The sequence below is a fragment of the Phyllobacterium sp. SYP-B3895 genome (assembly GCF_009647635.1).
GTDB lineage: Bacteria > Pseudomonadota > Alphaproteobacteria > Rhizobiales > Rhizobiaceae > Phyllobacterium > Phyllobacterium pellucidum.
The window spans coordinates 800318-1249378 of sequence record NZ_WJIG01000001.1; the positions used below are offsets into that span (position 1 = coordinate 800318).

A 449061-nucleotide genomic window follows, 5' to 3' on the forward strand; every position below is an offset into this window, starting at 1 on the left:
CGGCGAACCGGTCAGCGCCTTGACGATTTCCGGATAGGACGAACCATTGCCGCCCGGCTGCTCCTGGTAGATCGGCAGGTCGCTACGGCGCAGGAGCCTCGTCATGCGATTGGTCAGACGCTCGAAGAAACTCGGCTCTTCGCCGTCGATGGGGGGCAATTCATAACGCAGCACCTGTCCACGCGAATAAAGGTGGCGGGAATCTAGAAGCAGGTTCGAGTCGCGGTCGTAGATGCGGGCGCGCGTGCGCGTCGGCGAGATGAGGCGCCTGAGGACCGGCGCAACGCGTTCCGGATTGATGGGGAAATCGAGATTGTCGAGAACGTCCGGCGATGGCGTTATGCTTTGGCCGGCCTGGAGTTCAAGCAACTTTTCAGGATCGATGGCGATCGAATTGGTATCGACGGTCGCTGATGAGGCAATGGCGCCTGCAATGATCTCGCCCTGCGTCATCAGGCTTTCGACGCGGGCATCGATCAAACCGTCTCGAAACTGATTGAGATACATGATGCCGGACAAGAGAACGGCGAGGCCGGCAAGATTGAGGAAGAGGATGCGTCGCGTGAGGCTCGAGAAAAGATAGTTGCCGAAGACGCGATTAAGCGGCTTGAAGAAGCGACGCAGAGCAAGCGAGCGCTTCCGGCGCATGACGGCGCTCTTGCGCGTAATATTGCCGCTTTGCAGCCCGGCTACCATTTATTCCTCAAAGAACCTTGATCGCGGCGTCTCATGGCATTCATAGCGCCACGAGACAACCTTGTTTTACAGCGGATCACACGCCTGTGAAAGCAAAGGGCCCGCTCAAGCCCATCCATCAATTAACCTATACCGCGGCTATTCTATCAGGTTTCGCGAAAACGGTAGCCCACGCCGTAAAGTGTTTCGATCATGTCGAAATCGTCGTCGACTACCTTGAACTTCTTGCGCAGGCGCTTGATGTGGCTGTCGATGGTGCGATCGTCGACATAGACCTGCTCGTCATAGGCGGCATCCATGAGCGCATCGCGGCTCTTGACCACGCCGGGGCGCTGCGCCAGCGAATGCAGGATCAGGAACTCGGTGACCGTCAGCGTCACCGGTTCGCCCATCCATGTGCAGGTGTGGCGTTCCTGGTCCATGACCAACTGGCCGCGTTCGAGCGATTTCGCCTGCGGGCTTCCCGGCTTAACGGTGCCATCACGCGCGGCGACACGGCGCAGCACGGCTTTGACCCGCTCGACGAGCAGGCGTTGCGAGAACGGTTTGGTGATAAAGTCGTCCGCACCCATCTTGAGGCCGAACAACTCATCGATCTCGTCATCCTTGGAGGTGAGGAAGATGACCGGCAGGTCGGACTTCTGACGCAGGCGGCGCAGCAACTCCATCCCGTCCATGCGGGGCATCTTGATGTCGAAAATGGCAAGGTTAGGCGGGCGCGCCATCAGGCCGTCGAGCGCGGAGGCGCCATCCGTATAGGTTTCGACGCGATAGCCTTCCGATTCGAGCGCAATCGAAACGGACGTCAGAATGTTGCGGTCGTCATCGACGAGCGCTATTGTTTGCATTGCGGGGACTTCCCTCATGCGCTGCCTTCCTTATGCCATTGGTCTGCACAGCTTGTGCAGTACAAATTAGGTACAAAATGTGGCACAGATCCGCGGCGGTGTCACCCGGACCAGTCCACGTCTGTCTTACGTAAAGGGAAGAGCACGGAAATTTCCCCTTACTTAAACCGATTTAAAAATATTTAAATTCTTTAAATCGATTAAATATTTGAAACTATTCAATTTTTCTGCTTTTGACGAGACGTAGCCGCGTTCTTGTACGATGATGCAAGACTGCGGCGAATGCATCTATTGACCCTAACAACGGCGGACACATGACTAGAGAAACCGGTATCCACAACGCGTCTATCGCGCTCGGCAACTCAGGCTTGAAGGAACTTTCGGCGGTTTATTACAACCTCGAAGCAGCTGAACTTTATGAAGAAGTCGTACGCCGCGGCGAAGCACAGCTCACCGCCCAGGGTGCGTTGGTCGCCCGGACCGGTCAGCACACGGGACGCTCGCCGAAGGACAAGTTCGTCGTGCGCGACGGTTCCACCGAAGCACATGTCTGGTGGGACAACAACGCCCCGATTTCACCGGAAAAATTCGAATTGCTCTATGCCGACTTCATGGAGCAGGCGAAAGGCAAGGAACTTTTCGTTCAGGATCTCGTCGGCGGCGCCGATGACGACTACAAGCTCAACACCCGCGTCATCACCGAGTTTGCCTGGCATTCCCTGTTCATCCGCAATCTGCTGATCCGTCCCGAGCGCGACAAGCTCGCGAGCTTCGTGCCGCAAATGACGATCATCGACCTGCCGTCGTTCCGTGCCGATCCAGCGCGCCATGGCACGCGGACGGAAACGGTCATCGCTGTCGATCTCAATCGTCTCATCGTTCTTATCGGCGGTTCGGCCTATGCGGGGGAGATGAAGAAATCTGTCTTCACGGCATTGAACTATATCCTCCCCGCCAAAGGGGTGATGCCGATGCACTGTTCGGCCAATGAGGGTCCTGATGGCGATACCGCCGTGTTCTTCGGGCTCTCCGGCACCGGGAAGACCACGCTGTCGGCTGATCCCTCGCGCACGCTGATCGGCGACGACGAACATGGCTGGGGCGAGCACGGCGTCTTCAATTTCGAAGGTGGCTGCTATGCCAAGACGATCCGTCTGTCCGCCGAAGCGGAGCCCGAGATCTACGCGACGACGCAGCGCTTCGGCACTGTTCTCGAAAACGTCGTTCTCGACGCAAGCCGGCAGCCAGACTTTAATGACGGTTCGCTGACGGAGAACACACGCTGCGCCTATCCGCTCGACTTCATTCCGAATGCATCGAAGACAGGCAAGGCGAGCCACCCGAAGAATATCATCATGCTGACCGCCGATGCGTTCGGCGTCATGCCTCCCATCGCAAAACTCACGCCGGCGCAGGCGATGTACCACTTCCTCTCCGGCTATACCGCCAAAGTCGCGGGCACAGAGCGTGGAGTTACCGAGCCGGAGGCAACCTTCTCCACCTGCTTCGGCGCGCCGTTCATGCCGCGCCATCCTTCGGAATACGGCAACCTCCTGCGCGAACTCATTGCCGAGCACGGCGTCGACTGTTGGCTGGTCAATACCGGCTGGACTGGCGGCGCCTACGGCACGGGCAAACGCATGCCGATCAAGGCCACGCGGGCGCTTCTCTCAGCAGCGCTCGATGGTTCCTTGAAGAACGTCGAGTTCCGCACGGATCCGAACTTTGGCTTCGACGTGCCGGTTTCCGTGCCCGGCGTCGATCAGTCGATCCTCGATCCGCGCTCGACCTGGGCTGACAAGGCAGCATATGATGCTCAGGCGATGAAACTTGTCGATATGTTCGTTCGCAACTTTGGCAAGTTCGAAAGCCACGTGGATAGCGATATCAGGGCTGCCGCGCCGCATATGCCGGTCGCCGCAGAATAGGCCAGACAATTCGTAAGAGCCCCGCCCACCGCGGGGCTCTTCGCATTTTATGCACCTTTGCGCGAATCAAAGATTGGGTTACCAATCTGGCATGGAAGAGAGCCGCACCCGGATCAAAATCACCAACCGGATCTGGATCGATGAAAGCGATCTGGAAGAGAGCTTCATTCGCTCGGCTGGACCAGGCGGCCAGAATGTCAACAAAGTTTCGACCGCGGTGCAGCTGCGCTTTCTTGCGGCGAATGCGGGCCTGCCCGACGAAGTCTTCGCACGGCTCCTCAAGCTCGCCGGTCAGCGCGCGACGAAGGACGGCGATATCCTCATTGAGGCGAGCCGCTTCCGCATGCAGGAGCGCAATCGGGAAGATGCGCGCGAGCGGATGGTCGCGCTGATCGCCAAGGCGGCCGAGCCACCGCCACCGCCGCGCAAGAAGACGAGGCCCACGAAAGGTTCGATCGAGCGTCGCCTCAAGGCGAAATCCGGCCGTTCCGACGTAAAGAAGATGCGTGGCAGGGTATCAGGCGACTAGAGTCTCGGTCGCCAATACCTGACGCTATAATCTGCTCGGGTGATTTTCTAGCCTTTTCAAGTCCTTCACGGAATGCCACAACTGCATATGTCGGTTTGAACAATTATCAGGAGCCAGTTATGGGACTGTTTGATTTCGTTAAATCCGTAGGCAAGAAGATCGGCATCGGCGACGACGAGCCAAAGGCCGAAGACCTGAAGAAGGAGCTCGACTCCCACGAGCTCGGTACCGAAAATGTCGAGGTCGTGGTTCAGGGCGACAAGGCCGTTCTCAAGGGCAACGTGACCAACCAGGAAATTCTCGAAAAGGCGATTATCGCCGTCGGCAATTCCCTTGGCATCTCCAAGGTCGAAACCGACGAGCTCAAGATCGACAATGCGCCGACGGGATCGATTGAAAAGGCCCCGGTGTTCTATACGGTCAAGAAGGGCGACAACCTCTGGAAGATCGCCGAAGCCCAGTACGGCAAGGGCAAGGGCGCCAAAAATACGCTTATTTTCGACGCCAACAAGCCGATGCTCACCCACCCGGACAAGATTTATCCCGGCCAGGTGCTGCGCATTCCAGAACTCAAATAGCACCTTTCATCAGGCACGGCCCGGTACTACCGGGCCGGCAAGCTTTGCATCCAAGACGATGATCCTGCTGGCTCCTGGAATTCGCTATTATCCCGACTATTTTGACCAGGCGGCGCAGGCCGCATTGGTTGAGGATATCAGGGCGGTGGTTGCACAGGCACCGCTTTATGTTCCGGCAATGCCAAAAACCGGCAAGGAGATGAGCGTGCGCATGACCAATTGCGGCGCGCTCGGCTGGGTGACGGACAAGGAGGGCGGCTACCGCTACCAGCCTGTGCATCCAATCACCGGGGAACCCTGGCCACCCATTCCCGAGCGCCTGCAACAGCTCTGGCATCATATCTCGGAATTCCCGATGCCGCCCGAAGCCTGTTTGGTGAATTTCTATTCGGACACCGCCAAGATGGGACAGCACCAGGATCGCGACGAGCAAAATCTTAACGCGCCCGTCGTTTCGGTTTCGCTTGGCGATGCCTGCCAGTTCCGCTTCGGCGGCACAAAACGAACAGATAAGACGCAGTCGCTGCGTTTATCGAGCGGCGATGTCATTGTGCTCGGCGGCGAGGGACGCCTCGCCTATCATGGCGTCGACAGGATCTATCCCGGAACATCGATGCTGCTCAAAGGCACGGGTCGCATCAACCTCACGCTTCGCCGGGTTACAGCTTCCTGAGCGCAACTTCCTCGATCAAGTGATTGTCGCCCTTGCGCAGGATAAGATCGGCGCGAGGTCGAGTGGGCAGTATGTTCTCACGCAGATTCTTGAGGTTGATATTGGCCCAGAGGCTTTCGCCGATGGCGCGCGCCGCGTCTTCGGAGATTGTCGAATAACGATGGAAGAACGACGTAGGATCGCGGAATGCGGTCTCACGCAGCCGCATGAAGCGGCTGATGTACCATTTGTGGATCTGCTCTTCATCGGCATCGATATAGATCGAGAAATCGAAGAAATCGGAGACGAACGGCACCATCTTGCCATCCTCCGGCAGGTCGCGAACCTGCAGAACGTTGATGCCTTCAAAAATCAGGATGTCGGGTGCATCGACGGTCTGAAATTGCCCGGGCAGGACGTCGTAGGTCAAATGCGAATAGAGCGGCGCGTTGACGTTGCGCTGGCCGGCCTTGATCGACGAGAGAAAGCGCAGGACCATGCCGACATCGTAGCTTTCGGGAAAACCCTTGCGTTCCATCAGGCCTTTGGCGCGAAGCACTTCGTTTGGATAGAGAAACCCGTCGGTGGTGACGAGATCGACTTTCGGGCTCGACGGCCAACGCGCCAGCAATTCCTTCAACACGCGTGCCGTCGTGGATTTGCCAACCGCGACCGATCCCGCAATGCCGATGATAAAGGGTGTCTTGAAGGATTCGCTGGTGTTGAGAAACCGGCGGCGCTGGTAAAACAGAAGCTGGCTCGCCTCGACATGGGCCGACAGCAAGCGCGAAAGCGACAGGTAGATGCGCGTAACTTCATCGAGATCGATCGGGTCGTTCAGCGAACGCAACCGTTTGATCTCGTCGTAGGTCAGCGTCATGGGTGTATCGGCACGAAACTCCGCCCATCGCTCCGCACTGTAGAAGCGGTAAGGCGAAAACTCGCTGGGTGCCAATTGGTCCATGACTTCCCCTTCCCTCTGCCGTTCGCTCGTCGAAGACCGGAACACGATCAACCCTGCCCGCGCGCGGCTTTTTCCTCAAGCCCGGTTTGCGCCGTCCGCCGTTCGAGTTCGGCAAGCACGTCTTCAAGCTTGATGCCCGAGATTCCAAGAACAACGACAAGATGATAGAGCAAATCAGCACTCTCCGAAACAATCCCCTTGGCATCGCCGGAGACAGCCGCGATCACGGTTTCTACCGCCTCTTCACCAAGCTTCTGGCTGGCCTTGCCTATGCCCTTGGCGTAGAGGCTTGCCGTATAGGATCCGGCATCGGCGGAGGCGGCACGCTCTGCGACGATGCGTTCGAGGTCACTAAGGGTAAATGAACTCATGGGTTGTCTCCAACTCAGCGGATGGGATCAAGGCGCATCGGAATACCCGCTGCCGCCATGTGGGCCTTGGCTTCGCCAATCGAATACGTGCCGAAGTGGAAAATGGATGCGGCAAGAACGGCGGAGGCATGACCTTCGCGTATGCCTTCGACCATATGGTCGAGATTGCCGACCCCTCCCGATGCGATGACGGGAACCTTGACCGCATCGGCAATGGCGCGCGTTACGGGAATGTCGTAGCCGATCTTCGAGCCATCACGATCCATCGAGGTCAACAAAATTTCGCCGGCGCCGAGATCGACGACCCTGCGGGCAAAGTCCACTGCATCAATGCCTGTGGCTTTCCTGCCGCCGTGGGTGAAGATTTCCCAGCGGTCCGCCTCGCCTTCGCCTGATACTTTCTTTGCGTCGATGGCAACGACGATGCATTGATTGCCGAACTTATCAGCCGCCTCGGCAATGAATTCGGGATTCTTGACAGCAGCTGTGTTGATCGAAACCTTGTCGGCCCCTGCAAGCAGCAGCTTGCGAATGTCGGCAACGGTACGCACGCCGCCGCCCACCGTCAGCGGCATGAAGCACTGCTCGGCCGTGCGAGCCACCACATCGAAAATCGTCTCACGATTGTCCGAGGAGGCGGTGATATCGAGAAAGCAAAGCTCATCGGCTCCCGCCGCGTCATAGGCCTTGGCTGCCTCCACCGGATCACCGGCGTCGATCAGATCGACAAAATTGACGCCCTTGACCACGCGTCCGTCCTTGACGTCGAGGCAGGGAATAACCCGGGCTTTAAGGGTCATGCGGCGCGCTCCCTTGCTTGCCGAAGCACCGTCAGCGCTTCCTCCGGATCGATGCGGCCGTCATAAAGTGCGCGCCCGGAAATCGCGCCTTCGAGCCGTGCGGCATCGGGCATGGTCATGCGCAAGATATCGGCGATCGAGGCAAGGCCGCCCGAAGCGATGACTGGTATGGACACTGCTTCGGCCAGTTGCAGCGTCGATTCCCAATTGATGCCGGCCAGGACGCCGTCGCGATCGATATCCGTGTAGATGATCGCGGCAACGCCCGCACCCTCGAACTTCTGCGCAAGCTCAATCACGCCAAGCGTCGATGCTTCCGCCCAACCTTCGACCGCAACCTTGCCACCCTTGGCATCGATGCCAACGGCAATCTTGCCGGGAAACGCCTTGCAGGCTTCGATAACCAGTGCGGGATCGCGAACGGCGACAGTGCCGAGAATGACCCGCGCGAGGCCCTTTGCCAGCCACGCCTCGATGTGCGCGATCGTGCGGATGCCGCCGCCGAGTTGGACAGGATTTTTGGTCGCCTTTAGGATGGCTTCGACCGCCGCGCCGTTGACGGATTGGCCAGCAAAGGCGCCGTTGAGGTCAACCACGTGCAACCCCTCGAAGCCCTGGTCCTCGAATTCCTTCGCCTGCGCCGCCGGGTCAGTATTGTAAACGGTCGCCTGCTCCATATCGCCGAGCCTCAAGCGCACGCATTGCCCGTCTTTGAGATCGATTGCCGGAAACAGGATCACGGGTTCCACCTCAGAAAATTGGCGATGAGAGCCAGGCCGAGCGCCTGGCTCTTTTCCGGATGAAACTGCGTCCCCGCCATATTGTCGTTGGCAACAGCAGCCGTCACGGCGCCGCCGTAGTCGGTAACGGCGATCACGTCGTTTTCAAGCTCCGCATCGAGAAAATAGGAATGAACGAAATAGGCGTGAAGGCCCTCCGGCCCCGTCCTGATTCCGTCGAAGAGCGGGTGCGGCCGCGTCAGGCGAATGGTGTTCCAACCAATTTGCGGGATTTTCAGCGCCGGATCGGAAGGGACCATTTCGCGGACATCACCCTTGATCCAGTCGAAACCGACGGAGATCGTCTTCTCGAGCCCGCGCGACGACATGAGCTGCATGCCGACGCAAATGCCAAGGAATGGCCGCGCCTTCTCCATCACCACTTCATGGATCGCCTCGACCATTCCGGGAACGGAACCAAGACCTTTGAGACAATCGGCATAGGCGCCTACGCCCGGCAGGACGATGCGGTCGGCACTCAGCACCCGATCAGCATCCGCTGTGAGTTCGATCTCCGCAACTATTCCGGCTTCGCGCGATGCCCGCTCGAATGCCTTGGTGGCGGAGCGGAGATTGCCGGAGCCATAGTCGATGATGGCAACGCGCATGCTCAATTCTCTCCGCGATGACTGACGAGCCCGACCATTCCGCCGAGCGGTGCCGGACGTGGCATCGCCGCGAAACTCGGCGTGTCGGAGGTCGGGACGGGATTTTTAGCCGGGAGCACCGGACGGAAACGCTCTGTTCCGAGAAACCAGATCGTTTCGGCATCGCTTGCGTTATGCGCATCGACGACCCCGGCAAGTTCGAAGCCGCGGCGCTCAAGAGCGGCCGCGCGCCAATGGTTCGCCTCCAGCCCAACAAGCAGCGAAACCAGAAGTCCAATCAGCCCGGCGGCGCCATCGTGGCCCGTATAGCTGCCGACCGCGGAAATCGCGACACCGGCCGCAAGCACCATGGCCGCCTCGAACCACAATTTGTGAAAGAGCAGCCAGACAAAAGGCAGGATGAGCGCGAGAAACGCAAAGCCGTCGCGGATGAAGACGGTCTTGTCCTCATTGCGCCCGCCATTGTCAGGTCGCGGTGTCAATACCAGGAAGCTCGCCATCACCCAAACCTCCGCTAGCCGTTGAGCGTACCCTTGGTGGAAGGGATCGCGTCCTTCTGCCTGGGATCGGTCTCGATCGCGTTACGTAACGTTCGTGCCACCGCCTTGAAACAGGTTTCGGCGATATGATGGTTGTTGGCGCCGTAAAGGTTCGTTACGTGCAAAGTGATGCCGGCATTCTGCGACAGGGCCTGGAAGAACTCGCGAACAAGCTCCGTATCGAATGTGCCGATTTTCGGTGCCGAGAACTCGACTTGCCACACGAGGAACGGTCTGCCCGAAACGTCAAGCGCCGCTCTGGTCAGCGTCTCATCCATTGCAAGGTCGAGCGAGGCATAACGATTGATCCCGCGCCGGTCGCCGAGAGCCTTGGCGATCGCCTGGCCGATGGCAATGCCCGTATCCTCCACGGTGTGGTGGTCGTCGATGTGAAGATCGCCATTCGCCTTGATGTCCATGTCGATCAGAGAATGGCGCGAGAGCTGTTCCAGCATGTGATCAAAGAAACCGACGCCCGTTGCCACGTTGAACGTGCCGGTACCGTCCAGATTAACCGATACGGCAATCGAGGTTTCCTTGGTGGTCCGCTCGATCTTTGCCGTGCGTTTGTTAGGGCTGCTCATCTACTGTTTTCCCGCCACATGGATCCGCAAGCTGGCTTTCAATTGTGGCCTTCTAGAACATGGGCGGCGAATCTCCAAATGCTTTGATGGCGCAGATTCCGGCAGCATTTGCATTTCGGCGGCCGCGTCATACATAAGTGGCACAGAAGGGGTTCGATCTGCTGCCAATTGGAGCATAATCGGACCTGCTTGAAGGAGAACCCAATGCAAGAACACAATCCCTCCACCATGTATGGCACGACCATCGTTACGGTTCGCAAGAACGGCAAGGTCGTCATTGCCGGTGACGGACAGGTCAGCCTCGGCAACACGGTTATGAAGGGCAATGCACGCAAGGTGCGCCGCATCGGCAAGGGCAATGTCATTGCCGGATTTGCTGGTGCCACTGCAGACGCCTTTACCCTGCTCGAACGGCTTGAAAGCAAGCTTGAACAATATCCCGACCAGCTGATGCGCGCCTGCGTCGAGCTCGCCAAGGACTGGCGAACCGACCGCTATCTGCGCCGCCTTGAGGCGATGATGCTTGTCGCCGACAAATCGGTTACGCTCGCTCTCACAGGAACAGGCGATGTGCTGGAGCCGGAATTCGGTGTTATGGCCATCGGTTCAGGTGGCAATTACGCCCTCGCAGCAGCGCGTGCGCTTGCCGACACCGACCTTGGCGCCGAGGAAATTGCCCGCAAGGCCATGCAGATCGCCGCTGATATATGCGTTTTTACCAATACGAGCGTTACCCTCGAGAGTCTCGATGCCGAATGAGCCACACTATCACTACCGTTTCATTCCGGTTGAGCCGCGCCACCTCAACATGATCATGGAGTGGCTGGCCGAACCGCATGTGGCGAAGTGGTGGGGCAAAAGCCCCGATGAAGAGATGGCCTTGATCATGGAAAGCATGGACAGCGTTTCGGTGGAACCCTTCATCATCATGCTTGGCGACGAAGCGATCGGCTATCTGCAGACCTATGATCCGCATCTGGAGGACGATCATCCCTACCAGGATCAGCCGACGGGAACGCTCGGTCTCGACCAGTTCATCGGCGAGCCCGACCTGATCGGGCAGGGCCACGGGCCGAGGCTCCTCGACGAATTCGTATCGCTTCTTTTCGAAGAGGGCGTGCCCCGGGTAATCGTCGATCCCGATCCGGCCAACGCCCACGCGGTCAAAGCTTACAAGAAAGCAGGCTTTATCGCTTTCGACACCCGCACAACCATCTATGGTCCCGCCCTCATGATGGCGCGCGACAATCCTGAACTTTCTTCAGATGAAACGAGAATACAATGACAACATTTTCTCCCCGTGAAATCGTCTCTGAGCTCGATCGCTACATCATCGGCCAGAAGGACGCGAAACGCGCCGTTGCCATCGCCCTGCGCAACCGCTGGCGCCGCCAGCAGCTCGAGGGCCAGATGCGCGAAGAAGTCATGCCCAAGAACATCCTGATGATCGGACCGACCGGCGTCGGCAAAACCGAAATCTCGCGCCGACTTGCCAAGCTCGCCGGCGCACCGTTCATCAAGGTGGAGGCCACGAAATTCACCGAAGTCGGCTATGTCGGCCGCGACGTCGAACAGATCATCCGTGATCTCGTCGAGGTCGCAATCGGCCTTGTGCGTGAGAAGAAGCGCGAAGAAGTGAAGGCTCGCGCTCACGTCAACGCCGAAGAGCGTGTCCTTGACGCCCTTGTTGGCAAGACGGCCAGCCCGGCAACGCGCGACTCCTTCCGCAAGAAACTTCGCGACGGCCTGATCGATGACAAGGAAATCGAGGTCGAGGTCGCCGAAACCGGCTCAGGCATGCCGAATTTTGAATTGCCTGGAATGCCCGGCGCCAATATCGGCGTGCTCAATCTCAGCGACATGCTCGGCAAGGCCATGGGCGGTCGCACCAAGACAGTGAAGACCACGGTCAAGGATTCCTACGGCGTTCTGATCAATGACGAGTCGGACAAACTGCTCGACCAGGAACAGATCACCAAGGAAGCCATGCGCTCGGCTGAGGATGACGGCATCGTCTTCCTCGACGAGATCGACAAGATCGCCGCGCGCGACGGCGGCGTCGGGGCGGGCGTTTCCCGCGAAGGGGTGCAGCGCGATCTGCTGCCGCTCGTCGAGGGCACGACTGTTGCGACCAAATATGGACCGATCAAGACCGACCACATCCTGTTCATCGCCTCGGGCGCTTTTCATGTCGCAAAGCCCTCGGACCTCTTGCCGGAATTGCAGGGACGTCTGCCGATTCGGGTCGAGCTGAGCGCGCTTTCGCGCGATGACATGCGCCAAATCCTGACCGAGCCGGAGGCCAGCCTCCTGAAGCAGTATATCGCATTGATGGAAACGGAAGGCGTGACGCTCAACATTACGGACGATGCCATCGACGCGCTCGCCGATATCGCGGTGGACCTCAATTCTACCGTGGAGAACATCGGGGCGCGGCGGCTGCAGACCGTCATGGAGCGGGTACTTGACGAGATTTCGTTCTCGGCTCCAGACAAAGCCGGGACCGAACACACGATCGACGCCAAATATGTCCGCGAGACCGTCGGCGACCTTGCTAAGAATAGCGATCTTTCGCGCTTCATTCTCTAGTTTCCCGGAAGTGCGACAGCTGCGCATTTTGCAATGCGAATCAATGCCTCCCTGCCAGAAGGGGAGGCATTTTTCTTTGGGGCAAGCGCTGACGATGAGGTTTTTCTGGCTTTCGCGCGAGCAAGAGGCTATTTGGAACGCCCGACGGAATTCTGGACCGCTATGAGAAACCACCTGATCTGCCTCACGACGAGCCTTGCGCTCGCGCTTTTTGCGGCCGTGCCGACGGCGACAGCCGTGACAGTCGTTCCGGAAGGAAATCGCAATGCGAGCCAGCCTGGCGTTCCGGCTGCATCGGCAAAGCGCACCCGTGATCTCAACACGACCTACGAAGCCAAGTACCAGAAGATCTACAATCTTCTGAAAACGGACTCCAAACTACGCTCGAAGATCGCCAGCGTTGCCCGGACCTATGGCATTGATCCGGTCCATATTGCCGGCGCATTGATCGGCGAGCATACCTATAATGTCGATGCCTATGACCGCCTGCAAACCTACTACGTCAAGGCGATATCCTACGTGCAGCAGGGCCTCGCATTCGACTATCAAGGCGAGACCATCGGGACTTTCGTCAAGCGCCCGCAATTTTCGGAATGCGCGCAATTCAAGGACAGCTTGCGTTTGTGGACCTGCCGGGAGGACGTTTGGGACCATGATTTTCGCGGCAAGACTGTTGGCGGCAAGCGCTTCCCCGACAACCGTTTCAGCACTGTGTTTTTCCAACCCTTCTATGCCGGCCAGAGTTTCGGCCTCGGGCAACTCAGCCCGTTGGTCGCACTGCAGATGACCGATATGGTCAATCGGTATTCGGGCCTGCCCAAGCTCGATGCCGACCATGCAGCCGAGGTCTACAAGACCATCATGGATCCCGATCTGACGTTGCCCTACATGGCGGCAACGCTGAAGCACTCCATAGAGGTCTATCGGCGCGTTGCCGATTTCGACATTTCCAAGAATCCCGGCGTCACCGCGACGCTGTACAATACAGGCGGTGCCGATGCACGCGCCCGCGCGCTGGCCGACGCTAACGCCGCGCGCATTGCCAATGGCCAGGCGCCGGAGTTTCCAGCTGAAAATTACTATGGCTGGCTGGTGAATGAGAAGATCGACCAGCTGCGGGCATTGTTCTAGGCCACAGGTTCAACGCTTCGGCACGGCTTTCAACCGCTCGATCAGTTCGCGGGCGGTCGCATCGTCCATGTCGGCAATGGTGATCGCCAGCAGGTTGGCAAGCTCTGTCGCTGCCGGCGAGAGACCGCCGGTATCGATGGTGACGCGCGGGTCCGAAATCATCGCGAGCCGCTGCAATTCCTCCGCCTCGTCCCAGATGATGTTTAAGTACTGGATGATGCGCTGCAGCTTGTCCCAGGTCGGTTGACCACGATTGCCGTGCTCGAGCGCCGAAAGGTAGGCAGCCGAGACGCCGATTGCCTTGGCCATTTCCTTTTGCGAGATTCCCCGCTCGCTCCGGAGATCGCGAAGTTTTTTCCCGAACGGTGTCATGGCGCATCGCTCAGGCGGCGCATGCGCACATAGATAGCGCCGCTGCCGCCATGGTTACGGGCCGCGTCCTCATAGCCATTGACCAGCGGGCGGAACGACGGCGTCGCAAACCATAGTGGCACAGCCTGCTTCAGCACGCCGTCGCTTCCGAATGAAGAACCCTTGCCGGTAATGACCAGCACGTAGCGCAGCTTGCGCAAATGCGCCCGTTGCAGAAATCCGAGCAGCAGCCCATATGCCTCGCTTTGCGTCAGGCCATGGAGATCGATCCTTGCCTCTATGTCGACGCGCCCGCGCGCGATCTTCTTGTGCGTCGGACGGTCGATCGGATGCAGACGATGCGGCGGCGGGGCTTTTGGAACAGCAGGACCGATAGCTATCGGCTTTGTATTCTCCGGCGCGGACGGATGGACCTTGGCTTCCTTCTCGGAATCGTCGCTGAGAAAGAGTGGCTTGGTCTTACCCTTCAACGGCCGTGCGGTCTTTGCCACCGTCTCCCAGAGGATCCGGTCTTCAAGCGTGGCGAATCCGTCCTGCGGCCGCTTCCTCATCGCGCCCCGGCCAGCAGCGAACGGGGCACCAGCGCATAAAAATCGGCACGGTTGCGGATGCCGCCGGCGATTTCGCCGGCCGCGCCGCCCGATCCGGCAAAAAGATCGCCCCGCGCCGGGCCGACAATTGCCGAGCCGGTGTCCTGCGCAATCATCAAACGGGCAAAGCCGTCGCCGCCAAACGCCTTCAAGTCCGGCGCATGGATATAAAACGGCGTGCCGAATGTATGCAGCAGGCGGTCAACGGCGAGCGACCGGCCGTTGGTCAACGGCACTTTGGCTGCGGCGACAGGTCCAAGCGTCTCATCTTCGACATCGGCTTCGCGGAAAAAGATGTAGGAACAGTTGTTCCACATAAGCGCCTGGGCCCTGTCCGGATGCGCCGCCAGCCAGGCGCGGATTGCCTGCATCGACATTTTTGCAGGCGGAACTTCTCCGCTTTCGAGAAGAATCCTGCCGATACCGGTAAACCTGTGCCCAGTTTTCGCAGCATAGGTGATCCGCCGGAGGCGGCCGTCGGTCATCTTGAGGCGAGCGGCGCCCTGGACGTGAATGAAGAAGGCGTCAACCGGGCTTTCGACAAAGGCGATCTCGAGACCCTGGCCGGAAAGCGCCCCCCTCTCGATTGCCGGTCGGTCGAAGTATTCGGTCAAGCCTTCGGGCGTTTTTCGCGCAAAGGCGAAATAGGGATCGAAACCTTGCGGTCGATTGCTGTCATCGACATCGACGAGATCGGCCGGGCGGCCGAGAAATGGGACAGTGAAACGATCGGTGCGGACGGGCGACGCCACTACCTCTGGCTCGTAGAAGCCCGTTACAAATCCATCCTCAGCATCCGCTGGCCGGACGAGGGCCGGTCTGAACCAACGCTCGAAGAACTGCCGCGCTGCCGCGTCGGTCTCCACCGATGTTTCACGTGAATCAGCAAAAATCGGCGCAAGCGCTTCAAAACTGATGCCAAGGGAGCCGCTCTTGTAGGGCTTTTCCAGTACATGCTGCGCGGAGCGCCGGAAGGCTTCGAAAGCGGGAAGGTGGTGATCGTCTTGCCAACCGGGGCAATCTGCAAAATCCACCGGCTTGAACAGGGGCGACAGCATGGCTTTATCTCAATCGCTGATTAGTCTTCCGCTTCGGTCGCCACGAGCTTCCAGTTCGGGTCCTTCGAACGCGTGTCACGGGCGAAAGTCCAGACATCCTTGACCTCGGCAACGGCTTCCTTGTCGCCGTCGATAACCGTACCGTTCTTGTCGAGCGTTGCGGAAATGAGTTCGCTGACGATGCGCACAGTGACGTGCGATTCCGTGCCCTTCATCTCGGCGCCGATAATATCAGCCTTGTTGATGCCAACGAAGGAAGACTGAACCTTTTCGCCGCGCGACTCGCGATCGGCTATGGCGGCGACGAAACCGTCGAACACTTCGCGCGACAGGAGCGACTTCAGCGTCTTGCGGTCGCCATCAGCAAAGGACATGACGATCATTTCATAGGCCATCTTCGACCCGTCGAGGAATTTTGCCGGCTCGAACGCCGGATCGGCATTCTGAATCGCCCGGAGCCCGTCATTGAGGGGCGTACCCGGCTTGGCAACAGCATCGACCTTTTCGAAGCTGCTTTCCTTCACTTCGCCGCGACGCGGCAGCGAAACCACATTATCGCTTGGCTTGGACTTGTCTTCGACCTCGGCCGTTCGAGTATAGGGATTGAACGGAGGGCGCTCGTTGCCGGTCCGCCGGCCAAGGACCTTGCGCAGCTGGAGGAAGATCACCACCGCCGCCACGAAGAAGAAAATTGTTCCAAAGTCCAGATATTCCATGTCGCCTGCCACTCATCCCAGCGTTCGTTAGGGTCTTCGATCTTCTGCCGAAATACCAAATTCATATAGATTGCCAATGGCAATCATACAAATGCTCATCTTGCTTGCCTATATAGGCATGAAATCGACGCGGGGAATGGATAATATCCCCATATGTCCTTTGAAAGGTAAATTAGTTTTGCGATCGCTTTTCGTTCCCCTGCTCCTGCTCGCCTTGCCGTTCCTGGAGATTGCCGGATTTGTCATCGTTGGCAGCAAGATCGGCGTCCTCGCGACGCTGGGCCTGGTGATACTGTCGATCTTTCTCGGCGTCTTCCTTCTGCGTGTCCAGGGCTTCGGTCTAATCCAGCGTATTCGGTCCGAGACGGCAGGCGGTCGCACGCCTGGGCGCGAACTCGTTCACGGTGTCATGTTGATCGTCGCGGCCTTCCTCCTGATCGTTCCCGGGTTCATTACCGATATCATTGGCCTGCTTCTGTTCATTCCGGCAGTGCGGGATGTCGGCTGGCGGCTGGTCAAGGACCGCATCGTCGTCGTCAAGCCCGGTATGCGGCGGTCGCCGCGTTCAGATGCCCCAAGTCCGAGGGACAGGGTGATCGACCTCAATCCGGAGGACTTTTCAAGGAAGCCGGACCCCGATTCGCCGTGGAACCCCAAACCTTGAGGCAGAGAGTTTGACGGCTCTGGGCTTAGGCTGCTGGAACTATAGGATTAGAGGTCGCGGCTTGCCTCGTTAAGGCACACATGCTAGCGAGCCACATCCAAATCGATAACCGCCGAAGCGGACGCAACAAAAGAAGGTTTCCAGACAATGGCTCAAAAGCCTGACGAAAATGCCGAAAACGGCAACGAAGTGACCAATGGGAATGGTACGGGCCAGCAGCAGACGCTGAACATTCTGGCTCAATATGTGAAGGACCTTTCGTTCGAGAGCCCCGGCGCTCCGCTTTCGCTGCGTCCGCGCGACAAGGCCCCCGGGATCAGCATCAACGTGAACGTCAATGCCAACCCGATTGCCGAGAATGACTTTGACGTCGTTCTGACACTTTCGGCCAAGGCCGGCGAAGGCAAGGAAGTCCTCTTCAATGCCGAACTCGTCTATGGCGGCGTCTTCCGTCTCGTTGGTTTTCCGCAGGAGCATTTGCTGCCGCTGCTCTTCATCGAATGCCCACGCCTTCTCTTCCCGTTTGCGCGCCAGATCATTGCGGAAGCCACCCGCAACGGCGGTTTCCCGCCACTGATGATCGATCCGATCGATTTCGCGCAGATGTTTCAGCAGCGCATGGCCGAGGAACAGGCCAAGGCCAAGGTCAGTTGAGCCGAATTCGTTTGAGTTGAGAAAAACCCGGGCAGGTCCCGGGTTTTTTTTATTGGTGAACGACGGCGCGTTCGTTCCAGATAGCCTTTTCGCCGATCTTTGCGACGAGTTGTGCATGGGCGGATATTTCAGCTTCGGTCAGGCGCGGCTTTAGCGGCACAGGGCGCGGCGAAATCAGGATCACACGAGACTCGCCGCCCGTGCGGCCGCTGTCACCCTGTTCGGCGATAGTCAAACCGAGTGCCGCCTGCTTGCCGCCGATAAGCTCGATATAGACCTCGGCGAGCAACTGCGAATCGAGAAGCGCGCCGTGCATCGTGCGGTGGCTGTTGTCGATGCCGTAGCGCCGGCAGAGCGCATCAAGCGAGTTTGGGCCCATCGGATGCTTGCGGCGGGCGAGCGCCAGCGTATCAACGACCCGGTCCGTATGGATCGGCGGATGACCAAGCCGATTGAGCTCGGTATTGATAAAGCCGATGTCGAACATCGCGTTATGCGCGATCAGCTTGGCGCCGTCGATGAAATCCAGGAAGTCATGCAGGATGCCAGCGAAAAGCGGCTTGTCGAGCAGCTTGTCGTTGCTGATGCCATGAACCGCCAGCGCATCGGCGTGAACAGCCTTGCCTTCAGGATTGATATAGACGTGGAACGTACGGCCGGTCGGAAACCGGTTGATCAGTTCGACGCCGCCAATTTCGATGACGCGGTCTTCCAGCCGGTCGAGGCCGGTTGTTTCCGTATCGAAAATGATCTCGCGCATCGACTCACCTTTTTGCCCACGTTCCATGAAACCAACGCGTGGGGCAAGTCCGGATTGTCAGTATCCCCTTTTCAACGAACGAGGGCTCACGCCTCAGCGATCAGCGCCGCGATGATCTTGTTGACTGCGGCGCGCGTGATAGCAAAATCGTAACGCGTGTCGACGACGAAATCCGCCCGCCTTCTCTTTTCGGCGTCGGGCATTTGTCGGGCCAGGATTGCTTCGAGCTTTTCCGGCGTCATGCCCGGCCGATCGAGGACGCGTTGGCGTTGCACCTCTTCCGGCGCAGAAACGACGAGAACCTTGTCCACGCGCTTTTCGCCGCCAGTTTCGAACAGGAGCGGAATGTCGAGGACGATCAACTTTTCCCCGCGCTCTCTCGCCTCATCGCGAAACCTGATTTCTTCGTCGCGAACGAGCGGGTGGATGATTGTCTCGAGTCGCTTCAACGCCTCGGGATTGCCGACGACGGCCGACGAGAGCTTCGTGCGATCAACCGTGCCGCCCGCCGTCGTTCCAGGGAACGCGTCTTCGATCAGGGGCACGGCGACGCCGGAGTAAAGCCTGTGCACGGCGTCATCGGCCGAATGTACCGGAATTCCCGCATCCATGAACATCTGCGCCGCGGTGGATTTGCCCATGCCGATCGATCCGGTGAGCCCAAGCACGATCATCGCTTTGCCATGTCCGCGAGCACAAGGTCGCGCAATTCAGCGGTTACTTCCGGCCTTTTCCCGAACCAGTGTTCGAAGCCGGGTACCGCCTGATGCAACAGCATGCCGAGCCCATCGACGGTCTTCAATCCACAAGCGCGTGCGGCATGCAGCAGCGGTGTTACGAGCGGAACGTAAACGATATCAGTGACCAGGGCGTTAGGTTTGGCACTTGCAAGATCGATCTCCAGTTCATCCTTGCCTTCCATGCCAAGCGAAGTCGTATTCACGATGAGATCGGCGTCCCGTGTCAGTTCGGGCACGGCCGCCCATGAATGGGCGCTAACGCCTTCGCCAAACCGGTCGGCAAGTTCCTGCGCACGGCCAAGGGTACGATTGACGATGCGGATATCGCTGAAGCCGCGCTGCTTCAACGCACAGACAATGGCGCGGCTGGCGCCGCCCGCGCCGAGAACAACTGCGCTCCTGCCCTTGTCCCAGCCCGGACTATTAGCGTCGAGATTTGCCGCAAAACCATAAGCATCCGTATTCCCGCCCCAAAGCGCGCCGTCACGGAACCAAAGCGTGTTGACCGCCCCGATTTCCTCTGCAGCGGCATCGAGGTGATCGGCGAGAACGAAGGCTGCTTCCTTGTGCGGAAGCGTAATGTTGCCTCCGACCAAACCCGCCTGCCGCATCCCGGTGACGAAATTCGCAAAATTATCAGGCGCAACTTCAATCGCCCGGTAGGAACCCGCAAGTCCGTGGGTCTTCAGCCAATGGCCATGAATGAGCGGCGAGCGGGAATGGCGAATGGGATAACCAGCAACAAAGGCATGCAATGCGTCAGCCATCGATGGCACCTTCCCGGCGCAGTTCCACAAGCAATGGCAGCAAGGGCAGGCCGACAATGGTGAAATAGTCGCCGTCAATCTTTTCGAACAATTGCACGCCCTCGCCCTCGATCTGATAGGCACCGACACTTTGCAGGGCAATCTCGCCGGCACGGGAGAGGTAACGGCCGATAAAGCCCGGGTCGAGACCGCGCACCGTCATGCGCGCGACAGATACGTGTCGCCACAAGGTCTCTCCATCCCTGGCAAGGACCACAGCACTGTTCAGATGATGCGTCTGGCCTGAAAGCTTGAGCAATTGCCGGCGGGCAGCATCCATGTCGGCAGGTTTGTGCAGCACCTCATCGCCAAGGGACAAAGTTTGATCCGACCCGATGACCAAGGCCCCGGGATTGCGTTCGCTTACATCGAGCGCCTTGGCTTCGGCAAGAACAAGCGCGACATCTTCGGGTGTTGCGCCGGTGTCGTAAAGCGGCGCTTCCACCGCGCGCTCGTCTATATTCGCCGCTTGCGCCGTGAAGCTGATGCCGGCATTTTTCAAGAGCGTGGCGCGGAAGGGGCTCTTGGAGGCTAGGATAATATCCATGGCGTCGTCCTCGTGATTGTTGCTGGTTGCGTTATCGCCCCTCTGCACGGAGGGCAAGCACGGCGGCTGCGGTTTCTTCGATGGAGCGGCGCGATACATCTATCATCGGCCAGTTGTGGCGATGGCATATCTGCCTCGCATAGGTCAATTCCTCGATAATGTTGGCGCGATCGAGGTACTGCTCAGCATCGAAATTCTGCGAAGCGCCGAGCACCCGGTGCTGGCGCACCTGCGATATCCTTTCGGCAGACGCGACAAGTCCAACGACGAGCGGCCTTTGCGAATGAACAAGAACGTCGGGTATGGGAACGCCGACGACGATCGGCACATTGACCGTCTTGATGCCGCGATTGGCGAGATAAATGCTTGTCGGCGTTTTCGACGTGCGGGAAATGCCGATGAGGACGACATCCGCTTCCTCCATGTCGAGCGGCAATTGGCCGTCATCGTGCTCCATGGTGAAGTTCAACGCATCGATGCGGCGGAAATACTCGGCGTTGAGGACATGTTGTGCGCCGACGCGCCGCCCCGCTGGCGTGCCCAGATAAGATTGAAAAATTCCGAGAACGGGTTCCAGCACCGACACGCAGGGAACGCCAAGCGCCGCACAGCCGTCGTGGATCATCGCCGCAAGGCGTTGATCGATAATCGTATAGAGAACAATCCCGGGTTCGGCATCGATGCTGTCGAGCACGCGTCGGATCTGCTTTTCAGTGCGTATCAGCGGATAAATGTGCTCGATCGCCCGCGCATGGGCATATTGCGCCGAGGCCGCTCGGCCAGCGGCGATGAGAGTCTCTCCGGTCGCATCAGAAATCATGTGGAGATGGAAGTAGTTTACCGGTTTCGTCACAGGAATTTCCACGCTCTGTTGATGGCTGGGGATAAAACGCCTCGCCTGCCACAACAGATGGCAGCCATGTGAATTCTTGGCAAGTCATCCACAGCGGGCACGCCTGTGTGCGTCTCTTCGTGTGGCTGCGGCACTGTGGGGAAATTCAAAACCTCTCCATGCTTGTCCGCTATTTCTTCACAGGAATTTCCACAACCACCGTCAACATAAGCTATTGAATTATATTCATAAAATCGACAGTCCTTACAAAACCTTCCAGAATCTGTTTGGCTATCCCGGACTAATCGTTCAATTGTTAGCTGTGGGAAAGTTCTGGCATTCCGGTAATTCCCAGTACAAACAGACTCTAAGAATCAGAAAATCCAAAATAGATCTGAATTTCTTTTTTATAGAACAGGGTGGAGAGAACGATGGTTCGCAAAGTGATGAAAGTCCTTGGAGGCGAGACTGTCTTCCCTCCTCCGATCTGGATGATGCGCCAGGCGGGGCGCTATCTGCCTGAATACCGGGAAGTCAGAAAGAACGCGGGAAGCTTTCTCGACCTTTGCTATTCACCCGACCTTGCCGTCGAAGTGACCATGCAGCCGATCCGTCGGTTCGGCTTTGATGCGGCAATTCTGTTTTCCGATATTCTCGTCGTGCCGCACGCACTGGGTCGTGATCTTCGTTTTGAAGAAGGTCGCGGTCCGTTGATGACGCCGATCGATGTCGATGGAATATTCTGGCTTGAATCGGGTGGGGCGGCTGATCGCCTGGAGCCGGTCTACGAGACCGTTCGGCTTCTGCGGCAGCAGCTGCCTAACGAGACGACGCTGCTCGGCTTCTGCGGGGCGCCATGGACCGTTGCGACCTATATGATCGCCGGACACGGTACGCCGGACCAGGCGCCGGCCCGTCTCTTCGCCTATCGCCATCCCGATGCATTTCAGAAATTGCTGGACGAGCTTGCCGATGTCTCAGCCGAATATCTCATCAGGCAAATTGGGGCCGGCGCCGATGCAGTGCAAATCTTCGATTCCTGGGCAGGTGTTCTCGACGAAGCGTCGTTCGAGCAATTCTGCATCGCTCCGGTAGCGCGGATCGTGGAGAAGGTTCGGGCGGTTCATCCGACTGTGCCGATTATAGGCTTTCCAAAGGGCGGAGGCGCACTTTATGCCAATTATCGCGAGCGAACCGGCGTTACGGCACTGGGCCTCGATTGGTCTGTGCCGCTTTCCATGGCGTCAGCCTTGCAGGGTAGTGGTCCGGTTCAGGGTAATCTCGATCCTTTGCGGGTCGTTGCCGGCGGCAAACCGCTCGACGACGGTGTCGATGCAATTCTCGAAGCTTTGGGACATGGCCCGCTGATCTTCAATCTCGGTCACGGCATTACACCCGATGCCCCTGTCGCCCATGTGGAGCAGATGATCAACCGCGTGCGCCTCGCTTCTCTGCGGCCCTGATATGTCGATCACGGGGTTCGAGCGATGAGTAATTCGGGTTCAGCTGAGACCAACTCCAGCAATGTTCCGCTTCTTCCGCGTGTGATCGTCGCCGCTGTTGCGCTGTGCCTGGTCGTCCTGGTTGTTTTCTATCCCGACGATGCCTACCTATGGGTCAAGGCTGTCCACGTCATCGCCGTGATCTCATGGATGGCCGGGATGCTCTATCTTCCACGATTGTTTGTCTATCATTGTGCGGTTGAGCCAGGGTCAAGCGAGTCCGAGACCTTCAAGGTCATGGAACGAAGGCTGCTTAAGGCAATTATCAACCCTGCAATGGGGGTGACGTGGGTTGCGGGCCTATGGCTCGCCTGGAAGAGTGCGGCCTATATGGACGGCTGGTTCCACGTCAAGTTTCTGGCCGTTCTCATTCTTTCAGGCGTCCATGGATACTTTTCGAAGTCGGTAAAGTTGTTTGCCGAGGACCTAAATGTCAAATCTCAGCGCTTCTGGCGGCTGATGAACGAAGCTCCGACGCTTCTCATGGTCATTATCGTCATCATGGTCATCATAAAGCCATTTTGATTGATCACAGAAACTGCTAATCTAGCATCAAAACCAATCATGAAATCACTTGCCCTTGCTGGCTGGATTAGCTAGATAGGGGCCTCCTCTCCGGAAATACCGCCACAGCATCTTCAGCCAAATGTTTTTTCTGGCACTGCGTTTGGGCATCGTCATTTCCCTTTCCCATTTCTCAACATTAAAATTAAGAGTTCCGCCACACATGCAGGAAATGAAACTACAAGAACTCAAGAACAAGACGGCGGTTGACCTTCTCGCCTTTGCGGAGTCGCTTGAGGTGGAAAATGCCAGCGTCATGCGCAAACAGGAATTGATGTTTGCGATACTGAAAAAGCTGGCTTCGCAAGAAGTCGAGATCATCGGCGAAGGCGTCGTCGAAATCTTGCAGGACGGATTTGGCTTTATGCGGTCCGCCAACGCCAACTACCTCCCAGGTCCAGACGACATATATATCTCGCCGTCGCAGATACGGCGGTTTTCGCTGAAGACCGGCGATACGGTCGAGGGTCCCATTCGCGGCCCGAAGGAAGGCGAGCGTTATTTTGCGCTGCTCAAGGTCAACACCATCAATTTCGAAGACCCCGAGAAGATCCGCCACAAGATCCACTTCGACAATCTGACGCCGCTCTATCCGAACGAGCGTTTCAAGATGGAGTTGGAAAATCCGACGACCAAGGATCTGTCGGCGCGCGTGATCGATCTCGTCGCGCCGCTCGGCAAGGGCCAGCGCGGTCTCATCGTTGCACCGCCGCGTACGGGTAAGACTGTTCTCCTTCAGAACATTGCCCATTCCATCACGGCCAATCATCCCGAATGCTATCTCATCGTTCTTCTCATCGACGAGCGTCCGGAAGAAGTGACGGACATGCAGCGTTCGGTAAAGGGCGAAGTTGTATCGTCGACGTTCGACGAGCCGGCCTCGCGCCACGTTCAGGTCGCCGAGATGGTGATCGAAAAGGCCAAGCGGCTGGTTGAGCACGGACGCGACGTCGTCATCCTCCTCGATTCAATCACCCGCCTCGGCCGTGCCTACAACACCGTCGTGCCGTCATCGGGTAAGGTTCTGACCGGCGGTGTCGACGCCAATGCCTTGCAGCGTCCTAAGCGCTTCTTCGGCGCGGCCCGCAATATCGAAGAAGGCGGCTCGCTGACGATCATCGCGACGGCCCTGATCGATACCGGCAGCCGCATGGACGAAGTGATCTTTGAAGAATTCAAGGGTACCGGCAACTCGGAAATCGTGCTCGACCGCAAGGTCGCCGACAAGCGTATCTTCCCGTCCATGGACATTCTGAAGTCCGGAACGCGCAAGGAAGACCTTCTCGTTCCGCGCCAGGATCTCCAGAAGATCTTTGTTCTGCGCCGCATTCTGGCGCCGATGGGCACTACCGATGCGATCGAATTCCTTATCGACAAGCTCAAGCAGACCAAAACCAATGGCGAGTTCTTCGACTCGATGAATACATAAACCTAGCTGCCCGGTCGAAGCAGTGCAGACAGCGCTTCGGCAGAGGTTACAGGTGCAAGGCAAACAAACCCGCGGCAAAGATAGGCCGCGGGTTTTTCTATTGTGACGTCGCCGCCACCGGGTATGAGTTCGACCTTCTTGCCTTCGGTGAATTCAATCCAGATATCGCTTCGCCGCGGATCCGGAGAACGCCGTGCAGTCTCTACCAGCGGGTGCTCGAGGCTTGGCGTGACAATGACGAGTTTCATGGGCTCGAGCAGCAGGCTGGCGCTGTTGAGGACCCCAGCCTGGCCGAAACGCTGCTGCAGCACCCGGCCGATTGCACCTTCCGTCATCCGCCCCGTTTGTTCACGCAGCTGGTCGTCACTTGATACGGTGGCAAGACGAGTCATGGCCTCGATGATCTGGCCAGTCGCGCTTGGTATGGCTTCATCCTGGTCGCCGCGGACGCGAATGATAACGTCGCCACTATCAGATGCTGTCAGGGCATAACCGCCGTCCGGCACGCGATACCAATCGTCAAGCGCAGCAAGCCAGCGGTAAGCGTCGACGACATAGGCGTGCTCCTGCGTTACCTGATGCAGTGAAAGCGCGGCATTCATCATGGCGGCGGAGTCAGACGACAATCCAGGAAATTGGCTCGAGTTTCCCAAGACTGAGTGAGGAAGACGATTCTCGAACATCGATTCGGCAACGGAACGATAGGTTTCAATCGCAAGAGCAAGCCAATCCGGGCGATCAAATACCGCCGAAGCTTCGGCAAGCGCGCGAATGGCAAGACCATTCCAGTCGGTTAGTGCCTTATCGTCCTGGCCAGGTCTCGGCCTTGCCTCGCGCAACTCAAAAAGTTTGCGTCGTTGGCGAGCGAGATCTGCCTCTTCTTGGGCGCTGCCCAATCGAGGCGTTCGTAATCTGTTAAGGATATTCTTACCCTCCCAGTTACCGCCTTCGCTCACATCGTAGATTTGCCGGAAGGTCTCGAAATCCGCGTCGTCCGGCACCTCTTGGCTCGACCATACGTAGAAGCGGCCTTCTTCGCCCTCGCTATCTGCATCGAGGCTCGAAGCGAACCTGCCATCGATACGCATTTCTCGCTTTAGCCACGTCACCGTCTCTTCGATTCGTTCACGAAACAATTCTTCGGCCGTGGCCGCATATGCCCACGTGGCATGGCGGATCATCTGTGCATTGTCGTAAAGCATCTTTTCGAAATGCGGCGCGAGCCAGTTCTCGTCCACGGAGTAACGCGACAGTCCTCCCCCTAGGTGGTCGTAGATACCTCCCTGCAGCATCATATTCAGGCTGGTCAAAAAGGCGTCGCGATGGTTCTTCGCACCCGTACGCAGCCAGGACAGCCATAATGCATCCATGAACGGCGCACTCGGAAACTTGGGCGCACCGGCAACGCCGCCTTTCTCGAGGTCCATCATTTCGTAGACATTGCGGGCGAATTGATCAAAGAGCGCTGCATCAAGTTTTGACGGCTCCGCACGCGCATCAAGGCGACTGCTGACATGATTCACCAGAGCCTGAACGTTTTGTTCGACGCGAACCCTGTCTTCATGCCACACCTTGCTGATCAGGCGCAGGACATCGAGAAAGCCGGGCTTGCCATAGCGTGAATGCTTCGGAAAATAGGTACCGCCCCAGAAAGGCTTTGCTTCCGGTGTGAGAAACATCGTCAGCGGCCACCCGCCCTGTTCGCCCATGGCGCCGAGCGCTGCCATATAGATCTGGTCGATGTCGGGTCGCTCCTCGCGGTCGACCTTGACGTTGACGAAAAGCTCGTTCATCAGAGTCGCCACCTCGGTGTCTTCGAAACATTCGTGGGCCATGACGTGGCACCAATGGCAAGCGGCATAACCCACAGATAGCAGGATTGGCTTTTGCACATCCTGTGCCTCGGCGAGCGCAGCAGGACCCCACGCCCGCCAATGGACAGGATTCGTGGCGTGCTGACGCAGGTAGGGGCTTGATTCCTTGCCAAGCAGGTTTCGTTGCTCAGTCATCTTCGCTGCAGCCTTTTCGAAGAAGCCTTGAGTGGCTATTGAGGACCATTCTAGTACGGATGATGAAAATGAAACAGAGTTTCTCCGGCGAGACTATATTCGCACTCTCAAGTGGCAGACTGCCTGCCGGTGTCGCGGTCATCCGCCTGTCTGGACCAAAGACTCGATTCGTTATCGAAACGATCTGCGGTAAGTTGCCAGCGCCACGCGTGGCTGTCCTGAGAACATTTGTTGATGGTGACGGTAATCCTATCGATAGAGGCCTTGTTATCCATTTTCCGGCTCCGAGCAGTTTTACCGGTGAAGAGTGCGGAGAATTTCACCTGCACGGCGGCAAGGCGGTCGTCGACGCAATGATTATCCGCTTGTACTTGGTCGAGGGTTGTCGGATGGCCGAAGCCGGCGAGTTTACCAAGCGCGCCTATGCAAACGGCAAATTCGACCTGACGGTCGCCGAGGGGCTGGCGGACCTTATTGCTGCCGAGACCGAGGGGCAGCGGAGGCTCGCCTTGCAGATCGCCTCGGGAGCGCAAGCGGCGCTTTATTCGGGTTGGCGCCAGGACCTCATTCGCGCGCGAGCCCTCATTGAGGCCGAACTCGACTTCGCCGATGAGGCGGACGTCCCGGGCTCAGTGTCGGATCGGGTGTGGACCGATCTTAAGGACCTCAGCCACCGGATTAGCAAGCACGTCGCGGACGGCAAGCGCGGCGTTCTTGTTCGTGACGGATTTCGTGTGGTCATAGTGGGAGAGCCCAACGCAGGTAAGTCAAGTCTGCTCAATGCGCTTGCGGGAAGCGATGTCGCCATCGTATCGGACGAGCCTGGAACGACACGAGACCTGATTGAGATCAAACTCGACCTCGGCGGTCTTCCGGTTCTCGTGACGGATACTGCAGGGCTGCGTGACACGGATGGGAAAGTGGAGCGGATCGGGATTGAACGTGCCCGCGAACGAGCGGCGACCGCCGACCTGGTGGTAGCGCTGGTCGATCTTTCCAATGCTGCTGCCGACTTCCCCGAAGGTATAGACAACGCGGCTGCGCTGCGGGTTGGCACCAAGTTCGACCTGAACCCGACCTATAAACGCGATGACTGCGACCTGGTGATTTCCGTACGAGACAATGATGGACTTGAGATGCTGCTCGCGATCCTTGCAAACCGCGCCGCCGAGGCTGCGGGCAATTTGAGTGATCCATTACCCACGCGCCGCCGTCATCTCGAGCTGCTGGCGGAAACGAGCCATGAACTTGAAACTGCCGTCAGTCAAAACAATGCGCCTCTTGAAGTGCGAGCCGAGTTCTTGCGCCGCGCTTCCTTCGCGCTGGGGCGAATTACGGGTCATGTTGATGTTGAAGATATACTTGACGTCGTCTTCTCCCAATTCTGCATTGGCAAATGATTCACGTGAAACATCGAGTCAAATGAGCTTTCTCAGAACGGGTTGTTTCACGTGAAACATTGTTTAGCGGTCCATACTTGACTCTACGCTGTGTTTTGCCCATCAAGACCAAGATTCGAATCTCTGAAAGCAATGTATCGTGCAAGACGTCTATGATGTCATCGTCATCGGTGGCGGCCACGCCGGCTGCGAGGCTGCGGCTGCCTCCGCGCGCTTTGGCGCGAGGACTGCGCTGGTAACACATCGCGCTGATACGATTGGAGTTATGTCCTGCAATCCCGCCATCGGCGGCTTGGGTAAGGGCCACCTCGTCCGAGAGATCGACGCTCTGGATGGTCTGATGGGCCGTGTGGCGGATGCTGCAGGTATTCAGTTCAGATTGCTCAACCGCCGCAAAGGTCCTGCGGTGCGCGGACCGAGGACGCAGGCGGATCGCAAGCTTTATCGCCTGGCAATGCAGCAAGCCATCGCCGAGCAGCCAAATCTGGACGTGGTAGAGGGCGGAGCCAATGACCTGATCATCGCCGACGGTAAAGTAGCTGGTGTTCAGCTCATGGACGGCCGCGTGCTCTCGTGCGGCGCCGTCGTGCTGACGACCGGGACTTTTCTGCGCGGTCTCATCCACATCGGTGAGAAGAAGATACCGGCCGGCCGAATGGGCGAAGCACCGGCTCTCGGGCTCTCCGATACGCTCATGCGTCACGAGTTTGCGCTGGGTCGGCTCAAGACGGGCACACCGCCACGATTGGACGGTAGAACCATTGACTGGGACGGTCTTGACGTCCAATCGGCGGATGAAGAGCCCCTGCCCTTCTCGCTGATGACGGATGCCATCAATAATCCTCAGATTGATTGTGGCATCACCCGGACGACGCTTAAGACCCACGACATCATCCGAGCTAACCTCCATCGCTCGGCGATGTACTCAGGTTCGATCGAAGGGATTGGTCCGCGCTATTGTCCATCGGTCGAAGACAAAATTGTCAAATTCGGCGATCGGGACGGGCATCAGATTTTCCTGGAGCCGGAAGGGTTGGACGACCAAACGGTCTATCCAAACGGTATTTCCACTTCCCTACCGGAGGACGTACAGATCGATCTTTTGAAGACAATCCCCGGACTTGAACACGCCACGATGCTGCAGCCGGGCTATGCTATCGAATATGATTTTATCGACCCACGCGAGCTCGACCGCGCCTTGCAGACGCGGCGTCTCGGCGGCCTGTTTCTGGCGGGTCAGATCAATGGTACAACGGGTTACGAAGAAGCTGGTGCTCAAGGTCTGCTGGCTGGATTGAATGCGGCACGCGTGGCAGGGGCTGGTGACCCAGTTATTCTGCAGCGGACAGAAGCCTATATAGGTGTGATGGTCGATGATCTGACTTCCCGGGGTGTGAGCGAACCCTATCGAATGTTTACCTCCCGTGCAGAATTCCGACTGTCCCTTCGTGCTGACAATGCCGACGAGCGCTTGACGCCGGTGGCCGAGAAGCTGGGCATTCTCGGTGCTGCGCGTCGTGCGCGCTTTGCAGCACGGACCCGCGACCTCGATTCGGCGCGTGAACTTGCTCAGAGCCTCACGATTACACCGAACGCCGCCGCGGCTCATGATCTTCATCTCAACCGTGATGGCATTCGCCGGTCGGCCTACGATCTCTTGGCATTTCCGGATATTGATCTTGGTCGGATCAATCGGATTTGGCCCGAACTTGGTGAACTCAATCCGCGCATTGCCGAAGGGCTGGAGATCGAAGCGCAGTACGCTGTCTATCTCGACCGCCAGAAGGCCGACGTCGCGGCAATGGAGCGAGAGGAAGCTCTCGTGATTCCTGCGTCCATTGACTTTGCAACGACGTCGGGACTTTCGAACGAGTTGAAGCAAAAGCTGAAACAGCGACAGCCGCGGTCGATCGCCGAAGCCCAGCGCATTGACGGGATGACACCGGCTGCCCTTGCTCTGATCATTACCCAGATACGCAAGGTGACAACGGGCACTCGAGACGTCGCGTGAGTGATCAGCGCGAAGCAAGTCTAAGAAAAGTGTTATCCACTGTTTCACGTGAAACAGTGGATAATCTTGTCGGGTTTGAAGACCTATTCCGCAAATGGTCCAAGGCGATCAATCTCGCCTCCCCATCTACGCTTGATCAGCTGTGGGATCGTCACATTATCGATAGCGCGCAGCTATTCAATCTCGCGCCTAATGCGAAGACGTGGCTGGATCTGGGGTCGGGCGGGGGCTTTCCAGGCGTCGTAATCGCTATCCTTCTTAGGGAACGCCATGGCGGAAAAATTGACCTGGTTGAGAGCAACGGCAAGAAGGCGGCGTTCTTGCGGACTGCGATCGGGCAGTTCAAGGCACCCGGGATCGTTCACGCGGCGCGGATAGACAATGTATGGAGCAGGATCGCGACGCCGGATATTATGACGGCTCGTGCGCTTGCATCTTTAAGCGACCTTTTCGATCTAGCCGGCCCCTGGCTCAGAGGCGGTGCAACAGCGCTTTTTCAAAAAGGACGGGATTACCAGCGAGAAATCGCGGAAACCCGTGACGATTGGGTCTTCGATCTGGTAGAACACCGAAGTGCGGTCGACAAAGATTCGGTAATCTTGCAGATCAGCAATCTGCGCCCAACCGAACCTCGCGTCTGACGCGCGCGATTCGTCCGCCTCTGGAATACGTTTCTGCTCAGGAAGATAGTGATGAACAGTCAGACTCGCATCATTACCATAGCCAATCAGAAAGGCGGGGTTGGCAAGACAACCACCGCAATCAATCTGGCAACGGCCTTGGCAGCTATCGGCGAGAACGTCCTGGTGGTCGATCTTGATCCACAGGGCAATGCTAGCACCGGGCTGGGTATCGATCGCAAAAATCGCGACGTTTCCTCGTATGATGTACTTATGCAGACGGCATCGGTGGAGGACGCTGCGGTTGCGACAGCCGTCCCGAATTTGTCTTTGATTCCATCGACGCTCGATCTTCTTGGTGTCGAAATGGAAATCGCCAACGCCGCGGACCGGGCCACGCGTTTGCGCAAGGCTTTCCGGGGCAACCCGGCCGCCTCGCCATATTCCTATATATTGATCGATTGTCCGCCGTCCCTCAATCTGTTGACGATGAACGCCATGGCGGTTGCAGATTCGGTCTTGGTGCCTTTGCAGTGTGAATTCTTTGCGCTCGAAGGGCTCAGCCAGCTGCTGGAAACCGTCAGCCAGGTTCGTGCTTCGCTTAACCCGCAGCTGAATATACAGGGCATTGTCCTCACCATGTATGACGGTCGCAACAATCTGGCGACCCAGGTGGTTGACGATGTGCGCTCATTTATGGGGGACAAGGTCTATCGGACGGTCATTCCGCGCAATGTTCGCGTTTCCGAGGCGCCCTCTTATGGTATCCCGGCCATCCTATATGATTTAAAATGCGCAGGCAGCCAAGCCTACCTCCAACTTGCATCGGAAGTCATCCAGCGGGAACGCCATCTGCGCGCAGCCTGAATATCGATTCGAAGACGAAATGATTATGAAAGTTGACGACCATGAATGAAGATCTCTCGAAAAAGCGCCTTGGCCGTGGACTTGCGGCGCTTATCGGCGAAATGGACCGCGTACCCGAGGAAAGCGCATCGCATCCTGTGGCGCCGCAGGACCGAAACATTCCGATCGAATTCATCACGCGCAACCCACGCAATCCGCGCCGGCTCTTCACGGAGGGCGATCTTGAGGATCTGACACAGTCTATCCGCAAACATGGCATCGTCCAGCCGGTTGTGGTGCGTCCCGTCAGCGGTTCGCCAGATCACTATGAACTCATTGCCGGAGAACGCCGCTGGCGTGCGGCGCAGCGCGCCGGGGTGGCATCGATCCCCGTGATCATTCGGGAAGTCAATGATCGCGTTGCGCTTGAGCTTGCGATCATCGAGAACGTCCAGCGTGCCGATCTCAATCCGATCGAAGAAGGCATGGGATATCAACAACTTATAGACGATCACGAGTATACTCAAGCTGATCTTGCGCAAGTGATCGGCAAGAGCCGCAGTCATGTCGCCAATACGCTACGCCTCTTGAAATTGCCGGAGCCGGTACGCGACATGATCACCAATGGCGCGCTCTCCGCGGGCCACGCGCGTACGCTTATTACTGCAGAAAACCCCGGCGCCCTCGCCGACAAGATCGTGCGCGATGGGCTTTCGGTGCGCCAGGCCGAGGCTTTGGCGCAAAGCGGCGGCGAGTCGCCGACACCGAAGCCGAGGGCCGAGCGCGACAGCGAAAAGGACGCCGATACACGGGCGTTGGAAAAGCTACTTTCCGATGTGACCGGCATGCGCGTGACGGTCAATCATCAGAACAAGGGCGGCGACGTGCGCATTCATTACACGACGCTGGAGCAACTCGACGAGGTTTGCCGGCGTCTGCAAAGCTGATTTCCGAGCGTATCCCGCTAACGACCGGGCCGGCCGGCACGCGCCGCTTCCGCCACCAAGGCAATGAGCGACTGGCGGATGATTGGTACTGCCAGATCCGCGTTGCGCCGACTTTCAAGTACGGTTTTCTGCAACCGCTCGATGGCGCGTGCACACGTCAGGGTCGACCACCGCTGCAATGCCGTCTCCACAAGCTTTTTGCGCGCAAAGAACACGGGAGGCTTGGCCGTTGCAACGGCCGATCCCGCATTTTTGCCCTCGGTTTCCATGCCGTAACGTAACGTTTGTAACGACTGAAACTGGCGAATTGCGCTGCTCAGGATCAGAAAACTCGACGAGCCTGTCCCAATCACCCGGTCGAAGGCGTGGGTGAAATCGGCAAGATTGCCCACCATGATCGCGTCGATTATCGCTTCATAGGATACGGCGCTGACATCGCCAATGATGTCCCGCACGTCATCTATGGTGACGCGCTCGCTCCCGTGCGCATAGAGGCAGATTTTTTCAAGTTCGCCGCGCGTTGCCAGCCGGTCGCCGCCGAGGCTCTCCTTGAGGAGACTACGGGCGTCTAGGCTGATCTGCAGTCCATAGCGGGTCATCATCTCATCAATGGTCGCATCGAGGCTGCGCACATCGTCGCTGTAACAGGGTAGGGCCATGGCGCTGGCGCTTTGTTCGACGATGCCACGCAGGCCAGCGCCCTTCTTCAGGTCGCCAGCTTCGATGAGAATGAAGGTCGCTTGCGGAGGGTTTTTTGCGAGATGAGCGACTGCGTCGGCGAGGCCCTTTTGGCCCGAGGCATTGCGCACCCAGATCAGCCGCTCACCACCAAACATCGAAATGGTATTGGCTTCGTCGGAAAGTTTCCCCGGGTCCGCCTGGACGGCATCCGCATCGAGCCGGATTACGGCAAACGGGTCATCCGGGGGAAGGTCAGTAAGCTTGATGAATGCGGCGGCGCGCTCGCTGACGAGCCCCTTGTCGGGCCCATAGATGAGAATGATGGGATAGGCTCGGTCGAGCCTTCTCAGGAACGAATCGACCTCGTGCGCTTTCTTCTGTGCCATGATCCTAGGATTTACCGCTTTGGCTGGAGATTGCAATGCGCGGTGGGATGAAGCGGCTATGACCGCTGGATCGGCGGGGGCAAATAGCAAGAAGGCGCCCCGAAGGACGCCTTGCTTAAGTGCTTCAAATAATTAAGACAACTGGAGCGGGAAATGGGATTCGAACCCACGACCCCAACCTTGGCAAGGTTGTGCTCTACCCCTGAGCTACTCCCGCATGCGCCAGTCTGTCTTGCGAAGCGGGGCCTATATGGCCCAAGCGCCGGCTAATTGCAACAGGGTTTTTTCAACTTCTGAACGATATAGCGAAAAATCGACAAAACACCATGATCTGACTGGGATTTTCGCTTGAGGCCGCTTCGGGAAGCCATTATCTACAACGCAGAAGCCCTCGCCAAACCCCTTGAGAACGTTGTCATGCCCAAGACTTTCGACGAGCTGCTGCAGTTTCTGGACGACCTCAACATCGAAATATCGACGATTCGCCATGCGCCGGTGTTCACAGTGGGCGAAGCCCAGGATCTTCGCGGTCAGATACCGGGGGCACATACGAAGAATCTCTTTCTCAAGGACAAGAAGGACAACTTCTTCCTTGTGACGGTCGACGAAGAGGCCGAGGTCGACCTCAAGACCATCCACAGCAAGATTGGCGCGGCGAGCCGTGTTTCCTTCGGCAAGCCGGAAAAACTGCTCGAATATCTTGGCCTCGTTCCGGGTGCGGTGAGCGTTTTTGGCGTGATCAATGATGCTCAGCATCAGGTGAGAGTGGTGCTCGACGAGGGGCTCATCCAGCACGACACCATTAATGCGCATCCCCTCAGCAATGATGCTACGAGTTCCATCGGCCGCGATGATCTCTTGACGTTCCTCAGGGCGACCGGACATGATCCGCTGATCTTGAAAATAGACGGATCGGTCCCAAACTGATAGCTGGTGTCTTCGAGCTTTTGCGAACACCTGACGGATAACGGGAGAAATTGATGAGCAACACTGACAACCCGTTTGGCAGCAGCTATGGCGCTCCCACCACCGGCGCAACAACCGTGTCGTTCGGCGCAAGTGCGCCGAACGACACGGTGGCCGCCGCTGATTTGATCAAGGACACGACAACGGCAGCTTTCTCCAAGGACGTGATTGCCGAATCAAAGCAACAGCCGGTTCTGGTCGACTTCTGGGCACCCTGGTGCGGGCCCTGCAAGCAGTTGACGCCGATCCTTGAAAAGGCCGTGCAGACCGCCAGCGGACGGGTGAAGCTGGTCAAGATGAATATCGACGATCATCCGGCCATTGCGGGCCAGCTTGGCATTCAGTCCATCCCGGCTGTTATTGCCTTTGCCGACGGCAAGCCGGTCGATGGTTTTATGGGGGCCCTGCCAGAGTCGAAAGTCACCGAGTTCATCAACCGTATCGCTTCGCCGGACGGCGGCAGGGACGCCGCTATTCAATCGGCGCTTGATGCGGCAACCGAGGCGACGGAGACAGGCCATTTTGAGGAGGCAGCCCAAATCTATTCCGCCATCCTCGGCGAGGTGCCGGATCACGTTGCAGCTCTCGCCGGACTCGCAACCGCGCTTGTCGAACTCGGCGACGTGGCGCAGGCGAGGGCGAGCCTGGATCTCGTACCGGCTGACAAGCGGCAGGATGCGAGTGTGCGCACCGCCGAGGCCAGGATTGCGCTTGCCGAGCAGGTTGCGACGCTCGGTGATGCCGTAGCGCTTGAAGCCAGTCTTCAGGCAAACCCCAAGGATTATCAGGCGCGCTTCGACCTTGCGATGATCCTGAACGCGAAGGGTGAGCGGGATGCGGCAGCCGATCATCTTCTCGCCATCATGAAGGCCGATCGTGGCTGGAACAACGATGGCGCCCGCAAACAGCTGTTGCAGTTTTTCGACGCATGGGGCCCAACTGATCCATCTTCCGTCACTGCGCGCCGTAAATTGTCATCGCTGCTGTTTTCCTGAGGAAAATCAGGCACTATAGCCGTCGGTCGCGACTTGTCCGATCCGGCTTGGAGAAAATGATGAAGGCAGGAAACGTGCGCTATCGGACGCTGGAGGATATTCCGGAGAGCGTGCCGATCTTTCCGCTGTCCGGGGCATTGCTGCTACCCGGCGGGCAACTGCCGCTCAATATCTTCGAACCGCGCTACCTTGCGATGATAGATGCGGCGCTTTCCGGCAAGCGCATCATCGGCATGATTCAGCCGCGCTTTGACCAGGAGGAGGGTGAAGAAGCGGAGTTGTGCGAAGTCGGCTGCCTCGGTCGAATCACCTCCTTCGCTGAAACGGGCGACGGACGCGTGCTGATCACGCTTCAAGGCATCTGCCGGTTTCGTATCGTCAAGGAACTTGGAACGCGAGCGCCCTTCCGGCAATGCAAGATCGCACCCTTGCGTGCCGATCTCGACGAAGCCGATGAGTCGGAAGTCGATCGCGCGGCGCTCCTGCGCGTCTTCCGCGCCTATCTCGACGCCAACAGCCTGGAAGCGGACTGGGACGGCATCGCCCGCGCCGGCAATGAGACACTGGTCAACGCATTGGCGATGATGTCGCCGTTCGGCGCGGCCGAAAAGCAGGCGCTGCTCGAGGCCGCCGACCTGAAGACACGGGCAGAGACCCTTATAGCCATCACCGAAATAGCCCTCGCTAAGGATGAAGATGGCTTTGAAGGCAGTCTGCAATAGGACGAGGACCTCGCAATGGCCGAAGAGAAACGTGATACGCCCATCGACGTCAAACTGCTAGAACTGCTGGTCTGTCCCTTGACCAAGGGTCCGCTGACCTACGATCAGGCGAACTCTGAGCTGATTTCCAAATCCGCTCATCTTGCCTATCCGGTTCGCGACGGCATTCCGATAATGCTTCCTTCGGAAGCGCGGCCGATCGAGGATTAACGGGCTTCACTGGCTGGCGATCGTTGCAACAATTTGCTTTCAGCCGGCTTTGCGGCATAATGCGAGTCAGTTGAATGACTGACCGGGCGCTGATGGCAAAGCAAAACGACAAACGGGAAATTCTGACTGCGACGGCTGCGGGGCTGTTCTGGCGCCAGGGTTATACCGTGACCAGTCTCGCCGATATAGCGGTCAGCTCCGGCATTCCGCTTGGCAATATCTATTATTATTTCAAGACAAAGACCGATCTTGCGCGCAGCGTCGCTGATATTTTCGTAGCTGAGACCGAAGAAATGCTCACCCAGATCGTCGCCTCGGACCAGGACCCGCGGCACCGCCTGCAACTGCTGATCGACAAGCTCGCCCAATCGCTCAAGAGCCGCGTTGAACATGGTTGTCCGATCGCGCTGGGCATTCGCGATTTTCGCCGCGATTCACCTGAGGCAGCGAGCCGGGCGGCCGAATCCTTCAGCCTCCTCATCGGTTTCATCGGCCGGGAGCTGGGGCGCTCGGGCATTCGACCATCGACTGCCCTTGCGATAGCGCGCAACGCCGTGACCGAGTGGCAGGGCGGCATCATGCTTGCCCATGGCCTTCGCGACCCTACCGTGCTTGCGGAAAGTTTCAGGCGTATGGAACGGCTGCTCCTTGGTGCCAAAGCCCACGCGTGAATGCTGGCAAGCACATATCTCGCATATGGGGGCAAAACGCACTATATGATGCCGGAACGTCACCATGGAGTTGTAATGGCCCGAAGCAACCAAGCTGCCGACTGGGGTAACCGATTGTCACCTTCGCTTGGCGAGATCGAATCGCTGGCGATCGAGGCCTATGCACATTTGCCGGAAACCTTCCGCAGCCTTTGCGGCGATATCACCATTCAGATCTCTGATTTTCCCGAAGACCAGATCGTCGAAGATATGGGCCTGGAATCGCCATTTGATCTTCTTGGGCTTTTCGAGGGAACGGGCATCGGTGAGCGTTTCTCGCTGCAGACTGGACAGCAGACAAATCGCATCACCCTCTACAGGCGTGCAATCCTCGACTATTGGGCTGAGTATGAAGAGGCCCTCGGCGATATCGTGACCCATGTCCTGATCCACGAGATCGGCCACCATTTCGGCCTTTCGGATGAGGACATGGAACGGATCGAGGCCACCGTCGACGGATAGTGGCCGGCCGCAGGCGATGATGCGCGGGCCGGCATTAGAGCGATTCAGTAGTCGCCGAGCTTGATACCCGGCTCATAGTCGACGCCATCGACATCCTTGACGACTGCCTGGCCGCACTGCATCACCCCAGTCGCCGAATTGAAGGCGTAGGTCGGCGATCCGTAAATGTGCCATCCCTTGTTTATGGCAGCCGTTACCTTGTGACAGAAGCTCGCATCGTCAGGGCCCGTCAGAAGCCGATAAAGTTTCATGGTGTTTTCCCAGGTTCAAAGCGAAACCAGCCGATCCGGCTTCGCTCAATTTCTGCCAAGAGCCTCCATCTTTGTCACGAGCTTTTGTGCCGTTTCAAGATGCAGGCGTTCGATCATTTTTCCGGCGAGCGAGATGACACCCTTGTTGGCGTTCTCCGGCTGCGCAAAGGCGGCGACAATGGCACGCGCTACGCTTAAGGCCTGTTCATCTGGAAGGAATGCCACATTGGCGGGCTCGATCTGCGTGGGGTGAACGAGACTTTTGCCATCGAAGCCCATCGCTGCGGCCTCGGCGCATTCGTCGGCGAACCCCGCAAGGTCAGCAAAGTCATTGAACACACCGTCGATGACATCGAGCTTGCCGGCTCTCGCACAAAGAAGCACCTGCATGAGCCACGGAACGATAAACGCGCGGCCCTTCTCCAGACGAGTTCCTGTTTCCTTCGCTATGTCGTTGGTGCCGACGACGAGACAGTCAAGACGCGCAGTCGAACGCAGTCCAAGCTCGGCGATTGCATCGACGTTGAGGATGCCGCGGGCCGTCTCGATCATCGCCCATAACCGGATGTTTTCCGAAGCATCGGTATCGTCGAGAACCTCGGCAACATTGGTCACGTCCTGCGGCGTCTGAACTTTAGGCAGGAGAATGGCGTCGGGCCTGCAGGCGCGGGCGGCGAGGAGATCCTCGGCGCCCCATTCGGTATCAAGCCCGTTGATCCGGATGATCCGCTCCGCTCTGATTGCGGATTGGGCGTGGAAATAGTCTCGGAGACTTTCCCGGGCGGCCTCTTTCGCCTCGGGAGCCACAGCGTCCTCAAGATCGAATATGACGGCATCCGCTTGCAGCGAAGCGACCTTGGCAAGGGCCTTGGCATTCGATGCGGGAACGTAAAGAACTGAGCGACGCAGGCGAAAAGGTTTCGTCATGACGGTTTTGTGCCTTGATCGCCGCATCATGACAAGTGCAAGCCTGCATGAAGTTGCGTGGCGCTCAAAGTGCCACAGGCGAAACGCTTTGATTCGCTGCAAAGCTGGTGTAAAGCGAACCATACGTCTCTTTCCGGAATTCTGCAGGCTGACACCATGGACAAATTCACCAAGCTCACCGGCGTTGCGGCTCCGCTGCCCATCGTCAATGTCGACACCGACATGATCATCCCGAAGGATTACCTGAAGACGATCAAGCGCACCGGTCTCGGTACGGGTCTTTTTGCCGAGATGCGCTACAATGAAGACGGCAGCGAGAATCCGGATTTCGTCCTTAACAAGCCTGCCTATCGCAAGGCGCAAATTCTGGTCGCCGGCGACAATTTCGGCTGCGGTTCGAGCCGTGAGCATGCGCCGTGGGCCTTGCTCGATTTTGGCATACGCTGCGTTATTTCGACCAGCTTCGCAGACATCTTCTACAACAACTGCTTCAAGAACGGCATTTTGCCGATCCGCGTCAGCCATGAAGATCTCGACAAGTTGATGGACGATGCGCAGCGCGGCGCCAATGCGACGCTTTCGATCGATCTCGAGGAGATGACGATCAAGGGACCGGACGGCGGCACGATCCACTTCGACCTCGACGCGTTCCGCCGTTACTGCATGCTCAATGGCCTCGACGACATCGGTCTGACGATGGAGAAGGCGTCCAAGATCGATACGTTCGAAACCGCGAATGCGGAAAAGCGCCCCTGGGCTTGAGTGCTTTAAAGATTGCTTATCGGGCCCGCTTCGGCGGGCCTTTTCATTTGCAGACCCGCCAAAGTTTCAGAAAATTGCGCGCAACGCTTTCCATCTTTGCCGAACTTGCGCTAAGGAACCGCCATTCCATTCAACGCTCTAGAGGTTTTCCCGCATGGCATCGAAAAAGCTCCTTCTTCTTCCAGGTGATGGCATTGGGCCCGAGGCAATGGCCGAGGTTCGCAAGATCATTGCCTATATGAATGCCGAACTTGCCAGCGAGTTCGTGCTCGATGAAGGCCTGGTCGGCGGTAGCGCCTATGACGCGCATGGTGCAGCGATTTCGGAAGCCGACATGGCCAAGGCACTGGCCGCCGATGCTGTGCTCTTCGGCGCAGTGGGTGGACCAAAGTGGGACAGCGTTCCTTACGACGTCCGCCCGGAAGCCGGGCTTTTGCGCTTGCGCAAGGACATGGAGCTTTTCGCCAATCTGCGCCCCGCCATCTGCTATCCGGCACTTGCCGACTCCTCGTCGCTTAAGAAGGACGTGGTCGAGGGCCTCGACATCCTGATAGTGCGCGAGTTGACCGGCGGCGTCTATTTTGGCGAGCCGAAGGAGATTCGCGATCTCGGCAACGGTCAGAAGCGCGGCATCGATACGCAGGTTTATGACACCTACGAGATCGAGCGCATTTCTGGCGTCGCCTTCGAGCTTGCGCGCACCCGCGCCAACAAGGTGACGTCGATGGAAAAGCGCAACGTCATGAAGTCGGGTGTGCTCTGGAACGAGGTCGTCACGGCGACGCACAAGGCCAAGTATTCCGACGTCAAGCTGGAGCACATGCTGGCGGACGCAGGCGGCATGCAGCTCGTGCGCTGGCCCAAGCAGTTCGACGTCATCGTGACTGATAATTTGTTCGGCGACATGCTGTCCGACATCGCAGCCATGCTGACGGGTTCCCTCGGCATGCTGCCGTCAGCGTCGCTCGGCGCACCCGATGCAAAGACCGGCAGCCGTAAGGCGCTCTATGAGCCCGTGCACGGCTCCGCGCCGGACATTGCCGGTACAGGCGCTGCCAATCCGATCGCTATGATCGCCTCGTTTGCGATGTGCCTGCGCTATTCGTTCAACATGATCGCCGAAGCCGATCGGCTGGAGGCTGCGATTGCCGGCGTTCTCGACGACGGCATCCGTACGGGCGACATCATGTCGGAAGGCAAGACCAAGGTTGGCACCGTCGAAATGGGCGATGCGATTCTCGCCAAGTTCAAGGCCCTCGCGGCCTGAGGAGCATCGCAGCAACAAAAGAAAAGCCCGGCGCGACAGAATCGCGCCGGGCTTTCTCATTTATGCGGGATCACTCTATGGCATTAAGATCCGTGCCTTTCGTATCGCGTACGAAAAGCAGGCCGATGATGAGGGTCATCGCCGCAATCACGATCGGATACCAGAGGCCATAGTAGATATCGCCCTTGGCAGCGCTCATTGCGAACACCGTTGCCGGCAACAGGCCGCCAAACCAGCCGTTGCCGATGTGGTAGGGCAGGGACATGCCGGTATACCGGATGCGGGTCGGGAACATCTCGACCAGGATCGCGGCAATTGGTCCGTAAACCATCGTGACGTAGAGCACGAGGATGAACAGAATGCCGATAACCTTCGGCCAATTGACGGCAGCCGCATCAGCCACCATTCTGAATGCCCCGGCACCCGGAACGGAGAAGACCGCAACTTCCGTCGCACCGGCCGCCTCATCAGCGGTGATCAGCTTGTCCTTTACCGCCTGCGCCACCGGTACCATGGTTTTCGTCCCGCCACGAATGGCGGCAGCGTCGAGTGCGAGCTTCGGATTGGCCGCTACAAAGGCATCGAGCTTTGAATCAGCAACCTTGGCGGGGTCGCGGACCAGCGGATAGCCTCCGTCCTGGAGAGCGGTGTTGACGCCCTTGGTGAAAGCAGCCGTCTTCGCCGCAGCATCGGCGCCGGCGGTCGCGCCGTCGAACGATGAGACGGTTTCGCTGCCGATCGTCACGGTTGCCGGCGTGCCTGCAGGTGCGGTCGCGACGATGTCATAGGGTATCGAGCTCTTGGCCAGGAAGTCGGTGGCAATATCGCACGAGCTGACCGGCTTTCGGGTTCCGACGGGATTGAACTGGAAGTTGCAATCACCGGGGGCCGCTGTCACGGTTGCCCGCACTGTCTCCTGTGCCTTCGCAAGCGCCGGGTTTGCAGCCCAGGTCAACGCATGGAACAACGGGAAATAGGTGATGATCGCCAGTGCGAGACCCGCCATGATGATGGGCTTGCGCCCGATCCTGTCGGATAGCCAGCCGAAGAAGACGAAGAAGCCTGTACCCAGCAACAGGGCGATCGCAATCATGATATTGACCGATTGCCCATCGACCTTCAGCACGTTCTGCAGGAAGAACAGTGCGTAGAACTGGCCGGAATACCAGACGACCGCCTGGCCTGCGGTGAGACCGAAGAGGGCCAGAAGCGCGATCTTGGCGTTCTTCCATTGGCCGAAGGCTTCCGAAAGCGGGGCCTTGGAGCCCTTGCCCTCTTCTTTCATCCGTTGGAAGGCAGGCGATTCGCTCAAGGACAACCGAATCCAGACGGAAATGCCGAGAAGGACAAAGGACAGGATGAAGGGCAAGCGCCAGCCCCATGCCGCAAACGCTTCCTTGCCGAGCCAATTCTGGATGACGAGGATGACGATGAGCGAGAGGAAGAGACCCAGCGTCGCCGTGGTCTGGATCCAGCTTGTGTAATAACCGCGCTTATTGTCGGGCGCATGTTCGGCAACGTAGGTCGCAGCACCACCATATTCCCCGCCCAGAGCCAATCCCTGCAGCATGCGCAGAGCGATCAGGATGACCGGAGCGGCAATGCCCCAACTCGCGGAACCCGGAAGGATACCGACGAGGAAGGTCGACAGGCCCATGATGAGGATTGTCACAAGGAACGTATATTTGCGGCCGACGAGATCGCCGATTCGGCCGAAGACCAGAGCGCCGAACGGGCGGACAAGAAAGCCTGCGGCAAAGGCGAGCAGTGCGAAGATGTTGCGTGTAGCTTCAGGATATTCACTGAAGAAGGCCGCGCCGATGAAGGCCGCCAAGGACCCATAAAGATAAAAGTCGTACCATTCGAAGACGGTACCGAGCGAGGAAGCGAAGATGACCTTCTTCTCTTCCCGCGTCATTCCCCGACTGGACGAGTCGGCCAAAGACGTCGTTGCCATTGTATTCCTCCCAGAAAACGGCAGTTGAACCAAGAACACCCACAGCAAACCCCAATTGGTGTTCTCCACTGTCGACACTGCGCATGATCATATCCCCCGATGCACTTGGCTCGTGTTGACCCTGCGCCGGTGAATGTCCTCCGGAATTTCTCCCCCCAAAGGTCATGCACCTCATGCACGTGCAAATTGTTGACTAAATATTGAAGAAAGCAAAGCCCGCACCTTACGTAAATTGTCCAAAATCATGTGGAACACGACATATTCTTGTCATTTGAGCGGGCGATTGACTCTTTTACGAAAGTGCGTACAAGCACAGACGGATATGGAGACGCCTCTCGTGGCAAGCGAATCAATTGCTCTCGCCCTGATGAACCGTTCCGGCATGATCGCCGGAGGCCTTGGCGTGCCCGCGTCCGTCCTCACCACCATGGCCAAACAGACTGCGAAAACGACCACCAAAACGGTCTGATTTCCCTTGGCCTGCTCGCCCCCTCCCGGGTCCGGCCCGGGGGTGAGACCCGCAACGGCCAGCGGGTTTTCCAAAGAGCAGAGAGGGGACAGGAGATTGCTAAAATGAGTTTCAAGGTTGCGGTTGTTGGCGCCACGGGCAATGTGGGCCGCGAAATGCTTACCATCCTCGAAGAGCGCGGCTTCCCGGTAAGCGAAGTCGTTGCCCTCGCATCGCGGCGGTCACAGGGCACGGAAGTGTCCTTCGGTGACCGGACGCTGAAGGTCAAGGCGCTCGACACCTACGATTTTTCCGACACCGACATCTGCCTGATGTCGGCGGGCGGTAATATTTCCAAGGAATGGTCGCCGAAGATCGGCGCACAGGGCTGCGTCGTCATCGACAACTCTTCAGCCTGGCGCTACGACGCCAACGTCCCCCTGATCGTGCCGGAAGTGAATCCGGACGCAATTACCGGTTTCACAAAGAAGAACATCATCGCCAATCCCAATTGCTCGACCGCCCAATTGGTCGTCGCCTTGAAGCCGCTGCATGACAGGGCCAGGATCAAGCGCGTCGTCGTTGCCACCTACCAGTCGGTTTCTGGCGCCGGCAAGGAGGGCATGGACGAGCTGTTCGAACAGTCACGTGCCGTCTTCGTGGCCGATCCGGTGACGAACAAGAAGTTCACCAAGCGGATTGCCTTCAATGTCATCCCCCACATCGACGTCTTCATGGAGGATGGCTACACCAAGGAAGAGTGGAAGATGGTCGCCGAGACCAAGAAGATGCTCGACCCCAAGATCAAGCTGACGGCGACCTGCGTGCGCGTCCCGGTGTTCATCGGCCATTCCGAGGCGGTCAACATCGAGTTTGAAAGCCCGATGAGCGCTGAGGAAGCCCGCGAGATCTTGAGCGATGCGCCAGGATGCCTCGTCATCGATCGCGCCGAGGATGGCGGCTATATCACGCCGTACGAAGCTGCGGGTGAGGACGCCACTTATATTTCGCGCATCCGCGAAGACATCACTGTGGAAAATGGCCTGTCACTCTGGGTCGTTTCCGACAACCTACGCAAGGGTGCGGCGCTCAACACGATCCAGATCGCCGAACTGCTCGTTGCGCGCGGACTGATCCAGCCGAAGCAGATCGCGGCCTGACAGGGACGCGAACTTTCGAGCTCAAGGGCGCGGGCAACCGCGCCCTATTTTATGCGCCGAGCTTGTCCGCCAGATCGACGAGATCGCTGGCAATCACGTCCCAATCGTCAAGAGGCGCGAGATCGGTGGTCTGGGACGGACCGTGCTCGGTTGGCCTTGGTACAAAGGCCGTACGCATTCCGCAGCGACGCGCTCCAGCCAGATCGCCATTGTGAGCCGCAACCAGCATGACCTGATCAGGTCGCAGCCCCAGGAATTCGCATGTGCGCAGATAGGCCTCAGGTGCGGGTTTGTAGACCTGGATAAAATCCGATCCGAGGATAACGTCCCAGGGCAGTCCGGCCCGCTTTGCCATGTCGAGAAGGAGGCTGGTATTGCCACCGGATAGTGGCCCAATGATGAATTTCGACTTCAATCGCGTCAGGCCGGAGATCGAGTCTGGCCAAGGGTCGAGGCGATGCCAGGCGAGGTTCAATTCGTCGAGGTCGGCGCTCGGCAAGAGCTTTGGCTCGATATTGACGGCTTTGAGCGCCGCTTCGAGATTTTCCCGATTGAGTACGTCCAGCCGCGCGAAGGGGCGTTTGCCGCTGCGCACCGCATCCGTCGCCTGATCGTAGAGGCGCGACCAAGTATCGGCGAAATCAGCTGCGTCGACGTGAACGACGCCGCAACGCTCAAGGAAAGAAGATACCTGCTGCGCGATCCCGCTGCGCCAATCGACGACGGTGCCCAGCACGTCGAACAACAATGCGCGTACTTCAAGCGGCGCGCTGTGGTGTGTGTTCATGCCACCTATTCCTTTGCCTCGATGCTCGCGATGAGATTGTCGCGCATTTCCAATAATTCAGTTCTCAGCGATTTGGCGTCTTCGAGCGTGCAGCCAAAGGCCTTGCCGATCGCTAGAGGCACCGCTGCCGCCTTTGCGCGCAGGCTGCGCCCGCTGTCAGTCAGATTGATCAGGACCTGACGCTCGTCCACGGTGCCGCGGCGACGGGTGATAAGGTCCATTGCCTCGAGCCGCTTCAACAGCGGCGTCAGCGTGCCTGAATCGAGGTTGAGCCTGTCACCGATGGCCCTGACCGTCTGGTTCTCCGCCTCCCACAGTACGACCATGACGAGGTATTGGGGGTAGGTAAGCCCAAGCGCGGAAAGCCGTGGCTGATAGGCGCGGGTCACGGCATTTGCGGTCGAATAGATCGCGAAGCACAGGAAATTGTCGAGCTTGAGCAGCGAGTCCGATGCAGTTGGCGCGGTTTTCTTCATTCTGGAAACTCCTGCTCTTCGTGCAAGCACAATCTAATCGGCGTGCTTCGATTGCGCATCATTTAATTTTTTATCATCTATATCCGAAATTCATGTTGCGCACAATTAAATTGTGTGCAATTTAAAGCGTGTCAAATGAATTCAACCAGAGGTAACGACGATGAGCATTCTCTACACCACCAGGGCAACGGCAACCGGCGGACGCGATGGCAGTGCCAAGAGCGAGGACGGACGCCTCGAAGTGACGCTTTCAACGCCGAAGGAGCTTGGCGGCAACGGTGCCGGCGGCACCAATCCGGAGCAGCTGTTTGCCGCCGGTTATTCGGCGTGCTTCCTTGGCGCGATCAAATTCGTCGCTTCGCAGCGCAAGGTTAAAATTTCGGAGGAAACGGCGGTAACCGCGACGGTTGGCATTGGCCCGCGCGCGGACGGCAAGGGTTTTGGCCTCGATGTTGCGCTTGCCATTACGATGCCCGGCGTCGATGCAACACAGGCGCGTGAGATCGTCGACGCTGCGCATATTGTCTGCCCCTATTCGGAGGCAACGCGCAGCAATCTCGACGTGCGTCTTTCGGTTAACTAATCAGCGTTTACGCAAGCCCACGCTTTTCGATCATCGCATCGGGCGTGGGCATCTTGCCGCGGAACGCCTTGTAAAGCTCCTCCGGGTCGCGACTGCCGCCGGCCGAGTAGATAAACTGCTTCAGCTTTTCCGCAAGTTCGGAATTGAATACGTCGCCGCTTTCTTCGAATGCCTTGAAGGCGTCGGCATCGAGCACTTCCGACCACATGTAGGAATAGTATCCGGCCGAATAGCCGTCGCCCGAGAAGACATGGGTGAAATGCGGCGTGCGGTGGCGCATGATGATCGCATCCGGCATTTCAAGCTGCTTCAATGTGGCGGCTTCAAATTCGATTGGATCGGATGGCGGCGTGCCATCGGCGTGGAATGCCATGTCGACCAGCGCCGATGAGGTAAACTCCACCGTGTTGAACCCGGCGTTGAAGGTATTGGCGGCGAGCACCTTGTCCAGCAAGGCCTTTGGCATCGCTTCGCCCGTCCGGTAGTGGACGGCATATTTCTCGAGAATGGCGGGTACGGTCAACCAGTGCTCATATAGCTGCGAGGGAAGTTCGACAAAGTCGCGCGAAACCGAGGTGCCCGATACGGCCGGCCAGGTCACATCCGACAAGAGCCCGTGCAGGGCGTGACCGAACTCGTGGAACAGGGTACGGGCGCCATCGAGCGAAAGCAGCGCCGGCTCGCCCTTCGACGGTTTGGCGAAATTCATGACGTTGTAGATGATCGGCGCATGGTCGCCGTCGAGCTTGTGCTGCGATTGCAGGGCGCTCATCCAGGCGCCCGAGCGCTTCGACTGGCGATTGAAGTAGTCGCCAAGGAAAAGGCCACGCTTGCTGCCATCGGGATTGAACACTTCCCAGACACGAACATCAGGATGCCAGGTGGGAATCCCGGTCTTTTCGGCAAAGCGAATGCCGAAGAGGCGGGTGGCAACGTCGAAACAGGCTTCTATAATCTTTTCGAGCTGGAGATACGGTTTGAGTTCGGTTTCGTCGAAGGCGAAGCGTTCGTTGCGCAGCTTCTCGGCATAGTAGCGCCAGTCCCATGGCTCGACCCTGTGGTTGCGGCCTTCCGCGGCAATGAAGCGCTGCAAGTCCCATTCCTCTTCCGCCGCCCGTTCCTTGGCCTTTTCCCACACAGGCTCGAGCAAATCCATCACCGCCTTTGGCGTTTTCGCCATGGTGTCGTCGAGCTTATAGGCGGCAAAGCTCTTATAGCCGAGGAGCCCCGCCTTTTCGGCGCGCAGCTTTACCATTTCGGCAACAATCGCAGTATTGTCGGTTTCGGCGCCGTTCTCGCCGCGTGCTGCCCAGGCGCGGAATGCCTTCTCCCGCAAGTTGCGGTTCTCAGAGAACGACAGGAAGGGTTCAATAATCGAGCGCGAGAGCGTGACGGCCCATGCATCATTGCGCCCGCGTTCCTCGGCGGCGCCTCGCATGGCGTCGCGCACGAAATCCGGCAGGCCGGCAAGTTCCGCTTCATCGGTGATGAAAAGGGCCCAGTCGGCTTCGTCCTTGAGCACGTTCTGGCCGAATTGCGCGCCAAGGCTTGCGAGCCGCTCGTTGATATCGGCGAGCCGCGCCTTGCCTTGTTCATCGAGCTTCGCGCCGCTGCGCACAAAGCCTTTCCAGGTCTTTTCGAGGACGCGGTCAGTCTCCGCGTCGAGTCCGAGCAGGTCGCGCTGCTCAAAGAGCGAATCGATACGGGCAAAGAGATGCGGATTCATCATGATCGATGAAGCATGCCGCGACATTTTGGGCGCGATCACGCGTTCCAGAGCCTGGATCGTATCATTGGTGTGCGCACCCGCGCGCAGCCAGAAGATTGCCGAGACATGATCGAGATCCTTGCCCGAAAGCTGCAGCGCTTTCAGCGTATTGTCGATGGTCGGCGCTTCGGGATGGGTAACGATCGCATCGATGTCGGCAAGATCCGAGATAAGAGCCGCGTCGAAGGCGGCGGCGAAATCGTCGTCGTTGAATGCCGTGAAATCGGGAAGTCCAAGTGGCCCGGTCCAGTTCGTCAGCGCATGGTTGAAGGCCGGTTTTTGCGTGGACATGGGAGCTCCCTGATAAGTATGGAATTGGCTTTTAAACATTTAGGGCGGACCCGCGGCCGTCACAAGCTGCGAAGTCCAACATATAAGATCCCAAGTAAAAAGCGGAACCAAAGGTCCCGCTTTTCAAGCTCTCGTGGCTCAGCTGCTGCGCTTGCGCGCGGCAAGGGTGCGCAGTCGCAGTGCATTGAGGCGGATGAAGCCGGCCGCGTCCTTTTGGTCATAGGCACCGCGATCGTCTTCGAAGGTAACCAGCGCATCCGAGTAGAGCGACTTCTTCGATTTCCGGCCCGACACCATGACATTGCCCTTGTAGAGCTTGAGCCGGACGGTGCCTTCCACGTCGTCCTGGCTCTTGTCAATCATGGCCTGCAGCATTTCGCGCTCCGGTGAGAACCAGAAGCCGTTATAAATGAGCTCGGCATAGCGCGGCATAAACTCGTCCTTGAGGTGGGCCGCGCCACGATCGAGCGTGATCGATTCCATGGCCCGGTGTGCGGCAAGGAGAATGGTGCCGCCGGGGGTCTCGTAGACGCCGCGTGACTTCATGCCGACGAAACGGTTCTCGACGAGATCGAGCCGGCCAATGCCATTGTCCCGCCCAAGGTCATTGAGCGCCTTGAGCAGGGTTGCCGGCGAAAGCGGCTTGCCGTCGATGGCAACGGCATCACCCTTCTCGAAAGCGATCTCGATCTCGGTTACCCGGTCCGGCGCTTCCATCGGGGAGATCGTGCGCTGGTGCACATATTCCGGCGCTTCCTGCCACGGATCCTCCAGTACCTTGCCTTCGGATGAGGAGTGCAGGAGGTTGGCGTCTACCGAGAACGGTGCTTCGCCAAGCTTGTCCTTGGCAATCGGTATCTGGTGCTCACGCGCAAATTCGAGAAGGTCGGTGCGCGACTTGAAGGTCCAGTCGCGCCAGGGCGCGATGACCTTGATGTCGGGATTGAGTGCGTAGGCGGAAAGCTCGAAGCGAACCTGATCATTGCCCTTGCCGGTCGCGCCGTGGGCGATCGCGTCAGCGCCGGTCTTGGCGGCGATCTCGACGAGATGTTTGGATATCAGCGGGCGGGCGATCGAGGTGCCGAGCAGGTAGACGCCTTCATAGACCGCATTGGCGCGGAACATCGGGAAGACGAAATCGCGAACGAATTCCTCGCGCACGTCCTCGATGTAGATTTCCTTGATGCCGAGCAGCTCGGCCTTCTTGCGCGCCGGCTCCAGCTCTTCGCCCTGGCCAAGATCGGCTGTGAAAGTCACGACCTCGGCGCCGAGCTCGGTCTGCAGCCACTTCAGGATGATCGATGTGTCCAGTCCGCCGGAATAGGCCAGCACGACTTTCTTGACGTCTTTCCACTTGTTCATTTTGCTATCCCTGATGCCGGGAACCCCACGCGTTCCGTTGCGGTCTTTTAACAGTTAGCGCCATGTTGGCAAGCAGCGCGCCATGGTGAATCGACGCATTCTATGGGCGTGTCGCAATCCATCCGCGCTGACCGTATTGGTTTCGGGCGCCAATAAGATCGCGAGCCCGAAGTGCTGCGTAAAACGGTGGCCATTCGACCCGCCGCCAGCCACCAACGACTTCTTCGACATTGAAGCCCAATAATTTCAGCTCGTCGGCCACCGGCTGCTCGTTGGTCATCACCAGCTTGATGCCGGGCGCAATGCCGGCCTCGGGGAAGCGGCGCATTTGCGGGAAGGGCGCTTCCCGATCCATGTAAAGGCGCAGTTTGGCGGCGTCGAGGTGGGAGCCGATGAACAGCACCTGATCCTGCGGTAGATGCAGCGGCCCCGCCTTGGCGGCGATGACGGCACCGATATCCGGCAGCAGCAATCCGCGCAGCACCGGCGTGCTGATGAAGGCGGCGCCGAGCAAAAGCAGCGCAAAGCACGCTGCCAGCCGCTCGGTGGTTGCACCCCTGCTGTAGAGCCACAGGCCGGCCAATCCAGCAACCGCAATGATAGCCAATGCGACGACGATGACAGGCGGCAGGAGCAGCAGGCCGAGCAGCAAGATCACCGCAAGCGCGCCCGCCATCAAAATCATCGAAATGCGCAGGATGACGCGAAGCACACTATCGGCCCGCTGGTCCATGACAGATTGAAGCGCTACCGCAAGAAGAACGCAAAGCAGCGGAATGACGGGAATGATATAGCGATACGACGCATAGCGGGAGAGCGAGAAGATGATGGCAACCGTGACGATCCAGCCGGCGATGAACGGTGCGGCCGCGCCGATGGACTGGACGGTCGGACGCTTGCCGCTTGTCCTCGCCCCGACGAGGAGCATGACCAGCCAGAGAAGCACGGGCAGAAAAAGCCCGGCAATATTGCTGCTTAAGCCATCGACGAAAGTGCTAAGGCCGATCGCGACTTTTTCAGAAAGCTGGTCGCCGACGAAGTCGGATGCAAGTTCGCTTGAGGCTGTGAAGGATTGATAGGCGAACCAGGAGCCGAAGATGAGGATCGAGGGCAAAACGACGGATGGCTGCCAGAGCCGCCGTGCGCGCGGGCGCACCGAGGCGACGCCAATCGCATAGGCGATCACATAGGCAACCATCGCAAGCGGCAGCAGTCCCTTGGTCAGGACCGCAAATCCGGTGCCGCCATAAGCCAGGAGGGCGTAGGTCCGTTGGCGGTCGTCCTTGAAAAGGAGGCCAGTGAAACCGATGAAGCCAAGGAGCATGAACAAGGTCAGCGGCAGGTCCGGTATGGCATTGAAGCTGGCACGCAGGAACGCGCCGTTGGCGGCGAGCAAGGCCGCGGCGAGCAGTGCTGTCTGGTCGTTGCGCGTCAGGATGCGGGTGAACTGAAACGTCGCGAGAAGGATAGCGGCCCCGCCGACAAGCCAGAAGAAACGCGAGCCAATAACGGAGATGCCGAATATCTCCATGCCAGCGAGGCTCATCCAGTAGGTGAATGGCGGCTTCTTCAGGCGCACGTCACCTTCGGCGGTATGCGGCGTCAGGTAGTCGCCACTTTGCATCATGATGACCGCGCCGTTCGAGTAGTAGCGTTCGTCCGGAAAATGCAGGATCAAGCTTGAGCCGAGCGGAAGCAGGCCGATGATGAAGGCGAGAGCGAGAAATATTGCGAGCTTCGTTCTGGAGGTGGCTGTGCTCGACGGACCCGGTTGCGCGGAAACCGTCATGGTGTCTTGAGGCATTGTTCTTCTTGGCACCTATTGTTCTTGTTCGGGCTACATAGCCGCTTTCGGTCATGCCCGCCAATACAAAGATGTAACGCCTACAAGGCGGGGCGGACGCCTGGATAAAACCTTCGCGTCAATAACTCCCCCGCCCATGCGACCGCCGAGAAGATAACCAGCGTGGACAGAGAGCCCAAAACGACATCGGAAATATAGTGCCGGCCGAAGGCAACGCGCAGCATGTCCGTCATAATCACGATCGCCAGCATGATCCAGAAAACCCGCTGCCGCTGATGGTGCGGCCAAAGCGGCAGCAGGCAGATGATCCATGCAATGCCGGCGGCTTCACCGGAAACAAACGAACAATTGTGAAGGCAGGCCTTCGACCATTCGGCGGCGGCAACAAAGGGCAGGTCGCCGCCAAACAGCAGCGAATCTGCCGGCCGGGGCCTGCCGACGAACTCTTTCAAATATCCATTCACCAGCAGCCCGGGTCCCAGCGCCAGCGTAATCAGTGACACGGTCGAGATGCGGATTCGTTCGTGGTTCCATCGAAGTCCGGAAGCGAGATCGCGTAGCGCGATCGTGACAACGACGCTCGCTCCGACCATCGGCAGGGCGTAGAACACGCGGCGGAGCGTTTTCAGGAGGTGTACGGAACTTGCGGGAAAATCGCCGCATATCGAACCGACGGCTCCATTGGCGCATTCACGGGCGATAAAGAAAATCGATGAGACGTCCTTGTCGAACTCGGGGGCGCTGTTGAACAGGATGGCGAGCGCCATCCAGAGGATGAGGAGCCCTGCAAGGCAAGTTGCTTCGCTCCAGGCACCGAAACCGTATTGGGCCGTTCCACATGGCTTTGAGGTTGTCCGGTAGTAGACCATGGCTTCCCTGGCGGCCGACGATTCGAGCACTCTTGTGCAATGCTTATGTTGCAGCGGCATTACGGCGTGATCAGGAAGTTATCGTGCCCTTGTTATGGCAATGTTTTTTCGTTCATGTCGTCGCGACAGCTGAAATCTGATAGCCAAAATCGGTCTTTCGCGTTAATTTCCGCCCGCTTCGACGGAGTACTCTTATGAATTTCATTCCAGATTGGCCCACAATCCTGCAATTTGCCATCGCGACCTTCGTATTATCCATCACGCCGGGTCCGGATATGACGCTCTTCGTGGGGCGGGCACTGTCGGAAGGGAAGGCAGCGGGCTTTGCCTGCCTTGCCGGCGCCAGCACCGGCATCGTCGTCCACACGACCATGGTCGCCATCGGCCTCTCAGCGCTGATCGTCGCGTCGCCAACCGCGTTCTTCGCGCTGAAGATCGTCGGCGCCGGCTACCTTGTATGGCTTGCCTTTCAGGCGATCCGCAACGGCTCGGCCTTCTCGCCGGAAAAGAAGATCGGCCAGTCGCACACGCTCTTCCAGAATTGGCTGACGGGATTTGGTATTAACTTGCTCAATCCCAAGATCATTCTTTTCTTCATGACGTTCCTGCCGCAGTTCGTCTCGGCCAGTGATCCGCACGCGCCCGGCAAGCTGTTTTTCCTGGGTGTGCTCTTCATCCCCATGGCGCTGCCTGTGGTTTCGCCAATGATTATCGCGGCCGACAAGTTCTCCATGCTGCTCAAGAAAAGCCCGCGGGTCACTCGCATTACCGATTGGCTGTTTGCCGGCGTGTTTTCGGCCTTTGCCGCGAAGATCCTGATGGCCCAGGCGAAATAGCTAGATATTCCGGTTGGGAGCGCGCTGTGCTCCAAGCCCCGCCGTTCGCCCCGAAACCAGCCAATAGACAGCGCCGCCGACAACGCCGGTGGCGAGGATCGCAGCAAATGTGCTGACATCCTCGGATTGCGGTCGCCATTTCCAGACGATGACGAAGAGCGCCGTCGCAGCGCCCCCGAGAGCGTAGAACAACCAATCGCGCCAGCCGGTCAGCTCGGCGTAAAGGATCAGCATTGCGGACGGCACGAAGACGCTATAGCCGATCACAACCGCAAAGACCGGCACCGTCGTATAGAGAAAGGGCCCCTCCGTGCCGATCCACTCCGAACTGCCGAGGAGCAGCATGTTCAGGAAAATCGACGCGGCAATGATTGCGCAGATGAAGCCAAAAACGGCGAGGGCGAAGCGAAAGAGATAATGAAGAAGCTGGGTCAATCTTCGCCATGCCCGGCGATCATCGCCGCTTCGAAGGCGAGGCGCTCCGTCTTTTTCATGCGTTCCGATTCGGATTTGAGCTGACCGCAGGCGGCAAGAATATCACGGCCGCGCGGCGTGCGGATCGGCGAGGCATAGCCCGCATTGTTCACGTAATCGGCAAACTTTTCGATCTGTTCCCAATCGGAACACTGATAGTTGACGCCCGGCCAGGGATTGAAGGGAATGAGGTTGATCTTGGCCGGAATGCCCTTCAGGAGGCGGACCAACTCCTTGGCGTCATCGAGCGAATCGTTGACACCCTTCAACATCACATACTCGAAGGTGATGCGCTTGGAATTGGAGAGGCTCGGATAGGCGCGGCATGCGTCAAGAAGCTCCTTCAATGGATACTTCTTGTTGATCGGGACCAGCATGTCGCGAAGATCGTCGTTCACCGCGTGTAGAGAAATCGCCAGCATGACACCGATCTCTTCCCCGGTGCGGTAGATTTCCGGAACGACGCCGGAGGTTGAAAGGGTGATGCGACGCTTCGACAGCGAAAGCCCATCGCCGTCGGAGGCGATCAGCAGGGCCTTCTTCACATTCTCGAAATTATAGAGCGGTTCGCCCATGCCCATCATGACGATGTTGGACACCTTGCGGCCCTCGGCCGGCACAATCGCGCCGTCCGGCGTATTGCGCTCGGGAAAATCGCCAAGGCGGTCGCGGGCAATGAGCAACTGCGCAAGGATTTCCTCAGCCGTAAGGTTGCGCACGAGCTTCTGTGTGCCGGTGTGGCAGAAGGAACAGGTGAGGGTGCAGCCTACCTGGCTCGAAATGCACAGCGTGCCGCGCCCTTCCTCCGGGATATACACCGTCTCGATCTCGACAGGCCGTCCGGCACCGCGCGGTGGAAAGCGAAAGAGCCATTTGCGCGTGCCGTCGTTGGAAATCTGTTCTTCGACGATCTCGGGGCGGGCAATGGTGAAATGGCGCGCAAGTAGATCGCGCATGTCGCGGGAAATGTTGAGCATGTCGGCAAAATCCGAAACGCCGCGCACATAGAGCCAGTGCCAAAGTTGCGCCACGCGCATCTTGACCTGACGCTCGGGGACGCCGATGGCGACAAGGGCCTCGCCGATTTCTGCGCGCGTCAGACCGATCAGCGAAGGCATTTCTGCTGCCGCGGCCGGGCGTGCGTCACGGGATTTTTCCCGGGCAACAGAATGTGTCAGGTCAAGCACTACAGACATGGGATTTTCTAACGTTCTTTCGTGAAGCGCGGCTCATATCACGTTCCGGGCCGACATGCAAAAGGCCGGACTAATTGCGTCCGGCCTTCGCAAACTGTTGATGTCGAAGTGGCTACTTGCAGGTGGCTATCGCCTTAAGCGCTGCCGAGACGCCTTTTAGCGAATAGCCGTAACTCGTCTTTGTCCCGCGCTTCGACACGGCACTGATCGTCATCTTGTGGCCCGAGCGCAGGGCGGCGACGAGCTGGGGCTCCTCCGCGGCGTTTTCCATCCAGCCATGGCTGCCATTGGTAAACATGGAGAAGCTGCGTTCATCGATGGTCACGGTGACCTTCGAATCCTTCTGCAGTTCGTAGCCTGCCTTGAACTGCGGCTCGAAGCTGACATTCTGCCCCGGCTTCTGGCTGACCATGAAGAAATTGTCGCCATGGTCGATCTTCGCCGGCTGCTTGTCGACCGGAACGGAAAGGACGTAGCATACCTTGCCGTTGCCTTGCTGATAGCTGTAGGCGCCCCAGGCATTGAACTGGCTGATCTGACTCGGGGTTTGGGCAAGAGCTGTTCCTGTCACGCCAAGTATGATGACAGACGCCGCTACGATTGATTTTCCAAACATTTTACCTACCAGTTTCTGTCGTTCACTTCATAACTCGTGAACCGGCAATGGCCCGGAAAAATCCGATCGCGGCATTGTCCGGTTCGCTTCTCTTAATTTGACTTAATCTGGGTTACCAAACGGTGAAGACAGGGTCAAAAAAGCGATTGCAGGAGTTATAAGTTACGTCCTTTTTTCAAAGTCCCACACTGCAAGTCCAGCCAAAGAAAAGCGGCGACACTTTGACGATCTGCGACATCACGGGCTTGTGATTGGGTAGCGGCCCTCAACGCTTCGCCGGATCCCGATCGAGATCGTCGAGCGCTTTCTTCGCGGCGGCACGGTGCGCTGGCGTAATGTGCGTTCGGATCGCGGTCAGGGCAGCCATGAGAACGGCGGCGTCATCCGTGAACCCGAGACCGAATATGAAGTCCGGGATGAAATCGAGCGGCAGGACGAAATAGGCGAGCGAGGCAAGGAGAATACCGCGCACCCGCGTCGGGGTTGCGGGGTCGAGGGCAGCGTAATAGGCGGCGATGACCTCATCGAGAAACGGCACGGCCTTTGCAGCCTTTCGCACGGTCTTCCAGAACTGCGCGCGCACGCGCTCCTCGCGGCTGCGTTGCTTTTCGTCGCTGCCAGGCTCCAGAATCTCACCGATCTTGACGTCGTCCATCCCTTTTCCTTCTGAGGTTTCAGGTTACACAACATGGGTAAGGCGAATGCGCCGTACAAGACTTGCGATCAATTCGCCGTGAGAATATCCATCATGGCCTGACCGATTGATCTTTCTCCACACCGGAAACCATCATGGTGAAACCACCCTACCATTCCGTCCTGTTCGTCTGTCTCGGCAACATTTGCCGCTCACCGCTCGCGGAAGGCGTCTTTCGCGCCGTGCTTGCAGGAGAAGGCAAGGGCGGCCACGTATCGATAGATTCGGCCGGTACCACCGGCTACCACACAGGCGAAGCACCGGATCGCCGCTCGATTCGCGTTGCGCGTCACCACGGCATCGACATCTCCGACCAGCGTTGCCGGCAATTGACACCGGGCGACTTTGCGAGCTTCGATCTGATCCTCGGCATGGATCGCGGGAACATGAAGGCCATAGCCGCGCGCCAGCCCGCTGGTGCTACTGCGACGGCCGGGCTCTTCAATGAATTGGCGTTGGGAGAGCCGCAGGAAATCCCCGACCCCTACTATGGAACCGACGCCGATTTCGAGCGCGTCTACCGTATGGTCCTTGCTGCCTCGAAAGGCCTCTCCAGGCTGTTCTGAAACGACGAGCGAGGCGCTTCGAGAGGCCAGGCCTCCTCGACGATGTAGGGTCCGCCGCCGACAGAGTCGCGCGACGACATCAGCACGAAACGCCCGATCTTGAACGGCGTGGTCGCGAAATTGCCACGCGACGAGAGATAGTGAGCGACCTCTTCGTTGCGTACATTGCGCAGCCGGGCCAGGGTCACGTGCGGGGTAAACTTGCGCGGATCGGCCGGCAGCATCAGCCTTTGGCAGATGCGCTCGATCTCTGCCTGCAGCGCCTGGATATCAGGCGAAGGCGATACGCAGGCAAAGATGCTGTGCGGCTTCTTCGAACCAAACGCGCCAACGCCCGAAAGTTTCAGCGTGAATTCCGGCCGGCGAATGCGATCCAGCGCATTGGCGATCTCGTCGGCGACATGCCCTTCGACATCTCCGATGAACCGCAATGTGATGTGATAGTTTTCGACGTCAATCCATCGGGCGCCTGGTAAACCACCGCGCAAGAGCGACAGTGAGAGGGCGGCGTCCCTCGGGATTTCGAGGGCAGTAAAGAGACGCGGCATAAGGCATCCTCCCCGAATCGAGTTGTCATTCTAGAGAATCATCGAATGAGTCCGGGAGCAAGGCATTCCTTATGATTATCTTGGAGCGCGACATATTGGACACGCATTGTCCCCCGGAAGTTGTGGCAAGCCTATCCTCAGGCAACCGCGGTCAACTTTCGGAGGATGGTGCTATTGGGTTCCGCCGGCAGCTTCGCTCGATGCCGCGATGGTTTTTTGCATCACCGGCATGAAGCCTTCGACCATGCGGGCAACGCCCTTAGCGTTCGGATGCATGCCGTCTTCGAGCTGCAGCGATTTTTCCGTTGCGACACCGTCCATGAAGAACGGATAGAGCGGAACATCATATCTGGCGGCAAGACGCGGGAAGATGGAATTGAACTTGTCTTCGTAGTCGCGGCCCATGTTGGGCGGCGCCAGCATCCCGGCAATGATCACCTTGACGTTGCGCTGCTTCAGCCGCTCGATGATTTCGGCAAGGTTCTTTTCGCTGATTTCCGGCGAAATGCCGCGCAGCGCGTCATTTGCGCCAAATTCGAGGATGACCATATCTGTGCCGTCCGGCACCGACCAGTCGAGACGCGACAGGCCGTCGGTTGTGGTTTCACCTGCAACACCGGCATTGGCGATCGTGACGTCGACGCCCTTGTCCTTCAGGGCCTTTTCGAGCTGCGCAGTGAAGGAATCCTGGACAGGCAACTCAAAGCCCGACATCAGGCTGTCACCGAAACCGACGACCGCGAGCGGTCGATCGGACACGGCATTTTGATTGGCCAAGGCCAGCGACGGCAAGGCAACAAGGCCAACTGAAACCAGTATTTGCATCAACGGTTTGAATCTCATTTCGGGCTACCCATATCAGACCAACTGCGGCGACTCGGCCCGACCATATCGCAAAGGATGTCAATTCGTGACTAATTCCATGATCGCGCTCGATCACATTGAGTTGACGCTTGGCAGCGGGGCGTCCTCGGTGCATGTGCTCAAGGGGGTTTCGCTCAATATCAACGCGGGCCAGTCAGTCGGTATCGTCGGTCCCTCGGGCTCCGGCAAATCGACCTTGTTGATGGTGCTTGCCGGGCTTGAGCAGGTCGACTCCGGCTCGGTCGAGATCGCCGGCGAAAGGCTCGAAAAAATGAATGAGGACGCGACGGCCGCTTTTCGCGGACGCAATATCGGCATCGTCTTCCAGTCATTCCATCTCATTCCGAACATGACGGCGCTGGAGAATGTCGCTGTCCCGCTGGAACTAGCCGGCAATCCCGATGCCTTCGCCATTGCTGAGCGGGTCCTCGCCGCCGTCGGACTTGCCGACCGGGTGACCCACTATCCGGGCGAACTTTCCGGTGGCGAGCAACAGCGTGTCGCCATTGCGCGGGCGTTGGCGCCATCGCCGAAAATACTTATCGCCGATGAGCCGACCGGCAATCTCGACACGGCAACAGGCAAGCAGATTGCCGACCTCTTGTTCGAGAAGCAGCGCGAGCTTGGACTGACGCTGGTGCTCGTCACGCACGATGCCGCGCTTGCCGGGCGATGCGACCGGGAAATCCGCGTTCGGTCCGGCAAGATCGAAGCGGATGCGGATGCGCCGGAGCTGGCGAAATCCGCATGAGCGAGACAGCATCGTCCCGGACAGCGCCGTCGCTCAAACTTGCTTTCACTTTTGCCCTGCGTGAAATGCGCAGTGGCCTGTCCGGTTTCTACATTTTCCTTGCCTGCATAGCGCTCGGCGTTGCCGCGATCGGCGGCGTCAACTCGGTGGCGAACGCGGTCAGTGCCGGCATCTCCTCGCAGGGGCAGAGCATTCTCGGCGGCGATCTCAGGTTTCAGCTCAATCAGCGTGAAGTAGATGCGCAAGAGCGCGCTTTTCTTGAAAGCAAGGGGCGCGTGGCGGTCAGCGCCAATATGCGGTCCATGGCGAGGCTACCGAATGGCTCGGACCAGTCGCTTGTCGAGCTCAAGGCCGTCGATGGCGCATATCCGCTTTACGGGTCGTTGGTGACAGCGCCTCCCGGCGATGACAAGACGCTGTTCGGTGAGGTGAACGGGGTCTATGGCTCTGCCGTCGCGCAGGTTCTGCTCGATCGTCTCAATCTCAAGCTTGGCGATCAGGTTCTCGTCGGAGGTGCGAAGTTCGAACTGCGCGCGGTCATCGGCAACGAACCCGATCTGCTTTCCGACGGCTTCGGCTTTGCGCCGCGCATGATGGTATCCCTGCAGGGCCTCGAGGCTGCCGGCCTCGTCCAGCCCGGAAGCCTGGTGGAGCACAGCTACAAGCTTGCGCTGCCCGCGGGGGTCGATGAAGCCGCGCTCACCGCCATACGCGACGAAGCCAAGGAGAAGTTTCCGCAAGCCGGTTGGAGTATTCGGGGCCGGACAAATGCCGCGCCTTCGCTCAGTGCCAATATAGAACGCTTTTCGCAGTTCCTGACCCTCGTGGGCCTGACGGCGCTGATCGTCGGCGGCGTCGGGGTCGCGAATGCGGTTCGCGCCTATATTGATGGAAAGCGCGGGGTCATCGCCACGTTCAAGGCACTCGGCGCCCCCGGCTGGTTCGTCATTGCTGTTTACCTCTCGCAAATCTTGATGATTTCGCTCGTCGGTGTTGCGATCGGCCTCGTGCTTGCCGCGATTATCCCCTATGTGGCGGGCTATGCCTTGCAGAGCGTGTTGCCGATAGCGGCCAAGGGCGGCTTCTATCCGGGCGCATTGGCATGGGCTGCCCTGTTCGGCTTCCTGACGACACTCGCTTTCGCCATTCTCCCATTGGGGCGGGCCCGCGACGTCCCGGCGACGGCGCTTTTCCGCGAGCAGGGCTTCGAGCAGCGCGGTTGGCCAAAGCCCGCCTATATCATCGCCGCTGCCGCGGTCATCGCGGTGCTTTGCGCGCTTGCCATTTATTTTTCTTACGACAGGCGCATCGCCACGATCTTTATTGGCGCGGTGGCGTTTTCCTTCCTCGTCTTGCGCGGCGTCTCGGTATTCGTGCAATGGCTGGCACGCCGTGCCCCGCGGGTCCGCTCGACAGCGTTGCGGCTGGCGATCGGAAACATCCATCGACCCGGCGCGCTCACCCCCTCGGTTGTGCTGTCACTGGGGCTCGGCCTGACGCTTCTCGTTACGCTTGGCCTCATCGATGGCAGCTTGCGTCAGCAACTCGCCGGGAATCTCCCCGAGCGGGCGCCGAATTTCTTCTTCGTCGATATACAGAGCCGCCAGGTGGACGAATTCAAAGGCGTTTTGCAGAAATCGGCTCCCAACGGCAAGATCGTCAGCGCTCCCATGCTGCGCGGGCGCATCATCGCCTTGAACGGCACGGACGTTACCAAAATGACGATTGCGCCGGAGGGCGCGTGGGTCCTGCGCGGCGACCGGGGCATTACCTATGCGAAGAACGTGCCGGAAAACTCGGCGTTGACCAAGGGCGAGTGGTGGCCCGCCGACTATTCCGGCGAACCGCTGGTTTCGTTCTCGGCGGAAGAGGCGACAAATCTCGGCCTCAAGGTCGGGGATACGGTGACCGTCAATGTGCTTGGCCGCAATGTAACGGCGCGCATTGCCAATCTGCGCCAACTGCAATGGGAATCGATCGCGATCAACTTCGTGATGGTTTTTTCGCCCAATACATTTGCGGGCGCGCCGCATGCCTGGCTGGCGACTTTGACGGACCCGACCTCCACTCCGCAGGAGGAGGCCGCTGTGATGCGCAACGTGACCCAGGCGTTCCCCGCAGTCACGACGGTACGGGTCAAGGATGCGATCACCATTGCCAACGAACTCGTCGCCCAGCTCGCCGTCGCTATTCGCGCCGCAGCTTCGGTGGCATTGATCGCCTCGATTCTTGTCCTTGGTGGCGCGCTCGCCGCCGGCAACCGCGCTCGCGTGCACGATGCTGTGGTTTTGAAAACGCTTGGCGCAACGCGGCGCACGCTGATCAAGGCTTTCAGCCTCGAATATATGCTGCTCGGTCTTTCGACGGCCATTTTCGCGCTTCTCGCCGGCAGTGCGGCAGCGTGGTACGTGGTGGTGCGGGTCATGACGCTGCCAGCCTATTTCCAACCCGGAGTTGCGGTCATGACCGTCATTATCGCGCTCGTTTTAACGGTCGGTTTTGGGCTTGCCGGAACCTGGCGAATTCTTGGACAAAAGGCTGCGCCAATCCTGCGAAACCTCTGAAATCGTTAAACGAGCGCGATTTTTACCAATTTACTCGTAATTTGGCGCGCTAACACGCAATCTTGAGTAGTTGAGGTCTTGTTATGGACCCGAGGAATCCCCATAATTCGTCGCAAGGCATGCTGGGGTCCCGCCAGCGGCGCCTGGGGAATAACCCGACACCCGACGGGACGAAGCAAATGAGGAAAACCATGGCTGACTATCGCAATATCCAGGCCCGCACATCGGCCGGAATGCGTGTGGACGCGGGGATCGATCAGGGTCTGCGCAGCTACATGCTGAAGGTCTACAATCTAATGGGCATCGGTCTCGCAGTGACCGGTCTCGCTGCGCTCGCCACCGTTTATTTCGCGACAACCAATGACCCATCTCTCGCCGCCGCACAGTTGCCGAACGGCAAGATGCTGACCAATCTCGGTGTTGCCCTCTACGGCTCGCCGCTGCGTTGGGTGGTCATGCTCGCGCCGCTTGCCGCAGTGTTCTTCTTGAGTTTCCGCATTGAGCGGATGAGCGTATCGGCTGCCCAGACCACATTCTGGGTTTATGCTGGGCTTGTCGGTCTCTCGCTGTCCTCGATCTTCCTGATCTACACCTCGGGAAGCATCGTGCAGACCTTCTTTATCACCGCCGCGTCGTTCGGGGCTCTTTCGCTTTATGGCTACACCACGAAGCGTGATCTGTCCGCGATGGGGTCGTTCCTGTTCATGGGTCTGATCGGCATCATCCTTGCATCGCTGGTCAACATCTTCCTTGCATCGAGCGCGTTGCAGTTCGCAATCTCGGCAATCGGCGTCCTGGTCTTCGCAGGCCTGACTGCCTACGACACGCAGCAGATCAAGGAAATGTATTACGAAGGCGACGCTTCGGACACCTATGGCCGCAAGGCAATCATGGGCGCCCTGCGGCTCTACCTCGACTTCATCAACATGTTCATGTTCCTGCTGCAGTTCCTGGGTAACCGCAACTAAGCTTTCGAGCATGGACAATAACAAAAAGGGCAGCGGAAACGCTGCCCTTTTTCGTTGGGCGTAATTCCCCATCAGAGTGACGCGTTTCCACTTTAAATTGCCGGCAAAGACGTGCATGAAACGGGCACGATCATTTTCTCCCTGTGAAAGCCAATGTCAGAGATTCATATCCGCCCGGCGCAGCCAGCCGACCTCGCGAGCATCACCGAAATTTACCGCGATGCCGTCCTCCACGGCACGGCGACCTATGAGATCGACCCGCCGGACCAGGCGGAAATGACGAAGCGGTTCCACGCAATCACCACGGACGGCTTTCCCTATATCGTCGCCGAATTGGACGGGGCCGTGATTGGCTACGCCTATGCCAGCTATTTCCGCACGCGTCCGGCCTATTGGTGGTCGGTGGAGGATTCGATCTATATCGCGCCCGACGCAAAGGGAAAGGGCCTGGGCAAGCAACTGCTCAGCCAATTGATCAAGGACTGTACCGCGCTTGGCTTCCGGCAGTTTATCGCCGTCATCGGTGATGGGCATGAGGATTCCGCTTCCGTTAGGCTCCATACCCGCGCAGGGTTCGCATACTCCGGCACAATCAGGGCCTCCGGCTTCAAGCACGGACGCTGGCTCGATACTGTGCTGATGCAGCTGGAGATGAATGGCGGGGCGCATACGCTTCCCGGAAAGCCGCCCTTGCGGAGCGAAGACGCTTAAAAAACACGTCAGCCGCGCACGAGGCTCAAACCCTTGTCGAACACCTTCAAAACGCGGTCAAGGTCGTGGCCGCGCTTCAGAATAAGACCGCTCGCGGCGATAACGCTGTAGGCGCCCTGCTTGCGGGCAAGTTTGGGGTTCTTTACCACCCGAAACATCGGAACCTCGCTGGCCCTGCGAAAGATGGAAAACACCGCTCGATCCATCAAGTGGTCAATGGCGTAGTCCCGCCATTCGCCAGCGGAAACCATGAAACCGTAGATTCGAAGGATCTGATCAAGTTCACGCCGGTTGAAGGTAACGGGCAACTCGCTACTGCGTGAGAGGGGGATTAGAGTTGCCTGCTGTTGCGCTTCGTCGCCACCTGCATTGCTGTCCATCAATCATCCGCCTTTGTATGCCGTGTGACACCTGGATGACATTAGGGTGACCTTTTCTACGCCGATTTACAAGTACGGAATGATTTCCGAAGGTCGCCTGACAGGGTTAGGAACCGGTTTTGCAATGATGTCACGAAGAAATACGTACTGTCTCCAATGGTGATTATTGGACACATTGTCGCCATTTTCTGTTCGCATTGCCGCCCGATTCCGCACCCAACATCCCTCGCATGTTGTCTGAGACGGTTCGGTCTTGACAGTCCGATACCCCAAGCCCCCCGCCCAACGGGTTGTTTGGGCCGAACCATCAGTCTCCCTGAATGGCAACATGCCCCAATATCTCAGGCCGGATTTATCCGGCCTGTTTTTGTTTTGAAAGCGTCTTTGGCTACTGTTTGGCGGCCATGATCGACGCGCCGATAATTGGTCCTGGCTGGCCCTCGCCAAGCATCTCCTGCAGAAGCACGGCACATCCGGTCGACTTCTTGCTGGCAATTTCGCTGATCGGTATTTCAATCTTCTGGGCCTTGCCGTCCCACATGCCGACGGTTTCCATCGCACGCACGCTGTTGGCATAGCTGACTTTGCGCCCGATGTTTTCGCCATCCGGAATGGCCACGATGGATTCGCGATTGAAATAGGCGAGGAGGACGCGAACAGGTTTTGTCGGCACCGGTCCTTGGCCGATGTCGATGACGAGGCGGTCGGGCGTCGCCTTGGCAATATTGACCGGAATGGTAAGGCCCGAATCGGTATCGCGCATCTCGGCGATGCGGCGGCGAATCTTCTGTCCATCCTGTCCGTTGACGTGGACACGGCCGTTGATAATCACCTGGGGCGTATAGACGCCATTGAGGCCCAGTGCGACGCGATAAGCATTCTGGCGTTCGGTGTTTTCCGGCAGGGCGAGCGTGTCGATCCAGCCGCGATAATCCCAATAATCCACGTGAAAGGCGAGGGCGACGACCTTGCCTTCCGCGACGAGTTCCTTGAGTACCGCGTCCGCGGGAGGGCAGGATCCGCAACCCTGCGACGTATAGAGTTCGACAACGCCCTCGGGCTTCTTGCCAACATCATCAGCGCAGACCGGAAGCACATAGGCAGCCGCAGCGATGAGCGGTGCGCCGATCAGCAAGCGTCTGGAAAGTTTGCGCAGATACACGGGTTAGATTCTCTTCCCAATTCGAGTGGGATTGTTGTCGGATAAAAGGATTGCGAGAAGATTGATAGGAGCCGCCCTTTTCAAGGGGAAGTCACTTTGAGGTGAATTCGATCACGTTTTGGCTCACATTCGTTCAAAAGGGCCGCCGATCACTCGGCGGCCCTTCAATACTCATGTCACTGGAGCGTCAGGCGGCGAGATCGCGCAGCACGTACTGCAGGATGCCGCCATTCTTCAGATATTCAAGCTCGTCGATCGTATCGATGCGGCAGATGAGCGGCACCTGTTTGACACTGCCATCGGCATAGGTGACCGTGGCGAATGTCTTCTGGCGCGGCTGGATCGTGGCAAGCCCGTCGATCGAGACGATCTCGTCGCCCTTGAGGCCGAGCGACTGCCAGCTCGTGCCGTCTTCGAGAACGAATGGCACGATTCCCATGCCGACGAGATTCGAACGGTGGATGCGCTCGAAGGACTGAGCGATAACGGCGCGGACGCCGAGAAGGCTGGTGCCCTTGGCCGCCCAGTCACGCGACGAACCATTGCCGTACTCGACGCCGGCGAAGATCACCAGCGGCACGCTCTCCGCACGATACTGCATGGCAGCATCATAGATCGGCATTTCCTCCTTGGAAGGATAATGGATGGTGTAGCCGCCTTCGCGGCCGTTCTCGCCAAGCATGTGGTTGCGGATGCGGATATTGGCGAAGGTGCCGCGCATCATGACCTCATGATTGCCTCGGCGCGTGCCGTACTGGTTGAAGTCCAGCGGGGCGACGCCGTGATCGGTGAGGTACTTGCCGGCAGGCGAAGCCGCCTTTATCGAACCGGCCGGCGAAATATGGTCGGTTGTGATCTTGTCGCCGAAGAGACCAAGGATACGTGCACCCTTGATATCGTTGACCTTGCCGGGCGTCTTGCCCATGCCGACAAAGTAGGGCGGGTTCTGCACATAGGTCGACTGATCGTCCCATGCGTAGGTCTGGCCGGCAGGCGCCTGCACAGCCTGCCAGTTCTCGTCACCCTTGAAGACGTCGGCATATTTCGATGCAAACAGTGCGCGAGTAACGTTCTTTACGATGAACTCCTGGATCTCGTGCGATGACGGCCAGATGTCCTTGAGGAAGACCGGGTTGCCGTTCTGATCTTCGCCGAGCGGCTCGGTGGTGAGATCCTTCGTTACCGTACCGGCGAGCGCATAGGCGACAACGAGCGGCGGCGAGGCGAGGTAGTTTGCCTGAACGTCCGGCGAGACACGGCCTTCGAAGTTGCGGTTGCCGGAAAGTACGGCGGCCGCGATCAGGCCCTTGTCGTTGATCGTCTTGGAGATCGGTGCCGGCAGCGGGCCGGAATTGCCGATGCAGGTCGTGCAGCCGAAGCCAACAAGGTTGAAACCGAGCTTGTCGAGTTCCTTCTGCAGTCCCGCGTTCTCGAGATAGGCGGCAACCACCTGCGATCCGGGGGCAAGCGATGTCTTGACCCAGGGCTTCGACCTCAGGCCCTTGGCGGCCGCGTTGCGGGCAAGGAGCCCTGCGGCGATGAGGACGCTCGGATTCGAGGTGTTGGTGCAGGAGGTAATCGCGGCGATGGCGACGTCGCCATGGCCGAGATCGTAGTCCTGGCCTTCAACCGCGTAACGCGCGTCGAGCTGCGTCGTCTTCTTGTATTCTTTCTGAAGGGACTCGTGGAAGCCGGAAGCGATGCCTTCCAGCGCAATGCGGCCTTCAGGGCGCTTCGGTCCCGCCATGGAAGGCACGACAGTCCCGAGATCGAGTTCAAGCGTGTCGGTGAAGACTGGATCCGGAGAATCGCTTTCGCGCCACATGCCCTGCGCCTTCGAATAGGCTTCAACCAAAGCAAGGCGGTCTTCGTCGCGGCCCGACATGTGCATGTAATTGATGGTTTCGCCATCGATCGGGAAAAAGCCGCAGGTTGCGCCGTATTCCGGACCCATATTGCCGATCGTCGCTCGGTCGGCCAGCGTCATGCTTTCGAGACCCGGTCCGAAGAACTCGACGAATTTGCCGACGACGCCCTTTTTGCGCAGCATCTGGACGACGGTAAGAACGAGGTCGGTCGCGGTGACGCCCTCCTTGACCTTGCCGGTCAGGCGGAAGCCGATGACTTCCGGAAGGAGCATGGAGACCGGTTGGCCGAGCATGGATGCCTCAGCCTCGATGCCGCCAACGCCCCAGCCGAGCACTCCAAGGCCGTTGACCATCGTCGTGTGCGAATCGGTGCCGACGCAGGTGTCGGGATAGGCGACCGTGAGGCCATCTTCTTCCTTCGTCCAGACACCCTGCGCCAGATATTCGAGATTGACCTGATGGCAGATGCCGGTACCGGGCGGAACAACCCGAAAATTCTTGAACGCCTGCTGGCCCCACTTCAGAAAGCGGTAACGCTCGCCGTTGCGCTCATATTCGAGATCGACATTGCGCTTGAGTGCCTGCGGGTTGCCGAATTCATCGACAATGACCGAGTGGTCGATGACGAGGTCTACCGGGACGAGCGGATTGATCTTCTCGGGATCGCCGCCGAGATTGACCATCGCGTCGCGCATGGCTGCGAGGTCCACGACGGCCGGAACCCCGGTGAAGTCCTGCATCAGCACGCGCGCGGGCCGATAGGCGATTTCAGCGCCAGCGCTGCCGCGGTCGACGAGCCACTTGGCAATGTTCTCGATGTCCTTCTTGAAAACCGAGCGGTTGTCTTCGAAGCGAAGCAGGTTTTCGAGAAGAACCTTCATGGAAAACGGCAGTCTGGAGATGCCTTCCAGACCATTGTTTTCTGCTTCCACCAGGCTGTAATAGACATATTCCTTGCCCCCGACGGTGAGGGTCTTACGGGATTTGAAACTGTCGATTTGTGACATTATGCGTTCGTCCTTATGCTGCGGCCTAACCCGGGGACGAACGCCTTTGCCGCGTTTCAAGGACGCGCTAAGGTGCGGGTGCAGTCATTTCCGCTGTCCGTCCCGACACAGTTCCCTAAAGGGTGTCCGTATCCGAGATCGGCCAAAAATTGTTTCCACACCGACCGCTGGCATGGTTGAGGCCTATATAGAGTTTTTCGCCGATCTGTGCCAGACCGACATTTGGCAAAAATGCATGCTGCGTCGAAATGATCACGCGGCGATTGGGGATAGACGAGAGCGGGCAAAACATGCGGTTAGTCGCCGAAAAACTGGCTGGGGAGCGCGGCGGGGAGACGCTGTTTTCCGATCTGGACTTCACAGTGGCGGCCGGAGAGGCGCTGTTGGTGACAGGCCCGAACGGCGCGGGGAAATCGACGCTCCTGCGAATCATCGCCGGGCTGCTTGCCCGCTCCGCTGGCTCACTGCGCGTGGTCGAGGGTTCGGAAAACTCGGACGAGGTGGCGCCGCTTGCCCATTACCTTGGGCATCTCAATGCCATGAAACCGGTGCTCAGCATTGAAGAAAACCTGGAGTTCTGGCGCGCGTTCAATGGAGCGGGAAAACGCTCCGTCATCGCCGCGCTCGACAAGGTCGGCCTTGGCGACATTGCGCATCTTCCCTTCGGCTATCTGTCGACCGGTCAGAAGCGCCGCGCCAGCATTGCCCGGCTTCTCGTCAGCGACCGTCCGCTGTGGTTGCTCGACGAGCCGACGGCAGGATTGGACAAGGCGTCGGAGCTGCAATTTGCCGGCCTGATGCAGGAGCATCTCGGAAATGGCGGTATCGTGATCGCGGCGACACATCTTCCGCTTGGCCTCGAGGTCGCGGGTGAACTCCGGCTGGGGGCGTCCACCTGATGGGAGCGCTCTTTGTTCGAGAGGTGCGGCTTGGCCTGCGTTCGGGAGCCGGTGTCCTCATCGGCGTTCTATTTTTTCTTGCCGTGATTGCTGTCGTTCCGTTCGGCGTTGGCCCCGATCTCAAACTGCTTGCACGCATAGGTGCGGCTATGTTGTGGATAGGGGCTCTGCTCGCCACCTTGCTCGGTCTCGACCGGCTGTTTCAGGCTGACCGCGATGACGGCTCGCTCGACCTCCTGATCATGGCCTCCGAACGGCACCTCTTGACGCTGACGGTGCTGGTCAAATGCCTCGCGCATTGGACGGTCAGCGTGCTGCCACTGGTGGTCGCCTCGCCTCTGCTTGGCCTCTTCATGAACATGGAACCCGCCGCCATCGGCGCGACCACGGCAACGCTGCTCGTCGGAACGCCGGCGATAACCCTGATCGGCGCCGTCGGCGCTGCCGTCGCCGTGTCCTTGCCCCGGGGCGGGCTCCTCGTATCCGTCATAGTCCTGCCGCTGACTGTGCCGGTCCTCATCTTCGGCGTCTCTGCGTCCTATGGCGCAGTTGAAGATCCCGCGCCGTTTCTGGCACCCTTCCTTATTCTCGCTGCGATTACTCTCTTTTTTGCAGTGCTGGGGCCGCTAGCAGCAGCTGCGGCGCTGAAATCGTCGGCGGACTGACAGAGAGGTGAATTGCGCAACGGGCACCGGAAAGCTAAGAAACGAGCATGAGTGAGACTGTTTCAAAGACCGGACGCTGGATCGACTGGGCAAACCCCACGCGGTTCATGAGCTTTGCCGGGGTGATCCTGCCATGGCTTGCCGGGCTGACGCTGATCGTTCTGGCGGGAGGGCTGTGGATGTCGATGCAGGCGCCCGACGATTATCAGCAGGGCGCGACGGTCAAGATCATGTTCATTCACGTGCCTTTCGCCTGGCTTTCGATGATGTGCTATACAATCATGACCATTGCTGCCCTTGGCACGCTGGTCTGGCGTCACCCGCTCGCCGACGTTTCGGCAAAGGCCGCGGCGCCCATCGGCGCAGTCTTCACTGGTCTTGCGCTTATCACCGGCTCGCTTTGGGGCAAACCCATGTGGGGCACATGGTGGGTGTGGGATGCGCGGCTGACCTCGGTCTTCGTGCTGTTCCTCATGTATCTCGGCATCATCGCGCTCACCCGCGCCATGGATGATCCGGCGAAATCCGCAAGGGCGACGGCAATCCTGACGCTTGTCGGTTTCATCAACATTCCGATCATCAAGTTTTCCGTCGATTGGTGGAATACGCTGCATCAACCGGCTTCGGTTTTTCGCATGGGCGGTTCAACTATTGACGGTACGCTGCTGCGGCCGCTTCTGGTCATGGCGATCGGATTCACGCTCCTCTTTTTCACCTTGCACCTGATGGCGATGCGCAATGAAATCTTGCGCCGCCGGGTTGTCGCCATGCGCCGTGTCGCGGCGCGTAATGCCGACCGGGGGCAGCTCCAATGAGCAGCCACGCAGGGTTTATCATAGCCGCCTATGGCGTATCATTTATTGCGCTCGCCGGATTGATCGGGTGGGTCTTCATCGATCAGCGCCTACAAAACCGGGCGCTGCTTGAGTTGGAGTCGCGGGGCGTGCGTCGCCGCTCCGAGGGGAAGGGTGCGCAGTCTTGAGCCAGCGGGAAGGACTTCAGCCGCCGCGAGCCAAACGCAACTCGTTTTTCGTATTCCTGCCGTTGATCATCTTCATCGGCCTTGCCGCAATCTTTGCCTTTCAGCTCGCATCTGGGCGCGATGAATCGGTCATCCCTTCGGCACTGATTGGCAAGTCTGCGCCAGCGTTGTCGCTGCCGGCAATCCCGGGATTGGCTCGGAACGGACAGCCGGTCGGCGGCCTAGATCCAGCAAGCTTCAAGGGCCAGGTGACCCTGCTCAATGTCTTTGGTTCCTGGTGTGTGCCGTGCCGAATGGAACATCCGCTGCTCATGAAATTGGGTGAGGACAAGCGGATTCAGCTTGCCGGCCTCAACTACAAGGACAAGACCGAGAATGCGCTCGGTTTTCTTCATGAGCTCGGCAATCCATACGCCGTGGTCGGCGCCGATGACAGCGGACGCGCCGCGATCGAATGGGGTGTTTATGGCGTTCCCGAAACCTTCCTGATCGGTCGCGACGGCAACGTCGCCTTCAAGCATGTCGGACCGCTCAGCGAGACGTCGATCCGCGACGAACTCATGCCGGCCATTGAGGCGGCGCTCAAAGCAAATCAATAATCGTCGAGCGCAGTGTAAACCACTCCAGTTTCCGCTGGAGTGTGGCGGAGCTATTTGCCCTTGTTGCCGGCCTTTTCGGCAGCCGGCTGGTCGAGAGAATATTTCATGACCAGCGGCATCTGGGCAAAGGTGAAGATGAGGGTGAGCGGCATCGTGCCCCACACCTTGAAGGCGACCCAGAAGTCCGTCGAGAAACTGCGCCAGATCACTTCATTCAGGACTGCCAGGAACAGGAAGAAGATGCCCCAACGCAGCGTGAGCTTGCGCCAGCCTTCGGCGTTCAGCCGGAAGGCGCTGTCGAAGACGTAGCCGAGCAGGGATTTGCCAAATAAGAGACCACCCAGCAGGATAACGCCGAACAGCGTGTTTATGATCGTCGGCTTGATTTTGATGAAGGTTTCGTTGTGAAGCCACAAAGTCAGCGCGCCAAAGACGAACACAACGATGCCGGATACGAGCGGCATGATGGGCAGGGTGCGCAAAAGGAGCCAGGAAGCGCCGAGCGCCACCGCCGTCCCCACCATGAACAAGGCGGTCGCGATGAAGATCGGACCGCCAATATTGGCGAGGAACGGAAGACGTTCCACCAGCCATTCCCCCCGCGAATTGGCAAAGAAGAAGACCATGAGCGGGCCGAGTTCAAGCGCCAGCTTGAGGAATGGATTGACGTCCTTGTGTGCCGGATCCGAAGGGTCGCGTTCGAATACTGATTGGTCCATTATGCGACTCCCGCGATGGCTTTGGCGAAATCTTTGGCGGCGAAGGGTTCGAGGTCATCGACCTGTTCGCCGACGCCGATGAAATAGACAGGCAATTTGTGCTTGGCCGATATGGCTACAAGAATGCCACCGCGCGCGGTGCCGTCAAGCTTGGTCATGACGAGGCCGTTCACGCCGGCTATGTTCTTGAAGATTTCGACCTGGTTGAGGGCGTTCTGCCCGGTGGTGGCGTCGAGCGTCTGCAACACCGTATGCGGGGCCTCGGGATCGTGCTTGCCGAGCACGCGAACGATCTTCGCGAGTTCTTCCATCAGTTCCGCGCGGTTCTGCAGCCGCCCGGCGGTATCGATGATGAGGACGTCGCTGCCGGCTTCCTTGGCTTGTTTCCAGGCGTCGAAGGCAAGGCCCGCGGCATCTGCGCCGAGCTTGGACGATACGACCGGCGCCCCGGTGCGCTTGCCCCAGATGTGGAGCTGTTCGATCGCGGCGGCACGGAAAGTATCTCCTGCCGCAAGCATGACGTTCAGTCCGCCGGCCGTCAGCTTGGCGGCAAGCTTTCCGATGGTCGTTGTCTTGCCGGTACCGTTGACGCCGACCACGAGGATCACATGCGGCTTGTGGGATAGGTCGAGCTCAAGCGGCTTGGCGACAGGTCCCAAAACCTTCTCGATCTCGGTCGCCATGATGGTGCGCACTTCGTCGGTGCTGATGTCCTTGCCATAGCGCGTTGCACTCAATGCGTCGGTAACGCGCATGGCGGTTTCCATACCGAGATCGGCCTGGATGAGGACATCCTCAAGATCCTGCAGCGTATCTTCATCGAGCTTGCGCTTGGTGAAGATCCCGCCAATCGAATCGCCGAGCTGCTGCGACGAGCGCGACAAGCCCTTGCGCAAGCGCTCGAACCAGGAGAGTCGCCTGGCCGGCTCAGCGGGCAAGGGCTCGTCCGGCTTCTTGTCCTCTACAAACCTGGTCACTGTCACTTTGTTGCCAGACGGCTTCGCGACAGGTGCCGGTGCCGGCGTCTCGGTGGCTTCTTCGGGTTCGATATCTGCCGTCGGCGCTTCCGGAGCCGGAATTTCGACCGGCTCGATATCCGCGTCATCCATCGGGCCAGGGATCATTTCGATCGCGATCCCGGAAGGGTCGTCGGCAGCTTCGGGCTCGGGTTCAGGTTCCTCGGGAACGGGCTCGGATTCGGCCGCGACTGCGGGTGGCTCGAAGGCTGATATTTGTTCCGGCTCAGCCCTATCGGTCGCTTCCGCTACGGCTTCGACCTGCTCGACCACGACGGGGGCAATTTCTGGCAGAATTTCGGGTTCGGATTCCGCTACTGTTTCCGGCGCCGTCGCGGGCCCGTCCGCAACCGGCGATTCAACCTCAATGGCGCCGAGCGCTTCGGCTGGCAGAACTGCCGCCTCTTCCACCGCTTCCTCGACCGACGGTGCGGACGCTACGGTGTCATCGGCAGGCGCGGCGAGACTTTCCTGAGCCTCCGCTGCTTCTGCCGAAACCTCTTCGACCTCCTTCTTGCCGAAGGAGAAAATCTTCTTGATGAACCCCAGAGCCATGAATGCTGCTTTGCCTGTTATGCTGCGCGCCGGTCGCGACCGTTTGCCAGCAGCTTGTTACCGTCGTGCCCGCCGATCGTCCGCTCGATTATTTGCCCCGCGACGCCGCCATCGATGCCGACGAGCGTGAAGCCCTCGGTGCGTCCGATGCCGTCGCGTTCAACGAGAACCTTCTGCGTGGTGCCGATGAGCCCGTCGAGATGCCTGTTATATGCCGCATCGCCCGCCGCACGCAGCCGTGCTGCCCGTTGCTTGACGATGCTGCGTTCGATCTGCGGCATACGAGCCGCGGGCGTTCCCTTGCGGGGACTGAACGGGAAGACGTGCAGGTTCGTCAGGCCGCATTCTTCAACAATGCGGATGGAGTTTTCAAACATCTCATCCGTTTCGGTGGGAAAACCGGCGATGATATCGGCGCCGAACACGATGTCGGGACGGATCGTCCGGACTTCGGCGCAGAATGCGATCGAATTCTCCCGCGCATGCCGGCGCTTCATGCGTTTCAGGATCATGTTGTCGCCGGACTGGAGCGAGAGATGCAAATGCGGCATCAGCCGCGGCTCCGTCGCGAGCGCTTCCATCAGATCGTCGTCGGCCTCGATGGAGTCGATCGAGGAAAGACGCAGCCGCTTCAAATCCGGAACCGATTTCAGTACCGTCTTGACCAATTTGCCAAGGCGCAGGTGTCCCGGCAGGTCGGGGCCGTAGCTTGTCATGTCGACGCCGGTGAGGACCACTTCGGCATAGCCATTGCCGACCAGTCGCTTCACCTGTTCGACCACACCGCCCATCGGGACGGAGCGTGAGTTGCCACGCCCATAGGGAATGATACAGAAGGTGCAGCGGTGGTCGCAGCCGTTCTGGACCTGCACGAAGGCGCGGGCGCGGCCCTCGATGGCGTCGACCATATGCGATGCGGTTTCCCGCACCTCCATGATGTCGTTGACCCGGACCTTCTCGAACTGGTTGACGCCGAAATCCGGCAGCATGCGGTAGGAGTTTGACTTAAGCTTTTCCTCATTGCCGAGCACAAGGTCGACCTCGTCCATTTCGGCGAACGCTTCCGCTTCCGTCTGCGCGGCGCAGCCCGTGACGATGATCCGTGCTGCGGGATTGTCACGCCGCGCCTTGCGAATCGCCTGCCGGGCCTGGCGTACCGCCTCGCTGGTTACGGCGCAGGTGTTGAAAATGATGGCGCCATTTTCCAGCGTGCCGAGACCGGCTGCATCGGCCTCGCGCTTCATCACTTCCGACTCATAGGTATTGAGACGGCAGCCGAACGTGACGACGTCGACGCCCATCAGGCGGCTCCCTGCGACGATGCCGCTTCTTCGCGCTGCCAAGCGCCGGTTTGCGGGTCGAGGCTGCCCGCAAATTCCCACTCGGCCGGTCCGGTCATGATGACATGGTCGTTGTCGAGCCATTCGATCAGCAAGGGGCCGCCGGGCACGGTAACGGTCACGGTACGGTCGGTGAGTCCGGTGCGCGCAGCGGAAGCGGCAGCGGCGCAGGCGGCCGAACCGCAGGCGCGCGTAAGGCCGGCGCCACGTTCCCACGTGCGCAACGTCAGGGCATTGCGGCTGGTCACATGGGCGATGGAAATATTGGCACGCTCCGGAAAGATGGGATGATTCTCGAGAAGCGGTCCGAAGCGTTCGAGGTCGTAGGTCCAGACATCCTGATCGACCCAGAAGATGGCATGCGGATTGCCCATGCTGGCGACGGAGGGCGAATGCAGGACCGGCGCATCGATCGGCCCGATCTGAAGCTCGATCCGGCGCGTATCGTGGAACGGCTCGGCGAGCGGAATGTCGCGCCAGTCGAAGCGCGGAATACCCATGTCGACCGAAATCTGGCCATCGGCGTGTTCCTGCGCAGTGAGGATTCCGGCAATCGTCTCGAAGGTGAAGGCGCGCTTGTGCGTTTCGACGTTGAGGGCCTGCACGACGCAACGCATACCGTTGCCGCAGGCCTGCGCCTGGCTGCCATCCGAATTGATGATCTCGATATAGGCTTCGGTTCCGAGGGTTCGCGGGTCGTGGATCGCCATGATCTGATCGAACTTCGTCGCCGGATCACGGTCGAGCGCAATGGCTGCGTGGGGAGTAATGCGATCGGCACGGCCGCGCATGTCGGCAACGATGATTTCGTTGCCAAGGCCATTCATTTTCGCAAATTGCACCTGTCCTGCCATGCCTGTTGCTTGCCCGCTGCCGTCACTTCCCATTCATATGGGGCCTATATGGCGGAATTGGTGGAAAATTGCCAGTGCCGCCAGGAATCAATGGTGTCGCGGACGGAGGCGTCGGGCAAAGCGTTTCGATATAAGACTTTATTCACCTTGAAATGGTTGAATTGGTTAATGGCGCCAATATGCGTATGCGGGCGTCAGCACGTGCAAGGTGTGGCGATATTGTCATTTCCGGTTATTTTCGCGAATTCTTGCCGCCGATTGGGCTTTGAATTCGGCTGTTTTTTCGATGTGCGGGTTGAAATTTCGCCGAGATCACCTTTGTATCGCGGTTAATATTGCCAAATGGAATCGCATTCCGGAGTTCGAATGCGCAGATGGAGAGCTGAGGTTATGGGGTCTTTGAAAGTCAATTTGCTGACCGTTGCCGCTGTAGGCATGGTACTGGCAGGATGCCAGAGTTCGCGGCTTGACCCCGTGTCTTCGGGCCCCGCCCCGCTTCAGCCGGCACCGTCCGGCAGCGTGAGTTCGAGCCAGTTGCCGCCGCCCGGTGGCGCAAATCAATTTCCGACCGCTCCGACCACGGGCACCCCGGGGACCGGTACCCAGCCAAACACCCAGGTTGCCGCAATCCCGCCGGAAAATGCGCCGGATTTGACTGCAGGCAGCGTCGCCGGTGTGTGGAATGCTTCGATGGGCGGCCAGAGCTGCAAGATCGCGACGCCGCAGACAAAGTTCGGCCAGGGTTACCGCGCCGGTCCGCTGCGTTGCCCCGGCGAACTCGCCAACCTCTCGTCGTGGGCCGTGAGCGGCAAGCAGCTGACGCTGTTTGATGCAGCGGGCGGCACGGTCGCCAAGCTCTATTCTACGGGCCAGTCGAGCTTCGACGGCCAGACATCCGGCGGACAGTCGCTGCGTCTGTCGCGATAACCAAGCACGGCGCGCCGGTATCAGCCGGCGCCCGCGGAGACTGCACCGCGCATGTCGCACGACAATCTGAAAGTCTTTCCTTCGGTCCGCGAGCGCTATGATGCGCTCGTGGCTGCGGGCGACATCGAGGCCGACCCGGCGCAGCAACGGCTGGCGGATCGCTTCGACCGGCTGATCCATGAATTGGCCACGACGCGGCTAGCGACGAAGTCGAGCGCCCTCGGCTGGCTTTTCGGCCGGAAGGCGCCGCGGCGGGATTTTATCAAGGGCCTCTATATCCATGGCGAGGTAGGTCGGGGCAAGACGATGCTGATGGACATGTTCCACCAGCTCGTTCCGGCCAAACGCAAGCGCCGCGCGCATTTTCTCGATTTCATGGCGGATGTGCACGAGCGCATCAATGTGCACCGGCAGGCGCTGAAGAATGGGGACACCAAGCAGGAGGACCCGATTCCACCCGTTGCCGAGGCACTGGCCGAGCAGGCCTGGGTTCTGTGCTTCGATGAGTTCACGGTGACCGACATTGCCGACGCCATGATCCTGTCACGGCTTTTCCGTGCCTTGTTCGAACGGGGGGTGGTTCTGGTCGCAACATCCAATGTGGCGCCCGACAATCTTTATCGCGACGGTCTCAACAGGCAGCTGTTCCTGCCGTTCGTGGAACTTCTCAAGACACATGTCGATGTCGTCAGTCTCGACGCGCGCACCGATTACCGCTTGGAAAAGCTCAATCATCTGCCGGTCTATCTTTCGCCGCTCGGCGACGAAACAAAACGGCAGATGGACGCGGCCTGGCATGCGGCGACGGATGGAGCGGTTGTCGCGCCGGATAGCCTGAAAGTGAAGGGGCATACGGTTTCGATCCCGCAAGCGGCGCGCGGTACAGCCCGCTTCAGCTTCGCAGACATATGTTCGAAACCGCTCGGTGCGGCCGACTACATGGCGATTGTCGAGCGCTACCGTACAATCTTCATCGATGACGTGCCCGTCCTCGATTACCCTCGTCGCAACGAAGCGAAGCGCTTCATTATTCTCATCGAAGTTCTCTACGACAACCAGGTCCATCTGGTGATGTCGGCTGCTGCTTCCCCCGACCGGCTCTACCACGCCAAAACCGGCACCGAGGCATTCGAGTTCGACCGCACGGCCTCGCGGCTCTTCGAGATGCAGAGCGAGGATTATATCGCTGCAACCGGCACAACACAGTCGCGTGCAGAGCCGAAATCGGCGGGCGTCTAGGAAGCCAGGGGATGCCTGAAAACTCCGGGCAATTTTATCAATCTGACAAGTTCTGCGTGATAGAAATAGGCTTGAATGCGCTCGAAAAACTCAGAACCAATTGACGTTTACGTAAATCCCGTTAAATCTAAACGATTGAATTTATTGGGGTGAAAATTTTCGGTTGAGTTATTTTTCAAAGAGGAATATTCGAACGTCCCAACGCAAGGGCATGTTGTCATAGGTTTGCCGTCTGGCGGCTTGACTATCCAAATGTGTTCTTAGGCGTCCGTCAAGACTTCAGATCAAGGAAGCAACCAGCATGGCACGTAACAAAATCGCCCTCATCGGTTCAGGCATGATCGGTGGAACGCTTGCACATCTGATCGGGCTCAAGGAGCTCGGCGACATCGTGCTCTTCGACATCGCCGAGGGCATGCCCCAGGGCAAGGCGCTCGACATTGCCCAGTCTTCGCCAGTGGATGATTTCGACGCCAAGCTTGCCGGCGCCAATGACTACTCCGCCATCGAAGGCGCTGATGTCGTCATCGTTACGGCCGGCGTGCCGCGCAAGCCGGGCATGAGCCGCGACGATCTTCTCGGCATCAACCTCAAGGTCATGGAACAGGTCGGCGCCGGCATCAAGAAATATGCGCCCGGCGCTTTCGTCATCTGCATCACCAATCCGCTGGACGCGATGGTCTGGGCGCTGCAGAAGTTTTCGGGCCTGCCGAAAAACATGGTCGTCGGCATGGCCGGCGTTCTCGACAGCGCGCGTTTCCGCTATTTCCTGGCTGAAGAATTCAAGGTTTCGGTGGAAGACGTCACCGCGTTCGTTCTCGGCGGCCACGGCGACTCAATGGTTCCGCTGACGCGCTATTCCACCGTTGCGGGCATTCCCCTGCCGGACCTCGTCAAGATGGGCTGGACGAGCCAGGAAAAGCTCGACCAGATCGTGCAGCGCACGCGTGATGGCGGCGCCGAAATCGTGGGTCTCCTCAAAACCGGCTCGGCCTATTATGCGCCCGCGGCATCGGCGGTGCAGATGGCGGAAGCCTATCTTAAGGACAAGAAGCGCGTTCTGCCCGTTGCTGCCCACCTCTCCGGGCAGTACGGCGTCAAGGACATGTATGTCGGCGTACCAGTCATCATCGGTGCGGGCGGCGTCGAACGCGTTATCGAGATCGACCTCAACAAGACCGAGGAAAAAGCCTTCGAAAATTCCGTCGCATCTGTTGCAGGTCTTTGCGAAGCCTGCATCGGCATCGCTCCGAACCTCAAGTAAATCCGGCCCCGGACCATTCTGAAACAATCCTCCGCGCGAGGATTTTTCGAGAGGAAACAGCTAAATGAATATTCACGAATATCAGGCGAAACGTCTGCTGCACACTTTTGGTGCGCCGATCGCCAACGGCGTTGCCGTCTATTCCGTCGAACAGGCGGAAGAATGGGCAAAGACGCTGCCGGGCCCGCTTTATGTGGTCAAGAGTCAGATCCATGCGGGCGGTCGCGGCAAGGGCAAGTTCAAGGAACTCGGCCCCGACGCAAAGGGCGGCGTTCGCCTGGCCCGCTCGGTCGAGGAAGTCGTTGCCAACGCCAGGGAAATGCTCGGCAACACGCTGGTTACCAAGCAGACCGGCCCCGCCGGCAGGCAGGTCAACCGCCTCTATATCGAGGACGGCGCCGATATCGAGCGTGAACTTTATCTGTCGATCCTCGTCGACCGCTCGGTCGGCCGTCCGTCCTTTGTCGTTTCAACCGAGGGCGGCATGGACATCGAGGCCGTCGCCCACGATACGCCAGAAAAGATCATCACCGTCGCGATCGATCCTGAAAAGGGCGTCACCGCGGATGATATCGCCAGGATCAGCGACGCTTATGGCCTCACTGGCGAAGCGCGCAAGGATGGAGAGACGCTGTTCCCGGCGCTCTACAAGGCATTCACCGAGAAGGACATGAGCCTGCTCGAGGTCAATCCGCTCATCGTCATGAAGGACGGCCGCCTGCGCGTTCTCGACGCCAAGGTCTCCTTCGACGGCAATGCGCTTTTCCGCCATCCTGACGTTGTCGAGCTGCGTGATATCTCGGAAGAAGACGACAAGGAGATCGAGGCGTCGAAATACGACCTCGCCTATGTCGCCCTCGACGGCAATATCGGCTGCATGGTCAATGGTGCTGGCCTCGCCATGGCTACGATGGACATCATCAAGCTCTATGGTGCTGAACCGGCGAACTTCCTCGACGTCGGCGGCGGCGCGAGTAAGGAGAAGGTAACGGCGGCGTTCAAGATCATCACTGCCGATCCGGCCGTGGAAGGTATCCTGATCAACATCTTCGGCGGCATTATGAAGTGCGATGTCATTGCCGAGGGCGTCATCGCGGCGGTCAAGGAAGTCGGCCTCAAGGTTCCTCTCGTGGTGCGCCTCGAAGGCACCAATGCCGAGCTTGGCAAGAAGATCATCAACGAGAGTGGCCTTAATGTTACGTCGGCCGACGACCTCGACGATGCAGCGCAGAAAATTGTCAAGGCGGTGAAGGGAAACTAAGGCATGTCTATTCTTGTCAACAAAGACACCAAGGTTCTCGTTCAGGGCCTGACCGGCAAGACCGGTACTTTCCACACCGAACAGGCGCTCGCCTATTACGGCACGCAGATGGTCGGCGGCATTCATCCGAAAAAGGGCGGCGAGACCTGGGAAGGCAAGTTGCCAACCGGCGCCAGCGCGCAGCTGCCGATTTTCGCTTCGGTTGCCGAGGGCCGGGACCGCACCGGCGCCAATGCCTCTGTGATCTATGTGCCGCCCGCAGGAGCGGCCGAAGCCATCATCGAAGCCATCGATGCGGAAGTTCCTTTGATCATCTGCATCACCGAAGGCATCCCGGTCATGGACATGGTGCGGGTCAAGGCGCGTCTCGATCGTTCGACATCGCGTCTGATCGGCCCGAACTGCCCGGGCGTTCTCACGCCTGAGGAATGCAAGATCGGCATCATGCCGGGCAACATCTTCATGAAAGGCTCGGTGGGTGTTGTATCCCGCTCCGGGACACTTACCTATGAAGCAGTGTTCCAAACGACGAACGAGGGCCTCGGCCAGACGACCGCTGTCGGAATCGGCGGCGATCCGGTCAAGGGTACCGAGTTCATCGATGTCCTGGAAATGTTCCTCGCTGACGAAGCGACGAAGTCGATCATCATGATCGGTGAAATCGGCGGCTCGGCTGAGGAAGATGCAGCGCAGTTCCTCGCCGACGAGGCCAAGCGTGGCCGCAAGAAGCCGATGGCCGGCTTCATTGCTGGCCGCACGGCCCCTGCGGGCCGGACCATGGGTCATGCGGGCGCGGTCATTTCCGGCGGCAAGGGCGGCGCAGAAGACAAGATTGCGGCCATGGAGGCAGCGGGCATCCGTGTTTCGCCTTCACCGGCGCAGCTTGGCAAGACGCTGGTCGAGGTCCTCAAGGGCTGACACCGACGGGCGCCAGACGCCTGACTAAGAAGAACTATCGATTGGGGCGGGCGCCGCCCCGATCAATCCCCGGGGCCCGATTGGCCTCAACCCAGAGCGTTTCCGGCTCAGAAGGCCCGGCGAGCTCGCACAAAGGGAGACGGAGTCGGTACTCCGGTCACATATATGGCACGTCAAGAACAGGCCAACGACATCTTCGCACTTACCTCGTTCCTCTATGGCGGCAATGCGCACTATATCGAGGAACTGCATGCCCAGTACGAAAAGGACCCGGCATCGGTCGGATCTGAGTGGCAGGAATTTTTCGCCAATCTCAACGATGCCAAGGACGACGTCATCAAGAACGCCAAGGGCGCGTCCTGGGAAAAGCCGAATTGGCCTATCGCCAGCAATGGCGAACTCGTCTCAGCGCTCGACGGCAATTGGGGCGAAGTTGAAAAGCACATCACCGACAAGCTGAAGGCGAAGTCCGCCAACGGCGCGGCGACCAATGGCGCTGCTGCTCCCGTTCTGACCGCCTCGGACAGCGACATCATCCACGCCGCGCGTGATTCCGTGCGCGCCATCATGATGATCCGCGCTTACCGCATGCGCGGCCATCTCCACGCCAAGCTCGATCCGCTCGGCCTCGCCGAGGTCAAGGAAGATTACAACGAGCTTTCGCCGGAGAGCTATGGTTTCTCGCCTGCCGACTACGACCGCAAGATCTTCATCGACAATGTGCTGGGTCTCGAATACGCAACGATCCCGCAGATGCTCGATATCCTCAAGCGCACCTATTGCTCGACGATCGGCGTCGAATTCATGCACATTTCTGATCCTGTCGAGAAGGCATGGATTCAGGAGCGGATCGAGGGGCCGGACAAGGGCGTTGCCTTCACCAATGAAGGCAAGAAGGCCATCCTTTCCAAGCTCGTCGAGGCGGAAGGTTTCGAACAGTTTATCGACGTCAAGTACAAGGGCACGAAGCGTTTCGGTCTCGACGGCGGCGAAGCGCTCATTCCGGCGCTCGAGCAGATCGTCAAGCGCGGCGGTTCGATGGGTCTCAAGGAGATCGTCCTCGGCATGGCCCACCGCGGCCGCCTCAACGTGCTGAGCCAGTTCATGGGCAAGCCGCACCGCGCGATTTTCCACGAGTTCAAGGGCGGCTCCTATACACCGGACGATGTCGAAGGTTCGGGCGATGTGAAGTACCACCTCGGCGCTTCCTCCGACCGTGAGTTCGACGGGAACAAGGTGCACCTGTCGTTGACGGCGAACCCGTCGCATCTTGAGATCGTCAATCCGGTCGTCATGGGCAAGGCGCGCGCCAAGCAGGATATCCTTGCCGGACGCGAGCGCGACGAGGTTGTCCCCCTCTCCGAACGCTCCAAGGTGATGCCGCTGCTGCTCCACGGCGATGCGGCCTTCGCTGGCCAGGGCGTCGTTGCGGAATGCCTCGGCCTTTCCGGTCTGCGCGGACACCGCGTTGCCGGTACTGTGCATTTCATCATCAACAACCAGATCGGCTTTACCACCAATCCGCGCTTTTCGCGTTCGTCGCCCTATCCGTCGGACGTTGCGAAGATGATCGAGGCACCGATCTTCCACGTCAACGGCGATGATCCTGAGGCGGTCGTCTACGTTGCCAAGATCGCCACTGAATACCGCATGACCTTCCATAAGCCGGTGGTCATCGACATGTTCTGCTACCGCCGTTTCGGTCACAATGAAGGTGACGAACCGGCGTTCACGCAGCCGATCATGTACAAGAAGATCCGCAGCCAGAAAACGACTGTCCAGCTCTACGCGGCAAAGCTCATCGAGGAAGGCCTGATCACTGAGGCCGACCTCGAGAAGATCCGTGCCACCTGGCGCGAAACGCTGGAGCAGGAGTTCGAATCCGGCCAGGCCTACAAGCCCAACAAGGCAGATTGGCTCGATGGCGCCTGGAGCGGCCTGCGGACGGCCGACAATGCCGATGAACAACGGCGCGGCAAGACCAGCATTCCTGTCAAGACGCTGAAGGAAATCGGCAAGAAGCTGGCCGAAGTACCGGCCGGGCTCAATGTCCACCGCACGATCCAGCGCTTCCAGGACAACCGCGCCAAGATGATCGAAACCGGCGAAGGTTTCGACTGGGCGACGGCTGAAGCTTTGGCATTCGGCTCCCTCGTCACGGAAGGGCACCCGGTGCGCCTCTCCGGCCAGGACGTCGAGCGCGGCACGTTCAGCCAGCGTCATTCGGTGCTGTACGATCAGGATACCGAGCAACGCTATATTCCGCTCAACAATCTGCAGAAGGGCCAGGCTCTTTACGAAGTCATCAACTCGATGCTTTCCGAAGAAGCAGTGCTCGGTTTCGAGTACGGCTATTCGCTGTCGGATCCACGCGCGCTGACGTTATGGGAAGCGCAGTTCGGCGACTTTGCCAACGGCGCGCAGGTCGTCTTCGACCAGTTCATATCATCGGGCGAGCGCAAGTGGCTGCGCATGTCCGGGCTCGTCTGTCTGCTGCCGCACGGTTATGAAGGCCAGGGTCCGGAGCATTCGTCTGCCCGTCTCGAGCGCTATCTGCAGCTTTGTGCGGAAGACAATATGCAGGTTGCGAACTGTACGACGCCGGCTAATTATTTCCATATCCTGCGCCGTCAGATGAAGCGCGACTTCCGCAAGCCGCTGATCCTGATGACGCCGAAGTCGCTGCTCCGCCACAAGCGGGCGGTCTCTTCGATCGGCGATTTCACTGGCGAATCATCGTTCCATCGTCTGCTTTGGGATGATGCGCAGCTTCTCAAGGATCAGCCGATCAAGTTGCAGAAGGACTCGAAGATCCGACGTGTTGTTCTGTGCTCGGGCAAAGTCTACTACGACCTTTACGAAGAGCGCGAAAAGCGTGGTATCGACGATGTCTACCTCTTGCGCGTTGAACAGCTCTACCCGTTCCCGGCCAAGGCCCTCATCACCGAGCTTTCCCGCTTCCGCAACGCGGAAATGGTGTGGTGCCAGGAAGAACCGAAAAACATGGGTGCCTGGGCATTCATCGATCCCTATCTCGAATGGGTCCTTGCACATATCGACGCCAAGCACCAGCGCGTGCGCTACACCGGCCGTCCCGCCGCCGCATCGACGGCAACGGGCCTCATGTCCAAACACCTTGCACAGCTCGAAGCATTCCTTGAAGATGCTTTGGGTTCCTAAGTAACTGACGATCAACGGAAGAGCGAACACATGGCTACCGAAATCCGCGTCCCTACGCTGGGCGAATCCGTTACCGAAGCAACCATTGGCAAATGGTTCAAGAAAGTCGGCGACGCGATTGCCGTTGACGAACCTTTGGTGGAACTCGAGACCGACAAGGTAACGATCGAAGTGCCGGCATCCGCTGCCGGTGCGCTGGCCGAAATCGCCGCCAAGGAAGGTGAAACGGTCGAAGTCGGCGCGCTGCTCGGCACGATTGGCGCTGCCGATGGCGCAACTGCCGCCCCTGCTGCCAAGAAGGAAGAGCCGAAGCCCGCGGCTGTCGCCCAGGCGTCGGGCGCCGGTGCTGCCGCCTCCACCGCAGAGGCCGCAGCCAAGACTGCCGAAGTTGCCGGGGAGCCGCCGATTGCCGAACGCCGTCCAAGCGAAATGCCTGCATCTCCGGCCGCCTCGAAGCTGCTCGCTGAAAAAGGCGTTTCGGTTTCGCAGGTCGAGGGCTCGGGCAAGCGCGGCCAGGTGCTGAAAGGTGACGTGCTCGACATCGTCGCCAAGGGTGTCCCGGCACAGCAGCCGGTATCCGAAGCGCCCAAGGCGGTTGCGCGCCCCGCTTCGCCGGCCGATGATGCGTCGCGCGAAGAGCGGGTGAAGATGACCCGCCTGCGCCAGACCATCGCCAAGCGCCTCAAGGATGCGCAGAACAGCGCTGCCATGCTAACCACCTATAACGAGGTGGACATGTCGGCGGTGATGGAACTTCGCAATCGCTACAAGGAGCTCTTCGAGAAGAAGCATGGCGTGAAGCTTGGCTTCATGGGCTTCTTCACCAAGGCTGTCACCCATGCGCTGAAGGAGATCCCGGCGGTCAACGCCGAGATCGACGGCAACGACATCATCTACAAGAACTTTGCCCATGTCGGCGTCGCCGTCGGCACGGACAAGGGTCTCGTCGTTCCAGTTGTGCGAAACGCTGACCAGATGTCGATCGCCGAGATCGAAAAAGAAATCGGCCGCCTCGGCAAGGCCGCCCGCGATGGCGCGCTGTCGATGGCGGACATGCAGGGCGGCACCTTCACGATTTCGAACGGTGGCGTCTATGGTTCGCTGATGTCCTCGCCGATCCTCAATGCCCCGCAGTCCGGTATTCTCGGCATGCATAAAATTCAGGAGCGTCCGGTTGTCGTCGGCGGCCAGATCGTTATCCGTCCGATGATGTATCTTGCCTTGAGCTACGATCATCGCATCGTCGACGGCAAGGAGGCGGTCACGTTCCTTGTCCGTGTCAAGGATACGCTCGAGGATCCGGAGCGTCTCGTACTCGACCTTTAGTGCCAATATTCCACCAAGCAGGACCGTCACCGGGCGGTCCTGCGGCCGGAGAATGAGCATGTCGCACTATCTTTACGAACTCAGTCGCGCGACTGGATTGGTGTTCATCGGGCTAGGCATCAAGCTCGCAACGCAGCAGGCGAGCAAGAACTGATGGGGTCACTGAAACGTCTCCACCGTCTGCATCTCGCCGCTGTTCTTGCAGCGAGCATGCCGCTGCTCGCAACGCCGGTCTTTGCCGCGTGCACGCAGGATCGTGCCGTCTATACCGACAAGGACGACGACTATACGCTGACCTTCAAGCGTGTTCCCGATGATGCGGAGGATGCCTCCAACGAGTTTTCGCTTCAGTTGAACGAAACCGATCTTCGGCTTGATGGCGTCGTTGCCTGGACCGAAGAAGTTGCCCGGCCGAATGGGACGATCTCCTATAAATGTCCGCCCGCGAAGACCGGTGAGGAGCTTGATACCTGCACCGTTTGGCAGGGCGTCATCTATGCGCTGACCGAGGGGGCCGACGCGGACCTCCTGCCCAAGGCCAAGGAACCTGCGGCGCAGGCCTTGCTGCTGCCGGACCTTACCAGCGCCATGACCCGCTACAATTTCAAGCTCGACAAGCCTGTCGAAGCTTTTCCCTGGGAAGTCTTTCGTTTCAAAGAATGCGTGCCCGAGCAGTAATCGCGCCGGGCGGATCGCGCACAGCGTCACAAGAGAAGGATTGAGTTATGGCATATGATGTCGTCGTCATCGGAACGGGTCCGGGTGGCTATGTCTGCGCGATCAAGGCTGCGCAGCTTGGCCTGAAGACCGCGGTGGTCGAGAAGCGCGCCACCTTTGGCGGCACCTGCCTGAATATCGGCTGCATCCCCTCAAAGGCTCTGCTGCATGCGTCCGAAGTGTTTCACGAGGCCGGCCATTCCCATGCCACCCTCGGCGTCGAAGTCGGTACGCTGAAGCTGAACTTGCCGGCCATGCTGGCGCACAAGGATGCGACGGTGGACGCCAACGTCAACGGCGTCGCGTTCCTGTTCAAGAAGAACAAGATCGATGCCTTCATTGGTACGGGCAAGATCATCGGCGCCGGCAAAGTTTCGGTGACCGCTGACGACGGTACTGTCCAGGAGATCGAGACGAAGAACATCGTGATAGCCACTGGCTCGGACGTCGCGGGCATTCCGGGTGTAAATGTCGATTTCGACGAAAAGGTCATTGTTTCGTCGACGGGTGCGCTCGAATTTCAGAAGGTCCCCGAAAGCCTGATCGTTGTCGGGGGCGGCGTCATCGGCCTCGAACTCGGATCGGTTTGGAGCCGTCTCGGATCGAAGGTGACTGTCGTCGAATATCTGGACAAGATTCTCGGGCCGATGGACGGTGACGTGTCCAAGCAGTTCCAGCGCATGCTCGAAAAGCAGGGCATCGAGTTCAAGATGGGCGCAAAGGTCATGGGCGTCGAGAAAGCCGGGAAGGGCGCGAAAGTTACCTTCGAACCGGTAAAGGGCGGCGACCCCCAGACGTTGGAGGCCGATGCGGTACTCGTTTCCACGGGGCGCCGGCCCTATACCGACGCGCTCGGTCTTGAAGAAGCCGGGATTGCCACCGAGCGCGGGCGCGTCGCGATCAACGATCATTGGCAGACCAACGTTGCGGGCATCTACGCGATCGGCGACGTCGTCGCCGGGCCGATGCTGGCGCACAAGGCCGAGGACGAAGGTATTGCCGTTGCGGAAATCCTCGCAGGGCAGGCGGGCCATGTGAATTATGATGCGATCCCGAGCGTCGTCTATACCCAACCTGAAGTCGCGTCGGTGGGTAAGACCGAGGAAGAATTGAAGGCGGCTGGCATCGACTACAAGGTCGGCAAGTTCCCGTTCACCGCCAACGGACGCGCCCGCGCCATGCTTCACACCGATGGTTTCGTCAAGATTTTGGCGGACAAGGCGAGCGACAAGGTTCTCGGCGTGCACATCCTCGGTTATGGGGCCGGAGAGATGATCCACGAAGCGACCGTGCTCATGGAATTCGGCGGTTCTTCGGAAGATCTGGCACGGACCACGCATGCCCACCCGACCATGTCCGAGGCTGTTCGCGAAGCCGCGCTCGCGACCTTCGCCAAAGCTATTCACATGTGACGGTTGATTCCAAAGGTTACGAAAAAGGCCCGGATATCCGGGCCTTTTTTGCATTCATCGTAATGCTCAAACTTACTGAGCAGGCGCCGGAGCAGCCGGTGCCGGCGTGGTCGTCGGTGCCGGAGCAGTTTCGGCAGGTGCCGGTGCCGGCGTTGCCGGAGCCATCGCGTTCGGTTCAGGCTTTGCCGGTTCCGGAGCTGTCGTCGTAGCGGGCGCAGTCGGTGCCGGTGCGGTCATCTCGTTGCTACCGCTGTTCAGATAGAAATAGCCGCCAACGATCAGTGCAGCGATCAGAATACCTGCGATAAGAAAACCGCTTGAGCCCGACTTCGCCGTTGCTCTCGGGTTCAAAGGTTCGGTCTCTATCGGCCGTTGCTGCAGGTTTGGATCATAGGTCATTTCGTGTCCTCCATGACATTTCAGGGCGTCCAATGGAAGGAAAACGGCTGCTTTTCAAATAAGTTCCAAAAAGCGACCCGCCTTATGCTGCGATGCACACATGCTCGAGCGATCGCGGTTACTCCGCGCTCACCAGATAGCCCTTGTTTCGCAGCAACGAAACGAGGCCATCCTTGCCCGGAAGGTGGAGGGCACCAACGGCGATAAAGGCATTACCCTGATCTATTATCGGAGAAGCCCGATCAGCCATGACGCGGTTGCGGGCATTGACCATCGTTTCTTCAAAGGCGGCGTAGCTACTACCGCTTTCGACGCCATCGGGCGAGACGGAGCGCATCAGAGGGAAGATCATGCCGATTTCGCCCTTCGTGTAGAGGACGGTCATCGTCTCGAAGATGTCGTTCAGTCGTGGACCGAGAGCGAGCGTTTCCATGAGACCATCGATATGGAACTGCATCGGTAGCGACGCCATGGCGCCGAGCTGGTCCTTTATCGTCTCGAGCCCCGCAACCTTTTTGCCTGCCGCCTGCGCATCCCGCGCCAGCTTGATGTCGAGAAAGGCGGTCCCGTCCTTGGTGCGGGCGAGTTCGCAAGCCGGCATGGCGAGCATGCTGGTCAGCATCCAGGGCTGCATGCGGTTGACCGCGGCGAGTGTCAGACCGCGCTGCTGAAGCGCCGCCTTGACGGCATCGACCTTGTCCTTCGGAATAAGCTTGTCGAGCGTGGTTGCATCCGTAAACATCATCAGTTCAGGGGTCTCGGCGAGAATTTTAAATTGCGCCTTGGGATCGAGCACTTCATCAGTTTCGATGACGACCGTATCGGCGCCCTGATACGCAGCCTGCGTTGCGTCCGACAGGTTGAGCACGCGCGGATCGGTAAGATGCATGGTTCCGAAAAGATAGGACGGCCTGATGCGGGGCTTTTCAATCTTCCACAGGAGCCCCGTGCCGTTCTCACTTGCAGCCGCCTGCTTTTGCAGTGTTTCAAGCTTCGCGGGCTCGGATTTCGCCATTGCAGCGATAATATCGTGGCCTCCACAGCTCAAATCATCCGCATGGGCGCGCGCTGCGCCAAGGGCAACGACGAAGAACGATGCGAGCAAGAGCCAGCTCAGTGCCGCCAGCAACTGGAGCAGGCGATCTGCTATACGGTCGAATATGACGGAGATATCCTGATTGTCCATGCCGGACTTTTACCAAGGGGCCTGCCGAGAAAGTGTTAATCTCTACCTGCAAATTGTCTCGAATATGAATTGCCCCGACATTTCAAGCGCGCGGATGCGCCTTTTCGTAGATTTCCAGGAGCCGCTCGCTGTCGACACCGGTATAGACTTGGGTCGTCGAAAGGCTGGCGTGGCCGAGGAGCTCCTGAATGGTGCGCAGATCGCCGCCCCGACCAAGAAGATGCGTTGCAAAGGAGTGGCGAAGAGCGTGCGGGGTCGCCGTATCGGGCAGCCCAAGCGCACTGCGCATTTTCTGCATGTCGCGCTGAATGATCGCGGGATGAAGCTCACCCCCGCGCGCGCCCCGGAAAAGGGGCGTTCCTTCCGCAAGGTCATAGGGGCAGAGCTTGCGATACTCTGCGACAGCGCGATGCACGATGGGTAGCAACGGCACCATGCGGGTCTTGCCGCCCTTGCCGGTGATAGGAATGGAACGCGCATCGGGATCGGTGAGTGCCCCGCCGTCAAGGCCGAGCGCTTCCGAGATGCGCAGGCCGCATCCATAAAGCAGCGTCAGTACTGCGGCGTTGCGTGCCGCAATCCAGGGTTCTTCATTGAGCTGTTCGCCCTTTTCAACCACCCGCCGTGCATCGATCATGGTCAGCGGTTTTGGCAGGGATTTTGGCTGGCGGGGCGATCGGATGGCGATGGATGCGGCGGCATTGGCCATGCCCTGCTTTTCCAGAAAGCGCAGAAACGAGCGTATGCCGGCGAGCCCGCGCCCGAGCGTGCGGGCGCCTGCGCCATCGTTGCGCCGCCTTGCAAGGAAGGAGCGGAGGTCGACGATCCGCAACGTCGCAACATCCTTCAGCGCCGGCGGCTCGCCGAGATGTCCCGTCAGGAACTGGAAGAACTGGCGCGTATCGCGCTCATAGGCATCGAGCGTATTGGCGGCGAGCCGGCGTGTGTTCTTCAATGATTTCAGCCAGTTCTCGCGGGCGTCCACGAGATCCGGACGGGCGGAGACAAGAAACTCGGCCGGCTTCGGTACTGCGCCCATTGCATCGCTCCTTTTAACCATCGCCGCGACAGTGCCACAGGAGTCCTTTCCGGTTCGTTTCTGGTTTTGCTTGGCGTTTCGCCGTAGAAAGGCTAATCCAAAAACTCGAAACTTCAGTACGGAACGTCATGGCAAAGTTGAAAGATCCAGTGCAATTGGCAGTGATCGGCGCTGCACACGGCACGCGAGGCGAACTCAGGGTAAAAACATTCACCGGCGATCCCATGGCGCTTGGCGATTACGGGATGCTTTACGACGAAACCGGCCGGCCCTTCGAGGTTCTCGATATCCGGCCGGCGAAAACCGTTGTCGTCGTGCGCTTTCGCGGCGTGAACGACCGCAACATGGCGGAAGCGCTTAACGGCACGACGCTCTTCATCGACCGTTCGCAATTGCCGCAGGACCTTGATGAAGACGAGTACTACCACTCCGACCTGATTGGACTTGAGGCTGTAGACGCCGATGGCAACACGTTCGGCAAAGTGTCCGCCATGTTCGATTTCGGCGGCGGCGATCTCCTCGAACTGACCATGCATGGCAAGCGACCGATGCTTGTTCCGTTCACGCAGGCAGCCGTGCCGAGCGTGGACGTGAAGGCGGGACATGTCGTCATCGATCCCGTGGCCGCAGGTCTTATCCCCGATGCCGACGAGGCCGAAGAGCGGCGGCGGCAACTCGGGGGAGAATCCGGGGGAAACACCAAGCCATGAGCAGTGAGGGGTTCCGCGCCACGGTCCTGACGCTTTATCCCGAAATGTTTCCGGGCCCGCTCGGCATCTCGCTTGCCGGGAAAGCGCTCAACGAGGGAGCCTGGTCACTCGAAACGGTGCAAGTTCGCGACTTTGCCACCGACAAGCACCGCATGGTCGACGATACACCGGCGGGCGGCGGCGCAGGCATGGTCATGAAGCCTGATGTCCTCGGGCGCGCGGTTGATCACGTGGCCGATGGCAGGCCCAAACTTTTCATGAGCCCGCGCGGCAAGCCGCTCACGCAAGAGCGTGTGCGCCAGCTTGCCGACGGCCCGGGTGCCATTATCCTGTGCGGGCGCTTCGAGGGCGTGGACGAGAGACTGATCGAAGCGCGGCAGTTCGAGGAGGTCTCGATCGGCGACTACATTCTTTCCGGCGGCGAAACTGCTGCGATCGTCGTTCTCGATGCCATCGTAAGGCTTTTGCCCGGGGTGATGGGCAATGCGCTGTCAGGTGAGACTGAAAGTTTTGAGACGGGATTGCTTGAGCATCCGCATTATACCAAGCCGCAGGAATGGGAGGGGAGGCGTATCCCCGATGTTCTCCTTTCCGGCAACCATGGGGCGATCGAGAAGTGGCGGCGTGCCGAAGCCGAGCGTTTGACGCGAGAGCGGCGGCAAGACCTCTGGGATGCCCATGGCAAACGGACGAAGCGATAGCTGGGTAAAAAGATTGACGCACGGAGGTGACAAACCGGCTTTAATGGTGTATCTGCCCGCCAACTCCGGAAAAATCCGGATCCATTAATCAATGAATGGTGAATTCGCTCCTGCCTCCCTTGAGGCATAGAAACGCGGCCAAATATGCTGCGTGCCAAGTGCCGAGCGCTCTGACTGTTCGAGAAGAACGTAAAGGATGAAGACGATGGATATTATTCGTCAGCTCGACGCAGAACAGAAGGCAAAGATCGAAGCCAAGCGCACCCTTCCGGATTTCAAGCCGGGCGACACGGTCCGCGTCAACGTACGCGTTACCGAAGGTACGCGCACCCGCGTTCAGGCCTATGAAGGCGTATGCATCGCCCGCAGCGGCGCTGGCCTCAACGAGAACTTTACGGTTCGCAAGATTTCCTACGGCGAAGGCGTCGAGCGCGTTTTCCCGATCTATTCCCCGTTGGTCGAGGGCGTCGAGCTCGTTCGCCGCGGCAAGGTTCGCCGCGCCAAGCTCTACTACCTGCGCGGCCTGACTGGTAAGGCTGCCCGCATTGCCGAGAAGAAGGACAACCGCAAGGGCAAGACCGCGGTTCCGGCTACCGGCACTGCCGAGACTGTTTCGGAAGCCACCGTCGCCAAGGCACCGGCTGCCGAATAAGCGCAGGCTCCATGGATTTGAACAAGGCGGTCTTCGGGCCGCCTTTTTCATTTTCGGAGTAATTTTGCCCCCGTTCACAACTGACAGTAGGATTGCGACCCTTGCGGGATTGACGGCTCAACGCCAAGGTGAAATCTGTTTCGCTTCAGACGAATGAGGGGCTGAGATAATGTTGCGATCCGTTTTGATAGCCGGGCTTATGCTCGCCGCGCTGCCGTTTACCGCTTTTGCAGCAGACCTGCCTGACCTTGGCGGCAAGAAGGTTGCCATCGTTACCGAGAACGCCTACCCGCCTCTGCAGTTCGTTGATCCCAAGACCGGCAAGCCGATTGGTTGGGAATATGATGCCATGAACGAGATCGCCAAGCGGCTCAACTTCCAGGTCGAATATCTCAATACGAGTTGGGACGCGATGATCCAGGCGGTGTCCGACAACCAGTACCAGATCGGTATGGACGGCATCACAATCAATGACGAGCGCAAGCAGAAGATCGACTTCTCAGAACCCTATATGCGATCCGAGCAATTCATGCTCGTGCGCAGCGACGAGAAACGCTTCACCGATCCGAAGAGCTTTGCTGAGGTCAAGGACACGCTGGTCGGATCGCAGCCGGGTACGACCAACTTCTACGTCGCTGTCTATAACGTGCTTGACGGCAATGAGCAGAATCCGCGCATCAAGCTCTTCGAGACATTCGGCGCGACAATCGAAGCGTTGAAGACGGGTGACGTCGACCTCGTCCTGACCGACAGCACTGCGGGCAAAGGCTACGTCGATGCGTCCGGCGGCAAGCTGAAGCTGATCGGCGGGCCACTTGGTGCCGAGGATTTCGGCTTCATATTTCCCAAGGGGTCGGACCTGAAGGCCCCCGTCGATGCAGCAATTGCGGCGCTTAAGGCCGACGGCACATTCGAAGCGCTCAACAAGAAATGGTTCCTCGACTACAAGCTCGGGCAGTGACAAGCGCCAGACCTTCACGCGCAGTCAAGCCGGACTTCCCATGGTGGCTGGTTGTTGCCGGAACGATTGCCATCGCGCTCGGCATCGCCATTCTCGTCAGCCCGATCTACGGGCAAGTTTTCGCGACCGTGTCACAAGGCATCTGGATCACGGTCTGGGTGTCGCTTCTCGCATTTTGCCTCGCTTCCGTGCTGGGTCTGGCGCTCGCCGTCATGAGCCTCTCGGACCATATCGCAATAAGGCAGGCAGCGCGCTTCTACGTCGAGGTCGTGCGCGGCGTGCCGCTTCTCGTGCTGCTGTTTTATATCGCCTTTGTCGGCGTTCCGGCGCTGGTTTCGCTGTGGAATTTTCTTTCTCAACCGCTGCAAAGCGCTGGCTTGATCGAACCGGCCCTCGTGCGGGATTTTTCGTTGCTTTGGCGGGCGATCATTGCGTTGATGCTCGCTTATGCGGCGTTTCTTGCCGAGATATTCAGGGCAGGCATCCAGGCGGTCGACAAGGGACAGATAGAAGCAGCCAAGGCGCTGGGTCTCACGCGGCTGCAGCGCTTCCGGCTGATCGTCATGCCGCAGGCAATCCGCACGATCCTACCACCTTACGGCAATGATTTTATCTCGATGGTGAAAGATTCGTCGCTGGTCTCGGTGCTGGGTGTGGTCGACGTCACGCAGATGGGAAAAGTCTATGCCTCCGGTTCATTCCGCTTTTTTGAAACCTATTCGGTCGTTGCCTATATCTACCTTCTCCTGACTATCAGCCTGTCACTTGCATTGCGATGGATCGAACGAAGACTGGGGCGGTCCGACCGTCGCTGAATCGGCGCGAAGAGCGGCGCTTTGTCGCCGGAATATTACTTTTCTCGCTTGTTTCTTGACGTAACTGGACCTCAAGTGCATATGTCCACGAAATAATTGAAAAGCACAAAACCGTGCCGAGGATAGAACTATGACTGCGCCACGCACACTTTATGACAAGATTTGGGATGACCATCTGGTCGATCAGCAGGAAGACGGCACATGCCTCCTCTATATTGATCGCCATCTTGTCCATGAAGTGACAAGCCCGCAGGCTTTCGAAGGTCTTCGCCTGACCGGGCGCAAGGTGCGTCATCCGGAAAAGACGCTTGCCGTGGTCGACCACAACGTTCCGACTTCGCCCGACCGGGTCAACGGCATCAAGAACGAAGAAAGCCGCATCCAGGTTGAGGCGCTTGCCAAGAACGCCGCGGATTTCGGCGTCGAATATTATTCGGAGAAGGATATTCGCCAGGGCATCGTCCACATCATCGGGCCCGAGCAGGGCTTTACCCTGCCCGGCATGACGATCGTTTGCGGCGATAGCCACACCTCCACCCATGGCGCCTTCGGGGCGCTCGCCCATGGCATCGGCACGTCCGAGGTCGAGCACGTGCTCGCCACGCAGACGCTGATCCAGTCAAAGGCCAAGAACATGTTGGTGCGCGTCGACGGCAAGCTGCCGCAAGGGGTCACCGCCAAGGACATCATCCTCGCCATCATCGGCGAGATCGGCACGGCCGGTGGCACCGGTTACGTTATCGAATATGCTGGCGAGGCGATCCGCGACCTGTCCATGGAAGGCCGCATGACGATCTGCAACATGTCGATCGAAGGCGGAGCCCGCGCCGGACTCATAGCGCCAGATGAAACCACTTTCGCCTACGTCAAGGACAAGCCGCGCGCGCCGAAGGGCCAGGCCTGGGACATGGCGATCGACTATTGGAAGACGCTTCACACCGACGAGGGTGCGCATTTCGACAAGGTTGTCGTGCTCAATGCGGCGGAACTTCCGCCCATCGTTTCCTGGGGTTCTTCGCCGGAAGACGTCGTCTCTGTGACGGGCACCGTGCCCAATCCGGACGACATCGCCGACGAGACGAAGCGCAGTTCGAAGTGGCGCGCGCTCGACTATATGGGCCTGAAGCCCGGAACGCCGATCACCGACATCAAGCTCGACCGCGTCTTCATCGGGTCATGCACCAATGGCCGCATCGAAGATCTGCGCGCTGTCGCCAAGGTCGTTGAAGGCCGCAAGGTCAGCGAGCACGTCGATGCCATGATCGTTCCGGGCTCCGGCATCGTCAAGCAGCAGGCGGAAGCCGAGGGACTCGACAAGATCTTTAAGGAAGCCGGGTTCGATTGGCGTGAGCCGGGTTGCTCCATGTGCCTTGCCATGAATGACGACCGCCTGAAGCCGGGCGAACGTTGCGCGTCCACGTCGAACCGCAATTTCGAGGGCCGCCAGGGCTTCAAGGGCCGCACGCACCTTGTTTCTCCGGCAATGGCCGCAGCCGCCGCGATCGCCGGTCACTTCATCGACATCCGCGATTGGAAATAATCGCTGTTGCCCTCCCCTCCGGGGAGGGTGCTACTGTTTGTCGGCAGCGCCTTTAGGCTTTGAAGCTCAGCCCCGCCCGCGATAGGGCTGAACGCCCTGGTCAGGCAGCCAAAGCCCCTCGGGTGCCGGCGCCGATTGCCAAAACACATCGATCGGAATCCCGCCGCGCGGATACCAGTAGCCGCCGATGCGTAGCCATTGTGGCCTGATGGCGTCGACGATGCGCTTGCCGATACCCACCGTGCAATCTTCGTGGAATGCGCCGTGGTTGCGGAAGCTGAAAAGGAAGAGCTTGAGCGACTTCGATTCCAGCAGGAACTCACCCGGCGCATAATCGATCATCAGATGGCCGAAGTCGGGCTGGCCGGTAACCGGGCAGAGCGACGTGAACTCCGGGCAGGTGAAGCGCGCAAGAAACAGCGTTCCGGCCTGTGGGTTGGGGACGGCATCAAGCACGGCTTCATCGGGATGCTGCGGAATCTTGACATCCTTGCCGAGCATTGTTGCCTCATCTGCATAGTGGCTCATGCTGCTGCCTTTCTTGTCTCGAACTCGCCATTGTAATCGAAGCCCTCGCCGCGGCTGGCGCGGTATATGCCGAGTCCTGCACTGTCGGCGCACGATTTGACAGCACCGAGGTCGGTGATCAGTTTGCGCTTCGGATCCAGGAAATTTTGGCCGTGCAGCCGCTTGTTCTCGTGGCCGTCGGGAAAGGAATGCGGCAAACGGTGCGCCGCTTCAAAGTTAAAGTCGATAAAAATTCGCATGTTGTCCTCGGTCAGCTATGGCGCAATACAGGCGCCCGCCAAGGCTTGTCGTTAGGGCAAGCCGATCAATTTATGTGTCTACGTGCTCAGCCGCCAAAGCGGATGGGCGAGGCAATAGGCCGCTGCAGATGCACATGCGCGGCGGTTTGCGCCCGATCACCGATGAGGTCAAGAGTTTCAGATGGAAATGCTCGAAGGAAAGCGTCGTAAAGCGCGAGGGATGAACCTCGCTTTGTCTCTGCGATAGACAAGTTTGAACTCGTTGCCGCGGGTCTGGATCAGTTTCGGCGAAACGCCAATCCCGTCGAGCCCCTTCAGGCGCAGCGGGGAGGTCTACTCGCAGCCGGGGTGAGCGATGACGGGCGTTTCGTTCCAATCGAGGCCATACATATAGCCGCGTCCCTGGATGACGAGCGGACTGTCGCAGCCCGTATTGGGAGGGGGAACGGTTCCAACCACACGTGGATCGCTGACAGGCGAGATCACCGCCGGACCCTTGCCACGCTTATAGACCGGAACCTGTCGACGGATGTCCCGGCCAAGCGTATCGGACTTTGCCGCAGAAGCGCCGACAAAGATGATCTTTGGTCCGCCCTCTTCGTGCAGGACGACGTTGCCGTACTCGTCGCCATAGGCGTTGCTGGCATTGTTGCCGTTCGCGGCCGCAAGTTGCGGAACCAGCAACAGCGCGAGTGCAACGGATGCAACTGACGATTTCAACAACACACTTTGCATCAAGGACATTTGTCATCCCTCATCGGCTAGCTTCCTTGATCGCAGCATTAATCTTTTATTAACAATTGTCATCTGCCCATCGCTAATCAAATCGATTTTCATCCGCGCTGCTGGTTGACGGGCCCGGCAAATCAACCAATCCTTGGCGCCAACAAACCGGCTCGACCGGTGCGATCCAAGGGATGGAAGCCGACATGACCAAGAAGACCACGGACGAGCACGCAATCGACATTTCGCAGCTCCATCTTAGCCATGCCCATGAGTTCGCGCCCCTGCTCGCCAGCTACGCGCAAGCATTGAAGCGCGGCGCACCGCGCCGCCCCGACGATTACTACGCCGAAAACCTGTTGCGCGACCGCGCCGCCGAGATCGCGGGTGCGCGCCTCGATGGTCAACTTGTGGGTTTTGTCATCTTCTACGATCTGCCGGAACCGGTTTCAGGCATGCGCGCCGGCCAGGTCGATCATATCTACGTGCACCACGATCACCGCGGCAAAGGCATCGCCAAGGCATTGATCGATGTCCTCGCCGACAAGGCCGAGGAGCGCGGCTGGACCAAGCTGTCGCTTAATGCCCCGCGCATTCCAGAGGACGGTCGCAAGCTGTACGAGCAGGTCGCGGCGCCGGCCGACTGGACAAGCTTCATCATACGCTTTGGCAATCAATAGATTGTCCGCAACGAAGGGTTGTTTTGCGGTGTAACACGTCGCGTGCGAGACAGGCTGCGTCGCCACCAAAATAGCTGCGCAGTGCCTTCGGGACGGCGTCAGGGATATGAACTGGAGAGACTCAATCAAGTATTTTTTGCAGTGAACAATAATGCCGCTCCTATCAATTATGGAGCCATTTTGCCGGTTTAAACGATTGAATTTTATGAATAAACCATAAGTGCTTGCTATTGGAGCCATTTCGCAGCATGAGGGTGCGGAAAGGGCTTTGACGCAGTGCAAAAACCGGATTAAAACCCTTCTAAATTGCCTCTCGCAGCCTTTCGGCCCTGCCCGCCATTCGAGGTGAGGCGCTCAATTTGGAAACGCCATGAGCAAGTCATCAATACATGCAAACCGGCCCCTGTCGCCGCATTTGCAGATCTACAAGCCAATCCCAACCATGGTCATGTCGATCGTCCACCGCGTTACCGGTGCGGCGCTTTATGTCGGCACGCTGCTGGTTGCCTGGTGGTTGATCGCGGCAGCGATCGGCGAAGACTATTTCAACTTCGTCAATGCGATTTACGGCTCGTGGCTCGGTCTTCTGGTTCTGCTCGGCTACACCTGGGCGCTCATCCATCACATGATCGGCGGCATCCGCCACCTGATTTGGGATACGGGACGCGGCCTCGAAAAAGAAACCACCACCAAGATGGCCTGGGGCTCGCTCATTCTTTCGGTCACGCTGACGATCCTCGTCTGGATCGCCGCATTCACAATAGCCTAGAACAAGGAGGCGGAACGATGGGCGACATGCGCACGCCGCTCGGCAAGGTTCGCGGATTGGGTTCCGCCAGGGAAGGCACCGAGCACTTCTGGCGCCAACGGCTGACGGCCGTTGCCAACGTGCCCCTGCTTCTGTTTTTTATCGGACTGATCCTCTCCCTGCATGGAGCCAGCTATGCGGAAACGAAAGCCGCGCTTTCCCATCCGCTGACGGCATTGGTCCTGTTGATGGTGATCATTTCCGCCCTATATCACATGCGACTCGGCATGCAGGTGATCATTGAAGATTACGTCCATGGCGAAGGGTCGAAGATCGTCCTTTTGATGCTCAACACCTTCTTCACGCTGGCGGTTGGCGTCGTCAGCATCTTTGCCATCCTCAAGCTAAGCTTTGGAGGCTGAGCCACATTATGGCAGCTACAGAAAATACGGCCGGCAAGGCCTATACATTCGTTGACCACAAGTTCGACGTGGTCGTGGTCGGAGCAGGCGGCGCCGGCTTGCGCGCAACGCTTGGCATGGCCGAGCAGGGCCTCAAGACGGCATGCATCACCAAGGTCTTCCCCACCCGCTCGCATACGGTCGCGGCGCAAGGCGGCATCGCCGCCTCGCTCAGCAATATGGGCCCGGATTCCTGGCAGTGGCATATGTATGACACGGTCAAGGGCTCCGACTGGCTCGGCGACACCGATGCCATGGAATATCTGGCGCGGGAAGCGCCGGCGGCGGTCTATGAACTCGAGCATTACGGCGTGCCGTTCTCGCGAACCGAGGAAGGCAAGATCTATCAGCGACCGTTTGGCGGTCACATGATGAACTATGGCGACGGGCCTCCGGTGCAGCGCACCTGCGCCGCAGCTGACCGTACGGGCCACGCCATCCTGCACACACTCTACGGCCAGTCCCTGCGCAACAATGCGCAGTTCTTCATCGAATATTTCGCACTCGATCTCATTCAGGATGAAGAGGGCACCATTACGGGCGTCGTCGCCTGGAACCTCGATGATGGCACGATCCATCGCTTCGCCGCGAAGATGGTGGTGATGGCGACGGGCGGCTACGGCCGGTCCTATTTCTCCGCAACCTCCGCGCACACCTGCACCGGTGATGGCGGCGGCATGGTGGCGCGTGCCGGCCTACCCTTGCAGGACATGGAGTTCGTCCAGTTCCATCCGACCGGAATTTACGGCGCCGGCTGCCTGATCACCGAGGGCGCGCGCGGCGAGGGCGGCTATCTTGTCAATTCGGAAGGCGAGCGGTTCATGGAGCGCTATGCCCCATCCGCCAAGGATCTGGCGTCACGCGACGTGGTTTCGCGTTGCATGACGCTTGAAATCCGCGAGGGTCGCGGTGTCGGCAAGAACAAGGATCATATCTTCCTGCATCTCGACCATCTCGATCCGGCCGTCCTGCATGAGCGGCTGCCCGGCATTTCGGAATCGGCCAAGATTTTTGCCGGCGTCGATCTGACACGCGAGCCGATCCCGGTCTTGCCTACGGTCCACTACAATATGGGCGGCATTCCGACCAATTATTGGGGTGAAGCACTGAACCCGACCACAGCAGATCCCGACCGTATCCAGCCCGGCCTGATGGCAGTGGGCGAAGCGGGTTGCGCCTCGGTACACGGAGCCAATCGCCTTGGCTCCAACTCGCTGATCGACCTTGTCGTCTTCGGTCGCGCGGCGGCGATCCGCGCCGGCGAGGTAATCGACCGCAATGCCAAGGTGCCGGACATCAACGGCGCCTCCGTCGACAGGATCATGGATCGGTTCGATCGCCTGCGCCACGCCAGCGGCGGAACGCCGACAGCGGTGCTGCGCGAGAAGATGCAGCGCACCATGCAGGAAGACGCTGCCGTATTCCGGACGTCCGAATCGCTGAAGTCCGGTGTGGAACGCATGGAAAAGATTTGGAGCGAGCTACCGGACATCAAGGTCACCGACCGTTCGATGATCTGGAACTCGGATCTCGTCGAAACGCTCGAACTCGAAAACCTGATGGCAAATGCCCTGACGACCGTCGTTGCCGCCGAGGCGCGCAAGGAAAGCCGCGGTGCCCACGCGCACGAGGATTTCCCCAGTCGCGATGACGTCAACTGGCGCAAGCACAGCCTTGCCTGGCTGGCTCCGGATGGCAAGGTCACGCTCGGCTACCGCCCGGTCCATCTCGACCCGCTGGTCCGGGAAGAGGATGGGGGCATCAGCCTCGCCAAGATCGCGCCCAAGGCGCGCGTTTACTGAGCAAGGGAAAGGCTTTAGGGCATCATGGTTGAACTTGCACTTCCCAAGAACTCGCAGATGCGCCCGGGCAAGACCTGGGACAGGCCGCAGGGCGCCAACAATCTGCGGGAGTATCGTATCTATCGCTGGTCGCCGGATGATGGCGAAAACCCGCGTATCGATACGTATTATGTCGATCTCGACGATTGCGGGCCAATGGTCCTCGACGGACTGCTGTGGATCAAGAACAAGATCGATCCGACGCTGACACTCCGGCGCTCCTGCCGCGAAGGCATTTGCGGCTCATGCGCAATGAATATCGATGGCACCAATACGCTCGCCTGCACCAAGGGCATGGACGAGATCAAGGGACCGGTAAAAATCTATCCGCTGCCGCATCTGCCGGTGGTGAAGGATCTGGTGCCGGATCTTTCCAACTTCTATGCACAGCACCGTTCGATCGAACCCTGGCTCAAGACGGTCTCGCCGGAACCCGCCAAGGAATGGCTGCAGAGCCATGAGGACCGCGCCAAGCTGGATGGCCTCTATGAGTGCATCTTGTGTGCATGCTGCTCGACATCGTGCCCAAGCTATTGGTGGAACGGCGACCGCTATCTTGGACCGGCCGTGCTGCTGCAGGCCTATCGCTGGCTCATCGACAGCCGCGATGAAGCGACTGGCGAGCGCCTCGATAACCTTGAGGACCCGTTCCGGCTCTATCGCTGCCACACGATCATGAATTGCGCGCAGACTTGTCCGAAGGGGCTAAACCCCGCAAAGGCCATCGCCGAAATCAAGAAGATGATGGTGGAACGCCGAATCTGAGACCAATGCCGTTGAACCTGCAGAAACGGGCGCCCTGAGCGCCCGTTTCATTTATTGCATGGGTTTCAGATTATCCCAGCTTGGCGTCCAGCGTTACTTCGATCGCACCGAGCGCCTTCGAAAGCGGGCAGGTTGCCTTGGCCTGTGCGGCGAGCTTGGCGAAGGTCGCGTCATCAATACCCGGAACTGTTCCGACGAGAGTAAGAGCGCTCTTGGTGATCTCGAAGCCGCCGCCGGCAGCAGGGCTGATTGTCACCTTGGCCTTGGCGTCGAGGTTCTCGGCCGGGGTGCCGTTCTCGGCGAGGAAATGGGACAATTGCATGGCAAAGCACCCGGCATGCGCCGCTGCCAGCAATTCCTCCGGATTGGTGCCGGACGTGCCGCTTTCGTCCTGAAAACGCGCCTTGAAATTATAGGGCAGGCTTTTGAGCGCGCCGCTTTGTGTGTCGAGCGTGCCTGAACCTTCCGTGAGAGTTCCCTTCCAGATTGCGGTTGCCTGTCTGTCCATTGGTATCTCCCTGATTTGATCTGGAGTGATGTCGAAAAGCGTTCCGCGCAAAGGCACGGTGTTTCCATCATAACCACCGCCCGGCATTATTCCATCGACTAATTTACCCAGCGCTTGCCTTGACGTAGAGATTGCCAATTTGCGCGGGATTTTTGGATCATGCATATTGTTCTGCTTGTGCTCGGGTTGCTGGGCGGCGGGGTTTTCTGGTGGTACAGGCTCATGTTCCTGGGCAGGGCGGCAAGCGACATCGCCGATGAGGCCGGGCGGATAAGGGGACATTTTCGGCGCCGAAAAATCAGGATGCAGGCGGAAAATTCGCCGCTCACTGCAATCAACGATCCGGTGCACGCTGCCGCTACCATAATTCTAGCTATTATCTCGGAAGACGAGATGATCGACGATCGGCATACCGGCGCGGTCAGAAAAGTCCTGCTCAAGGTCACAAATTGCCTGCAGGTTGACGAAGCGGTCATCTATGCCCGATGGGCATGCGACCAGATCGGCGATACAGTCACGGTGATTGAAAAAACCACGCCTTTCATCAATCAAAGATTGAGCGAAGTGGAAAAGTGCGAATTGCTTGATATGCTGGAAGAGACCGCTGCGGCCGTGCCTCCCACACAGCACTACAAGCAGCGGGTCAGAAAGCTCAGGCAAAGGCTTGGCTTTCAAGTCAACTGATCAACGACACCGAACAGGAAAACCCCGTGAAACTGAAAAAGCTTGGCCGGACGGATATAGACGTCACGGAAATTTGCCTCGGCACCATGACCTGGGGCGTGCAGAACACCGAAGAAGACGCACATCGACAGATCGACTATGCGCTCGATAACGGGATCAATTTCATGGATACGGCGGAGGTCTACGCCATACCGGCGAGTCCCGCGACCTTTGGCAAGACCGAGACCTATATCGGCACGTGGTTCAAGAAGACCGGCAAGCGCGACAAGTTTGTCCTCGCCACGAAGATCTCCGGTGGCGGCAATGGCTGGATCCGCGACGGTGCCAAACCGAGCCGGCGTTCGGTGCGCGAAGCCGTGGAGGGCAGCCTCCGGCGCCTGCAGACCGATTATATCGATCTCTATCAAGTGCATTACGCCGCCCGCGGCCACTATCATTTCGGTAACGGCTGGCACTATGCGCCGCACACGCAGAACAAGGCCGAGGTGCCCGTCCAGATCGAGGATGCGCTGCAGGGCCTCAACGATATGGTCAAGGAGGGCAAGATCCGCCACATCGGTCTTTCCAACGAAACCGCTTGGGGTATTGGCCAGTGGCTCAAGCTTTCCGAAAGGGAGAACCTGCCGCGCGTCGCCTCGGTGCAGAACGAATATGGCTTGCTGCAGCGCGCCTTCGATCTCGACCTTGCCGAACTCAGCCATCATGAAGACGTTGGCCTGCTCGCCTATTCCTCGCTGGCGTCCGGCGTTCTCACCGGCAAGTATCTCGATGGCAAGGTGCCTGAAGGGACCCGCGGCTCGATCCAGCCGGGCGGCCTGTGGCGTAACAATGAGCATTCGGCGCCGGCGGTGCGAGCCTATATCGATCTCGCGCACAAGCACGGTGTCGATGTGGCGCAGCTAGGCATCGCCTTTGCCCTCACCCGGCCATTCATGACCTCCGTCATAATTGGTGCGACGACGATGGAGCAGTTGAAGGTCGATATCGGTGCGGCAGACTTATCGCTCTCGCCGGAGATTCTGGCGGAGATCGAAGCTATTCATCGCCGCTTTCCGCGGCCGCTCTGATTTTTGCCCGGAATGTGCGCGGCTTTGCCGCGCACAATTCATTAAATTGCCTGCCCCTGCAACAGCTTTGGCGCCGAGGTCGAGAGGCCGGCAGCCTGGCGAATGAAGAAGCCCTTTAGGCGTGGCATGCGTTCGACAAGGCCGAGGCCGAAATCGCGCAAGGCGCGCACCGGCAAATTGTCATTCGAGAACAGCCGGTTTAGCACGTCGGTGGTGACGCCCATCTGCACCGTGTCGAAGCGTCGCCACGTCTGATAGCGCTCGAGTACGGCCACCGAGCCGATGTCGAGCCCCAGCCGGTCCGCATCCACAATCGTTTCGGCCAGCGCTGCCGCGTCCTTGAAGCCGAGGTTGAGCCCCTGTCCGGCAATCGGGTGGATGCCATGCGCCGCATCGCCGGCGAGGGCGAAACGCGGCTTGACGAAATCGCGCGCCAAGGTCAGACCGAGCGGGAAGGCCTTGCGCCCGCCTTCGACATGGAGTTCGCCAAGCTTGAGCCCGAACCGCTGCTCGAGCTCTGCTTCGAAAAGGAAATCATCCTCCTGGACAAGGCGCTCGGCATCTGCCGTCCGTTCGGTCCAGACCAGAGACGAACGGTTGCCCTTGAGCGGCAAGATTGCGAATGGACCGGCGGGCAGGAAATGTTCTTCAGCGCGGCCATGGTGCGGGCGTTCGTGGCTAACGGTGCAGACGATGCCGGACTGGCCGTATTCCCAATTGACCGTCTTGATGTTCGCCATGTCGCGCAGCCGCGACTTGACCCCATCAGCGGCAATCAACAGCCTCGTATCGAGGGTATTGTCACCGGAATGACGGACGGTGAGATGTGCCTCGCCATGCTCGAAACCTTCGACTGGCGCCCCTTCGATAAACGTGACGCCAAGCGCTTCGGCCTTCTTACGCAACGACGCATTGAGGATGCGATTTTCAACCATATGAGCGAAAGGCTCGCCGGGCTCGACCTCGCCATTGAATGTGAGGAACACCGGGCGCACGGGGTCAGATGTGCGCGAATCGGTGACGATCATCTCGGTGATAGGCTGTGCCTCTGGAAGTATCTCCTCCCAGCAGCCAAGCCGGTCGAGCATGCGGCTCGCCGCCGCTGCAATAGCCGAGGCACGCGTATCATTGCGCCACACGCCCTTGGGCGCCGCGTCAATGACAGTGACGCCAAGATGAGCGGCCGAAGATTTGAGGGCCACGGCAGTGGCAAGGCCGACATAGCCTGCACCGGCTATGATGATATCGGTCGTTCGTTGCGCCATGTTTGCCTCCTCTTGCCGCCACTGCAAACGCTTGACTTGTCGGTCCGTTCCTGTTGCAAGCGTCAGGTAAAACGCCTCGTAGGGAGATGACCGTCCATGTCCAAAGCCATGAAAGAGCTTTTGTCCATACTCGACCTTGAGACGCTTGAACACAACCTGTTTCGAGGTCGCAGTCCGCAGGTAGGCTGGCAGCGCGTCTTCGGCGGACAGGTCATTGGCCAGGCGCTGGTCGCAGCGCAGCGGACTGTCGATTCATCGCGCCATGTCCATTCCCTTCACGGCTATTTCATGCGTGCCGGCGACCCGAAAGTGCCCATCATCTATGAAGTCGATCGCATCCGCGATGGCTCCAGCTTCACGACCAGGCGCGTGGTCGCAATACAGCATGGGCATGCGATCTTTTCGCTCGAAGCCTCCTTCCAGATCGAGGAGGGCGGCCTGGAGCATCAGGTCCCACGTCCGCTCGATATTACGCCGCCGGAGCAACTGATCAGCGACAAGGATCTGAAGCAACAGTACCTGCAGAATGCACCTGAAAACATTCGCAGATATTGGGAGCAGGATCGTCCGATTGAATTGAAGCCGTTGTCGCTGACGCATTATTTCTCGCGCGAGAAATTGCCGCCGGAGCAAAACGTATGGATCAAGACGACGGGTCCGGTGCCGGCCGACCGGGCAGTGCAGGCAGCCGTCCTTGCCTATCTTTCCGACATGACCCTGCTCGATACATCGCTTTACGCGCATGGGCGCTCGATATTCGACCGCGACCTCCAGGTCGCGAGCCTTGATCACGCCATGTGGTTCCACCGTCCCTGCAACTTCGACGACTGGCTGCTTTATACGGCAGACAGCCCCAGCGCATCAGGCGCGCGGGGCCTTACCCGTGGCACTCTTTATGGCCGCGACGGCACCCTCATCGCCTCCACAGCGCAAGAAGGCCTAATTCGTGTGCATGCAAAGGTGTGAGATTTAACCAGCCACTTACATTTGCCTATTATTTAATCAGTGCACATGGAAAAATGTGCAATAGTACCATTTTGTGAAAAATACACATTAAATATCAAGTACTTAAATCTATCGTCCGATTCTGGCACGGAACTTGAATACTCCTGACCAGTCACCAATGGCGCATGCTTGAGGCGATGGGTCCAACGCGGTCATGCCTTCAGGTAATTCCACTCTGAAGGTGCCGCGCTAGCGCAGGGGTAGTTGAATGAAAATTGTGATGGCTATCATCAAGCCGTTCAAGCTGGATGAGGTGCGCGAAGCCCTCACCGCTGTCGGCATCCAGGGCCTGACCGTCACCGAGGTGAAGGGATATGGCCGCCAGAAGGGGCATACCGAAATTTATCGCGGGGCCGAATATGCGGTCAGCTTTCTTCCCAAGCTGAAGATCGAAATCGCAGTCGCGTCAGAACTCGTCGACACCGCGGTTGAAGCCATCACCACGGCTGCCAAGACCGGCCAGATCGGTGACGGCAAGATATTCGTCCTCAGCATCGAGCAGGCTGTTCGTATCCGCACCGGCGAAACCAATACCGACGCGCTGTGAATTAGGGGTTCAAGGAGAAAATAATGACAATTCTGCCAAGTTTGAAATCTGCGGCGCGCACTACCCTTCTGGGGTCGCTGGCGCTTTCAGCGTTCGGCGCGATCGCCGCCTTCGCCCAGGAAGCCGCTCCCGCTGCAGCGCCCGCCATGACGGTCGACAAGGGCGACACCACCTGGATGATGATCTCGACCGTCCTTGTGCTGCTCATGACCATTCCCGGCCTTGCCCTGTTCTACGGTGGTCTCGTCCGCGCCAAGAACATGCTTTCGGTACTCATGCAGGTATTCACGATCACAGCGGTCGTCATGCTGATCTGGGTGTTCTACGGTTACAGCCTTGCCTTCACCCCCGGTAACGCCTTTGTCGGCGGCCTTTCCAAGGCATTTCTTTCCGGCGTTAACGTCACCACGATGTCGGAAACCTTCTCGAAAGGTGTTGCCATTCCCGAGCTGGTCTATGTCTGCTTCCAGATGACCTTTGCCTGCATCACGCCGGCGCTGATCGTCGGCGCCTTTGCTGAACGCGTCAAGTTCTCGGCCGTGATCCTCTTCGTCATCCTTTGGGTAACGTTCGTTTACTTCCCGATCGCGCACATGGTCTGGTTCTGGGGTGGCCCGAGCGCCTATTCCGATCCGTCCGGCCTGATCTTCGGCTTTGGCGCTATCGATTTCGCCGGTGGTACCGTCGTTCACATCAATGCCGGCATCGCCGGTCTTGTGGGCGCCCTGATGATCGGCAAGCGTGCCGGCTACAAGAAGGACATCATGGCACCGCACTCGATGACGATGACCATGATCGGCGCCTCGCTGCTGTGGGTGGGCTGGTTCGGTTTCAATGCCGGCTCCAATCTGGAAGCCAATGCCTATGCCGGACTTGCCATGATCAACACCTTCGTCGCCACGGCCGCAGCTGCGGTCATGTGGATCATCCTTGAAGGTTGGCTGCGCGGCAAGGCCTCGATGCTCGGTGCAGCTTCGGGTGCAGTTGCCGGTCTCGTTGCGGTAACGCCCGCCGCTGGCTTTGTCGGCCCGATGGGTGCGATCGTCCTCGGCGCTTTCGTCACGTTGGTCTGCTACTTCTTCGTAGCCGTGGTGAAGAACAAGTTCGACTATGATGACAGCCTCGACGTCTTCGGCATCCACTGCGTCGGCGGCATCATCGGCGCGCTTGGAACCGGTATCCTTGTCAACCCGGCCCTTGGTGGCGCTGGTATTGTCGACTACTCGACCGCCGACTTTGCCGCTTCCTATGCAGGCACCGCAACCCAACTCTGGGCACAGTTCAAGGGCGTTCTCGTGACGCTGCTGTGGTCGGGCATCGGCAGTGCGATCCTGTACAAGATCGTCGACCTGGTCATCGGTCTGCGTGCATCGCCTGAGTCCGAGCGCGAAGGTCTCGACCTTACCTCGCACGGTGAAGCCGCCTACCATATGTAATCGGCAGAAGCGGCACATTGCCGTACTGACAAATGAGTGTGATGGGCCCGGAAATTCCGGGCCCATTTTGTTTTGGGTCAAACTTGTCACAATGCCTGTAGAAGCAAATTTGGCCCACTGCTTCCCATGGTTAATGCCCCCTTAACCATCGGCATCTTAACGTGAGAATCAAATCTGCGGCTGGGGCTCAGCCGCTGGGCATGCATTCACGCGGGGCAAGCATTCATGCGTCAAGGATATTCAGCCTCTTATGCCATCGATGGCGAACGGCACGGGTTGACCACCATATTCCGGCGGCAGATTCTCCTGCTTTGGGGGCTGGCGCTGTTTGGCTTCGTGGCCTTCGCCGTCGGAAGCCTCGCGACATGGAATGTCCTCGATCCGAGTTTCAGTCACGCGACGTCCAATCCGGTCCACAATGCGCTGGGCTATCCGGGCGCCGTGTTCGCCGATCTCGGTATGCAGTTCTTCGGCCTTTCCATGGTGGTGGCGTTGATGCCTGCGCTCTTCTGGGGCGGTTTTCTCGTTACCGGCCGCAGCATCGACCGTATGCCGAAGCGCGCCGTCGCCTGGTTCTGCGCTTCGCTGATGGCTGCGGCGATGGCCGGTTGCTTCGCCATACCCTCAAGCTGGCCCATGCCGATAGGACTCGGCGGTGTCTTCGGGGATATGGTCCTGAAGATACCGGCAATTTTTATCGGCACGTTTCCCCGGGGCGGGTTGGCAATGATCGTCGTTGCCGTGCTCATATTGCCCAGCCTCTGGGTGTTCGCTTTTGCCAGTGGAATTATCTATCGCGACAGCGAGCCTCCGGTCGCCAAGAAATCGACGCGCCACGTCGCCGATGAAGACGATTATGATGACGAGGACGACGATGAAGACGATCGCGAAGGCGGTGGTCTGCTTGCCCTCGGCGCCTTGACCCACTGGTTCCTGAGCGCAAAAGCGCTGTTCCGACGCCTGACCGGCCATAGCGGCGCAGGCAATCTGCGCGGACGCCAGCGAGCTGATGACTTCCTCGACGACGTTGGAGGCGGTAAGCAAAAAGCCGGTGGGAACGGCGTCCGCCGTGAGCCCGGCTTTGGCGATGCGGCGCCGCGCATAGAGGCTCCTTCGATCGACATCGGAAACGACGATTTCGACGCACGCTCGGCGCGATTTGATCCAGTAGCATTCAGTGATGACGACGAAGACGATGACGACTGGGCGCCGCAGGCCGCCCCGGCACGTTCCGCTCCGGCACGGCCTGTGACGGCGCGAATCGATACGCCGGCACCTGCACCGAAGGCTGGAGCGCGTGTTCAACGCGAAGCGCAGGCCTCGCTGATCAAGTCGGATGACTTCGAAATGCCGTCGCTGCATTTCCTCAGCGAGCCGAAAAATGTCGTCCGCAATCCGAGCCTCTCGAAGGAAGCACTTGAGCAGAATGCACGGCTGCTCGAGGGCGTGCTGGAGGATTTCGGCGTGCGCGGCGAGATTATCCACGTTCGCCCCGGCCCGGTCGTCACGCTCTATGAGCTTGAGCCCGCACCCGGCATCAAGTCGTCGCGGGTCATCACGCTTGCCGACGATATTGCCCGCTCGATGAGCGCCATCGCCGCGCGCGTCGCGGTCGTTCCTGGCCGCAATGCCATCGGCATTGAATTGCCCAACCAGACGCGCGAGATGGTCTATCTCAGGGAATTGCTGGCGAGCCGGGATTTTGAACAGACGAAGACCAAGCTCGCGCTTGCCCTCGGCAAGACCATCAATGGCGAGGCAGTCATTGCCGACCTTGCGAAGATGCCGCACCTTCTCGTCGCCGGCACGACGGGCTCAGGCAAATCCGTCGCCATCAATACCATGATCCTGTCGCTGCTCTATCGCATGACGCCCGAGCAGTGCCGTCTCATCATGATCGACCCGAAGATGCTGGAGCTGTCGATTTATGATGGCATCCCGCACCTTTTGACGCCCGTTGTCACCGATCCGAAGAAAGCGGTCGTCGCGTTGAAGTGGACGGTCAAGGAGATGGAAGACCGCTACCGCAAGATGTCGAAGGTGGGCGTGCGCAACATCGACGGCTTCAACCAGCGCGTCGAACAGGCACAGAAGAAGGGCGAGCGCATCGCCCGGACGGTCCAGACCGGCTTCGATCGGGCGACGGGCGAGGCCGTCTACGAGACGGAGGAGCTCGACCTGAAGCCAATGCCCTATATCGTCGTCATCATCGATGAAATGGCCGATCTGATGATGGTCGCGGGCAAGGATATCGAGGGAGCGGTCCAGCGCCTGGCGCAGATGGCGCGCGCCGCGGGCATCCATGTGATCATGGCAACGCAGCGCCCTTCTGTCGACGTCATCACCGGCACGATCAAGGCAAACTTCCCGACACGCATCTCCTTCCAGGTCACGTCGAAGATCGACAGCCGCACGATCCTTGGCGAGCAGGGCGGCGAGCAGCTGCTCGGCATGGGCGACATGCTCTACATGGCCGGCGGCGGCCGCATCCAGCGCGTGCACGGCCCGTTTGTCGGCGACGATGAAGTGGAGAAGATCGTCCAGCATCTGAAGCTGCAGGGCGTGCCGGAATATCTCGATTCGATTACCGAAGAGGATGACGAGGACGAAGGTGCTGGTCCGGCCGGAACGAGCAATCTCGAAGATTCGGACGATCCCTACGATCAGGCGGTCGCCGTCGTCCTGCGCGACAAGAAGGCGTCAACGAGCTATATTCAGCGCAGGCTCGGCATTGGCTACAATCGTGCCGCGTCCATTATCGAGCGCATGGAGCAGGAGGGTCTGGTCGGCCCGGCGAATCATGCTGGAAAGCGCGAAATTCTCGTGCCGACACAGGATGACGAGTTCTAGGATCGTGATTCCAGGCGCGTGCCGTAACACCAAGAATTTGCGGCGTTATGGAATGCTGCCCAGCGAGTTCCTATCTGTAAGGGGGCAGGGCGGTTACGTAACGTCCTTGCCTGGCTCACATTGAGGAACGGAAACGGTTTTGTGCCGTTTCTTAGCCACAGTGAAGCCAAACTGGGTTTCTAAATACCGTTCGACGATGACAGGAGATATGACCATGATGACGACCGCACCGTTTCGCGCAATTGGCTCGCTTATGAGAGCGTCGGCGGTCGCCTCGATGGTCGGTACCGCATGTGTTACCGGATTGGTGGCGGTTGCGACGCCGGCGCTGGCCCAAGCTGCGCCCGGCGGCGTCAGCGCTGCCCAAGAAATCGCCAACAAGTTCTCGGGCGTTAAGACCCTGACCGGCAGTTTCGTCCAGTTCGGCCCGCGCGGCGACCAGACGGAAGGCACCTTCTATATCGAGCGTCCGGGCAAGATTCGCTTCAACTACAACAAGCCCTCGCCCATCCGCGTCATTTCCGATGGACAGTCGGTGGTGATCAACAACCGCAAGCTCGACACCTGGGATCTTTACCCGCTGTCGAAGACGCCGCTGAAGCTGCTTCTCAGCGATTCGATCGACCTCTCCGGCGGTAAGGTAAAGTCGGTCAAGGAAGAGCCCGACATGACGACGATTGTCCTTGGCGACAAGTCGATCTTCGGCAATTCCACGATTACCATGATGTTCGATCCGAAGACCTCGGATCTGCGTCAGTGGACCATAACCGATGCGCAGGGCCTCGATACCACGGTTATGATCACCAATGTGCGCACAGGCGTGCGTTTCGCTGACGACATGTTCAAGATCGACTACACGCGCATTGCGATGAAGAAGTAATCACCGGCGGCTTGAACTCCGATTGATCTTTTGGCATGACCGCGCAGCACCTTTGCTGCGCCTCCCATGCCTTTCCGCGAGTGTTCATGCCCTTTTCCGTTGCCACCTGGAACATCAATTCCGTTCGTCTGCGCCTGCCGCTCGTCCTGCAGTTTCTGCGCGACTATCAGCCGGACGTTCTGTGCCTGCAGGAGACGAAGTGTCCCGACGATCTGTTTCCACGCGAGGCGCTGCACGCGGCAGGTTATGGCCATATCGAGATCAGCGGCCAGAAGGGTTATCACGGTGTTGCGACACTGTCGCGCCGGCCGCTGACGGAGTCGGCACGGGTTGGCTTTTGCGATATCGCCGACTGCCGGCATCTGAGCACAGTCGTCAGCGCAGGAACCAAGCGCCTGCGTATTCATAATTTCTACGTGCCTGCGGGCGGCGATGAGCCGGACCCCGCGATCAACCCGAAGTTCAAGCACAAGCTCGGCTTTCTCGACGAGATGAAGGCGATGAACGCCGTCTATGGCGACGGCCATGCCTCCCTGCTGGTCGGCGATCTCAACATAGCGCCGCTGGAGACCGACGTCTGGTCGCACAAGCAATTGTTGAAGATAGTCAGCCACACGCCCATTGAAACCGAAGGCTTGGAAGCCTTGCGCAAGAATGGCGGCTGGAGCGACCTCATGCGCCATCACATTCCCCCACACGAGAAAATCTACACGTGGTGGAGCTATCGTGCGATGGACTGGGAAGCGGCGGATCGCGGCCGGCGTCTCGACCATATCTGGGGATCACCCGACCTCGAAAATGACCTGACGGATATCACGGTCCTGCGCGAGGCGCGCGGATGGGACCGGCCGTCCGACCACGTCCCGGTCATCGCCCGCTTCAACCTGGATTAATACGGATACTTTAGCGCTCCTGGAACAGGTGCTCGTATTGTGTAATCGCGTCGATCAACTCGCTGATATCTGACGCGATCTTGTCGTGCAACGCGGCGGCGATCTCCGGATATTCCTCGAGAATGCGCCGGAACAGGGACCGGTTGAGGCGGATAACTTCTGTCTCCGCTTCGGCCATGGCGCTTGTCAGCCGTTTCGTCTGAGCAATGATCGCCATTTCGCCAAGCACGGCCCCAGGTCCGACCGTTTTCAGGATGACGCGTCCGGTCGTTCCCTCGCGAAAAAGCGAGATTTCGCCGCGGTCGATGACATATGCGCAATCGGCAGACTGACCTTCGCGGTAGAGTTCGCGTCCCTCTCTGAGGACAAGACGTTCCGTGCCGAAGGCAAGCAGTCGCAACTGGTCGCGCGTAAACGTCTCGAACAGCCCCACCGTCTCCAGTATGCGGATATCATCTTCAATTGCCATGCATGAACAGACATATACCTAGATTGGCCCCACCGGCATCAAGGAATGAGCTTGTATCCCCCGCTTTCCGTGACGAGTATGGTTGAATTCGAAGGATCGTGCTCGATTTTCTGGCGCAATCTGTAGACATGCGTTTCAAGCGTATGGGTGGTAACGCCGGAATTGTAGCCCCAAACTTCTTCGAGAAGCACATCGCGTGTAATGACCTTCCCGCCGGCGCGGTAGAGGTATTTGATGATCGCGACCTCCTTTTCCGTCAGCCGGATCTTGCCGCCCTTGGCATCGATGAGCATCTTCTGCCCGGGCTTGAACGTATATGGCCCGACGACAAACGTAGCGTCCTCGCTCTGCTCATGCTGGCGCAACTGGGCCCGGATGCGGGCCAGGAGCACGGCGAATCGAAACGGCTTGGTTACATAGTCGTTGGCGCCCGATTCGAGCCCGAGAATTGTGTCGGAATCAGTGTCGTGCCCGGTCAACATTATCACCGGCGCCTTGAAGCCGCCCTTGCGCAGAAGCTTGATCGCTTCGCGTCCGTCCATGTCGGGCAGACCTACATCCATGATCAGCAAATCGACGACGCCGTTCCGTGCAGCCTGTACGCCCTTGGTCGCGTTGTCTTCCTCGATGATCTGGAACTCCTCGTAGAGCCCGAGTTGCTCGACCAGAATGGCTCTCAGATCCGCATCATCATCAACGATCAGAATAGTACGCGCTGTCATCAGATCTCCCGCAAGTGCAAAGAAGTGATTGGAATTTAAGTCGAATTACGGAGGAAAGAAAGGGGATCGACTTGATATTGCCTGTGAGGCGCATCAGTCTGACACAAAAAGGCTTTTTATGAGGCAATCATGAGTCGAAAGCGGTTGCTGGTCATCGATGTACGCCCCCGCCCCGGTCATGCCACACAGGGGCAACTCATCGCCGGCGGAATGGTGCTGCGCTGTGCTCTCGGACGCGGCGGAATCACGGCTTTCAAGCGGGAAGGCGATGGCGGGACGCCCTTGGCGCAGATGCGATTGCTCCATGGCTACAAGCGCCCGGACAAGCGCGTTCAAGGAGGTCTTGGCCTTAAGCTGCGAGCCCTGCGCCGAAATGACGGGTGGTGCGAAGTCGGCAACGACCGCAACTACAACCGGCATGTGCGTATTCCCTATGGCGCAAGTCACGAGACCCTGTGGCGCGAGGACGACCTCTATGATGTGTGTATCGTCATGGACTGGAATATCCGGCCGCGGCTGCGGGGCAAGGGCAGCGCCATTTTCTTTCACCTGGCGCGGCCGGACTATACGCCGACGCAAGGTTGTATCGCTTTGAGTCGCGGCGACATGGACAGGCTCTTGCCGCACCTGTCGGATCAGACGGTTATTCGCGTACGGCGGTAAAGGCTACGCAAAGCGCCACACGGTGGTGCGCTTGACCTCTGCATCTTCAAGGACGCGTGTCACCGGCACGGTATAAACCGCGAGCTCATGCAGCAGGTTCTTCGGGAAATAGGAACGGCCGGGATCGCCGACGATGACTTCGGCACCGCGCGTAGCGAGGCTGGTAAACCAGGGGATCAATTGATCCGCAAACGCCTTGTCGTAAAAGACATCACCGGCGAGGACAACGTCCCAGCCGCCGTCGCTGCCGATCAGGTCGTCTCCCCGAGCTTCCAGGGAAACGCCGTTGGCAGTCGCATTGATTGCGATAGCCGGCAACGCGAACGGATCAATGTCGCAGGCAACCACGTGCCGAGCGCCGGCCAGCGCCGCCGCAATGCCGACAAGCCCGGAACCCGAAGCGAAATCGAGGACGTTCTTGTCCCTTACGCTCGCCGGATGGTCCAGCACATAGCGCGCCACTCCCTGGCCGCCGGCCCATGCAAAAGCCCAGAAGGGCGGGGGAAGGCCGAGCGTCGCGAGTTCCTCTTCGGTCCGGTGCCAGAGATCATGTGCCTCATCGGCGAGATGAAGCTTGATCTCAGGAACATGCGGCGGCGATTGCAGCACTGTATTGTTCAACACAAATTGGCGGAATCGATCGCTTCCGGGGTCGAGAACGGGCGCCTCCGCAGCGGTCATTCCGGTGCGGGCGTCAGGCCGCCCATGCGGCAGACTTCGACCCATTCGTCGGGCATGACCGGCTGAACCGATAGCCGCATCGAGGTGACCAACGCCATCTTGGCGAGCTTCGGGCTCGCCTTGACGTCCTTGAGCGAAACCGGATTCGGCACGTCCTTGACGGCGCGGATATCGACGCATTCCCAACGTGGGTCGTCCGTACTCGAATCATGATGGGCTAGCGCGCAGACTTCGACGATGCCGACAATATCGAGGCCTTCGTTCGAGTGGTAGAAGAAACCCTTGTCGCCGATCTGCATCGCCCGCATGTTATTACGGGCCTGATAGTTGCGCACGCCCGTCCATTCGGTACCCTTGGCGCCGGCAGCCTTCTGCTTTTCCCAGGACCATGCGTCAGGTTCGGATTTGAACAGCCAGAATGCCATATTGGACCTCGCTTAACCGTTTACCGGATTTTTGATGGCCCAGTTCCATGGGCGAATGTCGACCGAGGCGAAAAGGCCCGCCTTGGCGTAAGGATCGTTGGCCGCAATATCCTTTGCGGCGGCAAGATCGCCGGCCTCAATCACAACGAGGCTGCCATTCGGCTTGGCGTCATCGCCGAGGAAGGGACCGGCAAATTTCAGCCGGTCGCCAAGGCCCGCCAGATAGTCGAGGTGCGCGGCGCGCGTATCGAGCCGCACCTGCAGGTGATCGGGTTTGTCGTTGCAAAGCAGTGCGTAAAGCATTCATGTCTCCCAATTCTCATCAGGCCAGCAGCCTAGTCTTCGGTCTTCAACGGCCGGGAAAGCAAGGCTTCCATGGCTTCGTATATGGTGATGTGACGATCGAGTATCCGCGCCACGGCGGCGATGATCGGCGCTTCGATACCGTGTTTCATTGCAAGTTCGGCTGCGATGGCGGCTGTGGCGACGCCTTCAGCCAGCGGTCTCGCCGACAAGTCTTCTCCACGTCCGAGCGCAAGCCCGTAGGAATAGTTGCGCGATTGCGGGGTCGAGCAGGTCAGCATGAGATCGCCGAGACCGGACAAACCCATGATCGTCTCCGGCCTGGCGCCGAGTGCCTGGCCGATCCGGCGCAGTTCGACGAATCCACGGGTCACGAGAGCTGCCTGCGCGCTCGCCCCATAGCCGCGCCCCACCGCCGCACCTGCAGCAATGGCGAGGACATTCTTGAGCGCGCCGCCGATCTCCACCCCTATCAGGTCATCCGTCGAATAGCAGCGGAAAGTCGGGCCAGAGAGCGTCGAGGCAATACGATCTGCGATGGCCTGGTCGGCTCCGGCGACGGTCACCGCCGTCGGCAACCCCTTCGCGACATCGCTGGCAAAGCTTGGGCCGGACAGCGCGGCGATCGTCTGGCCGGGCAAAGCTCTTGCAACGACTTCCGACATCAGGAGGCCGCTCGTCCGCTCGATGCCCTTGGCGCAGATCACAAACGGCACGCCGGACGGAATGCTGCCGTTGAATTCACCAATGACGGCGGACAGCGCTTGTGCCGGAACCACACAAAGAATGAAGTCGCTGTTTGCCAGAACCGAAGCGGCATCAGTGCTCGCTCTCAGTGCCGGATGCAGGTTGATCCCAGGAAGGTAGCGATCGTTGCGATGGTCGATATTGATCGCGTCGACCGTCGCCGCATCGCGAGCATAGAGCCGGACATTCATGCCATTGCCGGCTGCCATCGTGGCAAGGGCCGTCCCCCAGGCCCCGCCACCCAAGACCGCGATATTCACGCCCGAAGTCATGCCTTGGCGCCTCGGCGCCCCGCACCGATCAACGGCGCAGATCGCAGATCGAGCGGCCAACGCGACCGCGGTGCGATGTCGAGAGGGTCGGCGGCATTCTGTTTCGCCCGCTCGGCTCCGGCCCAGGCGATCATTGCGGCGTTGTCGGTGCAAAGCGCCATGGGCGGCGCGATAAAGCGAAAGCCATGCTCGGCGCAAAGTCGCTGCAGGCCATCGCGGATAATCTTGTTGGCGGCGACTCCGCCGGCAACGACCAGCGCGGGCGCGGCAACATCCGGAAAGCGATGGCGGAACAGGGCAAGCGAGCGCGCAACGCGATCATCGAGCGTGTCCGCGACTGCACTCTGAAAGGCGGCGCAAATGTCGTTGACGTCCGCCTGTGACAACGGCTGCAGCGATGTGGCGAGTTGGCGTACAGCGGTCTTGAGCCCCGAAAAAGAGAAATCCAACCGTTCCTCGCCTTTGAGCGGGCGCGGCAGGAGGAAGCGCGCCGGATCGCCAAGACGGGCCGCTTTTTCCACCTCCGGTCCGCCTGGGTAGGCAAGCCCGAGGAGTTTGGCCGTCTTGTCGAAGGCTTCGCCAAGCGCGTCATCGATGGTCGTGCCGAGCCGCTCATAGTCGCCGAGACCCTTCACCAGCACCATTTGCGTATGTCCGCCGGAGACGAGCAGCAGCAGGTAGGGAAAGTCGATCTGGTCAGTGAGCCGGGGGGTTAGCGCATGACCTTCCAGATGGTTGATCGCGTAAAACGGCTTGCGGCCGGCCATGGCGATGGCCTTGCCGGTCATCAATCCAACGATCAGTCCACCGATCAGGCCGGGGCCCGCGGTTGCGGCGACGGCATCGATATCATCGAGCGACATCTGCGCCTCATGCAGCGCCTGGCCGATTAAACGGTCGAGGACTTCGACATGGGCGCGCGCAGCGATCTCGGGCACAACGCCGCCATAGGGTGCGTGGTCGTCAATCTGGCTGAGAACGACATTCGACAGGATGCGGCCGCGGCCGTCCGCGTCGCGCTCGACGATGGCGGCGGCCGTTTCGTCACAACTTGTCTCAATTCCCAGAACACGCATAGATAAACCTGATATCCTTCGCCGCATTGCCGGTCGAATAAAACTTCGCTAGGCAGACGTTCTATTCGAGATCGCGTAACACGGACAGCAGCCAATGCAAACAAAAACGCTCAAGATCGGTACACGTGGGAGCGCGCTCGCGCTCGCACAAGCCCGTGAGACGCGCAGCAGGCTGATGCAGCACCACGGAATGCGCGAAGAGGACATCGAAATCGTCGTTATTTCGACGTCCGGCGACCGGATACAGGATCGTCCGCTGGCCGAAGTCGGCGGCAAAGGTCTCTTTACGCTTGAGATCGAAGAGCAGCTTGCCGACGGCCGGATCGATCTTGCTGTCCACTCTTCGAAAGACATGCCGACCTTCCTGCCGGAAGGGCTGCATCTGTCGATTTTCCTCGAGCGAGAAGATCCACGCGACGCGTTGATCGGGCGTTCGGTGAAGACCCTCCTCGAATTGCCGCAGGGCGCGGTCGTCGGCTCAGCATCGCTGCGCCGCCAGGCCCTCATCCGGCGCGTGCGTCCGGACCTTAAGGTCATCAATTTCCGCGGCAATGTGGAAACCCGCTTGCGCAAGCTTGCGGACGGCGAGGTGGATGCGACATTCCTTGCCTATGCAGGCTTGCGGCGGCTCGGATTGGGCGAAGTCGTGACCGAACTTATGGATGTGAGAGCCTTTCCGCCAGCGCCCGGCCAGGGCGCGATCACGGTGGAAAGCCGCATCGGCGACGAACGCGTGGACAGCCTGCTCGCGCCGTTGAATCACCTCCCGACATCGACAGCGCTTGCCTGCGAGCGGGCGTTCCTTGGAGCGCTTGACGGTTCCTGCCGCACGCCGATCGCCGGCCTCGCCACGGTTTCTGACGACAGGCTCTCCTTCCACGGCATGATCCTTTTGCCGAACGGCAGTGAGGCACACGAGGTGTCGGGCGAGGGTGCACTGGCTGATGCCGCCGAGATTGGCCGAGAGGCGGCCCAGCGCGTGCGTGCGCGGGCTGGCGCGCACTTCTTCACGGATTGGCTTTGATGAAGACGGTTCTGGTCACGCGGCCCCAGCCCGGAGCGACCAGAACCTCCGAGCGCCTGCTGTGCAGCGGGTTCCTGCCGCTCGTATTGCCGCTCACAAAAATTGTTCCTCTCGACGCGTCGAGGCCAAAGGTGAAGTTTTGCGCCGTCGCCGTGACGAGCGCCAGCGCATTGCGTGAAGCTTCCGACGAACTGCTGCGCCCGCTCCTCAAAGTGCCGTGTTTCGTTGTCGGCGAAGCGACAGCCGCCGCCGCGCGAGCGCGGGGTTTTGAAACGGTGACGACAGGCGACGGGGACGGAGCAACGCTCGCTCAAATCGTGATCGAGGAACTGCCATCCGGCGGATGCCTCCTCTACCTGACCGGTAAGGTCCGCTCGCCGGATTTCGAACAGAGCCTTCGCAAGTCCGCAATCCATTTCCGCTGCAGTCTCACCTACGATACGGTTTCAGTCAGTTATAAAACTGAATTTTTGCACGATTTTTTTTCCCAGAAGCGTATCGATTCCTGTCTGATCTATTCGCGTTGGGGCGCCGAACTATTTGCAGCTTTGGCAAGTCGGCCAGAGCTGGTTCAAAACTTTGATAACACAGCAATATTCTGCCTATCGCAACGAATTGCCGACGTGCTGACGGATTGGAAGCAGGGGCGGGTTTACGCCGCATCGAAGCCGGAAGAAGGCGCTTTGTTGCAACTCATGCGCGAAGCTTAAGCGGGAGACACCTTCAATTCGCCAATATTGGCCGTTTCGCAGCAGGAACTTCCTTGCTAGCGTGGCGTTCACCCGCTTTTGATCACGAAAGAGACAGCTCATGGCAAAATCGTCCGTTCCACGTCATTCGAAATCCGCCCGCAAGCCGGTGACGATCGATTTGGAGCCGTCGGCCGTCAGCAAACCCGAAGCAAAGGCCAAGGAAACACCTGCCGCGGAGCCCGTGGGTTTCGATCCAGCAGCTATTGGACCGCAAACCGCCCCGATCCTGGAGGCGGCTGAAGAGGCGGGCGAGAAGCCCGAGCTAACCTCGACGGGAAGTTCAGCGCAGCCAGAGCAATCGTTTGGTCGCGCCAGCGCTGCGAGACCCGCTTCTGAAACATCGTCCGCGCCGGTGCCAAATTCCGGTGATCAGTTCGGCCGGATTGCTGCGGGCGTCATTGGCGGTTTGGTGGCCCTGGTAGGAGTTTCCTCCTTGCAGTGGGCGGGACTGATGCCGTCGCCGAAAGCCGACCTTTCAAATCTAGAACAACAGATAGCGGCCTTGCAAAGAACGCCGCCATCACCCGACCTCGGCGATGGTGCTGAACTGGCGCTCAATGGTGCGGTGGAAAATTCCAAGAATGCCGTGGAACAGGTTTCGGCGCTTGCCCATGAGATGAGCCTGATCAAGCAGAGTGTTGATGAGGTCAAGAAAAGCGTGAGTGCCGCCGGTTCGGCCGATACGAGTGCCATTGACGCGCGCATCGCGGCGCTTGAGACCAAGCTCAACGCGAGCCAGCAGCAGGTCGAGCAGGCATCAGCTGCAACCGACAGGTTGGCGGCGCTCGAAGCCAAGGTCAATGATACGTCAGGCCAGGCCAATATGGCGTTGGCGATGGCCGCCACCGGACTGAAAGCCGCGCTCGATCGCGGCGCGCCCTTTACCGCCGAGCTTGATACCTATGCGGCCGTGGCACCGGCCACAGAAAATATCGAGAGCCTGCGCGCTTTTGCTGCCAAGGGGATACCGACGGTCGGAACGCTTGCGACGGAGTTCGGCGACGTGGCGGCAAAGATCGTGGCGACCACCCGGACCGTCGATCCGAATGCCAGCATTCTCGACAGACTCTGGGCGAGCGCCGGAGGTCTGGTCGAAGCGCGGCCGGTTGGCATGGTTGCCGGCGACAGCGTTGATGCGATCACGGCGCGCATCGAAGCCAACCTTGGCACTGCCAATCTTGGCGGGGCCATAGCGGAATGGGAAAAACTGCCGGATAGCGCCAAGTCAGTTTCGGCCGATTTCGCGGAGGCCATGAAGGCCCGGCAAAAGGCCGACGAGGCGCTTGCGAAGGCTCTGTCCGATGCGCTTGCCGGGGCAAAGGCCCCCGCGGCTTCAAACTAGGAGTTCACGACGATCATGGCGCGTCTTCTTACATTCATCTTTGTCGTTCTGCTTCTCGGTATCGGATTTGCGTGGCTCGCCGACCGGCCCGGCGATCTGTTGGTCACTTTCGGCGGCATGCAATACAAGGTAACGCTGATGGTCGCTGCGTCGGCCGTTGTTGCAGTCGTGGCCGCTGTGATGCTGACCTGGTGGGCGATCAAGAGCCTCGTCGCATCACCCTATGCCTTGCGCCGGCATTTCCGGGCGCGCAAGCGTGATCGCGGCTATCAATCGCTTTCGACCGGGTTGATCGCGGCGGGTGCCGGCGATGGACCAACAGCATTGCGGATGGTCAAACAGGCGGAGAAGCTTTTGAATGTCGACCAGGAACCGTTGATCAAGCTGCTTGATGCCCAGGCGGCAATGCTCGAAGGGCGCGCCGACGATGCGCGGGCAAAATTCGAGGCCATGCTGGATGATCCCGAAACGAAGCTGCTTGGCCTGCGCGGTCTCTATCTGGAAGCGCAGCGTCTCGGGGCGAGGGATGCCTCGCGCCATTATGCCGAGGAGGCTGCGCAACTCGCACCCAACGTCGAATGGGCAACGTCGGCGGCACTCGGCCAGAAGACAACCCACGGCGACTGGGACGGAGCGCTGGCGCTTCTCGAGAAGCAGAAGGCAGGCAAGCAGATCGACAAGGATCAGGTGAAGCGGGAACGGGCGGCGCTGCTGACCGCCAAGGCCATAGATCTCTTCGATGCAGATCCCGTCAGCGCACGGCCGATCGCAATCGAGGCCAACAAACTGGCGCCGGATTTGATCCCGGCTGCGATTATCGCGGCCAAGGTTTTGTTTCAGCAGAGCGAACTTCGCAAGGGATCGAAGATCCTCGAATATGTCTGGAAGAAACAGCCGCACCCGGACGTCGCCGAGACGTTCGTCCACGCCCGGCTTGGCGATTCGGCCATCGATCGGTTGAAACGTGCACGCCACCTCGCGGCGCTCTATCCGCACCACCCGGAATCCAATCTCGCCATTGCCAATGCTGCCCTTGCGGCTGGCGAACTCAGGGAAGCGCGTGAAGCTGCCGAGGCTGTTTTGCGCAGTGCGCCGCGCGAGAGCGCCTACCTGCTGCTCGCCGATATCGAGGAAGCGCAAACCGGCGACCAGGGCCGCGTGCGGCAGTGGCTTTCGCGGGCGGTCAAGGCGCCCCGCGATCCCGCATGGACGGCCGACGGCTATGTATCCGACCAATGGGCGCCCGCGTCGCCTGTCACCGGCAAGCTCAACGCCTTCGAATGGAAGGTTCCGGTGGAGCAACTTGGGCCTGTGATCGATTACCAGCGCGAATTCGACGAAGCGATGGCCGAAACGCCGGCGGCATCCGCGCCACCTCGCGAAGATGTGAAGCCGCTGATACCTCCAAGGATCGAAGGCCGCGGCAATGCCGCCGCAAAGGTGTCGCGCGACGATGCGGATGTCGTGGATGCAGAGATCGTCCAACTCCAGCCAGCGCCAAAGCCAGAGGAAGATGTAGCTTCGAAGACGCAACCTGCGGAAAAAACAGCGAAAATGCCGCCGACCCCGGACGAACCCCAGCAAGACGCTGAACTCGTCATCCCGGTCCCGGATGATCCGGGCGTGCGTCCGGAATATCAGGAAGAGCGCGCAAACAAGAAGTTCCGGCTGTTCTAGTTGCGAGTTGGCAGTCGTGCTCGCCTTTTGCGGCAACTTGTACAGTGACAGGACCGTGCCTCCCACGCTATCTGTTGACTGATCTTCCCTCCCACAAGATACCGAAAGACTCTATATGCTCGATCGCCTCGTGACATTCTTCAAGGCCCTGCCGTCCGGAGAAGGCGACAAGGATCATTTTTCTAAGAACGATCCGCGGCTGGCGGCTGCGGCGCTTCTGTTCCACGTCATGGACGCTGATGGTGAACGGCGCAAATCTGAGCGCAAGCGGGTTTCGCAGTTGATATCGGAAGCCTACGGCCTGAAAGGCGAGGCCTTGAAGCGTCTTCTCGACGATGGCGAACAGGCCGACCAGGAGGCCGTCGATCTTTACAGCTTCACCAGCATCATCAAGCGCAATCTTGACGAAGAGGCGCGCATTCGTTTCATTGAACTCATGTGGGATGTAGTCTATGCCGACGGCACCGCGCACGAACTGGAGGACAACGTGGTCTGGCGCGTGGCGGAGTTGATCGGTGTATCGACGCGTGATCGCGTGACCATGAAGCAAAAAGCTGCCGAACGCGCCAAGCAGCCGGTTGTCGAGGAATAGGATCGGAGCGAATGTTCCAGACGGACTGGATGGAAAACAGGCAGCCGCAGCGGCCGAAGATCCTTACGGTTCTGCATCAGGAACGTTCAAGTCCGGGCCGCGTCGGCCATCTTTTGATTGAATCGGGTTTCGCACTCGATATCCGCAGGCCGCCGCTCGGCGACCCGCTTCCGGAAACGCTGGAAGACCATGCCGGCGCCGTCATTTTCGGCGGCCCGATGAGCGCCAACGATCCCGATGATTTCGTCCGCACCGAAACCGATTGGCTGGCCGTCCCGCTCGCCGAGGACAAGCCTTTCCTTGGCATTTGCCTCGGTGCGCAGATGCTCGCCAATCATCTTGGCGGCAAGGTTGGGCCGCACCCGCAAGGCCTCGTCGAAATTGGCTGGTATCCGCTACAGGCAACCGAAGCCGGCAGCGCCCTGATGGACTGGCCCTCGATGGTTTATCATTTCCACCGCGAGGGTTTCGAACTGCCGCAGACCGCCACGCTGCTTGCGACAGGCGAAAGCTATCCCAATCAGGCCTTCCGCTATGGCAACAATGCCTGGGGCGTCCAGTTCCATGCGGAGCTGACCCGCGCGATGATGCAGCGGTGGGTTGTTCGCGGGTCCGAGCGTTTTGCACTCTGCGGCGCCCAGCATGGAAGGGCGCATCTCGAGGGCCGCATGATCCACGATGCCGTGCTAAAGGTCTGGCTGCACGGCTTCCTGGCGACGATCTTTGGCGTTCCGGCCCCGTCTAACAAGCTGTCCCGGCGAGACGTGCTCTAGGTTCTGCCCTGAAGATTGCGCGCCTTGCGCAATTGCGGAAACCAGTAGGCCCAAAGACCGGCAACCGCGACAGTGCCGATGCCACCGAAGACTACGGCAGGTATGGTGCCGATCAGCGAGGCCATGATGCCGGCTCGGAATTCACCGAGTTCGTTGGAAGCCCCGACGAAGACCATGTTAACCGCATTCACCCGGCCACGGACATGATCTGGCGTCCACAATTGCAGCAGCGTTTCGCGGATATATACGCTCACCATATCGGCGGCACCCATCAGGGCGAGAACGACGATCGATAGCCAGGCGATGTTCGAAACGCCGAACATGATCGTCAGCAGGCCGAAAAGCGCGACGAAGGCAAACATGATTATCCCGGCGTGATCGCGGATCGGGTGACCGGTGAGCCACACGGCGGTCAAGATAGCACCGATCCCCGGCGCTGCGCGCAGCATGCCTAGACCCCAAGGCCCAAGTTGCAGGATGTCGCGGGCATAAACCGGCAATAGGGCGACTGCGCCGCCGAGAAGCACGGCGAAGAGATCGAGCGAGATAGCGCCGAGGACCACCTTCTCCTTCCAGATATAGTGAAAGCCGGCAAGGAGCGTCTGCAATGAGCGTGTTTCGGAAAGCGTATGCTGGGCCGGCTTTGGAATGGCGAATGTACAGGCGGCGGCCGCCGCAAGCATGGCGCTCGCTATGCCATAGGCGACGATCGGCGAAATGCCGTAGAGCAAGCCACCGACGACCGGACCAACAATCGCGGCAATCTGCCATGCAGACGAATTCCAAGAGACGGCGTTGGAGAAATCCTCAGTCGGGACGAGGTTGACGACGAGCGACGCGGACGCCGGTCCAAGGAAGGCGCGGCCAATGCCAAAGCCCGCAAGAATGACGAAAACCAGTGCCGGCGAAAACATGTGAGCGATGGTGAGAAGGAGCAGCAGCACGGCGCAGACGAGTTCGACGCAGAGCGAAAGGCCCATGATAAGCCGGCGCCCGAAGCGGTCGGCCGCTGCACCCGTGATCAGCACCAGGAGCAGGGATGGGGCAAATTGCACAAGCCCGACAATGCCGAGATAGAAGGGATCGCGCGTCAGGTCGTAGATCTGCCAGCCGACCGACACGCTGATAATCTGGATGGCAAAAGAGCCGCAAAAGCGGGCTAGCCAATAGAGCGTGAAGGACGAATGGCGAAAGGCGGCGTAGCGGTCATGCGCCGCTGTCGTTTCTGGCGAGGACATTTTGCTTGAAAGGCTCCGGAATCTGGAGGCCCTTTTAAACCAGTTCGAACCGAAATGGGATAAGCAATTGCGAAATAATCCAAGGAGGGCCGGCGAGCCGGCCCTCCTTGTGATCGTTGAAGGTCAATCCTTCCCGAGCAAGGCTTTCCAGATGATCGCGCCGAGCGCGGCACCAATCAGGGGCGCAACCCAGAACAGCCACAGCTGGCTGAGCGCTGCCGTCTCGGCAAACAGGGCGACACCGGTCGAACGTGCCGGGTTAACCGACGTATTGGTGACCGGGATCGACACAAGGTGGATCAGTGTCAGGCCGAGGCCAATGGGGATAGGCGCAAATCCGGCCGGTACTGCAGCCGATGTCGCCCCGAGGATGATGATGAGAAAGAAAGCGGTCATGACGATCTCGATCACCAGCGCCGAAGTGAACGTGTATTTGCCGGGCGAAAGATCGCCATAGCCGTTAGACGCGAACCCTCCAACGGCAAAATCGGCCTTGCCGGAGGCAATGAGATAAAGCACTGCGGCAGCGACGATGGCGCCCGCCAGTTGGGCGACCCAATAGGGAATGACGTCCTTGAATTCGAACCGGCCGGCAATGGCAAGTCCAAGTGACACGGCGGGATTAAAGTGTCCGCCGGAGATACTGCCGACGGCAAAGGCCATGGTAAGAACCGTAAGACCAAAGGCCAATGCAACGCCAAGCAAACCAATACCGACAGCTGGAAATGCTGCCGCAATAACAGCGCTGCCGCAGCCACCGAGTACAAGCCAAAACGTTCCGAAGAATTCGGCAGATAGTTTATTCAGCATGGAAACCCCCTTAAATAAAAAATCTAAACAAAATAGATCGAATCATGTGAGCAAAGTTAATTACGTTTTTTAACTCAATAATATTTCCACACAAGTGGTGTCTCAGGGGGTGTGGTAGTTGTAATCATCAAAGTACTAAATCTATACTACGTTAGTATAATGAATAATCATCGCAAAGCGCCATCACTACGACGGCCTCTTGCCCCTAGCCGGGTCAATCGCTACATGTCGGCGTGACTGTTAGGAGAAACGAATGCTCGCCCTCATCCGCACCATCGATCTTGCCCTCGATATCTACACCTGGATCATTATCGCCAGCGCCATTTTCTCGTGGCTTTACGCCTTCAACGTCATTAATTCGAGCAACCGGTTCGTTGCTTCCGTCGGCGATTTCCTGTTCCGCGTCACCGAACCGGCGCTGCGCCCGATCCGCCGCTTCCTGCCTGATCTTGGAGGCATCGACATATCGCCGATCGTGCTCCTGCTGATCATCTTCTTCATCCGCCAGCTGTTGTGGACGACAATCGCGCCGTTGCTGGTTTGATCGACCGGCAGAGCTGCTTCCGCAAGATGACGGACGGCGTCCTCGTATTCGTACGTTTGACGCCTAAATCCGCAAAGGATGCGGTCGAAGGGGTGGCGCTTGCAGCGGATCTGCACGCTCACCTGAAGGTGCGCGTTAGGGCAGTGCCCGAGGATGGCAAGGCGAATGCGGCGCTGGAAAAGCTTCTGGCCAAGGAGCTTGGCGTTGCGACAGGTGAGGTAGCGCTCGTAGCGGGAGCGACATCCCGGCTCAAGCAGATAAAAATCCTGGGCGACCCGCACGCATTGGCTCCGAAGCTCGAAGCGCTGGGATCGCCCAAGGCATAGTTTTTACGAGGCGGTCTTGGCCTTGTGGCGCTCCATGGCCTCGGTGATGAGCTGGCGGGCGGCATCTTCATCGCCCCAGTCACCAATCTTCACCCATTTGCCGGGCTCGAGATCCTTGTAGTGCTCGAAGAAGTGCTGGATCTGCTTGAGGGTGATATCCGGCAAGTCCGTGTAGTTGTGAACCTTCTCGTAGCGAAGGGTAAGGTGCGGAGAGGGAACGGCGATGATCTTCTCGTCCTGGCCCTTATTGTCCTCCATGACGAGAACACCGATTGGGCGGACATTGATGATGCTGGTCGGCATCAGCGCGCGCGTGTTGCAGATCAGAACGTCGATCGGGTCGCCGTCGTCCGACAATGTGTGCGGTACGAAGCCGTAATTGCCCGGATAAGTCATCGGCGTGTGCAGGAAGCGATCGACAAACAGCGCGCCGGAATCCTTATCGAGTTCGTACTTGATCGGCTGACCGCCGACCGGAACTTCGATGATCACGTTGACGTCTTCGGGGGGATTGTTGCCGACGGGAATGGCATCGATGCGCATATTTTTAGAGTCCTTGTTGGTTTGGGAGTGCTGTACTGACTTTTAGGAGCCGGCGCAACAAGAGCGTCGCCTGAGCCGCGGCGAGCGCATGAGAGGCCGCCCTTGCGGCCGGTAAAGAAGTGGAGCGACTTCAGTCTTAACGGCTGGCATTGCGGAAGCCGTCAATTCCACACGAAGGCGAGTTTCTTCAAGGTCTTGCCTTCGAAACATTCGACCCCTTCGGCGATATCGCGGCCGCCGGCGCCCTCGTAGAATGAGGTGGCAAGGCCATTGTCTTCGAGCGCCCAGACGACCAATCCTTTCATCCCCTGGTCGACCAGGCTGCGCTTTGCCGCGCCGAGAAGTCGTGTGCCAAGGCCAAAGCCCTGATATTCCGGCCTGATATAGAGCTCGTAGACCTCGCCCTTCTGCGGCAATTGCCGTGTGCGATTTGGCCCAAGGGTCGCATAGCCAGCCACCACGCCGCCAATGTCCGCAACAAGTATTTGCGTCGAGCGCTGGATGGCGCGCGCCCACCACGCCGATCCGCGGCGCTGCAGCATGGTATTGAGCGCGCGATGCGGAATGATGCCGGTATAGGCACCTCTCCAGGCGGCAACATGAATGTCCGAAATCGCCTCGGCGTCGGCCAGTTTAGCCCGTCTTATCTCGATCACATGGGTGTTCATGGTTTCTTAACCATAGACCCGAGGGCCGACCTTGGGCAACTGGGATCGCGACCGAAATTTGGCTGAGTTTACGAAAAAGAAAGGGCGACCAAATGGCCGCCCTTGCAATTGGATATTTGGTCCGGCTGGCTTATGCCGCGCCGGCGGTCTTGCTCTTTTCGAAGCGCTTGCGCTCGTTGGAATCGAGGTAGAGCTTGCGCAGGCGGATTGACTTCGGCGTCACTTCGACGAGTTCGTCGTCCTGGATCCATGACAGGGCGCGCTCAAGCGTCATGCGGATCGGCGGCGTCAGCTTGACGGCCTCGTCCTTACCGGCGGCCCGGATGTTGGTGAGCTTCTTGCCCTTCAGCACGTTGACTTCGAGATCGTTGTCACGCGAATGAATGCCGATAATCATGCCTGCATAGACTTTGATACCAGCGTCGATGATCATCGGGCCGCGATCTTCGAGGTTCCACATGGCAAAGGCCACCGACTCGCCCTGATCGTTCGAGATCAGAACGCCATTGTTGCGGCCGGCGATTTCGCCCTTGTAGGGTTCATAGGCGCGGAAAAGGCGGTTCATGATGGCGGTGCCGCGCGTGTCGGTCAGAAGCTCCGACTGGTAGCCGATGAGGCCGCGCGTCGGCGCATGAAACACAAGGCGTACGCGATTGCCGCCGGAGGGGCGCAACTCGACCATCTCGGCCTTGCGCTCCGACATCTTCTGCACGACCGTGCCGGAATACTCCTCGTCGACGTCGATGAGAACTTCCTCGATCGGCTCGAGCATGTTGCCATTCTCGTCCTTCTGCATGACGACGCGCGGACGCGACACGCCAAGTTCGAAGCCTTCGCGGCGCATGTTCTCGATCAGGACCGCCAGCTGCAATTCGCCGCGGCCGGACACGTAGAACGAATCCTTGTCGCTCGATTCCTCGATGCGCAGCGCAACATTGCCCTCGGCCTCCTTGAACAGGCGATCGCGAATGACGCGGCTCGTAACCTTGTCGCCTTCGGTGCCGGCAAGCGGCGAGTCGTTGACGATGAACGACATGGTGACGGTCGGCGGATCGATTGGCTGTGCCTGCAGGGGTTCGGTAACTTCCGGCGAACAGAAGGTATCAGCCACGGTGCCCTTCTGCAGTCCGGCGATCGCAACGATGTCGCCTGCCTGGGCTTCTTCGATCGGCTGGCGTTCAAGACCGCGGAAAGCCAGGATCTTGGAAATGCGGCCGGTTTCGAGCTGCGTCCCGTCGCCATGGAGAACCTTGGCTTGCTGGTTCGACTTTACGGTACCGGAGTGAATGCGGCCGGTGATGATACGGCCGAGGAACGGATCGGCCTCGAGGATCGTACCGATCATGCGGAACGGGCCTTCGCCGACGGTCGGTTCCGGCACGTGCTCAAGCACGAGGTCGAACAGTGGGGCAAGGCCCTGGTCCTGCGGGCCTTCCGGGTTCTTGGCCATCCAGCCGCTGCGGCCGGAACCGTAGAGGATTGGGAAGTCGAGCTGTTCGTCGGTCGCGTCGAGGGCGGCGAAGAGGTCGAAGACCTCGTTGACGACTTCTTCGTGGCGTGCGTCGGGGCGGTCGATCTTGTTGATCGCGACGATCGGACGGAGCCCAACCTTCAGCGCCTTGCCGACGACGAATTTCGTCTGCGGCATCGGGCCTTCGGCTGCGTCAACGAGAACGATCGCGCCGTCGACCATGCTGAGAATGCGTTCGACCTCGCCGCCGAAATCGGCGTGTCCGGGCGTGTCGACGATGTTGATGCGCGTGTCCTTCCAGACGACCGACGTGGCCTTGGCGAGAATGGTGATCCCGCGTTCCTTTTCGATGTCGTTGGAATCCATCATGCGCTCGGCGACGCGCTGGTTGTCGCGGAAATTGCCGGACTGTTTCAGGAGTTCGTCAACGAGCGTGGTTTTGCCATGGTCAACGTGTGCGATGATCGCGATGTTGCGCAGTTTCATTGGGTTCTCTTTGGAAGATTAGGGACGCCACATATGATGCGCCGCTTTACATTTGCGCGCTCCATACATGTTTTTTCGCAATTGCGAAAGGGGTCAAAGCATTTGGGGCCTGCATTGCAGCCATGCAGATGCGCTTCTGCGCGGGGGGTCGTGCGCGGCGAACGAGAACCGTCCGCCGCGCGCAGTTTCAAAGCAATGTTCCCGACAGGATCATCAGGGCGATGCTAAAGTAGATGATGAGGCCGGTGACGTCGACAAGCGTTGCCACGAAGGGCGCGGAGGCGCTCGCCGGGTCGAAACCGATCTTCTGCAGGATGAACGGCAGCATGGAACCAGCCAGCGACCCGAAAGTGACAATACCGACAAGAGCCGTGCCGACCGTTGCCGCGACGAGATGCCAATGGACGCCATAATCGTAGAGGCCGAGCATCTGCCAGGTCGAGATGCGAATGACGCCGATCAGGCCAAGGAAAGTGCCGAGCACGATGCCGGTCGGGAGTTCCCGCAGCGCGACCCGCCACCAGTCCTTCAGCCGCAACTCCTGCAGGGCAAGGGCGCGGATCAAGAGGGAGGTCGCCTGCGAGCCTGAATTACCGCCCGAACTCATGATGAGCGGGATGAACAAGGTCAGCACGACGGCCTTCTCGAGTTCGCCCTCGAAGTGCTGCATGGCGCTCGCTGTCAGCATTTCGCTGAGGAAAAGGACGCCGAGCCAGCCCGCGCGCTTGCGGATCATCTGAAGGAAGCCGATCTGCATATAGGGCTTGTTCAAAGCCTCCATGCCGCCGAACTTCAGCGTATCCTCGGTCATCTCCTGGGTCATGGCGTCGATCACATCATCGACGGTCACGATGCCGATGATCTGGTTGCCGTCATTAACCACGGGAACCGCGAGGAGGTCGTGCTTGCGGAACAGGCGAGCCACATCCTCCTGATCGGTAAGCGGTCCCACGGTGACCGGCGCAACGTCGCGGCCCACGGTCATGATCGAGGCTTCGGGCTCGCTGGCGATCAGGCGGCGAAGGGCCACTGCGCGCAGCAGGCTGCGGTTCTCAGGATCGATCACATAGATGGCGTAGACCGTCTCGCGGGACCGTTCGACCTCGCGAATGTGTTGTAGCGTGCGCGCAACGCTCCAGTTCGCGGGGACGCTTACGAATTCGGTCGTCATCAGGCTGCCGGCTGTATGGGGCGGATAGCGCAGCAGTTTGGCAAGGGCCTGCTGGGTTTCGTGGCCAAGGCTTGGAAACAGCCGGTCCCGCGCCTCGGCATCGAGTTCGTGGAAGATATCGGTGACGCGGTCTGCCGACATGGCGTCGAGCAGTTCGCATGCGATGGCGTCGGGAAGCGCCTCGATGATGGCGCCTGCCGAATGCAATTCCGGCTGGTCAAGAATAAGCACCGCATGGTCGCGCGGCATCTCGGCAATGATGCCGACGATATCATTCAGTTCGAGTTCGTTGAGAAGCTCGACGGCATCGGCAGCCTGCATGGTTGCCAGCTGTTCGGCAATGGTTGCGGCCGGTGCCGAACCGGCATCAACCACTCCTTGGGTAAAGCGAAGGTCGTTCATTTTGCTCGCCTTTCTGTCGATCCGCCGTCACGGGGACCGAGGCGAGCTGATCTCTCAACAGGCCACGATCGCCGATGACGGCGCAAACAATCGACTTTGACTGTCGTCGTTGGGCATTAGAGATAAACTCCGGTTGAAAGATACGTTGGACGCAAACGAGCGACCCAGCGCGCTGTCATTTGGTCTTGTCCAGGATTAATGTCAAGCCCCGGCGGAAAACGGCAGGGAACACATCTTCGTGCGCCGCCTCAGGCTCTTATTCGCTCATTGCGCAGGTCGTAAAGTGGCTCGATATGGACCTTTGCGGCGAACGGCTCGTTGGCGACAATGAGCTCGTACTTGCCTTCGGCCAGGAATGCGTCATCGACACCTTCTGCATTGCGGATATAGCCGTAACCGATAGGGCTATCGACGGTATAGCCAAAGCCGCCGCTGGTGAGATAGCCCACCGGTTCGCCATTGCGCAGGATCGTTTCGCGTCCAAGCAGAACGACGTCCCTGTCGATAACCGTGATCCCCACCAGACGCTTCTTAAGCGGGGCATTGCGCGTGGCCTCCGCTGCTTGCCTGCCGAGAAAATCGGTGTTGCTCTTGAGCTTGACCGCCCAACCCAGGCCGGCTTCAAAGGGAGAGTCATTCGGGGTGATGTCGCTGCCCCAGGCGCGATAGCCTTTTTCGAGACGCAGCGATTCGAGGGCGCGGTAGCCTACCGGCCTGATTTCGAAAGGCTCGCCCGCCTGCATGAGCACATCGAATACAGCGCCGGTCGCGGCGATTGGAACGTGCAATTCCCAGCCGAGTTCGCCCACATAGGTAACCCGTAGCGCCCGGACTGTGGTGCCGGCGATGTCTATCTCGCGCACGTGGCCGAACGGGAAGGCGGCATTGCCAACGTCGCTTGTCGTCACCCTGGCCAGCACGTCGCGCGCGTTCGGCCCCATCAACGAGAGCGTTCCGAAGCTCTCCGTTATGTCATCGAGCGTCGCATCTAGATCGCTGCCGATATGATCCCGGATCCAGGCGAAATCGTGCGTCCGGAAGCCGGTGCCGGTGACGATGTAGAACCTGTCGTCCGCGAGCCGGGCCACGGTCAGGTCGCACTCGATGCCGCCTCGCGTGTTGAGCATCTGCGTATAGGTAAGCCGGCCGACTGGCTTCGAGACGTCGTTGGCGCAGATGTAGTCGAGCGCCTTGCCGGCGTCCTTGCCGCTAAGCTCGTACTTGGCAAACGACGACTGATCGAAGATGCCGACTTTCTCGCGCACGTGCCGGTGCTCGTCGCCGACGGCTTTGAACCAGTTCTGCCGGCCCATGGAATAGATGTCCTCGGCCGTCATCCCTTCAGGTGCGAACCAGTTCGGCCGCTCCCATCCAAGCTTCGAGCCGAACACGGCGCGATGCTGCTTGAGGCGATCATAGAGCGGCGAGACGATGGCCGGTCTGCCTGAGGTGTATTCTTCATGGGGAAAGCCGATGGTGTAATGCTTGCCATAGGCTTCGAGCGTGCGGTCGAGCACCCACTGGCGATCGCGGTGCAGATTGGAAAATCGGCGGATATCGACAGCCCAAAGATCAAGCGGCGATTCCCCGTCGACCACCCATTGCGCCAGCACCCAGCCGGCGCCGCCACCCGAGGCAATGCCGAAGGCGTTGAAGCCGGCGCCGACGAACATGTTGGCGCATTCGGGTGCGATGCCGAGAATGAAATTGCCGTCGGGGGTGAAACTTTCCGGCCCGTTGATCATCTGCTTCACGCCAACGTTTGCCATGGCGGGTATTCGATCGATGGCCTGGACCATGTGCTGTTCGAAATGGTCGAAATCATCGTCGAACAGGCGGAACTGCCAGTCGTTCGGCACGTCCCCCGTCGTCCAGGCCTGCGGATTCGGTTCATAGCCGCCCATCACCAGCCCGCCGACTTCTTCCTTGAAATAGGTACGGCGGTCGGGATCGCGGATCGTGGGTGCCTCGGCAGACAGGCCCTCGATCCTGTCGGTGATGATGTACTGGTGCTTGACCGGTTGCAGCGGCACATTGATGCCGGCCATTTCGCCTACCTGCCGCGCCCATTGGCCCGCACAGTTGACGACCTTCTCACAGGCGATGTCGCCCTTGTCGGTCTTCACCTTGACGATGCGGCCGTTGTCCATCTCAAATCCGGTGACCCGGACATTCTCGATGAGCTTGGCGCCGTGGATGCGCGCGCCGCGCGCCAGCGATTGGGTGATGTCCGAAGGGCTCGCCTGACCATCCGTCGGCAACCAGCTCGCGCCGATGAGATCGCCCACCTCCATGAGCGGGAACATGGATTTAACCTCCTGCGGGGAAAGCAGATGCATATCCATGCCGAAGCTGCGCGCGGTGGTGGCCAGCCGGCGAAACTCGGTCCAGCGATCGTCATTGGTTGCGAGGCGCAGGCACCCGGTCATCTTCCAGCCGGTGGCGAGACCGGTTTCAGCGTCGAGCCGTTTGTACAAGTCGACGGAATATTTAAGAACCCGCGTGATCGAGGCCGACGAGCGCAACTGGCCGACAAGTCCCGCCGCATGCCAGGTCGAGCCGGACGTCAACTGGCCCATTTCGAGGAGAACGACATCGGCCTTGTGGTCCCTCGCAAGATGGTAAGCTGTCGAGCACCCGATAATACCGCCGCCGATGACGACGATCTGCGCATGGGTTGGCAGGCTCATGGTGTGGTCTTTCCGTATAATGTTCTGTAGTGGTCCAGCGCTTCGTCCAGCCGCTGTAAATTCTCGGTCGTATAGGCGACGTAATCGACGCCTGGCGCCTTCAGATGCAGTTCCGAGACCATGCTCCACATCGCCTCGCGCAGCAGCGAAGCGCATTGCATGGCGGCGTGCGCGCGGGTCAGTACGGTATCGGGCCTCGCCCGGAAATAGGCATCAAGCAATGCCTCGGACTCGTCTGCATCAAACCCTGCGTTTGAGGCCAGCCCGGCAAGGTCGAACATCGCCGTCGAGAACCCGGCATATTCGAAATCGATGAGCCACAGCCTTTCCCCGTCATCGAGGATATTGGCAGGAAGAAGATCATTATGGCTGAAGATGATCGGCAGGGGTTTTTGCGCCGCCTCCATTTCGTCGGAGATCGCCAGATAGACGGGAAGTTGATGCGCCAAGCGGCTTTTGCCGGCTTCCAGGGTTCGGGCATAGTCGCGAATGACATGGAAGACCCAGAACATGAACCCGGGTCCGCGAATATGTTCGGGCATACGCGTATGGAACTGGCGGACCATGTCGGCAATTCGCGGAATATTGGCGCGCACATCGCGGGCGTCATAGGTTCGAGCACCGAGGAATGCCGTCACCATGACGCCGTCGCCGGCGTGAAAGACTTCCGGCGCAAATCCGGCAAGGTGCGCAGCACGCGCGGTCATCACCTCGCGCTGGCGGAACACGTGGTGAAACGGATAGTCCGTGCCGAAGCGCACCACATATTTGCGGCTCGCATCCTCTACCACGTAGCTTTCATTGCTGATGCCGCCCTTCAAAAGGGCAACCTTTATCTCGCCTTGCCAGATGGGAAGCGCCGCGATGCGTCGCGCTGCGGGCTCACCAGGATGCACGTCAGGCGCGGGAGCCATTGGCGACGCCTACCGTATATGGCCCGGCAGGAACGCGCCGGTCGGCGAGCGGAAAAAAAGTGCGCGGTCAGACTGACTCACCACGAGGAAGGCAACCTGTCCGCTGAAGGTTGTGGACTCTCCGTGAACAAGCAATCCGTCTATGGCAAAGACTTTCACTCAGGATCCTCGCGGTATCTTGGGTACCTGCAAGGATGGCCCTCCTCATGGTGAGCCAGTCTAACCGCGCACTACCACCAACCCCATTAACGAGATGGTCTGCCAAGTTCGCGCATCTGTCAACATATTTATGTGGCATAATGTGGCTTTATCGCCTGATAATGGTAAAATATGTGGTAATGGTGCGGTTTAGGCATCAAATTTGAGGTTTTGGCATGAGTGCAAAACGGCGCGGTGAAATTCGGCGATTACTGCAAGAGGAAGGTACGATCTCGATCTCCGATCTTGCGAACAAGCTCGGCGTTTCGCTCGAAACCATCAGGCGCGACGTCAAGCCCATGACGGATTCGGGCGTTCTCACGCGCATCCATGGCGCCGTCGGGCTGCCGCAGCATATTGGCGAGGCGCCGTTCGAATTGCGCATGCGCGAAAATGCGAGCGCCAAGCGGGTGATTGCGCAATGGGTGGCCGCGACAATCCGCGATGGAGAGTCGGTGATGCTCGATACAGGCACGACGACAAGCTTTCTTGCCCGCGAGTTGCTGCAGCACCGCAACCTGACCGTGGTCACGAACTCCTCCGATATTGCGCGCACGCTCGCAACGGTGAACGGCAACAGGGTGTTCATGGCGGGCGGCGAATTGCGCAGCGACAGCGGCGCCGCCTTTGGGGTTTCCGCTATCGAATTCGTCAGCCGCTTCAGCGTTGCCCATGCGGTCATCTCGGTGGGCGCGCTCGACACGCCGGGAGGCATAACGGACTACGACCTCGAAGAGGCAGAGTTTGCCCGCACGGTGCTATCGCGTGGTGCCAGGACAATAGCGATAACGGACGCATCAAAGTTCGGACGGCGCGGTCTCGTGCAGGTTTGCGACTTTAACGGCATCGACGAGCTCGTGACCGACCGCGATCCCCCGAGCGACATTGTGCAGGCGCTTCACGCCGCGGGCACCAATGTGACCGTAGCATCGGCGACGGCGCACGCCTGACAGGAATCGGATTGGCTGGCCTCGGCAGAATGGTACGATCTGGACCGAATCAGGAGGTCGCTACATGACCAGGCACTTACTTCGCGACACGATCGAAACACAGCTTGGACCAATGATCGCCATGGCAAGTGGCGAGGGGCTGTCCCTGCTAGAATTTGCTGACCGCCCCGCTCTTCCCTCGGAAGTCGATGAGTTGCAACGACGCTATGGCTATATGATCGAGCCGGGGCGAAATGCAGTCCTCGATCAGATCGAGGCGGAGCTTGCTGCTTATTTTGCGGGGGAATTGACCGTATTTGAAACGCCGCTCGTCCTGCCGGGGAATGCGTTCCAGAATGAAGTCTGGGATCGGCTCCGCGAAATACCCTACGGCCAGACCCGGAGCTACGGGGAGATGGCACGCGCTATGGGCCGCCCGAATGCCCGCCGCGCTGTCGGCGCCGCCAATGGCCAGAACCGCGTCGCTATCGTGGTTCCGTGCCACCGAGTCATCGGTGCGGATGGATCGTTGACGGGCTATGGCGGCGGCCAGCGGCGCAAGCGGTTGCTCATTGACCTTGAGCACCGCACCTTCGCCGCTAGGGCAACCCGTCCGGCATTTCATCCGATAACCGCTCAGGGCTCTCTGTTCTGAGAACCGCGCAGCGCCTATACAATCATACCAGGGCTGAACTTCGGTTCGCGCAGCAGGCGGTCGAGCAGGACAAGGCCCTGTTCCAGCCGGGTCCTGTCAGGAGCAGCGCCGAGGGAAACACGGACCGCCTCCATGCTTGGGGCCCCGATGCTGAACGCCGAGGCTGGCACGACACCCAGCCCGGAGCGAACGGCGAGCGCGGCAAATTCTCCGGCGTGCCATTGCTGTGGCAGCGATAGCCAGAGATGATGTCCGCCAGGTTCGGCTCTATAGGTCCAGTCTTTAAGAATCCGTGCCGCGAGGGCCTGGCGTTCCCGGCTTTCCGATCTGATGGTGGTCGCGATCTCACGGAGCGTTCCCGTCTGAATGAAATCGGCCGCGAGCGCGGTGAGTAGCGGCGATGGACCCGGATTGCTGGCACGCAGGCTGGAACCAAGCTTCAGGGCATCGAGCGCCGAAGGACAGGCGACGAAAGCAATGCGCAGAGCCGGAGCCACGCATTTCGACAAGGTGGCGATGTGCCATGTCAGGTCGGGGGCGAGCGCCGCAAGCGCCGGTATCGGCTTGTCGAGCAGTTCCGCATAAGGATCGTCTTCGATGATAGCCACCCTATGGCGAGCGGCGATTGCAGCAATGGTTCGCCGCCGCTCAAGCGGCATCGTCGCGGTGGTCGGGTTGTCTATGGACGGAATAATGTAGAGTGCTTTGGGCGGCTCATTGCGGCAGCATTCCTCGAAGCTTTCTGGCGTAATGCCGGCTTCATCCATGGCGAGTGGGTACAGCTTGAGGCCAAGGGATGACGCTGCAGATTTGAGCCCCGGATAGGTTGACGCGCCCGCCGCTATGGTTGCGCCGGAGCCGAGAAGATTACAGACGGCAAATAGGGCGCTCTGAGCCCCGCCGGCAACGACGAGGCGATCCTTTTCGGGCGCAGCACCGAGACGCGGAGCGAGCCAGGACGCTGCCGCCGCTCGGGACGACGCGCTTCCGGCCGTTTCCTGGTAGGACAACAGCCGGTTTTGTCCATTGGCGAGAAGGGCGCTGATGCCGTTTGCGATGCGGGCGGGTAGGTCCGCGGGTTGCGGAGGTATGTTCATGGTCAAATCGAGTTCATTTGACTGTGTTGCAACAGCCGCCTGAACGGCAGGCGCCTTTACGAATGTGCCGGAACCGATGCGGCCCTCGATGTGGCCCGACCGACGCACCTCGTTCAGGGCACGTGTTACTGTCGTCAGATCAACGCCGAGTTCGCGTGCAATTTCACGCTGTGGCGGCAGGGCATCGCCGGAGTTGACGGCACCGGAAGCAATATCGGCTCGCAATGCATCCGCGATGCCCTCGTGCTTGTAGCGGGCGTCAACAGCAATTCGAGGCTTCCATGTCATCAAGGTCACCTAATTGTAGGGACATATTCTCCATACAATTAGGGGAGATGCTGCAGGATAGCAAGCCATTTTGTCGCTATTGCTCAACTGTGGCTTTAAGTTTCGCGAAAATGGCGTATATTGAGTTCAAACATCGATTGCTTGTATGGGTGTATGTGCCATACAATATGCAGCCGCGAAAGGCCACGCAAATGTCAGACGCTCACTATCATGCGACAGAGAATCCGATGAAGACGGGCATTCTCGGACGTTGCCCCCAGTGCCAGCAGGGGCATTTGTTCAATGGCTTCCTGAAACTTGCTCCGTCCTGCGAGGTCTGCGGTCTCGACTATTCCTTTGCCGATCCCGCCGACGGGCCCGCCTTCTTCGCCATGACGATCGTTGCTGTTCCAGCGATGCTTTTCGCGCTGTGGCTGCAGACGACCTACGAAGTATCAATCTGGCTGCATCTCATCACGACACTGCCGCTGACGCTGCTCGGCAGCCTGATCCTGTTGCGGCCGTTGAAGGGCTGGCTCGTCTGCTCGCAATATTTCCACAAGGCCGAAGAAGGCAAGCTTGTTCGCAAGGGTGACCTTTAACCTGCACGATCAGATGTTGGTGCCGCCGTCGACGGTCAGCGATGCGCCTGTGATGAAGCGACCTTCATCGCCCGAAAGAAAGGCGACCACCCCGGCAATATCCTGAGCCCTGCCGAAGCGCGGAATCGCCATGAGAGCGCGCTGGGCGTCGGCATGATCGCCGTCGGCCGGGTTCATGTCCGTATCGGTGGAGCCGGGCTGAACGATATTGACGGTAATCTCCTTCGGGCCAAGGTCACGCGCTAGCGCTTTCGTCAGGCCCGTCAGCGCAGCCTTGCTGGTCGCATAGATGCTGAGCCCCGTGAACGGTACACGCTCACCGAGATTGCTGCCGATCGACACGATACGTCCGCCGGCACTCATGAGGGCTGCGGCCGCTTTGGAGGCGACGAAGCTGGCACGGACATGGATGGACATGACGCGGTCGAACTCCGCAAGGCTCGCCGTTTCGATCTGGTCCACCGAGAAGACGCCGGCGCTGTTCACCAGGATATCGAGCCGACCAAAACGCGCGTGCGCTTCCTGGACAGCAGCCTCGACGGCGGCGGCGTCAAGATTGTCCGCCTTGATGGCGATTGCCTTGCGTCCGAGGGCCTCGATTGAATTGACCACAGCCTCGGCCTTCTGCGCGCTGCTGGTATAGGTAAGGGCGATATCGGCACCATCCTCAGCAAGTTTCAGAGCGATCGCAGCGCCGATGCCGCGGCTGCCACCGGTGACGAATGCGACTTTGTTGTCGAGACGAGACATGCAATCTTCCTTTATGTAATGATCGATACATAAATACCTAAGATGCTTGCGCACAACCGTCAAGCTATTTATATATTGATCACTACAGAAGGGTTCTGACGATGCCGCCACGCGGACGCCCGCGCTCATTCAATAGGGAAGAAGCCCTGGCTCGCGCCATGGAGCTATTCTGGTCGCGCGGCTACGAAGGCGCCTCCATGACCGACCTTACCGAGGTAATGGAGATCAACGCGCCTAGTCTCTACGCCGCCTTCGGCAGCAAGGCCGGATTGTTCGAGCAGGCGCTTGAACTCTACCAAAGAAATGTTGGGCTGGAGATCTGGGAGGCCTTGGAAGCGCCCACGGCTCGGGAAGGCTTTGCAAATTTTCTGCAAGAAACGGCGCTCGCCTATTCGCAGCCCGATCAGCCGCACGGCTGCCTTGTCGTTCTTGGCGCGCTTCACGGCGAACGCGGATCGGAACCGGCCTGCGCTCTTTTGAAGGAACAACGCCTCGGCAACGCTGTCAAACTGCGCGACCGGCTGCAACGCGCAATCAGCGAGGGCGAGCTACCGTCAAGCGTCGATAGCGATCAGATTGCCGAGTTCTACGCGACGGTCCAGCATGGCATGTCGATCACCGCCCGCGACGGCGCGTCGCGCGAGACGCTGATGCGCACCGCCCAGGCCGCCATGGCGGCCTGGGATTCGCTGATTGCCGGCGCTGGTTAGCACCTACGATGAGAAAACAGGGTCGAGCGTGACCTTGTAAAGCTCGACATCCTCACGGTCCATCAGGCGCACCGTGAGTTGCTGGCTGGCGCCCTCGATATCGACCAGCCCGAAGAACTGGAGGCCGGCCGAGGGCGGCACGTTCTGTCCTTGCTCGGAAGTCGGTGCTTTGATGAATTTTAGCTCGGGTCCAAAAGTCTGGTCGAGGTCGTTCGGTCCGAACGTTCCGGCATGGATAGGGCCCGAAATGAACTCCCAGAAAGGTGCGAAATCCTGGAACTGCGCCTTGTTCGGGTTATAGTAATGGGCGGCTGTGTAGTGCACGTCGGCCGTCAGCCAGACGGTGTTGTTGATGCCAGCGGTTTTGATGAAGCGCAGCAGATCGGCGATTTCGAGTTCGCGACCCTTGGCCGGGCCATTATCGCCATTGGCGACTGCCTCTGCGCCCTTCTTGTCCTTGGCATTGTCCCAGACGATAACGCCGAGCGGCATATCAGAAGCAATGACCTTCCACGTTGCTTTCGAATTGAGCAACTCGCGCTTGAGCCACCGCAGTTGACGTTCGCCGAGAATTGACGATTCCGGGGTAATCGCCTCTTCCATGTCGGGTCCGTTCGGGCCGCGATAGGAACGCAGGTCGAGGAAAAAGACGTCGAGCAACGGCCCGTAGGCAATCTTGCGATACACCCGGCCGGGCTCCGCAGGCGTATAGCGGATGGGCGTCATCTCGTGAAAGGCACGAGCCGCGCGCGCTGACAGCAGCGCGATAGATTTCTCCTTGTAGCGATCGTCTGCGGCAAGGTTCTTCGAGGACGACCAGTTGTTGGTCACCTCATGGTCGTCCCATTGAAAAAACGTCGGGCAAACCGTGTTCAGCGCCTGCACGTGATCGTCAAGCAGATTGTATTTCCATTGACCGCGATACTCGTCGAGCGTCTCGGCAACTTTCCGCTTGTCATCGGTGACGACGCGGTTCTTCCATTTGGTCCCATCCTTCAGATCGACTTCCTCGACGAGGGGCCCGTCGGCGTAGATTGTGTCACCCGAATGCAGGAAGAAGTCCGGCTGATGCTTGGCGATCGACGCATAGGTCTTCATGCCCGTCTCATCGATGCCCCAACCTTGACCGACCGTGTCTCCCGACCACGCAAAGCGAATGTTGCGCTTGGACATCGGCGCGGTCTTGAAACGGCCGACAATCGGTTCGGATACGCCGTTAAGATCGTTAAGATCGACTGCAGTGAGGCGGTAAAAAACTTCCTGGTCGGAAGCGAGATCGGTAAGGAGCTGCTTGGCGGCAAAGTCAGTATTGGGAAGTGCATTGAGCGGTGGCAGGCGGACAGAATCTGCAAAGCTTTCCGTCGTCGAAACTTCGATGTTGATCCGGGACGGGCGATCGGTTCGCGTCCAGATCATGCCCGTTGTGGAATCGACGTCACCGGACTGGACACCGTGCGTAAACACCGGGCGCGACGCGGCACGTGAAATTGCCGGACAGGAAAGGCCGGAAGCGGCGGTCAGGGCCAAAGCCCCGGAAGAGGTGAGAAAACTGCGGCGGGTGTAGGCAAATCGATTCGACATGAAACTGTTCCCTTGGCTTGCAATTGGCTGGCTAACCCGCCTCTTGTGCACCGGGATTGTTTCGGTTTTTTTGCAGGCGCGTGAAATTATCGCGGGCCAAAACGAAAACGGGCGGCCAGAGCCACCCGTTTCCAATAAGACTGCAGCGTGACAGCTTATTCGCTGGCAGCGGCTTCCTCTGCCGGAGCTTCGGCAGCGGCCTTGGCGGCTTCAGCTTCCGCAGCGGCCTTAGCCTTCGCATCTTCTTCAGCCTGCTTGGCAAGGGCAACGCGTTCCTGCGCCTTCTTGCCTGGAACAGCCTTTTCAGGGTTGCTGCGCGCGTCGCGCTTGGCGATACCGGCCTGATCGAGGAAACGCAGGACACGATCGGTCGGCTGTGCGCCATGGCCGATCCAATACTGGATGCGTTCTTCGTTCAGCTTGATGCGGTCGCCGTCCTTGGGGAGCATCGGGTTCCATGCGCCGACGTTCTCGATGAAGCGGCCGTCGCGCGGGGCGCGAACGTCAGCAACGACGACGTGGTAGTAAGGACGCTTCTTCGACCCTGCGCGGGCCAGACGGATTTTCAGTGACATTGTTATTCTCCTTAGGTGTTAGATGGGGCGCCGTTTTCCTCGGCGGCCGTTGTTTCGTGATGTCTGATCACTTCCTTGACGATGAAGTTCAGGAACTTCTCGGCAAAATCGGGGTCGAGATCGGCTTGCTGGGCGAGGGCACGCAGGCGTTCGACCTGCCGCCTCTCCCTGGCCGGATCGGCCGGAGCAAGACCGTTCTTTGCTTTCAGGACGCCGACTGCCTTGGTGCAGCGAAAGCGTTCGGCAAGCATGTGGATAAGCGCCGCATCGATGTTGTCGATGGAGGCGCGCAGATCAATGAGTTCCTTCGGGAGGGATGATGAGGACATGATTATCCTTTCTTCTTAGGAAGGCCGGGCAAACCACCACCAAGCCCTGGCAGGCGCGGCATTCCGCCCATGCCACCAAGTCCACCCGGCAAACCGCCGAGCCCGCCAGGCAGGCCGCCGCCCTTGCCGAAGCCGGCGGCTTCCGCCTGCTTCTGCAGGGCTTCGAGCTGTTTCGGGTCCATCTTGGAGAGGTCAGGCATGCCGCCCATCCCGCCAAGGCCCATCTTAGCACCGAGGCCGCCCATCATCTGTTTCATGATGCCGCCTTTGCCCTTGCCCCCCATGGCCTTCATCATGTCGGCCATCTGGCGGTGCATCTTCAAAAGCTTGTTGATGTCGGCGGCATTGGTCCCCGAACCCTTGGCGATGCGCTGCTTGCGCGAATGCTTGAGCATGTCGGGATTGCCGCGCTCGGCCGCTGTCATCGAAGAGATGATCGCAAGCTGGCGCTTGAAAATGGAATCGTCGAGGCCGGCGGCGGCCATCTGGTCCTTCATCTTGCCCATCCCGGGCATCATACCCATGATGCCGCCCATGCCGCCGAGCTTCTGCATCTGGCCGATCTGGTCGGCGAGATCGTTGAGGTCGAACTTGCCGGACTGCATCTTCTTGGCCATCGCCGCGGCTTTTTCCGCGTCGATGTTTTCAGCAGCCTTCTCGACCAGCGAAACGATGTCGCCCATGCCAAGGATGCGGTCGGCGATACGGCGTGGGTAGAATTCCTCCAGCGCGTCCATCTTTTCGCCGGTGGCGATCAGCTTGATCGGCTTGCCGGTGACGGCACGCATGGACAGTGCCGCGCCGCCGCGGCCATCGCCGTCCATGCGGGTAAGGACGAGCCCAGTGATGCCGACGCGCTCATCGAATGAACGGGCAAGGTTGACGGCGTCCTGACCGGTCAGCGCATCTGCGACGAGAAGAATTTCATGAGGACTGGCCTTTTTCTTGATGTCGGCCATTTCGACCATCAAGGGCTCGTCAATATGGGTGCGGCCCGCCGTGTCGAGGATCACGACATCGTGGCCACCAAGTTTTGCTGCCTGAACGGCGCGAGCGGCGATCTCAACCGGCGACTGGCCGGCGATGATCGGCAGCGTGTCTACGCCGGTCTGCACGCCAAGCTGGCGCAACTGTTCCTGAGCGGCCGGGCGGCGCGTATCGAGAGAGGCGAGCAGCACTTTCTTGCGCCCGCGCTCGGTCAGGCGCTTGCCGATCTTGCCGGTGGTCGTGGTCTTGCCCGAGCCTTGCAGACCGACCATCATGATGACGACAGGCGCTGGCGCATTGAGGTCGATGGAAACGCCTTCCTCGCCAAGCATGCTAACCAGCTCGTCATGGACGATCTTGACCACCATCTGGCCGGGCTTGATGCTTTTGAGGACTTCGGCGCCGACAGCTTTCGCACGCACCTTGTCGGTGAAGGAACGGACGACATCAAGCGCAACATCGGCTTCGAGAAGGGCCCGGCGCACTTCGCGCAAAGCCGCCGCGACGTCGGCTTCCGACAGCGCGCCGCGACCGGTCAGGCCGTTCAATATCGAACCTAGTCGTTCCTGTAAGCTCTCGAACATCCAGTTTTTCCTTCTTCCTTCCAGGGACCTGTTTCCGCGAAAGGTAGGCACAAACCGCGCCCTGGCCAATGGCTCAAAGCAAAAAGGCACCCGAGGGCGCATGGCGCTGTCGGGTGTTGACCTCCGGGATCGTCGAACCCTTGCGGGGTCCCGGTCGGCTGCTCGGAGTTCCAGACTCGTCGCGGATTGATGCGCGGCTTAAACAGGAATTCGCCCCGGGAGTCAAGGCTGCGAGCGTCAGGGACGGTTCACGCCCGCTTCTTGAGGCCGGCAGCCTTGCGCAAGGCATCGTCGATGCGGCCCTGCCAGCCGGGTCCGGTGGACCGGTAGTGGTCGAGGACATCGGGGCTGAGGCGGATCGAAACCGGCGTCTTGGTGACTTCCGCCACGGGCCTGCCGGGTCGGCGCTTTGTAAGTTCAGTGATGAGCGCGGTGTCAGGGTCTTCGGATGCCGCGTTTGTCAGCGCGGCGTCTTCCGCGGGTGAGATCTTTTTCAAGGCGGCTTCAATGCGTGCTCGATGCGCCGCGCGAACCTTTTCACTCATAGGCTTTTGCATATCTTCTGATCTCTGCGGTCGTGGATTTTCGCAACGAGATGATCCGGATCCACCCGTTGCGTTCGGTATATGTCATTGTGTGTAAAACCTCGCCAATGAACCCGATCGAAACTACTCTCTCTTCGCCGTAGTTTTCCCTATCGTCGATGAATTCTAGAGCCGAAGGAAATTCAAAACGCTCGCCTGCCCGAAACGAGACGCCATGTTTGCTTAAATTGCGCTTTGCCTTTTCAGGATCCCACTCAAATCTAGTCATGAAATCACTTCTGGTCAATGATTATCGTATATACAAAAATTATGATGGAAGCCTAATCGAAAACCTCGCAGACCACCAGTCGTAAGCCTTTCTCTCTAAGGATGGGCGGGGCGCCAGGGCTTGATGCATGCGCGAATGCCAATTCTCGGTTGTGGTCTCGATGTCATCATCACATTCGGAGCGGGCGATTTTTGCGAAATTGACAACGACTTTGATAAAATTGCGTCCTTTTAACCTTAAGGCGCGCGATTCTGCCGGATGACACGGTTGCAGAAAAATGGCAGATAGGGCCAACCACGATTCAACTTTTAAGGAGATCTTCATGGCATCTGTTGCCAAAAGCAGATTTTTTGCGGTCGCAACGGCCGGCCTCCTCTTGATGGCGGGCGCCGCGCAGGCCGCTCCCTCCTGCGGAAACAACTCCGCCGGATTTCAGGAATGGGTCCAGGCCTACAAGCAGCAAGCGCAGGCGCAAGGAATTGGCAGCAGGGGCATCAGTGCTCTCGATGGCGTTTCCTATGCGAGCAAGACCATCAATGCCGACCGCAACCAGAAGAGCTTCAAATATTCGCTCGACAAGTTCATGCAGGTGCGCGGCGGTCAGACAATTATTTCGCGTGGCCGCGCCCAGAAGGCGCAAAACGCCGCCTTGTTTGCCAGCATCGAGCGTCGGTTCGGCGTTCCCGCAGGCCCGTTGATCGCGATCTGGGGCATGGAGACCGGTTTCGGCAGCTTCATGGGTAACCAGAATACCCTTTCCGCTGTGACGACGCTTGCCTTCGACTGCCGCCGCCCGGAATATTTCCGCGAGCAGCTGAATGCTGCGTTGAAGCTGGTCGATCAGGGAACGCTCTCGTCCAATTCCGTCGGGGCCATGCACGGGGAGATCGGGCAGACCCAGTTCCTGCCGCTCAACGTCCTTCGCTACGGCGTGGACGGCGATGGCAACGGCCGCATCGACCTGCGATCCAAGGCGGATGCGCTGGCCTCGACAGCAAATTTCCTGCGCGGCCATGGCTGGCAGACAGGCGCTGGCTATCAGCCGGGGCAGGCTAATTTCGCCGCAATCCAGGGCTGGAACGCGGCGAGCGTCTATCAGCAGGCGATTGCAATCATCGGCGCGAAGATCGACGGCGAATAGCCGGCCCCGCATCAGACTAATTTCAAGGCCGGTGCCCATCGCGCCGGCCTTTGTCATTCGAACCCTTCGCAGGCCTCGCCGACCGAACTTTGCGCGCTTTCGATGATCTTCTCGCCGCGGAAACTGAAGATTTCGCGCATATAGGTAGAATTGCTCGGAAATTGATAGCAGACGAAGACGGTGACCGTCCCGTTGCCGGCGCTGGCGATACGGTGGCGCAGGGTCGCGCCGTGCACCGCGTTCTTCCATTCGTCGAGGCTTCCGAGAAACTCGTCCTTCGTCTGGATCGAGTCTATGTCTTCGAGGATCACCCTTGCATCGTCGGCTAGGAGCTTGTCGAACATGGCGTGATCGGCGGTTGCAAGGGCTGCATACCACTGTTCGACCAACTGTTCATGGCTATCTGCCGCGCGGCCAGCAAAACTCAGCGAAACGATGAAGGCGAAAGCAAGAACAAGCCGCGCCAACATCGCTCGGCCTATTCCAGGGTTGGCGCGCCGACCTCTTCAGGGTCGGGGCGAACGAAGTCGCCGGTTTCGGGATTCATGATCCAGAGCTCGCCCGTCGAAATATCGAACCATGCGCCGTGCAGCGTCAGCCGCCCCTTCTTCTCGAGAATGTCGATGCAGGGGAAACTGCGCAGATTTTGCAGGGAGTAACGGATCGAGATACGTTCCAGCGCGGTCTGGCGTTCCAGCGTCGTCATGAGCTCGTTGGCAGAAATGGCTTCGGCCGCCGGTGCGACCAGGCTCATCCATTTCCCAATGAAATCGCCGGGCGACAAGGGCTCGCTGGACGTATCGAGAGCCGCCTTGATGCCGCCACAGCGGCCATGGCCGAGGACGACGATGTTTTTGACCTTGAGGCTTTGCACTGCAAATTCAAGCGCGGCGGATGTTGAGTGATACTCGCCATCCGGTTCATACGGCGGCACCAGATTGGCGACATTGCGCACCACGAAGATCTCGCCCGGCGCGGTGTCAAAGATGATCTCAGGCGCTGAACGGGAGTCGCAGCAGGCGATGACGAGCGTCTCAGGGGTTTGACCTTTTTCGGCTAGCTGCCTGTAGCGCAACGTCTCATTCGCATAACGATGCGCCATGAAGTTGCGATAGCCGGTAAGAAGTTTATCGGGAAGCAGGGTCATGGCTTTGCTGTAGTCCTCATCATCGCGAAGATCAATTAGTCTTCAGGTGTAAGATCGCGGTTAAGCCCGGATGCCTTTGCTCGGATGCACCAGGCGGCGCATCTGCGTCATGGCCATTGGCGTCGATAGACTTGAGGCATCCGCTTCCAGCATCAATTCGTCAGCGCCGCGTTTGGCGGCGCGTGCCATGATCTCGAACACCGATGCGGTGGTTCGCTGCAAGACCTGCTCGGGTTCGAGCCCAGACAGCGTCCTTGCGAGGAAAAGCGCCGACGTCAGGTCGCCAAGGCCATTGGTCGGGCCGTTGACGAGGCGATGCTCGGCGAGCAGGGCCAGCGAATGGGTCACCAGCAGATTGCCGGTGCCGCCCGCGATCATTGGATGGGCCGAGGTGACGAGCATGGTGCCCGGCCCCGCATGCAGGGCCGCCTGCATGATCGCCTTGTTGTCAGGAAGATCCGCCCCCGCAAGCCATGCGAGTTCGAAACGGTTCGGCGTAGCGATATCGGCGAGCGGCATAAGCTCGTCGCGAATGGCCATCGCCGTCGCTTCGGGAACATAAAGGCCCTTCTCGTCGCCGATGACCGGATCGCAGAGATAGCGCACCGATTTCCTGCGTGCCTTGATCGTCTTTACCAGCCGCGCAACGCTCGCGGCTTGCGAAGCATGACCAAGATAGCCGGTCATGATGGCGCTGACCTCGTCGAGCCAAGGCGCGCGCTCGAGATCGGCAATGAGGTCGTGGAATTGTTGAGGCTCCGGCACGATGCGTTTGGCAGGTCCATGGCCGGGATGCCACGGAAGAATGACCGTAGGCACCGCCCAGACCGGATGGCCGAGGGTTTCCAGCGCAAAAACTGCGCCGCGATTGCCCACGGCGCCCCGGACGACGTGGCTCGAAATGACGATGACAGCGTTGGAGGAAACAGCAGAACCGGTCATTGAAAATACTCGTGCGAGGGAATTGGAAAGAAAGGGTCGGCGGCAGCGCCGAACGTCATCCCTTTCCGGATATCGAGACAATCAACCAAATAAACATTGCGATTAATACTAGCAATCCCAGCAAGCGGCCGATGCGCGTGCCCCAGACTTCGATCGGGTCGGCAGCGTCAGCATCCTGTGCAGAAAAATGGCGCTTCGCGCGGCCGACGATGGCGTTGCCATGAACCGCGGTCTCGCGCTCGATACGCTCAAGAATCCGTCTCGATTCAGTATCTGGCCGCCGATTGTCGTTCTGTTCGGGCATGAGGCATCCATTCGATTCCAAGGCAGATCAGCATAGCGCTTTGCCAGTTCCTTTTGCAGAAAAAAATGTCTAGGCTCGCATTGCTTCGTTTTGATGCCGCCGGCCCGTGTATCCGTATTTTGGGAGATGATTTTCGATGCAATATTTGCCTTCAGTCGCGATGCCTCGCCGTGCGCTCACCTTTCTCGCCGTGGCGCTTCTCCTGCCGCTGCTTTCGGCCTGTGGATTCAACGTCATCCCGACCAATGAGGAACGGGCGAAGGCTGCATGGAGCGAGGTGCTCAACCAATACCAGCGCCGTGCCGATCTCATTCCCAATCTGGTCGAGACCGTCAAGGGCTATGCGGCCCAGGAAAAGGATGTGCTGACCTCCGTCGTCGAGGCGCGCGCCAAGGCGACCCAGGTACAGGTTACACCGGAAACGCTGACAGATCCCAACGCCTTCAAGGCCTTCCAGGATAATCAGGCGAACCTGACCGGCGCCTTGTCGCGCCTACTGGCCGTCGTCGAAAACTATCCCGATTTGAAGTCGAACCAGAACTTTCTCGCCCTGCAATCGCAACTCGAGGGGACGGAAAACCGTATTGCCGTTGCCCGCCGCGACTATATCGAGGCCGTGCGTGTCTACAACACCTCGCTCAAGACCATGCCGACGATGATCTGGAGCTGGATCTGGTTCCGCGGCAACGAGCCTTACCAGACCTTCACGATCGACGACTCCGCAAAGCAGACGCCGCAGGTGAAGTTCTAGGCATCAGCCGGAAAGAAGGGCTTGTGTGATGTTTGCAGTCGCTGCTGCCACGCGCATATGCTCCCGGGAGTTGCGTGAGGTGAAACGTATTCGACCGGCGCTGCAGCTCTTTTGCGCGGCCATTCTCCTGGCATTTCTGTCGGTCGGCGCTTTTGCCGCCGAACTTCCGGCGCTGACCGGGCGCGTCGTCGATGGCGCCAACATCATCGACACTGCGACCCGCGCGGCAATTACGGAGAAGCTCGCGGCTTACGAGGCAAAGTCCTCCGACCAGGTTGTGGTCGTCACCGTGCCAAGTCTCGACGGGGAAGAGATCGAACCATATGCCAATCGGCTCTACCGCTCCTGGGCGATCGGACAAAAGCAGGAGAACAATGGTGTTCTTCTCGTCGTCGCCCCGAACGATCGCAAGGTGCGCATCGAAGTCGGATATGGACTTGAGGGCACGCTGACCGACCTTCTTTCCAAGCTGATCATCGAAAACGCGATCATACCCGGCTTTCGTTCAGGCGACTATTCCGGAGGCATCGCGCGCGGTGTCGATGACATGCTGACCGTGCTCTCCGGCGATAAGGCCGAGGTCGAGGCGCGGGCCAAGCGCAATATCAAGGAGCCGACGTCCGATATCGACTGGTTCTTTGTAATTTTCATAATTATCTGGGCGCTCATCTTTTTCGGCGGTTTCGCCACCGCTGTGCTTGCCCCGGCATTTGGTCGCAAGATCGGCCCCGGCCAATACGAATGGCTCGGCATGCGCTTCGACAATCATCCCCGCGGGCGATCGGGCGGTGGCTGGTCAGGCGGTGGGGGCGGTTGGACCGGAGGCGGTGGTGGCTGGTCGTCGGGCGGCGGCGGTGGCGGCGGTTTCTCCGGGGGTGGCGGTTCCTCCGGCGGCGGCGGCGCATCGGGGAGTTGGTAGGCCATGCGGGTAATGAACGAAGCCGATCATGGCGACATCGCTGCGGCAATTCGCGAGGCGGAGAGCCGCACAAGCGGCGAAATCTACGCAGTCTTGGCGCGGCGCAGCGACAGCTATTTCTTCGTTGCCGGCTTCATGGTCGCCTGCGGGATATTGTTCGCCGCTGTACTCGTCGCAGTCGCAGCCCATTGGTTCTGGTATGCGATTCCCCTGCCGGCTTTCGGCCTGGCAATCCTTTCGGCCCTTGTCACCGCCCTGCTGGTGTTGCGGCTACTGCCGGATCTCCACATGTGGCTCGTGCCGAAACATATTCGTTATCGCCGCGCCCACCTCAATGCCTCCCAGCAATTCCTGGCACGCAATGTTCACCTCACCACGCAGCGCACCGGCGTATTGCTGTTTGTTTCGCTGGCGGAACGATATGCGGAGGTGGTGGCCGACGCCGGCATCAACGCCAAGGTGGCGCAGCAGGAATGGAACGATATCGTTGCGATTCTGATCGACCATGCCGGCAGGGACGAATTGCCCGGCGGATTCCTCAAGGCCATCAAAAAGGCAGGCCTGCTCCTGGAAGAACATTTCCCGGTGAGGCCCGGCGACATCAACGAACTGGATGACCATCTGGTCGAATTGTAATTTTCTTGCGTGTCATACGATTTTCACCGCATCGGTGCAGTTTGGGGTCGAAAACGGCTTCCGAATGGCTATGATCATGCAAAATACGCAATGAGGGGGGAATTTTGATGGCTTCACAGACTGCATTGGACCGAAAGGCCGCCCCGAAGCCCAAATCACCCAAGGCCAAAGACAAGAAGATTGACGCTGGTCTGTTCGAAGAGTTGCTCTTTGCCCGAGCGCCAGACGAAGACCTTGCCGGCTACGATAGAAGCGCAATCCAGACTTCGGCGAAACTTGCCGAGGAGGCACTCTCTCGTTTCAAGAGCGGGCAGTCTATCATCGATGTGAGCGAGGGGTCGCTTGTCTATCGCGACGGTCGTCCGGTCACTGTGATCACGTTGATCAACGACAATATGCCTTTCCTGCTCGATTCCGTTCTTGGTGAAATAAGCGACAGGGCGAACGCTGTTTACCTCGTCATGCACCCGGTCATGGATGTCGATGCGAAGACAAACAAGGCGATTGGCCCGGCAGGACCCGACAAGCCAGGCAAGGATGTGGCGCGTGTCAGCGTCATGCAGATCCACGTGCCCGCGCTCGACGGACCTTCCCGCGAGATCATGCACGCAGCGCTCACGACTGTGCTGAAACAGGTGCGGGAGGCCGTACGCGACTGGAGGCCGATGCTCGACCGTCTCGGCGAAGCGATCGATGCCTACAAGACCGGGAAGCTGCCGATGAAAAAGGCGGCGATCGACGAGGCGGTCTCTTTCCTCGAATGGCTGCGTGACGACAATTTCACGTTCCTCGGCGTGCGCGAATACGACTACCTCGGTGATAATAACCAGGGCGAGCTCGAACGCTCCCGCAAGACAGGACTTGGCATCCTTGGCGACCCCGATGTCCGCGTGTTGAAGCGCGGCAATCAAGGCGTCACCACGACGCCGCAGATCATCGCCTTCCTTACCGGCCCCGAGCTTTTGATCGTTACCAAGGCGAACACGAAGTCGCTGGTGCATCGCCGCGGATATATGGACTATATCGGCGTCAAGACCTTCGATGCTGAGGGGCGGATCACCGGCGAGCTTCGCTTCGTCGGCCTCTTTACCTCCGGCGCCTATACGCGTTCGGTACTCAAAATCCCCTATCTGCGTTCAAAGACGGAAGCGGTCATCAGCCGCCTCGGGTTCAATCGCGAAGACCATTCGGGCAAGGCGCTGCTCAACGTTCTTGAAGGCTATCCGCGCGACGACCTGTTCCAGATCGACGTCAAGACGTTGACCCGTTACGCGGAGATCATCCTTGCGCTCGGCGAGCGGCCCCGCGTGCGGGTCCTGCCGCGTGTCGATCCCTTCGGCCGCTTTGCCTCGATCATCGTCTTCGTTCCGCGCGAACGTTATGATTCCGTGGTGCGCGAGAAGATGGGCGCTTACTTCGCCGCGCTCTATGAAGGGCATGTCTCGGCCTACTATCCCGCTTTCCCGGAAGGCAACCTTGCACGCGTCCACTTCATCATCGGTCATGCCGAGGACGATTTTCCAAAGGTCAAGCGTGAGATGCTGGAAGAAGGCGTCCGCGCCATCGTTCGTACCTGGGACGATGCCGTCGCCGAGGTCGGCGACCGTACGGGTACTTCGCAATATACTGCGCTGGCGGCAGCATTCCCCGATTCCTACCGTGAGAACTTTTCCGCGGATGAGGCGCTTGTCGATGCGAGCCGAATCGCCGGTCTCTCGCGCAGCAATCCGCTCTTCGTCGATTTCTACCGCCACCGCACCGACGGGCCCCATGCGGCATCGCTGAAGATCTATCATTATGGCTCGGCTGTTGCCCTGTCGCAGCGCGTACCGCTGCTCGAGAACATGGGCTTCCGCGTCATCAGCGAGCAGACATTCGCCTTGCCTGCGGCGGATGCCAGCCCGCTCTACGTTCACGACATGGAACTCGTCAGCACTTCGGGTGCGGCCATCGATCTGCGCGACAATGGCGCCCTGTTCGAGGACGTTTTCCGCAACATCTGGAGCGGCGCCTCCGACAATGACGGCTATAATGGACTGGCGCTGAGCGGCCAACTCACGGCGCGGCAGATCATTATCCTGCGCGCTTATGGGCGCTACCTGCAGCAGGCGGGCATCCCCTATTCGCAGGATTTCATCGCAATCACGCTCAATCGATACCCGGCAATCGCGCGTCAGCTTTACGATCTCTTCGAGCAACGGCTAAGCCCGGCCAAGGCCAAGGGCGCGCAATCGGAGCGTAAGGAGGCCGCGATCCGTGCGGCCATCGAGGAAAGCTTGCAAGGCGTTCCGAGCCTCGACGACGACCGGATTCTGCGCCGCTACCTCAATCTTATCGAATCGACGCTGCGCACCAATGCCTTTTCGCCAGAGGAGGATGGCAGCGAACGCGCCTCTCTCGCCTTCAAACTCGATCCGCGCGCACTCGACGAGTTGCCGGAGCCCCGTCCCTACCGCGAGATCTTCGTCTATGGGCCGGAAGTCGAAGGCGTGCATCTTCGCTTCGGGCCAGTTGCCCGCGGCGGACTTCGCTGGTCAGACCGCGCCCAGGATTACCGCACGGAAGTTTTGGGCCTCGTCAAGGCGCAGCAGGTCAAGAATGCCGTCATCGTGCCCGTTGGCGCCAAGGGCGGTTTCTATCCGAAGCGCCTGCCCACGGGCGGCGATCGCAACGCCATCTTCGAGGCCGGCCGCGCTGCTTACATCACGTTCATCTCGACGCTGCTCTCGGTCACTGACAATCTGAACGGCGAGACCGTCGTGCCGCCGGCCGACATGGTACGGCGCGATGGCGACGATCCTTATTTTGTCGTTGCCGCGGACAAAGGCACGGCGACATTCTCGGATACCGCAAATGCGATCAGCCAGGCGCATGATTTCTGGCTCGACGATGCCTTTGCCTCGGGTGGCTCTGCCGGCTACGACCATAAGAAGATGGGCATTACCGCGCGTGGCGCCTGGGAAGCGGTCAAGCGCCATTTCCGCGAAATCGGAACTGATATCCAGAAAACCCCGTTCACCGTGGTCGGCGTCGGCGACATGTCGGGCGACGTCTTTGGCAATGGCATGCTGCTGTCGCCGCAGACAAGGCTGATTGCCGCCTTCGACCATCGCGATATTTTCATCGATCCGGAGCCGGACATCAAGGCGACGCTCAAGGAGCGGCAGCGCCTGTTCAACCTGCCGCGGTCGAGCTGGCAGGATTTCGACAAGTCGAAAATATCGGCGGGCGGCGGCGTATTCTCGCGCTCGCTGAAGTCGATCACGCTGTCCAAGGAAGCCGCGAAGGCCATCGGCCTCGCCAAGACGACGGCAACGCCTTACGAGATCATGACCGCGATTCTCAAGGCACCGGTTGATCTCCTGTGGTTCGGCGGCATCGGCACCTATGTCCGCTCGATGGGAGAGAGCGATGCGGAAGTCGGCGACCGCGCCAATGACGCGATCCGTATCACCGGCAGCGATGTCAGGGCCAAGGTTATCGGCGAAGGCGCCAATCTCGGCGTCACGCAGAAGGGCCGCATCGAGTTTGGCCTGCTTGGCGGACGCTGCAATTCAGATGCGATCGACAATTCGGCCGGTGTAAACACCTCGGACGTGGAGGTGAATATCAAGATCGCCCTGGCGCAGGCCATGCGCGCCGGCAAGCTCAAGCGCGACCAGCGCGACAAGATCCTGGAATCGATGACAGCAGAGGTTGCAGACCTCGTCTTGCGCAACAACTATCTGCAGACCCTGGCTCTCTCGCTGGCACAGCGGCGCGGACTGGCCGATCTCGCCTATCAGGCCCGTTTCATCAGCGACCTCGAGACGCGAAAGCTTCTGAGCCGCAAGGTCGAGACCTTGCCCGATGACAAGGCCCTCGCCGAACGGCAGGTCGACGGCATACCTTTGACGCGCGCCGAACTCGGCGTCCTGCTTGCCTATGCGAAGATCGTGCTGTCCGACCAGTTGTTGGCAAGCACCCTGCCCGACGATCCTTATCTCGATCGCGAGCTGATGGATTATTTCCCGAAGCAGATGCAATCGGGATTTGCCGATGAGCTGCATACGCATCGCCTGCGGCGGGAAATCATCGCAACGCAGCTCGCAAACGACATCATCAATCTTGGCGGCCCGACCTTCGTTAGCCGGCTATCCGATCTTACAGGCCGTTCCGGTCCGGAGATCGTGCGCGCCTACGTCATTGTGCGTGACGGCTTCTCGCTCGACAGTGTCTTTGCCGCGATTGACGCCCTCGACAATGCCGTAGCAGGCGACACGCAGAACGGTTTCTACGCCAAGGTGGCGCAGATGCTGAACTGGACGACGGCATGGGTTCTACGCAATGGCACCGCAGGGGCCAATCTCGCGACCGCGATCGATGAGATCAAGAAGGCCCGTGACGCGCTGCAGCCCAGACTAGAGAAGCTGTTGCCAGCCTCCATGCTGGGGTTGATCCGCGACGACACCGCCAGCAATGCGGCGCTCGGCGCACCACCGGCGCTTGCCGCGCAATTGGCACGCCTGTCCGTCGCGCCCATCATTCCTGATATAGCTACGGTGGCGCAGCAGGCGAATATCGACATAGCCACTGCCGGCAAGGCCTATTTCGACATTTCCGAGGCCTTCCGTATCGGCCGTATCGAAGATGCCGCACGCGGGGTTTCCGTCGCCGACTACTATGACGGCCTGGCGCTTGCCCGCGCGACGGATCTGATCTCGCAGGCGCGGCGCGGTATTGCCGTGGCGGCGCTCAGCCAGCACGGCAAGAACGCTGATCCGGCCAAGGATTGGCTGACCAGCCGTGGCGCGGGTGTCGATGAAGTGCGCCAGCGCATGGCGAACATCGTGGAGAGCGGCGATTTGACCGTATCGCGGCTCGCCGTAGCTGCCGGCCTGCTTTCGGATTTGTCGTAGTAACCCCTTGCCCTCCCCCTTGTAGGGGAGCGGGCCGAAGGTCCGGAGGGGCATGCTTGAACTAATCCGGGCCTGGGATAAGCTTCCTCAAAATTCCCCCACTCCGCTGCTTCGCGGTGACCTCCCCAGAAGGGGAGGGAATTGCGGTCACGGCTACGAAATGCCTGGAGGCAAAATGGCGCCAGTCTCGATGAAGCCGGCTCTCGCCCCTTTCTGGGAAGGCTTCCGGCGGGACGGAGGGGCGTGCCAATGACCGCCTCCCCGCTGACAAGCAAAACCACTGCCTCGACCAAGTCCGGTATATGGGGGTGGATGCTGTTCGACTGGGCGGCGCAGCCGTTCTTCACGGTCGTCACCACCTTCATCTTCGGGCCGTATTTCGTCTCGCGCATGGCGAGCGATCCGGCAGTGGGGCAGGCGGCCTGGGGCTATGCCATCGCGGTATCCGGCCTGTTCATCGCCGTGCTGTCGCCTGTGCTCGGCTCGATCGCCGACGCGACCGGCAGGCGCAAGCCGTGGATCGCCTTTTTCGCCGTCATCAAGATCACCTGCCTCCTCATGCTATGGTTCGCAGCGCCGGGCTCGGGCCTGATCATGCCGCTCATCTTCTTTTCGCTCGCCTCGATTGCGGCGGAATTTTCGATCGTGTTCAACGATTCCATGATGCCGCGCCTCGTTGCGCCGAAGGACATCGGCCGTATCTCCAACATTGCATGGGGTCTCGGCTATCTCGGTGGCATGATCGCGCTGATCTTCGTCGTTGCCTTCATGGCCGGGTCGCCAGAAACGGGCAAGACCATGCTCGGCCTGCAACCGATTTTCGGGCTCGACCCCTCAGCCGGCGAGGGCGACCGCGCAACCGGACCGCTCGCTGCCTTGTGGTACCTCGTCTTCGTGCTGCCAATGTTCTTCTTCACGCCTGATGGCGCGCGCGGATTGCCCATCCGCCCCGCCATTGCCTCCGGGCTTGCGCGTTTGCGTTCGACCTTGGCCGAGGTGCGCCAGCGCACCGGCATTCTCCGCTTCCTGGTCGGGCGAATGATCTATCAGGACGGGGTGAATGCCCTCGTCGTGCTTGGCGGCGCCTTCGCCGCGACGATGTTCGGTTGGGCCACTGCCGAAATCGGCATTTTCGGCATCATCCTCAACGTCGTCGCCATCTTCGGCTGCCTTGCAGCAAGCAGGCTCGACACGATGCTCGGCTCGAAGACGGTTGTGGTGGTGTCGCTCATCGTCCTTGTGATCGCCACGATCGGGATTGTTTCGACCGGGCCTGGCTATACGCTCTTCGGTTTCATACCGCTTCCCGGCGCTGACAGCGGCGGCCTGTTCGGTACGCCTGCCGAGAAGGCCTATATCTGCTTCGGCCTCCTCATCGGTGTTGCGTTCGGCCCGGTCCAGGCTTCGTCGCGGTCATATATGGCGCGGAGTGTTTCAGTCGAAGAAGCCGGCCGCTATTTCGGCATCTATGCGCTCTCGGGTCGGGCGACGAGTTTCCTTGCACCCTTACTCGTGGCGACGGTTACCGCGTTAAGCGGGTCGCCGCGCCTTGGCATGGCGACCATCATCGTTTTCCTTCTGGGCGGATTGGCGATCCTCGTGCGCACGCCCTATCCGGCCGCGATACCCAGAGGTTCTTCTAACTAGATTTGCTCTAGTGCCGGAAGTGACGCATCCCGGTAAACACCATGGCGATGCCGTGCTCATCGGCTGCGGCGATGACTTCATCATCGCGCATCGATCCACCCGGCTGAATGACAGCGGTCGCTCCAGCGGCGACGGCTGAGAGCAAACCATCGGCAAACGGGAAGAAGGCATCGGAGGCAACCACAGAACCCTTGGTGAGGGGCGTTTCGATGCCTGCGGCTTCAGCGGCATCCTCGGCCTTGCGGGCAGCAATGCGGGCGCTGTCGACGCGGCTCATCTGCCCCGCGCCAATGCCGACTGCAGCACCGTCCTTGACGTAGACAATGGCATTGGATTTGACGTGCTTGGCGATGCGAAAGGCCAGCTTGAGATCAGTCATCTCGGTTTCGGTGGGCGCGCGCTTCGTCACGACCTTCAACTCGAGATCATCCACCACCCCGCTGTCGCGCGACTGGACGAGAATGCCGCCTGCCACCGTCTTGGCGCTGATGCCGGACGCACGGGGATCGGGCAGTCCGCCGGTTACCAGCAGGCGCAGGTTTTTCTTCGCCGCCACGATTTCCTGCGCTTCAGGGGTCGCGTCGGGAGCAATAATGACCTCGGTGAAGATCTTGACGATCTCCTCGGCAGCCTCGGCGTCGAGCGTGCGGTTCAAGGCGACGATCCCGCCAAAGGCAGACACGGGATCGCAGGCCAGCGCCTTGAGATACGCCTCCTTCAACGTCGCGCCTTCGGCGACACCGCATGGATTGGCATGCTTGATGATCGCGACGGCAGCCGTGCGGGCCGGGTCGAACTCGGCGACGAGCTCGAAGGCCGCGTCGGTGTCGTTGATGTTGTTGTAGGAGAGCTGCTTGCCCTGGAGCTGCGTTGCGGTGGCAACGCCCGGACGCTTTTCGCCGGTCAGGTAGAAGCCTGCGGACTGGTGGGGGTTTTCGCCATAGCGCATCACCGAATGCAGGTGACCTCCGATCGCGCGGCGGGACGGCGTCTCCGTCATCAAAGCTTCGGCGAACCATCCGGAAATCGCGGCGTCGTAGGTTGCGGTGCGGGCATAGGCCTTGGCCGCGAGACTTTGGCGGAACGAGTAGGGCAGCGATCCCTCATGCTTGTCGAGCATTGCGATCACCATGTCATAGTCGCCGGGATCGGTGACCACACCGACATAGGCATGGTTCTTGGCAGCCGCGCGGATCATTGCCGGCCCGCCAATGTCGATGTTCTCGACGATGTTGGCATAGTCGGCGCCCGAATGGCGGACGTCTTCGAACGGATAGAGATTGATGACGACAAGGTCGATCCCGCCTATCTCATGCGTCTTCATCGCTTCGACATGTTCCGGGTCGTCGCGCACGGCCAGGAGACCGCCATGCACCTTTGGATGCAATGTCTTGACGCGTCCATCCATGATCTCGGGAAAGCCGGTTAAATCGGAGACGTCGCGAACCGGAATGCCCTCTGCCGCGATCGCTTTCGACGTGCCGCCGGTGGAAAGGATCTCGATTCCGTGGCGGTGCAGAGCGTGGGCAAGGGCCGTCAGGCCCGCCTTGTCTGAAACGGAAAGCAGTGCGCGACGGACTGGAAAAAGGTTCGGCGGTGTAAATGATTTTGCGGCGACGGCCATGGGAGTTCGTCCTTAGCAGAATGTGGATGCGTGGATTTGGCGGCTCTAACACAGGCCTTCGCGGAATCCTACTTCGGATCCCGCATTTGCCGGAATTATGGCGGGCTTGCTGCGAAATTAGGTCAGATACATTGACATATCTCGCTTGATGGCGTCATATCCGCCGGGCTTATGCGACGTTCGCGGAGGAGTTTCCGGACGGTGGGCGCACAGGCACGAGAGGCAATCAAGCGAGTAGAAAATGAGCAACTGGGAAGCCAGATACGCAACGCGTGCAAACCGGATGCGCGCTTCGGAAATCCGTGAACTCCTGAAACTGCTCGATCAGCCGGACATCATTTCCTTTGCTGGCGGTATTCCGGATCCGGCGTTGTTTCCGACCGAGGCCTTTCGCAAAGCCTATGAACGTGCGCTTGCTGACGGCCAGGCCGGCCCGGCGCTGCAATATTCGGTCAGCGAAGGCTATTCGCCCTTGCGCGAGTGGATCGCGACGCGCCTCGCGGCGCTCGGCATCGCCTGCGACATCGATAACATCGTCATCACATCGGGATCGCAGCAGGCCCTGGACTACCTTGGCAAGCTCTTCCTTTCGCCGTCCGATACCGCTTTGGTGACGAGCCCCACCTATCTCGGTGCGCTGCAGGCATTCAATGCATATGAACCTCAGTACGATCAGCTGACGCCCGAGTTGGGCAATATGACGCCTGCAGGTTACCAGGACACGGCGGCTCGTAATGGCGGACGGCCGAAATTTGCCTATATCAACCCGGATTTCTCCAATCCTGCTGGCGAAACGCTGGATCGCGCCGGTCGCGAACGCCTGCTCGACCTTTCCGACGAACTCGACATTCCCATCATCGAAGACGCCGCCTATCAGGGGCTGCGCTATGACGGTGAGCCGGTTCCGCCGATCCTCGCGCTCGACATTGCTCGCAAAGGCGATATCGATGCAACGCGCACGATCTATTGCGGAACGTTCTCGAAGACGCTGTCGCCCGGATTGCGCCTCGGTTTCGTCTGTGCAGCAAAGCCGGTCATCCGCAAACTCGTTCTGATGAAGCAAGCGGCGGACCTCCACAGTCCCACCATCAACCAGATGGCGATGTATCATGCGGCCGTCGATATTTACGACGCGCAGATCGAACGCCTGCGCGCCACCTATGGCGCGCGCCGCGACCATGTCCTGACGGCGCTTGAAAAATATATGCCGGAAGGCGTGTCATGGACCAAGCCTGAAGGCGGCATGTTCATCTGGGTCACCTTGCCGGAAGGGATCGACGGGGCGAAGCTTCTTGCCCGTTCGATCGAAACCGAGCGCGTCGCCTTCGTGCCGGGCCAAGCCTTTCACGCCGACGGCAGCGGGGCAAATACCATTCGCCTGAGCTTCTCGCTCGCGTCCGAAGAGGTTGCCGATACCGGTATTGCCCGTCTTGGGCGCCTCATTCGCCAGGTGATGGCGGAGCTCTAAACGCCGAGGCTTGTGCGGGTGAACTGCCACTCGACTTCGGACCGCTGGGCGGCACTGAAGGACAATGTGATCTGGCGGGTCCTGACGGGCCCGCGGAACCCGGCAAAGAACAGTGAATCCTCGACGAAGGGCTGCACCGTTGCCGAGAACATCCAGATATCGTCGTTTTCCGCCTGAAGGATGATCAGGCCATTATCGTCCACGGAGACATGGACGGCGGGATGCAGGTGAAAACGCACGACGACATTTTCGGCGCCAGTATCACGCAGTGGATTGCGACCGGCGGCAAAGAAGCTGTCGATGCCTTCGATGACGCTGCCATTGTGCGACAATACGATCTGGCGTTCGTGATAGATGCCGAACGGTCGAACGTAGCCATTGTGGTTGGCAACGAAGCCGACGGCGCCTTCCCGCTCTATACGCTCGATATTCACCCTGGTGGGCCCGGCAATGATCGGCGTTCCGATCATGTTCGAAAGCCCGGAGGTATTGCTGAAACGGCAGGAGGACGTGTCGTTGAGCGTTGCCGTCGAATGAGCGGCGGTTGAGCGGGCGAGCGGCCGAAACTCGGGCGGGCCATAGCGATCAACGCCGGCATTGACGATGTAGCGGTTACGGCCCGATGACATCTCGAAGGACAGGCAGCCGGCATGGGCATCGCGCGAGGCAGTGACCGGCGGAGCGAGACCAGTGTCGGCAATGATCGTCGTCGAATCCATGGAGAGGCGCTCATAGCCCGAATGCGGCGCGTGAATGAGCGGTAGGCCGCCGATATCGTCATGGCGGAGCACGGCGATGACCCGTTCCGGCATGGTGGCGCCGACCCCGTTGAACAGGGCAAGGCTGCCGTCATGATGGCGAAAAAAACGCAGCGCCGGCAGCATCCGCTCGATGGCTTCGATCAGCGCTTTGGGCGGTGCCTCCTGGCCGCTGGCATAGGTCTGGCGCAGCGGCAGAAGGTCGGCGAGCAGTTCGAGAATAATAAGGGGATTGCGCGAGATGTGGCCGCCATCGGGGAGGATCTGGCGGGTTAGTTCATATTCGAGGTTGCGGCGGGCCGACCGGCTGGTACTCGACGCCACCGGCAGGGCGAGCGCCGCAAGCGCGAGCGCGATGCGGGCGCGCAGCTTCTCTTCGCCGTCATCCATGACCGCCGCCATCGTCCGCAAGTAGCGAACCTGGACGGCGAGCGAGCGCATGAACTGGCGATATGCGCGCAGGTCTGCGCCTGCCAGAATGAGGCTCGAATGCTGCAGCCAGGCGATGATGCGCTGTGCCGTGACCTCCGGCACCCATGCCGGCCCTGCGACGGAGCGGCCATGCGTGGTGATCCAGTCGCTGAGGAGGGCGCGGGCGTTGGCGGTGGCAAGGTCCGTGCCTGCCGCACGCAAATGGCGGAGCCAGCCGAAATTGTGCAGAGCTGCCTGCCAGGCGGCATTGGGTGGCTCGACCAGGAACGGCGAGCGACCGCCGGTCTCGACGACCTTGCCGGCCAAGGCAAAGCGACCATGGTAAAACTCTTCGGCGATTTGCGGATCGGCCGGGCGCAGATCTTGCGGGGCAATAAGCACGCGCTCGGGCGTAAAGCCGGTAAAGCGCCAGCGGTAGAGCGGGCCCATGCGTACGCGCCTGCGGAAACGGCGCCACAATTGCGCCGTCGCTAGTCCCCACAATTGCGGTGTTTCGCTGAGCGCGACCATATTGTTTTTGCTTCGAATCGTCGACGACAGCCTAAACTATCCGGTCAAACAGTTAAAATTTTAGTATTTGCGCCGGAATCGAGCCGCAAAGAAGCCATCCATGCCGGACAGCGCCGCATTGTCATGAGGAAGATCTGCGGGCGTAGAGCGCACAAAACCTTCCTTCGTGATGAGGTCTGCGAGGCCACCGATCTCTTCGGCGACGACAGGAACGAGTTCGATGGCGGGGTTCTTGGCAATCAGTTGCCTTGCGACCGCCTCGCCTTCCGAGGGGTCGAGGGAGCAGTTGGAAAACACGATAATCCCGCCGGGCCGAACGAGGGTTACGGCGTGGTCCAAGAGCTTGGCCTGAAGTGCGGCGAGTTTGGCGATCTCTTCGGGACTTTTAGTCCACGGGACGTCGGGATGGCGTCGTACCGTCCCCGTCGAGGAGCACGGTGCGTCGAGCAGGACAGCATCGAAGGGCTCGGCCGGTTCATAGGCCGCAAGATTCGCTTCGACAGTGTCGGCAGTGAAATGCAGGCGCTCGAGATTGGCGCGTAGCCGCTTCAGGCGATTGGCGGAGAGATCGAGCGCGGTCACATTGGCACCAGCCAAAGCAAGCTGTGCGGTCTTGCCGCCGGGCGCGGCGCAAAGATCGGCAACACGTTTTCCGGTAATGTCGCCAAATAGCTTTGCAGGAAGGCTCGCCGCCGTATCCTGCACCCACCACTCACCCTCGGCAAAGCCCGGGAGGCTGGTCAGGGCGCCTTCAATGTTGGCAAGCCGAACCGAGCCCGTTGGCAGGGCGAGACCGCCAAGACGCTCGGCCCACACTTGTGGGTCGCCCTTGACCGTGAGATCGACGGCCGGCTCCTTCGCTTGGATTTCAAGGATGGCGCCTGCCTTTTCCTTGCCATAGGCGGCAATGAGACTTGCCTCGAACCATGAAGGAACATTGACTGCGGCCCGATTGGCGAACGTCTCCTTTTCCCGCGACAGGCGCCGCAGGACGGCGTTTACCATCGACGCAAAGCGCCGGTTGCGTGGGTCGCCATTCGCCGCTGTCACGGCAAGATCGACGGCGGCGCGATCCGGCAGGTCGAGATAAAGGATTTGTGCGGCCGCCACGTGCAAAAGATGCTTCAGGGCTACCGCATTTTCCGGCAGCGGCCGGTCGATCATCTGGCTGATAGCTGCTTCGATCGCGCCGCGATTGCGCAGCGCAGCCCCGAGAATGGCGCGCACCAGTGAGCGGTCACGGTCGTCGAGCGCCATATATTGCGGATGCCCGTTACAGTTGTCCGTCAGGCCGTCGAGCGACGTATGCTTCTCGATGACAGCCCCCAGCAGACGTGTTGCGCATTGCCGCGCGGCGAGGCCAGGTCGGTGCTCCCCGTCAAAAGATTCCGTCGCTTGCTGTTTTCTGGAGAAATTCCGTTTGGCTGCCCGTTCCGCGCTCATGCCCAGGGGCCTTTGCGGCTTGCGCCGTTGCGGCCCCATGGCGTCGGACGGTCGTCCCGCGGTTCCTCATCGTCGAGCGGCTTTTCGACACCGCGCGCCGGTTTCGCGGGCGCCTCGGTCTGGCTGAATTCCGAGGCCATGGCCTCCAGCGCTGCAATGCGATTTTCGGTGTTTGGATGCGTGGAAAACAGATTGTCGGTGCCACGACCGCTCAAGGGATTGATGATAAAAAGCGGTGCCGAGGCGGGGTTTCGCTCCGCATCCTCGTTGACAATCTGCTTGGCGCCGCGCGCGATCTTGTTGAGGGCAGATGCGAGCCACAGCGGATTGCCGCAGATCTGTGCGCCGCGCCGGTCCGCCGCGTATTCCCGTGTCCGGCTGATTGCCATCTGCACGATCATTGCGGCAAAGGGCGCGACGATCATGGCAATCAAAATGCCAATGAAACCGAGCGGGTTATTATTCTCGCGGTTGCCCCCGCCGAAGAACAGGGCGAAATTGCCGAGCATCGAAATGGCACCGGCGAGTGTCGCGGTAATGGTCATCGTCAACGTATCGCGGTGCTCGACATGGGCGAGTTCGTGCGCCATCACCGCCGCGACCTCCTGCGGCGACAGGCGCTGCAAGAGACCGGTACTGGCGGCGACAGCCGCATTCTGCGGGTTGCGCCCGGTGGCAAAGGCGTTGGGCTGGTCCGCCTCGATGAGATACACCTTCGGCATGGGCAGGTTGGCACGCGCCGCAAGATCGCGGACAATGCCGTAATATTCGGGCGCGGTGCGCTCATCGACCTCGACGGCGTGATGCATGCGCAGCACCATCTTGTCTGAATTCCAGTAGCTGAAAAGGTTCATGCCGGCGGCCATGACGAGCGCGATCATCATGCCGCCGGAGCCGCCGATGAGATAGCCGACTGCCATGAACAGAGCGGTCATGAAGGCAAGCAGCATCGCAGTGCGCATGATGTTCATGGTTGCATTCCTCCCCTCGGAAATGAAGCGTTAGAGTCCATGGCTGGCAAGGTCATTCCTTTTGTTGGCCATCTTCCGCTATATGATGGTGCTTTATACAGCAAGCTTCAATGACGAGTGTCACATGACGGACGAAGAGACAGCAAAAACGCCGCACGCCGACAATGACGACAAGCGCCGGCACCCCGCCTTCGACCAGCTGCCGCCGGCAGCCCAACGCGCGCTAAACGAAGCGGAAGCGCGGCGGCAGGCCGAAAAGGATGCCGCCGAGAAACCGCGCGAAATCGGCGGACGGGGCGGCAAGGATCCTGCCCGCTACGGCGATTGGGAAATCAAGGGCCGCACGATCGACTTTTAATGGCGGATAACTTCAATTCCAAGTTGTTCACGCCGGAGCCAACGGCTGAGCAACAGAATTGCCGCGGCGGCAAGACCGCAGACGAGCCCGAGCCAAATGCCTGCGCCCTTCATGTCCAGCCAGAAGCCAAAGGCAATTGAGAGCGGCAGGCCTATGCCCCAATAGGCAATGGCCGCATAGATCATCGGCACTGTCGTGTCATGCAGACCACGCAACATGCCGCTCGCGACCGCCTGGCCGCCGTCGAAAATCTGGAAGAGCGCTGCAAACGCCAGGAACGAGACGGCGAGCGATATGACCTCGGCGTTTGATGGGTCGTGCAGGTCGATGAAAGCACTGATCAGCTGGTATGGCGCAAACAGCATCAGCATGGCGGTGAGCACCATGAAGCCGGTTCCGCCGATGAAGGCGACCCAGCCGGCGCGCCTGATTCCGTCACCGTCCTGTGCTCCGTAGGCTCGGCCCACGCGGACCGTGGCCGCTTGGCCAAACCCCATCGGCACCATGAATGCAATGGCGGCAATCTGGATGGCAATTGCATGCGCCGCAAGGTAATCCGCGCCGAGAATTCCCATCAGGAAAGCCGCTGCATTGAAGATTGTAACTTCAAAACTCATGATCGCGGCGATCGGCAGGCCAAGGCGGAGCAGTTCGCCATAGCGTGGCCAGTCGGCACGCCAGAAGCGACCGAACAGATGGTAACGGCGGAACTGGCGATCACGCATGATGATGACGACGAGGCCGACGAACATCATGAGCGACGACAGGGAGGTCGCGATGCCCGAACCGACGATCCCGAGCTTGGGGAATCCCAGATGTCCGAAGATCAGGCACCAATTGGCAAGGGCATTGAAGCCGACGCAGAAGAGGGCAACGAACAGCGCCCAGCCGGGACGTTCGAGCGCGGCGATAAAGGACCGCAATACGATATAGCCGTAGAACGGCAGGACCGCCCACTGCAGCGAACGAACGTAGGCTTCGGCGGTATCGGCAAGTGCCGGATTTTGCCCCATAGCAATGAGAATCGGTGCGGTGTGCCACAACGCGAACCAGATCGGAATCGATATGGTGACGGCGAGCCAAAGACCCTGCCGCACGGTGCGGCGAACCTCGCGCACCGAGAAGCGATTGCGACCGAGTTCCTTGGCCATCATTGGCGAGGTGGCAAGCATCAGGCCGAGACCGAAGATCATTGGCATATAGTAGAGGTTGGTGCCGAGGGCGCCGGCTGCGAGCGTATCCGCGCCGACCCAGCCCATCATCATGACGTCGGTTGCCGTCATCGCTGTTTGCGCGAGATTGGTAAGAATCATCGGCCAGCTCAACGCCAGCATCGCAATAATTTCTTCACGCCACGCGCGCCGGGACGCGGCGTTTTGGGCTAGGGCAACCGACATGTCTTGGTCTTTCAGAGGAATTTGCCTCACATTGAGGCAGGATGCACCGATTCCAGGCAAATTCTTGGTATCATCAAATTTCGGCAAGAGCAAAGGGCGCACCTGCAACCTGGCATTGGTGGTTGGCTTCGCTTCCGGAGGGTATTGTTGAGCATATTGAAATTTGTAATTTAAAAACTACATTTTTATGATAGAAATCAGGCAGACGGAAATCTTCCGCAAGTGGCGCTTAAACCTGCAAGACCCTCGAGCCCGCGCACTCATTGCATCGCGGCTTGATCGATTGGCTTTCGGCCATACCGGGGATGCGAACTCCGTTGGCTCGGGCGTAAGTGAGCTGCGCATACATCACGGACCGGGCTATCGCGTCTACTTCCAGCGGCGCGGCGAGGTCCTGATTGTGCTCCTCTGTGGAGGCGATAAAAGTAGCCAGGCGAAAAATATTCGCGTCGCTCGACGACTGGCGACAGAGTGGAGCGAATGATGGCAGAGAAATTGACGAGCTACGATCCGGCCGAGGATCTTATCACACCAGAAGCCATGGCAATCTTCTTGACTGAAGCCTTCGCGACCGGCGACGCCAGCTATATCGCTCACGCGCTTGGAGTGATTGCACGGGCGCAGGGAATGACAAACATTGCCGCAGAGACTGGATTGTCCCGCGAGCAGCTGTATCGCTCGTTCAGCGAGGAGGGGAATCCGACGCTGAAAACAACGCTCGCCGTAATGAAGGCTTTGGACATCGAGCTTACCGCCCGTGTTGGAATCCCATCAGCTTAACGGAAAGGGCCACCTTGTAGGGTGGCCCCGCAATTCCGTCTGGCACAAAGCTGTCTTTGGCCTTTTCCCGGCTTTCGCCGGGCGCTTATTCAACGGAGAGACAATCCCCGATGGAAAGCATCAGACGCCTTATGGCAGATTGCGAAATCACGAGACATCGGATCACCTCCTTTTCATTCGTTGAACACAATTGGAGAATGGGGTGTCAGGCGCCACGTTTCAAGAGAAAAAAGCAAGGCCATGTGTGCATGGGTTGCAAAGAGGCGCAGGCGGTCATAAGCCAAGCAGACTGAATGAAGCAATGCACGCGACGCGCAACTTGCTGCGCCCGTGCCCGGGGGCAGAGAATGGCAGCTGAAGACAAGGCGGCGCGGATCATCCGCACGGTGGTCGACGTCATCGAACCGCAATTTGCGATTGAACTTTGGGACGGAACCCGCATCGGTGATTTCGAGGGCCCGATCCTTGCTATCAATGATCCTATGGCAGTGCGCCAGATCGCCCTCAAACCCAATATCGGCTCTGTCGTCGAGTTGTGGGTGTCGGGCCAGATCGACATCAGGAACGGCACGCTGTTCGATCTCGTCGAACGCGGTCCCAAGGGAAAGTTCAAGCACCGGCTGAAAAGCCTGCCAAAGTGGCAGCTCTTGAAGGATGTGCCTTCGCTTTTGCTGAGCGGAGGGAAAGGCGGCAGTTCCGGGCTCGGCGGCAAGAACCCCTATGTCAGCGGGTCCAACAAGGAGGCGATTACCCACCACTACGACGTGTCGAACGCCTTCTATCAGCTCTTCCTCGATGAGCGCATGGTCTATACCTGCGCCTATTTCACCGATTGGGCCAATAGCATCGACCAGGCGCAGGCCGACAAGCTCGAATTGATCTGCCGCAAACTGCGCCTCAAGCCCGGTGATCGCCTGCTCGACATAGGCTGCGGCTGGGGGGCCATGCTGATCTATGCGGCAAAAAATTATGGCGTGACCGGCACGGGCGTTTCCCTGTCGGAGGCCCAGACGGCCCTTGCCCGCGAGCGGATCAAGGCGGAAGGCCTTGAGGACAAGATCACGATTCACGTGAAATCCTATGAGCATCTCGACGGGCAGTTCGATAAGATTTCGTCGATCGGCATGTTCGAGGCGGTGGGCATTGCCCACTACGACACCTATTTTTCCAGTGTGCACAGGTTGCTGAAGCCGGGTGGCCTTTATCTCCACCACGCGATCACGCGACGCATGAAGCGCAACAAGAAGACCTTCGGGCGCAAGAGCGCCGAGCACCTCGCCCTGGTCAAATACATCTTCCCGGGCGGCGAACTCGACCATCTCGGCATGACAGTCGAGAATCTCGAGGGCTACGGTTTCGAGGTGCACGACGTTGAGAATCTGCGTGAGCATTATGGCCGCACATGCCGCATGTGGGCCGACCGCCTCCATGCGCGCTTCGATGAAGCGATCGCGGAAGTCGGGGCTCCCAAAGCGCGGTTGTGGCTGCTGTACCTCACCGGCTGTGCCCTTGCGTTCGAGCGTGGCACCGTACAGATCAATCAGACGCTGGCGTCACGCCGCAAGCGCGGAATCTCTGCCGTGCCGCAGACACGGGCCGATCTTTACCGCTGAAGGAGGGTGTCCCCCCTTTTTTGGGGGGAGGACACGATTTTCAGCCCTTGCGATTTTGGCGATTGGCGATCAGGTCATCAACGACGGCCGGGTCGGCAAGCGTTGAGGTGTCGCCGAGCGCGCCGAAATCATCCTCGGCAATCTTGCGCAGGATGCGGCGCATGATCTTGCCGGAACGGGTCTTCGGCAGGCCCGGCGCAAACTGTATCTTGTCTGGCGTGGCGATCGGGCCGATCTCCTTGCGCACATGCTTGACCAACTCGGCGCGCAAATCGTCGCTGCCCTCAAGTCCGGACATGAGCGTTACATAGCAATATATGCCCTGGCCCTTCAGGTCGTGCGGATAGCCGACGACGGCGGCCTCCGAGACCGTATCATGGGAGACAAGCGCGGACTCTACCTCGGCCGTTCCCATGCGGTGTCCCGAGACGTTGAGAACGTCATCGACGCGCCCGGTGATCCAGTAATAGCCGTCCTTGTCACGCCGGCAGCCGTCGCCGGTAAAGTACTTGCCCTTATAGGTGGAGAAATAGGTTTCGATGAAGCGCTTGTGATCGCCGTAGACCGTGCGCATCTGCCCCGGCCACGAATCGATGATGCAGAGGTTGCCGTCGGCCGCGCCTTCGAGCACGTCGCCCTCATTGTCGACCAGTTGCGGTTGCACGCCAAAGAACGGCCTTGTGGCCGAGCCCGGCTTGAGCGGCGTTGCGCCGGGCAGCGGCGTGATGAGGATGCCGCCCGTTTCCGTCTGCCACCAGGTATCGACGACAGGACTGCGCTTGTCGCCCACCACCTGATAATACCATTCCCACGCTTCCGGATTGATCGGCTCTCCAACCGAGCCGAGGATGCGCAGCGATTTGCGCGATGTCTTCTTGACCGGTTCGTCACCGGCGCTCATCAGCGCGCGGATGGCGGTCGGGGCGGTGTAGAAGATGTTGACCTGGTGCTTGTCGATGACTTCCCAGAACCGCGATACCGACGGGTAGTTGGGCACGCCCTCGAACATCAGCGTCGTCGCGCCATTGGCGAGCGGGCCGTAGACAATGTAGGAGTGGCCGGTTACCCAGCCCACATCGGCGGTGCACCAGTAGATGTCGCCGTCATGGTAGTCGAAGACATATTCGTGGGTCATTGAGGCATAGACAAGGTAGCCGCCGGTCGTGTGCAGCACACCCTTGGGCTTTCCGGTCGAGCCAGAAGTGTAAAGGATAAAAAGCGGATCCTCCGCCTTCATCTTTTCAGGTTTGCATTCCGCCTTAACGCTGGCAATCTCATCGTGATACCAGAGGTCGCGATTGCTGGCCCAGCCGGTCTTGCCGCCGGTCCGGCGTACGACGAGTACGCTCTTCACCATGACGTGGTGACGCGCCGCGATATCGATTGCCTTGTCGGTATTTTCCTTAAGCGGCACCGGCTTGCCGCCGCGCATGCCCTCATCGGCCGTGATCACGAATGTGGATTCGCAGTCGACGATACGGCCCGCGAGCGCATCGGGGGAGAAGCCGCCGAAGACGACGGAGTGGATCGCGCCGATGCGCGCGCAGGCCAGCATCGCATAGGACGCTTCCGGGATCATCGGCATGTAGATCGTCACCCGGTCGCCCTTCTTGACGCCGTGTTTCTTCAGGACATTGGCGAGGCGGCAGACCTGCTCGTAAAGCTCATTATAGGTGATCTTCTTGTCGAGATAGGGATTGTCGCCTTCCCAGATGATCGCAACCTGATCACCGCGCTTTTTGAGGTGGCGGTCGATGCAGTTATAGGAAACGTTGGTAACGCCATCCTCGAACCATTTGATCGAAACCTTGCCCTCGAACGAGGTATTCTTGACCTTGGTGAAGGGCTTGAACCAGTCGATGCGCTTTCCGTGCTTGGCCCAGAACTTTTCGGGATCCTTGATGCTCTGCTTGTACCAGCTGAGATAGGTATCATTGTCGATGAGCGCGTTTTTCTTCGCGCTTGCCAGCACCGGATAAACCTTCTCGGACATCAATTTCCTCCAGAATCTTAAATATCGGGCCTCCACCCGGATACCTCCCCGGGCGGGAGGCGCACAGGTTCATTACCACCAAGCAAATCAATGCGTAAATATCAGAGTTGGCCCTGAGGGCATGGCGTTCGGTCGCATTCTGCGGCGGCCAATATCGTTCTCGGTGGCGTTTTATCGCGAAATCGGTCCATTTTGACCACATTTCGGCTTATAGGGTCGCTGCCTTGACTTGGGAGGACAAACTACAGGCGCTGGAGAAATGTTGTTTCCGGCGCCGCACCAAGGATCGAGGAATGCGAATAACTGTCTTGCGCAGCGTTGCGTCACGCGCAAAATTCACATGGCTTACCCTAGCCGCTTTGAGCCTTGCCATTCCGGCAGGCGCCGGCACGCTTCCCGTGCCATCCAATCCGCAGGACCGTATCGGCGCAAAGCTTTTCGGCGAGGAGCATGCGCATCTGCTCAAGGATTCGGTCTTCGACAAGATCAGTCCGCTCGTATTGGCGGCCATGCCGCGCGGCAAGGCCTATATCGACTACAAGGCGCCGTCGAAATGCGTTCCGGAAAGGCTGAAGAACGTGCTGAGCCGCGTTTCCGCCAAGTATGGGCCGGTCACGGTAAACTCGACCGTGCGCACGCGCACGCGCAACAATCGCGTCGGCGGCAAGGACCAGTCCTACCACCTGAGCTGCCAGGCGGTGGATTTCCGGGTCCACGGCGGCTCATCCGGCCTCATGAGCCACCTGTCGTCCAGCGGCGACGTCGGCGGGTTGAAACGCTATCCGGCCGGCTATTATCACATCGATACGGGACCGCGCCGCAGCTGGTGATTATCGACTTCCGAAGATCGCGGAACCGACCCTGACTGATGTCGCGCCAAAGCCGATGGCGAGTTCGTAGTCGCCGGACATGCCCATGGAAAGCTTGTCGACCCCGGCCTGCCGGGCGATCTTTTCAAGCAGGGCAAAGTGCGGGCCGGGATTCTCATCGGCCGGCGGAATGCACATCAGGCCCTCGATCCGGAGACCGTGAGCCTCGCGGCAACGCTTGACGAACGCTACCGCCTCCTTTGGATCTATACCCGCCTTCTGCGGTTCAGAACCGGTGTTCACCTGGACATAGAGTTTGGGAAAGCGGTTTTGCTTTTGCATTTCCTTGGCAAGGGCATCGGCGATCTTTTCGCGGTCGACCGTCTCGATCACGTCGAAAAGCGCCACCGCCTGCTCGGCCTTGTTGGATTGGAGCGGCCCGATCAGGTGTAGTTCGATGTCCGGATACTCACCGCGCAGGGCCGGCCACTTCGCTTGCGCCTCCTGGACGCGGTTTTCGCCAAAGACGCGCTGGCCGGATTCGAGCACGGGACGAATTGCTTCTTCGCCGAAGGTTTTCGAAACGGCAACGAGCGTGACGGCGCCTTTCGGGCGACCCGCTTCGGCTTCAGTCTTGTGAATAGCGTCCCTGACGGCAAAAAGTTGATCGACGGCATTGGGCATTGGCTGGTTCAGTCCTATTTATCGCCTAACGGCCCGATTTCGCGGGCTCCTTCAGCTTCAAGTGGTTGACGGTCCCACCAATCCATGGTGAAGGTCCCCGCATCACTATCCTTTGCAAGAGAATCCCGTTCATGGCAACCGAACGCTATAATCCCCGTGTAGCCGAGAAGCATTGGCAGAGAGTTTGGAACGACGCCAAGTTCTTCGAGACGAACAATGACGATCCTCGCGATCCTTACTACGTCCTCGAAATGTTTCCGTACCCCTCGGGCCGCATCCATATGGGCCATGTGCGCAACTACGCGATGGGCGATGTCGTTGCACGTTACAAGCGCGCCAAGGGATTCAATGTGCTGCATCCAATGGGCTGGGATGCGTTCGGCATGCCGGCCGAAAACGCCGCCATGCAGAACAAGGTTCATCCGAAGACCTGGACCTACCAGAACATCGCGACGATGCGCGATCAGCTCAAGTCCATGGGCCTGTCGCTCGACTGGTCGCGGGAGTTCGCCACCTGCGATGTCGAATATTACCACCGCCAGCAGATGCTGTTCCTCGATTTCGTCGAGAAGGGCCTGGTGACGCGCAAGTCGTCCAAGGTCAACTGGGACCCAGAGGACATGACGGTCCTTGCCAACGAGCAGGTCATCGACGGTCGCGGCTGGCGCTCCGGCGCTCTTGTCGAGCAGCGCGAGCTGACACAGTGGTTCTTCAAGATCACCGACTTCAACGAGGAACTGCTGGGCGCGCTCGATGGGCTCGACCAGTGGCCGGAAAAGGTGCGCCTGATGCAGCGCAACTGGATCGGCAAGTCTGAGGGCATGCTGATCCGCTGGGCGCTGGACAAGCAGTCGCACGTCGAAGGCGAGAGCGAGGTCGAGGTCTACACGACGCGGCCCGATACGCTGTTCGGCGCGTCCTTCATTGCCATTGCCGCCGACCATCCGCTGGCGAAGAAAGCCGCCGAAAACAACGCAGCGCTGGCCCAGTTCAACGAGGAATGCCGCCATGCGGGCACCTCGGTCGTTGCGCTCGAAACCGCCGAGAAGAAGGGCTTCGACACCGGCTTGCGCGTCACGCATCCGTTCGACCCGGAATGGAAGCTGCCGGTCTACGTCGCGAATTTCGTGTTGATGGACTATGGCACCGGCGCTATCTTCGGTTGTCCGTCAGGTGACCAGCGCGACCTCGACTTTGCCAACAAGTATGGCCTGCCGGTCGTGCCGGTGGTTATGCCGAAGGACGCCGACGCGGCCGCGTTCCAGATCACCGAAACCGCCTATGTCGATGACGGCGTCATGATCAATTCGCGCTTCCTTGACGGGATGTCGCCGACCGAAGCTTTCGACGAGGTGGCGCGGCGGTTGGAAAAGCAGACGGTCGGCAACCGCCCGCAGGGCGAGCGCAAGATCAATTTCCGCCTGCGCGACTGGGGTATTTCCCGGCAGCGTTACTGGGGCTGCCCGATCCCGATGATCCATTGCGATGATTGCGGCGTGGTCCCGGTGCCGAAGGCAGACCTGCCGGTCAAGCTGCCCGACGATGTCGAATTCGACCGGCCGGGCAATCCGCTCGACCGGCATCCGACCTGGCGGCACGTCAACTGCCCGCAATGCGGCAAGGCCGCACGGCGCGAGACCGATACGATGGACACCTTCGTCGATTCGTCCTGGTATTTCGCGCGCTTCACCGCTCCTTGGGCGGAGGAGCCCACCGAGCCCAAGGTCGCGAATCACTGGCTGCCCGTCGATCAATATATTGGCGGTATCGAGCATGCGATCCTGCACCTGCTCTACTCGCGTTTCTTCACACGGGCGATGAAGGTGGCCGGTCATCTCGATATCAGTGAACCGTTCAAGGGCATGTTTACGCAAGGCATGGTCGTCCACGAGACCTACAAGGGCAAGGACGGCTGGGTCACGCCTGCAGACGTTCGGGTCGAGGAGACGGATGGCGCGCGTCGCGCAACGCTGATTGCTACAGGCGAAGAGGTCGAGATAGGCTCGATCGAGAAGATGTCGAAATCGAAGAAAAACGTGGTCGATCCCGATGACATCATCGCTTCCTACGGCGCGGATACCGCGCGCTGGTTCATGCTGTCGGATTCGCCGCCGGAACGCGATGTGATCTGGACTGAATCCGGCGTCGAGGGCGCACATCGATTCGTTCAGCGCGTCTGGCGCCTGATTTCGGAAGCGGCTGAGACGTTGAAGACGGTCGATGCCGCAGCCGCGACCGAGGGCGAGGCTTTGGCGATTTCGAAAGCGGCGCACCGGACTGTCAAGGCTGTCGGCGAAGATATCGAGAAGCTGAACTTCAACAAGGCCGTCGCGCGCCTTTACGAGCTCGTCAACACCTTGGCGCCTTTTCTGCAGAAGGTGGCGGCGGGCGAGGCTGACATGAAGACGATCGCGGCAAGCCGCGAAGCGACGACCATGTTGATTGCAATGATCGCGCCGATGATGCCGCACCTTGCCGAGGAGTGCTGGAAGGCACTCGGCGGCGCAGATCTCGTGGCTCATCAACCCTGGCCGTCATACAACGAGACGTTCATCATCGAGAACGATGTGACCATGCCAGTTCAGATCAATGGCAAGAAGCGCGGCGATTTGACAATTGCCCGCGATGCGGATCAATTGGCGGTCGAAAAGGCCACCCTCGCGCTTGATTTCGTCAAGGCCGCGCTGAATGGCAATTCGCCGAAGAAGGTCATTATCGTACCGCAGAGGATCATCAATGTCGTTGCCTGATCGTTTTCAGCCGGGTTCCGTCGTCAAGCGGCTGCTTCCCCTCTGCATTCTCGGCTTGGCAATGATTGTAGGCGGTTGCCAGGTTCGGCCGCTCTATTCCGATCCCGGCCCGGTTGGCAGCACCGCCGCCGGCGTCTCGGGCAGTGTCCGCTCCCGACTCGCGACCGTATCGGTCAATCCGGCGGGCGATCGCGTCACCCAAGAAGTGCGCAATAATCTGATCTTCCTCTTCGGTGGCGGTGCGGGCGAGCCGACGCACGTCGCCTATACGCTGCAACTTGCCATTGCTTCGCAGAATATTTCACTGGCGTTGATCCAGAATGCGACCAATGACAAATCGGGTCAGCCAACCGCAGGCTCCATCCGCATGACTGGCAACTACGTTCTGACGCGCGTGTCGGACGGTCAGGTCATCGGCCGCGGCAGCCGTCTTGTAAATGCGGGCTACGATGCGCCGAGACAGCAGTTTGCTGTCCAGCGAGCCTATCGCGATGCATATAATCGTGCGGCGGCGGAAGTTGCGCAGGCGATTCAGCTCAGCGTTGCCCAGGACCTGACGAAGAACCAATAGTCATACTGCGCATGACCTCGCTCGGCGATGGCCGAGCGTACCGTTCATGATTCCTGCCCCTAACAGGATGCACGCCGCGCACGAGCATAAGAAAACACCCGCCAGTCTTGCAACAGGCGGGCGTCATTGAACAAGGCGACCTGATCAGGCGATCGACTGGCCCGTTTTCTTCCAATCGGCAAGGAAAGTCTCTAGGCCCTTGTCGGTCAGCGGGTGCTTGACCAATGCCTTCAGCGTTGCCGGCGGAACCGTCGCGACGTCGGCACCGATCAGAGCGGCTTCCTTGACATGGTTGACGGTACGGATCGAGGCGGCAAGGATCTGCGTCTGGTAATCGTAATTGTCGTAGATGGTTCGGATCTCGGAAATCAGTTCCATTCCATTGATGCCGGTATCGTCGATGCGGCCAATGAATGGCGAGATGAACGTGGCGCCGGCCTTGGCGGCAAGAAGTGCCTGGTTGGCGGAGAAGCACAGCGTCACATTGACGAGATGGCCATCCGAGCGCAGGGCCTTGCAGGCCTTGAGGCCATCGAGGGTGAGCGGGACCTTGATGCAGATGTTGTCGGCGATGCGGGAGAGCACTGCGGCCTCCTTCATCATCTGATCATACTCGGTTGCCGCGACCTCGGCGGATACCGGGCCGTTGACGATGCTGCAAATTTCCTTGGTCACTTCGATGATGCTGCCACCGGACTTGAGGATCAGCGAAGGATTGGTGGTTACGCCATCGAGCAATCCGAGATCGTTGAGCTCGCGGATTTCCTTCACGTCGGCGGTATCGACAAAGAATTTCATGGGAACATTCCTTCCTGATATGCGGGTGTCTAAATGAGAGATCAATTCCATCTCCCGGAAAGTGACTTTTCTTTATCCGAAAGGCGCGGCAAGGTCACGTATATATGAGTCAGGATTCGTTCATCCCGCAAAAAACCGTTCCCGTGCTTGTGCCGATGCCGGCAGAGCGGCCCTACAGCTACGCCGTCCCGGACGGCATGGACGTCAGGGCCGGGTCAATCGTCCGGGTGCCGCTCGGTCCGCGCGAAGTTGCAGGCATCGTCACGGACGGCACGACTGACAGCATCGACGCGAAGAAACTGCGGCCCATATCCGAGCTTTTCGATTGTCCGCCCGTGGACGACGGCATGCTGCGCTTCATGCGCTGGGCCGCCGATTATACGCTGTCGCCGCCGGGTATGGTTGCGCGCATGGTACTTCGCGTGCCCGCGGCTTTCGATCCCGAGCCGCCGGTGCCGGGCTTGCGCTTTGCCGGCGGTGAACCTGACCGCATGACCGGCGCCCGGGCCCGCGTGCTCGAGCTTGCCGAAGGCGGCATGGCGTGGACGCGCACGGGGCTTGCCCACGCGGCGGGCGTCTCCGCAACCGTAGTCGACGGTCTGGTGGCGCAAGGCGTATTCGAACAGGTCATGATCCCGGCGCGCCCCGTCGTTGCCGCTCCCGATGTCGACTATGCCAAGGCGTCGCTTTCAGGCGACCAAAGCGAGGCGGCGGATCAACTCGTTGAAGCCGTGGCGTCCGCGAGTTTCTCGGTGTCGCTGCTTGACGGTGTGACTGGCTCCGGCAAGACCGAAGTCTATTTCGAGGCGGTGGCCAAAGCCATCGAGCAAGGCAAGCAGGTCCTGATCCTGCTTCCGGAGATTGCGCTGACGCAGCAGTTTCTCGATCGCTTCCATGATCGCTTCGGCACCAAGCCGGCGGAGTGGCATTCCGATCTCGCGCCGCGCATGCGCGAGCGGGTCTGGCGTCAGGTCATGGAGGGCCAGGTGCGAGTCGTGGCCGGCGCGCGGTCAGCGTTGTTCCTGCCATTCCAGGAACTTGGGCTGATCGTCGTCGATGAGGAGCACGATCCTGCCTACAAGCAGGAAGACCGCGTCTGCTACAATGCCCGCGACATGGCGGTGGTGCGCGGCCATATCGGCGGCTTCCCGGTCGTACTTGCATCGGCCACGCCGTCGATCGAAAGCCAGGTCAACGCCAATCAGGGCCGGTACAAACGCATCCGCCTTTCCGGGCGCTATGCCGAGGCAGCAATGCCGGATCTGAAGTCCATCGACATGCGCAGGTCGCCGCCACGGCCCGGCGGGTTTCTGTCGCCCGCGCTAGTCGAAGCGGTCAATCAGACATTGCAGCGCAAGGAACAGTCGCTGCTCTTCCTCAATCGGCGAGGCTATGCGCCATTGACGTTGTGCCGGGTTTGCGGCCACCGCTTCCAGTGCCCGGATTGTTCAAGCTGGCTGGTCGAGCACCGCTTTCGCGGCCAACTCGTCTGCCACCAATGCGGACACCATGAGGCGCGCCCGGAAGCTTGTCCCTCCTGCGGAACACTCGATCACCTCGTTGCCTGCGGGCCGGGCGTCGAGCGGATCGCCGAGGAAGTGGAAAAGACGTTTCCGGACGCCCGCATCATCGTGCTGTCGTCCGATCTCATGGGGGTCAAGCGCCTGCGACTTGAGCTCGACGCGATCGCCAAGGGTGAGGCCGACATCGTCATCGGCACGCAGCTCGTTGCCAAGGGGCACAATTTCCCGAACATGACGCTGGTCGGCGTCGTCGACGCCGATCTCGGGCTTGCCAATGGCGACCCGCGCGCCGCCGAGCGCACGTTCCAGCTATTGAGCCAGGTGACAGGCCGCGCGGGACGCACGGGCAAGAAAAGCCTCGGCCTTTTGCAGACCTACCAGCCGGATCATCCGGTGATGCGCGCCATCGTTTCGGGCGATGCAAAAGCCTTTTACGAGCGGGAGATCGAAGAGCGCGAACGCTCAAGCCTGCCGCCCTTCGGCCGACTCGGCTCGCTCATCATTTCGGCAGCGACGCGCCAGGAAGCGGAGACGCATGCGCGGGCCTTGCGCCGGGCAGCACCGGCATCGGACCAGATCAGCGTCCTCGGACCGGCGGAGGCGCCGCTTGCCCTTGTGCGCGGGCGGCATCGTTTCCGTCTCCTCGTCCACGGCACGCGCAAATCGGATATTCAGGGGTTCATCCGCGTCATGCTGGCTGAAGGGCCAAAAGAACGGGGATCGACGCGGGTGCAGGTTGATATCGATCCGCAAAGCTTTCTATAAGATCTGCATCGCGGTTAACGCTTCGGCGGAAGGGGCAGGGGATCATGGAACTCTATTGGCCGGCAAGTCAGGGCGAATGGATGGCATGGCTGTCGGCGGCCATCACTGTCGTCTTCGGGCTGGTGCTGTTCTTTGCGCCGCGCGTTGCCATGAGGATAATGCGCTTGCAGACAAAGCCGGAACGCCCCGAGGCGCTTTCCGAAATCCGTGCGACATTCGCGGGCTTCTACCTCGGACTTGGACTCTGCGCCCTTGTATTTGCACAACCTTTTCTCTGGATCGCGCTCGGCGTTTCCTGGGGCTTCACGGTCTTCGGCCGGCTGATTTCGATGATGTCCGACGGCGGCAACAAGCCGTACAACTGGGCGTGGGTCGTCGTTGAACTGCTGCTTGCAGGAGGTCCGCTTCTATTTGCCTTCGGCTTTGTCGCCTGAGCCGCCGAGCATTACTGGAATTGCTTACTCATAATTATCCGAAGCTGCGGCGATTCTGCCTCCTCATTTAGCGGATTCGCGTGTTGCGAGTCCTGTCTTCCTATGCTAGACGGCATTCAAATCACGTCTAAGGCAGCTTCAGGGCTTCACCCAAGGCGGTAAAAAAATCAATAATGCCAAAGATTTGACCGAAAACTTCCTTCCGGTTTCCTGATTTTTGGCTTCAAACCAGAGAGCTTGTCGTTCGTGGCAGAAACTACGTCGCTCATTTCCGGTGTTGCCCAGCGTTACGCGGGTTCGTTGTTCGAACTTGCGCTGGAAGCGAATTCGCTTGCCGAGGTCGAAAAGAATCTCGATCGTTTCGAGGCTTTGGTCAATGGCAGTCCCGATCTGAAGCGGCTGGTAGCAAGCCCGGTATTCTCGTCCGGCGATCAGGTGCGCGCGATCTCCGCGATCCTGGCCGAGGCCAAGATCGGCGGGCTGGTCGGCAATTTCTTGCGCGTCGCCGCGCAAAATCGCCGCCTCTTCGCCGTACCATCCATGATCCAGTCGTTCCGCCAGATTGCCGCCGCCCATCGCGGCGAAATCGCGGCGGACGTTACTTCCGCGCATGCCCTTACGGCAGCGCAGGAAAATGAATTGAAGGCCACGCTGAAAAGCGTCGCCGGCAAGGACGTGACAATCAATGTCACCGTTGATCCGTCGATCCTCGGAGGCCTCGTCGTCAAGATGGGGTCGCGCCAGATCGACACTTCACTTCGCACAAAACTTTCTTCGCTTAAGCTTGCACTGAAAGAGGTCGGCTGATGGACATCCGCGCCGCGGAAATTTCCGCAATCCTGAAAAAGCAAATCGAGAATTTCGGCCAGGAGGCAGAAGTCTCCGAAGTCGGCCAGGTTCTGTCCGTCGGTGACGGTATCGCCCGCGTCTATGGTCTGGACAATGTTCAGGCCGGTGAGATGGTCGAGTTCCCGGGCGGCACCCGTGGCATGGCCCTGAACCTTGAAAGCGACAATGTCGGCGTCGTTATTTTCGGTTCCGACCGTGACATCAAGGAAGGCGACACCGTCAAGCGTACCGGCGCCATCGTTGACGTTCCCGTCGGCAAGGAACTGCTCGGCCGCGTTGTTGACGCGCTCGGCAATCCGATCGACGGCAAGGGTCCGATCAAGGCGACGCAGCGTTCCCGCGTCGACGTCAAGGCGCCGGGCATCATCCCGCGCAAGTCGGTGCATGAGCCGATGTCGACCGGCCTCAAAGCCATCGATGCCCTCATCCCGGTTGGTCGCGGCCAGCGCGAGCTCGTCATCGGCGACCGCCAGACCGGCAAGACCGCGATCATTCTCGACACGTTCCTCAATCAGAAGCCGGCTCACGATGCCGGCAATGAGACGGACAAGCTCTATTGCGTCTATGTCGCCATCGGTCAGAAGCGTTCGACTGTTGCGCAGTTCGTGAAGATCCTCGAAGAGCGTGGCGCTCTCGAATATTCGATCGTCGTTGCTGCAACTGCCTCCGATCCGGCACCGATGCAGTACCTCGCTCCATTTGCGGGCTGCACGATGGGCGAATATTTCCGCGACAATGGCATGCACGCGCTGATCGGCTATGACGATCTGTCGAAGCAGGCCGTCGCCTACCGCCAGATGTCGCTGCTGCTGCGCCGCCCGCCGGGCCGCGAAGCATATCCCGGCGACGTTTTCTACCTCCATTCCCGCCTGCTCGAGCGTTCGGCCAAGCTCAATGACGAAAACGGTGCCGGTTCGCTGACCGCGCTCCCCGTCATCGAGACCCAGGCGAACGACGTTTCGGCCTATATTCCGACCAACGTGATCTCGATCACCGACGGCCAGATCTTCCTCGAAACGAACCTCTTCTACCAGGGTATCCGCCCGGCTGTTAACGTCGGCCTCTCGGTTTCCCGCGTTGGTTCGGCCGCACAGATCAAGGCGATGAAGCAGGTTGCAGGTTCGATCAAGGGTGAGCTTGCGCAGTACCGCGAAATGGCGGCGTTCGCGCAGTTCGGCTCCGACCTCGATGCTTCGACGCAGCGCCTTCTCAACCGTGGTGCTCGCCTGACCGAACTCCTGAAGCAGCCGCAGTTCTCGCCGCTGAAGACGGAAGAGCAGGTTGCGGTGATCTTTGCCGGCGTCAATGGCTATCTCGACAAGCTTGCCGTCAATCAGGTCGGCAAGTTCGAGCACGGCCTCCTCACCTGGCTGCGTACCGAGAACAAGGACATTCTCGAGACGATCGCCAAGGAGAAGCAGATCAGCGACGACACCAAGGGCAAGCTCAAGGCAGCAGTCGATGCCTTTGCCAAGTCTTTCGCTTAAACTTCATTGACGGGATGAACGGATGCCTTCGTTAAAGGATCTGAGAAACCGGATCGCCTCGGTCAAGGCGACGCAGAAGATCACCAAGGCGATGCAGATGGTCGCCGCGGCGAAGCTGCGTCGTGCGCAGGACGCTGCGTTGGCGGCTCGCCCCTACTCGCAGCGCATGGCTGCGGTGCTGGCGAACATCGCCTCCAACGTCGACGGCGCCGATGCGCCGGTGCTGATGAGCGGAACCGGCAAGGACGATGTGCATCTGCTCGTCGTGTGCACTTCCGAACGCGGCCTTTGTGGCGGCTTCAATGCTCAGATCGTGCGTCTGGCGCGCGATCATGCCCGCCGGCTGATCGCCGACGGAAAGACCGTCAAGATCCTGACGGTCGGCAAGAAGGGTGCTGACATTCTGCGCCGTGATCTCGGTCGCCATATCATCGACCACGTCGATCTTCGCGAAGTGAAGCAGGTCGGCTTTGCCAATGCCGATGCAATCGGCCACAAGATCATCGCGCTCTACAACGAGGGCGGCTTCGATGTGGCAACGCTGTTCTACTCGGAATTCAAGTCGGTGATCGCCCAGATCCCGACCGCCCAGCAGCTCATACCGGCAAACTCCATCAGCGAAGTTGAACCGGAAAGCGCAGGCGACGCAGTCTACGAATATGAGCCGGATCCGGCATCCATTCTGGGTGACCTCATTCCGCGCAATATTTCCGTCCAGGTTTTCCGCGCTCTCCTTGAAAACGCGGCGTCGGAGCAGGGTGCGCGCATGTCCGCCATGGATAATGCAACCCGCAATGCCGGCGACATGATCAACAAGCTGACGATGTCGTACAACCGCCAGCGTCAGGCCCAGATCACCAAGGAACTGATCGAAATCATTTCGGGCGCGGAAGCGCTCTAATCGCGAAGGTAAGGATCGATGGCAAAAGCAGCGACCCCGAAGACACCCGCAGCCAAGCCGGCTGCGTCAGCAGCTAAGCCCGCAAAGGCAGCTGCACCAAAGGCGGCGGCCGCAAAGGCGGAAGCCGCTGCGAAGCCCGCAGCAAAGACAGCTGCTCCCAAGGCTGCCGCACCTAAGGCGACGCTGAAGGCCAGCGGCGCAGCTGGCCGCGTCAGCCAGGTCATTGGCGCCGTCGTCGACGTTGCGTTTGAAGATGGCAATCTGCCATTGATCCTCAACGCGCTCGAAACCGACAACCTTGGCAACCGCCTGGTTCTCGAAGTGGCGCAGCACCTCGGCGAAAACACCGTTCGCACGATAGCCATGGACTCGACCGAAGGTCTCGTCCGCGGCCAGCCGGTCTATGACACCGGTTCGCCGATCATGGTTCCCGTCGGCGACGAGACGCTCGGCCGTATCATGAACGTCATCGGCGAGCCCGTCGATGAAGCAGGTCCGATCAACACCAAGGTGACCCGCGCCATCCACCAGTCGGCGCCGGAATATGTCGAGCAGTCGACGGAAGCCCAGATCCTTGTGACAGGCATCAAGGTTGTCGATCTCCTCGCTCCCTATGCTCGCGGTGGCAAGATCGGCCTCTTCGGCGGTGCAGGCGTCGGCAAGACCGTTCTCATCATGGAACTAATCAACAACGTCGCCAAGGCGCACGGTGGTTATTCAGTTTTCGCCGGCGTTGGCGAGCGCACGCGTGAAGGCAACGACCTTTACCATGAAATGATCGAATCCGGCGTGAACAAGGAAGGCGGCGGTGCCGGCTCCAAGGCTGCGCTGGTCTATGGCCAGATGAACGAGCCGCCAGGTGCGCGCGCCCGCGTGGCCCTTTCGGGCCTGACGGTTGCCGAGCATTTCCGCGACCAGGGCCAGGACGTTCTGTTCTTCGTGGACAACATCTTCCGCTTCACCCAGGCGGGTTCTGAAGTGTCGGCCCTGCTCGGACGTATCCCGTCCGCCGTGGGTTACCAGCCGACGCTTGCGACCGACATGGGCGCGATGCAGGAACGCATCACCACGACCCACAAGGGCTCGATCACGTCGGTTCAGGCGATTTACGTCCCCGCCGACGATTTGACCGATCCGGCGCCGGCAACATCCTTCGCCCACCTTGATGCGACGACGGTTCTTAACCGCGCCATCTCGGAAAAGGGTATCTACCCGGCCGTAGATCCGCTCGACTCGACGTCGCGCATGCTCGATCCGATCATCGTCGGCGAAGAGCATTACCAGACTGCTCGTCAGGTTCAGTCGATCCTGCAGCGCTACAAGTCGCTCCAGGACATCATCGCCATCCTTGGCATGGACGAACTTTCCGAAGACGACAAGTTGGTTGTTGCCCGCGCCCGCAAGATCGAGCGCTTCCTGTCGCAGCCGTTCTTCGTTGCTGAAGTCTTCACCGGTTCGCCGGGCAAGCTGGTCGATCTCGCCGACACGATCAAGGGCTTCAAGGGCCTTTGCAACGGCGACTACGATCACCTGCCGGAAGCTGCCTTCTATATGGTTGGCTCGATCGATGAAGCCATCGAGAAGGCACAGCGCCTGGCAGCGGAAGCTGCCTGATCCAGAGACTGATGGCGGGCTCCGGCCCGCCCTTGTCCATCTCGGTCAAGACCACGGGAATTGAGTGAATATCATGGCAGAAGCCTTCCAGTTCGAACTCGTATCGCCAGAGCGCCTGCTCCTTTCGGAACAGGTCATTGAAGTCGTGGTTCCGGGCACGGAAGGCTACATGACGGTCATGGCGCACCATGCGCCGCTGATGGCAACCGTGAAGCCCGGCGTTGTCACCGTAAAGATGGCGGACGGCAAGCCGGACAGCTATGTTGTCTTCGGCGGTTTCGTTGACGTGACGCCCGATGGATGTACCCTCCTCGCGGAGTCGGCGGTGCACGTCACCGATATAAAGGCCGATGAATTGCAGCGCCGGATCAAGGACGCGAAGGAAGATTTCGAGGATGCGACGACGCGCGAAGAACGCGCCCGCCTGGAGGATCTTCTTGGCCAGCTGACGACGCTCGAGGAAGCCATCAAGGCAGCCTGAGGCTTGGTCCGCTTCAATTCGGAAGTTTAAAAGCGGGCCAAGTGCCCGCTTTTTTCATTAAAGTTACTAGCCGGCCAGATGCCGGAATGCTGCAACGACCTCTTCATAGACCTTGCGCTTGAAAGGCACGATGAGATCGGGCAATTGCGTCATGGGTTTCCAGGCCCATTCATCGAATTCGGCGCTATGGCCACCCGGAGGCGGGTTGATGGCGATTTCGCTTTCGTCACCTTCAAAGCGGTAGGCGAACCACTTCTGCGTCTGCCCGCGGTACATGCCCTTGAGCGCGATGCCGACGAGATGTGGCGGCAGCTCGTAATTGATCCAGTGTGGCGCCTCCGCCAGCAATGAAACGCTCTTCATGCCGGTTTCTTCGTAGAGTTCGCGCAGGGCAGCGGGTTCCGGCTCCTCGCCCTTGTCGATGCCGCCTTGCGGCATCTGCCAGAGTTGCGTTGCACCATCCATTTCATCGCCCGGTATCATGATGCGATGGCCAGCCCAGACGAGGCCCTCCTTGTTGAGAACCATGATGCCGACACAGGGCCGGTAAGGCAGGGATTGTGGATCAACCGGCTTCTTGCTCATGGCGAGACCTCCAAATGCTTGCTGCCGCCCTGCTAGCCGTTTTGGGGATCGCGGACAAGGGCCGAGATGGGAACGATCTCAATGCCACGCGCCTTCGCTTCATTGACCCATGACGTTACCGCCTCGACCGTGACATCGAAGGCAGAACCGGTGGCGATGGCGCTGCCCTTGGCACGGGCGATGCGCTCGAGTTCATCGAGCTTTTTCAAGATGCTGCCACGATCCTGCGACGCATCGATAAGGACATCGGATGCCGCGAAGGGCGCGCCCTGCTGTCCTGCGATCGCGTCAGCCGTGCTGCGCGCCGATGTGCCATCGTCGAGGTAAAGCAGGCCGCGCCTCGCCACATCCTGGATGACAGGCGTCATGGCGTTGGCGTCGGCGGTGAAGCGAGCGCCCATATAGTTCATAACGCCGGTATAATTGGTAATACGCCCCATCGTCTTGTGCAGGTTTTCAAGCGTCGCCGGCGCCGGTGCATCCACGGTCAGTGTGTTGCGGCCGGGGTTGACGCGTGGATAGTCGAAGGGTTCGAGCGGGATCTGCATCAGGATTTCATGGCCGTCCTGGCGGGCCGCCTGCATCCACCGGCCGAGGCTGTTGCCCTCTGGCGAGAAGGCCAAAGTCACCTCACCGGGCAATGCGCGAATGGCATTCTGCGAACCGGTCTGCGAAAGCCCAAGCCCGCCGATCACGATTGCGACACGCGCGCCGCGTGCACCTGACCAGGGCCGGGCATAAACGTCGAGCGGACGCCTGCCGTCAGGTGCGATGGTCGGGAGAGGGCCTTGCGGCGACTGCTCGATCAAGTCCTGTTCGGGAATGTGTGCCGTGCGCGGGTCCTGCGTGCGCTTGTTCGGATCGCCGACCACGATCACCTTCGGCCCTCCTTCGGGGGAGATGACCTTGCCGGGAAGATTGTTCGCAGTCTGCGGTGGTGCCGGAGCAGCACTTGGCGGGGCGGGCGGCGGAGGTGCCTCAGCGACCTGCGGCTTCTCGGGTTCCGGCGCGGGATTGCGGAAGCCCTGATGGCTGGTGAACGAAATCAGGGAAGACAGTCCGACGATACAGGTGGCCACCAAAAGAGGCGGTAGCCAGCGTCCTGGTGTCATATTGCCGGATTGTCTTGGCCGTTTGCTGTTTTTTCCCAGCGGCCGGTTGAGGTCGACGTTCACGCGTGAGGGCCGGAGAGATGGAGGAAAGAGAGGAAATTTTCGTGTTGAGAATATGGGGCCAGACTGCTTGCTGATCGCCTGGCCCCATATGTTGTCATATTAGTTTGGCACGCCCTTCTTGGGGTCAGCCGGGAAGGCCGCATTGGCCTGTTCGCCGCGCAGGAGCTTCAGCGCCTGGATCAGCTGCAGGTCGTCCTTCGGATCCGGCGGCACATAGGCGATGGAGCCCGAACCTTCGGCATCTTCCTGCACGCCCTTGATATGGCCCTTGAGGTCGGATTCACCGCGGGTGATATCCTGGCCCTTGAGCTCGTCGGGCAGCGGCTGCTCGACGGCGATATCGGGAACGATGCCCTTGCCCTGGATCGACTTGCCGGCCGGCGTGTAATACAGCGCCGTCGTCAAGCGGAGCGCGCCATTTTCGCCGAGCGGGATAATGGTCTGGACCGAGCCCTTGCCGAATGAGCGGGTGCCGAGCACGGTGCCGCGACGATGATCCTGCAACGCACCGGCGACGATCTCGGACGCGCTTGCCGAACCGCCGTTGATAAGAACGATCAGCGGCTTGCCGTTGGTGAGATCGCCCGGGCGGGCATCAAACCGGGTTATATCCTGCGGATCGCGGCCACGGGTCGAGACCACCTCGCCCTTGTCGAGGAAGGCATCGGAGACCGCAACTGCCTGATCGAGCAGGCCGCCTGGGTTGAGACGCAGGTCGAGGACGAAGCCCTTCAGCTTGTCGTTCGGAACCTTGCTCTGGATGTCCTTGATCGCCTTCTGCAAATCATCGAAGGTCTGCTCGGTGAATGAGATGACGCGGACATAGCCGACATCGTTCTCAACACGGTACTTGACCGCCTTCACCTTGACCACGTCGCGGACGATAGTGAGCTTGATCGGCTTGTCAGCGCCCTGGCGGATGAGGGTGAGTTCGATAGGCGTATTCACTTCGCCGCGCATCTTGTCGACCGCGTCGGTCAGCGTCAGGCCGCGAACATCGGTGCCATCGATCTGCGAGATATAATCGCCGGCAAGAACGCCAGCCTTGGCGGCCGGGGTGTCCTCGATGGGGGCGATAACCTTGACGAGCTCGTTCTCCATGGTGACCTCGATGCCGAGGCCGCCGAATTCGCCCTTGGTCTGAACGCGCATATCCTGCGCCTGCTCGGCATTCATGTAGGATGAATGCGGATCAAGCGAGGTCAGCATGCCGTTGATGGCGCTTTCGACGAGCTTCTTGTCATCCGGCGGAGTGACATATTGGGCGCGCACACGCTCGAAGATATCACCAAAAATTGAAAGCTGTTTGTAGGTGTCGGTGCCCGCAGCTTCTGCAGCGGTTGTGGGCAGAGCACCCTGCACAACGACCATCGCTGTTGCGCCCATCAGTGCGCCAGCCATGAGAAGCGTTAGCCTACGTATCATTTGCGGTCCTTCCAGCAAGCCGATCCGCCCACCAGGGGGCGGGATTAATAGGTTTTGTATCCTTTCGGAACTCAATGTAAAGCATTGGAGCTCCATTTCCCATCGGAACGGGTGCCGTACTGGCAACTAGTTGCTCGTTCATCACACCGACCGGTTCTCCCGCCAGAACAAACTGATTTTGGGAGACATTGATTTTTTTCATGCCCGCCAAGACGACATGATATCCATTCCCGGCATCAAGTATCAAGAGCTGACCATAGGAACGAAATGCGCCGGCATAAAGGACGACAGCGTCCATCGGCGCCGTTATGGTCGCCCCCGGGAGGGTCTCGAGCGTGTCACCTTGCAGGACGCCGCCAAGGCCATCGTCATCGCCAAAATGCTTAACAAGTTTCCCCGCTGCTGGCAGGGCCAGATGGCTTTTTAAAGACGCAAAGTTGACCTGGGCCGAAAGGCGGTTCTGGTTGGCGGCAAAATCGTCGGCGCGCTGTTGGCTTGCCTGGAGCTTCTGCTGCTCCTGAGCGCTGGCGGCGCTGGCGGCTTTCTGGACCTCCTGCATGTCCTTTTCAAGCGAGGCAATAAGATCGCGCAGCGATGTCGCGCGCTTCGCCAGCTCCTCCGACCTTGCCTGTTCGGCCATGCGTGTTTCTTCGGACGTCGTCTGCAACTTCTGCTTTTCCGAAAGGAGAAGGTCGAGCCGTTTCTTTTCCTCGGCCTGGCTTGAAAGAGCAGCTGTCAGGCGCGTCTGCTCTTCCGCAATCGAGTTTTTCACCCGGTCGAGTTCTTTCAGGTCGGCGATAAGGACTTCGGTCTGCTGGCGCATTTCCGGCACGACAGCGCCAAGGAGGACGGCGCTGCGAACCGAGGCGAGGGCATCATCGGGACGAACGAGCAGGGCGGGCGGGGGGCTGAGGCCCATGCGCTGGAGTGCTGCAAGCACTTCCGCCAGCGCGCCACGCCGCTGTCTCAATGAGGTGCGCACGCTGTCTTCCTGACCGTGCAGATCGGCCAGCTTGTTGGTGAAGCCCGCTATGTCCTGTGTCAGCTTTTTCTCGGTTTGCGCTGACTGGATCAACGCCGCGGTGATCGTGGTCTGGTCCTTCTTCAGCCCGGCAATTTCATTGTCGAGCGCCGAGACGCGTTCCGAGGATAGCGAGATCTGGCTGGTGAGATCCTCAAGCTCCTTGAGCGACTGAACCCGCCGCGCGTCGAGCGACTCGGCGGCCGGCGGCGTTGGAGCTGGCGGGGTCTCCTGGCTATGGGCAGGAGCGGCGCACCAAAGGGCGAAGGCAAAAAGGGCCGAACACGTCAGGCCAAGCCTGCGTGGGTGGAATACTGCCTTTAATGCCTCAAAAATCATTCTCGGACCGGAACATGCGTATGGTTTGTTCCCGACTCTAGGGAGACTTCGATTAATGAAGTATTAACCATAAACCAGCCGCGTCGAAAGCTGCGCATTTTGTAGCAAAAAAGGCATGGCGGAATTGCGGCGATGCATCGGCGTCGGCGGGACCGGCATAGACGAAGTCACGTAACCGCTTCTCATCGCAAGGGAAACACTCTATGTGAATGCCACCGACGCGGTTCGCTGAACGTGCTCGCCGGTCCACAATGGCTCGCGTGATGACTGATCTGACAATTATTATTCCTGTGCACAATGAAGCCGGAAACATCGGCGCGCTGATCAAGGAGATCGACGCGGCGCTGGTGAGCGGACCCGACTATGAGATCATTGTCATCGATGATGGATCCTCTGACGGTTCGGCTGAAGAGACGCTGGCGGCGGGAAACCGCGTCTATGTGCTGCGCCACGAAAGGCGCACCGGGAAGTCGCGGGCGCTCGTCACGGGATTTCGCGCAGCGTCCGGTCGGTGGGTCGCCACCCTCGACGGTGACGGCCAGAACGACCCGAAGGATCTGGCCCGGCTGTGGCCGCGCATTTCCAACGCGGAGCCGGCTCTTTTTGCGGGCATTCGCAAACGGCGCAACGATGGCATCGTGAAACTCCTCACCTCGAAATTTGCCAATTTCGTGCGCCGGCGTTTGCTCAAGGACGACTGCAAGGACACCGCCTGCGGTTTCAAGGTTTTGCCGCGGCACCTTGCGCAGAGTCTGCCATATTTCGACAATATGCATCGTTTTCTGCCGGCCCTGACACGCCGCGCGGGGCTGCCGGTCATCGAGGTTGATGTTGAGGATCGGCCCCGGCACTCGGGTGTTTCCAAGTACGGGTTCTTCGACCGGGCTGCGGTCGCTTTCCTCGATACGGTCGGCGTGTTCTGGCTTATCCGCCGCTATTCGGAACCTGGGTCAGTGGCGCGACTGAATAACGCTGGAAATTGAAGGTTCGGAGCTGACCGCTGAAGTTCCTGACCGGCGCGGTCACCCGCACGGCAGGCCCGAGGAGCAGGGCATCGGCTGGAAGGTCGGCGGGACGCGGTGCGGGTTCATCTCCATGCCAGACCAGGACGACGTCTTTCTCCGACCCTTGTTCCGGCGGCCAATGCAACTGCACCGCAACATTGGCGGCATCATCTTGCCTGTTCGAGATGATGCGCGCTGGCGTTGGATCCTGCGCGCGGATGGAGAGGGCTACCGCATCAAACGGAAAGGTGAAGCGGGGCGTTTCGAACAAGGCGATATATGCGACGGCGACTGGCGCAAGTATGTAGACGAAACCGGCGATCGCCAGAAGGTTGCGGGCTCCGAGCACTTGGGGCAGGTAGAGCGCGAGAAGGATGGCGGTTGGCGCGAGGATCGGCGCCATATATCGCTCGGCCACGGAATGATAATCGCCGGCGAGCACAAGCGTGGCGAAGGCGGCGAGCCCAATCATCACCGTGCGCAGGAGCAGGACGCGCACCTCCGCATCGCCATCGGGTGCGGGACGCGGATGATCACGGGTTCTGCCGATGATGAAGATGACAAGGGCCGGCCCTGCCCACAGCGCCGTGGACATTCCAAGGCTCAGCAACCCGTCGATCCCGAGGTGCGGCACATCGAATACCAACAGGTAATCGATCGAACTCGCGAGCTTTTCCATCCGCCCGGCGGTTGCCGACAGAGGAGCGCGCAGCGAGGCGATGACGACGGGGGTAAAACTTACGACAAAAACGGCCACTGACAGCCAAATTTGACGCCGGAACAGCTGGCGGCGAATACCGGGGGTCAGAGCGGCCGCGATCAGAAAACTGACAAGGAAGATAAAGAAATTATACTTCGCAAGGGCGCCTGCTGCGGCCCAGAAGCCGAACCATGCAAAACCGACCGCCCCGCGCCCCGCCCTTATCATGGCAAAAGCATGGACGATGCCGATGGCAGCAACGATGACGAGAATCGTATGAGCCGTGGTCTGGATCGACATCCAGACGATCTGAGGCAGGAAGGCCGAGGCGGTGATTGCCAGAATACCGGCGCGATCTCCCGCGAGTCGGCGAGCGGTGTCGAAGCAGAGCCAATGGTAGAGGCCGAGAAGGGATAGCCTGACAAGCGCAACCGAAAAGACCCAGTTCCACTGCGTGACTTCCAAAGCCAGACGAACGAGCCAGTTGTAGAGGGGCGGATGAGAATTGCCGTAATTCCAGGCGAGATAGACTTCGCCAACGAATTGAGCCTCGTCGATTTCCATGAAGCGGGAGAGGGAAAGGCGTAGGAGAATGAGGGCGGTAATGTAGACGACGATCGCGGCGGGAACGCGCTTGGCGACCTTGGACCATTTGATCGGTGCGCCATCGAGCCAGGCAAGATCGAATTTTCGCCGGAACAATCGCGCTTCACGTGTCATGCAGCCGTGAGTACTACAGGAATTGCGGTTCCCGCAAGTTTTCGGACGAGATTTTCGGAGCTGTCACGCAAAAGAAAACCGCCGGCTTGTGGCCGGCGGCTTTGGCGCTACTCAGGCGAAACTTAGGCGCGCCTGATGATGCTTGCGATAAGCGAGATCAAAAGCAGTGCCAGGAACACGTAGAAAATTATCTGGGCTATACCGGCGGAAGCACCGGCAATACCACCAAATCCCAACGCACCGGCGACAAGCGCAATGATCAGAAATATTACAGCATAGTAAAGCATTTAGCGTTCTCCCTATCTCGTCGGGGGTGTAACGAGTAGAACGAGATTTGGTTCCCTGCCTCGTAGCGTTGTTGTTATGCTTTGGCTTTGCTGCTTTCCTTGAAGAAGAGAGCTTGCGTAATCAGCGCCTTGACCATGTCGGGGTTGAACGGCTTGGTAACAAGGAACGTTGGCTCGGGACGCTCTCCGGTCAACAAACGTTCGGGGAATGCGGTGATGAAGATGACTGGAACCGCATCCTGGCTGAGGATGTTGTTGACGGCATCGATGCCCGAACTTCCATCGGCTAGCTGAATATCGGCGAGAATCATGCTCGGCTTGGTTGAAGCGTAGAGCGAAACGGCTTCGTCTTTGGTTCGGGCAATGCCGACCACGCGGTGACCGAGGCTGTCAACCATATGTTCGATGTCCATGGCGATCAGCGGTTCGTCTTCAATGATGAGAATGTCGGTAGCAATTTGCTTGGAGATGCCGACCGACGCCTCATCGAGAAGTTCGTAGAGGTCGCCCTCATCGACATCGAGAATTTCCATAGTCTCGGCCTTGCTGAAGCCCTCGAGACTGATCAGCAGGAAAGCCTGGCGCGCCTTTGGCGCTATCGACGTGAGGTTGGCGGCCGCATGTTTTTCCCATCCATATTCCGACTGCAGTTCCAGTGGGCGGACATTGACCGAATTAAAATGTTTGACCAGCAGCTTATAAAGGCTGACACGGTCCGACCCGGCATTCGGGAACAGGGAAACGTCGGCAATGAGAATTTCAAGGGTCGCTGCGACGTAGGCATCGCCCGATGATTGCGAGCCGGTAATGGCGCGCGCAAATCGGCGAAGGTAAGGCAAGTGTGGGGCTATCCGGGTGGATAATGACATAGTGAGTTCCCTGTTCTCCGGTGAATATGATGAGCCGGCCTGATATAAGCGACGAACAGAAACACATTCGCAAAAAAAAAGTTCCCGACAACGGAACTTTTCCTCTCGTAGCGAATTATCACTGCTAATGTGCTTAACTATTGGATGAATCCGAATTCGCTCTGCGCCAACAGCAAAGATCCTACGAATGAACGCAAGAAAATCCTCAATTGACGCGCCTGAAAAAGCGCGGGTCCGTCGCCGCGATATCAGGAATGCCGAGACTGAGATTGGATTGAAGCTACGTGCGCTTTATGCATCCGTACAGGAGGAAGAGATTCCGGCTCGTTTTCTGGACTTGCTCGAGAAGCTTGACGAGGCTGAACGCAACCACGCGCAAACCCCTGAATAGCAGGCTGGTGAATGGTCCACGAATCTACTGATTTTAAGAGAGACTTGATTGCGTCGCTGCCAAAGCTGCGCGCATTCGCCGTATCGCTGATCGGCAACCCCGACAGGGCCGATGACCTTGTGCAGGATACGATCATGAAAGCATGGGCCAAGCAGGACTCCTTTGAGCCCGGCACGAATATCAAGGCCTGGCTGTTTACCATCCTGCGCAACGAATTCTACAGCCAGATGCGCAAGCGTGGCCGTGAGGTGCAGGATTCCGATGGCACGTTCACCGAACAGCTCTCGGTCCATCCGGCGCAGTACGGATCGCTGGACCTCCAGGATTTTCGCAAGGCGCTCGACAAACTCCCCGACGATCAGCGTGAAGCTATCATTCTCGTCGGCGCTTCCGGGTTCTCCTACGAGGAGGCAGCCGATATTTGCGGTTGCGCGGTCGGGACGATCAAGAGCCGCGTGAGCCGCGCGCGGACGCGATTGCAGGAACTTCTCGAAGTTCAGGGCGAGGTCGATTATGGCCCGGATTCAATCGCGACGCAGGTCACATCAAACAAATTCGCCTGAGGCGCCGTTTCGGCGGGAAGCGGAATTGCGCTTGGAGGTAGCCAGCGCCTTGGCCACTGCTTGGAGGATCTGCGCTTTTCCATAGGGCTTGGCGACAACGGGAATATCCGGAAAACCTGGAACACCGTTGGCCTGGCTGTCATAGGCGGTGGTGAAAACGATCGGAAGGCCGCGTCGCTGCATTTCTGCAGCCGAATCAAGCGATGAGACACCCCGCGCCTGAACCTCAAGAATAGCCAGATCATAGTCGGTATTGTTGGCGATTTGAGCCTGCAATTCACCAACAGTTGCAATAAGTTGTACCGACTGCGCGCCAGATTCCTCTGCTATGCGTTCAAGATCCAACCCTATCAGATATTCATCTTCCAGGACCAGAATCCGCATGCCGGTCATTTCCATTTTCATTTGCTCCTTATCGGGGAGCCGTTATGAGCGGAGTGAGGACAAGTGTCATTTAACTAAGACATGCCGATTGCAAAGATCGCACGAGCAATTTACCGGCATCGTGGTAGCGTAAATCCGAACGGGGATACGGGCATGAACACAGCCGCATCGACAGCACGGCAATACCCGTGCGACAAATGCCCTTTGCAGGGTTTTGCGCACCTGCAGCCGCATCAAAAGGACGAGATAGATTTTTTATCAACCTTCAAGACGGGCGAACTTGTAGCCGATACCGGCACCACCGTGCTGGTTGAGGGGGCCAACAGCGCGCATCTTTTCACGGTCCTGTCCGGATGGGGCTTTCGCTACAAGATGCTCGAGGACGGTCGCCGGCAGATCCTCAACTATGTTCTTCCCGGTGACCTTATTGGCTTGCAGGGATCGCTCATGCGGGAGATGTCTCATTCGATCGAGGCACTGTCGCCCATGATTCTGTGCGTTTTCCAGCGCGACAAGCTTCCGACTCTATTCGGCAACTTCCCGAGCCTTGCCTACGACATCACATGGATAGCATCGCGCGAGGAGCAGATGCTGGATGAGATATTGCTGAGCGTAGGAAGGCGTACAGCGATCGAACGTGCGGCCTATCTCTTCGCCTTCCTATTTCAACGTGCCAAGACCGTCGGATTGGTAAAAGGCGATACGTTGGTGATGCCACTCCGGCAACAGCATGTCGCCGACACGCTGGGGCTCTCCATCGTTCATACCAACAAAACCTTGAAGAAACTGGCAGGTCGCGGTGCCTTGCGTTGGCTGGACCGCGGCTGTGAAGTGCTCGACGAGACAGCACTGCTCCAGATATCGAAATGGTCGGGGCTGTCGTCGATCCCGAGGCCCTTCATCTAACGGTTAGTAAGATGCAGGTTACGCTGCAATCGCTAAAGCGTCGCGGCGCCGGCTTCCGGCTGCTCGGCATTTAGTTGATCGAGAGCAAGTTCTATGTCGCGCAAGTTACGCGTTACACCGTCATTAGGATCCATGCCGCCCTCAGTGGCCGCTCTTTGCAATCCCCTTGCTTCGCTCAAAAGTTCCTTGAGCCGTGCGATTTTCTGTTCCCTGCTCAATCCCGCATCGGTGAGAATATCGTTCGCTTCCAGCATGGGTCTCTCCATTTTATGCCCAACAAAATCATTGAACACTCAACCAAAACGGGGAGGCCGATTATTTGTTCCCGTCTGGAACCATGCTTAAAGGGTGGCGTTGATGGACCATGATGTAGTAACGATTGATGTGGGGAGCGGGGTGTGGAGTGCCTCATAGAGATATGAAATCACCGCCAATTTCAGAAAACCTTTTTCAGGCAATGTCCGAGCCTGGCCGGCTTGATGTCCTTTCGAGTCTGACGCCGTTGGCAATTGAGAACGACACGGATTTTGATAACATCGCTGCACTTGCGCTCACCACGTCAGGCGCGAAGGCTGCTCAAATCTCGCTTGTCGATGAGCGGCAGAGTAAGGTTCTAGCGCATAGGGGAACGCTTGGACGGGCCAACATGTGGACGTTCGAAGCTGCGGCTTTGACGATTCCTGAAGCCAGTTGTCTCGTCATTCTCAATGCAGCAGAAGATGTCCGTTTTTCCGAGCTCCATTGCGTTACCCATGCGCCGCACCTCAGATTCATTGCGGTGGCGCCCATCTGCGTCTCGGATGAATGTATTGGCGCGGTCAGCGTCATGTCGGACGAAACACGAACGGACTTTACCGCCGCGCAGCAGGAGCAATTGGCAAGCCTCGCCAAGGTGGCGGGGTCACTGATCGAGCTCAAGCGTGACTCGCGGCAGGGAGATGAGCGCGTCGCAACGCTGCATCGGGATGACGATCGCAATGCCATGGCGCTCGAAGTCGGTAATGTTGGAAGCTGGGTCTGGGATCTGCGAAACGGCCGGTTCACAGGCAATCGCATGGCCTATGAAATGCTCGGACTCGATTCGGATCACACAGTCAGCGGCGAAGATGTGTTTCGGGCTATGCATCCCGACGATTTCCCTGCCATGAAGTCGGCCTTCACGCGGGCACTGGCGCAGAACCAGGACTATGTCGGCGAGTTTCGCGTCGCTTCGTCGGGCCAGTGGCTGCTTGGCCGCGGCCGCATTTTCGAGCGTGACTCGTCCGGCAAGCCTGTCGTCGCTGTGGGCGTCAATATCGATATCACCAAAACCAAGACGGCGTCGGAGAAGACCCGCTTTCTCCTGCGCGAACTTAATCACCGGGTGAAGAACACGCTCGCCATGCTGCAATCACTGGCAAGGCAGACCCTAAGCCGCACGTCCGATCCGGCAGAATTCATGGAAGCGTTCTCAGGCCGTCTACGCGCAATTTCCGAGGCCCACACATTGTTGTCGGATCGCGAGTGGAGCGGGATTAGTCTCGTCGATCTGATCACGAAACAGGTTGAGCCTTACGCGATCTTCGATATTGGCCAGATTGAACTTGTGGGCGAAGATATCATGCTGCCTCCTGATCATGCCCTGGGGCTCGGGATCGCCTTGCATGAGCTTGCCACCAACGCCGTAAAACATGGCGCACTATCGGTCGCAAGCGGTCATGTGCGTATCGTCTGGCAACTGGAAATCGGGCAGCACGAGTCGCGCATCGTCATCCGCTGGACGGAATCCAATGGCCCGCGCGTAACGGCCCCCAACACCCGAGGGTTGGGTTTGAAATTGATCGAACGCAGTCTGGATAAGGTGCTGTCGAGCAGTGTGCGGCTCAGCTATCCGGAGACCGGCATAGAGGCAGTAGTCTCCATGCCGATCGGGGATCAGTCAGATCCCGCCGCCAGCTGATGGGTCGTTGCGGGGGCGACGCTTTTTCTTCTTGCCTGCGAGAGACAGGCCACCAAAGGCCACAAGCGGGACGGTGAGCATCAGCAATGCTCTCGAACGAAGCAGCGCTGGAGCCACGGCCAGGGCCGCGATCGTCAACACGGTCGACGTATCGACCTTCGCCCGTTCTTCCTGGCGGCGTCGTGCCGAGGAAGAGGCGATTTTCATTGCAATATACGCGATGATCGCGAGGCCAAAGGCTGAACCCGCGATGATCAGGGCCGCATATAACGGGCCGTAATGTTCTGCCAAGCTGATCTGCGCCGCCACCAACAGGAAGACGGCGCCAATCGTCACCAGAACCGCGATGATTGCGGCGAAGATGGCGCTCTGTTTGGCTCGGCTGACGACCAAGCCGACCTCGCCAGCCGCCAGGCTGGTTAAAAGTGGGGCCAGCAGCTTCAGCATGTCAGCGGCGAGCGATAAGCGCGAGAAGGAAACCCACGCCGGCTGCGACTGCGAGTGTGGTCAAGGGTTTTTCCCGCACAGTCTCTACGATCTGGTCTTCCAGCTCGCGCGCCTGCAGCCGCAGGTCTTCGAAGGTCTCCTCGCCGCGCAATTTCGCGGATTCGAACGAACTCGCCGCGCTTCTCCGTGCATCCTGGGCTCTATTCTTGCCGATCTTGCCGAGTGTCGCCGTGATGTTCGCAATGTCTTCCCGAAGCGCAGATACCTGTGCCTGCAGATCGGGATTGGATTCGGTCGCATCATCAACCGCCTTGCGAACCTTCGAGGAAACAGAGGCCATGAGAAAACTCCTTTTAGAAAATGGCTGCATATGCTGCGGGAAACGCCGCATGGCGACATTTGTTCCACGCTTGGGAGCGCATCGCAAGCTGGCAAGCCGAAGATGGATAACAAGACGCCGGCCAGACGGCCGGCGCTAAATGGAGAATTGTTTAAGAAAGATAGCCGAGCAACCAAAGTATGAGGATGATCGGAAGTGGCAATCCTATAAGCCAAAGTAATGCACCACGCATCATTTGTGAAATCTCCTTGCTAAACGTTAGATCCTGCCCATCAAGAGCAATATGAGAACGACGACCAGGACAATGCCAAGCAGACCCGAAGGCCCGTAACCCCAGCTTCTCGCGTGCGGCCAACTCGGAAAGACGCCGATCAATGCGAGAATGAGAATAATGATTAACAGTGTCCCTAGTGACATTCCGCGTCTCCCTGTGAGTGGCAAATCGTTCAGTGCAAAAACACGCGAAATGAAATTTGGTTCCTGTTGAGGTTGCAGGGAGTGGAACGAGGTGTTGAATATGCAACCAATTTGAGCCGGCTTCGTTTCTAGTCCGGGTTGTAACGGGAGCGTGCTATTCATGAACCTCAGATTGGGGGATTCTCATGCCGTCTGAGGATAGCGGGGCAAAGGTCTCGCGCGCGGTCGAGCGGATCAGTTTACGTCCGGTTCCAGCGCCCGAAGCAGCCGATCCCCAACAGCAGTTTCCGCCGATTGTCGTCGCAATCGCCATTGTCTCTGCGCTTTATTTCGCCCGCGATGTCTTCGTGCCGCTGGCAATGGCGCTGCTCCTGACCTTCGCCCTGTCGCCGATGGTAACGAAGCTGCATCGTTCCGGCATTCCCAAGGCCTTTGCGGTCATCAGCGTCGTCGCCATGGCGTTCCTCGCCATATTCATCTTTGTCAGCATCGTCGTCAGTCAGCTGACGGTGCTCGCGCAGAACCTGCCAAGCTACCAGTACAATATTGAAGCCAAGATCCGCACGGTGAAGGAAGCGCAGTCCGGCAACAGTATTTTCGACCGCGGGGCCAGGATGCTGAAGCGGTTCAACGATGAAATCGGCCGCTCGGACGAGGTCGAGCGTTTCGCCGTAGAGCCGGAGAAGAAGCCCGAGCCGCAACACGAGCGGCCGCAAAATGTCGAGAACAACCAGCCGGCCGGTGGATCCCCGCTGCAGGGCAATGATCCGAACAAGCCGGTTCCCGTGGAGATCAAGTATCCGCCACCCGACCCGCTGAGCCTGCTCCAGACTTTCGCAGGCCCGCTCATCCAGCCTCTTGCCACGGTTGGCATCATCATCGTCGTCGTCATCTTCATGTTGATGCGCCGCGAGGATCTGCGCGATCGCTTCATCAAGCTCGTCGGGGCCAGCGATATCCACCGAACGACGACTGCGCTGCACGACGCCGGAAAGCGTGTTGGCCAATACCTTTTGATGCAGCTGATCATCAATATCAGTTTCGGCGTTCCGATTGGCATCGGGCTCTGGGTTATCGGCATACCCAATCCGATGCTTTGGGGCATGCTCGCCATCGTCTTGCGCTTCGTTCCCTATATCGGTCCGATCATGGCCGCCGCCTTTCCCCTCATTCTGTCGCTGGCGGTCGATCCCGGCTGGATGCTGTTGTTCTGGACCGGCGCGCTGTTCATCGTCCTTGAACTTGTCAGCAGCAATGTCATGGAGCCCTTGCTCTATGGATCGCGAACGGGTCTATCGCCTGTTGCCATCCTCATGGCGGCGATCGTCTGGACCTGGATCTGGGGGCCAATCGGGCTGATCCTTTCAACGCCGCTCACGGTCTGCCTCGTCGTCCTCGGCAGGCATGTTCCAAAGTTCGAATTTCTCGACGTCCTTCTCGGCAACGAGCCCGTCCTTTCACCGCCGCAACAGCTTTACCAAAGGCTCCTTTCCGGCGATCCGGACGAAGCAACGGAAAGGGCAGAGGAGTTTTTGCAGTCTTCGACGATCGAGGAATACTATGCTTCGGTCGCGATCCCGGCGCTGTTCCTCGCCGAGAACGATCGGGCGAGAGGGGTCCTTGATTCGACCCGCCGCAGCCGCGTAGCTCAGGGGACTGTCTTGCTTGTGGAAAATCTCTCGGAACATCACGACGACGAGGAGGAAGAGGAAGAAAACGGCAAGCCGGAAGAGACTGAAAAGAATGCTGATCGGCCGGGCGCAAAGCCAAAGGCAGCTAAAGCCAAGGCCAAGGAGCCGCCGCCCGAAGAAGAGGCGCGCGTCGCCATTTCCGCAGGCGGTCGCGGCGAATTCGACGATGCGGCAGCCGTCATCCTTGGCGATATCCTGGAACGGCGTGGCTTCGAGGTGCGCGATATTTCCCACGACGAACTCGAATCAGGCAGCATCGGTAAGCTCGACCTTACGGGCGTCAGTGTCATTCATATCAGCTATCTCAATGTCTCGTCGGTGGCCCATGCGCGGTATCTGGTCCGCCGCATCCGGCGCAGGAACGGGCGCGTCAAGATCGTCATCAGCTTCTGGTCGGAAGATCCTGAGAATGTCGATGGTGAGAAGATCGTCGGGTCGACGCGCAACTGCCATTTTGCGTCGTCCGTGGAGGATGCGCTGGAGTTGATCAGTGCGTGAAAAGTCACGTCTTGTCAGGAGACGTCACCGGAAGATTTCAGGCTTGGAACCAAGACAAGGCTGACACGTTTCGAGGTTGCTGGCCAACCCCAGCCAGTAGCGTAAGGACCCGGTGCCTGTTCCCCCGTGGGCGCCGGGTCACATTCTTTTGGAATATTGTCGAATGTTTTCAATGAATTGAATATCTCACTCGCGGAACCTTTATAAGGTCCCGTCGTTTCAATGGGGTAAATGCAAATTTCAAGGAGCACATGATGGGTAGCACCAGCGATAAAGTTTCGGGCACGGCCAACAAGGCTGCAGGCAATCTTAAGCAGGCTGCAGGCAAGGTGTCAGGATCACGCAAGATGGAAGCCGAAGGCAAGGCCCAGGAGCTTAAGGGCGATGCTCAGGTAGCCAAGGGCAAGGCCAAGGACGCGGTCAAAAAGGTTGTCGACAAAGCTTGATGTATTCATCGCTTTTGTGATTTTGGCCGGCTCGTTGAAGCCGGCCAAATGCTTTCATGGGCCCATCATCGCACTGGATATATGGCGGATAAGGGCATATTTTGAAGGCAAGCCAGACCGTGTTGGGAAGAGGTAAAGGAGAATTGGATGAGCCAGAGAGCGATCGATTTTGTCAATGACTGGATCTCGACCAACGTGGATGCAAGCAAGCCGGCGGACATGGCGCATCATGACCGGCGGCCCAAACAGCTGGCAGAAAAATGTGCGGCGGATGCAGAAGCTGCGGGCATTTCGTTTGCAGAAATAAAGGATGGCCTGGGCGATCTTGAGATCTGCATGATTACCGCCATTGATCGCGCGGCCCTCGCCAAGGAAAGCAAGCAGGCCTAAGCGATCGACTAATGAAAATCCCGCGATTTCGGCAAGATGCGCACATTGCGCGGATGACGGCCCCGCGATTCTTCTGAAACAGGGTGGGCGACTTCATCGCTATGCGAGACCGGCAGCGTTGCGAGTTGTTCGGATAGAAGGTAAAGCGCGTTGGTTCTGTCGGTAAGCCTCGTTGCCACGACATGGACGACGTTTTCGGCGCTCTGAACAGTGCCCTCGATAAGGATCAGCCGGGCGCCCATCACTTCACGGCGGTACTTCTCCAACATCTTCTTCCACACGACAATATTGGCGATGCCCGTCTCATCCTCGATGGTCATGAAGACGACACCTTTGGCGCTTCCCGGCCGCTGCCGGACTGTGACGACACCCGCAACCTTGACGCGGCGATTATTGCCGAAATTGTTGGCTTGCCTGCAGGTCAGTACGTTCTCGCGAGCAAACATCTCGCGAAGAAACTGCATTGGGTGGCCCTTCAGGGAAAGCCGCGTCGATTCGTAATCCGCAACGACATGTTCGGACAGTTTCATTGAAGGCAGCCTGGTCTCTGCTTCCTCCGGGAGTTCATTGCTGTCGGCCGCCTGAAAAAGCGGCAAAGTCTCGTCGTTCGGCAGGCGCCGCACCGCCCAAAGCGCCTCGCGTCGGGCAATGCCGAGCGAACGGAACGCATCGGCATCGGCAAGGAGGACATAGGCTCTTCTCTCGAGCCGCGTCAGGCGACGAAACTCTTCGATGTTCGTATAGGCCGAGCGGCGTTTGGCCACGATGATATTTGCCCAATCCTTGGAAAAACCACCGATCTGGCGCAATCCCAAGCGCGTGGCGAGGCCGTTCTCCGTCTTTTCCAGCGTATTGTCCCAGCTGCTGTAATTGATGTCGGCAGCCCGGATTTCCACACCGTGCTCGCGGGCATCGCGCACGATCTGCGCCGGCGCGTAAAAGCCCATGGGCTGCGAATTCAAAAGCGCAGCAGCAAAGGCTGCCGGATGATAGCATTTGATCCAGGAGGAAATGTAGACAAGGATGGCAAAGCTTGCAGCATGGCTTTCGGGAAAGCCGTATTCGCCAAATCCCTTGATCTGATTGAAGCAATTTTCGGCAAAGCTGCGCTCATAGCCGCGGCGGACCATGCCATCCACCATCTTCTGCTCCATCTGGTTGATCGTGCCCACACGGCGGAAGGTCGCCATAGCACGGCGCAACTGATTGGCTTCGTCGGGCGTGAACTTTGCAGCTTCGATGGCTATGCGCATCGCCTGCTCCTGAAAGAGTGGCACGCCGAGGGTCTTTTCCAGAACGTTGCGCAATTCGTCCTTGTCGCCATGCTCGGGCGAAGGGGCGGGATAGAAGACAGGCTCGATCCCGTTGCGGCGGCGAAGATAGGGATGCACCATGTCACCCTGGATCGGGCCTGGACGGACAATGGCGACCTCGATAACCAGATCGTAGAATTTTCTGGGCTTCAGGCGTGGCAGCATGTTCATCTGAGCCCGGCTTTCCACCTGGAACACGCCAAGGGAATCGGCATTGCAGAGCATGTCGTAGACCTTCTCGTCCTCCTTGGGGACGGTTGCCAGTTCGAACCGATCGCCGCCATGAAGATGGATTAGGTCGAACGCCTTGCGGATGCAGGTCAGCATGCCGAGCGAAAGCACATCGACCTTCATGATGTTGAGCGCGTCGATATCGTCCTTGTCCCATTCGATGAAAGACCGCTCGGCCATGGCGGCGGGACCGATCGGCACCGTCTCGTCGAGCCGCTCCTGCGTCAGCACGAAGCCGCCGACATGCTGCGAGAGGTGGCGGGGAAAGCCGATGAGTTCGGTGGCAAGCCGGACCGCGCGGCGGATCATCACATTGTCAGGATCGAGACCAGCCTGCCGCACCTCCTGCTTTTCAACGGCCGAACCCCAACTGCCCCAGACCGTATTGGCAAGCGCTGCGGTGACGTCCTCAGTCAGTCCCAGAGCCTTGCCGACATCGCGAATGGCACTGCGCGGGCGATAGCTGATGACGGTGGCGACGATGGCGGCGCGATGGCGCCCGTAACGCTCATAGACCCACTGCATCACCTCTTCACGCCGCTCGTGCTCAAAGTCTACATCTATATCGGGCGGTTCCTTGCGCTCGGCCGAAAGGAATCGCTCGAACAGGAGGTTGATCTTGACGGGATCGACCGCGGTAATGCCGAGGCAATAGCAAACCGCCGAATTTGCCGAAGAGCCGCGTCCCTGACACAGGATCTTCTGCGATCGGGCGAAGGTGACGATGTCGTAGACGGTCAGGAAATAGGGCGCGTAATTGAGCTGGCCAATGAGGGCGAGTTCCTTTTCAAGGAGTTCGCTTACCTTGCCGGGAACACCTTCCGGATAGCGCTTTGCCGCACCCTTCCAGGTCTCGTCGATGAGATGCTGCTGGGGCGTCTTGCCTGGCGGCACAGGTTCGTCCGGATAGTTGTATTTCAACTCATCGAGAGAGAAGCGGATAGGCTCGATGAAGCGACGGGTTTCAGGCAGGGCGCCAGGAAAATGCCGGAAAAGCCGCTGCATCTCCTGCGGCGATTTCATATGCCGCTCGGCGTTCCTTTCGAGCCGCCTGCCCGCCTCATCGATCGTCACATGCTCGCGGATGCAGGTCAGGACATCCTGCAGCGGGCGACGCGAGGGCGTGTGATAAAGGACATTGTTGACTGCCAGAAGGGGAATATCCGCCTTGGCTGCCATGCGGGCCAGCCTTTCACCATAGCGCCTGTCCGCGCCTTGATGCGGCATGGCAAGGCCAAGCCAGACTGAACCTGGAGCCGCCAGCGCAAGTATCTTGAGGAACGGTGTTAAGTCCCTGCTGCCGCGGGCCGGCATGACGATGATCTGGAAGTCCCTCGCCCGAAACTGAAAATCCTCGAAACGGAGATGGCATTCGCCCTTTATCTTCGCTCGATCCTTGCCCTCGCTCAAAAGCCGGCAAAGCTGGCCATAGGCCGGGCGATCGCGGGGATAGACCAGCAAATCCGGCGTATCGTCGATGAAAACCAGTCTGCATCCAATAAAAAGCTTGAGATTGATTCCCGCAGCCTTCTGCAAATCCCTGTGCGCAGAATAGGCGCGGACGACCCCGGCAAGCGTATTGCGGTCGGCAATGCCAAGGCCATCAAGGCCGAGAATGGCGGCGGCCTTGACCAGTTCCTCCGGCTGCGACGCGCCTTCCAGAAAGGAGAAATTGCTGGTGACGGCAAGCTCGGCATAATTCATGCGAAAAGTCCATGCAGATACCAGCGCGGGTTAGGAGTCCCGCGTTCGAGCAAGCCTTCCCTGAAGACCCAGAAGCGTTTGCCGGAACTATCCTCCAGCCGGTAATAGTCCCTTGTCAGCGCACCGGAATGTTCCCGCCACCATTCCGGCGCGATGCGTTCCGGGCCTTCGGCGAGGACGACATTGTGCCTGACGCGGCGCCAGATGAATTGCGCGGGCGGCGAATCTGGAACCTCGAAGGTCGCCTCGATGCGTTCAGGCGGCTGGAAGAGCCTGACCGGCCGCTCCGGCGGATCGCCTTGAGGTTGCGCCGTCCATTCGCCATTGCTCTCGCGCTTGGTCTTCGATGCGGGCTCGAGAGCGACCGTTCGCTCCGGAATATGGGTGTCGACAGGGGTTGGCCGCAGGACGCGGCTATTGCCGAGGCGGATGGAAAGCCGGTCGATCAACCTTTCCACCTCTTCGGTTTCCTGCTCGCGGTCATCGAGACTTTTCTGCTGATGCCGGGTACGGTCCGTGCGCAGGGCACCGAGGCGGATCATGTCAAAGCCGAAGCCGGCATCGAGCGGCTCGGCAAGTGTAGACAAGCGCTCCTTCATCAGGCGCATCAGGGTTTTCGTATCGGTCAAGGGTCTTCCTCCCTCGATCCGCAGCCGGCGCACATTGCCGTCAGTGCGGAAAAAACTCGCCTCGATTTCCCGCGCGCCCTCGACGCGCTGCCCCAGGCGGATGAACAGCTCGTCTGCCAGCTGAACGAGCACAAGCTCGACAGCTTCCATCGCAATCAACGGCTCGGCCATGCGCCTTTCGACCATGCAGACGGGTACTATGCGGCGCGGCGAAATAGGCTTCATCTGCCGGCCAAACAGCGCATCGAGACCCGCAACCACACCATTGCCGAAGCGGGCAGTCAGGGCTGCACGCGGCAGAACATCTAGATCACCGATTGTGCGCAAGCCGGCACGCCTAAGACCGGCCAGATGTGCGTCTTCGAGATCGAGGCTGACAAGAGGAAGGGCATAGAGCCGCCGGCTCTGGTCTGGGGGCTCAACGATGCCGCCCGCAGAATGCCGGGCGAGCGCGCTTGCCGCTGCCGCATTGCTGGCAAAGGCCGTCTTCACGATCATGCCATGCCGTTGCAATTGCCGGTGAACGTCCTCAAGCAATGTGGGTTCATCGCCGAAAAGGTGGATGCATCCGGTCATGTCGAGAATAAGCCCATGCGGCATATCGAGTGCAACCAGCGGCGTATAGCGATCGCACCAGTCGGCAAGCTTTTCCAAAAGCTCGCCATCCTTGCGCGGCGAGGCGAAGGCGATGTCGAGCTTGTCGAATTGCGCGCGGGCATCGGTCAGTGCCATGCCCTTGTAAAGGCCGGCCTTGGCTGCTTGTTCGTCTACAGCCGTCAGCCTTAAGGCATTGGCAATCTTGTCCACCACGATCAGATGCTGGTCAGTAAGAGCGCGTGCCGGACTTTCGCGTTTGAGGCGGTCGGTAGGCAGGTGCGGGAACCACATTGCCAGAAAGCGGTTCGATCTGTCGGAACACATGGTCTTCACTCTCCCATTGCAGGATCCAATGGCCGGTCACGCCCTGCCGGTTGCGAATGAGCGTCGCATCGAACACCGGATGGCCGGGGGCATTTGCTCCGCTCGATTGCGATGCGGCGGAACGGATAAGCCAGCGCGTAGTCGCGGCATTTTCGGCGGGCTGAGCGCCGAGCCGCAGGAGAAAGGCAGGCACATTCGTCTGCTGGGCCGAAAGCAGCAATTTGCGCGAGGCCGTAAGGTCGAGACACTTCGGATTGCTCCAGGGCGCGATAATCACCGCACCTGTTCCGCGAATGCCAAGACTATCCGCAGCCGCCTTCAACACATCCTGCGGCGTGGCACAGCGCACGATGACGAGGCGTTGCGGGTCGAGACCGATGTGCCTGAGGCCGGGCGCATAGGGAAACCCATGTTCCTGGGCTGCAAAATCCTCTTCAAGCCACAAGATGAGGCTTTGGTCGGAGGCAGCGCGCAGGGCAAGAGCGATGACGAAGCCTGTTGCCGCACCAGCGTCGCCGGCCTCATAGGCAAAGACTTCATGGACGGCGCCCCGCTCGATTCCATGGCGGAACACACGGTCGAGCGTTTCGATGCCGAAGGCAAAGGCAGAGCGCTTGGCGGCAGGCGAAATGCCTGCGCTCAAAGACGCAATATCACGCCGCAACGCCGTAAGATCGACGGTTGTCGCCACCTACTCAACCCCTAAATGTTCACGATATGTTCTATTATGGAATCCAATGACGGTGAGAGTCAAGCAGTTGCCTGAGTTTACGTTCTCAACGATCGATGCGCGTCGAAAGAATAATCGACGACATGGTGCGCTCAACGCCCTCAAGCGCACCGATCTCGTCAAGCAGACGGTCGAGCTCCTGGATCGAAGGTGCTTCGACGATGACGATCATGTCGAATTGTCCGCTGACCGAATGCAGCGTTCTCACCCAGGCAATCTTTTTGAGGGCCGCCTCCACCTTGACGGCAAGCTTTGGCAAGGCGGTGACGAGCACATGCGCCTTGACGAGATTCTGCTCATACTCCGGCGAAAGCTGCACGCCATAGCCACGGATCATTCCGCGCTTTTCCAGTCGCTCGATGCGGCTTTGCACTGTCGTGCGCGAAACGCCGAGCTTGCGGGCGAGATCGGCGGTAGAAGCCCTTGCATTCTCACGCAGAAGGGAGAGCAGGGCATGATCGGCGTCTGTCAGCATATTAACTAATCCACTCGTCGAAATACTAAAAAATAGCATGTCATATCGTCAGTTTACATACTTCATTCCGCCGAACAAGCCTGCGACATTCGCGCGAGATTATTTTGTCCATTGGGGAATCATATGAAAAATATCGTTGTCGTAGGTGCAGGCAAAATCGGCGGAACAATCGCCAATCTCCTTGCCAATACCGGGGATTACAGCGTCACCGTCGTTGACCGCTCGCAAGCCCAGCTCGATGGGCTCGACGTATCGGCGAACGTTGCAACGAAATGCATCGAAATCGATGAAGCCGGCGCGCTTGAAGGGGTTCTTGCAGGAAAATTCGCTGTTTTGAGCGCTGCGCCGTTCCACCTTACCACGCGCATTGCCGAGGCAGCTGCCAAGTCCGGCGTCCATTATCTCGACCTTACCGAAGACGTCGCCAGCACCCGCATTGTCAGGCAACTTTCGGCAACTGCAAAGACTGCTTTCATCCCGCAGTGCGGTCTTGCACCAGGCTTCATCTCGATCGTGGCCAACGACCTCGCCAAGCGTTTCGACTCGCTTGAAAGCGTGCGCATGCGCGTCGGCGCATTGCCGCAATATCCGTCCAACGCGCTCAACTACAATCTGACCTGGAGCACCGACGGCGTCATCAACGAATATTGCGAGCCTTGCGAAGCCATTGTCGATGGCGAGTTGATCGAAGTTCCGGCGCTCGAAGAGCGCGAGGAGTTTTCCCTCGACGGCGTCACCTACGAGGCGTTCAATACCTCGGGCGGTCTCGGCACACTGTGCGAATCGCTACTCGGCAAGGTGCGCACCCTCAACTATCGCACCATCCGCTATCCCGGCCATGCGGCCATCATGAAGGCGCTGTTGAACGATCTCGGCCTGCGCGATCGCCGTGATGTGCTGAAGGACATTCTCGAGAATGCGCTGCCGTCCACCCTACAGGACGTCGTCGTCATCTTCGTCACCGTCAGCGGCCGCAAGAAGGGCCGTCTCCTGCAGGAAACCTATGCCAACAAGGTCTATAGCAACCATATCGGCGCGCAGCTTTACAGCGGCATCCAGATAACCACGGCATCGGCCATCTGCGCCGTGCTCGACATGCTGGCCAAGGGCGAACTGCCGCAGCAGGGCTTCATCCGGCAGGAAGACATCGCGCTCGACACTTTCCTCGCCAACCGCTTCGGCAAGGCTTACGCCCAGGCCGAATCGGCAGGCCGTCTCGTCGCTTAAATACCCTTGGCGCTAGAAATGCGAAAAGAGGAGTTGGCCCGGCCAGCTCCTCTTTTTTGTGTAAAGGCGGGACTCACTGATCGCCGCATCGAATTTACTCTCGCGCGTTCGGCGGTCGATGGCCTGTAGTCAACCGCAGAATTTGCCGTCTCGCTGCCAGCGTTAAACGCTAATTAGACCCACTCGCCCTTGCGCATGACCGGCACGGCGGAGCCGTCCTTGTTGATGCCGTCGACATCGATCTCGCCCGAACCGATCATCCAGTCGATATGGATGAGGCTCTTGTTTCCGCCCCGCGCCGCGACTTCATCCGGCGTCAGCTTGTCGCCATTGATAAAGCACTTCGAATAGCACTGGCCGAGCGCGATGTGGCTGGCGGCGTTTTCATCGAACAGCGTGTTGAAGAACAGGAGGCCCGAGGCCGAGATCGGTGACGAATTCGGCACGAGAGCGACTTCGCCGAGGCGCCGCGCGCCTTCGTCCGTGCCGAGCACCTTGTTGAACACTTCTTCGCCGCGCGTTGCCTTCGCCTCGATGATCTTGCCGCCTTCGAAGCGAACCTTGATATTCTCTATCAATGTTCCCTGATGCGAGAGCGGCTTGGTACTCGATACGTGACCATCGACGCGCAGGGCATGCGGGGTTGTAAACACTTCTTCGGTCGGGATGTTGGGGTTGCAGGTGATGCCGTTCTTGGCAACCGATGCGCCGCCATGCCACTCGTGCTCATCGGCGAGCCCGACGGTCAGATCGGTGCCCGGACCCTTGAAGTGCAATGCGGAAAAGGCATGGGCGTTGAGCCACGCCGTGCGCCGGTCCAGGGCGGCGTTGTGATCGCGCCAGGCACTGACCGGATCCTCGACATCGACACGCGATGCGGCGAAAATCGCATCCGCGAGCATCGCGACCGCAACGTCCGGATCCTGATCCGGGAAGACCTGCCTGGCCCAGGAGGGGTTGGGATAGGAAACAATATTCCAGTTGATGTCGAACCCGGCAATCTTTTCCAGCGCCGGCTGATAGGCGCGCGATTGCGCTCGATTAGCGCGGGCGACCTTCTCCGGATCTTCGGCGGAAAGCAGCATGGGGTTATCGCCGGCCACGGCGAGACGCGCGGTATTTTCTGAGAACGCCTTGGCCATGCCTTCATAGAGCCAGCCTGCAGAGCGGTCGAAGCTGCCGTCCGGCGCGTTGCGATAGCGCATCAGCGTCGTTTCTTCGTCGTTGTAAAGCGCCGTCACGAGGCCGGCACCGGCCTTATAGGCATGTTCGGTGATGCGGCGCACGAGCGGCACCGCCGCAAGCGGCGCGGTGATCAAAAGATCCTGCCCCGGCTGCAGCTGCAGGCCGATCTTGACGGAAACTTCCGCCAGACGGTCAAGCTTGACGGGATCGACGGATGGGATTTTGGGGGACGAGGTCATTGGAAATCCATGCTGGTCAAAACGATGCTCCAGCATAGAACCGGACCAACGGCCGCATCAAGGCAATGATCCGAATTAAGTTCGGTCCGCATGGAGCCGGCTGGGATCGCGCGGTTGCACTGATCAGTCAGCCCCCTTCAGGAATGCGGCGAACTTGTCCTGATAGTCCGGATGCCAGCGCGAAAGCGGCGGGCGGTTCTCGATCATGTCGTGGGCGGCCCAGAATATGCGCTTTTCATCCAAGGCTCGGGTCACGTCGTTATCGGGACAAAGAATATAGAAATCGCCGGCGGACACGCGCTCGAGCATGAAATCGACGGTCTGTTCGGCTGTCCATGCGCCCGCTGGTTTCTCTGTACGACCGCCTGCGGCGAGCGGCGTATAAACGAATCCCGGAATGAAAAGATGTGCCGTTACGTGACAATCCTTCGTGTTGCGTAACTCGTGCTGCAGAGCCTCGGTGAAGGTTTTGACGCCGGATTTGGAGACATTGTAGGCCGGATCGCCGGGCGGGGTGGTGATCCCCTGCTTGGACCCCGTATTGATGATAAGCCCGGGCTTCTGCCGCTTTATCATCGATGGACCGAAAACCTGGCTGCCGCGGATGATGCCAAAGAGATTGACGGCGATGATACTGTCCCAGTTTTTCGCTTCGAAGACGCTGCTGCCGGGCTGGATGCCGGCATTGTTCATCAGAACATCGGCCCCGCCGAATTTGGCGTCGACCGCCTCTCTCAGGTGCTCGAGCTCTGGCACATTGGTAACATCCGTCGCGACGGCCAAGACATTCTCACTGCCGGCCTCGGTCGCCAACGTGGCGCGGGCCGTCTCGAGCTTTTCCCCGGCAAGGTCAGCAATTGCGACTTTGAGACCCATCCTGGCGAAGCGCATGGCCGCCGCAAACCCTATGCCCGATGCGCCTCCCGTGATGACTGCAACGTTGGATGGTAAAAAAGCCGGATGCGCCATGTCTTTTCCCTCCACATTGATCGTGTCGAAGCCTGAATCTAGCAGACGCCGGACACGGAAGTAAAACCCTTCGGTCAGCCGAAGTTCGGCACGCGCATATAGTGCGCGAGGGGGCCTATCTGATCCTGCGAATCATAGCCATGGGTCTGTTGCGCTGCCCCCAGTGCCTTTTGCCGGAGCGCTTCGACAATCTCTTTCTCGGTGCTTTCGCCCATGCACAGCGCCTGCAGGAGGACAATCCTCGCTGTATCGGCAATGCCGGAGCGATCTTCATTGAGGGCGATATCGAGAATAACCCTGCTGAAGTCGATACGCTCCAGCGAGAGGGACGTTATGTAACGTTCGCGATGCGCGTTCTCTGCGTCGATGAGTGCATAGAGCTTTTCACGAAGGTCGGCACCGACGTTTTCATACTGCGTTGCCAGATCCGGCGCGGCGGCGGCAAGTTTCTGCTTTTGCCGCTCGCGGTGCCGCCGCTGTCTCTCCGCATTGCTAAGTGCCATGTCTCACTGTCTGCGCCGTAACGAAAACGAATCACTTGTCCCTCACTTGATAGGCCCGCATGCCATGACGGGCAACATTTCGAGGCCGTTACGCACAGACTGTTCCCGCTGCTATTGCCCCACAGGACGTTACGTAACCAGTCCAACAGAGATCGGAGAGGGGCCCAAAGGCCTGCGGAAACAAATTGTTAGGACAATTTCCCCTATCGTCAGGCGAATCGATTGCCAACCGCGCCTGCGGGAACCGGGAAGAATATGAGCATGTTTGAAGCCGAAGCCACCACGCCGTGCCGGGTCATCGCATTTCCGCTTACGCGGAGGGCGGCGAAGATTCGCGAAGTGGCGGCAAGGATCGCCGAAAAGGTCTCGGACCGGCAGGCCGGTGCCTATCGAAACCAGGTGGCAGAAACGCTCTTCAGACATCTCAGCAAAATCGGCATCGCCGAGGAGGAGCAGGACGAACAGGTCGGCGCCTTCTTCACGGCCGTTGAACGCGAGCTTGCGCGCCTATCTTATTTTGACGATGCCAACGGCGAAACGGCCTATTGATTCTTCGACAAGCAAAAGCCCGCCAATTCCGATGGCGGGCTTTTAATTTTCATTGTTTAACATTACCTAACGGCAACAACGTCGCCTGTGCGACGGTCGATATCGACACGGATATCGTCACCGCGGCGGTCTATGCCTTCCACGACGAAGCGCGACCCTCTGCGCCTTACATCGTCCACGTCGCGAACACCTTCGCTTCGCGCAATCCGGACCGCATCACGTTCGGAAATTTCCCGCGAACGATAGGCCGGTTCCCTCTGTGGCTCAGCCAGTCGGACGCCATCGGGACCAATTACGATAGATTGCGCAAATGCCTGTGGCGCGGACGTTAGCGCGACCAAGGCGGTCGCTCCAATGATCAACAGTTTTCTCATAACTCTTCCCTCATAGTTGTTGAATGTTCCGCCCATTCAGCGAGTCAACGTTCAAGTTGCGGGGTGGTTCCTTGCATTCATGTGCGCAAACCTAACACCGCGCAAAAATCCCTCGGGCAGTATAGACGCCGGTCGGGGCGGCAAGGTGCACTGCACAAAACGGTCAGAAATATGTCCCCGACGACCGGCATGGGCTGAATAACAGAAATGCTCACTGAAGCCGGACAAGGGCCTCTTCATATTTCGCGAGCTTTTCTTCGGCTTGCGATGATCGGCGATCGTTCCTGACCTTGGCAATATTATCCTTCAAATCCATGATCTTGACCCGCCTGCCGAGATCGTTCTCGCGCGTGCGCTGCACGAAATCGAAGTAATCCTCGTTGTGGCGGCGGGTCACGGCGTCAACCGCTGCGATAATCTGTTCGGAAAAACCTTCATTGCGCAGATTGTCGAGTGTCCAGCCGGTTTTCTCGACAACGTCGTGGAGAACAGCGACGATTCGCTCGTCCTCATCGTGGAGGCCAAGCATCACCCGAAGCGGGTGCAAAATATAGGGCTCATCATTTTCAGTGCGGTGACCAGCGTGGGCACTCGCAGCAATGGATATGGCTTGCTCGAGGGATGGCATGGCAGAACTCCCGGACGTTTTGATTGAAGATCATAACTGCCCGGGAGTGAAACTGTTCCACCCCATGAAACCCCGTAATTACACTGTAAGAGAACGCATTTGAGCGATGCGTTTTTCGCCCGCTCTAGTAGTTCAACTTCGGATACCAGTCCGAACCTCGACCCTCCGGGGTGCAGTCAAGGATCGTCCAGATCGGCATCAGGTCCGGCGCGCCGCGCGGATCCTGTCCGGGATCCGCAGTAACGAAGCCCATCTCGCCACCCCAGAAATGGCGGATCATTCCGTCGCGTCGCGTGAAAACATTGAAGGCCGCGTCATCCCCGCCTTCCAGCGGCCAAGCATGATAGTCGCGGCTGAACGCACCACTGGTGTCGGAATAGAGCTTCAAAGCCTGCCAGCCGCGCTCCTTTTTGAAGGCAACGAGGCGTTGGATGGGCGAGCGAGCGACGACCGCCAGCGCAACGCGCTGTTCGACATCGCGAGCTTCGCCGTCCCAGGCACTCAGCAGCGAGGTGCACATGGGGCAAGGACGTTCACGCTCCGGTCCGAACATGTAATTGTAGACAACAAGCGTCTGCTTGCCACTGAACAAATCGGCAAAGCTGACGGGTCCGTCCTCGCTGTCAAATCGATAGTCCTTTGCCACCTCACCGCCCGGCGGCAAGGCCCGCCGCTGTTCGGCGACGCGTTCGATATGGCGCCTCAGTTCAATCTCCTCCGCCAGAAGGGCATCGCGTGCCTGCCGGTAGGCGGCGCTCTCGTTGGGATAGCGTACGCCATTAAGGCTGGCGAGTTCGGCTGCGGGAGTAAGCGAATGGGATATGCTCATGGCTCGATCCTCTGAAGTTGGCGCCTTGCGCGTGCATTGCGGCAGTTCTGGCATGGGAAGCCATTCCACCGTGCTGAAGTCCGCCCAATAAGGTTGATATCAACATATTGCGCAAATGGCAAACTTTGAACGCCGGTATGTGTTCCGGGCGGGAGGGGGGTGAAGGGGGACGGGAGTGAGGGCGGCGAGCGTGACGGCAGGGACGGGGCGGGGGTGGACGCCTAAGAGGGCGTTATGGTCTCGCGGGGACCGCGCGGCGATGTGACCGCCTCGTTGGTGAGAGCGTATCTATAGGCATCACTCACCCTCATCTACCCACCCCGCCGTCATCCTCGGGCCCTTTCCCGAGGATCCATGCCTGCGTGGATGAGTTCTCCAGCCATCAGCTGTTACAAGGGTAGATCCTCGGGACAAGGGCCCGGGGATGACGACGGCAAGGATGGCGCGTGGGGCACGGTGAGGCGAAGGCGGGAATGCGCCTAAAGAGGGCCCCGGGGATGACGGACGGGAAGGGCGCGGCTGAGGAAAAGCAGGGTATAACGGCAAGCCCCACGACGCCGGAAAGCCGAAATTGATGCTGTTTCGATTTTCGCAGGCCGTGATAACTTCTCTTCCAGGAGAAAACGGATGGATGCAGACATAACGATCAGGCGGGCGCGGGACATTTCCGACTTCGAAGTCGCAAGGGAGTTCGTCAGCGCGCTCGGAGCATGGGATACAGATATCAATTCCGGCGCCGGCATGCCGTTCCACGACGTCGTCGCGGCTTATTTCGGCGCTTCACCGCAGGACCTCATGGCGAAATTTTCAGAAGACGGCGCCGATTTCTTCATTGCCCATATCGGCGGTGAAGCCGTCGGTTGCGTGGGCTGTACCGATGAAGGCGACGGCATCGGAGAAGTTCACAAACTATATGTAAAGCCGCAGCTGCGTGGCAAACGCGTCGGGCTCGCGCTTATGACGACCGTGATGAAAGCCATGCGGGAACAGGGCGCGACCACAGCGCGACTTGTGACTGCCACCTACATGAACGAGGCAATTGCCCTTTATCGCGGTCTCGGCTTTGAAGAGTGCGAGCCCTTCGACCCGGTGCCCGACAGGATTACCATGTTCATGCAATGCTCCCTCGTACGTTGAGCGCCGAAGCGCGCCTCGCCGGTTCCTAGAAGCCAAACGACTGCTGTGCGGCTGGTGCCGGGCCAACCTGAACGCCTTCAAGCTCAAGCATCCGCATTTTTGCAGTGGACCCGCCTGGCGCCGAAAAGCCACCGATCTTGCCACCCGCGGCAAGGACGCGATGACAGGGAATAATCAGCGCGACCGGGTTTTTCGCCATGGCGACGCCGACGTCGCGCGCAGCTTCCGGGCCGGCGCCAAGTTGCTTCGCCAATGCACCATAGGTGGTGGTATCACCCCAACCAACGCGCCGTGCCGCAGCGTAAACCGCCTTGAAGAACGGGTCCTGTTCGCCAAGATCGAGTGTCAAACTGGTAAAATCGATTTCTTCGCCGGAGAAATAGCGTTTCACCGCAGCGACTGCGGCGGCTATTTCAACCGGAGGTTTCGCTGGCGCGCCATCCGGAATGCGGCGCAACAGGTTACGCTCAGTTGCCTCGGCGGTGCGTGACGGCAGTTGAAAACGGGTAATGCCGACATCATTCCAGGCGATGCCGCAAAAGCCAGCAGGCGTATCAAAGATGTAGTATTGGTGCGTTGTCATGGCAGGCACTCTCAAGTTTCAGCCTGCATCAAGAATCGTCGCTTTGCCGTCGAGATTCAATCCGATTCCTGCAGCATGCTGACAAAACCGGATTGAATTGCCTAGCGCGGTTTGAGCGCGCCAGGCTTTGAGGCTTTACTTATAGGCCTTGTTCGTCGCGGCTAGGTTGGTTTCTTCATCTGTATCGCGATGATGGCCACCGAGAGCCGCTGCGACACTCGCAATGAATGCGCCAATCAACAGCGAGAACGCTGCCATGAAGGCTGCGGTGGCACCCGCCTTGCGGGCCTTGTCAGCGGCTTCTGCGGCCGCCTTCTTCGCTTCGTCGGCGCGTGCCAGAACAGCATCAACCCTTGCTTTGGCATCGGCTTCACTCAGTCCGGTACGAGAGGCCACAACCTGGTCCAGATAATTGCGGTCATCCGGCGGAAGTGTGCCTGTTGTCGCAGCGTTCAGCAGGATGCGCGAGACTTCTCCGGCCGCCTGACTAGCGCTGTCCGGGGAAGTCGCGTTTGCCGGCGTCGCCGGGCGCAGCAGGCTGTCGACAAAGTACGACACCGATGTATCGTTGGCCGCAGCGCCGGCCGCGGAAGCGGTAGCATTCGCGGTGCCCGAGACAACGCTGGACGCTGCCTTTACGCCGGTGCTGATGGTCGACGTGACTGCGCTGCCCAGCAAGGCTGCGACGAACAGCGTCGCCAGGGCCCATGCGATGAAGCCGTGGGCAGTATCACGAAAATATACCTCGTTGGTGTGAACGCCCGTCCATTTGGTCCTGAGACGGCCGGTCAGATAGCCACCCAGTCCCGACGACAACCACTGAATAAGGATCAGCCATATGGCCGTGGATACGGCAAAGGTCGTCAGCGAAGCACTCTGCGATGCCCAGGGCGACACGATGGTCAGCCCCAGGCCTGATCCGAGCAACGTCAGCAAAACCGACGCCGCTGCCGCCGTCACTGAGCCCGCGATAATCGGTCCCCAGCTCACGGCACTCGAACTCGACTCGACAGTCGTGTCCCTACCTGAATTTATATCGGTAAATGACATGCTTCGCTCCTATCGCATGAACAGGAAGAGAAGCAGGATGATCGGGATCGGAACTCCGAGCAGCCAAAGAAGAATACCGCGTCCCATAGAAACCTCCTTAAGGTGTCAAGCTTTGCTTTTGGCTGGCCATGATTTGCCAGCCGTATCACTAGAAGCTGTAACGTCCCTATTTGTTCCCGAGCGACTTCATTGTTGCGACCGCGGCCGTCCCGCCGGGAATGGCATTTTCCCGGCGATGGACCGAAAAGTCGGATAGGGGCCTTATCGCATTATACCCGCAGCCCGAAGCGCGTTTTCAATGACACTGCCGACAGCCTGATCGCCGCCACGAGCGTCGTTGGCACCGACTCCTTCAAGTGCAGGCGCGATTGCTTCGACTTTCTCCCGCTCGGTTTCAGTGATCAGGTTCCAGGAATCGGCGATGTGCCAGGTCGAGGAAATGCCCACATCGAGCATGAAGGGACCTGCCGCTCCATACCCGTCAATGCCGCCCGTCTTGATGGGCGTGCCATGGGCCATGCCCTTGATCGTATGGGCCTCGATGCATGCGACACCGTTCGCATCCCGCCATGTCCTGCACTGGTGTTTTTGGGTCAGCGAAGTGATGGTCGGCGCATCGCCGAGGTCGCTCAAGTGCCACCACTGGCCAATGATCGCTTCCATATTGACAGGATCGACCGTCGTATCCGCGCTTCCATGCCAAACCGATATTGCCGGCCAGGAACCCGCATGACCGGAGGCCTTGCGGACTTTCTCGGCCAATGCCCTGCTTTCCGGCAAACCATGGCCGCGCATGCGGTCAAACGCCTCAGGGATGGTGGAAGCTGTACCGAACGGCAGGCCGGCGATGATCGCGCCTGCCTTGAACAGTTCCGGATAGGTTGACAGCATTGCGGCGGCCATGGCGCCACCCGCCGACAGACCCGTTATATATGTCCGCGATCGATCGATCGGATATCGTGCCGACATTGCCACGACCATCTGACGGATCGACTCCACTTCGCCCTGTCCCCGGCCTACGTCACCCGGATTGAACCAGTTGAAGCAGAGGTTCGCGTTGTTGCCGCGCTGCTGCTCCGGAAATAGCAGCGCAAACCCGTGCGTATCAGCCAATTCGGACCATCCCGAGCCGCGATCATAGCCGGCGGCGGTTTGCGTGCAGCCGTGGAGAACCACGACCAGTGGCGAGCCTGGCTTGAAGCTTGCCGGAATATAGTGCCATGCCCGCAATTCGCCGGGGTTCTGGCCAAAATCCGCAAGTGCTTTGAGGCGCGTACTGCCCCCCGCATCAATGATGCCTGCTGGCATGCGATTTACGTTCAGGCGTCTGATCGTGTCGGCTATGTTGCGCATGAAGGCATCCTTTCCCGTCAGCGACCACAATGGCGCCGATTGCTTATAACGCAAGTGCGAAAGGAAAGTTGCTGCACTGCACAAAAATAACAGGGTGCTGGTGGTCAAGCAGAATAAATGGCGGAGAGGGAGGGATTTGAACCCCCGATGGAGTTGCCCCCATGCCGCATTTCGAGTGCGGTGCTTTCAACCACTCAGCCACCTCTCCGCGCCAGAAACCGATCGACTCGGTCCCGAAAGAAAATGGTCAGGAAATTCAACCCTGCCGGTGCCGCGATGCCCCATAGGGCTTGGCTTGAGCGTGCGGCGTGCTAGATAGCGGGCAAAGCTTCGAGATACAAGAGCAATTTTGCGTTAAATTTCTTGACTCTCCAACAAAGCGGATCTTATAAGCGCGCAACGACTGGCGTGGGGGATTCTCCGCGCCGTTTGTTTTTGAATCCGGGCGCCTAAATTCTTCGATCGAAGCGCCTTTCTATCAATCTGTCACGACTGACAAAAAGACGGTTATTGCGGCGTGCCGCAAAAAACCGAACCGAACGCCGAAAGGGAAAAAATGTTCGCAGTCATCAAGACCGGTGGTAAGCAGTATCGCGTTGCCGCCAACGACCTCGTGAAGGTCGAGAAAGTTGCTGGCGAAGCCGGCGACATCGTTGAGTTCGCAGAAGTTCTGATGGTAGGCGTCGGAGCCGACGCAACGATCGGTGCTCCCGTCGTCAACGGCGCGCTCGTCACGGCGGAAGTCGTCGAGCAGGGCCGTGCCCGCAAGGTCATTGCATTCAAGAAGCGTCGCCGCCAGAATTCCAAGCGCACGCGTGGTCATCGCCAGGAACTGACGACGATCCGCATCTCGGAAATCCTGACGGATGGTGCGAAGCCTTCCAAGAAGGCCGCTGAAAAGCCGGCCAAGAAGGTAGCCGCTCCGAAGGCAGAAGAAGCTGCCGTCGCCGCGGATGCAACCGAGACGAAAGCCGCCCCCAAGGCCAAGGCTGCGCCAAAGAAGGCTGCAACCAAGGCTGAAAAGCCCGCTACGGGCGAGTAAGAAGAGTTTAGAGGAGCAATCCGATGGCACACAAAAAAGCTGGTGGTTCGTCACGCAACGGTCGTGATTCCGAATCGAAGCGCCTTGGCGTGAAGAAGTTTGGCGGCGAGAAGGTTCTCGCCGGCAACATCCTCGTGCGTCAACGCGGCACCAAGTGGCATGCTGGCACCAATGTTGGTCTTGGCAAGGATCACACCCTGTTTGCGCTTGAAGCAGGCGTCGTTTCCTTCCGTACCAAAGCCAACGGCCGCAGCTACGTGTCGATCGTCAACCCGATCGCCGAAGCAGCAGAATAGCCGGTCCTGCTTGAAGCACCGGCGTCCCATCGGACCCGGTGAAACATGGCAACCGCCAAAAGATCAAAGGGGAGATGGGATTAAAGCCCATCTCCCTTTTCGTGTCTGGAGGACGACAAAATGGTTGCTGATTTACTGGAAGACGATGAAGAACGGCTGGACCTTATAGACTGTCCCGTGCTCGTTACGGAACGCCTGGTTTTACGGGCGCCACGTAACGAGGATGTCGACGCAATTGCCCGTCTCGCCGATAACCTTCATGTGGCCGAAATGCTTTCGCGTATGCCGCATCCCTATACGAAGGAACATGCGGTGGATTTTGTGCGCCGCGCCAATGCGGGCGAGATCGGCAAATGCGTCTACGCGATTACCCTGGGCCAATCCGGCACGTTTATCGGGTGCTGCGGCATCAATTACCGGCGCAGCAAGGATGAGTACGTTCCTTCGCGCCGGGACGAGCTGGAAATCGGGTACTGGCTGGGCGAGCCCTACTGGGGCAAAGGCTATGCCACCGAGGCTGCCCACGCGCTGGTCGATCTCGTTTTCCGCGCGACGCAGGTCGAAAAGCTGCACGCCTCGTGCCGCGTGTCGAACATTGCCTCGCGCCGGGTGATCTACAAGAGCGGATTCCAGTATGCCAACACCGGCATGATGGATTCGATCGCTGCCGGCAACGTGCCTGTCGAGCGCTACATGCTCGATCGGCGCACCTGGATCGGTTTGCGTAGCTGGACATCATGAACGAACTGGCCGTCCTGGATAGGGACGGCCAGTTTTCTTTGCGGGCATTTTACTGTAATGCCTCGCCACAACGATAAGGACTGGATTTCATGAAATTTCTCGATCAGGCGAAGGTCTATATCCGATCCGGCGACGGTGGTGCCGGCGCGGTATCGTTCCGCCGTGAAAAGTTTCTGGAGTTCGGCGGGCCGGATGGCGGCGACGGCGGTCGCGGCGGCGATGTCTGGGCCGAGGCGGTCGATGGCTTGAATACGCTCATCGACTATCGCTACCAGCAGCACTTCAAGGCAAAGACCGGCATGCATGGCATGGGGCGCAACATGACCGGCGGCAAGGGTGCCGATGTCATCCTCAAGGTGCCCGTCGGAACGCAGATCTTCGAAGACGACAATGAAACACTGATCTGCGATTTCACTGTGGTCGGCCAGCGCTATCGCCTCGCCAAGGGTGGCAATGGCGGCTTCGGCAATCTGCATTTCAAGACCTCCACAAATCAGGCGCCGCGCCGCGCCAATCCGGGCCTCGAAGGTGAGGAGCGCAATCTCTGGCTGCGTCTGAAGCTGATCGCGGACGCCGGTCTCCTCGGCAAGCCGAATGCCGGCAAGTCGACATTCCTTGCGAGCGTTACCGCAGCCAAGCCGAAAATTGCCGATTATCCGTTCACGACCCTGCATCCCAATCTTGGCGTTGCGCGCATTGATGGGCGAGAGTTCGTTATTGCCGATATTCCGGGCCTGATCGAGGGCGCGCATGAAGGCGTTGGTATCGGCGACCGTTTCCTCGGCCACGTCGAGCGCACGCGTGTGCTTCTGCATCTGGTGTCCGCTCAGGAGGAAAACGTCGCCGAGGCCTATAAGACCGTGCGTGCCGAACTCGAGGCCTATGGTCATGGCCTGGCGGAAAAGCTCGAGATCGTGGCGCTGAGCCAGGTCGATACGCTCGACGCAGCCGCGCGCAAGAAAAAGGTGGCGGCGCTGAAGAAGGTCGCCGGGCGCGAGCCCATGCTGCTCTCGGCGGTGACGCGCGAGGGCGTGGAGCAGGTGCTGCGTGCGCTGTCGGCAATCATTCTCGAATCACGTGAGGCCGACCGGCCGGTTGAAGTCGATACCCGGTTCAATTCTTGAATATTCAACGATGAGCGTTGGTTTGATCAGATGAATCATATTTCCCAGGCGCATCAGTCTTTCAGGCTCTCCGCCTATCACCGCATTGTGGTGAAGATCGGTTCGGCCCTGCTTGTCGACCGTACAGCCGGTCTCAAGCGCGATTGGCTGGAAAGCCTTGGCGCCGATGTTGCCGCGCTCGCCAAGGCCGGTGTCGAGGTGATGATCGTATCGTCAGGCGCGATTGCGCTCGGACGGACTGTCCTTGGGCTCCCGAATGGACCCCTGCGCCTCGAAGAAAGCCAGGCCGCCGCGGCTGCCGGGCAGATCGAACTTGCGAAGGCCTATGCCGAAGTGCTCAGTCATCATGCTCTGCGCGCCGGGCAAATCCTGCTGACGCTTTCCGATACGGAGGAGCGGCGTCGCTATCTCAACGCGCGCGCCACCGTAGGCACGCTTTTGCGGCTGAAGGCCATACCCGTCATCAATGAAAACGATACGGTTGCGACCACTGAAATCCGCTACGGCGACAATGATCGCCTGGCGGCTCGCGTTGCGACGATGATGGGCGCCGATCTCCTGATCCTGCTTTCCGATATAGACGGGCTCTACACCGCTCCGCCGCACCAGAATCCAGATGCGCAGTTCCTGCCCGTCGTTGATGCCATCACGCCGGATATCGAAGCAATGGCGGGGGCTGCCGCCTCGGAATATTCGCGTGGCGGCATGAAGACCAAGCTTGACGCCGGCAAGATCGCCAATGCGGCGGGTACCGCCATGATCATAACGTCGGGCACGCGCTTCAATCCGCTCGCGGCGATCGATCAGGGCGAGCGCTCCACGCTGTTCAAGGCGAGTTTGACGCCGGTCAACGCGTGGAAGACATGGATTTCAGGCAATCTCGAACCTTCGGGGCGCATCGTAATCGACGAGGGAGCGCTCGTTGCGCTGAAATCGGGCAAGTCGCTGCTTGCGGCCGGTGTTCGCGAAGTCGCCGGGCAATTCCTGCGTGGTGATACGGTTGCGGTGTTCGGGCCCGACGGGCGCGAGGCTGCGCGCGGTCTCATTGCCTATGACGCCGCCGATGCGGTGAAAATAGCCGGACGGAAGACCAATGAGATTGCCGGCATTCTCGGTTATGATGCACGTTCGGCGATGATTCATCGTGATGATCTTGTGGTGCGCGCGGCCAAGCGGGTGGCTGCGCCGAAGGAGTAGCAAATGTTGGAACGCGTCGATGCAAAGACGACAGTCGCCGATCTTATGGCCGAAATCGGCCGCAAGGCTCGCGTCGCTGCACAACCGCTTGCTATCGCCTCGCCGGACAAGAAGACGGCTGCGCTCAATGCCATGGCTGGGGCGATCGAGCGCCGGCAGGCAGAAATCCTCGAAGCCAACCGCGAGGACGTCGCCAATGGCGTAGCCGCCGGCATGAGCAGCGCGATGCTGGACCGCCTGACACTGGATGAAAAGCGCATCGCCGGTATCGCGGAAAGCATCCGCACGATCGCTGCACTGGCGGATCCTGTCGGTACGGTGATCGCCGAATGGGATCGTCCCAATGGCCTCCACATCGAGCGGGTGCGCACGCCGCTCGGCGTCATCGGCGTCATCTACGAAAGCCGGCCGAATGTGACCGCTGATGCGGGCGCGCTTTGCCTCAAGTCCGGTAATGCCGTCATCTTGCGCGGCGGCTCCGATTCGGTTCATTCCTCGCAGGCAATTCATGCTGCCCTGATGGAGGGGCTCGAAGCGGCAGGCTTGCCGCGCCATGCGATCCAACTCGTTCCCACGACCGATCGCGCCGCCGTTGGGGAAATGCTGACGGGTCTCGATGGCAATCTCGACGTGATCATACCGCGTGGCGGTAAAAGCCTGGTGGCGCGGGTACAGTCCGAAGCGCGTGTTCCCGTGTTCGCCCATCTCGAGGGCCTGTGCCATCTCTATATCGACGCCTCTGCCGACCTCGACATGGCGCGCAAGATTGTGGTCAATGCCAAGATGCGGCGCACCGGAATTTGCGGGGCGGCGGAAACGCTTCTTGTCGACCGCGCCATTGCGCCGGCTGACGTCGCTGCCTTGCTCGGTGATCTCAGCGCAGCGGGCTGCGAGGTTCGCGCCGAGGCGGACGTGGTATCGGTCTATCCCGCTGCAACGCCCGTTAGGGAAGAAGATTGGTCGACGGAATATCTCGACGCTATCATTTCGGTCCGGCTGGTCGATGGCATCGGTGGCGCCCTCGATCATATCAATCGCTATTCGTCACATCACACTGAAGCCGTCGTCGCGGAAGATCCGAAGGTGGTCGAGCGGTTCTTCAATGAGATCGATTCGGCCATCTTGCTGCACAACGCGTCGACGCAGTTTGCCGACGGCGGCGAGTTTGGCATGGGTGCGGAGATCGGCATCGCGACTGGCAAGATGCACGCGCGTGGTCCGGTCGGCGTCGAGCAATTGACGTCGTTCAAGTACCGCGTGCGCGGCAACGGCCAGACGCGCCCGTGACAGCAGGGCAGGCGCTGCAGACAAGCTTCCCCGGCGTCAGTGAAGCGCACCTGCGCATGCCCTTTGTTGAAAAAGGCATGACGGTCGGGCTTTTTGGCGGTTCTTTCAACCCGCCGCATGCCGGTCACGCGCTTGTTGCGGAAATCGCCCTGCGACGCCTCAAGCTCGATCAGCTCTGGTGGATGGTCACGCCCGGCAACCCGCTCAAGGATACAAGGCGGCTGGCGCCGCTCGCCGAGCGACTGGAGCTTTGCGAAGCCCTGCTGCACGATCCGCGCATCAAGATCACCGCGTTCGAAGCCGCCTACCATATTCGCTACACGGCAGATACGCTCGCCCTGATCAAGGCGCGCAATCCCGGCGTCAATTTCGTCTGGATCATGGGCGCGGACAACCTGGCGGATTTCCACCGCTGGCAACGCTGGCACAAGATCGCGCTGACATTTCCCATCGCCGTTATCGACAGGCCGGGATCGACGCTGGCGTTTCTGTCGTCGCGCATGGCCAAGACCTTCGACTATGCACGCATCGATGAAGCGGACGCGCCGATTCTGGCGCGCTCGAAGGCACCGGCATGGACATTCATCCATGGGCCTCGTTCGCTGCTCTCTTCCACGGCTATCCGCAACGGGACGCAGAGTGGATCGAGCAAAACGTGATCGAATGCTCCCTTCGGATGTCTTGAAAGTGTCATGCGACTCTGCCTATCTTAATAGCGTGCAGTATGTTTTGTCGGCTGCGTCGCGTTGTTCTTAAGGGAAAGGAAATACACTGAGAACAGCATTTCAGAAGAAGGATGCCTTGGCACCTTCAACGGCGGAGATGGGCGGACTGAGTTCCGTATCTCTCGCCCTTCAGTCGGTTCTTGCTAGTCTTGAAGACTCCAAGGCCGAAAACATTGTCCCCATCGACCTGAGAGGCAAGTCCGTCATCGGTGATCACATGGTCATCGCGTCGGGACGTTCGCATCGTCACGTAACGGCGGTTGCGGACCAGCTTTTGCGCGCTCTGAAAGAGAGCGGGCATGGCAATGGCGTCAAGGTCGAAGGCCTTAGCGGCGGTGATTGGGTGCTGATCGACACGGGCGATATCATCATCCATGTTTTCCGTCCCGAAGTGCGTGAGTTCTACAACATCGAAAAGATGTGGCAGGCTCCCGAGCTCGACGGAGAAACCGTTCACTGATTGACGGATCGGGGCGTCCTGGCGCAGGCCCACATGACGCCCTGGGCGGTTGATGTAATTTTGAACCGGCTAACGGCCGGCACGGTCGTCTACGAGCCCGTAACAGAGTAGCAGCCGTCCGAGTGCGGGCACAGGAACCCTTTCGTGCGCATTACCGTTTTTGCCGTTGGCCGGATGAAGTCTGGCCCCGAACGCGAACTGGCCGACCGCTATTTCGACCGTTTGAAGAAAACCGGCGCGCCACTCGGGCTCGAATTTACGTCGGTGACGGAGATCAGTGAAAGCAGGGCGCAGCAACCCGAACTGCGCAAGCAGGAAGAATCGGCAAAAGTCCTCGAAGCCCTGGATCAGGGCGGCGTCCTCGTCCTTCTCGATGAGCGCGGCAAGACAATGTCGTCCGAAGCCTTCGCCGAAAGGATCGCGCGCTTCCGCGACGACGGCAAGCGTCAGCTCCTGCTCGCGATCGGCGGACCAGATGGGCATGATCCCGCTCTTCGCGACCGAGCCGATCTTGTGCTTGCGCTCGGCGCAATGACATGGCCGCATCAGATTGTCCGCATCCTTGTCGCCGAGCAGATGTATCGGACAACAACGATCCTCTCCGGACATCCATATCATCGCGTATGATCATTCAGCCGCCGTTCATGCGCGCCCGTCGATAATCGCGCCTCGAGGATCATTACCAAAATATAATGATCTCAATGCTTTTCGGGCGAACCCCTCATCTCCATTTGTTGGTAATATGGATGAGTTGAGGCGGCGGATGAGAGTGGAGCGGGTCGGATGAAAGAAATAGCCAGAGCGGCCAAGCGGGACAAGACGCCCGAAACATCCAATGTGACCTTTATTCCCGGAGCAGTTCCACCGAGCCGCAAGAAAAAGCGGGCGCGCTTCTGGTTCTGGATCCCCGTGGTGCTCATTGCCGTTGGAGCGGGCGCCTATACGTGGAATCGCTACCAGAACTCGACTGCGACAGCCGCCGTCGTCACGCAGGCGGTCGAGCGCGGCGATATCGAAAATGCTGTTACCGCAGTCGGCACGCTCGATTCGATAAAATCGGTCGATGCCGGTGCGCAGGTTTCCGGTCAGTTGAAGGTGCTTCACGTCGAGATCGGCGATAAGGTCACGCAAAACCAGCTTGTCGGCGAGATCGATCCCGCCACCATCCTCAACAAGATTGAAATCGACCAGGCAGAACTCGCCAATCTGAAGGCTCAGCTCGTCTCGAAGCAGGCGCAGCTTGTCCTGAAGGAGTCCAACATCGACCGCCAGCGTAATCTCGTCGCAACGCGCAGCGTCTCGCAATCGGTGCTCGATCAGGCGGTCGCTGACCTCGCCGGCGCGGAAGCGGACGTCAATGCGCTCGAGGCGCAGATCCGCAAGCAACAAGCGACCCTTGCCGGCGACGAAGTCGACCTTGGCTACACCAAGATCTATGCTCCCATGGCCGGAACGATAGCAGCCGTGCCGGTCAAGGAAGGCCAGACGCTCAATGCGAGCCAGACGGCGCCGACGATCGTCACCATTGCCGATCTTTCGACGATGACGGTCAAGGCGCAGGTTTCCGAGGCAGACGTCAGCAAGCTCAAGATCGGCATGGATGCCTATTTCACGCTGCTTGGTCAGCCGGGCAAGCGCTATACGGGCAAACTGCGGCAGATCCAGCCTACGCCGGACATCGAAAACAATGTCGTTCTATATTACGCGCTGTTCGATGTTCCTAATCCCGATGGCGATCTCATGATCTCGATGAGCGCCCAGGTGTTCTTCGTTGAGTCCGCCGCGCGCGATGTGCTTGTGGTGCCGAGTTCGGCAATCACCATGCCTGCGGGCTCACGGCGCGGCGGCAATGGCGAACCATCGCACAAGGGCGAGGTGACAGTCGTCACGGCGGCTGGCGCCACTGAAACGCGCGCGGTCGAAGTCGGCATTCGCAACCGCGTCAATGCCGAGATCAAGAGCGGTCTTAATGAAGGCGAGCGCGTTGTCGTCGGAACGGGAAGCGATCCATCGACGACGAAACCGAATAGTGGCGGCAACCGCTCGCAGCGTTCGGTTCGCATGCCGCCGATGTTCTGAGCAAAGACATGACCGCACTGATCTCGCTCAAGGATATCACCAAGACCTACTACAATGGCGATCTCGCCGTTGAGGTCCTGCACGGCATATCGCTCGATATCGAGGCGGGCGAGTTTGTCGCGATCATCGGGCAATCCGGCTCGGGCAAATCGACGCTGATGAACATTCTGGGCTGCCTCGACCGGCCGACCAATGGCGACTATCTGCTGGACGGCGAGCAGGTCTCCGCGTTCGAACCCGACGAGCTTGCCGGACTGCGCCGTCGCACCTTCGGCTTCGTCTTCCAGAGCTACAATCTCATTCCGACGGCGAGCGCCCAGGAGAATGTCGAGGTTCCTGCCGTCTATGCCGGCGCGCATGCGCGAGACCGGCGCGACCGCGCCGAGGCGCTGCTCAATTCGCTGAAGCTCGGCGACAGGCTCGACCACCGGCCTAACCAGCTTTCGGGCGGGCAGCAACAGCGCGTCTCGATCGCCCGGGCGCTGATGAATGGCGGGCGCATCATTCTTGCGGACGAGCCTACCGGCGCTCTCGACAGCCAGAGCGGCGAAGAGGTTATGGCGCTGCTGCGAAGCATGAATGAGAGCGGCCACACCATCATCGTTATCACCCACTCGCGTGAGGTGGCCGAGCAGGCAGACCGGCTGATCGAATTGCGCGACGGGCGCGTCGTTTCCGATCGCACCAAGAAGGGCCGCAGCAATCCCGAGGCCGCTTCCGGTCTGAAGCAGAAAGCCGTCGAAGGCGTAGCGGCACTTGCCGATGTGACCGAAGCCGTCAAGATGGCGCTGCGTGCGCTCCATGCCAACCTGTTCCGTACGATCCTGACGCTGCTTGGCATCGTTATCGGTGTCGGATCTGTCGTGGCGATGCTGGCAATCGGTACGGGCGCGCAGAACTCCGTGCTCGACCGTATCTCCGCCATGGGTTCCGATTTGCTGGTGGTTCGGCCGAGCATGGCGAATTTTCGCGGCACGAGTGGGGGTAGTAACGTAACGCTTGTTCCAGCCGATGCGGACGCCATCCTCGAAGTGCCGAACGTTGCCTTTGCCGTTCCGGAAATGACCAGCACCGTTACGTTACGTTACGGCAATGTCGACTATCAAACCACAGCGAACGGCACCGTTCCCCAGTTCACCGAGGCGAAATCCTGGAAGGTCGCCAAAGGCGAATTCCTCAACAGGGACGACATGGATAGCTATGCGCCGGTCGCCGTCATCGGCCGCACGGTGGAGAAGACCTTGTTTCCAGACGGCGAAAATCCGCTCGGAAAATATGTGCTGGTCAGCAAAATTCCGTTCCAGATCATTGGCGTGATGAGTGAGATGGGGGCGGGGCCAGGCGGCAACGACCAGGACGATACGATCCTCATGCCGCTGACGACAGGCAGCATGCGCATCTTCGGACAACGCAATGTGCGCTCCATCACGGTACAGGTGAAGGACAGCGCTGCCATCGACACGACGCAGGACGCGTTGCAGGCGCTCCTCGATCGCCGTCACAAGAAACAGGACACCCAGATCACCAATATGGCCTCGATCCGCGAGGCCGTGACCGAAACGTCGAACACGCTGAAGCTGTTTCTCGGCGCCGTCGCAGCCATATCCCTGCTCGTTGGCGGTATAGGCGTCATGAACATCATGCTGGTGAGTGTCAGTGAGCGGACGCGCGAAATCGGCGTGCGCATGGCAACAGGCGCGCGCCAGCGCGATATCCTGCTGCAGTTCATCATCGAGGCTGTGGTTGTTTCCGCGATCGGCGGTGCAATCGGCGTGGTCGCCGGCCTTGGTACAGGCATTCTTGCCAAGGTTCTTGGCGCCCCCGTCAGTTTTACAATCGGGCCGGTGGCGCTCGCCTTTGCCTGCTCGTTCCTAACAGGCCTGGTCTTCGGCTTTCTGCCGGCTCGAAACGCTTCAAGGCTTCAGCCGGCAGTCGCTCTCAGTTCGGAATAGCGATTACCAATCGCTCTGCGGATCGCCACGATAGGGATCGTAGGACCGGTCGTCGTAGCCGCGGCGCGGCTGCTGGTAGCGGTCGTCCGGATACGGGTCGCGGTTGCGATAGTAGCGCTGCGGCGGCCGGCCGCCGGAATCGGCGAAGACAGCGGAACAACCCTTGTCGACCCAGATCACGCCGCGGGCAAAACCCCATGTGTCGCCGGCAACGCAGGGCGTCCCTGAAAGCTGGCGGACAACGCGCGGACGGCGCATGCCCGCATCGCACTCCCTATATTTGAACTTGCGCGATTCGCATTTGATCGTGCTCTGCGCGAGTGCGGGCGTAGAAATGAAATATTGCGCGCCTCCAAAGGCGACAGCGAAAGCAAGAACATATCGGTACATTTTGCCTCTCCAATACCGAATCAAAACAACGTGAATGTGCACCAATTGAAGCTCCCGCGGCAATTTTTGTTCCAGTAGTGGCGATCACATTTCTCCGGTGCTTCGAAAGAGGCAGTGTTCAGGAAAACCGTGCATTCTCGCTGCTGACGAGATCGGAAATAAAACTTGAAACGGCGGTTATGCGCCGCAGTGTTCGCACCGATTCATGATAGGCGAGCCAGTAGGAGCGGCGGATCGTGCGCTCGGGCAGGACCGGGACGAGATCGGCATGCTCGCGCGCGATGAACATATGCAAGATGCCGATGCCCGCGCCGGCGCGCACAGCTTCGACCTGGCCGAGCGCGCTCGAGATTTCGAAGGCGGGACGCCAGTCGCGGCTGATCTCAGGCGCGTAGTTCAGCGATTGGCTGATGACGAGGTCATCGACATAGCCGACAAGCCTGTGGTTCGCGAGTTCGTCGATCGAGCGCGGCGCAGGGTGCGCGTCGAGGTAGGTGCGGCTTGCATAGAGGCCGAGGCTGTAATCGACGAGCTTGCGCGCGACAAGCCGGCCCTGGTCAGGTCGGTCGACGGTTATGGCGATGTCGGCCTCGCGGCGTGACAGCGAAAAGGAGCGGGGAACCGGAACCAGCTGGATCTTGAGGTCGGGATAGCGTGCGGTCAGCGTGGCGAGGCGCGGCGCAAGGAAGGTGACGCCGAAGCCGTCGGGGGCACCAATCCGCACGGAGCCGGAGATCGCCACATCCGCATCACCGAGCGACGAGCGAATCGATAGCATCTCGGCTTCCATGCGCTCAGCCGAGAGCAGGAATTCCTCGCCGGCATGGGTCAGTTCGCAGCCATTTGTGCGCCGGGTCAAAAGCTTCGTGTTGAGGTCGTGTTCGAACGCCGTCAACCGCCGCGCGACCGTCGCGTGGTTGACGCCGAGGCGCTTTGCGGCGCCGAGAATCTGCCCCGAGCGTGCAACCGCCAGGAAAATACGTACGTCGTCCCAGTTCATCGGCTTTCTCCTGACGAAGTTCGTACTTCAATTTCCGCACAACGGATACGCTTTTGCTTGGCTTGCAATAAATATTTTGAAGCGCGATGATGCGCCACGAATAAATCCAACAATTGCAGGGAGGCAGATCACAATGCGTGAAGTCGGACATTTTATCGGTGGCAAGAACGTCCCCGGCACGAGCGGACGCTCGACGGAGATTTTCCAGCCCATGGACGGAACCGTGCAGGGCCGCGTTGCTCTGGCAACGCCGGCAGAGGTGCGCGCCGCGGTCGAGGACGCCAAGGCTGCGCAGCCGAAATGGGCTGCCACCAATCCGCAGCGCCGTATCCGCGTCATGCGCAAGTTTCTTGAACTGGTCGAAGCGGAATACGACTCGCTCGCCGAACTTCTCGCCCGCGAGCACGGCAAGACCATTCCCGACGCCAAGGGCGATATCCAGCGTGGCCTCGAGGTCGTCGAAGTCTGCCTCGGCGCCGCTCATATGCTCAAGGGCGAATTCAGCGACAATGCCGGAACCGGAATCGACGTCTATTCGATGCGCCAGCCTCTCGGCGTCGTTGCAGGCATCACCCCGTTCAACTTCCCGGCAATGATTCCGTTATGGAAGGCCGCTCCTGCCATCGTCTCCGGCAATGCTTTCATCTTGAAGCCGTCGGAACGCGATCCGGGCGTGCCGATGCGCCTTGCCGAACTTTTCATGGAGGCTGGGCTTCCAGCGGGCATTTTCAACGTGATCAATGGCGACAAGAGCGCCGTCGATGCGCTGCTCGACGATCCAGACGTCAAGGCCATCGGCTTTGTTGGCTCGACCCCGATCGCCCAGTACATCTATGCCCGGGCGACGGCCAACGGCAAGCGCGCCCAGTGCTTCGGCGGCGCCAAGAACCATATGATTATCATGCCCGATGCGGATATGGACCAGACCGTCGACGCCCTTATCGGCGCCGGTTACGGCTCGGCAGGCGAGCGCTGCATGGCGATTTCCGTCGCAGTGCCGGTTGGCAAGGATACGGCTGACCGCCTGGTCGCACGTCTTGCCCCGCGTGTCGAAAGCCTCAAGGTCGGCCCCTCGACCGATATGTCGGCCGATTACGGTCCGGTCGTCACCAAGGACGCGCTGGAACGTATCAGGGGTTATGTCGATCTCGGCATCAAGGAAGGCGCCAAGCTCGTCGTCGACGGCCGCGACTTCAAGATGCAGGGCTATGAGAATGGCTACTACATGGGTGGCTGCCTCTTCGACAACGTGACCCCTGACATGCGCATCTACAAGGAAGAGATATTTGGCCCCGTGCTGAGCATCGTCCGCGCCGAAACCTATGAGGATGCGCTGCGCCTGCCGAACGAACACGAATACGGCAATGGCGTTGCCATTTTCACCCGCGACGGCGACGCGGCACGCGACTTTGCCTCGCGCGTCCAGGTCGGCATGGTCGGTGTAAACGTTCCGATCCCGGTTCCGATCGCCTACTACACGTTCGGCGGCTGGAAGGCCTCAGGCTTCGGCGATCTCAACCAGCACGGCCCGGATGCATTCCGCTTCTACACCAAGACCAAGACAGTCACGTCGCGCTGGCCATCCGGCGTGAAGGATGGCGCGGAATTCGTCATCCCGACGATGAAGTAACCTGCGGGTCAGGGAATTGAGCAGGGGCTGCGGCAGCAATGCCGCGGCCCTTTCTGCTTCGATGGGGCTGACAGATCAGGGCGCCATGCTGCGCAAATGGTCTATCAACCTTGTGGCCTCATCGGCAGCGCGCTGCTCATCCCGATCTATGATTGCTTCGATCAATGCCCGGTGGGCGCCGGCGGATTCCTGCAGGCTTCCCGGCCGCTGCAGCCGGAACCAGAACCTGCGGCTGTGCGTCTGAAGCGGTGACGCGAGCCGGGCCGCAAACGGGTTCTCCGCGGCCTGGCCAAGGACTGTGTCGAACGTCTTGTCCGCAGCAAGAAAACTGCCGACATTATTGCCTTCTTGAGCGGCGCTCATGGCATCGGAGGCCTGCTGCAGGCGCCGGTGGTGAAGGTCGGCGCCATAGAGCGCGGCGTCGCGGGCGAGGACCCTCTCAACACCCTCCCGGGTATCGAGGACTTTGCGAAAATCCTGCGGATTGAGCGCGGCAATCGCGATGCCCGAGCGCGGCCGGATCTCCATCAAGCCTTCCCAGGCGAGTTTCTGCACCGCCTCGCGCACGGGTGTGCGGCCCATCCCGGTAATGTCCGTCAGGGCCCGCTCGTTGATAATCGCCCCAGGCTCCAGCTTGAGCGTAACGATCATCTCCTCGATCTGGCGATATGCAAGTTCGGCGAGGCTTTCTCCCGTCGGAATTGAACTCTGGACTGTGGCTTGATGCATATATTGAATCTTTCGGAGTACCCAATTGACAGCGACGAAGGTTACAGATATATTTCTGATATATCAAGAAGGAGCAGAGATATGTGGGCAGGCATTTTTCCAGCTGTAACCAGCAAATTCACCAAGGATGATAATCTCGATCATGCGGAAATGGAACGTTGCTTCTCGCTCCTGATGGACGCTGGATGCGATGGCCTGATCGTTGCGGGCTCGCTCGGCGAGGGGCCGATGCTCAGCCATGACGAGAAGCTCGAAGTCCTTGAGACCGCAAAGCGCGTAGCAAACGGCAAGCCCGTGCTGCTGACCATCAACGAGGCGGCGACCCGCGAGGGCGCGGCGCTTGCAAAGCGCGCAGCACGCGCCGGTGCCAATGGTCTCATGCTCGTGCCGAGCCCGATCTATCACACCGACCCGGAAGAAACCGTCACCACTTTGAAGGCTGTTGCCGCGGCCGGCGAACTCCCGGTAATGATCTATTCAAACCGTATCGCCTATCGCGTCGATGTCACCAATGAAATCCTCGGCGAGCTTGCAGCGGATGATCTCTTCGTCGCCATCAAGGAATCGTCTGACGACGTCCGCCGCACCACCGACATCATCAATACGTTCGGCACCCGCTTCGATCTTTTTACCGGCGTCGACAATCTCGCCTTCGAAGCGCTGACCGCCGGCGCCATCGGCTGGGTGGCCGGTCTCGTCACCGCGTTCCCGAAGGAAACGGTCGCAATCTATAAGCTCGTCCAGGCCGGTCGCTATGAAGAAGCGCTGCGCATCTATCGCTGGTTCCGGCCGCTTCTCGATCTCGATGTCTCGACCTATCTCGTCCAGAACATCAAGCTCGCCGAAGTGCTCGAGATCGGCACCAATGACAGGGTTCGTCTCCCACGCCAGCCGTTGCGCGGAGCACGGCGTGAAGCGGTGGAACTGATCGTCAGGAACGCGATCGCATCGCGCCCAACCTTGCCGGTCCTCTAAGTCTCCCGGCATACGATGGATGGGCGCAAGGACGACATCGTCATCATCGGTGCCGGCATTGTCGGCACCGCTATCGCTGCCATATTGTCGGAAGGCGGCCACAAGGTTCTCGTCATCGACAGGCAAGGTATTTGCGAGGGTACAAGCTCCGGCAATGCCGGGGCTCTCGCCTTTTCGGACATATTGCCGATGGCATCGAAAGGCGTTCTCGCCAAGGTGCCCCGCTGGCTGAGAGACCCGCTCGGCCCATTCACGATCCGGCCGGGTTATCTTCCCAAATTGGCCCCCTGGCTCTATCGCTTCTGGCGCGCCAGCCGGCCAGCAGCGCAAATACATACGATCGAGGCGCAAGGCGCCATGATGCGGCTTGCCGAGCCCGAAATGCTTGGGTTGATGGAGCGCGCCGGTATTCGCCATATGGTGCGCGAGGACGGATCGCTCGAACTTTACGAGAGCGAAGAAGAGCTCAACGGAACTCTGCCCGGCTGGAATGCCCGCAAGAAGGCAGGGATCGCCTTCGAGCATCTGCGCGGTGACGACCTCGCCGAATGCCAGCCCGGACTGGCCCGACGTTTCGTGGCGGGGACGTTCGTTCCCGGGTGGAAGACCGTCAGCGATCCGCTCCATGTCGGAAAGGGGCTGTGGGCCTACGCCGAACGTCTTGGCGCACGTTACAGGCAGGCGGAGGTAGTAACCGTCACGAGCACCGCGGAAGGCGTGGCGATCGGACTTGCGAGTGGCGAGACGATCAATGCTGGCAAGCTCGTCGTTGCGGGCGGGGCATGGTCGCACCGGCTGGCAAAACAGCTCGGCGACGCGATACCGCTTGAAACCGAGCGCGGCTACAATACGACTTTGCCCAAAGACGCCTTCACCCTGAAGCGGCAGTTGATATTTTCCGGTCACGGTTTTGTCGTCACGCCCCTCGAAACCGGCCTGCGTATCGGCGGAGCCGTCGAACTTGGCGGTCTTGACCTGCCGCCCAACTACGCTCGCTCCGAGGCGATGCTGACCAAGGCCAAATTATTCATGCCCGGCCTTGAGACCGGGGGCGGGAGGCAGTGGATGGGCTACCGTCCGTCGCTGCCGGATTCGCTGCCCGTTATCGGCTATGCAAGGGCGAGTAAAAATGTACTCTACGCATTCGGTCACGGCCACCTTGGACTGACCCAGGCCGCGGCGACAGGTCGCCTGATCAGCGAGTTGATCGACGGTCGCACGCCGTCGATCGCGATCGAAGCATTCCATCCGCAACGCTTTTGAGGAGCATCATGGCGCGTCATTCCTTCTTCTGTGTCGATGGTCATACCTGTGGCAATCCGGTCCGCCTCGTCGCAGGCGGCGGTCCCAATCTCGTCGGCGCTACGATGATGGAAAAGCGCGCGCATTTCCTCGCCGAATACGACTGGATCCGGACCGGCCTGATGTTCGAGCCGCGCGGCCACGACATGATGTCCGGCTCGATCCTCTATCCGCCGACCCGCGAGGATTGTGACGTCGCGGTGCTGTTCATCGAAACCTCCGGCTGTCTTCCCATGTGCGGCCATGGGACGATCGGCACGGTCACCATAGCGATCGAGCATGGGCTCATCAATCCGCGTACACCAGGGCGTCTCAACCTCGATACGCCCGCCGGTCTCGTCGTTGCGGAATATACGCAGGAGGGGCAATATGTTACGAGCGTGCGCCTCACCAATGTACCGGCCTTCCTCTACGCCGAGGGCCTGGAGGTCGAGTGTCCGGACCTTGGCGTTCTCACGGTCGACGTTGCCTATGGCGGCAATTTCTACGCCATCGTCGATCCGCAGGAGAACTTCCGCGATCTCGCCGACTACCGGGCGCTCGATCTCATCGGGTGGAGCCCGGTGCTGCGCCAGCGCCTCAATGAGCGTTACAAATTCGAGCACCCGGAAAAGCCCGAGATCAATGTGCTGAGCCATATACTGTGGACAGGCGCGCCCACGCGGCCGGAAGCGCATGCGCGCAACGCCGTTTTTTACGGCGACAAGGCGATCGACCGTTCGCCTTGCGGTACGGGCACATCGGCGCGCATGGCGCAGCTTGCCGCAAAGGGCAAGTTGAAGCCCGGCGATGATTTCGTGCACGAATCGATCATCGGTTCGCTGTTCCACGGTCGCGTCGAAAAGGCTGTGACGGTCGCCGGCCAGCCGGCCATCATTCCGTCCATCGCCGGCTGGGCTCGAATGACCGGCTACAACACCATCTTCATCGACGATCGCGATCCCTTCGCGCACGGGTTTGTCGTCAAATGAGCGTGTAGGGAAAGGTGGCCAATTAAGGCGGTGCCGGACGAAACAGCGGTTTTTCAACTATTGGTAGCAGCATTCCCTGAGGAACCGTCCAATTTTGGTGTATAATCCCGCTGAAACTGTGCGAGCAAATGTAAAGATATGGCGTAGGCTAAAAAAGCTGTTGCTTTCTTTAGCGCACACGCTAGGTGTAGCATATTGGGGTAAACGGGAACCGGATAAAAAAACCGGATAAGAAAATTCCCAATAAAAAATGAGGGGTATCGTTGCGATGGAGTACTTCATCCAGCAATCGATCAATGGTCTGACGCTTGGTTCAATCTATGGCCTGATCGCAATCGGTTATACGATGGTCTACGGGATCATCGGCATGATCAACTTCGCCCATGGCGATATTTTCATGCTTGGCGCCTTTATGGCGATGATCGTTTTTCTAGCTTTAACTACGTTCATTGGCGGCGTGCCTGTTGTGTTGGCGCTGCTCCTGATGATGCTCGTCGCCATGCTGCTGACCGGGTTGTGGAGCTGGACGATCGAGCGCCTGGCTTATAGGCCGCTGCGCGGATCGTTCCGCCTCGCGCCGTTGATCACGGCGATCGGCATGTCGATCGCGCTATCGAATTTCGTACAGGTAACGCAGGGTCCGCGCAACAAGCCGATCCCGCCGCTGGTCAATGGCGGTATTACCATTTACGGCACCAATATCACCATCGCCTACAAGCAGATGGTGATCATCATCGTCACCGCAATTCTGCTTGCCGCCTTCTGGTACCTCGTCAACAAGACGACGCTCGGGCGGGCCCAGCGATCCTGCGAGCAGGACCGCAAGATGGCGGCGCTGCTGGGCATCGACGTCGACAAGACGATCTCCATGACCTTCGTCATGGGCGCAATGCTCGCTGCCGTCGCCGGAACGCTCTATCTCATGTTCTACGGGGTCATTTCCTTCACAGATGGCTTCGTGCCGGGCGTAAAGGCCTTTACCGCTGCCGTTCTCGGCGGCATCGGGTCGCTTCCCGGCGCCGTGGTGGGTGGATTGCTCATCGGGCTCATCGAAGCGCTCTGGTCCGCCTATTTCTCCATCGATTACAAGGATGTCGCAGCTTTCTCGATCCTGGCGATCGTGCTGATCTTCCTGCCATCCGGTATCCTGGGTCGGCCCGAAGTCGAGAAGGTATAAGCTCATGGCCGATGTCCAGAATACAGAACGGGACTCCGTTTTCGCGAAAGCCCTGAAGGAAGGGATTATCTCAGGTGCAATCGCACTCGGGCTATTCTGCCTGATCGTCGGTTTCCGCACCGAGCAGAACATTCGCAACGAACTGATCCTCACCCAGCGCTGGGGGCTTTTGGCGATCTTTGTCCTCGTCGCGGCGGTGGGTCGGTTCCTCGTTACATACACTGCGCCCATGCGCGCCGAGCGCAAGAAGTTGCACAAGGTCGCCGAGGCGAGGGAGCCGTCCGCATTCAGGAAGTCGTTCCCGAAGATCGGTCTTGGCCTGCTCTTCCTCTATCCCGCCCTCGTGGTCCTGATACTCAGTGCCTATCAGGGGTCTATGATGGGCGGCCTGCAGGCCTCGCTCAAATATGTCGATAATTTCGGCATCCAGATCCTTATCTATGTCATGCTGGCGTGGGGACTGAATATCGTCGTCGGCCTCGCCGGACTGCTCGATCTCGGTTACGTCGCATTCTACGCCGTCGGTGCTTATTCCTACGCGCTGCTCTCGGCCCATTTCGGCCTGTCATTCTGGCTGCTTTTGCCGATGGCCGGTATTTTCGCCGCGACCTGGGGCATTATTCTTGGGTTCCCGGTGCTGCGCCTGCGCGGTGACTATCTTGCCATCGTAACGCTTGCCTTCGGTGAGATCATCCGTCTCGTCCTCATCAACTGGACAGCTGTCACGAAGGGAACGTTCGGTATCTCCGGCATCGCCAAGGCGACATTGTTCGGCATCCCGTTCACGCCGGGCCCGACAGGTTTCGCTGCGATGTTCGGCTTGCCGAATTCCGGCGTCTACTACAAGATCTTCCTCTATTATCTCATCCTCTGCCTGGCGTTGCTGACCGCCTGGGTCACGATCCGCCTGCGCCGCATGCCTGTTGGCCGCGCCTGGGAAGCCCTGCGCGAAGACGAGATCGCGTGCCGCTCGCTCGGCATCAACACCACGACGACCAAGCTTACGGCATTCGCCACCGGCGCGATGTTCGGCGGTTTTGCCGGGTCGTTCTTCGCGGCACGCCAGGGTTTCGTCAGCCCGGAATCCTTCGTCTTCCTCGAATCGGCAATCATCCTGGCGATGGTCGTTCTCGGCGGCATGGGATCGCTGGTTGGTATCGCCATCGCTGCGGCCGTCATGATCGGCGGTACGGAATTGTTGCGCGAACTCGAATTCCTCAAGCTTATCTTCGGCCCCGACTTTACCCCGGAACTCTATCGCATGTTGTTGTTCGGCCTTGCCATGATCGTCGTCATGGTGTGGAAGCCGCGCGGCTTTGCCGGCAGTCGAGAACCAAGTGCCTTCTTGCATGAACGTAAGATGATATCGGGCGAGTTTACGAAAGAAGGGCACGGCTGATGGTTTCGGAAGTGCAGAAAAATACCAGCGCAATCCTGCGTGTTGAACGTCTCTCAATGAAATTCGGTGGCCTTATCGCCATCAACGACCTAAACTTCGAAGCCAAGCGCGGTGCGATCACGGCCCTCATCGGCCCCAATGGCGCCGGCAAGACGACGGTGTTCAACTGCATTACCGGCTTCTACAAGCCGACGGAAGGCATGTTGACACTGACGCGCCAGAACGGCGAGGAGTACCTTCTCGAACGCATGGCCGATCATGTCATCACCAAGCGGGCAAAGGTGGCACGGACGTTCCAGAATATCCGCCTGTTCTCGGGCCTGACGGTGCTCGAAAACCTCCTGGTTGCGCAGCACAATCCGCTGATGCTTTCCTCGGGCTTCACCGTCCTTGGCCTCCTCGGCTTTCCGACCTACAAAAAGGCGGCCGCGGAAGCGATCGAGAAGGCACGTTACTGGCTGGAGAAGATCAATCTCGTCAGCCGGGCGGACGATCCTGCCGGTGATCTGCCCTACGGGGCGCAGCGCCGCCTCGAGATTGCCCGTGCCATGTGCACCGGGCCGGAGCTTCTTTGTCTCGACGAGCCAGCAGCGGGTCTGAATGCGCGTGAATCGGCAGAACTCAACAAGTTGCTCCTCGATATTCGCGCCGATACGGGAACGTCGATCCTGCTTATCGAGCACGACATGTCCGTGGTGATGGAAATCTCCGACCATGTTGTCGTTCTCGAATACGGTACCAAAATTTCCGATGGCACGCCTGAGACCGTCAAGAATGATCCGAAGGTCATCGCCGCCTATCTCGGCGTCGAAGACGAGGAAGTGGTCGAATTGATCGAGAAGGCGGAAGAAGCGGGCGTCGACGACATCACGGCCGCTGTCGATTTGCTCTCCTCCGAAGCGCTGCACGAGATCGTCGAGACCCATCCCGATGCTCAGCCGGTAGAACTCATCCCGGCCAACACGCTGCTTGAGACGGCACCGGCAAAAGCTGCCGCCGCCCGCAAAGCGTCAGCGAAAACTGCGGCGCCCAAACCGGCCTCACCAAAGGCTGCGGCTCCTAAACCGGAGTCGCCGAAGGCTGCGGCTCCTAAACCGGCCTCGCCGGCGAAAGCCGCTGGCATCAAGGCAGGGGCGACAGCCAATGCACTGGCCGAACCGCGAGGCGGCAGGGCCGACAAGCTGATCCTGATCAAGGGCATAGGTCCGGTCAACGAGCGCAAGCTCAACGAACACGGCATCTTCCATTTCGATCAGATCGCCGCATGGAAGAAAGCCGATATCATTGCCGCCGAAGCCTATCTCGCCTTCGACGGGCGGATTGCCCGTGAAGACTGGATCGGTCAGGCCAAGACACTGGCAAAGGAAAGCCAGGCTAAACCGGCGCCCAAGAAGACCGGAGGGGCTAAGTAATGTCGCAGAACCAGGCCCTTCTCAGCATCGAGAATGTCGAGACCTATTACGGCAATATCCGTGCGCTGAGCGGTGTAACCGTTCATGCCAATCCCGGTGAGATTGTCACGCTGATCGGCGCCAATGGCGCAGGCAAATCAACGCTGATGATGACGATCTTCGGCATGCCGCGCGCCCGCACCGGCCGCATCGTCTTTGACGGCACGGACATAACGCAGTTGCCGACACATGAGATCGCGCGCCTGCGCATTGCGCAATCGCCGGAAGGACGCCGCATCTTCCCGCGCATGACCGTGCAGGAAAACCTGCAAATGGGTGCGAGCCTCGATAATCTCAAATTTTTCGACGAAGACTCGCGCATGGTCTTCGACCTGTTCCCGCGTCTCAAGGAGCGCATCAACCAGCGCGGCGGCACGCTTTCCGGCGGCGAACAGCAGATGTTGGCGATCGGCCGCGCGCTGATGGCGCGTCCGCGGTTGCTTCTGCTCGATGAGCCATCGCTCGGTCTTGCGCCGTTGATTATCAAACACATTTTCGAGGCCATCAAGGAACTGAACAAGAATACGGGCCTGACCGTGTTCCTGGTCGAACAGAATGCGTTCGGCGCCTTGAAGCTCGCGGACCGCGGCTATGTGATGGTCAACGGTATCGTGACGATGAGCGGTTCGAGCGCCGACCTTCTTGCCAATCCGGAAGTGCGTGCTGCCTATCTCGAAGGCGGTCGTCACTGAACAAGTAGGGCTTCCACCGACGGCGAAGCCCAAGGAGAATAATGCCATGCAAGGCATACTTTACGAAGAACCGTCCATCTTTCTGTTCCTGCTTGTCACCTGCGTCATGGGGGGCTGGGCGGCCTGGATGGCGGGACGTGCCTGCGCCAAGACCTGGCGTCCGATTGCCTTCCTCGTATTCTACATGCTGCTGCTCGGCATCGCCGTCAGGTTCATCCACTTCGCCCTGTTTGGCGGCACGATGCTGACACTGCACTATTACGTGGTCGATACAATTGTCCTGATCATCTTCGGGACATTGGGCTATCGCTACACCCGTACCAACCAAATGATAGGTCAATATTTCTGGCTCTACGAAAAAGTTTCTCCATTTTCATGGAAGGAAAAAACGGGAGCCTAACCAATCTCGCTGATGCGAAATGAATCAGCGTGACAACCGCCGGGAAATCGGCAAATGTGCGCTTCAAGCGATGAAAACGGGTCATCGCGAGGGGTTTAGTAAATACTTAGAAAATGGGAGTTTTCAAATGAAGAAATCACTGTTCTCGGGCGTTGCACTCGCTGCAATGCTCGCTTTGAGCGGTCATGCCTATGCTGATCTGTTGATCGGCGTCGGCGGTCCGTTGACCGGCCCGAACGCTGCATTCGGCGCTCAGTTGCAGAAGGGCGCTGAGGCTGCCATTGCCGAGATCAATGCTGCGGGCGGCATCAACGGCGAACAGGTCAAGCTTTCGCTCGGTGACGACGTTTCCGATCCGAAGCAGGGCATTTCGGTTGCCAACAAGTTCGTTGCTGACGGCGTAAAGTTCGTTATCGGCCACTTCAATTCGGGCGTTTCGATCCCCGCTTCTGAAGTCTATGCTGAAAACGGCATCCTCGAAATCACGCCTGCCGCGACCAACCCGGTCTTCACCGAGCGCGGCCTCTGGAACACCTTCCGTACTTGCGGTCGCGACGACCAGCAGGGTGTGGTAGCCGGCACGTTCATTGCCGAAAAGTTCAAGGACGCCAAGGTTGCCGTCGTGCACGACAAGACGCCATATGGCCAGGGTCTTGCTGACGAAACCAAGAAGACCTTGAATGCCAAGGGCGTCAAGGAAGCCATGTACGAAGGCGTCAATGTCGGCGACAAGGACTTCTCCGCGCTGATCGCCAAGGCAAAGGAATCGGGCGTAACCGTTCTCTACTGGGGTGGCCTTCACACCGAAGCAGGCCTGATCATGCGCCAGCTCGCCGACCAGGGCCTCAAGGTTCAGTTCATCTCCGGTGACGGTATCGTTTCGAACGAACTCGCTTCGATCGCTGGCGACGCAGTTGCAGGCACGCTGAACACCTTCGGTCCCGATCCGAGCAAGAACCCTGCCAACAAGGAACTCGTCGAGAAATTCCGTAAGCAGGGCTTCGAACCGGAAGCTTACACCCTCTATTCCTATGCTGCAGCTCAGGTCATCGCCGACGCAGCGAAGGCTGCCGGATCGAACGATCCTGAAGCCGTTGCCAAGGTGATGAAGGAAAAGGGTCCGTTCAAGACCGTTCTCGGCGACATCGCCTTTGACGAAAAGGGTGACCCGAAGCTTCCAGGCTACGTCATGTACGAGTGGAAGAAGGGCGAAGACGGCAAGTACAGCTACTTCCAGCAGTAAGCCTTCTTGCATGATTGCCTAAGCGAATGCCCGGCCTTGCGCCGGGCATTTTGCTGTTGGACATTTCGATTTCTTATGGTCAATATGCGTTGTTTGCAGTGCAGCAATCTGTAGCCAGATAAGCGCGCCAAACCAAAACTACTTTAGTTCATATTCGGAGTTGCGGTCTTGCCTATCAAGAAAATCCTCGTCGCCAATCGTTCGGAAATCGCGATCCGCGTGTTTCGCGCTGCCAATGAACTCGGCATGAAAACCGTGGCGATTTGGGCGGAAGAGGATAAGCTTGCGCTGCATCGCTTCAAGGCGGACGAATCCTACCAGGTGGGGCGTGGACCGCATCTTGCCAAGGATATGGGGCCGATCGAAAGCTATCTCTCGATCGAGGAAATCATCCGCGTCGCCAAGCTTTCCGGGGCCGATGCAATTCATCCCGGTTATGGCCTGCTTTCGGAAAGCCCGGAGTTTGCCGAAGCCTGCGCCGAGGCGGGTATCATCTTTATCGGGCCCAAGCCTGAAACCATGCGCCGGCTCGGCAACAAGGTCGCCGCGCGCAACCTCGCGATCGAAATCGGCGTTCCTGTCGTGCCGGCCACCGATCCGCTTCCTGACGACATGGAAGAGGTCAAACGGCTCGCCGAGAAGATCGGCTATCCTGTGATGCTCAAGGCATCATGGGGCGGCGGCGGGCGCGGCATGCGGGCCATCTTCAAGCCGGAAGATATTGCCCGGGAGGTCACCGAGGGCAAGCGCGAGGCCAAGGCCGCCTTCGGCAAGGATGAAGTCTATCTCGAAAAGCTCGTTGAGCGCGCGCGCCATGTCGAGGTGCAGATACTCGGCGATACGCACGGCAATGCGGTGCATCTCTTCGAGCGCGACTGCTCTATCCAGCGCCGCAACCAGAAAGTGGTAGAACGCGCCCCGGCGCCCTACCTCAACGAGGGGCAGCGCAAGGAAATCTGCGACTACGGCTTGAAGATCGCCAAATCCACCAATTATATCGGTGCCGGAACGATCGAGTTCCTGATGGATTCCGATACAGGCTCCTTCTATTTCATCGAGGTCAATCCGCGCATCCAGGTCGAACACACGGTGACGGAGGAAGTGACCGGGATCGACATCGTCAAGGCGCAGATTCGCATCCTCGAAGGCGCGACCATCGGAACGGCCGATTCGGGTGTGCCGGCACAAAAGGACATCAGGCTCAACGGCCACGCCTTGCAGTGCCGTATCACCACAGAGGATCCCGAGCAGAATTTCATTCCGGATTATGGCCGCATAACAGCCTATCGCGGCGCGACGGGCTTCGGCATCCGCCTCGACGGCGGCACAGCCTATTCGGGCGCTGTCATCACGCGCTTTTATGATCCGCTCCTCGAAAAGATCACCGCCTGGTCACCGACGGCCGAAGAGACCATCCACCGCATGCACCGCGCCTTGCGCGAGTTTCGTATTCGCGGCGTTGCGACGAACCTGACCTTCCTTGAAGCCATCATCACGCATCCGAAGTTCACCGACAATTCCTACACGACGAAGTTCATCGACACCACGCCGGAACTCTTTGCGCAGGTGAAGCGGCAGGACCGCGCCACCAAGCTCTTGACCTATCTTGCCGATGTGACGATCAACGGGCATCCGGAAACCAAGGGTCGCGCCACCCCGCCGAAGGAAGCGGCGCTCCCGCGCGTTCCCTTCATTGAAGCGTCGATTCCAGACGGCACCAAGCAGCTGCTGGACCAGCTTGGACCGAAGAAGTTCGCTGAGTGGATGCGCAATGAAGAGCGCGTGCTCGTCACCGATACGACGATGCGCGATGGCCACCAGTCGCTGCTGGCGACACGCATGCGCACCTATGATATCGCCCGCGTCGCCGGGACCTACGCGCGCGCGCTCCCGCAATTGTTCTCGCTCGAATGCTGGGGCGGGGCGACCTTCGACGTTGCGATGCGCTTCCTGACGGAGGATCCGTGGGAGCGGTTGGCGGAAATTCGCGAGCGTGCGCCCAACATCCTGTTGCAGATGCTTTTGCGCGGCGCCAATGGCGTCGGCTACAAGAGCTATCCGGATAATGTCGTCAAATATTTCGTCAGCCAGGCGGCGCGCGGCGGTATCGACGTGTTCCGTGTTTTCGACAGCCTGAACTGGGTCGAAAACATGCGCGTCAGCATGGACGCGGTCATCGAGGAGAACAAGCTCTGCGAAGCGGCGATCTGCTACACCGGCGACATTCTCAACTCGGCGCGGCCGAAATATGATCTAAAATATTATGTCGATCTTGCCCGCGAGGTTGAGAAGGCGGGCGCTCATATCATCGCCGTCAAGGACATGGCCGGGCTCCTGAAACCTGCTGCAGCCAAGGTTCTGTTCAAGGCGCTGCGGGAAGCAACCGATCTGCCGCTGCATTTCCATACACACGACACCTCGGGGATCGCGGCCGCGACGGTCCTTGCTGCCGTCGACGCGGGCGTCGACGTGGTCGACGCCGCCATGGATTCACTCTCCGGCAACACCTCGCAGCCTTGTCTCGGCTCCATCGTCGAAGCGTTGAAGGGCACTGAGCGCGATCCCGGCCTTGATCCTGAATGGATTCGCCGTATTTCCTTCTACTGGGAGGCGGTGCGCACCCAGTACGCGGCATTCGAAAGTGACCTCAAGGGGCCGGCTTCGGAAGTCTATCTGCACGAAATGCCCGGCGGCCAGTTCACCAACCTTAAGGAGCAGGCGCGCTCGCTCGGTCTCGAAACCCGCTGGCACGAAGTGGCGCAGGCCTATGCCGACGTCAACCAGATGTTCGGCGACATCGTCAAAGTGACGCCGTCGTCGAAGGTGGTGGGCGACATGGCGCTGATGATGGTGAGCCAGGATCTGTCGGTCGCGGACGTGAAAAACCCCGGCAAGGACATCGCCTTCCCGGATTCGGTCGTCTCCATGATGCGCGGCGACCTTGGTCAACCGCCAAAGGGTTGGCCCAAGGATATCCAGAAGAAGGTTCTGAAGGACGAGAAGCCATTCACCGAGCGGCCGGGCGCGCTGCTTGCGCCGGCGGACCTCGAGGCGGAACGCAACGACATCGAAACCAAGCTCGAACGCAAGATCACCGACCAGGAGTTTGCCTCCTATCTTATGTATCCGAAGGTCTTTACCGACTTTGCCACCACGCACGATACCTATGGGCCGACGAGCGTCCTGCCGACCCATGTCTATTTCTACGGGCTTGCGCAGGAGGAAGAGGTCTTCCTCGATATCGAACGGGGCAAGACATTGGTCGTGCGCAACCTTGCCATGGGCGAGGCCGACGACAAGGGCATGTGTACGGTCTTCTTCGAGCTCAACGGCCAGCCACGCCGGGTCAAGGTGCCGGATCGCACACGCGCCGCGGGTGGAGCGGGCGTTCGCCGCAAAGCGGAACTCGGCAATGACAAGCATGTCGGCGCGCCAATGCCCGGTATCGTATCGACAGTCGGCATCGCTCCGGGGCAGAAGACCAACGCCGGGGACGTCTTGCTGTCCATCGAAGCAATGAAGATGGAAACGGCGTTGCGTGCCGAGCGCGACGGCACCGTCGCCGAAGTTCTTGTCCGTGCCGGCGACCAGATCGACGCCAAGGACCTTTTGGTGGTCTACGAATAGGGCCGGTTTCTATTAGTGGAGTGTTCGCAAGGGCCCCAAACGGGGCCTTTGTTGCAAAGGGATTCGGCTCACATTGCGCGTTTATGCATAAATGTGCAATCGATATTGCCGATATCGGCAATATCGGGTACAAGGATGCAATGGAGGAACGTCCTTGCTGAAAGATCTATCCCCGGACGAACGCAAAAGCATGATCCTGCGGCGGATCAACGAGAACGGTCGTGTGCTCGCCAACATGATTGCGTCGGAGTTCGGCGTCTCGGAAGATTCCATACGCCGTGACCTGCGCGAACTCGCGGATCAGGGCCTCGTTCAGCGCTTTCATGGCGGTGCAGCACGCAGCCGAACGGGACCGAGAAGTTTCCAGCAACGCGCGCGCGAAGAGACCGCCGAGAAAAAGGCGATCGCCCGGGCAGCGGCAGCGCTTATTCCGCCCGATGCGACGATGGTGCTTGATTCCAGCACAACGGTTCTCGAATTCGTGCGCGCCCTTCCTGCCGATTTCAGAGCCTGCATCATCACGAGTGCACCGGATATCGCGGTCGCGGCGCTCGATCATCCGCTTTGCGAGGTAATATTGCTTGGCGGAACCTTGAACCGGCTGACGCGCAGCGTGATCAGCCAATCGACGCTGGCCGAAGTTCAATCGATGCGCATCGACTACTGCGTGCTTGGCGCCTGCGCCGTCGATGAAAGCCTGATGCTGCGAGCCGAAAATTATGATGATGCGCGCATGAAACTGGCCTTTGCCGAGGCGAGCAACGAAGTCCTGCTCTTGGCAACCAGCGACAAGCTCGTGAAGCGGGGTCCGTTCGCCATCGGGCCGATAGCCCTTATATCCACCCTCGTCACCGATACCACGGCCGACCCCTCGATCCTTGATCGCATCGGCGGCGCCGGTGTCGAGGTGATCGTTGCCGCCGACAAACAAGCCTGATTTTATGTGAGTGAATTCAATGTCCGTCCAAGCCCAATCTGCAACCGGTGAAGCCCCAATGGATGCCGCGACCTTTCGCAGGAAAGCTGTTTATGGCCGCTGGGCCGTCGCCAGCGCGTTTTTCTTCAATGGCTTCCTTGTCGGCAGCTGGGCTCCGCAGATTCCGGTCTTCATGACGCGGCTCGGCATCAGCGAGTTCACGCTTGGGCTTCTTATCCTGGTGTTCGGCATCGGGGCGCTGGCTTCGATGCCCTGGTGCGGCTACCTGATCGAAAAGCATGGATCGCGCGCCGTGGTGAAGGGGTTTGCCATATTCTGCTCCTTCTCGCTCCTTCTCGTTGCCCTCGCGCCGAACGTGATAAGCGCCGCACCGGCGCTGTTTCTGTTCGGCGCGGTCATCGGCGGGATGGATGTCGCGATGAATGCGAATGCGGTGGAGGTCGAGAAAAAACTCTCCCGTGCCGTCATGTCGTCCTCGCACGGCTTCTGGAGTCTTGGAGGCTTTGCCGGCGGCGGACTTGGGGGCATCCTGATCGAAGCCCATGGACATCTGGCACATGCCGTCGTCGTGACGATCATCGCGATCGCGATCGGCCTCATTGCCTTCCGGTTCATGATCACCGAGGACGCGCCCGTCAGGCACGAGAAGCAGAAGCTGACGTTCCCCACCAATCCCTTGATCTATCTCATCGGCCTGATGGCGCTCTTCTCCATGGTTCCGGAAGGATCGGTGCTCGATTGGGCAGCGCTCTATCTGCGCCAGGAGCGCGGGGCCGATATCGCCACGGCCGGCTTCGCATTTGCGGCATTTTCGGGCACGATGTCGATCATGCGTTTTCTTGGCGATGGCGTGCGTGACCGTTTCGGTGCCGTCAATACGCTGCGCATTTCCGCGCTGATCGGCGCGTCGGGAATGCTTGCCGCCAGTATCGCGCCGACCTCGTGGATCGCCATCCTCGCCTTTGCCTTTTCCGGCCTCGGCATTGCCAACATGGTGCCTATCGCCTTTTCGGCAGCCGGCAACCAGCAGGGCACGTCATCGGGCGTGGCCCTAAGCATGGTTACGCTCATGGGTTATTCGGGGATACTCGTTGCGCCATCGGCAATCGGTTTTGTCGGCGGCAAGACCGGGTTCGGACCGATCTATATGGTGCTCGCGGGTCTGCTCGTCGTCGTCGCCCTCATGGCCAACCTTGCCAGGAGCGCGGATCAAAAAGTAAGTTAGGCCCGGCGCGCGGCACCCATTGGCTTTTTTCGCTGCAAGAGGAAATCGCTGACGCGACGACCGGGCTTTTTCGCCTTGAAGCCGATATGCATTTCCGGCGCGAGTTCGCCGGTCAGGTCGAGCGTCGCGTGCTCGCCTACGGCGTCGCTGTGCTCATCGAGCCAATCTTCAGCCGCGGCGCGCCCAAGGTCTCGCAGATATTCGAGGAAGGCCCATTCGGCATTGATCTTCGAGGAAGAAGACAGGCCCGCCAGAGCTTCGTCAGCGTCGATACGATGCATGCGGATATGGCGGTAGTCGCCATGCTGAAGCCGCCCGGCATCGATCAGTGAGTTGACGAAGGCAATCGAGCGGAACTCGCGCAGCAGCGCGGCATTGAACGTGATTTCGTCGATCCGCTCGCTGATTTCGCGTGCGGTCTTTGGCGTGCCGCGCCGCTCTATCGGATTGATCTGGACGAGGAGAACATCCTCGCTCTCGCTCGAATAGAAAAACGGGTAGAGCGCGGGATTGCCGCCATAGCCGCCATCCCAATAGGGTTCGCCGTCGATTTCCACCGCCTGGAAAATATAAGGAAGGCATGCGGAGGCCATCACCACGTCGGCGTTCAGTTCCGATTGCGAGAAAACGCGCAGGCGCCCCGTCTCGACATTCGTGGCGGAAATGAAGAGCTTGAGCTTGGGGCAGGCCTTCACCCGGTCGAAGTCGATTTCCTTTTCGATCACGTCGCGCAACGGATTGAGATTGAAGGGATTGAACTCATAGGGCGAAAAAACGCGCGAGATCTGTTCAAACAGGTTGAAGCCAAAGCCATTCTCGATGGACCAGTTGCCAAAGAACCTGTCCCAGGGCGAGCGCTGCACCGGGCTGAATTGGCCCGTTCGGCCCACTGCGCGCCAGAAATCATGCAATTTGGCGCGTGCACCTTCGGCACCATTGTGTGCCCAGCCATCGGCAAGAGCCACGGCATTCATCGCGCCGGCGCTCGTACCTGAGACGCCCTCGATTGTCAGTCGCCCGTCCTCCAGAATGCGGTCGAGCACGCCCCACGTAAAGGCGCCGTGCGAACCACCACCCTGAAGGGCGATGTTGATGGCCTTGGTTGTGGCCATTATGCCGCGGTCCAGCCGCCGTCGACGGAAATTGAGGTCCCGGTGATCTGTGCTGCGGCGTCGCTGGCGAGAAACACCACCGTCGCACCGATCTGGTCGACCGTCGCGAACTCCTTCGTCGCCTGCTTGTCCAGCATCACTTCGCGGACCACCGTATCGCGATCCATATTATGCGCCTTCATCTGATCGGGGATCTGGGCCTCGACCAAGGGCGTGAGCACATAGCCCGGGCAAATTGCGTTGCAGGTGATGTGTTTTTCGGCGACTTCGAGGGCTACGGTCTTGGTCAGGCCGAGAATGCCGTGCTTGGCAGAGACATAGGCCGACTTGAAAGGCGAGGCGCGCAGGCCATGGGCCGAGGCGATATTGATGATACGACCCCTGCCGGATTTCTTCATATGCGGTAGCGCGGCAGCAGTGGTGTGGAACGCCGAGGTCAGGTTGATCGCGATGATCGCATCCCATTTCTCGACCGGAAACTCATCAACCGGCGCGACGAACTGGATCCCGGCATTGTTGACGAGCACGTCGACACTGCCGAAGATATCGGCCGCCTTTTCGATCAGCGCCCGGCATTCGCCGCCGTTCGACATGTCCGCCTTGATGTAGACGACGTCCACCTCATGCTTTTCAGCGATTTCCTTGGCGAGCGCATGATCCTCGGCGCCATCGGTGAAGGAGTTGATCGCGACATTGTAGCCGGCGGCCGCGAGTGCATGGGCAGAACCGAGGCCGATTCCGGAGTTGGAACCTGTGACGACTGCGGTCTTTTTTGTCATGGCAAAGGCTTCCTTCGATTTCAAACAACCGCCGCCTCGCGGTCCGGGGAATATATTGCATTGCAGCAAAATTGCTAGGCTCGCAGCTGTGAGACTTTGTCATGGAAGCTCTGCATTCAGCGGGTAGCATGACTGGAACCTTTTCTCTTCGACGTTGAGAGGCGGTCAGTGTTGACAAACAGCGATAGCTGCGCCACCTGAACGGGATACTTGGAGCGTGATGATGTCTGACTATTATTCCGACCCCTTTCCCCGGCGTCCATCGGTTGGTGTTGATGTCGGCGGCGTAATGGTGGGTGGCGGTGCGCCCATTGTCGTGCAGTCGATGACCAACACGGATACTGCCGACGTTGATGGCACTGTAGCGCAGGTCGCCGCGCTGTCGCGTGCCGGGTCCCAGATCGTGCGCATCACCGTCGACCGTGACGAATCCGCTGCCGCTGTTCCAAAAATTCGCGAACGTCTCGACAGGCTCGGTCTCCCGGTGCCGCTCGTTGGCGATTTTCACTATATCGGCCACAAGCTCCTTTCCGATCACCCGGCCTGCGCGGAGGCGCTGGCCAAATACCGCATCAATCCGGGGAATGTCGGCTTCAAGGAGAAGAAGGACGCGCAGTTCGGCGCCATCATCGAGATGGCGATCCGCTACGACAAGCCTGTGCGCATCGGCGTCAACTGGGGTTCGCTCGACCAGGAACTCCTGACGGCGCTCATGGATCAGAATCACAAGGTAGGGGCGCCGCTCACCGCCGAGCAGGTTACCCGCGAGGCGATCGTCCAGTCGGCGTTGATTTCAGCGCAGCTTGCCGAAGAGATCGGCCTTGCCCGATCGAAGATCATTCTCTCCGCGAAGGTGAGCCAGGTACAGGATCTCATTGCCGTCTATGCCGAGCTTGCACGCCGCACAGACCACGCTCTTCACCTTGGCCTGACCGAAGCCGGCATGGGTTCGAAGGGTATTGTCGCATCGTCCGCCTCGCTTGGCATCCTCCTGCAGCAGGGGATTGGCGATACGATTCGCATTTCGCTGACCCCCGCGCCCGGCGGCGACCGCACCCAGGAGGTGCAGGTCGCGCAGGAACTTTTGCAGACGATGGGCTTTCGCCAGTTTATTCCCATCGTCGCTGCCTGCCCCGGCTGCGGACGCACCACGTCTACCGTTTTCCAGGAATTGGCGCAGTCGATTCAGAGCGACATCCGCAAGAACATGCCGATCTGGCGCGAGAAGTATCCTGGCGTCGAGGCGCTTAACGTCGCCGTCATGGGGTGCATCGTCAACGGTCCGGGCGAGTCGAAGATGGCCGATATTGGCATATCCCTGCCGGGAACCGGCGAAACGCCGTCAGCGCCTGTATTTGTCGATGGCAAAAAGGTTGCGACGCTGCGCGGTGCCGGCATTGCCGAAGATTTCCAGAAAATGGTCGCCGATTACATCGAAAACCGGTTCGGCCAGCAGTCCGCCGGATCACACGCCGCCGAATAGAGTGCTAGCTGCGCCGCTCGGCAATGAAGCGGGCAGCGTCCTTCAACAGTGCGGCCGATGCGCCGTAGGGCGAAAGCAGTTCTTCCGCCTGGGCGACCAGGCCGGCAAGCTGGCGCTTGGTCCACTCGATCCCATGCAGCGAAACGAGCGTGGCCTTGCCGGCGGCAGCATCCTTGCCGGTCGCCTTGCCCATGCGGCTCGCATCGGCGGTCACATCCAGCAAGTCGTCGGCGAGTTGAAAGGCAAGGCCGATAGCCGAGCCATATTCCGCCAGCCGTTCGCGATCCTTCTCGCCGGCATTGCCGATAATGGCCCCGGCCTCGCAGGCGAAACGGATAAGTGCGCCGGTCTTCATCGCCTGCAGGCGAATAATGCCTTCCTCATCGGGTTTGACCGTCTCGGCTTCAAGATCAAGCGCCTGCCCCCCGGTCATGCCGCCTATGCCGGCAGCGCGCGCCAATTGCGTGATGAGGGCCAGTCGCGCGGAGGAAGTAAGCTCGGTCGCCTCGTGCGAAATGAGTTCGAACGCGTAGGTCAGAAGGCTGTCGCCGGCAAGAATGGCCGCGGCTTCATCGAACTTGCGATGCACTGTCGGCTGGCCTCGACGCAAATCGTCATCGTCCATGGCTGGAAGATCGTCATGAACAAGCGAATAGCTGTGGATGCATTCGAGCGCCGCTGCGACGCGCAGGGCCGCAAGGTTGTCCGCTCCGAAAAGGGCTGCACTTTCCATCACAAGGAAAGGCCGCAGTCGCTTGCCCCCATTGAGCACGCCATGGCGCATCGCGGCCATCAGGCGTGGTGGCCGGCTGATTTCGCCGGTGCGCGAGCGATCAGAGAGAAGTTCGCCAAGCAATGTTTCGACTGCCGCCGCCCGCTGCTGCAAGGTAATCTCGAACAATGAAAAGCCCTGATCCGTCATCATTATCCGCCAATGACCGAAAAATTGCTCGCCGGTCAATGGGGCTGGTTGCGGCTGCCATCAATTTGCTGCGCTGCCGTGTGTGGATAATGCATAAAACTGCAGAATGAATTCCCTTCCGCAGCGCTTTGCTCTATGTCCAAGAAGAGTTTTAGCGCGGACGGACTGAGTGACGAGGGTTTTGGTTAGAAACAAGCGGGGGAGAGGTTATCTGGTCGGGCCCGGTCGTTCGCCCGTCGGACGGCTGCTACGATACGCCGTCCTTGCCGGCGTTGTTTTGATCATGCTGCCGCTGGTTCTTCTGAGCCTCTATCGTATCCCTTTCGTGCATCCGGTCTCGACGCTCATGGTCAAGGACCTCGTGACGTTTTCAGGTTACGACCGGCGCTGGGTGCCCGTCGAGCAAATCTCGCCGGTGCTGATCAATTCGGTGATGATGTCCGAAGATGGGCGGTTCTGCTTTCATTCAGGCGTTGACTGGGACGCGCTGAATTCCGTTGTCTCGGATGCGATCGATGGCGAGCAGACCCGTGGCGCTTCGACAATCACCATGCAGACGGCCAAGAACCTTTTCCTCTGGACCAGCCGTTCCTTCATCCGCAAGGGTCTGGAAGTGCCGCTTGCGATGCTGACGGATCTGATCCTGCCCAAGCAACGGATTATGGAAATCTACCTGAACATCGCAGAATGGGGTCCGGGCATCTATGGCGTCGAGGCTGCTGCACAGCATCATTTCAACACAAGTGCAGCAAAGCTTTCACCGCGCCAGGCAGCCTATCTCGCAGTGACGCTCCCCAATCCGATCGTCCGCAATCCGGCAAAGCCGGGACGCGGCATGCAGACACTCGCGCGGCTCAACGAACGCCGGGCGCGCGGCGCGGGCGCCTATATCGGCTGCGTGAAGTAGGATTGGAGCCACCCGGCACGGCGCCAAACACGGTAGCATCGGCGCTTGCGACAAAAAATATGCGAGTCCTGCTGGTCAAAAGCTCTCAAGCCGTGTATAGCCCCACCCGAACTTTCCGGAATTTTGTCCATTGTGACAGGCTCAAATCGGGCCAGTGCCGGATTTTGACTGATTACTGGAGCTGGAACAATGGCTGTACCTAAACGAAAAACTTCCCCGTCGAAGCGCGGCATGCGCCGTTCCGCTGACGCCCTGACTGCCCCGACCTATGTCGAGGACAAGAATTCCGGCGAACTGCGCCGTCCGCACCACGTCGATCTGAAGACCGGCATGTATCGCGGTCGCCAGGTGCTGACGCCGAAGGAAGGCTGATCGCCTCTTCGATACGTTTGAATAAAAAGACCGGCTTCAAGCCGGTCTTTTTATTTGTTGGGCAGGTTCATTGAAATAGTGCATGTCGTCGTCGCTGCAGAAATTCACGCATGGCCGGCACATCGCAAAGACCAATGGCGCGGTCATAGGCTGATCGAGCTTCATCGCCGCGTCCGAGCGACGTCAGCAAGTGCGCAGCAACTGCCCAATAGGGTTGGTAGCTTTTCACCGCCGTGCCGGGAATGCTCTCGAGCAGCTTCCAGCCAACCGCCGGACCGCGGGCCTCGGCAATGGCTGCGGCTCTGCCCACCATCGCTCCGATCGTAGGCGCATAGGCAATAAGACCCTCGTAGAGAAGGGCAATCTCCTCCCAGTCAATGCTCCCGGTTCGCTTGCGCTGGGCGTGAACCGACTGGATTGCCGCTTCGAGCTGAAAGCGACCGACACGGCGGTATGGTGCTGCCGAGCGCAGGAGTTCCTCCGCTTCCTCGATCATCGGATGCGACCAAAGCGTGGTGTCCTGTTCCATAAGCGGAACATAATTGCCAGCGGCGTCGCGCCGCGCATTGTGCCGCGATTCACAATAGAGCATGAGCGCCAGCAGGCCGCGTACCTCCGGCTCGTCGGGCATGAACCGCAGAAGCAAGTGGCAGAGCTCCATGGCCTCACGGCCAAGGCCCCTGCTGCGCGGATGGTCGCCCGCGATGTCATCCCAACCGCTGCCGTAGGCGGCGTAGATGGCCTCGATGACAGCATTGAGCCGTTGGGGCAGGTCCTCTGCTGCGGGCACCTCGAACTCCATGCCGGCGTCGCGGATCTTGCGCTTGGCGCGGGCAAGGCGCTGGCCCATCGCAGCGGGTTGCACCAGAAATGCCGAGCCGATACGCGCAGCATCAAGGCCGAGCAAAGTCTGCAGCATGAGCGGCGTGTGCGCGGCTCGATCGATGGCGGGGTGCGCGCATATAAAGAGCAATTTCAATCGTTCGTCGGGAAAGGACGGCGCGGCATCGGCCATGTCATGCGCCTCCTCGGCAATTGCGAGCAATGTCGGTATCGAAGCAGTCCTGACACGCGTGCGGCGCATCGCATCCGACAGACGGTTGCGTGCTACCGCAAGCAACCAGGCTTCGGGCTTAGCGGGAATGCCATTGCGTGGCCAGGTTTCGAGGGCCGAGGCGAAAGCATCGGCAAGCGCGTCCTCCGCGGCAGTCAGGTCACGCGAACGCGCAGCGAGAAAGACAACGAGCCGACCGTAGGAATGACGCGCCGCCATCTCGACGACGCGGCGCGTATCCTCATCGCTCATTGGCTTCACATCGAAATGTTTGGTCGAACTTCGACAACGCCGCCCGCCACGGCAGCGGGGGACCGGGCCGCCCAACTGAGCGCGGTATCGAGATCCGGCACGTTGATGATGTAGAATCCGCCAAGCTGTTCCTTGCTGTCGGCATAGGGTCCGTCCTGGACCTGCGGCTGACCACCCCGCAATTTTATCGTGGTCGCCGTCTCAGGTGCCTGGAGTCCGGCGCCAGTGACCATGATGCCAGCCTCCCTCAGGACTTGCGAATAGGCCATCCATCCGGCGACATAGGCCTGCTGTCTCGCTGGGTCTGTTCGCGCCGCATATGCATCTTGCGTCTCATAGGCCAAAATCGTGTAGTTCATGGCTGTTCCTTCCCGGTTATAGCGCAAAGACATGCGCCCGATGCAATGACGGCTCACAGCAGCGCATTTTGACATGAACCGAAGATTTTTCCCGGGCCTATTTAATTTCAATCTCGATGAAGGAGTATTCGCCGTCATTGGCGTTAATGACGTCGTGTTCGACGCCCTCCGAGCGAAAATAAGGCACGCCCTTTTTCATGTCCGCAAAGGACTCGCCATCCTTGGTCAGGAGTTTGACCCGCCCGTCCATCATCGGCACGACAACATAATCGTGGCCATGCCGGTGCCAGCCCGTATTGTCTCCCGGCGCAAACCGATACTCCGTCACCACCACGCGGTCATTGTCGATGAAGACGGTTGCCTTGGCTGATCCGGACATGCGGTCTAACCCTGGCCGCCATCGGCGACAAAGCCAGCGGCCTCGACGCCTGCGATTGCTGCCGTCTCGTCATTATCGGACGTGTCGCCACTGATGCCGACTGCGCCAATGACTTCGCCCTTGCCATTCTTGACGAGAACGCCGCCGGCAACCGGAATCACATTTCCACCGGATGAAGCGACGAGCCCTTCCATGAAATGCGGACGCTCCTTGGCGAATTTTTCTACGGTACGCGAACCGGCACCGATAGCCAGGGCGCCATAGGCCTTGCCGAAAGCGATCTCAAAGCGAAGCATCGACGAGCCGTCCTGCTTCTGGAAGGCCTTCAGGTGACCGCCCGCGTCGAGGACGGCAACCGAAAGCGGTCGCATCCCGCCTTCGGCGCCTTTGGCCAATGCGGCCTTGATGATGGAATTGGTCTTCGAAAGTGTGATGTACGCCATGATGGTCTCTCTGCGATAGAAGTTCGAATAAAAGCAGGCTCCGAAGCGAAGCCCGTTGTCGAATGAAGCAGGTTGCTATTTGCCGAGCGAGTCGAGTTTACGCTGCATCGCAGCGATCTGTTCCTTCAACTCGTCGAGACCGCCGCCATCCTTGGTGGGTTTGTCGGATGCTGCCTCGCCCGCTTCGGGCTCCGGGCCCTTGCCGAGCGGAAAAGGCGTAAACATGCGCATTGCGTTCTGCAGCATTTCAGTGTTGCGCCGCACCTGCTCTTCGACCAGCTTGATTGGGGCGCTGACATTCATCATGTCCATTGGCGTCTTGCCGAAGGCCGCGGTCAGCTGCTCACGCATCCGCTCCTGCTCCTTGGCGAATGCCTGCATGGACTGTTCGAGGAATGTCGGCAAAACCACCTGCATCTGGTCGCCGTAATAGGCGATCAACTGGCGCAGGAACGGGATCGGCAACATGTTCTGCCCATCCTTGTTCTCCAGTTCGAAGATGATCTGCGTCAGAACCGAATGCGTGATGTCCTCCCCCGTCTTCGCATCCTGTACTGTAAAGTCCTCATTGCGCTTGACCATTTCGGCCAGATCCTCAAGCGTAACGTAGGTACTCGTGCCGGTGTTGTAGAGACGCCGATTGGCATATTTCTTGATCACGACGTCGCCAGTTTTTCCTGCCATTGCTCAACTCCCCAACCTCGCGCCCTCCGCCGAATTTGCGTGCCGGCTTACGGATCAAGGCGGAAGGATAGGGGCAAAGCTCGGCAATTCAAAGAGAATTGTGCAGCGCATCCAACGCGATGCGAGGAAGGTCATGCTGCACTGCAGCAATTGATAATTTGGCCTTCGGAAACAAATTGCCTTGTCAAACGATTGCGGGGAGGGAATTCTGTCGGGGAAGTGTGCTGCACCAACCAGCATGACAAATTTGAGGAGACTTCCCATGAGCCAATCGATCGTCATTGCCAGCGCTGCGCGCACCGCTGTCGGGTCATTCAACGGCGCATTCGCCAATACGCCGGCGCATGAACTCGGTGCTGCCGTCATCAAGGAGGTCCTGGCGCGGGCCGGCGTGGAGGCGGCAGACGTGGATGAAGTCATTCTCGGCCAGGTGCTGACAGCCGGCGAGGGCCAGAACCCTGCGCGTCAGGCAGCCATCGCTGCCGGCATCCCGCAGGAGGCAACCGCCTGGAGCCTTAACCAGGTGTGCGGCTCGGGCCTGCGCGCCGTGGCGCTGGGGATGCAGCAGATTGCAACAGGCGATGCCAATATCATCGTCGCCGGCGGACAGGAATCGATGTCCTTGAGCCCGCACTGCGCGCATCTTCGCGCCGGTGTGAAGATGGGCGACTACAAGATGATCGATACGATGATCAAGGACGGCCTCACCGATGCATTTCATGGCTATCATATGGGCATCACCGCCGAGAACATTGCCCGCAAGTGGCAGTTGACGCGCGAGGAACAGGACAGTTTCGCCCTCGCCTCGCAGAACAAGGCCGAGGCCGCGCAAAAGGCCGGGAAGTTCAAGGACGAGATCGTTCCCTTCACCATCAAGACGCGCAAAGGCGACGTTGTCGTTGCCGACGATGAATATATTCGCCATGGCGCCACAATGGATGCGCTGACCAAGCTGCGTCCGGCCTTCGACAAGGAAGGCACCGTGACCGCAGGCAACGCCTCAGGACTGAACGATGGCGCCGCCGCCGTTGTGCTGATGACGGAGGAAGAAGCCAATCGCCGTGGTATCAAGCCGCTTGCCCGTATCGCTTCCTGGGCGACCGCCGGCGTTGACCCGGCAATCATGGGAACGGGGCCGATCCCTGCCTCGCGCAAGGCGCTGGAGAAAGCCGGCTGGAACGCTGAGGATCTCGACCTGGTCGAAGCCAACGAGGCATTCGCCGCGCAGGCGTGCGCCGTGAACAAGGACCTCGGCTTCAATCCCGATATCGTCAACGTCAATGGCGGCGCCATTGCGATCGGACATCCGATCGGCGCTTCGGGTGCGCGCATTCTTAATACGCTGCTTTTTGAGCTGAAGCGCCGCAACGGCACGAAGGGCCTCGCAACCCTTTGCATCGGCGGCGGCATGGGCGTTGCACTCTGCATCGAACGCCTCAAGGACTAATCCGCTGAGGACTGGCGCGCTTTAGGCGGGCCGGTCCATTTCGCACGGTGGGTAGGCCCTGCGCTTTCGATTTTCTCAACATTTTCTTGATTGGCAGAAATACGTTTAAGGGAGGGCGACAATGACAAAAACAGCAATCGTAACGGGCGGAACACGTGGCATCGGCGCTGCCATAAGCATTGCGCTGAAGAAGGCCGGCTACAATGTTGCGGCAAACTACGCCGGCAATGACGAAGCGGCGCAGAAATTCAGCAAGGAAACCGGCATACCAGCCTACAAATGGGACGTGTCCAACTACGAGGAATGCGCAGCGGGCATAGCCAAGATCGAGGCCGATCTCGGCCCGGTCGCCGTGCTCGTCAACAATGCCGGCATCACGCGCGACGCAATGTTCCACAAGATGACGCCGGCGCAGTGGAACGACGTCATCAATACGAACCTTACGGGTCTCTTCAACATGACGCACCCGGCGTGGAACGGCATGCGTGACCGCAAATTTGGGCGCGTGATCAACATATCGTCGATCAACGGCCAGAAGGGCCAGGCAGGACAGGCCAATTATTCGGCGTCGAAGGCGGGCGATATCGGCTTCACCAAGGCGCTGGCCCAGGAGGGCGCGCGCGCCGGCATCACCGTCAACGCCATTTGCCCGGGCTATATCGGCACGGAAATGGTGCGCGCGATCGACGAGAAGGTGCTCAACGAGCGCATCATTCCCCAAATCCCGGTCGGCCGTCTCGGCGAGCCGGAAGAAGTCGCGCGGTGCGTGGTGTTCCTCGCATCGGACGATGCCGGCTTCATCACCGGCTCCACGATCTCGGCGAATGGCGGGCAATATTTCAGCTGATCCTGCCAAGAGTGTCTCGCGGTCCGCGCGAGGCACTCGTCGCTCCCAAACCCTGAATCTTCTCCTAACGGCGAGGTCGCGCATTAAGGAACAAAGCGCGAAACGCCAGGGCCTTGCCTGGCCATCGCGCGATTCCAGCCGGATTCCCCGACACAAAACGATAAGCAATGCTTTCCTGCATCTATTTCTACTAACTTATTGAATTAACAGATATATTTTATCCAAGTTGACGCCTTTCGTTCCGGCATTATCGTTAATGCAGATGCAGCAGGACTGGGTATGCTGGCAAAAACCGATTCAGCATTTAGCTGGACTCGGATTGCAAAAATCTACATATTGCCGTGAACAAATCAGGAATCTCATCCTAGAGCTGATTCGTAGCTGATTCGTTCTTCTCGCGTTCTATTTCTTAATGGAAGACTCCGTGAATCGGTTCATGATTGTTTATCCGGTCGCCCCCGCATACTTTCTGTCGGACGCTGAAAGTGCTACGCGGAAAAGCATGCCCGGCTACTACTCACTCACCTGATTGGGCCTTGTACCGGTATTGGAATGTAGTTGATGAACCTTATGCCTACCTCTGAACTTCCTCTCGTCCTGACAGGCCGTGACGTTACGGCCGTACTCGGACCGACAAATACGGGAAAGACGCATCTCGCCATTGAACGGATGCTATCGCACCAGACCGGGATGATCGGCCTGCCGCTGCGGCTGCTCGCGCGCGAGGTCTATAACCGCGTGGTGCAGCGGGTCGGCGTGGCAAACGTTGCGCTGATAACGGGCGAGGAAAAGATCAATCCGGTCGGCGCGCGCTATTCGGTCTGCACTGTGGAAGCGATGCCGCGCCAGACCGACATGGATTTCGTCGCCATCGACGAGGTGCAGCTCGCCAATGATCTCGAGCGCGGGCACATATTCACCGATCGCATCCTGCATCTGCGCGGACGCCAGGAAACATTGTTGCTCGGCGCCGCCACGATGCGCGGTATTCTCGAAAAGCTCCTGCGCGGCATTTCCGTCGTCACAAGGCCAAGGCTTTCCACCCTCACCTATGCGGGATCGAAGAAGATTACCCGCCTGCCGCCGCGCACCGCGGTCGTAGCCTTCGCCGCCGAGGAGGTCTATGCGATCGCCGAACTCATCCGGCGCCAGAACGGCGGCGCTGCAGTGGTGATGGGGGCCTTGAGTCCCCGGACGCGCAATGCGCAGGTCGAAATCTACCAGTCGGGCGATGTCGACTATCTGGTTGCGACCGACGCGATCGGCATGGGTCTCAACCTTGATGTCGACCATGTCGCCTTCGCTCAGGACCGGAAATTCGACGGCTATCAGTTCCGCAACCTTTCGTCGGCTGAGATCGGCCAGATTGCTGGACGGGCCGGGCGGCACCTGCGCGACGGTACCTTTGGCGTCACGGGCGCAATTTCCGGTTTTTCCGAGGAACTGGTGCAACGCGTCGAGTCGCACACTTTCGACCCGGTCAAGATATTGCAGTGGCGGACGGCCCGTTTCGACTATTCGAGCATCGCTGCGCTGAAGCGCTCGATCGAGACACCGGCACCGATCGAAGGGTTGACGCGCGCGCTCCCCGCCGTCGACCAGCAAGCGCTCGAGTTTCTTTCGGCCGATCCCGACGTTGCCCCGCTTGCCGATACGCCGGAGCGCGTGGCGCTGTTGTGGGATGCCTGCGCGCTTCCAGACTACCGCAAGATCGCGCCGGCGCAGCACGCCGACATTATCGCATCGGTCTATACCGATCTCGTCGAATTCGGTCATGTAAACGAGAATTACATGGCCGAAGAGGTGCGCCGGGCCGATTCCACGGACGGTGACATTGACGCTCTTTCACGCAGGATCGCCCAGATCAGAACGTGGACTTTTGTGTCGCACAGGCCCGGATGGCTGGCAGATCCGACACATTGGCAAGAAAAGACGCGTGAAATTGAGGACAGACTATCCGATGCACTGCATGAACGGTTGACGAAACGCTTCGTAGACCGCAGGACAAGCGTGCTTATGAGGCGCCTGAGAGAGAATACAATGCTAGAAGCCGAAATCAGCCCTGCCGGGGACGTCGTTGTCGAAGGGCACCATGTTGGACGCCTGGACGGATTCCGTTTCACAACGGACGCACAGGTCGAGGGAACGGATGCCAAAGCCCTTCGGGCAGCCGCGCAGAAAGCCCTGGCTGCGGAGTTCGAAAGCCGGGCGGAGCGCTTTGCCGCTTCTGCCAATGGCGACTTCGCGCTCGGCTCGGATGGAACCCTGCGCTGGATAGGCGCCCCGATCGCATCGGTGGTGCCGGGCGAGCAGGCGCTCAAGCCGCGCGCCGTCCTTCTGGCGGATGAGCAATTGACGGGGCCGGCGCGCGATAAGGTTGCCGCGCGCGTCGATCGTTTCCTGGCGCACCATATCGAGACGGTCCTCAAGCCGCTGGTTGATCTCGCCAATGCCGATGCGCTCGTCGGTATCACCAAGGGACTTGCCTTCCAGCTCGTGGAAAATTTCGGTGTCCTGCAGCGACGTGATGTCGCTGACGACGTTCGCGGCCTCGACCAGGACTCGCGCGCTGCGCTTCGCAGGCTCGGGGTGCGGTTCGGCGCGTACCACGTCTTCCTGCCACTGCTCTTGAAGCCCGCTCCGGCCGGCCTGTTGACGCTGCTCTGGGCGCTCAAGGAAGACGCCAAGGATCGTCCGGGTTATGGCGACGTCGTACAGGTGCTCGCAGCCGGCCGCACTTCGGTCGTCACCGATGCAAGCTTTGATCCTGCATTCTACCGCCTTGCCGGTTACCGGCTGCTTGGCCGCCGCGCGGTTCGCATCGATATTCTCGAACGGCTTGCTGATCTTATTCGCCCCGCTCTCGGCTGGAAGCCTGGAACCGGCACGCGTCCGGATGGCGCCTACGATGGAACGCGCTTCGTCGTAACCCCGGCGATGATGTCGATCCTTGGCGCGACTGCGGACGACATGGAAGAGATTCTGAAGAATCTCGGCTACCGTGCGGAAGCGACCGACGCCGCAGCGGTCGCCGCCAAGCTCGTCGAGTTCGATGCGGCCGCTGTGCCCGCGCCAGAAGCGGCTCCGGCTGCGGAAGGTGGCGCGGCCGAAGCAACGGCAGAACCGGTTGCAGCCGATGCTGTCGAGGCAGAGCCCGCCGCATCCGAAGCTACGCCGACGGCAGCTGAACCCGCTGCCGCACCGGCAGAGACCACGGCCGTCGCCAGCGCTCCCGCAGAACTGGCGGAAACTGTCGAGACTGCCCCGAGTGCCCCCGAAGAAGCGCCAAAGCCAATTCTTTTGTGGCGGCAGGCCCGTTTCGATGGCCGCGGCAATCGCGGCAATCAGGAAAAGCGCGGCAACGCCCGTGGTGCGGAAGGCCGGGGCAACAACCAGGCCGAGCAACGCAGCTCTCGTCCGGCAAACAACGAGAATGTGCGGCCCGAGCGGAGCGAGCGCAAGGAACATTTCCGTGGCAAGGGCAAGCCCGGAGGCAATGATCGCTTCAAGAACGAAGGCGGCAAGCCCAACAATGGCAAGCCGCAGCATGGCAAGCGTCCCGAGCGCGAGGAGCGGCCAGTCAAGATCGACATGGATTCGCCCTTTGCCAAGCTCCTTGCCTTGAAGGAGCAACTGAAAAAATAGGATGTCGGACCGCCAGCGCATCGACAAGTGGCTATTCTTCGCGCGGGTCGTCAAATCCCGTTCCCTCGCAGCGAAACTTGTCTCGGGCGGTGGCGTTCGGGTCAACAAGGACAAAGTCGACCAGCCGTCGCATGGCGTCAAGGCGGGCGATGTGCTGACGATTACGCTTGATCGGCGCATACTCATTTATCGAGTGCTCGATGGCGGACAAAGACGCGGCCCGGCCGAAGAAGCGCGCACGCTCTATGAGGATATGTCGCCGCCGCCAGTGCCTAAAGGCGATGTGAGCAAACTCGACATGCTGCCGAAACGCGACGCCGGCAGCGGGCGCCCGACAAAGCGCGAACGCCGGCAGGTGGATCGCCTGATGGATGGCACTGACGACGACCGCGACAATTGACGGCTCAATTGCAAGTATTGACGGCCAAGTCGAAATAATCTCCACCAAAGGCCGCACAGCTAAAATATCATTCCGCAATCTGCGTTAGCAAAGGATGCTGGTTGCTTGTTGACGGGCCTGCCCGGTGCGAAGAAAGGCGGCGCGCATACCTGGATTTGCCCTTGGCCAGGTCGGATGGAGTTCATTTCCGCGACTTAGACCTTTTACGGGGCGCGTTCTGGTGCCGCAGCCGATTTTCCCCTCTTGTCAGCCCGGCGCCAAATCGTTACCTCAACCGCTGACACACTGAGTGTGGTGTCTTCAGGAGCCTGCAAATGACTTACGTTGTGACCGATAACTGCATCCGCTGCAAATATATGGATTGCGTTGAGGTCTGTCCGGTCGATTGTTTCTATGAAGGCGAAAATATGCTCGTCATTCATCCTGACGAATGCATCGATTGCGGCGTGTGCGAGCCCGAATGTCCGGCAGAAGCGATCAAGCCGGATACCGAGCCGGGCCTCGATAGCTGGCTGCAGATTAACGCGGAATATGCCGACAAGTGGCCTAATATCTCGCAGAAGCGCGATGCACCCGCCGATGCGAAGGAGATGGACGGCGTCGAAGGCAAGTTTGAAAAATTCTTTTCAGCCGAGCCCGGCGAAGGCGATTGAATCGTTCCCGAATCCGGTGTTTGCAAGACTTGATTTGCTGCAATTTTCAAGACTTGCATTCTGACTATTTTTGAGCAAGTGCAGCAAAAAGTTGATTCTAATCACTTTTCATGTTATGGTCCTTTGATATGTTGATCATTGGACGTCAATTTCGTGGCGCTAAAGCATAAATCACCAATCGGCTAGATTTATTTCGGACCTAACAGTTCAGGGTGTGGTTGTTTGTGTGCCTCAGCCCGCTGGTTTGTCCGGATTGCTTTTGCGTGAACATATTGACGGCCGACAGACCGGTAATCCGGGTCCAGTGGTTGGTTCTAGCCGGTGCGTTTTGCCGGGCGCAACAAGGAGTTATTAAGCGAATGACAGCAGTTCAGCAGAAGAAAGCCGCCCAGCGTATTGGATTTAAAACGGGTGAATTTATTGTATATCCTGCCCACGGTGTAGGCCAGATCGTAAATATTGAAGAACAGGAAGTTGCAGGCCACAAGCTCGAACTCTTCGTCATCGATTTCCAGAAAGACAAGATGCGTTTGAAGGTACCGGTTGCCAAGGCGACTGCGATCGGCATGCGCAAGCTCTCCGAGACCGACTATGTCGATCGCGCATTGAAGGTTGTCCAGGGCCGCGCCCGCATCAAGCGCACCATGTGGTCGCGCCGCGCGCAGGAATATGATGCGAAGATCAATTCCGGCGACCTTATCTCGATTTCGGAAGTCGTGCGCGACCTTTTCCGCGCAGACAATCAGCCTGAACAGTCTTATTCGGAACGCCAGCTTTACGAAGCTGCGCTCGACCGCATGGCGCGTGAGATTTCGGCCGTCAACAAGATGTCGGAAACCGAAGCCGTCCGCCTGATCGAGGTCAACCTCGCCAAGGGCCCGAAGCGCGGTGCGAAGGCTGAAGAAGCCGATGCCGATGCTGATATCGCTGTCGAGGACGAACAGGAAGAAGCGGCGTAAGCTGTTTTTCATCGATCGTAAAAAGCCCGGCACAGCCGGGCTTTTTTTATTGTCATTCGCTGATGATCTTGACCTTGTCGCCGACGGAGACGGTGCCGCCTGGCGGCAGTGCATTGATCAGGCGGAAGAGATCGAGCTTGCGATCCGTCCCCATGATCTGATTGGAAAGGCTTACGAGCGTGTCACCGGGCTTGACGGTGACGACACGGATACGCAGCGGCTTGATGCTCGCCTTTTCCTGCGGGGTGAGCAGGCGGAAGCTCTGGATGACAGTCTGTGAAGCAGGGTTGAGCGCGGCGCTTCCGGCCGGCGCAGCGGTCAGGAACCGGTAGATCCGGTTGCCGGCGTTGACGACGAAGATGTCGAACTCCCAGCGGTCCGCCCGTGCCTTCGCCGTCGCTGCGGGCATGCCATTGAAAGTCGTCGCGGTGACGCTCGCATTGTCGAGCCCGGTGACCCAGCCACTGCGCATATAGTCGGTCATCGAAGGGTTGCCCGAGACCTGCGTTCCATCGAACCTGATGGCCACTTCGCCGGGGCCGGTTGCCATGACCGCATCGGCGCTGTTGTCGATGACAAAGCCTTCGGGCACCGTGAAGCTAACACCAAGTAGCGGGTGAACGAAGCTGCGGCCGCGGACAAAACCCTCCTCGGGCGTATCGCCATAGAGGATGCCGTCGATGCCTTGCAGGAACGAATCGCGATCGGTGGTGCCGACGCCGGGGGCGCCAACCCGCCGGGCGTGGCCGCGGGCAAGCTCGATGCGTTGCGGCGCGGACGGGTGGCTCGCCAAAAAGTCGAGACTTGCGTCCGTCGCCCCGGAAACGCTGCGGAAATCCGCATAGGAGGCCATGGATTGCAGGAAGCGAGCGGCGGCAAACGGGTCATAGCCTGCCTCGCCGATCATCTTGATGCCGATCGCATCGGCCTGCAATTCCTGGTTGCGTGAGAATTGCGCCATGCGCAGCTTGCCGCGAATGAGGGCCTCGCGGCCGGCGCTATCGTCCTGGAGAACTTCCGAGACGACACGCCCGGCAATCTGCGCTTCCTGTTCGCGCTGTTGCCGCTCGATGCCATGGTTGGCGATGACGTGACCCATTTCGTGGGCAATGACGGCGGCGAGTTCGGCGCTGTCATTGGCAAGCGCAAGCAGGCCGCGCGTCACATAGAGATAGCCGCCGGGCAAGGCGAAAGCATTGATGTTCGGCGAGTTCAGAATGGTGATGCGGTATGTATGGGTCGGATTGTCCGACACGGTGGTCAGGTTGCCGACGACCTTCGCAACCATGCGCTCAAGCTTGGCATCCTTGTACTCGCCGCCATAGGTTGCAAGGATGCGCGGATGCTGTTCGGCACTGAGCTTTGCCAGCCGGTCGTTCTTGCTGACATTGTCGACGGTGACGGGATTGGAGGAGGGGCCAATGGCGTCCTCCTTGGTCACGCTCAGCACCTGGCAACCTGACAAAAAGGCGAGCAGCAGCGTTGCCGACGCAAGATTCCTGCGGCGGGTGGCGGGAGGGAACCATCCGTGGCTCAATTGCAGATCGTGCGGACCCAGAATCATATCCTCGTTGTCATCGCGAAGCAGCAGACTCGCGTACCATCCTTCTTGCTATCCCGATGAACTGTCCTGAGCAAGAATTTCATGGTTTTTTCTTAAGTAAGCCAAGGCGTCGAAAATATGTCAAAGGTCAGAGTCTTTCGCACCGAGGTATTTCCGCAACAGCGATGGTCCCTGTTCGGATAAAAGTTTCTGTGCGGGTCCCTTGGCGGCGATCGTGCCATTGTCGAGAAAGACCAGGGTTGACCCCATGCGCAGCGCATCGTCAGGATGATGGGTGACCATGACGACGGTCATCGCGGTTTCGCGCTGCAGGGTTTCGATGAGGTCAAGCATTTCATGGCGCAGCGCCGGGCCCAGCGACGCAAAAGCTTCATCGAGCAGGAGTACCGGCCGCTTACGCACCAGAGCCCGGGCAATGGCGACGCGTTGGCGCTCGCCGCCGGACAGGGCTTCAGGCTTCCTTTGCTCCTTGCCGGCAAGACCGACCTTGCGGATTGCTTCCATGATTGCGGCACGGTCGGCGTCGTCAAGGCGCAAATCCGGCCGCCGGCCCAGCCCGACATTGGCCGCGACATCGAGATGAGCAAACAGATTATTTTCCTGAAACACCATCGAGACCGGCCGCTCAGCCGGGGCGGCGCGCGTCATGTCCTTGCCCTCGATGAAAATGCGCCCAGACTTGGCCGGCTCGAAGCCGGCGATGAGGTTGAGCAGCGTCGATTTCCCCGATCCGCTTGGGCCGATGATAGTGACGATGGAGGCAGGCTCGATGACAAGGTCGAAATGCATCGCCATCTCGCCATAATCGAAATCCACCGATTCGAGGCGGATCTCCGCGCCCTGCCGCGATCCCTCACTGGAGCGTTCAACCATCGCTACGCACCTCGCGTGTTTTCAGGCGGTTTGCCCCCCTGTCAGCAAGGATCATCAGGAGCAGGCACAGGCAGCCGAGTATCAGGGCGAGACCGGCCGCATCCTGAGTGCGGTAGCTGCCCATGCGCTGCAACAGGAGGTAAGGCAGCGTCTGTACAGCGTCATTTCCGAAAAGCGCGATCGTTCCGAGATCGCCGAGCGAAAGCGCCATTGCGAATGCAAAGGCAATCCACAAGGGCTGCCGCAATACCGGCCAGTCGATGAGGCGGAGCCGGTTCCATCCCCTGATGCCCAGTTCAGCGCAGAGCCGGTTATGGCGGCTCGCCGCCGTATCCCAGGCCGGTAGCAGAATGCGGTATGCAAATGGAATTGCCATGGCCGCATTGACGCTGACGACCATGAACGGCGCAAGCCTGAACGGGTCTACGAAATGGCGCGACAGGATGAACCACCCCGCTCCGATGACGATCGGTGGCACAACCATGATGAGGCTGGCGCCGAGGTCAAGGGCGCGTTCAAAAATGCCGGGCGTTCCGTAACGGCGGCGGTTTGCGATGTCCTCGCGTGCCGTAACGAGGACGAGCGAAATCAGCGTTGCGAGAAGGCCGGCGCCAGCGCCAAGGCCGAGGCTGGTTAGGATTGCCCGCCACACCTGCGTTTCGCCCAGCAGACGCGAAAGATCGGCAGAAAGACCGGAAACCACGGTGCCTGCCATGGGCAAGCCGACGAAGAGCACGCCAACGAGAATGAGAATAGAATCCAACGACCTTGAACCGGCAGAGGGCTTATCGAAGCGGCGGCCCGTCGTGCGCAGGCTGAAACCCTCCTCCGTAGGACGGCCGGCGACGCTGAGGAGCAAAAGTACCGCTACTGTAAGGGTCAGTTGCAACAAGGTCAGCGATACGGCGCGCGCGATATCGAAGTCGAAGTGGAGCGCCTGGTAAATCGCCACCTCCAGGGTTGTCGCGCGCGGCCCGCCGCCAAGCGTCAGCACGATGGTGAAGGACGTAATGCACAGCATGAAGATCAGCCCGGCAATGCCGGCAAGATTGCGCCGTATTACCGGCCACTCGATCAGGCGAAACTGCGCCCATGCGCGCATGCCGAGCTGCGCGGAGAGCTTCCAGTAATCTTCCGGAATTGAATCGAGGCTGGCTAGAATGAACCGTGTTGCCAGCGGCAGGTTGAAGAACACGTGGGCGATCAGAATGCCAGTGAGGCCGTAGATGTTTGGTATAGTTTCAGAGCCGGACTGCGCGAGCAGCGCAGCGAGAAGGCCGTTGCGTCCGTAAATGCTGGTGATGCCGAGCACAGCGACCAGCGCAGGCAGGGCTAGGGGCAGGGCGAAAAGGCGCAAGATCATCGGTCGCCCCGGAAAATCAGGATTGGCATGGAGGGCTCGGGCCAGCGGGATGGCAAAGGCGATCGAGAGCAGCATCGAGAGGACGGCCTGCAGCAGGGTGAAGCGGGCAACCCTCCACAAATAGCTGTCGAATGCAGCAAAGCCTTCGGTGTTGCCACGCAATGCCTCGCCCAGGAGACCAAGCAAGGCTCCGCCCGCAAGCAAGGCGAGAAAGGCCAGGGCGAATGCCCCGGCCCAAGATTTGAGGGAGGTGTTGGGCTTCAATGCGTTACAGGCTCATCGACGCCAGCCACTCGTCGATCCAGGCCTTGCGGTTTTTGGCGACTTCCTCCGGCGAGAACATCAGGGTCGTTACGGGCTTCACCAGCCTGTCGAAGGCCGGATTCAGCGGCGCGCTGGTCTTTGCCGCCGGGAACATCCAGTTGTTTTCCGGGATGGCGTCCTGGAAGGCGGGCGAGGTCATGAAGGCAAGAAATTCCTTGGCCAGCGGGTTCTTCGCACCCGTCGTGGTCTGGCCCGCGACTTCAACCTGCAGATAGTGGCCTTCAGCGAACGACGCCGCCTTGTAGCGCTCGGTCTTCTCGGCGATCTCATGATAGGCAGGAGATGTCGTATAGGAGAGGACAAGCGGCGCTTCACCCTTGGTAAAGAGGCCGTATGCTTCCGACCAGCCGGGCGTAACGGTCAAGACGCGGTTCTTGAGCTTGGCCCAAGCTTCCCCCGCGTTGTCGCCATAGACCGATTTTACCCACAGGAGCAGTCCGAGGCCCGGCGTCGAAGTACGCGGGTCCTCGATGACGATCTTCTGTTTCGGATCGCCTTCGACGAGGTCCTTGAGGCTCGCCGGAGGGGTCGTCAGCTTCTCCGTGTCATAAATGACGGCAAAGTAGCCATAGTCGAAGGGCACGAAAATATCGTCCTTGTAGCCACCCGGAATTGCTACGGCATTCGTATCGATGCCGTGCGGTGCGAAGAGGCCGGTCGCTGCCGCTTCATAGGTGAGGTTCGTATCAAGACCGAGAACAATGTCCGCCTTCGTTGCGGCGCCTTCGAGCTTCAACCGGTTGAGAAGGGCAACGCCGTCGGTCACGGCAACGAAGTCGACAGTGCAACCGCACTGTTTTTCGAAAGCCTCCTTTACCTTGGGTCCGGGGCCCCACTCGGCGGTGAAACTTTCATAAGTATAGACGGTAAGCTTGCCTTCGGCATTGGCACCCGCCGGGAAAGCGAGTGCCAGCCCACTGATCATGAGCGCAAATTTCAATAATGTTATTAGCGGCCGCATCGGCGCCTCCTTAGCTTGGTGTTCAAAAGGATTGGTGCGCCGGCTGTGATGCCGCGTCTAATCCCTCCGCCGGTACAAACCGGATCAGGTTCCGCGGGTTGGCAGGTGTTTCACCTTGTGCCTCTCAGCCTGTCATTTCTGGCAGGCACCCCGTTAGAGCGTTGCAAAGATTAAAGAAAAACATTGGTCGGCGCAAGCCGATTGCCCGTCTTGCGTGTGGTTGCGATCGCAATGCCGGCGGCCGGTTAATCCGCGCTGATTAACCCGGATTTGTGTGAAGCCATGCGCCCGCGAATCTGCTAGATTTCCCTTCAGAACAATAAGAAGACTAAGGGGGCAGAAATGTTCGAACTCACGGATGGGGCCATGCTGGTGGTCATCGCCATCGCCACGGCAATCGGGGCCTACATATTCTACGGTATCTCGCTGGTGCAGCTTACAGGGTTTTAGCGTTCGCACGCGTGCCTTTGCCCGGCAGCTTCATGTCACGCTGAACGACGCTATGCGGCGAGGGTGCCGCATGCTATGGCCGCGTCATGAGCAAGTTTGTCATTCTTCTCGGCGGAACCGTCAACGCCAATGATCGCCTCAGGGACCTCGTCGCCGGTGCCCGCGTCCTCGCGGCCGATGGCGGCATAGCCCATGCCGAAGCCCTCGGTCTCGAACCCGAGCTTTGGCTCGGCGATTTCGATTCGACGTCGCCTGAATTGGACCGGCGTTATGCGCATGTTCCCCGCTCGGTTTTCCCGGCTGCAAAGGATATGACGGACGGCGAGCTGGCGCTCAACGAGGCCTATCGGCTCGGCGCAACCGAGGTCATTCTGTGCGGGGCGTTCGGCGGTTCGCGCACAGATCACACGCTCCTGCATCTCACCATGGCGACGGCCCATGCGGCCGAGGGCCGCAGGATAATCCTCTCCAGCGGTGATGAAGAAGCGCATCCGCTGGTTGCAGGTTCCTACAGGTTCGATTTCCCCGAAGATACGCTCTTCAGCATTGTTGCATTTTCGCCATTGCACGGGCTTTTTATCGAAGGCGCGCGCTGGCCGCTGCAAAATATGGAACTTTCTTTCGGTTCATCGCTTACTGTCTCGAATTCGGTACGCGGAACTCTCCGGGTATCGCTCGATTCAGGTAAGGCAATCCTGATTGCTGCCTTGCAACCGGCGTCCGGCTTGTAAAAAAAAGCACTAGATGCAATTGTTGCAGGACAGCATTGGGGACGCAAGCTGTTGAAATTTGGTTCTAACAACGGGAGAGGTCTTCCATGTTGAAAAGTTTGTCCACGATTGCAGTCGCCGGACTCCTGGCGTTTTCGGCCGCCGGGTGCACCACGTCTGATCAGCGCGTCGCCGGCTATGGCGTCGGCGGTGCGGCATTGGGTGCATTGGCTGGTGGTGCAATCAACGGTGGCAAGGGCGCCCTTGCAGGTGCCGCAATCGGCGGTGCCGGCGGTGCTTTGGTTGGCGCTGCCACCAATAACAACAATAGCAATCGTTATTGCACATACGAGAATCGTTATGGCCAGCGTTATCAGGCTCCGTGCCGGTAATCGGTTAGTTCTTGCATAAGAGCAGGCCGGGATTTTCCCGGCCTGTTTTTATTTTGGGCCAGGGTGGAATAGCGCAGCAACGCTACTGATCGTAGGTGAGCCTGGTAGTCGACAGACCTTCCACCGCAGTCATACAACCCATGCCATCATCCTCGGGCTTGACCCAAGGACCCACTATTACGTGGCCAGCGATCAAGGCTAAAGTCGATCCTCGGGGCAGGAGCCCAAGGACGTCGACGGAGGGGCTCCGCCATAATTTGTTGGTAAGCGCGACGGAAAACTTTCTTCTGCCTTATTGGCACAGCAGGGTCCGCCGCATCTGTTTTGGACATGAAAGGATTTGTCATGAAGTTACGTCTGACCGCGATTGCGGTATCCGCGCTGCTGGCCGTCTCTGTTGCCGGTTGCGCAACGAGCGAGCAAAACGTACGTGGAGGGACGGGCGCCCTGATTGGCGGTGGCCTGGGCGCGATTGCCGGCCAGGCGCTGGGGCATGACACGAAGAGCACGGTGGTTGGCGCAGCAGGCGGTGCCTTGCTCGGTGCCGCAATCGGTACCGTGACGACGCCGCAAGGCCAGACGCAGAACCTCTGCCGCTACCAGCGGCGTGACGGCTCGATCTATACCGCGCCTTGCGAAGGCAATGGCGGCGGCGCCTATGGCGGCAGCGGATACTGATTTTCAACGCACAGTCCAACGACAGGCCGGAAAATTCCGGCCTGTTTTATTTGACAGAGGCACGTTTCTCGCCGAAAAGGCCATGCGCCCGGCCACTCCCGGTCTGCCTGTACCGCTGGATTTGATTTCTTCATGGCCCCACCACTGCTTCGTCTCGACCAGATTGCGCTGACATTCGGCGGCACGCCGCTCCTGATCGATGCTGCGCTCTCCGTCAGCGAAGGTGATCGCATTGCCCTGGTCGGTCGCAATGGTTCGGGCAAATCGACGCTGTTAAAAATCGCGGCCGGCTTCATTGCGCCGACCGATGGCGAAGTGTTCAAGCATCCGGGCGTGACTGTTCGCTATCTCGCGCAGGCGCCGGACATGGATGGCTTTGCAAATGTCCACGACTATGTGGAAGCCGGGCTCGGACCCGCCGACGACCACTACCGCGTCGGCTATCTGCTGGAACATCTGGGGCTTACCGGCGAAGAAAAGCCGGACAATCTCTCGGGCGGCGAGGCGCGCAGGGCGGCGCTTGCCAAGGTGCTCGCGCCGCAGCCGGATATCCTGCTTCTCGACGAGCCGACGAACCATCTCGACCTGACGACGATCGAATGGCTGGAAGGCGAACTGCGCCAGATGCGCTCGGCGCTCGTGGTCATTTCGCATGACCGGCGCTTTCTCGAAAACGTAAGCCGTGCGACCGTCTGGCTCGATCGCGGCGTTACCAGACGGCTCGAACAGGGTTTCGCCGGTTTTGAGGAATGGCGCGACAAGATCCTCGAAGAAGAGGAGCGCGACCTTCACAAGCTCGGGCGCCAGATCGTGCGTGAAGAACATTGGCTGCGTTATGGCGTCACCGCGCGGCGCAAGCGCAACATGCGCCGCCTTGGCGAATTGCAGACCATGCGCAGCGAATTCCGCAATCACCGGCGTGCGCAGGGAACGGCTGTCCTGAAGGCCAGCGACGCAAGGGAATCGGGCAAGCTCGTCATCGAAGCCGAGCATTTGTCCAAGGCCTACGGCGATAATGTCCTGGTCGATGATTTTTCGACACGGATCCAGCGCGGCGATTGCGTCGGTTTCGTTGGGCCGAATGGTGCCGGCAAGACCACGCTTCTCTCCATGCTCACCGGCCAGCTCGCATCCGACAGCGGCACGCTGAAACTTGGCACCAATCTTGAAATCGCGGTGCTCGACCAGAGGCGCGACAGCCTCAATCTCGAACAGACGCTATCCGACTATCTGACGGACGGGCGCGGCGAGAACGTTATCGTCAATGGCGAGCAACGCCATGTCGCTTCCTACATGAAGGACTTCCTATTCCAGCCGGAGCAATTGCGCACGCCGATCCGCGAACTTTCCGGCGGCGAGCGGGCGCGGCTGATGCTGGCGCGCGTTCTTGCCCGACCCGCAAATCTCCTTGTTCTGGACGAGCCGACCAACGATCTCGACATGGAGACGCTCGATCTGCTGCAGGAACTGGTCGCGGGCTTTCCGGGCACCGTGCTGCTTGTCAGCCACGATCGCGATTTTCTCGACCGTACGGTGACCTCGGTGATCGCGCCGGAGGGCAATGGACGCTGGCTCGAGTATGCCGGCGGCTACACGGACATGCTGGCGCAGCGCAAGGAAGCGCTGGCGACACGCAAGGAAATAAAGGGCGCGAAGGCGTCCGCCGCGACGAGTGAGCCAGGAAAGGCGGCGCCGGCGCGAGAGGAAAAGCGCAAGCTTTCCTACAAGCAGAAATTCGCGCTCGAAACGCTGCCGGCAAAGATCGAGACGCTGCATGCGGAAATCGCCGCGCTCGAAAAGAAACTCGCCGATCCGGAGCTTTTCGCAAAGAATGCCGGTCTCTTCAACAAGACCGTCGACGATATCGCCAAGAAGCGGCATAGCCTCGAAGCGCATGAGCATGAATGGCTCGAACTCGAAATGCTGCGCGAAGAGATCGAAGGCTGAAATCATTTAGTCCAAGGTAGGGGTTGCCCCCGACGCGCTCCTGCAAGAGACGGCGCTGGAGCGCGTGGTTCAAAGCCTGTCGTTCATGAATGCGCAGAACGTCAATTTCATTGCCGGGACGAGCTTTTTCGCAAGGCTGCTGCGAAAGCATGTCGCTTTTTTCATCGATCATAATCCTGCGGAGATTCAACGCGCCCAGTCGAGCGGCCAACACGCGCTCGCCGGCGTGATACAGCTTGCGATCCTGGCAATCCTGCCGGGGTTGATCCGCATTACGCTGACCATGGTTACGCTCGGCGCAACGATCAACTGGGAAATTGCCGCGATTGTGTTCGGCTACGGTGCGTTCTTCATAGCCGCTACCTACTTTTCCAACAAATGGGAACGGCCGCATCTCGATGTAGCCATTGAAACGAGCCAGGAAAATGCGCGCTTTGTCGGCAATTCCGTCAATTCGATGGAAACGCTGCGCTATTTCGGAAGCGCGAACTGGGTAGGAGAGCGCTTTGCGGAAAATGCGCGCACGGTTCGCGAGAAGTGGCGAAAATACGTAAATATCGAAATTGGCTTCGCCTGCGTCCATGGAACGGCGCTGGCGCTTCAACTGGTAATCGCCTTCGCAATCCTGCTTCCGCGCTATCGGGCAGGCGACCTCTCGGTTGGCGATGTCGTATTGTTCAACATGCTGTTGTTGCAGCTCAATCAACCGTTCGAAATGATCGGCTATGCCATCGACGATCTGGTGAAATCCTATTCCGAGTTCTTGCCCTTCGCACGGATGTGGATGGCGCCGGAAGAGCCTGAACCCAGCGCAAACGATGTCTTCACACTGGTCAAGGGAACCTTGTGTTTCGACAAGGTCGCTTTCAGCCACCGTAAGTCCAAGGACTGAAAGACATCAGTTTTTGCGTCGAACGCGGACGGGTGACCTTCATTACCGGCGAAACCGGTGCGGGCAAATCGACCCTGTTCAAGCTGGCCCTGAAATCGCTGGAGCCGCAATCAGGGCGCATTACGGCGGACGGGATCGATCTCAAGACCATTGCACGCTCCGACTGGTTCAAGGCGATCGGCGTCGTGTCGCAGGAAATCATGCTCCTGCACGACACGATCGAGGCGAATATCGTGCTCGGCCGGCCGCTCGACCGCGAGCTGCTTCTCAAGGCGGCCGCCAACGCTGCCATCGACGATTTCATCGCACAGCTTCCCGAAGGTTTCGCGACGGTTGTCGGGGAGCGCGGCTTGAAACTCTCAGGCGGGGAGCGCCAGCGTATCGCCATTGCCCGTGCGCTCTACGCCAATCCGAGGATGCTTCTGCTCGACGAGGCGAGTTCCGCCCTCGACGAGGGCACCGAGGCCGATATCATGCAAGGGCTGCGCCGTTTGAAAGACGAGGTTACCATCATCGCCATTACCCATCGGAAAACTGTCATTCGCCCGGAAGACCGGGTTATCCGGCTCGCCGATGGCTGTGCCTTTGTCGTAACGATGTGCTAGTTTGGCTTGGGCGAAAGCTTGGTCGTCAGCGTCTCGATGCGGTTCGTTACTTCCGAAAGCACGCCGGTGATTGCCGCATCGTTCTTGTCGGCGCGCATCAGGGCCTCGTCGCGGCTCTTGCGCAGGGCCTCGGCCTCGTTGTCGAGCCCCTTCACCCGCATCTGCAACTCGTTGAACTCGTCCATTACCATGATGCCGGCCATGACCGTGAGGCGCAGGTCGCCGATCTCGCCAAACGAGGATTTAAGGTGAGTGACATATTGATCGAAACGCTCGGCGAGGCCGGTCAGGTGCTGTTCCTGGCCTTCGTCGCAGGCCATGCGGTAGGCCTTGCCATCGATCGTTACGGTAACAGTGGCCATGGCGTAAGCTCCCTTCAGCCCTTCAGCGGTCCAGAACGGTGCGGATGGATTCCATCGCGGCGACGAGACGGCGCGAAACTTCCTTGTTTGCTGCCTCCAGACGCTCCGCGCGTCCTTCGGAAGCATCGAGTTCCTGGGCGAGCTTGCGCCGGTCCATGTTCATGCGCTGGACTTCTTCTTCGGCCTCGGCGAAATCGCCCTCGTGCTCCAATCGCATGTCCACCGCATCCTCGAGCGCGGCCAAAGCTTTTCCCAATCGTTCAAGGACCTGTTTGAGGGTGGCCTCCGATGCCATTTTCGCTTCCCCTTATGTGTCGACCTTTTCGCGAATCGCAAAAAAGAAGAACAGCTTATGGACTGGAGTCTAGAGGTTGCATGAACGTTGCGTCAATCAATCCGCGCTGTCATGATTAAGTCATGCACTGATAATCGAATGACGCGCGGGATTACCGGCGATCAAATTTTGTCGCAAACCGTGACAAATCACCGGATTTGGGGCAATCGGACCGGCCAATAATGCCCGGTCTGGGGCTGGTTTTGTTGACTCCCTGATGACACCTGCTATGTGTCGCGTGCCTTTTGGATATTGTCTGACCGGCTTCCAGAAACGGCATCTCCTTTCCTCCACGAAAGACGGTAACCATGACCAATTCTGAAAAATCCAACCAAATGGCCAATGCAATCCGCTTCCTGTCGGCGGAGGCCGTTGAAAAGGCCAATTCGGGCCATCCCGGCCTTCCCATGGGCGCAGCCGACATTGCGACCGTCCTTTTCACCAAGTTCCTCAAGTTCGATCCGAAAGCGCCGCAATGGCCGGACCGTGACCGTTTCGTCCTCTCCGCGGGCCACGGCTCGATGCTGCTCTATTCGCTTCTCTACCTGACCGGGTACGAGGACATGACGATCGAGGAGATCAAGAATTTCCGCCAGCTCGGCTCGCGCACAGCCGGCCATCCGGAATATGGTCACGCCTCGGGCATCGAGACGACGACCGGGCCGCTCGGCCAGGGTCTTGGCAATTCGGTTGGCATGGCGCTTTCCGAGCGCATCATGAACGCGCATTTCGGCAATGATCTTGTTAATCACCACACCTATGTCATCGCCGGTGACGGCTGCCTCATGGAAGGCATCAGCCAGGAGGCGATCGCACTTGCCGGTCACCTGAAGCTCAACAAGCTCATCGTTTTCTGGGATCACAACAATATTTCCATTGATGGCCCCGTTTCGCTTGCCGACAACACCGACCAGCGCGCGCGCTTTGAAGCGTCGGGCTGGCATACGCTCGAAGTCGACGGTCACGACCAGGCGGCGATCGCCGCTGCCATCGAGGATGCGCACAAGTCCGACAAGCCGACGATGATCGCCTGCCGCACGACGATTGGCTTCGGTGCGCCGACAAAGGCCGGCACCAACAAGGTGCATGGCTCGCCGCTCGGCGCGGAAGAGCTCGCCGGTGCAAAAAAGGCGCTCGGCTGGACCGCCGAGCCCTTCGTCGTGCCCGCGGACATTCTGGAGGCATGGCGCGCTGCGGGTCAGCGTTCTTTGAAGGAGCATGCTTCCTGGAGCAACCGTCTCGCCTCCGTTGACGCCGGCATGCGCGCGGAATTCGAACGGCGCGTTGCGGGCGACCTGCCTGCTGGCTTCGAGGCCGCAATCATCGCCTACAAGAAAAAGCTTTCGGAAGAAAAGCCGAAGGTTGCCACGCGCAAGGCATCCGAGATGGCGCTTGAAGTCATCAATGGCATTGTTCCGGAAACGATCGGCGGGTCCGCCGATCTGACCGGTTCCAACAATACCAAGACGACGCAGACGAAGAACATCACCCCGGAAGATTACGGCCAGCGCTATGTCCATTACGGCATCCGCGAGCACGGCATGGCGGCTGCGATGAATGGCATCGCGCTGCATGCCGGCCTTATTCCCTATTCCGGCACTTTCCTCACGTTCTCCGACTACGCGCGCGGCGCGATGCGCCTTTCCTGCGTGATGGGTATCCGCGTCATCTATGTCATGACGCACGACTCGATCGGCCTTGGCGAAGACGGCCCGACGCATCAGCCGGTCGAGCACCTCGCTGCCCTGCGCGCCATCCCCAACAACTACGTCTTCCGCCCGGCGGACGTCGTTGAAACCGCGGAATGCTGGGAGATCGCGCTGAAATCACGCAAGCGCCCCTCGACTCTGGCGCTCACCCGTCAGAACCTGCCGACGGTGCGTACCGAACATGTCGATGAAAACAAATGCGCCTACGGTGCCTACGAACTCGCCGCAGCAAGCGGCAAGGCCGAGGTAACCATTTTCGCAACCGGTTCCGAAGTGGAGATCGCGCTCGCGGCCCGCGACCAGCTTGAAGCCAACGGTCATCCGACCCGGGTCGTTTCCGTGCCGTGCTTTGAACTGTTCGAGGAACAGAGCGATGATTACAAGGCGAAGGTACTCGGCGATGCGCCCGTCAAGGTCGCGGTCGAAGCGGCAATCCGCATGGGATGGGATCGCTTCATCGGTCTCGACGGCATCTTCGTCGGCATGACCGGTTTTGGCGCCAGCGGCCCGATCGAAGAGCTTTACAAGCATTTCGGAATCACCGCGGACGCAATTGTCGCAGCGGCCGAAGGCAAGTTGAAATAACCAGACGATTTCCAGCATAATCCAACCAAGGGCTCCTAACCCTCAGGGAGAGACAGAAATGACAGTTCGCGTTGCAATCAACGGTTTTGGCCGCATCGGCCGCAATGTTCTTCGGGCAATCGTCGAATCCGGCCGCACCGATATCGAGGTCGTTGCCATCAATGATCTCGGTCCGGTCGAAACCAATGCCCATCTGATGCGCTATGATTCCGTTCACGGGCGCTTCCCCGGAACCGTCACGGTTTCCGGCGATACGATCGACGTCGGCCGTGGGCCCATCAAGGTGGCCGCCGTGCGCAACCCGGTCGAATTGCCGTGGAAGGAACTCGGTGTCGATATCGCGCTTGAATGCACGGGTATCTTCACCGCCCGCGACAAGGCGGCCGCGCATCTCGAGGCCGGCGCCAAGCGCGTCATTGTTTCGGCTCCGGCGGAAGGCGCGGACCTGACCGTCGTTTTCGGCGTCAACGACCATAAGCTCACCAAGGAGCATATGGTCATTTCCAATGCCTCCTGCACGACGAACTGCCTTGCGCCGGTCGCCTATGTGCTCAACGAAGCGGTGGGTATCGACCATGGCTTCATGACCACGATCCACAGCTATACGGGCGACCAGCCGACGCTCGACACCATGCACAAGGACCTCTATCGCGGCCGTGCCGCAGCTTTGTCGATGATCCCGACCTCGACCGGCGCCGCCAAGGCCGTCGGCCTTGTTCTGCCGGAACTCAATGGCAGGCTCGACGGCACTGCAATCCGCGTGCCGACGCCGAACGTATCGGTTGTCGATTTCAAGTTCATCGCTAAGCGCCCGACCACGGTTGCGGAGATCAACGAAGCGATCAAGACCGCTGCCAACGGCAAGCTGAAGGGCATTCTCGGCTATACGGATTCGCCGAATGTCTCGATCGACTTCAACCACGACCCGCATTCCTCGGTCTTCCACACCGACCAGACCAAGGTCATGGATGGCACCTTCGTGCGCATCCTTTCCTGGTACGACAATGAATGGGGCTTCTCGAACCGCATGGGCGACACCGCTGTCGCATTCGGCAAGGTGATCTGATTGGTCACGCTTTGACGGTTTCAGGATGGCGGGTCGACAACACCCGCCATTTTGTTTTTGATGGTCCACCAATCTTTCTGGCCTTCAAGGTCGGATAAATAGTCCATAGAGGGTAAGACGATGCCAGCTTTCAAAACGCTTGATGACGCCGACGTTGCAGGAAAACGCGTCCTTGTGCGCGTGGATTTGAATGTTCCTGTCGCCGATGGCGTCGTCACCGACGCGACGCGTATCGAGCGTGTCGCCCCGACCATTGTCGAACTTTCTGACAAGGGCGCGAAGGTAGTCCTGCTCGCGCATTTCGGCCGGCCCAAGGATGGTCCGACGCCGGAATTCTCGCTGAAACCCATCGCTAACGCCGTCTCCAAGGTCATCGCCCGCAATGTTCAGTTCGCAGAGGATTGCATCGGCGAAAAGGCAGCGGAAGCAGTGGCGAAGCTCAACAACGGCGATATATTGCTGCTGGAGAACACACGCTTCCACAAGGGCGAGGAAAAGAATGATGCCGCTTTCGTCAAGGCGCTTGCGGCAAATGGCGACATCTACGTCAACGACGCATTCTCGGCAGCGCACCGCGCCCACGCCTCGACCGAAGGACTAGCCCGTGTTCTGCCGGCCCATGCCGGTCGCACCATGGAGGCGGAACTCAAGGCTCTCGAAAAGGGCCTCGGCAATCCGCAACGTCCTGTCGTCGCCATTGTCGGCGGCGCCAAGGTTTCTTCCAAGCTCGACCTTCTCGGCAATCTTGTGCAGAAGGTCGATGCGCTCGTCATCGGCGGCGGCATGGCCAATACCTTCCTCGCCGCACAGGGGGTGAAGGTCGGCAAGTCGCTGTGCGAACACGATCTGGCCGCGACAGCGCGCGAAATCATGGCCAAGGCGAATGCCGCAAATTGCACGATCATCCTGCCGGTCGATGCGGTGGTGGCATGGCATTTTGAGGCGAACGCCCCGCACCGTGCCTATGGGCTCGATGCCATCCCTGAGGACGGGATGATCCTTGACGTCGGTCCGCAATCGATCGAGCGCATCAAGGGCGCCATTGATGATGCAAAGACGCTGGTGTGGAACGGCCCGCTCGGCGCGTTCGAACTGCACCCCTTCGACCAGGCGACTGTCGCTGCAGCCCGGCATGTCGCGGCACGTACCCGGGCTGGCCAGCTTGTCTCAGTCGCCGGCGGCGGCGATACGGTCGCCGCGCTCAATCATGCGGGCGTTGCCGACGATTTCAGCTATGTTTCGACAGCTGGGGGCGCCTTCCTGGAATGGATGGAAGGCAAGCCGCTTCCAGGCGTCGATGTCTTGAAGAAATAAGATTAGCGACGCCTTGCTCCCCTCGTCGGGAGGGCAAGGTGTCGCGACGGGCAAAGCCAAAATCCTCGGCTTTGTCCCCGTCACTTCACAGGTCAGTTTGGGCGCAACCCGGCGTTGAGCGATTTTCCAGTTAACGAACAAAAGAAAATGTTATGCTGTTAAATCGGTTGAAAAAATTTCAATCGTTTCAATAGCTTGGATCGCCATTTTGTTTCCCCTAGGCTTCTGATATGCGCCAACGCATGGGAAACGGAGTAAAATAATCTATGAGCGAACGCCTGGAAGATATCGCGATTGCAATGGTTGCTGACGGCAAGGGGCTTCTTGCTGCCGATGAGAGCACCGCAACGATCAAGAAACGTTTCGACACGATCGACCTGGAATCGACTGCCGATAGCCGGCGCGACTATCGCGAGATGCTGTTCCGTTCGCAGGATGCGATGCGGAACAATATTTCCGGCGTCATTCTCTACGACGAGACGATCCGCCAGAGCGCCAAGGACGGCACGCCCTTCGTCGACATCATGAAGGCCGATGGGTGCATTCCTGGCATCAAGGTCGATGCCGGCGCAAAACCGCTTGCGGGCTACCCGGGCGAAACGATCACCGAGGGCCTCGACGGCCTGCGCGAGCGCCTTGCCGAATATTATGGCCTCGGTGCACGCTTTGCCAAATGGCGCGGGGTCATTTCGATCAGCGACACATTACCGACATGGGGCGCCGTCAAGCAGAATGCGCAAGCGCTCGCCCGCTATGCCGCGCTGTGCCAGGAAGCCGGCATTGTGCCGATCGTCGAGCCGGAAGTGCTGATGGACGGCAAGCCCGGCACGCACTCGATCGAGCGTTGCTACGAGGTAACCGAGCTCGTGTTGAAGACAGTCTTCGCTGAACTCTACGATGCCCGCGTCAAGCTCGAAGGCATGATCCTCAAGCCGAACATGGTCATCGATGGCCAGAAGGCCCGCAAGGCTTCAGTGGACGAAGTCGCAGAACAGACCGTGCGCGTTCTCAAGGCGACGGTGCCTGCCGCCGTGCCCGGCATCGCGTTTCTTTCCGGTGGTCAGAGCGACGAGGAAGCGACTGCGCATCTTTCGGCCATGAACGCGAACTTCACGACGCCGTGGAAGCTGACCTTCTCCTATGGCCGCGCTCTGCAAGCTGCGGCGCTGAGCGCCTGGAAGGGCAAGTCGGAGAATGTCGCGGCCGGCCAGCGTGCCTTTACGCACCGCGCCAAGATGAACGGTCTTGCTGCGATGGGCGGCTGGAAGAAGGACCTCGAAAAGGCCGCTTAAGCGTTTTTTATCTATAGAAGCGTATCTGATTGACCCGGGCTGGTATCAGTCCGGGTTTTTTCGTGGAGTGTTCAACCGCGCATGACATCGCCGTTCCATCCCCTCCTCAGCTGGCTGCTCTACCCGGTCTACGCCTGGCAGGGCATTGGCGTGCGGCTCAGGACGGAGCGCATGGCGCCGCCGGCAGGTTTGCCTGTTGGGGAGATTGCGGGCAAGGATCCGGCCATTCGATTGCTCGTTATCGGCGATTCGTCTTCGGCTGGCGTCGGTGTAAACGATCCGTGGCAAGGGCTGTGCGTCAGGCTTGCCGTGCATCTGCAGGGCCGTACGGGCCGCAAGATCATCTGGCGTGCCGCAGGGTTCAACTCGGCAACCTCGGGCCAGTTGCGCGATCATGTCGTTCCCAACCTCGAACGCGGCATGTGGACCCATATCGTTCTGACAACCGGAACGAACGATACCAAGAATTTCCACTCACTGCCGCGTTTCAAGCGGGAGTTTGGCGGTCTGCTCTATGCGTTGAAGGCAAAGTGGCCGGAGGCTCACATCGTCTGGTCGAAGGTAATCGACTTTCGCGATGTGCCGGCGATGCCGAAACTGCTCGGCCGCATCCTCGAGGGGCGCGCCGATGCGATAAACAAACTCGGCGAACGCCTTTGCCGTGAGCGCATGGCCGTCGCTGCGCCGCGGCTTCCCATCGAAGGGCCGGAGGGTTTTGCTGCGGATGGTTTCCATGCCTCGGCGCTAGGCTATGACGCCTGGGCGAAGCATCTGGTGCCGTTCATTCTAAACCGCGCCGAGACCGAGAACGGGCAGGAATTACTTTAGGGGAATCCGGGCAAAACGCTCAAGATGGTCAGAATATGACCTGAATCTTCGGACGCGGAACTGATTTAACCCGCATGCCCGATCACCACCACCAGAAACATGGCCAGCATGGCGCCAGCGGCGATCTTCCAGAAATCTCCGCGCTTCTTCATGCCTGGCCAACCGAGCGGCTTGATGATGTGAAGCACCATCATCAATATCAGTGCAAAGGGCAGAATCTTGAGCATGGTGTCCGGCGGTTGGAGGCGGTCGGGTCGGTGGCGGAGTTGTGGGGGATTGACCGTAGACTGTCAATTCGACCTTTGACTCTGGCCCGCACATTGCGGATGCTGCCAAACTCGGGAGGAAATACATGACATCACGATACAAGGACGTTTATCGCGAGTGGCAAACCGATCCGCTGGCCTTCTGGGCTCATGCGGCCGTGGCGATAGACTGGTTCAAGCCCTGGGATAAGGTGTTTGACGCAGAGCAAGGCCCTTACGGGCGCTGGTATGCCGGGGCCCAGTGCAATACCTGCCATAACGCCGTCGACCGCCATGTGGAACAGGGCAGGGCCGATCAGCCCGCACTGATTTATGATAGCGCAGTCACCGGAACGCAGCGCAGGATCACCTATGCCGAGCTCCTTGACGAGGTCAATGCGCTCGCCGCCGTTCTGATCGACAAGCGCGTGGGCAAGGGCGACCGCGTTATCATCTATATGGCCATGGTACCGGAAGCCATCGTCGCAATGCTCGCCTGCGCCCGGATAGGCGCCGTTCATTCCGTTGTTTTCGGCGGGTTTGCAGCGCATGAACTGGCGACGCGCATCGACGATGCCAAGCCGGTCATGATCATAGCGACGTCCTGCGGCCTCGAACCCGGGCGTGTGGTGGCTTACAAGCCTATGCTCGACAAGGCCATCGAGCAGGCCGCGCACAAGGTCGGGACCTGCCTTATCCTCGTGCGTCCGCAGCAACCGCATGAACTCGTTGCGGGTCGCGATTTTGATTATGCCGATGCGGTGGCAGCCGCACGCGGGCGCAGGGTGCCCTGTGCGGTCGTCGAGGCAACCGATCCGCTGTATATCCTCTACACATCGGGCACGACCGGCCAGCCCAAGGGCGTCGTGCGCGACAATGGCGGGCATCTGGTCGCGCTCGCCTGGTCGATGGGTGCGATCTACGACACCAAGCCCGGCGAAGTATTTTGGGCGGCCTCCGATATCGGCTGGGCTGTCGGTCACTCCTATATCGCCTATGCGCCGCTGTTCATCGGCGCCACCAGCATCATCTATGAGGGCAAACCCGTTGGTACGCCGGATGCAGGTGCATTCTGGCGGGTCATATCCGAGCACAAGGTCAAGGTGCTGTTCACCGCGCCAACGGCATTCCGCGCCATCAAGAAGGAGGATCCGAAAGGCGAATTCATCGCCAGGTATGATCTGTCCTCCCTGAAATATCTGTTTCTGGCGGGCGAACGCGCCGATACGGACACGATCAAATGGGCCGAGGAGAAGCTCGGGGTGCCGGTCATCGATCATTGGTGGCAGACGGAAAGCGGCTGGCCGATGGCGGCTAATCCGGCGGGTCTCGGCATGTTGCCGGTCAAGTACGGCTCGCCCACCGTGCCGATGCCAGGCTATGACATTCAGGTCCTCGACGATGCCGGCCACCCCGTCAAGCGCGGCGACCTCGGCAACATCGTTGTCAAGCTGCCGCTGCCGCCCTCATGCCTGCCCACGCTGTGGAACGCAGACAAGCGGTTTTGCGAAGCCTATATCAGCGAGTTTCCGGGCTATTACAAAACCGCCGACGCCGGGATCGTCGACGAGGAGGGCTATGTCTATATCATGAGCCGCACCGACGACATCATCAACGTCGCCGGGCACCGCCTTTCGACGGGGGCGATGGAAGAAGTGCTTTCAAGCCATCCGGACGTTGCCGAATGCGCGGTGATCGGCATTGCCGATCATCTCAAAGGTCAGGTGCCATGCGGCTTCATCGTCCTCAAATCCGGCGTGACGCGGGCTGAATCAGATATCGAACAGGATTGCGTGGTGCTCATTCGCGAAAGGATCGGGCCCATAGCGGCGTTCAAGGTGGCCATCACCGCCAAGCGGCTGCCGAAAACGCGATCCGGCAAGATCTTGCGCGGGACGATGCAAAAAATCGCCGATCAGGAGCCCTGGAACATGCCGGCCACGATCGACGACCCGGCGATTCTCGATGAGATCGTCGTGGTGCTCGCGGCGCGCGGTATAGGCCGAAAATGATTCAAGTCCTCATGACATCCTCCTGACAGAAGGTTGTCAGGAGGGGTGTGCGATAGTGTCTCCGTGATGACAAGGAGACAGGGTTATGACTTACGTAGATTTTGGCATTGTTCAGACAGTAAGGCGTCTGTTGACTGACTTCGCAGCGTATCGCGAGGAACTGCGCACGGAGCGCCATCTCAATTCGCTTCCCGAGCATGTGCTCAAGGATATCGGCTGGCCGGATGCGTATGCAGAGCGTCTTGCACGTCGTGGCGCAATGAGGAATGCAGACGTCGGCACCGACAGTGCCGGCGTCGACCTTCCGCTGCGGCATATCGATTGGACAAGAGCGTTCCAGCCCAAAAAGACAAGCACATCCCGGCGTTTCGGGCTAGAATATTGATTTCCAGGACGGCAATGGGAGTAACGGCATGGAACCGAAGAAGCTGATCGGAATGGTATTCATAGACAAGTTTGCCGATTGGGAATTCGGTCTGCTTTCCGGCTCCGCTACTGAATGGTTCGGCGGGCGCATCGTCGCCCTGTCGCCGTCGCAAGGTCCGCTCCGCTCGATCGGTGGACTTAAGCTCATTCCGGATCGGGGTGTTGCGCCGGATGAGAATGCCGACCTCGATGGTCTCGCCATCATCGGCTCAGACCTGTGGCCGGAGGAAGATGCTCCTGACATTTCGCCCCTGTTGAATGCGACTTTGTCGCGGGGCGCCATCGTCGGGGCCATCTGCGGCGGGACGCTGGCGCTCGCCCGCGCCGGCTTGTTCGAAGGCCGACGCCATACCAGTAACGGCGCCGGATGGCTGCAGTTAAAGATCGGCGATTACAAAGGTGCGGAGTTCTACCAGGATGTGCCGCATGCGGTGCGCGACGGTCATATCGTCAGCGCGTCCGGAGCGGCGCCGGGCACCTTTGCCACGAGTTTCCTTGAAGCGCTGTTGCCGGAGCAGGCTGGCCAGGTGGCCGAGATACGTGGCTTCATCGCGCAGGAATACCAGACGGCCTGACATTGGCCGAGTGAGGACGCGTAATATGAAGACGTGGACTGAAAAGTTGAATTCCGAGGACCGGCACCAGGTCAAGCCTGCGCCGATCAGTATTGCCGGCATGAAAGCCGGTGAGATCATGCTCGTGCCGACGGCGCTGGAGATCGATGAGTTCATTCGCGGTCTTCCCGAAGGCGCCGAGATGGATGTGAAGTCCATGCGCCGGGCGATGGCGAAGGCGCATGGTGCGGAGGTTACCTGTCCGATTACCACCGGGTTTCACCTGCGGACGGTGGCGGAAGCTGCCTATGAGGCCTATGAGCGAACAGGCGATGTCAAGGCAATCACGCCGTTCTGGCGTGTCGTCAACATCAAGACGCCGACAATTGCCAAGCTCTCCTTTGGTTCGGCGTTTGTCCTCGAACAGCGCCGGCGGGAAGGATTGAGCGATGCGTAGGGCAGACCGGCTATTCCAGATCGTGCAGAAACTGCGTGGCGGCAGGCTCGTGACAGCGCGCCAGCTGGGCGAGAAGCTCGAGGTGTCCGAGCGCACGATCTATCGCGATATTTCCGATCTGCAATCGACCGGCGTTCCGATCGATGGCGAGGCGGGCGTCGGTTATATCCTGCGTGAAGGTTTCGACCTACCGCCGTTGATGTTCACGCGCGACGAGGTGGTCGCGCTTGTTGCCGGTGCACGGCTCATTACCGCCTGGGGCGGGGCCTCCATGGCACGCGCTGCCGAGGAAGCCATCATCAAGATCGGTGCTGTACTGCCCAAGGAAGAACGCCCCCGGATCGCCAACACGCATATCCATGCTTCCGGAACGAGCATTACCGAGAACGATCGGTCGCTGATCGATCTTGCGGAAAACGCCGCCGAGCAATGCCGGGTCCTTTCGATCACCTATACGGACCTTGAAGGCAAGGAGAGCATGCGGGACATCCGGCCGCTGGGGCTGTGGTTCTGGGGCAAGGTCTGGACGCTGATCAGCTGGTGCGAATTGCGCAATGACTTCCGCACGTTCCGCATCGACCGCATTGCCAAGGTCGAGAAGATCGATCGCATTTTCCGGCAGGAGCGCGGCAAGACGCTTGCCGATTTCTATCGCCGGGTCGAACTCAGCGAGACGCCGGAGACGCGGGCGAAGGCTTCCTGAAAGCCCAATCATGCTGCGAACTGGGTTAGGGCTAGTTTGAATCTGTCAGAATATCTTCCCGACAATAAAAAAGCTCCGCGGACGGAGCTTTTTTTATTTCCTTAAGTCACCGTCAAACGACGAGGAGGAGTCTATTCCTCGTCTTCGTCCTGATTGCGGCCCTTGAGGGACGACAGCTTGGCGAACACCTTGTCGGCGTCGAGTTCTTCATCCTCGTCGCGAACCTGCGGTTGTACGTCGAGGTTCTCGGTTGCCGAAGCCGGCAGCAAGGTATCGCCGCTCTCGACCGGCTGGGCGGGACGGCCGCGCGACGAGCGCTCGACTTCGATGTCGAGATCGATCTGCGAGCAAAGGCCGAGCGTCACCGGGTCCATCGGCTGCAGGTTGTTGGAGTTCCAGTGGGTACGGTTACGAATTTGCTCGATCGTCGATTTTGTCGTGCCGATGAGGCGAGAAATCTGTGCGTCCTTCAACTCCGGATGATTGCGGACGAGCCAGAGAATAGCATTTGGGCGATCCTGGCGCTTGGAAAGCGGCGTATAGCGCGGGCCCTTGCGCTTGGTCTCGGGAACGCGGACCTTCGGATCGGAAATCTTGAGCTTGTGATTGACGTCGGCCTCGCCACGCGCAATTTCCTCGCGCGAAAGCTGGCCGGTGATCAGCGGGTCCAGGCCCTTGATGCCCTGCGCGGACTCGCCATCGGCGATCGCCTTCACTTCGAGCGGATGCAACTTGCAGAAAGCGGCGATCTGTTCGAAAGAAAGAGCGGTATTGTCGACAAGCCAGACGGCCGTTGCCTTTGGCATAAGAAGCTGGGTGGCCATAGATATAATCCTCTCGTTCGTCCGCTCCGGTGGCGCGGGACGTGGGTTCAACCACAATTTCCGGGAATTCGAGGCGCTATATACCTTCATTTTAACCGATGAGCAAGAATCGGATTCAACCGCAGGAATCCGCTCCCGAGCCGTTTCATCGAACTGTCATCAAAGTGTCATCGCACTGCAATGCATCTACGCCATCGATCTCCGCAATCACAATCGGAGGTCTACTAATGTCCAACAGGAACACGATCTATCTCGGGCTTGGCGCGGCACTTCTTGCATCCGTAGCCATGCCTGCGTCTGCCGACCCCATTTTCAACCGGATCGCCAGCTTTGCCGTAGCCGATAATCTGCCGAAGGATGCTGACAAGTCGAAGCCGACGTCTTCCGAGATCATCACCGTTTCCGGCGATGGCAAGACATTGATCTATTCGGATAGCCCTTACGGCTCGATCGGCTTCATCGATATCACCGATCCGGCAAAGCCGCAGGCAGGCGGCATCATCAAGGTAGAGGGTGAACCGACTTCCGTTGCGGCGCTCGGCGGTTCGGTCTTTGCCGCGGTCAATACGTCCAAGGACAAGGCCAACCCCTCGGGCCGCCTCGATATCATCGATATCGCCTCACGCAAGGTCGTCTCCAGCTGCGATCTCGGCGGCCAGCCGGACTCGGTTGCGATGTCACCGGACCAGACCTTCGCTGCCATCGTCATCGAGAACGAACGTGACGAAGATATCAACGAAGGCGCGCTGCCGCAGATGCCATCCGGAAATCTCAAGGTTCTGGCGCTGAAGGACGGCGCGGCGGACTGCGCCGGCATGAAGACCGTTGAACTGACCGGGCTCTCCGAAATTGCACCGGAGGATGCCGAACCCGAGTTCGTGTCGATCAACAAGGACAATTTGATCGCCGTTACGCTGCAGGAAAACAACCATATTGCCATCGTCGATGCCACAACCGGCAAGATCGTCAACCATTTCTCCGCCGGCACCGTCGATCTCGACAAAATCGACGTGAAGAATGACGGCGCGCTCAAGTTCGACGGCAGCATGAAGGGCGTGCTGCGCGAGCCCGACACCGTCAAGTGGCTCGACAATGACCGCTTCGTCGTGGCCAATGAAGGCGATTACAAGGGCGGCTCCCGCAGCTTCAGCATCTTCGCCAAGGACGGCAAGCTGTTTTATGAATCCGGCCCCTCGCTCGAGTGGAAGATGGCGGAAGCCGGACACTATCCGGACAAGCGTAACAAGAAGGGCGTCGAGCTCGAAGGCGCGGAAGTGGGCAAGTTCGGCGACACCAATTATCTTTTCGTCGCCAGCGAGCGCGCTTCGCTCGTCGGCGTCTACAAGGATAATGGTGCGGAGCCGCAATTCGTGCAGCTGCTTCCCTCAGGCATTGGACCCGAAGGCGTTCTGGCCATTCCCTCGCGCAATCTTCTGGTTACAGCCAACGAGAGCGATCTCGTCGAAGATGGCGGCGCGCGCTCACACGTCATGATCTATGAACTCAAGGAACAGCAGCCAAATTACCCGCAGATCGTCTCGACTACGAAGGATGACGGGACGCCGCTCGGCTGGGGCGCTCTATCCGGCCTCGTTGGCGATCTGAAAGAGCCCGGCAAGCTCTACGCTGTCTCCGACTCGTTCTACTACGCTGCCCCCTCGATCTTCACCATCGATGCCAAACAGACGCCGGCGAAAATCACCGAGGCGCTCACTGTCAAGCGCGGCGGACAGGCGGCGCAGAAGCTCGATATCGAAGGCATCACCACGGACGGTCAGGGTGGGTTCTGGCTCGCCAACGAAGGCGACCAGGCAAAGCTCGTCCCGCATGCGATCCTCAACGTGAACGACAAGGGCGAGATCAAGAAGGAAATAGCCCTTCCGGAACAACTGCTTCCGAACCAGACGCGTTTTGGCCTTGAAGGCATAACCCGCGTTGGTGAGGGCGATGATGCGGTTCTGTGGATGGCGATTCAGCGCGAGTGGAAGGATGACGAGAAGGGTTTCGTCAAGCTCCTTGCCTATAACGTCAAGGACAAGAGCTGGAGCGCCGTCTCTTATCCGCTCGACAAGACGGAAAATGGCTGGGTCGGCCTCTCGGAGATCACCGCCCATGACGGTCAGCTCTACATCATCGAGCGTGACAACCAGATCGGCCAGAAGGCTGCGGTGAAGCGGCTCTATCGCATCGCGCTTGACGGCCTGAAGCCGGCCAAGATCGGCGAGAAGCTCCCGGTCGTGACCAAGGTGCTTGCTCACGACTTCATGGACGATCTGAAGGCTTCGAATGGCTATGTCGTCGAGAAGCTTGAAGGTTTCACCATCGATTCCGACGGCAATGGCTATGCCGTTACCGACAATGACGGGGTCGATGGCTCCTCCGGCGAAACCCTGTTTTTCAGCGTCGGCAAGGTGCAGGCGACCAACTGATAACGCCGGGTAGCAATCGACCGGGCCGCAGTCTTACACCTGCGGCCCTATCGCGCTTCTATGTAAACCTTACGAGTTCAGTCGTTTAGCCGACGTCGAGCACGATCTTGCCGATGTGATGGCCGTCTTCCATGCGCTCATGCGCCCGCCAGGCCTCGTGCAGCGGATAGACCATGTCGATCACCGGCGCGACGCGGCGCTCGACCAGCAGCGGCCAGACCTTGGTCTCGAGCGCCCTTGCGATACCCGCCTTGAACTCCACGGGCCTGTTGCGCAGGGTTGATCCTGTATGCGTGAGGCGCTTCACCATCAGTTTGGAAATGTCGCTCGTCGCCTTGGCCCCATGCAGAAACGCGATCTGCACAATGCGCCCGTCAAGCGCGGCGGCTTCGTAGTTGCACTCGATGTAATCGCCGCCGACCATATCAAGGATGAGATTTGCACCCTTGCCCTCGGTCGCATCCTTGACCGCCTTGACGAAATCTTCCTCGCGATAATTGATGGCGTGGCTGGCGCCGAGCTTGAGGCAGGCCTCGCGCTTCTCCTGCGAGCCGACAGTGGTCATGACCGAGGCGCCGAACGCGTGTGCGAGCTGAATGGCTGTCGTGCCGATGCCGGAGGAACCGCCATGCACGAGGAAGGTTTCTCCGTCCTTTAGCGCGCCGCGTTGGAACACGTTGTGCCAGACCGTGAAGTACGTCTCCGGAATGGCGGCCGCCTCGATATAGCCGTAGCCGGCCGGGATCGGCAGCGCGTTGGTTTCGTGCACGCTGCAAAACTCGGCGTAACCGCCGCCGGCAACGAGCGCGGTCACCCGTTCCCCTATTCGAAAGCGGGTAACGTTTGCGCCCACAGCGACAATATCCCCGGCAATCTCAAGTCCCGGAATATCGGAAGCGCCGGCCGGAGGCGGGTAGTGGCCCTGCCTTTGCAACACGTCCGGACGGTTCACGCCTGCGGCCTTGACCTCGATCAACAGCTCGCCGGGACCTGGCTCGGGGACGCCGCGTTTTCCGGCCTTAAGCACCAACGGCCCCCCTGTCTGGGTGATCTCGATTGCCGTCATGGTTGTCGGTATTTTTTCGGCCATGGAGCTGTTCCCTTCGATCGATTCGCCAGAATGATTTGCAATTCCAAGTGGTTGGGCTGTATCTTCGTATATTAGAGCTTATCTTGGAGGAAATGATGTCAGTTTTCGACGAAGAGCCAAGACGCAAGGTCGTTCATGACATAGGGCAGGATCTGTCGCTGCTGTCGGTTTCCGAACTTGACGAGCGGATAGCCCTGCTGCGGACTGAAATCACACGCCTCGAAGAAGAACGTTCCCGCAAGGGCAGCAGCAAGGTCGCAGCCGAAGCGCTCTTCCGCTAAGTTTTGATAGTCTCCGGGGTAACGAAACAGGGATGCCATGAAGTTACCCTATTGCTCCATGAAACGAACCCGGTGCCGGCGCAGTTAGCGAGTCGGTTCCTCCCTCATTCTCATGCAAGGTCTTGCCGTGTTTCGTTCGTTCATCCAGGTCTTCGCGCTTCTTTGCGGTACATCGTTTCTTGTCATGGCGTCCGGCCTGCACGGTTTGCTCCTGCCACTGCGCGGCGGTGCTGAAGGTTTCTCGACGACCTCGCTCGGCCTCCTCGGGACGGCCTGGGCAGGGGGATTCATCACCTCCTGCCTGCTTGCACCGCGTCTGGTGCGGCGGGTGGGCCATGTGCGGGCCTTCAGCGCCTTTGCCGCGATTGCGGCAATTGTTGCGCTGTTCACCGGGATTCTCGTCGAACCGATAGCGTGGATCGCCCTGCGCGCCCTGACCGGCTTTGCCATGGCAGGCTCCTACATGGTCATCGAGAGCTGGCTGAACGAGCGGGCGACGAACACCAATCGCGGCCAGATTTTCGGCCTCTACATGGTGGTCAACTTCGCATCCATCACGGTGGGCCAGATGATGATCGGCTTTGGCGACGTGCGCTCGGGGACGTTCTTCATGCTGACCGGCATCCTCTTCTGCCTTGCACTGATACCAACCGCCATTTCGACCGCCAGCAGTCCGAAACCTCTGACGGAAGTCCAGCTGGACCTCAGGGCCCTCTACCGCAATTCGCCCGTGGCTTTTCTGGGCTGCATCCTCATTGGCGTGGCCAACGGAGCTTTCGGTACGCTCGGGGCGGTCTATGGCGCCTCGACGGGCATTTCGACAACCGAGATCGCCTTGATGATGAGCGCGTCGGTTATGGGCGGCGCCCTGATGCAGATCCCCGTCGGCCGCATGTCCGACCGCACCGACCGGCGCTACGTCCTTGCGATCGTTGGCGGCGCAGCTGCTGTGATCGGCCTTCTGATCTTCCTCATATCGCCGCACAATGCCTACGTTATCCTGATCATGACGGCGATCTATGGCGGGCTCGCCTATGCGCTCTATCCCGTCGCTGTCGCTCATGCCAACGACTTTGCCGACTCGGCAAATTTCGTCAAAGTCACGAGCGGCCTGCTGCTGCTCTACGGCTTTGGCACGATGCTCGGTCCCATCCTCGGCGCCCTTGCCATGGAGAGCATTTCGCCATCGGCGCTCTTCGGCGTCACAGCGCTCGCGCATGTTCTGATCATGACCCATGCGATTATCCGCTCGCGCATGCGCGCGCCCGTGCCGATAGAGCTCAGGGACAATTTCAAAACTGCCGGCGCCGAGCGTGTGACGCCGGAAAGCGTGCGGCTCGACCCGCGCGCCGAAAACCCGGCGGAATAGGCGTTTGCGGGCCTCTGAAGGTTCGCTCGACGACAAAATCCGTTGACAATGCGCTTGGTTTAAACCGACTATTCTACATGGTCGAGACGGATGCCTTTACAGCCATTTCAGATCCCAACCGCCGTTACCTCCTTGAGGAACTTCGCCGCGGGCCAAAAACCGTGAATGAACTCGCGCTCGGGCTGCCGATCTCACGGCCAGCGGTTTCCCAGCACCTGAAAGCGCTGCTCGATGCGCGCCTGGTCAAGGTGAAATCGGAGGGCACGCGCCGCATCTACGCCGTCGATGACAGCGGTTTCTTTCATCTGAATTTATGGCTCGACCAGTTCTGGAGCGGGTGAGACGATTTTCATGGCGGGCAAAGAAAAACCCGGTCCCTGCGTGAAGCGGGAACCGGGCTTTTTTATCGCTGCCATCGCGGCGCTGGGTAGCTGCCGGATGGAATTTCGTGAGACCTTCCTAGTGGTGGGTGACGGCTAGTTTCAGCCTTTCGATCTGTTCTTTCAGCATAAGCTTGCGACGCTTCAAATCGCTTATCATGAGGTCGTCGGAGGCGGGACTTAACAACGCATCAGCAATCTGCTTTTCAAGCGCTCCATGCTTACGTTCAAGCGTTTCAAGATGAGACTCAATGGCCATCCGGCTTCTCCCTTGGTTTGTTGCCCAACTCGTACGTGCTCCACTTGCCGCGCGGCAAGTATGTGACAGAGCCGTGACAGTCTGCCACCACTTTAAGCAATTGTCGAATTTGTTTCGTAGGATTTTCTTGTGGTGTAAAATGTGATATGGCGACGTGCTGGCGAGGACAGAATTGCCTGCAACCAGTCACTAGCTTCTATTACAGCGAAATATCGGGAATCACTGCATGTCCGATCAGGATCAGGCTGACATTCGATTGGCAGTCGCAAGATTGAAACAAGAACACATGGACTTCGATGCCGCCATACAAGCAATGATCCAGGTGGGCTGCGACCAGCTTCGCATCCAGCGCATGAAGAAGAAGAAGCTCATCATCAAAGACAAGCTCATCGAGCTCGAAGACAAGATTACCCCCGATATAATTGCCTGATTGCAAGAACGGCAGGCACCTGTCCGCGAGTTAACTTGCGGGCGACAACCTTTTCCTTTAATCCGACCTACTCCCACACCGCCTCGTATTTCAGAGGATGCTCAATGCCAGATAAACGCGCTGACGTCGCAATCATCATGGGAAGCCAGTCCGACTGGGCCACCATGCGTCACGCCGCCGAAACGCTCGATGCGCTCGGCATTTCCCATGACGACCGGATCGTCTCGGCACACAGGACACCGGACCGTCTCGTCGCCTTTGCCAAAGGCGCGCGCGAGGATGGTTTCAAGGTCATTATTGCGGGCGCCGGCGGCGCTGCACATCTTCCCGGGATGGCAGCCTCGATGACTGCTTTGCCCGTGTTCGGCGTTCCGGTCGAATCGAAGGCTCTGTCGGGGCAGGACTCGCTGCTGTCAATCGTGCAGATGCCTGCAGGTATCCCGGTCGGGACATTGGCGATCGGGCGGGCTGGCGCCGTCAATGCAGCATTGCTGGCCGCGGCGGTCCTGGCGTTGAACGATACAGCACTTGCGGTACGGTTGGATGAATTCCGGCAGGCGCAAAGCGACAAGGTTGCTCTGCGGCCTTCTGACGAGGCATAAGCATGATATCTCCAGGTTCGACAATAGGCATTATCGGCGGCGGGCAGCTTGGGCGCATGCTGGCGATGGCGGCGGCGCGGCTCGGCTACCGGACGGTGATCCTGGAACCCCAGGGCGATTGTCCCGCAGGTCAGGTCGCCAACCAGCACATCCTCGCGGCCTATGACGAGCCGAATGCGCTCGAACAACTCGCCGAGGTCAGCGATGTCATTACCTACGAATTCGAGAATGTGCCGGTCGATGCAGCGGAAACGCTGAACGAGACAAAAAGTGTGTTTCCCCCGCCTGAGGCGCTCAAGGTTTCGCAGGACCGCGTGGCGGAAAAGCGCTTCCTTGCCAAGGTCGGCATTCCGACGGCGCAATGGCGCATCGTCGAAAGCGAAGGCGATCTCGAAGCCGCCCTGCTGGCGTTCGATGGCAAGGGCATATTGAAGACACGGCGCTTCGGCTATGACGGCAAGGGTCAGGTCAAGTTCACCGGAGCCAAGGGCGAGAGTGCGAAGGCCGGCTACGCGGCTATCGGTGCGGTGCCTGCCATCCTTGAGGCGATGGTCGATTTCACGCGCGAAATCTCGGTAATCGCCGCGCGCGATCAGGAAGGCAATATCAAGGTCTACGACATTGCGGAGAATGTTCACAAGGACGGTATTCTCGCGACGTCGACTGTCCCCGTATCGGTTTCATCGACCATGGCCGGGCTCGCCGCCGATGACGCGCGCAAGCTGCTCGAGGGCCTTGACTACGTCGGCGTCGTCGGCGTCGAGTTCTTCGTTCTGGCCAACGGCACGCTGCTCGCCAATGAGTTTGCGCCGCGCGTGCACAATTCCGGCCATTGGACGGAGGCTGCCTGCGCCGTTTCGCAGTTTGAACAGCATATCCGCGCCATCGCCGGCTTGCCGCTCGGCGACACAAGGCGGCATTCCGACTGCGTGATGGAAAATCTGATCGGCGACGATATCGACAAAGTGCCGGAACTCCTCAAGGAGCCCGGCGCAGTGGTGCACCTTTACGGCAAGGCGGAATCGCGCCCCGGCCGCAAGATGGGCCATGTCACGCGTATCAGCAAAAGACTTTAGCTGGACAAATAAGCGATTGAGCGCGGAATCATGCGATGAATCGCCAGCGGGGAGTTGACATTCGGGGTAATCATTGGCTATTTCCCCGCCACGTGTTTCCGGCGCGCTGCTCAGGCGCGCTTTTTATTGGTGCCCGGTTTCGGGCGTAAAGATACCGGTGCTGAAATGAAGATCAAGAACTCGCTCAAGGCTCTCAAGGCCCGTCATCGTGACAATCAGCTGGTCCGTCGCAAGGGCCGCATCTACATCATCAACAAGACTGCTCCGCGTTTCAAAGCGCGTCAGGGCTGATCGTCCGCGACTCACGCTTATTTGCATTTGACGTTTCGCTGATACGGATTACGATCCGTCTCATGCGGAGCGTCTTTGCGTTTTCAGTTGTAACCTCACTGGCGATATTGCCGGCCTTGGCTTTCGCTGAGGATGAAGCGCCCATCGGACAACAGGCCGCCCTTCCCGATATGACCCAGGCGCAAAAGCGCGCCTTACGGCTCGACGAGCTCTTTGCTTCCTTGAAGCGCGAGAGCAACGAGGTGAAGGCTGCGCGCATTGCCTCGCTGATCCAGAGTCAATGGCAAAACTCAGGCAGCGCCACCGTCGACCTCATGATGGGCTGGGCCGCCAAGGCGATGGAACACAAGAAATACTCGGTCGCCCTCGATTTTCTCGACCAGGTCGTGACGATGAAGCCCGATTTTGCCGAGGGCTGGAACCGGCGCGCGACGCTGCATTTCCTTATGAATGACTACGGCCGGTCGATGGCCGACATACAGAAGACACTGGCGCTTGAGCCGCGGCATTTCGGTGCCATGGCAGGCATGGCCGCTATCCTCAAGGATACGGGGCGCAAGGAAGCCGCCCTGCAGGCTTTCGAACGTGTCCTCACCGTCTATCCGATGATGCGCGAAGCGCAGAAACAGGCCGGGGAACTTGCCGACGAACTCACCGGCCAGCGCACCTGAACTTCAAGCGATTGCGACTGGCAGATCGCCGGCATGCCAAATGCAATGTGGTTCGAACCCGCAGGCCGAACCACATCAATTCAAGTTCAATATGCCCGGTTTAGATGCCGGTCAGGCCGTCCGAACCGATATAGGCGATGCGCAGCATATTGGTCGAACCGGGCGTGCGCAGTGGCACACCTGCCGAAATGATCACCCGGTCGCCCGGATTGCCGAACTCTTCCTGATAGGCGATATGGCAGGCGCGATCGACCATGTCGTCGAGATCGGACGCATCCTCCGTCACGACGCAGTGCAGGCCCCAGACCAGCGACAGCTTGCGGGCCGTCTCCACCACGGGCGAAAGCGCGATGATCGGTAGCAGCGGGCGCTCACGCGCTGCGCGCAGTCCGGTCGTGCCTGACGCCGTGTAGGTGACGATGGCGGAAAGGTTCAGCGTCTCGGCGATCTGGCGGGCGGCGAGCGAGATCGCATCGGCGCCGGTTGCATTGGGTTCCGGGCGCTGGGCATGGATGATGCCCGGATAGTTCGGGTCGCGCTCTACCTCTTCGGCGACGCGGGCCATCGTCGAGACAGCTTCGATCGGATAATCGCCGGCGGCAGATTCGGCCGAAAGCATAACCGCGTCCGCGCCTTCGAAAACGGCGGTAGCGACGTCGGACACTTCAGCGCGGGTCGGGACCGGGGCTGTGATCATCGATTCCAGCATCTGGGTCGCGACGACGACAGGCTTGCCCGCACGCCGGCAGGCACGAATGATCTGCTTCTGGATGCCCGGAACCGATTCGAGGGGCATCTCGACACCGAGATCGCCGCGGGCGACCATCAGCGCGTCGGAAAGCTCGATGATTTCATCGAGCCGCGCCACGGCCTGCGGCTTTTCGATCTTGGAAAGGAGAGCAACGCGGCCACGGGAGATCTTGCGCACTTCTGCAAGATCCTCGGGCCGCTGGATAAAGGAGAGGGCGACCCAGTCGATTTCTTCCTGCAGGACCGCATCGAGATCGCGCCGGTCCTTCTCGGTCAGCGCACCGACGCCGAGCGTCGTGTCGGGCAGGCTGACGCCTTTCTTGTCGGAAATCTTGGTGCCCGAAACGACGCGGCAGCGGATCGACTTGCCGTCCGATGCCTCGGCGACGAGCGCCAGCTTGCCATCGTCGATGAGCAGGCGATGGCCGGGCTCGACGGCCTCAAGAATTTCGGGATGCGGCAGGAACACGCGGGTGTTGTCGCCGGGCGTATCATTGCTATCGAGCGTGAAGGTCTGGCCCGGCGTAAGATCGACCTTGCCGTCGGCGAACTTGCCGACACGCAGCTTCGGGCCCTGGAGGTCGGCGAGGATGCCGATCGGGCGGCCGAGGTCCTTCTCGACGCGGCGGATGCGGCGCACGAGCTCGCGCATCAGATCGTGGCTGGCATGGCTCATATTGATGCGGAATACGTCAGCACCCGCTTCGAACAATTTGCGGATCATGGCTTCTTCGGAAGAAGCGGGTCCGAGGGTGGCTAGAATCTTGACCTTGCGGCGACGTCTCATTGAGGAGGGGTATCCGTTACGATTGGAGAGGAGGGAGGATTCTCTTCGGTAAGCTGGACCATCCAGCTCGTCTGCTCGCCGGTATCATACTCCTGAAATCCCGCGCGCTGAAATCCGCGGGCAAAACAGTCATTGATGCCGGTGATCTTAAACTGGTTTTCCGCGACACACATGTTGATCTTGCCGTCCCAGCGGCCGCCGCTCTGGGCGTCTTCCGCGTAGAGATAATAGTAGCGCGATGTCAGCGGTCCGACGACGAGGGTCGTGCAGGATGAGGCGTTGACATGCCACCAGCCTTCGGTGATCCAGCCTGTCTTGGCGCGATAGCCGAGCGCGACGCCGACAAGATTTTGTGTGGTGTTGCACACGCGAAAATCAGCGTGCGCCTTCTCCGGAGCCGCAAAACTGGCTGCAAGAAATATGAATAAAAAAGCCGCTAGAAAGCTGCCCAGGCGCGTCCGCCGATGCTGATCGGGGTGGAATTCAATGCCCTCACGCAATATTGCCTCCGTCCGTCTTCGAACCTCTTTTCGGCAGTTTCATGGGCATTGTCAACGCGCTAATCGTTTGAATGGCAAGTTCAGCGACGAGTGCGACAAAAGAATGATCATTGCCATGAAAGAGCAGGGCAAAGGCGGCGAAACAAGCGCGATTTCGGTTGAAAGAGCTTAACGCTGGCGGGGACGGTCAAACTGGCGGCGCGGCATGGACGGCCACACGTTCTCTGGGTCGATCGGCATATCAGGTCGATCAGCCCATCAGATTGAATCAGCCTGTTAATACGCGCGGATCTTTCGAAAGTGCGCATATTCGTTGCAAAGCGGTCCAGCCCGTGGAAAACAGGAAGTTGTCATCCCAAGCAGCGAGCACCGCGAATGCCGTTTTCACCTCTTCATCTGGTTGATGGCGATAGGGCCAGGGGCCTTCTCCTGCTTGCCGATCACGCGCGGCGCGATTTGCCTCAGGCGTATGGTTCGCTCGGTCTGCCGCCATCAGAGTTCGAGCGTCACATCGCCTATGATATCGGTGTCGAGCAGTTGACGCAGCGGCTCGCGGCGATGCTCGGCGTCCCCGCTGTCCTTGGCGGCTTCTCGCGGCTTTTGATCGATCCCAATCGCGGCGAGGACGACCCCACGCTGATCATGCGCTTGTCCGATGGCGCGGTCATTCCGGGCAACAATCCCATGCCGCCGGAGGAGCGCGCTAGGCGGATTGAAGGCTATTACCGGCCTTATCACACGGCAGTTTCACAAGCGATCGAAGCGGTGACCAAGGCGAGTGGCAAGGCGCCGCTCGTTATTTCCATCCATTCGTTCACGGCCTTCTGGAAGTCGACGCCGCGTCCCTGGCATGCCGGAATTCTCTGGGACAAGGACTGGCGCGCGGTCCGCCCGCTGATCGAAGGTCTGCGAGCCGATCCGCAACTCGTCGTAGGCGACAATGAGCCCTATGACGGAGCGCTCCGCAACGACACGATGTTCCAGCATTGCATCGTGACCGGCCTCGCTCATGCATTGATCGAAGTGCGGCAGGATCTTATCGCCGAGGAAGCAGGGGTCGAGCAATGGGCGAACCGGCTTGCGCCGATCCTTGACGCCATCAATGCCGACCCCGATATGCATATGGTCAGGCATTTCGGTTCGCGAACCGGGCCCATTGCCGGATCGCCTGATGAGATATCGAACTGAATCGAGCGGAGATCGGATCATGACCAAGCTTACGAACGAGCAACAAATGGCTTTCGAAGCCGCCGCCTTCCGCAAGTTGGTCGAGCACCTGCGCGAACGCAGTGACGTGCAGAATATCGACTTGATGAACCTTGCCGGCTTCTGCCGCAACTGCCTGTCAAATTGGTACAGGGAGGCCGCCGAGGGCGACGGTGTTTCGATGTCGAAAGAAGAATCGCGCGAGATCATTTATGGCGAGCCCTATGCGCAGTGGCAAGCCAGGAACCAGCGTGAAGCGAGCGAGGCACAAAAGGCTGCCTTCGAGACGAACAAACCCTCGCATTGAGCCAAGCCCCGGCGGGCCTTCCTCCAATTCAAATGTATCCAAGCCTACTCTTAACTTGACTCGTGACGGGCTGGTCGGGCATCGGAACCCTTCGCGCGGCCAACCGAGTCGCACAGGATTTAGGAGCGGAGTATGAGCATGGATGATCTGACAGCGCAGGGTGGTGTCGGAGGCGTAGCAGCAGCGGAACTGCGGCAGTTCATCGAGCGCATCGAACGGCTCGAAGAAGAAAAGACGACCCTTCAGGACGACATTAAGGAAGTGATGGCCGAGGCCAAGGGCCGCGGCTACGACACCAAGATCATCCGCACGATCGTGCGGCTCCGCAAGAAGGATGCCAATGAGCGCAAGGAAGAAGAGGCTATCCTCGAACTCTATATGAACGCGCTGGGCATGGAATAACGCACGAACACGATAATCCGCAGGAGGTTATCGACGGCCTCCTGCGGATTGTTACTGCTTGCTGCTCGGGGCCGTTTCGATGCTGCCCGGCTTGCAATCCGAACCGCTCCGATGTGGCGTTTAGCTTTAGGCCGGCAAGTCGAAATCGGTCGAGACTGATACTTCGCGCCAGTTTGCGATGATATCCGCATCGGATGTGTGCTTGGCCGAGATCGCGGCCAAGGTGTCGCTGCCGAGCGGCAGGCGAACCGGCGGATTTTCTGCATCGACGAATGCAACCACCACCTCAGCGAGCTTGTCGGGGTTGCCGGGCTGGTTGTGACTGATGTCCCTGGCCTTGTTGCGGACAGCTCCAGCGGTCAGGGCGTAGTCGTCAATCTCGATCGGGCTGACACTCAACGAGGTAGAATCGAGAAAGTCGGTACGGAAATATCCCGGCTCGATCGCCGTAACGTGGATGCCGAGCGGGCTCAGTTCTTCGGCAAGAGCCTCGGTCAGGCCTTCCACGGCGAATTTCGTCGAACAATAGACGCCGAAGCCCGCGCCGCTGCGATAGCCCCCGACCGAAGAGAAGTTGAGGATGCGTCCTGATCTCTGGCGGCGCATATGCGGAAGCACCGCACGGGTCACAGCCAACAGGCCGAAGACGTTGGTGCGATAAAGCGCCTCAACCTCTGCGCTGCTTGCCTCTTCCACCGCGCCAAGCAGGCCGTAGCCCGCATTGTTGACGAGCACATCGATGCGCCCGAAGCGGGCGATTGCCTCCTTAACCGCCTGATGCGCCTGCGTCTCGTCGGTAACGTCGAGGGCAACGGCGAGAAGGTTGGATCGCTCGCCGAAGCGGTCGGTAATCGCCTTGGGATTGCGTGCCGAAGCAACGACTTGGTCACCCTTGGAAAGGGCCTTTTCCACGATAAGAGCACCAAAACCACGCGATGCCCCGGTAACGAACCATGTATGCATTTGAACCTCCTGTTGTTCTAAGCTGTGGGAGATTTCTAGCGTGAAGTGGCTGTTGAGATAATCCACTGGATTCTCTTTGCGTTGATGAGTAAAATTCAACAATGCGAAGAGTTTCATCCTCGGACCTTGCGCCATTTCTGGTCCTGGCGCGGCATCGCAGTTTCCGTCGCGCCGCTGACGAGATCGGCTGCACGACATCCGCATTAAGCCACGCCCTGAAAGCGCTGGAGGCGAGGTTGGACCTCCGGCTCTTCAACCGCACGACACGCAGCGTCGCCTTGACCGAAGCCGGAGAGCGTCTGCTTGCACGGGTGGCGCCGGCGTTTCGCGATATCGACGATGCACTGGATGACCTCAATGAGCTGCGCGGCGCACCGATCGGACGGCTGCGCTTCAATACGGCGCATGTTTCGGCAAAGATGGTGCTTCTCCCCGTTGTCGCCCGTTTCCTGGAGGCTCACCCGAAGATCAGCGTCGAAATCGCCGTCGCCAACGATCTGATAGACATGGTGTCGGAGGGGTTCGATGCCGGGATTCGTTTCGGCGAGGTGATTGCGCAGGACATGATTGCGGTGCCGATCGGTCCGCGCCAGCGCACGGCCATCGTGGCGTCCCCAGCGTTTTTCGATCGCCATGCCAAGCCGACGACGCCGGAACATTTGCATAGCCTTCCCTGCGTTGGATTGCGCTTCGGCAGCGGCCGCCTTTATGCGTGGGAATTCGAGCGTGGCGGGGTCGAGTTAAGCGTCGAGGTCAATGGACCGCTCATCGTCGATGATCAGGACATAATGATCGAGGCTGCGCTTCTCGGCGTCGGCGTCGCCTATGCCTTCGAGAGCCAGGCGATCGCGCATATCGAAGCGGAGAGGCTCGTCCGCGTGCTCGAGGACTGGTGTCCCTACTATGGCGGCCTTTATCTTTACTACCCGAGCCGGAGGCAGATGCCCGCTGCGCTTCGCGCGTTCGTTGACTTCGTCAAGGCGTCGGGTACCGCGCTCAGCGCTTGAGATATTTTGCACTTAGCAGAAAGAGGGGAACCGACGCCGCCCAGAAAACGGCGCCTTCCACGGCCCTGTATGAAGCTACGCCGACAATTCCACCGAGCAGGAACGAGGCGATCGTTGCCGAATGCAGTTTCAGCCGTTGAATGGTCGCATTGCGGGCATCGGGGCTGTGGGATCGCCACAGCGTCGCAAGCCCCACGCCAATATCCGTTGCTACGCCCGAAACATGCGTTGTTCGCACCCGCCCCGTGGAAATGCGGGTTGAAGCAGCATTCTGAATGCCCATGGTGAAGCTGAGCATTCCAACGATCAGTGTTCCCCTTGTGGGACCGGACCCGTGAATATCGAGGGCGCCGACAATGAGGAGCAGGCAAGCTTCTGCCAAAAGTGTAAGCGCATAAACCTTCTGCCAGTTGTTGTGTTTGCCGAGCTGGATGAACAGGGAAGCGGCAAACGCTCCAAGGATGAAGAGCACAACGATGGAGGCGAAGGCCGTCGCGATGACAACTTGCCCGAGCGATATATGGTCGGAGATCAGCGAAACGTTGCCGGTCATGTTCGCGGAGAAATAGCCGAAGGCAAAATAGCCCGCGCTGTTCACCGCGCCAGCCACAAACGACAATATAGCTGCGAGCGTGAGGTCAATTCGAGATGTGCGATGGTCGCCCTCTTTGATCAGCATGGCCCCACCCATTGGAGATTTATAATTGTTGGCCAAGTCAATCTTGAGTCTCATTTCCAATCAAGGGCCGTATGACCGGACATTGCCGATCTAGGGCAGAACATTGATCGCCCGGGCGGCGACGATGACGAGCGTCAACAGTGAAATTGTGCTCTCCACCATCATCAGCGACTTTGCGCGGCGCGTGAGCGGCAGGACATCGGTGGGGCTGAAGGCAGTTGCCGTATTGAATCCAAGAAACAGGTAATCGAGGAACAATGGCCGCCAGTCGGTCGGTGCGAGGTCAGGCGCCGTCGCCTGCGGAAACAACCAGTCGGGCTTGGTGCTTGCACTGCTGACCCGCGCGCCTGGCCCGCCGCGATCGATTTGCCAGTACAGCAGGGAAAAGGTCAAAACATTCGTTACCCAGATCGCGAGGGACGAAGAGAGCAGCGAGACTGCACGCGTCTCCGGTGGATGAATTGTGATGATCCCAATCATATCGGCAAGTTCCGCCGCCGTGTTGGCCGCGTAGACCGCTGCAAGCAGCATGATTGCAATGCGTTCCGCTTTCACCCAAAACGCGCTGCCCGTCAGCGTGACGGCAGCCATCGGGACAAGAACCACGAGGACGACGACGTAGGAAACCCAAACCGGCATCACGTGCACATGATGGGGAAGAACTGCGAGAAGACCAAGCACGGCCAGAATGGCCAGCGCAGGTATCCATCGTGGTTCGTCACGACCGTTTGTCGACATTGCCCGCCCGCCCCCCATCGGCTCAGCAATCGTCCCTGCAGCGTAGTCTTGATATCCGGACGCCACAAGGGCGCACCCTTCGTAGGGTCAACCCAACCCGCGAAGCAGTTTGCCGAACGTGTCGATCAGTGGCATCTTCGACGCGACAAGATCCGTTCTGCAACAAAGGCAGCCCGAGAAATGCCCGTAGACGTCGACCAACTTTCAGCCATGATCTCTCATGCCGTTGCTCCAGTATTCCTGCTGGCTGCCATCGCGGCGCTGGTATCCATACTGATCAACCGTATGACGGGCGTAACCGACCGCATCAGAAGTCTCAATCAGATCGCTGACGACGATACGAGCCGCAAGTGGCTCAAGGCGGACATAGCGCGGCTGAAGCGGCGCGAAGTCCTGTTGAATCAGGCCCTGCAATTGGCCGTCATCGGCGCAATCGGCATTGCCATCCTCTTGTTGGTCGGGTTCGTGGTGGCATTCCTCGGCTATCGCCACGAGCCGGGCGCCGGCGCGCTCTTCGTCATATCGCTATGCTTGCTGGTCGGTTGCCTCGTTCGTTTCCTTCAGGATGTGCGTATCTCGCTGAGCGAACACGATCACCACCTCTGACTGTCAGGTCAGGCATCAGGGTCTGTCTGGTCGGAAGCCCGTTCCTTCGGTCCCTTCATCCGTGCCCGGTCGAGCTTGCCGAATTCAGTCATGATGCTGACGAGAACGCTGCTCGTCCAACCGAATGTGAACAAGCCGGAAATGGCAATGATCGGGCCGAGAAGGCGCCAGCGTTCCGGCAGGGTGATATTGCCTTGGCCGAGTGTCGTATAGCTCTCAAGGACGAAATAGTAGCTGTCACGCATGGAGGGAATAAACCCTCTCGCATAAATCGGAGCGGCCCAAATGAGCGTCTCGGCAAAATGCAGCGCCGAGAGCGAGGCAATCGTCGCGGCGAGCAAAAGGTTGATACGCCAGTGCGACGTGCCGCTGTTCACATGAACCCAGGCCCGGTTGAAGCGCAAGTTGATTGCCCGAATTCCGGCGCCGTGGACAAAGATGACAATAATCAGAATAACTGTGCCGACAGCAATCTCGAGAACCGGCTCAGGCGTGGAAAGGTCATTCATCGTGTCACCCATGTCTCGCGTAACCAGAGGGCCTGCAGCTGGAAGAACTATCGCAATGCAGGACAAACTAGCACGGGTGCCAGAATATCCACTGCTGTAACAGTTACGTACTTCCCACCAATGGCTGTTGCGAAGATCTTTTGGCGGTCGCCCAGGGGACTTTCAATAGTGGCGAAGGAGATACAATGATGACTTTCCTCAAAAAGGCATGCTTTGGCTGTATCGTTGCGCTTATTCCATTCGGCGCAAACGCGGAGTCTACCCAGATCGGAACACTGTCCTGCGACGTATCCAAGGGCATAGGGATGTTCGTCGTCGAAAAACAGAAGCTGACCTGTACGTTCAAACAGGAAAAGGGCGGCAGTGCCGACAATTACACCGGGTCCATTGACGAATTTGGCGTGGCGCTTGGTGAAGTCGCGGCAGGGCACCTCATTTGGGGTGTCGTCGCAGCCACCAGCGGTCTTCCCGCCGGAGCGCTCGCGGGCACATATAGCGGCGTCGGCGCGAACGCCTCCGTCGGTCCCGGTGCTGGCGCCAATATTCTCGCCGGCGGAACCGGCCGGGCCTTTTCCCTGCAACCGATATCTGTTGAAGGACAGGAAGGCATCAACTTTGCCGGAGGGGTGACGACCGTAACGCTGACACCGGCGCAGTAAAACTATTGCACTGAAAGCAAGCGGTCAGTTGCGTCGTTGATCCTGAGGGTATCGACGCAACTACGCTATTGGCCGTTCAAAGCTGGTCGTTATAGGGCCGCTTGGTCTCGCCGACCATTCTTGCGAGATGTGAGAACGACCATGGCGTATCGGCACCAGAATTGTTTGCCAGCTGCAAAAGGCGGATGGGGAAACACACGGCGTCGCGATTGGCTGGGGATAGGTGCTCGACTGCCCTGTCGTCGCCAACGGCGACGGCTTCGGCCCTGCGTAGGGCTGTGTCGATTTCGACTGCGGTCAAAAGCCCCTTGGCAACGAGGGCCCGGTTGACCGCTGCGATGGCTAGGCAAAGTCCTTCCAGTTGAAGATTGGCCGTGTTCATCTTCATTCCTTTCCTGGCGCAACGGATGATGGCCGCACCATAGTAGCGCGGAATCCAGCCGGGCGTAACATGGGATCGCCAATTCCGGATCCTCCGGAAGAATTGGCGCTTGCTCCGACGGGACGGGTTCGGATCTCTAACGAAGTCCTTCGATGTATTTCGTATGGAACCGCGTATACCCGGTCTCTGTCTCCTTCAGATGTTCTTCGATGAGCGCATGGAACTCAGGCAGCCGGTGGAAGGGAACTCCCGGATAGGAATGATGCTCGGCGTGGTAGGGCATGTTCCAGGCGAGCTTGCGCACGAACCATGTCGTCGTCGTGGTCCGGCTGTTCTCGAGCATATTGGCGACGAAGGCGCAGCGCCCATGTTCGGCGAGGAGATAAAGCCGCAGGAATGGTTGCCCTATGATTGCCGGGATAATCCAGGCGAAGAGCAGCACCGATGATTGGAACCAAAACGAGAAGCCTGCGAGGCCGACATAGGCAAGGATCATGATCTGTGCCTCGCGTCTCACCTTGTCTTGTCCCTTGGGCGGGACGTAGGGATCATCGCAGCGGCCCGAGGCGTTTCGCAAAAGAGTCTTTACATGGCTCAACCAGACAGGGAGTCCAGAAAGGTGGACGATGTATTCCCGCAACGTTTCGGGCTTTGGCGTTGCAAGCTCGGGGTCGTTATCGGGATCTTGGGTAAAGCGGTGATGGGCGAAGTGAAAATAGCGGAACCAGTCGGCCGGAAGCACGATCATGAAGCCGCATATGCGTGCCACGACATCGTTCAGCCGCTGCGTCTTGAACGGCGTTCGATGCACGGCCTCGTGCAGGAGCGTGAACAGGAAAACGATCAGGATCCCTTGGGGCAGCATGAGCAAAGGCCAGAAGGGAACGCGAGCGGCAATCAACAACCCCAGCAGGCCAATCGCGCCCCAATGCACGCCAAGCTGCACGAGGCCTGCTGCATCAGACTTGGCGGTCAGGCGATCGCGCTGCTCCTGGGTCAGCGAGGCAATGATGGTGCGGTGGTCCATGACAACCCTGTTCTTGGCATCAACGCATTCATGTTACGCACGTACAGGCGAATTTAGCGCCCGTATTTCGGCATTGTCATGTCGCATTCGCATACGACATGAGCGGCTCCTTATGAGCGGCTCATGATTTGGGATCGGGTTGGTTCCGTCAGCCTTGGCGACGCAGGAACGGCATGACCGATGGACTTGCCTCATGCATCGCCGCCGCTGCGGTTTCGACCGCCGCCGCGTCGTCCTGGTCGATGCCGGTCGCGACGACCGATACGCGGAACACGCCTTCGAGCGCGTCGTCAAACGTTGCGCCGAGAATGATGTTGGCTTCGTCGTCGACTTCCTCGCGGATGCGCGAGGCGGCGACATCGACTTCGAAGAGGGTCATGTCGCGTCCGCCCGAGATCGAGACGAGGACGCCCTTCGCACCCTTCATCGAGGCGACGTCGAGCAGCGGATTGGCGATGGCAGCCTCCGCGGCGGTCTTGGCCCGTTCCTCGCCCGTTGCTTCGCCCGTGCCCATCATGGCGCGGCCCATATCGCGCATCACGGAACGCACGTCGGCGAAATCAAGATTGATGAGGCCTTCGCGCACCATCAGGTCAGTGATGCAGGCGACGCCCGAATAAAGCACGCGGTCGGCCATGGCGAAAGCGTCAGCAAACGTGGTCGAGGCGTTCGCCACGCGGAAAAGGTTCTGGTTGGGAATAACGATGACCGTGTCGGCGCTGGCGCGAAGCTCCTTCATCCCCTCTTCGGCCATCCGCATGCGCCTTGTGCCCTCGAAGGTGAAGGGCTTGGTGACCACAGCAACCGTCAGGATGCCGGCAGCACGAGCCGCCCTGGCGATAACCGGCGCTGCACCGGTTCCCGTACCGCCGCCCATGCCGGCGGTCACGAAGCACATATGGGTGCCGGAAAGGTAGTCCATGATTTCGTCGATGCATTCCTCGGCGGCGGCGCGGCCGATCTCCGGGGCGGAGCCGGCGCCCAGTCCTTGCGTGACATGCGCACCGAGCTGGATCAGGCGCTCGGCCTTGGACATTGTCAGGGCTTGCGCGTCGGTATTGGCGACGATGAAGTCCGTTCCCTCGAGCTTCTCGCGGATCATGTTGTTGACCGCGTTACCACCACCTCCACCGACACCGAACACGGTGATGTTGGGTTTCATCTCGGAAATTTCCGGCTTTCTGAGGTTGATGGACATCCTGGTTCCTTCGTGTGCTGATCTGCCCGCCGCACATTCAATTGCGGCTTTGAATTCCGGCAGGGCGGCGAATCAAAAAATCATGCTCCGGAACATGTGCAAAGAATCAGACACGGCGATTCGGCGCAACCCCGATGCACGTCTTATCGGGGTCGCCGCGCGCTTCAGCGCGAAAACGGCAGGATTTTACGCAGGCGCGGATCACGCAGGTAAAGCCCGCCCCAAAGAATGAGGCCGAGATAGACCCCGAAGAGCAGGTGGCTGAAGAGGGGGTTACCGACCCGAACCTGCGTCGCGATTGCGCCGCCCATATAGCCGGTGAGCAGGATCGCGCCGAGAACGGAGGTTTGCGGAACGGCGTAAAGAATCGTGCAAATCAGGCCGAGGATGCCGAGGCCGCGGTCAAAGCCAACACTTGTCGGAAGCCCGAGTTCAGCACAGGTCTGGATGACGACATCGAGCGGAATGAGCTTGATGCCACTGTCGAAGAGCATGAAGAGGATGATCAGACCGCTCATGACGCGGCCGGCCCAAACGGCCGTGTTCGATACGGGAGCGGTTTCAACAATTGTTTGCATGTGGTTATCGCCTCGCAGGTTGGTGTTCCCGCCAAGGACGTTCGCCAGGGCAAGCCTCCGACAGCCCTGCAAAAATTTTGTGCGGCTATTTCGCGGCTGGAGTAATTCGCCAGATCGTATTGCCGACATCATCTGCCACAAGCAGTGCTCCGGCCTTGTCGACCGCAACGCCCACGGGCCTGCCCATCGCCTTATCCTCTGCATTGATGAAGCCGGTCAGCACGTCCTTCGGCGGTCCCTGAGGCTTTCCGTCCTTGAACGGCACGAAGATCACCTTGTAGCCGCTGCGCGGCTTGCGGTTCCACGAGCCGTGCTGGCCAATGAAGGCACCGTTCCTGTACTCGGGTCCGAGCAATGAGGCGGTGTAGAAAGTCAGGCCCAGAGATGCCGTATGGGCGCCAAGCGCATAATCCGGCTTGATCGCCTTGCTCACAAGATCAGGATTTTGCGGCTTTACGCGGGTATCGACATGCTGGCCGAAATAACTGTAGGGCCAGCCGTAGAACGCGCCATCCTTGACCGAGGTCATGTAGTCCGGCACGAGATCATTGCCGAGCTCGTCGCGTTCATTGACGACGACCCACAGCCTGCCGTCATCCGGATTCCACGAAAGGCCGTTGGGATTGCGCAGTCCGGACGCAAAGAGCCGGCTCTGCCTGCTGGCGAGATCGATTTCGAACACCGCCGCCCGATTTTGCTCTGCCGGTATGCCGTTCTCGCCGACATTGCTGTTCGAGCCGACAGTGGCATAGAGCTTCTTGCCGTCGGGGCTCGCAATAATATCCTTGGTCCAATGATGGTTGATCGGCCCGCCTGGCAGATCGACGATCTTTTCTTGTTCGGCCTTGATCGTGGTTTCACCGTCCTTGTAAGGAAAAGCGACGATCGCATCGGTGTTGGCAATGTAGAGCTTGCCGCCTGAAAGCGTCATGCCGAAGGGCGAATTCAAGCCTTCGAGGAAAGTCTCCCTGGTATCAGCCACACCGTCGTGGTTGGTATCGCGCAAGAGGATGATCCGGTTCGGTGTTTCAACGCCCGCTCCGGCCCGCTTCATGAAAAAGCCCATGATCCACTTCTTGATGCTGAACCCTTCATCATGGGCCGGAGGCGTGTTGGTCTCGGCAACGAGCACATCGCCATTGGGAAGAACGTGAAGCCAGCGTGGATGGTCGAGGCCGCTGGCAAAAGCGCCGACCTTCAACCCCGAAGCGGCCTGGGGCGCCGTCCCTTGCGGCCAGGGATCGGTCTTTGCAACATTAATCGTCGGAACGAGTGCGGTATCGGGTTCCGGCAATGCGGGATCGGGCCCATAGCCCACGGCGTAATTTCCGCTCGTCTGGGCAAGCGCTCCAGCGCTCGCGACCATCGCCGCCATAAAAATTCCAGAGAGTAGCTGCCGTGATTGCTTCATGTTCTTTCCCTGCCAGACGAGCGCTGCCGCGCGAGCGAACCTAGCACAGTAACGCGGAACAAGCGTTTCGGTTCGGTGAGGGAACCGATCACCAATTCGTGGCATTTACTCACAACTTCACCCGAAGGCGCGGAGGTAAAAGCAATGGCCCAGACTGCTCGATCCAATAAGGGCAAGCAAACGGCGGAACGGCAGCGGACGATCCAGAAGCGGGCCGATACGAAGGCCGAAAAATCCGGTTCGGGGCAAGAAAAAAAGATACCGCAGACAGGAGCGCGCGCCTATCCAGCCCCGCCGTTTCCAAAACAGCATCTGTCAAAACCGGGAACGGAGTCCATGCTCAAACCCGAGCCGATGTACGACGCGCCCTATTATCTCGGTTCACGCAAGCTCGAAGGAAAGGCAGCCCTGATCAGCGGCGGCGATTCAGGTATAGGGCGGGCCGTTGCGGTGTTGTTTGCGCGCGAGGGCGCAGATGTCGCCATCATCCATGTTGATGAGCCCACCGACGCCGAAAAGACCAAGGCGCTGGTCGAGAAGGAAGGCGGGAAATGCCTGGTGATGGCCGGCGACGTTCGAGACCGGAAATTCTGCGAGGATGCGGTCGAGCAAACCGTGAAGGCATTCGGTGCGCTCGACGTTCTGGTCAACAATGCAGCGTTTCAACTCCACACCGACGCGTTCGACGAACTCACGGAGGAGCACTTCGACGAGACGATCCGCACCAACCTCTATGGCTATTTCTTCCTCGCGCAAGCTGCGGCCCGCAAGATGAAGCCGGGATCGGCAATCGTGAATACCGGCTCGGTGACCGGGATCAGAGGCAGCAAGAACCTCCTCGATTATTCGATGACCAAGGGCGGTATTCACGCCTTTACGCGGGCGCTTTCTGGGAATTTGCTGTCCAAGGGCATCAGGGTGAATGCGGTGGCGCCGGGCCCGGTCTGGACGCCGCTCAATCCTGCCGACAAGGAAGCGGCCGACGTTTCGAAATTCGGAAGCGACACGCCGATGATGCGGCCGGCCCAACCCGAGGAAATTGCCCCCGCCTATGTCTTTCTCGCCTCGCCGCACTGTTCAAGCTACATCACCGGCGAGATACTGCCGATCATAGGCGGTTATTAAGATCGGCCATTGCTGGTGCGGATTTCGAGAACCTGAACCGCATCGGGAAGCTCGATCAGGTAATCCTTGTCGCGTGGAAGGTGGTGAATGCTGTTTGGATCGCTGCCGGTAAACCGAGACATCGCTTCAATGCTTTCCCAATAGGAAATCGTCATGAATTCGGTTTCTTGCTCGCGATCCTCGCGCAGTGTCTGCACCCACAGCGCCTTTTCGATAAGCGGTCTGATCCCTTCCTCGAAGTTATAGGCCTCGTACTCATCGGCAATGTGCGGCAGCGTGCGGCCACGCCAGATACGCGCAATCTTCGCCTTTTCCATGATTGAATCCTCTCAGTCTCGCCCGAATTCCTTGCGAAGCTCGCCCTTGGCTTGCTCCAGGATGTGCTTTTGCGCCTCGGGGAGGTTCTTGCCGGCGCGGTTGATGTAAAAGGTCAGCATCGACATGGCAGAACGGTAGGGGCTCGATTTCCTGCGGTCCGATTGTTCCGCTGATAGCTTTAGCGAATGCGCAATCTTTCGCGGGTCCTTCTGTTCGAAAACATTCGCTTCAAGATCCAGCGCATCGCTATGCTCCGTGACATCTTGCGACCATTTCTTCTTGGCTGTCCTGGCCATTGCAGTACTCCTGCCTGTTGCGCTGGAGATTTAACCGGAGATGGCAGGATTGGTTCCCAATGACGTGGAACCACGCAATTCTTTCACGCGTTAGGGCGCCATGGACAGGTACATCACCGACGGTGAGACGCCGGACGCACACTCGCTATCCGAGCTAAAGGCGGAAGCCGACCACTGCAGGCGCTGCGATCTCTACAAGTATGCGACCCAGACTGTCTTCGGGGAAGGTCCCTCGCGTGCCAAGATCGTGCTTGTTGGCGAACAGCCCGGCGACAAGGAGGATCTTGCGGGCCGGCCTTTCGTCGGGCCAGCAGGTCTGGTTCTCGATGAATGCCTTGAGGAAGCAGCCGTCGACCGCGATCAATGCTACGTCACCAATGCCGTCAAACATTTCAAATTCGAGCAGCGCGGCAAGCGGCGCCTGCATTCCAAGCCTAACGGCGGCGAGATCGAAGCCTGCTCCTGGTGGCTCAGAAATGAACTGCGGCTGATCCATCCGAAAATAGTGGTCGCGCTCGGCGGCACCGCGGCATCGGCACTACTCGGCAGTTCGGTGCGTGTCATGCGCGATCGCGGCAAGGTCGTTGAAACGACCATATTTCCGCCGGTGCTTGTAACCATCCATCCGTCCTATATCCTGCGAATTCGCGATCGGGCCGATGCTGCGGCCGAGAAAAAGGCGTTCATCAAGGACCTCTCGGCAATCAAGGCGCTTGCTACCTGATGCAACTATCTGTTCCGGTCGGGCGGGATTCGGGTTAGTTGTATTCCCGTGCCGTGATTGATTCAGGTAAGCATGGATTCTTCGAAGCGAGCAGACGCAATTCTCCACAACCTTCTGTCGCTGCAGACGGAAAGCCTCGCCTTGGTCGCCGTTTATGACGAAGACGACGTGCTGCGCTACGCAAACAAGAGTTTTCGCGCCGCCTATCACCTTACCCCTGACGAGCAGTTGAGCTGGGGCGATATCATGCGGCGCAACTTCCTCGCCGGCGTCGGGACTGTTTTGAAGACGGCCGACTTCGAAGAATGGTTGCGCTCGACCCAGTCACGCCGCGGCAAGACCGCCTTCCGCTCGTTCGAAACAGATCTCGCCGACGGTCGATGGCTGTGGATGACCGAGACAGTGCAATCGAACGGCTGGATGCTGTGCATTGCCAGCGACATTACCCCGCTGCGCGCCGACGACCGCTGGCTTCGCCAGGATCGTGATCTGGCGTTGCGCGCCTCGCAAACCGACGAACTCACCGGGATCGCCAACCGGCGCTTCATAATGACAAGGCTTGAGGCGCTTGCGAGCAAGACACCGGTGCCTGGTATTGATATTGGCTGTATCGCGGTGCTCGATATCGATTATTTCAAATCGATCAACGACCGCTACGGCCATCAGTCGGGCGATGTGGTCCTGCTCGATTTTGCCCGGCATGGGCACTCGTTCGTCAGGCGACTTGATTGTTTCGGCCGGATCGGCGGCGAAGAGTTCATGTTCATTCTGCCGGACACCAATATTGAAAATGGCCTGGCGATCCTGGAACGCGTGTTCAGCAAGATTCGCACCTCGAGGCCGCTTCCGTCATATCCGGAGGTTTCCTATACGTGCTCGGCAGGTATGACGGCACTGAAGCCGGGCGACACTGCCCAGGATGCATTCGCGCGAGCCGACAAAGGGCTATATCAGGCCAAGCTTGACGGGCGGGACCGTATCGTCGCGGTCTGAGGGCGGCAGTTCTACCGTTCGTCAGGAGATCCGAAAATGGCAGCCGTCGCCCAAGCCCGCTCCAACCTGTCGAGCGTTTCGAACGCTATCTCCATCCGCCGCATGTTCTCAGGGTCGCCGGCCACCATCTGGTGATATTTTTCGGTGATTTCCGTCAGGTCGGCACACAGATCCTGCGCCTTTTGTGTCAGGCGCACCCGGATCGTGCGGCGATCGCGCGGCAATGGAATGCGCTCGACATAGCCACACTCGCCGAGCTGCTTCAGGTAATAGGAAAGGTTGGTGCCGCCATAGGGCCCGCGATCCATGAGCTGGCCGACGGAAAGTTCGTCATTCCCGATCGTCAGGAGCAGCATCGCATGGGCAGGACCGATTTCGCGCACGCCGAGGCGGGACATCTCAGCCTGCAGGAATGTGGCGAAGCGGCGATTTGCCCGCTCCAGCGTCCGGCCCAATTCGAAGTGGGTGAATGCGGAAGAAGACGAAGGCGTGCGTTTGCGTCGTGGTGCGTCTACCGCGTCAACGCCGTCCTCGCCTTCCTTGGCCGGGTCGGCTTCGACGAGATTGTGCAGCAAATGCGAGATCATTAGGTGCTCCTGAAACCAGTGTACCACGCGGTGGAAACGGTAATTCGCATGTGCGAAGGGGGAAATTACAGGGCGTAGGTTAACAGAAAAGAGCGAGGACTAGAAGGCATAAATAGTACTAAAGGATTAGTTGATGTGGAAACGGTCCTCTGCGACGCTCTCCTCGTGGGAGGAATAAAAATAGTTGGCAAACTGGTTGAACGTTCTGCGGGAGAAGAACGAATTGGCCACCGTGTTGGGAAAGAAAATTCCCAGGATGCTCGCGCACGAATCACTTTCGCTCGAACAGATGTCGGAACTCTACAAGTTCCTTGAAAGCCATGCGCACAGCATGGAGGAAATCCGGTCGGAGATGGAAGGCGAAGACCTGCCCGAATCCTATTATCAGGTGGCTGAGGACCTTGATCTCATCTTCACCGACCTCGCGGCGTCGGCTGCGGAGCGGCTGCGCGACATGCGTGCCGGTCCGACAGGCCCTTGCACCGGTTGACGATCGATGCTGGACTGGGCGTTCATCGGGTCTTGCAGGACTGAACAATGAAGCATTCGGATATCAGGACGACGTCGCTGCCTTCTGGCGAGAAGGTACCTGTGCTCGGCCAGGGCACCTGGTTCATGGGCGAGGATAGGCGCCAGGCGCAAAGAGAGGTGGAGGCGCTTCGCCTCGGCATCGATCTTGGCATGACGCTGATCGACACTGCGGAAATGTATGGCGATGGCGGCGCGGAGGAAATCGTTGGCGAGGCGATCGCCGGACGGCGCGACGAGGTATTCATCGTCAGCAAGGTGCTGCCGTCCAATGCTTCGCGCAAGGGAACGATTGCCGCTTGCGAGCGTAGCCTGAAGCGGCTGAAATGCGAGACGATCGATCTTTATCTTCTGCACTGGCGCGGCGGATACCAGCGGCAGGACACAGTGGCAGCCTTCGAGGAACTGATTGAGACGGGTAAGATTCGCGCGTGGGGCGTCAGCAATTTCGACACGGACGACATGGAAGAACTCTTCGATGTTTGCGGCGGAAACGCCGTCGCCGCCGATCAGGTGCTTTACAATCTGACGCGGCGCGGCATCGAATTCGATCTTCTGCCATTTTGCCAAAACCGAACGATCCCGGTCATGGCCTACTCCCCCATCGAGCAGGGCCGCATGTTGGGGCATCCCGCGCTTGCCACGATTGCCAAGGCGTATGAGACGACGCCGGCGGTCGTGGCGCTTGCCTTTGTCATCAATCAGGAAGGCGTTATCGCCATTCCGAAGTCCAGCACGCCGCAGCACATCCGCGACAACCGCAAGGCTCTGGACCTCAAGCTCTCGCCAGAGCATCTCGCAGTTCTGGAAAGCGCATTCCCGCGGCCGCAGCGCAAGCAGCGGCTTGCCATGCTCTAAATCTCTCCCGATACGTCGCGGCGTTGCCGGTCGAGCTCTTCGCTGTATCGACGCAGCAAGTGGCTTTCCGTCAGGAGACCGATAACGCGCCGCTCGACGAGATCGTTGACGACAGCAAGCGCTTCGCTCTCCGTCTTGTCGAAAATCGCTGCCGCCTGCTTGGCGTTCATCTGCGGCTGCAGATATTCGTTGCGGTATTTGATGAGGCCGGCAATCGGCAGGTCCTCGTCGGCATTCTCGGTCAGGCCCGCATGCGCCTCGGGCACGAGGACCATGCCGGCATATTTGCCGGTGTCATCGACGATGATGACCCGTTGCGTCGAACCCAAGGGAAAGTCGCGGCAGAATGCGCGAATGGTCTGCTCGATCGGCGCGGTGCGAACATCGGATCGCATGAGCTTGTTGACCGTGAGATTGCGAATCCAGCCGACGTCATGGGCGCTGCGAATGCTCTCTCCACGCAGGTGGAAACGCCAGGTCGCAAAGGAGTAGCCGAACGTATGGCGTACCGTCAGCGAAGCTGCGGTCACTGCGGCGAGAACGAGGACCGTTATCGGAAAGTCGCCGGTAATCTCGAGGGCGAGGAACGTCATCGTCAGGGGACCGCCAATAACCGAGACGGCGAGCGCACTCATTCCGACGACCGCGTAGATCACCGGCGTCAGCGTGGCGTGCGCAAAAATATAGGGCGCCGAATAAGCAAAGAGCTTGCCGAGCAAGGCTCCCATGAACAGCGAGCCGAAGAAAAGCCCGCCTCTGAACCCCGATCCGATGGAGATTGCGGAAGCCAGCGATTTGAGCAACAGCAGGCCGACCAATGCGGCAATCGTCGTGGTCGTGTCGAGATTAAGGTGCAGCGCGCCATGTCCGCCCGACAGGACCTGCGGCGTGACGAGGGCGAGGAGGCCGACGATGGCGCCGCCGAGGAGGGGCCGGAGCGCTGGTGGAATGAAGCTCTTGCGCGCCATTTCCTCGACGAAAGAGACGCCTTTCATCAGGAGAATGCCGGCGAGTGCGCAGAAGATGCCGAGTAGCATGGCTGGCAAGTAGTCTGCCGGTACGACCGCGCCGAAATGGCCGATGTCGATGACAAAATTGTCACCGGACAAGGCCCTGGCAACGACATTGGCGATCAGCGCCGAGACGATGACGGGGGCAAGGCTGAGGATGGTATAGGAGCCGATGATCAATTCGAAGGCGTAGAACGAGCCGGTGAGCGGCGCATTGAACGCTGCCGCAATCGCTCCCGCCGCGCCGCAGCCGACAAGAATGCGCAGATCCGACCGGCGCAGCTTCAGCGAAAGGCCGATCTTCGACGCAAGCCCGGAGGCAAGCTGTGTGTAGCCGGCTTCGAGCCCCACCGATGCACCGAAGCCGTTCGAGATCAAATTCTGTGCGGCAACGATCAGGCTGTCATTGAGCGACAGCCTGCCGCCATGCAGCGCATTCGCTTCGATGGGATCGACCATGGGCCGCTTGCGGTAGCGCGTGAGAACGAGCAGCACGAGGCCCATGAGAGCGCCGCCGAAAATCGGCGCGATGAACAAAGTGGTCGTATTGGTCGTGATGATCGTCGAAAGGCGCTCGCCGGCCTCGAGACCAAAAATCATCTGGTGCATGCCCTGGGCGATCATGCTCATGGCCGTGACCGTCCAACCCGAAACAACACCGACGACAGCGGCTGCAAGGACGAGGCCAAGTTCGGTGCTGCGTGCGAAGGCCCGCAGCCGGCTCGGCGCAAGGAAAATCGAGAACACGCCCAATCGGCGCAGTGCCAGCTTGCGATAAAGTGGACGTAAACCCATGAGCGGACCGTGTTGGCGTGACCCTCCCGGAAGGCGGGAGGGCGTGCGATGTGCGTGTTGCGAAGCGGGTTATACATCCATTGTGTCAATGAGTTGGCACAAAACGCCGGGAATTGGTAGTGCTCAACCTTTGGTGATGTGATTCATGCAATAAGAGCCGGCCGCATTGTTGCAGCCGGCTCAACGGATATCCGGTATTTGGGTTTAGTTGCCTTAAGCCCGGGCGAAGAGGCGCGCCGCCGGTTCCCGATGCGAAAGATTGGGTCGCAATGCTTGCCGGGCGCCCTCGAAGGCATTCCAGTCGGCAATGTCGGGCAAGGCCGGAATTGTGACGAGTTCGCCCTGGTCGAGGCCGGCCAAGGACGCATCGACCATGTCGGCCGCGGTCATGACAATGGCACTCGGCAGGTTTTCAACCGGCCGGCCGGCGTTCGCCCAAAACTCCGTGCTCGTGGCGCCGGGCAACACGGCCTGGATACGGATGCCCTTGTCGTTGAGTTCGTGATGCAGAGACTGGCTGAAGGCAAGCACGAAAGCCTTGGTCGCGCCGTAAACGCCGTTGAGCGCTTCCGGGGCAATGGCGACGATCGAGGCGATATTGATAATCGTGCCGCTGCCGCGTGCGACGAACTTGGGTGCTGCGGCCTCCGTCAGCCGTGTCAATGCAACGACATTGAGCTTGATCATGGCGTCCATTTCCGCCGGATCGGATTCGAGCAATGGTGCCGTTGCGCCGACACCCGCATTGTTGACGAGCATGGTTATGCTCGCATCGCTGGCAAGAATGGCTCCGACCTTCGCAATTCCGCTGTCGTCGCCAAGATCGGCGGCAACCACTTCGACGCTCCGCCCCGTTTCGGTGGTCAGGCGCGAAGCAAGGCTTGTCATCCTGTCGCGATTGCGTGCGACGAGAATGAGGTCATAGCCGCGACGTGCAAGCCTGTCCGCATATACAGCGCCGATGCCCGATGATGCGCCGGTAATCAGCGCCGTGCCCTTGTCTGATTGAATGGTCATGTCCTGGTTCCTTCCATGTCTGGATGACGACTGGAGGAAGAATACAACCGAATGGCCACGGCCTAAATGTCATATAAGCCACGTTTTAGGACATTGCTGTTAGGTGGCAGAATTAGCCGGTGTCCGCCCTTTCTTTGTTCCGGCCAGAACGTTGGCGACCACGGCGGCAAAAACGATCGAGCCGCCGATAACCGTGCTTCTGCTCGGAACCTCGTTAAATACCAGCCAGATCCAGAAAGGTGCGAGAGGCGCATCGAGCGAGCCGATGAGGGCGGTTTCTATTGGTGGAAGCCATTTTGCGCCAAGCGTGAAGCAGGCAAGCCCGACGGCTGAAACGAGGATGCCGAACATGGCAATGAGGAGGAGGTCGTGTGCGGAGACCGACAGGGGATTGCCAAGCGGCCAACAGATAAGCGAGCTCAGGAGGGCCGAGACGCAGGCGGCAGGCATGACCGAGATTTCAGGAGACCGGCGCACGATGACCATCAGCACGCCCATGCAGAGCGTCATGCCGAATGCCAGAAGGTCACCGAACAGGCTGCCCTCCGTTCCGAGCCCGACCATGATGATGACGCCGCCCATCGCCGCGATGCTTGCGACGATCGCGCGCAGGGTCGAGCGCTCGCCCATGGCCAGCCAGGCAATGACGGCGGCGACGAAAGGGATTGTCGCATAAATGACCGCGACATGCGCCACGGTCGTCTCCTTGAGCGCGGTTATGAAAAACACCATGCCCAGCGACGAGACCGCTACGAAAAGCCAGCCCGGACGACCCATATGGCGGAAGCTCTTCCAGGCGATCCCACCTTCAAAAAGCATCATGGCAACGGCAATGCCGATCGAGCCGAAAATGCCCCGCCAGGCAAGGATCGTCCAGCTGTCGAGCGGGATCGCGCGCGGGAACAACCCGGCAAGGCTCCAGGCCACTGCGGATGCAGTAACGAGGATCAATCCCAGTCGATATTCCGCTACCTTGTTCACGCACGCCCCGGTTGTCTTTTGCCCTTGCGCGTACTAGTGGCGCGTTCGCATAAAATGACAAGACATATTGGAAGCCCGTCCACGGTCTCCTGACAGGGCGGCCCGGACGAGCGTCGGGCTGGTCTTGATTGGAGCGCACTCCTCCCGCATAAATGCGGGCAAGCAGTCCAGGGAGAGGATGCCATTCCGCTCCGTCAATCCGAAACATCCAGGAAATCGATCATGTCAAATGCCATCGTCCCAACCTCCGGCGTCCTTCTCGGACGAGCCAAAATTCCTGGCTACGACCATCCTCGGATCGTCACAATCAGAGATGGCATTGTCTATGACATCACCGACAAGGCTGGCCCGACCGTGCGCGACATATGCGAGATGGCCGAACCTGCAAGCTATGTTACCGGCGTGGAAGGTACGAGGATCGGCGTCGTCGATGCCGTCCTTGCCAATAGCTGGTCCGGCACGTTCGATCCGGCCGACCCGGCATTGCTGTCGCCCATCGATCTGCAAGCGGTCAAGGCGTCCGGTGTAACGTTTGTCGCCTCGCTGCTCGAGCGTGTTATCGAAGAGCAGGCGAAGGGCGACAAGACCAGGGCGGACTCGCTGCGCGAGGAGGTGCTTGGCCTTATTGGCGCGGATCTGTCGCAAATCGTGCCGGGCTCGCCCGCCGCGATGCAGGTGAAGGAGGCGCTGATTGCACGCGGAGTCTGGAGTCAGTATCTCGAGGTCGGCATCGGGCCGGATGCGGAGATTTTCACCAAGGGGCAGCCCATGTCGACGGTCGGCTTCGGTGCGGACGTCGGCCTCCATCCAATCTCAAGTTGGAACAACCCCGAGCCGGAGATCGTGCTCGTGGTTGCCAGCAACGGCCAGATCGTCGGTGCGACGCTGGGCAATGACGTGAACCTGCGCGATGTCGAAGGTCGGTCCGCGCTGCTTCTCGGCAAGGCCAAGGACAACAATGCGTCAGGCTCTGTCGGACCTTTCGTACGGCTCTTCGATGGCGAGTTCACGCTCGAGACGGTCAAAGCCGCCGAACTCAGCATGCGGGTCGAGGGCGAGGATGGCTTCGTGCTCGACGGGCATTCCAACATGGCGAAGATTTCGCGTAAGCCAGAATCGTTGGTTGAGGCGACGATCGGTCGGCACCATCAGTATCCGGATGGCCTCGTCCTCTTCCTCGGCACCATGTTCGCTCCGGTCAAGGACCGCGACGGCCCGGGCAAGGGCTTCACCCATAAGCTCGGCGATATCGTCTCGATATCCACGCCTTCGCTTGGGACATTGTCCAACCGGGTGCGGCTCTCGACCGAGTGTGCCCCGTGGACCTATGGGGCAAGCCATCTGCTGCGCGATCTCGCCAGGGCGGAACTCCTTTAGCGCTAGGTCCAGAAGTATCGGACGATGTGAAAGAAGACCGGCGCGGCGAAGACGAGGCTGTCCGCGCGGTCGAGCATGCCGCCATGGCCCTCGATCATGTGGCCCCAATCCTTGACGCCGCGATCCCGCTTGATCGCGGAGGCGACGAGCCCGCCGAAGAAGCCCATGATGCAGGCAAGAGCAGCCATCAGCCCGGCCTGGACCGGCGTGAACGGGGTCAGCCAGTAGAGCGCCGCCCCAAGCAGCGAAGCGCTGGCTATGCCGCCGATGAGCCCTTCCCAGGTCTTCGAAGGCGAAACCTTCGGCGCGACCTTGTGCCGGCCGAAGAGCTTGCCGAACACATATTGCAGGACGTCGCTGCCTTGCACCGTGGCTATCAGGAAGGCGATGAGCAGCAATCCCTTACCGGCAAAGCCGGGTATCGACAGCGTGAGCAGGGCTGGAACATGGCTGATGCAATAGACCGATAGCATAATGCCCCATTGCTGTTCGCTGACACGTTCTAGAAAGCGCGCGGTGTCGCCCGAAATTGCCGTCAGGGCAGGCATGGCGAGGAAGCAGTAGACCGGCACGAAGATTGCAAACAGGCCGTACCACTCGATCCACAGCAGATAATACTGAACGGGGATGATCACGAGGAACATGCCGATCAGGATCCAGTGATCCCCGCGCCGCGTGTGGGTGAGCGTCACATATTCGCGCAAGGCAGCGAAGGACACGAAGGCAAAGAGGAGGATGACACCGCCCTTGCCGAAAAAGAAGGCGACGGAGATCGCGCCCACCATGATCCACCACGCCTTGATGCGCGAGTTGAGATTGGCCAGGGCGTCCGGCAGCACGTCACCTTTCCGCCGGCTTTTCCAGGAGAGGGCGGTGGCAATGGCGCTTGCGCCAGTGAGGACGGCAAGTAGGCCGAGAAACAGCCAGGCTGCTTCAACCATGATCGAGAGCCCTCTGCTGTTCGGGACTAAGCGCCAGAAGCGCATCGCGGGCACGCGCCAGGAAGGCGTGGCGATCCTCGTCTGGCTCCAATTGAACGGGCGTGCCGAAAACAACGCGGCACAATAGAGGGACCGGTAGAAACGCGCCCTTTGGCAGCACGCGGGACATATTCTCGATCCAGCATGGGACAAGCTCAACGTCGGGGCGAGCCAGGGCAAGATTGTAGATGCCAGAGCGGAAGCGCAGCAGCGGTTCCTCGGTCATGTTGCGCGTGCCTTCGGGAAAGATGATCAGGGAGTGTCCATGGGCGAGGGCATCCAGCATGATGACCATCGGTTCTTCGGCCCGCTCCACCCAATTGCGCTCGACCAGCACCGTATTGAGAAGATCGCGGGCAAGGATGTGGCGGATGCGGTTCTTGCGCCAATAATCTGCGCCCGCGACGGCGCGCGTCCGCGCGCGCTCCTTCGACGGGAGGCACGTCGAAAGCAGAATGAAATCGCCGTGGCTGGCATGGTTGGCGAAATAGATGCGCTGCCGCCCCGAGGGTGCGCAGCCCTGCCAGATGGGCCGCACGCCGGTAATCGCGCGCGACAGGCCGGCAAGGACCATGGCGGCGCCGCGCCGCATGACATGCTTACCGAACGTCTCCCCAGGTTTATCCACGCTTATGCCGTCCACAAACTATAGGCCGTTGCGGAAGCAAAGAGGGCAAGGAAGACCGCGAAAGCCAGATGAAGGCGCATCAGCAAGCGGTTGGTGCCGGCAATGCGGGCGCTGAGCGGCCGGCTCGTCTTTGGGCATTTGCGCAAGCGCATGCGCTCGAGCAGCTTGTCGGCCGCACGACAGCCCGCCGTTTCGTCTTCATGGGAGGCAATGAAATGGAAAAGCGCCGCGTCGAAGCGCAGATAGATGGCAAGGAACAGCGTCGTCAGCCCCCCGACTATGAGGAGTGGCCATAGCCAACTGAAAAGCTTGCCCCCGGCGTCTCCCGCAACGGAGGATGCCACCAATAGAATGCAGGTCAAAAACCCATATGTATGGGCCCTGCGCGTCAAACGGGCCGCGAAGGTTTCCGCGTCTTCATCCATGCCGTTCCCCTGTTGCTTCCGTCACGATCATATCGTCGCTCAGGTGTATTGGCCTGCCCCCCGTCTTTATAAGGTGTATCGCCTGTTCTGCGTTAACAGCGTGCCCATGGCGCAAAAGCCAGGTCGCCACTGCCGCTGCGCTGCGCTGAAAGCCGAGCGCGCAACAGACGAGCACGGGACCTTTCATCTGCGCATTTTCGATGGCTTCCGAAGCTTTTTCAAGATCGTCGGGCGGTACCGGGACGAGATCGAGCGCCGGGAAAGTTCGCCAGGCAATTTCGACGCCGGACGGTCTTGCAAGTTCGCTGGTCAAATCGATCACACTGGCAAAAGCCGAAAGCTCGGCACGTTTCGGCAGCCGGCCGAGGTGGACGTTGTCAAGAATCTGCACGGAGGAGGGCAGCTTGCGGGTCCATAGGGAGATGTTGATTTTTACGCCAAGCCGATAGGGCGCAAGGAGCCACAGGCTGGCCAGCGATACTGTTCCATCTTGACGTTTCTGGAAGACCCTGGGCCCTGCGCCTAGATAGGCGAGGGCGACAAGGCCGAACGCCAGGGCCGGCCAAAGCAAGATGAGGTTAATGATCGATCTTGCTGCTTCAACCACAACAAGGAGAAGAAGCGCGAGACTGGCGGCGGCATAGTAGCTGCCGATACGCTTATGCTTGCCGTTCGGACTGAGAACAAAATCCCCCAGCGGCGACCGCTCCCCGGCGGGAAATAGCCACAAGGCAAAGAACCCAAGGAGGGCGCCGGTTGGTATGTCTATGAAATGGTGCTGGTAGGTCGTGAGCACGGAAACTCCGATCAGCAGGCACCACAGGTGCCATAGCCACAGTACCGCGCCTGCGAGCCGGTGCCGCCAGTGTTCCCAGATGATGATGAGCAAGGCAATGTGCAGGGACGGCGCCTGGTTGAACGGCTTGTCGAAGCCCCCGAGCAAATCGAAGAGGAAGCCCGGCGCTCCGCTCGTCAGGGGTTTTGCAAAAATGAAGGTCAGGGGAAAGGCGACGAAGCAGGCAACGGCGATCATCTGCGCTGTGAGATAACGTCTTGCCAGGCGGTCCACCTCTGCTGGGGTGTCGTTGAGGAACAGGGACAGACCGTAAAAGGCGTTGATCGACCAATAGGGAAAAATCGTCCAGGCGAGGAAAGGAATGTCATGTTCCCAGCTGAAGGTTATGTGCGCAACGTGCAGCCGTTGCGCGGCGAGCCAGTTGGCCGTGCCATAGGTGAGATAGAAGAAGGGTGCGAGAAAGGCGAGCCATAGGATGGCGCGCTTGGCCACCGGCCCTTCAAGACGCCATTTGCCAATCGGTGAAACGCTCGCCGCCGTCATTTACGCTCGGCGACCGACACTGTGAAAATGCCCCAGCGGTCGATGCGCTGCTCGATTTTCTTGAACCCTGCGGCAGCGACCAGCTGGTCCATCTCGGCCTGCGTACGCCGGCGCATGATCCAGGCTTCCCCGCCGCGGTGCGATGTCAGAGCGCGTGCGATCATTTCGAGCTGCGGATGCCAGGGCTGGTTGGTGTAGATCAACAGGCTGCCGGTTTGCATCGCCCGGGCGAGGCCATCGAGCGAGCGGCGGATCATGCCGTTGTCCGAAAATAGTTCGTAAAGCCCCGAGACAATCGCAAGATCCGGGGAGGGGGCTGTCGCCGCCAGCATGTCGCCATCGAAGGCATCAGCCTGATGGAAGCTCGCGATCGACTGGAGACCGCGCTCGGCTATCAGCTTGTTCCCCGCTTCTACATTGATGGGCGAATAGTCCTGGAGCCGGACACTGTCGGGCTTTATCCCGGATTGCGCGATGGCGTCGAGGATATAGCGACCGTGGCCGGCCGCAATGTCGAGGATATTCGTTGTTCTTCCGCTCGCGGTAAGCTTGGCGAGGCATATTTCAATCAGCTCTTCGAGGTGGAGCTTTCGCTGGCGAATGCCGCGCCAGCCGATGGCTTCAAGGAACTGTTTGTCGACGAGCCTGCCACCCGGGCCGATCCCGCGCGGTTGGTTCCGGTAGACATAGTCGAGCGTCGAACCGGAGTCGAAGCCGGTCTTTACCCCCGTGCGAATGCCTTCGGAGATGAGGGCGGCGCAGCGCAGGGAGGTTCTGTACGAGGTCCAATATAGGCCCTTGGCCGAAAGCATATCGTGTGGTGACGAAAGCCGGTCCGCCTCGTCGCGTGTGTAACCACTGGCATCGGCGTTGGTGACGTCGAGTTCGGCTGGGGCCTTAGCAAAGCGCTCGGTTAAGAAGCGGCGCATATGGGCGATGGGAATGGCCCGCTCCTTTTCGCCGAGCGTGTCGTGAAAGAAGCCTTTCAGTACATGCCGTTCCTTCAGGGGATGCGCCAGATTTTCGTAGAAGCGGTGTTGCGGCGCATGGCGAACGACCCAGTCGCTTCCCGAGATCAGGAGCTGCGTCGGCACGATGATTGCGCGGGCGTCGGCGACGACCCGCTCCGCGGTATCGTAAAGGTCGAGCAATATGTTGGAAGCGATGGGGCGGGTGATCAGCGGGTCGTTTTCAAACGAGGCGATGCGCTCGGGATCGTGGGTGAGGAACTTGGCTTTGACGTAGGAATTGACGAAGAACTGGCCTTTCAGCTTTTGCCAAAGCGAGATGCCTTGCCGGGCAAAGGGAACGTAGAGTTTTACGCTGAAGGCCGGCGACGCAAGAATGAGTGCGCGAATGGGCGGCGCATAGTCATGGACCCAGCTTGCCGCGAGAACTGCTCCAACCGATTGGGCGACGACCGCGATATCTTCCATGGCAAAGCCGTCCCCGGCAATGATGTGCCGAACGAAACTGTCGAGATCGCGTACCGAAGCTGCGAACGATGGAGAAAAACCGCGCGTTCCGGGAGAACGGCCGTGGCCGCGGGCATCCCAGGCATAGAATGCAAAATCATCGAGACCAAGCTCGCCGACAAGATGGGCGACACGCCCGCCATGCTCATGGCCGCGATGCAAAAGGACGATTGCGCCTCTGGCCGTCCCGCTGTGCGCCGGCCACTTGCGATAGAAGAGTTCCGTGCCGTCATGCGTGCGAAAGAAATGCTCTTCGATTGCGCCGGGAGCGCTCCGGCCGTTGGCGTTCTCGGTGGTCGTTTCGTGTTCCGCCAACGAGATCATTCAGGATGCCGCCGTTTCCGCGCGCCGCAAGCCGGCGCGAACGCGATTGATCATGGTGTAGACCGAAAGGAGCGCCATGAGAGGAAAGATCCAGCCGAACCAGTAAGGGAGCACGATACCGCTGCCGATGAGGGCCGCAATGACGCCGAGTGCCAGGGCACGGTCGCTCTTGCCGAAGGGCCCGTCATAGCTGCGGCCGCCACCGGTCATCACGCCAAGGGCGCCGGCATATTCGGTCAGCATCGCGGCTATGGCAAAGGCGACGACGCCGGGCGGCGCGAATGGCCCGACCAGCATGAAGGGCAGGATGAGCGCCACGTCCGAGACGACGTCGCCGAGTTCGTTGAGATAGGCGCCGAGTTTCGAAGCCTGCCTGAACTCGCGGGCCATCATGCCGTCGATCGCGTTAAGCGCCATGCGTACGAAAAGGACGACGGGGAGCAGCCAGAAGACCGGGGAGATGTCGTAGAACAGGGCCACCACCGCTCCTGCAAGGACCGAAAGCACAGCTGCCGCGAGGGTGACCTGATTGGCGGTCACACCGCGCGCGACCAGGCGACCGGCGAGCGGTCGCAGCAGGTTCTGGAAGGCTGGCTTCAGGGAATAGAGCGTTGGCATCGGCGGGATTCCCGAGAATTGGTCTAGGCCGTCAGCGGTTTCAAATCGGCCCTGCCGGGCAAAGGAAGGGATTTCACAATATTGCGTCCGCTGTGCTTGGCAAGATAGAGCGCCCGGTCGGCATTCTCGAGCAATTGCGCCGAAGTCTCGAACCGACCGCTCTTGATGGTCGCCACACCGACGCTGGCAGTTATACGGATGGTTTCATCGTAGCTTGAGGTGATGATAAGGCTGCTGATCGACAGCCGGATTTTTTCCGCTTCGGCAATCGCGCTCTGCAAATCGCAATCCGGAAAGACCAGGGAAAATTCCTCGCCGCCGTAGCGAGCCGCGTGGCAATCGCGTTCGGCACCGATGCTGCGCAGGACATTCGCTGTCATTTTCAGGCAGGTATCGCCCATCTGGTGGCCGTAATGGTCGTTTATCGATTTGAAGTGGTCGAGGTCGACCATGAGGATTGCAAGATCGGTGTCGTTTTGCGTCGCCTTGCCGAACTCCTCGCCGATGCGCTTTTCGAAACTGCGCCGGTTCGCAAGGGTCGTCAGGCCGTCTTCTTCGGAAAGCGCCTGCAGGATGGAATTGGTCCGCAGCAGATCGAGTGAGACGTGGCCATAGGCTTCGATAGCCTCGTTGATCGTCGACAACTCACGGAACAGAGGCCGGCGCAGTCTGAGCCTGCGCTTTTCGTGGCGGTCAATGGAACGCAGGCCTTCGATGGCCGAATTTATGGGGCGAATTATGTGCCTTGCCACGACATAGATCGCGCCGACAGCGATGAGAACCGGCAGCGTCAGAATGATGATCCACGCTACCTGGATCATCTTTGCCGTCCGCTGGATATCGCCGGACATGCCATAGGCGAGAACCGCGGCGTCGCTGACGATGGATTGGCCGAGTTCATCGGTCACCCGCATGGCGCTTTGGTAGGTTTCGAGCGCCTGCCGCTCCAGCTCGGCTCGAACGGCGGGGTCGGGACTCGTATCGCCGGCATCCATCTTGCGAACCTGATCGCGCAGGGCGACGATCTGCTTGACGTGGCTGCTGACCTTTTGGACGCCCTTTGCCAACTGATCATTTTCATCCAGCGTAAAGCTCTGGGCAAGCACATGCGTCTGCAATTGCAGCTGTCGTTCCAACTCGCGGTCTTTCGCGAGGTAAATCGAACGCGCCAGCGACGCCAGCCGCTCGACCTTGATGGCGTTGCGGTTCTGGCTCAAGACCAGCGGCAGCTGCTGTTCCTGGGTATAACGCGCATCGTTCTCGATCTTGCGCAGGAATACGATGGAAACGCCTGCGGCAACTATGGCGTAAAGGAGTACGAATCCGATCAGCAGCCTTCCGGCCGTGATCATCGATATCTGCACTCCTCTCCTGCGCGCTGCCATTGCCGAACTTACCTAGTAGATGCTGAAGGGAAAATAAGTGTTGTTGATACGATCATACGTCCCGTTCAGCCGGAGATGATCGAGGGCTTCGTTGACTTTCTTGATCAATTCCACATTACCTTTTTGCGCGGTGATGTGCGCCGAGCTTTTGAGGAAGCCGTTGGTTACCGGATCGCCGACATAGTCGAACTTCGAATTATTCGGCGATTGCAGGAAGGTCAGCAGGTCGATGGAATCCGCCAGCACCAGATCGACCTCGCCCGCCTGCAGCAGCTTTTGCGCTTCAGGCTCGTCCTTGGTCAGAACGATCTTGCTCTCGCTATAGGCCTTCTCCAGATATTCCGATTGGATCGTCTGCTTGCCGGCCGCGATGCGCACGCCCTTGAGGGCGGCGGGCGAAACATCCTTGAATCGGTTCGGGTCTCCTGCAAACGCCGAATGCGAACGATAGTACGAGCTTGAAAACTCCATTCGCGCGGCCCGGGCATCGGTATACGACATGCTCGCCACCACGAGGTCGTATTCGTTGTTTTCCAGCCTGCCGATGATCTCATCCCAGGGTATTGCAACGAGGGTGCACTCGGCCTTCATGTCCTCGCAGACAGCCTTGGCTATATCAACGTCGAAGCCCACGAGATTGCCACTGGCGTCGATGGAATTGAACGGCGGATATGCGCCTTCCGTTGCAACTCTAAGTTTTAGGGCTTCCGCCGAAGCGCTGCCCGAGAGCAGTTGAAGTGCTACAGCAGCCACTGCCAGGATTGTCAATTTCATCGTTTGCCGTCCCCAATACCCCGATGATAGCAGAATCACTCGGACGAAATGAACAAACTATGATCGATCAACAATTAATCCGAACATGCTTGATTTAAGTTAAATATCGGAAGTTGCATTAGATTGTTCGCGCGATGCGTGCAGCATTTCTCGGATGGCCGCCGAATTGGTCGGCCGGCCGAACAGCCAGCCCTGCCCATCCACCTTCGGTACGAGAGCGGCGAAATAGTCGCGCTGCGCTTCTGTTTCGATGCCCTCGACGACGATGGCGAGATGATGCACGTGGGCCATGCCGATGATTTGAGGGATGATCGAAACCGACACCGACCCGGTTCCAATGGTCCGGGTGAAGGAACGGTCGATTTTGATGCCATCGACGCTTAGTTCGCCAAGATAAGCCAAACTCGAATAACCGGTTCCGAAGTCGTCGATGAAAATCTTGTGTCCACGCGCGCGCAAGCGCCGTATCGCGGCGATCGCATCGCTGGAATTGGCGGTGGATTGCTCGGTAATTTCGAGCAGGATCTGGTCGCTGGCAACGTTTGCCGCCTTGAGGCGGGCCGCGAGCCAATCGTTGAACTGTCGATCGAAAAGGTCGGCAGCGGATATATTGATATTGATATGAAAATTCCGATTTGCCACCAGAAACGCCGCCATGTCGTCCAGGACGTGTTCGATGATACAGGTCGTCAGACGATTGATCAGGCCTGACTTCTCCGCAACCGAAATGAACACATCCGGCGAAATTGCTTCGCCATTGTCGCGCCAACGTGCCAGCGCTTCCGCCGCCACCGGTTTTCCGGTGACGATATCGACGATGGGCTGATATTCGACTGTCAGCCGCTTGCGCGCGATCGCCTGCTGCAGGCGCGCCTTCATGCTCATCGTGTTGCGGCGTAGCAGGATGAGGATCACTCCGAGCGCGCCGCCAAGCGCCGCTCCGAACAGGGTCAGAATGATTGTCATGGGCTGCGCCGATGCCTCGAGCCTGCCGACTTCGACATTGACCGTTACACAGGCGGTTTTCCGGCAGACATTGCGAAAGATCGTACCGCCCTGCCTGCCGCCGCCGGAGGGCCTCACCCTCCCGATTGCCCCTTGATTGAGTGTGCCGAAGAGACCGATTGTCTCGGGCATGCCAACGGGATTGAACATGACGCTGAACGTATAGTCCGGATTTTTCAGCGTTTCGAAAGCTTGGGGGTCTAGGACGACATTGGCATGGCCAGTGCCGATGATCGGGGCGGTGGTGTTGGAGATGGCAAGACGCGCCTTCGTGTAGATCAGTTTGCCGTCCAATGTTTCGAAATCATGCGTGATCAGGGGCATTGGTTTGCGCCCCTTCCCGAAAACCGCAGAGCAATGAAAAGCGCCGTCCTTGACCCGTCCGAGGTCCTTCAGGAACTTCGTTCGAAACAGAATATCGCGAAGGTAGCTGATCTCTTCGGTCGAGCAGAAAGGAAAGGGCGAGCCGTTGATGACGGCGAGCATCGCGTCGACTTCGGCAAAAACGTCAACCGCGCGATCAAGCACCTGATCGGTGTATCTGCGCATGTCGGCCCGATCGCTCGAGACAATAACCAGTTTGCTGATCCATGCACCGCAGATACCGCCGCCGATAATTAAGGCCGCGACAAGCAAACTCCTGAACCAGGCTCGATCGAAATAGCGCCGCATCCAGAAAATTCTCATCGTCTTTTCCAAGCATCGATCCGCCAAGCTTCCAGGTTAAAATCATCCTTGCACGGCAAGTCGTAAAATTTCTCTGACCGAATGACACGAGACAATAATCGTAGCGAACCCGAAATCCACGCTGTAAGTTGTGGCAAGGGTGGAGCTACAACGACAAGATGCAGCCGGCGCGATCAGAGCAAGAATTCCAAAACATCCTTCGTCGTCTCGAAATAGCGCTCGACGCATCGCAGATCGGCGTCTGGGAGCACAATGCCGAGACGGGCGAGGTGATCTGGAATTCACAGATGCACCGGCTCTATGGCACCGGCGGTACGCAAAGACGAGTTAGCTCGGAAATTTGGATCAATGCGATTCACCCTGACGATCGGGCAAGAGCCATGGAGGACTTCAATGAAGCCGCCGAGCTCAAGAGCGACTACGTCTCGGAGTTCCGGGTGATACTCCCGAACGGAGATATTCGTCACATCAGGTCGCGGGCGCATTATTACGACGACGGCAGCAGCGGCACGTTCGTTGGCGCCGAGTGGGACGTGACCGCCGATGTCATGCTTACCCGCGAATTGTCGAACCAGAAGGCGATCGCCGAAGCACGGACGCTTGCCCTCGAAGCCAGCACCGCTCAGATCGAATATGCTGCCGAGCATGACTATCTGACCGGGCTTCCCAACCGGCGGTTCTTCGACAGGCGTCTTGCCGAACTGTCGAACGATCCCTTAAGGGAGCGTCTTGCCGTGCTCCATGTCGATCTCGATTATTTCAAGCAGGTGAACGACACGGCGGGCCATGCCGCGGGTGATGCCGTGCTGAAGTCGGCGGCGTTGATGATCGCTTCCGTCGTGCCGGAAGGCGGCTTCGTTGCGCGCATGGGCGGCGACGAGTTCATCATCCTCCTTTCGGATTTCGCGACGATCCGGGAGCTGGAGGTTGTTGCCGAGCATATCGTGCGCCTCCTGAAGCAGGGCGTATCCCACGGCGGAGTGTTGCTGCAGACCGGCGCCTCCATCGGCGTCGCCTGGGTCAATGATGGCAACGCCTCGGGCCTGCTCGCCGAGTCCGATATCGCGCTCTACCGCGCCAAAAAGCTCGGCCGCAACCGCGTCGAATTCTTTGCGCCGCACCTCAAAAGCGAACTTTCGCGGGACCGTCGCATCGCTGAACATGTGAAGCGGGGCCTTGAGCGCGGCGAGTTCGTGCCCTTCTACCAGATCCAGATCGATGCCGAGTCACGTGAAATTGTCGGCATAGAGGCGTTGGCCCGTTGGAGACACCCCAAGCGCGGCGTGCTTGGCCCCGAGGCCTTTCTAAAGGTGACGAATACGCTCGGCCTCATGGCCGATCTCGATGCAGCCATGCTGCAAGCGGTGCTGCGCGACCGGCAGGTCTGGCAGGAAAGCGGCATCGCGGTGCCACGTATTGCGGTCAACACATCGGCGGCGCGCCTGTCCGATCCGTTGCTGATCAATCAACTGCGTCTTTTGCAGATTCCGCACAATGCGATTTCGTTCGAACTCCTGGAGACGATCTTTCTCGACGAGCTCGAAGACGAGGTCCTGCTCAACATTTCCCTGCTGAAGCAAATGGAGATCGACATCGAGGTGGACGACTTCGGGTCGGGACACGCCTCGATCATCGGTCTCCTGAAACTCAAACCAAAGCGCCTGAAGATCGACGGGCGTCTCGTCATGCCAATCACGATCTCGCCCGAGCAGAGGAGTCTCGTTGGCTCAATCGTTGGAATAGCCCGGGCGCTCGGTATCGGCGTGATCGCAGAGGGCGTGGAAACCAACGAGCACGCGAAATTATTGCGGCGTCTCGGCTGCGATACATTGCAGGGCTATGCAATCGCCTACCCGGAACCTGCGGCGGACCTTGGCGCTCGGCTGCTTGTCGAGCGGAGTAAAGGCTCTAGTGTTCCGTGAATGACTCCGGCATTCCTTGCTTGATTTTCCCGATCGGGAAGGGTTTCTGGAAATGACCGCGCGCACCGAGAAAACTCAGTTCGCGGTTTGCCGCCATTGCGGCCAGTTCATCCTCGTCGCGGATCCCGCTTTCGAACATTGCGATAATGGTTCGCGCAAGTTCATTGCAACGAGGATCGGTCCTTGGGCAACGATCTAGCAGAATCGAGGCGCGATTATGCGCGCGCTGCATGATTTCCCAATCAGTGGTCGTAAATATGCGTCTGTCGATTTCCAAAAAGGCCATGACACGCTCCCTCAGATAAGGCGAGAACACATCCATGATTGCGGGTCGCCTCCCGCTGGGCATGATGTGAGCTAAGCGCATTTTCCGAGCGCCAGCAAATCGAATCTAATTCCTCTTTCCCGCGGCCCACTTACCGCAATGCGGAATCGCACCCTGCGGTTCCAAATTTCTCAAACGCCCTTGAACACCTATCCGGCATCTAGCGTTCGCCTTCGAGGAGCCGCATCAGGCCGGTCTCGGGGCCGCTCAAACCCTTTCGATGCGGCGATCGCAGCAAGGCCCCGCCAAGTTCTCCAGCGTTGAAACTTTCGATTATCAACGGGTGCACGTAGCTCGACCTTGTAACGGCCGGGGTGTTGCGCAGAAATTCGCTGACATGGCGCATCGCCGCCGCCACAGCACGCTTGCGCGCCGATTCACTTTGCGCCTCGATACCGGCCAGGAAGGCCAGCGCTCGTGCGGAACCGTGGAAGGTGCGAAAGTCCTTGGCGCTAACCTTTGAACCCGAAATCTCGCGCAGATATTCGTTAAGCTTGCCGGCATGAAGCTTTCGCCAGCGATTCTCGTCCTTGTACTGGAACAGCCGTCCCCGACGCTTCAACAGCCTCAGGCGCTTGACCGCAGACGGATCCTTGATCGTTATCTCATTGGTTTTCTTGGATTTGCCGGCAAAAACAAAGCTTGCAATATTGCCGTCGATCTTGAGATCGGTACTTTTAAGCGAAGCGATACCACGGCCGCCATCCTTGGCATATTTTTCGTGACCGGCACGAAACGCCTTCTGGTCGATCAGCTTGATGGCAAGGGCAGCGAGGGGTTTTCCGGATGTCGGCTTGCTGCGCATGTCCCGCAATACCCGTTTGCGGATGCGCGGCAAGGCCTTGCCGAAGGCAAGCAAACGGTTGGTCTTCATGCTGTTGCGCACGTTCTCCCATTTCGGATGATAGATGTATTGCCGGCGCCCGAGTACGTCCTGCCCGACAGCCTGTATGTGGCCCTTGGCGCTACCGCAGCAACGGACTTCGGTCCAGGCCGGCGGGATGACGAGTGCAACGATACGGGCCTCGTCCTTGGGAGAAAGCGGCTTGCCGTCGATCCGTTTATAGCGGAAGCCCTCCTTAAAGGGTGTGCGAATTAACGTAAAATCTGCCGGATCGACCAGTTTCAGGCCAAGCTCTTCTGCATAATCTTCATATCCGCGCTTCACCGTCGTCTCCACATGTCTATTGCCGAGAAACGTGATTGCGGCGAGACTGTTCCAGCGCCGAGTGGCGCGCATCGCAGTCAAGGGAGGAATGACCATGACGAAACTTGCTCTCTATGTTCCGCTCGAAGCAAAGCCCGGCAAGGAGGAAGAGGTCGCGGCCTTTCTCAAATCCGCCTTGCCGCTCGTGAACGAAGAAGCGGGAACCGTCGCCTGGTTCGGCATTCGGATCGGGAAGAGCAACTTTGCGATCTTCGATGCTTTTCCGGATGAAAGCGCGCGGAATGCCCATCTTTCCGGCAAGGTTGCTGCAGCTTTGATGGCGCGGGCGGATGAACTTTTCGCCAGTCCACCTCAAATCAACAAGCTTGAGGTTTTGGCGGCGAAACTGCCATAATTATCACGCCGGAACGATTCGGCTGTTTGCAGCTTTCGTGCTGGACGGCAAGGAAAGGTTGACATGGCTCCTCGTTCTTTTTGGAAAGGCTATCTGAAACTGTCTCTCGTGACCTGTCCCGTGGCGATGGTTCCGGCCACGACCGATCAGGAAAAAGTGCGGTTTCATACATTGAACCGGAAGACGGGCAACCGCGTGGTCAGCCAATATGTCGATTCCGTCAGCGGCAAGGCTATCGACGAGGACGATCAGGTCAAAGGCTATCAGCGCGGCGAGGACGAATATGTGGTGCTCGAGGATGACGAGATCGATGCTGTCGCGCTCGAAAGCACGCGCACAATCGACATCGAGATGTTCGTGCCGCGCGAAAGCATCGAATGGATTTGGTACGACAAGCCGCATTACCTGACGCCGGATGATCCCGTCGGCGAAGAAGCCTTTGCCGTCATCCGCGAAGGGATGGTGGCGACAGGAAGGGTCGGAATTTCCCGCCTTGTCATGTATCGCCGCGAGCGGGCGGTCATGATAGAGCCGCGGGGCCGCGGCATCGTGCTGTGGACGCTCCGCTATGGCGACGAGGTTCGCGACGGCGACGCCTATTTCGGCGATATTCCGACCGGCAAGACCGATCCTGAACTGATGAAACTGGTGCAGACACTCATCGAGGAGCGCACCAAATCGTGGGATCCGAAGATGGCCGAAGATCCGGTGCAGGACCGTCTGCTCGAAATCATCGCGGCCAAGAAAAAGGGCAAGAAGCGTCCGGCAAAGGCCAAGGCCGCGGAAACGGAAGAGGCGCCCAGCAACGTCATCAACATCATGGATGCGCTGCGCAAGAGTATAGCGAGCGACAGCAAGCCGACGAAGAAACGGTAGGCAAGATCGATTTCTGTTGTTATCTACGAACGGTTTCGAATTTTAAAATGAATAATTTCAATCAGCAATTTGGGCGTCCATCGCTGACGCCGTGGGTAAAGAAGGCAAATTTGATATGTCAGCAGATTTTTATTGTTGGGCTGCCAGCGCCGGCATGACGCCTAGTGATCCGAATTTTGACGAATGGATGGATGCTAAAACCGAAAGCACCGAAAAGGCCGCTCCGAGCCTTGAAGCGTTTGCGGATGCTCTTCTTAAGCGATATCCGGATATCTCTCCTCAGGGGGGAGCTACGATATGGACGTTCAGCCCGATAAAGTCGACGATCTCCGACGACTTCATGTCGCTCCACCTCACCTGGGATGGATTGCAGGAGGCTTTGGCCTTTATCGTTGAAACAGCGCACCGCCACGACATCGACTGTTACGATCCACAGACTGGTGATTATTATCCTGCTCCTGTCCGAAGTTCATCTTCGCTGATCAGCAGATTGTTCAAGGGTCTGTCGGGACGATCGAACTGAATGGCGGCACAGCTATGTCGGACGTAATATAGGGGAACTCCAAGCCCCTGATATAGATTGAGACTATGGCCGAACGGCACTCGATTCGGCGGTTCAGGTTTTCGCCCTCCTTCTCAGCTGGTGTCCGATCGAGCCATGTCAATTTCAGATGCAATCTACCGTCCCTTCGAGAATTTGATCCGGCCACTCGATATCCCCTACAGGCCGCTGCCGTCCAAGGGGCCAGTGGCAGTTCTTCTTCACTTCGTCCTGATGTTTCGCGGCATCTTGATCACGCTCGCCGTCTGCACCATGGCGATCGAGGCCATGAACCTGACGATCGTCTGGGGCCTCTCTGTCATCGTCGATGGCGTCACACAGCAGGGCGCTGTCGCTTTCCTGCACAACGACCGAATGCTGCTGATCTTCCTCGGCCTGATGCTTTTCCCCGTCATCCCGATCGCGTCTTTTTTCGTCAATACGCTGAACTCGCACACGCTTGGGATCGGCATGCCGGCCGCCATTCAATGGCAGGGCCACAGGGCGGTCGAGCGGCAGGACCTTGCCTTCTTCCACGATCTCTATGCCGGCCAAGTCGCTTCGCGCCTGCAGCAGGTGGCGTCAGCCGTGCAGCAGCAGGTCATTTCCGCCTTCCAGTCAATTCCGCGATTCATCATGCAGATGGTCGGATCCGTTGTTCTTCTGAGCGCGCTCTCCTGGCAGCTCGCGCTGCCGTCCATAATTTGGATCACGCTAAACGTATTGCTCGCCGTCAGGCTGGCGCCCGTCTTTACCGAGCGCTCACGGCGCTCCGCGCGGCGTCGCAGCCTGATTTCCGGCGCCATCACCGATCTTTACGCCAATATGCAGATGGTCAAGCAATTCGCCGCTGAAGACAGCGAGGCCGGTGCCATCAGAGGCATAATCGGCAAGGCGATCAAGGCGCAGCAGAGCGAACAGCGGATCTACCGCACGGCTGAGGTCATCGTCGTCATCCTCAACATGATGCACTGGCTGGCGATCCTGTGGATCGGCTTTACCGGCCTCGTTGACGGCTTCGTCACGATCGGCGAGTTCACGGCCGCCGTCTACGTTCTCAGTCGCTTCTCCGGTCACACATTCACCTTCCTGCAGATGGGCCAGCAGATCTTCCAGGCGATCGGCACGATCAAGGACGCCATGCCGGTCATGACGACACCGCCGACAATCACCGATCGGCCGGACGCGGCCGAGCTTGTCGTGGACCGGGGCGAGATCCGATTCGAGAACGTCCGCTTCGCGTACACGTCGGGCAAACCCGTCATTGACGGTCTGTCGCTGACGATCCGCCCGGGCGAAAAGGTCGGCCTCGTTGGTCTCTCTGGCGCCGGCAAGACGACGCTCGCAAACCTGCTCCTGCGTTTCTACGACATCAAGGATGGCGCGATATCGATCGACGGCCAGGACATCCGCAGCGTAACGCAGTCCAGCCTGCGTCAGAGCATCGGCGTCATCGCCCAGGATGTCGCGCTGCTGCATCGTTCGGTCGGCGACAATATCCGCTATGGCCGGCCGGATGCGGCCCAGCACGAGATCGAGAGGGTGACGAAGATGGCGAGTGCCGATGGCTTCATCGCCGATCTCTCCGATAGCGAGGGCCGCAAGGGCTACGACGCCTTCGTCGGCGACCGCGGCATCAAGCTCTCCGGAGGCCAACGCCAGCGCGTGGCCATCGCGCGCGTTCTCCTGAAAAATGCCCCCATTCTGATCCTGGACGAGGCAACTTCCGCGCTCGACAGCGAGTCCGAGGCCGCAATCCAGGAAAAGCTCAATCTCGTGATGGATGGGAAGACGGTGATTGCCATTGCGCATCGCCTTTCGACGATTGCCATGATGGACCGAATAGTCGTGCTCGATCAGGGGCGCATCGTCGAAGAGGGAAGGCCCGACGAACTCGTGGCGACTGACGGCTTGTTTGCCCGCCTGTGGAAACGCCAGACAGCTGGCTTTATTGCCGAAGAAATCGACTAGAACCGCTTTCTAGGCCTTCTTCGCGCGCGTTCCCTTCGGCTTTTCTATCGGCGCCGCAGCTGCGCGGAAATCGGCCCAGGGGTCGGCCTTGTAGGAGGCGATGCGCGTCGGTGTGTTGAGGACGGTGAAGTAGGCCGGTCCGATTCCCGGGGTGAGCTCGCTCCATTCCAGCGGCATCGATACGGCCGCGCCCGCTCGTGCCCGCGTCGAATAGGGTGCGACCGCCGTTGCGCCGCGCTGGTTGCGCAGGTAGTCGATGAGGACCTTGCCGGTGCGTTTTGCCTTGGTGATGGTAGAGACGTAAAGTCCGGGGCTGTCGGCAGCCATCGAATCTGCAATCGCCTTGGTAAACGCCTTGACCTCGGGCCATGCCGCTTTCGGCTTGAGGGGCGAGACGACATGGAGGCCCTTGCCGCCGGAGGTCTTCAGGAACGCCTTCAGGCCAGCCTGTTCCAGCCGCTCGCGCGTTTCCTCTGCCGCCCTTATGACCTGCTCCCACGGAACGCCATCGCCGGGATCGAGATCCATGATGATCATGTCCGGACGTTCCCAATCCTTCACGGTCGAGCCCCAGGGGTGGATTTCGAGCACGGCGGCCTGCACGAGGCTGATCAGCCCGTCCAGATCCTTGATGCTGATCAGAGGCTCCTCATCATTGTCCATCGGGTCGTTCACCAGGACGATGTTCGGATTGAGCCCTTTCCACGCGTGCTTCTGGAAGAAGGATTGGCCGGTGATGCCTTCCGGGCTGCGCAGCAGCGCCAGCGGCCGCCCGACGATGAAGGGCGAGATATAGGGCCAGACCTCGGTATAATAATCCGCCAGTCCCTGCTTGGTTACGCCCTGGTCGGGCCAGTAGATGCGATCGGGATGCGTGAGTTTCACGGTGGACCTCTGCGGTTTTGCCTGTCCATTCACTTTGGGCGTCTCCCGGACAACCTCTTGCGCCGGCTTGTCCTCGCGCAAGCCGCGGAACGCGGCGTGACGCAGATTGTTGTCGGCCGTCCAGGTGCGGAACTCGACGTCGGCGACGAGTTGCGGCTTGACGTAGCGCACCTGACGCGCCGCATCGGCGGCAAGACGCGCGGCAAACGGGCTTTCCGGCTGACGGATGCGCTCAAGGCGGCGAAAAAGATCCTCGGCGACGGCCGTGCTGTAGCCGGTGCCGACACGCCCGACATGTTCGAGATTGTTGCCATTGTAAACGCCCATCACGAGTGAGCCGATTGCCTTGCGCGATGTCGTCGAAGGGACATAGCCGGCGATGACGAACTCCTGCCTTTGCGAGCATTTCGCCTTGATCCAGCTCTTGGCCCTGCCAGAGCGATAGGGCGCGTCGCGCAGTTTCGAAACAATGCCTTCAAGGCTGAGCCGGCAGGCATGGGAGAGTATGTTCTGGCCGTTGCCTTCGAAATGGTCGCTGAACCGCACCATGCCGGTACTGCCGCCGGCGATCTTCTGCAGCACCGCCTTGCGTTCGAGCAAAGGCAGAGCCTGAAGGTCGTAACCGTCGAGATAGAGAAGATCGAAGACGTAAAAGATAAATCGATCGGTGCGGTCGCTGCTGAGATCCGCCTGCAGTGCGGAAAAGTCGGAAGCTCCGGCGGAAGCTTCGACGACGAGTTCGCCATCGATCAAGGCGGTGCCGACCGCAAGCTCCTGCAGCGCGGCGATGACTTCCTTACCGAATTTCTTGGTCCAATCGAGCCCCGTACGGGTGAGAAGCTTCACCCGGCCAGCCTCGATCCGCGCCTGCAGCCGGTAGCCGTCGAACTTGATCTCGTGAACCCAGCGTTCCCCCGATGGCGGCTTGGTTGAAAGCGACGCCAGGGCGGGTTCGACGAAAGCAGGGAGTTTCGCCTTCTTCGCGCCTTTGATAGTCGAGGGATCAGGCGTACTCACCTCGACCGCTGGCGCAGATGCTTTCCTTGCGGCCCGGGCCTTCGGGGCATTCTTGTCGATCTTGCCGGTCTTGGAGGACCATCCCGGAGCCTCGCCGGCGACGTCGCCAATTTCCCGCCCAGTCTTCACCGATTCCGGCTTTTCCGCAAGAATGTCTGGATCGCCCGGCGCGCGCGCGGCGTCGTCCTCGCCCTTGATCAAGAGCCAGTTCTCGCGCTTTTCGCGCGGGCGGCCCTGCATGCGGACAAGATGCCAGCGGCCCGAGAGTTTCTTGCCATGAAGTTCGAATTCGAGGTGCCCCTTCGCATAGCCCCGATGCTCGTCAAATACGGGTGTCCAGGTGCCGCTATCCCAGACGATGACCGTGCCGCCGCCGTACTCGCCCTTGGGGATGGTGCCTTCGAAGTCGCCATATTCGAGCGGATGATCCTCGACATGAACGGCAAGTCGCTTCTCGCCGGGAACGAGGCTCGGACCGCGCGTCACCGCCCAGCTCTTGAGAACACCGTCCATCTCCAGGCGGAAATCGTAGTGAAGCCGTGTGGCGTCGTGTTTCTGAATAACGAAGCTGTTGCCGGCACTGGCCGCCTTGCGGCCCTTGGGTTCGGGCGTGGTCTTGAAATTGCGTTTCTTCCGGTAGGTTTCGAGCGCAACCATCGATCAGTCCCAGATTCAGCTTGCTTTGCGCCTTGCAGGTTCGGCCTTTGCCTTGGTACCCGCCGCCTTCTTTGGTGCGGCCTTCTTTGCCGTCATGCCCGCGCTTTCGCGCAGTGCCTGCATGAGATCGACAACCTTCTCCGACTTCTGGGGTTTGCGAACCGGGATTGCCTTGCCCTCGAGCTTGGCCTTGACGAGTTCCGCCAACGCGGATTCGTAACGGTCCGTATATTTCGAGGGATCGAACGTGCCGTGCTTGGTGTCGATAATGTGCTTGGCAAGTTCGAGCATTTCACCCTTGATCTTCATCTCGGGCACGTCGTCGAATGCCTCCTTGGCGGAGCGCACCGCGTAATTGAATTGCAATGTCGTCGCGAGCAGCCCGGCATCGTCCGGCCGTATCAGCAGCGTGCGCACGCGGCGAAAGAGGACGGTCTGCGCAAAAGCAGCAACTTTCCTGGCTTTCAGACCTTCGCGGATGAGCGCGAACGCCTCCTGGCCATGTTTATCGCCAGGCGTCAAATAATAGGGCTTGTCGAAGTAGAGATCGTCGATCTCATCCAAAGGCACGAATGCCTCGACATTGAGGGTCTTGTCGCTTTCGGGAACGGCCGCTGCCACCTCGTCCGGCTCAAGGACGATGTAGTCGTTTGAGCCGACTTCGTATCCCTTGACCTGGTCCTCTTTTTCCACCGGCTTGCCACTGTCGCTGTCGATGAACTGTCGCATCACCCGGTGACCAGTGGCGCGATTTATGGTGTGGAAAGCGATGCGGTCGGATGTCGACGCGGCGGTATAAAGGCTCACGGGGCAACTCAGCTCCGCTACTTTGAGATAGCCTTTCCAGTTCGCACGTGGCGCCAATACTCAACTCCTTCGGCTACGCAACAAATGCCGGGGAACACGGTTGGTTCCGACCTTGGTAGCATACTATGCCGAATTTGTTAAATTGCGATAGTCCGTGCTTTTACATGCGCGGCGCGGCCCGCGCCCCAGCCGAAAAAGGCTACGCCTATGCCCAATAGTACGAACAGGATCGCGGTCGCGGCGTAGCTGCCGGTAACGCTGTGGATCAGGCCGACAAGCAGCGGACCGACGGCGGCGAGCATGTAGCCAATGCACTGCGCCATCCCCGAAAGGTGCGAGGCGACGTGAGCATCGGGCGAGCGGAGGACGATGATCGTCATGGCGATGGCGATGAGACCACCCTGTCCAAGCCCCTGCAGGACCGCCCAAACCCATACGGTCGATAGCGGTGCGAAGAGGAAACCCATCAGCCCGGCGATGGCAAGTGCAATGAGCGCAAGGTTGACGCCGCGCTGATCCTTGCAGCGCACGGCGATGGAGGGCACGAAAAGGCAGGCAAAGACCTGGACCATGACCGAGACGGAAACGACGAGACCAGCTGTTACACCATCCATGCCGCGCTCGCGCAGGATCGGCGACAGCCAGCCGAAAATGCAATAGGCGAGCGCGGATTGCAGCCCCATGAACAGGGTGACCTGCCAGGCGAGGCGGTCGCGCCACAATCCTTCGACCTTGAAGCCCGCATGCTTGGTACGGACCTTGCGGAAGTAGGCATGCGGAAACCAGATCGCCGCCACAACAAGTGACGGTAGGGCCCACGCGCCGAGCGCGAGCGACCAGGAGCCGCCCAGCATGCGTTGCAGCGGAAGGGTGAAGCCTGCCGCGGTTGCCGCTCCAGCGCAAAGCGCCATCGTATAGAGACCCGTCATCAGGCCGGTGCGACTGGCAAAGTCGCGCTTTACCAGTCCCGGCAGCAAGACGTTGCCGATAGCGATGCAGGCGCCGGCAAGGGCGGTGCCGATGAACAACAAGGGCAAGGATTGCAGGCCGCGCAGAGCAGTACCGAGCGCAAGGAGCAGGAGCACGCCGAGCAGCGTGCGTTCTGCGCCAATGCGCTGGGCCAGTCTCGGCGCGAGTGGCGCGAAGATGCCAAGGCAAACGACGGGGAGCGTCGTCAAGACGCCTGCGCCGAAGGACGATAATCCGGTCTGCGCGATGATCTCGGGCAAAAGGGCCGATGCGCTTGAAAACACCGGACGGAGATTGAATGCGATGAGCACAAGGCTGAGGCCGGTGACAATGGCGACGCTGCGGCTGGAAAATTGCGGCGCACGCGGCTCCGGCACGCTGTCGGCTTCGGCGTTGATCAGTTGATCGCCGATGGCTGCCTCAGCGCGGGATTTGGATGGCATGTGGTTCATGATGCAAGCAACCGGTCAATTTCATCTAGGATGGGAGCCATGAAAGCCCGTGTCGTCGACGCGGCAAGGTCGGGATCGCCGGAGGCAATTGCATCGACGATCGAAAGGTGCGCCGCCATGTCGGGTTCCGGAAGTTCGCCAGTCACGGTCGCCTTGATGACTTCCTGAATCGAGGCCGAGAAAAACTCGTAGACTTCGACGAAGGCGAGATTGTTCGAAGCAGCTACGACGGCCTTATGGAAGGCGAGGTCGCGCTGAACATAGCGATCATGATCGGCCGGATCATATTCGCCGCGGTCGGCGAGCAGCTGCCGAAGATGCGCTATCGTTTCTGGCCTGTGCCGGGCCGCAGCGAGCCTTGCCGCCTCGACCTCGAGCGCACAGCGCGTCTCGACCTGATCGCGCAACCCGGTGCGCCGCATCCGCAGTAGGCTTTCATCCGTGTCGATCACGGACAGAACATAGGTCCCCGATCCCTGACGCGTTTCGAGATAGCCTTGCGCGACGAGGACGCGCACAGCTTCACGGACGGTGCCGCGGCTGACGCCAAGCATGTCGGCAAGCGTCGCCTCGTTCGGAATGCGGTCGCCAACCTTCCAGCGATCGGCGGTGATTTCCGCCCGGATATTATTAACTGCCGTTTCGGCAAGATTGGTGCGCGCAGCGGGCTGCATGGGAAAGTCCTAAAGTCATCTGATGACTTGACTAATACGATTGGTAAAACTGGATGTCAATAAACACCAGTGGATTGCAAGGGATGGCCGGGGTCCCCGGTTCAATGCCGGCGTGAAAGCTCGCGGGTTGCAGCTTCGAGACCCGCCAGTGTCAACGGATACATCCGGTGCGCGAAAATCGTGCGGATCATGGCTGTCGAGGCCGTATAATCCCAATAGCTTTCCTTGGTCGGATTGAGCCAGACAGCGTTCTTCCATTGGTCGAGGACCTGCCCGAGCCAGGCGGCACCGGCCTTCTCGTTCCAGTGCTCGACCGAGCCGCCCGCATGCGAGATTTCGTAGGGCGCCATTGCCGCGTCGCCAACGAAGATGACCTTGTAGTCCGGTCCATATTTATGGATCACGTCCATGGTCGGAATGCTTTGCGTGTGGCGGCGGCGATTGTCCTTCCATACCGCCTCATAGAGGCAGTTGTGGAAGTAGAAATATTCCATGTGCTTGAATTCCGATCGCACTGCGGAGAACAGTTCTTCGGCGACCTTGATGTGCTCGTCCATGGAGCCGCCGACGTCGAAGAACATCAGCAATTTAACATGGTTGTGCCGTTCTGGACGGGTTATGACATCAAGATAGCCATGTTCGGCGGTCGACCTGATTGTTCCGGAAAGGTCGAGTTCGTCGTCGGCACCCTCGCGTATCCAACGCCGCAGGCGCTTGAGCGCCACCTTGATATTGCGCGTGCCGAGTTCGACGCTGTCGTCGAAATTCTTGAACTCGCGCCTGTCCCAAACCTTGACGGCGCGCCGGTGGCGGCTCTCATCCTGGCCGATGCGCACGCCTTCGGGGTTGTAGCCATAGGCGCCGAAAGGCGAGGTGCCAGCGGTTCCGATCCATTTCGAGCCGCCTTGGTGCCGGCCCTTCTGCTCTGCGAGCCGCTGGCGCAGCGTTTCCATCAGCTTGTCGAAGCCGCCGAGAGCCTCAATGAGTTTCTTTTCTTCCTCGCTGAGATGTTTTTCCGCAAGCTTGCGCAGCCACTCCTCGGGAAGATTGGCGATATTGATGCCGTCTTCGCCGCCGAACGCTTCGATGCCCTTGAAGACATGGCCGAAAACCTGATCGAAACGGTCCATGTGGCGCTCGTCCTTTACGAGCGCGGAGCGGGCGAGATAGTAAAAGCCTTCCACGTCATAGTCGACGAGCCCCGCTTCCATGCCTTCGAGCAGCGTCAGATATTCCCGCAATGAAACGGGAATGCGCGCCGCCTTCAGCTCAAGGAAGAAGGGGATGAACATCAGACCGCCTTCACGTATTTGATGAAGGGCGTGACCTTGGCGATACGGTCATAGAGCTGCCGCGCTGCCGCATTGTTCTGGTTGGTCGTCCAGTAGACCGAATGCGCCCCTGCCTTCGTGGCTTGCGCGTGCACGGCCTCGATCAGGGCGCGACCGATGCCTTTGCCTCGCACCTCCGGATCGGCGAAAAGGTCCTGAAGATAGCAGACGTTTTCAATGCTCCAGCAATGGCGGTGAAACAGATAGTGGGTAAGGCCAACCGGCTTGCCATCGAGTTCGGCAATGAAGCCGCGATACTCGTGCTCATTTCCTGACGTAAGCCGCTCGAAGGTTGTCCGGTAGACTTCTTCCGGCACCGTCGTCTCGTAGAAAGTCAGGTATCCGGTCCAGAGCCGCCGCCACTCGGCCTCGTCTGATTTCGCCAAAGGGCGGATTTCGACGCTCATCCCTGTCTCCTCGCCATGAAGGCCAGCCGTTCAAAAAGGTGGACATCCTGTTCGTTCTTCAGCAATGCGCCGTGCAGTTTCGGCAGCATGTTCTTCGGATCGGTCCGCAGATCCTCCGGCGCTATATCGTCGGCGACAAGCAGCCTGATCCAGTCAAGCGCCTCGGAGGTGGACGGCTTCTTTTTCAGGCCCGGAACGTCGCGGATCTCATAGAACTGCGTCAGTGCGGCGCGGACCAGATTTTGCTTGATGCCGGGATAATGCACCTCGACGATCTTCGCCAGGGTCTCTACATCGGGGAAGCGGATATAGTGGAAGAAGCAGCGCCGCAGGAACGCGTCCGGCAGCTCCTTTTCGTTGTTGGAGGTGATGACGACGATCGGCCGATGGGCAGCGCGGATTGTCTCCCCGGTCTCGTAGACGAAGAACTCGTTGCGGTCGAGTTCCTGCAGCAGGTCATTCGGAAACTCGATGTCCGCCTTGTCGATCTCGTCGATGAGGAGAACGACCTTTTTCGGCGCGGTGAATGCGTCCCAAAGCTTGCCGGGCTTGATATAGTTGGCAATGTCGTTGAAACGGGCATCGCCAAGCTGGGAATCGCGCAGGCGGCTGACGGCGTCATATTCGTATAGTCCCTGTTGCGCTTTCGTCGTCGATTTGACGTTCCACTCGATGAGATCCAGCCCGAGCGCCGCCGCGATCTGGCGCGCCAGCTCGGTCTTGCCGGTGCCGGGTTCGCCCTTAACGAGCAGCGGACGCTCCAGGGCGATCGCCGCATTCACCGCAATCATCAGATCCTTGTCGGCCACATAGGCCGCCGTGCCTTCAAAGCGCATGGTCATTCCTTTCGTGAGCCCGCGAGATTAGGGATGGCGCCGCGTCGGGGCAAGAGGTTGAAATTAGCCGGCGACGGTACTGGTGCAATTGCGCGCGCCGTCCTATATTCGGCTTGGCGCTCTGCGCTTCTCGACAGGAGAGACATATTCCCCGGGGCCTTAATGATCCCTTAGGGAGCTGTCCCTGAGGAGGCCCGTGGGCCTCTTCACACGGCGCCCACCTACTTTGTAGGTTCCCGGGATCGACTTCTCCATCGGTTGTGTGGACGCCACTTTTGTTTTTCACGCCATCAAAGCCTTGCCGTGACGCATCACTCCCCCATCAAAGAATTGAAGAAGAAACTTCGCCTCGAGGCACTCGGGCGGCGCGACGCGCTGACAACCGAGGCGCGTATCGAAGGGTCGATGCGCATTGCCGATATCGGTCTCGCTTCCTTCTCTCTTGATGCCGACGCCATCGTTTCGGGATTCTGGCCGATCCGGTCCGAAGTCGACTTGCGGCCGCTGCTTTTCGGTTTGCGTGAACGCGGCGCACGGCTATGCCTGCCGGTCATCATCGACAAACAGACGATCCTGTTTCGCGAACTCGTGCGCGGCGCGCCCATGGTCGAGACTGGTTTTGGCACGGCCGGACCGCCTGCGGAGGCCGCAGTGCTTGATCCGACCTTCATGCTGGTACCGCTCGCTGCCTTTGATGCGCGTGGACACCGCATCGGCTATGGCGCCGGCTATTACGACCGGGCAATAGCCAGGCTCGAGGACAAGGGGCTGAATCCGCGCCTCGTCGGCGTGGCGTTCGACTGCCAGGAGGTGGAAATCGTGCCGGACGAGCCGCATGACATGCCGCTCGAAGCCATCCTGACGGAAAGCGGGTTGCGCAGTATCAATCGGACGGATAAATCCATTCGATGATGCACGGCTCGCCAAGGGTGGCGGCCGACCCGGGATGCGTAAGTGAGATTACTTTTTCTAGGTGATATGGTGGGCCGGTCGGGGCGAACAGCTGTGTACGAACAGTTGCCCGGCCTTATATCCGACCTCAAGCTCGATTTCACCATCGTCAACGGCGAGAACGCCGCGGGCGGCTTCGGCATCACTGAAGAAATCTTTCACGATACGATCAATGCCGGCGCGGACGTCGTAACCACCGGCAATCACGTCTGGGACCAGCGCGAGGCACTGGTCTTTGCCGCACGCGAAGAGCGCTTCCTGCGGCCCGCCAACTTTCCGCTCGGAACGGCGGGCAAGGGCTCGGGGCTCTTCATCGCAAAGAACGGCGCCCGCGTCCTTGTCGCCAACATCATGGGCCGGGTGTTCATGCATCCGGACCTGCATGATCCCTTTACCATCGCCGAGGAAATCCTTGCGGCCTGTCCGCTCGGCGAACAGGCCGATGCGGCGGTATTCGACTTTCATGCCGAGGCGACGAGCGAGAAACAGTGTTTCGGCCATTTCGTCGATGGCCGCGCGAGCTTCGTCGTCGGAACGCACACCCACGTGCCGACGGCGGATGCGCAGATTCTCAATGGCGGCACTGCCTATATGTCCGACGCCGGCATGTGCGGCGATTACGATTCCTCCCTCGGCATGGACAAGGAGGAACCGCTAAACCGCTTCCTTTCCAAAGTGCCGAAAGGACGTTTCGAGGCGGCAAGCGGCAAGGCGACGATTTGCGGTGTCGGTGTCGAAATATCGGACAGGACCGGCCTTGCCGAGAAAATCGCGCCGCTGCGTATCGGGCCGCGCCTGGAGGAGACGATTCCCTCCTTCTGGAAATAAGTTGATCTTGCGAGGCGCCAACACCACCTGCGCATCCAATAGACTTCAGAACATCTATTATCTTGATTTTGCACCATCCGGGCCAACAGCAACACAGGAACGACCCCCATGGAAGCGCTACTTTCCCATTTCGATTTCATCTATCGGCCCGAGGGCCTCATTGCCCTTGTCACGCTTGTGGTAATGGAGGTCGTCCTCGGCATCGACAATCTCATCTTCATTTCAATTCTGACCAATAAATTGCCAAAAGAGCAGCAGGCCCGGGCCCGTCGCCTTGGCATCAGCGCTGCGCTGATCCTGCGCCTGGTGCTGCTGTTTACGATTTCGATCATCGTGCAGTTGACGGAACCCGTCTTCGAAGCCTTCGGACATGGTTTTTCCTGGCGGGATCTCATCCTGATCGCCGGCGGTCTCTTTCTTGTCTGGAAAGCGACGAAGGAAATTCACCATACGGTCGATCATGAAGATGCCAAGGAAGATGTCATCGGCAAGACCGTAACTCTTTCCATGGGCGCGGCGATCGTGCAGATACTCTTGCTCGATCTCGTCTTCTCGGTGGATTCGATCATCACGGCAGTCGGTATGACCGACGAGATTGCCATCATGGTCATCGCGGTCCTGGCGGCGGTTACTGTGATGCTGCTCGCAGCCGAGCCCTTGTCGCGGTTCATTGCCGCCAATCCGACTATAGTCATGCTTGCCCTCGGATTCCTCCTGATGATAGGCATGACGCTTATTGCCGACGGGTTTGGTTTCCATGTACCGAAAGGCTACATTTATGCGGCAATGGGCTTCTCGGCTCTCGTCGAAGCGCTTAACATGCTGGCGCGGCGAAGGAGGAAGAAGAGCCACTGACCTTCCTCCATGCTGACCCGGAATTTCTGACAACAAGGACTGAACGTTGATGAATACGACACTTACCGAAGCTTTCGTTCCGCTGAAGCTCGCCAACCGGCCGCTGGTCTATAAGGCGCTCGCTGTCCTGATAGGTACGGCCTTCCTCGCCGTCAGTTCCTGGGTATCGGTGCCGATGATACCGGTACCCGTAACCATGCAGACCTTTGCGGTCACGATGGTTGGCGCCCTTTACGGTTGGCGTCTCGGCGGCCTCACGGTCATCGCCTGGCTGATTGAAGCCATGATGGGCATGCCGGTTCTCGCGGGCGGTGCATTCGGGCTCGCACCCTTCGCCGGTCCTACCGCTGGCTATCTCTTCGCGTTCCCGGTCGTTGCGGCGTTTGTCGGCTATCTCGCCGAGCGCGGTCTGACCCGCAATCCGTGGTCATCCTTCGCAGTCATGCTCCTCGGCAATGCCTTGTGCCTTGTGCTCGGCGCCTCCTGGCTCGTCCACCTTTTCGGCCTTGAAACCGCATGGGTATCGGGCGTCGCACCTTTCATCGTCGGCGGCATTCTGAAGTCGGCTTTGGCAGCCGCCGTTATTGAAGCCTTGCGCCGCTCAGGGGTCATGGTTCGCCTCGGTTGACGGTCAGGCTTCGCCCGCATCATCTCCTTTGTATGCTGACCTATGTCGGCAAGGGCTACAGCGAGGCGTTCACTGCCAATTATGATGAGGTCATCAAGCGGCTTGTGGCGGGCGAAGCCATAGAACTAGGCGAGGGGCCGGACGATATCTGTGCTCCTCTGCTTGGCGATGCAGATCCGCATTGCCTGTGGGACAGTGTTCGCGAGCGCGACGCCAAAGCCATTGTGGCGGTGAGCAAGATGCTGGGGCGGCAAGTGAAAAACGGCGACACGGTTGAATTCGATGCTGCCCTGCTTTCGACATTTCGCCGGGAGTTCAAAAAGGGCACGACGCGCGACGCGTGTGGGGGGTGCGAGTGGTTCGACCTCTGCTCGGACATTTCGCGGACTAACTTTCCCGGCGTGCGGCTGACACGATGATCCGGATGCAAGCTTTGCTTCTCGTGTGGCTGGACGCGCGATAGGATTTTCCCTATAAGGGCGCCATTCCAGCAGCATGTTTTCCGCTAGGTGCAGCCCGCAGCGTCAAATTGCAGGGCCCTGACGTGAAACATCAGCAAACGTAGCAAAGCACGCAGGGGTGCCATGGCAGGCCATTCACAATTTAAGAACATCATGCACCGCAAAGGGCGCCAGGACGCCGTTCGGTCGAAAATCTTCTCCAAGCTCGGGCGCGAAATCACCGTCGCTGCCAAACAGGGTCTGCCTGACCCGACAATGAACCCGCGCCTGCGTCTGGCCGTGCAGAATGCCCGGGCGCAGTCCATGCCGAAGGACAATATCGAGCGCGCCATCAAGAAGGCGGCCGGTGGCGAAGGCGACAATTACGAGGAAGTCCGCTACGAGGGCTACGGCCCGGGCGGCGTTGCCGTGATCGTCGAGGCATTGACGGACAACCGCAACCGCACGGCGTCCAACGTTCGCGCTGCCTTTACCAAGGCGGGCGGCGCCATGGGCGAAACCGGCTCGGTGGGCTTCATGTTCAACCGCGTCGGAGAAATCACCTACAAGCCGGAAGCCGGCAGCGCCGACAAGGTCATGGAAGCCGCCATCGAGGCTGGCGCCGATGACGTTTCGAGCGACGAGGACGGCCATGTCATCCTGTGCGCCTTTGAGGACATTGGCGAAGTTTCCAAGGCGCTGGAAAGTGCCCTTGGTGAAGCAGAGTCCGTGAAGGCGATCTGGAAGCCGCAGACCATGGCGCCGGTCGACGAAGAGAAAGCACAGTCCGTTCTGCGCCTTCTCGCGACCCTCGACGATGATGACGACGTTCAGAACGTCTACGCCAATTTCGAAGTGAGCGACGAGGTTTTGGCCAAGCTCAGCGCGGCCTGATCGAATTTTCAGAGCGACAATCAGATCCCGTCAGCCGCAAGGCTGGCGGGATTTTTGTTTGTCAGTTCATGGGGCCGTCGCCGCCAAGGGTCTCCATGGTGGGTTCCACGGGCTTGACGCCGGTTGCGCGGTTTATGAGGACCGTGATCACCCACAGGGCAACACCGACACCGATGAGAATGCCGGCGATCTTGTATTGAACCGGATCGCGCCCGGTCCATGGGCCGGCGAAGAAAGCGCATGAGATGGCGCCGACGACGGGCAGGAAGGTCGGCGTGCGGAAATGATCGTGGTCCACCGTCTCGCGCCGCAGGATGAGCACCGCGATGTTGACGATGGTGAAGACGAAGAGCAGGAGCAGCGCCGTCGTCCCGCCGAGCGCCGGCACCTCGCCGACAAACATGATCAGCCCGAATGCGAGAAGCGTCGTGAAGGCGATGGCAAGATAGGGCGTGCGGCGCGACGGATGCACCTTGCCGAAGAGCGGCGGCAAGACATGCTCCCGGCTCATGCCATAAACGAGGCGGCTGGCCATCAGCATGTTGATGAGCGCGCTGTTGGCAACGGCAAACATGGTGATGAAGCCGAATATCCAAAGCGGGAAGTTCGGTGCGCCCGCCTGAACCACTTTGAGGAGCGGCGTCTCGCCTTCGCCAAGTTCTGCCGGCGGGACGAGGGTGATCGCCGATATCGAGACGAGAACGTAGATGATGCCGGTGATGAAGAGGCCGGCAAGCAGGACCTTCGGGAATATCCGGGTCGGATTCTTGCATTCCTCGGCCATGTTGACGGAATCCTCGAACCCGACCATGGCGAAAAAGGCAAGTGTGGTGGCGGCCATGACCGACCAGAACACGCTTGAATCAGGTGCCGTGGCAAATTGCGTGATGCGCGAGACATCGCCCTGGCCGGCGGTAATCGCCATCAGGCCGATGAAGATAATGATCAGCAGACCGGTGAGTTCTACGACGGTCAAAACGACATTGGCCTTCACGCTCTCGCCGACACCGCGGAAGTTGACTGCGGCGACGACGGCCATGAAGGCGAGGGCAACGAGCGAAATGCCGATCCCACTTTCGAGATTGAGCTGGAATGCGCCGGAGAGATTGGCGGCGAAGGCGCGCGAGGCTGTCGATGCCGAGGTGATACCCGAGCACATGACGGTGAATGCGACGATGAAGGTGATGAAATGAATGCCGAAGGCCTTGTGCGTATAGAGCGCAGCCCCCGCCGCTTTCGGAAACTTCGTGACGAGCTCAAGGTAGCTCAGCGCCGTCACGACCGCGACGATGAAGGCAATAAGAAAAGGCAGCCAAACGACACCGCCGACCTGCTTCGCGACCTGCCCCGTGAGCGCATATATGCCGGTGCCGAGAATATCGCCGACGATGAAGAGAAGCAGCAGCCAGGGTCCCATGACCCGGTGTAGACTTGGCTCGACCGGAGTGGCCGATGCGGTCCCTACACCTGTTGTTACGTCGGTCATCGGGCAGTCCTCCCTTTGAAGTCGGCTGGGGTGTCTGGAAAAAGCTATTGGTGAATCAAGTCCTTGTCAAATTCGCCGAGCCCATATTTGCCGCGCGACAAAAGAAAAACGGCCCCGCGCTTGGCGGGGCCGTTTTTAAATCCCGTTGGACGGGAAATATTATATGCCGAGGTTGGCGAAGCGGTTCTTGAACTTCGAAACGCGACCGCCACGGTCGGTCAGCTGCTGCGAACCGCCGGTCCATGCCGGATGTGTGGTCGGGTCGATGTCGAGGTTCATCGTGTCGCCTTCCTTGCCCCAGGTGGAGCGCGTCAGGTACTCGGTGCCGTCGGTCATGACGACCTTGATCGTGTGATAGTCGGGATGAATCTTGGCTTTCATCTTTCTTGTCCTAAACTAGAGGGCGCAAAACTGGAGCCACGAGCGATGTGGCAAGCCGGTCCGGAGCCGATTGGTAGAGATGAAGCCAAACGTCACAGGGCCGTGGGCTTCCAAAACTGTTGGCGAGCCTATACATCAGCCTTTAAGCAATAACAAGGCCGTCTGGCGGCAAAGTCGCATAGCCGATACGAGGAATAAGCAAGTATGGCCGATCTGGCTCTCGAAGAAGCGGAAAGAAAGCGGCGCTCGTTGAAGCCGCTGCGCCGGGTCTTCCCATATATGGCCCGCTACAAGGGCATGATTGCCGGTGCGCTGGTCTCGCTTGTCATCGCTGCCGTAACGACGCTGACGCTGCCGCTCGCCGTACGCCGCATGATCGACCACGGCTTTTCCGACGTGAATGGCGCCTTCATCAATACGTATTTCAGCATGCTGGTCGTGCTCGCCGCGCTGCTCGCCATTGCCTCGGCCGGACGCTACTATTTCGTCATCACCCTCGGCGAGCGCATCGTTTCCGACCTTCGCCATGACGTCTTCGCGCATCTGACCCGCCTTTCGCCCGCGTTTTTCGACAGCACGCAATCGGGCGAGATCGTCTCGCGCCTGACCGCGGATACGACGATGATCAAGTCTGCCGTGGGTGCGACGGCTTCCGTTGCCTTGCGCAACGTGATCCTTGCCTTCGGCGCCATCGTAATGATGGTCATTACCAGCCCGAAGCTTTCGGGCCTCGTGATTGCAGCAATTCCCCTGATCATCATCCCGCTCGTCGCGTTCGGTCGCTCGGTACGCCGGCGATCGCGGGCCGCGCAGGACCGGCTGGCAAATGCCACGGCCTATGCAAGTGAATCGATTATTTCCGTGCGCACGCTGCAGGCCTTCACCAATGAAAATCTAGCAACGCGCCGCTTTGCGAAATCGGTCGAAGATGCCTTCGATGCGGCGCGCGCCTCGGTCATGGCACGGGCGATACTTACAGCCTTTGCAATATTCATGATCTTCTCGAGCGTGGTCGCAGTCCTCTGGTTCGGGTCGCGCGATGTACTATCCGGCGCGATGACGCCGGGCACGCTCGGCCAGTTCCTGCTCTATGCGGTGTTTGCGGCGGGCGCACTCGGCGCTCTATCGGAAGTGTGGGGGGAATTGTCGCAGGCGTCGGGAGCAGCGGAGCGGCTGATGGAGATCCTGGCCGAAGAGCCGGCAATCGCGGCTCCGAACAATCCCATGCCTTTGCCGCAGCCGCCCGTTGGCAGCGTCGTCTTCGACAACGTCCATTTCAACTATCCAAGCCGACCGGCGGCGCCGGCCTTGAAAGGCCTCAGCTTCGCCATCACGCCCGGGGAAACCGTCGCAATCGTCGGCCCTTCAGGCGCGGGCAAGAGCACGGTGTTTTCACTGCTGCTCCGCTACTACGATCCGGTTTCGGGCAGCATCACCATCGACGGCGTCGATCTGCGTCAGGCCGATCCGCTCGATCTGCGTTCGCACATTGCAATCGTGCCGCAGGACACGACAATTTTCGCCACGAGCGTGCGCGAGAATATCGGCTTTGGCCGGCCAGGCGCCAGTGCCGAGGAGATCGAGAACGCCGCGAGATCGGCGCTCGCCGACGACTTCATCATGGCGCTCGATCATGGTTACGACACGCAAGTCGGCGAACGCGGCGTGACGCTCTCCGGCGGCCAGCGTCAGCGTATCGCCATCGCCCGCGCCATCCTGCGCGATGCGCCGATCCTGTTGCTTGACGAAGCGACCTCGGCGCTTGATGCCGAAAGCGAAATGCTGGTGCAAAAGGCGCTCGACCATTTGATGCAAGGCCGCACGACGCTGGTCATCGCGCACCGCCTCGCCACGGTCCTCAAGGCTGACCGGATTCTCGTCATGGAGAACGGCAGGATCGTCGAGGAAGGCACGCACCAAACGCTGGTCAAGCAGAACGGCCTCTATGCCGGCCTCGCCAAGCTGCAGTTCGAGGCCGGGTCCGACGCCTTCAAGGGCGCCGCCGAATAGCGTCTAGAGCACGTCCTGCTTAAAGCCGGGACGTGCTACAGCTAATTTAACGCTCGGTGAGCTTCAGTTCGATGCGCCGGTTGCGTGCACGGACTTCCGTGGAATCGCCGGGTTCAAGCGGCTGGAATTCGCCAAAGCCGGCTGCCACGAGCCGGTTTGCCGGGACGCCGTTGGCAATCAAGTACTTGACGACCGAAATGGCGCGAGCGGAGGAAAGCTCCCAATTGTCCTTGAACTGGCCGCTGCCCGACAGCGCAATGTTGTCGGTATGGCCATCGACGCGCAGAACCCAGTTGATATCGTCGGGAATTTCCTTCTGAAGCTCGATCAGGGCGACGGCAAGCTTCTTCATCTCTTCCGATCCGGCAGGATTGAGGACAGCCGACCCCAGCGGAAACAGGACTTCCGACTGGAAGACAAAGCGGTCGCCGACGATGCGGATGTTTTCGCGGTCGGAAAGAATCTCCCGCAGCCGGCCAAAGAAATCCGAGCGATAGCGATTGAGCTCCTGGACACGCTGGGCGAGGGCGACGTTGAGGCGTTTGCCGAGATCGGCAATCTTGGCATTCGATTCCCTGTCGCGGGACTCCGACGCATTGAGGGCGTCTTCGAGCGCAGCGATCTGCTTGCGCAGGGCGGATATCTGCTGATTGAGAATCTCCACCTGCGAGAGCGCACGCGCGCTGATCTGCTTTTCGTTTTCAAGCCCCGTGGAAAGCTCGTTGATCTTGCCTTCGGCGGCAGCGCCGGCGCCGGCGCCCTGGGACAGCAGCGCCTGCAGGCGCGACTGCTCGCTCTGGGCATTGGTCAGGGAAGCCTGCAGGTTTGCGATCGTATCTTCAAGGTCCTGCTTGTTGCCCTGTTCCAGCGAAAGAAGCTGCGTCAACTCGTTGATCTGCGCGTTGAGGCGATTGAGAACAGCATCCTTGCCGGTGATTTCCTGGCTGAGCAGAAACTGCGCCAGGACGAACACCGACAGGAGGAACATGATCGACAGGAGCAGCGTCGACAGGGCATCGACGAAGCCCGGCCAGTAGTCGATGTGGCGGATGGCCTTGCGATTACGACCGAGTCCCATTCTCAGTTAGCCTTGTCGCGGGCAATGGCATCGCCAAGTTTTGCCAGCGTCTGGCGGATGGATTTTTGCTCATCAGCCTGCTTCTCCACCCAGTCGCGCATCATCTGCTGTTCGGAGCGCATGTTCTTGACGAGCCCCTGAATTCCCTCGGCAAGGCTCGCAAGCGCCGCCGTGGTGCGCTGGCTCGATCCGCCGCTCTCCTGGATATTCTGGAGGCGTTCAGCCAGGGCGCGCAGTTCGTCGCTCGTACCGGTGCTGGCGGCGTCGAGCGCATGCAGATCCGAGCCGAGGTCGGTGACGCTGGAAAGCCAGTTTTCAAGCTCGGTGTAAAAACGGTTTTGCGCCCGTCCGGCCTGCAGGTCGAGAAAGCCGAGGATCAACGATCCGGAAAGACCGAAGAGGGAGGACGAAAAAGCCGTGCCCATACCGCGCAACGGGGATTGCAGGCCGGCTTTCAGCGAGTCGAGAACGCTGTTGGCGTCGCCGGCGCGCGGATCCAGCGACTGAATGGTCTGGCCGATGGAACCAATCGTTTCGAGCAGGCCCCAGAATGTGCCAAGCAGGCCGAGGAAGACGAGCAGGCCGATCAGATAGCGGGAAATGTCGCGGGTTTCATCGAGGCGCGCCGCGATGGAATCCAGCATCGACCGCATGGCGCTGGTCGACAGAGCCATGGACTGGCGCCGGCCGATGAGGGCGCGCATCGGTGCGAGCATGACGGGATGCGCATTTGGATCGCTGTTGCCGCGGCGAAAGGAGTTTACCCAACGCACTTCCGGGAAGAGCCGGATGACCTGGCCGAAGGCAAGAAGGATACCGATGGCAAGCACGCCGATGATCAGGCTGTTGAGGCCCGGGTTCGTGACATAGAACACCGAGATCTGCCGAAACAGGATGGCGGCAAGAAATGCTACGATCGCCAGAAATATTGCCATGGACAAGAGGACGAACCGCGGGCTTGAAAGCCGGTAGGGATCGTATTCTTCGCCATCCCGACCCTGTCGGGTCGAACTGAAATCTGCCATCGTATCGTCTCCGCGTCGCATAAACCGAATTTGCCGCGACCCTACCCGAAATCGAGGTGAAAATGGAAGGTGCAATGAGGTAACGCTTGAATTTGTTATTGCTGCATCAATTCAAGGTTGGTGAACAGACAGTGGAAACAGAGTATTTCCTCAAATGTACCGAAGATCGCCGATGTTCCCTGTTCGGTACGCCCGGCAAGTTCGGAGCTAATCCTGAGCACGCATTAGGCATGGCCGAAGCAACGCGAGGCTTTTTCACTGTTCGATGTGGTTACGACATCCGACACGGAAAAGCCTGAACTCCGGACGGTAGGCACCTCACGCCACAACACGCCCCACCCTCGTCCTGGGGCGCATTCTTAAACTGCCGGCCTCAGATCGGCTTTTTCAGTGCCTTGACGAGCGCCTTCTGGATGGCTTCGTTGCCGGCGACGATCGAACTGCTCTCCACCACATCCTGTCCGCCGTCAAAGTCGGTGACGAAACCGCCGGCCTCGCGAACGAGAATGATGCCGGCGCCGATGTCCCACGGGGAAAGGCCGCTTTCCCAGAAACCGTCAAGGCGACCGGCGGCCACATAGGCGAGATCGAGGGCAGCAGCGCCCATGCGGCGCACGCCGGAAACCTCGCCCATGATGTTGCGCAGTTCGACGAGGTAATTGCCGTGGTGGCCGCGGCCGAGGTGCGGAACGCCTGTGCCGATGACGGAATCGACCAGTTTGTTGCGGCCGGCAACGCGCAGGCGGCGATCATTTAGGAATGCCCCGCCACCACGCTCGGCAGTATAGAGTTCGTCCATGGCCGGGTTGAAGATCACGCCGGCAACGATCTGTCCCTGGCGTTCGAGGGCGATGGATACGCCAAAAATCGGAATGCCATGCAGGAAGTTGGTGGTGCCGTCGAGCGGATCGACCAGCCAGCGGTGCTGGCCGTCGCTGCCTTCCACAGCGCCGGATTCTTCCATCAGGAAGCTGTAATCGGGACGGGCGCGGCGCAATTCCGCGTAGACGATCTCTTCGGCGCGCTTGTCGGCCTGGCTCACATAGTCGCCCGGACCCTTGAGCGACACCTGCAAGTTCTGCACTTCGCCAAAATCGCGCGCCAGCGAGCGGCCCGCCTTCATGGCGGCCTGAACCATTACATTGAGTATCGCTGAACGCGCCATTCGGGATATGTCTCCGTAAGATCAAATAGGGAAGCCAGCGGAGCCGGCTCCCCGGGGCCGGCTTAGTCGGCGCGGCGGATATAGGTGATTTCGTTGGTGTCGACGACGATGCGCTCGCCCGACGAAATAAAGGGCGGAACGAGAACGCGAATGCCATTTTCGAGCAGCGCCGGCTTGTAGGACGATGCCGCCGTCTGACCCTTCACGACCGGGTCGGCTTCGGTGATCGCCAGCGTGACCTGATCAGGGAGCGAGATACCGATTGGCTTTTCGTCATAGAGTTCGACCGTAACCATCATGCCGTCCTGCAGGAACGCGGCGCGATCGCCGACGAAGTCTTTCTGCAATTCGAGCTGTTCGTAGCTGTCGGTGTCCATGAAAATCAGAGCTTCGCCCTGTTCGTAGAGGAACGAGAAATCCTTCTGCTCAAGGCGGACCTTCTCAACCGTCTCGGCGGCACGGAAGCGCTCATTCAGCTTGGTGCCGTTAATGAGGTTCTTGAGCTCGACCTGATTGTAGGCGCCGCCCTTGCCGGGCTTCACGGCATTCGTCTTGACCGCAACCCATAGGCCGCCGTCGTGCTCGATCACGTTGCCTGGACGGATTTCATTCCCGTTGATTTTCATTTGTCTATCCGGATTGTTGTTGGAACTTGGCGCCGATTTCGCCGGCTAGGCCAAATATTGGCGCCTCCAAGACCACAATTTCACACAATAGGCAAGAGAGAGGGCGCAAACTGCTTGAGGATGCGCCCTGTTCTTATCGGTCGCAGCTCAAGCGGCCAGCGCGGTTTCGGCCAGCGAAACCCAATAGCTGATGCCATAGGGGATCGCGTCGTCGTTGAAATCGTAGGCCGAATTGTGAAGGGCGGGCGTGTCGCCATTGCCGATGAATACGAAGGCGCCCGGACGGCTTTCCAGCATGTAGGAAAAATCCTCCGCGCCCATAACCGGCGGCATATCGCTGCTTACGGCCGCTGCGCCGACGATGGACTGGGCTATGCCAACGGCAAAGTCGGTCTCGCGGTCATGATTGTAGGTGACCGGATATCCGTCATGGTAGACGACGTCCGCCTTGCCGCCAAACACGGATGCGGTGGCTTCGGCAATCTCCGTCACGCGCTTCTTCGCCAATTCCCTGATCTCCGGCACGAGTGTGCGCACCGTGCCGCCAAGCTTCACGCGGTCGGGGATGACATTGGATGCATCGCCGCCATTGAGCTGCGTCACGGAAACGACCAGCGCCTTCAAGGGATCGGTCTCGCGTGACACGATGGACTGCAGCGCAATAATGATGTGGGCGGCAATCAGCACCGGATCGATCGCCGACTGCGGTTTGGCAGCATGGCCGCTGCGCCCCGTTACCGTGATCTCGAATTCATTCGTCGCGGCCATGATCGAGCCCTTTCGGGTGGCAAATTCACCAAGGGGCAACCCGGGGGCGTTGTGCATGCCGTAGACCTCGCGAATGGCGAAGCGATCCATCATGCCGTCGTCGATCATTGCACGGGCACCGGCGCCACCCTCTTCCGCCGGCTGGAAGATGACGGCGATCGAACCCTTGAAATTGCGTGTATCGGCAAGGTGCTGCGCTGCCCCGAGCAACATTGCAGTGTGGCCGTCATGACCGCAGGCATGCATCTTTCCGGGTGTTTTTGATGTCCATGGTTTGCCGCTCTCCTCGGTAATCGGCAGGGCATCCATGTCAGCGCGGAACCCGAGAACCGGACCATCGCCGTGGCGTCCGCGGATGATGCCGACAACCCCGGTCTGGCCTATCCCGGTCTCAACCGTATCACAGCCGAACGCTCGCAGCTTTTCGGCGACAAATCGCGACGTCTCATGCACGTCGTAGAGGATTTCCGGGTTTTCATGCAGATGACGGCGCCACTCGGCGACGTGTTGTTGCATTTCATGAGCACGGTTGATCAGCGGCATTTCGAATTCCCATCGCTTGGTTATGCGGATGGAGCGAAGCTACGACCGGGATGCATGATCCGTCAACGCAATCAATTCGACCGGTTGGACGTGAACAGGCAAGGCTCTAGCGGAATTGCAGCTTGTTGGCTTCCGCGATGGCCTGGCTTTTCTGATCGTCGTCGAGGCCGTCCATGAAGGATTCAAGATCGGGATCGTTGAGGCCAGCACGCTTGGCGGCGATGTACCACGCGGCAGCCTTGATAAAATCGCCCTCGACGCCGATGCCGTCGCGGTAGAGCTTTGCAAGCCGCGCCTGGGCGGCGACATTGCCGCTCGTTGCTGCCCGCAGCATCCAGCCGAAGCCAGCCTTGTATTCGTGCGGACCACCGAGCCCGGCGACGAGCCAACTGCCAAGGTCGAGTTGTGCCGTATCGTAACCCTTGACCGCGGCCTTGATGAGATATTCCCGCGCCTTCGCCATGTCGCGCGGAATCGTCGGCGTTCCATTGGCCAGCACCTGGCTTACCGCATATTCGCCATCGGCAAGTCCCTTGTCTGCTGCTTTCAGAAACCAGGGATAGGCATTTTCAATGCCGGCAGAGCCCGGGCGCTCCTGCATGAGGATCTGGCCGTAGTTGAACTCAGCTGCGGCATTGCCCTTGTCTGCCGCCGCCTTGGTCAGTTCCTTGGCCTTTTTCGGATCCTTCGGGGCATATCGTCCCTGGAGCAGAATGGCCGCATAGCGGAATTGCGCTTCAGGTACGCCCTGCTCGGCGGCCTTGCCATACCATTTGGCCGATTCAGCCATGTTAACCGGCGTTCCAAGGCCGCGCGCCAATATTTCCGCAAGCAGCACCTGCGCAGCGCTGTCACCGGCTTCGGCGCGGGGCAGCGCAAGGTTGTAGGCAGTCTTGTAGAGGCCGCGCTGGTAGGCGCCAAAGGCGTCGTCGGCCGGCGCCTGACCGAACCGGGTCGGATTGATCGGGTCGGCCGAATTGTTGTCACCGGCCGATTTTGGCCGGTCCTGCTTGGTGGATGTGACGGGTGCGCCGAGTTCCTGTTGCAAAGGCGCTGGCTTGGGGTCTTCAAGGGCAGGTTGAACCGCTTCGGCCGGCGGCGGTGCAGTGGGCACGGGCTGCGCCGTTTGGGCCGGCGCGCCAGTAACGATGCCTGAAAAGGCAAGCACTGCGCCCGTGCGGATAAGGTTTAGCGACCTTGCACCCATAAATCTCATTCCTCGAATCTCGGCGCGTGCTGGTCAAGGAGCCTGTTGGCTTCCCGGATTGCCGATTCCGGGTTGTTTCCTTCAAATATGGCGGCACCAAGGGCAATGAATTCCGCGCCGGTCGAAACGGCGTCGACAATGCTTTCGAGATCGTTGCCCGCCTGGATGATGCAGGGGATCTCGATCATCCCCGCCCACCAGTCGGCAAGCTCGATATTGCGCGGATGCGCCTCGGGCTTGGTATCCGCGCCAATCTTGCCGAAGAGTACATAATCCGGCTGGGCTTCGCCCATCTCAAGCGCCGTGTGGCGGTTCTTGACGTTGCCGGTGCCGACGATGAGCTTTGGAGAGAAGCGCGACACGGCATCGGCAATGGCGGTGGCAGGGCCTTCGATATGCAGGCCGTCGGCCTTCACGCGTCCCGCAACCTGCGTGTTCCCGACGATGATCGCGGCAGCGCCCGCGTTCTGGATCACCGGCACCGCGGCTTCGGCAAGCATCTGGAATTGGGCTTCGTCCACATCATAGGGCGGAAGAAGGACCGAGGCCACATCGCCGCCCGATAAAGCTGATGCGAGTATCCTCACAAGTTCTTCGGCGCTGGCCGCTGGCGGAGCGATCAGAACGATTCGGCAGCGTTCGTGCGTTGTTTTGGTGTTCATGGCTGCAACCTGTTTCGTTCTCGAATGCATTGGGCGCACCCATAAAGCGAGTGCTCGTGATCAAATTGGGGCATAAAGGAAGGCAGTCGGTTTGAACAGTCCTCCCGGCCTTCGTGGGCATGTTGCCATAGTCGGGTTAAGCGCCGGTGTATCGAAATCGGGGCACAATTCCAAAAATCGTTTCTCAACCGCGACGTGCGGGGTTACACAGATTTACGCCCATCCGCCGGATTTCCTGACATGCCCGATCTCTTGATGAACCTATGGTTCTATGCTGCCGCCGTTCCGGCAACGATCCTGATCGGCTTGTCGAAGGGCGGTCTTGGCGGGGCGATGGGGCAGGTCGGCGTGCCGCTGATGGCTCTGGTGATGCCGCCGGTGCAGGCGGCAGCGATCATGTTGCCGATCCTCATCGTCATGGATGTCGCAAGCCTCTGGTCATGGCGCGGCTACCGCGACAACCAGACGCTGAAGCTCATGCTGCCAGGCGCATTTCTCGGCATTGGCATCGGTTGGCTCACCGCGTCCATCGTCACGGACGACATGGTCAAGCTCATTGTCGGGGCCATCGCGATCATCTTTTTCGCCCGCTACATGCTCACCAGTGCGGCAAAGCGAGCGACCGCGCAGCCCCACAATGCGGCGAGTGCGACGCTGTGGTCGACGCTCGCCGGCTTCACAAGTTTCGTCGCTCATGCGGGCGGTCCGCCCTATCAGGTCTATGCGCTGCCGCTGCGCCAGGATCCCAAAGTTTATAATGGAACGAGCGTCATTTTCTTTGCGATCGTCAACGCCGTGAAGGTCATTCCCTATTTCGCGCTCGGGCAGTTCGACACCGCAAATCTCAGGGCTTCGGCAGCGCTTTTGCCGCTGGCGCCGCTTGCAACCTTCGCTGGCGCCTGGATCGTCAAGCGCATGCGGCCGGAGATTTTCTACCCCTTCATGTACATCATGATTTTGCTGATGGGACTGAAGCTGACCTATGACGGCGTGGTCAGCTTGTTATAATTTTCAACGAAAGTTGATCAGCCGAAACGCAACTTTTGTCCTATGTCAACATTAATCACCACATTCATACGCCTCACTCGCGCCGATCGGCGGCGTGTAAAATTCAACCTTGCATATCGGAATACGGGAAGGCCATGACACAGATTCAGCTGAAACAGCGGGATACCCGTATCGATGTTTTCAGAGCGCTTGCCCTGTTGACGATTTTCATCAATCACGTGCCAGGCACGGTCTATGAAAATCTCACGCACAAGAACTTTGGCTTCTCCGATTCCGCCGAGGCTTTCGTCCTGATATCCGGTATTGCCGTAGGCCTTGCCTATGGCTCGAAGTTCGAACCCGGCAATCGTTTTCTGATGACGCTGAAGGCATGGCGGCGGGCAGCGACGCTCTATAGCACCCATATTCTGACCACGATCGCGACGCTCGCGATTTTCTGCGCGGCGGGCATTTACCTGCAGCGTCCGGAATTCATGTCGTTCATCAATATCGGTCCCCTGATGGATCAGCCGGCCAAGGCGCTGATCGGGCTTGCGACGATGGGCCATCAGCTTGGCTACAACAATATTCTTTCCATGTATGGCGTGTTGCTTCTGATGCTGCCGCTGTTCCTGGTGATTGCGCAATATAGCCTTGCTCTCCTTGTCGGCGCCTCCGGCTTGCTTTGGCTGGTGTCGGGCGTTTACCAGATCGCGCCGCCCAATTATCCGACTGACGGCGTCTGGTTCCTTAACCCGCTGTCATGGCAGTTCCTGTTCGTAGTGGGGATGGCCGGCATCATGCATGTGCGCCGGGGCGGCACGATCGCCTTCAACAAATACCTGTTCGGCCTGTCCGTGGCTTATATTCTGGTCGCGGTCTTCTGGGTGCGGTGGCCGCTCTGGGGCATCGACACGTCGCTGGGCCTGCCCATGGTCGTCACCGGTTTCGACAAGACGTTCCTGTCGCTGACGCGCCTCGCGCATGTTCTGGCGCTCGCCTATGTCATCGTCTCGGTACCGGCGATCTCGAACCTCGCGCGCACATCCGCCGATCATCCGCTCGCCATTCTCGGCAAGCATTCGCTGCCGGTCTTCGTAGCGGGCACAATCCTCGCGATGGTGGCTCAGGTCGTAAAGGTCATGAATCCTGGCGGGCTTCTCGACGATACACTGCTGATCGCCAGCGGCATCATGGCTCAGTTCGCGCTTGCCTATTATCTCGAGTGGCTTCCTCGGCTCGGCTGGGGTGGGCGTCCCGTCCAGAAGGCGGAAAAGACCAAGCCCGTCGTGGCCGGCAAGTCCATGCCGGCCGGGGCCATGAAGCCGGCAACGGCGCGTTCTGCCTGAGTATGAGCAATGGGTTTTCGGGCCAGGCCCGAAGACCGGACTTGAGCCTTTCTCCGCCAATCAAATCGCTGTAGCTTGAGCTTGGGAGCTATCGCGTTGGGAGGCGTATATGGGCGGAATCTTCGATCGTGATCTCGAGCGCAACGCGGCCAACTATCAGCCGCTGACGCCGCTTTCCTTCCTCGAAAGGGCGGCGCGCGTCTATCCCGACCGACCGGCAATCATTCACGGGGCCCAGCGCATCGATTACGGCACGTTCTATCGGCGCACGCGCCAGCTCGCATCGGCGCTGTCGCGGCTGGGCATTGGCAAAGGCGATACAGTGAGCGTCATGCTTTCCAATACGCCCCCGATGCTTGAAGCCCATTTCGGCGTTCCGATGACGCAGGCCGTGCTGCACTCGCTCAATACGCGGCTCGATGCGGCGGTGATCGCGTTCCAGCTCGATCATGCGGAAACCAGGGTCGCCATCGTCGATAGCGAATTTGCCGATGTCTTTCGCGAGGCGCTCAAGCTTGCCACGGTGAAGCCGATCGTGATCGACTTCGTCGATGCCGAGTACCCGGCCGATGCGCCCTATCCTCAAGGGGAGCCATTGGGCGGGATGGACTACGGTGCCTTTGTCGATTCCGGCGATCCGGAATTCGCATGGTCGAAGCCCGATGACGAGTGGGATGCCATCACGCTCAACTACACGTCCGGCACGACGGGAAATCCGAAAGGGGTGGTTTATCACCATCGTGGTGCCGCGCTGATGGGCTATGGCAATATCATCGCTTCGGGAATGGGACGTTATCCGGTCTATCTGTGGACCTTGCCTATGTTCCATTGCAACGGCTGGTGCTTCCCATGGACGCTGGCGCTGCAGTTCGGCACGCATATCTGTCTGCGCTGGGTGCGCGCCAGGCAGATCTATGATGCCATCGCAGATTACGGCGTGACCCACCTTTGCGGGGCGCCCATCGTCATGTCGACGCTGATCAACGCGAAAGACCAGGACAAGCGGTCATTCCCACAGACGGTCACCTTCAATACTGCGGCTGCGCCGCCGCCCGAGTCGATCCTGGCGGGCATGGCGGAAGCCGGCTTTGCCGTCACTCATCTCTATGGGCTGACCGAGACTTACGGTCCGGCCGTTGTCAATGAGTGGCAGGACGAGTGGGATGCGCTCGATGTTTCTCTGCGTACCGCCAAGAAGGCGCGGCAGGGCGTCCGCTACGCGGCGCTGGAGGATTTGGCGGTGCTCGATCCGGAAACCCTGCAGCCGGTGCCACCTGACGGAGAGACCATCGGTGAGGTCATGTTCCGCGGCAACATCGTCATGAAGGGCTATCTGAAGAACCGGGCGGCAAGCGACGAGGCTTTCGCCGGCGGCTGGTTCCATTCCGGCGATCTCGGCGTGATGCATGCGGACGGCTATATCCAGCTGAAGGACCGCTCCAAGGATATCATTATTTCAGGCGGCGAGAATATTTCCTCGATTGAAGTCGAGGACGCACTCTACAAGTTCCCGGCCGTCGGCGCCTGCGCGGTGGTCGCACGGCCCGACGATAAATGGGGCGAAACCCCGCTCGCCTTTGTCGAACTGAAGCCCGGCCATGCGGCGAGCGAGGCGGAGATCATCGCCCATTGCCGCACGCTGCTGGCCAAGTTCAAATGCCCGCGCAATGTGCTGTTCGAGCCGATTCCGAAGACCTCGACCGGCAAGATCCAGAAGTTCGAGCTGCGCAAGCGGGCACGGGCGCTTTAGGTGGATCCCCGGGCAAGAGAACGAGGATGCGGTGGAGTGGGCCCAAACTAAAGCCCTGTTGGCGACAGAGGTGCCCAGCGGTCAACGATGCGCGTGGCTGACGTTCTGCTACCGTCATCCACGTCCAACACCATCGCCTCCGTCGTCCTTGAGCCGCCGATCCACCACCGGCAAGCCCATGGACGCAGCGCATAGATAGAGCATTTCGCCCAACTTTATTGTCGGCGTTAAGGAATCGTTAAGCATTACAATCTATAAATTGAACATCCAGTTTTCTGGATTCTTACCAAGTGGTTTGGCCACTTTGTTTGACGCCTCCCTGTTAGACTCCTGAGAGCCGCCATGTTTCGCGGCTCTTTTTTTATGTTCATATCTTCAGACCGGCCCTGCCGTTAACCCTTTATTAAGGATAAACTTGCGCTGATGTGAGTATGCAGGCAGGTTGCTGGGGAATACTGTCCGCCGACCGTTGTGGTGTATCGCTTGCTGTTTCAGTAAGGGTGCACGGCTTTGGCAAGATTCGGTTCGCGGCAGCGCATTGGTAACAGGGCATATGATGGCTGAACAGGAATTCCACGTGGACAACACGATACGACTTGCGGAGCGCATGGTTCGGTCGGAAAGCTTCAATCATCTCTATGATGAAGGCATGAGTCTTGTGGAAGAAGCCGCTTCCTATCTCGATGGGGAAGGGCGCGCCGCTGCCCGCAGGCTCACCCGTGTCGCCGCCACGCTCTATGCCGCGGAATCGATGCGGTTGACGACGCGGCTGATGCAGGTCGCGTCCTGGCTCCTCCTTCAGCGCGCTTCGCGCAGTGGCGAGATGACGCCCGACCAGGTGCTCTCGGAAAAGGCCAAGGTGCGCCTTGATACCGATTCGGCGCCCGAAAGCGTCGCGGGCTGGGATGAAATCCCGCTTTCCTATTGCAACATCGTGCATCGCTCGCTCCGGCTGCAGGCGCGTGTCCGGCAGATGGATGACGAGATCTACAATGAGAATGTCGAGGAGCGCCCGCTTTTCTCGACTAATCCGGTCTCAGACCAGATCACGCTGCTTGCCACCGCCTTCGGCAATCGTTGAGCGGTCGTTTTCGCCAATCATAAACAGTTTCGTTTCGCTTTTGTTCACCTTTCTGCTGTCAACATGCCTGGCAGAAAGGTAAGGTTCCCGACATGAAGGAAGCGATTCGAATCATCGGTATTGATCCCGGTCTCAGGCGAACCGGTTGGGGCATGATCGAAACGCTGGGCAATTCCCTGCGCTTTGTCGCTTCCGGCACGATCCTTTCCGATGCAAAGCTCGATCTTGCCTCGCGTCTGTGCCAGTTGCACGACGGTCTTGCGGCGGTCATTCACCAGATGGTGCCGCACGAATCGGCTGTCGAGCACACATTCGTCAACAAGGATGCGACGGCGACCCTGAAGCTTGGGCAAGCGCGGGGCATTGCGCTGCTGGTGCCGGCACTCGCCGGTTTGCAGGTCGCCGAATATGCCCCGAACGCGGTCAAGAAGGCGGTAATCGGCGTCGGTCACGGCGAAAAGCAGCAAATTCACATGATGGTAAAGGTTCTGATGCCGAAGGCGACGTTCGATACGGACGATGCTGCCGACGCGCTCGCTGTCGCCATCTGCCACGCACATCACCGGCAAAGCGCGATCGGGCGCATAGCCATCGAACAGAAACTGGCGGCGCTCGGATGATCGGCAAGCTCAAGGGTACGGTAGACGAAATCGGCGAAGACCACGTGATAATCGATGTGCATGGCGTAGGCTACGTGGCCTACTGCTCGGCGCGGACGCTTTCGAATCTTCCCGGAGTTGGCGAGGCGGTAACGCTCTTCATCGAAACCTATGTCCGCGAAGACATGATCAGGCTGTTCGGCTTCACCTCGCCGCTCGAACAGGAATGGTTCCGCCTGCTCCAGAGTGTGCAGGGCATTGGCGCCAAGGTGGCGCTCAGCGTACTTGGCGTGTTGACGCCGTCTGACCTCGCCAATGCGATCGCGCTGCGCGACATTGCCATGGTCAGCCGGGCGCCGGGCGTCGGCAAGCGTGTGGCCGAGCGCATCGTCACCGAACTCAAGAACAAGGCGCCGGCCTTTGCCGGCGACGCCAGCGGCACGATCGGCCTCAAGCAGGAGATCGGCGAGGGCGTCGCGCCCCGCCCGGTCGCCGATGCGGTTTCGGCCCTCACCAATCTCGGTTATTCGCGCGATCAGGCTGCCAATGCGGTGGCGGCGGCGATGAAGGAGGCGGGCGAGGGCGCCGATTCGACCAAGCTCATACGGCTCGGCCTCAAGGAGCTGTCGCGCTAATGCCATTGTCTGAAGAAGCTCGTTATGCGAGGACAGGCGCATGAGCGATGCAGGCCGTCTGATTTCACCCGACAAGCGCGGCGAGGACCTTGATACCTCGCTGCGACCGCAGACCCTTGCCGATTTCGTCGGGCAGGCTGCGGCGCGCGCCAATCTCAAGGTTTTCATCGAGGCGGCGAAATCGCGGGGCGAGGCGCTGGATCATGTGCTTTTCGTCGGGCCGCCGGGCCTTGGCAAGACCACACTGGCACAGATCATGGCGAAGGAACTCGGCGTCAACTTTCGCTCGACTTCGGGCCCGGTTATCGCCAAGGCCGGCGATCTTGCCGCCCTGCTCACCAATCTCGAAGAAAATGACGTCCTGTTCATCGATGAAATCCATCGTCTCAATCCGGCGGTCGAGGAAATTCTCTATCCGGCCATGGAAGACTATCAACTCGACCTGATCATCGGCGAGGGACCGGCAGCGCGTTCCGTCAAGATCGATCTTGCCAAGTTTACCCTTGTGGCTGCAACGACCCGGCTCGGCCTGTTGACCACGCCGTTGCGCGACCGTTTCGGCATTCCCATCCGATTGAACTTCTATACGGTCGAGGAGCTCGAACATATTGTGCGGCGCGGGGCCCGCATCATGGGTATCGGCATGACCGATGACGGCGCGCTCGAAGTCGCACGCCGTGCACGAGGCACGCCGCGTATTGCCGGCCGCCTGCTGCGGCGCGTGCGCGATTTCGCCATCGTCGATGGCAAGGACAGGATCGACCGCGAAACGGCCGACTCGGCGCTGCTGAGGCTCGAGGTGGATTCTCTCGGGCTCGATCAACTCGACCGCCGGTACCTTTCAATGATTGCACATAATTTCGGTGGTGGGCCGGTCGGAATCGAAACGATCGCCGCCGGGCTTTCCGAGCCGCGCGACGCGATCGAGGATATTATCGAGCCTTACCTGATCCAGCAGGGCTTTATCCAGCGCACGCCGCGCGGCCGCGTATTGACCGCCAATGCCTGGAAACATCTGGGGCTCAATGCGCCGGCAGAAGTCACGCAGCAACAGATCAACCTTTTCCAGGAAGATGAATGAAGCTTATTCAGCTTTCAGCGCTTCGAGGATAACCGGATCGAAAACCCGCTTGTCGTCGGCAAGGGTGATGCCGAAGGCGCCGCCCCACGACCAGACGGACCAGGGAAAGCCACGCTTGTTTGCCGCCGCAACCACGTCTTTCATGTAAGCGGCGCGCCACTCGGACGGCATAAGGAAATACTTGCCATATTCCTGACGGATCATGCCGAACTCGCCAAGGTATATCCGTTCCGGGGCAATATTATACTGCCGGCTCCAGGCGTCCGCTTGGTCGAATGGCTCGTTCAGTCTCGCCAGCGCCTTGGCATCATCGGCAATCCCATCGGCCATTTCGTTGAGATTGTTCAGAAGGGCTTGGCGCTTGTCCTCTGGCGCCTGCGTCTCGATGCGATGGCGGGCTTCTTCGAGAACCTCGTGAAACTCATCTTGCCCGAGCCTGTCAGGCGGATAGGGCAGGCCCTCGACATAGGCCATGGCATCGCCCGTCCATCCTGCGCCCTGATGGGTGAGGATATAGGGCTCATACGAGTGGAAGGTCCAGATCACATTGTCATCCGCGACGCTCGTCGGATTGATCTGGATCAGACCATAGGCGCTCGCCCAGCATCCGCCAGAGAGAACCAGCGTGTGATTGGGTAATGCGTTGCGCGCCGCCGCATGCAATTGCACCAGCAAGGCGGACCATTTTGGATAGACTGCGAGATCGCAATCCACCACCGGCTCGTTAAAAGGTTCAAAGGCAGTAAGCGCTGGATCGGTGATGGAAAGGGCACGGCCGAGGCGCCCTACCAAGTCGAGATAACGGGCAAACAGCGCCGGATCCGACGAAATCTGGTTGGTTCCGATTTTCCGCTTGTCGCTCGGGATCGTGTGCATGTCGACGACCACCTTGAGACCGGCCTTATGCAGCAAGTCGATGGATCGGAGCGTTGCGGCAAGCAGCTTCCTGACGCGCTCCTCCGAGGCATCCTGAAGGAAGATGGCAGGATCGACAGGCATGCGGACGAAATCGAAGCCCGCCTTGCGGATTGCCTGCAGGTCTTCCAGCCGTGTATTGCGCCGCCACTCCGGAAAGTTGGTGAGGATTTCGTCATCGTCCCAACGTTCGGGAAGCGGCCAGGTGACCCATGGATCGAGATTGACCCCGCGCTGCATCGTGAAGGCGGCGGCCGATGCCGTTGTGACAGTGACAAGCAGGCATGCAAATGCGAAAAGCACGTGAAACAATCGAAACGCCAATTCCTTCACGTCCTCCATCCGGGTCTGGACAAAATGCCCGCCTACCCGGCAAAAGAAAAGAACCATGAGCGAAAACAATATTCTTTCCTTGACGGGCGGTCTCGCCGGAGAACTGACCGATATCGGGCACCGGCTGCTTGCCCGCGTTTATTATGCGGACACCGATTTTTCAGGCGTCGTCTACCATGCCCGCTACCTCGAATTTCTTGAACGGGGGCGCACCGACTATCTGCGGCTTCTCGGCGTACACCACTCGGAGCTGGCCGATGGCAAGCTCGGTGAAAGCATCGTGTGGGTGGTGCGGCGCATGGAGATCGACTTTCGCTCAGCGGCGCGTATCGACGATGTTCTGACGGTGGAGACCCATACGGCGGAGATATCGGGTGCGCGCGTGCGCATGGCGCAATCGATCAAACGCGGTGACGAACTCTTGATCGCGGCAAGGGTCGAAGCCGCCCTTGTCAATGGCGCCGGGCGACCGCGAAGGTTTCCTGCAGAATGGATCAAGCTTTTCAAGCCGCAATCTTAGCCTCGATAATTTAAAATCACGGGTCGGGCTGAATCATAACTGATCCTTAACCATAACAAACCATGAATAAGGTCATCAAACGGGGCGTTTTGCGTTAACGCCTTCGTTTTACCAAAATTAACCGTGAGAAGCCGCGGTGTGGTTACTGGAAAAATCCGGTCTCACTAACGTGGCTCATCTGGAGTGAGAGACGATTGCGCCCCGGTCAACATGCCGGGTTTTCGGATTCGAGGGTTGTGGTTATGGAAAATTTAGCGGTTGCCGTTCAAGCATCAGATACTTCGCTTTGGGGACTGTTCTGGCAAGCCGGATTTATCGTCAAGCTTGTGATGATCGGGCTTCTTGGTGCGTCCATCTGGACATGGGCGATCATCATCGACAAAGCGCTAGGATTCGGACGCGCCAAGCGCGCCTTCGACCGTTTCGAACAGGTCTTCTGGTCGGGACAGTCACTCGATGAGCTCTATCGCAATCTTGGCGACAAGCGCACCACCGGCATGGGCTCGATCTTCATCGCCGCCATGCGGGAATGGAAGAAATCATTTGAAAAGGGCGCCCGCTCGCCAATCGCGCTGCAGATGCGCATCGACAAGGCGATGGACGTGGCACTGGCGCGTGAAAGCGACTATCTCGCCGCCCGCCTGACGTTTCTTGCAACGATCGGTTCCGCCGGCCCCTTCATCGGCCTCTTCGGCACCGTCATCGGTATCATGACCTCGTTCATGGCGATTGCCGGTTCCAAGTCCACCAGCCTTGCCGTTGTGGCGCCTGGTATTGCCGAAGCGCTGCTGGCAACGGCGATCGGCCTTGTCGCCGCCATTCCAGCCGTTATCGCCTACAACAAATTGTCGAGCGACGCCGGCAAGCTTACCGCACGCATGGAAGGCTTTGCGGACGAGTTTTCCGCCATACTCTCGCGGCAAATCGATGAGAAGCTGCCGCGGACCTGAATGACCGCCTGCGTAACCGATACTTGAAATTGCGAGATTGATGCCATGGGCATGTCAATGGGAAACAATGGGTCGTCAGGCGGACGCCGACGCCGCGGTCGGGCCAGCAAGGCGTTGATGAGTGAAATCAACGTCACGCCGCTGGTCGACGTGATGCTGGTTCTGCTGATCATCTTCATGGTCGCCGCACCGCTGATGACGGTCGGCGTGCCGATCGACCTGCCGGACACCGCCGCCAAGGCGCTGGATACCGACACCAAGCCGATCACGATCTCGGTCAACCAGCAGGGACAGATCTTCATCGAGGACACGGAAATCCCGATCGAGGAAATTGTCCCGAAACTGCAGGCAATCGCCAAGACCGGCTATAACGAGCGCATTTTCGTTCGCGGTGACAAGACAGCCGATTATGGCGCGGTCATGAAGGTCATGGCGCGCATTTCATCGGCCGGATTCAAGAATATTGGTCTGGTCAGTCTTCAGGAGCAGGATAGCTAAGCGAAATGAAGGGCAGTGTCGTATCCTCTGCTGTTATTCATGCCGCCATCCTTGGCTGGGGGCTGCTGACGTTCTCCGCGCCCGCCCCGATGGTCGCGGACGTCGAGTCCATGCCTATCGATATCGTTCCCGTCGAATCCATCACCCAGCTGCAGCAGGGCGACAAGAAGGCGCCGAAGGCCGAAAAGCCCGCGCCGAAGCCCGCCGAGAAGCCGCAGACCCAGCTCGACGCCCAGAATACCGGCGACAGCGACCTCGACACCAAGACCAAGGAGACGCTGGAAATAAAGCCCAAGCCGGTGGAATCCGCACAAGCGCCGAAGCCATCGGAAGCGCCCGTTCCAAAGCCGGAACCGCAGCCTGAGCCGAAACCCGAGGTCAAGCCCGAACCGAAGCCTGAACCCGTGCCCGCCACTGAGGTGAAGCCGGAGCCTGCGCCCAAGCAGGAAGTCAAACCTGACCCCGTGGCCGCGGCGATTACTGAAGCAAAGCCTGATCCCGTACCGCAGGAAGAGACCTTCAAGCTTCCCGAAAATGTCGCCAAGCCGGAAGCAAAGCCGACCCAGCCAGCGCAGACGGCGAAGACTCCGGAGCGTAAGGAACCTGAGAAGCCGAAGCAGACGCAGACGGCGGCCAAACCCTCCAAGGAGAAGGGCATAGCCGACGAGGTTGCGGAATTGCTCAACAACCAGAAGCCATCCGCAGGTGGTGCCAAGCGCTCCACGGACCGGGCTTCTCTTGGCGCCGACAAGGCGACGGGCGGCTCGAAGCTCAGCCAGAGCGAAATGGATGCATTGCGCAGCGCCATCGAGGGCAACTGGAACAAGCCGGTGGGTGCCGAGGAATATCCGGATATGAAGATCATCGTCTCGTTCAAGCTCACGCCGAGCGGCGAGATCGAAGGTTCGCCGGTCGTGAGCGGCAGCGGCGGTGAACCCGGTCTCCTGAACGCGATCAAGAGCAGTGCATTGCGCGCGGTTATGCGTTCGGTGCCGTTCAATCTGCCGCAAGACAAATATGATACCTGGAAAGATGTTGAACTGACTTTCTATCCAGGAACGACCTGATGATGACAATTGGCCAGCCAAAAGAGGGCCCTGAACTTATGCTTAGAACGACCCGGACAATTCTTTCCGCTTTCGCGATGATTATCGCACTGTTGGCTGTTGCGACGCTCCCGGCGCGCGCGCAGCTTAAACTCGATATCACCAAGGGCGTGGTTGAACCCATGCCCATCGCGATTACAGATTTTCTCTCCGGTGATCAGCTTGGGACCAATATTTCCGGCGTGATTGCTGCGGACCTTGAGCGGTCTGGCCTCTTCGCGCCGATCGAGAAGGGTGCGTTCATCGAAAAGATCTCGAACCCCGACGCTGCACCGCGCTTTGAAGACTGGAAGGTGATCAATGCCCAGGCGCTTGTCACCGGCCGCGTTACCAAGCAGGGCGATGGCAGGCTGAAGGCGGAGTTCCGCCTGTGGGACACCTTCGCCGGTAAGCAGTTGATCGGACAGCAGTTCTTCACCTCTCCTGAAAGCTGGCGCCGGGTCGCCCACATTATCGCCGACGCGATCTACAAGGAACTGACGGGCGAGGACGGCTATTTCGATACCCGCGTCGTCTATGTCGACGAGTCCGGCACCAAGGAAAAACGCGTCAAGCGTCTCGCCATCATGGACCAGGACGGTGCTAACACGCGCTATCTCACCAACGGCAAGGATCTCGTCCTGACGCCGCGCTTCTCGCCGAGCCGGCAGGAAATCACCTATATGTCGTTCGAAGGCGGCAAGCCGCAGATTTACCTCTTGCAACTCGAGACCGGCCAGCGTGAACTCGTCGGCAACTTCCCCGGCATGACCATCGCACCGCGCTTTTCACCCGACGGGCAGAAGGTCGTGATGAGCCTGCTCCAGGAAGACGGCAGCGCCAACATTTACACCATGGACCTGCGCAGCCGCACGACGACGCGCCTCACCAGCACCTCCGCGATCGATACCGGCGCCTCCTACTCGCCGGATGGCTCGCAGGTCGTCTTCGAATCCGACCGTGGCGGCCGACCGCAGATCTACAAGATGGGCGCGGATGGTTCGAATCCGCAGCGCATCTCCTTCGGCGACGGTTCCTATTCGACCCCGGTCTGGTCACCGCGCGGAGACCTGATCGCATTCACGAAGCAGGCGGGCGGCGAATTTTCGATCGGGGTCATGAAGACAGACGGCTCGGGCGAGCGCATCCTTTCGAGCGGCTACCACGATGAGGGCCCGACCTGGGCGCCGAATGGCCGCGTGCTGATGTTCTTCCGCCAGCCTCCCGGCTCGAACAGCCCGCATCTGATGACGGTCGATCTGACTGGCCGCAATATCCGCCAGATCCAAACCCCGAACCTCTCGTCTGACCCGGCCTGGTCTCCGCTTCTCGAATAGTAGCTGCCAACCATCAGGAACACTTCTCTGCATTCGCGGCGATGTCCCCCGACATTCGCCGCGAATGTCGTTTTTCCGCCGCATTGTTTGCCTTAGAGGTACGGAAACACGCATTCGATTCGCCGTTAATCCTGGTTTTAAGAGGCGATTAACCCTGTTTCTTGAACTCGCCTTAACCTCAATATGGTTACTGGTTGTTCACCGAAACAATTCAGTTCTTAAGGAGTTCAGGCCATGCGCCGGTTCGAAATGATCGCACGCAGTCCACTTGTCGTTGCACTGTTCATGTCTCTCGCAATCGCGGGTTGCGCCTCGAAGAAAAACATGCCCAACAGCGCCGGCGACCTTGGCCTTGCTGGCAGCGCGACACCGGGCTCGACGCAAGACTTCACCGTCAATGTCGGCGACCGCATCTTCTTCGATGTCGACTCCTCGGTCATCCGTGGTGATGCTCAGCAGACCCTGTCCAAGCAGGCACAGTGGCTGAAGCGTTACCCGAACTATGCGATCACCGTCGAAGGCCATGCCGACGAGCGCGGCACGCGCGAATACAACCTTGCTCTCGGTCAGCGCCGTGCTGCTGCGACACGCAACTATCTGGCATCTCAGGGTGTTCCAGCCGGCCGCATCAAGACCATCTCCTACGGTAACGAGCGCCCGGTTGCCGTTTGCGACAGCGAATCGTGCTGGTCGCAGAATCGCCGCGCCATCACCGTTCTCGGCGGCGCTGGCAGCTAAGCAGACTTCGATTTTATCGACGGAAAAGGCGGCTTTCGGGCCGCTTTTTTTGTTTTGACGCGCGGCTAACAAAATTTGGCCGAAGTCACATTGCTCGTGTTAGATAGGGCGGCCGCAATCATGGCGGTGTTTCAATTCCCATATCAGGGGCGGTAAAAGGAATGAACAAAGGACTTAAGAGAATGGTTCTGGCACTGACGGTTATGCCATTTCTGGCAACCGGCGTAGGCCACGCCATGGATTTGAGCGGTGGATTTTTTCCGCCTGCGCCAAAGGCGGAGATTGCACCCAGCAAAGCTCCCGTCATCCTGGCCCAGGCAGGCGATCCGCGGGTGAGCCAGCTCGAGGAGCAGATCAGGCAGCTCACCGGCAAGGTTGAGGAACTGAACTTCCAGATCCTGCAAATGCAGGAGCAGATGCGCAAAGTACAGGAAGACAACGAGTTCCGCTTCCAGGAGCTGGAAAAGGGCAAGCGGTCGGACGCCGGCGGCAAGAGCGATCGTACGGTCGCGTCCGCCCCGTCACCGCGAACAACAACGGGGGAGGCATCGTCGGATGCCTCTGCCTCTTCCGGTCCGTCGCGGGGTGCGCCCCAGACCACCGATTCCGCTGCCATTGATCCTCAGGTCGATTTGTCCGGCTCCGAGCAACTCGGCGCGCCGCCGCGCGACCTCGGGCAGATCGAATTTGATGCCAATGGCAACGTGATCGGTGGTAATGCCAGCGATAATCCGCCGGCCGACAACACGACGGTTGCTGCCTTGCCGCAGACCGACGATCCCAAGGTGCTTTACAACCAGGCCTATCAGCTATTCCTTTCCGGCGACTACAAGAGCGCGGAACTTGCCTTCCGTGATCATGTCGATCGGTTCCCCAAGGATCCGGCCGATCCCGATGCCCGTTACTGGCTCGGCGAGTCGCTTTACGGGCAGGGCCGCTACCAGGATGCGGCATCGGTGTTCCTCGACAATCACAAGCAGTATCCGGATTCAAAGAAGAGCCCGGAGAACCTGCTAAAGCTCGGCATGACTCTCGCCAAGATGCGCGATCATGACGTCGCCTGCGCCACCTTTTCCTCCGTCGCAACGCGCTATCCGAATATTACGCCGGCGATCAAGGAGCGCGTGAAGAGTGAGCGTGCCGCCAACAAGTGCTGAGACAGGGCTCGATCCGGAACGCATTTTTGGTTCGGTCCATTTCGAGGGACTGACCTCGGTCATCGTTGCCGTCTCCGGCGGCAGCGACTCTCTGGGGCTTCTCCATCTCCTCGCAGAATTGCGCGCTTCGCGGCCGCAGTTTCCAGCCATTATTGCCGTTACTGTCGATCATCGCCTTCGCCCGGAAGCCGCCGAAGAAGCGGGCTATGTAGCAACTTTGTGTGCAGAACTCGGCATCAAGCATCGGACCCTTGCCTGGGATGAGCCCAAGCCACAGACCGCACTTTCGGCATTGGCGCGCGACGCGCGATATCGCCTTCTTTGCCAGGCGGCCCGGGAGGCGGATACGGACGTCATCCTGACGGGACACACGCAGGACGACCAGATCGAAACCTATGCGATGCGGCGTTTGCGAACGAGCAGCGAAGGCAGCGACAGGGGGCTTGCCGGAATGGCGCCTGCGACATTGTTCGAACGCGAGATCTGGCTGGTGCGGCCCCTGCTCGGGATAACCCGCGAGGCGATCCGCGCCTATTTGCGGTCACGCAGCGTCGCTTGGCGCGATGATCCATCCAACGAAGACCCGAAGTATGAACGCGTGCGCATCCGCAAGGCGCTGCGCAATGAGGAGCGCGCGTCGATACTGGCGAATATTGCGACAAAGACCAAGCGGCGCATGACCCACAATATCGGCGCCGCCGCGCTCTTGCAGAAAAGCGTCGCGGTGCACGATGGCACGCTCGCGGAGATCGAAAGATCGGCTTTTGCCGGCGACAGGGATGACCTACGCCTCGCCGTTGGCGTCCTTCTCGCGGCGATGGGTGGCTTATCGATGCTGCCGGCGGCAGAGATTTGTGATAGGGCTATCCAGCATATTGCGGGAGATGGGACGTTCCGGCGCGTATCGCTCGGCCGCTGCGTGATTGAGGTCAAACGAGACAAGGCTATCATCTATCGCGAACTGCGGTCGCTGCCTGAAGTCAGCGTTGGGGCCGGCGAAACCGCGATCTGGGACGGGCGCTATCGGCTCACCAACTGGACGAAAAATCCGGTCGAGATCGTACCGGTCGGGAACGGGAATACAGGATCGATCGAAGGAGAACGCCCCACCAACAGTCATTCCGGTGCACTGAAATCCTCGCCTGCGATTATAAATGAAGGCGAGATGACCACCGTAATTTGCCGCGACGATCACGCTAAGTTGCCTGCAGGCATCGCTCTCACGCGGCACCTTTCCCTGTTCGACCATATCCTTTCAAGCTATGATATCAGCTTGGCCAGAGTTCTTGCTGAACTGTTTTGCCTACCGCCTTATAAGGATTTGCCTGTAAACCAGATTAACAAGAATTGACCTCAGTTTGACTGCCAGCCTTGGCAAGGCCACGCTTCGAACCTATGTTACGTTAAAATTCCGCATCCTTGCGGTTGTGATTGATGGGACCCGATATGAATCCTAACTACAGGAACTTCGCTCTGTGGGCGATTATCGCCTTGCTGCTGATCGCGTTGTTCAACCTTTTTCAAAGCCCCACCTCGCGCTCGGCATCGAGTGATGTTCCCTATTCGCAGTTCATTACCGACGTGAATAGCGGCCGCGTGAAATCCGTTACGATTTCCGGCAATCGCATCACCGGCACCTATTCGGACAATGGTTCGACCTTCCAGACCTATTCGCCCGGCGATGCCGGCCTCGTCGGCCGTCTCGAAAGCAAGAATGTCCAGATCGCCGCGCGTCCGGAGACCGATGGTTCCACTTCGCTTGTCGGCATGCTGATTTCCTGGCTACCCATGATACTTATCCTCGGCGTGTGGATTTTCTTCATGCGCCAGATGCAGGGTGGATCGCGTGGCGCCATGGGCTTTGGCAAGTCCAAGGCCAAGCTTTTGACCGAGGCGCATGGACGGGTAACCTTCCAGGATGTCGCCGGTGTTGATGAGGCCAAGGAAGATCTGGAAGAGATCGTCGAATTCCTGCGCGACGCGCAGAAATTCCAGCGGCTCGGCGGGCGCATCCCGCGCGGCGTGCTGCTGGTAGGCCCTCCCGGCACAGGTAAGACATTGCTGGCCCGCGCCATTGCCGGCGAAGCCAACGTGCCGTTCTTCACCATCTCTGGTTCCGACTTCGTTGAAATGTTCGTCGGTGTCGGCGCGTCCCGTGTCCGTGACATGTTCGAACAGGCGAAGAAGAATGCGCCCTGCATCATCTTCATCGATGAAATCGACGCGGTTGGTCGCCATCGTGGCGCTGGTCTCGGCGGCGGCAATGACGAGCGCGAACAGACACTCAACCAGTTGCTGGTCGAGATGGACGGCTTCGAGGCCAATGAGGGTGTTATTCTCATCGCCGCAACCAACCGTCCCGACGTGCTCGATCCTGCGCTGCTGCGTCCGGGCCGTTTCGACCGCCAGGTCGTTGTTCCCAATCCGGACGTCACCGGCCGCGAAAAGATCCTGAAGGTGCACGCGCGCAACGTCCCGCTGGCACCGAATGTCGACCTCAAGATTCTTGCTCGCGGCACCCCCGGCTTCTCCGGCGCCGATTTGATGAATCTCGTCAACGAAGCTGCCCTGATGGCCGCCCGCCGCAACAAGCGCCTTGTCACCATGCTCGAGTTCGAGGATGCGAAGGACAAGATCATGATGGGTGCGGAGCGCCGCTCGACCGCGATGACGCAGGCCGAGAAGGAACTCACCGCCTATCACGAGGCCGGGCACGCAATTGTCGCACTCAACGTCGAAGTTGCCGATCCGCTGCACAAGGCAACGATCATTCCGCGCGGCCGTGCGCTCGGCATGGTCATGCAGTTGCCGGAAGCCGATCGCTACTCGATGAGCTACAAGTGGATGATCTCACGCCTTGCCATCATGATGGGCGGGCGCATCGCCGAAGAACTCAAGTTTGGCAAGGAGAACATCACCTCGGGCGCGTCCTCGGACATCGAACAGGCCACCAAGCTGGCTCGCGCCATGGTCACCCGCTGGGGCTTCTCCGACAAGCTCGGGCAGGTCGCCTACGGCGAGAACCAGGAAGAAGTGTTCCTCGGCCATTCCGTTGCCCGCACCCAGAACGTTTCGGAAGAAACGGCGCAGTTGATCGACGCGGAAGTTCGCAAGCTCATCGACGATGCCTATAATCACGCGCGTTCAATCCTGACCAAGAAGAAGAAGGAATGGATCGCCATCGCCGAGGGCCTTCTCGAATATGAGACGCTGACGGGCGAGGAAATCAAGGCCTTGATGGCCGGCGGCAAGCCCGCCCGCGACCTCGGCGACGATACCCCGCCCTCGCGTGGATCGGCTGTTCCGAAGGCCGGATCGGCCAAGAAACCCCGCAAGGGCGATGAGCCCGACAAGGGTCTTGAGCCCCAGCCACAATCCTGATGGTGGATGCAACTTCTACAAACGGCCGGTGAAAACCGGCCGTTTGTACGAATTGTTCATGCATTGTCCCTAAGTATAATCGCTACACAAATTGTGAGATGCGGAATAGAAGGTCTTTTGCAATAAGCTTCACAAGACCAAGGTCAGGCACACGAGGCTGCATTCCTGTCTTTCCGGATATCAGACAGCCCTAGATTCGGATAACCAGCATGGCGCGCAAATATTTCGGCACGGATGGCATTCGCGGACAGGCAAACGCCTATCCCATGACCCCCGACATCGCAATGAAAGTCGGCATGGCCGTCGGCCTTACGTTCAAGCGCGGCGAGCACCGCAACCGCGTCGTTATCGGCAAGGATACGCGGCTTTCAGGGTACATGATCGAGAACGCCCTTGTCGCCGGCTTCACCTCGACCGGGATGGATGTATTCCTGCTCGGCCCGATTCCGACACCCGCTGTTGCAATGCTCTGCCGCTCGCTGCGCGCCGATATCGGCGTGATGATATCGGCTTCACATAACCCCTATTTCGACAATGGCATCAAGCTGTTCGGACCGGACGGTTTCAAGCTTTCCGACGAGATCGAACTTCAGATCGAACGTCTGATGGACGAGAACCTGTCGGATCGCCTGTCGAGTTTCGACAATCTCGGACGCGCCAAGCGTGTCGATGGCGACATCTATCGCTACATCGAATTTGCCAAGCGCACGACGCCGAAGAATATCTCGCTCTCGGGCCTCAGGATCGTCGTCGACTGTGCCAATGGCGCAGCCTACAAGGTCGCTCCTGCCGCCCTCTGGGAACTCGGGGCGGAAGTGATCACAATCAACGACAAGCCGAACGGCACCAACATCAACGAAGACTGCGGTTCGACCCACCCGCTCGGCCTGATCAAGAAGGTGCACGAGGTGCGGGCCGATATCGGCATCGCGCTCGATGGCGATGCCGACCGCGTGCTGATCGTCGATGAAAATGGCGCCATCATCGACGGCGACCAGCTGATGGCGGTCATCGCACAATCGTGGCAGGAGACGGACAGGCTCGTCGGCGGCGGCGTCGTTGCAACCGTCATGTCCAATCTCGGCCTCGAACGCTTCTTGATGGACCGGGGACTGACCCTCGCCCGCACGCAGGTCGGAGACCGCTACGTGGTCGAGCACATGCGCAACCATGGCTTCAATGTTGGTGGCGAGCAGTCCGGTCACATCGTTTTGTCCGATTTCTCGACAACGGGCGACGGCCTGGTCTCCGCCTTGCAGATTCTCGCCGTCGTGCAGGAACAGGGACGTCCGGTCAGCGAGGTTTGCCGCAAGTTCGACCCCGTACCGCAGCTCTTGAAGAATGTGCGCACCACTGGTGGCAAGCCGCTTGAAAACAAGAACGTGAAAAGCGCGATCGACGAAGCGCGCGATCGTCTCGGCACGGCCGGCCGCCTTGTGATCCGCCCGTCCGGCACCGAACCGCTGATCCGCGTCATGGCGGAGGGCGACGACCGCAAGCTGGTCGAGGCGGTGGTCAACGATATCATTTCCGTGATTTCGTCTTCGGCGGCCTAACCGGCCGCAATCCATTAACAAATAATAACGAAAGCGGGCCCCATTCGGGCCCGTTTTGTTGTTAAGGGTCTCATTCTACTCAAAGCTGTATTCCGTTAACCTTAATAGACATGGTGAACAAACACGGTTAAGCGGGACTTAACCTTTTACGCCCATATTTCCCTCACAACCATCTGTGGCAATCGCCGCGCTTTCCAACCATGGGGCTTTGTGAGGAATAGAGTAATGAGCACATTCAACAAATTTGCTGCCATGGGCGCAGCTATCATGAGCCTGGGCGCGGCACCGGCCCTCGCGGCAGACATGATCCAGGATCCGGTGGTGGAAGTTGCGCCTTTCGGCGGTTGGTATCTTCGCGGCGACATCGGCATGAGCAACCAGCAGTTCGATCATCTCGACTATGTCGGGTTTGCCGATCCCGCCTATCATACCTTTTTTAACGATGGCGACTTCGACGCCGGCATGACGGCGCAGATCGGTGTCGGCTACCAGTTCAACGACTGGCTCCGGGCCGACGTGACCGGGCAGTATCGTGGCAAGACCGATTTCAGTGCGCTGGACTTCTACGATATCGATGGCGACCTCACCACTACGGATGACGCGGCCACAAATGAATACCATGCCAAGAAGTCGGAATGGCTGTTCCTCGCCAATGCCTATGCTGACCTTGGTACCTATGCCGGAATCACGCCCTATGTAGGCGCGGGTATCGGCGCATCGCGCAATACGATTTCGGGCTTCACCGACAACAATATCATTACTGGCGGCGGCGGCTATGCCGGCAGCGCCTCGCAGTGGGAACTCGCCTGGGCGCTGCACGCCGGTGTCGGCATCAAGGCGACCGATCGCATGACCATCGATATCGGCTACAGCTATGTCGATCTCGGCGACGGCAAAACCGACAATGCCTTTAACTACATCAACTCGCTGACCCGCGAAAATCCTGAACCCTTCAAGTTCAAGGATATTACCTCCCACGACTTCAAGGTCGGCGTTCGTTACGCTTTCTGATTGAGTGAACCGTCGAACTTCAACGGCAGGTGTCAGCACCTGCCGTTTTCGTTGGAGTTCGCCAGAAATTCATGTCGCAGCCAAACATATTTCTTGACTGCCAGCGACATTTCTCCTAGGTCCCGGAGTGGGCCACCTCTCCCCAACGAGAGGCGTGCTATCTGTGAGGATAGGAGAAAACATGACTACGCTTGTAAAGCCGGCCCAGCGCCCGGCTAATCCCAATTTTTCATCAGGTCCCTGTGCTAAACGTCCCGGATGGTCGCATGCTGCGCTTTCCGATGCAGCGCTTGGCCGTTCGCATCGCGCCAAGGTCGGCAAGACCAAGCTGAAGCAGGCCATCGACCTTACCCGTGAGATTTTGCAAGTTCCTGCCGATTACCGCATCGGCATCGTTCCGGCCTCCGATACGGGCGCCGTCGAAATGGCGCTCTGGTCACTGCTGGGCGAGCGCGGCGTCGACATGGTCGCATGGGAAAGCTTCGGCGCCGGCTGGGTGACCGATGTCGTCAAACAGCTGAAGCTCGCCGATGCCCGCACGATCGAAGCCGGCTACGGCGAACTGCCAGACCTTTCCAAGATCGATTTCGACCGCGACGTGGTCTTTACCTGGAACGGCACAACGTCCGGCGTGCGCGTTCCGAGCGGCGACTTCATCCCTGCGGACCGCAAGGGCCTCACCATCTGCGACGCAACCTCGGCCGCATTCGCACAGCGCCTTGATTTCGCCAAGCTCGATGTCGTCACCTTCTCCTGGCAGAAGGTTCTCGGCGGGGAGGGCGCACACGGCATGCTCATCCTCAGCCCGCGCGCGGTCGAGCGGCTTTTGACCTATAAACCTGCTTGGCCCCTGCCGAAGATTTTCCGCCTCACCTCCGGCGGCAAGCTCATCGAAGGCATTTTCTCCGGCGAGACGATTAACACCCCCTCCATGCTCTGCGTCGAGGATTACCTTGATGCGTTGAACTGGGCGAAGTCGGTGGGAAGCCTCGATGGACTCGTTGCCCGCGCCGACAGGAACTTCGCGGCGATCGACGCCTTTGTCGAACGTACGCCATGGCTTGCCAATCTGGCAAAGGATCCGGCAACCCGGTCGAACACCTCCGTTTGCCTGACCATCGTCGATCCTGAGATCACCGCGCTCGATGCCGACGCTCAGGCCAGCTTTGCCAAGAACCTCGTAGCTGCCCTCGAAAAGGAAGCCGTCGCCTACGATATCGGTGCCTATCGCGATGCTCCGTCGGGTCTGCGTATCTGGGCCGGCGCCACTGTCGAGACGGCTGACCTCGAGGCCTTGATGCTGTGGCTGGATTGGGCGTTCGAAGCCCAGAAGGCCGAACTGAAGAAGGCCGCCTAGGTCTCCAGGCTAAAGCCGGCCGCAGCATTGCGGCCGCCCCTCCCATTTATCCGATTTCAACGATGGAGGCCATGATGGCACCGCGCGTACTCGTATCCGACAAACTCTCCCCCACCGCCGTCCAGATCTTCAAGGATCACGGTGTCGAAGTCGATTACCTGCCGGATCTCGGCAAGGACAAGGACAAGCTGCTTGAGGTTATTGGCCAATATGATGGCCTTGCCATTCGCTCGGCGACAAAGGTCACCGAGAAGCTGATTAGCGCAGCGAAGAACCTCAAGGTCATTGGCCGCGCCGGTATCGGCGTCGACAATGTCGACATCCCGGCTGCTTCTCGCCGCGGTATCATCGTCATGAATACCCCCTTCGGCAATTCGATCACAACGGCTGAGCACGCCGTTGCATTGATGTTCGCCGTCGCCCGCGAACTGCCTGAGGCCGATGCTTCAACGCGCGCCGGCAAGTGGGAAAAGAACCGTTTCATGGGTGTCGAGATCACCGGCAAGACGCTCGGTGTTATCGGCTGCGGCAATATCGGCTCGATCGTCGCCACGCGCGGCGTTGGCCTCAAAATGCATGTCATTGCCTTCGATCCGTTCCTTTCCGAGGGGAGGGCGGAGGAACTCGGCGTTGAGAAGGTCGAACTCGACGAGCTTCTGACCCGTGCCGATTTCATCAGCCTGCATACGCCGATGACCGACAAGACGCGCGGCATCATCAACGCCGACGCGATCGCCAAGATGAAGGACGGTGTTCGCATCATCAACTGTGCCCGCGGCGGTCTCATCGTCGAGAAGGACCTCGTCGCCGCCCTCAAATCCGGCAAGGTCGCCGGCGCCGGCATTGACGTCTTCGAAGTCGAGCCTGCTACCGATAACGAGTTGTTCCATCTGCCGAACGTCGTGTGCACACCGCACCTCGGCGCATCGACCAGCGAAGCGCAGGAAAACGTCGCCCTGCAGGTCGCAGAGCAAATGTCGGATTACCTGATCAAGGGCGCGGTTTCCAACGCGATCAACATGCCTTCGATCACCGCGGAAGAAGCGCCGCGCCTCAAGCCCTTCGTCAAGCTTGCCGAAGTCCTTGGTGCTTTCGTCGGCCAGGTTACGGAAGAGCCGATCGAGGAAGTCGAAGTGCTGTTCGATGGAGCGACGGCGGCGATGAATACGCGGGCATTGCTCAGCGCGACGCTAGCCGGTCTCATCCGTCCGCAGGTCGCCGATGTGAACATGGTTTCCGCGCCGATCATGGTGAAGGAACGCGGCATCATCGTTTCCGAGATCCGTCGTGACAAATCCGGCGTGTTCGACGGGTATATCAAACTGACGGTGAAGTCGGCGTCGATGACACGCTCGATCGCCGGCACCTGCTTCTCCGATGGCAAGCCGCGCTTCATCCAGATCAAGGGTATCAACCTCGACGCGGAGGTCGGGCAGCATATGCTCTATACGACCAATAACGATACGCCGGGCATGATCGGCTTGCTTGGTACGATCTGCGGCAACAATAAGGTCAACATCGCCAACTTCGCGCTTGGGCGCGATGCGCCCGGCGGCAATGCCATTGCCATGCTCTATCTCGACGAGCGCATCCCGGACAATGTCCTTGAGGAACTACGGGTCAACAAGGCAATTGTTTCGGCCAAACCGCTGGAATTCAACATCGCTTGATTGTACGGATGTCGGTCATGGCATCCGAACATAGCGATCTCCGTTGGCGTTTGATGGAAGCGAGGGACCTTGCTTCCATCACTGCCATGGCCGAAGTCATCCACCCGGATTTCCCGGAGGATGACAGCGTTTTTCGCGAGCGCATGCGGCTTTATGGCGATGGCTGTTTCGTGCTCGAATCGCCCGGCGGCGCTCTTCACGGCTACGCGGTCACCCACCCGTGGCAACTTTATGCGATGCCTGCGCTCAATAGCCTGCTCGTCGAATTACCCGCCCAACCTTCCACCTACTACCTGCACGATATCGCCCTCATGCCGACGGCCCGCGGTAGCGGCGCAGCGGCGCGCATTGTTGCCATTCTTGCCGAGCAGGCCAGGCGGGAAGACCTCGCCAATATGTCTCTGGTCTCGGTCAACAACTCGGTTGGATTCTGGGAAAAGCAGGGCTTCAAGACAGAAAACCTGCCAGAGCTTGAAGCAAAGCTCAAAACCTATTCGGAGGACGCGCGTTTCATGGTCCGCCAGCTTCGCTGATCGCGGCATGCTTGCGTCCGCTGAGTTCGGCGATCCAGATGCCGCCAAGCACAAGCACAAGGGCGCTGCCGTGGTAAGGGTGGAACTCTTCGCGGAGCAAGGCCACCGCGAGAAGCGTACCGAAGATCGGGACCGCATTGATGAAGAGGCCGGCGCGGTTGGCGCCGATATATTCGACGCCCTTGAGGAAAAGCACCTGTGCGGCAAGTGAAGGCAAGATAGCGGTATAGAGGACGACCATGGCGCCGGTCGTGTCCGGCGGCATCAGCGCGCCGCGCTGCCATTCCCAGAGCGTGAACGGGATCGCGGTCAGAAACGCGAAAAAGGTCATTGCCGTCATCAGGCTCTGCCAGTTGATCGCGGGCCGGAACCGCAGTGCCACCGTGTAACCGCTATAGAGCAGGACTGCGAGGATCATCAGCGCGTCGCCAAAATTGACTTCAAGCCGGGCCAATTGGCTGAAGCTGCCGTGGCCCGCGGTCAGCGCTACGCCAACGAGGGAAAGGCTGAAGCCGATGATCTGCCCGGCGCGAACGGGCGTGCCGAACAGCAGGAGATTTGCAACGAAAATCACCATCGGTATGCCGGCCTGCTCGATCGTAACGTTAATCGCGGACGTATAGTTGAGTGCGCTGTAGAGCGCCATGTTGAAGAAGGTGAAGCCGAAGGCGCCAAGGGCGGCGAGCAACCACAAATGTTTGCGCAGCATTGTCCAGTCGCGCTGCACTTGTCTGACGCTGATGGCGGCAATGATCAGAAAGGCGAGCAGCCAGCGCAAAAGCGTGAGGAGCATCGGCGAGATATGGCCGACTGCAAACTTGCCGGCAACAGCATTGCCGCCCCAAAAAAGCGCGGTTAGCAGCAGAAATATGTAGGCGGTTCGATTCATGTTTTGCAATCTATTCGGGGTGGTTGCGAAACCACTATCTGGATGCAACGGCAGGGACGTTTATTGCCAGGATAAAGGTAAATAGGTTGCGTGATAGCCGAAAGAATTGTCGCGCTTTTATGAACCAGCCTGTATAGAAGCACCGCATTTGAAGAAAAATGCACGACGAGGTTATGACTCGAGGAGTTTTGAATGGCAAATGTTGTTGTGATCGGTTCCCAGTGGGGTGATGAGGGCAAGGGAAAGATCGTTGATTGGCTTTCCGAACGGGCAGATATCATCGTTCGCTTTCAGGGCGGTCACAATGCAGGTCATACGCTGGTCGTCGATGGCGTCACCTATAAGCTGTCACTCCTGCCCTCCGGCGTCGTGCGTCCCGGCAAGCTGTCGATCATCGGCAACGGCGTCGTTTTCGATCCGCATGCCTTCATCGCCGAGAAGAAGAAACTGGAAGCCCAGGGCGTGGTCATTACCCCGGATACGCTGAAAATCGCCGAAAATACGACCCTGATCCTGTCGATCCATGGCGAACTTGACCGGCGGCGGGAAGCTTCGAACGCGGGCACCAAGATCGGCACCACCGGCCGCGGCATTGGTCCAGCCTATGAGGACAAGGTGGGACGCCGCGCCATTCATGTTCTCGACCTTGCCGACCCGGACACGCTGCCGGCAAAGATCGAGCGCCTGCTTGCGCACCACAATCCGCTTCGCCGTGGTCTCGGCATCGAAGAGGTCGATGGGGAAAAGCTTCTCGCTGAACTCAACGACGCCGCACCGCACATCCTGCCCTTCATGGACCGTGTGTGGTATGTGCTCGACCAGAAGAAGCGGGCCGGCGAGCGTATCCTTTTCGAGGGGGCGCAAGGCACGCTCCTCGACATAGACCATGGTACCTATCCGTTCGTTACCTCATCCAACACCGTTGCCGGGCAGGCTTCCGCAGGTTCGGGCATTGGCCCTGGCTCCCTGCATTATGTGCTTGGCATCACCAAGGCCTACACGACGCGCGTCGGCGAGGGGCCCTTCCCGACAGAACAGCAGAATGAAGTCGGGCAGTTCCTCGGCGAGCGCGGTCACGAATTCGGGACGGTTACCGGGCGCAAGCGCCGTTGCGGCTGGTTCGACGCGGTGCTGGTGCGCCAGGCGGTTGCCAATAACGGCATCAGCGGGATCGCGCTCACAAAGCTCGATGTCCTCGATGGCCTCGAGGAGATCAAGGTTTGCACCGGCTACGAACTCGACGGCGAAGTGATCGATTATCTTCCGGCGGGGCAGGGTCAGCAGGCGCGGGTCAAGCCCGTCTACGAGACGCTCGAAGGCTGGAAGGGAACCACGGCCGGCGCACGGAGCTGGAGCGAGCTTCCGGCGCAGGCAGTCAAGTATGTGCGCTATATCGAGGAATTGATCGGCGCGCCGATCGCTTTGCTGTCCACCAGCCCCGAACGCGACGACACGATACTTGTTACCGATCCGTTTCATGACTAGACTCGGATTGTCCTAGAATCTCACAGCAAAACCATAGGTTTGGGTGAATGGCAGACTTCGTTGCAGTATTGAGGAAAACAATTGACGGGATCGCGGACCCAACGCCCGAACTTCGTCAACGTGTATATGCAAAAGCTCGTGCAACGATTGAGCAGAAGCTTGCGGCGCTGAACGCCCCGGAAGCCGCGGCGACGCGCCAGATAAGGGCGCTCGAAGACGCTATCGCCGAGGTAGAGTCGGAATTCACGCCGGCCATCGAGGATACGCCGCCACCGCCGGTGGAAGCAAAGCCGGTCTCACCGCCACCATCATCGACGCCGCCGCACTTCAAGTTTACGCCCATCATGGATCCGGAACCGGAGCCTGAAATCAAGGCGCCGGAACCCCTGCCTGCACCGCCGGAGCCACCCAAGCCCGCGCCGCCCAGCGTAACGCCGGGCTTCACGAAGATAGGTTCGCAGCCCGACGCCCTTGAAGATTTTCTGACAAGCCACGGCGCCGGCATCGATAAGCGGAGCGAGCCCGAGGACGACAGGCTTCCTGACGAAGATGTATTGGCTGAATCCGCGACCGGGTTTGCCGCACGCAATAAATCTGGCCGAGGCCCGGAAGAAGAAGACGAAAACGATCTGACGGTCGCCGCGGAAGATCGCGGGGCGGGCGATTATGGCGTGTACACGCGCGGCCCCCTAAAGCGCTCGGCGCCGAAGAAGTCGCTGGTGCCGCTCCTCGCCATTCTTGGCCTTCTCCTGGTCATTGCCGGTGGCGGCTATGCCGGATGGGTCTACAAGGACAAGCTTTCCGAACAAGCTTCAGCGGCCAAGACCTGGCTTGCCAGCCTGACCAGTTCCAAGACCGAACCGCAGGCGCCTGCGGAAACCGCCAACAATGCGCCGGCCACGACTCCCGCCGAGCCAGCCGCGCCTGCACCGACGCCGCAAGCCACTGCGCCAGCCGCAACGCCGGAGAGCACCGAGCCCAAACCCGAGCCGAAGCTGACGCAGCGCCTGATGCCGGATGGACAGGAGGTCAATCCCGGTCCCGCCAACGACAAGCCTTCGCTCGGCGAGGGAACGTCCGTTGCGGCATCGACACCGGACCAATCGGCAAAGCCGGCCGCACCCCCGGCCGAACAGCAGGCCGCAGGCCAGACACAGCAACCGGCCGCCCTGCCGATCGGACAAAAAGCCTTCTTCTATGAGGAACGCTCCGGGCAGGAAGCCGGAACCGCCGATGCTGGCGCGGTCGTCTGGTCAGTGGTGCAGGAATCGCCCGGCAACGACCTGCCGCCGGAACCTGCGATCAAGGCTGAGGTTACCATTCCTGGCCGAGGCATAAACCTGCGCATGATCATCCGGCGCAATGGCGACAAGACCTTGCCCGCGAGCCATCTCGTCGAGATGATCTTTACCGTTCCGGAAGGCTTCCCCGGCGGGTCGATCGAAAATGTCTCGCGCATGACCTTCAAGGATACGGAACAGGCGCCGGGCAGCCCCCTCGTCGCCATACCGGCGAAGATCGCGGACAACTTCTTCATCATTGCGATGAACGACGCCAAAACGGCGGTCGATACCAACATGGCCCTGATGGGCCGCCAATCGTGGATCGATATTCCGATTGCTTACAAGACCGGACGCCGGGCGCTGATCACGCTCGAAAAGGGCTTGCCCGGCGAGAAGGTTTTCAACGACGTCCTGAAATCCTGGGCAGACAAGGCCGGCGGTTAGGATTACGCGTGATGATATGAAAAAGGCCGCTTCGAGCGGCCTTTTTTGCGTTCAGTGCTGGCGGAACTAGCGACTGTCACTCATCGAGACGAGCGCCTTCTGCTGCTTGATGGCGGCTGCCTTGACGGCATCCTGCACCTTTTCGAAAGCGCGGACCTCGATCTGGCGTACACGCTCGCGGCTGATGCCGAACTCGGTCGACAGATCCTCGAGTGTGACCGGATCATCTGCCAGGCGCCGCGCCTGGAAGATACGGCGTTCGCGGTCATTGAGCGACGACATCGCACCGGACAGCATTTCCCGCCGGCTTTCGAGTTCGTCCTGCTCGATCAGCATGTCCTCGGCGCTGTCGTGGTCGTCGACCAACCAGTCCTGCCAGTCGCCGCCGGCTTCGCCGTCGGCCGAGCGGATCGGCGCATTGAGCGAAGCATCGCCGGAAAGGCGTCGGTTCATCGAAATGACCTCGTCTTCCGATACGCTGAGTCGCGTTGCGATCTCCTTGACCTGTTCCGGGTTCAAATCGCCATCGTCGAGCGCCTGAATCTTGCTCTTCACCTTACGCAGGTTGAAGAACAGGCGCTTCTGGTTGGCGGTCGTGCCCATCTTGACCAGGCTCCACGAGCGCAGGACATATTCCTGGATAGAGGCCTTGATCCACCACATCGCATAGGTTGCAAGGCGGAAGCCGCGCTCCGGTTCGAAACGCTTCACAGCCTGCATCAGGCCGACATTGCCTTCGGAAATGACTTCACCGATCGGCAGGCCATAGCCGCGATATCCCATCGCAATCTTGGCGACGAGACGCAGATGGCTGGTGACGAGCTTGTGTGCCGCTTTCGGATCGGAATGCTCAAGATACCGCTTGGCGAGCATGTACTCTTCTTGCGGCTCGAGCATCGGAAAGCGTCGGATTTCTTCAAGGTAGCGGGTCAGTCCACCATCCCCGCCGAGAACACTAGGAAGATTTTGGGCCACAGGGCACCCTCCTCATTTGAAATGAACCCCCATTATCGGCAGGTCCGCAACATCCGGCCACCCACAAATTGGCGCTGGCGGATTCGTGCCATCAACATATAGGTACTATTTTGTCAAAATCACGATCTATTAAGCGACGAAACAAGCTGTCACATAAACGTGAACAATAGAGTCATGTTTGGGGTTTGCGTTCACTAAAACGTGGCATGGCAAAGAATGTTCCGCTGCTTATTAAAGCGCAGTTGTGCGGAAGGCGTCAAGTAACTCGGCCATATCCGGCGGCACGGGCGCTTCAAAGTGCATGACTTCGCCTGTCGAAGGATGTTCGAAGGCGAGAAGCTGCGCGTGGAGCGCCTGGCGCGTAAAGCTCTTGACGATCCCCTGCAGCGGTTCGGCCAATTTGTTCGCCTTGGTCTTATAGGCGCTGCCATAGTCGAGATCCCCGACGAGAGGATGGCCGATATGCGCCATGTGTACGCGTATCTGATGCGTGCGCCCCGTTTCGAGCCGGCATTCGATCAAGGCAGCAAGGGCGGTCGCGTCGTCCTTCGCGCCGAATTTCTCCATGACCTCGAAATGGGTGACGGCGTGGCGGGCGTCGTCGCGCTCCTCATGTACCACGGCCTGCTTGGTGCGGTCGCGGTGGGATCGGCCGAGGGGTGCGTCCACGGTCCCGGTCTTGCGATCGGGCGTGCCCCAGACGATCGCGAGATAGGCGCGTTCCAGATCGCCCGTCCGCCCATGGTCGGCAAACTGGGCGCTCAGATGGCGATGCGCGAGATCGTTCTTCGCAACGACCATGACGCCGCTGGTTTCCTTGTCGAGGCGATGGACGATACCCGGGCGCTTTACCCCGCCAATGCCCGATAATGTATCGCCGCAGTGGTGGATCAGCGCATTGACGAGTGTGCCGCTCCAATTGCCGTTGCCTGGATGAACGACGAGGCCGGCGGGCTTGTTGATGACGATGAGATCGCTATCCTCGTAAAGAATATCGAGGGCGATTTCCTCGCCCTGCGGCGTTGCATCCACGGGTTCGGGGACGGCAATCGCGATGCTCGCGCCTTCGCGCAGCTTGTGCTTGGCTTCGCGGATAACCCTGCCGTCGATGCTGACCTGGCCTTCGCCGATAAGCGACTGGATGCGATTGCGCGACAGATCGGGCGCCAATTGGGCTGAAAGCCACGCATCCAGCCGCTTGCCAGCCGCTTCGCTATCGGTAATTAACTCTTTCAAAGACCGCGTCCCTTCGTTACAGAGGCTTGGTTTCGAAACCTCGGAGATGCCTTAATGGCTCAAATCAACCAAGAACTCGATGCGGAAGAACAGCCGCTCGATCCGGCGATGGAGCGGGTGCGCCGCAAGATGATACGGCTGCTCGCCGTATCCATCGGCATCATGGTTGTGGGTCTTATGGCCGTGCTGGCGGCGATTGTCTACAAGATTAACCAGCCGGTTCCCGAGGTCGCAGCGGCGGTGCACCAGACGGTTCCGGGGCAGCCGATCGGCGAGGCATTGGCCGGCGAATCGATCACGCTCGAACCCGGCACGCGCATCCTTTCCCACAATCTGTCGAACAATTCGCTTTCGCTGGAAACACGGCTTGCCGACGGCACGCGGCAGATTCTGGTCTATGACGTTGCAACAAAGCGCGTCGTGGCGCGCATTGGCGAGGCTCCCGGGAAGTAGGGCAGGCTGTCGGATTACGACAGCAACAAATCATTATTGCACTTTACCGCCAGCTTGATTATACCGCGAGAAGCAACTCGCTAAGCGCCCATCGTCTAGCGGTCAGGACGGCGCCCTCTCACGGCGCAAACAGGGGTTCGATTCCCCTTGGGCGTACCAATACTGCCTCGCATCTATGTTTATAGGTTCTCGTCGTTCAGACGTGGACTTCGCCGTGCTCTTTTTCGTCCGGGTCGGTCAGCAGCGCGAGATAGCCGAGCCACACATAGAACATCACCACGCCGGCCACCACGAGCCAGCCGGGGAGCGGTCCAAAGGTGGCGTTGCGGACGATCTCGGCCAGCGATCCGGCCACATCATGTACCGCCCCGCCATCCTGCAGTTTCGGCGTCGAAATCTTCAATACCCAGGCGAGGAGCAGGACCATGAACATCCAGATATAGTTGCGGCGCAGCCGCCGCGACATTGCTGCCCGGGTAGAGATCATGAATTTCGGTCTGCGCAGATCCTCGCCGATCAGGTGGCCCCATTTGGTGTCCGGATCCGGCATCGGATCGAGGATCTGAGCGAAATAGTGCTTCTCGAGCTTGCGAACGCGGCCACGATAAACATCGAAAAAGCGGTATCGGCGTGCCTCGATCAGGAGCAGCAGCTGTACCAGGATCATGGCGAAGATCAGGACGCCATGGTGGGATGTCGGCGTTGAGAGGGAGAGCGACAGCATTGCCGCAACGCCGGTGATGGCCCAGTTGGTTGTTCGGTCTATCCGGTCGCGCCAGCCTGCCATGCGGCCCATTTCCGCGCGGTGATAGTGCGAGAGCACGGTAATGTATTCAGCTGAAGTTGCCGGCAGCGGCGGCGAGGTCCAGCGTGTCTCCCCGCCGGCTGCGGCATCTCGAAGGTCGTCCATATCAGCCTCCCAACCGATATTTTGCCCCCTTAAGGAGAGTACATCAAACAGACGGAATATGCTGAAAAATCATCGCCAAACGGCGTTTTCAATTATCCAGAAATGCCGCCATGCCGCGCGCCGCGGCGCGCCCTGTGGCAAAGCAGGCGGTGAGGAGATAACCGCCTGTCGGCGCCTCCCAATCCAGCATCTCTCCGGCGGCAAAGACGCCCGGGATCGACTTGAGCATGTAATTCTCGTCGAGGCCCTCCCATTTTGTACCGCCGGCCGATGAGATGGCTTCGGCGATGGGGCGCGGCAGAAGCAGGGGCAGTTTCAAGCTCTTTATGCTTCCGGCGAGACGCAACGGGTGGGCAAGATCGGCCGGACTCGCATAGGCCCTGAGGAGCGCCGACTTGACGCCGTCGATGCCGGCGCCCTTGCGCAGGCGATTGCTGAAACTTGCCTTGTGATCCTGGCGCGCAAGGTCGCGGGCAAGCCGCTCCTCGCTGCGTCCAGGCGCAAGATCGAGCACCAGTTCTGCCCGCCCCTCACGCTGGAGCCGGTCGCGCAGTGCGGCAGAATGGGCGTAAACCAGGCTTCCCTCGATGCCATGCGTGCTGATCACGAATTCGCCGGGCAAAGAGCCTGCATCCGATGTTGCCGTGACCGACTTCACCGGCACGCCTGCGAATCGATCGCGAAATCCGTCATCCCAGGCGACGTCGAAACCGCAATTTGCCGGACGAAGGCCAGCCATCGGCACGCCCGTAGCGGCAAGCAACGGCTGCCAGCGTCCGTCAGAGCCAAGTTTGGGCCAGCTCGCACCACCAAGCGCCAGCAGCGTGGCAGCGTTGTGGATGATTGTTGGCCCGTCAGGCGTTTCGAATGCGCAGCCGCCTTCGGTAAAGCCAATCCAGCGATGACGTGGCTTGAGCACGACACCGCGCTGCTGCAACCGGGCAAGCCAGGCGCGCAGCAAGGGCGAAGCTTTCATGACCTTGGGAAAGACGCGGCCGGAGGAGCCAACGAAGGTCTCAGTGCCAAGTTCGGCCGCCCACTGGCGGACATCGTCCGGCGTAAACGCATCGAGCGCCGCGCGCAGGCGACCTGAGGCAGGGCCGAATCGCCCGGCAAATCGGGCGTAAGCTTCGGAATGTGTGATGTTGAGCCCGGATTTACCGGCGAGGAGAAATTTGCGGCCAAAGGTCGGCATGCTGTCGTAGACGGTGACAGTATAGTCTCCCGATGCGGACAGCCCGTCGGCGGCCATCAGTCCGGCCGGTCCACCGCCGATGATAGCGACGGCTTTGACTCGTCGCGGGTCATTTGACATTTAAGTTTCCCTCCGCAGCGCTCATCGCCCGATCATCCGTCGACAAAGCATTCAACTACACCATGTTGACTCGCGATGGTGCCCAGTACATTAGTCGTACGACGAAAGTCTAAAACGAAGTGTGCGCGTAGCCTTCAAAAAGGTGATTCCACGCCGCCCGGACGAGCAACACGAAACCATTAATGTCTTCCATTCCCCATCACAGCGAACGTAAGACGATGTTCATCGTCGGTAACGGTCCGATCAAGGACAACCTCTCCGAGGATGTCGATCGTGCAGATTGTGTTGTCCGCTTCAACGAGCCCAAGTCATCGAAGGGCATGTCCGGGGTCAAGACCGACATTCTGTTCGTGTGCAATTCCGGCAAGCCGATGCAGCGCCGCCTGACCGATCCGAACTATTTCGGCTCTCCGATCGTCCAGGGCGCGTCCGAAGTCATTTTTGCCTATCACCCGCAGATCATCGCCGAATATTTCCGCCAGCCGCATCTCCTCTCGCGGCTCAAGGGCCGGCGCGGTGACTGGACCTTGCAGGCAATCGACGCTTTCGGCGCAGCGGGCAAATCGGTCCTGATCCTGCCGCCCCGGTTTTACAAGGATGGCTGTGCTGCGCTCGGTATTCCCGAAGCTGCGCGCCGGGAGGTGTTCCCGAGCACCGGCTACTTCGGCCTGACCTATATCCTCCAACATTATGACCCGGCGGAATGGAAGATCGTCCTTTGCGGGTTCAGCTGGGAAGGCTGGCGCCGCCACTCCTGGGGCGACGAGCGCAAATGGGTCATGGACAGGGTTGAACAGAACATCCTCAACGTCATCGTATGAAGCTGGAAGCGAGGTCATATGAACAGGGAACTTGATATCTATATTGGCTGGGATTCACGCGAACCCATTGCCTACGAGGTTGCAAAGAGCACTATCCTCAAACATGCGAGCATTCCGGTCAACGTGATCCCGATCAAGCTGGAAGAGCTTGTCGAGAAGGGGACCTATACCCGCGACATCGACCCGCTGGCTTCAACCGAATTCACCTATTCGCGCTTCTTCACCCCGTGGCTTGCCGGCTACAAGGGCTGGGCGCTGTTTTGCGATTGCGATTTCCTGTTCTTCTCCGACGTGGCCAAGCTTCTGGATTACCGCGACGAATCGAAGGCAGTCATTTGCGTCAAGCATGACTACACCCCCAAGGAAGGTACCAAGATGGATGGCAAGGTGCAGACCAGCTATCCGCGCAAGAACTGGTCGTCCTTCATGCTCTTCAACTGCGAGCATCCGTCAACGCGCCAGCTGACGCCGAAATTGATCAACCGCGAAACCGGCGCCTATCTCCACCGGATGCAGTGGGCGAAGGATGATGAGATCGGCGAAGTTCCGGTCGAATGGAACTGGCTCGAAGGTTGGAATGAGAAGCCTGCCAGCGGCTATCCCAACGCCGTGCATTTCACCAATGGCGGCCCATGGTTCAAGAATTGGCAGAACGTCGATTATGCCGACGAATGGCGTTCAGCGGCAGACGCGGTCGATCCCACCTGGAAGGCGATCTGAATTGTGAAAAAAGCCCCGGGCGACCGGGGCTTTTTGTGCTCATGCTTATGATGCGCGCTTGGTCTTGACTTCGGCCATGCGCGGTTTTGTTTCGAGCCCGCTCTTGTAGAGATTGTTGCGGTCGAGGTTCTTCACGTCGCGCTCGCCGCACAGCGCCATGGTAATGTCGAGTTCCTTGCGGATGATTTCGAGCGCCTCGCTCACGCCCTGCTTGCCGCCAGCGCCGAGGCCGTAGAGGAAGGCGCGTCCGATGAAGGTGCCCTTTGCGCCGATGGCGAGTGCCTTCAGGACGTCCTGACCGGATCGGATGCCCCCGTCGAACAGCACTTCGATCTTGTCGCCGACGGCGTCGACGATTTCGGCAAGCACTGAAATCGAGGAGGGCGCGCCATCGAGCTGACGTCCGCCATGGTTGGAAACGATAATCGCGTCGGCGCCGGTCGATACGGCCATCTTTGCATCTTCGACGTCGAGAATGCCCTTGATGATGATCTTGCCGCCCCAGCGTTCCTTGATCCAGGCGACGTCGCTCCAGGAGAGGCGAGGGTCGAACTGTTCCGCCGTCCAGACCGATAGTGACGAGAGATCGCCGACACCCTTGGCGTGGCCGACGATGTTGCGGAAGGTGTGCCGTTTTGTCTTCAACATGCCGAGGCACCATTGCGGGCGCGTCATCATCTGCCAGATGTGCTTCGCAGTGAATTTCGGCGGTGCGGAGAGGCCGTTGCGAATATCCTTATGGCGCTGGCCGAGAATCTGCAGGTCGAGCGTCAACACGAGAGCGGAGCATTTGGCAGCCTTGGCGCGGTCGATGAGATTGTAGATGAAATCACGGTCGCGCATCACGTAAAGCTGGAACCAGAACGGCTTCGTCGTCGCTTCGGCGACGTCCTCGATCGAGCAGATGCTCATGGTCGAAAGCGTGAAGGGAACGCCGAACTCTTCGGCCGCCTGTGCCGCCAGGATCTCGCCATCGGCATGCTGCATACCGGTAAGCCCGGTCGGCGCCAGAGCCACAGGCATCGATACCTTCTGGCCGATCATCGTGCTTTCCAGCGTGCGGTCGGTCATGTCGACGGCTACGCGCTGGCGCAGCTGGATCTTGCGAAAATCCTCTTCGTTGGCGCGGTAGGTGCTTTCCGTCCAGGCGCCCGAATCCGCATAATCGAAGAACATCTTCGGTACGCGCCGCTTGGCAATTCGCTTCAGATCATTGATTTCAACTGATTTTGACATTTTTCCGTCCCGAGGCCTTGGTCCTTGTTTTTCATACTAATTGATAGGGTGGCGCAAGCACCAGAACCAAATATTGTGTAAGGGTTTGTGTTTGAGTCATCAGTTTCGCTATGGTCAGGAAAGCCCATTGAATTGAACGAACAGGATGTGACGAATGCCAAAGCAACCGCTTCTCGTACTCGGGCCGTTGATGCCCTATCTCCTTGAAGAACTCGAAAAGCGCTATGCGGTGGAAAAGCTCTACGAGGAAAAGGATGCGCTCGGTTTCCTCGAAAAGAATGCAAGCCGGTTTCGCGCCGCTGTAACAAGCACGTTTACCGGGCTAAAGGCCGACATGATCGACCTTTTGACGGCGGTCGAGATTGTTTCGTCATTCGGCGTCGGCACGGATTCTCTCGATGTTGCCTATGCGGAGAAGAAGGGCATCAAGGTCGCGAACACGCCGGATGTACTCAACGAAGATACCGCCAACATGGCGATCGTGCTCCTCCTTGCCGCAACCCGCGATCTTGTGGCCAATGATCGCTTCGTGCGCTCAGGGCGCTGGGCCAGGGGTGAGAATGCACCCCTTGCGCTCGGCATCGAAGGAAAGAAGGTCGGTCTCGTCGGGCTCGGTCGCATCGGCAGCGTCATTGCGCGCAAACTTGAGGCATTTGGCTGCGACGTCGTCTATCATACCCGCAACAGGAAGCCGGACGCGCCCTACACCCATTATGACGATCTCGTCGCCATGGCGCGCGACTGCGCTGCCCTTATCGCCATCCTGCCCGGCGGCGCGGCGACGCAGGGAATTATTTCACGCCAGGTGCTGCAAGCGCTCGGTCCTGAGGGAACTTTCGTCAACATTGCGCGCGGTACCGTCGTCGATGAGACCGCACTCGTGGAACTGCTGCAGTCAGGCGAACTGGGCCGCGCCGGCATCGACGTGTTTGTCGACGAACCAAATGTTCCAGAGGCGCTGTTCAAGCTCGATAATGTGGTGCTGCAGCCGCACATGGGCAGTGCGACGGTCGAAACCCGGAAGGCGATGGCCGACCGGGTCGTCTCGAACCTCGAGAAATATTTCGCGGCTAACTAACTTTCCCAAGCCGGCTGCGGTGGCAGCCGGTACGTGTCTGCCTAGCCGAAAACCACGGTCTTGTGGCCGTTGAGCATGACGCGGGATTCGAGGTGCTTCTTCACCGCGCGGGCGAGCACGCGGCTTTCGATATCGCGGCCGGTGGCGACAAAGTCCTCGGCGCTCATCGCATGACTGACGCGCTCGGTCTCCTGTTCGATGATCGGGCCTTCGTCGAGATCCGGCGTGACATAGTGGGCGGTGGCGCCGATCAGCTTGACGCCGCGCTCATGCGCCTGGTGATAGGGCTTTGCGCCCTTGAAGCTCGGCAAGAACGAGTGGTGAATGTTGATCACCTTGCCGTAGAGCCGCTTCGAAAGGTTGTCGGACAGAACCTGCATGTAGCGGGCGAGGACGACGAGATCGGCGCCACTGTCCTTGACGATCTTCAGGAGGGTTTCTTCCTGGTCGCGCTTGTTGTCCTTCGATACCGGCAGGACGTAATAGGGAATGCCCTCATGCTCGGCGAAACGACGGCTGTCCTCATGATTGGAGACGATGGCGGCAATTTCGGCATCAAGCCAGCCGACGCGGATCTGGTAGATCAGATGTTGCAGCGCATGGTCAAACTTCGACACCATGATGATGATCTTCGGCTTTTTCGCCTGGTCGGCGAGGCTCGTCTTCATGTCGAAGCGGTCGATGGCGGGCTTCAACCCCCGTTCGACATCGTCCTTGGTCGTCCCTTCCGCCGCGGTGAAAGCGATGCGCATGAAGAAGCGGTTGGTCTGCCGGTCCCAGAACTGGTTGCTCTCGGCAATATTGGCATCCATGCCGGCAAGTTCGGTCGTCACCGAGGCGACGATGCCGGGACGGTCTTCGCAGGTCAGGGTCAAAACGTAATTCTTGTCAGGCATGGTAGCTCCGGATGCAGGCATTCTGGTCTTGGCGGATCATAGTGAGCGCCATTAAAGGGCGGCGATACAAATGCGAAGTGCTCAGTCCTTTTTCCGGCATCGGCGCGCAGCGTCAAATGAACTTTCCTCACTCAACGATGAGTTTTATCGCGAAAGGCCCGCGGCAAGTCAGGATTGCGGCTTCGTCCCATACCAACGCGGCGTATAGACCCAGCTGCCACCATCGGCGCGGGGGAAACTTACCGTATGGGACGATCCGACAATCACCACCGTGCGCATATCAACTTGCTCCGGCGTCAATTCGCCAAGGGTAATGGTCCGCAGCGTTTCGCCCGGCCTGCCTATGTCGCGGCCGAGAACCACGGGCGTCGCGGCATTGCGATACTGACGCAGAATTTCGATCGCACGCGGCAGCTGCCACGGGCGCGGCTTGGAAATAGGATTGTAGAAGGCCATGGCAAGGTCCGCTTCGGCGGCAAGCGCGATGCGCTTCTCGATGATCTCCCACGGCTTGAGATTGTCGGAAAGCGAAAGAATGCAGAAATCGTGGCCGAGCGGGGCGCCACTGCGGCTTGCCGCCGCCATCGCCGCCGAAACGCCGGGCAGAATTTCGAGCTCGACGGCATGCCAGGCCGGATCTTGCGATTCGTGCAGCGCCTCGACCACTGCGGCGGCCATGGCGAACACGCCGGGATCGCCGGAAGAAATCATCACCACGGAACGGCCGGTCGCCGCCAATTCGAAGGCATGGCGGGTGCGCCGCATTTCCTCGCGATTGTCGGTCATGTGGATCGTCTGATCCGGCCGGAAAGGCCCCGCCATCCGCACATAGGTTTCGTAGCCGAGCACATCTTCGGCTCGTTGCAGCGCCTGTTTGACGGCCGGAATCATGAAGTCAGGATCACCGGGACCTAGACCGATAACGGACAGACGGCCGCGCTTTCGAGGGGCAGGACTGTTCTGCGGCACTGTCTGAAATACGAGTTCGCCTTTTCCGGGAGCGGCATCGTCGGAGGTCACGCGAATGAGCAGATCGGCGTTCTCATCCACGGGCAGGCGCGCTTGCTCTAGCCAGGGAGCATTGCCCTCGATCCTCACCGTCTTGCCGGCGAGCAGATCCGCGATGAAGATCTTTGCATCCTCCGGATTTTTAAGCACATAGCCCGGGGGAGGATTGAGCAGGCACGTGCCGAAATGCAATTCACCAGAGGTGGTGATCGCCGGAGCAACATTCAGGACATCGGCGATCTGCCTCGCGAGGACGTTGACGCCGGTTGTGCCGCCGAGCAAGGGAACGACGGCCGACCCGTCATCGGCGCCGGCAAGCACGGGGGGCTCGCCTGCCTTGTTGCCGAGAAGCGGCGCCAGCGAGCGTATGGTGATGCCGGCGGCGCAAAGGGCGAGAATAGCGTTACCGCGCGAATAGTGCTCGCGGATCGTATCGCCGAAATTGGCGAATGACTGGTCAGCGCCCTCAACGCGGCCTTCGAGGCCCAGGACCGTTGCGCCTTCTATACCCGCCTTGATGCGCCGCGCCGTTTCGATGCCGCGTACGGAAAGCACGAAAATGCTGAGCGGGGAGGTCATTCGCCGCTGCCTTGCCACTTCTCGCCCGGGACGAGGATGAGCGAAAAATAGGGCGACGTTTCGGGATCGACTTCGGCGAGCGGAATGATCCGCTGCGCTTCCATGGTCGCCCGTTCCACGTAGAGCGCGCGGTCCATGAGGCCGAGTTCTTCAATGACGCCCCGAACCTTGCCGAGGTTTTTGCCGAGCTTCATGATTGCCGCTGCCTCCGTGGCGGCAAGGCGCGTCTTCAAATCGTCTGCAGGCAGGACGCCGGACAAAACGGTAAGCGTCTGATTACGGTAGACCAGCGGCGCGCCCAGCACGGCTGCGCCGCCGAGAATCGAGCAGACGCCGGGTACGACTTCGGTCTCGTAATCTTCCGCCAGCCGGTCGTGGATATACATGAACGAGCCATAGAAGAACGGATCGCCCTCGGCGATCACGGCGACGTCGCTGCCGGCATCGAGATGGCGGCGCAACAGGCCGGTGATTTCACCATAGAAGTCGCTGACGATCGCCTCATAATTCATATGCGCCGGCAGGATCTCAGTTGTAACCGGATAGACGAGCGGGACCAGAAGCTGGTTGTCCCTGAGATACTGTTCGACGATGGTCAGCGCGTTGCCCTTCTTGCCTTTGGCGGCATGATAGGCAACGACCGGCGCTCCCTGCAGCAGGCGCAGCGCCTTCAGGGTGATGAGTTCGGGATCGCCGGGACCAACGCCCAGCCCGAAGAGCCGTCCCTTTTGCGGCATCATTCCTTCTCCGAGGCAAGCGCGTTGATGGCTGCCGCCGCCATGGCGCTGCCGCCGCGCCGTCCATGCACGACGACATAGGGTATGCCGCGGCTGTTTTCGGCAAGGGCTGCCTTCGATTCCATGGCCCCGACGAAACCGACGGGAAAACCGAGGATCAGCGCAGGTTTCGGAGCGCCAGCATCGATCATTTCGAGGAGCCGAAAGAGCGCGGTCGGCGCATTGCCAAAGGCCACGACGGCGCCAGCGAGATGCGGGCGCCAGAGTTCAAGCGCCGCCGCCGAGCGGGTATTGCCGAGTTCGCGCGCCAGTGCCGGCACGGACGGATCGTTCAGCGTGCAGACGACATCGTTATTGGCAGGAAGCCTTGCGCGGGTGACACCCTCGGCCACCATGCGCGCATCGCAAAGGATCGGCGCACCGTTCAAAAGCGCGTTGCGGCCGGCGGTCCCTGCACCTTCGGAGAAGGCGAGGTCATCAATAACGTCCACCATGCCGCAGGCATGTGCAACGCGCACGGCCAATTTTTCGAGATCGGCGGGGATGCGGCTGAGATCAGCCTCGGAACGGATGATGGCGAACGAGCGATCATAGATCGCCTGGCCGTCGCGAATATAATCTAGCATTAACTGGCCCCGAAATTCTTGCCGATCAAATCGGCCGCTTCCTCGATAGTGACATTGGCAGCCAATAGCTTGCCAAAACGCGACGGTCCATTGGTCGCTTGCAGAAAGATGTCATAGTGGCCGGGCGCTGTCGCAACCAACGTAATGGGACGTGCCCCGGGCGATGCGCAGGATTTCATGCAGCCGCTCACATGTATCTGCGGGGAAGCGGATGTCGGGCCCAGCAGGGCAGCAAGCTTCAACCCGTCGGCCTGGGTGGCGGCGAGGGCGGAACCGCAACCGGCTGATCCCGAACAACTGATCATCGTTGCGAGCGGCGTTTCAGGGTCTGAGTGCAGGCCCAACGCTTCGAGTCGAGCGAGGACGCTCTGGGCCCCAGCCTTCGCAACCCCCGGCAATAGGATGCTTTGCCAGGGCGTCAGGCGCAGGTGGCCATTGCCCTGTTCTTGAGCCAGCGCAGCAAGGGCGACGAGCATATCGGGATCAAGACGGCCAAGGGCCGGCATGGCACCAATGAGGAAAGTGCTTGCGCTCTCAATCAGGACGCCGAGGTGTCCATGTGCCCGAGGCTGGCGTCTCAACCATTCGGCAGAAGCATCGTGTCCTACCGAATACCCGAGCCGTCGCTCCAACAGCTGCAGAAAGTCTGCCTCCCCAATCTCCGCAAGAAAGTGGCGCATGCGCGAAGCGGCGGGGTTGCACCGGCTCCATTCGAGAAACAGGTCGATAATGCTGGTAACGACCGCAAAGACCTCATCGCCGTTGACCCTCCCGAGCGCCGAGCGATCGTCTCGCCCCGTGGGGGGTACCCCGGCGATGCCGAATGCAAATTGCGACGCCTTGCTTTCGGGATCGATCGGGCTAACCCAGATATCGTGCGGGTGTTCAACCATGGCGACAGTCTCGCCGCCATCGACGAGCACCGAGAATTTCGGGGATAGCGTCTGATAGCAGGCATTGAGTTGCAAGGCCGTGAGCAGGCGGAGGGCGAGCGGGCGAACATCGACAAGCGCATGACCGACCCCGGCAACCGGACTGGCCATAACGTTACGGACATCATCACCGCGATCCGTGAGCGGCCCAAGTCCGGCATCGAGCAATGCAGATATCAGCGGGGCTTCCGTTTCCGTGCGAACGCCGCGTATCTGCAGGTTTGCGCGGTTGGTGATCTCGATGACGCCATTTCCAAACTTTTCCGCCGCTTCAGCCACCTGCCGTGCCTGTTCGGCGCTGAGTTCGCCAAAGGTGAGCTTTACCCGGCAAATGGCGCCATCAAGCGCCTTGGCCATGCGAAACAGGCCGGGACAGGCGGAACGCCGGTCTTCGACAGTAAAATTCAGGGCAATCGGCGCGCGCTGGCTCATGGTGTGACGGTTTTACAGGATGGCTGGCAGCGTGCCAACAGCCATGACCTGGAGCGGCATGCGCGTTGGCGGTTTCGTTGACCTCACGGCTGCTTTCGGGCATGCATGGACCATGAACGAGGAAGAAATCACGGCACAGTGGCTGACGGTAATTGGAATCGGCGAGGACGGTTATGGCGGGCTTGGCGAAAACGCCCGGCGCCTTCTTGCCGAGGCTGGAACCATTTTCGGCGGCAAGCGCCATCTGGAACTCCTGCCCGACAATCTCGAAGCAAAGCGCGTTGCCTGGCCGACACCTTTTTCCGACGCCTATCCGATGCTGCTTGCTTTACGCGGTCACCCCGTCGTGGTGCTCGCCAGCGGCGACCCTATGCATTTCGGCATGGGCGCGGCGCTGACGCGCCATATCGAGCGCAGCGAGATGCGAATACTTCCTGCCCCGTCCTCGTTCGCGTTCGCAGCCGCTGCAATGGGCTGGCCCATTCAGGAGAGCCAGTTGCTCAGCGTTCATGGCCGGCCAATCGAGACGCTGTTCAAAGCCTTTGTTCCCAACGCCAAACTCATCGTTCTTAGCAATGACGGCGATACACCCGCCAATGTGGCGGGAATGCTCGCCCAGCGCGGATTTGCTGCCGCCAGGCTGACAGTGCTCGAACATCTCGGCGGACCGGATGAGCGCCGGATTGATGGCGTTGCCGGCTCCTGGGATCATCCGCGATGTGCGGATCTCAATGTCATGGCCGTCGATTGCGGCGCGGTCGGCCAGGAAACGCGAACCTTTCCGCTGCTGGCCGGTTTGCCGGATGACGCGTTCGAACATGACGGACAACTGACCAAACGTGATGTCCGTGCCGTGACGCTCGCGCATCTCGCACCGCTTCCCGGCGAATTGCTGTGGGATGTCGGAGCAGGCTGCGGTTCGATCGGCATCGAGTGGATGCGCAGCCATCCGATGTGCCGGGCGCTGGCAATCGAAGCCAACGACAAGCGGCAGCAGCTCATTTTGCACAATAGCCGCGCGCTCGGCGTGCCGGACCTTCATCTTGTTCGCGGCGAAGCGCCTGCAGCCCTGGCCGAACTGCCGGCTCCCGACGCGATCTTCATCGGCGGGGGCGTCACCGACCCCGATGTGCTTTCAACCTGCTGGGCCCACCTGAAACCTGGCGGCCGCCTCGTCGCAAATGCCGTGACCATCGAAGGCGAAATGACGCTCGTCGATTGGCGCAGGAAGCATGGCGGCGACCTGACCAAGCTTGCGGTTTCGCAGGCCCAACCCCTTGGAAGCTTCGACGCCTGGCGCGCCACGCTGCCCGTCACGATCTACATGGTTCGAAAGACCAATTGACCGCCTGCTCGTGGACGAGACAGGATTGAGACAGGTTTGTGGGGTTTAAAGACAGTGGGAGGATTGCAATCGAGTGTGAAATCATATTGAACGGCGCATAAACCCGTCTATGCGGTGGTTATGGCCGTTCTGAGTTCCCATCTTGATAGCAATCAGGGAGTTTCAAGCAGGAAACGCGCATGGCAACGTATAAATATTTCACCTGGCCCTTCATTTTTACATTTGTTGGTCTCGCGCTCGGTACTTGGATCGGCTTCATTTATTCAGGAACCGTACAGGGCGCACTTTCGGTCCTTTTCATTTGTGCTGTCCTCGGCATCCTCGAAATCTCGCTGTCCTTCGACAACGCCATCGTCAACGCCAAGATCCTGCGCGACATGACACCAACGTGGCAGCGGCGCTTCCTGACCTGGGGCATCATAATCGCCGTGTTCGGCATGCGGATTATCTTTCCGCTGGCAATCGTCGCCATTGCGGCCTGGATCGATCCGATTTCGGCGCTAAAACTCGCCATTTCCAATCCGGAAGAATATGCCCGCATCATGCAGGACGCGCATGTATCCATTGCGGCGTTCGGCGGTACTTTCCTGCTGATGGTCGGCCTGAAATTCTTTTTCGACCACGAGAAGGACGTCCATTGGATCAAGGTGATCGAGGCCAATGCCTCCCGCTTTGCCTCGATCCAGGGTATTGAGGTCGCGGTTGCGCTGCTTCTCATCATATTCTTCTCGCGCCAGCTCGAGGGCGAGGAATCGGTGACGTTCCTGACGTCGGCCATTTACGGCCTCTTGACGTTCCTCTTCGTCGAAGGGCTCGGCGCTGTTCTAGATGCAACCCAGGAGCAGATGGACACGGTGCACAAGGGTGGGCTCGGCGCCTTCCTTTACCTCGAAATGCTCGATGCCAGCTTCTCGTTCGATGGCGTTATCGGGGCATTTGCCCTCTCGACAAATCTCTTCGTCATTGCGATCGGCCTTGGCATCGGCGCCTTCTATGTTCGGGCGCTGACGATCATGATGGTCGACAAGGAAACGCTCGGCCAATACCGCTACCTTGAGCACGGCGCCTTCTACGCGATCCTCGTTCTGGCCCTGATCATGTATTGCCAGACGCTGGTTCACATTCCGGAGGTGATAACCGGCGTGATCGGCGCAGCGCTCATCATGTTCGCCTTCTTCTCCTCGATCCGCTACCGCCGGCGTCACGGCGAGACCCAGGAGGCTTGAGGCGGAACAAACGGCGACGCTGTGGCATCCGGAACCAGGAACATCTTCCAACGGTTGAGCCCTTCCCACCGAAACGGAGAACTGTCTTATGGAACTTGATCCTCAAAGCGCCTATTCCGCCATACAAACCGGGATAAGACAGGCGAGTGCGCTGGTCGTCACCTATTCGTTTTCGGTGATCGGCGCGATCTTGCTCATGGTCATAGGGTTTCTTGTGGCTGGCCTCGTGGAGCGCTGGCTCTTTGCCGGTCTCGGCCGTGTCGGCGGCTTCGACCTTACCTTGCGTCGCTTCCTTTCAAAGATCGCGCGCTATTTCGTGCTCGGGCTCGTGGTTGTCATGGTGCTCGGCCAGTTCGGTATCCAGACGGCATCGGTTATTGCCGCCATTGGCGCGGTAGGTCTCGCTATCGGTCTGGCGCTGCAGGGAACACTGCAGAATATAGCCGCCGGTATTATGCTCTTGGCGCTGCGGCCACTGCGGATCGGCGAATATGTAGAAGTCGGCAGCGTTTCCGGCACTGTTGAGGAGATAGGGCTCTTTGCGACGCGATTGCGTGCCGCTGATGGGATCTACATTCTGGCTCCGAATTCGACGCTCTGGACACTGCCGGTCAAGAATTATACGCGCAATGGCGTGCGCCGGACCGATATCACCATCACGATTCCCAATTCGGATAACATCGAAGCAATGCAGAAATCGCTGATGAAACTCGCCGAGCGCGATGCGCGCGTGAAAAAGGAGCCGACTCCTGCCGCATTTGTCGCGGACCTGGGCGATAGCAGCGTGTCGATAACCTTGCGCTACTGGACCTCTGTCGGCGATTTTGCCGCGACCCAGGCCGAAATGAACAAAAACGTCCGCAATACCCTGAACCAAATGGCTTGACCATATCAGTGCTCGCCAAAGCGCCGCTGGACGACCGCTTCCAGTGGTGCCCAACGGACGGGTGGATTTGGCGTCTCGGCTAATCTAGTATTGATCCGCAACATCGCGCGGGGGCTAAGGATGGCGCGCAGGGGGATAGCCAGTCCGGACAGGTTTCAAGGCGTCGAGCGGCCTTCGTCGCTTGAGATGAGTCATATCACGCTGCAGGACGCCACCTTCGGCAGGCTGAAATGGCGGCACGATGACAATGGCATTCCCGTCCAGCTGGAGCAGGCGGACGGCTACATGATCTGCTATCAAAGAAACCATCTTCCGGCGCGGCCACGATGGATCGATGGGAAGCCCGTAACGTCCGTATCATTGGATCCAGGCGAATTTCTACTCCTCGACCTTAGAAGACGCTACACAGCGGTCGAGGCAGGGGACGTCGACTGCGTCTCGATGTTCGCGCCCCATGCCTCGATTAGCGAATTCCACCTGGAGAACGATCTGGCGCCCTTCTCGACGCTCCGGGATAGAGACGTGTTTGGTTATTCAGATATCATCGTGCGAAACTTGATGGAATGTTTCGTGCCTGCATTCGAACGGCCTGAAGCTGCCTCGCGCCTCTTCCTTGACCAGCTTACTATAACGCTCCTGTCCCATCTGACCATGTTTTATGGAGAACAGAAAACCGAGTTCCGCGCGGTCAAGGGAGGATTGGCTCCGAGGCAAGAGCGAAGGGTGAAGGACCTTCTGCTCGCGAACCTGAAAGGCGACATCGGGCTTGACGTTCTCGCCAAGGAAACCGGCCTTTCGCGCGCTCACCTCGCTCGATCCTTCAAGATCAGCACGGGTCGTTCGCCCATGATGTGGCTGCAGAACCAGCGCCTGGAGAAGGCGGTGACGTTGCTTCTTGGAACGAGCCTTACTATCCAGGCGATCGCCGACGATTGCGGCTTCGCTGACCACAGTCACCTCACGAAAGTTTTCCTCAAGCGCTTCAAGGCCTCCCCGGGCGAATGGCGCCGCAAGCACAAGTTGTGAGTGGACCGAACAGCCGACGGCCGTGCCCATTCAAGCATATGTGATTTCGGCCGCTCTCAAATCAGCACTCGAGTACACAAAAAAGCACGCACGTACCTCGCAGGACGAGCGATGCTGAATATTATTCCTCGCGCAGTTGGCGTCGAGGGGAATAGCCATGCAGATCTCGGTTCATCAGGCGCGTTCGATTATTGCGGCCGGGGAAGCCCGTGCCCAGGCCATCGGGGTTGCGGTCAATATCGCGGTGCTTGACGCAGGCGCCCAACTAAAAGCTTTCAGCCGCATGGATGGAGCATTGCTCGGGTCCATTGATATCGCTCTCGGGAAGGCCAAGACGGCCGCCCTCTTCCAGATGGCAACGGAGACCGTTGGTGAGTTCTGCAAGCCGGGAGGCGGATCGCCAGGGCTTGAGCAGACCAATGGCGTTCTCGTAGTATTTGGCGGCGGCCTGCCTCTGACGGCGCCCGACGGAACTTTCCTCGGGGCGGTAGGCGTATCGGGAGGGGCCGTAGCACAGGACATGGACGTCGCCCAAGCGGCCGCTTCAGGCCTCGACTGACGCTCTCAAAACTCACATCAACTAGGCCAACAAGAGGAGAATGGAATGTCCAGGACGATCCTTATCACCGGTGCTGGGTCAGGCTTCGGTAAAGCTGCTGCGATCGGGATGGCTAAAAACGGTCATAACATCATCGCCACAGCACACGTGTCTTCGCAAGTCACGCCGTTGCGCGAAGAAGCGGCTGCGCTCGGCCTCAACAACCTCCGTGTCGAACGTCTGGATCTCGACGATCCGTACGACATCAAACAGGCCATTGGATGGGAATTCGATGTCTTGTGGAACAATGCCGGCATGGGCGAGGCGGGTCCGGTCTGGGAAATCCCGATCGACCTTGTTCGCCGTAACTTCGAGGTCAATGTCATCTTGCCCCTTCAGCTTACGCAGGGCGTTGTCCAGAAATGGGTGAGGCAGGGCAAGAAAGGCAAGGTCGTCTTCACGTCGTCAATGGGCGGGCTTTTCACCCCGGCCAACTGGGGCACGTATGTTTCGACCAAGCATGCTCTGGAATCGATCGCTGAAGCGTTGCAGCAGGAACTCAGTGCCTATGGAATCAAGATTCAGACGATCAACCCCGGCGCTTACTACACCGGTTATAATGAAACCATGGCCGATAACCCGTTCCGTTGGCTGGACGATTCCACAAATTTCACCAAGCGCGCCGACCTGCGCAAGGGGTTCGACGATTTCTTCGCAACGCCCGAGGGTAAAATGGACCCGCAGGAGATGATCGATCGCATGATCGAGGTCGTACCCGCCGACACCGGAAAATTCCGCAATGTGGTGCCGAAAGCGATCGAAAACATGCTGAAAGAACACCAACTGGCGGCCTGGGAAAACCAAATCTAAGCGGTCCGGCCCGAGGGCCACGGACGTCCGTTCGCCGACTGGCAGCGGACCGGACTGATTATAAGCAATGGAGGAGATAGCCATGGCAGGATTTGGCACATTGTTGGCAGTAGCGGTCTCAGGCTTCGCCGTGGCCGCGCTGACTCCATTGGCGCACGCACGGGCAGACACGGCAGATGCGAACAAGGCGATCATCCAGCGCGCGTTCGATGCGTGGGCCGCGGGAACAGGCGGCCCATACGATTTGCTGGCTGATGATGCGACGTGGACCATTACCGGCAATTCACTTGCTTCGAAGACCTATCCGAGCCGCGAAGCCTTCATGAGTGAAGTGATCCGGCCATTTAACGCGCGCATGAGCGCCGGCCTGAAGCCGTCAATTCGCAATATCTATGCCGAAGGCGACACCGTCGTCGTTTTCTTCGATGCGAGTGGCACTGCACGCGACGGCAAGCCCTATGCAAATACCTATGCCTGGTTCCTCGATCTGAAAGACGGCAAGATCGGCAAGGCGCATGCTTTCTTTGACAGCATCGCCTTCAACGATTTCTGGACGAGGGTCGAGCCAGTTCCTTGAACGGGAAGGCGCTCGCCTAGGGCGGGTTGCGGCACGATGCGACGAGGCAAACAGATCAACTCGGGCATCGTTGATTGGTGATCCCGACTGGATTCGAACCAGTGGCCTACAGATTAGGAATCTGTCGCTCTATCCTACTGAGCTACGGGACCATGACCTGAGACATACTGTTTTTCGCCGCGCGCGCCAAGCCTGAAGATGCGAGGAAATTGCGTTGCCGAGCCGCCTCAGGCCGAGGCGGGGAGGGCGCTCTCCGCGAGCTTCACCCAATAGCTGATTCCGTGTGGAATGGCGGCGTCGTTGAAGTCGTAGGCCGGATTGTGCAGCGATGCGCTGTCGCCATTGCCGATGAAGATGAAGGCGCCAGGGCGAGCTTCGAGCATGTAGGAAAAGTCCTCGCCGGCCATCATCGGCGCAACGTCTTCGTTGACCGCATGGTTGCCGGCGACCATACGGGCGGTTTGCGCGGCAAAGCTCGTCTCGCGATCATGATTGAATGTCACCGGATAGTTGCGGGCATAGTGAACACTGGCGCTTGCTCCAAGCGCGGCGGCGACCCCTTCGGCGACCTCGGTGAGGCGCTTTTCGGCAAAATCGCGCATTTCGGCGCGCAGCGTGCGGACCGTGCCGGCAAGTTCGGCGCGTTGGGGAATGATGTTGTGCGCATCGCCCGCATGAAACTTCGTTACTGACAGCACAACCGAATCGAGCGGGTCGGTGCCGCGCGAGACGATCGTCTGCAGGGCGTTGACGAGCTGCGCGCCGATGACCACCGGATCGATGGTTCGATGCGGCTGCGCAGCGTGCCCGCCCCGGCCTTCAATGGTGATGTTGAACTCGTCGGTCGCGGCCATGATCGGCCCCTTGCGAATCGCAAACTCGCCCACGGCGAGCCCCGGAATATTGTGCATGCCATAGACTTCCGAAATGCTGAAGCGCTCCATCATGCCTTCCTTGACCATTTCGCGCCCGCCGCCGCCGCCTTCCTCCGCCGGCTGGAAAATGACTGCTACCGTGCCCTTGAAATTGCGTGTTTCGGCAAGATATTGCGCCGCGCCGAGCAGCATCGCGGTGTGGCCGTCATGGCCGCAGGCATGCATCTTGCCGATGTTTTGCGAGGCCCATGGCTTGCCGGTGATCTCGGTGAGCGGCAGCGCGTCCATGTCCGAGCGCAGGCCGATCGTGGGTCCGTTGCCATGACGCCCCTTGATGATGCCGACGACGCCGGTACGGCCGATGCCGGTCTCCACCGTGTCGCAGCCGAATTCTTGCAGTTTCGCGGCGACGAAGGCGGCAGTCTCGTGCACGTCGAACATCAGTTCCGGCTTCTCGTGCAGCTTGCGACGCCACGCGGAAACCTCGTCCTGCATCTCGATGGCACGGTTGAGCAAGGGCATTCGTTAGCGACTCCAAATTCGCGTCTGACATTTTCGTGCACAGCATAAAGGCGCTTTGCCTTTTGCCTGCCATATAAGATAGATAAGGCCATTGCCGCCCGGCGTGAAGCGCGGCTTAATGCCTTATGCCCTCCCGGTTGCTTTTAAAGGACAGGTCGGATCTCAGGAATGCGCAAAACTGTAGTTTCTTTTCTATCGGGTTGTTTGCTTGCGGCCATGGCCGGTACCACAGCATTTGCCGGCGCCAACATTACCGTGGACGCAAATACCGGTGAAATCCTGTCGCAGGAGGATGCGTTCCAGCGCTGGTATCCGGCTTCGCTTACCAAGCTGATGACGACCTATGTGGCATTCCGCATGATCGAATCCGGTCAGGTGACGCTCGACACGCCAATCCGCATCTCCGCAAATGCCGTCAAGGAACCGCCAAGCCGATCCGGCTACAAGGCGGGTACGGAAATGACGTTGGACAATGCGCTGAAGATCATGCTGGTGCGCTCGACCAATGATGTCGCCATGGCCATCGGCGAAACACTCGGCGGTTCGGAGGAGAAGTTTGCCGCGCTGATGAATGAAGAGGCAAAGCGGCTTGGCATGTATGGCACGCACTTTGTCAATCCGAACGGCCTGCATTCGGACGATCACTACTCGACGGCCCGCGATCTCGCGGTCCTGACGCTGCATTTGCGCCGCGAGTATCCGCAATATGCCCATTATTTCGATATCGAGGCGATCGACTACGGCGCCAAGAAATCGCAGGCCAACTACAATGCGCTGATCGGGCGCTTCCAGGGTGCCGACGGCATGAAGACGGGTTTCGTATGCCCCTCGGGCTATAATCTCATCGGCTCGGCAACGCGCAACGGACGGACGATTGTCACGGTGGTTCTTGGCGAAATGACCATCACCTCGCGGGTCACCAAGGCGGCCGATCTTCTCGGCAAGGCATTCGAAGGCAAGGGCAGCGGCCAGACGCTCGATACGCTGGCGCCCTATGGCGGACCCACGCGTGATGTCGCGGTGAACATGCGTCCGACCGTCTGCTCGAAACAGGCAAATGCCTCCGACAGCTGGGACGGCAAGGATGCAGAGGGCCACCTTGTCCAAAGCTCGGTCTACCTCGCGCGGATCGACCATGAGCCGAAGTCGGAGCCGATCGTCGTCCTGCCGCCCAAGCTTAACTCCGAAGGCATGCCGCTGAGCAGCATACCCGTGCCGATGCCGCGGCCAGATCGGCCTTCGATGACGGATGCCAGCAATGTGCTGAAGGCCGTCAATTGATGGCCAGCAATGCGCCCATCCCGGTTTCAGTGCTGACCGGCTTTCTCGGCTCCGGCAAGACGACGCTGCTCAACCGGCTCCTCAAGGATCCGGCATTGGCCGATACGGCTGTGATCATCAATGAATTCGGCGATGTCGGCATCGATCACCTCCTCGTAGAAAGCGCCAGCGACGGCGTCATCGAGCTTGCCGATGGTTGCCTTTGCTGCACGGTGCGCGGTGAATTGGTCGATACGCTTGCGGGACTGATCGACCGTTTGCAGACCGGGCGGCTGGAGCGCCTGCGGCGCGTCATCATCGAGACAACGGGCCTCGCCGATCCTGCCCCCGTTCTCCACACCATCATGGGCCATCCGGTCTTGCTCCAGGCCTTTCGGGTCGACGGCGTGATCACGACGGTCGACGCGGTCAACGGCATGGCGACGCTCGACGCCCATGAGGAGGCGGTCAAGCAGGCCGCCGTCGCCGACAGGATCGTCATCACCAAGACGGATCTCCCCGAAGCTGCGGCAGGTCTCGCGGCGTTGCGCGCGCGCCTCGCGGCGCTCAATCCCGGTGCTGAACTGATCGATGTCGGCGATGAGCGCACGGGCTATGCGGTGCTGTTCGAATGCGGCGTCTATAATGCCGAGACAAAGACGGTGGACGTGCAGCGCTGGCTGAAAGCGGAGGCCTACAGGGACCGCGAAGGCGAGCGCGATGGCCTCGACGGTGATCATCATCACCATCATCACAGTCACGAGCACGGGCATGATCACCACCACCATGACGTCAACCGCCATGATGCCTCGATCCGTTCTTTTTCCCTGAGGCACGACCGGCCGGTGCCGCTGTCGAGCTTCGATATGTTCCTCGATCTGTTGCGCTCCGCCCATGGCGAGAAGCTGCTGCGGGTCAAGGGCATCGTGCAGCTTGCTGATGATCCGGATCGTCCGCTGGTGATCCATGGCGTGCAACAGATTTTCCATCCGCCGGCGCGGCTTGCTGCCTGGCCCGATGGCGCGCGCGAGACCCGTCTGGTGATGATCGTGAAGGACTTGCCTGAAAGCTATGTCCGGCAGCTGTTCAGCGCGTTTCTGAACCAGCCGCAAATCGATACGCCGGATAGTGCGTCGCTCATCGACAATCCGCTCGCAATCTCAGGCATGAAGTTCAGATAGGGTCGCCACGCTCGATGTGGAAGCGATGGCCGCCGACGATGCTGATCGTTTCGATCAGCTGATGGCCCTCGGTCTGGCAGAAGTTCGGCATGTCGATCACGGCGAGCGGATCGCTGGTTTCGACCCACAGGCGGCTCCCGGCGGGCATGTCGAGGAGCTTTCGGCGCGTCTTCATCACTGGCAGGGGACAGTTCAGACCGCGCAGGTCATAGATTTCGTCAGGCACGTCCCTAGTTACCGATAATTTTCCACCAGGCCTTCTTGGCAGGTGCTGCCGCAGGCTGTTCGACAGGCGCGGCTGCCGGGGCGGTATCGATTGCGCCGGTGGTCTGCGGGGTCGCCTGCGCCGAGACGGCAGGGGACGCCGCGTTGGAGGCGACGGACATCGAAGCGGAAGGCAGTTGAACCTTCGACATGCGCGTGCGCTTAGCGGCCTCGCGCTCTTCCTTGGCCTTGTCGGCGGCGACGGCGGATGCGAGGCGTACCATGACCTGCGGCTTCGAAGCCTTGTCCTTGTCCTGCGGCGAGAGCGACGGCGGGTCCATTGTAACGCGTTCACCGCGGGCGCGACGAGAGCTCCAGTCGGCGATGATCTTTGCTTCAGCGATGCCCTGGATCGAGCGTGCGGGCGGCTGGACGCGGCCCTTGCTTACCATCGACGAAAACGCCGAATCGTAGGTGCTCTGATAGGACTGATAGGCCATCTTCAGCGAATCGGGCTGATCGGACGGTGGGCAGGCGCTCGTTGCGGCGATAGGAGCGTTCGGATCGCTGGTGTGATTGAAGACATATTTCTTCTCACAGACATCGACCTTCGGCGGCACCTTGGTGATTTCGAAATGGTCGTAGCCTTCCTTCAGGTTCTTCCAGAAGGCATAGTTCGGATCATCCTTGTAGCGCGCCATATTGGCCGCGGTCATGCGGAAGGGGAAGGCCTCGAGCTGGATCGAGTCCTGGCCGCCCTTGAAGGCGTCGCGGGCAAAGGCGTAAATCTGGGCGACCTGCGCGTCGGTCATCGAATAGCAACCCGACGACGAGCACGAACCATGGACCATCAGATTCGCGCCGGTGCGTCCAAGGGAGCGATCGAGCGCGTTGGGAAAACCGGTGTTGAAAGAGAGGTAGTAGCTCGATTTCGGGTTCATCTGCGCCGGCCGCACCGCATAGAAGCCTTCAGGCGCCTGGCGATCACCTTCGATGAATTTAGGCCCGAGCTTTCCGGACCATTTGCAGATCTGGTAGCTGGTGACCATGTCGTAGCGGCCATTATCCTTGCGCTTCCAGACCTCAAGGACATTCTCTTCCTTGAAAATGCGGAACATGACAGGCGCGGTCAGGCTGATGCCTTTCGACTTCATGCTCTCGATCATTTTCGCAGGCAGCTGCGTCGACGCGCCGTTCGGGACAATGTCCTCGACGGATGATCCCTGGCACGCCGCAAGAAATGCGGTGAGCGCGAGGGGCACAAGGATTCGTGTCGATAGTTTCATCGCAAGCTGTTTCAGTTTGTTGTCAGTGTCATTGCCTGGACCCAAATCACGCGGATCCTTACCCACAGCACATGCATGCATCGGTTATGGTTGATAAAGCCTTACCGCAACTATGCAAATTGCTCAATCATGCAATCGTGATCTGCGACCAAGACAGGGCGGTTTTATGGCAAACGCTTGGCGGTTGGCAAGGAGAACGTATCTGTGGTGAACGAAAGGTTACTCAAGGCTGCCACAAATGAAAAAGGCGGCACAACAGCGCCGCCCTTTTTGAAGTCGATCGTGAACGGGATTAGCCGTTCAGCGCGTCCTTCAATGCCTTTGCAGGCTGGAACGCGACTTTCTTCGAAGCTGCGATTTTGATCGTAGCGCCAGTTGCAGGGTTACGGCCTTCGCGAGCAGCGCGCGACTGAACCTTGAACTTGCCGAAGCCCGGCAGCGATACTTCATCGCCAGCTACGACGGAATCGGTGATACCCTTAAGAACGCTGTCAACAATCGCCTTGGACTGAACTTTTGTAAGACCCTGATCAGCAACCAGCTTCTCTACAAGATCGGAGGTATTCATGTTGGCGGTTTCCTCAGTAAATTCGTTGATCGGAGGGGTCTGTATGGCATGCGATTCCCGCCCTGTCATCAGCAATAGCGCCCAAAATGCCGGTTTATACCCAGTGTTTACAGGGTTTTTTGCGAAACCGGCTACGAAAGGCGGGCAAGGCCGCCAAGGCGGCGGAAAAACCCCAAGAGGTGATTCGCGCAAGCCGAGGCTAATTCAGGCGGGCTCCTCGCGTAGAACATCGGTCATCTGCCATATAGGCGGATCACCGATATGGCGCACCAGATGATCGACGAAGGCGCGGACCTTCGCCGAGACATGACGGGTCGGCGGGTAGACGGCATGGATCCTGTAAGGGAGGGGCTTTGCCTGCGGCAGCACCGGAATGAGCGTGCCGGCACGCAGCGCTTCGGCCGCAATGAACATCGGCAGCAGGACGAGACCAAGCCCGGCAATCGCCATATCGCGCATCGCCTCACCATTATTGGCAACGATGCGCCCATGCATGGCGACCGAAATCGGATCTGATGGTTGGCCGGGGTTTTCGAATTGCCAGAGCTGGCTGGTATTTACATTGGAATAGTCGATGCAGGCGAAATTGCCGAGATCGTCCAGGGATTTCGGCAGCCCGTTGGCCGCCGCAAAATCCGGACTGCAGCAGATGACGCGCGCATCGGTGCAGAGCTTGCGGGCAATGAGGCTCGAATCCTTCAAGATGCCGATACGAATGCCGACGTCAAAACCACCGCGACCGAGATCGACCATGCGATCGTCGAATTCCACCGCCACTTCAAGTTCGGGGTACTGGCGGGCGAAATCGGCAATCATGCGCCCGAGATAGAGCGTGCCGAAGGTCATGGGCGCCGCAATGCGCAGCGTCCCCCGGATGGCACTGTGCCGCTCGCCGACCCGATCGGCCGCCTCGATCAGTTCTCGCACCAGCGGCCGCACACGCTCGACAAAATCCAGGGCACTTCCGGATGCGACAAGCTTGCGCGGCGAACGCTGGAAAAGCTCGATGCCAAGAGCCCCTTCAAGTTCGGTGATACGTTTGCTAACGACGGATTTTGACAGGTTGAGGCGAGCGGCGGTCGCAGTGATGCTACCCGTTTCCATTACGTCGAGAAAGGTGAGAAGATCGTCGAAACGCCATTTCATGGTTGCAATTTACCGGACAGTCGGCTGTGGGGGAAGCGGATTTGATTGCTTTTGTTCGATACAAGCGAACATGGGTTGCGCAGATTGGCCCTTTATCAGGTGAGGGCAAGGACAGATATTGAGCGCAACGGCAAACGGGCCGCAATTTTCATCCAGGAGGCTTCAATGACCTTGCAACTCACAGGCATTCATCATCTGACTGCCATTACCGCAAATGCACCTGAGAACCTGCGCTTCTATACGCAGACGCTCGGCCTTCGCCTCGTCAAGAAGACCGTCAACCAGGACGATACCAGCGCTTACCACCTGTTCTACGCCGACGGCGAGGCAACGCCTGGCTCCGATCTCACATTCTTCGATTGGCCTGTCGGTCCGGAACGGCGCGGCACGCACAGCATCGCACGCACCGGATTGCGTGTCGGCAGCAAGGAAAGCCTTTCCTGGTGGAAGGAGCGCTTTGACAAACTCGGCGTCAAGGCCGGCGAGATCGCTGTCGTCGGCGGCTATGATTCACTCGATTTCGAGGATGGCGAAGGCCAGCGTTTCCGCCTAGTCAACGATGGCGGCGCTACTCCGTCGCATCCATGGGAGAAGAGCCCGGTTCCGGCCGAACACCAGATTCGCGGGCTCGGGCCGATTACGCTGAGCGTGCCTGACATCACCAATACCGAGGCGATCCTCTTGCATGTGATGAACATGCGCAAGGTTAGCGACTATGCTTCGCCGGACGGCGTAGGGCATGTCCACGTCTTTGCCATGGGCGAGGGCGGACCTGCCGCCGAACTCCATGTCGCTGTGCAGCCGGATCTTGCCGTCGCCCGGCAGGGTGCGGGCGCGGTTCACCATGTCGCGTTCCGCGTTCCGGACGTGGCAGCGCTGCATGAATGGACCGAACGGCTGAAGGGCTTCCGCATGCCGTCAAGCGGCGAGGTCGAACGCTATTACTTCCGCTCGCTCTACTTCCGCGAGCCGAACGGTATCCTGTTTGAGATCGCTACGGACACACCGGGCTTTGCAGTGGACGAACCGATGGAAACGCTCGGCGAGAGCCTGTCCTTGCCGCCGTTCCTCGAACCGAAACGCGCATCGATCGAAGCGGGCCTCAAGCCTCTCGCATAAAATTCAAAACGGGGCAGATCAGTTCTGCCCCGTTTCCGTTTCCGCCAGCCATTGGCGGATCACCTCGATGTCATGATCGCCGGTTTCATGCCCGGCCGGCACGCTCAATGAAGTCACATCGGCCCCGGCCTGCCGAAGTTCCGCCTCCAGTGCCGGCGCATGGGCGCCGAAGAGATCGTGATTGCCGGTGACGAACAGGATGCGCGCATCCGAAAGGTCGGATTGCGGGGTCTCATCGAGCACCTTCGTTGCCCGCAGGAATATTGCGTTGCGCACGAGATGCGGATGTAGCTGCATCATCGCCGCAAGCAGATTTCCACCGTTCGAATAGCCGAGGAAGACCGTTCTTGTAAGGTCCAGCCCATAGGCTTCGACCCCGCCCTCGATAAAGGCAGCAAAGGCATTCGCCTCGAAGCCTATGTCCTTCTGGTCGAATGTGAGCGGCGCAAACCGCCGGAACCAACGCGCGCTACCTTCTTCGGTGCTGCGGCCGCGTACGCCCATCAGCGTTGCGCGTGGTGCCGCCAATGCTGCGAGCGGCATGAGGCTCGCCTCATTGCCGCCAGTTCCGTGCAGGAGCACGAGAGTGCGTCCATCGGCTTCTTCCGGCGTAAAGATGCGGTGCACAAAGGGTAGCTCGCGGTAGATGAACCGCCACTCGTTCGGCATGCTGAACTGCGGCAGCATCACTTTGAGGTTCTGCGCCTCTTTCGCAAAATGCGGCGGAATGAACAGTGTCGAGCCGAGCTCGTCCTTCGCCTCGTCGATCAACATGCCCGGGCCGTCGGTCGCGAGTTCCAACAGCGAGCCGCCCGGTTCGCGCACATAGATCGAAGAGAAATATTTGCGGTCGTGCATGGCGGTGGCATCGGCGCCGCTTGCAACGAGACGATCGAATATGGCCGTAACTTCGGGAATGCCGGGGGAACGAAAGGCAATATGGTCGATCGTGCCGGTGCCGGGCGCCGAACTCCAGAAACCGGAAGCATCGCGGACATCGACGCAATCGCCACTACCCGCCACCATGCGCGTGATTGTTTCGTTTTCACCCGTTGCCGCGTAGCCGAAATAATCTTCCAGAAAGGCACGAGTGGCTTGCGGCTGCTCGGTGAGGATGGTCGTTCCTCGGATTCGGCGTATCGCGTCAGGCGAGGGTATCCCATCCATGGCCCAGGCATCGCCGGCAGCGACAGCATCGGTGCCGACGAGCTTGACGATAACGCCATCGGGATCCTTGAGCCGCAGCACGGGTTCACCGAACTCCTGCGCCGGACCCGAGGTCGGTATGTTGAACTGGAGGGCCCGGGTCAGCCAGAAGCCGATGCTTTCCGGTGCGATGGCAAGCGCGATTTCGCTGGGCTGCCCATAGCCGACGCGTCCGGGCGAGCCGTCTTCCCAGACGAGGAAGGTTATGAGCGATCCGGGCGTTCCGGTCGCATCGCCATACAGCAGATGCAACTGGGTCGCGTCTTCGAACCCGCCGGTCTGTTTGACCAGCCGCAGCCCGAGGAAACCGACATAGAAGTCGACATTTGCCTGAACCTTGCGGGTAATCAGCGTGATGTGGTGAATTCCGCCCGTCATATTCGCCTCCTCATGGTCGGCAGAGCGTTACAGGGAAAGCATCGAGCGAACAATCTGAAGATGAGGGATGCAGAGGCACAAAAAACAACACCCACCGCGGGAGGAGCGGTGGGTGCTATTTGTAGAGACCGGCTGGGAGGAGGAGTGCCGGTCTTTATACGTCCGAAGCTTGGGAGGAGGAGTGCTCCGGACGCAAGTTGTATTCTATTAGCGAGCCGAAGCTGCACGCTTGGCAACGAAGGCGATATCGCCGCGGGAGATGCCAAGGTCGTTCAGTTCGCGGGCAGAAAGGCGGCTCAGTTCCGTGACGGTGTCACGATAGCGGCGCCAGTTATTGTAAGAGCGGATCAAGTTCATTTCACTCACCTATGTAACTTCTTGTTTGTTGGATCATTTTCCGATCGTTGACGGTGATATAGGCAAGGCGGTGAGGAACTTGGAGTGACAGTTTTGCATAGCTGCAATGCAACAAATCATAGGTTGCATTGCACAATAAAAGCAATGTCAGCGTGCCGCTGCGGCAGAGCGGGAGGTGCGGGCGCGACCAGTTGCGGGCTTGGCCGCGGTCTTGCCCTGCGAGCGTTTTTGGGTCTCGGTTTTCTTAAGTTCCTCGATCTCCTTGTCGGCCTTTTTGGCTGCAGCTTCGCATTGGCGGCGGAATTTTTCGACTTCGTCTTCGGTCAGGTGCTCGATGCCGATAAAGGCATTTTTCGCCTCGGTGACCCGGACGAGTTCGTCAAGCTTCGCCTGAATGGCGATGCCGTCCCGGTTCTGGGTGTTCTGAATGAGGAACACCATCAGGAAGGTTATAATCGTCGTACCTGTATTGATAATGAGCTGCCATGTATCGGAAAAGCCGAATATAGGGCCGCTGATCCCCCAGACGACCACCACGACGCAGCAAAGAATGAATGTTACCGGCTTGCCGGCGGCAAACGCGACCTTATTCGCGATGGTGTTGAATAGCTTCCCGAACATGGCGGTGCCTCCGTTGCGAGCCGGCATTGAGCGCCGGCTATCCATAACAGCGGCCTGTAAAATTTGTTCCACAGGCCTGGGGCAGCGAAGGGCTCATTGCCGATGCGCCGCAACTCAAGGCAATCTTTTTAGTGTATTTTGTCGATGGCAGGGCCTGTGCAGCACTTTTCCATTAACGGAAAGCTGCTAGCATTGCGGCATTCTCGCTTGAATGAGACGAACATGAAGACACGATTGTTCATTCTTGCATACTCAGCCTGTGTTGCTTGCGCCGGCAGCGGACTGGCCGACAGCCAATCCTACCTGGTCAAATTTCGCCTTGGCATGCGCTCGACGACCATGTCGGGTGATATTCGCGGGCCTGAAACCACCACCTATATTATTGAGGCCAAGCCCGGCCAGGAAATGTCGATCGCATTCAGGTCTGACAATGAGAGCTGCACGTTCAACGTCTACGATCCCGAGAGCGATGGTGCGGTGGTCGAAGCCAGGGCTATCGGCGACGGTTACATGGGCAAGTTACCGCCGTCCGGCCAGTATCTGGTCAAGGTCGCCTTCATGAGCGAGGCACAGCCTACAGCCGCGTGCCGCTACAGCATCACTTTCGACATTTCAGGGTAAACGCCCTCCTCGCATCCGCCGTTGACCTGGAGGTAAGTCGGCCGCCTTCCGCGAAGTTTACACTCGATGTATATTGATCAAGGCTTGAACCTGAGCGCGTCCAGAAGCAGCTGGAAAGCCGGCGATGATTGCCTGCGCGAGGGGTAGTAGAGATGGTAGCCCGTGAATGGCGCGCACCACGGGGTCAGTACGCGCTGCAGCCGTCCTTCGGCGATATGGGTGGCAGCCATGTCTTCCGGAATGAAGGCTAGTCCCTGCCCGGCCAGGGCAGCCGTCAATATCGGCAGGCTGCTGTTAAATGCGAGCTGCCCGTCCACCCGGACCTTAAGCGGCTCCCCATCGCGCTCGAACTCCCAGGCGTAAAAGCCGCCATATGTCGCCAGTCTCAGGTTGATGCAACGGTGCCGGGTGAGGTCGTGGGGTGATCTAGGCACGCCATGCTCCCGGAAATAATCGGGCACCGCCACCACCGCCATGCGCCAGTCGGGGCCGATTCGGACTGCTATCATATCGGCGGCTACTTCCTGCCCCAGCCGGACACCGGCGTCGTATCGCCCCGCCACGATGTCGGTATAGCCGTTGTCGATATCGACTTCGACCTTGATGTCGGGGTAGTGGCGCAGAAAGCGGTCGAGCTTCGGCCACAGCACGGAGCGGACGGCATGCTCACCCGCATTAATGCGCAGCGTGCCCGTCGGCCTGTCGCGCGTGGCCATCAGCGTTTCGACCGCGCGGTCGATATCGTCGAGGTGATGGCCTATTTCATGCAGCAAACGCTCGCCCGCGTCGGTAAGGGCCACGCTTCTCGTGGTCCGGGCCAGCAGGCGCACATCAAGCACTGTCTCGAGACGGCGAATGGTGTGGCTGAGGGCCGACGGCGACAGGCCGAGTTGCGCCGCCGCCCGCGTGAAGCTGCCTTCGCGGGCAACCGCCCTGAATGCAATAAGGTCGTTGAAATCAGGCTTCTGCATTACTGAATCTCATTCATAAGGACATGCGGATAATATCATCTAGTTGAAAAATTCCGTGAGGACTATTTGGTTGTGGAGCGTTGGGATCACCTTCCCCGGCGCAAGGAGCCATTATGGAAATCATCCGCGCCGGAATGCAGCCCTCTGCCAAAGGACCAAGCGACTGGTTCACGGGCACGGTGCGCGTGGACCCGCTCTTCTCTGTCGCAGATCCCTCAAGGGCTGCAGCCAATGCCGTAACATTCGAGCCTGGCGCCCGCACCGCGTGGCATACCCACCCGCTCGGCCAGATGTTGATCGTTACTGCCGGATACGGGCGGGTCCAGCGCGAAGGCGGGCCGATCGAAGACATCCGCCCTGGCGATGTCGTGCGCTTTGCCCCCGGCGAAAAGCACTGGCACGGCGCGGCCTCCGATACCGCGATGACCCACATCGCTGTGCAGGAATCCCTGGATGGCAAGGCCGTCGACTGGCTGCAACACGTTACCGACGCGGAATACGGCGCGGGCGAGGGAGCGCGGCAATGAGCAAGGTCATTGTGTTCAGTGGCCCAAACAACAAGCAAGAAGGATAGAAACATGCAAAAACGGATTTTGGGAAAAAGCGGCCTTGAGGTCTCGGCAATCGGTCTTGGCTGCATGGGCATCAGCCAGTCATACGGTGCGCCGCTGGCGTTGCCTGAAGCCGTTACGCTGATCCGCGGAGCCTTTGAGCGCGGCATCACCTTCTTCGATACGGCTGAAGTCTACGGTCCTTACAAAAACGAAGAAGTTGTTGGAGAAGCGTTGATCCCCATCCGCGATCAGGTCGTCCTCGCCACGAAGTTCGGTTTCGACATTGCCGGGGGCGGTGCGATGAACAGCCAGCCCCAGTACATTCGCGCTGCCGTCGAAGGATCGCTCAAGCGCCTGAAAACCGACCGCATTGACCTGCTCTATCAACACCGCGTCGATCCCAATGTGCCAATGGAGGACGTCGCCGGTACGGTCAAGGAACTGATAGCGGAAGGCAAGGTTCTTCATTTTGGTCTGTCGGAAGCGGGTGTCAAAAACATCCGTCGAGCGCATTCCGTTTTGCCGGTTGCGGCGCTGCAGAGCGAGTATTCGCTGTGGTGGCGTGAGCCAGAGGATCAGATACTTCCGGTTCTCGAAGAGCTTGGCATTGGCTTTGTGCCGTTCAGCCCCCTCGGCAAGGGCTTCCTGACCGGCACTGTTGCCAAGGACACGACATTCGGGAAAGACGATTTCCGCAGCACGGTGCCGCGTTTTGCACCTGACAATCTTGCCGCAAATCACGTCTTTGCCGAGGCGTTTGCCACCATCGCCCGCGAAAAGAAGGTGACGCCAGCCCAGCTCGCGCTTGCCTGGGTGCTTTCGCAAGCGCCATGGATCGTGCCCATTCCCGGCACGACAAAGCTGGCCCGTGTTGAGGAGAATCGCGGCGCTGCCGCCATCACGCTTTCCCCCGCCGAGCTTGCTGCCATCGATGACGCCCTTTCCGGCATCGCGATCACCGGCGAACGCTATTCACCGCAGAACCAGGCGCGGATCGATCGATGACGGACGGGCTCCGCAAGCAATTTGAAGGCGGGTGTGTCGATGGCCCGCCCGCCGTGAAAGTCCGCGGGCCAGCCGTGTTTAGGCAAGTCGCCTGCTTTAGAGGCTTTCGCCTGACATTCGCATGGTGATGGAGTACCCTCAGAACAAGAGTAGACGAAAGGACACGTCATGTTTGGAACGATGCTCTACGGCCCTGGCGACGTTCGCTTCGAGGAACGGCCGGAGCCCAAAATCGAAAAGCCCACCGACGCCATCATCAAGCTTTCGGCCAGCTGCGTCTGCGGTTCGGACCTGTGGCCCTATCGCGGTGCCAACGAGGTGACGGCGCCGCTGGCGATGGGCCATGAATATTGCGGCGTGGTGGTCGAGGTCGGTAGCGATGTGAAGACCGTCAGGCCTGGCCAGTTTGTCGTCGGCTCGTTCGTAATCTCCGACAACACCTGCCCGCACTGCCGGTTCGGCTTTCAGTCGTCCTGCGAGCAGCGCGAGTTCATGACTGGCGCGCAGTCGCCCAATGCACGCGTCCCGCTTGCCGACGGCACGCTCGTCGCCACTGAGACGCAGCCGGAGGAAGACCTGATCCCAAGCCTGCTCGCGGTTTCGGATGTGCTCGGAACTGGCTGGTACGCTGCGGATGCGGCGCGCGTGCAGCCGGGATCGACGGTGGTGGTCGTCGGCGACGGTGCTGTCGGATTGATGGGCGTGCTGGCCGCAAAGCAAATGGAAGCCGGTCGCATCATCATCATGAGCCGCCACAAGACGCGCCAGGACCTCGCCCTCGAATATGGCGCGACCGACATTGTATCGGAGCGCGGCGAGGAAGGCATTGCGCGGATCAAGCAGCTCACCAAAAAGGTTGGCGCCGATTCTGTCCTCGAATGTGTCGGAACACAGGAGTCCATGACCCAGGCGCTGCAGGTTGCGCGCCCCGGCTCGATGATCGGCTATGTCGGCGTGCCGCACGGCGTGCAGTTTGACGGTCAATCGCTGTTCTTCGCGCAGGTCGGAATGCTCGGGGGGCCGGCCCCGGTCCGCCGCTTCCTGCCGCACCTGATGGACCTCGTGCTCACCCGCAAGATCAATCCCGGCAAGGTGTTTGACTTGACGCTTCCCCTTGCCGATGTCGCGGAAGGCTACAAGGCCATGGACGAACGCCGGGCAATCAAGACGATGCTCCGCGTCTAACCTTGTCGTCGTTACCTTTGAGGCTCGCCGGCCCAGTTGTAATCAGCAGGCGGTGGCTCGCGCGTTTCAAGGAAGGCTTGTACGGCCTTTCCAGGATCGCGTGCGCGACACCTGCGTCTCCAAGCTCGGCGGCAAGTCAGTCTTTATTGCCTTCGAAGAGAGCGCTTCACTAACCGCGACCGATCAGGCGTCCGACAAATCTAAGAGGCGCCGTCAGTTTCCAAGACGTTGAATTCCGTAATTCTCGTAGTTCGCCGTCTTGCCTTGCTCTGTCCAATTGCAATTGTTCTATCGTTCGCTCGAGCGCCGCGGCGTTTGAAACGAGGCCTTGCACTTGTTCTCTGCTTTCACCGAGCGCCTTCCCAAGCGCATCGTTTTCTGCGGTCATCCGGCTGAGTTCGTCTTGCTGGGTGGCATCTTTGGCCTCCAAGCTGATCGTCGAACCTAGTCGAGCGTACGCCGATCGAATGGCGACGACTGTTTCGTGTGAATTCGAAGCTTCGAATAGAGGAGCGACGGCTTTCGGTATTTTGGGTCCGACTGCTAGAACGCCCAAGCCATGGCCATGCTGAAACTCGAACGATGGATACAAGTCACGTATTTCCTCCCATAACTTGAAAACACCGAACCCGCGCTCTCGAACCTCGGTGTCGTGAAAAAGCACGATTGCCCGCTCCGATAGCTTGGGAAGCCAGGTTTCAAAATCACTCTTAACGTCGTCGTAGAAGTGACGCCCATCTATGTGTAACAGGTCTACGGAACCATCAGCGAATTGGTGTCGTGCTTCCTCAAATGTCATTCGGATCAGGTTAGAAAAACCAGAATAGTGTGCGTCGTTGTAAGATTTTACAGAATCATGAACATCGTCGTCATAAAGGCCGGAGTGTTCATCTCCTCTCCAAGTATCAATTGCATAGCACTTTGTCTCGAGGGCCAATTTTTTAATCGCTTGGCAAAAGGCAAAATAAGAAAAGCCACCGTGCGTTCCCAGTTCCACAAATGTGCGAGGTTCTTGGGATTCCACGAGCCAATATGCAAATGGCGCATGTTCTTTCCACGCAGATTCGCGGACGAGATTGTCGACGGTCCAAAATGAAGCGGGGCTGACACAGTCGAGTGCTCCACGATATTTGTCGACTACCGATATTTGACGCTCTTTCCTAAGCTCAACACTCATTCATGCAAGTCCCGTCTCTAGGGTTGGTTGAAAACGATCCCACAGATAGACGCTTGCAGGGAGGCATGTGCCGAAGATTACCGTCTCCGGTGTTTCAGATTGGGACACCTACATTTTCCCCTAGTTTGCCTGTCGGAATCGCCAACGTCTATGATAACTTAAAGTTGTATTCAACGTGCATTGTAGTCGAAGCCGAAATCTAACGCGTTTTCTAAAATTCATACCTTACCGAAAGTGTCCCAAAGGGACGGACTTTTCACGAAATCGACGTGGTTCCGCGGGAAGAGGTCAGTTAAACCTTGGTGTAGCAGCCGTTAAACCATGAAACGAAATTGATTGATTGGAGCGGTTGAATAAAGGCGTTGAATTTTGAAGGCAGGTCGCAAATCGCGTGTCACCAGTGATTACGGTTTGACAGACGTAACGGGATTCTTCACTACGCTGAAAATCGAACAACAATGCGGTGTTGTGAAGTATTGGCGACCAGCTAAAATCCGTTGTTGCTAAACGGTTCTTCGTCGTCTTGTGGAGACAGTTCAGTTGTCAGTTAATGAATCACCCAAGCCAGACGTAGATGAGACCAGCGAGCACCCGGTCGTTGCTATTTGCCATTGCCACTATGAAGAAGTTGTCGACGAGCTCATTTTGATACTCGACCGATTGCCGGATGGCAGCCAGGTCCATGTTACGTCATCAAACCCGTCCGTGCTGGCATCGTTCAAGTCCGGATGGCGACGAAGCAAGGTCTCGCTTGACGTATTGGCTACCGAAAACAAAGGGCGTGATGTCCTGCCCTTCCTGAGGGTACTCGCTCTCCTCAAATTGCCCGACGATATCCCAATCCTGAAAATTCACGGCAAGCGTAGCCTCTATTCTTCAACCGGCGAGAAATGGAGACGCGATCTGCTGAATGAACTTGTTCCCTCTGAAGCAGGTGTCCAAAAGATCGTCAACGAATTTGGCAACTCTCCCAAATTGGCGATGATTGGCGCGAGCGGATCCTATGTCAGCGATCTGGGATACTGGGGCTCGAACAAGAGACAAACATTAAAATTCATGAGATCGGCAGGATCAAATCCGCCAGCTGCCCATGACCTTGGTTTCTATGCAGGAACCATGTTCTGGATAAGATCGCAGTGCGCCAATGAGATACTTTCCAATGTCGACTTTGGTCAGTTCGAGAAGGAACGCGGCCAAAGAGACGGCACCTACGCTCACGTGCTTGAACGAGCAATCCCGATGACACTGAGAGCCCAAGGTTGGTCTTTACGGGAAATTGGCGATGACACGGAATTGTTTCCACATAAAGTCCGCCATCGAAAACTAACCTACTTTTAGTCCACGACCTGCCATTGCGAAACGCGATCCGTCGTGTAACGAATTCTGCGAGACGCTACCGTCCGGTGCCGGCAAAAGTAAATGATTTATGCGCGACGTAGCTGGTGAGGACCGGACTGAGGACCCCCACTACGTGGGCGGTTGTATCAACATGCCAATTATAGTTGATCGCAGGGAACAGCCATCGTGCCAGAATGATGCTCACCAGCCACACTTGCAAAAGTGCGACAAGGTTCACAAGTCCAAAGCGCACATATTCGTTTCCAGTCGAGTTACCGGACTCTTCGAAAACGAACTGCTTCATCAATATGAAGGCCGTCGTCATTCCTACCAGAAAAGCGAGCACAATAGCCGCACTAAAGGGCAGGAATTGCGAGAAGGCGATGCGGGAAAGAATGTTGATTGCGGCGGCTATCCCGCCTGAAATAACAAACCGCACGAAAGGAGATCCGACAACTGAGATCGCTCGCTCACGCATCAGATAACTGCCTCTGCCATTGACCGGCCAAAGCGAATGCTTTCCGAAACGCCGCGATCTTCCGGATAATAAAAGCATGTGTCGGCAATCTGCAGTCCTGCAATCGGGGTCTGAACGTTTGGCAGCTTCTTGTAGAAATTCGGCTCACAGACCGGCTGGGCATAACGCAGGCGGCCGACTTTCGCATCGATCAGGTCGCTTTTGGTGACCGCCGGATTGATGCGGCTTATATAGCCGAACGCCTCATCGATGAACTGCTGGTCGGTCCACTGCCATTTCGGCTGGGTCGTGGGCATGTAATAAGGCACATAAACGATCGTATCATCGACAGGGCGCAGGTTCGAAAATTCGATGATACCCGGAATGTCGATCTCGTCGTCGACGATATTGAGCCAGAAGTTTTTGGTGACCGAACGCTTCAACTTGAACAGGAGGCAAACGACGCCGATATTGCGGATTGCATCGTATTTTGCCTTCCACGCCTGCGGAAGATCCGGAGCCAGTTTCGAGATGAGCGGCGTTGGCACGGTGGAGATGACTGCATCGGCGGGGAAGAACCGCCCGCCCGCGGTAACGCCTGTGACCTTGCCGTCCTCAGTCTCAATTTTCTCTGCCGGCGCCGAAAGCTGCAGTCGACCTCCCTTTGCTTCGAAGGCAGATGCAAGTGCCTTGACCAGCGTCTCGCTGCCGCCCTCGATATAGCCGAGCTCCTCCTGGAAAATGGAGCGGCGTGAATTGCCGATGCGCTTGATGCGCGTGGCAATCCAGGACGCCGAAATATCATCCGAGAGTTCATAGAATTTGAGCTGCATGAGGCGCCGCCACAATGTGTCGTAGACTTCCTTGCCTGAACCGCCTTCGATCCACTGGCGCGCGGTCAACTTTTCGATGCGATCGAATGCCTTCGCCTTGGTCGTCAAAAACATCTGAACGCCTGTCCGCAGCTTGGCGATGAAGCTCAAATGCGGGAACATCAAAAGCGAAATAGGGCTGCCCCAAGGGTGGACCTTGCCCTTCATGTAGTAAGCCATGGAGGTCGGCGTCCAGCGCATCTTGTCGCCAATGCCAAGCTCTTCCATCAAGGCGAATGTCGGCTTGTCGGTCTTGCAGACAAAATGGTAGTAACGCTCGATCGACAATCCGCCAAAGTCGAAATGCGCTGCCATCCCGCCCGGCTTGCTGTCCGCCTCGATCAGGTCAACCTCGTGACCGAGGGTAACGGCGCGATGTGCAGCCGCAAGTCCCATTGGCCCGGCACCTATGACGACGATCCTGCTCATGGCGATCCTTAGAAATCGAGAACAATACCGGAATAGCGCGGATCGAGGTAAGTCTCCTCGAGCGCTTTCCGCAACGGGGTTGCTTTGATATCGAAAATTTTTGGCCAATCAATAACCGGGAACGTCTCCGGTATGACAAGCGCCTCCAGCTGTCTGGTCGTAAATGGCGGGTTTTTGTTGAGCTTGCCATAGGCGTATAGCAGTGCCCAAAACAGCCCATAGGGTATATGGACGATCTTCGCCTTTGGTTTGACGATGTCGTGGATGAGTGCAATCAACTCGCCATAGTGGACTTGTTCCAGCCCCGAAATGTCGTAGGTGCCCGTCGCCCGGCTATCCAATCCAGCAGCGATGATGGCGGCGAAATCACCGACATATAGCGGCTGGCGGATAAACTTGCCGTCACCCGGGATCGGGAAGACCGCAGTTCGATCCATGAACCGGCGCAACCATCCAAGATGTTTGCGGTCGAACCAGCCGAACATCAATGTCGGGCGCAATATCAAATGCGGTATATCGGTTACGGTATCGATGAACTTCTCTTGAGCCGTTTTTGAACGCGTGTAGAAATCATCGGCCTGCGAGTGCACGACCGACGATGAAATCTGCACGAAGTAAGGCGTTCCGTGCTCGCGCATGGCCGCTACGATGTTCTCGGTGGCGGTCACGTTGTTGTCGGTGAATTCCTGCTCATAAAGGCCGCCGATCTGGGCCTGGTTGAGCACCAGGGCATCTGCTCCAGGGAGCGCGCCCGACCAAGCACCGGGCTTTGCAAGATCAGCCTCGATGACTTCGATTTCCGGATGGATCCGCCGAAGCAACGCTGTGTTGGCGGGATGCTTGTCGATGCCGACGATGGCAATGTCTGGATTTGCCTTAAGCCGGGCTATAAGATTCTGTCCGACAAGGCCTGCCGCGCCGGTGATGATGATCTTGCGGGTCATATGCTCATCCGGTTGAAGATTGCTGTGGGCAAGTTGCGGATGATGAGCATTATCAAGCGCCAGCGGGCCGGAGCGTAGAATACGGGCCCTTTGTCATCCGCGGCGCGCCGCACGACCTTCGCTACTTGCTCGGGTGTCGCCCACAACGCGCCCTTGCGCTTCATTCCATCGGTCATTGGCGTAATGGTCGGCCCCGGCTTGACAATCGCCGCGCGCGGACCATTGCTGGCGAAACGATGCGATATGCCTTCGACGAGAGCGGCAAGGCCTGCCTTTGCAGCTCCATATACGTAATTTGCGCGCCTGCCGCGGTCGCCCGCCACTGATCCCAGCACGACAAGCGAACCCCGGGCCTGGGTTTCGAACAAATCCGCAACAGCCAGACACCAGGCCGCTGCAGAATTGAAGTTTATCCTCAGGATATCCTCCGCCACCTCCGTCGAGCGCTCGGCCTCGTTCTGATCGCCGAGAATCCCGTAGGCGACGATAACGTGATCGACGCCTCCAAGCGTCGCAACAAGTTCCGCAAGCCTGGTGCGCACATCGTCCGAAACAGCAAGATCGTGGACGGCTGTCTCGACGCGGGTCGCGCCTCGAACCTTCAGATCCGCGGCAATGGCTTCAAGCTTGCCTTCCTGGCGGCCTACCAGCAGCAGATCAGCGCCTTCCAGTGCGTAGAGGCGGGCTGTGGCCTCGGCAATCGCCGATGTCGCTCCCAAAACGATAACGCGCAAAAAATCATTCCTCTTCGTTATTGACTCACTCTTCGCCAGAAAGCTGACGAGAATGCCGGGTCGACATGGTTGGCAAACGTCTCCCACGCCGGATAGCCGGCGCGAAACATGGATGCGGAGATCCGCCCGTCCTTGGCAGGATAGAGCCGCCCGCCTGCCTCCCGGACGATGTCGTCGAGCCGGTTCAACAAGTCAAGCGTCAACTGGCCCTTGTTGGGGAAATCGAGTGCAAGCGTCGTGCCCGCCTGCGGAAAAGATAAAAGTCCGGGTGACGGCACTCCACCAAAAGTCTTGAGCACCGCCAGAAACGACCCCTCGCCAGCCTTGGAGATCGTCTCGAGCATTTCCCGCGTGGCGTCGCGCGCCGTGACTGGCGGCACGACCGATTGATACTGGTACATGCCCCGGCCGCCATACATCCGGTTCCAATGGCCGATGGCATCCAGGGGATAGAAATAAGGCTGGTATGGAGTAATCGCAGGTCCCGCAGCCCGGCGGCCGCGGTAGAAATAAAGGCCGTTGAACAAACCTATGAAGGTACGGTTCAGCATGAAGCCCGGCATTGCGAAGGGCATGCTGAGCCTTGGCTTTACTTGTTTTGTCAGTCGCGCTCCTAAAGGCGCGTGGCGGGCACGGCTGAAGAGTCCCCGCCCCAGCCGGTCACCTCTTGCCAGGCAATCGACCCAGGCGACCGTGTAATCCGCAGCATCATCGCTTTCCGCTGCTACGGCAAAGAATGCGTCGAGATTGGCAAAGGGGATGGTCTCCGCCTCCATCATGGCACTCTCAATCGGCAGAAGTTCGATCTCGGCCCAGCTTATCAGGCCCGTCAGGCCCAATCCGCCAATCGTTGCAGCAAATAACCCCGTTTGATCGTCGGGCGTCAGCTCGATCTCAGTGCCATCGGATCGAAGGAGACCGATGCGGCGCACCCATCTGCCGATCGTTCCGGCGGAATGATGGTTCTTGCCGTGAACGTCGTTGGCAATGGCGCCGCCCAATGTAACGAAACGCGTGCCAGGCGTGACCGGCAGAAAGTAGCCGCGCTGCACGAAGAGCTCGAGGATGCTGTCAAAGGCGATTCCGGCCTCCGCGCGCAACAGCCGGGTCACAGGATCAAACGAAATCACCCGGTCCAGCGCAGTCATGTCGATAAGCGAGCCATCGGGATTGAGTCCGCTGTCGCCATAGGATCGGCGCAAGCCGATGCCGAGCACGCTTCGTCCCTCTTTCCGGGCAAGGATCTCCGGCAGTTGCTCACGCCAACTCGGCCGACTGACGAAATGCTGCGCTTTTACCGTTCCGCCCCAGGAGCGGATGTCATCCGCAACCATGTATGACGTCATAGGGCGGCCACAAACAGCACTGCGATCAGAATGCCCAGCAGAATGCTTGGCCTGTCACGCAAGGCGAAGCTGACGGGGTCGTCGTTCATTCGGCCGCGATGGGCGAGCAACCAGATACGTCCGATCCAGATCGCGAGGAAGACGGGTATACCTGCCAGCAACTGCGGATGCGAATAAAACGGACCCGGCAACATCTCTTCGACGATGAAGAGAACCATAATCAGCAGGGATGCAACGGCGGAAGCTACACCAAGTGCCAGTGTGAGCGGCTCGTCCTCGATCAGGTAGCCGCGGCTCGCGAGACTATGGGAGCCGCTTGATGAAGCACGGACGATTTCGGTGTGACGCTTGGCCATGGCGAGCGAGAAAAAGAAGAACACCGAGAATGTCAGGAGCCACGCCGACGCGGGTACCCTAAGAAGGGCAATCCCCATGATAAGGCGCGTGGTGAACAGGATACCGATGATAAGCGTATCCAGGATGGGTACGCGCTTGAGCCCGAATGAATAGGCCAGGGTGAGTGTCAGGTAGGCCGCCAAGGCAAGCGTAAAATAGGGAGACAGGAACAACGAGCCGATGAAGGCGGCCATGAGGCCACTGCAAGCCAGCAAAAGACCGGATGCGATGGGAAGTCGCCCACTGGCGAGCGCCCGATTGCGTTTCGACCAGTGCTCCCTGTCGGCACTCAAATCCGCAAGATCGTTGAGCAGATAGGTCGAAGACGTCACGATTAGCAGGCAGATAAGACCGAGGATCGTATCGCGCACAACGGCAAAATCACCCCAGGCATGGGCAAGAACCAGCGGCACGAAAATGAGCGCATTCTTGGACCAGTGGTGTACCCGCAGCGCTTTGAGGCTATCCTTCAAACCGAGCGGATGATTGGAAAACTCCGCTTCTACCGGCTTGCCGAGACCGCGCGCGGCCTTGGCGACGCCGGGCGACGCGCCAGCCAGAACAACCCCTTCAGCCACCTTCCACACGGCAAGGTCCGCTCGGCTGTCGCCGACATAGACGAACCCATCCGGGAAAGTGCGCGCAAGATGTTCTGCCTTGACGCGGCCTTTCAGATTTGCCGTCGCCGAACCGATGGCGCTAACAAAAATCCCGACGCGGCGGGAAACATTCTCGACAACCGCTTGATTGGCCGCCGAGCAGAGATGAATTTCGCGTCCTGCCGCGGCCTGCTCACGCAGCCACTTGACGAGATCTTCACGCAGAGGCAACACGGTCGAAGCGAGATCGACCTTCGACGCCAGGGAGGCTTTCAGCGCGGCGCGCCCGCGCAGCACACTCGGAGCGGCAAAGGCAAGCGCTGCCGGTTTTGTAAAGATTGCGGCTACGACCTGCTCATGCAGGGTATCGGTCAATATCAGCGTCTTATCGAGATCGACGACAAGGGGATATCGCGCCGAGTGAATATTCGCGGCATCGGGAGAAATCTCTCCATCCAATTTGCGGTATACCAATTCCATTGATAGCTGAAACTTTTCCAGTGAAAAATACCAAATGTTTCTGGCACAAGTGATGCATCGCCACAAGGCCGCTGACAGCTCACAGTAAATGCAGGATCGCTATGCCCTTGCGAAATCGGGCTCCCGCCTACATTGGCAATCACAACTATAATTGGATCATATTGAAAGAATGGCGCGCCCGAAAGGATTCGAACCTCTGACCCCCAGATTCGTAGTCTGGTGCTCTATCCAGCTGAGCTACGGGCGCGTACCACTTATGCGCGTTCGTCTGCGCAGCGCGGTTCGTAATGGGTTGGGAACCGAATTGCAAGCTGCTTCGTAAAAAAACCGAAACTATTTTCGGCAGTAGGGTCGCGGAGCGGATTTGTTCGGCGACGTAGCAAATTCGCTGCAGCATGCGGTGAAGCGCAGCGCAAAAAAGCCCGGAGACAAGCGGCCCTTGCTTAGTAAAGAGGTCGAAAGCGAGGAACCTGGAGCGCCGATTGCTTGAAGAGAACGCTCTAAAGATTGCGGCCGATCGAGAGATACTTGTCGCGGCGATCCTGGCGCAGTGCGTCGCCGTCCATGTTGCCCATGGATTTCAGCGCGACATTGATGATGTTGCCGGTCGCCTCGATGGCGGCATCCTTGCCGCGGTGGGCCCCGCCCATGGGCTCGGGGATGATGCCGTCGATGATCTTCAGTTCGTAGAGATCCTGCGCTGTAATGCGCATCGAGGTTGCCGCATCCTTGGCGCGCGTCGAATCGTGCCAGAGAATCGAGGCCGCCCCTTCCGGCGAAATGACCGAATAGATCGAATGTTCGAGCATGTAGACACGGTTCGCCGTGGCGATGGCGATGGCGCCGCCGGACCCGCCCTCACCGATGATGACGGAGACGACCGGCACCTTCAGGTTGAGGCAGGCCGCGGTGGAGCGGGCAATGGCTTCTGCCTGGCCGCGTTCCTCGGCGGCAATACCCGGAAAGGCGCCGGCCGTATCGACGAGGGTCAGCACCGGCAGCTGGAAGCGGTCCGCAAGTTCCATGATGCGCACGGCCTTGCGGTAACCTTCGGGCATGGCCATGCCGAAATTGTGCTTGAGGCGCGACTTGGTGTCGTTGCCCTTTTCCTGGCCGATCACGGCGACGGCCTGACCGTTGAAACGGGCAAGGCCGGCCTGCACTGCATCGTCGTCGGCAAAATTGCGGTCCCCGGCAAGGGGCGTGAAGTCGGTAAAGAGCTTGGAAATATAGTCAACGCAATGCGGACGGTCCGGATGGCGGGCGATCTGCGCCTTCTGCCAGGGCGTAAGCTTGCGGTAGAGATCGCGCAGAGCCTCGGCCGACCTTTTTTCCAGCCGTGCGATCTCGTCATTGGTATCGAGCGCGTCGCCTTCTTCGGCGAGCTTCTTCAGCTCGAGGATCTTGCCATCGAGATCGGCGACCGGTTTCTCAAAATCAAGGTAGTTGTACATGGACGAGATGTCTGCCTGCAAACGGTGAATTTTGCTCTAACTGGCTGTTGCCGAGGCGCATGTCAAGTGGCCGAACGGCGCGCCGGCGGCGCAACTTATTGGGGGGAATTCAGGCGAAGGTGTGGTGCTACTTCGTCGCGGGCTTGCGCCTTGCAAGCTTCGGCGGCCTGGGCGGCGCGGCAGTCTTGCGCCGCCTCGGTTTCGGTTCCGCGTGTTGCCAGCCGATCCAGCGGCCTTCGCCAGCAAAATTGCGCGGGCCCAGAGCTGCGGTTTGCAACCCTTCACGCAACCTGTCGAGGTCAAGGTCCGGCATACGATCGAGAAGGCCGCGAGGCAGGCGGTCAAGATCGAGCCAGGTGACATCGAAGTAGATGTGTTCCTTGCGCTCGCCGTCATCGACGGTAAAGAACCATTGGCTTTCCATATAGTCGCCAAACCACGGGTCGGGAAACATGGCGGGGGTAAAGGTAAAGCCGAAGGCGGTTACCTCGTTCCAGCCCCAGCTTTGCCGCCAGCCCATGGAGCGGGTCAGGTGGCTGGTGCGGGTGAAGCCCCGGTCATGGAAATGCATCACTTCGCCGTCGGCTTCGGCGGGCGGCGGCTCCGGTCGGGTGATCATCTTCTTCAACAAGTGCCACATGGATAGACCTCTGGTTGAATGCTTTGCCCTTCTCCTTAGTCTGCCAGAGGGTGATGCTCCGTGACAAGCCTGTGCAGGCGTTCTTCCATCACATGCGTGTAAATTTGGGTCGTCGCAATGTCGGAATGACCCAGCAATTGCTGGACAGCGCGCAAGTCGGCGCCATTCTGAAGGAGGTGGCTGGCGAAGGCGTGCCGCAGGACGTGCGGCGAGATCGCGGAGGTTTTTAGGCCGGCGCGGGCCGCCAGCCCTTTCAACTCGCGGGCAAAAACCTGCCGCGCCAGAAAGCCGGTTTCGGAAACAGCGGGAAACAGCCAGGAATTGTCGGCCAGATTGGGCTGTGCATCGCGGGCGGCGAGGTAGCGGTTCATCGCATCGCGCGCCTTTGTCGACAGCGGCACCATCCGGTCTTTCGAGCCCTTGCCGCGCACCATCAAAAACCGGCTGTCCTGCCGGGCGACAGCCACCGGCAATCCAACAAGTTCGGAAACGCGCAGGCCCGTTGCATAGAGGATTTCGAGAAGAGCATGGAGACGCAGGGCCTGCATCGGCGATGCGCCAGAGGCCTGCGGATCGTTTGTTTCAAGCTCGGCGCGCGCAAGCAGTTTCTCGACATCTGCCTCACTCATGATTTTAGGAAGGGCTCGCTCCTTTTTGGGGGCATCGAGCGTGCTCGTTGGATCATCGCCCCGGAGATTCTCGGTATACAGAAAGCGAAAGAACTGGCGGAGCGCCGAGAGCCGGCGGGCCTGCGAGGTTGCGGCGAAGCCACGGGCCGAAATTTCGTCAAGATAAGCGCGAACCGTCGCATTGGCGGCATCCGTCAGCTGCTCGCCGGCCGCCGCGCTGAAGGCGGCTGCGTCTTCGAGATCGCGCCGATAGGATTCGAGCGTGTTCTGGGCGGCGCCACGTTCGGCACTCATCATTTCGAGAAATGTTTCAATGGCGGCGGCAGCGCGCATGGCGTCACTTCTTCTGGTCGGGCTTCGGGTTGAGCTTCTCGCTTGGAATGCGAATGGTCATTTCGGTCTGCTTGGGATGCACGAAGGTCACCAGCGCGACCATGCCGGCATAGACGAGCCCGGCGAGGATCGCGAGGACAAGGATCAATCGTGTCAGGGTAGGCATTTTCGCTTCGTATGGTCAGGTTTGAGGTTCCATAATCCTGCCGCCGAAACCTTATGATTTCATGAAACTGGCAAGAATGGCAGGACCACTATAGTTTGCTTGACGAAAACAGAGTTTTCCTGTCGATACGCAATGATGAACACCACTGAAGACCAAGTAGAACATACGGACGTATCAGAGACTGCAAGGTCCATCCGCGAGCGCCTTGGGCACAAATCCATCGTGCTCATCGGGCTGATGGGCGCCGGCAAGTCGACGGTCGGCAAAAAGCTTGCCGCATTGGTCGAGCTACCCTTCTTCGACGCCGATCACGAGATCGAAAAGGTCTCGACGATGACGATACCGGAACTCTTCGAAGCCTATGGCGAGGCCGAGTTCCGCGACCTCGAGCGGCGGGTAATTGCCCGCATGCTGGAGGATGGGCCGATCGTGCTTGCTACCGGAGGCGGCGCCTATATGAACGAGCAGACGCGGCGGGCTATTGCCTCGGAGGGCGTTTCGCTTTGGCTGAAGGCCGAGCTCGATGTGCTGATGCAGCGCGTGGCGCGCAAGCAGAACCGGCCGCTTCTCAAGAACGACAACCCGCGCGGCGTGATGGAGCGATTGATGACCGAGCGCTATCCGATCTATGCCCGGGCCGATCTGACGGTCAATTCACGCGAAGAAAAGAAAGAGATCATTGCGCTTGAGGCGATGCAGGCGATTGCCGAGCACCTCGGCGGCGTGGTGATGACCGGTGAGGAAACGAGTAAATGACGGAAGCATCCGCCGCAGCGACAACCGTCGTTCCCGTCAAGCTCGGGGACCGCTCGTATGATATTGTCATAGGATCAGGGCTTATCGAGCGCGCCGGTCGTGAGATCGCCGATCGGACCGATGCCATGCGCGTTGCCATCGTCAGCGACGAAACCGTGGCCGGCCTGCACCTTGAACGCCTGACGCACAGTCTCAACGCTGCGGGCGTCCACGTGACGCCGATCATCGTTGCGCCGGGCGAAAAGTCCAAGGGCTTTGCCACGCTCGAGACCGTGACCAACGCTATCCTTTCGGCGCGACTTGAGCGCGGTGACATTGTCATTGCCTTCGGCGGCGGCGTCATCGGTGATCTCGCCGGCTTTGCCGCGGGCATCGCCCGCCGCGGCATGGGATTCATTCAGATGCCGACCTCGCTTCTCGCGCAGGTCGATTCCTCTGTCGGCGGCAAGACCGGCATAAACACCATCCACGGCAAGAACCTCGTCGGCCTGTTCTACCAGCCGCAGCTTGTCATCGCCGATACGGATGTTCTCGACACGCTGTCGCCACGCGAGTTCCGCGCCGGTTATGCGGAAGTCGCCAAATACGGCCTGATCGACCGGCCCCAATTCTTCGCGTGGCTCGAAAAGAACTGGCGCGGCATCTTCGAAGGTGGTCCGGAGCGGACGGAGGCGATCGCCGTCTCCTGCCGGTCCAAGGCGGACGTGGTGGCCCGCGACGAGCGGGAAACCGGTGACCGGGCCTTGCTCAATCTCGGCCACACTTTCGGGCATGCGCTCGAAACAGCCACGCACTATGATTCTTCGAGGCTTGTGCACGGTGAGGCTGTAGCGATCGGCATGGTCCTCGCCCATCAGTTTTCGGCCAAGATGAACCTGGCGAGCCCCGACGACGCCGCGCGAGTTGAAACGCATTTGCGCATGGTCGGCCTTCCGACGTCGATCGAAGAAATACCGGGTGATGTTCCGCCCGCCGAAAGGCTGATGGAATATATTGCCCAGGACAAGAAGGTGGCGCGTGGTGCGCTTACCTTCATACTAACGCGGGGAATCGGCCAGTCTTTCATAGCCAAGGACGTGCCGGCATCCGCCGTATTGAGTTTTTTGCAGGAGAAGCAGCAAAGATGACCCTGGAAATCTGGATCTTTTGCGGAGTCATCTTCGGTCTGATCCTGATCTCCGGACTGTTTGCCGGGTCTGAAACGGCGCTGACAGCCGCATCGCGGGCGCGCATGCATCGCCTCGCCAACCGTGGCGACAGCCGGGCGAAGATCGTTGCCAATCTCATCGAAAAGCGCGACCGGCTGATCGGGGTCATGCTGATTGGCAACAACCTGATCAACATCCTCGCCTCGTCGCTGACGACAAGCATGCTGCTTGATCTCTTCGGACAGGCCGGTGTCGCCTATGCCACGGCGATCATGACGGTGATGCTTGTCATCTTCGCCGAAGTCCTGCCGAAATCATGGGCCGTCGCGAGCCCGGATCGGCACGCGCTGGCGCTCGTGCGTTTCGCCCAGGGCACGGTTTTCGTGCTCGGCCCAATCTCTGACCTCGTCAACTGGATCGTGCGCAAGATGCTGGGCGCCTTCGGCATCAACCTAGCTGCGGGAACATCCATGTTGTCGGCGCAGGAAGAGCTGCGCGGCGCGGTCGACCTCCTGCACAAGGAAGGCTCGGTCGTTAAAGGCGACCGCGACCAGATCGGCGGCCTGCTCGATCTGCGCGAGCTCGAAGTCTATGACGTCATGATCCATCGCACGGACATGGATTCGGTCAATGCCGACGATCCGGTCGAAACGGTGATCGGCGAGATTCTGGCGAGCCATCACACGCGTATCCCGGTCTGGAAGGGGGCGAGCGACAATATAGTCGGTGTCGTCCATGCCAAGGACCTCGTGCGGGCCATTCGTGACGCAGACCGCGACTTTGCGAAGATCAACATCATGAAGGTCGCGACCAAGCCGTGGTTCGTGCCCGATACGACCACATTGCAGGACCAGCTCAATGCATTCTTGCGGCGCAAGGCGCATATAGCGATCGTCGTCGATGAGTACGGCGATGTTCAGGGATTGATCACGCTTGAGGACATCCTTGAGGAAATCGTCGGCGACATTGCCGATGAGCACGATATCGACGTGCAGGGCTGCCGGCCGCAGCCGGACGGTTCAGTGCTGGTCGACGGTTCAGTGCCGATTCGCGATCTCAACCGTGCGCTCGACTGGAACCTGCCCGATGCTGAAGCCACAACCATCGCGGGGCTTGTGATCCACGAAACGCAGAGCATCCCCAAGGAAAAGCAGGCCTTCACCTTCCACGGCAAGCGCTTCACCATTCTGCGGCGGGAAAAAAACCGCATCACGCGTCTGCGCATCCGTCCCCTGGAGGATGACAAGGCCGGATCCCGCTAGAATCACGACAATCCTAACTATTCCTTCAGCCCAAGCCGGCTAGTTTCCGCGAGGTCTGTGCCCCGCAATCGGGCGCGATTGCCAGGCCCCAAAGGCAGTGGGTGGAGTGTTGAACGCTATTTACGTGTAGGCTCGCCGGGTGCTGCCGGCTCAAGCGCCAGCGCATGAACGCTCCCGTTCAATTCCTCCTTGAGGACATTGTTGATGGCCCGGTGGCGCTCGACGCGCGACAGTCCCGTAAAGGCGTCCGCGACAATACGCACCCGAAAATGCGTTTCGCCCGACCCGTCAAATGTGCCATGATGATCGCCGTCTGAATGATGGTGACCGGCGTGGAGGTGGCTTTCATTAATGACTGCCAAAGAAACGGGATGAAAAGCCTCGTTCAGTTTGTTTTCGATTGCGGACTGAGTGGACATTTCGTTCTCCTGCGCCCATATGGTAGTTTCACTTGGCAAATCCGTACATGATCACAAATTTACCGCCATTTCAGGCGTTAGGTCGATCCATGGGCAAATGTCAATTCATGCTTAGCAAAGATAGATGACCTCGAATTCGAAATATTTTGACAGCATCCGCATCCGGCCGAAGAAGGCGGAAGAGGAAAAATCGCGCACTCCGGTGTGTCAGTGGGACGGCTGCGAAAAGCCGGGTCCGCATCGCGCCCCCGTGGGCCGCATGAAGGAGGGAGAATTCTTCCACTTCTGCATCGATCATGTGCGCGAGTACAACAAGGGCTACAATTATTTCTCCGGTCTCTCGGACGCCGAAGTCGCGCGCTATCAGAAGGAAGCCCTGACGGGCGACCGCCCGACCTGGACCATCGCCGGCCTGCCTGGAACGGGCGCCGGCGCAAGCGCCCAGGCTGCAAGCGCCGGCGGCGCGCGCACATCGCCGGATTTTTCCAAGCTGCGCTCGGGCCGCGCGGCTTATCTCAATCGTTTTCGTGATCCGAACAGCGTTTTCAATGAGGCGCGGGTTCATGTGCGCAAGCCGAAACCCTTGGAGGCGAAAGCGCTGGATACGCTGGGACTTGGCGCAAAAGCCAGTAGCGAAGACATCAAGTCGCGCTATAAAGAGCTGGTGAAGCGCCATCATCCCGATGCCAACGGCGGTGACCGGGCTTCCGAGGATCGTTTCCGTGACGTAATCCAGGCCTATCAATTGCTTAAGCAGGCTGGTTTCTGCTAGGACCGCTGTCGGCTTATTTTTCGAAACCTCGCCGGAGGTTTCAGGGTGTGACTATCGTTTTGCGTCTGCGCGTGCAGTCGCGCTGGAGGCATGATGAACAAGGTTGATCGCGATATTGCGAATTTGCCGGATACAACGGTTTCGGTTTCCAAGCTCTTCGGGTTTGATTCGGACATGATGGTCCCTGCCTATAAGGCGGGCGATGCCTACGTGCCGGAAATCGACAACGATTATCTCTTCGACAAGCAGACGACGCTCGCGATCCTCGCAGGCTTTGCCTATAACCGCCGCGTCATGGTTTCCGGCTATCACGGGACCGGCAAATCCACCCATATCGAACAGGTCGCCGCCCGCCTGAACTGGCCTTGCGTCCGCGTCAACCTCGACAGCCATGTCAGCCGTATCGATCTCGTCGGCAAGGATGCGATCGTCGTCAAGGAAGGCATGCAGATTACGGAATTCCGCGACGGCATTCTGCCCTGGGCCTACCAGCACAATGTCGCGCTCGTTTTCGACGAATATGATGCGGGCCGGCCCGACGTGATGTTCGTGATCCAGCGCGTGCTGGAATCATCCGGGCGCCTGACGCTGCTCGACCAGAGCCGGGTCATCCGCCCGCACCCTGCCTTCCGGCTGTTCGCGACTGCGAATACCGTCGGTCTCGGCGATACGACGGGCCTCTATCATGGCACGCAGCAGATCAACCAGGCGCAGATGGACCGCTGGTCAATCGTGACGACGCTCAACTATCTGCCGCACGACAACGAGGCTGCAATCGTCGCGGCCAAGGCCAAGCACTACCAGAACAAGGAAGGCAAGGAGATCATCTCGAAGATGGTCCGCGTCGCCGACATGACGCGCTCGGCCTTCATCAACGGCGATCTGTCGACGGTCATGAGCCCGCGAACGGTCATCACCTGGGCCGAAAACGCCGATATCTTCAAGGATGTGGGTTTCGCCTTCCGGCTTACCTTCCTCAACAAGTGCGATGAGCTTGAAAGGCCGATCGTGGCGGAGTTCTACCAGCGCGCCTTTGGCAAGGAACTGCCCGAATCAACGGCCAACGTCGTCATAAGCTGAGCGGCTGTTGGAAATGGCAGGTCCGGGAGATAACTTACGTACAAATCCGAAAGGCCCGGTCGATTCCGAGCCCTTCAAACGTGCCGTTACCGCCTGCATGCGCGCCATTGCCGGCGATCATGAACTCGAAGTCGGCTTTGGCAATGACAAGCCGGCGCTGACCGGCCATCGCGCCCGCCTTCCGGACCTTCCCAAGCGCCCGTCCGCCAACGACATCGCCGTCACCCGCGGTCTTGGCGATTCCATGGCACTGCGCAAGGCCTGCCACAATGACCGTATCCACGCGACGCTCGCACCGGAAGGCAAGCAGGCAAGGGCGATATTCGACGCGGTGGAACAGGCGCGTGTCGAGGCGATCGGCGCCTTGCGCATGGACGGCGTTGCCGAAAACCTGACTTCGATGCTCTCGGATAAATATGCGCGGGCCAATTTTCCCGCGATCACCGACAAGGCCGAAGCGCCGCTCGAAGAAGCCGTGGCGCTTCTCGTGCGGGAGAAACTGACCGGACGCAAGGCGCCGGAATCGGCAGGCAACGTCCTCGATCTTTGGCGCGATTGGATCGAGGAGAAAGCCGCCGGCGACATCGACCACCTGGCCGCCAAGATCAACGACCAGAATGCCTTCGCCCGCGTCGTGCGCGAGATGCTCGCCTCCATGGAAATGGCAGAGGATCTCGCCCAGGACAGCCAGCAGGACGAAGACCAGGACAATAGCGAGGATTCGCCCGATCCGGAGGAGAACGAAGAGGGCGGTTCCGAGCAGGACGAAGGCAGCGATTCGTCCGAAAGCGATGATTCCGACACGTCCAGCGATGACAGCCAGGCCGGGGAAACCGAGGCCACCGATGCTTCATCGGACGAGATGGAAGAGGATAGCGACGCCGACGCCGAAATTCCGGGTGAGGCGCGCCGGCCCAATCCGCCTTTTTCCAATCTCGGCAGCGAAAGCGGCTACAAGGTCTTCACCCAGGAGTTCGACGAGACGACCGACGCCGAAGAACTTTGCGACGAAGCAGAACTCGACAGGCTGAGGGCCTTTCTCGACAAGCAGCTGGCCAATCTTTCCGGTGTCGTCGGACGGCTCGCCAACCGGCTGCAGCGCCGCCTGATGGCACAACAGAACCGCTCCTGGGATTTCGATCTCGAGGAAGGCTATCTCGACTCCGCGCGGCTGGTGCGCATTGTCATCGACCCGACGCAGCCGCTCTCCTACAAGCAGGAACGCGATACGGATTTCCGCGACACGGTCGTCACCCTCCTCATCGACAATTCCGGGTCGATGCGCGGCCGTCCGATCACGGTGGCTGCCACCTGCGCAGACATATTGGCGCGCACGCTCGAACGCTGCGGCGTAAAGGTCGAGATTCTCGGCTTCACGACCAAGGCCTGGAAGGGCGGTCAGGCGCGCGAGGCTTGGCTCGAACGCGGCAAACCCGCCAATCCCGGGCGCCTCAATGATCTGCGCCACATCGTCTACAAGCGCGCTGATGCGCCCTGGCGCCGTTCACGACGCAATCTCGGCCTGATGATGCGCGAGGGACTGCTGAAGGAGAATATCGACGGCGAGGCGCTGATCTGGGCGCACCAGCGTCTGCTCGGCCGCCCCGAGCAACGTCGCATCCTCATGATGATTTCGGATGGTGCGCCGGTCGATGATTCGACGCTCTCGGTCAATCCGGGCAACTACCTCGAACGGCATTTGCGCGCCGTCATCGAAGAGATCGAGACGCGCTCGCCCATCGAGCTGATCGCGATCGGCATCGGTCACGATGTCACGCGCTACTATCGACGGGCTGTCACCATCGTCGATGCGGAGGAGCTAGCCGGCGCCATGACCGAGCAACTCGCCTCACTGTTCGAGGAGCCGGAACGGGCGCTGAAATCCGCGCGGAAGCGTTAATGCGGCGACCCGCGCTGGCTTTCCGGCGCGCATTACTATCAGCCGCTATTCTCATTCCACTCACTGCGCAAGCGCAGGACGAGGGCGTGTCACCCGCCGTTGTGAAGGCATATCCAATCAGCAACTTTCGGATTGGATCGTCAGAAACCCGATTTGGCGGATTGGAGTTCGTCGGCGGTCTCGACCTTTCTTCGACCAATCGCGACTTCGGAGGCCTTTCGGCGTTCCGCTATCTCGACAAAGGCGGCTCGTTTCTCGGCATTACCGATACGGGCTTCTGGTATGCCGGGACGGTGGAACGCGACGAGAAGGGCAGGCCGGTTGGCGTCGGCAAATTCCGCCTCGCGCCGATCCAGAGCGAGGACGGCGCGCCTCTTGAGGGCAAATGGAACTCCGACGCCGAAGGCATGAGCGTTTCGGGCAGGACGGTGACGGTCTCGTTCGAACGTGTGCACCGGATCGCCGAATTCGATCTCGATCTCGAAAACTTCGCGTCAAAGCCAAGATTTCTACCGCTGCTGATCCCGGAGAACGAGCTCCGCAGTAATCGCGGCATCGAAACGATTGCCTATGCGCCGGAGACAGGGCCGCTCCAGGGCGCCCGCGTTGCCGTTACCGAGAAGAGCATCAACAAGGCCGGCGACATGTTTGCTGCCTTGCTTGAGGGGCCGCGCAAGGGCATCTTCTACGTCAAGCGCATCGATGGTTTCGACATCAGCGATGGGGATTTTTTGCCGAACGGCGATCTCCTATTGCTGGAACGCCGCTTCAGCATTGCGAGCGGCGTTGCACTGCGCATTCGCCGGATAGCCGCCGACGCCATCGTACCCGGCGCGACTGTGGACGGTCCGCTCATTCTTGATGCTGACATGCGCTACCAGATCGACAATATGGAAGCGCTTGACGTCTGGCAGGCCGAAGACGGCTCGACGCGGGTGTCACTCGTTTCCGACGACAACCACTCGATCGTCCAGCGCAATCTCTATCTGGAATTCCGGTTGGCCGAATAGATCGCCGGGGCGAAGATGGCGAGGATGGCGCCATAGGGGACGAGCATCACCACGGCCATGACGATCTTGACCATGAGGTCGCCGAAGCCCAGCGACATCCACAGCGGGATCTCGTGGCCGAAGAATGGAACAGGCATGGCGAGTGACGAGTCGGGACGGCCCGTCACTGCATCGATCCAGGCAAATTTCGCGGCGAAGGCGATGGAGAAGAACAGCAGCGTGTCGAGGAGCGAGCCGAAGATCGCCGAGGCGAACGGGGCCTTCCACCAGGTCAACTGCCGCAGCTTGTTGAAAACAGTGATGTCGAGCAACTGCGCCGTCAGGAAGGCAGTGCCAGAGGCAATCGCAATGCGCGGCGTCGCCAGCCAGATCGACAGGACCACAGCGATCGTAAAGCCGACATAGACGACCCTGCGCGCAAAGGCGGGGCCATAACTGCGGTTGGCAAGGTCGTTGACCAGGAATGCAATCGGATAGGTGAAAGCCCCGTAGGTGAGTATTTCACCAAGGCCGAAGTGGTTGAACGGGTACTGCACCAGAACGTTGGAGGCAGCGACCACGGCGCACATGGCGAGGACGGGAAGAATGAAATCCGAAGGAGAATAAGCGCTTTTGAGCGGCATTTTTTTATCTTGGGTAATGGAACCAGCCAAAACGATGATGACAACAATAAGGCCAGCCGAAGCTGGCCTTACGGCAATCAAATGGAAGCCGCTGCCGGATCAGGCAGCAACCGGTGCCTCGAGAATCTTCTTGGCGATCTGGCGCTTCAAGAGACGAGCGCGCTGCGACAATTCCTTCTCGTCAGCCTTGGCCAGGAACGCGTCCAGGCCACCGCGATGCTCGACGCTGCGCAGGGCATGAGCCGAGACGCGCAGACGGAAGCTCTGACCGAGAGCTTCGGAGATCAGCGTAACGTGGCAGAGGTTCGGCAAAAAGCGGCGGCGCGTTCTGTTGTTCGCATGGCTCACATTGTTACCGTACTGTACCGATTTAGCGGTCAATTCACATGTGCGGGACATTGGGTCTCACCTTCAAATTTCATTACCTATAGCCCGAATGTTTCTTGTTACCATCGCACGTCGCCGTGCAGCGGCGCGCTTATCGGACAGGCGGCCTATTGGGAAGTCGCGTTTCTATAGTGATATGAGCCGCGCGCGTCAAGTCTACTTCTGCTGCCGGCTGCGAAGTTTGGCACAGCTCTTGCGTGGCAGGCCGTCAGTTCACATCTTTATCACAACTTTGCCTGCTTTCTACGTTCGAACCGAAGAAAGGGACGCGCACCGACGGGAATGACAGAATGAAGCCAACCCGGCACCTTGCCATCCGAAGACTAGCCCTCGTTCCGCTGGCCGCCTCTGCGCTTATCGGAGCCGTGCCGGCGCATGGCGCGCAGTCGTTCAAGACCGACTACCGTGTGTCGATATATGGCTTGTCGATCGCCAAGGCGAGTTTTTCGACCAGCGTTGAGGAAAATGGTGCCTACAAGGTCACGGGCAAGCTTTCGAGTTCCGGCCTTGCCAGTATTTTCGACGATACGAACGGGAATCTGGATGTCACCGGGCACCTTGCCAAGAACGGTCCTGTGCCGAATTCCTATGAGGTGAAGTACCGGCACGGCGACCGCGACAAGCTGACCTCGATTGCCTTCACCAATGGCAATGTGACCAACACAACCAATGTTCCGCCGATTAATAGCAAGAAGAAGAACTGGGTGGAGCTGACGCCTGCCGATCTTCAATCCGTTGCCGATCCCATATCCGGAGTGATGGTTGCGGCGGATCGTCCCGATGAGGTCTGCGCCCAGACCTTGCATCTTTATGACGGGCAGACGCGCGTCGATCTCAAGCTGTCGCCATCAGGCGGTGTCGCCCCATTCGCGACTCGCGGCTTCAAAGGCGATGCCATAACGTGTACCGCGAAATTCGTCCCGATCGCCGGCTATCAGGCGGGCCGCAAGGCGATAGAATATTTGAAAAACTCCAGCAAGATCAGTCTCACCTTTGCTTCGCTGGGCAAGTCAGCTATCTATTCGCCCGTGCAGGCGAGGATCGGCACGCAGATCGGTACGGTTACCGTTTACGCGACCCGCTTCGAAAAGACAAAATAGCGCGGCCGGGGGCGGTCGTTTCGAAATTGGGGGCGCCGCGTGGCCACGTTCGTCGGGTTTCTTGCGATCATCATGTGGGCAATGCTTGCCCTTTTCACCGATGTGTCCGGCAAGGTGCCGCCATTTCAGCTGACAGCGATGACCTTCGCCATCGGCACGAGCCTCGGCCTGATTTCCTGGCTTTGGCGTCCCGGCGCTGCACGCAACCTGCGCCAGCCGGTAAAAGTCTGGCTGCTTGGCATCGCCGGTCTCTTCGGCTACCACTTCCTCTACTTCACCGCGCTTCGGAATGCACCGGCGGTAGATGCAAGCCTTATCGCCTATCTCTGGCCACTCTTCATCGTTGTCGGCTCCGCACTCATGCCGGGCGAGAAGCTGCGCTGGTTTCACATCGTCGGTACGCTGCTTGGCCTGTCTGGAACAGTGCTGATCATTACCAAGGGCGGCGGCTTCGGCTTTGATGCGCAATATGGCTTCGGCTATGCCATGGCCGGGCTGTGCGCGCTCACTTGGGCTGCCTATTCGCTGCTGTCGCGGCGCTT

At 59.3% G+C, this 449061-nt stretch carries 455 protein-coding genes, 5 tRNA genes, 1 other RNA gene, 1 pseudogene and 1 riboswitch (2 of these 463 only partly in view); of the genes and pseudogenes, 248 read left to right on the plus strand and 214 right to left on the minus strand.

The genetic code is table 11. The features are described 5' to 3' along the window. Together GF108_RS03775 and GF108_RS03780 are read right to left on the minus strand one after the other, a co-directional pair. Nucleotides 1-696 carry the 5' portion of a sensor histidine kinase gene (locus GF108_RS03775; RefSeq protein WP_027230907.1) on the minus strand. Its footprint begins 1092 nt before the window's first position, so the window shows 696 of its 1788 coding nt (coding positions 1-696); its start codon is at nucleotides 694-696; its stop codon lies off the left edge, out of view. Between the two features lie 146 nt (nucleotides 697-842). Then, nucleotides 843-1562 (minus strand): response regulator transcription factor, encoded by a 720-nt coding sequence (locus tag GF108_RS03780; protein ID WP_027230908.1) that lies wholly within the window; start codon nucleotides 1560-1562, stop codon nucleotides 843-845. A gap of 296 nt (nucleotides 1563-1858) precedes the next feature. Here GF108_RS03780 and GF108_RS03785 point away from each other — a divergent pair, with 296 nt between their 5' ends. From GF108_RS03785 to GF108_RS03800, 4 genes are all read left to right on the plus strand, one after another. Further along, nucleotides 1859-3472: a phosphoenolpyruvate carboxykinase gene (locus tag GF108_RS03785; protein ID WP_153666924.1), complete on the plus strand. Its 1614-nt coding sequence runs from the start codon at nucleotides 1859-1861 to the stop codon at nucleotides 3470-3472. 91 nt (nucleotides 3473-3563) lie between these two features. Continuing rightward, nucleotides 3564-4001, plus strand: coding sequence for an alternative ribosome rescue aminoacyl-tRNA hydrolase ArfB (gene arfB, locus GF108_RS03790; RefSeq protein ID WP_153667328.1), 438 nt, complete (start codon nucleotides 3564-3566; stop codon nucleotides 3999-4001). Nucleotides 4002-4120: 119 nt separating this feature from the next. Continuing rightward, nucleotides 4121-4579 (plus strand): peptidoglycan-binding protein LysM, encoded by a 459-nt coding sequence (gene lysM, locus GF108_RS03795; protein ID WP_153666925.1) that lies wholly within the window; start codon nucleotides 4121-4123, stop codon nucleotides 4577-4579. A gap of 58 nt (nucleotides 4580-4637) precedes the next feature. Continuing rightward, nucleotides 4638-5252: an alpha-ketoglutarate-dependent dioxygenase AlkB gene (locus tag GF108_RS03800; protein WP_153666926.1), complete on the plus strand. Its 615-nt coding sequence runs from the start codon at nucleotides 4638-4640 to the stop codon at nucleotides 5250-5252. Here the strand turns inward: GF108_RS03800 and coaA are convergent. From coaA to hisB, 7 genes are read right to left on the minus strand one after another with little or no spacing between them, the layout of a single operon-like run. Next, nucleotides 5239-6195, minus strand: coding sequence for a type I pantothenate kinase (gene coaA / locus GF108_RS03805; protein ID WP_027230913.1), 957 nt, complete (start codon nucleotides 6193-6195; stop codon nucleotides 5239-5241). The genes GF108_RS03800 and coaA overlap by 14 nt on opposite strands. Nucleotides 6196-6242: 47 nt before the next feature. After that, the gene (locus GF108_RS03810; protein ID WP_091920702.1) at nucleotides 6243-6566 is read right to left on the minus strand and encodes a phosphoribosyl-ATP diphosphatase; all 324 of its coding nucleotides are present in this window, start codon (nucleotides 6564-6566) and stop codon (nucleotides 6243-6245) included. Between the two features lie 14 nt (nucleotides 6567-6580). After that, a complete protein-coding gene (hisF, locus tag GF108_RS03815; RefSeq protein WP_153666927.1) occupies nucleotides 6581-7366 on the minus strand; it encodes an imidazole glycerol phosphate synthase subunit HisF in 786 nt (261 codons plus the stop codon). Beyond that, nucleotides 7363-8106: a 1-(5-phosphoribosyl)-5-[(5-phosphoribosylamino)methylideneamino]imidazole-4-carboxamide isomerase gene (hisA, locus tag GF108_RS03820; protein ID WP_370462069.1), complete on the minus strand. Its 744-nt coding sequence runs from the start codon at nucleotides 8104-8106 to the stop codon at nucleotides 7363-7365. Before hisA ends, hisF begins: the two co-directional genes overlap by 4 nt. Continuing rightward, nucleotides 8103-8753 (minus strand): imidazole glycerol phosphate synthase subunit HisH, encoded by a 651-nt coding sequence (hisH, locus tag GF108_RS03825; protein WP_153666928.1) that lies wholly within the window; start codon nucleotides 8751-8753, stop codon nucleotides 8103-8105. The genes hisA and hisH overlap by 4 nt, the downstream gene beginning before the upstream one ends. A gap of 2 nt (nucleotides 8754-8755) precedes the next feature. Further along, nucleotides 8756-9253, minus strand: a complete 498-nt coding sequence (locus tag GF108_RS03830) for a DUF2628 domain-containing protein (protein ID WP_153666929.1) — start codon at nucleotides 9251-9253, stop codon at nucleotides 8756-8758. Between the two features lie 14 nt (nucleotides 9254-9267). Beyond that, the gene (gene hisB / locus GF108_RS03835) at nucleotides 9268-9876 is read right to left on the minus strand and encodes an imidazoleglycerol-phosphate dehydratase HisB (RefSeq protein ID WP_027230919.1); all 609 of its coding nucleotides are present in this window, start codon (nucleotides 9874-9876) and stop codon (nucleotides 9268-9270) included. Nucleotides 9877-10080: 204 nt separating this feature from the next. Here hisB and hslV point away from each other — a divergent pair, with 204 nt between their 5' ends. The 4 genes from hslV to GF108_RS03855 all read left to right on the plus strand — a co-directional run bounded on the left by hslV (nucleotide 10081) and on the right by GF108_RS03855 (nucleotide 13596). Continuing rightward, nucleotides 10081-10635 (plus strand): ATP-dependent protease subunit HslV, encoded by a 555-nt coding sequence (gene hslV, locus GF108_RS03840; protein WP_027230920.1) that lies wholly within the window; start codon nucleotides 10081-10083, stop codon nucleotides 10633-10635. Next, on the plus strand, nucleotides 10625-11161 hold the full coding sequence (locus tag GF108_RS03845) for a GNAT family N-acetyltransferase (RefSeq protein ID WP_091947444.1): 537 nt from the start codon (nucleotides 10625-10627) through the stop codon (nucleotides 11159-11161). The genes hslV and GF108_RS03845 overlap by 11 nt, the downstream gene beginning before the upstream one ends. After that, nucleotides 11158-12465, plus strand: a complete 1308-nt coding sequence (hslU, locus tag GF108_RS03850) for an ATP-dependent protease ATPase subunit HslU (protein WP_027230922.1) — start codon at nucleotides 11158-11160, stop codon at nucleotides 12463-12465. The genes GF108_RS03845 and hslU overlap by 4 nt, the downstream gene beginning before the upstream one ends. A 162-nt stretch (nucleotides 12466-12627) precedes the next feature. Then, nucleotides 12628-13596, plus strand: a complete 969-nt coding sequence (locus tag GF108_RS03855) for a DUF1402 family protein (protein WP_153666930.1) — start codon at nucleotides 12628-12630, stop codon at nucleotides 13594-13596. 9 nt (nucleotides 13597-13605) lie between these two features. Here GF108_RS03855 and GF108_RS03860 read toward each other — a convergent pair whose 3' ends face one another. From GF108_RS03860 to GF108_RS03875, 4 genes are read right to left on the minus strand one after another with little or no spacing between them, the layout of a single operon-like run. Beyond that, complete coding sequence (locus tag GF108_RS03860) at nucleotides 13606-13968, minus strand: helix-turn-helix domain-containing protein (protein WP_153666931.1); 363 nt, start codon at nucleotides 13966-13968, stop codon at nucleotides 13606-13608. Next, nucleotides 13965-14519 carry a Smr/MutS family protein gene (locus tag GF108_RS03865; RefSeq protein WP_153666932.1) on the minus strand — a complete coding sequence of 185 codons (555 nt, stop codon included), beginning with the start codon at nucleotides 14517-14519 and terminating at the stop codon, nucleotides 13965-13967. The genes GF108_RS03860 and GF108_RS03865 overlap by 4 nt, the downstream gene beginning before the upstream one ends. Further along, nucleotides 14516-15616, minus strand: coding sequence for a murein transglycosylase A (locus tag GF108_RS03870; RefSeq protein WP_153666933.1), 1101 nt, complete (start codon nucleotides 15614-15616; stop codon nucleotides 14516-14518). Before GF108_RS03870 ends, GF108_RS03865 begins: the two co-directional genes overlap by 4 nt. 20 nt (nucleotides 15617-15636) lie before the next feature. Continuing rightward, complete coding sequence (locus GF108_RS03875; RefSeq protein ID WP_153666934.1) at nucleotides 15637-16332, minus strand: Tim44/TimA family putative adaptor protein; 696 nt, start codon at nucleotides 16330-16332, stop codon at nucleotides 15637-15639. Nucleotides 16333-16510: 178 nt separating this feature from the next. Here GF108_RS03875 and GF108_RS03880 point away from each other — a divergent pair, with 178 nt between their 5' ends. Further along, complete coding sequence (locus tag GF108_RS03880) at nucleotides 16511-16996, plus strand: FxsA family protein (RefSeq protein ID WP_246663831.1); 486 nt, start codon at nucleotides 16511-16513, stop codon at nucleotides 16994-16996. Nucleotides 16997-17143: 147 nt separating this feature from the next. Then, on the plus strand, nucleotides 17144-17650 hold the full coding sequence (secB, locus tag GF108_RS03885; protein WP_153666935.1) for a protein-export chaperone SecB: 507 nt from the start codon (nucleotides 17144-17146) through the stop codon (nucleotides 17648-17650). A gap of 49 nt (nucleotides 17651-17699) precedes the next feature. Here secB and dnaQ read toward each other — a convergent pair whose 3' ends face one another. The 5 genes from dnaQ to GF108_RS03910 all read right to left on the minus strand — a co-directional run bounded on the left by dnaQ (nucleotide 17700) and on the right by GF108_RS03910 (nucleotide 21323). Continuing rightward, complete coding sequence (gene dnaQ, locus GF108_RS03890; RefSeq protein ID WP_153666936.1) at nucleotides 17700-18410, minus strand: DNA polymerase III subunit epsilon; 711 nt, start codon at nucleotides 18408-18410, stop codon at nucleotides 17700-17702. A gap of 86 nt (nucleotides 18411-18496) precedes the next feature. Beyond that, a complete protein-coding gene (gene coaE, locus GF108_RS03895) occupies nucleotides 18497-19084 on the minus strand; it encodes a dephospho-CoA kinase (RefSeq protein ID WP_153666937.1) in 588 nt (195 codons plus the stop codon). Beyond that, nucleotides 19081-19917, minus strand: coding sequence for a shikimate dehydrogenase (locus GF108_RS03900; protein ID WP_153666938.1), 837 nt, complete (start codon nucleotides 19915-19917; stop codon nucleotides 19081-19083). The genes coaE and GF108_RS03900 overlap by 4 nt, the downstream gene beginning before the upstream one ends. After that, the gene (locus GF108_RS03905; RefSeq protein ID WP_153666939.1) at nucleotides 19910-20503 is read right to left on the minus strand and encodes a Maf-like protein; all 594 of its coding nucleotides are present in this window, start codon (nucleotides 20501-20503) and stop codon (nucleotides 19910-19912) included. The genes GF108_RS03900 and GF108_RS03905 overlap by 8 nt, the downstream gene beginning before the upstream one ends. 31 nt (nucleotides 20504-20534) lie before the next feature. After that, complete coding sequence (locus GF108_RS03910) at nucleotides 20535-21323, minus strand: pyruvate, water dikinase regulatory protein (RefSeq protein WP_153667331.1); 789 nt, start codon at nucleotides 21321-21323, stop codon at nucleotides 20535-20537. A 443-nt stretch (nucleotides 21324-21766) separates the two neighbouring features. On the opposite strand from GF108_RS03910, the gene hemE reads away from it, so the two are divergent. The 3 genes from hemE to rho all read left to right on the plus strand — a co-directional run bounded on the left by hemE (nucleotide 21767) and on the right by rho (nucleotide 24830). Next, on the plus strand, nucleotides 21767-22798 hold the full coding sequence (gene hemE, locus GF108_RS03915) for a uroporphyrinogen decarboxylase (protein ID WP_153666940.1): 1032 nt from the start codon (nucleotides 21767-21769) through the stop codon (nucleotides 22796-22798). A 24-nt stretch (nucleotides 22799-22822) separates the two neighbouring features. Beyond that, nucleotides 22823-23362, plus strand: a complete 540-nt coding sequence (gene hemJ / locus GF108_RS03920) for a protoporphyrinogen oxidase HemJ (protein WP_153666941.1) — start codon at nucleotides 22823-22825, stop codon at nucleotides 23360-23362. A 202-nt stretch (nucleotides 23363-23564) separates the two neighbouring features. Further along, the gene (rho, locus tag GF108_RS03925) at nucleotides 23565-24830 is read left to right on the plus strand and encodes a transcription termination factor Rho (protein ID WP_106714794.1); all 1266 of its coding nucleotides are present in this window, start codon (nucleotides 23565-23567) and stop codon (nucleotides 24828-24830) included. Between the two features lie 2 nt (nucleotides 24831-24832). Here the strand turns inward: rho and GF108_RS03930 are convergent, their stop codons facing one another. Further along, nucleotides 24833-26839, minus strand: coding sequence for a thioredoxin domain-containing protein (locus tag GF108_RS03930; protein WP_153666942.1), 2007 nt, complete (start codon nucleotides 26837-26839; stop codon nucleotides 24833-24835). Between the two features lie 68 nt (nucleotides 26840-26907). Here GF108_RS03930 and mnmE point away from each other — a divergent pair, with 68 nt between their 5' ends. The 5 genes from mnmE to GF108_RS03955 all read left to right on the plus strand — a co-directional run bounded on the left by mnmE (nucleotide 26908) and on the right by GF108_RS03955 (nucleotide 32663). After that, the gene (gene mnmE / locus GF108_RS03935; RefSeq protein ID WP_153667332.1) at nucleotides 26908-28239 is read left to right on the plus strand and encodes a tRNA uridine-5-carboxymethylaminomethyl(34) synthesis GTPase MnmE; all 1332 of its coding nucleotides are present in this window, start codon (nucleotides 26908-26910) and stop codon (nucleotides 28237-28239) included. A 139-nt stretch (nucleotides 28240-28378) separates the two neighbouring features. After that, a complete protein-coding gene (gene mnmG / locus GF108_RS03940) occupies nucleotides 28379-30250 on the plus strand; it encodes a tRNA uridine-5-carboxymethylaminomethyl(34) synthesis enzyme MnmG (RefSeq protein ID WP_370462070.1) in 1872 nt (623 codons plus the stop codon). Further along, nucleotides 30247-30891 (plus strand): 16S rRNA (guanine(527)-N(7))-methyltransferase RsmG, encoded by a 645-nt coding sequence (rsmG, locus tag GF108_RS03945; protein WP_370462071.1) that lies wholly within the window; start codon nucleotides 30247-30249, stop codon nucleotides 30889-30891. Before mnmG ends, rsmG begins: the two co-directional genes overlap by 4 nt. A gap of 51 nt (nucleotides 30892-30942) precedes the next feature. Beyond that, nucleotides 30943-31737: a ParA family protein gene (locus tag GF108_RS03950; RefSeq protein ID WP_153666943.1), complete on the plus strand. Its 795-nt coding sequence runs from the start codon at nucleotides 30943-30945 to the stop codon at nucleotides 31735-31737. Nucleotides 31738-31778: 41 nt separating this feature from the next. Beyond that, entirely contained in the window at nucleotides 31779-32663 is an 885-nt protein-coding gene (locus GF108_RS03955) for a ParB/RepB/Spo0J family partition protein (RefSeq protein WP_027230943.1), read from the plus strand. A 17-nt stretch (nucleotides 32664-32680) separates the two neighbouring features. Here GF108_RS03955 and holA read toward each other — a convergent pair whose 3' ends face one another. After that, nucleotides 32681-33730: a DNA polymerase III subunit delta gene (gene holA / locus GF108_RS03960; protein ID WP_153666944.1), complete on the minus strand. Its 1050-nt coding sequence runs from the start codon at nucleotides 33728-33730 to the stop codon at nucleotides 32681-32683. Between the two features lie 142 nt (nucleotides 33731-33872). Next, nucleotides 33873-33947: transfer RNA gene (locus tag GF108_RS03965), tRNA-Gly, on the minus strand. 200 nt (nucleotides 33948-34147) lie between these two features. Between GF108_RS03965 and GF108_RS03970 the strand changes: the two genes are divergently transcribed. The 6 genes from GF108_RS03970 to GF108_RS03995 all read left to right on the plus strand — a co-directional run bounded on the left by GF108_RS03970 (nucleotide 34148) and on the right by GF108_RS03995 (nucleotide 37795). Next, the gene (locus tag GF108_RS03970; RefSeq protein WP_153667333.1) at nucleotides 34148-34657 is read left to right on the plus strand and encodes a prolyl-tRNA synthetase associated domain-containing protein; all 510 of its coding nucleotides are present in this window, start codon (nucleotides 34148-34150) and stop codon (nucleotides 34655-34657) included. Between the two features lie 53 nt (nucleotides 34658-34710). Next, nucleotides 34711-35691 carry a thioredoxin gene (gene trxA / locus GF108_RS03975; protein ID WP_153666945.1) on the plus strand — a complete coding sequence of 327 codons (981 nt, stop codon included), beginning with the start codon at nucleotides 34711-34713 and terminating at the stop codon, nucleotides 35689-35691. A gap of 59 nt (nucleotides 35692-35750) precedes the next feature. Then, nucleotides 35751-36413, plus strand: a complete 663-nt coding sequence (locus GF108_RS03980; protein WP_027230947.1) for an LON peptidase substrate-binding domain-containing protein — start codon at nucleotides 35751-35753, stop codon at nucleotides 36411-36413. A gap of 15 nt (nucleotides 36414-36428) precedes the next feature. Beyond that, nucleotides 36429-36623 carry a Trm112 family protein gene (locus tag GF108_RS03985; protein WP_027230948.1) on the plus strand — a complete coding sequence of 65 codons (195 nt, stop codon included), beginning with the start codon at nucleotides 36429-36431 and terminating at the stop codon, nucleotides 36621-36623. A gap of 74 nt (nucleotides 36624-36697) precedes the next feature. Then, nucleotides 36698-37294 carry a TetR/AcrR family transcriptional regulator gene (locus GF108_RS03990; protein ID WP_246663832.1) on the plus strand — a complete coding sequence of 199 codons (597 nt, stop codon included), beginning with the start codon at nucleotides 36698-36700 and terminating at the stop codon, nucleotides 37292-37294. 75 nt (nucleotides 37295-37369) lie between these two features. Continuing rightward, entirely contained in the window at nucleotides 37370-37795 is a 426-nt protein-coding gene (locus tag GF108_RS03995) for a metallopeptidase family protein (protein ID WP_091921544.1), read from the plus strand. Between the two features lie 44 nt (nucleotides 37796-37839). On the opposite strand, the gene GF108_RS04000 is transcribed toward GF108_RS03995, so the two are convergent. Together GF108_RS04000 and GF108_RS04005 are read right to left on the minus strand one after the other, a co-directional pair. Next, complete coding sequence (locus GF108_RS04000) at nucleotides 37840-38046, minus strand: DUF1737 domain-containing protein (protein WP_027230952.1); 207 nt, start codon at nucleotides 38044-38046, stop codon at nucleotides 37840-37842. 45 nt (nucleotides 38047-38091) lie between these two features. Next, a complete protein-coding gene (locus GF108_RS04005) occupies nucleotides 38092-38973 on the minus strand; it encodes a CoA ester lyase (protein WP_153666946.1) in 882 nt (293 codons plus the stop codon). Between the two features lie 156 nt (nucleotides 38974-39129). On the opposite strand from GF108_RS04005, the gene leuD reads away from it, so the two are divergent. Both leuD and leuB read left to right on the plus strand, forming a co-directional pair. After that, entirely contained in the window at nucleotides 39130-39735 is a 606-nt protein-coding gene (leuD, locus tag GF108_RS04010) for a 3-isopropylmalate dehydratase small subunit (RefSeq protein WP_153666947.1), read from the plus strand. A gap of 154 nt (nucleotides 39736-39889) precedes the next feature. After that, nucleotides 39890-41002 (plus strand): 3-isopropylmalate dehydrogenase, encoded by a 1113-nt coding sequence (leuB, locus tag GF108_RS04015; RefSeq protein WP_027230955.1) that lies wholly within the window; start codon nucleotides 39890-39892, stop codon nucleotides 41000-41002. A 70-nt stretch (nucleotides 41003-41072) separates the two neighbouring features. On the opposite strand, the gene GF108_RS04020 is transcribed toward leuB, so the two are convergent. Next, nucleotides 41073-42959: an MFS transporter gene (locus GF108_RS04020; protein ID WP_153666948.1), complete on the minus strand. Its 1887-nt coding sequence runs from the start codon at nucleotides 42957-42959 to the stop codon at nucleotides 41073-41075. 337 nt (nucleotides 42960-43296) lie between these two features. Here GF108_RS04020 and GF108_RS22580 point away from each other — a divergent pair, with 337 nt between their 5' ends. Together GF108_RS22580 and GF108_RS04025 are read left to right on the plus strand one after the other, a co-directional pair. Beyond that, nucleotides 43297-43428, plus strand: a complete 132-nt coding sequence (locus GF108_RS22580; RefSeq protein ID WP_255453090.1) for a hypothetical protein — start codon at nucleotides 43297-43299, stop codon at nucleotides 43426-43428. A 104-nt stretch (nucleotides 43429-43532) separates the two neighbouring features. After that, on the plus strand, nucleotides 43533-44567 hold the full coding sequence (locus GF108_RS04025; RefSeq protein ID WP_091947501.1) for an aspartate-semialdehyde dehydrogenase: 1035 nt from the start codon (nucleotides 43533-43535) through the stop codon (nucleotides 44565-44567). Nucleotides 44568-44616: 49 nt separating this feature from the next. Here the strand turns inward: GF108_RS04025 and GF108_RS04030 are convergent, their stop codons facing one another. After that, the gene (locus GF108_RS04030; RefSeq protein WP_153666949.1) at nucleotides 44617-45354 is read right to left on the minus strand and encodes a haloacid dehalogenase type II; all 738 of its coding nucleotides are present in this window, start codon (nucleotides 45352-45354) and stop codon (nucleotides 44617-44619) included. A gap of 5 nt (nucleotides 45355-45359) precedes the next feature. Then, nucleotides 45360-45830, minus strand: coding sequence for a MarR family winged helix-turn-helix transcriptional regulator (locus GF108_RS04035; RefSeq protein WP_153666950.1), 471 nt, complete (start codon nucleotides 45828-45830; stop codon nucleotides 45360-45362). Nucleotides 45831-45990: 160 nt separating this feature from the next. Between GF108_RS04035 and GF108_RS04040 the strand changes: the two genes are divergently transcribed. Then, on the plus strand, nucleotides 45991-46413 hold the full coding sequence (locus GF108_RS04040; RefSeq protein ID WP_091947509.1) for an organic hydroperoxide resistance protein: 423 nt from the start codon (nucleotides 45991-45993) through the stop codon (nucleotides 46411-46413). A 7-nt stretch (nucleotides 46414-46420) separates the two neighbouring features. On the opposite strand, the gene GF108_RS04045 is transcribed toward GF108_RS04040, so the two are convergent. The 4 genes from GF108_RS04045 to GF108_RS22675 form a co-directional block, all read right to left on the minus strand. Then, nucleotides 46421-48472 (minus strand): M3 family metallopeptidase, encoded by a 2052-nt coding sequence (locus GF108_RS04045; protein WP_153666951.1) that lies wholly within the window; start codon nucleotides 48470-48472, stop codon nucleotides 46421-46423. A gap of 138 nt (nucleotides 48473-48610) precedes the next feature. After that, nucleotides 48611-49834, minus strand: coding sequence for an argininosuccinate synthase (locus GF108_RS04050; protein WP_091947514.1), 1224 nt, complete (start codon nucleotides 49832-49834; stop codon nucleotides 48611-48613). A 100-nt stretch (nucleotides 49835-49934) separates the two neighbouring features. After that, nucleotides 49935-51638, minus strand: a complete 1704-nt coding sequence (locus tag GF108_RS04055; protein WP_153666952.1) for a glycosyltransferase family 39 protein — start codon at nucleotides 51636-51638, stop codon at nucleotides 49935-49937. Between the two features lie 80 nt (nucleotides 51639-51718). After that, nucleotides 51719-52537, minus strand: a complete 819-nt coding sequence (locus tag GF108_RS22675; RefSeq protein WP_172982564.1) for a phosphatase PAP2 family protein — start codon at nucleotides 52535-52537, stop codon at nucleotides 51719-51721. A 164-nt stretch (nucleotides 52538-52701) separates the two neighbouring features. Here GF108_RS22675 and GF108_RS04065 point away from each other — a divergent pair, with 164 nt between their 5' ends. After that, entirely contained in the window at nucleotides 52702-53343 is a 642-nt protein-coding gene (locus GF108_RS04065; RefSeq protein WP_027230964.1) for a LysE family translocator, read from the plus strand. On the opposite strand, the gene GF108_RS04070 is transcribed toward GF108_RS04065, so the two are convergent. From GF108_RS04070 to GF108_RS04085, 4 genes are all read right to left on the minus strand, one after another. Continuing rightward, on the minus strand, nucleotides 53344-53778 hold the full coding sequence (locus GF108_RS04070) for a hypothetical protein (RefSeq protein ID WP_091947521.1): 435 nt from the start codon (nucleotides 53776-53778) through the stop codon (nucleotides 53344-53346). Continuing rightward, complete coding sequence (rlmN, locus tag GF108_RS04075; protein ID WP_153666954.1) at nucleotides 53775-55013, minus strand: 23S rRNA (adenine(2503)-C(2))-methyltransferase RlmN; 1239 nt, start codon at nucleotides 55011-55013, stop codon at nucleotides 53775-53777. Before rlmN ends, GF108_RS04070 begins: the two co-directional genes overlap by 4 nt. Before the next feature lie 112 nt (nucleotides 55014-55125). Beyond that, nucleotides 55126-55629 (minus strand): invasion associated locus B family protein, encoded by a 504-nt coding sequence (locus tag GF108_RS04080; protein WP_027230966.1) that lies wholly within the window; start codon nucleotides 55627-55629, stop codon nucleotides 55126-55128. A gap of 265 nt (nucleotides 55630-55894) precedes the next feature. Beyond that, entirely contained in the window at nucleotides 55895-56284 is a 390-nt protein-coding gene (locus GF108_RS04085) for a YkvA family protein (protein WP_091947527.1), read from the minus strand. A gap of 134 nt (nucleotides 56285-56418) precedes the next feature. On the opposite strand from GF108_RS04085, the gene GF108_RS04090 reads away from it, so the two are divergent. Next, entirely contained in the window at nucleotides 56419-56889 is a 471-nt protein-coding gene (locus GF108_RS04090) for a low molecular weight protein-tyrosine-phosphatase (RefSeq protein ID WP_153666955.1), read from the plus strand. Here the strand turns inward: GF108_RS04090 and thpR are convergent. Both thpR and GF108_RS04100 read right to left on the minus strand, forming a co-directional pair. After that, nucleotides 56841-57437: an RNA 2',3'-cyclic phosphodiesterase gene (gene thpR, locus GF108_RS04095; RefSeq protein WP_091920792.1), complete on the minus strand. Its 597-nt coding sequence runs from the start codon at nucleotides 57435-57437 to the stop codon at nucleotides 56841-56843. The genes GF108_RS04090 and thpR overlap by 49 nt on opposite strands. A gap of 171 nt (nucleotides 57438-57608) precedes the next feature. Next, entirely contained in the window at nucleotides 57609-58280 is a 672-nt protein-coding gene (locus GF108_RS04100; protein WP_153666956.1) for an arylesterase, read from the minus strand. 79 nt (nucleotides 58281-58359) lie between these two features. Between GF108_RS04100 and GF108_RS04105 the strand changes: the two genes are divergently transcribed. The 4 genes from GF108_RS04105 to GF108_RS04120 all read left to right on the plus strand — a co-directional run bounded on the left by GF108_RS04105 (nucleotide 58360) and on the right by GF108_RS04120 (nucleotide 63295). After that, entirely contained in the window at nucleotides 58360-59052 is a 693-nt protein-coding gene (locus GF108_RS04105) for an ABC transporter ATP-binding protein (RefSeq protein WP_153667335.1), read from the plus strand. Continuing rightward, on the plus strand, nucleotides 59049-61616 hold the full coding sequence (locus GF108_RS04110) for an ABC transporter permease (RefSeq protein ID WP_246663833.1): 2568 nt from the start codon (nucleotides 59049-59051) through the stop codon (nucleotides 61614-61616). The genes GF108_RS04105 and GF108_RS04110 overlap by 4 nt, the downstream gene beginning before the upstream one ends. A 191-nt stretch (nucleotides 61617-61807) precedes the next feature. Then, nucleotides 61808-62584 carry a Bax inhibitor-1/YccA family protein gene (locus GF108_RS04115; RefSeq protein ID WP_027230973.1) on the plus strand — a complete coding sequence of 259 codons (777 nt, stop codon included), beginning with the start codon at nucleotides 61808-61810 and terminating at the stop codon, nucleotides 62582-62584. A 153-nt stretch (nucleotides 62585-62737) separates the two neighbouring features. Then, nucleotides 62738-63295, plus strand: a complete 558-nt coding sequence (locus GF108_RS04120; protein WP_027230974.1) for a GNAT family N-acetyltransferase — start codon at nucleotides 62738-62740, stop codon at nucleotides 63293-63295. A gap of 8 nt (nucleotides 63296-63303) precedes the next feature. Here the strand turns inward: GF108_RS04120 and GF108_RS04125 are convergent, their stop codons facing one another. From GF108_RS04125 to acnA, 3 genes are all read right to left on the minus strand, one after another. Further along, nucleotides 63304-63675, minus strand: coding sequence for a DUF2794 domain-containing protein (locus GF108_RS04125; protein ID WP_153666958.1), 372 nt, complete (start codon nucleotides 63673-63675; stop codon nucleotides 63304-63306). A gap of 388 nt (nucleotides 63676-64063) precedes the next feature. Continuing rightward, complete coding sequence (locus GF108_RS04130) at nucleotides 64064-64837, minus strand: thioredoxin family protein (protein ID WP_175492318.1); 774 nt, start codon at nucleotides 64835-64837, stop codon at nucleotides 64064-64066. A 187-nt stretch (nucleotides 64838-65024) separates the two neighbouring features. After that, nucleotides 65025-67712: an aconitate hydratase AcnA gene (gene acnA, locus GF108_RS04135; RefSeq protein WP_153666959.1), complete on the minus strand. Its 2688-nt coding sequence runs from the start codon at nucleotides 67710-67712 to the stop codon at nucleotides 65025-65027. Nucleotides 67713-68002: 290 nt separating this feature from the next. Here acnA and ccmA point away from each other — a divergent pair, with 290 nt between their 5' ends. From ccmA to GF108_RS04160, 5 genes are read left to right on the plus strand one after another with little or no spacing between them, the layout of a single operon-like run. Beyond that, nucleotides 68003-68611 carry a heme ABC exporter ATP-binding protein CcmA gene (gene ccmA, locus GF108_RS04140; RefSeq protein WP_153666960.1) on the plus strand — a complete coding sequence of 203 codons (609 nt, stop codon included), beginning with the start codon at nucleotides 68003-68005 and terminating at the stop codon, nucleotides 68609-68611. Further along, the gene (gene ccmB / locus GF108_RS04145; RefSeq protein WP_113279968.1) at nucleotides 68611-69276 is read left to right on the plus strand and encodes a heme exporter protein CcmB; all 666 of its coding nucleotides are present in this window, start codon (nucleotides 68611-68613) and stop codon (nucleotides 69274-69276) included. Before ccmA ends, ccmB begins: the two co-directional genes overlap by 1 nt. Before the next feature lie 47 nt (nucleotides 69277-69323). Then, nucleotides 69324-70091 (plus strand): heme ABC transporter permease, encoded by a 768-nt coding sequence (locus GF108_RS04150; protein WP_153666961.1) that lies wholly within the window; start codon nucleotides 69324-69326, stop codon nucleotides 70089-70091. Next, complete coding sequence (gene ccmD, locus GF108_RS04155) at nucleotides 70088-70258, plus strand: heme exporter protein CcmD (protein WP_153666962.1); 171 nt, start codon at nucleotides 70088-70090, stop codon at nucleotides 70256-70258. Before GF108_RS04150 ends, ccmD begins: the two co-directional genes overlap by 4 nt. Next, nucleotides 70255-70857, plus strand: a complete 603-nt coding sequence (locus tag GF108_RS04160) for a DsbE family thiol:disulfide interchange protein (RefSeq protein ID WP_153666963.1) — start codon at nucleotides 70255-70257, stop codon at nucleotides 70855-70857. Before ccmD ends, GF108_RS04160 begins: the two co-directional genes overlap by 4 nt. Nucleotides 70858-70907: 50 nt before the next feature. Here the strand turns inward: GF108_RS04160 and GF108_RS04165 are convergent, their stop codons facing one another. From GF108_RS04165 to dapF, 4 genes are read right to left on the minus strand one after another with little or no spacing between them, the layout of a single operon-like run. Next, the gene (locus GF108_RS04165) at nucleotides 70908-71576 is read right to left on the minus strand and encodes a septation protein A (protein ID WP_153666964.1); all 669 of its coding nucleotides are present in this window, start codon (nucleotides 71574-71576) and stop codon (nucleotides 70908-70910) included. Next, nucleotides 71576-73147 (minus strand): signal recognition particle-docking protein FtsY, encoded by a 1572-nt coding sequence (gene ftsY, locus GF108_RS04170; protein ID WP_153666965.1) that lies wholly within the window; start codon nucleotides 73145-73147, stop codon nucleotides 71576-71578. Before ftsY ends, GF108_RS04165 begins: the two co-directional genes overlap by 1 nt. 17 nt (nucleotides 73148-73164) lie before the next feature. Further along, the gene (gene mtaB / locus GF108_RS04175) at nucleotides 73165-74448 is read right to left on the minus strand and encodes a tRNA (N(6)-L-threonylcarbamoyladenosine(37)-C(2))-methylthiotransferase MtaB (protein ID WP_153666966.1); all 1284 of its coding nucleotides are present in this window, start codon (nucleotides 74446-74448) and stop codon (nucleotides 73165-73167) included. Continuing rightward, nucleotides 74448-75341 (minus strand): diaminopimelate epimerase, encoded by an 894-nt coding sequence (dapF, locus tag GF108_RS04180; protein WP_153666967.1) that lies wholly within the window; start codon nucleotides 75339-75341, stop codon nucleotides 74448-74450. The genes mtaB and dapF overlap by 1 nt, the downstream gene beginning before the upstream one ends. A 390-nt stretch (nucleotides 75342-75731) precedes the next feature. On the opposite strand from dapF, the gene GF108_RS04185 reads away from it, so the two are divergent. From GF108_RS04185 to lpdA, 9 genes are all read left to right on the plus strand, one after another. Further along, on the plus strand, nucleotides 75732-76268 hold the full coding sequence (locus GF108_RS04185; protein ID WP_027230987.1) for an AprI/Inh family metalloprotease inhibitor: 537 nt from the start codon (nucleotides 75732-75734) through the stop codon (nucleotides 76266-76268). Between the two features lie 51 nt (nucleotides 76269-76319). Continuing rightward, complete coding sequence (gene zapE, locus GF108_RS04190; protein ID WP_153666968.1) at nucleotides 76320-77507, plus strand: cell division protein ZapE; 1188 nt, start codon at nucleotides 76320-76322, stop codon at nucleotides 77505-77507. A 301-nt stretch (nucleotides 77508-77808) separates the two neighbouring features. Continuing rightward, the gene (gene mdh, locus GF108_RS04195) at nucleotides 77809-78771 is read left to right on the plus strand and encodes a malate dehydrogenase (RefSeq protein WP_027230988.1); all 963 of its coding nucleotides are present in this window, start codon (nucleotides 77809-77811) and stop codon (nucleotides 78769-78771) included. A 64-nt stretch (nucleotides 78772-78835) separates the two neighbouring features. Further along, nucleotides 78836-80032: an ADP-forming succinate--CoA ligase subunit beta gene (gene sucC, locus GF108_RS04200; protein WP_153666969.1), complete on the plus strand. Its 1197-nt coding sequence runs from the start codon at nucleotides 78836-78838 to the stop codon at nucleotides 80030-80032. A 3-nt stretch (nucleotides 80033-80035) separates the two neighbouring features. Beyond that, nucleotides 80036-80950, plus strand: coding sequence for a succinate--CoA ligase subunit alpha (gene sucD, locus GF108_RS04205; protein WP_027230990.1), 915 nt, complete (start codon nucleotides 80036-80038; stop codon nucleotides 80948-80950). Nucleotides 80951-81115: 165 nt separating this feature from the next. Next, on the plus strand, nucleotides 81116-84130 hold the full coding sequence (locus tag GF108_RS04210; RefSeq protein WP_153666970.1) for a 2-oxoglutarate dehydrogenase E1 component: 3015 nt from the start codon (nucleotides 81116-81118) through the stop codon (nucleotides 84128-84130). Nucleotides 84131-84160: 30 nt separating this feature from the next. After that, on the plus strand, nucleotides 84161-85456 hold the full coding sequence (gene odhB, locus GF108_RS04215) for a 2-oxoglutarate dehydrogenase complex dihydrolipoyllysine-residue succinyltransferase (RefSeq protein ID WP_153666971.1): 1296 nt from the start codon (nucleotides 84161-84163) through the stop codon (nucleotides 85454-85456). 153 nt (nucleotides 85457-85609) lie between these two features. Then, nucleotides 85610-86134, plus strand: coding sequence for a hypothetical protein (locus tag GF108_RS04220; protein WP_113279977.1), 525 nt, complete (start codon nucleotides 85610-85612; stop codon nucleotides 86132-86134). Between the two features lie 47 nt (nucleotides 86135-86181). Beyond that, nucleotides 86182-87585, plus strand: coding sequence for a dihydrolipoyl dehydrogenase (gene lpdA, locus GF108_RS04225; RefSeq protein WP_153666972.1), 1404 nt, complete (start codon nucleotides 86182-86184; stop codon nucleotides 87583-87585). Nucleotides 87586-87657: 72 nt separating this feature from the next. Here the strand turns inward: lpdA and GF108_RS04230 are convergent, their stop codons facing one another. The 3 genes from GF108_RS04230 to GF108_RS04240 form a co-directional block, all read right to left on the minus strand. Beyond that, the gene (locus GF108_RS04230; RefSeq protein ID WP_210386053.1) at nucleotides 87658-87984 is read right to left on the minus strand and encodes a hypothetical protein; all 327 of its coding nucleotides are present in this window, start codon (nucleotides 87982-87984) and stop codon (nucleotides 87658-87660) included. A gap of 118 nt (nucleotides 87985-88102) precedes the next feature. Next, on the minus strand, nucleotides 88103-89170 hold the full coding sequence (locus tag GF108_RS04235) for a TraB/GumN family protein (protein WP_153666973.1): 1068 nt from the start codon (nucleotides 89168-89170) through the stop codon (nucleotides 88103-88105). Nucleotides 89171-89252: 82 nt separating this feature from the next. Continuing rightward, nucleotides 89253-90209, minus strand: a complete 957-nt coding sequence (locus GF108_RS04240) for a tyrosine recombinase XerC (RefSeq protein ID WP_153666974.1) — start codon at nucleotides 90207-90209, stop codon at nucleotides 89253-89255. A 128-nt stretch (nucleotides 90210-90337) separates the two neighbouring features. Here GF108_RS04240 and rimM point away from each other — a divergent pair, with 128 nt between their 5' ends. The 6 genes from rimM to leuC all read left to right on the plus strand — a co-directional run bounded on the left by rimM (nucleotide 90338) and on the right by leuC (nucleotide 95588). Next, entirely contained in the window at nucleotides 90338-90919 is a 582-nt protein-coding gene (rimM, locus tag GF108_RS04245) for a ribosome maturation factor RimM (protein WP_153666975.1), read from the plus strand. After that, complete coding sequence (gene trmD, locus GF108_RS04250; RefSeq protein WP_153666976.1) at nucleotides 90916-91620, plus strand: tRNA (guanosine(37)-N1)-methyltransferase TrmD; 705 nt, start codon at nucleotides 90916-90918, stop codon at nucleotides 91618-91620. Before rimM ends, trmD begins: the two co-directional genes overlap by 4 nt. A 205-nt stretch (nucleotides 91621-91825) precedes the next feature. Next, complete coding sequence (rplS, locus tag GF108_RS04255; protein WP_027230999.1) at nucleotides 91826-92272, plus strand: 50S ribosomal protein L19; 447 nt, start codon at nucleotides 91826-91828, stop codon at nucleotides 92270-92272. 169 nt (nucleotides 92273-92441) lie between these two features. After that, complete coding sequence (locus GF108_RS04260; protein WP_153666977.1) at nucleotides 92442-93233, plus strand: transporter substrate-binding domain-containing protein; 792 nt, start codon at nucleotides 92442-92444, stop codon at nucleotides 93231-93233. Then, the gene (locus GF108_RS04265; RefSeq protein WP_370462072.1) at nucleotides 93230-94048 is read left to right on the plus strand and encodes an amino acid ABC transporter permease; all 819 of its coding nucleotides are present in this window, start codon (nucleotides 93230-93232) and stop codon (nucleotides 94046-94048) included. The genes GF108_RS04260 and GF108_RS04265 overlap by 4 nt, the downstream gene beginning before the upstream one ends. A 130-nt stretch (nucleotides 94049-94178) precedes the next feature. After that, a complete protein-coding gene (gene leuC, locus GF108_RS04270; RefSeq protein ID WP_027231001.1) occupies nucleotides 94179-95588 on the plus strand; it encodes a 3-isopropylmalate dehydratase large subunit in 1410 nt (469 codons plus the stop codon). Nucleotides 95589-95654: 66 nt separating this feature from the next. On the opposite strand, the gene queF is transcribed toward leuC, so the two are convergent. The 3 genes from queF to GF108_RS04285 form a co-directional block, all read right to left on the minus strand. Continuing rightward, nucleotides 95655-96089 carry a preQ(1) synthase gene (gene queF / locus GF108_RS04275; RefSeq protein ID WP_370462098.1) on the minus strand — a complete coding sequence of 145 codons (435 nt, stop codon included), beginning with the start codon at nucleotides 96087-96089 and terminating at the stop codon, nucleotides 95655-95657. A 23-nt stretch (nucleotides 96090-96112) separates the two neighbouring features. After that, nucleotides 96113-96355 (minus strand): hypothetical protein, encoded by a 243-nt coding sequence (locus GF108_RS22680; RefSeq protein WP_153666980.1) that lies wholly within the window; start codon nucleotides 96353-96355, stop codon nucleotides 96113-96115. 333 nt (nucleotides 96356-96688) lie between these two features. Next, complete coding sequence (locus tag GF108_RS04285) at nucleotides 96689-97099, minus strand: hypothetical protein (RefSeq protein ID WP_153666981.1); 411 nt, start codon at nucleotides 97097-97099, stop codon at nucleotides 96689-96691. A gap of 185 nt (nucleotides 97100-97284) precedes the next feature. On the opposite strand from GF108_RS04285, the gene GF108_RS04290 reads away from it, so the two are divergent. The 5 genes from GF108_RS04290 to GF108_RS04310 all read left to right on the plus strand — a co-directional run bounded on the left by GF108_RS04290 (nucleotide 97285) and on the right by GF108_RS04310 (nucleotide 101573). After that, nucleotides 97285-97758 carry a GNAT family N-acetyltransferase gene (locus GF108_RS04290; protein WP_027231006.1) on the plus strand — a complete coding sequence of 158 codons (474 nt, stop codon included), beginning with the start codon at nucleotides 97285-97287 and terminating at the stop codon, nucleotides 97756-97758. Nucleotides 97759-98128: 370 nt separating this feature from the next. Continuing rightward, the gene (gene sdhC / locus GF108_RS04295) at nucleotides 98129-98527 is read left to right on the plus strand and encodes a succinate dehydrogenase, cytochrome b556 subunit (RefSeq protein ID WP_153666982.1); all 399 of its coding nucleotides are present in this window, start codon (nucleotides 98129-98131) and stop codon (nucleotides 98525-98527) included. A gap of 17 nt (nucleotides 98528-98544) precedes the next feature. Then, nucleotides 98545-98928 carry a succinate dehydrogenase, hydrophobic membrane anchor protein gene (gene sdhD, locus GF108_RS04300; protein ID WP_091947627.1) on the plus strand — a complete coding sequence of 128 codons (384 nt, stop codon included), beginning with the start codon at nucleotides 98545-98547 and terminating at the stop codon, nucleotides 98926-98928. A gap of 8 nt (nucleotides 98929-98936) precedes the next feature. After that, nucleotides 98937-100769: a succinate dehydrogenase flavoprotein subunit gene (gene sdhA / locus GF108_RS04305; RefSeq protein WP_153666983.1), complete on the plus strand. Its 1833-nt coding sequence runs from the start codon at nucleotides 98937-98939 to the stop codon at nucleotides 100767-100769. A gap of 24 nt (nucleotides 100770-100793) precedes the next feature. Further along, nucleotides 100794-101573 (plus strand): succinate dehydrogenase iron-sulfur subunit, encoded by a 780-nt coding sequence (locus GF108_RS04310; protein WP_091920854.1) that lies wholly within the window; start codon nucleotides 100794-100796, stop codon nucleotides 101571-101573. Nucleotides 101574-101643: 70 nt separating this feature from the next. Here the strand turns inward: GF108_RS04310 and GF108_RS04315 are convergent, their stop codons facing one another. Then, nucleotides 101644-102081 carry an OsmC family protein gene (locus GF108_RS04315; RefSeq protein ID WP_027231011.1) on the minus strand — a complete coding sequence of 146 codons (438 nt, stop codon included), beginning with the start codon at nucleotides 102079-102081 and terminating at the stop codon, nucleotides 101644-101646. Between the two features lie 159 nt (nucleotides 102082-102240). On the opposite strand from GF108_RS04315, the gene GF108_RS04320 reads away from it, so the two are divergent. Both GF108_RS04320 and GF108_RS04325 read left to right on the plus strand, forming a co-directional pair. After that, entirely contained in the window at nucleotides 102241-102765 is a 525-nt protein-coding gene (locus tag GF108_RS04320; protein WP_091920855.1) for a hypothetical protein, read from the plus strand. 26 nt (nucleotides 102766-102791) lie between these two features. Then, nucleotides 102792-103832, plus strand: coding sequence for an aldo/keto reductase (locus tag GF108_RS04325; RefSeq protein ID WP_370462073.1), 1041 nt, complete (start codon nucleotides 102792-102794; stop codon nucleotides 103830-103832). Between the two features lie 41 nt (nucleotides 103833-103873). On the opposite strand, the gene GF108_RS04330 is transcribed toward GF108_RS04325, so the two are convergent. After that, a complete protein-coding gene (locus GF108_RS04330) occupies nucleotides 103874-105097 on the minus strand; it encodes a ubiquinone biosynthesis hydroxylase (protein ID WP_153666984.1) in 1224 nt (407 codons plus the stop codon). 96 nt (nucleotides 105098-105193) lie between these two features. On the opposite strand from GF108_RS04330, the gene tesB reads away from it, so the two are divergent. The 6 genes from tesB (at nucleotide 105194) to GF108_RS04360 (ending at nucleotide 112708) form a co-directional block, all read left to right on the plus strand. Further along, entirely contained in the window at nucleotides 105194-106063 is an 870-nt protein-coding gene (tesB, locus tag GF108_RS04335; protein WP_153666985.1) for an acyl-CoA thioesterase II, read from the plus strand. A 247-nt stretch (nucleotides 106064-106310) separates the two neighbouring features. Then, nucleotides 106311-106649, plus strand: a complete 339-nt coding sequence (locus GF108_RS04340; RefSeq protein ID WP_027231016.1) for a P-II family nitrogen regulator — start codon at nucleotides 106311-106313, stop codon at nucleotides 106647-106649. 23 nt (nucleotides 106650-106672) lie between these two features. Continuing rightward, complete coding sequence (locus GF108_RS04345; protein WP_153666986.1) at nucleotides 106673-108085, plus strand: ammonium transporter; 1413 nt, start codon at nucleotides 106673-106675, stop codon at nucleotides 108083-108085. Between the two features lie 225 nt (nucleotides 108086-108310). Next, a complete protein-coding gene (locus GF108_RS04350) occupies nucleotides 108311-110935 on the plus strand; it encodes a DNA translocase FtsK (protein ID WP_153666987.1) in 2625 nt (874 codons plus the stop codon). 277 nt (nucleotides 110936-111212) lie between these two features. Beyond that, nucleotides 111213-111815, plus strand: coding sequence for an outer membrane lipoprotein carrier protein LolA (locus tag GF108_RS04355; protein WP_246663867.1), 603 nt, complete (start codon nucleotides 111213-111215; stop codon nucleotides 111813-111815). 86 nt (nucleotides 111816-111901) lie between these two features. After that, nucleotides 111902-112708, plus strand: a complete 807-nt coding sequence (locus GF108_RS04360; RefSeq protein ID WP_153666989.1) for an exodeoxyribonuclease III — start codon at nucleotides 111902-111904, stop codon at nucleotides 112706-112708. A 10-nt stretch (nucleotides 112709-112718) separates the two neighbouring features. Here GF108_RS04360 and GF108_RS04365 read toward each other — a convergent pair whose 3' ends face one another. Next, nucleotides 112719-113177 carry a cyclic nucleotide-binding domain-containing protein gene (locus GF108_RS04365; RefSeq protein ID WP_027231021.1) on the minus strand — a complete coding sequence of 153 codons (459 nt, stop codon included), beginning with the start codon at nucleotides 113175-113177 and terminating at the stop codon, nucleotides 112719-112721. 38 nt (nucleotides 113178-113215) lie between these two features. Continuing rightward, nucleotides 113216-113899, minus strand: a complete 684-nt coding sequence (locus tag GF108_RS04370) for a response regulator transcription factor (protein ID WP_027231022.1) — start codon at nucleotides 113897-113899, stop codon at nucleotides 113216-113218. A gap of 129 nt (nucleotides 113900-114028) precedes the next feature. Here GF108_RS04370 and GF108_RS04375 point away from each other — a divergent pair, with 129 nt between their 5' ends. Beyond that, the gene (locus tag GF108_RS04375) at nucleotides 114029-114562 is read left to right on the plus strand and encodes a L,D-transpeptidase (protein ID WP_153666990.1); all 534 of its coding nucleotides are present in this window, start codon (nucleotides 114029-114031) and stop codon (nucleotides 114560-114562) included. Nucleotides 114563-114565: 3 nt separating this feature from the next. On the opposite strand, the gene GF108_RS04380 is transcribed toward GF108_RS04375, so the two are convergent. From GF108_RS04380 to tsaD, 5 genes are read right to left on the minus strand one after another with little or no spacing between them, the layout of a single operon-like run. Beyond that, nucleotides 114566-115243, minus strand: coding sequence for a methyltransferase (locus GF108_RS04380; RefSeq protein ID WP_246663868.1), 678 nt, complete (start codon nucleotides 115241-115243; stop codon nucleotides 114566-114568). After that, nucleotides 115240-115668, minus strand: a complete 429-nt coding sequence (locus tag GF108_RS04385) for an EVE domain-containing protein (RefSeq protein ID WP_091947655.1) — start codon at nucleotides 115666-115668, stop codon at nucleotides 115240-115242. Before GF108_RS04385 ends, GF108_RS04380 begins: the two co-directional genes overlap by 4 nt. Nucleotides 115669-115680: 12 nt before the next feature. Next, nucleotides 115681-115971, minus strand: a complete 291-nt coding sequence (locus tag GF108_RS04390; RefSeq protein ID WP_153666992.1) for a YciI-like protein — start codon at nucleotides 115969-115971, stop codon at nucleotides 115681-115683. A gap of 32 nt (nucleotides 115972-116003) precedes the next feature. Next, entirely contained in the window at nucleotides 116004-116990 is a 987-nt protein-coding gene (locus tag GF108_RS04395; RefSeq protein ID WP_153666993.1) for an NAD(P)H-dependent glycerol-3-phosphate dehydrogenase, read from the minus strand. After that, entirely contained in the window at nucleotides 116987-118066 is a 1080-nt protein-coding gene (gene tsaD, locus GF108_RS04400) for a tRNA (adenosine(37)-N6)-threonylcarbamoyltransferase complex transferase subunit TsaD (protein ID WP_153666994.1), read from the minus strand. Before tsaD ends, GF108_RS04395 begins: the two co-directional genes overlap by 4 nt. Nucleotides 118067-118160: 94 nt before the next feature. Here tsaD and hemC point away from each other — a divergent pair, with 94 nt between their 5' ends. The 6 genes from hemC to GF108_RS04430 all read left to right on the plus strand — a co-directional run bounded on the left by hemC (nucleotide 118161) and on the right by GF108_RS04430 (nucleotide 124226). Further along, complete coding sequence (gene hemC / locus GF108_RS04405) at nucleotides 118161-119090, plus strand: hydroxymethylbilane synthase (protein ID WP_153666995.1); 930 nt, start codon at nucleotides 118161-118163, stop codon at nucleotides 119088-119090. Between the two features lie 86 nt (nucleotides 119091-119176). Further along, nucleotides 119177-119800, plus strand: coding sequence for a uroporphyrinogen-III synthase (locus tag GF108_RS04410; protein WP_370462099.1), 624 nt, complete (start codon nucleotides 119177-119179; stop codon nucleotides 119798-119800). 100 nt (nucleotides 119801-119900) lie between these two features. Beyond that, nucleotides 119901-121184: a COG4223 family protein gene (locus tag GF108_RS04415; RefSeq protein WP_153666997.1), complete on the plus strand. Its 1284-nt coding sequence runs from the start codon at nucleotides 119901-119903 to the stop codon at nucleotides 121182-121184. Between the two features lie 15 nt (nucleotides 121185-121199). Next, nucleotides 121200-122861: a heme biosynthesis protein HemY gene (locus GF108_RS04420; RefSeq protein WP_153666998.1), complete on the plus strand. Its 1662-nt coding sequence runs from the start codon at nucleotides 121200-121202 to the stop codon at nucleotides 122859-122861. A 115-nt stretch (nucleotides 122862-122976) separates the two neighbouring features. Next, nucleotides 122977-123453: a TerB family tellurite resistance protein gene (locus GF108_RS04425; protein WP_113280004.1), complete on the plus strand. Its 477-nt coding sequence runs from the start codon at nucleotides 122977-122979 to the stop codon at nucleotides 123451-123453. A gap of 11 nt (nucleotides 123454-123464) precedes the next feature. Beyond that, nucleotides 123465-124226, plus strand: coding sequence for a glutamine amidotransferase (locus GF108_RS04430; RefSeq protein ID WP_153666999.1), 762 nt, complete (start codon nucleotides 123465-123467; stop codon nucleotides 124224-124226). Here the strand turns inward: GF108_RS04430 and GF108_RS04435 are convergent. Then, complete coding sequence (locus GF108_RS04435) at nucleotides 124223-125464, minus strand: MFS transporter (RefSeq protein WP_153667000.1); 1242 nt, start codon at nucleotides 125462-125464, stop codon at nucleotides 124223-124225. The two genes, GF108_RS04430 and GF108_RS04435, sit on opposite strands and share 4 nt — an antisense overlap. Before the next feature lie 123 nt (nucleotides 125465-125587). Further along, nucleotides 125588-126274, minus strand: coding sequence for an aquaporin Z (aqpZ, locus tag GF108_RS04440; RefSeq protein ID WP_153667001.1), 687 nt, complete (start codon nucleotides 126272-126274; stop codon nucleotides 125588-125590). 253 nt (nucleotides 126275-126527) lie between these two features. Here aqpZ and GF108_RS04445 point away from each other — a divergent pair, with 253 nt between their 5' ends. Both GF108_RS04445 and GF108_RS04450 read left to right on the plus strand, forming a co-directional pair. After that, the gene (locus tag GF108_RS04445) at nucleotides 126528-126818 is read left to right on the plus strand and encodes a YggT family protein (RefSeq protein ID WP_027231036.1); all 291 of its coding nucleotides are present in this window, start codon (nucleotides 126528-126530) and stop codon (nucleotides 126816-126818) included. Next, nucleotides 126788-127144, plus strand: coding sequence for a DUF167 family protein (locus GF108_RS04450; protein WP_370462074.1), 357 nt, complete (start codon nucleotides 126788-126790; stop codon nucleotides 127142-127144). Before GF108_RS04445 ends, GF108_RS04450 begins: the two co-directional genes overlap by 31 nt. A 3-nt stretch (nucleotides 127145-127147) precedes the next feature. On the opposite strand, the gene ppa is transcribed toward GF108_RS04450, so the two are convergent. The 6 genes from ppa to GF108_RS04480 form a co-directional block, all read right to left on the minus strand. Then, a complete protein-coding gene (gene ppa / locus GF108_RS04455) occupies nucleotides 127148-127687 on the minus strand; it encodes an inorganic diphosphatase (protein ID WP_027231038.1) in 540 nt (179 codons plus the stop codon). A 161-nt stretch (nucleotides 127688-127848) separates the two neighbouring features. Then, on the minus strand, nucleotides 127849-128355 hold the full coding sequence (locus GF108_RS04460; protein ID WP_153667002.1) for a GNAT family N-acetyltransferase: 507 nt from the start codon (nucleotides 128353-128355) through the stop codon (nucleotides 127849-127851). A 130-nt stretch (nucleotides 128356-128485) separates the two neighbouring features. Then, entirely contained in the window at nucleotides 128486-130312 is a 1827-nt protein-coding gene (gene typA, locus GF108_RS04465; protein WP_153667003.1) for a translational GTPase TypA, read from the minus strand. Nucleotides 130313-130499: 187 nt separating this feature from the next. Further along, on the minus strand, nucleotides 130500-131885 hold the full coding sequence (gene mgtE / locus GF108_RS04470) for a magnesium transporter (RefSeq protein WP_153667004.1): 1386 nt from the start codon (nucleotides 131883-131885) through the stop codon (nucleotides 130500-130502). Nucleotides 131886-132133: 248 nt separating this feature from the next. Continuing rightward, entirely contained in the window at nucleotides 132134-134575 is a 2442-nt protein-coding gene (locus GF108_RS04475; protein WP_153667005.1) for an FAD-dependent oxidoreductase, read from the minus strand. Beyond that, nucleotides 134572-135489 carry a choline/ethanolamine kinase family protein gene (locus GF108_RS04480; RefSeq protein WP_153667006.1) on the minus strand — a complete coding sequence of 306 codons (918 nt, stop codon included), beginning with the start codon at nucleotides 135487-135489 and terminating at the stop codon, nucleotides 134572-134574. The genes GF108_RS04475 and GF108_RS04480 overlap by 4 nt, the downstream gene beginning before the upstream one ends. Nucleotides 135490-135863: 374 nt before the next feature. Between GF108_RS04480 and GF108_RS04485 the strand changes: the two genes are divergently transcribed. Both GF108_RS04485 and GF108_RS04490 read left to right on the plus strand, forming a co-directional pair. Further along, nucleotides 135864-136637 (plus strand): DeoR/GlpR family DNA-binding transcription regulator, encoded by a 774-nt coding sequence (locus GF108_RS04485; protein ID WP_153667007.1) that lies wholly within the window; start codon nucleotides 135864-135866, stop codon nucleotides 136635-136637. Nucleotides 136638-136701: 64 nt separating this feature from the next. Further along, entirely contained in the window at nucleotides 136702-137271 is a 570-nt protein-coding gene (locus tag GF108_RS04490; RefSeq protein ID WP_153667008.1) for a methylated-DNA--[protein]-cysteine S-methyltransferase, read from the plus strand. 14 nt (nucleotides 137272-137285) lie between these two features. Here the strand turns inward: GF108_RS04490 and GF108_RS04495 are convergent, their stop codons facing one another. Then, complete coding sequence (locus GF108_RS04495) at nucleotides 137286-138656, minus strand: PLP-dependent aminotransferase family protein (protein WP_153667009.1); 1371 nt, start codon at nucleotides 138654-138656, stop codon at nucleotides 137286-137288. Between the two features lie 191 nt (nucleotides 138657-138847). Between GF108_RS04495 and GF108_RS04500 the strand changes: the two genes are divergently transcribed. After that, nucleotides 138848-139237, plus strand: coding sequence for a DUF983 domain-containing protein (locus GF108_RS04500; RefSeq protein ID WP_027231046.1), 390 nt, complete (start codon nucleotides 138848-138850; stop codon nucleotides 139235-139237). A 9-nt stretch (nucleotides 139238-139246) separates the two neighbouring features. Here GF108_RS04500 and GF108_RS04505 read toward each other — a convergent pair whose 3' ends face one another. Then, a complete protein-coding gene (locus GF108_RS04505) occupies nucleotides 139247-139987 on the minus strand; it encodes an SDR family oxidoreductase (RefSeq protein ID WP_153667010.1) in 741 nt (246 codons plus the stop codon). Between the two features lie 101 nt (nucleotides 139988-140088). Here GF108_RS04505 and GF108_RS04510 point away from each other — a divergent pair, with 101 nt between their 5' ends. Then, entirely contained in the window at nucleotides 140089-140697 is a 609-nt protein-coding gene (locus tag GF108_RS04510) for a TetR/AcrR family transcriptional regulator (protein ID WP_153667011.1), read from the plus strand. Between the two features lie 3 nt (nucleotides 140698-140700). On the opposite strand, the gene GF108_RS04515 is transcribed toward GF108_RS04510, so the two are convergent. The 6 genes from GF108_RS04515 to GF108_RS04540 form a co-directional block, all read right to left on the minus strand. Then, a complete protein-coding gene (locus GF108_RS04515) occupies nucleotides 140701-142278 on the minus strand; it encodes an alkaline phosphatase (protein WP_153667012.1) in 1578 nt (525 codons plus the stop codon). 155 nt (nucleotides 142279-142433) lie between these two features. Further along, complete coding sequence (gene rpsP / locus GF108_RS04520) at nucleotides 142434-142853, minus strand: 30S ribosomal protein S16 (protein WP_027231050.1); 420 nt, start codon at nucleotides 142851-142853, stop codon at nucleotides 142434-142436. An 11-nt stretch (nucleotides 142854-142864) separates the two neighbouring features. After that, nucleotides 142865-143182 carry a chorismate mutase gene (locus tag GF108_RS04525; RefSeq protein ID WP_027231051.1) on the minus strand — a complete coding sequence of 106 codons (318 nt, stop codon included), beginning with the start codon at nucleotides 143180-143182 and terminating at the stop codon, nucleotides 142865-142867. Between the two features lie 2 nt (nucleotides 143183-143184). After that, the gene (ffh, locus tag GF108_RS04530; RefSeq protein ID WP_153667013.1) at nucleotides 143185-144753 is read right to left on the minus strand and encodes a signal recognition particle protein; all 1569 of its coding nucleotides are present in this window, start codon (nucleotides 144751-144753) and stop codon (nucleotides 143185-143187) included. A gap of 248 nt (nucleotides 144754-145001) precedes the next feature. Beyond that, entirely contained in the window at nucleotides 145002-145298 is a 297-nt protein-coding gene (locus GF108_RS04535) for a BrnA antitoxin family protein (protein ID WP_210386054.1), read from the minus strand. Continuing rightward, on the minus strand, nucleotides 145291-145566 hold the full coding sequence (locus tag GF108_RS04540; protein WP_153667015.1) for a BrnT family toxin: 276 nt from the start codon (nucleotides 145564-145566) through the stop codon (nucleotides 145291-145293). The genes GF108_RS04535 and GF108_RS04540 overlap by 8 nt, the downstream gene beginning before the upstream one ends. Nucleotides 145567-145888: 322 nt before the next feature. Here GF108_RS04540 and GF108_RS04545 point away from each other — a divergent pair, with 322 nt between their 5' ends. Further along, on the plus strand, nucleotides 145889-146707 hold the full coding sequence (locus tag GF108_RS04545; protein WP_153667016.1) for a lytic transglycosylase domain-containing protein: 819 nt from the start codon (nucleotides 145889-145891) through the stop codon (nucleotides 146705-146707). A gap of 53 nt (nucleotides 146708-146760) precedes the next feature. Here the strand turns inward: GF108_RS04545 and GF108_RS04550 are convergent, their stop codons facing one another. Genes GF108_RS04550 through GF108_RS04565 form a run of 4 tightly spaced genes read right to left on the minus strand, consistent with a single transcriptional unit; the run spans nucleotide 146761 to nucleotide 149100 of the window. After that, complete coding sequence (locus GF108_RS04550; protein ID WP_153667017.1) at nucleotides 146761-147177, minus strand: DUF4440 domain-containing protein; 417 nt, start codon at nucleotides 147175-147177, stop codon at nucleotides 146761-146763. 8 nt (nucleotides 147178-147185) lie between these two features. Continuing rightward, the gene (locus GF108_RS04555; RefSeq protein ID WP_153667018.1) at nucleotides 147186-147854 is read right to left on the minus strand and encodes a carbonic anhydrase; all 669 of its coding nucleotides are present in this window, start codon (nucleotides 147852-147854) and stop codon (nucleotides 147186-147188) included. Nucleotides 147855-147914: 60 nt separating this feature from the next. After that, the gene (pdxY, locus tag GF108_RS04560; RefSeq protein WP_153667019.1) at nucleotides 147915-148796 is read right to left on the minus strand and encodes a pyridoxal kinase PdxY; all 882 of its coding nucleotides are present in this window, start codon (nucleotides 148794-148796) and stop codon (nucleotides 147915-147917) included. 55 nt (nucleotides 148797-148851) lie between these two features. Continuing rightward, nucleotides 148852-149100, minus strand: a complete 249-nt coding sequence (locus tag GF108_RS04565) for a hypothetical protein (protein WP_027231059.1) — start codon at nucleotides 149098-149100, stop codon at nucleotides 148852-148854. A gap of 136 nt (nucleotides 149101-149236) precedes the next feature. Here GF108_RS04565 and GF108_RS04570 point away from each other — a divergent pair, with 136 nt between their 5' ends. From GF108_RS04570 to GF108_RS04590, 5 genes are all read left to right on the plus strand, one after another. Continuing rightward, entirely contained in the window at nucleotides 149237-149851 is a 615-nt protein-coding gene (locus tag GF108_RS04570; RefSeq protein WP_153667020.1) for a LemA family protein, read from the plus strand. 79 nt (nucleotides 149852-149930) lie between these two features. Further along, nucleotides 149931-150770, plus strand: a complete 840-nt coding sequence (locus GF108_RS04575; RefSeq protein ID WP_370462075.1) for a YgcG family protein — start codon at nucleotides 149931-149933, stop codon at nucleotides 150768-150770. 3 nt (nucleotides 150771-150773) lie between these two features. Beyond that, nucleotides 150774-151406 (plus strand): TPM domain-containing protein, encoded by a 633-nt coding sequence (locus GF108_RS04580; RefSeq protein WP_153667022.1) that lies wholly within the window; start codon nucleotides 150774-150776, stop codon nucleotides 151404-151406. A 107-nt stretch (nucleotides 151407-151513) separates the two neighbouring features. Beyond that, complete coding sequence (locus GF108_RS04585) at nucleotides 151514-156304, plus strand: NAD-glutamate dehydrogenase (protein WP_153667023.1); 4791 nt, start codon at nucleotides 151514-151516, stop codon at nucleotides 156302-156304. A 249-nt stretch (nucleotides 156305-156553) separates the two neighbouring features. After that, on the plus strand, nucleotides 156554-157951 hold the full coding sequence (locus GF108_RS04590) for an MFS transporter (protein WP_172982565.1): 1398 nt from the start codon (nucleotides 156554-156556) through the stop codon (nucleotides 157949-157951). Between the two features lie 7 nt (nucleotides 157952-157958). Here the strand turns inward: GF108_RS04590 and purH are convergent, their stop codons facing one another. Further along, nucleotides 157959-159575, minus strand: a complete 1617-nt coding sequence (purH, locus tag GF108_RS04595) for a bifunctional phosphoribosylaminoimidazolecarboxamide formyltransferase/IMP cyclohydrolase (RefSeq protein ID WP_153667024.1) — start codon at nucleotides 159573-159575, stop codon at nucleotides 157959-157961. Nucleotides 159576-159816: 241 nt separating this feature from the next. On the opposite strand from purH, the gene GF108_RS04600 reads away from it, so the two are divergent. Beyond that, nucleotides 159817-161043 carry a PLP-dependent aminotransferase family protein gene (locus tag GF108_RS04600; protein ID WP_153667025.1) on the plus strand — a complete coding sequence of 409 codons (1227 nt, stop codon included), beginning with the start codon at nucleotides 159817-159819 and terminating at the stop codon, nucleotides 161041-161043. On the opposite strand, the gene GF108_RS04605 is transcribed toward GF108_RS04600, so the two are convergent. Genes GF108_RS04605 through htpX form a run of 3 tightly spaced genes read right to left on the minus strand, consistent with a single transcriptional unit; the run spans nucleotide 161040 to nucleotide 165157 of the window. Continuing rightward, entirely contained in the window at nucleotides 161040-162743 is a 1704-nt protein-coding gene (locus tag GF108_RS04605) for a heparinase II/III family protein (RefSeq protein ID WP_091947752.1), read from the minus strand. The two genes, GF108_RS04600 and GF108_RS04605, sit on opposite strands and share 4 nt — an antisense overlap. 60 nt (nucleotides 162744-162803) lie before the next feature. Beyond that, nucleotides 162804-164186 carry an RsmB/NOP family class I SAM-dependent RNA methyltransferase gene (locus GF108_RS04610; RefSeq protein WP_153667026.1) on the minus strand — a complete coding sequence of 461 codons (1383 nt, stop codon included), beginning with the start codon at nucleotides 164184-164186 and terminating at the stop codon, nucleotides 162804-162806. Further along, the gene (htpX, locus tag GF108_RS04615) at nucleotides 164183-165157 is read right to left on the minus strand and encodes a zinc metalloprotease HtpX (protein WP_153667027.1); all 975 of its coding nucleotides are present in this window, start codon (nucleotides 165155-165157) and stop codon (nucleotides 164183-164185) included. Before htpX ends, GF108_RS04610 begins: the two co-directional genes overlap by 4 nt. 124 nt (nucleotides 165158-165281) lie before the next feature. Here htpX and GF108_RS04620 point away from each other — a divergent pair, with 124 nt between their 5' ends. After that, complete coding sequence (locus GF108_RS04620; RefSeq protein WP_153667028.1) at nucleotides 165282-165515, plus strand: DUF1674 domain-containing protein; 234 nt, start codon at nucleotides 165282-165284, stop codon at nucleotides 165513-165515. On the opposite strand, the gene GF108_RS04625 is transcribed toward GF108_RS04620, so the two are convergent. Beyond that, nucleotides 165512-166912 carry an MATE family efflux transporter gene (locus GF108_RS04625; RefSeq protein WP_246663834.1) on the minus strand — a complete coding sequence of 467 codons (1401 nt, stop codon included), beginning with the start codon at nucleotides 166910-166912 and terminating at the stop codon, nucleotides 165512-165514. The genes GF108_RS04620 and GF108_RS04625 overlap by 4 nt on opposite strands. 187 nt (nucleotides 166913-167099) lie before the next feature. Here GF108_RS04625 and GF108_RS04630 point away from each other — a divergent pair, with 187 nt between their 5' ends. The 3 genes from GF108_RS04630 to GF108_RS04640 all read left to right on the plus strand — a co-directional run bounded on the left by GF108_RS04630 (nucleotide 167100) and on the right by GF108_RS04640 (nucleotide 169305). Next, nucleotides 167100-167396: a type II toxin-antitoxin system RelE/ParE family toxin gene (locus tag GF108_RS04630; RefSeq protein ID WP_153667029.1), complete on the plus strand. Its 297-nt coding sequence runs from the start codon at nucleotides 167100-167102 to the stop codon at nucleotides 167394-167396. After that, a complete protein-coding gene (locus GF108_RS04635; protein WP_153667030.1) occupies nucleotides 167396-167692 on the plus strand; it encodes an addiction module antidote protein in 297 nt (98 codons plus the stop codon). The genes GF108_RS04630 and GF108_RS04635 overlap by 1 nt, the downstream gene beginning before the upstream one ends. Before the next feature lie 347 nt (nucleotides 167693-168039). Further along, nucleotides 168040-169305: a cyclopropane-fatty-acyl-phospholipid synthase family protein gene (locus GF108_RS04640; protein ID WP_153667031.1), complete on the plus strand. Its 1266-nt coding sequence runs from the start codon at nucleotides 168040-168042 to the stop codon at nucleotides 169303-169305. A 40-nt stretch (nucleotides 169306-169345) separates the two neighbouring features. Here GF108_RS04640 and acs read toward each other — a convergent pair whose 3' ends face one another. After that, the gene (gene acs, locus GF108_RS04645; protein WP_153667032.1) at nucleotides 169346-171298 is read right to left on the minus strand and encodes an acetate--CoA ligase; all 1953 of its coding nucleotides are present in this window, start codon (nucleotides 171296-171298) and stop codon (nucleotides 169346-169348) included. Nucleotides 171299-171591: 293 nt separating this feature from the next. On the opposite strand from acs, the gene GF108_RS04650 reads away from it, so the two are divergent. Beyond that, the gene (locus tag GF108_RS04650; protein ID WP_153667033.1) at nucleotides 171592-172128 is read left to right on the plus strand and encodes a D-Ala-D-Ala carboxypeptidase family metallohydrolase; all 537 of its coding nucleotides are present in this window, start codon (nucleotides 171592-171594) and stop codon (nucleotides 172126-172128) included. Here the strand turns inward: GF108_RS04650 and GF108_RS04655 are convergent, their stop codons facing one another. Continuing rightward, nucleotides 172129-172791, minus strand: coding sequence for a YggS family pyridoxal phosphate-dependent enzyme (locus tag GF108_RS04655; RefSeq protein ID WP_153667034.1), 663 nt, complete (start codon nucleotides 172789-172791; stop codon nucleotides 172129-172131). Between the two features lie 131 nt (nucleotides 172792-172922). Between GF108_RS04655 and leuS the strand changes: the two genes are divergently transcribed. Both leuS and lptE read left to right on the plus strand, forming a co-directional pair. Then, nucleotides 172923-175541 carry a leucine--tRNA ligase gene (gene leuS, locus GF108_RS04660; RefSeq protein WP_153667035.1) on the plus strand — a complete coding sequence of 873 codons (2619 nt, stop codon included), beginning with the start codon at nucleotides 172923-172925 and terminating at the stop codon, nucleotides 175539-175541. Continuing rightward, nucleotides 175528-176112, plus strand: coding sequence for an LPS assembly lipoprotein LptE (gene lptE, locus GF108_RS04665; RefSeq protein ID WP_172982566.1), 585 nt, complete (start codon nucleotides 175528-175530; stop codon nucleotides 176110-176112). Before leuS ends, lptE begins: the two co-directional genes overlap by 14 nt. 144 nt (nucleotides 176113-176256) lie before the next feature. On the opposite strand, the gene fsa is transcribed toward lptE, so the two are convergent. Next, complete coding sequence (gene fsa, locus GF108_RS04670) at nucleotides 176257-176910, minus strand: fructose-6-phosphate aldolase (RefSeq protein WP_153667037.1); 654 nt, start codon at nucleotides 176908-176910, stop codon at nucleotides 176257-176259. A 104-nt stretch (nucleotides 176911-177014) separates the two neighbouring features. On the opposite strand from fsa, the gene GF108_RS04675 reads away from it, so the two are divergent. From GF108_RS04675 to GF108_RS04705, 7 genes are all read left to right on the plus strand, one after another. Continuing rightward, nucleotides 177015-179198 (plus strand): primosomal protein N', encoded by a 2184-nt coding sequence (locus tag GF108_RS04675; protein WP_153667038.1) that lies wholly within the window; start codon nucleotides 177015-177017, stop codon nucleotides 179196-179198. Between the two features lie 44 nt (nucleotides 179199-179242). Continuing rightward, the gene (locus tag GF108_RS04680; protein ID WP_153667039.1) at nucleotides 179243-179632 is read left to right on the plus strand and encodes a DUF4345 family protein; all 390 of its coding nucleotides are present in this window, start codon (nucleotides 179243-179245) and stop codon (nucleotides 179630-179632) included. A gap of 246 nt (nucleotides 179633-179878) precedes the next feature. Further along, nucleotides 179879-180439 (plus strand): F0F1 ATP synthase subunit delta, encoded by a 561-nt coding sequence (locus GF108_RS04685; RefSeq protein WP_027231080.1) that lies wholly within the window; start codon nucleotides 179879-179881, stop codon nucleotides 180437-180439. After that, complete coding sequence (atpA, locus tag GF108_RS04690; protein WP_027231081.1) at nucleotides 180439-181968, plus strand: F0F1 ATP synthase subunit alpha; 1530 nt, start codon at nucleotides 180439-180441, stop codon at nucleotides 181966-181968. Before GF108_RS04685 ends, atpA begins: the two co-directional genes overlap by 1 nt. A gap of 22 nt (nucleotides 181969-181990) precedes the next feature. After that, nucleotides 181991-182869, plus strand: coding sequence for a F0F1 ATP synthase subunit gamma (locus GF108_RS04695; RefSeq protein WP_027231082.1), 879 nt, complete (start codon nucleotides 181991-181993; stop codon nucleotides 182867-182869). Nucleotides 182870-182887: 18 nt separating this feature from the next. Beyond that, a complete protein-coding gene (gene atpD, locus GF108_RS04700; RefSeq protein WP_027231083.1) occupies nucleotides 182888-184483 on the plus strand; it encodes a F0F1 ATP synthase subunit beta in 1596 nt (531 codons plus the stop codon). 73 nt (nucleotides 184484-184556) lie between these two features. After that, complete coding sequence (locus tag GF108_RS04705) at nucleotides 184557-184964, plus strand: F0F1 ATP synthase subunit epsilon (RefSeq protein WP_027231084.1); 408 nt, start codon at nucleotides 184557-184559, stop codon at nucleotides 184962-184964. Nucleotides 184965-185030: 66 nt separating this feature from the next. On the opposite strand, the gene GF108_RS04710 is transcribed toward GF108_RS04705, so the two are convergent. From GF108_RS04710 to GF108_RS04725, 4 genes are all read right to left on the minus strand, one after another. Further along, nucleotides 185031-185549: an RNA pyrophosphohydrolase gene (locus tag GF108_RS04710; RefSeq protein WP_153667041.1), complete on the minus strand. Its 519-nt coding sequence runs from the start codon at nucleotides 185547-185549 to the stop codon at nucleotides 185031-185033. Nucleotides 185550-185581: 32 nt separating this feature from the next. Further along, nucleotides 185582-186661, minus strand: coding sequence for a divergent polysaccharide deacetylase family protein (locus GF108_RS04715; protein ID WP_153667042.1), 1080 nt, complete (start codon nucleotides 186659-186661; stop codon nucleotides 185582-185584). A gap of 162 nt (nucleotides 186662-186823) precedes the next feature. Continuing rightward, complete coding sequence (locus tag GF108_RS04720; protein WP_027231087.1) at nucleotides 186824-188149, minus strand: S41 family peptidase; 1326 nt, start codon at nucleotides 188147-188149, stop codon at nucleotides 186824-186826. Next, nucleotides 188139-189509 carry a murein hydrolase activator EnvC gene (locus GF108_RS04725; RefSeq protein WP_153667043.1) on the minus strand — a complete coding sequence of 457 codons (1371 nt, stop codon included), beginning with the start codon at nucleotides 189507-189509 and terminating at the stop codon, nucleotides 188139-188141. The genes GF108_RS04720 and GF108_RS04725 overlap by 11 nt, the downstream gene beginning before the upstream one ends. 263 nt (nucleotides 189510-189772) lie before the next feature. Between GF108_RS04725 and GF108_RS04730 the strand changes: the two genes are divergently transcribed. Continuing rightward, a complete protein-coding gene (locus GF108_RS04730; protein WP_153667044.1) occupies nucleotides 189773-190492 on the plus strand; it encodes a glycosyltransferase family 2 protein in 720 nt (239 codons plus the stop codon). Here the strand turns inward: GF108_RS04730 and GF108_RS04735 are convergent. The 3 genes from GF108_RS04735 to GF108_RS04745 all read right to left on the minus strand — a co-directional run bounded on the left by GF108_RS04735 (nucleotide 190434) and on the right by GF108_RS04745 (nucleotide 193089). Next, nucleotides 190434-191915, minus strand: a complete 1482-nt coding sequence (locus GF108_RS04735) for a glycosyltransferase family 39 protein (RefSeq protein WP_172982567.1) — start codon at nucleotides 191913-191915, stop codon at nucleotides 190434-190436. The genes GF108_RS04730 and GF108_RS04735 overlap by 59 nt on opposite strands. A 140-nt stretch (nucleotides 191916-192055) precedes the next feature. Next, nucleotides 192056-192220: a DUF1328 domain-containing protein gene (locus tag GF108_RS04740; protein WP_027231091.1), complete on the minus strand. Its 165-nt coding sequence runs from the start codon at nucleotides 192218-192220 to the stop codon at nucleotides 192056-192058. Nucleotides 192221-192294: 74 nt separating this feature from the next. Then, a complete protein-coding gene (locus tag GF108_RS04745) occupies nucleotides 192295-193089 on the minus strand; it encodes a response regulator (protein WP_153667046.1) in 795 nt (264 codons plus the stop codon). Between the two features lie 187 nt (nucleotides 193090-193276). Between GF108_RS04745 and GF108_RS04750 the strand changes: the two genes are divergently transcribed. Next, nucleotides 193277-193480 (plus strand): NepR family anti-sigma factor, encoded by a 204-nt coding sequence (locus tag GF108_RS04750; RefSeq protein WP_036813618.1) that lies wholly within the window; start codon nucleotides 193277-193279, stop codon nucleotides 193478-193480. An 11-nt stretch (nucleotides 193481-193491) separates the two neighbouring features. Further along, nucleotides 193492-194043, plus strand: a complete 552-nt coding sequence (locus GF108_RS04755; protein WP_027231094.1) for an RNA polymerase sigma factor — start codon at nucleotides 193492-193494, stop codon at nucleotides 194041-194043. On the opposite strand, the gene GF108_RS04760 is transcribed toward GF108_RS04755, so the two are convergent. Continuing rightward, nucleotides 194026-194442, minus strand: a complete 417-nt coding sequence (locus tag GF108_RS04760; protein ID WP_172982568.1) for a hypothetical protein — start codon at nucleotides 194440-194442, stop codon at nucleotides 194026-194028. The two genes, GF108_RS04755 and GF108_RS04760, sit on opposite strands and share 18 nt — an antisense overlap. 138 nt (nucleotides 194443-194580) lie before the next feature. Here GF108_RS04760 and GF108_RS04765 point away from each other — a divergent pair, with 138 nt between their 5' ends. Beyond that, nucleotides 194581-195333 (plus strand): Crp/Fnr family transcriptional regulator, encoded by a 753-nt coding sequence (locus tag GF108_RS04765; RefSeq protein WP_153667048.1) that lies wholly within the window; start codon nucleotides 194581-194583, stop codon nucleotides 195331-195333. Nucleotides 195334-195365: 32 nt separating this feature from the next. Here the strand turns inward: GF108_RS04765 and GF108_RS04770 are convergent, their stop codons facing one another. Next, nucleotides 195366-195587 carry a hypothetical protein gene (locus GF108_RS04770; protein WP_153667049.1) on the minus strand — a complete coding sequence of 74 codons (222 nt, stop codon included), beginning with the start codon at nucleotides 195585-195587 and terminating at the stop codon, nucleotides 195366-195368. A 164-nt stretch (nucleotides 195588-195751) separates the two neighbouring features. Between GF108_RS04770 and GF108_RS04775 the strand changes: the two genes are divergently transcribed. Further along, entirely contained in the window at nucleotides 195752-197272 is a 1521-nt protein-coding gene (locus GF108_RS04775) for an HWE histidine kinase domain-containing protein (RefSeq protein WP_172982569.1), read from the plus strand. Here the strand turns inward: GF108_RS04775 and GF108_RS04780 are convergent. From GF108_RS04780 to GF108_RS04790, 3 genes are all read right to left on the minus strand, one after another. After that, a complete protein-coding gene (locus GF108_RS04780; RefSeq protein WP_027231099.1) occupies nucleotides 197252-197719 on the minus strand; it encodes a hypothetical protein in 468 nt (155 codons plus the stop codon). The genes GF108_RS04775 and GF108_RS04780 overlap by 21 nt on opposite strands. Before the next feature lies 1 nt (nucleotide 197720). Then, on the minus strand, nucleotides 197721-198059 hold the full coding sequence (locus GF108_RS04785; protein ID WP_153667051.1) for a YqjD family protein: 339 nt from the start codon (nucleotides 198057-198059) through the stop codon (nucleotides 197721-197723). A 258-nt stretch (nucleotides 198060-198317) separates the two neighbouring features. After that, nucleotides 198318-198476: a DUF3309 family protein gene (locus tag GF108_RS04790; RefSeq protein WP_036813626.1), complete on the minus strand. Its 159-nt coding sequence runs from the start codon at nucleotides 198474-198476 to the stop codon at nucleotides 198318-198320. 185 nt (nucleotides 198477-198661) lie between these two features. On the opposite strand from GF108_RS04790, the gene GF108_RS04795 reads away from it, so the two are divergent. The 3 genes from GF108_RS04795 to GF108_RS04805 all read left to right on the plus strand — a co-directional run bounded on the left by GF108_RS04795 (nucleotide 198662) and on the right by GF108_RS04805 (nucleotide 201501). Next, nucleotides 198662-200665: an AI-2E family transporter gene (locus tag GF108_RS04795; protein WP_153667052.1), complete on the plus strand. Its 2004-nt coding sequence runs from the start codon at nucleotides 198662-198664 to the stop codon at nucleotides 200663-200665. Between the two features lie 254 nt (nucleotides 200666-200919). Next, entirely contained in the window at nucleotides 200920-201111 is a 192-nt protein-coding gene (locus GF108_RS04800) for a CsbD family protein (protein ID WP_027231102.1), read from the plus strand. 147 nt (nucleotides 201112-201258) lie between these two features. Beyond that, on the plus strand, nucleotides 201259-201501 hold the full coding sequence (locus GF108_RS04805; RefSeq protein ID WP_027231103.1) for a DUF768 domain-containing protein: 243 nt from the start codon (nucleotides 201259-201261) through the stop codon (nucleotides 201499-201501). Nucleotides 201502-201509: 8 nt separating this feature from the next. Here GF108_RS04805 and GF108_RS04810 read toward each other — a convergent pair whose 3' ends face one another. From GF108_RS04810 to GF108_RS04825, 4 genes are all read right to left on the minus strand, one after another. Next, the gene (locus GF108_RS04810; RefSeq protein WP_153667053.1) at nucleotides 201510-204749 is read right to left on the minus strand and encodes an error-prone DNA polymerase; all 3240 of its coding nucleotides are present in this window, start codon (nucleotides 204747-204749) and stop codon (nucleotides 201510-201512) included. Continuing rightward, on the minus strand, nucleotides 204746-206188 hold the full coding sequence (locus GF108_RS04815) for a DNA polymerase Y family protein (RefSeq protein WP_370462100.1): 1443 nt from the start codon (nucleotides 206186-206188) through the stop codon (nucleotides 204746-204748). The genes GF108_RS04810 and GF108_RS04815 overlap by 4 nt, the downstream gene beginning before the upstream one ends. Nucleotides 206189-206201: 13 nt before the next feature. Next, complete coding sequence (locus GF108_RS04820; RefSeq protein WP_153667054.1) at nucleotides 206202-206990, minus strand: ImuA family protein; 789 nt, start codon at nucleotides 206988-206990, stop codon at nucleotides 206202-206204. A gap of 85 nt (nucleotides 206991-207075) precedes the next feature. Next, the gene (locus GF108_RS04825; RefSeq protein ID WP_091920958.1) at nucleotides 207076-207504 is read right to left on the minus strand and encodes an Lrp/AsnC family transcriptional regulator; all 429 of its coding nucleotides are present in this window, start codon (nucleotides 207502-207504) and stop codon (nucleotides 207076-207078) included. A 123-nt stretch (nucleotides 207505-207627) separates the two neighbouring features. Here GF108_RS04825 and GF108_RS04830 point away from each other — a divergent pair, with 123 nt between their 5' ends. Then, nucleotides 207628-208731 (plus strand): saccharopine dehydrogenase family protein, encoded by a 1104-nt coding sequence (locus tag GF108_RS04830; protein ID WP_153667055.1) that lies wholly within the window; start codon nucleotides 207628-207630, stop codon nucleotides 208729-208731. 173 nt (nucleotides 208732-208904) lie between these two features. Here GF108_RS04830 and GF108_RS04835 read toward each other — a convergent pair whose 3' ends face one another. The 3 genes from GF108_RS04835 to GF108_RS04845 all read right to left on the minus strand — a co-directional run bounded on the left by GF108_RS04835 (nucleotide 208905) and on the right by GF108_RS04845 (nucleotide 211627). Beyond that, a complete protein-coding gene (locus GF108_RS04835; protein ID WP_153667056.1) occupies nucleotides 208905-210155 on the minus strand; it encodes an aminopeptidase in 1251 nt (416 codons plus the stop codon). A 123-nt stretch (nucleotides 210156-210278) separates the two neighbouring features. Next, nucleotides 210279-211124, minus strand: a complete 846-nt coding sequence (locus tag GF108_RS04840; RefSeq protein ID WP_153667057.1) for an SDR family oxidoreductase — start codon at nucleotides 211122-211124, stop codon at nucleotides 210279-210281. Nucleotides 211125-211198: 74 nt separating this feature from the next. Continuing rightward, a complete protein-coding gene (locus GF108_RS04845) occupies nucleotides 211199-211627 on the minus strand; it encodes a hypothetical protein (RefSeq protein ID WP_153667058.1) in 429 nt (142 codons plus the stop codon). Nucleotides 211628-211888: 261 nt separating this feature from the next. Between GF108_RS04845 and GF108_RS04850 the strand changes: the two genes are divergently transcribed. Further along, a complete protein-coding gene (locus GF108_RS04850) occupies nucleotides 211889-212176 on the plus strand; it encodes a DUF6074 family protein (RefSeq protein WP_246663836.1) in 288 nt (95 codons plus the stop codon). A gap of 62 nt (nucleotides 212177-212238) precedes the next feature. Here GF108_RS04850 and GF108_RS04855 read toward each other — a convergent pair whose 3' ends face one another. The 3 genes from GF108_RS04855 to GF108_RS04865 form a co-directional block, all read right to left on the minus strand. Next, on the minus strand, nucleotides 212239-212550 hold the full coding sequence (locus GF108_RS04855; protein ID WP_091920968.1) for a PepSY domain-containing protein: 312 nt from the start codon (nucleotides 212548-212550) through the stop codon (nucleotides 212239-212241). Nucleotides 212551-212761: 211 nt separating this feature from the next. Next, nucleotides 212762-213178 carry an HD domain-containing protein gene (locus GF108_RS04860; RefSeq protein ID WP_153667060.1) on the minus strand — a complete coding sequence of 139 codons (417 nt, stop codon included), beginning with the start codon at nucleotides 213176-213178 and terminating at the stop codon, nucleotides 212762-212764. A gap of 124 nt (nucleotides 213179-213302) precedes the next feature. Then, nucleotides 213303-214007 carry a DUF899 family protein gene (locus GF108_RS04865; protein ID WP_153667061.1) on the minus strand — a complete coding sequence of 235 codons (705 nt, stop codon included), beginning with the start codon at nucleotides 214005-214007 and terminating at the stop codon, nucleotides 213303-213305. Between the two features lie 585 nt (nucleotides 214008-214592). On the opposite strand from GF108_RS04865, the gene GF108_RS04870 reads away from it, so the two are divergent. Then, complete coding sequence (locus GF108_RS04870) at nucleotides 214593-215144, plus strand: GNAT family N-acetyltransferase (RefSeq protein WP_370462101.1); 552 nt, start codon at nucleotides 214593-214595, stop codon at nucleotides 215142-215144. A 25-nt stretch (nucleotides 215145-215169) separates the two neighbouring features. Here GF108_RS04870 and GF108_RS04875 read toward each other — a convergent pair whose 3' ends face one another. From GF108_RS04875 to GF108_RS04890, 4 genes are all read right to left on the minus strand, one after another. Then, complete coding sequence (locus GF108_RS04875; protein WP_153667063.1) at nucleotides 215170-215727, minus strand: methylated-DNA--[protein]-cysteine S-methyltransferase; 558 nt, start codon at nucleotides 215725-215727, stop codon at nucleotides 215170-215172. Between the two features lie 135 nt (nucleotides 215728-215862). Further along, complete coding sequence (locus GF108_RS04880; RefSeq protein WP_153667064.1) at nucleotides 215863-216777, minus strand: hypothetical protein; 915 nt, start codon at nucleotides 216775-216777, stop codon at nucleotides 215863-215865. Nucleotides 216778-217038: 261 nt separating this feature from the next. Beyond that, nucleotides 217039-218130, minus strand: a complete 1092-nt coding sequence (locus GF108_RS04885; protein WP_153667065.1) for a PHB depolymerase family esterase — start codon at nucleotides 218128-218130, stop codon at nucleotides 217039-217041. A gap of 118 nt (nucleotides 218131-218248) precedes the next feature. After that, a tRNA-Ser gene (locus GF108_RS04890) sits at nucleotides 218249-218338 on the minus strand. A gap of 348 nt (nucleotides 218339-218686) precedes the next feature. Here GF108_RS04890 and rplU point away from each other — a divergent pair. From rplU to GF108_RS04945, 11 genes are all read left to right on the plus strand, one after another. Continuing rightward, a complete protein-coding gene (gene rplU / locus GF108_RS04895; protein ID WP_027231118.1) occupies nucleotides 218687-219172 on the plus strand; it encodes a 50S ribosomal protein L21 in 486 nt (161 codons plus the stop codon). Nucleotides 219173-219195: 23 nt separating this feature from the next. Continuing rightward, nucleotides 219196-219468 carry a 50S ribosomal protein L27 gene (gene rpmA / locus GF108_RS04900; RefSeq protein ID WP_091920980.1) on the plus strand — a complete coding sequence of 91 codons (273 nt, stop codon included), beginning with the start codon at nucleotides 219196-219198 and terminating at the stop codon, nucleotides 219466-219468. Nucleotides 219469-219588: 120 nt separating this feature from the next. Next, complete coding sequence (locus tag GF108_RS04905) at nucleotides 219589-220209, plus strand: GNAT family N-acetyltransferase (RefSeq protein WP_027231120.1); 621 nt, start codon at nucleotides 219589-219591, stop codon at nucleotides 220207-220209. Nucleotides 220210-220298: 89 nt separating this feature from the next. Then, entirely contained in the window at nucleotides 220299-221333 is a 1035-nt protein-coding gene (gene obgE, locus GF108_RS04910) for a GTPase ObgE (RefSeq protein WP_027231121.1), read from the plus strand. 30 nt (nucleotides 221334-221363) lie between these two features. Continuing rightward, on the plus strand, nucleotides 221364-222530 hold the full coding sequence (gene proB, locus GF108_RS04915; RefSeq protein ID WP_153667066.1) for a glutamate 5-kinase: 1167 nt from the start codon (nucleotides 221364-221366) through the stop codon (nucleotides 222528-222530). Nucleotides 222531-222533: 3 nt separating this feature from the next. Beyond that, on the plus strand, nucleotides 222534-223817 hold the full coding sequence (locus GF108_RS04920; protein WP_153667067.1) for a glutamate-5-semialdehyde dehydrogenase: 1284 nt from the start codon (nucleotides 222534-222536) through the stop codon (nucleotides 223815-223817). A gap of 56 nt (nucleotides 223818-223873) precedes the next feature. Then, nucleotides 223874-224476: a nicotinate-nucleotide adenylyltransferase gene (locus GF108_RS04925; RefSeq protein ID WP_153667342.1), complete on the plus strand. Its 603-nt coding sequence runs from the start codon at nucleotides 223874-223876 to the stop codon at nucleotides 224474-224476. Nucleotides 224477-224618: 142 nt separating this feature from the next. Further along, nucleotides 224619-225002 (plus strand): ribosome silencing factor, encoded by a 384-nt coding sequence (gene rsfS / locus GF108_RS04930; RefSeq protein WP_027231125.1) that lies wholly within the window; start codon nucleotides 224619-224621, stop codon nucleotides 225000-225002. Between the two features lie 144 nt (nucleotides 225003-225146). Further along, nucleotides 225147-225629 (plus strand): 23S rRNA (pseudouridine(1915)-N(3))-methyltransferase RlmH, encoded by a 483-nt coding sequence (rlmH, locus tag GF108_RS04935; protein WP_370462076.1) that lies wholly within the window; start codon nucleotides 225147-225149, stop codon nucleotides 225627-225629. A 156-nt stretch (nucleotides 225630-225785) separates the two neighbouring features. After that, entirely contained in the window at nucleotides 225786-227081 is a 1296-nt protein-coding gene (gene macA, locus GF108_RS04940) for a macrolide transporter subunit MacA (RefSeq protein ID WP_153667068.1), read from the plus strand. Between the two features lie 8 nt (nucleotides 227082-227089). Beyond that, nucleotides 227090-229033 (plus strand): MacB family efflux pump subunit, encoded by a 1944-nt coding sequence (locus GF108_RS04945; RefSeq protein ID WP_153667069.1) that lies wholly within the window; start codon nucleotides 227090-227092, stop codon nucleotides 229031-229033. A 3-nt stretch (nucleotides 229034-229036) separates the two neighbouring features. On the opposite strand, the gene GF108_RS04950 is transcribed toward GF108_RS04945, so the two are convergent. Then, on the minus strand, nucleotides 229037-229423 hold the full coding sequence (locus tag GF108_RS04950) for a DUF3011 domain-containing protein (RefSeq protein WP_051614727.1): 387 nt from the start codon (nucleotides 229421-229423) through the stop codon (nucleotides 229037-229039). Between the two features lie 118 nt (nucleotides 229424-229541). Beyond that, nucleotides 229542-230423 (minus strand): LysR family transcriptional regulator, encoded by an 882-nt coding sequence (locus tag GF108_RS04955; RefSeq protein WP_091947859.1) that lies wholly within the window; start codon nucleotides 230421-230423, stop codon nucleotides 229542-229544. Nucleotides 230424-230556: 133 nt separating this feature from the next. Here GF108_RS04955 and GF108_RS04960 point away from each other — a divergent pair, with 133 nt between their 5' ends. Beyond that, nucleotides 230557-232053 (plus strand): CoA-acylating methylmalonate-semialdehyde dehydrogenase, encoded by a 1497-nt coding sequence (locus GF108_RS04960; RefSeq protein ID WP_027231130.1) that lies wholly within the window; start codon nucleotides 230557-230559, stop codon nucleotides 232051-232053. 75 nt (nucleotides 232054-232128) lie between these two features. Here GF108_RS04960 and GF108_RS04965 read toward each other — a convergent pair whose 3' ends face one another. After that, nucleotides 232129-232782, minus strand: a complete 654-nt coding sequence (locus GF108_RS04965; protein ID WP_091947862.1) for a GntR family transcriptional regulator — start codon at nucleotides 232780-232782, stop codon at nucleotides 232129-232131. Between the two features lie 81 nt (nucleotides 232783-232863). Between GF108_RS04965 and GF108_RS04970 the strand changes: the two genes are divergently transcribed. From GF108_RS04970 to GF108_RS05025, 12 genes are all read left to right on the plus strand, one after another. Then, nucleotides 232864-233757 (plus strand): dihydrodipicolinate synthase family protein, encoded by an 894-nt coding sequence (locus GF108_RS04970; RefSeq protein ID WP_153667070.1) that lies wholly within the window; start codon nucleotides 232864-232866, stop codon nucleotides 233755-233757. Nucleotides 233758-233772: 15 nt separating this feature from the next. After that, nucleotides 233773-235020 carry an FAD-binding oxidoreductase gene (locus GF108_RS04975; RefSeq protein ID WP_153667071.1) on the plus strand — a complete coding sequence of 416 codons (1248 nt, stop codon included), beginning with the start codon at nucleotides 233773-233775 and terminating at the stop codon, nucleotides 235018-235020. Nucleotides 235021-235028: 8 nt separating this feature from the next. Beyond that, nucleotides 235029-236030 (plus strand): 4-hydroxyproline epimerase, encoded by a 1002-nt coding sequence (locus GF108_RS04980; RefSeq protein ID WP_153667072.1) that lies wholly within the window; start codon nucleotides 235029-235031, stop codon nucleotides 236028-236030. 268 nt (nucleotides 236031-236298) lie between these two features. Continuing rightward, complete coding sequence (locus GF108_RS04985) at nucleotides 236299-237207, plus strand: branched-chain amino acid ABC transporter permease (RefSeq protein ID WP_027231135.1); 909 nt, start codon at nucleotides 236299-236301, stop codon at nucleotides 237205-237207. A 4-nt stretch (nucleotides 237208-237211) separates the two neighbouring features. Further along, on the plus strand, nucleotides 237212-238606 hold the full coding sequence (gene livM / locus GF108_RS04990; protein ID WP_091920996.1) for a high-affinity branched-chain amino acid ABC transporter permease LivM: 1395 nt from the start codon (nucleotides 237212-237214) through the stop codon (nucleotides 238604-238606). Further along, nucleotides 238606-240018: an ATP-binding cassette domain-containing protein gene (locus GF108_RS04995; protein WP_153667073.1), complete on the plus strand. Its 1413-nt coding sequence runs from the start codon at nucleotides 238606-238608 to the stop codon at nucleotides 240016-240018. The genes livM and GF108_RS04995 overlap by 1 nt, the downstream gene beginning before the upstream one ends. Next, nucleotides 240018-240749, plus strand: coding sequence for an ABC transporter ATP-binding protein (locus GF108_RS05000; RefSeq protein ID WP_027231138.1), 732 nt, complete (start codon nucleotides 240018-240020; stop codon nucleotides 240747-240749). Before GF108_RS04995 ends, GF108_RS05000 begins: the two co-directional genes overlap by 1 nt. 46 nt (nucleotides 240750-240795) lie before the next feature. Then, nucleotides 240796-241149, plus strand: coding sequence for a DUF6867 family protein (locus GF108_RS05005; RefSeq protein WP_027231139.1), 354 nt, complete (start codon nucleotides 240796-240798; stop codon nucleotides 241147-241149). A gap of 127 nt (nucleotides 241150-241276) precedes the next feature. Beyond that, the gene (locus GF108_RS05010) at nucleotides 241277-242392 is read left to right on the plus strand and encodes a branched-chain amino acid ABC transporter substrate-binding protein (RefSeq protein ID WP_027231140.1); all 1116 of its coding nucleotides are present in this window, start codon (nucleotides 241277-241279) and stop codon (nucleotides 242390-242392) included. A 168-nt stretch (nucleotides 242393-242560) separates the two neighbouring features. Next, the gene (pyc, locus tag GF108_RS05015; protein WP_153667074.1) at nucleotides 242561-246019 is read left to right on the plus strand and encodes a pyruvate carboxylase; all 3459 of its coding nucleotides are present in this window, start codon (nucleotides 242561-242563) and stop codon (nucleotides 246017-246019) included. Between the two features lie 154 nt (nucleotides 246020-246173). Then, the gene (locus tag GF108_RS05020) at nucleotides 246174-246956 is read left to right on the plus strand and encodes a DeoR/GlpR family DNA-binding transcription regulator (RefSeq protein ID WP_246663837.1); all 783 of its coding nucleotides are present in this window, start codon (nucleotides 246174-246176) and stop codon (nucleotides 246954-246956) included. A gap of 58 nt (nucleotides 246957-247014) precedes the next feature. Further along, entirely contained in the window at nucleotides 247015-248181 is a 1167-nt protein-coding gene (locus GF108_RS05025) for an MFS transporter (protein WP_153667076.1), read from the plus strand. Here GF108_RS05025 and GF108_RS05030 read toward each other — a convergent pair. Then, the gene (locus tag GF108_RS05030; protein ID WP_153667077.1) at nucleotides 248178-249293 is read right to left on the minus strand and encodes a patatin-like phospholipase family protein; all 1116 of its coding nucleotides are present in this window, start codon (nucleotides 249291-249293) and stop codon (nucleotides 248178-248180) included. The two genes, GF108_RS05025 and GF108_RS05030, sit on opposite strands and share 4 nt — an antisense overlap. Continuing rightward, nucleotides 249293-250072, minus strand: a complete 780-nt coding sequence (locus GF108_RS05035; RefSeq protein WP_153667078.1) for a 3-hydroxybutyrate dehydrogenase — start codon at nucleotides 250070-250072, stop codon at nucleotides 249293-249295. The genes GF108_RS05030 and GF108_RS05035 overlap by 1 nt, the downstream gene beginning before the upstream one ends. 223 nt (nucleotides 250073-250295) lie before the next feature. On the opposite strand from GF108_RS05035, the gene ispG reads away from it, so the two are divergent. Beyond that, nucleotides 250296-251555, plus strand: a complete 1260-nt coding sequence (ispG, locus tag GF108_RS05040) for a flavodoxin-dependent (E)-4-hydroxy-3-methylbut-2-enyl-diphosphate synthase (protein WP_370462077.1) — start codon at nucleotides 250296-250298, stop codon at nucleotides 251553-251555. Nucleotides 251556-251559: 4 nt separating this feature from the next. Here the strand turns inward: ispG and GF108_RS05045 are convergent, their stop codons facing one another. After that, on the minus strand, nucleotides 251560-252477 hold the full coding sequence (locus GF108_RS05045) for a polyprenyl synthetase family protein (protein ID WP_153667344.1): 918 nt from the start codon (nucleotides 252475-252477) through the stop codon (nucleotides 251560-251562). Nucleotides 252478-252688: 211 nt separating this feature from the next. Between GF108_RS05045 and mtgA the strand changes: the two genes are divergently transcribed. Together mtgA and rpmF are read left to right on the plus strand one after the other, a co-directional pair. Further along, entirely contained in the window at nucleotides 252689-253384 is a 696-nt protein-coding gene (gene mtgA / locus GF108_RS05050; RefSeq protein WP_172982579.1) for a monofunctional biosynthetic peptidoglycan transglycosylase, read from the plus strand. Between the two features lie 189 nt (nucleotides 253385-253573). Then, nucleotides 253574-253756 carry a 50S ribosomal protein L32 gene (rpmF, locus tag GF108_RS05055; RefSeq protein WP_027231148.1) on the plus strand — a complete coding sequence of 61 codons (183 nt, stop codon included), beginning with the start codon at nucleotides 253574-253576 and terminating at the stop codon, nucleotides 253754-253756. A 67-nt stretch (nucleotides 253757-253823) separates the two neighbouring features. Here rpmF and GF108_RS05060 read toward each other — a convergent pair whose 3' ends face one another. The 5 genes from GF108_RS05060 to phaR form a co-directional block, all read right to left on the minus strand. Further along, nucleotides 253824-255062 carry an RNA polymerase sigma factor gene (locus GF108_RS05060; RefSeq protein ID WP_153667080.1) on the minus strand — a complete coding sequence of 413 codons (1239 nt, stop codon included), beginning with the start codon at nucleotides 255060-255062 and terminating at the stop codon, nucleotides 253824-253826. Nucleotides 255063-255067: 5 nt separating this feature from the next. Next, a complete protein-coding gene (locus GF108_RS05065) occupies nucleotides 255068-255421 on the minus strand; it encodes a YciI family protein (protein ID WP_153667081.1) in 354 nt (117 codons plus the stop codon). A gap of 97 nt (nucleotides 255422-255518) precedes the next feature. After that, on the minus strand, nucleotides 255519-255800 hold the full coding sequence (locus GF108_RS05070) for a cupin domain-containing protein (RefSeq protein ID WP_027231151.1): 282 nt from the start codon (nucleotides 255798-255800) through the stop codon (nucleotides 255519-255521). A 5-nt stretch (nucleotides 255801-255805) separates the two neighbouring features. Further along, nucleotides 255806-256243, minus strand: coding sequence for a heme-binding protein (locus GF108_RS05075; protein ID WP_153667082.1), 438 nt, complete (start codon nucleotides 256241-256243; stop codon nucleotides 255806-255808). A gap of 75 nt (nucleotides 256244-256318) precedes the next feature. Next, complete coding sequence (phaR, locus tag GF108_RS05080; protein ID WP_153667083.1) at nucleotides 256319-256927, minus strand: polyhydroxyalkanoate synthesis repressor PhaR; 609 nt, start codon at nucleotides 256925-256927, stop codon at nucleotides 256319-256321. 262 nt (nucleotides 256928-257189) lie between these two features. Here phaR and GF108_RS05085 point away from each other — a divergent pair, with 262 nt between their 5' ends. From GF108_RS05085 to GF108_RS05110, 6 genes are all read left to right on the plus strand, one after another. Then, nucleotides 257190-258374, plus strand: a complete 1185-nt coding sequence (locus GF108_RS05085) for an acetyl-CoA C-acetyltransferase (protein ID WP_153667084.1) — start codon at nucleotides 257190-257192, stop codon at nucleotides 258372-258374. A gap of 121 nt (nucleotides 258375-258495) precedes the next feature. Next, nucleotides 258496-259221 carry a beta-ketoacyl-ACP reductase gene (locus tag GF108_RS05090; RefSeq protein ID WP_027231155.1) on the plus strand — a complete coding sequence of 242 codons (726 nt, stop codon included), beginning with the start codon at nucleotides 258496-258498 and terminating at the stop codon, nucleotides 259219-259221. A 561-nt stretch (nucleotides 259222-259782) separates the two neighbouring features. Then, complete coding sequence (locus GF108_RS05095; protein WP_153667085.1) at nucleotides 259783-262866, plus strand: helicase-related protein; 3084 nt, start codon at nucleotides 259783-259785, stop codon at nucleotides 262864-262866. 1 nt (nucleotide 262867) lies between these two features. After that, the gene (locus GF108_RS05100) at nucleotides 262868-263266 is read left to right on the plus strand and encodes an RNA-binding S4 domain-containing protein (RefSeq protein WP_153667086.1); all 399 of its coding nucleotides are present in this window, start codon (nucleotides 262868-262870) and stop codon (nucleotides 263264-263266) included. A gap of 314 nt (nucleotides 263267-263580) precedes the next feature. Continuing rightward, nucleotides 263581-263919 carry a ferredoxin FdxA gene (gene fdxA / locus GF108_RS05105; RefSeq protein ID WP_027231158.1) on the plus strand — a complete coding sequence of 113 codons (339 nt, stop codon included), beginning with the start codon at nucleotides 263581-263583 and terminating at the stop codon, nucleotides 263917-263919. 359 nt (nucleotides 263920-264278) lie between these two features. After that, nucleotides 264279-264878, plus strand: coding sequence for a CarD family transcriptional regulator (locus GF108_RS05110; protein ID WP_027231159.1), 600 nt, complete (start codon nucleotides 264279-264281; stop codon nucleotides 264876-264878). A gap of 52 nt (nucleotides 264879-264930) precedes the next feature. Here the strand turns inward: GF108_RS05110 and GF108_RS05115 are convergent, their stop codons facing one another. The 4 genes from GF108_RS05115 to thiB all read right to left on the minus strand — a co-directional run bounded on the left by GF108_RS05115 (nucleotide 264931) and on the right by thiB (nucleotide 269927). Continuing rightward, nucleotides 264931-266442, minus strand: a complete 1512-nt coding sequence (locus GF108_RS05115; RefSeq protein WP_370462078.1) for a M48 family metalloprotease — start codon at nucleotides 266440-266442, stop codon at nucleotides 264931-264933. Between the two features lie 120 nt (nucleotides 266443-266562). Further along, a complete protein-coding gene (gene thiQ, locus GF108_RS05120; protein WP_153667087.1) occupies nucleotides 266563-267315 on the minus strand; it encodes a thiamine ABC transporter ATP-binding protein in 753 nt (250 codons plus the stop codon). Next, nucleotides 267308-268942: a thiamine/thiamine pyrophosphate ABC transporter permease gene (gene thiP, locus GF108_RS05125; RefSeq protein WP_153667088.1), complete on the minus strand. Its 1635-nt coding sequence runs from the start codon at nucleotides 268940-268942 to the stop codon at nucleotides 267308-267310. Before thiP ends, thiQ begins: the two co-directional genes overlap by 8 nt. Before the next feature lie 4 nt (nucleotides 268943-268946). Further along, nucleotides 268947-269927 (minus strand): thiamine ABC transporter substrate binding subunit, encoded by a 981-nt coding sequence (thiB, locus tag GF108_RS05130; protein WP_153667347.1) that lies wholly within the window; start codon nucleotides 269925-269927, stop codon nucleotides 268947-268949. Nucleotides 269928-270007: 80 nt separating this feature from the next. Then, nucleotides 270008-270126, minus strand: a riboswitch (TPP riboswitch). Nucleotides 270127-270499: 373 nt separating this feature from the next. Between thiB and GF108_RS05135 the strand changes: the two genes are divergently transcribed. The 6 genes from GF108_RS05135 to GF108_RS22350 all read left to right on the plus strand — a co-directional run bounded on the left by GF108_RS05135 (nucleotide 270500) and on the right by GF108_RS22350 (nucleotide 275637). After that, nucleotides 270500-271144 carry a thiamine diphosphokinase gene (locus GF108_RS05135; RefSeq protein ID WP_153667089.1) on the plus strand — a complete coding sequence of 215 codons (645 nt, stop codon included), beginning with the start codon at nucleotides 270500-270502 and terminating at the stop codon, nucleotides 271142-271144. Nucleotides 271145-271230: 86 nt separating this feature from the next. Further along, complete coding sequence (locus GF108_RS05140; protein WP_153667090.1) at nucleotides 271231-271515, plus strand: hypothetical protein; 285 nt, start codon at nucleotides 271231-271233, stop codon at nucleotides 271513-271515. 345 nt (nucleotides 271516-271860) lie between these two features. Then, nucleotides 271861-272193, plus strand: a complete 333-nt coding sequence (locus GF108_RS05145) for a glycine zipper 2TM domain-containing protein (RefSeq protein WP_091921023.1) — start codon at nucleotides 271861-271863, stop codon at nucleotides 272191-272193. 132 nt (nucleotides 272194-272325) lie between these two features. Next, a complete protein-coding gene (locus GF108_RS05150) occupies nucleotides 272326-274140 on the plus strand; it encodes an ABC-F family ATP-binding cassette domain-containing protein (RefSeq protein WP_153667091.1) in 1815 nt (604 codons plus the stop codon). A 64-nt stretch (nucleotides 274141-274204) separates the two neighbouring features. Continuing rightward, nucleotides 274205-275032, plus strand: coding sequence for an ABC transporter transmembrane domain-containing protein (locus tag GF108_RS22345; protein ID WP_370462079.1), 828 nt, complete (start codon nucleotides 274205-274207; stop codon nucleotides 275030-275032). A gap of 32 nt (nucleotides 275033-275064) precedes the next feature. Continuing rightward, entirely contained in the window at nucleotides 275065-275637 is a 573-nt protein-coding gene (locus GF108_RS22350) for an ATP-binding cassette domain-containing protein (RefSeq protein ID WP_370462080.1), read from the plus strand. On the opposite strand, the gene GF108_RS05160 is transcribed toward GF108_RS22350, so the two are convergent. Then, nucleotides 275634-275999: a cell division protein ZapA gene (locus GF108_RS05160; protein WP_027231168.1), complete on the minus strand. Its 366-nt coding sequence runs from the start codon at nucleotides 275997-275999 to the stop codon at nucleotides 275634-275636. The two genes, GF108_RS22350 and GF108_RS05160, sit on opposite strands and share 4 nt — an antisense overlap. A 22-nt stretch (nucleotides 276000-276021) precedes the next feature. Then, the gene (locus tag GF108_RS05165) at nucleotides 276022-276294 is read right to left on the minus strand and encodes a DUF4164 domain-containing protein (RefSeq protein WP_027231169.1); all 273 of its coding nucleotides are present in this window, start codon (nucleotides 276292-276294) and stop codon (nucleotides 276022-276024) included. A 347-nt stretch (nucleotides 276295-276641) separates the two neighbouring features. On the opposite strand from GF108_RS05165, the gene tkt reads away from it, so the two are divergent. The 5 genes from tkt (at nucleotide 276642) to GF108_RS05190 (ending at nucleotide 283127) form a co-directional block, all read left to right on the plus strand. Beyond that, on the plus strand, nucleotides 276642-278627 hold the full coding sequence (gene tkt, locus GF108_RS05170) for a transketolase (protein ID WP_153667092.1): 1986 nt from the start codon (nucleotides 276642-276644) through the stop codon (nucleotides 278625-278627). A gap of 58 nt (nucleotides 278628-278685) precedes the next feature. Then, entirely contained in the window at nucleotides 278686-279693 is a 1008-nt protein-coding gene (gene gap, locus GF108_RS05175) for a type I glyceraldehyde-3-phosphate dehydrogenase (RefSeq protein WP_091921029.1), read from the plus strand. Between the two features lie 120 nt (nucleotides 279694-279813). Then, nucleotides 279814-281007 (plus strand): phosphoglycerate kinase, encoded by a 1194-nt coding sequence (gene pgk, locus GF108_RS05180; RefSeq protein WP_153667093.1) that lies wholly within the window; start codon nucleotides 279814-279816, stop codon nucleotides 281005-281007. A gap of 266 nt (nucleotides 281008-281273) precedes the next feature. Beyond that, complete coding sequence (locus GF108_RS05185) at nucleotides 281274-282299, plus strand: class I fructose-bisphosphate aldolase (protein ID WP_027231173.1); 1026 nt, start codon at nucleotides 281274-281276, stop codon at nucleotides 282297-282299. An 81-nt stretch (nucleotides 282300-282380) separates the two neighbouring features. Continuing rightward, on the plus strand, nucleotides 282381-283127 hold the full coding sequence (locus GF108_RS05190; protein WP_153667094.1) for an SGNH/GDSL hydrolase family protein: 747 nt from the start codon (nucleotides 282381-282383) through the stop codon (nucleotides 283125-283127). Between the two features lie 65 nt (nucleotides 283128-283192). Here the strand turns inward: GF108_RS05190 and GF108_RS22165 are convergent, their stop codons facing one another. Further along, a complete protein-coding gene (locus tag GF108_RS22165; protein ID WP_172982571.1) occupies nucleotides 283193-283354 on the minus strand; it encodes a hypothetical protein in 162 nt (53 codons plus the stop codon). 125 nt (nucleotides 283355-283479) lie between these two features. Here GF108_RS22165 and GF108_RS05195 point away from each other — a divergent pair, with 125 nt between their 5' ends. From GF108_RS05195 to GF108_RS05215, 5 genes are all read left to right on the plus strand, one after another. Next, on the plus strand, nucleotides 283480-285384 hold the full coding sequence (locus GF108_RS05195) for a propionyl-CoA synthetase (protein WP_153667095.1): 1905 nt from the start codon (nucleotides 283480-283482) through the stop codon (nucleotides 285382-285384). Nucleotides 285385-285469: 85 nt separating this feature from the next. Continuing rightward, nucleotides 285470-285769: a DUF1127 domain-containing protein gene (locus tag GF108_RS22355; protein WP_153667096.1), complete on the plus strand. Its 300-nt coding sequence runs from the start codon at nucleotides 285470-285472 to the stop codon at nucleotides 285767-285769. Between the two features lie 28 nt (nucleotides 285770-285797). Further along, complete coding sequence (locus GF108_RS05205; protein ID WP_153667097.1) at nucleotides 285798-286385, plus strand: DJ-1/PfpI family protein; 588 nt, start codon at nucleotides 285798-285800, stop codon at nucleotides 286383-286385. Nucleotides 286386-286410: 25 nt separating this feature from the next. After that, complete coding sequence (locus GF108_RS05210) at nucleotides 286411-286821, plus strand: hypothetical protein (RefSeq protein ID WP_153667098.1); 411 nt, start codon at nucleotides 286411-286413, stop codon at nucleotides 286819-286821. Continuing rightward, complete coding sequence (locus tag GF108_RS05215) at nucleotides 286814-287524, plus strand: YafY family protein (RefSeq protein WP_153667099.1); 711 nt, start codon at nucleotides 286814-286816, stop codon at nucleotides 287522-287524. The genes GF108_RS05210 and GF108_RS05215 overlap by 8 nt, the downstream gene beginning before the upstream one ends. A gap of 131 nt (nucleotides 287525-287655) precedes the next feature. On the opposite strand, the gene GF108_RS05220 is transcribed toward GF108_RS05215, so the two are convergent. Beyond that, complete coding sequence (locus GF108_RS05220; protein WP_027231179.1) at nucleotides 287656-288348, minus strand: DUF1013 domain-containing protein; 693 nt, start codon at nucleotides 288346-288348, stop codon at nucleotides 287656-287658. A gap of 227 nt (nucleotides 288349-288575) precedes the next feature. Here GF108_RS05220 and GF108_RS05225 point away from each other — a divergent pair, with 227 nt between their 5' ends. Continuing rightward, nucleotides 288576-290777, plus strand: coding sequence for an esterase-like activity of phytase family protein (locus GF108_RS05225; RefSeq protein ID WP_153667100.1), 2202 nt, complete (start codon nucleotides 288576-288578; stop codon nucleotides 290775-290777). An 85-nt stretch (nucleotides 290778-290862) separates the two neighbouring features. Here GF108_RS05225 and GF108_RS05230 read toward each other — a convergent pair whose 3' ends face one another. After that, on the minus strand, nucleotides 290863-291867 hold the full coding sequence (locus tag GF108_RS05230; RefSeq protein ID WP_153667101.1) for an NAD(P)H-quinone oxidoreductase: 1005 nt from the start codon (nucleotides 291865-291867) through the stop codon (nucleotides 290863-290865). 95 nt (nucleotides 291868-291962) lie between these two features. On the opposite strand from GF108_RS05230, the gene GF108_RS05235 reads away from it, so the two are divergent. The 3 genes from GF108_RS05235 (at nucleotide 291963) to GF108_RS05245 (ending at nucleotide 293858) form a co-directional block, all read left to right on the plus strand. Next, the gene (locus GF108_RS05235; protein ID WP_153667102.1) at nucleotides 291963-292148 is read left to right on the plus strand and encodes a DUF1192 domain-containing protein; all 186 of its coding nucleotides are present in this window, start codon (nucleotides 291963-291965) and stop codon (nucleotides 292146-292148) included. A 112-nt stretch (nucleotides 292149-292260) separates the two neighbouring features. Beyond that, complete coding sequence (locus GF108_RS05240) at nucleotides 292261-293517, plus strand: MFS transporter (RefSeq protein WP_153667103.1); 1257 nt, start codon at nucleotides 292261-292263, stop codon at nucleotides 293515-293517. A 77-nt stretch (nucleotides 293518-293594) separates the two neighbouring features. Next, nucleotides 293595-293858 (plus strand): helix-turn-helix transcriptional regulator, encoded by a 264-nt coding sequence (locus GF108_RS05245; protein WP_027231184.1) that lies wholly within the window; start codon nucleotides 293595-293597, stop codon nucleotides 293856-293858. Between the two features lie 118 nt (nucleotides 293859-293976). On the opposite strand, the gene GF108_RS05250 is transcribed toward GF108_RS05245, so the two are convergent. After that, entirely contained in the window at nucleotides 293977-294156 is a 180-nt protein-coding gene (locus tag GF108_RS05250) for a YdcH family protein (protein ID WP_027231185.1), read from the minus strand. A gap of 226 nt (nucleotides 294157-294382) precedes the next feature. On the opposite strand from GF108_RS05250, the gene GF108_RS05255 reads away from it, so the two are divergent. From GF108_RS05255 to GF108_RS05275, 5 genes are all read left to right on the plus strand, one after another. Next, nucleotides 294383-294586, plus strand: coding sequence for a YdcH family protein (locus GF108_RS05255; protein ID WP_027231186.1), 204 nt, complete (start codon nucleotides 294383-294385; stop codon nucleotides 294584-294586). Between the two features lie 104 nt (nucleotides 294587-294690). Continuing rightward, a complete protein-coding gene (purE, locus tag GF108_RS05260; RefSeq protein ID WP_091921046.1) occupies nucleotides 294691-295188 on the plus strand; it encodes a 5-(carboxyamino)imidazole ribonucleotide mutase in 498 nt (165 codons plus the stop codon). 2 nt (nucleotides 295189-295190) lie between these two features. Further along, nucleotides 295191-296264, plus strand: coding sequence for a 5-(carboxyamino)imidazole ribonucleotide synthase (locus tag GF108_RS05265; RefSeq protein ID WP_153667104.1), 1074 nt, complete (start codon nucleotides 295191-295193; stop codon nucleotides 296262-296264). 165 nt (nucleotides 296265-296429) lie between these two features. After that, nucleotides 296430-296555: a type B 50S ribosomal protein L36 gene (gene ykgO / locus GF108_RS05270; protein ID WP_027231189.1), complete on the plus strand. Its 126-nt coding sequence runs from the start codon at nucleotides 296430-296432 to the stop codon at nucleotides 296553-296555. 62 nt (nucleotides 296556-296617) lie between these two features. After that, entirely contained in the window at nucleotides 296618-297226 is a 609-nt protein-coding gene (locus tag GF108_RS05275; RefSeq protein WP_153667105.1) for a hypothetical protein, read from the plus strand. Nucleotides 297227-297326: 100 nt separating this feature from the next. On the opposite strand, the gene pyk is transcribed toward GF108_RS05275, so the two are convergent. Both pyk and GF108_RS05285 read right to left on the minus strand, forming a co-directional pair. Then, nucleotides 297327-298763 carry a pyruvate kinase gene (gene pyk, locus GF108_RS05280; protein WP_027231191.1) on the minus strand — a complete coding sequence of 479 codons (1437 nt, stop codon included), beginning with the start codon at nucleotides 298761-298763 and terminating at the stop codon, nucleotides 297327-297329. After that, the gene (locus tag GF108_RS05285) at nucleotides 298760-299185 is read right to left on the minus strand and encodes a DUF1036 domain-containing protein (protein ID WP_027231192.1); all 426 of its coding nucleotides are present in this window, start codon (nucleotides 299183-299185) and stop codon (nucleotides 298760-298762) included. Before GF108_RS05285 ends, pyk begins: the two co-directional genes overlap by 4 nt. A 453-nt stretch (nucleotides 299186-299638) precedes the next feature. On the opposite strand from GF108_RS05285, the gene GF108_RS05290 reads away from it, so the two are divergent. From GF108_RS05290 to GF108_RS05300, 3 genes are all read left to right on the plus strand, one after another. Beyond that, the gene (locus GF108_RS05290) at nucleotides 299639-300451 is read left to right on the plus strand and encodes an N-formylglutamate amidohydrolase (protein ID WP_153667106.1); all 813 of its coding nucleotides are present in this window, start codon (nucleotides 299639-299641) and stop codon (nucleotides 300449-300451) included. Between the two features lie 19 nt (nucleotides 300452-300470). Next, complete coding sequence (locus GF108_RS05295) at nucleotides 300471-300776, plus strand: DUF1244 domain-containing protein (protein WP_153667107.1); 306 nt, start codon at nucleotides 300471-300473, stop codon at nucleotides 300774-300776. 138 nt (nucleotides 300777-300914) lie between these two features. Continuing rightward, complete coding sequence (locus GF108_RS05300; RefSeq protein WP_153667108.1) at nucleotides 300915-301178, plus strand: DUF2312 domain-containing protein; 264 nt, start codon at nucleotides 300915-300917, stop codon at nucleotides 301176-301178. Nucleotides 301179-301304: 126 nt separating this feature from the next. Here the strand turns inward: GF108_RS05300 and GF108_RS05305 are convergent, their stop codons facing one another. Continuing rightward, nucleotides 301305-302141 (minus strand): oxidoreductase, encoded by an 837-nt coding sequence (locus tag GF108_RS05305; protein ID WP_153667109.1) that lies wholly within the window; start codon nucleotides 302139-302141, stop codon nucleotides 301305-301307. A 101-nt stretch (nucleotides 302142-302242) separates the two neighbouring features. On the opposite strand from GF108_RS05305, the gene GF108_RS05310 reads away from it, so the two are divergent. Continuing rightward, nucleotides 302243-303148 carry a LysR family transcriptional regulator gene (locus GF108_RS05310; RefSeq protein ID WP_153667110.1) on the plus strand — a complete coding sequence of 302 codons (906 nt, stop codon included), beginning with the start codon at nucleotides 302243-302245 and terminating at the stop codon, nucleotides 303146-303148. Here GF108_RS05310 and GF108_RS05315 read toward each other — a convergent pair. Next, nucleotides 303138-303827, minus strand: a complete 690-nt coding sequence (locus GF108_RS05315) for a YoaK family protein (protein WP_172982572.1) — start codon at nucleotides 303825-303827, stop codon at nucleotides 303138-303140. The two genes, GF108_RS05310 and GF108_RS05315, sit on opposite strands and share 11 nt — an antisense overlap. A gap of 90 nt (nucleotides 303828-303917) precedes the next feature. Next, entirely contained in the window at nucleotides 303918-304565 is a 648-nt protein-coding gene (locus tag GF108_RS05320) for a hypothetical protein (RefSeq protein ID WP_153667112.1), read from the minus strand. 180 nt (nucleotides 304566-304745) lie between these two features. Between GF108_RS05320 and GF108_RS05325 the strand changes: the two genes are divergently transcribed. Then, nucleotides 304746-305171, plus strand: a complete 426-nt coding sequence (locus tag GF108_RS05325) for a DUF2721 domain-containing protein (protein ID WP_091947960.1) — start codon at nucleotides 304746-304748, stop codon at nucleotides 305169-305171. An 8-nt stretch (nucleotides 305172-305179) separates the two neighbouring features. Here the strand turns inward: GF108_RS05325 and GF108_RS05330 are convergent, their stop codons facing one another. Beyond that, the gene (locus GF108_RS05330) at nucleotides 305180-305680 is read right to left on the minus strand and encodes an ion channel (RefSeq protein ID WP_153667349.1); all 501 of its coding nucleotides are present in this window, start codon (nucleotides 305678-305680) and stop codon (nucleotides 305180-305182) included. A gap of 188 nt (nucleotides 305681-305868) precedes the next feature. Here GF108_RS05330 and GF108_RS05335 point away from each other — a divergent pair, with 188 nt between their 5' ends. Continuing rightward, complete coding sequence (locus GF108_RS05335) at nucleotides 305869-306339, plus strand: DUF992 domain-containing protein (RefSeq protein ID WP_246663838.1); 471 nt, start codon at nucleotides 305869-305871, stop codon at nucleotides 306337-306339. A 76-nt stretch (nucleotides 306340-306415) separates the two neighbouring features. On the opposite strand, the gene GF108_RS05340 is transcribed toward GF108_RS05335, so the two are convergent. From GF108_RS05340 to GF108_RS05360, 5 genes and pseudogenes are all read right to left on the minus strand, one after another. Beyond that, nucleotides 306416-306721, minus strand: coding sequence for a hypothetical protein (locus GF108_RS05340; protein ID WP_027231201.1), 306 nt, complete (start codon nucleotides 306719-306721; stop codon nucleotides 306416-306418). A gap of 136 nt (nucleotides 306722-306857) precedes the next feature. Beyond that, the gene (locus GF108_RS05345) at nucleotides 306858-307748 is read right to left on the minus strand and encodes a fatty acid desaturase family protein (RefSeq protein WP_153667114.1); all 891 of its coding nucleotides are present in this window, start codon (nucleotides 307746-307748) and stop codon (nucleotides 306858-306860) included. Nucleotides 307749-307917: 169 nt separating this feature from the next. Next, a pseudogene (gene ftsZ, locus GF108_RS05350) lies at nucleotides 307918-308946 on the minus strand (cell division protein FtsZ); the annotation flags it as partial. A 164-nt stretch (nucleotides 308947-309110) separates the two neighbouring features. Beyond that, complete coding sequence (locus GF108_RS05355; protein ID WP_153667115.1) at nucleotides 309111-309524, minus strand: DoxX family protein; 414 nt, start codon at nucleotides 309522-309524, stop codon at nucleotides 309111-309113. Between the two features lie 85 nt (nucleotides 309525-309609). Then, complete coding sequence (locus GF108_RS05360; RefSeq protein ID WP_153667116.1) at nucleotides 309610-310935, minus strand: sorbosone dehydrogenase family protein; 1326 nt, start codon at nucleotides 310933-310935, stop codon at nucleotides 309610-309612. A gap of 144 nt (nucleotides 310936-311079) precedes the next feature. Here GF108_RS05360 and GF108_RS05365 point away from each other — a divergent pair, with 144 nt between their 5' ends. Further along, nucleotides 311080-312060, plus strand: coding sequence for an SDR family oxidoreductase (locus tag GF108_RS05365; RefSeq protein ID WP_153667117.1), 981 nt, complete (start codon nucleotides 311080-311082; stop codon nucleotides 312058-312060). On the opposite strand, the gene GF108_RS05370 is transcribed toward GF108_RS05365, so the two are convergent. Together GF108_RS05370 and GF108_RS05375 are read right to left on the minus strand one after the other, a co-directional pair. Next, on the minus strand, nucleotides 312057-312377 hold the full coding sequence (locus GF108_RS05370; RefSeq protein WP_153667118.1) for an antibiotic biosynthesis monooxygenase: 321 nt from the start codon (nucleotides 312375-312377) through the stop codon (nucleotides 312057-312059). The two genes, GF108_RS05365 and GF108_RS05370, sit on opposite strands and share 4 nt — an antisense overlap. Before the next feature lie 12 nt (nucleotides 312378-312389). Then, the gene (locus GF108_RS05375) at nucleotides 312390-312674 is read right to left on the minus strand and encodes a DUF3175 domain-containing protein (protein ID WP_153667119.1); all 285 of its coding nucleotides are present in this window, start codon (nucleotides 312672-312674) and stop codon (nucleotides 312390-312392) included. A gap of 100 nt (nucleotides 312675-312774) precedes the next feature. Here GF108_RS05375 and GF108_RS05380 point away from each other — a divergent pair, with 100 nt between their 5' ends. Both GF108_RS05380 and GF108_RS05385 read left to right on the plus strand, forming a co-directional pair. Then, nucleotides 312775-313398 carry a UdgX family uracil-DNA binding protein gene (locus GF108_RS05380; protein WP_153667120.1) on the plus strand — a complete coding sequence of 208 codons (624 nt, stop codon included), beginning with the start codon at nucleotides 312775-312777 and terminating at the stop codon, nucleotides 313396-313398. A 72-nt stretch (nucleotides 313399-313470) separates the two neighbouring features. Beyond that, a complete protein-coding gene (locus GF108_RS05385) occupies nucleotides 313471-314391 on the plus strand; it encodes a sensor domain-containing diguanylate cyclase (RefSeq protein ID WP_153667121.1) in 921 nt (306 codons plus the stop codon). Nucleotides 314392-314402: 11 nt separating this feature from the next. Here GF108_RS05385 and GF108_RS05390 read toward each other — a convergent pair whose 3' ends face one another. Further along, complete coding sequence (locus tag GF108_RS05390; protein WP_153667122.1) at nucleotides 314403-314978, minus strand: MarR family winged helix-turn-helix transcriptional regulator; 576 nt, start codon at nucleotides 314976-314978, stop codon at nucleotides 314403-314405. Nucleotides 314979-315162: 184 nt separating this feature from the next. On the opposite strand from GF108_RS05390, the gene GF108_RS05395 reads away from it, so the two are divergent. Further along, nucleotides 315163-315468 (plus strand): hypothetical protein, encoded by a 306-nt coding sequence (locus tag GF108_RS05395; protein ID WP_153667123.1) that lies wholly within the window; start codon nucleotides 315163-315165, stop codon nucleotides 315466-315468. A 47-nt stretch (nucleotides 315469-315515) separates the two neighbouring features. After that, a complete protein-coding gene (locus tag GF108_RS05400; RefSeq protein ID WP_153667124.1) occupies nucleotides 315516-316364 on the plus strand; it encodes an aldo/keto reductase in 849 nt (282 codons plus the stop codon). Here the strand turns inward: GF108_RS05400 and GF108_RS05405 are convergent. From GF108_RS05405 to GF108_RS05415, 3 genes are all read right to left on the minus strand, one after another. Continuing rightward, nucleotides 316361-318169 carry a chloride channel protein gene (locus tag GF108_RS05405; RefSeq protein WP_153667125.1) on the minus strand — a complete coding sequence of 603 codons (1809 nt, stop codon included), beginning with the start codon at nucleotides 318167-318169 and terminating at the stop codon, nucleotides 316361-316363. The two genes, GF108_RS05400 and GF108_RS05405, sit on opposite strands and share 4 nt — an antisense overlap. 213 nt (nucleotides 318170-318382) lie before the next feature. Then, on the minus strand, nucleotides 318383-319186 hold the full coding sequence (locus tag GF108_RS05410) for an SDR family oxidoreductase (RefSeq protein ID WP_153667126.1): 804 nt from the start codon (nucleotides 319184-319186) through the stop codon (nucleotides 318383-318385). A gap of 99 nt (nucleotides 319187-319285) precedes the next feature. Further along, nucleotides 319286-320167, minus strand: coding sequence for a DMT family transporter (locus GF108_RS05415; protein WP_153667127.1), 882 nt, complete (start codon nucleotides 320165-320167; stop codon nucleotides 319286-319288). Between the two features lie 222 nt (nucleotides 320168-320389). Here GF108_RS05415 and GF108_RS05420 point away from each other — a divergent pair, with 222 nt between their 5' ends. Further along, on the plus strand, nucleotides 320390-321544 hold the full coding sequence (locus tag GF108_RS05420; protein WP_153667128.1) for a fumarylacetoacetate hydrolase family protein: 1155 nt from the start codon (nucleotides 320390-320392) through the stop codon (nucleotides 321542-321544). Between the two features lie 2 nt (nucleotides 321545-321546). Here the strand turns inward: GF108_RS05420 and GF108_RS05425 are convergent, their stop codons facing one another. The 9 genes from GF108_RS05425 to GF108_RS05465 all read right to left on the minus strand — a co-directional run bounded on the left by GF108_RS05425 (nucleotide 321547) and on the right by GF108_RS05465 (nucleotide 331184). Continuing rightward, nucleotides 321547-322485, minus strand: coding sequence for a phosphatidate cytidylyltransferase (locus GF108_RS05425; RefSeq protein ID WP_153667129.1), 939 nt, complete (start codon nucleotides 322483-322485; stop codon nucleotides 321547-321549). Further along, nucleotides 322478-323116, minus strand: a complete 639-nt coding sequence (locus tag GF108_RS05430; RefSeq protein WP_153667350.1) for a lysophospholipid acyltransferase family protein — start codon at nucleotides 323114-323116, stop codon at nucleotides 322478-322480. The genes GF108_RS05425 and GF108_RS05430 overlap by 8 nt, the downstream gene beginning before the upstream one ends. Nucleotides 323117-323154: 38 nt before the next feature. Next, a complete protein-coding gene (locus GF108_RS05435; protein WP_153667130.1) occupies nucleotides 323155-323577 on the minus strand; it encodes a hypothetical protein in 423 nt (140 codons plus the stop codon). Then, nucleotides 323570-324916: a phosphatase PAP2/dual specificity phosphatase family protein gene (locus GF108_RS05440; RefSeq protein WP_153667131.1), complete on the minus strand. Its 1347-nt coding sequence runs from the start codon at nucleotides 324914-324916 to the stop codon at nucleotides 323570-323572. The genes GF108_RS05435 and GF108_RS05440 overlap by 8 nt, the downstream gene beginning before the upstream one ends. Then, nucleotides 324913-326715, minus strand: coding sequence for a bifunctional alpha/beta hydrolase/class I SAM-dependent methyltransferase (locus GF108_RS05445; protein WP_153667132.1), 1803 nt, complete (start codon nucleotides 326713-326715; stop codon nucleotides 324913-324915). The genes GF108_RS05440 and GF108_RS05445 overlap by 4 nt, the downstream gene beginning before the upstream one ends. Beyond that, nucleotides 326716-327333, minus strand: a complete 618-nt coding sequence (locus GF108_RS05450) for a CDP-alcohol phosphatidyltransferase family protein (protein ID WP_153667133.1) — start codon at nucleotides 327331-327333, stop codon at nucleotides 326716-326718. It abuts the gene before it with no gap. Between the two features lie 23 nt (nucleotides 327334-327356). After that, nucleotides 327357-328685, minus strand: coding sequence for a diguanylate cyclase (locus GF108_RS05455; RefSeq protein WP_172982573.1), 1329 nt, complete (start codon nucleotides 328683-328685; stop codon nucleotides 327357-327359). A 45-nt stretch (nucleotides 328686-328730) separates the two neighbouring features. After that, entirely contained in the window at nucleotides 328731-329492 is a 762-nt protein-coding gene (locus GF108_RS05460; protein ID WP_153667135.1) for a transporter substrate-binding domain-containing protein, read from the minus strand. A 99-nt stretch (nucleotides 329493-329591) separates the two neighbouring features. Then, complete coding sequence (locus tag GF108_RS05465) at nucleotides 329592-331184, minus strand: EAL domain-containing protein (protein WP_153667136.1); 1593 nt, start codon at nucleotides 331182-331184, stop codon at nucleotides 329592-329594. 158 nt (nucleotides 331185-331342) lie between these two features. Between GF108_RS05465 and GF108_RS05470 the strand changes: the two genes are divergently transcribed. Further along, nucleotides 331343-333106, plus strand: coding sequence for a bifunctional diguanylate cyclase/phosphodiesterase (locus GF108_RS05470; RefSeq protein WP_153667137.1), 1764 nt, complete (start codon nucleotides 331343-331345; stop codon nucleotides 333104-333106). Here the strand turns inward: GF108_RS05470 and GF108_RS05475 are convergent. After that, entirely contained in the window at nucleotides 333093-333392 is a 300-nt protein-coding gene (locus GF108_RS05475) for a hypothetical protein (RefSeq protein ID WP_175492328.1), read from the minus strand. The two genes, GF108_RS05470 and GF108_RS05475, sit on opposite strands and share 14 nt — an antisense overlap. A gap of 199 nt (nucleotides 333393-333591) precedes the next feature. Next, nucleotides 333592-334695, minus strand: coding sequence for a DNA topoisomerase IB (locus GF108_RS05480; protein WP_153667138.1), 1104 nt, complete (start codon nucleotides 334693-334695; stop codon nucleotides 333592-333594). Here GF108_RS05480 and GF108_RS05485 point away from each other — a divergent pair. The 4 genes from GF108_RS05485 to GF108_RS05500 all read left to right on the plus strand — a co-directional run bounded on the left by GF108_RS05485 (nucleotide 334694) and on the right by GF108_RS05500 (nucleotide 338381). Next, nucleotides 334694-334993 (plus strand): putative quinol monooxygenase, encoded by a 300-nt coding sequence (locus GF108_RS05485; RefSeq protein ID WP_091948051.1) that lies wholly within the window; start codon nucleotides 334694-334696, stop codon nucleotides 334991-334993. The two genes, GF108_RS05480 and GF108_RS05485, sit on opposite strands and share 2 nt — an antisense overlap. A gap of 63 nt (nucleotides 334994-335056) precedes the next feature. Beyond that, nucleotides 335057-335869, plus strand: coding sequence for a Ku protein (locus tag GF108_RS05490; protein WP_027231229.1), 813 nt, complete (start codon nucleotides 335057-335059; stop codon nucleotides 335867-335869). A 115-nt stretch (nucleotides 335870-335984) separates the two neighbouring features. After that, complete coding sequence (locus GF108_RS05495) at nucleotides 335985-336392, plus strand: hypothetical protein (protein WP_153667139.1); 408 nt, start codon at nucleotides 335985-335987, stop codon at nucleotides 336390-336392. 135 nt (nucleotides 336393-336527) lie between these two features. Beyond that, nucleotides 336528-338381, plus strand: coding sequence for an ABC transporter ATP-binding protein (locus GF108_RS05500; protein WP_153667140.1), 1854 nt, complete (start codon nucleotides 336528-336530; stop codon nucleotides 338379-338381). A gap of 9 nt (nucleotides 338382-338390) precedes the next feature. On the opposite strand, the gene ligD is transcribed toward GF108_RS05500, so the two are convergent. The 7 genes from ligD to GF108_RS05535 form a co-directional block, all read right to left on the minus strand. Then, nucleotides 338391-340940, minus strand: coding sequence for a DNA ligase D (ligD, locus tag GF108_RS05505; protein ID WP_153667141.1), 2550 nt, complete (start codon nucleotides 340938-340940; stop codon nucleotides 338391-338393). 15 nt (nucleotides 340941-340955) lie between these two features. Then, on the minus strand, nucleotides 340956-341804 hold the full coding sequence (locus tag GF108_RS05510) for a Ku protein (RefSeq protein WP_091948062.1): 849 nt from the start codon (nucleotides 341802-341804) through the stop codon (nucleotides 340956-340958). A gap of 80 nt (nucleotides 341805-341884) precedes the next feature. Further along, a complete protein-coding gene (locus GF108_RS05515) occupies nucleotides 341885-343168 on the minus strand; it encodes an MFS transporter (protein ID WP_153667142.1) in 1284 nt (427 codons plus the stop codon). Beyond that, nucleotides 343165-343842 (minus strand): FadR/GntR family transcriptional regulator, encoded by a 678-nt coding sequence (locus tag GF108_RS05520; RefSeq protein ID WP_153667143.1) that lies wholly within the window; start codon nucleotides 343840-343842, stop codon nucleotides 343165-343167. Before GF108_RS05520 ends, GF108_RS05515 begins: the two co-directional genes overlap by 4 nt. Before the next feature lie 101 nt (nucleotides 343843-343943). Beyond that, complete coding sequence (locus tag GF108_RS05525; RefSeq protein ID WP_153667144.1) at nucleotides 343944-345134, minus strand: VWA domain-containing protein; 1191 nt, start codon at nucleotides 345132-345134, stop codon at nucleotides 343944-343946. Further along, nucleotides 345134-345580 carry a GNAT family N-acetyltransferase gene (locus tag GF108_RS05530; protein WP_153667145.1) on the minus strand — a complete coding sequence of 149 codons (447 nt, stop codon included), beginning with the start codon at nucleotides 345578-345580 and terminating at the stop codon, nucleotides 345134-345136. Before GF108_RS05530 ends, GF108_RS05525 begins: the two co-directional genes overlap by 1 nt. Next, nucleotides 345577-346416: a MoxR family ATPase gene (locus tag GF108_RS05535; RefSeq protein WP_027231238.1), complete on the minus strand. Its 840-nt coding sequence runs from the start codon at nucleotides 346414-346416 to the stop codon at nucleotides 345577-345579. The genes GF108_RS05530 and GF108_RS05535 overlap by 4 nt, the downstream gene beginning before the upstream one ends. Before the next feature lie 115 nt (nucleotides 346417-346531). Between GF108_RS05535 and ssrS the strand changes: the two genes are divergently transcribed. From ssrS to GF108_RS05570, 7 genes are all read left to right on the plus strand, one after another. Beyond that, nucleotides 346532-346688, plus strand: a non-coding RNA gene (gene ssrS / locus GF108_RS05540) — 6S RNA. 58 nt (nucleotides 346689-346746) lie between these two features. Then, nucleotides 346747-347328 carry a 5-formyltetrahydrofolate cyclo-ligase gene (locus GF108_RS05545; RefSeq protein WP_246663839.1) on the plus strand — a complete coding sequence of 194 codons (582 nt, stop codon included), beginning with the start codon at nucleotides 346747-346749 and terminating at the stop codon, nucleotides 347326-347328. Nucleotides 347329-347370: 42 nt separating this feature from the next. Beyond that, on the plus strand, nucleotides 347371-348195 hold the full coding sequence (locus GF108_RS05550) for a TIGR00282 family metallophosphoesterase (RefSeq protein ID WP_091921125.1): 825 nt from the start codon (nucleotides 347371-347373) through the stop codon (nucleotides 348193-348195). Between the two features lie 108 nt (nucleotides 348196-348303). Next, on the plus strand, nucleotides 348304-349050 hold the full coding sequence (locus tag GF108_RS05555) for a TerC family protein (RefSeq protein WP_153667147.1): 747 nt from the start codon (nucleotides 348304-348306) through the stop codon (nucleotides 349048-349050). A 49-nt stretch (nucleotides 349051-349099) separates the two neighbouring features. Beyond that, entirely contained in the window at nucleotides 349100-349678 is a 579-nt protein-coding gene (locus tag GF108_RS05560) for a biotin transporter BioY (protein ID WP_153667148.1), read from the plus strand. Between the two features lie 32 nt (nucleotides 349679-349710). Further along, nucleotides 349711-350097, plus strand: a complete 387-nt coding sequence (locus GF108_RS05565) for a DUF1284 domain-containing protein (RefSeq protein ID WP_370462081.1) — start codon at nucleotides 349711-349713, stop codon at nucleotides 350095-350097. A 165-nt stretch (nucleotides 350098-350262) separates the two neighbouring features. Further along, complete coding sequence (locus GF108_RS05570) at nucleotides 350263-351012, plus strand: YebC/PmpR family DNA-binding transcriptional regulator (RefSeq protein ID WP_027231244.1); 750 nt, start codon at nucleotides 350263-350265, stop codon at nucleotides 351010-351012. Between the two features lie 61 nt (nucleotides 351013-351073). On the opposite strand, the gene GF108_RS05575 is transcribed toward GF108_RS05570, so the two are convergent. Then, the gene (locus GF108_RS05575) at nucleotides 351074-352498 is read right to left on the minus strand and encodes an APC family permease (protein ID WP_153667150.1); all 1425 of its coding nucleotides are present in this window, start codon (nucleotides 352496-352498) and stop codon (nucleotides 351074-351076) included. A gap of 159 nt (nucleotides 352499-352657) precedes the next feature. Continuing rightward, nucleotides 352658-352879: a 50S ribosomal protein L31 gene (gene rpmE / locus GF108_RS05580; protein WP_027231246.1), complete on the minus strand. Its 222-nt coding sequence runs from the start codon at nucleotides 352877-352879 to the stop codon at nucleotides 352658-352660. Nucleotides 352880-353083: 204 nt separating this feature from the next. On the opposite strand from rpmE, the gene GF108_RS05585 reads away from it, so the two are divergent. Continuing rightward, entirely contained in the window at nucleotides 353084-354889 is a 1806-nt protein-coding gene (locus tag GF108_RS05585; RefSeq protein ID WP_153667151.1) for an ABC transporter transmembrane domain-containing protein, read from the plus strand. Between the two features lie 46 nt (nucleotides 354890-354935). Here GF108_RS05585 and GF108_RS05590 read toward each other — a convergent pair whose 3' ends face one another. From GF108_RS05590 to GF108_RS05620, 7 genes are all read right to left on the minus strand, one after another. Beyond that, nucleotides 354936-355967, minus strand: a complete 1032-nt coding sequence (locus GF108_RS05590; RefSeq protein WP_027231248.1) for a peptidoglycan -binding protein — start codon at nucleotides 355965-355967, stop codon at nucleotides 354936-354938. Nucleotides 355968-355969: 2 nt separating this feature from the next. Beyond that, entirely contained in the window at nucleotides 355970-356992 is a 1023-nt protein-coding gene (locus GF108_RS05595) for a MotA/TolQ/ExbB proton channel family protein (RefSeq protein WP_027231249.1), read from the minus strand. Nucleotides 356993-357365: 373 nt separating this feature from the next. Beyond that, entirely contained in the window at nucleotides 357366-358157 is a 792-nt protein-coding gene (locus GF108_RS05600; RefSeq protein ID WP_027231250.1) for an inositol monophosphatase family protein, read from the minus strand. A gap of 62 nt (nucleotides 358158-358219) precedes the next feature. Continuing rightward, nucleotides 358220-358783 carry an elongation factor P gene (gene efp, locus GF108_RS05605; protein WP_027231251.1) on the minus strand — a complete coding sequence of 188 codons (564 nt, stop codon included), beginning with the start codon at nucleotides 358781-358783 and terminating at the stop codon, nucleotides 358220-358222. Nucleotides 358784-358930: 147 nt separating this feature from the next. Beyond that, complete coding sequence (locus GF108_RS05610; RefSeq protein ID WP_153667152.1) at nucleotides 358931-360094, minus strand: M20 aminoacylase family protein; 1164 nt, start codon at nucleotides 360092-360094, stop codon at nucleotides 358931-358933. 106 nt (nucleotides 360095-360200) lie between these two features. Next, nucleotides 360201-361301: a tetratricopeptide repeat protein gene (locus GF108_RS05615; RefSeq protein WP_153667153.1), complete on the minus strand. Its 1101-nt coding sequence runs from the start codon at nucleotides 361299-361301 to the stop codon at nucleotides 360201-360203. A gap of 5 nt (nucleotides 361302-361306) precedes the next feature. Next, the gene (locus GF108_RS05620; protein ID WP_153667154.1) at nucleotides 361307-361963 is read right to left on the minus strand and encodes a thiamine phosphate synthase; all 657 of its coding nucleotides are present in this window, start codon (nucleotides 361961-361963) and stop codon (nucleotides 361307-361309) included. Nucleotides 361964-362203: 240 nt separating this feature from the next. On the opposite strand from GF108_RS05620, the gene GF108_RS05625 reads away from it, so the two are divergent. The 7 genes from GF108_RS05625 to ruvB all read left to right on the plus strand — a co-directional run bounded on the left by GF108_RS05625 (nucleotide 362204) and on the right by ruvB (nucleotide 369445). Further along, a complete protein-coding gene (locus tag GF108_RS05625; protein WP_153667155.1) occupies nucleotides 362204-362971 on the plus strand; it encodes a sulfite exporter TauE/SafE family protein in 768 nt (255 codons plus the stop codon). Between the two features lie 134 nt (nucleotides 362972-363105). Then, nucleotides 363106-364299, plus strand: coding sequence for an OpgC domain-containing protein (locus GF108_RS05630; RefSeq protein WP_153667156.1), 1194 nt, complete (start codon nucleotides 363106-363108; stop codon nucleotides 364297-364299). 109 nt (nucleotides 364300-364408) lie between these two features. Then, entirely contained in the window at nucleotides 364409-366049 is a 1641-nt protein-coding gene (locus tag GF108_RS05635; protein WP_153667157.1) for an acyl-CoA synthetase, read from the plus strand. A gap of 553 nt (nucleotides 366050-366602) precedes the next feature. After that, on the plus strand, nucleotides 366603-367130 hold the full coding sequence (locus GF108_RS05640; protein WP_153667158.1) for a DUF1465 family protein: 528 nt from the start codon (nucleotides 366603-366605) through the stop codon (nucleotides 367128-367130). A gap of 92 nt (nucleotides 367131-367222) precedes the next feature. Then, entirely contained in the window at nucleotides 367223-367750 is a 528-nt protein-coding gene (gene ruvC / locus GF108_RS05645; protein WP_027231258.1) for a crossover junction endodeoxyribonuclease RuvC, read from the plus strand. Then, nucleotides 367747-368364 carry a Holliday junction branch migration protein RuvA gene (gene ruvA / locus GF108_RS05650; RefSeq protein ID WP_153667159.1) on the plus strand — a complete coding sequence of 206 codons (618 nt, stop codon included), beginning with the start codon at nucleotides 367747-367749 and terminating at the stop codon, nucleotides 368362-368364. The genes ruvC and ruvA overlap by 4 nt, the downstream gene beginning before the upstream one ends. Nucleotides 368365-368404: 40 nt before the next feature. Next, on the plus strand, nucleotides 368405-369445 hold the full coding sequence (gene ruvB, locus GF108_RS05655; RefSeq protein ID WP_091948117.1) for a Holliday junction branch migration DNA helicase RuvB: 1041 nt from the start codon (nucleotides 368405-368407) through the stop codon (nucleotides 369443-369445). Nucleotides 369446-369448: 3 nt separating this feature from the next. Here the strand turns inward: ruvB and GF108_RS05660 are convergent, their stop codons facing one another. After that, nucleotides 369449-370762: a glycoside hydrolase family 5 protein gene (locus GF108_RS05660; RefSeq protein ID WP_153667160.1), complete on the minus strand. Its 1314-nt coding sequence runs from the start codon at nucleotides 370760-370762 to the stop codon at nucleotides 369449-369451. Between GF108_RS05660 and ybgC the strand changes: the two genes are divergently transcribed. From ybgC to GF108_RS05730, 14 genes are all read left to right on the plus strand, one after another. Then, nucleotides 370749-371213 carry a tol-pal system-associated acyl-CoA thioesterase gene (gene ybgC / locus GF108_RS05665; RefSeq protein WP_153667161.1) on the plus strand — a complete coding sequence of 155 codons (465 nt, stop codon included), beginning with the start codon at nucleotides 370749-370751 and terminating at the stop codon, nucleotides 371211-371213. The two genes, GF108_RS05660 and ybgC, sit on opposite strands and share 14 nt — an antisense overlap. Nucleotides 371214-371455: 242 nt before the next feature. Next, nucleotides 371456-372163, plus strand: coding sequence for a protein TolQ (tolQ, locus tag GF108_RS05670; protein ID WP_153667162.1), 708 nt, complete (start codon nucleotides 371456-371458; stop codon nucleotides 372161-372163). A 45-nt stretch (nucleotides 372164-372208) separates the two neighbouring features. Beyond that, on the plus strand, nucleotides 372209-372661 hold the full coding sequence (gene tolR, locus GF108_RS05675; protein WP_027231264.1) for a protein TolR: 453 nt from the start codon (nucleotides 372209-372211) through the stop codon (nucleotides 372659-372661). A 5-nt stretch (nucleotides 372662-372666) separates the two neighbouring features. Next, complete coding sequence (locus GF108_RS05680; protein ID WP_027231265.1) at nucleotides 372667-373728, plus strand: cell envelope integrity protein TolA; 1062 nt, start codon at nucleotides 372667-372669, stop codon at nucleotides 373726-373728. 38 nt (nucleotides 373729-373766) lie between these two features. After that, entirely contained in the window at nucleotides 373767-375083 is a 1317-nt protein-coding gene (tolB, locus tag GF108_RS05685; protein WP_153667352.1) for a Tol-Pal system beta propeller repeat protein TolB, read from the plus strand. Between the two features lie 234 nt (nucleotides 375084-375317). Then, on the plus strand, nucleotides 375318-375821 hold the full coding sequence (pal, locus tag GF108_RS05690) for a peptidoglycan-associated lipoprotein Pal (RefSeq protein ID WP_036813673.1): 504 nt from the start codon (nucleotides 375318-375320) through the stop codon (nucleotides 375819-375821). Between the two features lie 182 nt (nucleotides 375822-376003). Continuing rightward, nucleotides 376004-376978, plus strand: coding sequence for a tol-pal system protein YbgF (gene ybgF, locus GF108_RS05695; RefSeq protein ID WP_246663840.1), 975 nt, complete (start codon nucleotides 376004-376006; stop codon nucleotides 376976-376978). Further along, on the plus strand, nucleotides 376953-378329 hold the full coding sequence (gene tilS / locus GF108_RS05700; protein WP_153667164.1) for a tRNA lysidine(34) synthetase TilS: 1377 nt from the start codon (nucleotides 376953-376955) through the stop codon (nucleotides 378327-378329). Before ybgF ends, tilS begins: the two co-directional genes overlap by 26 nt. Nucleotides 378330-378424: 95 nt before the next feature. Continuing rightward, nucleotides 378425-380359, plus strand: coding sequence for an ATP-dependent zinc metalloprotease FtsH (ftsH, locus tag GF108_RS05705; RefSeq protein ID WP_027231269.1), 1935 nt, complete (start codon nucleotides 378425-378427; stop codon nucleotides 380357-380359). A gap of 209 nt (nucleotides 380360-380568) precedes the next feature. Then, nucleotides 380569-381915, plus strand: coding sequence for a phosphoglucosamine mutase (glmM, locus tag GF108_RS05710; RefSeq protein WP_027231270.1), 1347 nt, complete (start codon nucleotides 380569-380571; stop codon nucleotides 381913-381915). Nucleotides 381916-382140: 225 nt separating this feature from the next. Then, nucleotides 382141-382926 carry an outer membrane protein gene (locus GF108_RS05715; RefSeq protein ID WP_153667165.1) on the plus strand — a complete coding sequence of 262 codons (786 nt, stop codon included), beginning with the start codon at nucleotides 382141-382143 and terminating at the stop codon, nucleotides 382924-382926. A gap of 181 nt (nucleotides 382927-383107) precedes the next feature. Then, entirely contained in the window at nucleotides 383108-384283 is a 1176-nt protein-coding gene (locus GF108_RS05720; RefSeq protein WP_153667166.1) for a phosphoserine transaminase, read from the plus strand. Nucleotides 384284-384357: 74 nt separating this feature from the next. Further along, complete coding sequence (gene serA, locus GF108_RS05725; protein ID WP_027231273.1) at nucleotides 384358-385953, plus strand: phosphoglycerate dehydrogenase; 1596 nt, start codon at nucleotides 384358-384360, stop codon at nucleotides 385951-385953. A 17-nt stretch (nucleotides 385954-385970) separates the two neighbouring features. After that, on the plus strand, nucleotides 385971-386486 hold the full coding sequence (locus GF108_RS05730; RefSeq protein ID WP_153667167.1) for a GNAT family N-acetyltransferase: 516 nt from the start codon (nucleotides 385971-385973) through the stop codon (nucleotides 386484-386486). On the opposite strand, the gene GF108_RS05735 is transcribed toward GF108_RS05730, so the two are convergent. Next, entirely contained in the window at nucleotides 386464-387375 is a 912-nt protein-coding gene (locus GF108_RS05735; RefSeq protein ID WP_153667168.1) for a DMT family transporter, read from the minus strand. The genes GF108_RS05730 and GF108_RS05735 overlap by 23 nt on opposite strands. 192 nt (nucleotides 387376-387567) lie before the next feature. Here GF108_RS05735 and GF108_RS05740 point away from each other — a divergent pair, with 192 nt between their 5' ends. Further along, entirely contained in the window at nucleotides 387568-388860 is a 1293-nt protein-coding gene (locus GF108_RS05740) for an adenylosuccinate synthase (protein WP_091921156.1), read from the plus strand. Nucleotides 388861-388907: 47 nt separating this feature from the next. Further along, nucleotides 388908-390587: a transcriptional regulator gene (locus GF108_RS22685; protein WP_153667169.1), complete on the plus strand. Its 1680-nt coding sequence runs from the start codon at nucleotides 388908-388910 to the stop codon at nucleotides 390585-390587. A gap of 66 nt (nucleotides 390588-390653) precedes the next feature. Here GF108_RS22685 and rpoH read toward each other — a convergent pair whose 3' ends face one another. Then, nucleotides 390654-391562, minus strand: a complete 909-nt coding sequence (gene rpoH / locus GF108_RS05750) for an RNA polymerase sigma factor RpoH (protein ID WP_027231278.1) — start codon at nucleotides 391560-391562, stop codon at nucleotides 390654-390656. Between the two features lie 231 nt (nucleotides 391563-391793). After that, nucleotides 391794-392798 (minus strand): RluA family pseudouridine synthase, encoded by a 1005-nt coding sequence (locus GF108_RS05755; RefSeq protein WP_153667170.1) that lies wholly within the window; start codon nucleotides 392796-392798, stop codon nucleotides 391794-391796. A 54-nt stretch (nucleotides 392799-392852) separates the two neighbouring features. Here GF108_RS05755 and GF108_RS05760 point away from each other — a divergent pair, with 54 nt between their 5' ends. Next, a complete protein-coding gene (locus GF108_RS05760; RefSeq protein WP_153667171.1) occupies nucleotides 392853-393251 on the plus strand; it encodes a fimbrial protein in 399 nt (132 codons plus the stop codon). 84 nt (nucleotides 393252-393335) lie between these two features. Continuing rightward, a tRNA-Glu gene (locus GF108_RS05765) sits at nucleotides 393336-393410 on the plus strand. A 37-nt stretch (nucleotides 393411-393447) separates the two neighbouring features. Here the strand turns inward: GF108_RS05765 and GF108_RS05770 are convergent. Continuing rightward, complete coding sequence (locus GF108_RS05770; protein WP_153667172.1) at nucleotides 393448-394161, minus strand: DUF2270 domain-containing protein; 714 nt, start codon at nucleotides 394159-394161, stop codon at nucleotides 393448-393450. Between the two features lie 88 nt (nucleotides 394162-394249). Continuing rightward, nucleotides 394250-395476, minus strand: a complete 1227-nt coding sequence (locus tag GF108_RS05775; protein WP_153667173.1) for a TIGR03862 family flavoprotein — start codon at nucleotides 395474-395476, stop codon at nucleotides 394250-394252. A 182-nt stretch (nucleotides 395477-395658) separates the two neighbouring features. Here GF108_RS05775 and GF108_RS05780 point away from each other — a divergent pair, with 182 nt between their 5' ends. Both GF108_RS05780 and GF108_RS05785 read left to right on the plus strand, forming a co-directional pair. Then, nucleotides 395659-396297, plus strand: coding sequence for a hypothetical protein (locus tag GF108_RS05780; protein WP_153667174.1), 639 nt, complete (start codon nucleotides 395659-395661; stop codon nucleotides 396295-396297). Nucleotides 396298-396315: 18 nt separating this feature from the next. Continuing rightward, nucleotides 396316-397017, plus strand: coding sequence for a glycosyltransferase (locus GF108_RS05785; protein WP_153667175.1), 702 nt, complete (start codon nucleotides 396316-396318; stop codon nucleotides 397015-397017). A gap of 45 nt (nucleotides 397018-397062) precedes the next feature. Here GF108_RS05785 and GF108_RS05790 read toward each other — a convergent pair whose 3' ends face one another. Beyond that, on the minus strand, nucleotides 397063-398253 hold the full coding sequence (locus tag GF108_RS05790; protein ID WP_153667176.1) for an alpha-hydroxy acid oxidase: 1191 nt from the start codon (nucleotides 398251-398253) through the stop codon (nucleotides 397063-397065). 154 nt (nucleotides 398254-398407) lie between these two features. Here GF108_RS05790 and GF108_RS05795 point away from each other — a divergent pair, with 154 nt between their 5' ends. After that, on the plus strand, nucleotides 398408-399331 hold the full coding sequence (locus GF108_RS05795; protein WP_153667177.1) for a 2-hydroxyacid dehydrogenase: 924 nt from the start codon (nucleotides 398408-398410) through the stop codon (nucleotides 399329-399331). A gap of 41 nt (nucleotides 399332-399372) precedes the next feature. On the opposite strand, the gene purU is transcribed toward GF108_RS05795, so the two are convergent. From purU to cobG, 5 genes are all read right to left on the minus strand, one after another. Then, nucleotides 399373-400227, minus strand: coding sequence for a formyltetrahydrofolate deformylase (gene purU / locus GF108_RS05800; RefSeq protein WP_153667178.1), 855 nt, complete (start codon nucleotides 400225-400227; stop codon nucleotides 399373-399375). Between the two features lie 168 nt (nucleotides 400228-400395). After that, entirely contained in the window at nucleotides 400396-401814 is a 1419-nt protein-coding gene (cobJ, locus tag GF108_RS05805; protein ID WP_153667179.1) for a precorrin-3B C(17)-methyltransferase, read from the minus strand. After that, a complete protein-coding gene (locus GF108_RS05810; protein ID WP_153667354.1) occupies nucleotides 401811-402551 on the minus strand; it encodes a precorrin-2 C(20)-methyltransferase in 741 nt (246 codons plus the stop codon). The genes cobJ and GF108_RS05810 overlap by 4 nt, the downstream gene beginning before the upstream one ends. Further along, the gene (locus GF108_RS05815; protein ID WP_153667180.1) at nucleotides 402551-403177 is read right to left on the minus strand and encodes a precorrin-8X methylmutase; all 627 of its coding nucleotides are present in this window, start codon (nucleotides 403175-403177) and stop codon (nucleotides 402551-402553) included. Before GF108_RS05815 ends, GF108_RS05810 begins: the two co-directional genes overlap by 1 nt. Then, nucleotides 403177-404541, minus strand: coding sequence for a precorrin-3B synthase (gene cobG / locus GF108_RS05820; protein WP_153667181.1), 1365 nt, complete (start codon nucleotides 404539-404541; stop codon nucleotides 403177-403179). The genes GF108_RS05815 and cobG overlap by 1 nt, the downstream gene beginning before the upstream one ends. Before the next feature lie 112 nt (nucleotides 404542-404653). On the opposite strand from cobG, the gene cbiE reads away from it, so the two are divergent. The 7 genes from cbiE to GF108_RS05855 all read left to right on the plus strand — a co-directional run bounded on the left by cbiE (nucleotide 404654) and on the right by GF108_RS05855 (nucleotide 411009). After that, complete coding sequence (gene cbiE, locus GF108_RS05825) at nucleotides 404654-405886, plus strand: precorrin-6y C5,15-methyltransferase (decarboxylating) subunit CbiE (RefSeq protein ID WP_153667355.1); 1233 nt, start codon at nucleotides 404654-404656, stop codon at nucleotides 405884-405886. Nucleotides 405887-406065: 179 nt separating this feature from the next. Further along, nucleotides 406066-407112, plus strand: a complete 1047-nt coding sequence (locus GF108_RS05830) for a DUF475 domain-containing protein (protein WP_027231293.1) — start codon at nucleotides 406066-406068, stop codon at nucleotides 407110-407112. A gap of 88 nt (nucleotides 407113-407200) precedes the next feature. Continuing rightward, on the plus strand, nucleotides 407201-407998 hold the full coding sequence (locus GF108_RS05835) for a mechanosensitive ion channel family protein (protein ID WP_153667182.1): 798 nt from the start codon (nucleotides 407201-407203) through the stop codon (nucleotides 407996-407998). 120 nt (nucleotides 407999-408118) lie between these two features. Next, nucleotides 408119-409024, plus strand: a complete 906-nt coding sequence (locus GF108_RS05840) for an AraC family transcriptional regulator (protein ID WP_153667183.1) — start codon at nucleotides 408119-408121, stop codon at nucleotides 409022-409024. Between the two features lie 157 nt (nucleotides 409025-409181). Next, complete coding sequence (locus tag GF108_RS05845) at nucleotides 409182-409583, plus strand: heme-binding protein (protein WP_153667184.1); 402 nt, start codon at nucleotides 409182-409184, stop codon at nucleotides 409581-409583. A gap of 45 nt (nucleotides 409584-409628) precedes the next feature. Next, on the plus strand, nucleotides 409629-410432 hold the full coding sequence (locus GF108_RS05850) for an SDR family oxidoreductase (RefSeq protein ID WP_027231296.1): 804 nt from the start codon (nucleotides 409629-409631) through the stop codon (nucleotides 410430-410432). An 82-nt stretch (nucleotides 410433-410514) separates the two neighbouring features. Beyond that, on the plus strand, nucleotides 410515-411009 hold the full coding sequence (locus tag GF108_RS05855) for a nuclear transport factor 2 family protein (RefSeq protein WP_246663841.1): 495 nt from the start codon (nucleotides 410515-410517) through the stop codon (nucleotides 411007-411009). Between the two features lie 75 nt (nucleotides 411010-411084). Here GF108_RS05855 and GF108_RS05860 read toward each other — a convergent pair. Further along, nucleotides 411085-411161, minus strand: a tRNA-Arg gene (locus GF108_RS05860). Nucleotides 411162-411236: 75 nt separating this feature from the next. Beyond that, nucleotides 411237-412406: a M20 aminoacylase family protein gene (locus tag GF108_RS05865; protein WP_153667186.1), complete on the minus strand. Its 1170-nt coding sequence runs from the start codon at nucleotides 412404-412406 to the stop codon at nucleotides 411237-411239. Nucleotides 412407-412574: 168 nt separating this feature from the next. On the opposite strand from GF108_RS05865, the gene GF108_RS05870 reads away from it, so the two are divergent. Both GF108_RS05870 and GF108_RS05875 read left to right on the plus strand, forming a co-directional pair. Continuing rightward, nucleotides 412575-413687, plus strand: a complete 1113-nt coding sequence (locus tag GF108_RS05870) for a D-alanyl-D-alanine carboxypeptidase family protein (protein ID WP_153667187.1) — start codon at nucleotides 412575-412577, stop codon at nucleotides 413685-413687. Beyond that, nucleotides 413687-414847, plus strand: a complete 1161-nt coding sequence (locus tag GF108_RS05875; RefSeq protein ID WP_153667188.1) for a GTP-binding protein — start codon at nucleotides 413687-413689, stop codon at nucleotides 414845-414847. The genes GF108_RS05870 and GF108_RS05875 overlap by 1 nt, the downstream gene beginning before the upstream one ends. Here GF108_RS05875 and GF108_RS05880 read toward each other — a convergent pair. The 4 genes from GF108_RS05880 to GF108_RS05895 form a co-directional block, all read right to left on the minus strand. Further along, nucleotides 414840-415073: a sulfurtransferase TusA family protein gene (locus tag GF108_RS05880; protein WP_027231301.1), complete on the minus strand. Its 234-nt coding sequence runs from the start codon at nucleotides 415071-415073 to the stop codon at nucleotides 414840-414842. The genes GF108_RS05875 and GF108_RS05880 overlap by 8 nt on opposite strands. Before the next feature lie 4 nt (nucleotides 415074-415077). Continuing rightward, entirely contained in the window at nucleotides 415078-416337 is a 1260-nt protein-coding gene (locus GF108_RS05885) for a murein L,D-transpeptidase family protein (protein WP_153667189.1), read from the minus strand. A 292-nt stretch (nucleotides 416338-416629) separates the two neighbouring features. Next, entirely contained in the window at nucleotides 416630-416905 is a 276-nt protein-coding gene (locus tag GF108_RS05890) for an HU family DNA-binding protein (RefSeq protein WP_027231303.1), read from the minus strand. A 204-nt stretch (nucleotides 416906-417109) separates the two neighbouring features. Further along, nucleotides 417110-418051, minus strand: coding sequence for a LysR family transcriptional regulator (locus tag GF108_RS05895; RefSeq protein ID WP_153667190.1), 942 nt, complete (start codon nucleotides 418049-418051; stop codon nucleotides 417110-417112). A gap of 165 nt (nucleotides 418052-418216) precedes the next feature. On the opposite strand from GF108_RS05895, the gene GF108_RS05900 reads away from it, so the two are divergent. Then, nucleotides 418217-419170 carry a ring-cleaving dioxygenase gene (locus GF108_RS05900; protein ID WP_153667191.1) on the plus strand — a complete coding sequence of 318 codons (954 nt, stop codon included), beginning with the start codon at nucleotides 418217-418219 and terminating at the stop codon, nucleotides 419168-419170. Nucleotides 419171-419188: 18 nt separating this feature from the next. Here GF108_RS05900 and GF108_RS05905 read toward each other — a convergent pair whose 3' ends face one another. The 3 genes from GF108_RS05905 to GF108_RS05915 form a co-directional block, all read right to left on the minus strand. Next, a complete protein-coding gene (locus GF108_RS05905; RefSeq protein ID WP_153667192.1) occupies nucleotides 419189-420754 on the minus strand; it encodes a VOC family protein in 1566 nt (521 codons plus the stop codon). Nucleotides 420755-420961: 207 nt separating this feature from the next. Continuing rightward, complete coding sequence (locus GF108_RS05910; protein WP_081815820.1) at nucleotides 420962-421111, minus strand: DUF1127 domain-containing protein; 150 nt, start codon at nucleotides 421109-421111, stop codon at nucleotides 420962-420964. Nucleotides 421112-421258: 147 nt separating this feature from the next. After that, nucleotides 421259-421732, minus strand: coding sequence for a low affinity iron permease family protein (locus tag GF108_RS05915; RefSeq protein WP_153667193.1), 474 nt, complete (start codon nucleotides 421730-421732; stop codon nucleotides 421259-421261). A 222-nt stretch (nucleotides 421733-421954) separates the two neighbouring features. Between GF108_RS05915 and GF108_RS05920 the strand changes: the two genes are divergently transcribed. After that, nucleotides 421955-422353 (plus strand): hypothetical protein, encoded by a 399-nt coding sequence (locus GF108_RS05920; protein WP_153667194.1) that lies wholly within the window; start codon nucleotides 421955-421957, stop codon nucleotides 422351-422353. A 77-nt stretch (nucleotides 422354-422430) separates the two neighbouring features. Here the strand turns inward: GF108_RS05920 and GF108_RS05925 are convergent, their stop codons facing one another. Beyond that, nucleotides 422431-423324 carry a LysR family transcriptional regulator gene (locus tag GF108_RS05925; RefSeq protein WP_153667195.1) on the minus strand — a complete coding sequence of 298 codons (894 nt, stop codon included), beginning with the start codon at nucleotides 423322-423324 and terminating at the stop codon, nucleotides 422431-422433. A 113-nt stretch (nucleotides 423325-423437) separates the two neighbouring features. Here GF108_RS05925 and GF108_RS05930 point away from each other — a divergent pair, with 113 nt between their 5' ends. The 3 genes from GF108_RS05930 to GF108_RS05940 all read left to right on the plus strand — a co-directional run bounded on the left by GF108_RS05930 (nucleotide 423438) and on the right by GF108_RS05940 (nucleotide 426068). Beyond that, complete coding sequence (locus GF108_RS05930) at nucleotides 423438-423851, plus strand: cupin domain-containing protein (protein WP_153667196.1); 414 nt, start codon at nucleotides 423438-423440, stop codon at nucleotides 423849-423851. A gap of 51 nt (nucleotides 423852-423902) precedes the next feature. Next, complete coding sequence (locus tag GF108_RS05935; RefSeq protein ID WP_153667197.1) at nucleotides 423903-424883, plus strand: aldo/keto reductase; 981 nt, start codon at nucleotides 423903-423905, stop codon at nucleotides 424881-424883. A 168-nt stretch (nucleotides 424884-425051) separates the two neighbouring features. Next, nucleotides 425052-426068 carry a zinc-dependent alcohol dehydrogenase family protein gene (locus GF108_RS05940; protein ID WP_153667198.1) on the plus strand — a complete coding sequence of 339 codons (1017 nt, stop codon included), beginning with the start codon at nucleotides 425052-425054 and terminating at the stop codon, nucleotides 426066-426068. A gap of 169 nt (nucleotides 426069-426237) precedes the next feature. Here the strand turns inward: GF108_RS05940 and GF108_RS05945 are convergent, their stop codons facing one another. Further along, nucleotides 426238-427245, minus strand: coding sequence for a class I SAM-dependent methyltransferase (locus tag GF108_RS05945; protein WP_153667199.1), 1008 nt, complete (start codon nucleotides 427243-427245; stop codon nucleotides 426238-426240). 540 nt (nucleotides 427246-427785) lie between these two features. Here GF108_RS05945 and GF108_RS05950 point away from each other — a divergent pair. Beyond that, nucleotides 427786-428583, plus strand: coding sequence for a rhamnan synthesis F family protein (locus GF108_RS05950; protein WP_153667200.1), 798 nt, complete (start codon nucleotides 427786-427788; stop codon nucleotides 428581-428583). 55 nt (nucleotides 428584-428638) lie between these two features. On the opposite strand, the gene GF108_RS05955 is transcribed toward GF108_RS05950, so the two are convergent. The 11 genes from GF108_RS05955 to GF108_RS06005 all read right to left on the minus strand — a co-directional run bounded on the left by GF108_RS05955 (nucleotide 428639) and on the right by GF108_RS06005 (nucleotide 438062). Further along, on the minus strand, nucleotides 428639-429061 hold the full coding sequence (locus tag GF108_RS05955) for a GtrA family protein (protein ID WP_153667201.1): 423 nt from the start codon (nucleotides 429059-429061) through the stop codon (nucleotides 428639-428641). Then, nucleotides 429061-430341, minus strand: coding sequence for an NAD(P)/FAD-dependent oxidoreductase (locus tag GF108_RS05960; RefSeq protein WP_153667202.1), 1281 nt, complete (start codon nucleotides 430339-430341; stop codon nucleotides 429061-429063). The genes GF108_RS05955 and GF108_RS05960 overlap by 1 nt, the downstream gene beginning before the upstream one ends. Nucleotides 430342-430349: 8 nt before the next feature. Further along, nucleotides 430350-431285: an NAD(P)-dependent oxidoreductase gene (locus GF108_RS05965; protein ID WP_153667203.1), complete on the minus strand. Its 936-nt coding sequence runs from the start codon at nucleotides 431283-431285 to the stop codon at nucleotides 430350-430352. After that, entirely contained in the window at nucleotides 431282-432019 is a 738-nt protein-coding gene (locus GF108_RS05970; protein WP_153667204.1) for an SDR family NAD(P)-dependent oxidoreductase, read from the minus strand. The genes GF108_RS05965 and GF108_RS05970 overlap by 4 nt, the downstream gene beginning before the upstream one ends. A gap of 17 nt (nucleotides 432020-432036) precedes the next feature. Continuing rightward, nucleotides 432037-433353 (minus strand): FAD-binding oxidoreductase, encoded by a 1317-nt coding sequence (locus tag GF108_RS05975; RefSeq protein ID WP_153667205.1) that lies wholly within the window; start codon nucleotides 433351-433353, stop codon nucleotides 432037-432039. An 8-nt stretch (nucleotides 433354-433361) separates the two neighbouring features. Beyond that, nucleotides 433362-434840 (minus strand): UbiA family prenyltransferase, encoded by a 1479-nt coding sequence (locus GF108_RS05980; protein WP_153667206.1) that lies wholly within the window; start codon nucleotides 434838-434840, stop codon nucleotides 433362-433364. Nucleotides 434841-435010: 170 nt separating this feature from the next. Beyond that, nucleotides 435011-435087, minus strand: a tRNA-Arg gene (locus tag GF108_RS05985). A gap of 253 nt (nucleotides 435088-435340) precedes the next feature. Further along, entirely contained in the window at nucleotides 435341-436294 is a 954-nt protein-coding gene (locus GF108_RS05990) for an acetyl-CoA carboxylase carboxyltransferase subunit alpha (protein WP_027231318.1), read from the minus strand. Nucleotides 436295-436421: 127 nt separating this feature from the next. Continuing rightward, nucleotides 436422-436934 carry a hypothetical protein gene (locus GF108_RS05995; protein WP_153667207.1) on the minus strand — a complete coding sequence of 171 codons (513 nt, stop codon included), beginning with the start codon at nucleotides 436932-436934 and terminating at the stop codon, nucleotides 436422-436424. A gap of 35 nt (nucleotides 436935-436969) precedes the next feature. Further along, the gene (gene xerD / locus GF108_RS06000; protein WP_153667208.1) at nucleotides 436970-437896 is read right to left on the minus strand and encodes a site-specific tyrosine recombinase XerD; all 927 of its coding nucleotides are present in this window, start codon (nucleotides 437894-437896) and stop codon (nucleotides 436970-436972) included. Between the two features lie 4 nt (nucleotides 437897-437900). Beyond that, nucleotides 437901-438062 carry a hypothetical protein gene (locus tag GF108_RS06005; RefSeq protein ID WP_051614764.1) on the minus strand — a complete coding sequence of 54 codons (162 nt, stop codon included), beginning with the start codon at nucleotides 438060-438062 and terminating at the stop codon, nucleotides 437901-437903. 132 nt (nucleotides 438063-438194) lie between these two features. On the opposite strand from GF108_RS06005, the gene GF108_RS06010 reads away from it, so the two are divergent. Genes GF108_RS06010 through GF108_RS06020 form a run of 3 tightly spaced genes read left to right on the plus strand, consistent with a single transcriptional unit; the run spans nucleotide 438195 to nucleotide 441228 of the window. Then, a complete protein-coding gene (locus GF108_RS06010; RefSeq protein ID WP_153667209.1) occupies nucleotides 438195-438818 on the plus strand; it encodes a shikimate kinase in 624 nt (207 codons plus the stop codon). After that, entirely contained in the window at nucleotides 438815-439945 is a 1131-nt protein-coding gene (gene aroB, locus GF108_RS06015) for a 3-dehydroquinate synthase (protein ID WP_153667210.1), read from the plus strand. The genes GF108_RS06010 and aroB overlap by 4 nt, the downstream gene beginning before the upstream one ends. Beyond that, on the plus strand, nucleotides 439942-441228 hold the full coding sequence (locus GF108_RS06020) for an HlyC/CorC family transporter (RefSeq protein ID WP_153667211.1): 1287 nt from the start codon (nucleotides 439942-439944) through the stop codon (nucleotides 441226-441228). The genes aroB and GF108_RS06020 overlap by 4 nt, the downstream gene beginning before the upstream one ends. A 116-nt stretch (nucleotides 441229-441344) precedes the next feature. Here GF108_RS06020 and GF108_RS06025 read toward each other — a convergent pair whose 3' ends face one another. Continuing rightward, a complete protein-coding gene (locus GF108_RS06025) occupies nucleotides 441345-441647 on the minus strand; it encodes a BolA family transcriptional regulator (protein ID WP_113282091.1) in 303 nt (100 codons plus the stop codon). 124 nt (nucleotides 441648-441771) lie between these two features. On the opposite strand from GF108_RS06025, the gene GF108_RS06030 reads away from it, so the two are divergent. From GF108_RS06030 to GF108_RS06045, 4 genes are all read left to right on the plus strand, one after another. After that, entirely contained in the window at nucleotides 441772-442419 is a 648-nt protein-coding gene (locus GF108_RS06030; protein ID WP_027231323.1) for a J domain-containing protein, read from the plus strand. Nucleotides 442420-442512: 93 nt separating this feature from the next. Then, nucleotides 442513-443499, plus strand: coding sequence for a cobaltochelatase subunit CobS (cobS, locus tag GF108_RS06035; RefSeq protein WP_027231324.1), 987 nt, complete (start codon nucleotides 442513-442515; stop codon nucleotides 443497-443499). A 13-nt stretch (nucleotides 443500-443512) separates the two neighbouring features. After that, nucleotides 443513-445399 (plus strand): cobaltochelatase subunit CobT, encoded by a 1887-nt coding sequence (gene cobT, locus GF108_RS06040; RefSeq protein WP_153667212.1) that lies wholly within the window; start codon nucleotides 443513-443515, stop codon nucleotides 445397-445399. After that, entirely contained in the window at nucleotides 445399-446409 is a 1011-nt protein-coding gene (locus tag GF108_RS06045) for an esterase-like activity of phytase family protein (RefSeq protein WP_153667213.1), read from the plus strand. Before cobT ends, GF108_RS06045 begins: the two co-directional genes overlap by 1 nt. On the opposite strand, the gene GF108_RS06050 is transcribed toward GF108_RS06045, so the two are convergent. Together GF108_RS06050 and rpmB are read right to left on the minus strand one after the other, a co-directional pair. Continuing rightward, nucleotides 446382-447032, minus strand: a complete 651-nt coding sequence (locus GF108_RS06050; protein ID WP_153667214.1) for a queuosine precursor transporter — start codon at nucleotides 447030-447032, stop codon at nucleotides 446382-446384. The genes GF108_RS06045 and GF108_RS06050 overlap by 28 nt on opposite strands. A gap of 99 nt (nucleotides 447033-447131) precedes the next feature. Further along, entirely contained in the window at nucleotides 447132-447431 is a 300-nt protein-coding gene (gene rpmB, locus GF108_RS06055) for a 50S ribosomal protein L28 (protein WP_153667215.1), read from the minus strand. 278 nt (nucleotides 447432-447709) lie between these two features. Between rpmB and GF108_RS06060 the strand changes: the two genes are divergently transcribed. Together GF108_RS06060 and GF108_RS06065 are read left to right on the plus strand one after the other, a co-directional pair. Further along, nucleotides 447710-448519, plus strand: coding sequence for a DUF3108 domain-containing protein (locus GF108_RS06060; protein WP_153667216.1), 810 nt, complete (start codon nucleotides 447710-447712; stop codon nucleotides 448517-448519). A 72-nt stretch (nucleotides 448520-448591) separates the two neighbouring features. Further along, nucleotides 448592-449061, plus strand: partial view of an EamA family transporter gene (locus GF108_RS06065; protein WP_153667356.1) — the 5' portion only. It continues 358 nt past the right edge of the window; only the first 470 of its 828 coding nucleotides appear in the window; the start codon lies at nucleotides 448592-448594; its stop codon lies off the right edge, out of view.

Bases quoted from the DNA above. Each gene is read 5' to 3' on its own strand.
- GF108_RS03780 (WP_027230908.1), bottom strand. From the start codon at position 1,562: ATGAGGGAAGTCCCCGCAATGCAAACAATAGCGCTCGTCGATGACGAC.
- GF108_RS03785 (WP_153666924.1), top strand. From the start codon at position 1,859: ATGACTAGAGAAACCGGTATCCACAACGCGTCTATCGCGCTCGGCAAC.
- arfB (WP_153667328.1), top strand. From the start codon at position 3,564: ATGGAAGAGAGCCGCACCCGGATCAAAATCACCAACCGGATCTGGATC.
- lysM (WP_153666925.1), top strand. From the start codon at position 4,121: ATGGGACTGTTTGATTTCGTTAAATCCGTAGGCAAGAAGATCGGCATC.
- GF108_RS03800 (WP_153666926.1), top strand. From the start codon at position 4,638: ATGATCCTGCTGGCTCCTGGAATTCGCTATTATCCCGACTATTTTGAC.
- coaA (WP_027230913.1), bottom strand. From the start codon at position 6,195: ATGGACCAATTGGCACCCAGCGAGTTTTCGCCTTACCGCTTCTACAGT.
- GF108_RS03810 (WP_091920702.1), bottom strand. From the start codon at position 6,566: ATGAGTTCATTTACCCTTAGTGACCTCGAACGCATCGTCGCAGAGCGT.
- hisF (WP_153666927.1), bottom strand. From the start codon at position 7,366: ATGACCCTTAAAGCCCGGGTTATTCCCTGCCTCGACGTCAAGGACGGA.
- hisH (WP_153666928.1), bottom strand. From the start codon at position 8,753: ATGCGCGTTGCCATCATCGACTATGGCTCCGGCAATCTCCGCTCCGCC.
- GF108_RS03830 (WP_153666929.1), bottom strand. From the start codon at position 9,253: ATGGCGAGCTTCCTGGTATTGACACCGCGACCTGACAATGGCGGGCGC.
- hisB (WP_027230919.1), bottom strand. From the start codon at position 9,876: ATGAGCAGCCCTAACAAACGCACGGCAAAGATCGAGCGGACCACCAAG.
- hslV (WP_027230920.1), top strand. From the start codon at position 10,081: ATGCAAGAACACAATCCCTCCACCATGTATGGCACGACCATCGTTACG.
- GF108_RS03845 (WP_091947444.1), top strand. From the start codon at position 10,625: ATGCCGAATGAGCCACACTATCACTACCGTTTCATTCCGGTTGAGCCG.
- hslU (WP_027230922.1), top strand. From the start codon at position 11,158: ATGACAACATTTTCTCCCCGTGAAATCGTCTCTGAGCTCGATCGCTAC.
- GF108_RS03855 (WP_153666930.1), top strand. From the start codon at position 12,628: ATGAGAAACCACCTGATCTGCCTCACGACGAGCCTTGCGCTCGCGCTT.
- GF108_RS03860 (WP_153666931.1), bottom strand. From the start codon at position 13,968: ATGACACCGTTCGGGAAAAAACTTCGCGATCTCCGGAGCGAGCGGGGA.
- GF108_RS03865 (WP_153666932.1), bottom strand. From the start codon at position 14,519: ATGAGGAAGCGGCCGCAGGACGGATTCGCCACGCTTGAAGACCGGATC.
- GF108_RS03870 (WP_153666933.1), bottom strand. From the start codon at position 15,616: ATGCTGTCGCCCCTGTTCAAGCCGGTGGATTTTGCAGATTGCCCCGGT.
- GF108_RS03875 (WP_153666934.1), bottom strand. From the start codon at position 16,332: ATGGAATATCTGGACTTTGGAACAATTTTCTTCTTCGTGGCGGCGGTG.
- secB (WP_153666935.1), top strand. From the start codon at position 17,144: ATGGCTCAAAAGCCTGACGAAAATGCCGAAAACGGCAACGAAGTGACC.
- dnaQ (WP_153666936.1), bottom strand. From the start codon at position 18,410: ATGCGCGAGATCATTTTCGATACGGAAACAACCGGCCTCGACCGGCTG.
- coaE (WP_153666937.1), bottom strand. From the start codon at position 19,084: ATGATCGTGCTTGGGCTCACCGGATCGATCGGCATGGGCAAATCCACC.
- GF108_RS03900 (WP_153666938.1), bottom strand. From the start codon at position 19,917: ATGGCTGACGCATTGCATGCCTTTGTTGCTGGTTATCCCATTCGCCAT.
- GF108_RS03905 (WP_153666939.1), bottom strand. From the start codon at position 20,503: ATGGATATTATCCTAGCCTCCAAGAGCCCCTTCCGCGCCACGCTCTTG.
- GF108_RS03910 (WP_153667331.1), bottom strand. From the start codon at position 21,323: ATGATTTCTGATGCGACCGGAGAGACTCTCATCGCCGCTGGCCGAGCG.
- hemE (WP_153666940.1), top strand. From the start codon at position 21,767: ATGGTTCGCAAAGTGATGAAAGTCCTTGGAGGCGAGACTGTCTTCCCT.
- hemJ (WP_153666941.1), top strand. From the start codon at position 22,823: ATGAGTAATTCGGGTTCAGCTGAGACCAACTCCAGCAATGTTCCGCTT.
- rho (WP_106714794.1), top strand. From the start codon at position 23,565: ATGCAGGAAATGAAACTACAAGAACTCAAGAACAAGACGGCGGTTGAC.
- GF108_RS03930 (WP_153666942.1), bottom strand. From the start codon at position 26,839: ATGACTGAGCAACGAAACCTGCTTGGCAAGGAATCAAGCCCCTACCTG.
- mnmE (WP_153667332.1), top strand. From the start codon at position 26,908: ATGAAACAGAGTTTCTCCGGCGAGACTATATTCGCACTCTCAAGTGGC.
- GF108_RS03950 (WP_153666943.1), top strand. From the start codon at position 30,943: ATGAACAGTCAGACTCGCATCATTACCATAGCCAATCAGAAAGGCGGG.
- GF108_RS03955 (WP_027230943.1), top strand. From the start codon at position 31,779: ATGAATGAAGATCTCTCGAAAAAGCGCCTTGGCCGTGGACTTGCGGCG.
- holA (WP_153666944.1), bottom strand. From the start codon at position 33,730: ATGGCACAGAAGAAAGCGCACGAGGTCGATTCGTTCCTGAGAAGGCTC.
- GF108_RS03970 (WP_153667333.1), top strand. From the start codon at position 34,148: ATGCCCAAGACTTTCGACGAGCTGCTGCAGTTTCTGGACGACCTCAAC.
- trxA (WP_153666945.1), top strand. From the start codon at position 34,711: ATGAGCAACACTGACAACCCGTTTGGCAGCAGCTATGGCGCTCCCACC.
- GF108_RS03980 (WP_027230947.1), top strand. From the start codon at position 35,751: ATGAAGGCAGGAAACGTGCGCTATCGGACGCTGGAGGATATTCCGGAG.
- GF108_RS03985 (WP_027230948.1), top strand. From the start codon at position 36,429: ATGGCCGAAGAGAAACGTGATACGCCCATCGACGTCAAACTGCTAGAA.
- GF108_RS03990 (WP_246663832.1), top strand. From the start codon at position 36,698: ATGACTGACCGGGCGCTGATGGCAAAGCAAAACGACAAACGGGAAATT.
- GF108_RS03995 (WP_091921544.1), top strand. From the start codon at position 37,370: ATGGCCCGAAGCAACCAAGCTGCCGACTGGGGTAACCGATTGTCACCT.
- GF108_RS04000 (WP_027230952.1), bottom strand. From the start codon at position 38,046: ATGAAACTTTATCGGCTTCTGACGGGCCCTGACGATGCGAGCTTCTGT.
- GF108_RS04005 (WP_153666946.1), bottom strand. From the start codon at position 38,973: ATGACGAAACCTTTTCGCCTGCGTCGCTCAGTTCTTTACGTTCCCGCA.
- leuD (WP_153666947.1), top strand. From the start codon at position 39,130: ATGGACAAATTCACCAAGCTCACCGGCGTTGCGGCTCCGCTGCCCATC.
- leuB (WP_027230955.1), top strand. From the start codon at position 39,890: ATGGCATCGAAAAAGCTCCTTCTTCTTCCAGGTGATGGCATTGGGCCC.
- GF108_RS04020 (WP_153666948.1), bottom strand. From the start codon at position 42,959: ATGGCAACGACGTCTTTGGCCGACTCGTCCAGTCGGGGAATGACGCGG.
- GF108_RS04025 (WP_091947501.1), top strand. From the start codon at position 43,533: ATGAGTTTCAAGGTTGCGGTTGTTGGCGCCACGGGCAATGTGGGCCGC.
- GF108_RS04030 (WP_153666949.1), bottom strand. From the start codon at position 45,354: ATGAACACACACCACAGCGCGCCGCTTGAAGTACGCGCATTGTTGTTC.
- GF108_RS04035 (WP_153666950.1), bottom strand. From the start codon at position 45,830: ATGAAGAAAACCGCGCCAACTGCATCGGACTCGCTGCTCAAGCTCGAC.
- GF108_RS04040 (WP_091947509.1), top strand. From the start codon at position 45,991: ATGAGCATTCTCTACACCACCAGGGCAACGGCAACCGGCGGACGCGAT.
- GF108_RS04045 (WP_153666951.1), bottom strand. From the start codon at position 48,472: ATGTCCACGCAAAAACCGGCCTTCAACCATGCGCTGACGAACTGGACC.
- GF108_RS04050 (WP_091947514.1), bottom strand. From the start codon at position 49,834: ATGAACAAGTGGAAAGACGTCAAGAAAGTCGTGCTGGCCTATTCCGGC.
- GF108_RS04055 (WP_153666952.1), bottom strand. From the start codon at position 51,638: ATGCCTCAAGACACCATGACGGTTTCCGCGCAACCGGGTCCGTCGAGC.
- GF108_RS04065 (WP_027230964.1), top strand. From the start codon at position 52,702: ATGAATTTCATTCCAGATTGGCCCACAATCCTGCAATTTGCCATCGCG.
- rlmN (WP_153666954.1), bottom strand. From the start codon at position 55,013: ATGTCTGTAGTGCTTGACCTGACACATTCTGTTGCCCGGGAAAAATCC.
- GF108_RS04080 (WP_027230966.1), bottom strand. From the start codon at position 55,629: ATGTTTGGAAAATCAATCGTAGCGGCGTCTGTCATCATACTTGGCGTG.
- GF108_RS04085 (WP_091947527.1), bottom strand. From the start codon at position 56,284: ATGGACGACGTCAAGATCGGTGAGATTCTGGAGCCTGGCAGCGACGAA.
- GF108_RS04090 (WP_153666955.1), top strand. From the start codon at position 56,419: ATGGTGAAACCACCCTACCATTCCGTCCTGTTCGTCTGTCTCGGCAAC.
- thpR (WP_091920792.1), bottom strand. From the start codon at position 57,437: ATGCCGCGTCTCTTTACTGCCCTCGAAATCCCGAGGGACGCCGCCCTC.
- GF108_RS04100 (WP_153666956.1), bottom strand. From the start codon at position 58,280: ATGAGATTCAAACCGTTGATGCAAATACTGGTTTCAGTTGGCCTTGTT.
- GF108_RS04105 (WP_153667335.1), top strand. From the start codon at position 58,360: ATGATCGCGCTCGATCACATTGAGTTGACGCTTGGCAGCGGGGCGTCC.
- GF108_RS04110 (WP_246663833.1), top strand. From the start codon at position 59,049: ATGAGCGAGACAGCATCGTCCCGGACAGCGCCGTCGCTCAAACTTGCT.
- GF108_RS04115 (WP_027230973.1), top strand. From the start codon at position 61,808: ATGGCTGACTATCGCAATATCCAGGCCCGCACATCGGCCGGAATGCGT.
- GF108_RS04120 (WP_027230974.1), top strand. From the start codon at position 62,738: ATGTCAGAGATTCATATCCGCCCGGCGCAGCCAGCCGACCTCGCGAGC.
- GF108_RS04125 (WP_153666958.1), bottom strand. From the start codon at position 63,675: ATGGACAGCAATGCAGGTGGCGACGAAGCGCAACAGCAGGCAACTCTA.
- acnA (WP_153666959.1), bottom strand. From the start codon at position 67,712: ATGTCACAAATCGACAGTTTCAAATCCCGTAAGACCCTCACCGTCGGG.
- ccmA (WP_153666960.1), top strand. From the start codon at position 68,003: ATGCGGTTAGTCGCCGAAAAACTGGCTGGGGAGCGCGGCGGGGAGACG.
- ccmB (WP_113279968.1), top strand. From the start codon at position 68,611: ATGGGAGCGCTCTTTGTTCGAGAGGTGCGGCTTGGCCTGCGTTCGGGA.
- GF108_RS04150 (WP_153666961.1), top strand. From the start codon at position 69,324: ATGAGTGAGACTGTTTCAAAGACCGGACGCTGGATCGACTGGGCAAAC.
- ccmD (WP_153666962.1), top strand. From the start codon at position 70,088: ATGAGCAGCCACGCAGGGTTTATCATAGCCGCCTATGGCGTATCATTT.
- GF108_RS04165 (WP_153666964.1), bottom strand. From the start codon at position 71,576: ATGGACCAATCAGTATTCGAACGCGACCCTTCGGATCCGGCACACAAG.
- ftsY (WP_153666965.1), bottom strand. From the start codon at position 73,147: ATGGCTCTGGGGTTCATCAAGAAGATTTTCTCCTTCGGCAAGAAGGAG.
- mtaB (WP_153666966.1), bottom strand. From the start codon at position 74,448: ATGGGCGTCGACGTCGTCACGTTCGGCTGCCGTCTCAATACCTATGAG.
- dapF (WP_153666967.1), bottom strand. From the start codon at position 75,341: ATGGCAGGACAGGTGCAATTTGCGAAAATGAATGGCCTTGGCAACGAA.
- GF108_RS04185 (WP_027230987.1), top strand. From the start codon at position 75,732: ATGGGGTCTTTGAAAGTCAATTTGCTGACCGTTGCCGCTGTAGGCATG.
- zapE (WP_153666968.1), top strand. From the start codon at position 76,320: ATGTCGCACGACAATCTGAAAGTCTTTCCTTCGGTCCGCGAGCGCTAT.
- mdh (WP_027230988.1), top strand. From the start codon at position 77,809: ATGGCACGTAACAAAATCGCCCTCATCGGTTCAGGCATGATCGGTGGA.
- sucC (WP_153666969.1), top strand. From the start codon at position 78,836: ATGAATATTCACGAATATCAGGCGAAACGTCTGCTGCACACTTTTGGT.
- sucD (WP_027230990.1), top strand. From the start codon at position 80,036: ATGTCTATTCTTGTCAACAAAGACACCAAGGTTCTCGTTCAGGGCCTG.
- GF108_RS04210 (WP_153666970.1), top strand. From the start codon at position 81,116: ATGGCACGTCAAGAACAGGCCAACGACATCTTCGCACTTACCTCGTTC.
- odhB (WP_153666971.1), top strand. From the start codon at position 84,161: ATGGCTACCGAAATCCGCGTCCCTACGCTGGGCGAATCCGTTACCGAA.
- GF108_RS04220 (WP_113279977.1), top strand. From the start codon at position 85,610: ATGGGGTCACTGAAACGTCTCCACCGTCTGCATCTCGCCGCTGTTCTT.
- lpdA (WP_153666972.1), top strand. From the start codon at position 86,182: ATGGCATATGATGTCGTCGTCATCGGAACGGGTCCGGGTGGCTATGTC.
- GF108_RS04230 (WP_210386053.1), bottom strand. From the start codon at position 87,984: ATGACCTATGATCCAAACCTGCAGCAACGGCCGATAGAGACCGAACCT.
- GF108_RS04235 (WP_153666973.1), bottom strand. From the start codon at position 89,170: ATGGACAATCAGGATATCTCCGTCATATTCGACCGTATAGCAGATCGC.
- GF108_RS04240 (WP_153666974.1), bottom strand. From the start codon at position 90,209: ATGGGCGCAGTACCGAAGCCGGCCGAGTTTCTTGTCTCCGCCCGTCCG.
- rimM (WP_153666975.1), top strand. From the start codon at position 90,338: ATGGCAAAGTTGAAAGATCCAGTGCAATTGGCAGTGATCGGCGCTGCA.
- trmD (WP_153666976.1), top strand. From the start codon at position 90,916: ATGAGCAGTGAGGGGTTCCGCGCCACGGTCCTGACGCTTTATCCCGAA.
- rplS (WP_027230999.1), top strand. From the start codon at position 91,826: ATGGATATTATTCGTCAGCTCGACGCAGAACAGAAGGCAAAGATCGAA.
- GF108_RS04260 (WP_153666977.1), top strand. From the start codon at position 92,442: ATGTTGCGATCCGTTTTGATAGCCGGGCTTATGCTCGCCGCGCTGCCG.
- leuC (WP_027231001.1), top strand. From the start codon at position 94,179: ATGACTGCGCCACGCACACTTTATGACAAGATTTGGGATGACCATCTG.
- queF (WP_370462098.1), bottom strand. From the start codon at position 96,089: ATGCTCGGCAAGGATGTCAAGATTCCGCAGCATCCCGATGAAGCCGTG.
- GF108_RS22680 (WP_153666980.1), bottom strand. From the start codon at position 96,355: ATGCGAATTTTTATCGACTTTAACTTTGAAGCGGCGCACCGTTTGCCG.
- GF108_RS04285 (WP_153666981.1), bottom strand. From the start codon at position 97,099: ATGTCCTTGATGCAAAGTGTGTTGTTGAAATCGTCAGTTGCATCCGTT.
- GF108_RS04290 (WP_027231006.1), top strand. From the start codon at position 97,285: ATGACCAAGAAGACCACGGACGAGCACGCAATCGACATTTCGCAGCTC.
- sdhC (WP_153666982.1), top strand. From the start codon at position 98,129: ATGAGCAAGTCATCAATACATGCAAACCGGCCCCTGTCGCCGCATTTG.
- sdhD (WP_091947627.1), top strand. From the start codon at position 98,545: ATGGGCGACATGCGCACGCCGCTCGGCAAGGTTCGCGGATTGGGTTCC.
- sdhA (WP_153666983.1), top strand. From the start codon at position 98,937: ATGGCAGCTACAGAAAATACGGCCGGCAAGGCCTATACATTCGTTGAC.
- GF108_RS04310 (WP_091920854.1), top strand. From the start codon at position 100,794: ATGGTTGAACTTGCACTTCCCAAGAACTCGCAGATGCGCCCGGGCAAG.
- GF108_RS04315 (WP_027231011.1), bottom strand. From the start codon at position 102,081: ATGGACAGACAGGCAACCGCAATCTGGAAGGGAACTCTCACGGAAGGT.
- GF108_RS04320 (WP_091920855.1), top strand. From the start codon at position 102,241: ATGCATATTGTTCTGCTTGTGCTCGGGTTGCTGGGCGGCGGGGTTTTC.
- GF108_RS04330 (WP_153666984.1), bottom strand. From the start codon at position 105,097: ATGGCGCAACGAACGACCGATATCATCATAGCCGGTGCAGGCTATGTC.
- tesB (WP_153666985.1), top strand. From the start codon at position 105,194: ATGTCCAAAGCCATGAAAGAGCTTTTGTCCATACTCGACCTTGAGACG.
- GF108_RS04340 (WP_027231016.1), top strand. From the start codon at position 106,311: ATGAAAATTGTGATGGCTATCATCAAGCCGTTCAAGCTGGATGAGGTG.
- GF108_RS04345 (WP_153666986.1), top strand. From the start codon at position 106,673: ATGACAATTCTGCCAAGTTTGAAATCTGCGGCGCGCACTACCCTTCTG.
- GF108_RS04350 (WP_153666987.1), top strand. From the start codon at position 108,311: ATGCGTCAAGGATATTCAGCCTCTTATGCCATCGATGGCGAACGGCAC.
- GF108_RS04355 (WP_246663867.1), top strand. From the start codon at position 111,213: ATGGTCGGTACCGCATGTGTTACCGGATTGGTGGCGGTTGCGACGCCG.
- GF108_RS04360 (WP_153666989.1), top strand. From the start codon at position 111,902: ATGCCCTTTTCCGTTGCCACCTGGAACATCAATTCCGTTCGTCTGCGC.
- GF108_RS04365 (WP_027231021.1), bottom strand. From the start codon at position 113,177: ATGGCAATTGAAGATGATATCCGCATACTGGAGACGGTGGGGCTGTTC.
- GF108_RS04370 (WP_027231022.1), bottom strand. From the start codon at position 113,899: ATGACAGCGCGTACTATTCTGATCGTTGATGATGATGCGGATCTGAGA.
- GF108_RS04375 (WP_153666990.1), top strand. From the start codon at position 114,029: ATGAGTCGAAAGCGGTTGCTGGTCATCGATGTACGCCCCCGCCCCGGT.
- GF108_RS04380 (WP_246663868.1), bottom strand. From the start codon at position 115,243: ATGACCGCTGCGGAGGCGCCCGTTCTCGACCCCGGAAGCGATCGATTC.
- GF108_RS04385 (WP_091947655.1), bottom strand. From the start codon at position 115,668: ATGGCATTCTGGCTGTTCAAATCCGAACCTGACGCATGGTCCTGGGAA.
- GF108_RS04390 (WP_153666992.1), bottom strand. From the start codon at position 115,971: ATGCTTTACGCACTGCTTTGCAACGACAAACCCGATCACCTGCAGGTG.
- GF108_RS04395 (WP_153666993.1), bottom strand. From the start codon at position 116,990: ATGACTTCGGGCGTGAATATCGCGGTCTTGGGTGGCGGGGCCTGGGGG.
- tsaD (WP_153666994.1), bottom strand. From the start codon at position 118,066: ATGCGTGTTCTGGGAATTGAGACAAGTTGTGACGAAACGGCCGCCGCC.
- hemC (WP_153666995.1), top strand. From the start codon at position 118,161: ATGCAAACAAAAACGCTCAAGATCGGTACACGTGGGAGCGCGCTCGCG.
- GF108_RS04415 (WP_153666997.1), top strand. From the start codon at position 119,901: ATGGCAAAATCGTCCGTTCCACGTCATTCGAAATCCGCCCGCAAGCCG.
- GF108_RS04420 (WP_153666998.1), top strand. From the start codon at position 121,200: ATGGCGCGTCTTCTTACATTCATCTTTGTCGTTCTGCTTCTCGGTATC.
- GF108_RS04425 (WP_113280004.1), top strand. From the start codon at position 122,977: ATGCTCGATCGCCTCGTGACATTCTTCAAGGCCCTGCCGTCCGGAGAA.
- GF108_RS04430 (WP_153666999.1), top strand. From the start codon at position 123,465: ATGTTCCAGACGGACTGGATGGAAAACAGGCAGCCGCAGCGGCCGAAG.
- GF108_RS04435 (WP_153667000.1), bottom strand. From the start codon at position 125,464: ATGTCCTCGCCAGAAACGACAGCGGCGCATGACCGCTACGCCGCCTTT.
- aqpZ (WP_153667001.1), bottom strand. From the start codon at position 126,274: ATGCTGAATAAACTATCTGCCGAATTCTTCGGAACGTTTTGGCTTGTA.
- GF108_RS04445 (WP_027231036.1), top strand. From the start codon at position 126,528: ATGCTCGCCCTCATCCGCACCATCGATCTTGCCCTCGATATCTACACC.
- ppa (WP_027231038.1), bottom strand. From the start codon at position 127,687: ATGCGCATCGATGCCATTCCCGTCGGCAACAATCCCCCCGAAGACGTC.
- GF108_RS04460 (WP_153667002.1), bottom strand. From the start codon at position 128,355: ATGAACACCCATGTGATCGAGATAAGACGGGCTAAACTGGCCGACGCC.
- typA (WP_153667003.1), bottom strand. From the start codon at position 130,312: ATGAAACTGCGCAACATCGCGATCATCGCACACGTTGACCATGGCAAA.
- mgtE (WP_153667004.1), bottom strand. From the start codon at position 131,885: ATGAACGACCTTCGCTTTACCCAAGGAGTGGTTGATGCCGGTTCGGCA.
- GF108_RS04475 (WP_153667005.1), bottom strand. From the start codon at position 134,575: ATGAGCCTGCCAACCCATGCGCAGATCGTCGTCATCGGCGGCGGTATT.
- GF108_RS04480 (WP_153667006.1), bottom strand. From the start codon at position 135,489: ATGGCTCCCGCGCCTGACGTGCATCCTGGTGAGCCCGCAGCGCGACGC.
- GF108_RS04485 (WP_153667007.1), top strand. From the start codon at position 135,864: ATGAGTGCAAAACGGCGCGGTGAAATTCGGCGATTACTGCAAGAGGAA.
- GF108_RS04490 (WP_153667008.1), top strand. From the start codon at position 136,702: ATGACCAGGCACTTACTTCGCGACACGATCGAAACACAGCTTGGACCA.
- GF108_RS04495 (WP_153667009.1), bottom strand. From the start codon at position 138,656: ATGACATGGAAGCCTCGAATTGCTGTTGACGCCCGCTACAAGCACGAG.
- GF108_RS04500 (WP_027231046.1), top strand. From the start codon at position 138,848: ATGTCAGACGCTCACTATCATGCGACAGAGAATCCGATGAAGACGGGC.
- GF108_RS04505 (WP_153667010.1), bottom strand. From the start codon at position 139,987: ATGTCTCGTCTCGACAACAAAGTCGCATTCGTCACCGGTGGCAGCCGC.
- GF108_RS04510 (WP_153667011.1), top strand. From the start codon at position 140,089: ATGCCGCCACGCGGACGCCCGCGCTCATTCAATAGGGAAGAAGCCCTG.
- GF108_RS04515 (WP_153667012.1), bottom strand. From the start codon at position 142,278: ATGTCGAATCGATTTGCCTACACCCGCCGCAGTTTTCTCACCTCTTCC.
- rpsP (WP_027231050.1), bottom strand. From the start codon at position 142,853: ATGTCACTGAAAATCCGTCTGGCCCGCGCAGGGTCGAAGAAGCGTCCT.
- GF108_RS04525 (WP_027231051.1), bottom strand. From the start codon at position 143,182: ATGTCCTCATCATCCCTCCCGAAGGAACTCATTGATCTGCGCGCCTCC.
- ffh (WP_153667013.1), bottom strand. From the start codon at position 144,753: ATGTTCGAGAGCTTACAGGAACGACTAGGTTCGATATTGAACGGCCTG.
- GF108_RS04535 (WP_210386054.1), bottom strand. From the start codon at position 145,298: ATGAGTGAAAAGGTTCGCGCGGCGCATCGAGCACGCATTGAAGCCGCC.
- GF108_RS04540 (WP_153667015.1), bottom strand. From the start codon at position 145,566: ATGACTAGATTTGAGTGGGATCCTGAAAAGGCAAAGCGCAATTTAAGC.
- GF108_RS04545 (WP_153667016.1), top strand. From the start codon at position 145,889: ATGGCATCTGTTGCCAAAAGCAGATTTTTTGCGGTCGCAACGGCCGGC.
- GF108_RS04550 (WP_153667017.1), bottom strand. From the start codon at position 147,177: ATGTTGGCGCGGCTTGTTCTTGCTTTCGCCTTCATCGTTTCGCTGAGT.
- GF108_RS04555 (WP_153667018.1), bottom strand. From the start codon at position 147,854: ATGACCCTGCTTCCCGATAAACTTCTTACCGGCTATCGCAACTTCATG.
- pdxY (WP_153667019.1), bottom strand. From the start codon at position 148,796: ATGACCGGTTCTGCTGTTTCCTCCAACGCTGTCATCGTCATTTCGAGC.
- GF108_RS04565 (WP_027231059.1), bottom strand. From the start codon at position 149,100: ATGCCCGAACAGAACGACAATCGGCGGCCAGATACTGAATCGAGACGG.
- GF108_RS04570 (WP_153667020.1), top strand. From the start codon at position 149,237: ATGCAATATTTGCCTTCAGTCGCGATGCCTCGCCGTGCGCTCACCTTT.
- GF108_RS04580 (WP_153667022.1), top strand. From the start codon at position 150,774: ATGCGGGTAATGAACGAAGCCGATCATGGCGACATCGCTGCGGCAATT.
- GF108_RS04585 (WP_153667023.1), top strand. From the start codon at position 151,514: ATGGCTTCACAGACTGCATTGGACCGAAAGGCCGCCCCGAAGCCCAAA.
- GF108_RS04590 (WP_172982565.1), top strand. From the start codon at position 156,554: ATGACCGCCTCCCCGCTGACAAGCAAAACCACTGCCTCGACCAAGTCC.
- purH (WP_153667024.1), bottom strand. From the start codon at position 159,575: ATGGCCGTCGCCGCAAAATCATTTACACCGCCGAACCTTTTTCCAGTC.
- GF108_RS04600 (WP_153667025.1), top strand. From the start codon at position 159,817: ATGAGCAACTGGGAAGCCAGATACGCAACGCGTGCAAACCGGATGCGC.
- GF108_RS04605 (WP_091947752.1), bottom strand. From the start codon at position 162,743: ATGGTCGCGCTCAGCGAAACACCGCAATTGTGGGGACTAGCGACGGCG.
- GF108_RS04610 (WP_153667026.1), bottom strand. From the start codon at position 164,186: ATGAGCGCGGAACGGGCAGCCAAACGGAATTTCTCCAGAAAACAGCAA.
- htpX (WP_153667027.1), bottom strand. From the start codon at position 165,157: ATGAACATCATGCGCACTGCGATGCTGCTTGCCTTCATGACCGCTCTG.
- GF108_RS04620 (WP_153667028.1), top strand. From the start codon at position 165,282: ATGACGGACGAAGAGACAGCAAAAACGCCGCACGCCGACAATGACGAC.
- GF108_RS04625 (WP_246663834.1), bottom strand. From the start codon at position 166,912: ATGTCGGTTGCCCTAGCCCAAAACGCCGCGTCCCGGCGCGCGTGGCGT.
- GF108_RS04630 (WP_153667029.1), top strand. From the start codon at position 167,100: ATGATAGAAATCAGGCAGACGGAAATCTTCCGCAAGTGGCGCTTAAAC.
- GF108_RS04635 (WP_153667030.1), top strand. From the start codon at position 167,396: ATGGCAGAGAAATTGACGAGCTACGATCCGGCCGAGGATCTTATCACA.
- GF108_RS04640 (WP_153667031.1), top strand. From the start codon at position 168,040: ATGGCAGCTGAAGACAAGGCGGCGCGGATCATCCGCACGGTGGTCGAC.
- acs (WP_153667032.1), bottom strand. From the start codon at position 171,298: ATGTCCGAGAAGGTTTATCCGGTGCTGGCAAGCGCGAAGAAAAACGCG.
- GF108_RS04650 (WP_153667033.1), top strand. From the start codon at position 171,592: ATGCGAATAACTGTCTTGCGCAGCGTTGCGTCACGCGCAAAATTCACA.
- GF108_RS04655 (WP_153667034.1), bottom strand. From the start codon at position 172,791: ATGCCCAATGCCGTCGATCAACTTTTTGCCGTCAGGGACGCTATTCAC.
- leuS (WP_153667035.1), top strand. From the start codon at position 172,923: ATGGCAACCGAACGCTATAATCCCCGTGTAGCCGAGAAGCATTGGCAG.
- lptE (WP_172982566.1), top strand. From the start codon at position 175,528: ATGTCGTTGCCTGATCGTTTTCAGCCGGGTTCCGTCGTCAAGCGGCTG.
- fsa (WP_153667037.1), bottom strand. From the start codon at position 176,910: ATGAAATTCTTTGTCGATACCGCCGACGTGAAGGAAATCCGCGAGCTC.
- GF108_RS04675 (WP_153667038.1), top strand. From the start codon at position 177,015: ATGAGTCAGGATTCGTTCATCCCGCAAAAAACCGTTCCCGTGCTTGTG.
- GF108_RS04680 (WP_153667039.1), top strand. From the start codon at position 179,243: ATGGAACTCTATTGGCCGGCAAGTCAGGGCGAATGGATGGCATGGCTG.
- atpA (WP_027231081.1), top strand. From the start codon at position 180,439: ATGGACATCCGCGCCGCGGAAATTTCCGCAATCCTGAAAAAGCAAATC.
- GF108_RS04695 (WP_027231082.1), top strand. From the start codon at position 181,991: ATGCCTTCGTTAAAGGATCTGAGAAACCGGATCGCCTCGGTCAAGGCG.
- atpD (WP_027231083.1), top strand. From the start codon at position 182,888: ATGGCAAAAGCAGCGACCCCGAAGACACCCGCAGCCAAGCCGGCTGCG.
- GF108_RS04705 (WP_027231084.1), top strand. From the start codon at position 184,557: ATGGCAGAAGCCTTCCAGTTCGAACTCGTATCGCCAGAGCGCCTGCTC.
- GF108_RS04710 (WP_153667041.1), bottom strand. From the start codon at position 185,549: ATGAGCAAGAAGCCGGTTGATCCACAATCCCTGCCTTACCGGCCCTGT.
- GF108_RS04715 (WP_153667042.1), bottom strand. From the start codon at position 186,661: ATGACACCAGGACGCTGGCTACCGCCTCTTTTGGTGGCCACCTGTATC.
- GF108_RS04720 (WP_027231087.1), bottom strand. From the start codon at position 188,149: ATGATACGTAGGCTAACGCTTCTCATGGCTGGCGCACTGATGGGCGCA.
- GF108_RS04725 (WP_153667043.1), bottom strand. From the start codon at position 189,509: ATGATTTTTGAGGCATTAAAGGCAGTATTCCACCCACGCAGGCTTGGC.
- GF108_RS04730 (WP_153667044.1), top strand. From the start codon at position 189,773: ATGACTGATCTGACAATTATTATTCCTGTGCACAATGAAGCCGGAAAC.
- GF108_RS04740 (WP_027231091.1), bottom strand. From the start codon at position 192,220: ATGCTTTACTATGCTGTAATATTTCTGATCATTGCGCTTGTCGCCGGT.
- GF108_RS04745 (WP_153667046.1), bottom strand. From the start codon at position 193,089: ATGTCATTATCCACCCGGATAGCCCCACACTTGCCTTACCTTCGCCGA.
- GF108_RS04750 (WP_036813618.1), top strand. From the start codon at position 193,277: ATGAACGCAAGAAAATCCTCAATTGACGCGCCTGAAAAAGCGCGGGTC.
- GF108_RS04755 (WP_027231094.1), top strand. From the start codon at position 193,492: ATGGTCCACGAATCTACTGATTTTAAGAGAGACTTGATTGCGTCGCTG.
- GF108_RS04760 (WP_172982568.1), bottom strand. From the start codon at position 194,442: ATGGAAATGACCGGCATGCGGATTCTGGTCCTGGAAGATGAATATCTG.
- GF108_RS04765 (WP_153667048.1), top strand. From the start codon at position 194,581: ATGAACACAGCCGCATCGACAGCACGGCAATACCCGTGCGACAAATGC.
- GF108_RS04770 (WP_153667049.1), bottom strand. From the start codon at position 195,587: ATGCTGGAAGCGAACGATATTCTCACCGATGCGGGATTGAGCAGGGAA.
- GF108_RS04775 (WP_172982569.1), top strand. From the start codon at position 195,752: ATGAAATCACCGCCAATTTCAGAAAACCTTTTTCAGGCAATGTCCGAG.
- GF108_RS04780 (WP_027231099.1), bottom strand. From the start codon at position 197,719: ATGCTGAAGCTGCTGGCCCCACTTTTAACCAGCCTGGCGGCTGGCGAG.
- GF108_RS04785 (WP_153667051.1), bottom strand. From the start codon at position 198,059: ATGGCCTCTGTTTCCTCGAAGGTTCGCAAGGCGGTTGATGATGCGACC.
- GF108_RS04790 (WP_036813626.1), bottom strand. From the start codon at position 198,476: ATGTCACTAGGGACACTGTTAATCATTATTCTCATTCTCGCATTGATC.
- GF108_RS04795 (WP_153667052.1), top strand. From the start codon at position 198,662: ATGCCGTCTGAGGATAGCGGGGCAAAGGTCTCGCGCGCGGTCGAGCGG.
- GF108_RS04800 (WP_027231102.1), top strand. From the start codon at position 200,920: ATGGGTAGCACCAGCGATAAAGTTTCGGGCACGGCCAACAAGGCTGCA.
- GF108_RS04805 (WP_027231103.1), top strand. From the start codon at position 201,259: ATGAGCCAGAGAGCGATCGATTTTGTCAATGACTGGATCTCGACCAAC.
- GF108_RS04810 (WP_153667053.1), bottom strand. From the start codon at position 204,749: ATGAATTATGCCGAGCTTGCCGTCACCAGCAATTTCTCCTTTCTGGAA.
- GF108_RS04825 (WP_091920958.1), bottom strand. From the start codon at position 207,504: ATGCTGACAGACGCCGATCATGCCCTGCTCTCCCTTCTGCGTGAGAAT.
- GF108_RS04830 (WP_153667055.1), top strand. From the start codon at position 207,628: ATGAAAAATATCGTTGTCGTAGGTGCAGGCAAAATCGGCGGAACAATC.
- GF108_RS04835 (WP_153667056.1), bottom strand. From the start codon at position 210,155: ATGACCTCGTCCCCCAAAATCCCATCCGTCGATCCCGTCAAGCTTGAC.
- GF108_RS04840 (WP_153667057.1), bottom strand. From the start codon at position 211,124: ATGGCGCATCCGGCTTTTTTACCATCCAACGTTGCAGTCATCACGGGA.
- GF108_RS04845 (WP_153667058.1), bottom strand. From the start codon at position 211,627: ATGGCACTTAGCAATGCGGAGAGACAGCGGCGGCACCGCGAGCGGCAA.
- GF108_RS04850 (WP_246663836.1), top strand. From the start codon at position 211,889: ATGTTTGAAGCCGAAGCCACCACGCCGTGCCGGGTCATCGCATTTCCG.
- GF108_RS04855 (WP_091920968.1), bottom strand. From the start codon at position 212,550: ATGAGAAAACTGTTGATCATTGGAGCGACCGCCTTGGTCGCGCTAACG.
- GF108_RS04860 (WP_153667060.1), bottom strand. From the start codon at position 213,178: ATGCCATCCCTCGAGCAAGCCATATCCATTGCTGCGAGTGCCCACGCT.
- GF108_RS04865 (WP_153667061.1), bottom strand. From the start codon at position 214,007: ATGAGCATATCCCATTCGCTTACTCCCGCAGCCGAACTCGCCAGCCTT.
- GF108_RS04875 (WP_153667063.1), bottom strand. From the start codon at position 215,727: ATGACAACGCACCAATACTACATCTTTGATACGCCTGCTGGCTTTTGC.
- GF108_RS04880 (WP_153667064.1), bottom strand. From the start codon at position 216,777: ATGTCATTTACCGATATAAATTCAGGTAGGGACACGACTGTCGAGTCG.
- GF108_RS04885 (WP_153667065.1), bottom strand. From the start codon at position 218,130: ATGCGCAACATAGCCGACACGATCAGACGCCTGAACGTAAATCGCATG.
- rplU (WP_027231118.1), top strand. From the start codon at position 218,687: ATGTTCGCAGTCATCAAGACCGGTGGTAAGCAGTATCGCGTTGCCGCC.
- rpmA (WP_091920980.1), top strand. From the start codon at position 219,196: ATGGCACACAAAAAAGCTGGTGGTTCGTCACGCAACGGTCGTGATTCC.
- GF108_RS04905 (WP_027231120.1), top strand. From the start codon at position 219,589: ATGGTTGCTGATTTACTGGAAGACGATGAAGAACGGCTGGACCTTATA.
- obgE (WP_027231121.1), top strand. From the start codon at position 220,299: ATGAAATTTCTCGATCAGGCGAAGGTCTATATCCGATCCGGCGACGGT.
- proB (WP_153667066.1), top strand. From the start codon at position 221,364: ATGAATCATATTTCCCAGGCGCATCAGTCTTTCAGGCTCTCCGCCTAT.
- GF108_RS04920 (WP_153667067.1), top strand. From the start codon at position 222,534: ATGTTGGAACGCGTCGATGCAAAGACGACAGTCGCCGATCTTATGGCC.
- GF108_RS04925 (WP_153667342.1), top strand. From the start codon at position 223,874: ATGCCCTTTGTTGAAAAAGGCATGACGGTCGGGCTTTTTGGCGGTTCT.
- macA (WP_153667068.1), top strand. From the start codon at position 225,786: ATGAAAGAAATAGCCAGAGCGGCCAAGCGGGACAAGACGCCCGAAACA.
- GF108_RS04945 (WP_153667069.1), top strand. From the start codon at position 227,090: ATGACCGCACTGATCTCGCTCAAGGATATCACCAAGACCTACTACAAT.
- GF108_RS04950 (WP_051614727.1), bottom strand. From the start codon at position 229,423: ATGTACCGATATGTTCTTGCTTTCGCTGTCGCCTTTGGAGGCGCGCAA.
- GF108_RS04955 (WP_091947859.1), bottom strand. From the start codon at position 230,423: ATGAACTGGGACGACGTACGTATTTTCCTGGCGGTTGCACGCTCGGGG.
- GF108_RS04960 (WP_027231130.1), top strand. From the start codon at position 230,557: ATGCGTGAAGTCGGACATTTTATCGGTGGCAAGAACGTCCCCGGCACG.
- GF108_RS04965 (WP_091947862.1), bottom strand. From the start codon at position 232,782: ATGCATCAAGCCACAGTCCAGAGTTCAATTCCGACGGGAGAAAGCCTC.
- GF108_RS04970 (WP_153667070.1), top strand. From the start codon at position 232,864: ATGTGGGCAGGCATTTTTCCAGCTGTAACCAGCAAATTCACCAAGGAT.
- GF108_RS04975 (WP_153667071.1), top strand. From the start codon at position 233,773: ATGGATGGGCGCAAGGACGACATCGTCATCATCGGTGCCGGCATTGTC.
- GF108_RS04980 (WP_153667072.1), top strand. From the start codon at position 235,029: ATGGCGCGTCATTCCTTCTTCTGTGTCGATGGTCATACCTGTGGCAAT.
- GF108_RS04985 (WP_027231135.1), top strand. From the start codon at position 236,299: ATGGAGTACTTCATCCAGCAATCGATCAATGGTCTGACGCTTGGTTCA.
- livM (WP_091920996.1), top strand. From the start codon at position 237,212: ATGGCCGATGTCCAGAATACAGAACGGGACTCCGTTTTCGCGAAAGCC.
- GF108_RS04995 (WP_153667073.1), top strand. From the start codon at position 238,606: ATGGTTTCGGAAGTGCAGAAAAATACCAGCGCAATCCTGCGTGTTGAA.
- GF108_RS05000 (WP_027231138.1), top strand. From the start codon at position 240,018: ATGTCGCAGAACCAGGCCCTTCTCAGCATCGAGAATGTCGAGACCTAT.
- GF108_RS05005 (WP_027231139.1), top strand. From the start codon at position 240,796: ATGCAAGGCATACTTTACGAAGAACCGTCCATCTTTCTGTTCCTGCTT.
- GF108_RS05010 (WP_027231140.1), top strand. From the start codon at position 241,277: ATGAAGAAATCACTGTTCTCGGGCGTTGCACTCGCTGCAATGCTCGCT.
- GF108_RS05025 (WP_153667076.1), top strand. From the start codon at position 247,015: ATGGATGCCGCGACCTTTCGCAGGAAAGCTGTTTATGGCCGCTGGGCC.
- GF108_RS05030 (WP_153667077.1), bottom strand. From the start codon at position 249,293: ATGGCCACAACCAAGGCCATCAACATCGCCCTTCAGGGTGGTGGTTCG.
- GF108_RS05035 (WP_153667078.1), bottom strand. From the start codon at position 250,072: ATGACAAAAAAGACCGCAGTCGTCACAGGTTCCAACTCCGGAATCGGC.
- ispG (WP_370462077.1), top strand. From the start codon at position 250,296: ATGTCTGACTATTATTCCGACCCCTTTCCCCGGCGTCCATCGGTTGGT.
- GF108_RS05045 (WP_153667344.1), bottom strand. From the start codon at position 252,477: ATGACGGATCAGGGCTTTTCATTGTTCGAGATTACCTTGCAGCAGCGG.
- rpmF (WP_027231148.1), top strand. From the start codon at position 253,574: ATGGCTGTACCTAAACGAAAAACTTCCCCGTCGAAGCGCGGCATGCGC.
- GF108_RS05060 (WP_153667080.1), bottom strand. From the start codon at position 255,062: ATGAGCGATGAGGATACGCGCCGCGTCGTCGAGATGGCGGCGCGTCAT.
- GF108_RS05065 (WP_153667081.1), bottom strand. From the start codon at position 255,421: ATGAACTACACGATTTTGGCCTATGAGACGCAAGATGCATATGCGGCG.
- GF108_RS05070 (WP_027231151.1), bottom strand. From the start codon at position 255,800: ATGTCCGGATCAGCCAAGGCAACCGTCTTCATCGACAATGACCGCGTG.
- GF108_RS05075 (WP_153667082.1), bottom strand. From the start codon at position 256,243: ATGGCGTACATCACACTTTCGAAGACCAATTCCATCATCAAGGCCGCA.
- phaR (WP_153667083.1), bottom strand. From the start codon at position 256,927: ATGGCAGGAAAAACTGGCGACGTCGTGATCAAGAAATATGCCAATCGG.
- GF108_RS05085 (WP_153667084.1), top strand. From the start codon at position 257,190: ATGAGCCAATCGATCGTCATTGCCAGCGCTGCGCGCACCGCTGTCGGG.
- GF108_RS05090 (WP_027231155.1), top strand. From the start codon at position 258,496: ATGACAAAAACAGCAATCGTAACGGGCGGAACACGTGGCATCGGCGCT.
- GF108_RS05095 (WP_153667085.1), top strand. From the start codon at position 259,783: ATGAACCTTATGCCTACCTCTGAACTTCCTCTCGTCCTGACAGGCCGT.
- GF108_RS05100 (WP_153667086.1), top strand. From the start codon at position 262,868: ATGTCGGACCGCCAGCGCATCGACAAGTGGCTATTCTTCGCGCGGGTC.
- fdxA (WP_027231158.1), top strand. From the start codon at position 263,581: ATGACTTACGTTGTGACCGATAACTGCATCCGCTGCAAATATATGGAT.
- GF108_RS05110 (WP_027231159.1), top strand. From the start codon at position 264,279: ATGACAGCAGTTCAGCAGAAGAAAGCCGCCCAGCGTATTGGATTTAAA.
- GF108_RS05115 (WP_370462078.1), bottom strand. From the start codon at position 266,442: ATGATTCTGGGTCCGCACGATCTGCAATTGAGCCACGGATGGTTCCCT.
- thiQ (WP_153667087.1), bottom strand. From the start codon at position 267,315: ATGGTTGAACGCTCCAGTGAGGGATCGCGGCAGGGCGCGGAGATCCGC.
- thiB (WP_153667347.1), bottom strand. From the start codon at position 269,927: ATGATCAGTGGGCTGGCACTCGCTTTCCCGGCGGGTGCCAATGCCGAA.
- GF108_RS05135 (WP_153667089.1), top strand. From the start codon at position 270,500: ATGAGCAAGTTTGTCATTCTTCTCGGCGGAACCGTCAACGCCAATGAT.
- GF108_RS05140 (WP_153667090.1), top strand. From the start codon at position 271,231: ATGTTGAAAAGTTTGTCCACGATTGCAGTCGCCGGACTCCTGGCGTTT.
- GF108_RS05145 (WP_091921023.1), top strand. From the start codon at position 271,861: ATGAAGTTACGTCTGACCGCGATTGCGGTATCCGCGCTGCTGGCCGTC.
- GF108_RS05150 (WP_153667091.1), top strand. From the start codon at position 272,326: ATGGCCCCACCACTGCTTCGTCTCGACCAGATTGCGCTGACATTCGGC.
- GF108_RS05160 (WP_027231168.1), bottom strand. From the start codon at position 275,999: ATGGCCACTGTTACCGTAACGATCGATGGCAAGGCCTACCGCATGGCC.
- GF108_RS05165 (WP_027231169.1), bottom strand. From the start codon at position 276,294: ATGGCATCGGAGGCCACCCTCAAACAGGTCCTTGAACGATTGGGAAAA.
- tkt (WP_153667092.1), top strand. From the start codon at position 276,642: ATGACCAATTCTGAAAAATCCAACCAAATGGCCAATGCAATCCGCTTC.
- gap (WP_091921029.1), top strand. From the start codon at position 278,686: ATGACAGTTCGCGTTGCAATCAACGGTTTTGGCCGCATCGGCCGCAAT.
- pgk (WP_153667093.1), top strand. From the start codon at position 279,814: ATGCCAGCTTTCAAAACGCTTGATGACGCCGACGTTGCAGGAAAACGC.
- GF108_RS05185 (WP_027231173.1), top strand. From the start codon at position 281,274: ATGAGCGAACGCCTGGAAGATATCGCGATTGCAATGGTTGCTGACGGC.
- GF108_RS05190 (WP_153667094.1), top strand. From the start codon at position 282,381: ATGACATCGCCGTTCCATCCCCTCCTCAGCTGGCTGCTCTACCCGGTC.
- GF108_RS22165 (WP_172982571.1), bottom strand. From the start codon at position 283,354: ATGCTCAAGATTCTGCCCTTTGCACTGATATTGATGATGGTGCTTCAC.
- GF108_RS05195 (WP_153667095.1), top strand. From the start codon at position 283,480: ATGACATCACGATACAAGGACGTTTATCGCGAGTGGCAAACCGATCCG.
- GF108_RS22355 (WP_153667096.1), top strand. From the start codon at position 285,470: ATGACTTACGTAGATTTTGGCATTGTTCAGACAGTAAGGCGTCTGTTG.
- GF108_RS05205 (WP_153667097.1), top strand. From the start codon at position 285,798: ATGGAACCGAAGAAGCTGATCGGAATGGTATTCATAGACAAGTTTGCC.
- GF108_RS05210 (WP_153667098.1), top strand. From the start codon at position 286,411: ATGAAGACGTGGACTGAAAAGTTGAATTCCGAGGACCGGCACCAGGTC.
- GF108_RS05215 (WP_153667099.1), top strand. From the start codon at position 286,814: ATGCGTAGGGCAGACCGGCTATTCCAGATCGTGCAGAAACTGCGTGGC.
- GF108_RS05220 (WP_027231179.1), bottom strand. From the start codon at position 288,348: ATGGCCACCCAGCTTCTTATGCCAAAGGCAACGGCCGTCTGGCTTGTC.
- GF108_RS05225 (WP_153667100.1), top strand. From the start codon at position 288,576: ATGTCCAACAGGAACACGATCTATCTCGGGCTTGGCGCGGCACTTCTT.
- GF108_RS05230 (WP_153667101.1), bottom strand. From the start codon at position 291,867: ATGGCCGAAAAAATACCGACAACCATGACGGCAATCGAGATCACCCAG.
- GF108_RS05235 (WP_153667102.1), top strand. From the start codon at position 291,963: ATGTCAGTTTTCGACGAAGAGCCAAGACGCAAGGTCGTTCATGACATA.
- GF108_RS05240 (WP_153667103.1), top strand. From the start codon at position 292,261: ATGCAAGGTCTTGCCGTGTTTCGTTCGTTCATCCAGGTCTTCGCGCTT.
- GF108_RS05245 (WP_027231184.1), top strand. From the start codon at position 293,595: ATGGTCGAGACGGATGCCTTTACAGCCATTTCAGATCCCAACCGCCGT.
- GF108_RS05250 (WP_027231185.1), bottom strand. From the start codon at position 294,156: ATGGCCATTGAGTCTCATCTTGAAACGCTTGAACGTAAGCATGGAGCG.
- GF108_RS05255 (WP_027231186.1), top strand. From the start codon at position 294,383: ATGTCCGATCAGGATCAGGCTGACATTCGATTGGCAGTCGCAAGATTG.
- purE (WP_091921046.1), top strand. From the start codon at position 294,691: ATGCCAGATAAACGCGCTGACGTCGCAATCATCATGGGAAGCCAGTCC.
- GF108_RS05265 (WP_153667104.1), top strand. From the start codon at position 295,191: ATGATATCTCCAGGTTCGACAATAGGCATTATCGGCGGCGGGCAGCTT.
- ykgO (WP_027231189.1), top strand. From the start codon at position 296,430: ATGAAGATCAAGAACTCGCTCAAGGCTCTCAAGGCCCGTCATCGTGAC.
- GF108_RS05275 (WP_153667105.1), top strand. From the start codon at position 296,618: ATGCGGAGCGTCTTTGCGTTTTCAGTTGTAACCTCACTGGCGATATTG.
- pyk (WP_027231191.1), bottom strand. From the start codon at position 298,763: ATGAGACGTCGCCGCAAGGTCAAGATTCTAGCCACCCTCGGACCCGCT.
- GF108_RS05290 (WP_153667106.1), top strand. From the start codon at position 299,639: ATGCCGTTTTCACCTCTTCATCTGGTTGATGGCGATAGGGCCAGGGGC.
- GF108_RS05295 (WP_153667107.1), top strand. From the start codon at position 300,471: ATGACCAAGCTTACGAACGAGCAACAAATGGCTTTCGAAGCCGCCGCC.
- GF108_RS05300 (WP_153667108.1), top strand. From the start codon at position 300,915: ATGGATGATCTGACAGCGCAGGGTGGTGTCGGAGGCGTAGCAGCAGCG.
- GF108_RS05305 (WP_153667109.1), bottom strand. From the start codon at position 302,141: ATGCATACATGGTTCGTTACCGGGGCATCGCGTGGTTTTGGTGCTCTT.
- GF108_RS05310 (WP_153667110.1), top strand. From the start codon at position 302,243: ATGCGAAGAGTTTCATCCTCGGACCTTGCGCCATTTCTGGTCCTGGCG.
- GF108_RS05315 (WP_172982572.1), bottom strand. From the start codon at position 303,827: ATGCTGATCAAAGAGGGCGACCATCGCACATCTCGAATTGACCTCACG.
- GF108_RS05320 (WP_153667112.1), bottom strand. From the start codon at position 304,565: ATGTCGACAAACGGTCGTGACGAACCACGATGGATACCTGCGCTGGCC.
- GF108_RS05325 (WP_091947960.1), top strand. From the start codon at position 304,746: ATGCCCGTAGACGTCGACCAACTTTCAGCCATGATCTCTCATGCCGTT.
- GF108_RS05330 (WP_153667349.1), bottom strand. From the start codon at position 305,680: ATGAATGACCTTTCCACGCCTGAGCCGGTTCTCGAGATTGCTGTCGGC.
- GF108_RS05335 (WP_246663838.1), top strand. From the start codon at position 305,869: ATGACTTTCCTCAAAAAGGCATGCTTTGGCTGTATCGTTGCGCTTATT.
- GF108_RS05340 (WP_027231201.1), bottom strand. From the start codon at position 306,721: ATGAACACGGCCAATCTTCAACTGGAAGGACTTTGCCTAGCCATCGCA.
- GF108_RS05345 (WP_153667114.1), bottom strand. From the start codon at position 307,748: ATGGACCACCGCACCATCATTGCCTCGCTGACCCAGGAGCAGCGCGAT.
- GF108_RS05355 (WP_153667115.1), bottom strand. From the start codon at position 309,524: ATGCAAACAATTGTTGAAACCGCTCCCGTATCGAACACGGCCGTTTGG.
- GF108_RS05360 (WP_153667116.1), bottom strand. From the start codon at position 310,935: ATGAAGCAATCACGGCAGCTACTCTCTGGAATTTTTATGGCGGCGATG.
- GF108_RS05365 (WP_153667117.1), top strand. From the start codon at position 311,080: ATGGCCCAGACTGCTCGATCCAATAAGGGCAAGCAAACGGCGGAACGG.
- GF108_RS05370 (WP_153667118.1), bottom strand. From the start codon at position 312,377: ATGGAAAAGGCGAAGATTGCGCGTATCTGGCGTGGCCGCACGCTGCCG.
- GF108_RS05375 (WP_153667119.1), bottom strand. From the start codon at position 312,674: ATGGCCAGGACAGCCAAGAAGAAATGGTCGCAAGATGTCACGGAGCAT.
- GF108_RS05380 (WP_153667120.1), top strand. From the start codon at position 312,775: ATGGACAGGTACATCACCGACGGTGAGACGCCGGACGCACACTCGCTA.
- GF108_RS05385 (WP_153667121.1), top strand. From the start codon at position 313,471: ATGGATTCTTCGAAGCGAGCAGACGCAATTCTCCACAACCTTCTGTCG.
- GF108_RS05390 (WP_153667122.1), bottom strand. From the start codon at position 314,978: ATGATCTCGCATTTGCTGCACAATCTCGTCGAAGCCGACCCGGCCAAG.
- GF108_RS05400 (WP_153667124.1), top strand. From the start codon at position 315,516: ATGAAGCATTCGGATATCAGGACGACGTCGCTGCCTTCTGGCGAGAAG.
- GF108_RS05405 (WP_153667125.1), bottom strand. From the start codon at position 318,169: ATGGGTTTACGTCCACTTTATCGCAAGCTGGCACTGCGCCGATTGGGC.
- GF108_RS05410 (WP_153667126.1), bottom strand. From the start codon at position 319,186: ATGACCATTCAATCAGACAAGGGCACGGCGCTGATTACCGGCGCATCA.
- GF108_RS05420 (WP_153667128.1), top strand. From the start codon at position 320,390: ATGTCAAATGCCATCGTCCCAACCTCCGGCGTCCTTCTCGGACGAGCC.
- GF108_RS05425 (WP_153667129.1), bottom strand. From the start codon at position 322,485: ATGGTTGAAGCAGCCTGGCTGTTTCTCGGCCTACTTGCCGTCCTCACT.
- GF108_RS05430 (WP_153667350.1), bottom strand. From the start codon at position 323,116: ATGCGGCGCGGCGCCGCCATGGTCCTTGCCGGCCTGTCGCGCGCGATT.
- GF108_RS05435 (WP_153667130.1), bottom strand. From the start codon at position 323,577: ATGGATGAAGACGCGGAAACCTTCGCGGCCCGTTTGACGCGCAGGGCC.
- GF108_RS05440 (WP_153667131.1), bottom strand. From the start codon at position 324,916: ATGACGGCGGCGAGCGTTTCACCGATTGGCAAATGGCGTCTTGAAGGG.
- GF108_RS05445 (WP_153667132.1), bottom strand. From the start codon at position 326,715: ATGATCTCGTTGGCGGAACACGAAACGACCACCGAGAACGCCAACGGC.
- GF108_RS05450 (WP_153667133.1), bottom strand. From the start codon at position 327,333: ATGCCAACGCTCTATTCCCTGAAGCCAGCCTTCCAGAACCTGCTGCGA.
- GF108_RS05455 (WP_172982573.1), bottom strand. From the start codon at position 328,685: ATGATCACGGCCGGAAGGCTGCTGATCGGATTCGTACTCCTTTACGCC.
- GF108_RS05460 (WP_153667135.1), bottom strand. From the start codon at position 329,492: ATGAAATTGACAATCCTGGCAGTGGCTGCTGTAGCACTTCAACTGCTC.
- GF108_RS05465 (WP_153667136.1), bottom strand. From the start codon at position 331,184: ATGAGAATTTTCTGGATGCGGCGCTATTTCGATCGAGCCTGGTTCAGG.
- GF108_RS05470 (WP_153667137.1), top strand. From the start codon at position 331,343: ATGCAGCCGGCGCGATCAGAGCAAGAATTCCAAAACATCCTTCGTCGT.
- GF108_RS05475 (WP_175492328.1), bottom strand. From the start codon at position 333,392: ATGGCCTTTTTGGAAATCGACAGACGCATATTTACGACCACTGATTGG.
- GF108_RS05485 (WP_091948051.1), top strand. From the start codon at position 334,694: ATGACGAAACTTGCTCTCTATGTTCCGCTCGAAGCAAAGCCCGGCAAG.
- GF108_RS05480 (WP_153667138.1), bottom strand. From the start codon at position 334,695: ATGGTCATTCCTCCCTTGACTGCGATGCGCGCCACTCGGCGCTGGAAC.
- GF108_RS05490 (WP_027231229.1), top strand. From the start codon at position 335,057: ATGGCTCCTCGTTCTTTTTGGAAAGGCTATCTGAAACTGTCTCTCGTG.
- GF108_RS05495 (WP_153667139.1), top strand. From the start codon at position 335,985: ATGTCAGCAGATTTTTATTGTTGGGCTGCCAGCGCCGGCATGACGCCT.
- GF108_RS05500 (WP_153667140.1), top strand. From the start codon at position 336,528: ATGTCAATTTCAGATGCAATCTACCGTCCCTTCGAGAATTTGATCCGG.
- ligD (WP_153667141.1), bottom strand. From the start codon at position 340,940: ATGGTTGCGCTCGAAACCTACCGGAAGAAACGCAATTTCAAGACCACG.
- GF108_RS05515 (WP_153667142.1), bottom strand. From the start codon at position 343,168: ATGAACCACATGCCATCCAAATCCCGCGCTGAGGCAGCCATCGGCGAT.
- GF108_RS05520 (WP_153667143.1), bottom strand. From the start codon at position 343,842: ATGCAGCCCGCTGCGCGCACCAATCTTGCCGAAACGGCAGTTAATAAT.
- GF108_RS05525 (WP_153667144.1), bottom strand. From the start codon at position 345,134: ATGTTCATCCCCTTCTTCCTTGAGCTGAAGGCGGCGCGCATTCCCGTT.
- GF108_RS05530 (WP_153667145.1), bottom strand. From the start codon at position 345,580: ATGAGCGTCGAAATCCGCCCTTTGGCGAAATCAGACGAGGCCGAGTGG.
- GF108_RS05535 (WP_027231238.1), bottom strand. From the start codon at position 346,416: ATGCGCTTTGAAGGCACGGCGGCCTATGTGGCCGACAAGGATCTGATG.
- GF108_RS05555 (WP_153667147.1), top strand. From the start codon at position 348,304: ATGGAAGCGCTACTTTCCCATTTCGATTTCATCTATCGGCCCGAGGGC.
- GF108_RS05560 (WP_153667148.1), top strand. From the start codon at position 349,100: ATGAATACGACACTTACCGAAGCTTTCGTTCCGCTGAAGCTCGCCAAC.
- GF108_RS05565 (WP_370462081.1), top strand. From the start codon at position 349,711: ATGCTGACCTATGTCGGCAAGGGCTACAGCGAGGCGTTCACTGCCAAT.
- GF108_RS05570 (WP_027231244.1), top strand. From the start codon at position 350,263: ATGGCAGGCCATTCACAATTTAAGAACATCATGCACCGCAAAGGGCGC.
- GF108_RS05575 (WP_153667150.1), bottom strand. From the start codon at position 352,498: ATGACCGACGTAACAACAGGTGTAGGGACCGCATCGGCCACTCCGGTC.
- rpmE (WP_027231246.1), bottom strand. From the start codon at position 352,879: ATGAAAGCCAAGATTCATCCCGACTATCACACGATCAAGGTCGTCATG.
- GF108_RS05585 (WP_153667151.1), top strand. From the start codon at position 353,084: ATGGCCGATCTGGCTCTCGAAGAAGCGGAAAGAAAGCGGCGCTCGTTG.
- GF108_RS05590 (WP_027231248.1), bottom strand. From the start codon at position 355,967: ATGGGACTCGGTCGTAATCGCAAGGCCATCCGCCACATCGACTACTGG.
- GF108_RS05595 (WP_027231249.1), bottom strand. From the start codon at position 356,992: ATGGCAGATTTCAGTTCGACCCGACAGGGTCGGGATGGCGAAGAATAC.
- GF108_RS05600 (WP_027231250.1), bottom strand. From the start codon at position 358,157: ATGGCGCGTTCAGCGATACTCAATGTAATGGTTCAGGCCGCCATGAAG.
- efp (WP_027231251.1), bottom strand. From the start codon at position 358,783: ATGAAAATCAACGGGAATGAAATCCGTCCAGGCAACGTGATCGAGCAC.
- GF108_RS05610 (WP_153667152.1), bottom strand. From the start codon at position 360,094: ATGCCGCTGATCAACCGTGCTCATGAAATGCAACAACACGTCGCCGAG.
- GF108_RS05615 (WP_153667153.1), bottom strand. From the start codon at position 361,301: ATGGGTGCAAGGTCGCTAAACCTTATCCGCACGGGCGCAGTGCTTGCC.
- GF108_RS05620 (WP_153667154.1), bottom strand. From the start codon at position 361,963: ATGAACACCAAAACAACGCACGAACGCTGCCGAATCGTTCTGATCGCT.
- GF108_RS05625 (WP_153667155.1), top strand. From the start codon at position 362,204: ATGCCCGATCTCTTGATGAACCTATGGTTCTATGCTGCCGCCGTTCCG.
- GF108_RS05630 (WP_153667156.1), top strand. From the start codon at position 363,106: ATGACACAGATTCAGCTGAAACAGCGGGATACCCGTATCGATGTTTTC.
- GF108_RS05635 (WP_153667157.1), top strand. From the start codon at position 364,409: ATGGGCGGAATCTTCGATCGTGATCTCGAGCGCAACGCGGCCAACTAT.
- GF108_RS05640 (WP_153667158.1), top strand. From the start codon at position 366,603: ATGATGGCTGAACAGGAATTCCACGTGGACAACACGATACGACTTGCG.
- ruvC (WP_027231258.1), top strand. From the start codon at position 367,223: ATGAAGGAAGCGATTCGAATCATCGGTATTGATCCCGGTCTCAGGCGA.
- ruvA (WP_153667159.1), top strand. From the start codon at position 367,747: ATGATCGGCAAGCTCAAGGGTACGGTAGACGAAATCGGCGAAGACCAC.
- ruvB (WP_091948117.1), top strand. From the start codon at position 368,405: ATGAGCGATGCAGGCCGTCTGATTTCACCCGACAAGCGCGGCGAGGAC.
- ybgC (WP_153667161.1), top strand. From the start codon at position 370,749: ATGAGCGAAAACAATATTCTTTCCTTGACGGGCGGTCTCGCCGGAGAA.
- tolQ (WP_153667162.1), top strand. From the start codon at position 371,456: ATGGAAAATTTAGCGGTTGCCGTTCAAGCATCAGATACTTCGCTTTGG.
- tolR (WP_027231264.1), top strand. From the start codon at position 372,209: ATGGGCATGTCAATGGGAAACAATGGGTCGTCAGGCGGACGCCGACGC.
- GF108_RS05680 (WP_027231265.1), top strand. From the start codon at position 372,667: ATGAAGGGCAGTGTCGTATCCTCTGCTGTTATTCATGCCGCCATCCTT.
- tolB (WP_153667352.1), top strand. From the start codon at position 373,767: ATGCTTAGAACGACCCGGACAATTCTTTCCGCTTTCGCGATGATTATC.
- pal (WP_036813673.1), top strand. From the start codon at position 375,318: ATGCGCCGGTTCGAAATGATCGCACGCAGTCCACTTGTCGTTGCACTG.
- ybgF (WP_246663840.1), top strand. From the start codon at position 376,004: ATGGTTCTGGCACTGACGGTTATGCCATTTCTGGCAACCGGCGTAGGC.
- ftsH (WP_027231269.1), top strand. From the start codon at position 378,425: ATGAATCCTAACTACAGGAACTTCGCTCTGTGGGCGATTATCGCCTTG.
- glmM (WP_027231270.1), top strand. From the start codon at position 380,569: ATGGCGCGCAAATATTTCGGCACGGATGGCATTCGCGGACAGGCAAAC.
- GF108_RS05715 (WP_153667165.1), top strand. From the start codon at position 382,141: ATGAGCACATTCAACAAATTTGCTGCCATGGGCGCAGCTATCATGAGC.
- GF108_RS05720 (WP_153667166.1), top strand. From the start codon at position 383,108: ATGACTACGCTTGTAAAGCCGGCCCAGCGCCCGGCTAATCCCAATTTT.
- serA (WP_027231273.1), top strand. From the start codon at position 384,358: ATGGCACCGCGCGTACTCGTATCCGACAAACTCTCCCCCACCGCCGTC.
- GF108_RS05730 (WP_153667167.1), top strand. From the start codon at position 385,971: ATGGCATCCGAACATAGCGATCTCCGTTGGCGTTTGATGGAAGCGAGG.
- GF108_RS05735 (WP_153667168.1), bottom strand. From the start codon at position 387,375: ATGAATCGAACCGCCTACATATTTCTGCTGCTAACCGCGCTTTTTTGG.
- GF108_RS05740 (WP_091921156.1), top strand. From the start codon at position 387,568: ATGGCAAATGTTGTTGTGATCGGTTCCCAGTGGGGTGATGAGGGCAAG.
- GF108_RS22685 (WP_153667169.1), top strand. From the start codon at position 388,908: ATGGCAGACTTCGTTGCAGTATTGAGGAAAACAATTGACGGGATCGCG.
- GF108_RS05760 (WP_153667171.1), top strand. From the start codon at position 392,853: ATGGCTCAAATCAACCAAGAACTCGATGCGGAAGAACAGCCGCTCGAT.
- GF108_RS05770 (WP_153667172.1), bottom strand. From the start codon at position 394,161: ATGGACGACCTTCGAGATGCCGCAGCCGGCGGGGAGACACGCTGGACC.
- GF108_RS05775 (WP_153667173.1), bottom strand. From the start codon at position 395,476: ATGTCAAATGACCCGCGACGAGTCAAAGCCGTCGCTATCATCGGCGGT.
- GF108_RS05780 (WP_153667174.1), top strand. From the start codon at position 395,659: ATGTCTTCCATTCCCCATCACAGCGAACGTAAGACGATGTTCATCGTC.
- GF108_RS05785 (WP_153667175.1), top strand. From the start codon at position 396,316: ATGAACAGGGAACTTGATATCTATATTGGCTGGGATTCACGCGAACCC.
- GF108_RS05790 (WP_153667176.1), bottom strand. From the start codon at position 398,253: ATGTCAAAATCAGTTGAAATCAATGATCTGAAGCGAATTGCCAAGCGG.
- GF108_RS05795 (WP_153667177.1), top strand. From the start codon at position 398,408: ATGCCAAAGCAACCGCTTCTCGTACTCGGGCCGTTGATGCCCTATCTC.
- purU (WP_153667178.1), bottom strand. From the start codon at position 400,227: ATGCCTGACAAGAATTACGTTTTGACCCTGACCTGCGAAGACCGTCCC.
- cobJ (WP_153667179.1), bottom strand. From the start codon at position 401,814: ATGACCTCCCCGCTCAGCATTTTCGTGCTTTCCGTACGCGGCATCGAA.
- GF108_RS05810 (WP_153667354.1), bottom strand. From the start codon at position 402,551: ATGCCGCAAAAGGGACGGCTCTTCGGGCTGGGCGTTGGTCCCGGCGAT.
- GF108_RS05815 (WP_153667180.1), bottom strand. From the start codon at position 403,177: ATGCTAGATTATATTCGCGACGGCCAGGCGATCTATGATCGCTCGTTC.
- cobG (WP_153667181.1), bottom strand. From the start codon at position 404,541: ATGAGCCAGCGCGCGCCGATTGCCCTGAATTTTACTGTCGAAGACCGG.
- cbiE (WP_153667355.1), top strand. From the start codon at position 404,654: ATGAACGAGGAAGAAATCACGGCACAGTGGCTGACGGTAATTGGAATC.
- GF108_RS05830 (WP_027231293.1), top strand. From the start codon at position 406,066: ATGGCAACGTATAAATATTTCACCTGGCCCTTCATTTTTACATTTGTT.
- GF108_RS05835 (WP_153667182.1), top strand. From the start codon at position 407,201: ATGGAACTTGATCCTCAAAGCGCCTATTCCGCCATACAAACCGGGATA.
- GF108_RS05840 (WP_153667183.1), top strand. From the start codon at position 408,119: ATGGCGCGCAGGGGGATAGCCAGTCCGGACAGGTTTCAAGGCGTCGAG.
- GF108_RS05845 (WP_153667184.1), top strand. From the start codon at position 409,182: ATGCAGATCTCGGTTCATCAGGCGCGTTCGATTATTGCGGCCGGGGAA.
- GF108_RS05850 (WP_027231296.1), top strand. From the start codon at position 409,629: ATGTCCAGGACGATCCTTATCACCGGTGCTGGGTCAGGCTTCGGTAAA.
- GF108_RS05855 (WP_246663841.1), top strand. From the start codon at position 410,515: ATGGCAGGATTTGGCACATTGTTGGCAGTAGCGGTCTCAGGCTTCGCC.
- GF108_RS05865 (WP_153667186.1), bottom strand. From the start codon at position 412,406: ATGCCCTTGCTCAACCGTGCCATCGAGATGCAGGACGAGGTTTCCGCG.
- GF108_RS05870 (WP_153667187.1), top strand. From the start codon at position 412,575: ATGCGCAAAACTGTAGTTTCTTTTCTATCGGGTTGTTTGCTTGCGGCC.
- GF108_RS05875 (WP_153667188.1), top strand. From the start codon at position 413,687: ATGGCCAGCAATGCGCCCATCCCGGTTTCAGTGCTGACCGGCTTTCTC.
- GF108_RS05885 (WP_153667189.1), bottom strand. From the start codon at position 416,337: ATGAAACTATCGACACGAATCCTTGTGCCCCTCGCGCTCACCGCATTT.
- GF108_RS05890 (WP_027231303.1), bottom strand. From the start codon at position 416,905: ATGAATACCTCCGATCTTGTAGAGAAGCTGGTTGCTGATCAGGGTCTT.
- GF108_RS05895 (WP_153667190.1), bottom strand. From the start codon at position 418,051: ATGAAATGGCGTTTCGACGATCTTCTCACCTTTCTCGACGTAATGGAA.
- GF108_RS05900 (WP_153667191.1), top strand. From the start codon at position 418,217: ATGACCTTGCAACTCACAGGCATTCATCATCTGACTGCCATTACCGCA.
- GF108_RS05905 (WP_153667192.1), bottom strand. From the start codon at position 420,754: ATGACGGGCGGAATTCACCACATCACGCTGATTACCCGCAAGGTTCAG.
- GF108_RS05910 (WP_081815820.1), bottom strand. From the start codon at position 421,111: ATGAACTTGATCCGCTCTTACAATAACTGGCGCCGCTATCGTGACACC.
- GF108_RS05915 (WP_153667193.1), bottom strand. From the start codon at position 421,732: ATGTTCGGGAAGCTATTCAACACCATCGCGAATAAGGTCGCGTTTGCC.
- GF108_RS05920 (WP_153667194.1), top strand. From the start codon at position 421,955: ATGAAGACACGATTGTTCATTCTTGCATACTCAGCCTGTGTTGCTTGC.
- GF108_RS05925 (WP_153667195.1), bottom strand. From the start codon at position 423,324: ATGCAGAAGCCTGATTTCAACGACCTTATTGCATTCAGGGCGGTTGCC.
- GF108_RS05930 (WP_153667196.1), top strand. From the start codon at position 423,438: ATGGAAATCATCCGCGCCGGAATGCAGCCCTCTGCCAAAGGACCAAGC.
- GF108_RS05935 (WP_153667197.1), top strand. From the start codon at position 423,903: ATGCAAAAACGGATTTTGGGAAAAAGCGGCCTTGAGGTCTCGGCAATC.
- GF108_RS05940 (WP_153667198.1), top strand. From the start codon at position 425,052: ATGTTTGGAACGATGCTCTACGGCCCTGGCGACGTTCGCTTCGAGGAA.
- GF108_RS05945 (WP_153667199.1), bottom strand. From the start codon at position 427,245: ATGAGTGTTGAGCTTAGGAAAGAGCGTCAAATATCGGTAGTCGACAAA.
- GF108_RS05955 (WP_153667201.1), bottom strand. From the start codon at position 429,061: ATGCGTGAGCGAGCGATCTCAGTTGTCGGATCTCCTTTCGTGCGGTTT.
- GF108_RS05960 (WP_153667202.1), bottom strand. From the start codon at position 430,341: ATGAGCAGGATCGTCGTCATAGGTGCCGGGCCAATGGGACTTGCGGCT.
- GF108_RS05965 (WP_153667203.1), bottom strand. From the start codon at position 431,285: ATGACCCGCAAGATCATCATCACCGGCGCGGCAGGCCTTGTCGGACAG.
- GF108_RS05975 (WP_153667205.1), bottom strand. From the start codon at position 433,353: ATGGTTGCGGATGACATCCGCTCCTGGGGCGGAACGGTAAAAGCGCAG.
- GF108_RS05980 (WP_153667206.1), bottom strand. From the start codon at position 434,840: ATGGAATTGGTATACCGCAAATTGGATGGAGAGATTTCTCCCGATGCC.
- GF108_RS05990 (WP_027231318.1), bottom strand. From the start codon at position 436,294: ATGTACAACTACCTTGATTTTGAGAAACCGGTCGCCGATCTCGATGGC.
- GF108_RS05995 (WP_153667207.1), bottom strand. From the start codon at position 436,934: ATGTGGCACTTGTTGAAGAAGATGATCACCCGACCGGAGCCGCCGCCC.
- xerD (WP_153667208.1), bottom strand. From the start codon at position 437,896: ATGCGCGCTGCCGCCGCCATTGAAACATTTCTCGAAATGATGAGTGCC.
- GF108_RS06005 (WP_051614764.1), bottom strand. From the start codon at position 438,062: ATGCCTACCCTGACACGATTGATCCTTGTCCTCGCGATCCTCGCCGGG.
- GF108_RS06010 (WP_153667209.1), top strand. From the start codon at position 438,195: ATGATGAACACCACTGAAGACCAAGTAGAACATACGGACGTATCAGAG.
- aroB (WP_153667210.1), top strand. From the start codon at position 438,815: ATGACGGAAGCATCCGCCGCAGCGACAACCGTCGTTCCCGTCAAGCTC.
- GF108_RS06020 (WP_153667211.1), top strand. From the start codon at position 439,942: ATGACCCTGGAAATCTGGATCTTTTGCGGAGTCATCTTCGGTCTGATC.
- GF108_RS06025 (WP_113282091.1), bottom strand. From the start codon at position 441,647: ATGTCCACTCAGTCCGCAATCGAAAACAAACTGAACGAGGCTTTTCAT.
- GF108_RS06030 (WP_027231323.1), top strand. From the start codon at position 441,772: ATGACCTCGAATTCGAAATATTTTGACAGCATCCGCATCCGGCCGAAG.
- cobS (WP_027231324.1), top strand. From the start codon at position 442,513: ATGAACAAGGTTGATCGCGATATTGCGAATTTGCCGGATACAACGGTT.
- cobT (WP_153667212.1), top strand. From the start codon at position 443,513: ATGGCAGGTCCGGGAGATAACTTACGTACAAATCCGAAAGGCCCGGTC.
- GF108_RS06045 (WP_153667213.1), top strand. From the start codon at position 445,399: ATGCGGCGACCCGCGCTGGCTTTCCGGCGCGCATTACTATCAGCCGCT.
- GF108_RS06050 (WP_153667214.1), bottom strand. From the start codon at position 447,032: ATGCCGCTCAAAAGCGCTTATTCTCCTTCGGATTTCATTCTTCCCGTC.
- rpmB (WP_153667215.1), bottom strand. From the start codon at position 447,431: ATGTCCCGCACATGTGAATTGACCGCTAAATCGGTACAGTACGGTAAC.
- GF108_RS06060 (WP_153667216.1), top strand. From the start codon at position 447,710: ATGAAGCCAACCCGGCACCTTGCCATCCGAAGACTAGCCCTCGTTCCG.